The organism is Bacillus kalamii (assembly GCF_047238185.1).
GTDB lineage: Bacteria > Bacillota > Bacilli > Bacillales > DSM-1321 > Bacillus_AD.
In genome coordinates, this window is record NZ_JBDFMI010000001.1 from 57,672 (window position 1) to 519,044 (window position 461,373).

Below are 461,373 nucleotides of genomic sequence, written 5' to 3' on the forward strand. Positions count from 1 at the left end.
CGCCATCTCGCTATGATCGGGGAACGGACAGCAAAGGTTTTCCGCATCGGAGATGAAGTGCGCGTCAAAGTGGTCAACGTGAATAAGGATGAACGCGCCATCGATTTTGAAATCGCCGGCATGAAGAGCAACCGTCGCCGTGATAACCATGAAACGAAGGTTTTCAATGCAAAAAGCAAGGATCGGCGGAATTCTCGTTCAGGCGGAGGCAAATCAAGCTCCGGCCGTGATGACCGTCCGCGAAGCAAGCGGAAACGCAGCGGCGAGGGCGGAAATGACCAAGGTAAGCCGAAAAGTGGCGGCAAAGGCAAAAACGGCAAGAAGTTTTTCGAGAATGCACCAAAGAATAAGCGCAAAAAGAAAAAAAGAAGATAAAGATAAATAATCAGCGCCGGTCCATGAAGCCGGCGCTGTGAAGCAACTTCGAGTATGTATAGAATAGATAAAATAGACAATGTCACTGGAGTTTGGAGGAATACGCGATGGCTAAAGGAATGGGAAAGCAAGTAGCGCAAAATAAAAAGGCTTACCACGATTATTTTATAGAGGAAACCTATGAAGCGGGGATTGTGCTGCAGGGGACAGAGATTAAATCAATCCGCAATGCCCGTTTGAACCTGAAGGATTCACACGCAAGGATCCAAAATGGTGAAATGTACCTGTACAATATGCACGTCTCCCCTTATGAGCAAGGGAACAGATATAACCATGACCCTCTTCGACCAAGAAAACTATTGCTCCATAAACGGGAGATCAATAAACTGATCGGCGAAACGAAGGAATCAGGATATACACTTGTCCCATTAAAGGTATATTTGAAAAACGGCTTTGCCAAAGTACTGATCGGACTTGGTAAAGGGAAGAAGCAATATGATAAACGCGAGGATTTAAAACGGAAAGAAGCGAAGCGGGATATTGAACGCGCCTTCCGCGACCGTCAAAAAATGTAGGAGATAAAAGGTTTAAGGTGTTGGCCGGACGGGTAGAAACGGATTATAACAAAGTATGGAGGAAAAACGATTTCCAGCAGCAACAGGAACTGGCAATTGCAATTCAACCCCCATATGTTATAATGCTAATACAGAATGACAATTGAATAAGCGATGCAACAGCTTGCTATTCACTTTCGTTCGTTCCTTTTCTTATACGGGGACGTTACGGATTCGACAGGGGTAGTTTGAGCTTAAGTTGCGAGTCGAGGGGATCGGCCTCGTTAAAACGTCAAAGCCTATAACTGGCAAACAACAAAACAACTTCGCTTTAGCTGCTTAATAACAGTCTAATGCGGTTCCTCCCTCCATCGCCCATGTGGTAGGGTAAGGGACTCAACTTTAGTGGGCTACGCCGGATTCCACCGTCTGAGGAAGAAGGAAGAGAACAACCAGACTAGCGGTGCGGAAGCCTGTCGATTGGCTGAAGCATTGGCGAAATGCCAATAAATCGACTACACTCGTAGAAGCTTAAGTGGCAATATTTCTGGACGTGGGTTCGACTCCCACCGTCTCCATCAACCTAGTGGTATCAAAGGTGTGGAGGTAAGTGGCAACACTTCGGTAACACTAATCGATATACGTAACAGTGCCGGTTTGTTCTAAAGGATACAAGCGGCTGTACGTTGTACGCATTAAGGATGCAGGAGCATCTGAAAAGGCATTGGTCTACTTGCCAGTAGACCAATGCCTTTTTTGTTTTTGAATCTATTCTTGGCATCAGCCTTAGTTCCATAAAAGATGTACTTTCTATCTAGCGAAGAAGTTGGAACGCCATCTCTATATTACTGGTGTTTCCTTGGAGGCATCATTCCCTCATTTCTTTCACTAGAATTTTATTACATATTAGTAGTTGCAAATTGAGGATGTAGGTATCGAGCAGCCAATCGAACTATAGATGGGCCCCTCCTTTAAAGGGGCACCTAATTGAGATCAAATCTTATAAAGTGTGTCAGGGTACCATTCTGCCTTGTGTTCTTTTCTCGAAACTATACCCCATATTCAATAATTTTTCATCTTCACCATATTTCGTCATGAACGTGGCGCTTTGGGGCACGCCTTTTGAATCTTTACCAAAAGGCACAGCCAATTCAGGATAACCTGCCGCCGCAGGAGCTGTTGTCCCTGAACTGTTCAAAAACACTATCGCATCTAAATGGCGATCAGCGAAAAGAGAATCGAGAACCAGTCGGGCATTACGGATGGATGCCTCTATTGGTCTTTTATCCGCTTTTTCCACGTTATTGGCTTCTTCCAATAAATCTTGGCCATACTTAATTCTTCTTTTTGCATCCTCTTTGTTGAACTTAATCAGGTCATCTAATTTCTTTATAGGAAGGCCGTAGGCAGCGGCATAATCCTCGAAATCTTTCTTAAAAGAAAGCTTTATTTCATTGAAGATACTTATTTTTTCTTCATTGAGATTGATATCGATAATCTTTGCATTCATACCTTGTAGCTCTTTTTTTATCTTCAAAAGAACTTCTTCATCCACATAGTCGTAACCTGCCAGCCCGATGTTTTTTCCGCTTAATGCCTTTCCGTCAGTATCTAAAGAAGTCTGTTTTCCTGTAAGGGCATTGTAAGCTACAGTCACATCCCGCACCGTTTTTCCAATTGGTCCGGGTGTATCGATTTCTTTAATTAATGGCACAATCCCTTCACCTGGGACCATTCCGCGGGATGGTTTTAATCCTACGACCGAATTGGCTGCAGATGGAGCGACGATAGAGCCATCGGTCTCTGTGCCGATAAATGGGGATGAGATTAGCTGTGACAGCTACAGCGCTTCCGCTGCTTGACCCTGATGGAGATATCTTTAATGGACCGAAAGGATTTAGCGTCTGCCCCTTTTTGCCGCTATATCCGCTCGGCATAATGGATGATACAAAATAGGCAAATTTAGAAAGGTTATTTTTCCCTAGGATAATGGCTCCTTGTGCCTTCAGTTCTTTCACTAAGGGTGCATCGTCCTTCGGCATAAAATCTGCAAAGGCTACCGCGCCTGCACTGGTAGGCATATCTGAGGTATTAATATTATCCTTTAGCATAACTGGTAAGCCAAATAACGGGGAATTTACGTTTCCTGAAAGACTGGTGCGTCTGCGGTCCATCTCTCTGGCTTCCTGGATCGCTTTCGGATTAATTTCCACAACAGAATTGAATCCTTTTTTATTTTGGTCGAGCATTTGAATTCTGTGTAGATATATCGCTGTGATTTCCTCATATGTAAGAAGTCCGTCTTTAACCGCTTTTTGTAGGTCTTCAATATTTTTTTCAATGACATACTTCTCTTTGTCTTTTCTAAGCTTTTCCATGTCTAAGCCCTTAATTTGTTTATCTATGGAAGCAATCAATTTGCCATTGCCATAAGCAATACGCTCTTCCCCAGGGGGTGCAACGCTTTTAATGTATATATAACCGCCGATTGCAAGTAGTAAAAGGAGCAGAACTAAGGCTCCCAAAACCTTATAAATTCTACGCATAACATGTTCCTCCGTCATTTCATCTTAATAAAACATGGGCTGATTTCTGCTTTGAATATGTAGATACGCATGAACAGAATCGGTACAATTTCTATTTGCCGAAAAAAGGACTTGTTTCCTTACAAATGGCCAGCTATTGCATCATTCTAACATAGATAGGTTATGGAAAAGGATGGGGAATATACATCTGAGTTTGTAAGCATAAGCGAATAGGAATAAAAGAAGCAATAAAAAAATGAACGATTTATTACTATTTCTTGATTATAAATCGTTTCCTTTTAATACTATTGAATCATAAATAATTGCTTGGTATATGATCAGCATTGCCTTTGTATTCGGATTCCTTAATTACCGTATTATTAATGAGTTCTGTTATATGTCCCAATATAGGTCTTATCCTTTCGGAAACTATCTTTAGTATAATAGTCGGCCATACATGTAGTTATATACAAATAAAAAATAAGTAAAATAATGGAATTTGTTTATTTTGAATAATCAGAAATATGTTTGACTTTGGTATAACAATATTATAATATGTCATTACATTCCAAGACATCCAAGACATGACAATACTGTTTTGTAAACAAAGAAAGCGATTACATTAAAATGGCGTTTTCGGGAAGATAAGACAGTCGATCTTCCGCTATTTTTATGTGAGAGGTTTTTGTTTTGTATAGGAGATTGGGTTTTGTTGCAATTTCATCGGGGGTGAATCAGTTGCCTTCAATCAAAGGAAGATACAAAACCATAAATGATGGAGGGATTACGGTGGCAGAAATAATAGAGCGAAAAAGTCCAGCAGTTGCCCGCACAGTACTTGGATTGGTGCCGGCCCAAGAGTTAGGCGTTGTGCTTATTCACGAATCACTTCTTTCTGTGGTGCCTGGAGCAGAATATGCTCCTGAAATCAATATGGATAAGAGTGAGATTTTTGAGGTGTTAAAACGAAAATTGAATGATTTCCGCCGAAATGGAGGGAATACGATTGTAGATTATAGCGGGATGTTTCACGGCCGCAACGTGAAACTTTATCAAACTCTTTCTGAAACAACGGGTATACATATTATTGCTTCTACTGGCTTAGGACCAGAGAAGATGTTGAGTGGGTATTTCACTACTCCACAAAAGAATCCGCCTAAACCATGGTCGTCAGAACAATTTGCCGGATTATTCATTAAAGAGGTGACAGAAGGGATCGTTGTACCGCGTATTGAGCGTTCAGGCTTGGCCGGCATAGTCACATCCATCGCCACTCCAAGCGGTATGTCGAAAATCGAAGGCCACCTTTTTAAAGGTTGTGCCCAGACAGCTTTGGCAACTGGAGTGCCTGTTTCCATCCAGCATGGTGCAGATGCGGTTAGTGATCTGGAAGTAATCTTAAGTGAAGGGGTTCAAGCAAACCGTATTATCATAGGAGGACTTGACCGCCTTGAGGCCGTAAAGCGAAAAGAAGCATTTGCCATTGCTGGACGAGGGGCTTATGTAGCATTAGACCATGTTGGCTGGTCTGCATCAGACGGCTATATCAATGATACGGAACGGGCGCAATTAATAGCCGGACTGTTCGACAAAGGCTTTGGGGACCGTGTATTGATTTCAACAAATGCAGTTGGCGTGGCAAAAGGCCATGAAGCGAATGAACTTTCCTTTGATTATTTATTGACAAGATTCCTCCCGCTCCTGCGCCATGCAGGAATGGGGGAGGAACAGATTCAAATGTTACTAGAAAAGAATCCGCAGCGGATTTTGGCTACTGATTCTTCAGCCTCTGCATGCAAGGATTTCGTTGCGGAAGCTCAATAATACAGATATGGGGAGTGAATGAATAATGGGTAAGGTTAATACGGTTCTGGGCCCGATTGCCACAGAAGATTTAGGCATCACAGCAATGCATGAACATATCGGTTTCGGTCTTCCAGGATGCGACTTAGATACGCAATGGTGGAAAAAACCTGAAGAAGCTTTTGAAGTGACAATAGAGAAGCTGCGCCGTTTCCGTGAGCATGGCGGTAAAACATTTGTAGATTGTACAGGGATCGGAAACGGTCGTGATGTCGAATACTTCCAGGTGCTTTCACGTAGAACAGGAGTCAATATTGTTGCGGTTACTGGCTTTGTGGCAGGCGACTCAGCTCTTCCATACTTTCGTGAAAAATCTGTTGAGTATCTGACGGACTTATTCATCCATGAAATCATGGTTGGGATAGACGGCACAAGCGCAAAAGCAGGGGCAGTTAAAGTGGGAGTAAGCCGCGGGGGCAAGCTGAACGAACTTGATAAACGGATATACCGGGCAGCAGCAAGGGCTGCATTGAAAACGGGTGTACCGATCATCACGCATCTTTGTGTGGATGCTGAATCTGCCATTGCCATTTTCGATGAAGAAGGTTTGCCGCTTAGTCGTGTACTGATGGGGCATGCCGATGATGGCGGCTATCTGAATGAAGAGCGCGACTCGATGATAGCCGAACTGGGAGGATATGTAGGATTCGATACGATCGGTTACGATACTGAAATGGAAGGGTCCCCATATTGGGCGCGCCCGCGGCGGGATCGTGTGGAGCATTTTCTCCGCTTCCTGGAAAAAGGATATTTAGACCGTGCTGTCATTTCGGCTGATGCTAATTGTTGTGCTCTTGGATGGCCAGGATTAAAGGGACATTCCGTGAATTATCTGTTTGAAGAGTTCATCCCGGATCTTCTGAAAGCAGGTGTAAGTAAAAAGGTGTTTGAACACCTTTTAGTACGCACTCCTGCGGATATCCTTACTATGCAGGAACCTAAAGAACCCCTCAGTAGCGAGAAAACAGACTTGTTAGCAAGTGTGAAATAAAAGGATATCCTGCGTTTTCTGAAGCTGCTCCGCCTTCGGACAATCGTTGGACATGGCGGGGCAAACTGGTATTTTTCAACAGGATGAACGGGAGGTTATTAAGATGAGTATTAAAGGAACGGCTTATATTGCTGGAGCATACGAACACCCGGCACGAAAAGCACCAGATAAATCAGTTGCAGCCATCCATGCTGAATGTGCAAGGGGTGCCTTGATCGATGCCGGACTTTCTTTTGAAGATGTAGACGGCTATTTCTGTGCTGGCGATGCACCGGGCGGCGTGCTATCCATGATTGATTATCTAGGGCTTCATGTCCGCCACGCAGATGGAACCGATATGGGCGGCTCTTCTTACATCGCCCATGTCTCCCATGCTGCACAGGCAATCGCTGCTGGAAAATGCACTATTGCATTGATTACGATGGGAGGCCGTCCGCGCTCTGAAGGAAGAAGTGGCATTAAGCAAAAGGCGGCCGGTGCAAATGTGCCTGATGCCCCTTTTGAACTTCCATATGGTCCGACAGCTGTTAATGAATATGCAATGGCAGCAATGCGCCATATGCATGAATACGGTACGACCAGTGAGCAACTGGCTTGGATTAAAGTAGCAGCCTCACATCATGCCCACTTTAATCCATATGCGATGCTCCGTGATATGGTCACAGTAGAGGACGTACTTTCCTCCCCTATGATAGCGGATCCATTGCATCGACTGGATTGCTGTGTAGTAAGCGATGGCGGCGGCGCCATTGTCGTGGTAAATCCTGAAATCGCCAAAAGTCTGAAACGTCCGCTGGTCCGAGTCATGGGCGCAGGGGAATCACCAAAGGGTTTAATGGGTGGAAAAACGGATCTTACGCATAGCGGTGCCTTATGGTCAGGAGCAGCAGCCTTCGAAGAAGCCGGCATTACACCAGGGGATATTAAGTACGCTTCCATATATGACAGCTTCACTATCACTGTATTGATGCAGCTGGAGGATTTAGGGTTCTGTCAGAAAGGCGAAGGGGGCAGATTTGTTTCTGATGGCAATCTGATTGCAGGCGTTGGGAAACTTCCTGTCAACACGGATGGAGGAGGATTGAACAATAACCATCCAGCAAGCCGTGGCGGCATGGTTAAAGTGATAGAGGCTGTCCGGCAATTGCGGGGAGAGGCTAATCCAAACGTGCAAGTGAATAATTGTGACATTGCGTTAGTCCATGGAACAGGCGGTGGACTGGCGAGCAGGCATGGCAGCGCAACATTGATCTTGGAGAGGGTGTAGGTTATGGCAAATCAGCACGAGTCCAGAAAAATGGCAATCCCTGAAATTCATCCAGAACATGAGGAATACTGGAGGGCTGCCTCAGAAGGAAGATTATTAATTAAACTGTGTACCTCCTGCGAAGAATATCATTATTTCCCTCGTGTTCTATGCCCTTTTTGCATGAGCCACAGGACAGAATGGAAAGAATCGAAGGGTACGGGCAGTATCTACACTTATAGTGTCATGCGTAGAGGAGTCCCTTATGCAATTGCCTTTGTTGAACTGGATGAAGGTCCCAGAATGATGACCAATATAGTCGATTGTGATCTTGATACTATTCATATTGGCCAACGAGTAAAGATAGCATTCAAGCAAACTGGAGATCGAGATAATCCAGGCTCTTTTGTTCCGTGCTTCACTCCTGTCGAGTAATAGGCAATTTACGACTCTATATGACTGACAATTTGGCGGAATTTACATTTCGCTTTCGTAGCATGAACGTTCATTTTCATCTGTCCTGTTGAAAGCATAATGGAGCCCTTAATCATATAGAAGGACTTAGAAGAGGAGAGGATAGAGATGATAATCACTAAGGATGTAAGCATTCAAATGCGCGACGGAGTACATATCGCCGCAGATTTATATCGACCTGAAGGCAGGGGCAAAGTGCCTGCACTGCTTGCACTTAGCCCATATGGAAAAGAACTGCAGGCCCAAGCACTGACCTTGCCTCCGCAAGCCCGTCCCAGCCACCTATGGAATGGAGCGATTGAAGCAGGGGATATCCATGAAGTCGTATCCCGTGGATATGCGCATGTCATTGCCGATGTACGTGGAACAGGCGGTTCTGAAGGCCAAATGTGCGGGAACTATAACTCTGGCGGACACGGCGACGGCAAAGATATATATGATCTTGTAGAATGGCTGGCAGAGCAGGATTGGTGCGATGGCAATATTGGAATGATCGGTATTTCATATTTTGCATCCGTCCAAATCCTAGGTGCAGCAGAACAACCTCCGCACTTAAAGGCTATCTTTGCAAATGGAGGGCACTTCGATCTTTATGAGCTTTGTTACCATGGCGGTATTATGTGGCTTATGCCCAGGGCTTCCCGTGAAGGGCGCGGCGGCGATAGCGGCAACGCATTCAATAATGTAGCAAGCAAGAGCTCGAAGGTATTCACACCGGAAGAACGTAAACAAATGACGCAAGACCGTTTAAGCGACCCTGATATTGCCCATTGGTCAGACTTTGTCCATCTCTTACATTATCAGGACCGTCATGAATTATGGATTGATTATTTATTGAATCCGCTTGATGGCGAGTTCTGGAAAGCAGATTCAGCTATAGAAGTGGCGCATAAAGTGACCATTCCGACCTATTTTCAGGCGAAATGGGGGCGCGGCTGGAATGTTGAAGGCACGATTGAATGCTTTGAAAAAGTATCCGGTATTAAAAAGCTTGATATCCAAGCGCTTCCGCCGATGCTCGAACGTCCATTCCATGAATGCCACGATGAAATGTTCAGATGGTATGATTACTGGTTGAAAGGAGTTGATACAGGGATTATGGATGAACCCCCGGTCCAGTTTTCTGTGGAAGGGTCCACTAATTGGCGCAAAGAAGATCACTGGCCGCTGCCTTATGAGGAAAAGAAAGAATTTTACTTGCGCCCGCGTCATAAAATCAGCGGCAAACCGGAGCCCTTGTCATCCGAATATGCACATCCTGATGGCTTTTATCAAGCTCCATTAACAGTAACAACAACATCTGAAAAGCTCAAATGGATAAGTGATACATTTCTTGAGCCTGTTGAAATGACAGGGACCGGTGCACTATACGTGCATGTGGAAATCGATACAGATGATACGAATCTTATTGCAAAGCTTTACGATATGGATCCGAGCGGCAAACGTACATTAATGACGTCAGGTTATTTAAAAGCATCCCATCGTGAATTGGATGATAAGAAATCAACATATGGAGAGCCTTGGCATCCGCATAACCGTGCGGTGCCGGTAGTACCTGGTGAAATTAACGAGTATGCGATCCGGTTATATCCATTCTCGTTCTTAATAAAACCGGGACATCGCATAGAATTGGAGCTTTCATGCAACGAGCCGCTGGATGGGGAAAGTGCAAAATTATTGCCTCCAGACAGTTATCATTTGCCAAGCGGCCGTGCAACCATGCATAAAATCTATCGCGATAAAGAGCATCCATCTCGACTTGTGTTGCCAGTCATCCCAAAAGAGTTCGATGTTCTCAGTAATAGACACAAAGTGTTTGCGAAGGAAGCTGCAAAATAAATGAATGCTGAATCAGGCTGCCGTGCCTCTGCCTAAATGACAGTCGGCGTCGGCACCCCAAATTGATTATAGGGAGGAACAACATGAATTCAGTACGTGTTATTCCAATTGAATGTAAATTCGGGCCAACTTCTGCCTACGCCTATTATATCGATGCACCTGAACCGGCACTTATTGATGCGGGAGTTGCTTCCTCTGCCTCGCTGGAAATAGAAACAGTACTGGCTGGCCACGGTATTCGTATTGAAGATATACGCTGGATTCTTCTTACACACGGACATGTCGATCATTTGGGCGGCGCACGGGCAGTTTGGGAGAAAACAGGGGGAAGAGCGGCAGTTGTTATCCCGAAAAAGGAAGCCTATTTACTGCGTGACCGCAATGAACATATTGCAGATTATAAAGGGCTTCAAGGAAAATATATGGACCAGAAAACACAGGAAAAACACATAGTGGCTCTTATGAATGATATCGGTGGAGATCTAGAACCTGCGTTTGAGGTTTCGGATGGCCATCAAATCTCAATCGGAGGAGGTGTGTCAATCAAGGTTTTCGAAACACCAGGACATTCAATCGGATCGGTAACGTTTGTTCTCGAGGGCTTGGGATGGGCATTTGCAGCTGACGCGGTACAAATGTACGGTGGGGCGAGGAGCGGGATGCCGACAATCGAAAATCCTGCTTTATATCGCCAAAGCATTGAGAAAATTAGTAAGGAATTGCAGCCGGATCGATTATATTTAGGCCATCATTTCCGTGATGGATGCGGCAAGGTGTTCGGGCCGCAAATTGATGGTGACGAGGTTGCTGCTGTTCTTCAAGCTAGTCTTGACATGGACGCCAAATTAGTTGGAATAGCGAACCAATATTTGACAGACAGTGTAGAGTTCCTTGAAAATGATGAAGTGTATGGCCCGTTCAAATCGATTGCTGATGAACTTCATTATACAGGCGACCCACGTAATTTACCCTGTGCTTTCTTTGTGACGATGAATGGGTATCAAGAAGAGCTGAATGGTGCACACGACAAGTGGGAGGAGGAAAATCTGTATGATCCAAAAGAAATATGAAAATGCTGATCAAGCTGTGGCTGATATGAGAGATGGAGCAACGCTGCTTGTTGGAGGTTTTGGCGGAAGCGGACTTCCATCACATCTTGTTGCCGCCCTTACTAATCAGGGGGCGAAGGGCTTAACCGTTGTATCGAATAATATTGGTGCGGTGAGTGATGGAGTTGCGGCATTAATCAGCAACAACCAAGTGAGCAAGATTATTTGTTCTTTCCCTGTAGGTCCCCATGCCGACGAATTGATTAAGCGCATGGACGATGGACATATAGAGCTGGAGATTAACCCTCAAGGGACTTTGGCAGAACGCATACGCGCAGGCGGCGCAGGCATCCCTGCCTTTTATACACCGACTGCGGCTCACACGGAACTGGGGGAAGGAAAGGAAACGCGCGATTACAATGGTCGATTGCATCTTTTAGAGCATGCTATCACAGGTGACTATGCCTTCATTAAGGCGCATCGGGCAGATCGTTGGGGAAATCTCATTTACCGCAAGACACAACGGAATTTTAATCCAGTAATGGCCACAGCAGCAAAAATCACAATTGCCGAGGTGGACGAAATTGTAGAAATTGGAGGGATTGATCCGGAAAGTATTATAACACCTAGTATATACGTACATCGCTTAGTGGAAATAGATAGGCAACTAGAAGGGAAGGTGGCAGTGAATGGATAAAGGACAACAGAAGAGAGGATGGACAAAGCTTGAACTGGCTTCCCGGGTAGGTGAGGACTTGGAGGACGGCTGGTGCGTAAATCTTGGCATCGGATTGCCCACTCTTATAGCCGATGTAATTCCTGAAGGCAAGGAAATTATTCTCCATAGCGAGAATGGCCTTCTTGGGCTAGGGCCGAAACCTGAACCGGGCAAAGAGGATATGGATCTTGTGAACGCCGGCAAGGAACCTATCACAATAAAACCGGGTGGTTGTTTTTTCTCCCAGTCAGAATCATTTGCCATGATCAGGGGCGGGCATATTGATGCATCTGTACTAGGCGCATTCCAAGTCTCGTCGAATGGGGATCTCGCCAGTTGGAAGCTTCCTGATGCTCCACTTGGACGTGTCGGGGGAGCCATGGATTTGACCGTCGGCAGTAAGCGTGTCTTTCTCTGCATGCAGCATACCAGTAAGGGAGTTCCGAAGATCGTTGAGGAATGCACGTATCCGCTGACTGCGCCCCGCTGTGTGGATCGGATTTATACTGATCTTGCTGTGATTAACGTGACAGATGGCGGCCTTGTCGTCCAAGAACTTGCTCCGGGGGTTTCATTTGAATACCTGCAGGAATGTACAGCTGCTCCTCTTAAAAGCCAGACATACAATATGAAGACTGAAAATATCGGGGTGAGGCCATGATGAATCAAGCCAAAAAATACACCATTGACCGCAGTTCATCCGTTCCTATATATAAACAAATCAAGGAGATTTTGATTAAGGAGCTTCAGGCAGCAGACGCCGAAGCTGGGCGCCCGTTCAGCACTGAGCAAGAGCTTGTCCGGCGGTTCCACGTGAGCCGTGCGCCTGTCCGCCAGGCATTGAAAGAGCTTGCCAATGAAGGGTACGTTTACCGGGAGCGGGCGAAGGGCACTTTCCCTGTGCAGGAACTCCCTGTCCGTCCTCAAGGATTGGAGTTAGGCGGTTTGGTCGGGTTTCTCCGAGATCAAGGCCTCGACTGCACATCGAAAATATTGAGTGTGGACCGCGTGTCATCAACAGAAAAAATATGCGCGATCCTTGGACTTGATCCTAGTGATGAAACTTTGAGAACGTCCCGCTTAATTTCACTCAAAGGGAAGCCGCTTGTATGGACACAAACCTATTTGGTTGTCCCGGAGGATTTCCAGCCAAATGAAAGGGAACTTGAAGAGGCTGACAGTGTATTCGTTCTGCTTGAGAGTGAACAAGGCATTTTTATTTCCAGGGGAGACCACCAAATTTCTGCGTCAGGTGCAAAAAGTATGGAGGCAGAGATTTTGGGCATCAGAAGCGGGGACCCGGTCCTCATCATTGAAACTAAACTGCATACCCGGAATGACCGGCTTATAGGCTGGAGAAGGGCAGTCCATATTGCCGATGAGTATAAATTTTCCCTTACTGTGAATCGCTAAGGGAATAGGCCTTCAACGAGTTAGGAAATAAGAAGAGCTGGCAAACTCCTTCATTCAAGGATGAATTTAGGAGTTTGTCCAAGCCCAACTGGAAATGATGGACATAATTTCACTAAATATTTTCTTTATATTCAGTATTTTCTGTAAATTATTACACTGGAGGATGCAAAGTGGCCCAAATAAACATTACTGATGCTGTGAATGAAGGGAAGTTTAACCGTTTTCACTTAGGATTATTGGTTTGCTGCTGCCTCATTATTACATTTGATATGTTTGATCTTGTTATCTACAGTTCCATCATCCCGGTTCTAATGAAGGATTGGTCCATATCGACAGTTCAGGCAGGCATGATTGGCAGTTACGGATTTTTCGGAATGATGATTGGAGCCATTTTATTTGGCATTAACGCAGATAAATACGGACGGAAAATTGTCCTTATTTTAAGTGTAGCCATATTTAGCTTCTTTTCGTTTGTATGTGCATTTGCACCTGGACCGCTCCTATTTTCTGTTTTTCGTTTCATTGCCGGTGTGGGGATTGGCGGTGTTCTGCCGAATGTGATTGCCCTAATGACTGATTACGCACTGAAACACATGCATAATATGATGGTTTCGATTGTCATGTGCGCTTTTTCTGTAGGCGGCATTTTGGCGGCTTTTATTGGAATTTACTTTATACCCCACCATATGGGATGGCACAGTGTTTATTGGGTAGCGGCATTTCCTATTTTGCTCATTCCCTTCATGGTCAAGTATTTTCGCGATTCCCCCGCTATTCTATTGAAAAAGGGGAAATTTGATGAACTTTGTTTGGTTCTTTCGAAGGTGAACAACAAGATGTCCTTTACACCCGATATGGAATTTGTAGAAATACAAAGCGAAAAAGAGACCGGGTCTCCTGTTATGGCCCTGTTTAAGAACAACCGTACACTAGGCACGGTAATGATCTGGGTTGCCTTTTTCATGTGTTTGCTAATGATCAATGGAGTCAGCACTTGGCTCCCGAATCTGATGTTCAGTGCCGGCTATGAGCTAGGGTCTAGTTTAAGATTTTTAATTGTTTTCAATATCGGTGCCATTATTGGCACGCTGATCCTTGGAGGCCTTGCAGACAAATTGGGTGTTAAAAAAGTGCTTGTCCCGATGTTTGTTGTGTCGGCAATTTGTATGACACTTCTTGGATTTAAAAATAATATGTTGATTCTGTATGTTCTTGTTGCCATTACCGGTGCATGCACAATGGGGGCCCAAAACATCTCTTACGGATTTGTATCACAGTATTATCCACCATTAATGCGTTCGACTGCCATTGGTTTTGCTTCAGGAATCGGGAGGATAGGGGGAATTGTAGGGCCGGCCTTTGGCGGTGTCTTATTATCTCTTAATCTACCTATACAAATGAATTTTATTTCGTTTGCGATACCAGGCATTATAGCGGCTATTGCGTTTTCCTTAGTTCCTTTGAAACTTGCCTACTATAAAAAAATCTTAAAAGAAACAGCTTAGGAGGGAAATAGTTATGAAATCTAAATCTGAATTGAGAGTAGCCATTATTGGTGGAGGAATTGCAGGTTCTTCGGCTGCCATTGCATTGAAATCGAAAGGAATCCGTGCAGATGTGTATGAGCAAGCGCCTGCTTTTGGAGAGGTCGGTGCCGGCATCGGCCTGCGTCCGCCAACCGTTAATTGCTTCAAAAAATGGGGAGTGTATGAAGATATAGAAAAAGTAACCGCTAGAAGCGATTTTATGGAAATTATAGCTGGGGATGACCAGGTTTTCATTAAAGAAGCATGGCCGGTATTAACGGATGATCAATCAGAGGCATACGCCCGTTTGATTCACCGTGCAGATTTATTGGATACATTAGTAGCTCATGTCCCGGCAGATCAACTGCATTTAAACCATCGCTTAACAGAAATAATCGACCACGGCGCCTATGCTGAAGTGAAATTCACTAACGGCAAAACGATTGAAGCTGATCTTGTCATTGCCGCCGATGGCATTCGTTCACCAATCCGTACACAGGTTTTGGGACAAAATGAGCCGGTATACTCCGGATACCTCGCACACCGTGCATTAATTTCTAATGAAGCGGCACTTGGCATGTCTTCTGAAGAAAATGTCTTACGTATTTATGTGGATGGTGATAATTCCGTCTACTTATTGCCATTGGAAGGCCGCCGGCAAGTTTCTGTAGATATTACTGTTCCAGGTGCGTTTGCTTGGCGTCCGACAGTAACTAAGGATGAAATTATGGAAAGTGTAAAAGGTTTTGGGCCTACAATCCAAAAAATTATTGAAAATATTAAGTTAGAGGATATTGTAACGCGTCCTTTATGTGATCTGGAACCAATGGATAAATGGAGCACTAAATGTGTGACATTGATCGGCGATTCAGCTCACGCCATGCTTCATAATCAAGGGCAAGGTGCTAACATGGCCATCCAGGATGGTGAAGTGCTCGCTCAAGCAATCGTTGAAAAAGAAACAGTTGCTGACGCCCTGCAAAAGTATGAAGAACAGCGTAAACCAATCACAAAGCTTTACCAGGATTTGTCCCGCTTGTTTCCGACGGATAAAGCTGAAACCGCTTTCCCGGAAAAGGCGCACTTCTAAAACAACAAAAACCTTTTTAATCGGTGAATCATTGAGAGTTTTGCAGATAATTCCAGTATAGGTAAGTCATCTTTCGATAGTATGGCAAATTGATTAAGAAAGGAAAATGCTATGAATAGCAGGAAATGGATGATGATATTATTTACGATGGCATTGCCGATTGCTTTATTGTTGGGATGTGGAAATGGTTCAGCGCCAGAAGGGAAAAAGGATGTAGAAGCCAGCAGTAAGCAGAAGACTCCTGTGCAAGACACCCCTTCAGGTTTTATAGTCACCACGATTGGTACGGGATCGCCGCCAACGGAAAAAACAAGGACTTGGGCTGCGACGCTTGTCCAGTATAAGGATAAAAAATTCTTAGTAGATTGCGGCGGAGGTTGTGTACATGGATTGGAAGAGGCGGGCATTAAGCCATACGACATCCATAATATCTTATTTACACATCATCATTCAGACCATGACTCCGATTTTTTGACCATGCTTTTTGCAGGATGGGCTACACACAAGCCGAGAACTGAATTACATGTTATGGGCACGCCTGGCACACAGAAATTCTATGATACAGCAACGGAATTCTATAAGGAAGATATTCAGTACCGAATTAATACGGGGTATGCAACACGAGATGGAATACTGGACCAGGTGAGCGTTTCAGAACTAAAAGGCGGAGAAACATTCGAGCTGGATGGTGTAAAGATTTCGACCGTAAAGGTACCCCATTCTATAAAAGCGGTCGCTTATAAATTTGAGGCTGATGGCAGATCAGTGGTTATTACCGGAGATACTGAATATAGTGAAGGGCTGATCAATTTCTCGAAGAATGCCAATTTAGTAGTGATAGATGGGATGCTTACGCCAGTCAAAGAAGGCGATCCATACCATGATGTATTTGAACGCATCAAACCTCAGTTAGAGAGCGCCCATATAAGTTTGGATGAAATAGGGAAAACCGCGGCAGCGGGGAATTATCAGCAGCTGCTCCTAACCCATTTGTTTAATGGTGAGATGGATCTTAAACGTACAAAAAAAGTAGTAAGTGAACATGGTTTTAAAGGGAAGGTAATGATTGCGGAGTCCTTGAAATCGTATGAGGTCCGATAATATTGAGCAATCTCTATTCAATCAGCGGAGATAGACCATCAGCCTATTTTTGCAAATATGTAAATCTCTTTTCCAAGGTTGGAAAAAGAAACGATTCATTAAAACAAATCCGATCGAGAAGGATCGGGATGAGAGAAATAAGGAGGCAGACAGATATGCCAGTACATCCTGAGATAAAAAAGATTTTGGATTCCATTCCGCCAGCTGAACCTAAACAGAAGATCATACCGGAGGAACATAGAAAAATGTTCAATATCCCTGTTTTACCCATCGAAAAACGTGTGCAGGTTCATAGTGTAGAAGAAAAAATCATTCCAACTCCTGAAGCCGATATACCGGTAAGAATCTATTCACCTGAAGATGCGGAATCATACCCGCTCCTTATGTATTTTCACGGTGGCGCATTCTTCTCTGGAGATTTAGAAAGCCACGATGAAATTGTCCGTCCGATATGTATGGAATCTGGCCATAAAGTCATTTCTGTAGGCTATCGCCTTGCTCCTGAGCATCCTTTTCCTGCAGCATTGGACGATTGCTACAATGCTGTAAAATGGGCAACAGAACATAAGGATGAATTGCAGTGGGACGGAAAGAACCTTGCGATCGCAGGCGATAGTTCAGGAGGAAACATAGTTGCCGCCGTATCGCTGATGTCCCGAAGTAAACAGGAATTTTCTATTTCCAAGCAAGTGCTGTACTATCCATCACTGGATCTTAATTTCAGTGAATTTCGTTACCCTTCATTAGTGGAAAATGGAAAAGGCTATTTTGTGGAAAGCGACCAATTAGCTGAACATAATTCCTTCTATTTAATTGCTGGTGCAGATACGGAAAATCCGCTTGTCTCACCTATTAGAGAAGAGCATTTAGAGAATCTTCCTCCAGCGCTCATCATTACCGCAGAATATGATCCGCTTCGGGATGAAGGGGAACTTTTTGCAGACAAATTGAAGAGATGCGGCGTACAAGTTGAAACAAAAAGATATGAGGGCGCCACCCATGGCTTCTTAGGTAAATTCACTCATCTTGAGGAATATAAGGATGTTTACAAGCGTACAGGTCAGTTTTTAAGGGCGGGGAATTGAATTGAAAGTGGACAGAGAAAAACAACATAATCCAATTAGGTGAGGGGAAAATTGCTAATAAAGGAGAGGTGTTCCGTTCCAGTATTATCTGTACAGCTTAATGGACGAAGCATCTCTCTTTTAAAAAGGTTCCCTTCCGTCTTATTATTTTTCTTCCAACGCAATAAAGGATGCAAAGCCCGTCTATTTCATAGCATCCATTGCAGAATGATGGGCCAAGCCAGCTAAGGGCAGAATCTCATTAACGCAATACCTCTCATTATTTCCTAAACTTGAATGTTTAATGGATTTCATATTCACCCTTTCTTTATAAAAAGGCGGAACAGTCTCATCAAGCCTTGAAATCCAGATGATTGCTATTTCTATCAATCAACTCGGTATCACAGTATTTTATAGATTGTTTTTACTCATTTTAATAATATGTGATTTTAAGGAAGGGTGTTTTTATTATGGAAAAGCGGACATTTTGGCATTATGAAAACAAATTAACTGCTATCTTTTTTTTCTCGATTGGATTTGTATTCTTTGATCGGCTGGCAATCAATTATCTTTTCCCCTTCATGCAGGAAGACTTTAGTTTGAATAACACACAAATTGGTTTGGCCAGTGCAGCTTTGGCATTAACAGGGTCTTTTGCAGGCCCGCTAGGAGGTTACATGTCGGATAAAGCGAAAAGCAAAAAGGCGGTATTGGCCATATTCGTTCTGCTTTTCTCCATTGTTTCTTTGTTGCATGGTTTGATTGCTTCCTTCGCTATGCTGTTTGTCCTTCGTTTGGTAATGGGGGTGGTGGAAGGACCGATTATTCCAATTACACAGTCGATCATTGCTATAGAATCCTCTGAATCCCGGCGCGGCTTTAATACAGGATTCACCATGAATACGGGGAATGCGGTATTTGGCAGCCTATTAGCTCCGCTTGTCATTGTTGCCTTAGCCAATCAATTTAATTGGCATACAGCTTTCTATCTAACTATTATCCCAGGAATCATCTTATCATTGGTCATACTGAAAAACGTAAGAAATCCGCAAAAACTAGAACAATCTGATGCCAATCGAGAAAAGGCGAGTGAGAAGGTACGTTTTAAAGAAGTGGTCAAACAACGCAATATTTGGCTGTCGATTATTATTTTCAGCTGCTTCATGACATACTTGATGGCGTTCAATATTTACGCGCCACTATTCCTTGTAAATGTAAAAGCGTTTTCAGCAAGTACAATGAGTGTTATTATGGCAGCATTCGGAGCAGGTTTTGCAATCTTTGGCATAGTAGTGCCGGCTATTTCAGATCGAATTGGCAGGAAGCCGGCAGCTCTTATTTTTGGATTCTTTTCAATATTGACGCCTCTTTCTATATTCTTTGTTGACTCTGTAACATTGCTAATGGTTTTGGTCTTCTTATTTTCTGCAGGTACAGGAATAGGTGCAATGGTCATGTCTGCAATCCCTGTTGAATCGGTTCCATTCAAATTTGCTGGGGTTGCTGTCGGCCTAGTCATCGGCGTCGGTGAGTTATTTGGAGGTTTCCTAAATCCGATTATTAGCGGGATGGCTGCTGATGCTTGGGGCCTTGCAGCTCCGCTTTTTATTAGTGCTGGTGCAGCGTTCATCGCTTATCTATGTTCATTCTTTATGATTGAATCATTGCCGTCTAAGGTTCGAGCGGTTCAAGAAGAAGAAGTTAGCCCTATTGTTTCAGGGTTGTAAGGATTTGAAGAGTTCCACCTTCTTGGAAAAGAGGCGGGACTTTTGTTGTGCAAGGGAATGTCTGAGTATTTGCCTAAGGTTTACATGATCCTATCTCGTAGTATTAAAAATTCCTTATCTGTAAGTTGCGTGAGAGACAAATAGGCTAAAAGATTATATCCTTAAAATAGACGATAATGGATGGGATAGGCCGATATTATTTATATCTCCGGATTTAAAAGAGAACGGCGAGAATACAGAGATGGGAGAATGGAAGATATGTGGCGTAAGATGATTGCTTTATTCTGCATACTGCTCGGGCTTCTTTTAATAGCAACACCTTTCCTAAAAGATCAAATGGTTGCTCATTTACAAAAGAAAAATCAAGCAACAGAACTGACGGGAAAAGAAGTAGCCGAAAATAGGGCGCTGCGGGCTCGTTATGATTATGATACCATCCAGCCTCCATCGGTAATGAATGTAATGAAAGCTAGCCTGAAGGATTATAAACAATCTATTGTCGGACAAATAAGCATTAAGCAAGTAGGCCTCGAATTACCTATACTAAAAGGGATGACATCGGACAATTTATTGGCAGGAGCAGGCACTATGAGAGCTGATCAACAAATGGGAGTTGGAAATTATCCCTTGGCTGGCCATCATATGAAGCGTACCCATTTATTATTCGGTCCCTTACTTGAAGTTAAAAAAGGTGCGCGTATCGAGTTGACAGATTTCCAGTCAACATATGTATACAAAGTGACAGACAAACAGATTGTTTCTGAGAAAGAAATGGATGTAATCGGACCGTCGGAAGGTAGTAAGGTTACATTAGTCACATGTGACGTGCCTACAGAAACAAATAAGAGACTTATTGTTCAAGGAGAGCTAGTTTCGAAGAAACCATACAGGAAATGAGCGGTTGATTAATAAAATAGTGAAACCAATAACCCATTCAATCATTGAATGGGTTATTGGTTTAGGAAACGGTTAAATGAGCGGGCTTGAAATGACCATAAGGTCTTTCTGAGTGAGAGTTAGGCCCGGCAGTGTAAATGTTGCGGCATTTACGGCGAAGTGATTAATAATCAAGTTGGGATCGCCAGGATGTTGGACGCGCAGCTCATAGTGAAAGGCAGGTGTCGCAACAGTTCGGAATGTGGTTCTATTCGGGGCAACAATTACAGTTTCGTCAGCGGCTACTACGGGGGTTCCGCTATTCCAGTTTAGAATTTGATATCTGAACGTGGCGGGAAAAAAGCCTAGATTCAATATTTCCAAATGGGCAGCTGTTTGCCCGGCAACGGTATTCAATACACCAGACGACAAATTTTTATACGTATTGCAATTGGACATATCGTTCACTCCTTTCTTAAGGGAATAATAGAAGTCAGTTGCTGAGAGTGGATTTGAAAATTTGTCATTATAGTACAATTATATGCTTGGCCACTAATATCGGACAGGGGTTGTGACTAGAGTTTCTAGCACATTTTAATAGAGATCTAATCAAAGGGGGACGCTTAGAACGAATAGCCGATATTCAAGGGGAGAATAGTCTATCCTGTCAAATGATAAAAAAACCGTAACAAATATAGGGTAATTTTATATAGAACACGGATAAATATTATAGTAGTATATAAATGGATGTATAATTTCTTATTTTTGGAAATAATACATTTTTTAACGTGTAAATATTGTTTTTGTAGGCGGATTTTTACGTTGAAATAGTGTATTGGTTTTATACCAAGGAAAGGTTGTTATTCAATAAAAGATTTTAAAATATAATTTTATGTGATTTAATTCACGTAAAGTTCCCATTAATAAAACCAATATGGAGTAGATGTCATGAACCATTCTAAAATATCTAATAAATCATTGCTTTCATATATGAATATATATTCTGATATCCAGGGAGCTACTTTGGAGCATATTGAGCAATTCGGCCTTCCTTTAGCGGATCGCCAAAAGGAAAAGGAAGAATACGAAGCGGTCACCCGTCAGCTAGAAGAAAAGGGAGCCTTAGTCCGAAACAACCGGAAAAGCGTCGTATCGAATGGAAAAATCTCAAGCGCATGTGAAGCATGTAAAACAGGGACGGGCAGCTATACATCGTTCGTTTCTTTGAAATGCCATCGGGATTGTTATTTCTGCTTCAATAAAAATCAAGATGATTATCATTTCTATTTGAATAACCAAAGGAATACGACAGGAGAATTATCAGATTTAATTAAACAGGGTGTTACGTTTACGCATCTTGCTCTCACGGGCGGAGAGCCATTGCTTCATCCGAAGGAAACGATCGATTTTTTCAAATTGGCCCGGGAACTGACTCCGGAAAGCCATACACGACTATATACGACGGGAGATTTATTGAATCCTGCCCTTCTTCAGGAGCTGAAGGAGGCAGGATTGGATGAAATCCGTTTCAGCATCAAGCTTGAAGATTCACAAAGGAAGCAGAACCATATCCTTAAGCAAATAGAGTTGGCTAATCAATATATCCCGGATGTCATGGTAGAAATGCCCGTTATTCCAGGGACAGGGGAGAGGATGAAAGAGCTGCTGCTGGAACTGGACCGTTTAGGAATCTTCGGGATAAATCTTTTGGAGTTTTGCTTTCCGTTCCAGAATGCTTCTGACTTCAGGAAGAATGGATTTGAGTTAAAAAATCCTCCTTATGATGTGTATTACAACTTTTGGTATGCAGGCGGGCTGGCTGTTGCCGAAAGTGAGAATCTTTGCCTGGAGCTGGTTGAATTCGCCATGAAAGAACATATGGATCTCGGTGTCCATTATTGTTCACTGGAAAATAAGTTTACGGGGCAAATCTATCAGCAGAATTTTGATCAGGCACTGGATGGAACTTACCATTTCTCCACTGACGATTATTATTTTAAAACAGCCAAGGTTTTCGGTTCTGATAAGAATAAGGTGAAGAGAATTCTGAAACAGCAAAATCATCCTTTTATTGTGAATAGAGACTATGATTTTCTACAGTTTCCAGTCAAAGCGATTGAAGCATTAAACGAGATCGAAGCTGACATTCTCATTTCCTCCAATGTAGTGGAAATGGATCAGCAGGAAAAAAATATTAGGGAAGTGCATGTAGAGGTTACCACTCCCCAAACATATAGAGTGTAAGGAAGGATGATTAGAATGGAAGCAACCCAACAAAAAATGACACTGGAAGATGTGAGCCATATCTTCCATGCGAGGGAGTTCGCTTACGATGTGCTCCGAAGATTCTTTATCGAGGAGCCATCTAGAGAATACCTGAAACCATTTATCTATCAAAATATGATTGATCTCTTTCCGTTTCAGGAAGAGTCCGAAAGCATTAAGGAAGGGATTCAAGAAATCAAACATTACTGCTCAGCCGCTGATCCGGTAAACAGCAATGAAGATTACGATAGTCTGCACTGGGATTATACCAAGATGTTTATCGGCCCATTCGATATTGAGGTTCTTCCATATGAGTCCACGTATGTTACAAAGGATAAACTCATATTCCAGGGTACGACATTGGCTGTACGCTACATATACGGCAAGTTTGCTTACCAATCCGCTGACCATATGGAAGCGGATGACCATATTGGACTCGAGCTGGATTTCATGTTCCACCTGAATCAGTTGTGCATAGAGTCATGCAATCCAGCCAATCCGAATGCCTTAGCTGAAGTCCAATACTTGCTGCATGAGCAGCATACTTTCTTAGATAAGCATATTTCCAGATTTGTGGATGAATTGTCAGACGGAATCATTGCTCATGCAGATACAGCGTTTTATAAAGGATTGGCAAAAATCCTTCAAGGCTTCATTACAATCGATTTGAAGGTTCTAAATGAACTTTTAAATATACAGCTAGAAAAAAACTAATCGTGTAGGAGGGTTAAGATGATTGATCTAGTAAAGAAAATCAAAGATTTTAAGATAACTAGAAGATCGTTCATCGGATGGACATCCGCTTTGGCTGCTACAGCTGCCATACCAGTATCAAGAGGCCTTGTAGCGAAAGCTGAAGAAAAAATCGGCACTGAAGCTGCCGGTGGAGAAGGCGTATGGAAAACGGCGGCTTGTTGGCATAATTGCGGAAGCAGATGCCTAAACAAAGCTTTGGTTAAAGATGGTGTCGTCATTCGCCAAAAAACCGATGATACACATAAGGATTCACCGGATTTTCCTCAACAACGAGGCTGCTTGCGCGGTCGTTCACAGCGCCACCAAGTGTTTAACGCAGACCGTTTGAAATATCCGATGAAACGAAAGAACTGGGCTCCAGGCGGAGGCAAAAAAGAATTGCGCGGTAAGGACCAATGGGTGCGCATTTCATGGAATGAAGCGATAAATCATATAGCTTCCGAAACCAAACGGATTTCCAAGAAATACGGAAACGAATCTATTTGGGTTACAGGAGACGGTGACATCAGTAAAGTCATGTCGACTGTCGGAGGCCATACGTCCAGCACTGGAACTATTTCATGGGGGGCTTGGCTATATACGTATGAAATGCTTGGTGTTGGTGAGGGGCTTTATGTTAACGGCATCAACGATCGCCTTGATCTGCGCAACTCGCAACTGATTGTTCTGTGGGGAGCCAACCCTGCTTGGAGTACGATGGGAAGCGCAACTTATAACTATCTGCAAGCAAAAAAAGCAGGTGCACGCTTTATTACAATCGACCCATTGTACACAGATTCAAGCAATATCTTCGGTGCTGATTGGGTACCTGTCCGTCCTGGGACAGACCATGCCCTTGCACTTGGCATTATGTATACATTATTGGATGAAGACGATCCGAAAACGAATCCGTTGGTGAAATGGGATTTCTTGAATAAATACACAATCGGGTTTGATAAAGACCATATGCCTAAAGGAGCAGATCCGAAAGAGAACTTTAAGGATTACCTATTGGGCACATATGATAAACAACCGAAAACACCAGAATGGGCTTCGGAAATCTGTGGCGTAAAACCTACAAAAATCCGTGAGCTAGCACGTGAAATCGGCGGTACGGACCGAGTAGCTCTATTGACTGGCTGGGCACCGGCACGTACGAATAACGGCGAAGGCTGGGTACAGGCATTCTCAACTCTTGGCATGATGACTGGCCATATGGGAAGCTCGGGCAATATGACGGGTGTAAGCTGCTGGGAATATGCCGGCAATATGGGTCCGATGCTCGTGAATAGCGGAGGAGATAATTTGCCATCCGTTGAAAATCCAATCGATAACATGATCAATGAAAATCAGATTTTCGATGCAGTTTTAACGGGCAAATACTTGCAGAAGGGCGAGGGTGAACGAAAAGTAAATATTCAATTCATCTATCATAATTACAATGCCACACTGCAAACAAGAAGCAATATCATGAGGGGCATAAAGGCCCATCGTCAAGTGGAATTCGTCGTTTCCCATGCGTATGCTTTAACAACTAATGCTAAATATTCCGATATCGTTCTCCCGGTTACAACTGAATGGGAAAATGTCGGCAATGTAAAAGGCGGTAACCGTGAAATTTTAATTACTTGGACTAATATCATCGATCCTTTATACGAAGCAAAGAGTGACCAGGAAATCGCCAAATTATTGTTAAAAGCATTGGGCAAAGATCCGAAAGAAGTCTATCCATTCGACGAGAAGCAGCAATTCTTTAATAAATTGGCAGGCAGCACCGTTGTGGCAGCCAATGGCGTCGACTATGAACCATTGCTGACCATCACGGCAGCGGATATTAAAGAATGGGGAGTGCAAGGAAAGCCTCAGCAAGGGCGTGTGCCGCTGAAAGAATATTTGGATAAAGGCATTTATCAAGTGCCGCGTAAACCGGGCGATAATTTCGGTTTCATCGCATACAAGGATTTCATTGATGATCCTGCGAAAAATCCAGTATCCAGCGAGAGCGGTAAATTTGAAATCTATTGTAAGGCGATGCACGAAGCATCCAAAACAGCTTTCACAGAGATCGCTCCGATCGCTAAATACGAACCAAGAGCAGAAGGATATGAGTCCACTTTCGAAGATTTCGAAACGAAGAAAAAAGGCAAGTATCCTTACCAAGTGTTCAATCCTCATTATTTGAGACGTTCGCACAGTACATTCGATAACGTGCCGCAGCTTCGTGAGGCTTGGCCGAATCCGGTGTATGTCAGTGCCCAGGATGCAAAGGATCTAGGCATTAAAGATGGCGAGACAGTACTGTTATCCAATGAGCACGGAAAAACATTGCGTCCGGCAAAAGTAGTGGAAACAATCATGCCTGGTACGCTCGGTCTGCCGCATGGCGCATGGGTTGACCTGGACGAAAATGATGAAATCGACCGCGCAGGTGCAGATAATATGCTGGTAGGGTATGTGCCGACAGGATTGGGAACATCCGGCTATAATACGGCCAGATGTAACCTGGAAAAATGGGACGGCGAACAGCTGGAAGAAGACTATAAATGGAAGCAACGTATCATCGATTATAAATAAAATGAAAAGGAAGGAGGCCGCAAGAAATGGCGCAAATGGGTTTCTATATAAATGTTGCAGAATGTATAGGCTGCAAGACATGTGTTGTTGCTTGTAAGGATACGAATAACTTGGAGGTAGGCAGAAACTTCAGACGTGTATATGATTTTACAGAAGGAACATATCCGAATGTATCAATGAGACATATATCGATTTCATGCAATCATTGTGATGAACCTGCATGTGTGAAAGGATGCCCGACCAATGCTATGCATAAGCGCAAAGAGGACGGTGTAGTAGTTGTCGATCACGATAAGTGCATCGGCTGTAAATATTGTGAGTGGAATTGCCCTTACGGTGCTCCACAATACAGTGAAGAGCTTGGCATGATGACAAAATGTGATACTTGTCTGGATTTGCGAGAAAAAGGGGAGGAGCCGCATTGTGTGACTTCTTGTCCGATGCGTGCCATTGAATTTGGCGAAATCAGCAAATTGCGTGAGAAATATGGAAAAAATGCGGATATTAAAGGGATTCCAAGTTCGTCAATCACAAAACCGAATTTAGTGATTACACCACTTAACCAATCAAATTAAAGGAGGGGTTCTTCATGAATGAGTGGGCTTTGTTGGTATTAACTGTAGCCGTTCCAGCTGCTGTAGGGGGAATGCTATTTCTATGGTTCGCACAGCTTCTTTTAAAGAAAAAGGGCGAAGAGCTGTTCAGTATGATGAAATGGCCATTGATCATCCTGGCAGTCATTTCTGTCATTGGGTTATTCGCATCATTCTTCCATTTGGGCAAACCAATCCATGCGCTGAACGCAGTAAGAGGATTTGGACGCTCGTGGATGAGCAATGAAATTGTCGTTACAGGATTATTCATTGCAATGGCGTGTATAACTGCCGGTTTGGCATTGGTACAAAAGAAGATCAATCCAACCTTAATGCTGATCACTGGAATCGTTGGATTGGCCGATATTTTCTGTATGGCAGAGCTTTATAGAGTAACGAGAGTAAATGGCTGGGATACATTGAATACATTTTTGGTATTCTATGGAACAGCGTTTACGCTTGGGCCTGTTCTGGGTGCCAGCTTGTTGATCAAGACAATGGAAGGCGGCGCTTTGAGAAAAATCATGAAATGGGCGTTTGCCATTGGAATTTTTGGCGTAGCCATCCAATTGATCGGTACAGCAATGTTTAATGGGTATATAGCTGACACCCAATTGATCAATACGATTTCAGCTTCGGAAAAATTAGAGGGATATACTAGTTTCATCGGAATACGCTGGGTCATTGAAGCAATTGGACTAGCTGTGATCGGATACCTTGCTCTTTCATCAGGCAAAAAGAAAGCAAATTATACATTAATTTATGCTTCTTTAGCCGTTTTCTTAGTTGCAGAAGGAATGAGCAGATACGTATTCTACGTACTTGGCGCCTAAGAAGGTAAATGTTTCCGGCAGTTCCCTTTGAAGAGGGGCTGCCGGATGAAAATGAAATAATGTTCTATGGCAGGTGAGGAGGCGGTTTGAATGGGGATTGTAGGTTTATGGGCAGAGAGTTTGGATTATCAATATGAAATTGATGAAACAACCTGTGTAAGGCATAAGAGCCCTTTTTCAACGTGTAACCGTTGTACGGAGGTTTGCCTTGAACAGGCTATTGAGTGGGACAGGGGTAAGCCGTCAATTAACAGGGAACTTTGCACAGAATGCGGTAAATGCCTTGCTAATTGCTCCGTGCAGGCCATCGCCGGCATCTATCCAAAAAGGAAAGTCTGGAATGGGGAATTAATCGTAGAGCCGCAATCCATTCCTTCTGCAAAGGAAATGCTTATATACTATGCTAAGGGTATCCATTCAGCGGCAACTGAACAAGAGGCGGCCGAGAAGGAATTGGTCGATTCCCTTGAAGAAGCCAATTCTGTATTACTTGCACTTGGTAAAGAGCCCATTCAATTGAAAATGGGAGCCACACTGCCGGATGAACAGGAGAAAACCTATTCAAGGCGCGACTTGTTTTCCCTTTGGAAAACAGAGAGCCAGTCTATCATGAAAGAAGTCACGCCTGCTAAGTGGAGATTCAATCAAATGGATTTTGAGCTGGCGAAACATTATAAAGAAACTCAATTCTATCATGTTGAAATCGATCCTTTAAAGTGTTCATTGTGCAAGATATGCGAATCATTATGTGTGAAAGAGTGCTTCAGGTTGAGTGAAAATCAATTTACAATCTCTCCACATTCTTGTGCCGACTGTCGATTGTGCATGGATACATGCCCGGAGGGAGCGATCCACATTCAAAAAAAAATTTCGAATGTACAGCCGCAACAGTATCATGTTTTTGATCGGACATGCACTTCCTGTAAAAAGGAATTCAAAACATTGAGAGAGGATGACAGGCAATGTTTTGTATGCCAAAAACGGAAGGCTGGTTACTTATCAAGTTAAACAGAAAAGCCTATATCCCAGGTATGGATATAGGCTTTCATAAAAACTAAACGACGTAGAAAGGATGTTATTACATGTTTTCAAATATTGGCGTTCCAGGACTTATATTGATTCTAGTGCTTGCCTTAATCATCTTTGGACCGAAAAAATTGCCAGAGGTAGGAAGAGCTTTTGGACAAACATTGCGTGAGTTCAAAAAATCGACCCGGGAATTAACGAGCGATGTGATGGAAGAGGCAGATGTGAAGAAAGAAACCGTTCTTCAAGCAAAAGAAGAAAATGAGGAGCCCGGCGTAAAGCAAAAAGCAGAATAGGATGGAAAGGTACAGGGGGTTCCTAACTTCCTGTCTTTTTTATGAGATACGTTAAAAATGGTGATATTCACAGTTGAAAAAGAGGGTATTTTTCATTATACAGCTTCAAGTGCCACCCCCTCGAGGGCTTAAGCTCAATCTCTGCCAAAGGGTAAGGGCAGCCTTTGATAGGAGCCCTTCTTAAGCTTGTCGGGGACAACCGGCGCTTTCCGCTTTTGTTTTTAGCATGCGATTATAGTAAGCGGCGTATAGTAAATGTCGAAATTTGTATGACTTAAGTCCTTTAATATCGATCTAAAGTCCCTGTTAAAATTGACTGAATATTTGTAAAATTATACCAACAACTTGAAATGTCATGCTGGACAAAACCTGTAAGGAGGGAATAGTAATGAAGAAAAATATGCATTTATTTCCACATCAGGTAGATGAAGTAGTCGCGGCTGTATCAGAGGTACCTAAAGGAATAGAGTTGATTCAGGCGCCGGAGCTTTGGGGCCGGAATAGAGGCAAAGGCATTGTAGTCGCGATTCTGGATACAGGATGCGATATCGAACATCCAGATCTTAAAGGGCGGATTATCGGCGGAAGGAATTTTACTGATGACGATTCCGGAAATAGTGGTATGTATCAAGATTACAATGGGCATGGAACGCATGTAGCTGGAACAATCGCAGCAGAGGAAAACGGAAAAGGAGTAGTGGGAGTAGCTCCTGAAGCAAGTCTTCTAATTGTAAAAGTGCTGGATAAGGAAGGATCGGGCACTTATGAGTCAATTATTCAAGGCATTGAATATGCAGTGGAACAAAAAGCTGACATCATTTCTATGAGCCTTGGTGGACCAGTCGATATGCCAGAACTGCATGAAGCGATCAAAAGAGCGGTACAACAAGGCATTTTGGTTGTTTGTGCAGCGGGGAATGACGGAGATGGGGATGATAGAACCGATGAATTGGATTATCCCGGATGCTACAATGAAGTTATTTCTGTAGGCGCGGTCGATTTGGACAGACATTCCTCACGCTTTAGCAATTCCAATAATGAAGTGGATTTAGTGGCTCCTGGAGAACAGATTCTTTCAACGTTTAAAAATGGGAAATATGCCACTCTAAGCGGAACGTCAATGGCGACTCCACATGTATCGGGGGCGATGGCCTTATTGAAGAACTTGTCTAATGAAAGCTTTGGGCGCCATTTAACTGAAGCGGAATTATATGCACAATTAATTAAACGAACCATTCCCCTAGGCTATTCACAAAGAAGTGAAGGGAATGGTTTATTATATTTGGCGGTCGATCGATATTTAGAAAAGCTTTCAGAAGAAAAAGTGGCTTCCTTGTATATAAAAACTGAATAAGACAAGTTTGGTTTTGGCAATCCTTTCCCTAAGGGGGCTAAGGATACAATTTAAGCGTGGCTTGGGTGGTATGCTCCTGTTTTTCTATTACGGAAAAAGGAGGTGACATATCCATGCAATTCCTCCAATCGATTGTGGAGAGTTCTATTATGGTTTTTTTTACGACACTAGCCTCAGCCGCTGCCTATCATGTAGCAAGCATGAGGAAAAAGGGTAAAAGAAAAACCACCCAACGCCGCAGCAAACGGAAAGGTGGTTCTTGATTGGAAAAGTATAGGCCCCTAAGAAGAAGCAATGGGAATAGTCAAGGAGTTGCCGCTCCTTGGCTATTTCTGTTTCTTCTTCCATCCTAGTACGCCTTTCTCTATTTATCAAGTTTTTCCATTGTCTAATTTTAATAAAATGATTTTTGGGGTTTTTATGAAAGAAATTTACTTTCCGAAGTGCGTTCATAGTGCATCTTATCAATCATTTAGAAAACAGCTAAACAAAAAAGTGAAAATTTATTTTGTTTTTTATTTACAATGTTGTGAGAATATACTATATTTTAATTCTGTTCATTATTTTACTATTCCAAGGGGGAATTGAGGATTGAAAAAGACGTTGTCGGTTTTATTATCATCCGTGTTATTGGCTGGGGCGATTGGAACTGTTGCATTGGATAAAGCAGATGCAAAAACGAAGAGTAAGACAACACAAAAACCGAAAGAAGAAAGAGTGATTCCGTATCCAAAGGGCTACAATTTGACGGAAGGCGCTGCAGGCTATGCATTGCAAGGTAATCATAAGAATTCTCCGTACTTCTCGACTGTGGATTATTATAAAGCCAAGTCTTCGAAGAGCAGAGTTATGCTGGAGAAATTCAAGACATACCAGCAAACAAAAGAATATTCCTGTGGACCGGCATCTGCATTGATGGTGCTGAATCATTATAATGTGAAGAAATATGATGAGTTGCAAATCGCTAAAATGATGAAAACTCATGTTGATATAGATGGAGATAATACAGTTGAAAAAGGTGTTGCCAATGAGCGCGGTGAATGGGGTACAAGCACTGACCGAATGGTATCCTTCTTCAAGCAAATCGGCTGGAATGTAAAATCCAGCTTGGACAGCAAAAAAGAAGACGGCACAACATTTGCTTCACCAGTTGAATTCAAAAAATTTGTCCAAAGCAATCTGAAGCAAAAAACACCTGTCATGGTTGAATGGTCCGATTGGGGGGCGCATTGGCAAGTGGTAATTGGATATGATGATATGGGTACACCGGCATTTACCGGTGATGATGTCCTGATTTTGGCTGATCCATATGATACGTCTGACCACAATCAAGATGGCTATTACACATTCAATGCTGAAAGATTTTTCTATATGTGGCACGATGACCGTGTATTGCCTGAATCGCAGAGCGACCAGCAATGGATAGTTGCGAAGCCGGGAAAATAATAAACAACAAAAGCGTCTCCACTTCAACGGGAGGCGCTTTTGCTATTATGGATTGAAAAATGGATCAACTTTAAATAGCAGCTTTTTTTGAGCTATTGGATGCATGTTGTTTTTTCATAAAATACCCAAGCAGCCAGGAATAGAGAAAGGTAAATATAATGCCGACGACAATCGACTTCCACCCGAATACGATGAATCCGACTGCCAGGACAATGATATTGATCAACCGGATGGTCGCAGCGATATTAACGCCCGGATTCTTTTTATGCAGTATTAGGGCAATAATGTCCATTCCCACTGTGGAAGCATTGCGGGATATACAGCAATAATAGCCGAATGCAATAAACACGCTAGATAAGGCCATGTCAAGAAAGAGATTGGTCGTCAAATCAGCCTTTATATGAAAAAACAGCGAAAAAAAGAATAAGTAGAAGCAGCTTCCGATAATTGATTTTACAAAGTTCTCCTTGCCTAAAAAGAAGAGGCTGACCAATAAGAGCAATATCATAATACTATTGTTTAAGAAAACTATGGAGAATGTCGATAAATGGTGAAAAATGAGCGACAGGCTTGTCACTCCGCCATTAATGATTTCATGAGGGACCATCCATTTAGCATAAGCAAAGCTCATGGCAATGTTGCCGATGATGATGTAGGTCAGATCAGTAACCCAAATCTGTTTTTGAGAGAAAAAAGGATTTAAAGACATGTACTTCACGCTCCTTCATCATTCAGCATATCAGGAATGGCGGAGTTATGAAAAAATAAGAATGGAATTATGCACAATTGCCCTTTTGTGCCTACGTATCAAGGCCAGCTATGGTGTCTTTAAAAAATAGAGCAACCTTCGTACCTCTCCCTTTTTCTGATTCCACGGTGATGGTATGGTTTAGCTTGTTGCCGATTTGCTTCACCATATAGAGCCCTATTCCTGTGGCTGAATGATGCTGGCGGCCGTTTTTTCCTGTAAAAAAAGGATCGAATACTCTGGCGAGGTCTTCAGTATCAATTCCGATGCCTGTATCTTCAATAGTGAGCAAAATACCGTCTTCGCGGCTGTCTGTTGAGATTGTGATATATTGCTGCCCATGGCTATATTTAATGGAATTGGATAAAATTTGCTCTATCATATAGCGGCACCATTTATGGTCAGTGAAGACATGGTGCTGTTCATCTATTGCTACTTTAGGATAAACATGGGCATAAATAAAGTCTTTTTTCTTACAGTTGACTGCTTCGGTTACCAATGCGGCCAAATTGGTTTTCTCGGGAAGATAATCCCTTGAAAAATCGTCAAGGCGCAATACATTCAAGCACTCCTCCAAATTTTGCTTCAGTTTTTCATTCTCTTCCCGGATATCATTGACCGCATCAGCGGTTCCTTTTTTGGCGGCCAGATCGATGATGGCAATGCTGCCTTTCATATTATGTATCCATTGGTAAAAAAGGGCTTTATGCTCTTTAAACATGTTGTCCTTTTGATATAATTGTTGATGGTATTTTTGGTGGATCTCATTGATTGTCCCGAAAACCATCCGTTCTTCCAATGTAAGGTCATCTGTCTCTATATAAGGGCTTTCCTTGGCTTCTGCAATTTTCTTGGAAAAATGCCAATGCACCATACAGCTTATCCCTATATAAATGGCTAGCAGGAAAAGGGAGAGTCCGAGCGGATAAAGGAATTCATGGTAGCTATGCAGCAGATAAAAATACAAAAGCAGGAGTACGGTATTAATTGAATAAAAGACGATAAATGTTGCTTTGATTTTAAGGACGTCAGTCAGCAGCTGGATGAAACGCATATCCGACACCTCTTTTTGTAGAAATAGCATATCCGAGGCCGCATTCCTGCAATTTCTTTTTTACCCTAGTAATGTTGACGGTCAATGTATTGTCGTCGACGAATGCGACATCATCCCATATAGCCTCAAGCAATTCCTCTCTGGAGATGACTTCATTGGGATGCTGCATGAACATCATTAGCAGCCGGTACTCATTTTTGCTCAGTTCCAGTTGCCGGTCCTTATATTGTAGCTTCATGCTATCATGCTGAAGCGTAAGTTCCCCTGCTACGCTTTCTGCTTCTTCGGCGGTCGCCTGGGATCTTCGGAGGACAGCCTGGATTTTTGCCAACAGGATGCCGATGCTGAATGGTTTGGTTATATAATCATCAGCCCCCAGTTCAATACCGCGGATCTGCTCTCCCTCGTCGCTCCGTGCGGAAAGGATGATGACCGGAATATTGAAATGTTTCCTTAGCATTTTCACATAATAGAATCCATCGAATGTCGGCAAATTTATGTCGAGAAGGATCAAATCAGGCATGGCTTCTTTTACTTCCTCCAGGACTGAATCGAAATCATTAATAATTTCGACGTCGAATTCATAAGCTGTTAAATATTCTTTTAAATACTTCTGTAGTTTTAAATCATCTTCAATGACAAAAAGTGTAGGCAATGGGTCCACCTCTTCTTCTTATTTTTACAATTAGTTCTTCCGATTTGGCTATCTTCATTATTGTAGCTGACTATAAGAACTTATTCATTATGAAATAATGCGAGTATCCCATAAAAAGAGGCAAGCATCAAAAAGTTGCGCTATTCTTCAAAGAAACTTAAGAAATTCTTAAAGATTGTCTGCTAGAATATGTAACAATCAGGGAATACAGCCATGTCTGGGCAGGTTCATCTGGCTATCCTTTCTAATTATTTCTATGTGCATAACATCCATTGAGACTCTTCGTGAAATCTGCTAAAGTGAATATAGTAAAGATAAGCAGCTGTTTGGCAGCCGCCTATTTTTTTGCAGTAAGCATCACGTGATGGATGTGGCAGCACCATCGCCGATTACCTTCTTTTACTAATTGCTTTTTCGCCGAAAGAGTATTAATCTCTTATCTTATGGCGCACATAAATAGAAAGTTAGTTATTGCCCGCGTGCTTAAAATAAAGCCTTAAGCTTACATGCAATTACTTCATATACAATGTGCAGAGGAGGACTATGACTTTGAAAAAGTTTCTGACTAAAGAGAAACTGTCACACACAAGCATTTCGTTAATGGCTCTTGCCATCATCATGCTTTGGATAAAAACATATATAACCTATAAAGTAAGTTTTGATATCGATATAGAGAATGGAATGCAGGAGTTCATCCTGTTCATTAATCCATTATGCTTCCTGATGTTGATCTTTGGATTCGGGCTATTCTTTAAGGATAAATTCAGGCCAATCTATATAATGGCCATGAGTATTATCGTTTCGGCCATTCTATATGGGAACGTCGTGTATTATCGTGAATTTACAGACTTCCTGACGATCCCATTATTAAAACAGACAAGTAATCTTGGCGATTTAAGCTCAAGTATATTGACGCTTATGTCACCATGGGACCTATTGTTCTTTGTCGATGTTCTGATCCTTGGTTTAGTCATGAAATTTAAACCTTCATTTGTTGTCAATAAGACATACACGAAGACCAATCGACGCGTTTATTTCCTTCTAGTTGTGGCAATTGGATTCTTCAACTTAGGACTTGCAGAAACAGAACGTCCTGAGCTTTTGACTCGTACGTTTGACCGCGAGATGCTTGTTAAAAATATCGGCACATACAACTACCATTTATATGATGCCTATTTAGCGACAAAAACATCCGCACAGCGTGCAATGGCTGACGGAAGTGAATTGGCTGAAATTGAGAACTACTCAAATGCCAATTATAAAGAGCCGAATAAAGACACATTCGGTATCGCCAAAAATAAGAACGTTATTCTGATTAGTTTGGAAAGTTTGCAGAGTTTTGTGATTAACAACCAATTATATGGCGAGGAAATTACGCCATTCTTAAATAAGTTCATTAAAGAGAGCTATTACTTCGATAATTTCTATCATCAAGTTGGACAAGGAAAAACATCGGACTCAGAATTCCTTCTGGAGAATTCGTTATATCCGATCGGCCGAGGTTCCGTATTCTTCACCCATTCACAGAATGAATATACAACCTTTGCCGAATCACTGAAGAACAAGGGATATAATACAGCCGCACTCCATGCGAACAATAAAAGTTTCTGGAATCGCGATGTTATGTATAAAGCGCTTGGCTATGACAGATACTACAATATTGAAGATTATGATGTAAATGAACAAAACTCAGTCGGTTGGGGCTTGAAGGATAAAGATTTCTTTACACAATCCATGGCCCACCTGAAAGAATTGGAAGCTCAAGGTGCCCCATTCTATGCGAAGTTCATTACATTAACAAACCATCATCCATATACGCTGGGTGAAGAGGATGCAACTATCGGCAAATTTGATTCTAATTCAAAGACGCTTAATAATTACTTCCAAACGGTACGCTATATGGACGAAGCTGTTGAACAATTCATTAATGGCTTGAAGACAGAAGGACTTTATGAAAACTCGATCATAGTCATGTACGGTGACCATTATGGTATTTCTGAAAACCACAACGTAGCTATGGCAAAGTATTTGAATAAAGACAGCATCAACGGTTTTGATTCTGCTCAATTACAGCGTGTACCACTGATTATCCATGTCCCTGGCCAAAAAGGACAGGTCATCTCTAAAGTATCCGGCCAAATTGACTTAAAGCCGACAATATCGGATTTGCTTGGAATCGATACAAAAGGCAGCATCCAATTGGGGACAGATATATTCTCTAAAGATAAGCTTGATTTTACTGTATTCCGTGATGGCAGCTTCATTACAAAGGATTACGTGTATACAGGTGAAACGCTGTACGACAAAAAAACCGGTGAAGTCATTCCGGATAAGTCGGTAGCAAAACCATATATCGATAAAGCACAGCAAGAGCTGGAATACTCAGATAAGATTATATATGGCGACTTGCTCCGTTTTACTCAGCAGGGCCAGCAGCACATAGCAAATTAAGATATCATGCAAAAACCTCTTAGCACTCCTGCTAAGAGGTTTTTTAGATACAAAATAAAAAGGGATACAAAGGTGAACTCCTTTGCATCCCTTAGTATGGGTTGTGAGGGGATCGAACCCACGACCCGCTGATTAAGAGTCAGCTGCTCTACCAACTGAGCTAACAACCCGTTGTTTCTGTGAAACAATATATATATTATAACGCTATAAAATTAAGTGTAAAGAAATGCGCTTGTTATTTCAGAAAATAACAAAGAGGAAAGATGAAAAGGAAGAAACCCACATTGATAGTGGGTTTCTTTCTTTTGGAAAACTAGCCGATCATAGTCATATGTTCTTTCAAGATACTTTCAGACTGGCGGAATTTGTTCATTTCTTCGTCAGTTAAACGAAGTTCAACGACTTCTTTTACACCGTGGCGTGTAATAATGGCTGGTACGCCCATACAAATGTCCTTCATGCCATATTCACCATTCAATATAGTGGAGACGGCAATAATTTTATGATCATCATTGAAAATAGAGCGTGTGATATAGGCAATTGCATTACCGATGCCATAATAAGTGGTCCCTTTACGATTCAGGATTTCAAATCCTGCTTTTCGGACCTGGTCTGTAATTTCATCCAAATCGATATTGCTGAATTTTTCTTTGTGCTCATCAAGAATTTGCATGAATGGTTTCCCGCCGATCGTTAAGTGGGACCAAGCGACAAATTGGGAATCGCCATGTTCACCCATTGTATATCCGTGAATACTGCGAGGGTCTACATCGATATGCTGTGAAAGGATGGATTTCAAACGGGATGAATCTAAAGAAGTACCTGTTCCAAGCACTTGGTTTCTTGGCAGTCCGGATTCTTTCCATACAAGATAGGTGATTATATCGACCGGATTGGAAGCTACTAAGAAAATGCCTGAGAACCCGCTCTTCATGACTTCTGTAACGATGGATTTGGCGATCTTCGCTGAAATTTCCAATGTATCGAGCCGTGTCTGGCCAGGCTTTGGGGGTCCGCCTGCCGTAATAATAATGATATCCATATTTTTGCAATCATCGTACGTGCCTAAATGGACTTTTGTGCGGGAAGATGTGAAATCTACGCAATGTTGAAGATCCATCACTTCGCCAAGAGCTCTTTCTGTGTTTACATCGATCAATACTAATTCATCGACAATATTTTGGTTAACGATTGAATAGCCGGCGCTGGCCCCGACGAAGCCTGTGCCGATAATGGCTACTTTTCTTGTGGAACGTATCATAATATGTCTTCTCTCCTCTATAGGTTGTTTCCTTTATTTTCTGATTTATCAATATGCGAATCATGCAGCCTTCACCATCAAGAATAGCTGTGAAGTACTGAACATAAAACGTATACATGAATTATATGGTGTAAATCCACTGTGTGAGAATAGTTTTGACTGTACATTTTTTCTTTATGACTTTTTTTTGTATGAAGTCAGATTTTACAGAAAAAAAGTGCAAGAAAGAGCATCCATCAATAATTGTCCGTTCGTATCTATATAAAAGATGATAGAAGAATATTGAGGTCGTTGGCAGAGATAGATTTTTTTAAGCATACTCGGGTGAATCAGTTAAAAATCCGCTTAGGCGGATATTAAAAAAGGATATGAATGTGTTAAAATTTAACAATAATCAAGAAAGGTGTGATGTAAATGGAAAGTGTACATAGCAGCAGTCTGAAGAAAAATGCAATTGAGGTCCACTACGGGTAATCCATTTTATTTGGTTGATTACCCGTCATATTGGTTCACTAATGGAGGGTATATATGTTAAATAATCAAGGTTTTAATGTATGGGCAGCTTATTATGATAATACAGTTCAGGTCAGTGAAGAAAACAACCAATACCCCTTTGCCGGGTACACACACATCTTGGATATGATATGTAACGAAGTGATGCAGAAAAAGAATTCTTCTGTTTTGGACATTGGATTTGGAACAGGCATACTATCCAGCAAATTATATGAAAATGGACACCGTATCGATGGAATAGATTTTTCCACAGACATGATCGCCATTGCCCAACCCAAAATGCCAAAGGCGAATTTGTTGGAGTGGGATATATTGAATGGAATGCCTGAAGCTTTTTATGGAAACACGTATGACTATATTATTAGCACCTACACATTGCACCATTTTACAGATGAAAAGAAAGTATCCATTATCAATACCCTATTATCTATGTTGAATAAAAACGGCAAAATATGCATTGGCGACATTTCTTTTGAAACAAGAGAAAAACTTGAAAAGTGCCGGCAAGAAAATGTGGAGTTTTGGGATAATGAGGAATTTTATTTCGTTTATAACGAAATAAATATTTTACTGAAAGGTTCATGTATTTGTGAATTTTACCCACTATCTCTTTGTGGAGGAGTAATGATAATCACTAAATAAAATAGGGTGTTAATAAGAGCAAAAGAAGCGTTCCAAAGATAGGAACGCTTCTTTCATTTATTTCAACTGGATTGTGAATGTTTTGGCTGGCGTAATTTCGGCATGTGAATCTCCATCGGAAACGGGGGATGTGGTAAATGTGAAAGAAGTTAGGTCCTTAAGATTTTCACCCCGATCATTCAATAAACCTACTATTCCTTTCCGTTCTTCATTTGCCCGATAATCAATTTTGCTGACGGAAGAGGTCCCCATAAACGTATCTTCCGAGAAAATGAAATTCTTATCGGGTACATCATATGAAGTGCCGCCGGGATTGAAGGTAACCCTTTCCAAACTGAAAAATTGGATTTCTTTTGTTGATGTATTTTTTGCCTGATAGGTCAGCTCTATATACGCAATTCCTTTATCATCGATTTCACTCTTTGAATAGGCAACTTTTTGGTCCATTTCTTCCATGCTCAGATGATCATCTTGATAAGCTTCCATTGCCTCTTCATACGTTAATCCGGTATATTGCGACAATAGTTCTTTTGTGTCATCTGTCAGACCATCCATTGAAATAATCCGTACATTCTTAACTGTGATGGACATAGGATAAACGTTGAATGTTTGATTGATTGTATAGTCCTTCAATAAAGTATAGGTACCCCAGTTTTTTTGTTTGATTTTTTGCCCTTCTGAAGTCAGTTTTTCAGGTCCATATTCATCAGTGACAGGTACGTTTTCTTTCTTCTTTTCATGCGATTGGGATGTGGAAGAAGTGTGTGTTTTTTCATCATTCGTTCTGTTGTTGACAAGAAAGAATATCAAAGCCGCCGCCAGAATGATGCAAAGCAATAAAATAATCAAGCCCCTTTTGTTTTTGAACATGTTGGAATCCTTTCGATATGTATTCGTATGTGGAGAGATATTGCTTCTCCAGTTACAACTATACCTTTTTTAGGGAGAAATGTAGAGGATGTCCCCTTTTGAAAAGGAAGGATTCCATGTTCAAAATCATGAGAGTAAAGAAATAGGTACTTTCATTGTGGCAGTATTGGAGGCCACGATGATTAATGGCGGAATGTTACAGACAGTTAATTTACTGAACAGAGTTATTCTATTGGAGAAATGGGCTGTAGCAATTAGCCCATTTGTGCTTGAAAAAATATCGCCGGAAGACGATGATTTTTTCCTCATTAAGCCGAAACATTCCGCTTTTTATGAAACTGCATTGAATACATTGCTATACCAGCTGGTTGCCAAGCACGTCATTTTAACAGGGATTGCAGGCAATATTTGTGTGCTCTTCAGTGCCAATGAAGCCTATATCCGTGAATATAACATATATGTACCGGCCGATTGCATAGCCTCCAATACAAAAGAAGAGAACGATTTTGCTCTCCGCATGATGAAAGAGGTTCTCGGAGCTGATATAAAAGCCAGCAATTACATTTCATTCGTTGATGAATTTTGGTTTATGGCGGAGGGAATAACTGGATAATATTGGATAACATATTTACAGTTCTACTTCCAATACTATCTTTGTAAAGAGAAACTCTTCAAGGAGGCGTCATCATGACTGTCATTAATAATGTCAAAACAACTCTTGCCGGTCTAAAAACTGCCCAAGCTAGCTTTGAGACCTTTGCTTTAAGCACTGATAATCAGGAAGCGAAACAGTTATACCAAAATGCTGCGACGCAAACACAGGCCATCGTGGATAGTCTGTATCCCCGTGTCGAGCAGATGGAGAAAGAAGAGCCTCAATACAAGCAGTAAGCCTCGAAGGGTTGGTTGTTGCAGCCAACCCCTTCTTGTATGGCAAGAAGGGTAGTGACGTCCGTTAGATGGCCTATTTTTTAATAAGTGTGCGGATCATGCTCCATTTATTTGCGCTTTGTTCCATAAATGACGAAGCTTCAACGATTCGCGATTTGGATGACTATAATGCACTTGCCAATATAAAGAATATACATATGAAACGCATGCGGGAAGAACCTGATGGGAAAATAGGGGAAGCTCGGCTGAACCAATTTTAAAAAGGAGCGAAAGCCAACATGTCAAGCAGCAAAAAGAAAAAATTGACTCCTGCACAACAGGAATATCAGGAATTACAAAGCCAGTTGGAGCTTAAGCGGCCCATTTTAAAGAATTGTATCAGGGCTTTTTTAATGGGAGGGCTCATTTGCCTAATTGGCCAGGTTTTTGAATTTCTCTATATTTATTTTTTCAATTTCACCGAACAGACTGCGGGCAATCCGACCGTTGGAACATTTGTCTTTATTTCCATGCTTTTAACCGGATTTGGTGTTTACGACCGGCTTGCGCAGTTTGGCGGCGCAGGTACAGCTGTGCCCGTCACCGGTTTCGGGAATGCGATTATTTCAGCTTCCATTGAGCACCGTCGGGAGGGCTTGGTTCTCGGAGTCGGCGGAAATATGTTTAAGCTTGCTGGATCGGTCATTGTATTCGGGGTTTTTTCTGCCTTTGTTGTGGCCCTCATCAAAATGCTGGTGATTAAATGGGGTGGATTCTAATGCTGAAGGGACATCGGACATGGGTGTTTGATAATAAACCTGTCATTCTTTCAACCGGTACGGTCGGCGGCCCATTCGAAGGGCTTGGGCGCCTTGCGGAGGATTTTGATCTGCTTCATGAAGATACGTGGCTTCAGCAGGATTCATATGAAAAAGCACAGCGTGTATTTTTAGAGGAAGCCTGCCAAAAAGCAATAGAAAAGGCAAGTCTTACAAAGGAACAGATCCAGTTTTTCTTCGGAGGCGATTTAATCAATCAAATTACCCCTACCAGTTTTGCTGTCAGGACATTGGGCATCCCATATTTTGGGCTCTTTGGCGCATGTTCCACATCGATGGAAGGGTTGGCGCTGGGGGCATATATTGTTGATACAAAAGGTGCCGACTATATATTGACCGGTGCTGCCAGCCATAATTCTGCCGCAGAGAAGCAATTCCGGTATCCTACAGAATATGGGGGGCAAAAACCTCCGACTGCCCAGTGGACAGTGACTGGTGCCGGTGCAGCCGTCTTGGGACAATCGGGCAACGGGCCAAGAGTTACCTCGGCCACAATTGGAAGAGTCATCGATATGGGGCTCACTGACCCATTTAATATGGGAGGCGCCATGGCACCCGCAGCTGTTGATACCATTGAATCTCATCTGAATGAACGAAAAATAGATCCCTCTTATTATGATTTGATCATCACCGGAGACTTGGGCAAGATCGGACAGGAGGTTTCGTTAGCTTTATTTGAAAAGCACGGGACACCCATTATTAGGGAAAAATTTAAGGATTGCGGGCTTTTGATCTATAAAGAGGATCAGCCTGTCCTTGCAGGAGCAAGCGGACCAGCCTGTTCAGCGACCGTTGTCTATGGACATTTTTTAAATGCGATGAATAGAGGAGATATAAAAAGGATTTTGGTAGTAGCTACAGGTGCTCTGCTCTCTCCGCTATCGTTTCAGCAAAATGAAACGATTCCTTGCATCGCGCACGCTGTTTCAATCGAAATGGAGTAATAAGGAGGTAATCGCCTATGACTGTCGCGTCGGAAGTAAAACAATGCCTGGCTAATTTGAAGGGAATCGAAGCCGGGCTTTCCAGCCTTTCTATTATGATGCAGGATCCAGTGTCACGAAAAGCATTGGAGGATTCAGGCCATGTTGTTGGAGAAGTGATTATTGAAATTAAAAAAAGGATCGGTCAACTAGAGAGAGAGGAATTGCAATATAAAGGATTCTAGATATAAAGGAGGCGTTGGCAATGCCAGATTGGTTAGATGTGATCTTGAGATCGATATTATTCTTGGTTGCTCTCTTCTTGATCACTAAGATGCTTGGCAAAAAACAAATTGCCCAGTTATCGCTATTCGAGTATGTGACCGGCATTACCATCGGCAATATCGGGGCAGAAGTTGTGACCGGGCTGGAGCAGAAGGTGGGACTAGGTCTGCTTGCATTAGTGGCGACCGCTGTGCTTCCTTTTCTGGCAGGATTCATTTCATTGAAAAGCAAAAAAATCCGCAACTTTGTTGAAGGAAAAGGCACAGTATTTATTCAGGACGGCAAGGTGCTGGAAGATAATCTGAAGAAAGAACGATTCACTACAGATGAACTACTTGAAATGCTAAGAAAAAGAAGTGTTTTTAGTGTTGCTGACGTGGAGTTCGCTGTTCTGGAGCATACCGGGGACCTGAATGTCATGCTTAAAAAGGAAAATCAGCCTTTAACCCCGAAAGACATCGGACTGATTGTGCCAACGGAAAAAGAACCGCAAACTGTCATTATGGATGGGAAAATCATGGATGAGCCTTTATCCACGTTAGGAAGGAATAGAGCGTGGCTTCATATTGAGTTGAATAAACTCGGTATTACTCTAGAGAATGTTTTTCTAGGCCAGGTCAACTCCTATGGGGAACTGACTGTCGACCTTTTTGACGATAAGCTGAAGGTAGCATCACCGCAGCAGCGGCCTTTGTTGTATGCCAGTATGAAAAAATGCCAGGCTGATCTTGAATTATTCGCCCTTGCGACAGAAGATAGCGAAGCGAAAAAAATGTATGAGGAAAGCAGCTTGAAAATTCAAAAGGCCATTGATGAAGTGGCCTATATTTTAAGAAACTAAAATAGTGTCACTGTCTTTTCCAACATAGTAAAAATGGGCACCCTATTACAGGCGCCCGTTTTGTCGTTCATGTGACTGCTTATTGTCCAGTAGCATCAAAATGTGTGGCTATTGCCAGCATATCCAATGGATTTGTTACGTTGGAAACTGTATAAACGATAGTGCCTTCCTGCCATGAAACCCTATTATTTTCAGCTTTATCCGCTTCGACATCTGCTTTAACGGATCCATAGGCATGCGGGATTGGGAGTGTATTCTTTTCTAGATAAGCGACCATTTTCTTCGCCAGCGGAGTATAATCGCTATTACCTTCAATATTGGATGCGTGTACCTGCATATACCAGCGTCCTTCATGCCAATTCAGCCATTTATTACCTGCCCCGGCATCGCCATATCCTTTTATGGACGCGCCCAATTGTACGGGGGAATTGCCTGTATTGATTTCTTTAGGTGACATATAGCCAATTTGCTCCAGCGCTTTTTTTTCCGTGGTATATTTATGGGCTTCCACGGTTGCAATCGGTTTTGCATTGGCGGCATTATTTAATTGTTTATTATTGATTGGGATCGCTTTGTCGCTTTCGAAAAAGATAACTCTGTACATAGAAGCATCGGAAACGGTTGCTGCACTCAAATGTTTGCCTTCAGATATGGGTATGTGAGTGGGCAGTTTAGGAGTCAGCCCTCCTTGGATTTGATTTTTTACTTGAGAAATCACTTCTTTTTCGGTCAGGGATTTTTCTTGAGTTCCAGTTTGGTTAGAAGTTGAAGGCTGTGCTTGATGATTGGTAGCAGTGGATGAACTTTTATCGCCGGAGTCTGTCTCGTGCCGATCATGTTTGGATCCTTTTGGGTATTCAGCTGAATCAGCGTTATGGGACTGTGTATTTTCGGTTTCAGTGGAAGTCGGCCCTGAGGTTTTTTCTTCATCTTTTCCGCAGGCTGTCAGGCTGAGTAAGGAAAATGCGGCTGCAATGTATACCAATTTCTTCATTATTATTCACCTCGTTCATTTTATTCCCTTTCATATTTGCTGGAAACATGTTTCTTTTCATGAATAGCTTATGATGAACTGTATAGTCGGTCATACATATAAGAAAATTAGATTTCCATACATATAAGATGATAGATGAAAAAGGCAGCGCCTCCAATTATTGGGGGTGCTGCCTTTTTCATAGTAGGAAAGCGCCTGCGGGCTTGCTGAAGTGCAGAAAAAGCACTCCCAAGGCTGCTTACATTCCGCAGGATGTCCAGCAGCATTAGATACCTATTTTATAAAACAAAGAAATAAACACTCAGAAAATGCGCTAAGCTTCCTAGCAGGATGAAAATATGGAAGATTTCATGAAAGCCCATATGTTTGAATTCTAGGAATTTTGGTTTTACCGCGTAGATGATGCCGCCTATTGTATAAAGGATGCCCCCGCCGATCAGCAGCGACAGGCCAGTTGTATCAAGGGTGGCGGATAATGGCTTGGCTGCAAGGATAATAATCCATCCCATGAGGATATATAACACTGTCGAGAGCCACCTTGGACATGAAAACCAAAGCATCTTAAATAAAATGCCACTGACTGCAATGATTGTTATGACTGTAAAGAGAATCCATCCTACTGTCCCTTTTAGGCTGACAAGGCAAAATGGAGCGTAGGAACCCGCAATCAGTACAAAGATCATCGAGTGGTCAATTTTTCTCAGGAAAGCAATGACTGCATCTTTCGCTATGACCATATGATAAGTAGCTGATGCAGCATATAAAAGAATAAGGCTGATTCCAAAGGTGATGGCGGCTCCCACAGCTACTGCAGAGGATGGAGAAGCTGCCGCTTTTATCGTCATGGCCAATAAGGCAGCAAAGGAAAAAAAGGCGCCTGCCAAGTGGGTTAATCCGTTAATGGGTTCTCTAATATATATATTCATAATTTTGATCTCCTTCATTCAACAAGTAGTATCAATAACTACTTATAATAATATTAGTAAATTATGATGTAGTCAACATTTACTTTTTAAAGTCCTTCATTTACACTAGGAAATAACTTAAGACAAAGGCAGGAGCGGTCATTTGGATACAATACAAGCATTTATTGAAAAAATGGAAAAAGAACAGACAATGACATTGGAGGATATTCCGGAGATCGATCTGTATATGGATCAGGTCATTCAGTTATTTGAGAATAAATTCAGCGAAAGCAAGCGGAATGAAGAAGATAAAATCCTGACAAAGACCATGATCAATAACTATGCGAAGGGGAAATTATTCTTTCCGATAAAAAATAAAAAATACTCAAAGAATCATCTGATTCTGATAAGCCTTATTTATCAATTGAAAGGAATCCTTTCAATAAATGATATAAAGGAAACACTATCCGATCTAAATGGAGAGGTGTCAAAGGGAAAAGGGCTGGAGTCTTTTTATGCATCTTACCTGCAAGTGCAGCAGGAGAACAGCGGGCACTTTAAGAAGGCTGCCAAAACATTGGAGGAAGAAGCAACAAGCTTTATCGGCACAGATGAACAGGGGCTCGGGGACATTTTAAAAGTAGCTTCGTTGGTCCATATGAGCCAATTATATAAACGGGCAGCAGAATCTTTAGTGGATGAATTAAAGGGAAGGCATCCGGAGGAATAGAACGGCTGCATGCAACTACTTTCAGGCATGCCAAATATACAATTGGGAAAAGGCGATCCTTGAAGGTGTGTATCTGTGCTAAAAGACCTAAAAACAGCTTAAAAAAAGGCTTCTCATAAAGAGAAGCCTTTTTATCGTGAAATAATCTATTCAACCCATTATTAGGGAGTTTGACCTTACTAAAGGTAAGTGTCTAGATGTTATTTCTATAGGCATATTGCTTTACGTAATATACAGAGAGGTATAAGCTAGAAATAGATAAATAGTTTGAATAGATATTTTCAATAGAAAAGTCAAAATGTTTTTTTAGTATAGTTAAAGGGTACATAAATAGTAATGGTAACTATTCTTTTAAAAGCTTTTTGATTGTAGAAAAATCATTTTTAATTTATTATTTCTTTTGACTCTTTATATTTTTAAAAAAATTCCCTTATGAACGAATTCGGGAAGCTAAAAAAACATTGGGGTGGGGATACCTATAAGACCCCGAAAAATAAGTAAATATACTTATTAGTAAAGGAGAATTGGATATGTCAGAAACAGTCACTCAACCAAAGTCTGAACAAGAAGTGGAACAAACAACTTCGAATCAAGAACAGCTTGACGTTATCGATCAGCTATTACAACCTGAGGTTCAACAATCTTTGACTGCTTTAGTGGAGCAGTTGCCTAAATTGACTGAGCTTATGGAAGTTTTGACTAAGTCTTATGACTTCGCACAAGCTGTAGCTAAAGATGATATCTTAAAAAGCGATACTGTCGGTGCTATTCAGGAAATCGTGGAACCTGTCAAGAAATCCGTAAAAAGCATGGCAGCAACAGCTATTGAAGCGAAAGACCGTGCAGAAGCAAGCACTGAAGTGGTTGGTCTTTTTGGTCTGTTAAAAATGATCAAAGACCCACAAGCTCAGAAACTTTTCCGTTTCTTGAACGCTTATCTTCAAATCAACGCAGAAAAAAACAACAAATAATGGTAACGGATCTTTTATAATCTATTAGCGAGGACGGAGGATTTTAACTATGTCAAAACATATTGTCATAATCGGTGCAGGTTACGGCGGCTTATTGTCTGCTCAAACTGTACGTAAATATTTAAGCAAAGAAGAAGCAAAAGTAACGTTAGTCAACCAATACCCTACACACCAAATCATCACTGAATTACACAGATTGGCTGGGGGCACAGTCAATGAGCAAGCAATTGCCATGCCTTTGGAAAAACTGTTAAAAGGAAAAGATGTAGATCTTAAAATCACAAAGGTAGAATCTTTTGATGTAAACGATAAAAAAGTGAAGCTTGCTGACGGAAGCATCTTGACTTACGACGCTCTAGTTGTCGGATTGGGAAGCAAAACAGCTTACTTTGGTATCCCAGGCTTAGAAGAATACAGCTTTGTATTAAAATCAACAGCAGATGCTAACAAAATCTACAACCATATTGAATCACATATTCGTGAATACTCAAAAACCAAAAAAGTGGAAGATGCTACAATTCTAATCGGCGGCGGCGGATTGACTGGTATCGAACTTGTAGGTGAAATCGCAGATAACATGCCTAAAGTTGCCAAGAAATACGGCGTGGATCCTAAAGATTTGAAAATCAAGCTCGTTGAAGCAGGCCCTAAAGTTATGCCTATGCTTCCGGACCACCTAATTGAGCGTGCAATGTCCAGCCTTGAGGCGCGTGGTGTCGAATTCATCACTGGCGTACCTGTAACAGGTGTTAAAGGAAATGAAATCGATCTTAAAAATGGCGAAAAAGTCGTTGCCAATACATTTGTATGGACAGGTGGCGTACAAGGGCTTCCAATGATCGAAGAATCAGGCTTGGAAGTAAACCGCGGACGTGCGACTGTAAATGAATTCCTTCAATCTACATCCCATAAAGATGTATTTGTTGTAGGCGATAGCGCAGTTGTCTTCAAAGAAGACGGAAGACCACATCCACCTACCGCACAAATTGCATGGCAGATGGGCGAGCTAGTAGGTTATAACCTATTTGCTTACTTAATGAATAAAAATATGGAAGTATTCAATCCAGTTAACTCTGGTACATTGGCAAGCTTAGGGCGCAAAGACGCTGTAGCTTCTATCGGAGCCAGCAACACATCCCTTAAAGGGCTTCCTGCTTCTATGATGAAAGAAGCAAGTAATCTTCGTTACTTGTCACATATTAAAGCTCTGTATACATTAGCTTATTAATCAGAAGAATGTATCATAAAAATCCCGGGACCCTTTTATAGGCCCGGGATTTTTTGTGAAATGATTCATTTAAGAAAAAATATTTTTCTACTATTTTTAATATATTAATATACTTATTTGATGATGAGAATAGGACAATGAACGTGTTGGGATACTTTATGGCTGACTCCGCCAAGCATAAATTCCTTGAAGTTTCCAAGCCCTCTGCTGCCGATAATGACTAAGTCTGCCTCTTTATCTTTAGCAATATCCACAATTTGTTCTGCCGGGTCGCCTTCAACGTACTCCGCTTCAGGATGAAGACCCTTTGCCTCGGCTTTTTCTTTTGCTTGCCGGACTATTTCTTCGCCTGCATTTTTGATCGCCTCATACACATTTTCCGAGGTGGGGACCATCATGCTTGGAGGCATAATAACGCTTCTGCCTACGTGCAGCAGCAATAGGTTGGAACCTTGATTTTCTGCAAAGCTGAATGCGGCTTCCAGTGCCTTATCACTCATAGGGGACCCATCGATAGCAACTAAGATTTTCTTGAACATATAATTTCCTCCCAACTAGGTTAATGCTTGGATTGTTATATTGGTTTATACCCTGTTTCGTTTTATGAAAACTAAAGCCTGAAAGCAAAGCCAACTGTATGAGATTTGCTTTTTATAAAAATAGTTTGTATGCATATTATTTCCTATCAAACTAGTTTTATGGTTATAATAAATAGGATACTTGCTGAAAAGAACGGGAAACAGAAGGAAGGAGTGGAAAACATTGTTGAAGGATGATATCGGTTTTGCGGCGTCTTCTACGACCAAATTGATAAGAGCACTTATCAATCATGAATTGAAGCAATACCATATTACGAGCGAGCAGTGGACGGTCCTAAAACAGCTTTCATTTGTAAGTGACCTGAACCAGAAAGAATTGTCGCTGCGTACAGATAAGGACCAGGCAACGTTGACAAAGATACTCGATTTGCTGGAACAAAGGAAACTTCTTAAAAGAAAAGCAAATCCGAATGACCGCCGTTCATACATAGTGGAAATAACGGATCAGGGCAGGGATTTGGTCGATATTGTATTGCCTCAAGTGGAAGAGTTGTTTGAATCGATATTGGCGCATTTATCAGAAAAGCAATTGGATGAGTTTATGGCTGTATTGAAGCAGATCCGCGTCAATATAGAAGAGATAAGGAAATCATAATTGCACATATTCATACGAAAGAAGGATTAGGATTGGAACAGCACGAACTATCGAAATTATGGACGTGGCAGTACATTGTAACGATACTGACCACTTTTTTGTTTTTCTTAAGTTTTCAGGCATTAATGGGAGGATTTCCCGTTTTTGTGACGGGATTGAGCGGTGACCCGTCCAAAGGCGGAATGATGACCACTACTTTTATGCTGGCGGCTATTGTATCAAGGCCTTTTGTTGGTTCATTAATCGAAAAGTTTAACATGAAAGCCATATTGCTGGTTGCATTAATTTTAGGCATCGTGACAATCGGCATTAGCCTCGGAAGGGAAACTTATTCGTTCCTCGTCGGCCTTCGGATTGTACAAGGCATTTTATTTGGCTTCATCACTACATTGCTTGCCACAATGGCTACTAACTTAATCCCTATCGACCGGATAGGGGAAGGAATCGGATATTTTGGGATGGCAACAAGCCTAGGGACTACTTTTGGCCCTATGCTGGCTATATCAATTCTCCACTCTTACTCTTTTTCAACATTGCTAGTGATTATTGCATTCATGACATTGCTTACTGTCATAGGATCTATATTCATTAAAAATAAACAGCCAGAGGCTGAAGCCAAACAAGCGGGAATGGCAGAAAAAAGCTCATTCTGGAGCAATGCATTCAGCAAAAAGGCTTTATTGCCCGGAGTGCTGGTTTGTTTGTTCTATATCACTTTTTCCGGTACCGTCAACTTTATCGACGGTTTAGGCACCGAAAATCATCTCGGGGGGAAAGTTTCTTTATTCTTCCTTATTGTCGCGGCCATGCTTGTCTTTACCCGCCCATTTTCGGGACGGATATATGATCGCCTGGGACATAAATATTTAGTGTATCCTGCAAGTATATTCGGGGTCATCGGTTTAATCATTATGGCTTTTTCACATCAATTATCCGTACTATTCATTGCAGCAATCTTTTATGGGATTGCATACGGAGTGATGCAGCCGACTATGCAAGCCTGGGCCGTAAGCAGGGTAGGCCATGCCAAAGCCGGGACAGCTAATGCCATGACCTTGAATTTCATGGATCTTGGAATGGCGATCGGGGCAGCGACACTTGGCCATGTGGCGTCTGGTGTAGGCTACAACATGACCTTTGGTTTATCAAGTATATTAGTTATAGCATTGCTTGTTTTCTATATGTTCCGCAAGAAAGAAAAGCAGCAAATATTAGTTGAAAATATATAAAATATCAAAAAAAGCAGCCTGTAGGGCTGCCTTTTTTTGATTAGTTGCCTATATACAGCATTTCATCATATACGAGGTTTTCACGAAGCTCCCCCGCAACTCTTGCTGTGATTTTCTTTTCTTCAATCATTTCTTCAATAATATCCCTGCCGATCTGGGTTGCCCTGAGATGGGTACGGTTAAGCTTCATTTGGTAGTTCCCATCTTTGTCTTTGCGCAATGTCATTTGTTTTAGGAAGCGATTGTATCGCTGCATAACCAGGATGGCCTCCTGGTGATTGTCATCATTCATTTGCTTTTTGATATAGGAAACAGCCCCTCTGGCAGCCATGATTTGTGCGAAACGGATGCCGCGGATTTCATCCTTGTATTTATCAAGGGCATCATTTAACCGCGCTTCGTAATCCTTCTTCCATTTTCGGTTGATTCTTCGTTTGAACAACCATAAAAGAAGAATCGATTTCAGTTTTCGGATTGGTGATTTCTGCATGAACTGAGTTGTTTTAGTCAGATAAACCGTATAAATCTTCAGTACGGAAGCGGGGATCCGCTCTTCCTTAACCAGTTTTTTGACGACTTCCAATTCTTTCTCGGAAGCATTAAAGGCTAATTCCTTAATAATCTTTTGATCAGGCGCTTTTGCTTCGCCTGATTCCATATTCATTAATTGCTGATGCAGCTCTCTGATTACCTGCTGCACTGCGAGATCTGATTCATTTTTTGTTTCGTTTGTCAATTGCTGGATAGTCCTTCTGAGCAAATCTTTAAACGCGTCGTCAGTCGACATATGCTTTTCGTCAATGGTATTTTCTTTTTCACCTAATAAGGGCAGAATGAAAGTTGCAGTGAGCAGGCTAATCAGAATGACTCCGGCAACGATAAATAATACGGTATTCCTCATCGGGAATTCATGGCCATTGGATAGCATGAACGGAATGGAAAGCGCAGTCGCCAATGAAATGGTACCGTGGATTCCGGATATGGCCATTATAAAAGAGTAGCGATATTTAGAGATTGGCACTTCTCCCTCTGTATAGTCCATTGAAGCTTGATAACGGTTAATAAAAAATAATTCAAGCGGAGGTTTTCGCTCTTTTGTAAATACGTTATGGAGCAATAAAACCCAAAGGAAACGAAGAACGAATAAACCAACGGAAATGAAGAAAGTAATGCTAATAATGGACCACAAATCTATTTCCGGATTCCGCTGCAATCCTCTGTATACAGAGGGGAGCATAAAGCCCAGCAATGTAAAAACAAGCCCGTTCAAGGCAAATGAAATAATGGACCAAAAAGATGAATTAACAAACTGCAATTTGGTCGTTGTCCGTTGGAGGCGATCCTTTTCAATTCCGTGGATAATCCCTGCGGCTACTACTGAAAGGATACCGGATACTCCAATTTCTTCGGCAATAAAATAAGTGAAGAAAGGAGTAATGAATTGAATGACCACCATCATCGTAATTTCTTCCAAACCAAAGTTTCGGATGGCTAATCGAAACTTAACGATCAAGTATCCGACAACCAATCCAAGTATGACCCCACCCAAAGAAACAAACAGAAAATTCAAGCTGGCATCTTTAATGGAAAAGACACCTGTCATTGCTGCGGCAAGGGCCATTTTGAAGGCAACAATCCCTGCAGCATCATTCAAAAGGGACTCTCCCTCTAAAATCGGCATGATATTCCCCGGCAGCTTTAATCCATTGGTTATTGATTTAACAGCTACATTATCGGTCGGTGTTATAATCGCTGCAAGGGCAAATGCTACAGCCATCGGCATGGCTGGAATCAATAGGTGAATAAGATAGCCCCCTGCCAAAACAGTGAAAAAAACAAGCCCAAAGGCAAGCAATAGAATGGGGGAGCGCAAGTCCCATAATTCTTTTCTAGAGACGTTATTCCCTTCACTGAACAGTAGTGGAGCAATGATACATATCATAAATATTTCAGGATCAAAATTCAAATCAGTAGGAATCGGGGATAAAGATAGAATTACACCGATTGCTATCTGAAATAAGGCCAGCGGCACTTTAGGCCATTTGTTGTTAAATAAGCTTGATAGAATAATCGCAACAAATAAACCGAGAAGAGTAATTAAAAAAGACATCCAACATCCTCCTTGGTTGTTTGAAAAATTGTATATGTAGGAGATAGCCCATTAAAAAGCTTGTTTAAATAATCACATATTTATATACCCTAAAAAGCAGTATCCATATACCGATGAATAATGATTTTTTGAGAAAAAAGATATGTTCTATAGAAATCCTCTAATTAAAGTATAGCAGTATCAAATGGATAGTACAGCGATGGGGCTGGTTGGAGCAAAAAGCTTCGTTATAGGTGCCATGTTTCTTTGAAGATTACAAACATATATTTTGATAACTAATGATTGGTTATGTTATTTTAAGATAGTGATAATAAGAATTAATGTACGCTAAAAACCAATTAAAGATGTATAATGAGGAGATAAAGGAGGAATAAGAAATGTTTCATACACTATATTCCATCCATGCGAGCTCGTGGGTGATTCTGTTGATTGCGTTCTTTTTGACGTATATCCTGGAAAGTAAAAAAGTGATGGGGATAATTTTAAGAATTTTCTATATTGTGATGCTGGGTACAGGAATCGGTATGATCGCCAAAATGGGATTCCCGGCTAACTTTGTTGTTAAAGGCATCCTTGCCATTATTCTAATAGGATTGATGGAAATGCTATTGGCACGCCAAAAGAGAAATAAAAAAGCGATGCCGCTATGGATTTTGTTTATTATCGTAGTGGTCATAGTTATTCTTATGGGATATCAAGTCATTTCATTTTAATAAGCTAACTCAAAAAGGTATCCGTGTAAGGATGCCTTTTTTTGATAAAAGCTAATTAGTGTGTCACTGTTACCCGACTTAAGCTTGTCGGGGGTAAACAGGCGCCTTCCGCTTTTGTTTCATCCAGCTGCAGGGACCAGCCACTAGTGAACTTCCCCCTCATCTTCTACGATAAGTCAACATCGAATCGCTGCGCTCTTCGTGTTTCCTATATCTCAAGAGTGAGGGGTCCAGTTCATACGTGGCTAAACGGTCCCTTCCGCTTTTGTTCTCATCCAGCTGCAAGCGCCACCCCCTCGAGGTCTTAAGCCATGGCACTGTCAAAGGCGAAGAGCAGCCTTTGTCAGCACCCCGACTTAAGCTTGTCGGGGGTAAACAGGCGCCTTCCGCTTTTGTTGCTATGCCGGTGGTTTCAATTTAAAATGAAGTAGGGTATACATAAAGAAAATTGAAGTAAGTCAATGGAAAGGTATGTCAAAGGATGAACAGATTAGATGATGTGAGCCAAGGGTTTCAAACATTCCATAATTTCGAAGAAGCGGCTAATCGCATTTTGAAAATGATGCAAATGTTTATTGATATCAACACACTCTTCATTGCGAAGAATGATTCGTTAACTAACCATATTGTGGATGTAATCAATCAGGACGAAAGGTTGTTGAGCAGGGGCGATGAACTGCCGTTTGATGAAACTTTTTGTAAATTGAGTGTTGATTGCGGTAATGATGTATTGATTATCAAGGATATTAATAAGGATGAAAGATCCTGTCGATTAAGTGTGACCGAAAATTTAGGCGAAGGCTGTTTTATTGGTATACCGATTTACTATGAAAATGGCGATAATTATGGAACAATCTGTGGATTGGATCAGAAGCCGTTTGATTTCAATGAAAAGCACGTGGAGCTCTTCAAGACAATGTCCCAAGTCCTTTCTTATGTATTGGAGCTTGATAAAGCAAACCGGCAAATACAGCATCTTTCCGCACCTATTGTCCCAGTGACGCATGGGGTTGCCGTATTGCCGATTATCGGTGAAATGTATGTGGAACGAGTGGAAGCGATTATTGCTTTGGCACTTTCTAAAAGCCAAGAGCTGGATCTTACATATTTAATTATTGATTTATCAGGCATATCCCAAATTAATGCGCGTGTAAGCGAATCATTGTTAAAGATTGTAACGTTGTTGAAGCTTATGGGAGTAAAGCCTTTATTGACCGGCATTCAACCGGAGATGGCAATCAATGCTGTAAAAGGGAATGTAGATTTAGAAGATATCATTATTGAAGCGAATCTGGAGAAAGCCTTATCCAGGTTAGGGTTTCAATTTGTAAGGAATGGCATATAAGCATCAATGGGCATGGCAAATGGAGCCATGCTTTTTTGTATGGATCTTATAGGATTGAAATTGATAAACAAGGGATTAAGCTGTTTTTATCGAATCCTTAAGTAGAGATAAAGAATGCTAAGAGAAAGAAGGGTGAAGTGAGAGGAGATCGAAAAAATGAGAGAAGATATCTTTCGGCTGTCCAAGGATTATCACAGCGGCAATGGGGTCCATATTTTTTATAATTCATTTGATGTGAACGCTTATATTGAGAATGCTTCTGATTATGTGATCAGCGCGATCCAGCAAGAGAAATTTGTCATGATTATCGAAAATGAGCGCCTTTTCCCTTTATTGATGAGAAATATAAAGAAATCTCTGACTCCCGCTCAAATTGAAACTTTGTATTATATCAACAGCTTTGAGTTTTATTGTTACCGAAAAAATTTTTATCCCTCGTCGATAGTTGAGTTTTTCCTTCAAAAAATTGCTCCCTATCTCGAAAAGAATATGCCAGTCTGTACATGGGGCCATGTCGAATGGAGTGATGAAAAACAAATATCATCTGTTGTCGCTGAATATGAACATAGAATCGATCGCCTGGTCAATGAGATAGGCATTATGGCTGTCTGTGCCTATGACGGATCACGAGTTTCCCCTAGTCTGAAAAAAGGGTTGCTTAATTGCCACAGTGTATATATGACGGATAAACAACTTCTGTTTCTCTGACAATGCGGCGGAATGCTCCATATCCACAACAAAGTAGTAAAAGATATATGCGTCTGTATTTCCGTGATTGATCTTCTTTAATGAGCGATTTTGTTTATGTATTGCAGGAGAGAGAGGATAATGAAATGATGCAATTGACGAGATATAAAGCTTCTTTTAAGAAAGAATGCAAGGCTTTGATTGCACATTCTAATGGAGAGCCAAACATATTGGAAATGATCGAAAAACAAGGAAAAGCCGTTTCTTTAGTGGCGGTAGAACAAGGAAAGGTCATTGGATTAGCTGCGGTATGGTCGAATAGAGTACATCCTTTTTGCTATTACTTGCGCCTTTATATAGACCCTTTCCTCGATTTTACAAGGATAGGAAGCCGAATGCTTGAAGAAGTGGAAAAAGAAAAGCTGGAGAGCCTTCCTTTTCAAATAACGGCAAAGGAAGAAGAGTTAAAGCTGATGTCATTATTGGAATCAGCAGGTTTCGCTGAAGTTAGGCGGACATATATGCCAATGGTTGAAGTGAGAAAAGATCATATAGAACGCATAGAAAAAAATCCGGAATTTGAATGGCTTGATTTCAAGCAGGCAGAACGCGAAGAATTAATCAAAGAGGGATTGGCTTCACTAGTAAAGCAGAATTACGAAGAGACGCATACGGTGAATCCTGCAGCCCATATGCCAATGGAAGAATGGGACCATATGATTTGGAATGGAGATGTATGGAGAGAAGGAAGCTATTTGCTGGTTTGCCGTACATCCAAAGAGGTAAAGGCGTACTCATTTCTCCATAAAACTGAAAATACCCGTATGGCAGAATGGGGATGGTGCGGCGCAGCGGAACCAAGCCTGATTAAATGGATTCCTTCACTCGTTGCTGCACAATTCCGTTTCGCTGCTTTTAAGGGGATCCAATACCTTCAAGGAGAGTTCGACTCAACTTCACCTTATGCAATGGAAGTAATGAATGCATTCTCTTTACCAAAAAAGAATACATTGATCACCTATCGCCAAAGAGATTGAAGTAAAGAAGGATAGATGAGACGTGGATGATAAACATCTAAAACTCACACTATCCTTATTTCATATGTTTATTATTCTTTATATTACTAATGAAAAAGCTACTCAATTACCTTTCGTAATCAACTATTTCGTTTTTAAATCATAGATTTTATATCCGATTTCTACCATATGGTCTTTTGTAACAGTCAGCTCACAATAATATGGGACTGCTTTTCCATACGCATCAAGGTCAGGAATGCCGTCAAAAAAATATATATCACCTGTGTCTACCATTTCGAAATCAGCTTCTGAAGACCTTCCAGAAGTATCTACTGTAATGACGCACTCTCCTCTTACGACATCATATTCCTTTAAAATGACATATTTAAGGCTGGGAACGGTAACAGTCAACTGCTTAAAATCAAAACCCCAACAACTTTTAACGCACCCAAAGACATTACATTTTTATCCTTAATCAGCCATAATAGATAAATGCCCCCTGTAATAGCAAAAATTAATCCAAGAATAAGGATGAAGTAAAATACATCAACATCAAATCACATCCTCTAAAACAGTATAGCTTAAACCACTGGATGGCCGGCCAAGACTAGTGATAATAGAAGCAGGGATTCCTGGTGGCCGCAGTGTTTGCAGATTTGTCTATTTTTTGAATCATTAGCCCCCCTGTATTTTTTCTGCGCACCTTAGGGTAAAGGAAAAGAGTTAGGCAGAAAGCCAGAATTTATAATCAACATACAACACAGGAGGAATACGCCATGAAAATTAAAGCTGCTGTCACTCACAGCCAAGGTGAAGAATTCAAGATTGAGGAAGTTGAACTAGCGGAACCGAAATTCAATGAAGTGCTGGTCAAAATTGTGGCGACGGGTGTTTGCCATACGGATGCTGTCGCACGTGATAACGGTATTACTCCATATCCGATTGTCCTTGGCCATGAAGGATCGGGAATTGTCGAGAAGGTGGGGGAAGGGGTCAATACTGTGAAGCCGGGAGACCATGTGGTCCTATCATACGCATCTTGCGGCCATTGTGAGAATTGTCTGTCAGCCCACCCTTCCACTTGTGAAAATATGAATGCGCTGAACTTTGATTCTAAAGGAATCGAGCGCCTGGAACAGAACGGGGAGAAATTGGCGACTTTCTTTGGACAATCATCCTTTGGTACATATGCCATTTCCGAGGAACGCAATGTAGTGAAAGTAAGGGATGACGTAGAATTGGAACTGCTTGGCCCATTAGGCTGCGGCATCCAGACAGGAAGCGGAACAGTACTTACATGCCTTAAGCCAGAATTCGGCTCTACAATTGCCGTTTATGGCTGCGGTGCAGTAGGCCTCAGTGCCATCATGGCAGCAAAGATTGCCGGATGCAAAACAATCATTGCAGTCGATGTCCATGATAACCGTCTGGATTTGGCTAAAGAATTAGGTGCGACACACGCGTTTAACGGCAAAGAAGTAGATGTAGTGGAAGAAATCAAGAAAATTACCAGAGTCGGTACTCACTATGCAGTTGAAACGACAGGTGTTCCGCCAGTTGTCCATCAAAGCTTGAAAGCATTGCGTCCGCTTGGCACAGTGGCGATCGTAGGAATTACGCCTGAAATGAATATTGATGTCTTCAATGAAATTATGGCGGAAGGAAAAACAGTGATGGGTGTCATCGAAGGAGATACAGTACCGCAACTGTTCATTCCTGAATTGGTTGAATATTATAAACAGGGGCTATTCCCATTCGATAAACTAGTGAAGTACTATGATTTCGAAGAGATCAACCAGGCGTTTGAAGATTCAAAAACAGGGGTAACCATTAAGCCGGTTGTTAAAATAAAGTAATGTAGAACCGATAAATAAACAAATGATGCTTTCTGGCTAGCCAGATATTATCCCCTTTAAGTAGAGAGTGTAAAAAACCATTATTTAAAATGGTGATACATTCTATTTGAAGGGGATCATTCTATGCCCAGAATGGATAACAAATACTCAAATGCTCTAAAATCACAAGCCATATAGGCCTATTTGTGCGGGGAGAATAACGATCAGAGAATAGCAGTAAGTATGGAATCCGTTTGATCGAGTGCGAAATGAATCTCGAATTCCTCAAAGGGATTGGAGATTCATTTTAAATCAGTGTTAGAAGACTCTTTATACATAGGTTTATCAAATTCTAATTCAGAAGCTATTGAAACAGCAGTTCTTTTATTTGGTGGTAAATGACATTCTTCTGTAATGTCTAGTCTCTTTAAAACTGCCCATTGAGAATTAGGTAAATCGTAATTCTGTAATTCCTTATTTAGCTTATTTTTTTAATCCTTTGAAACCTTTGCTAGTAAAAATTCTAGTTTCCCCAAGCTATTTGTTCCCAAAGAGTGCCCTTCAACTAATATTACGGAATAAGTTATGGTTATAACACTGGGCAGGCAAGGTTTATTTAATGACAGGCACGGGAGAAAAAGCAGCCCAGTCCTGAATGAATGTCTGCTGGCATGGATTGATGCCACTCGGCAAATGGTCTCTGTGGAAGAATTGGTGGCCGATTGTTTCTGTATCATCCTGTTTTAGGTTGCCTGTATAGGACGATGACATGAAAATGATTTGTACACTGTATACTTTGTCTCCATTCGGGTAAGTCGCAAAGCAATTATCTCCGGAATAAAGGCCGAAAAGGGACAAGTCATGAATGTTCAGCCCTGTTTCTTCACGAACCTCCCGGATGGCGCATTCTTCGAAGGTTTCACCGATTTCCATGACTCCGCCTGGAATACCCCAGTTGGTAAGATCTTTTCGGTGCTGAAGCAGAATATGTCCATCCTTGTCTGTAATAATGATGCCGCATCCGACTGTCAGGAGCGTGTCATGCCCGATATGCTGTCTCATTTGTTGAATATAATTCATCTGCCGTTAACCTCCTATTTATGTTCTTCAAGAAAATTCGACATAAGATCCGTTTATCCCTTTATTGACAATTGCATTATGATGAAGTTGATTAATAAATGGAAAAATTGGCATAACAATGCTATGCTTAACGCAAGTTTACATATAGGATTACCCACAACTTATGAGAAGGAGAGATAGCATATGAAACAAAAGGTAATCGTTTACAAACGAGTGCCACAGGAAGTATTGGACTTGTTCAGCAATCATTACGAGATTATTTATTTTGAACGATTGGATGAGAGCAATGAGGAAGAATTCCGGCAACAGTTGAAGGATGCCGATGCGTTGCTTGGTGCAGATTTGAAAGTAGATGGCGATTTGCTTGGGCATGCCCCGAAACTGAAGGTGGTCAGCAATATTTCGGTGGGATATGATAACCTTAATCTTACTGAAATGACAAAAAGGGGCGTTATGGCTACAAATACGCCTGATGTTTTAAATAATACGACGGCAGATACGATATTTGGGCTATTATTGATGGCTGGGCGCCGTTTCACTGAACTGGATCAATACGTGAAGACTGGGCAATGGACAGGACCTATTGAGGAAGAATTATTCGGATTGGATGTCCACCATAAAGTACTCGGGATAATTGGAATGGGCGGCATAGGCAGCGCCATTGCAAAAAGGGCGCATATGGGCTTTGACATGGACATTTTGTATCATAACCGTTCGCACAACGATGAAGCCGAGCGCCTGTATGATGCTACTTATTGTGAATTGGACGAACTGCTTGAAAAGTCGGATTATGTTTGTCTGATGACGCCGCTTACTCCTCAGACAGAGAATATGATCGGTGCTAGGGAATTTAAGCTGATGAAGCCGTCTGCCGTTTTTGTCAATGGATCAAGAGGAAAGACGATTGATGAGCAGGCGTTAATCGAGGCTTTGGATAAAAAAGAGATTGCCGGAGCTGGATTGGATGTATTCCAACAGGAGCCGGTCGATTCTGGGAATCCTTTACTAAGCATGAAAAATGTCGTTACCCTTCCGCATATCGGTTCAGCTACAGCAGAAACGCGCACCGCTATGGGGAAAATGGCAGCAGAAAGCGTCATAGCTGCGTTGGAGGGCAAATGTCCACCGCGTTTATTGAATGAAGAAGCGTATAAAGGATAAAAAAAGATGGCCCTAGAATATGGGGCCATCTTTTTTATTTTAGTGTGTCTGCTTTTACTGAAGGTATCACTATGTCCGATCCGGCATGCGATGTGTAAGAAAATTTATTTTACCGTTACTGGCTCTTGGATATATTGTGATTCAAAATTGTAGATTTTTTCTACATAGATTTGATGCCAGATCATGTAGACAAGGATTGTCCAGATCTTTCGGCTGTTATCGCGCTTGTTCGCACAATGTTCTTCCAGCAGGCGAAGCACTTCTTGTTTGTTGAAAATATCATCTGTTTGGCTCGTTTTGATAATATTGACAGCCCAATCGTGCATTTCAGCTTTCAACCAGTGGCGGATTGGAACAGGGAAACCAAGTTTCTTTCTGTTAAGTACGTGATCAGGCACAATGCCTTCAGCCGCTTTACGCAATATATATTTGGTTGTATTGTTTGCGATTTTTTCTTTTGTATGAATTTTGGACGCCACGTTGAAAACTTCTTTGTCCAAGAAAGGAACACGAAGTTCAAGCGAATTGGCCATTGTCATTTTATCGGCTTTTACAAGGATATCGCCACGAAGCCAAGTATGGATATCAAGGTGCTGCATTTTTGTGACGGCATCATACCCTTTTGATTCATTATAGATGGGTGCTGTCACTGTTTGATAACCCAAGTTAGGCATATAGTTCTTAAGCAATGCTTTCTTTTCTTTTTCTTCGAACATTTTGGCGTTGCCGATATAGCGCTCCTCTAGTGGAGTAACACCGCGTTCGATGAAGCTTTTTCCTTTGACTCCATCAGGAAGCATATGGCTGAATGCTTTCAATGTATTCTTGACCGGGCCAGGAATTTTATTGAACATGCTTAACGATTCAGGCTCACGGTAAATGTTATATCCGCCGAACAGCTCATCCGCACCTTCACCTGAAAGCACAACGGTTACTTGTTTTCTTGCTTCTCGGGCAACGAAGTACAATGGAATGGCAGCAGGGTCGGCCAATGGATCGTCCATATGCCAGATGATCTTAGGTAGTTCCTTCATATATTCTTCCGGAGAGATGACATAGGAAATGTTTTCTAAACCAAGTGCATCGGCTGTCTCCTTGGCTACGTTAATTTCACTGAAGCCGTCTCTCTCAAATCCGACTGAGAACGTTTTTAATTTCGGGTTTACTTGTTTTGCAAGGGAAACAATAATGCTCGAATCGATTCCGCCTGATAGGAAGGATCCAACTGGCACATCACTGCGCATATGCATGTTGACTGAATCCATCAAGACATTCTGAATTTCTGTAATCAATTTGGATTCAGATGTGTTTTGAATATGGAAATCCGGTTTCCAATAGGTGTTGATTTCCATTTTTTCGCCGGGCTTTTTAGTGAAATAATGGCCAGGAGGCAATTTTTTAATGCCGACATTCATTGTGTCCGGTTCCGGAACGAATTGGAAGCTTAAGTAGTGCTGCAATGATTTATAATCAACGTCGCCTTCCATGGCAAGCATGATACTTTTCTTTTCGGAAGCAAAATACGTTTCACCATCGTTTTCAGCATAAAAGAACGGCTTGATGCCGAATGGGTCCCTTGCTCCGAATAATGATTTTTCTTGTTTATCCCAGATCATAAATGCGAACATGCCGCGCAATTTTTTCACTGCTTCTTCTTTCATGTCGCTGAAAAGGGCAATAATGACTTCTGTATCTGATTCAGTGGCAAACTCATATCCTTTTGCCTGAAGTTCTTCTTTCAGTTCAACGTAGTTATAAATTTCGCCATTGAAAATAATCCAGTATCGTTCATTTTCATATGAAAGAGGCTGATGCCCGCTTTCCAATCCAATGATGCTTAATCGTCTGAATCCAAAGCTAATATGATCATCAAAGAAAAAACCGTCATCATCAGGGCCTCTGTGGGTAATAATGGCGTTCATATCTTTTAATGTATTTTCGATATTAGGGTTCTTATCATTATGAATACATCCTACAAATCCACACACGGAATACCACCAACCTAGTTGTTTTTCGTTTTATTTATTTCCCTTTTATAAAAGGGAAGTTCATTAGTTCATAAACCAATATTTAATTTTACCACATAATCATGGAAAAGCCTTCATTCAATTTAGTTTTTGGCGAACAATAGTAAATATACATGCCATTAGAAAAATATAACAAATATTGAGACCTAATGGTAGAGCTTTTAGCTGATATAGGGATAAATGAACACAAAAAAAGCTGCGGACGGCGGGGCTTCATTCTTATACTGTTCCTGTTGAAAACTGGCGATAGCGGGGAAAAGCAAACGCATATAGTTGGCAAAATTCCTTTATTACATAAAAAGAGATCGAGCTTGCTTTGACTCGATCTCATTCACCGACTAAAAGGTGCCAGTTGCAAATAATGAATGTGTATTTAGAATATGGCCGGAAAAAATGAGGAAACCCAGCAATACGAGCATCATTCCTGTCACAAATGTGACTTTCCCCAAATGGCGATTCATGAAGCGGAGGTTGTTCAAAGAACGAGAAAGGCCAGTTGAAAAGAGTATAAAGGGAATAGCGACACCGGCTGAAAAACATAATTCAAGAAGAAGGCCCGTAAACCATGACGAGGATGCGATTGATAGCAAAAGGATGCTAATAGACAGCAGCCCGATTCCGGGAGTCCAACTGATCGAATAAAGAATGCCTGAAATGAAACTGGACATGCCGCTTTTTTTATCGGGGCCTATCAAATGCTTCCGACCTCTCATAAAAATCCTTACATTCAGTAGGCCGGTCAAAAGAAACCCGAAAATGATCAGTGCAAGACCTGCGAGTTTCAAAAGAAAATGTTCTTCGTCTGAAAGGTAGGTTCCTGCCCAACCGCCAATGGAGCCAATTAAAGATAAACAAAGTACATAGCCTGCCATGAACAGGACTGTGTGATATGCGAGGGGAGCAGCCTCTGTTTCTAGTTTTGCTTGTTTTATCTGTTTGCCTGTTAATTGGGACATATATGTTGGCACCAACGGAAAAATGCAAGTCGAAAAAAAGAGTGCGATACCCGCAGCAAAAACGATGAGATATTCTATATAAAACATATGCTGATCCTACTTTCCATAAGATGGACAATGGTTCTTCACAGCTAAGAAGCGGGAATAAGCCATTTACTACTAAGATTAGTTTATAATAATCATCCCGAAACTGTAAGCAAAACGATTGGGGCTTTTAGTCCAATGATTTCACTAAATAGTATTGTTTAAATCCTCTTGGAAAGTCTTCGACAATCCCGACGACAGAATATCCTAAACACTGATAAAAACCAGGGGCCTGAAAGCTGAAAGAATCCAATTGAATAAACCGGCAGTTACGTTTACTAGCTTCTTTTTCAATTTTCCTCACTAACATCTTTCCGTATCCCTGCTGCCTTCTGGATGGTTCAACCCATAAAAAATCGATGTGCAATTGATACCAAAATACCCGTAATTCCGGCAACTGTCATGCCATTTTCATCCTGGATCGTATAGCAAAGCTTTCTGACAGGGTGCTTCCTATCTTCCGGCAGGGCGGATAGATTATATTCAATGACCTTCTTTTGATAAAATCAGCGTCTTCTATTGTTCCATTTAGAATCATTTCCATGCCCATGGCTCCTTCTTTAATAGATTGATTACATTATAAAAAGTAGATTGTTAAATATTCCTACTTTTGGTACATTTATATTAGCATTTATTGGCAAACGTTTCTGACAGGAGAATGTAAATGAACAGAATTGATAAACGAAGACGCAAACGAAATAAGAAAATTATCCTATCTCTTATCGTTATTTTTTTGATGTTGATTGTGCTTCCTACCTCTTATTTCGCTTATGACTACTTCAAAAGTTATAACGCGGCAGTAAAAGAGGCCCCTAAGCCAGCTAAAAAAACTGTTTTCAAGGGAAAGCCCGCTCAAAAAGATGAAAAAGTGAAAATCCTCTTGATCGGGGTCGATACAAGAGTAGAAGGAGAAGCATCCAACTCGGATACGATGATGGTTGCCCAATATGATACAAAAACAAAAAGTGCTAAAATTGCTTCATTAATGCGCGATCTATATGTCGATATCCCGGGAAAACAGAAAAAATATAAGCTGAATGCGGCTTATATGATGGGCGGAGGAAAAGATGGAGCTGAGTTGCTTAGACAAACAATCCAGCAAAATTTCGGAATAGATGTAAACGAATATGCCATCATTGATTTCAAGGGCTTCAGCAAAGCAATTGATCAGGCCTTCCCGGATGGAATAGAAATAAACGTTGAGCATAGAATGTCAAAAGGAATAGGCATGACGCTGAAACCGGGGCTGCAGAGATTGCACGGCAAAGAATTGCTTGCCTACTCGCGTTTCCGTAAAGACAGCCAAAATGACTTTGGAAGAGTGAAACGCCAGCAGGAAGTAATAGAAGCAATCACCAAGGAAATGTCCAGTTTTGCCGGAGCGACAAAACTTCCGGGGATGGTTGGAACCATTCAGCCTTATATCGAAACATCCATTGAACCAACCCGTGTTATTTCCTTGATGACATCCTATATGATGGGTGACCATCAACTGGAGAAGCTGACTATTCCTCTAGCAGATAGCTATGAAGGCGTAAGGATAGATAAGCAAGATGTCCTTCAATTTGATGAAGAAAAGAACAGAGAAGCTTTACAACAGTTTTTTGAATAAATAAAATCCCCGATCCATTTCGGCAATGGATCGGGGATTTTATATTTCAACTGGAATTATAAATGGAAAAATTGCTTTAGCATGGATTGTAAATCCTGCAGCATGTTATCTTTTTGAAGATTGGCCACCATTCCTTGGATAACCGGAATCCTTGGCAATGGACGCCGTAATTCTTCCTCCAGAACATCCAGTGTGACAAAGGCATTATCGTTTTCCTTATGTTGGCTTTTGGATTGGCTAACCAATTGCTGAATATCCTCTAGTTGAACAGCCAAATTTGGAAATGGACATTGGAATAAATGCTGTATGTCTGACTCTTTAATAGAAATAAGTTCATGATCCTGATCAAAACCTTCTGCCAAACTGTCGCATCTTTTCAGTATAAATTGCGCCAGGTTGTACAGGTCAAGTTCCACGATATCCCTCATCACTAATTCCAGATAGGATTGGGCTAAGCCCTGCACGAGCAGCGTCATGGACCAAATATTGCTGTCCAATTTCGATCCATATACATCAGAAAGCGTTTTTTGAAGGGTGTATAGAACTTCAGCGCGGATTTTACCGATTAATTCCCCAATTTCCTTATTGAAAGGAATAGCGCTTTCTCTTGTGAACATAATAAGGAACTCTTTTGAATCCAAAAAGCTTTTATATTGGGTGACCATTTGCTCCACAAACAGTTCGCGAGGGGTAAGGTCTAACTTCTCCAAGCTTGTGACTTCTTCGTGGAACGTTTCATAATGGTGCAGAAAAATGCGATATAAGAGATTTTCTTTCGATTTATAATATAGGTAGAATGATCCTTTACTGATTTCTGCTTCTGTTGCGATTTCTTGAATGGAAGTAGAGGAAAATCCTTTTTTTGAAAATAATTTCATGGCTACATCCATAATCAGCTTTTCTTTATTTTTCATTCCTTCAGCTCCAATGAAAATAGAATAGTTCAGTTTGGATTGTATATAAATGACTGGTCAGTCATAAGAATAGCTATATACGGTTACCGGTTTGGATAATCTATCGGCAGGAAGTTGGCAAATTATCCAATCATCCCAATAATAGGTCGTATATCTTTATTATAGCAAGCTTTTCCTAAAAACACAGCAGAAGATCGCCCTTTTAGGGAATTCATGGGTATTGTGTGAAATATTTAGAAAAGATAGTGTAATTCGACTCTTTTTGATTGACGATGAATGACTGGTCACTTAACATTAATAGTAATTCTGGCTTAAAAGCCAATTTTGAAATTAAAGGGTGTTGAAATGAATAAGATTATTGGCTTCACATTAAAGAACAAGCTGGCAATGTGGCTTATAACCATTATTGTCGTTGCCGCCGGCCTTTATTCGGGATTGAAGATGAAAATGGAAAGTATTCCCGATATCAGTGTTCCCGTATTGAGTGTATCAACTGTCTATCCAGGAGCGACACCTGCGCAGGTTGATGAAAAGGTATCGCAGCCGATCGAACAGATCGCCCGCAATTTAAGCGGCGTTAAGGATGTTATGGCGACCTCCTACCAAAATGCGTCATCTATCCAGATTCAATATGAATACGGCAAGAACATGGATGATGCCAAGAACGAAGTGAAAGAAGCATTGGAAGGCATTACACTTCCGGATGATGTAGAAAAATCAAAAATCGATAAAGTCAATATCAATGCATTTCCAATTCTATCATTAAGTATCACGAATGATAAGGAATCATTGGCAGAGCTAACGAAAGACGTGGAAGATGATATTGCGCCTGGCCTTGAGGGAGTGGAGGGTGTATCATCCGTCCAGATTTCCGGCCAGCAAATTGACCAGGTTGAATTGAAATTCAAAGAAGATAAGATGAAGAAGCTCGGTTTATCAGAAGAAACCGTTCAGAATATCATTAAAGGCTCCAATATAAACGTACCTATGGGCCTTTACACCTTTAAGGATAAGGAAAAGGCTGTTCAAGTGAACGGTAATATTGTCACTTTGAATGATTTAAAGAACCTTGAAATACCTGTAGTCCCATCTCAGGGCGGCAGCTCTACGCAAACAGGCGATGCCGCCGGCCAGCAGGCAGGCGCACAGCAGGACAGCCCACAAAGCATGGGCGATGCATCTGCACAGCAAGGGAATACTCAGGCAACCGGGCAAACGATGCCTGGACAGTCTGGCATCCCGACTGTCAAACTGAGCGATATTGCCGATATCCAGGAAATTGGCAAAGCTGAATCGATTTCACGTACGAACGGCAAGAAGTCAATTGGGATCTCGATCGTTAAGGCAGTGGATGCAAATACGGTTGATGTAGCTGAAGCGGTCAAAGATAAGGTTAAAGATTATGAAAAATCATATGATGGCCTTGATATTGTGACTTCATTCGACCAGGCTACGCCAATTCAGGATTCAGTGGAGACAATGTTGAGCAAAGCGGTCTTCGGAGCCATTTTTGCGATGCTGATCATCCTCTTGTTCCTAAGAGATTTTAAATCAACAATTATTTCAGTTGTATCAATACCGCTATCATTGCTTATTGCGGTTCTGTTGCTGAAGCAGATGGATATTACATTGAATATGATGACCCTTGGGGCTATGACAGTTGCCATCGGACGCGTAGTCGATGATTCCATTGTTGTTATTGAGAATATATACAGACGCATGTCCAATAAGGATGAGCCTTTAAAAGGCGGAGAATTAATCAAATCCGCCACGAAAGAAATGTTCATTCCGATTATGTCTTCGACCATTGTAACGATTGCTGTATTCCTGCCATTGGGCTTGGTAAGCGGCATGGTTGGAGAGCTATTCCTGCCATTTGCATTGACGATGGTATTCTCTCTATTGGCTTCTCTTCTAGTGGCAATTACGATCGTTCCGATGATGGCCCACATTATGTTTAAAAAAGGTGTCAAGGCGAAACGGGAGAAACACAATCATGGCCGCCTAGCAGGAGCATATAGAAAAACGCTCAATTGGGCATTGAACCATAAAATCATCACGAGCGCTATTGCTGTGCTGCTCTTAGTGGGAAGCCTTGCATTGACTCCGCTGATCGGGGTAAGCTTCATTTCCATGGGCGATGATAAAATGATGATTGCCACATTTAAGCCAGAGCCTGGTGTAACGATGGAAGAAACGGAAAAAATCGTTACTCAAGCAGAAAAAAAATTATTGGACCGCAAACATGTCAATTTGGTACAGCTGTCATTAGGTGCGGGAAGCCCGATGAGTATGGGCGATTCGAACAGTGCCATGTTCTTTGTCAATTATGATAAAGACACACCGAATTTTGATAAAGAAAAAGAACAAGTCATTAAAGATGTCCAATCAATGACGGATAAAGGGGAATGGAAATCACAGGATTTCTCCGCTACAGGAAGCAGTAATAAAATCGAACTGCAAGTATTCGCCAAGAATATGGATGACCTCGAAAAGACTGTGAAAAAAGTAGAGAACGTCATGAAGAAAAATGATGATTTGAAGAAAGTGGATTCAAGCCTTGCCAACACATATGATGAATATACATTTGTGGCTGACCAGGAAAAATTGAGCAAACTGGGTCTGACAGCTGGCCAGATCTCTATGGCTCTTGCGCCAAGCAAGCAACAGCCTGTTCTGACTACCATTAAAAAAGATGGAAAAGAAATTAATGTATACGTACAAACAGAGAAATCCACTTATAATTCGATAGAAGATCTTGAAAATAAAACATTGTCATCACCGCTTGGCGTTCCAGTTAAAGTGAAGGATGTCGCCAAAGTAGAAACCGGCCAGACTTCTGATACGGTTTCACGGTATAACGGAAAAATCTATGCATCCGTAACCGGTGAATTGAAAGGAAGCGATGTTTCATCTGTTTCCTCCGCATTACAAAAAGATATTGACCAAATCAAAAAACCATCCGGCGCAAAAATTGATATGGCCGGTGTAACAGCAGATGTGAAGGAATCCTTTACACAGCTTGGTTTGGCTATGCTTGCAGCCATTGCGATTGTGTATCTTGTCCTTGTGATTACGTTCGGCGGAGGATTGGCTCCATTCGCTATCTTATTCTCATTGCCGTTTACGGTAATCGGTGCATTGGTTGCATTGCTCATCGTAGGGGAAACCATCTCTGTATCGGCTTTAATGGGTGCATTGATGCTGATCGGTATTGTCGTCACGAATGCGATTGTGCTGGTTGACCGTGTCATCCATAAGGAGAATGAAGGAATGGACACACGTGAAGCAATATTGGATGCAGGGGTAACCCGTTTACGTCCAATTCTGATGACTGCTATTGCGACAATCGGTGCTTTGCTGCCACTGGCCTTTGGGTTGGAAGGAAGCGGCATTATCTCACAAAGTCTAGGGGTAACCGTTATTGGCGGATTGATTTCGTCCACGCTATTAACGTTGCTGATTGTTCCGATTGTCTATGAAACAATTTCAAAGATCATTCATAGAAAATCCCGGAAAAAACAGAAAAAGCAAAAAAACCAAACAGCAGAAGAAATGTAAAAGAAATCCCGCCTATGATGGATAGGCGGGATTTTTTCCTTTTATGTATTCTGTTGTAAATACGCTGCTGTTTGTTCAATGAATGCTTCGTAGTAGGAAGCTTGGTGCTGGACGAAGTCCTCCCTCTGGATTGTGAGTACAATTGAACTTTGGCTGCAGTCTTCTAGTTGGATAAACCCCTCCGCTTGAATAGAATCAACGTTATATTCCCATAAATCCTTGAATGCCTGGAAGGGAGCTTTGATGATTCCTGCTACTTCTTCGTACTGTAAGCGGAAGGAGGAATTGTCGCCATGGAAAGGGTATAAGTAGACATGGCTCAACTCCCTGTCGATAAAGTCAGGATTGACGATGACATTCTCAAGGACGCCAAGAGAAATGCACTCATCCAGTCCAATAGACAGCCCCAGCTCCTCATGTACCTCCCTTAGGCCATCGGCAGGGGTTTCGTTTGCCAATAAGTGGCCGGCAGCCGTTATATCAAGCAATCCTTTATAATCTTTTTTCTGTTCGCTGCGGATTTGCATATAAATAGATGGTTCCTCTTTCAGGCTGCCAATTAGCCAGCAATGAAAGGTTTCATGCCACAGGCCTCTTTTATGTATTTCTGAACGGGCGGCAGTTCCAACCTGTTCTCTTTCATCATTAAATATTTTTAATAATTCGCTTTCCATGTTATAATCTCCTTATATTTGTAAAATTTTCAATTATATTCTACAATATATATTAAACGACTGTTTATCTTAAAAGATACCTCCATGCTCCTTTTTTAAAATTGACCGAAAATTTAATTTATTTAAATTCAGTATGAGGCGTATGATCAATTTCAAGATAGTTACAACACCCGGTCCAAAAGGGTGTGTAATAAATAGCAAGTCTACCATATTAATATGAACAGAGGCAGGGGGAACAGGATGATTGTATTTGATAAAGTCAATAAATTCTACGGGGATTTCCAAGTACTGAAGGATATAAATCTCTCAATAAAGAAGGGCGAAGTGGTTGTCATCATCGGGCCTTCAGGCTCCGGGAAAAGCACCTTGCTCCGCTGCATCAATCATTTGGAAACGATCACCGATGGGTCATTGACCGTGAACGGGTTGGCTGTCAATGATAAAAAGACAGATATCAATAAACTCCGGAAGAACATCGGGATGGTCTTTCAGCACTTCTATTTATATCCCCATAAGACAGTATTGCAGAATATTACGCTCGCCCCCATGAAAGTGCTCGGAAAATCGAGGGAAGAAGCAGAACGGACAGCCCACGCCTACCTTGAAAAAGTGGGTATCCCGGATAAAGCGAATTCGTTCCCCTCCCAATTGTCCGGCGGCCAGCAGCAACGTGTCGCTATTGCCCGGGGGCTGGCTATGAACCCGGAAATCATGCTTTTTGATGAGCCGACATCCGCGCTTGACCCGGAAATGATCGGAGAAGTGCTGGATGTTATGAAAGCGCTGGCAAAGGAAGGGATGACAATGGTAGTTGTCACACATGAAATGGGCTTCGCAAAAGAAGTGGCAGACCGGATTATCTTTATAGACCAAGGAAGTATTTTAGAGGATGAAACACCGGCTGAATTCTATTCGAATCCGAAGGAAGAGAGGGCCCGTTTATTTCTCAGCCGTATATTAAACCATTAAACAGAATGAGGGGGATTTTATGAAATTATCAAAGAAGTTCATGTCCATTGCCATCATATCCATGCTGGCGATTATGCTGCTGTCCGCATGCGGAGTAGCCAAAGACGATAAGGCTAACGGCGAAAGCGATAATAAAGATGGAGGCAAAACAATCACATTCGGCGTCAAGAATGACACGCGCCTATTCGGCCTGAAAGACCCTTCGACTGGAAAAGTGGAAGGCTTTGATATCGATATGGCTAATGAATTGGCGAAGCGTATGTATGGCGATGATGTAAAAGTGAATTTAAAAGAAGTAACTTCAAAGACTCGGATTCCGATGCTGCAGAACGGTTCCATCGATGCAATCATCGCGACGATGACGATTACAGATGAACGTAAAAAAGAAGTCGATTTTACGGATGTCTATTTTAAAGCAGGACAATCGCTGCTTGTGAAAAAAGGCAGCAAAATTAAAAGCATCAAAGATTTAAATAAAGACACAACGGTACTTGCGGTCAAGGGATCCACATCGACAACCAATATCCGCGCGAAAGCAAAAGACGCACCAGTGCTTGAATTCGAAAACTATGCGGAAGCGTTCACTGCCCTTAAGGCCGGTAAAGGGGATGCTTTGACTACTGATGATGCCATCCTTTATGGCATGGCCGATGAGGATCCTAAGTATCACTTAGTCGGCGGCCAGTTTACGGATGAGCCGTATGGCATTGCTGTGAAAAAGGGAAACAAAGACCTTCAGGAAAAGTTGAACAAGGCACTCAAAGAGATGAAGGATGACGGAACTTACGATGAAATCCATGATAAATGGATTAAGAAAGATCTTTCAAGCGAAGGCTGACCATCCGTTTAAAAATATTATAAGCAGTCGTATTGGCTGAAAGATTTTTGGCTGATACGGCTTTTTTCACTAGTCATTTAGAATGGTTGGTAAAGGAGTGGACAATTTGATCGATTTTTCAGTGCTGACCAACAACTGGGATGCCTATTTGTCAGGATTTTATTATACGCTGAAGTGCAGCATAATTGCGCTTGTCTGCAGTTTTCTGTTGGGAGCCCTGCTTGCTGTCTTCAGGATTGCTCCTATAAAGCTATTGAATTGGATTGGGACAGCATACGTGGAGTTTTTCCGCAATATTCCTATTTTGATTATCATATTTTTTATTTATATCGGGCTACCGACAATCGGAATTACATTACAAGGATTTGCTTCAGGGACAATCGGCTTGATCATCTATACTTCTGCTTTTATAGCGGAAGCCATCAGAGCAGGGATCATGGCCGTTCCGAAAGGGCAGATGGAAGCGGCTCGTTCATCCGGCCTGACGTATAATCAGGCGATGAAGATCATCATCCTTCCTCAGGCAATTAAGATCGTTATACCGGCTTTAGGAAACCAATTCCTGAATCTGGTTAAGAATTCCTCTATTTTAACGGTAGTGGCAGGATTGGATTTGATGTATGCCGGTGATTTAATTGCTAACTCTACATTTAAGACATTTGATACGTATATATTCGTTGCGCTATTTTACCTTGTCCTGACAATTCCTTTAAATTTTTTCGTTATTTATCTGGAGAAACGCTTTGGAAGGGAAGGGGTGTGAACTGAATGGATTTTGCAGGAGCTTTAACAGGTGCACATTTTACATTTTTGCTGCAAGGATTCGGTATTACGCTGAAGGTGGCATTCATTTCGATTGTGCTTAGTTTCCTTATTGGAGGCGTTGTGGCCATCTTGCGCTATGCCAAGATTCCGGTCGTATCGCAGGTAATGGCAGTGATAGTGGACATTATCCGTAACCTTCCTTTATTATTGATTATCTTCTTTACGTATTTTGGTTTGCCTGAGATTCTGGGATATAGCCTCGACATTACGTTCGCGGCAATCGCCGCCTTGACGGTCTTTGAGTCTGCCATGATTTCGGAAGTAATAAGGAGCGGGCTGAACAGCATTGAAAAAGGTCAAATAGAAGCCGGCCGCTCATCCGGATTATCCTATGTGCAGACATTATGGCATATTATTTTACCACAGGCACTTAAGAGGATGGTGCCTCCAATCGTCAGCCAATTCATTTCCTTATTGAAGGATACAAGCCTTGCAGTCGTGATCGCATTGCCTGAGCTGACGCATAATGCCCAGATCATAAACGCCCGCAACAGCCAATACGTCATTCCGATCTTTTTGACGGCAATGCTTATGTATTTCGTTGTCAACTACGCCTTATCGCTGGTGGCGCGCAAGCTTGAATTGAAACGTGCTTAAAAAACAAACTCTCTATATTTGAGTTTGTTTTTCTTTTTCCCAAGCAAATATACCAAATCAGTTATATTCTATAAGGTGTGAATCTTGCGAATTTGGCAGCTATCCGTTAAAATCATTCATGATTTATCTAAATGGCCATAGGAAAGAATGGTTGGTTTTTCATGATCGCTGTTAAGCTGGGAAGATAGAGGATTTTAAGCAGAAAAAGTGTATTTATATACCCTTTAGGGTATGATATAAACATAAGGTGATTCCTTAAAGTGCAAGGGGCTGATATAATGACATATATTCTTATTTTATTGGGGATTGCGATCCTGTTCGTGGCATATTCACGATATGTGCCGGTTACGGGGGTGCGTTGCAAGAGCATAAATGCAACGATGCAAGAGTCTTCCCCAGTGGTGGTGGATTTAAGGGACTATAATGAGTCTTTTAAGAAGCCGCTGAAAGGAACAATCAATATTCCTGTTGCCTATATTAAAAGACATTATCAGGATATCCCTGAGAAAAAGGTACATGTTGTGGCAACAGATAAAATAGAAAAGAACATGGGTGTTCGGTTGCTGCGGAAAGAGGGATTCAAGGTAGTATCATATTCAATTGAAAATTGCCCTTGCGGCAAAGATCAATTAATCTCAGCAGGAGGCTAAGAACTATGGATTATGATAATTCAGTCAAAAATAGAGTAAAGCGTATCGAAGGCCAGTTGCGCGGCATATTGCGGATGATGGAAGAAAACAAGGACTGTAAAGAGGTCATTACACAATTGTCGGCTACCCGATCTGCCATTGACCGTACGATCGGAGTGGTTGTAAGCTCTAACTTAGTGGAGTGCGTTCAAAATGCTGAAGCAAAAGGGAACGATACAGAAGCATTGGTAAAAGAAGCAGTCAATTTATTGGTGAAAAGCAGATAGAAGAGCGAAGACTCTTCTATCTTTTTTTTAAAAGCATATTAGTGGATTAAGTATACCCTATGTGGTATTTTTAAACTATCCTGTTTGAATACTTCGTTTATTATATCAGGTAAATGACCGAAAGTTGGTTTAGCAGATAAGTATTCAGGCTAAACGAATGGGAACAGCATTAATAGGAGGTTCTTAGAATGGCAATTAAAGTCGATAAGACATTAGATGCAAAAGGGTTGGCATGCCCGATGCCGATCGTCCGGACCAAAAAGGCGATGACAGATCTAGAAGGCGGCCAAGTACTTGAAGTTGAAGCGACCGACAAAGGATCAAAAGCTGATTTGAAAGCCTGGGCGGAGGGTACAGGGCATCAATATATCGGGACGGTCGAAGAAGGGGATGTGCTGAAGCATTATCTTCGAAAATCTTCAGGCGAGGAAGCAAAAGAAAAGAAATATCCTCATGTCATTAACAATGTGGAATTACAATCTAAATTAGACAATAATGAAGAAATGACCATACTTGATGTACGTGAAGAGGCTGAATATGCGTTTGACCATATTCCTGGCGCCCAATCCATTCCTTTGGGAGAACTGGAAGAGAAAATGGAGCAGCTTGACAAAAACGAGAATTATTATGTGATTTGCCGGACAGGCAATAGAAGTGACATGGCATCGCAAAAATTGGCGGAACATGGCTTCGAGCATGTAGTCAATGTAGTGCCTGGAATGAGCGAATGGACAAATAAAGAACAAAAATAAATAAAATGAAGATGGGAGAATAAAAAATGAATAAAAAAGTAGCAATCATTGCAAGTAACGGTGGATTATTTGATGCGTATAAAGTTTTCAATATTGCGACAGCAGCAGCTGCCACAGACCAGGAAGTAGCGATTTTCTTTACATTCGAAGGGTTGAATCTAATCCATAAGGAAGCCCATAAGCAATTGCCTATGCCTGAAGGAAAAGAACATTTTGCTGAAGGATTTAAAAAGGCAAATGTCCCTGCCATTCCTGAAATGGTCGAAATGGCTCAGGAAATGGGCGTGAAATTTATCGGTTGCCAAATGACGATGGATGTTATGGGACTGACAACGGAAGATTTCGTTGATGGGATTGAAGTTGGAGGAGCGGTCACTTTCCTTGACTTTGCCAAAGACGCAGATGTAACATTGACGTTTTAATGATGTTATGCCCGTCTTTGGCGGGTTTTTTTGAACGAAAATATACTCCAGGGGGTAATTTGATGACTGTAAAGCAAATGACAGCAAGTGAGGTAACGAAGAAAGTATTTAATCAAGAACATCTGTTCATTTTGGATGTCCGAAATACGGATGCGTTTGCTGATTGGAAAATTGAAGGTACACATTTCGATTATTTGAACATCCCATATTTTGATTTGCTTGATGGAGTCGATGATATTCTTGGCCAACTTCCTAAGGATGAAGATATATTGGTTGTCTGCGCCAAAGAGGGTTCTTCTGTAATGGTGGCGGATATGCTGTCAGAAGCAGGGGTGGATGTTTCTTACTTAAAGGGCGGCATGAAAGCATGGAGTGAGCATTTGGAACCTGTAAAGGTAGGAGATTTAAAAGATGGCGGAGAAATGTACCAATTTGTCCGCATCGGTAAAGGGTGCCTATCTTATATGGCCATTTCAGGCGGTGAAGCAGCTGTTATTGATGCGACACGCATGATAGATGTATTTATGGAGTTTGCGGAGGAGAAGGGTGCAGCCATTAAACATATATTTGACACACACCTTCATGCAGACCATATATCAGGAGGAAGAAAGTTGGCACAAGCCACGGGAGCGGCTTACTGGCTGCCTCCAAAAGATGCAACGGAAGTGCAGTTTGACTATAACAAGCTGGAAGATGGCAATGATGTAACGGTCGGAAATACGAATATCCATATTCAGGCATTGTATTCCCCAGGCCATACAATCGGCTCCACTTCATTTATTGTGGATGATCAATATTTATTGTCGGGCGATATACTGTTCATCGATTCAATTGGCCGCCCGGACTTGGCTGGTTTAGCGGATGATTGGGTAGGGGATTTGCGCGAAACATTATACAGCAGATATAAACAATTATCAGATGAACTTTACGTATTGCCAGCCCATTTTATGATTATCGATGAATTGAATGAAGACGGCTCCGTGGGCAAGAAATTAGGCCAATTATTTGCTGAAAACCATGGCTTGAATATTAAGGATGAGAAGGAATTCCGAAGCATGGTTACTGAAAATCTTCCTCCACAGCCGAATGCCTACCAGCAAATTCGCCAGACGAATATGGGTAAGGTAGAGCCTGATGAGGAAGAACAAAGAGAAATGGAAATTGGACCTAACCGTTGTGCAGTACGTTAACAGAACGCAGTGGAAATACAAGTGGAGCGAGCGTTAGAAGTAATGAAAGAAAGAAGAGGATGATATACTTATGATGAAAGCAGACCAAATATTGGACGCTAAGGGCCTTTCTTGCCCAATGCCGATTGTACGGGCAAAGAAAGCGATGGATTCAATGGAAATAGGAAATGTTTTAGAAATACAGGCTACTGATAAAGGAGCCAAAAATGACCTGGCAGCTTGGGCAAAGTCTTCAGGCCATGAATTATTGGAAACGAATGAAGAAGATGGCGTGTTGTTCTTCTGGATGAAAAAAGGTAAATAAGTAGAAAGTCCCGGGAGAAAAACATCGTGAAGATGTTTTTCTCCCTTAAAGGAGGAACTGCATCATGAGTATTGGATTTATAGCAGCCCTTTTTGTGATCGGTTTTATAGGATCGTTTATCTCAGGCATGGTCGGCGTTGGCGGGGCAATCATTATGTATCCGTTATTATTGTACGTTGTGCCTATGCTCGGCTTTCCGTCCTTTACGGCGCATGAGGTATCCGGCATCAGTGCCTTACAGGTAGTATTCAGTACGCTTGCTGGTGTATGGGCATACCGCAAAAGTGAATATTTAAATAAGACCTTGATTCTGTATATGGGCATTGCGGTTTTACTCGGCAGTTTTGTGGGAGGTTTTGGCTCGCAGCAGATGCCCGAGTCTGCCATCAATTTTGTTTATGCGATTTTAGCAACCATTGCAACCGTCATGATGTTTATCCCGAAAAAAGGGTTGGATGACCTGCCCGCAGACCAAGTAACATTTAATAAGTGGCTGGCAGCTTTCCTGGCATTCATTGTCGGCATAGCAGGCGGTATTGTGGGAGCAGCTGGATCATTTATTCTAGTGCCTATCATGCTTGTTGTATTAAAAATCCCAACAAGGATGACCATCGCAACGTCATTGGCCATCGCTTTTATCTCCTCTGTCGGTACATCCGTGGGTAAGGTGATGACAGGGCAGGTGCTTTATGGACCGGCTATTGTACTTATCATTGTCAGTCTTATTGCTTCTCAATTCGGGGCAAAGGCAGGGCAAAAAATGAATACAAAAGTGCTTCAGGCTATATTGGCTGTTTTGATTATGGCGACCGCCATTAAAATTTGGCTTGGCTTTTTTTAAAATCAAATGGAAAATGCGAAAGAGAGCAGGGGCGAAGAGCGAATCTTCGCTTTTTTGCTATGCTGTAGAAAGAAACCGCTCCATTCTATATAATAGAGTCACAATAGGCTGGCAAAGCGTGAAAAGGATTGTGGATAATATTGGATGGCAATGGGCAAATCAATAAAATATATGGCAAACAAATTGTTATCACTGGAACCCTGTCCAAACCCCGGAGAATGGTGGCCGCCGAGATCTACCAAAAGGGAGGCATCTTAAAAGGCGCCGTAACAGCAGGGACAGATTATCTGGTGATCGGTGAACGGTTCGGCAATGTAAAAGTATCAGCAGCATTCAAGCATGGTACGTTTACAGTGACAGAAGCGGAATTCAATGAGTTGATGCAGGAATGACATTCACAGGAAGTGGTGATTGCCATTCCTTTTATTTTGGGTTAGATGGCTAAATACTTCTTGTTCGGTATTTATTCCTGTGGGTTCATACATTTGGAGTACAGTATTTTTTTATATGCTATAGGAGTGCTCTTTCAAAGGTGATATACTCATATTTGTTTGATTGAAGCATTCTATTAATCGATAGAAAGATGTTGATTTATTCCTTATAAATGTGATTTGCTATGGAAGTAGGTGTGGCTTTGGAACTAGAGAAAGATAAGAACGAATTGATAATAGAGGCCAGTTTATTGGCAGGAAAAATCATGCTGGAGAATGGGGCGGAAACAAGCCGTGTGGAGGATACGATGGAACGGATCATCCGGAATGCCCTTGGGGATAAAAAAGGCGACCGGCCCTATACATATGTGACCGTCAATGGCCTCTTTGCCCGTTTGGAGCATGGCGGCACTAATTTTGTCCGTATAGATACCCGCTCATTCGATATGGATAAAATCACAAAGGTGAATCAACTGTCCCGTTCCTTTGCGGAAAATACGATTACATTGATAGATATGTTTGCTGAATTGAAAATGATTGAAAAGGAAAAAATGTCTATTCCATTAATTTTGAAGATGGTCTGTACAATGGGCTTGAGTGGAAGTGTCATGATGATATTCGGCGGGCATTTCATTAATTTGCCTGCTGCAATGATAGCAGGTTTGGTCGCGTACACTATATATTTATTGGCATGGAAATATGTAAGGGTGCCTTTTCTGTCGGAATATGCAGGCGCTTTTTTAGGTGGCATTTCCGGTTATCTCGTTTCTTTAGTGGTAGGCGACCAAATCGATTTAATTATGGTGGGTGCAGTCGTCCCGCTTGTTCCCGGCATAACCATCACGAATGCGATCAGGGATATTATGGCGATGCACTATTTATCAGGTTTGATAAGGGCTATCGAAGGAATTTGCATTGCGGGTGCATTGGGTGCGGGCATTGCAACTGTGTATTATATTTTTATTATATAAGGCGGAAATAACACTATGATAGGTACTGTATTATTGCATATGATTTTTAGTTTTATCTCAACCATTACATTTGCTGTACTATGCAATGTGCCGAAGAAGTCGATAATACCCGGCGGCATAATTGGGATGATCGGCTGGATGGGTTTTTGGGGATTGTCTAGTAATGGTGTTGGGATATTTGTTTCCAGCTTTGTGTGTGCATTGCTGCTTGCTTTTTCCAGCCAAGTGGCCGCTACCCTTTTTAAAAAGCCGATGACTGTCTACTTCGTACCTGGGCTTGTTCCGGTTGTTCCTGGAATTACCTTTTACAATGGATTCAGGGATTTATTGCTGAAGGAATATAAAGAATCGGTCTTTGTCTTTTTGGATGTTGCTTATAGTGCAGTCGGCATTGTCTGCGGATTAGTGGTCTCTGCGATCATTTTTCGGTTTTTGGTCGTGCCGGCAATTGCTAGGAAAAGACGGAGCCAGTTTTAAGTCTGGACGGAAAGTGGAAAACCAAAAGGAAGAATAGTATCTTGGAGCACTAAGAATATTAAAATAAAGTAGAAAGGGATTGCGAGTCAACCAACGCAATCCCTTATTGATCAACGCCGTTTAAACTGGCTTTTTTACATTTGTAGTCCGGTTGGGAAGGGCATTCTGGACCCTTGCTTTTCGAAAACCGTCAATTGTATTGAGTACAGCTGATACAATGAATATGATGGCCACTATATTGATGATCCACTGCTTCAACTCCGAGGCAGTGATAGAAAATAAATCGGCCAAGTAGGACAAGAAATCTGTATTGAAAATAGCTGGATCCATGATCATCACCATAAAGAAAATAGTTGCGATTATTTGGACACCTGTATTAAAAAGGGCCAACTTATTTGTCCATTGTTTAACAGCTAGCTTATAAAGAGCCAACGTGATTTCCGCAACAATCATAATAAGGACCATTGGCCAGTAATGGAGCAGTACTTCCTGGTTAAAAGCCGGGGCGACAAATTCCAGTTTATCTCTCCCGCCTTCGTAAATGCCTATAAGATGATCGGCATAAAAATAGATAGTGCCCCAAATCGCCGTCCAAAACAAACTTCCATACACTTCGATACGGGGAATGGCTTTTTTCTTTGGAATGTGCGTAATGCTTTTTAAATCATCAGGCTGCCATTTTGAAAATCTTGTTGTATAAGGTTGGCCATCTTTATTAGTATCCACCCGTTCCATTATGGCAAAGGCTATCGTTAACCAAAAGAAGACAGTCATCCCTACTTCAATCATTTTATAAATGCCTTCCCCGATTATCGAGAGTGCAACATCCATTGCTGATTTGTCCCCGATATATTCAGTCAGATGATCTGCTGTCAACGCAATGAATGAAATGATGGCTGCGATAGGCAAAATTGTTTTTAATAATGTGACGTAGAGATCGAAATAGCGCGGGCCAATGAGATGCATCGGTCGATCAAGATATCTGCTGGCCAAAAGGGCTGGATTTCCTAGCTTTTCAAGACAATTCTTAATATCGTCCTCATTATAGTGGTCAGGAAGCATATCTTCGATTGTTGATTGTAATTCAAGAGAGATATCATCCCTCATTTTTTCAGGCAGCCTTCGAGTTACCTCGTGTATATAGCTGTCAATCCAATTCATCTGTTTTCTCCCCTCTTAATAAGTTATAAAGTTCCTCTGAATTCTTCATCCACTCTTTTTTTAATTGCAAAAAGATGTCCAATCCGTATTCGCTTAAAACATAATACTTTCGGGGTCTGCTTTCAGACGTTTCCCAAGAGCTTGTTACTAATTCTTGTTTCTCTAATCGGCGCAGCAAGGGGTATAGCGTACTTTGATCGATGGGAATCCCTGCGCCTTCCAATAATTGGACGAGAGAATAGCCGTATTGAGGAGTCTGCAATTGGCTTAATACCGCTAGAGTCAAAGTGCCTCTTCGTAGTTCGGTGGTCAGTGAACTCAATAATTGATTCATTCTTATGCTGCCTCCTTTACTATATGTCGTACAGTATATGTCTTATACTATGTATCATACACTATATATGTGAAAAAAATACATATTTTTTTAAAAAAATTCAGTATATTATGCGTGCATAGTTAAATGGTAAAGCGATGATAAAAAATAGATGAGTGCACAATGAAAATAAATGAATAGTATTTCGAAAAAGATAGTAGAAAGATTTTTAAGAATGAGTTAAACAGGTACGGACAAACATGGAATAGAGAGGGGGAACGGGAAAACTAGCAAATAAAGGTGCATGCATGAAAAGCCCAGCAGAGGTAAATAGCTGCCGGGCTTTCATGCAAGTCATTTAGTGGTTTTGCAAGCTTCAATGAATCCTGTCAAGATGTTCTTCATTTTTTCGTCTTTTTCATATAGTTCCTCGGGATGGAACTGAAGGCCAAGTATGAATTGGGAAGGGTCTTTGCCTTCAATGGCTTCTACAACGCCATCTTCTGCTGATGCTGCTACCTTACAGGATGGAGCTACTTCTTTAATAGCCTGGTGGTGCTTGCTGTTTACGTTGGCTGAGCTGCTTTTCATCAGTTGGTGAAGCCTGCTCCCTGTTTTGATTTCAATTTTGTGGCTTGGCTGTTTTCTGGAATTCTTCTGATTATGCTTAATCGCATTATGGTCCTTTTCTATATCCTGGATCATGGAACCGCCCAAGGCTGTGTTCAGCGTGCCTAACCCTCTGCACGTGCCGATAATGGGCATTTTTTTCTCCATAGCATATTTGACCAAAGTTTGTTCCATTTGGTCCCGTTCCACATTGATCATTTTTAATCGGTCGGATGGATTTTCATCGTAATAGAGCGGGAAGACATCCTCGCCGCTTGATAAAAATAATCCATCACAAAGGTCAATCGTCTGTTTTGCTGTTTCCTCATCCCCTACAGGAATGACAATCGGAAGCCCGCCTGTATCTTTGATGGCCTTGACGTATTGGTGGTTAACCTGGACGCAAGGGTTTGTTTCTCCCTTGATTTCTATGTCCAGTACGGAGCTCGTGATGCCGATAATCGGACGATTTGTTTTCATTTTCTTCTTCTCCTTAAAGGTATTGATTATTTTATGGTGTTCTATACCCGCTTTTCCGGAGAAATAAAGACATGCCGATATACCTGTTTTTTATTAAGTCACTTGTGGGCGGAGGTGGCGTTTAAGCGGAAGGGGGCGGTGCGCATTCCACTCTCAACATCTAAAGTAATACCTGCTTTGCGAAATTGTTTCAATAAACAATCTACTCGCTTGGTAAGGTAATCGGTTCCATTTGTAGAATAAAAAAAGAATTAATCATAGTTCTTAATACAATCAATTCATACATTATTCATAGAACTGTTTAATCAAATGGTATAAGGTAAAAATGTAATTTTATGATAAAGAAAATATACGAAATTAGCGATCGAAAGATTCAGTATGAGGAAATAAATGGGTTGAAAATAGGAATAGATTTAAATCAGGGAGGGAACGTTTATGATCACCTGGTTTCGGCACTTGCCACAGAGAGAGATGGATTGGTCAGAATGGACTCCTTTCATACAGAATAATGGGTATCGAACACATTATATGAAGTGTGTATATCTATTTCAGACCCTCCTTTTTCTGATACCCTTTTTCTTTGAAACAAGTTTCAGCCATATTCATATTTATTTGCTCGTTATAATTGGTATCTTAGTGTTCATCATACATGAATGTATTCATATTGTTGCCGTAAACAAAAAAGGAGATAGTAGTTTCACTTTTAGTGGACTCTTTTTTTGGTTACATACAAATGCAATCTTATCCAAAATAAGATTTTGGGTTTTTATGAGCGCACCCTTTCTTCTATTATCAGTAATGCCTGCCATTTTATCATTCTATGTATCAAGTAATATAACATCCATACTGTTATTTATAAGCTGGATAAACGCAGTGATTTCTTCCTCGGATATCATCAATTCAATGCTAATTATGATAAAACCGAGAAAATCTGTTTTTTGCAGCGTTTATTATCGAGTGGAATAGTAGGATAAGGATAGTTCACATTTACAGTTATTATTCGATTTTCTGCCATGCAAGGAGAGTGCATAACAGCTTCTTGATCATCTTTTTTGACTAAACTTTCCTGCATTTGAATAAAAAGAACTGGAGAAAAAAGACGCCATTCCATTGGAACGGCGTCTTTTTAGTGAGATATAGTGAGAATAAGCTGTTTTTTAAAGCTTTTCTTAAATCGATGATAATTGATCGGCAGGAATCGTTAATCCAAGTCCTTCGGCTACACGTGTTCCATATTCCGGATCAGCTTTATAGAAATGCTCGATTTGGCGGATTTTGATATCTTCCTTCGTTACTAACTGCAATGAAGAAACGATGTTTTTAACGAGGCGGGCACGTTCCTCTTCTGATAATAATCGGTACAGGTCGCCAGCCTGGGTATAGTGGTCGCTGTGATCGTAAGAGACGCTGTCTGTCGTGCCAGATACGGCAATGGCAGGGCGTTTATGTCCAATTGCTTCAGCAGGTCCGCCAAAACTGTTAGGCTCGTAATACACGGCACGGCCTCCGTTATGATCAGGACGCATTGCGCCGTCGCGCTGATAGTTGTTCGCTTCCACCTTTGGACGGTTGATCGGCAAGGCGTTGTGGTTTGCACCTACGCGATAGCGATGGGCATCTGCGTAAGCAAATAAGCGGCCCTGCAGCATTTTATCAGGTGATACATCGATCCCCGGTACGAGTGTGCCAGGTGAGAAAGTGGCTTGCTCCACTTCTGCAAAATAGTTTTCAGGATTTCGGTCCAATACCATCCGACCGACTTCAATCAGCGGATAATCCTTTTGTGACCATACTTTAGTGACATCAAACGGATCAAAACGGTATGTGTCCGCATCCTCAAACGGCATAATCTGTACGCATAGTTTCCAGGATGGATAGTCGCCGTTTTCAATCGCGTTGAATAAATCTTCTGTATGGTAATCTGGATGGTCGCCTGCAATCTTGGCAGCCAAGTCGACATCTAGGTTCTTGACGCCTTGTTCTGTCTTGAAATGATACTTGATCCAAACCCCTTGGCCTTCCGCATTGACCCATTGGTATGTATGGCTTCCGTATCCGTTCATATGCCTCATTGATGCAGGGATGCCCCGGTCCGACATAAGGATGGTTACTTGATGGAGCGATTCTGGCGACAGTGACCAGAAGTCCCAGACAGCTGTTGGATTTTTCAAGTGAGTCCGTGGGTCCCTTTTTTGTGTATGGATGAAATCAGGGAACTTAATGGCGTCGCGAATGAAGAAAACCGGTGTATTATTGCCGACCAAGTCATAGTTTCCTTCTTCTGTATAGAACTTAATTGCAAATCCCCGCGGATCCCTTACTGTATCGGAAGAACCAAGCTCGCCTGCTACTGTTGAGAAGCGTGCAAATAATGGCGTCCGTTTGCCGACTTCTGATAGAAAGGCAGCTTTTGTATAAGCTGTAAGGTCATTCGTCACTTCAAAATATCCGTGCGCTCCAGCACCTTTCGCGTGGACAACTCTTTCAGGCACCCGTTCTCTATTAAAGTGGGCGAGTTTTTCAAGCAGATGGACATCCTGGATTAATGTAGGGCCTCTTGAACCTGCCGTCATCGAATTTTGGTTATCTCCTACAGGTGCACCCCAACTGGTTGTTAAATATTGATCGTTTCTAGTCATAAGTAGCCTCCTTATTTATCTCTTTGATAGTTTACATGATAACAGATTTAAAAATATAATCAATACTTTTTTATAATAATTATAAATAAGAGTTTGGCGATTATTGGATATCTAGATAAAACACTACTAATATAGTGTTTTGTAATGGGTATTAAAATGCGGATTATAGAAAAAAGAGGAATAGAAAAAAGCTATTTGAGAAAATACGACAATTTTCTCAAATAGCTTATGCGTTTTACATCGATGTGCTGTGTGTTTTATCTTTCTGCTTTTGTTCCTTGGATGGCCAGAAACTCCATTTGCCTAAAATGAGAATAATGGCCGGTACAAGCATGGAACGAACCAGGAAGGTATCCATCAATACACCAATTGCCACCATGAAGCCGAACATAAATAATTCCTGGATCGGCTGTGTGGTTAAAACAGCAAATGTGGCAGCAAGGATTAAGCCTGCAGATGAAATGACTCCGCCTGTCTTGCCGATTCCGAGGTGGACAGCTTCTTTTAATGAGAAGGAACCCATTTCTTCTTTAATGCGCGATACGAGCATAATATTGTAATCGACTCCTAGAGCTACCAGGAAGACAAATGTGTAAAGCGGTATTCGATAACTCATGGCATCGTATCCGAATATATGGTCGAAAATCCACATGCCGAGGCCAAGGGCTGCAAAATAAGATAATAGGATCGTTACCATCATATAGATAGGCGCGATAATCGAACGTGTCTGCAATCCAAGCATCACCATAATAAATACCGTGACAAGAATGACGACCACCAATGTATCGCGGTCATTCGCTTTGTTCATATCTGCCTGTTGCGCTGTTTCGCCAGTGAAATAAAGATGATAGTCATTATGTGCATTGCTATCCTTCAATATTCCGCTGCGATGGTCATTTAGCTGATCCATTGCGGCGATGGCATCCAATGTATAAGGGTTATCTTTCAGGATCATCTGCAGCTTGACGGCTTTACCATCCTCAGAAACATTGTTTTGATAGGCCTTAGCAATGGTTTCACTGGATGGAGAAATGCTTTCTACCCCTTTTTGCTTTTCTAATTGCTGTGCTATTGCAGTCAGTTTTTCCGGATCTAATTGATGGTCTGACGTTATTAATACATTCGTCGGAGCAAGGCTGCCCGGTGAGTATTTATCCTCCAGAATTTCAAACCCTTGCCGCGATTCCATATCGCTTGGAAATGATTTCAAGAGATTGAAGGAGTACTTGATGTTAAATGTGTTCAATGAGAACACTACAAGCAAGAGGGTGATAACAGCAATAATGGTTTTCGGCCGGCGTGATACGAAAACCCCGATTTTATCCCAAATATGCTGTTTTTCTTTCTTTTGCACGCCATTTTTCGGTATGAATGGCCAGAACGCTTTTTTGCCGAATAACGTGAATAATGCCGGTACCAATGTCAATCCGCCAATCAGGATGATAACCATTGCGGAAGAAAAGATTGGTGCAAAGTTCCGGTAACCTGCGTCAGACGCGAAGAAAAGCATCAGCATGGCTACAAATACGGTGCTGCCGCTGAAGAAAATCGGTTCAGCAACGGATTTCATCGCATGGAACATGCTTTCATATTTGTTTTTCCGTGTCTTCAATTCTTCACGGAAACGGGCAAAAACGAATAGTGAGTAATCCGTTAAGGCAGCGAATAACAGGATGGACATGATGGAGAGCGATTGCTGGTCCAAATGGACTCCAGCTTTTCCCATTAGGCCGAGTACACGATCAACGACTAAATACACAATGCCGCAAGCCAGCAACGGTATGATTGCCAGCAATGGCGAGTGGTAAATCAAGATTAACAAAATCAGGATGATCGCAACCGTCGCCAGGATCAACACTACATCCGCATTTGAGAATAATTGGACAGAATCAGATGCAATGGCTGCAGGTCCGGTCCATTTTACCTTTACAGAATCAGAAACATTTTGTTTAATTTCCTTTTTTAAGTCTTTCAGTACAGAAGTGATATCCTTTGATTCAAGCCCCGATTTTAAAGTAACCGGCAAGGTAATGCTGGTGCCGTCTTTGGACAATAATGCTGCTTGTGCCTGTGGCGGCATTTTGTACAGTGGCAGGACTTCCTTAATATTCTTTGAATGATTTTCGCTTATTGCTTTTGAAGCATCGCCGATTTCTTTCAATTGCTGTTTGGTCAGCTTTTCTTTTGAAGTGAATACGGCAATGGCTGGTGTGCCATCATCTTCCTTGAAATAGGCATCCATTTGTTTTTGGGCTTTCTCAGATAATGCGGTTTCCGGCAAGCCGCTGCCGTCGGATTTGGATACTTGATCCTTTGCTGCTGGCGCGACCAAAGTTAAAACAATCACTGCAATGAGCCATATGGCGATGATTGATAGTACCCCTTTTTTAGATCGCGTTGCTTTGGCAATCCATTTAAACATGAAAAAAAGACCTCCCTTTGATTTTGTTTCCGACACAAGTGTCGGAAATGAGTGCAGTTTTTAGAATATTCCCTACTACTTCAAGTATGGCAAACGAAAGAAAAGGCGTCAATTTTTAAGAACCGACACCGTTGAAAATAAAGTCCATAATTTCCTCAAGGCGTTCTTCTTCGCTTTGCTGCCGGAAATTAGGGATTTGTATTAAGTTGAATATGATATAGGAGATAAAAATAGCATTCATATTTTTACGGATTATTCCTGCATCCTTTGCTTGTTGGATGAGAATTAAGCTATCGTCATATATTTTTTTTGAAATCTCGCGGACGATTTGGATTTGCTCGATATAGTCGCCCTTTTCTTCCATTTGAGCGAGCATGGTAATAACAAGCTGTACATGTGAGTACTTAAGAAAAACGGCTATGAAACTCCTGAATTTTAAATAGACATCATCCAGCTCCAGAATAGCTTCGCTTTCTTTTACTCTTTCATAAGCAAAGCCGTGCAGGTAAGCTATGATCAGTTCATCTTTATTCGGATAATATTCGTAGATTGTACTGCGTCCGACGTGAAGTTTTTCAGCAAGCAGGCCAAACGTAAATGCAGTATATCCTTTTTCCAAAAGAAGGGATTCTGTTGCTTTCATCAATTCGTGATGATCAATTATTTTCTTTCTTGCCATCGTCAAAATCCTCTCGTCATAAGATACTTCCATTATGGCATGAACAAGGAAAGGAAGCGAACGACTTGAATTATTATCATGCTGAACATTGCCATATTGAGAAAGTCCTATAGCATTCATTTGTTGAAATTGACTGTTTTACAGGAAGGTGAAAGGCAAATATGCAATCCCTTTTTAAAAATTGGTTTACAGTCATGTGACTCCTTTTTTACATGATTGCTTTGGAAATAATGTTGGATTATTATTTTCTTGAAATAACAATTTTGCGCTGTGGATTTGTGTGCATTGCAGCCAAAACAGCTCTTTGCTATACTTTTTATAGAGTGACAGATTATAAAATAAATAAGACATGTTTTCTAGGGTTCCGCAGCTTACTGCTGGTCTGGACCGAGAGAAAACCACAATGTAGTCGTTGTGACACGGAAGGATAAAAGCCTGGGAGAAATGCATTTTTTGCTATTCTTCCAGGCTTTTTTGCATCTGGAAAGAAAGAGGAGGCAATTTTATGAGTAAACAATGGGTAAAAGTCTTCATTGCAGCTCTGTTTGAAGTATTGTGGGTAGTCGGACTAAAGCATAGCGAGGGAATATGGGAATGGGCCGGAACAATCATTGCGATTATTGTCAGCTTTTATTTAATGATCATGGCAGGAAAGGATTTGCCTGTCGGAACGGTATACGCTGTATTTGTAGGGCTGGGAACGGCAGGGACTGTTTTCTCTGGCATCGTTTTTTTTGGAGAGCCTTTCAGCTGGGTGAAAGTGGGGTTGACGATTGTTCTGCTCGTTGGTGTGATGGGCTTGAAAATGGTGACCGAAGAAGTACACACTGAAGGGAGCGGCTCTTAATGGAATGGATAGCGCTTATTATTGCAGGGGTGTTCGAAATGATGGGTGTCGTTACCATCAATAGATTCCATCAAAGAAAAAATGTATCTTCCGTTCTGTTGATGTTGGCTGCTTTCGCCGGCAGTTTTATTTTTCTGGCCATTGCGATGGAACAGCTTCCGATGGGGACAGCTTATGCGATTTGGACAGGTATCGGAGCGTCTGGAGGAGCTATATTAGGAATGGTGTGGTATGGAGAATCGAGGGATTGGAAACGGATCCTATTCATCTTCCTCGTGCTCGGTGCTGCGGTTGGCCTGAAAATGACAGCTTAGCAGGCGCTCTAAAAAGCGTCCCACTGGAATGGGGCGCTTATTTCTTTTGCTTAGGTCCAACCAAATGCTTTTTCGACATCTTCATCCATAATGAAAACTTCAATTCGTTCGCCGGTCTTTGTGCTTATGTCACTGTGGCTGGATTGAACTGTGCACTGTGTGTGCTGTTCGACAATCTTTTCGGTATTTTCGCTGTACATTTCGCGGAGAATCTGGCGTGCCTGTTTAACTAATCGCCGGCCGTTTTGCTGCTTCACTAAATGTTTTTCCTCGACTGTCAGTACGCCCTTAAATCTGACAATGACCATATCGCCGAGAATGTACGTCTTTGTTTCTTGTGGTCCTCTTCCAATCAGGTCGCGCTGCAATTTTATGAATGCCTCGCTCAGTTCATTCTCTAATTTTTTCTTTGTAATAGCCATTTTCCTATTCCTCGCTTAAATGAAATGTATAACGTGAAGCATCGGTTGAAATGCATATCGTTCATTTTTATCACGATATTTAAAATAAGGGAAATGGCAAAAATAAAAGTAAAAATAAGTAATAGTAAGAAAAATATATATTTGATTGAAATTTTACATGAAAAAGGTAGTATTTGAGCGAATTTAGCTTATTTTTATAATTTGCAGAAATTAAAACGTCACGTTATTATGTAATCAAATTTAATTCGGCTAAATCTCGTATTCGAGAACGGAGGAACCAATCTTTTGGGGTTAATTTTGCAGATCTTGCAGAAGGGATGAGAAAGCTCTTTCGCCATCCTACCCGTCAGCTAACTTCGTCGGCTAAAGCGAAGGAGGTCTAAAAGGCCGCCTGATCAAGGGGTTTTTTTCTATGTATTATTTTTGGTGTGCAGGAAAAAAACAACTTGGATGATGATGTAGGTCTTTTTATATTGCCTATATATTTGAAAAAGGAAAAATGGAAGACAGAACGCAAAGAGGGCGCAAGCTTGCTGGGCGTTAGGTAGACCAATATATACTTTTTCTCCAAATACGTTAAGCGATTGTACAGGAAGGGATGTTTTAAGCAGACCTGGATTGTACCTTGGCTTTCCATGTGGAGTTAAGTATGTATTGGTCTTTTATTTTGCCTGAAAACGGAAAGGGTGTGAGCATCCGCTACGCTATCGTAGCATTCTGGCGTTTTTCAAATGAAAGAACGGGGGTGTTTGCTATTGCTGGATATTCTTATGGTCGGAATGATTGCTGTTTCAACAATTATGATGATTGGCCTCATCGCTTGGGCTGAAAGGGAGACAGGGAAAGGAAGTGGGCAATAGTCATGTTTTTCTTATTGGCTTTAGGCATTTGTGTTTCTTTGTATTTATTATTTGCTTTATGCAATCCTGAAAAATTTTAAAGAGCATGGGAGGATTTTAAGGTGTCCATGAGTATTATTTCTATACTAATTTCATTGATCATCATCGGTTTGATGGTGAAACCGACCGGCCTATATCTTGCTGCAGCCTTTGATTATAGGTCCACAAAGCTGGATCGTTTATTCGGAGGATTTGAGAATCTGCTGTATCGGCTTTCTGGAGTGAAAAAAGAAAATCAGGGCTGGAAATTATATGCCCTTTCCTTTTTGTTAGTAAATGTGGCTACTTTATTGCTTGCGTACTTGGTTTTCCGTTTTCAGGGGGTTCTTCCATTGAACCCGAGCCACATAAACGGAATGGAGCCTTCTTTGGCATTCAATACAGCTGTTTCTTTTATGGCCAACACAAATCTTCAACATTATAGCGGTGAAACGGGTTTATCCTATTTATCTCAAATGATGGGAATTGTGTTCCTTATGTTTGTATCACCGGCGACAGCACTTGCTGCCGTCATGGCCATCATAAGGGGATTGGCAGGTAAAGGAGCGGGAAACTTTTTTGTCGATATAACAAGAAGCTTGACCCGTGTATTTATTCCGATTGCTTTTGTAATGGGATTGGTCTTTGTCTCGCTTGGCGTACCGCAAACACTTGATTCAACTGCTACTGTAACAACGGTGACAGGAGAGCACCAGGAGATTGCCCGCGGACCTGTCGCTGCTTTTCTGTCGATAAAAGAAGTTGGCAACAACGGCGGCGGATTTTTCGGAGCAAATTCGACCCATCCGTTTGAAAACCCGGGAGGATTCAGCAACTTCCTGCAAATTTGGCTAATGATGCTCTTGCCGACAGCACTGCCGTTTGCTTATGGAAAGATGGTCGGAAACCGGAAACAAGGGCGGATTTTGTTTACTATTATGGCGGTTATGTTTGTCATGATGCTCGGTATTTCTTTGACATCTGAATTCAACGGCAACCCTGTATTTCAGAAAATGGGCTTCGAAAACGGACAGGGAAGCATGGAAGGGAAGGAAGTCAGAATAGGGGTTGGAGATTCTTCTTTTTATTCGGTTGTAACAACAGCTGCCGAAACGGGTGCCGTCAATACGATGCACGATACGCTGACGCCGATCGGGGGCTTGGTCCCATTGATGAATATGATGTTGAACACTGTCTTTGGAGGTGTTGGCGCAGGTTTTATCAATGTGCTGATGTATTGTTTGATCGCTGTTTTTTTATCGGGCTTAATGGTCGGACGGACACCGGAGTTTTTGGGCAAAAAATTGGAAGGGAAGGAAATGAAACTGATTGCTGTTACACTGCTTATTCATCCATTGCTGATCCTTGGCGCATCGGCTATTGCTTTATGGACTCCACTTGGTGCAGACAGTATATCAAACCCTGGATTCCATGGCTTTACTCAGGTGGTATATGAGTATACTTCTTCCGCTGCAAACAATGGGTCGGGCTTCGAAGGACTGGCTGATGCGACCCCTTTTTGGAATATTTCTACTGGGCTGGTTATGTTTTTCGGCCGTTGCTTCAGCATTCTTGCCATGATTGCCGTTGCTGGATCATTGGCAAGCAAAAAAGTGGTTCCAGAAACAGTGGGGACTTTCCGTACGGATACACAGCTTTTTGGAGGAATACTGTTTGGGACAATTCTTATTGTCGGTGCGCTGACTTTTTTTCCGGCGATTGTATTGGGTCCAGTGGCTGAATTTTTAACTTTATAAGATGGAGTTGGATAAAAAATGGGTGAAACTGCATGGAAAAAACAAGGGCAACCACTAGCCGGAAGGAAAATAAATGGTTTGGGATTGCCGCCTGAAAAGCCGGACAGACAATCACATGTAGAAAAGGGATTAATGGCAAATGCCGTAAAACAATCATTCATCAAATTGAATCCGGCGGTTATGGCCAAAAATCCAATCATGTTTGTTGTGGAAATCGGTTTTGTGGTCACTTTTCTTCTCTCGATTTTTCCGTCCCTATTCGGAGGGGAGTCGGCCAGATGGTTCAATGTGACCGTGACACTGGTGCTTCTATTCACGATTCTCTTTGCCAATTTTGCCGAGAGCCTTGCCGAGGGCAGGGGGAAGGCTCAGGCGGATTCGTTAAAAAAATCAAAGAAAGATACATCTGCCAATGTAGTGAAGAACGGTAAAATCGTCACTGTTTCTTCCAATATCCTTAAAAAAGGAGATATTGTCATCGTTTCTGCGGGAGAAATCATACCGGGCGATGGGGAAATCATTCAGGGCCTTGCCTCCATTGATGAATCTGCTATTACAGGTGAATCAGCTCCTGTCATCAAAGAAAGCGGTGGAGATTTTTGTTCAGTGACAGGAGGGACGAAGGTAATCAGTGACAGAATTACCGTGCGGATTACAAGCGATCCTGGAGAGTCCTTTCTAGATCGCATGATCTCTTTAGTTGAAGGTGCGGAGCGTAAAAAGACACCGAACGAAATTGCATTAAGTACAGTTCTGACAAGCCTGACACTCATTTTCATAATAGTTGTAATGACGCTGCCTTTATTTACAGATTATTTGGGCTTTTCTATCGAGGTCCCTGTGTTGATCTCTTTATTGGTTTGCTTGATTCCGACAACGATTGGCGGTCTCTTGTCCGCCATTGGGATAGCGGGAATGGACCGCGTCACTACTTTCAATGTGCTTGCTATGTCAGGGAAAGCAGTTGAGGCTGCCGGGGATATCCATACAATTATCCTTGATAAAACGGGAACTATAACTTTCGGAAACCGGATGGCGAATGATTTTGTACCGGTCAAGAATGGGTCGAAGGAGGAATTATGCTTTTGGAGTGCTGTGTCATCTATATACGATGATACGCCTGAGGGGAAATCAGTTGTCAGTCTTGCCCGACAACTAGGGGCTGAGGTAGATGAATCGATGATCCAGGAAAGGCAAATCATTGAATTTATGGCGGAAACAAGGATGAGCGGTCTTGAATTGGAAGATGGGCGTTCAGTCCGTAAGGGAGCTGTCGATGCAATCAAAGAGTGGGTGGCCGTACAGGGAGGCAGTATCCCGAAGGATCTGGATCTAAAGACGAACATGATTTCAGAAAAAGGCGGTACACCACTCGCGGTTGCTGTCGATCGTCATATTCTCGGTTTGATTTACTTAAAGGATACGGTTAAGCCAGGCATGAAAGAGCGCTTCGGCCAATTGCGCCAGATGGGCATCAAGACGGTTATGTGTACGGGCGATAATCCTGTGACAGCTGCAACGATAGCAAAAGAAGCCGGTGTCGATGAATTCGTAGCTGAATGCAAGCCCGAAGATAAAATAGCTGTCATCAAAGCGGAACAAAGCCAAGGGAAGCTGGTTGCGATGACTGGTGATGGAACGAACGATGCACCAGCTCTAGCGCAAGCGGATGTAGGTTTGGCGATGAACTCTGGAACAACGGCCGCCAAAGAAGCGGCGAACATGATCGATTTGGATTCAGATCCGACCAAAATTATCGAAGTAGTAGGCATAGGAAAACAATTGCTGATGACCCGAGGAGCTCTAACGACTTTTAGTATTGCAAATGATGTAGCCAAGTATTTTGCCATCATACCTGCGATGTTCATGGTAGCGATTCCGCAGATGGATGCCTTAAACATTATGAGATTGAATTCGCCTTTGACGGCTATTCTGTCGGCCCTAATTTTTAATGCGATTATCATTCCGCTTCTCATACCTTTGGCAATGAAAGGGATTGCCTATAAACCGATGAGCTCCAACTCACTATTGGCCCGTAACCTAGGCATATACGGGATGGGGGGAATAGCGGCCCCGTTCATAGGGATTAAACTAATTGATGCATTGCTTGGTTTTATTTTGTAGAACGTCCATTATAAACGGAAAGTGAGAGTACAGCATATGAAAGAGATCCGAATAGTAGTTGCTCCTGTCCTTCGCATAAGCCTGGTTTTTATGATTTTGTGCGGTCTTGTCTATCCGTTCATATTTACCGGGGTTGCACAGACCCTTATGCCCGTAAAGGCGGATGGGAGCCTGATCAAAGATAAGGTTGGTACTATAGTTGGTTCTGAATTGATCGGGCAGCAGGTGAGCGATCCAGCCTATTTTCAGGGCCGTGTTTCCAGTATTGAATACAATGGTTCAGGATCAGGATCGAATAACTATGCCCCGTCCAATCCCGATTTAGAAAAGAGATTGGAAAATTCGATCGACAAATGGAAAAAAGACAATCCGACAGTGCCTATAGCAGAGGTTCCCTCTGAATTGCTGACGAACTCAGGTTCAGGCCTTGATCCTCATATCACTCCTAAAGGGGCAGAAGTACAGGTGGACCGTATAAGTGACAAAGGCGGTATTAGCAAGTCAGTCCTGCGTAAATTGATTAAAGAACATACAGATGGAAAAGAGCTTGGATTTTTCGGGCAGGAGAAGGTGAATGTCCTGAAGTTGAATTTGGCATTGAATGAGCTATATAAATAGGGATAGTAAAGGGTGTTCAAATTTCAATTTTGCAGCACCCTTTTCCCGTGTTCAATAGAAGGAGAGGGTTCCGATGGCAGCGGACCAGTTATTTACCCGAAGAAAAACACCGGAGCAAATTTTGGATGAATTATATGAAAGCAGAAGAGGAAAAATCAAGCTTTATATAGGTGCAGCCCCTGGTGTCGGCAAAACATACAAGATGTTGCTGGATGCAAACGATGCCCGTACTGAAGGGAAGGACATTGTCATTGGGTTCATTGAAACACATGGCCGGCAAGAAACGGTCGATCAATTGAAGGACTTGGAATGCGTCCCTTTAAAACGAGTGAGTTATAGAAACCGGTTCTTCGGAGAATGCAATGTTGAGGAAATCATCCATAGAAATCCGGATATTGTTGTAGTGGATGAGCTTGCCCATACGAATAGTAAAGGAAGCAAGAATCGGAAAAGGTATCAGGATATTGAAGATTTGCTTGAAGCGGGCATCCATGTTTGGTGCGCGGTCAATATCCAGCATATCGAGAGTGTGAATGATATCGTCAAGCAGATTACAGGGGTATCTGTAAGAGAGAGGGTGCCGGATTATTTTATCCAGAGGGCAGAGGAAATCCAGTTGATAGATGCGAGTCCCGAGACATTGAGGAAGCGTTTGGCTGAAGGTAAAATCTATAAAAAAGATAGAATTGAACAAGCGCTCCAGCATTTCTTCAAGACTTCCAATCTATCAGCGCTGCGTGAACTGGTTCTTCGCGAAGTCGCGAATGATATGGATGAAAAAATAGAAGGCGATAATGAAAGCGAATTTGGCCCGTTGGGCGTCTATGACCGCATTATGGTCTGTGTCCAATACGGTCCTACCGCTGAAAAGCTGATTAGGAGGGGATACCGGATGGCGCACAGACTAAAAGCGGAGCTATATATATTAAATATTTCTAATGAAGAAGAGGATTCTTTTTCCTCGGAAAAAGAACAAAAAGTGAAGCAATGGAAAAAGCTTGCTGATGAGTTCGATGCCCGGTTCATCATTGAAAAGAGAGGGAAGAGGCAATCGGCAGATGTAATCGTAGAAATGTCAAAAAAATACCGGATTACACACATCATACTTGGGCAATCGGCTCGTACAAGATGGGATGAAATCTGTAAAGGGTCAATTGTGAACAGCATCATGAGAAATGTTCGGAATACAGATATCACCATTGTAAGTGACGGGCGATAGATCTCCAGCAGGGGCATTCTCATCTTGTTGCTGCCGGTTATGCCTTTCTTTTTCCTTTGGCAAAATGGCTTTCAGCAAGGATTTCAATTAATTGCTCTGTCATATATTGAGGCGTATATTTAAACCCTCCTTTCACCCATTCAACAATCAAGCCAAGCAATGCATATGCCTGATAGCTGGCTAACAGCTCGGGATTAATAGCGGAGGCTGTCTTATCAAGCAGTAAATCCTGAAGGGCTATCTCTTTCAAAACGTCGCATATTTTGTTCTGAAAGCCCGGCAAGACGTTGGAGTGGATGATAATCGTGTAAAAATCGGCATATTTGGCCACGTGGTCAAATAGTTTAATCGCTGATGACGATAGCTCTTCTTTGAAAAAGTTGGAGTTATCTCGGTATGGCGCCCTGAATGATTCAATTAAATCTTCAATGACATCATGAATAACATCATCCAGCAAGTCTTCTTTATATTGGTAATGTTTATAGAAGGTTCCGCGATTGAGATCCGCCAAGGCGACAATTTCTGTAATAGTGATGCTTTTAAATTCTTTTTCTTTCATTAGAGTAAGCAATGATTTTTTTAAGGCGTTTTTTGATTTGTTAATTCTTCTATCTGGCGAATGCATATCTTTTGCTCCTTTTCTCCATGAAATTAAACATACGAAATGATAATTGTTCATTAATCAACATTTTGCTTTTTTTTGAATATTGAGGTTTTATTTTGGTTTTATTATACTATAAATGAACAGATGTTTATTAATCAACATTTGTTTTGACGATAAAAGGAGGATGTTCGATATGAAACTTAAGGGGAAAGTTGCAATCGTTACAGGGGCTGCTTCAGGCATGGGTAAACAAATAGCTCTTCTTTACGCACAAGAAGGAGCTAAGGTAGTTGTTTCGGATTTGAATTTCGACGGCGCAAATGCAACTGTGGAAGAAATTAAATCTAACAATGGCGATGCCTTTGCCATGAAAACGAATGTAGCACTTGAAGAAGACATTCAAGCTTTGGTGGACAAAACAGTTGAAGTGTACGGAACAGTTGATGTTTTAGTGAATAACGCAGGTATAATGGACAATTTCGAACCTGCAGGAGATATAGAAGATGATAAATGGGACCGCATTTTTGCCATCAATACAACAAGCGTTATGCGTTCCACCCGTAAAGTATTGCCGATTTTCCTGGATAAACAGGCAGGAGTCATTGTCAATATTGCATCGGCAGGCGGTTTATATGGTGCCCGGGCGGGTGCTGCCTACACAGCGTCCAAGCATGCCGTTGTCGGCTTTACTAAAAATACTGCGTTCATGTATGCCCCAAATGGAATCCGCTGCAATGCGATTGCACCGGGCGGCGTAGAAACAAATATTGGAGCTTCCATGACGAATATCAATCCTCTCGGCGCATCCCGCCAACAGTTAGGATTGGCAATCAATCCGAGAACCGGCAAGCCGGAAGAAATAGCTAAGGTTGCCCTGTTTTTGGCCGCGGATGATTCGAGCTTTGTAAATGGTGCCATTATTAATGCAGATGCAGGCTGGTCGGCATATTGATTATAGAATTAGAGTAAAACCGATCTGCTTTTAAGCGGATCGGTTTTTTTGAGATGTTTTTTTCTATACATAGAACATAATCGGGAAAACAGGCCCCTTATCCATGGGATTCTGCAGTTTGACAAAAAGTAGACATTGCTTAAAGGGTGGCGCTGGTTGACAATAGAAATTGGACATATAAGAGGAGGAGATTGCGAGAATGAATTTATCGGCTATTCCACGAAAAAAATATACAAACGGTTATACACCGTTGGAAAAGTTGGAGGCGCTCTCGGCTGAGCTTGGCGGCCCATCCATTTATATGAAACGCGATGATCTGCTGGGGCTTACTGCAGGCGGAAACAAAACGAGAAAACTGGAATTTTTGGTGGCTGATGCCCAAAAGAAAGGCGCGGACGTACTAGTGACATGCGGAGCCGTCCAATCAAACCATTGCCGCTTAACGTTGGCCGCGGCGGTTAAAGAAAAAATGAAATGCGTTCTTGTATTGGAAGAAGGCGAGAATAAAGCGAGCGACCAGCCGACCGGTAATTATTTTCTGTATCATCTTCTTGGGGCTTCACATATGAAATTTGTCCCTGAGGGGTCGGATCTTATGGAAGAAATGGCAAAGGTCGAGAAAGAACTGGTTGAGCAAGGCCATACTCCTTATTTAATACCTGTTGGCGGCTCAAATCCTATCGGTGCTGCCGGCTATGCTGCATGCTCACAGGAGCTGCTTGCACAGGCATATGATCAGCAAATAAATATGGATTATGTAGTGTGCACTAGTGGCAGCGGAGGAATGCATGCAGGGTTGGTAGCTGGTTTCTTGGGGTTGAATAGTGATGTTCCAGTGATTGGCATGAATATCAGCCGAAATAAGGAAGAGCAGGAGGCGAAAGTATTTGGCCTCCTTAAGGAATTGGACACTTATTTAACGCTGAACCATAAGATATCCCGGGAGAATGTCCTTTGCTATGATGAATATGTGGGTCCAGGATACGCTGTGCCGACAAATGAAATGATCGAGGCAGTCAAGCTAGTGGCGAGTACAGAGGGGATATTACTTGATCCTGTTTATACGGGAAAAGCGATGGCCGGCCTTATTGATTTGGTCCGGAAAGGAACGTTCAAGAAAGAAGATAATATTGTATTTATCCACTCAGGCGGTTCACCTGCCCTCTATGCCTATACATCTTTATTCAGTTAATAAAGTGTATAACAAACATGAGGAATAGTAGGCATCACCGTTCCAAAAAAGCATATAGATAAATGAGAGAGGCTGTTCAATGACAGCCTTTTCTTTTGCTCTTATAAAATAGTGTTGATTGTCGCATCCTAATGGTTAGATGACCGTCAAAGGAGAACAATGGAATGCTTGCACGTGGACTATTTTTAAAGCTATGGCATGTGTTAGACCCGGTTTACTGTTCATTTACAAGGCTTCAATTCGTACCGGCTTCAAAAAAGGATGTCGTTTTGCGAGTAAGATTAACCAGATATAAAGGGATGGGGACTGTATTGGCGGATGGGACGGCCATAAGAAAAAATGATCTTATGGTTAAAATTCATTTACATAATATCAAGTTACTGAGAGAATGCCTGCATATCAAAAGCGAACTGGCAAGAGGCAGGGCCATTTTCCGGAAAGTAAAAGAATCCATGCCGCATTTAACTGCTTTTATAGATAACCATCCTGATGGAGCGAAGATAAAAGGCATCATTGGCATCACTTTAATTAATAAAGGCTTCCTGCCGTTAGGCTTTGAATGCATTCTTCCTGAAAGTAAACTGTATACATGGTACAAGAAAATGACGCACATTCCGATCCATTTGCTATCCTGCTCCGTATTTTCTATAGAGAAATTAAAAAAGCATCATACCGTATATTTAATGATGTCGAAACAAAAATTATTTGATTTATATAAAAGCCCCGACTAATAAAGCCGTTGAGAAAGACTCTCTCAACGGTTGTTTTTCTTTTGTCGAAATGGTTTTATGGGCACCGAAAATATATTTTGGAAAAATCCTTCACACCTCCTCATTAAATATATTCATATTATATAATTAGAATAAATTGGAAATGAAGATCTATACATACAAGAAGATATAAAATCTTTAATGTACACTTGTCTGCATGGAAGTTCATATCCTAGAGGTCGATATGGCCCAAGAAATAATCGTATGAATGGAAGGGGAAGGATAAGGATGGAGAACCAAGGATGTGCGTTCTGCCAAATAATCAATAGGGAATCTCCTGCACATATTGTGTATGAAGATGAATTGGTTTGCTGTTTTTTGGATATTGATCCTATTAGTGAAGGGCATGTATTACTTGTACCTAAGGAACATTGCCATGATATGGATGAGCTGGAAGAGCAGGTATTAACTAGAATAACAGAGGCAGCATCCAACATTTCGAAGGCAGTTAAAGAGATTTATCATCCTGATGGTTATACCATTATGCAAAATGGAGGCATGTTTACTGATTTTGGGCATTTTCATATGCATGTGTTTCCGAGATATAAAGATGATGGATTTGGCTGGACCTGTAAAGCGTTAAATGGTGCATCCGATTTGGATTCAGTGCAGGCAAGGATAAAAGGAGCATTAGAGTGTGCGGCTATACAAAAATGAGGAGTTGTCGCCGGCTCTGTTCACAGAGATTACACTTTCGATGCTTACTTTTTTAGGAATATACAATGCAGTTGGGAGAAGGCCGGTCAGACATAATTTGAATTGAATGGCATAGAGTACAAGACTCATTTGCTATAAAAGAGAAGTATAGGTAAGGGGGAATTTTTATTAGGAGTATGAAGTTATTTCTTGCCGTGTGTATATTTTTATTAATAGGTGGCTGTTCTGAAAATGCCTCAACCAATATTGATGAGATTGACCATTTTCCTACACAAGAAGAAGCGATAGCACACTTTGTCGAAGTTGAGAACATAACAGGAAACATTGATTTAGTTACAACTACAAAAAGGGAATTGCTATTAGTCAGTCAATTAAAACAGGATATTTATTTTGTCGGTGAGGTAAAAGAAAATACTGAAGGATATGATGCTGTAAAACTATCGGCCAGCTTTAAAATTGGGTTCGGTGCTGCTTGGGAATTTAACACAATGGACAATGAGAAATATACCATTTCTTTTGAAAAGTCTAATGAAAAACCAAATCTAATTAGGTTATCTAATGACGAATACTATATCTCCATTGTAGAGGGGCATACATTGAACAGAAGCCTATTCAATGGAACAAATGCCATTAAAGAAGCGAGGACTATCAAGAGTAAGTAAATAGAACATGCAAAGACTATAAAAAATAAATGGTCATAAATAAAATCGTTGAGTGAGGGAAGTATACGGCAAACGTTAAATTGGGAGAATTAAGAATAACCTAACAAACATCCCTTATTTAACCAAAGAGCAAGTGCTCAATTTAATTATGAAGGATTCTTTTTAAACAAATTAGAGCAATAGTAGAGAATCAGAGCTGTCATTTGGATGGCTTTTTCTTATGCTGTTAACTTTGCAGGATAGTTTAACAACAACCTAGAATATTTATAATGAAGGAGGAATAGTATGGGCATTCATGTAACTTTTAATATAGAACATGATATTGGAGACGATTCAACTCTTCCCAACCTTTAAACTATGACTATTGGGTTCGTTTAATACAATGTTATTTTAAGAATATCATTCCGAATGAAACAGATATTTACACATTCGATTAGTTTCTTATAAGAACGTATTTTTTTATAACAAAAGGCGAGCGTTAGCGTAATGAAATGAACAAGAAAATAGGAATATCTATGTGAAAGAATGCTTTTAAACCAGACTGAGCATTAATGAATTAAGGAATTGTGAAATCAGTCCTTTTGTTAAAAAAGGATATGAATGTATTCAAAGTAAGGAGTTGGTGAAATGAAATTAACTAAATGAAACGTGTTAGGATGGATTATCATAATATTTCAGGGTATCAGTAATTTGTACTTTAGAGAAGAACTATCTATAATTACAACTGGTTTAGGAGGACTTATTTGTTTGATTGTCAGTTTGACGTTAGTATTCTATAAAGGTAAGAAAGAACTACACTAATATTTAAGCATTAGCGGAACAAGAGAGACGGAGAAAAATGAAAATGGACTCTCATGTGTATATTGGTAAGTAATAGAACCTATATTATTACGAATCCTTTTTTAGGAAACAGCCTTGAAGCATACTATTTTTAGTATGTTTTTTTGTGTGGGTTATTGGAGGTTATTCAAACCGCTTTGCTCCTTTAAAGATATAGGAATTGTTCGGTTACTATTTATCAATATGTGTATAAATAAAAAGAAATTTTTGTATTTTCTAAACAGTCACAGAAAAATAATTGACTGAAAAGATATTATGTTTTATGATTACTCTATGTAATAGAGTTCTATCACATAGAGTAATTGAAAGAAGGTGCTTGTTATTCGAAGTGATCTAATTCGCGGACATTTGGATAGCATTATTCTAAGACTGATATACGAAAAAGATTGCTATGGGTATGAAATATCCAGGTCTATTTCCGAGAGGACTCAATCCCGGTTTGAAATTAAAGAAGCAACTTTGTATGCCGTGTTTCAAAGGTTGGAGAAGAAAGAGCTGATTCAATCTTATTATGGGGAAAGATCTCATGGCGGCAAACGAAAATATTATACGATTACTCCCCTTGGAAAAGCTTATCTGAAGGAAATGGCTGCCGAGTGGAAAGAAACGAAAGAAATCATCGACCTGTTTATGGAGGGATTGCTAAATGAAGAAAATTAGAAGTCATGTTGATCTTTTATTTTCGGACATACCGGCCAGTAAGAAAACGGACTTACTAAAAGAGGACATTATTCAAAATTTAGAGGACAAGGTAATGGATTTAATGGATGAAGGAAAGGCCGAAGAAGACGCCATTAATAAGGCGATTGTGGAATTTGGCGATATGGAGGATTTAAAGTCGGAACTACGGCCTGAGGCATATGCCGTAGATGATAGAAAAAATCAGCTGGCCCGCTTGAATCTTGGTTTTTCTATTTGGGGCAGCCTTCTGTTGATCGGTTTATTTTTGTTTCTTAATTTTTATTACACACCGAAAACGATTTGGTTTGTTTATCCGACATTTGCCGTCCTGTGGTGGCCATTATCTATGTATTACTATTGGAGAAGAAATGGCGGTAGAGTAGGATGAGGGGGGGACTGGTTGAATTTTCAGCGATTGGAACAGCCGTAACTGTTGTTTTCTTAATGGTTGTCAATTGGCTGACAACCCCTGATAATTGGTGGTCTTTGTATCCTTGTTTCTTTATGCTTTTCTATCCGCTCAGTTTCCTTTGCCAATCAAAAAAAGGGTATCAGCTATATTCGATTTTATCCAGTTTACTGCTGCTTATTTTCTTTGTTGTCATTAATTTGAGGGAAACACCTGACTATTATTGGTTCCTGTATATAGTGGCTCCTTTAATCATGTGGCCGATTACGGCTTTTGCAGGTAAAAAAGCCACATCGATCGGATTCAGTATATGGTCCGCATTTGGCCTAAGCGCATATTATATTGTGTTGAATATAGTATTTGAACCAAGGTTTTTATGGTGTATATTTCCTGTTTTTGCATTGTTATGGTGGCCGATTTCACGCATTTTAGGCAGGTACCCGCTGCCATATGCATGTATAAGCAGTCTTTTGACGATTGTGTTTTTTGTAGTTTTGAATGCCATAACCACTCCAGGTACTATTTGGGCTATTTATCCGATTTTTGCCGTGCTATGGTGGCCGTTGTCAGTTTATTATTTTATCTATAAACCATCCCATGTTAACAGAAAATGAAAGCATTCAATTTGTTTACTTATTATGTTACCTATTGAGCGTAAGAGGAGAGAGACTTTTTTGAAGGTCCCTCTCTTTTTTGATGGATAGACTGTTCGTTATGATAATGCCGTTATTGCTAATGGAATTGGGGTTTTGGCATTAAAACAGACGTCTGTTTCTTCACACTTCTCAAAAGAATAATAGTGCAGCTGCAGGTCACTACACTAAGAATGAGCATAATCATAAAGATATAATGATAGCCACCAGTGCCATACATATCAATCAATTTGCCGAATAGTGTATGTGCAATCAAGTCCGGCAAGAATGCGAAAACGGAAATGATGCCTATTGCTGTTCCGGATACGTTGTCAGGAATCCGGCATTCGTTAATGATGGAATACATAATGCAATAAAGCCCTACCATGAATAAAGCGGCAATCAGCGTCAAGGCAATGGCCACAGGAGCAGAGAGTGTGCTTTCGAAAAGATAAATGGATCCAACTGCCATAAAAACGGCTCCCAAGCCGACTATGAACCATCTTAGCGTAGAATGGAATAAGCGGTCCGCAAGCATCCCTGAAATCGGAGCAAGCATTGTAAAAACGTAAAGACGGATAATGGTTAAATTTCCGGATAGCTTTTCTGTAATATGAAATGTCTGGATTAAATACGGATTGAAATAAGTAACCGCAATATAAATCGTGTACGTACAAAATAAGATGGACGAAATCAGCCAGATGGTCGGTGAAGCCAACACGTTCTTCACATCCGCTAATCGTACTTGTTCGCCAGGGCAGACATTTCCCTTTCCTTCCCGTTCATCCCTCAACAAATAGGTCAAGGCAAACATAATGATAATTGTATAAGAAGCCAACACAATTAAAGCATATAAGAATCCTTGTTCAGGCGAGGGAAAAAGTGAATACACATGCAAAGCGATCAAATTGATTATAGCGCCTGTCAATCCGCAGACGGCATGGTAAATGCCGAAAGCCGTTCCGCTGCCTATCTCTTTACTATGTGCACGAACGGTTTTGGTGACTGCCGGCCAGCAGAGAAAAATAGTGGTGAAAGCCAATAAGAACCAAATGATGAGAGCGGCGAAATAAGTTGTAAAAGTAAATGCGAATGCAACGATAAGAATACATGTTGTGAACAGTGACCATAGGATGGTTTTTCTTGAGGATATGCGGTCAGAGATGATTCCTCCCGGTATTTGATTGATTGTGCATGCAATTGCGAAAACAGTGATCATCATGCCTATTTGTTGCCCGCTAATATGCATGGCATCCAGCATTTGTTCGTAAAAGACATATTTCAAGTATGGCAGCGTAAAAATCGAGCCGCCTGCCATCCCCAGAAAAATGATGGTGAGTAAATCCCTGTGTTTTGATTTCATGTCGTGTTGCCCCCTGGTTTTGTTGAACGAAAATCGTTTAACATTACTTTTATCGGAAGAAAGCGCTATATTGGTTTTCATGGTGAAAGGCCTGCTGATATCAGCCAGCAGGCCATTCCTTTACTTGTTTTTAAGATCATTATTTTGCAGGTTCTGCAGCAATTGGTGCGACGGGAGCTGGAGCTTGTTTCATTTTCTTTACTCTTGCCAGCAGTACTGTGATACCTACAAAAGAAAGTACGCACATACCCATCATTAGGATAAAGATATAGTGGTAGCCGGTGCTGCCGTAAGAGTCGATCAATTTACCGAAAAGAGTGTGCATGATGCTATCCGGTAAGAAAGCAACAACAGAAACGATAGAGATAGCTGTACCAGCCACTTTTGCAGGGATATTGCATTCACCCATGATAGAGTACATTACACTGTATAATCCGCACATAAAGAAGGCTGTGATAAGTGTTAGTGTGATGACAAGACCGAGCGAGCCAGAATCGCCGAGGAAAAGAATTCCCGCGATTGTCACGAATACAAGTGTCAAGCCGACCAAGAACCATTTCAATGTAGAGTGGAATAATTTATCCGCAATAAGGCCAGTGATAGGTGCTAAGGCCATAAACAAGAACTGTCTGATAATTGTCAAGTTTCCAGAAAAGCTTTCTGAAATGCCGAATTGGCTGGTTAAATATGGGTTGAAATAAGTCACGGCGATGTAGACAGTATAAACACAGAATAGAGTTATTGAAATAATCCAGACAGTTGAATTTTTGAGCGCTGCTTTAACGTCTGCGGCTTTCGGTTTTTCTGCTCCTGGTTCGGCAGTCGGTTCTTTGTAATCGCGCAATAAGACCATCAAGACGAAAGGAATGATTAATGTGAAGGCTGCGATGACAATGACTGCCCAAAAGAAACCTGTATCGGTTGACGTAAAGCTTCCGTATACATGCAGGGCGATCATGTTGACAAGTCCGCCTGTTAAACCGTTGATTGCATAATAAATGCCGTAAGCTGTTCCTCCACCGATGTCTTCACCGAGGAACCGGATTGTTTTCATAATGGCCGGCCAGCAAAGGAAAATGGTTGTGAAGGCCATCAAGAACCAAATGACGAGAGATAATCCATAACTGCCTGGAATGAATGCATATAAAATGGTTAAGCCTGATGTAATAAGCAATGACCAGAAAATAGATAGCTTAGATGATATCCGATCTGAGATAATGCCTCCAGGAATCTGGATGACTGTACAGGCAAGAGAGTAAACCGTAATCATCAACCCCAATTGGGAGCCAGAAATATGCATCGTGTTAATCATTTGATCATAGAATACGTATTTCAGGTAAGGCAGGCAGTAGATGGATCCTCCTGCCATACCTAGAACGACAATGGTTAAAATACTCTTGATCTTTTTATTCATGATTAATCTCATCCTTTCCTGTTAATTCACTTTTGTATGATTCAAAAAGTCGTTTTTTACTTGCTTCATCAGTTCAGGATCTGCCATCAGATTAAGCATGGTATAACCGATAATTCTGGCGCCTCTATCAATGATTTCTTTCGCTTTCTCACTCTTCATGACATCAACCATTTCCTGTGTATGTAAAGCAAAATACTGGTCGGATGTGGCAAGCATCGGGTGGAATGCCGGACATTCATAGCTGACATTGCCGATGTCGGAGCTGCCCATCATAGATCCATCATCCTCCATAAATGGCACGTTCAATTCCTTCATGGCTGAACGGATCACATTGATACCCGGTTCATTTAGGAGCATATCGCTGTAATGGTAGCCAAGTGTTTCCATTTCGTAAGTAGTTCCGGTAGCTGTGCAAGCCCCTTTTATGCAATTCTTCACTTTATCGATCACTGTGTCCAAATATTCACGTTTACTGTGGCGAAGAAGAAGCTCAATCTCTGCAAAATCAGGAATGATATTGGAAGCTTCGCCGCCGTTGACAATAAAGTAAGACATTCTTGTGTCCGGCAGTACATGCTGTCTTAACATATCAACTGCTTGCAATGTTAATTGTGCTGCGTTCAATGCATTTTTTCCTTCCCAAGGGGAGGCGGAAGCATGTGCTGTGGCGCCATGGAATTTCACCCGGAATCCAGATAACGCCAGGAATCGCAAGGAAGGGAATGTTGCATTTGAATTCATATGGATCATCATAGCAAAGTCATACTCTTTAAATATTCCTTTATTGGCCATTAAGGCTTTTTCCCCATGAAGTTCTTCATCCGGTGTTCCTATTAAGTCGATGTCCATATCGAGTTCATCAGCCATATCCTGAAGTGCAAGGACAGTCAATAGACTTAAGCTTCCGCTGGCACTATGCCCGCATCCATGGCCAAGATTCGGAAGAGCGTCATATTCAGCCAGGACAGCCATTCTTGCTCTCGGCTGTTCTTTGCAGACAGCTTTGGCACGGAAGGAAGTTGGAAGTCCGCAGAAATTCTCTTCGACATCCATTCCTTTATCACGGCAGATGTTTACGTATTTTTTACAGGACTCGAATTCCTCTCCGGACACTTCGGGATGTTCGGCAAGATCATAATTGAGTGCATGGGCAATGTCATGATTTCTTAATAAGGCATCTTCAAATAATTGCTTTAACTCTGTGATGTTTTTCACGTTAATCCCTCCAAAATAACCAGTGGTTAATTTATACTTAAAGTATAATCCGGTTAGGAGAATGTGCTTTTCTCAATCGTGCAATTTTTTTTCCTAATCGGAAAAAAGATATTTTACAATTTTAAAAAAGTAGAGAGAATTTGATTTTCAACAAGTATTTTTGAAAGAGTCATGTTTTGTTCTAATTTTTTATTATGTTTAGATAGCATAATAGAGGTATTTTGTTCTATTGTATGTTTAATAGAGAGGGTTATCCTTTATAAAAGACTACTATTCATCCAGGGAGACATCGGTATGGACCTAAAACATTTAAAAACATTTGTAGTTCTTGCAGAGAAAAAGGGAATTATTAAAGCAGCTTTATATCTTAATTATTCTCAATCTTCAATCACAAAACATATTCAAGCTTTGGAGAAAGAGCTCCATGTCAAGTTATTTGAAGGCAACAAAAGCCATTTAACTCCTGCAGGCGAGTGCCTCTATTCCTATGCCAAGAAACTATTGAAGGAATACGATCTTGTCTGCAATGAAGTACGGGCTGAAACCCATCAGGAAAGAAGGATTCGGGTGGCGGGCTTGGAGTACTATTGCTTTCACTATTTTATGCCATTCTTAAGGAAGCTTTTTGACCATCATGCAGATATTCGAATTGAAATTCTGGGGGGCGATATGGAAGAAGTATATCGGAAACTGCGTGAAGGGCAGGTGGATTTTGCAGTTGTGGCGGATTACTTCATACCTGACGAATTTGAAATGTGTTTTTTAGACAATGAAGACGTAGTGATTCTAATGTCTAAGGATTGCTACGAAAGGGACGCCCACCCCGAAACGATCCTTGAACGATATCCGATTATGGTGCACCAGTTCCATAAGCTGAATTATAATTTCTTCCAGCGTGAATTGGACCATCCGCATATTGTAGAATGCAACAGCCCGGAGGTCATTTATGAAAGCGTCATGAATTATGACACGTTGGGAATTGTAGGAACAGCAAGGTATAAGGATGCGATTGAAGATGGTTCAGTCGTTGTACTGGAAACGCTCGATGCGGAGATCCCTGTTTACTTAGTGACTAGGAAGTGTACATTAATGCAGCCAATCAAGCAGGAATTATATGATATGTTTGTCCAGCAACACGGGAGGAAATGATTGGTCTGCCTTAAAAACTGCGGGCTTGTAAGGAAAAGCCTGCAGTTTTTTTACAGAAATCTATTAGAAATGCTTGGTTAGAACTGCTATTTATTGTTATAATATTCTGATTATATTTTCCAGGAGGAAATGCAGATGCCATTAAAAGCAGGAGATATCATTACATTTGAACGGACTTTTACACAAAGGGATGTTGAACTATTTATAGAAATATCAGGTGATGAAGGAATCCACCATACAACCCCGGATGAACAGGGAAGACTTGTGATTCAGGGCTTATTAACGGCAACTCTGCCAACAAAGGTAGGCGGAGACCATAACGTACTTGCCCGTACGATGAATTTCGAGTTCTTAAGGCCTGTGTTTACGGGAGATACAATCGTATGCCATGTTAGAATTGAAAAATATGAGAGGCAAGAAAATAATAGAACAGCTATCATTGCTTCGTTTTCTTGTGGAAATCAAATTGGAAAAGAAGTTTTAAAAGGGGAATTTGCAGGTGTCATTTTATAAATCGGATTCAGTTTCAGATGTTTTTTGAAGAGCTATTCAGGCAGGAACATTATAAGAAAGGAAATAGAAGCGCGATGGATATCCAGGAAATTATTGAAGAACTAATCCATAATCAGATCATTCAATCGGAACAACAGCATTCTTTGAGGCCTGGACAAGGGACGACAAATGGGTGAATGAATGGTATGAAAATAAAGGGTTCCTGAAAGTGGATTCCTATTTGCATGTGTTCATGGACAGTGAAAAAGAACTAAAGGAAGCTGTTGAGAGCCGGTTGCCGCAACTGTTTCCTATTTCGGCATTTGCGCATTATATAGGAGCAGAGAAGGAAACAATCAAGAAACAGTTCAGAAGAGTCCATGAGTGCAGGTGTTTTGAGAAAAAACTAGTATTAGCGGGGATTAAGTAAATCCCGACACTTCTTATTCTATGATTGGCTGGAAGAACAAGTAGACGGATATATATAAATGTCTATAGACACTGCCGCTTTACCTTGCTGGTCCAATTATTGATATTCTATATTCCTTTTTGGAATATTTCTTTATAGTTATATCAATATAATTGAGACGAAGACGAACGTTCAAAAATGGTTAGTGAACTTGAAGATAATAGAGGCATCGTGGGGATTCCAGTATCGTATCAGAAGGAGAAGATACTATGTTAAGAGATTTAAAGGAACAGTTTTTAACAGAGATACTAAAAGTGAGAGAAGAGGCTTTTGCATTGAATGCTCATCTGGCAGATCACCCTGAGGTATCCGGAATGGAGTATAATGCCGTAAAGGAAATAATTAGTATATTGGAAAATCATCATATAGATGTGGAACATGACTTTGCAGGGCTGCCTACAGCTTTTAAGGCAAAAATTAAAAAAGATCCGAGTTCGGATGTGAAAGTCGGCATTTTAATGGAATATGATGCGCTGCCGGAAATGGGCCACGCGTGCGGACACAGTGCCAGCGGAAGCGTGAGTTTACTTGCAGCCTTGGCATTAGCCAATATGGGCAATCAAATAGAAGGAACAATTGAGCTGATTGGAACACCCGATGAAGAAGTGAATGGCAGAAAAATAGATATCGGAAATCAAGGGTCCTTTCGAGATTATAGTTATGTCATCATGATCCACATGAATTCAAAGGTAACCTTGCCTTCTGTGCAATTCATGGCTTTATCGCAATTAGAGATGACCTTCACCGGTAAAGCAGCCCATGCAACCGCTTCTCCGTGGGAAGGCAGAAATGCATTGAATGGTGCTGTGTTGGCCATGCATGGTATGGATATGCTCCGGCAGCACCTTATACCGGGCATAAGGGTTTCGAGTATTATCACAGAAGGTGGGGAGGCTTCAAATGTTGTGCCAGAAAAAGCCCGTTTAAAAACATGCCTGCGAAGTAAAAATAGTTCCAGCTTAGACGCAATAACAAGAGCTGTAAAAAATTGTGGCCATGGGGCAGCAATAGCAACTCAAACATTAGTAGATTTCAAAAAAACAGGCGCTGATTATAAAGAAATGAAATTAAATGCACCGGGCATTGATGCAATCCGGGCTGTAATGGCAGAGCTGAATATTCCTTTTTCTGAAGATGATGGCTCTATAACGGCCAGTTCAGATATCGGGAATGTCAGCCATATCTGCCCAGCCTTCCATCCGATGCTGGCTATATCTGACCATTATATCCCATTCCACACGAACGAATTTGCTGAGGCAATGAAAACAGACCATATAAAAGATGTCATTGAAATAGGTGCCTGTATCATTGGCTTCTTTATTTTGAACACGTTATATGAGCCGAAATTATTGGATAGAATCAGGCAGGATTTTGATGGGAATTTGATCTAATTCCTATTTCTGATTGTGTCAATGTTAATTAAACTTGATAAATGAAGAAAAGCCTCTGATTCAAAAATAGAATTAAGAGGCTTTGTATTTAATATCTTTATATCTTCTTAATGACGCGCGCTGGATTGCCTCCGACTACAGTTGAAGCGGGAACGTCTTTTGTTACGACTGATCCGGAAGCGATGACTGCGTTGTCACCGATTGTGACACCTGGATTGATGATGCTGCCGCCGCCAAGCCATACATGATTGCCGATTGAGACGGGCTTTCCGAATTCGAAGCCAGAAGAGCGTTCAATCGGATTAAGCGGATGGGAGGCGGTATAAATATGCACTCCTGGCCCTAACATGCAATTGTCGCCGAATGTCACTGGACAAACATCGAGTATGACACAATTGAAGTTGGCGAAAAAGTTGTCGCCAACATGGATATTGTACCCATAATCGCAGCGGAAACTGGGCTCAATATAAAGTCCATCGCCCGTTGTCCCGAATAGCTCCTTTAGCAATCGGGTCCGTTGGTCGAGTTCTTGCTCGGTGGAACTATTAAATAGCCGAACTAGCTTTCTTGCGCGATCGCGGTCTGAAAGTAATTGAGGATCATTGGGGGCATACATTTCCCCTGCAATCATTTTCTCTTTTTCAGGTTTCATTATTCATGCTCCTGTCTTATGTAGGATAGAGTAAAAATTGACACTGTATATGAGCGTTATTATAATAAATATAAATAAATATGTAAACGTTTACGTAAAAGGAAGATAAATAATGAACGCAACCATTAAAGATGTGGCAAAAAAAGCAGGTGTTTCCACTGCCACTGTTTCCAGGATATTGAATGGCCTTGCCGGGTATAAGCCTGCCACCAAGCAAAAGGTCATGCAAGCTATAGAGGATTTGGGGTACCGGCCCAATGCGGTTGCCCGAGGGTTGGTCAAAAAGAAAACGAATACGATTGGAGTGGTTTTTCCCTCTGTGTCGTCTATGTTTTCTGCAGAAGTCCTTCAAGGAATAGAAGAATCCGTGCACGCTGCAGGATGGAGTGCCATTGTCTGCAACACGGACAGCTCGACGGAAAAAACAATGAAATACCTTGAAGTACTGGTTGAGAAGAGAGTGGAAGGCATTTTATTTGTCAGTGATCCGTTTAAGCCGCTATATGAAGAATTCCTCCAAAAAGCTGGGGTGCCTGTTGTTTTGGTGTCAACCATATCTTTTAATGGCACACCTTATGTCAAGGTGGATGATCGGATGGCGGCATATGCGGCAACCGATTATTTAATCCAACAGGGACATAGGAAGATCGCGCTCGTGAATGGCGGGGAAAATGACATGATTGCTGGTGTTCCGCGGACAGAAGGCTACAAACATGCCCTTCAGGCAAATGAAATAGCGTTTCGGCCGGAATGGTTGATTTACAGTGAAGATTTCCGATTTGCCTCAGGGAAAGCGGTTTTTAATAGAGTGAGGGAAAGTGGTGTAACAGCTGTTTTTGCATGCAGTGATGAATTGGCAGCCGGTTTGATCTCGGAAGCTGCCAAATATGCCGTTTCGGTTCCGGAAGATTTATCCGTAGTGGGGTATGATAATCTGCTAGTGTCCGAAATGACGATCCCTGCACTTACAACTATATCCCAACCACTCATCGATATGGGGAAAACAGCTGTAGAGATATTGTTTAAAGTGATGGAAGATAAGGGATTCCATAATAGCGTCATCATGCCGCATACGATAGTGGAGCGGGAATCGGTCAAAAGAGTAAAAGCTTAAACTAATGATCAGCTGGAAGAGAAAGCGGTATTTCCCTCTCTTCCTTTAACGTAAACGTTTACGTAAAAGGGGTGCTTAGGTATGGAAAAACAATGGTGGAAAGAAGCGGTGGTTTATCAAATATATCCCCGCAGCTTTAAAGATAGCAATGGGGACGGCATTGGCGATTTGGGAGGCATTTTATCCAAATTGGATTATTTGAAGGAGCTTGGCATTGACGTTATTTGGCTTTCTCCTGTCTATGGTTCTCCAAATGATGATAATGGCTATGACATCAGCGATTATTACAGCATCATGGATGAATTCGGCACAATGGAAGACATGGATGCATTGATTGAAAAAATCCATAGCCTCGGCATGAAACTTGTCATGGATTTGGTTGTGAACCATACATCGGATGAGCATGAATGGTTCAAGGAAGCCCGTTCATCGAAAGAGTCGGAAAAAAGAGATTACTATATTTGGAGGCCTGCTGCGGACGGCAGCCGCCCTAACAACTGGGAATCATTTTTCAGCGGCCCGGCATGGGAATTCAATGAGAAGACAGAAGATTATTACTTGCATCTATTCAGCAAAAAACAACCTGATCTCAATTGGGAGAATCCGAATCTGAGACAAGAAGTGTATAAAATGATGCGATGGTGGCTTGATAAAGGGATTGATGGTTTCAGAATGGATGTCATTAATTTGATATCCAAGGACCAACGTTATCCGGATGGGCCTGCCAGGGAAGGGAAAGTCTACGGGGATGGGTCATCCTACTTTATGAATGGCCCGAATGTGCATGAGTATCTCCGGGAAATGAATCGAGAGGTGCTTTCCCAATATCCAATAATGACGGTTGGAGAAACACCTGGTGTTTCGCCTGATGATGCAGTCCTCTACACCGGTGAGGATAGAAGTGAATTGAATATGGTGTTCCAATTTGAACATATGGGGCTTGGCGATGGTCCTAATGGGAAATGGAATAATGGTGCCTGGAAGCTTTCCGACCTTAAAAGAATTTTGGCCAAATGGCAATTGGGATTACAGAAAGACGGCTGGAACAGCCTTTATTGGGACAACCATGATCAACCAAGGGCAGTTTCCCGTTTTGGCAATGACGGCTGCTATCGTGTAGAAAGTGCCAAAATGCTGGCTGCCTGCCTTCATATGATGCAAGGGACTCCATATATATATCAAGGTGAGGAATTGGGTATGACCAACGTTGCTTTTGAGAGCATCCATGATTACAGGGATATTGAGACCCTGAATGCGTATCAGGAACTGGTTGGGCGCAAAGGCTGGGAAGAAGAAAAAATGATGAAAGCCATCCATGATAGAGGCAGGGATAACGCGCGAACTCCGTTCCAATGGAATCGTTCTATCAATGCCGGCTTTTCTGGCAATAAGCCTTGGCTTAGCGTTAATCCAAATTATGAAGACATTAATGCTGGACAAGCGTTGAATGACCCTGATTCCGTCTTCTATGCATATAAGGAATTGATACAGCTAAGAAAAGAGCACGATATTATTGTGTATGGCGATTTCAAATTGCTTCTTGAAGAGGATGAGCGTTTATTTGTGTATACAAGGTCATTGCAAAATGAGAAATTGCTTGTCGTCTGCCATTTTACTGAGGAAGCAGCCACTTTTGATGTTCCGGAGGAGCTTCAGGGAAGAGAGAGAAAAGTTCTATTCCAGAATTACGATGATGTTTCTGAAGAGGAATATGTCATAACTTTGCGTCCGTATGAATGTATCGTTTATCTCTATAGTTAAATGAGGAGGGGCTTCCAGAGCAAAAACTGGGAGCCTTTTTATATCTGCTGTGGTTGGGAAGCGCCGCCTCTATAGGTCCTAAGCTAATCTCTGCTTATGCTTATTGTGGGGGTCAACAGGCGATTTCCGTTTTTATAAAGTGTGAATAGGAGGGAAAGGCGGGTATACCATAACAATAGAGAAATGGAGGGGTGACCATGATGAATGAGAAGCAACTGGTCGGAGAGAAAGCAACAGAGTTCATTAAAGATGGCATGGTGCTTGGATTGGGAACTGGATCGACAGTCTTCTATACAATTGCAAAACTAGGAGAAATGGTAAAAGAAGGACTTTCTGTGCAAGGAGTTCCGACTTCGAAAGCGACTGAAGCCTTGGCGAAAAGGGTTGGCATTCCGTTATTGGAGATGGAGGATTTGGAGAAAATCGATTTGGCAATCGACGGAGCTGATGAAGTGGACACTGATCTCCAATTAATAAAAGGGGGAGGGGGAGCCTTGCTGAGGGAAAAAATCATTGCACATCATGCGGATGTATTTTTGGTTGTTGCTGATTCTTCCAAATACGTAACGTCGTTGGGGCGATTTCCTTTGCCTGTGGAAGTGGTTCCTTTCGGTTGGAAACAGACGATAGCAGGCATCCGGGAAATAGGTGGGCGCTGTACACTACGGCTGTTAGATGGAAAACCGTTTATCACCGATAACGGCAATTATATAGTGGACTGCCACTTTGGAGAAATTCAGCCAGCGCGTCTTGCCGGCCGTTTAAATGCGTTACCAGGTGTTGTGGAAAATGGTTTATTTATCGATATGGCCGATTATGTAATTACACAACAAAATGGGATTCCCGTCATTTTGGAAAAGAGTAAGCAATCTATTGATACAGAATGAATTTTTTTAGTGAGACAATAGTTTTCCCATCTGAAGTAGCGGACGGTTGAATCATGAAAGCGGAACCAAAGGCGATAAATGAAGTAAGAAGCCAGAAAAGGGTAATTTTTTAAAAATGAAAAAACGGCATCGCTGTAAACCTTAATAAATCAATGTTTGTTAACACATTCACAATTTCGACACATATTACTTGACTCTCTATTTATTTCGTTTTACGATGGTTACATTAAGTAACCTTAACATGGAATTCAGCTCATGATATTGAAGGGTAACTGTTATATTTTGAAATATAATTGTACTGTAACAAGTTCAGTGTACACAGTGTAGGGGTACTGTGTTTGATGGGGAATCATCATGTACGGACAAAGGGAGGTTTGAATAATGGAGTCGATGAGTTTTGTATTATTTGGGGCAACCGGGGATTTGGCTAAGAGAAAAATCTTTCCGGCTCTATATAATTTATACTTGGAGAAAAAAATGCCTCAATCGATTTCGATTATAGGATTAGGGAGAGGAGATCTTTCTAACGAAGATTTCCGCTCACATGTAGAACAATCGTTGGTGGAATTTTCAAGAAGAAAACCTGGCGCAAAGGAATTGGGAGCTTTTTTATCATCCTTCCAATATAGCCGGTTTGATGCGAATCGTCCGGAAGATTATAAAATACTGCGTGCTTTGGTGGAAAAACGGGAACAAGAGTTGAACATTCCTGAAAATAGAATGTTCTATCTATCCGTTGCCCCAGAGTTTTTTGATGTCATCGCATTAGGAATCAAAAAAAGCGGCTTGGGCAATGTGGAAGGCTGGAAACGGCTCGTTATTGAAAAGCCGTTTGGCCATGACCTAGCATCTGCCCGTGAATTGAATGAGAAGTTAAACAACGCATTTGAAGAGGATGAAATCTATCGTATTGACCATTATTTAGGCAAGCCGATGATTCAAAACTTAGATGCGCTTGAATTCGCCAACCCAATTCTTCATACGCTTTGGAATAACCGGCATATTGCCAATGTTCAAATTACAGCAAGTGAAGTTGTCGGAGTGGAAGAGCGCGCTGGCTATTATGACCATACAGGGGCCATCCGCGATATGTTCCAGAACCATATGCTTCAAATTTTAATGATGACAGCGATGCATCTGCCTAAAACAATCAACGCAGAAAATATCCGTGAAGAAAAACGGAAAGTGATGGAATCGGTACGCCCGATGACCCGCGGAGAAGTAAGAGAAAATGTAGTGAGAGGGCAATATGCCGCCGGACGCCTGAATGGCAAAGAACTTGCTTCTTATGTGGATGAGCCAGGCATTGAAGCTTCTTCCATGAATGATACATTTGTGGCTGCAAGACTATGGATCGATAATGATTTTTGGAGAGGCGTCCCATTCTATATCAGAACAGGAAAACGAATGCAGGAAAAAGCGACGCGTATCGTCATCGAATTTAAAAATTCGACTAAAGATTTATACGATAAACAGAAACAGCATGTTTCACCGAACCTCTTGATCATTGAGGTGTCGCCGACAGAGAATGTGACATTCCAATTGAATAGTAAGAACCCTCTTAAAGGCGGCAAAATCGAACCGGTCCAGATGAACTTCATGTCTGCCCAAAAAGATGTGCCGGAAGCGTATGAACGATTGATCGCTGATGCCCTTAAAGGAGATTCGACCTTTTTTGCACATTGGAAAGAGGTTGAACTCGCGTGGGAATGGGTACAACCTATATTGGACGCTTTTAAAGGAAACGATGTTCCTTTACGAAAATATGCTGCAGGGTCAAATGGCCCCCAAGAAGCATATGACCTGCTTGAACAATCCGGTTATACGTGGTGGCTAGATCCTGAAGAAGAGCCATCTGCATTAAAATTACAAGCTTAAGCAACAACGATTACAAGGAGGAAACAGAATGAGCAACTCAATTGAAACCTTATCAGTAAATGCAATCAGAACGTTATCAATAGATGCAATCAATAAAGCCAATTCAGGGCATCCGGGGCTTCCAATGGGAGCAGCTCCAATGGCCTATGCCTTATGGGCAAACCATTACAAGCATAATCCGGAGGATGGCAAATGGTTCGACCGAGACCGATTCGTCCTTTCAGCAGGGCACGGGTCAGCAATGCTATACAGCTTGCTGCATTTGTCCGGCTATAATGTCACGCTTGACGATTTGAAAAACTTCCGCCAACTGAACAGCAAAACACCAGGACATCCTGAATTTGGACATACAGATGGCGTAGACGCCACAACTGGCCCACTTGGACAAGGCATTTCCAATGCAGTCGGCATGGCGATGGCCGAAGCCCATTTGGCTGCCCAGTTCAATAAGGAAAACTTCCCGGTAGTTGACCATTACACTTATGCATTAGTGGGGGACGGAGATTTAATGGAAGGTGTCGCTTATGAGGCCATGTCCATGGCCGGCCATATGAAATTGGGCAAGCTAATTGCTTTATTCGATTCCAACAGCATTTCATTGGACGGAGAATTGAATGTATCATTCTCTGAAGATATTAAGAAAAGAGCTGAATCTGCGCATTGGCAACATATCCTTGTCGAGGACGGAAATGATGTCAAAGCCATTTCTGAAGCAATCGAACAAGCTAAGCAAAATACGGAACAGCCTACATTAATTGAAGTAAAGACAATTATCGGTTTCGGCAGCGAAAAAGTAGCTGGCACTAATAAAGCCCACGGTGCTCCTATCGGTGCTGAAGAAGCTGTGGCAGTTAAAAAAGCATACGGATGGGATTACGGCGAAGATTTCTTTGTCCCTGAAGAAGTGAAAGCTCATTTCGAAGACCTTAAACAAAAGGGAATCAAAGAGGAAAACAGCTGGAAAGAGCTATTCCATGCATATAAAGAACAGTACCCTGAATTGGCCGAGCAATTAGAGAATGCCATTGAAGGCAAAGTGTTGATAGATGCAAAAGAGTTGCTTGCGTTCTCAACTGATAAAGATATCTCGACTCGTGTGGCAAGCGGCAATAGCATTAACCACTATGTCAAAATAGTTCCAGCCATTTTCGGAGGCAGTGCTGATTTATCGGGTTCTACAATGACGGATATTAAAGGGGAAGGCAAGTTCGCCATCGATTCCTATGCAGCTAAAAATGTATACTTCGGTGTACGTGAACACGCAATGGGTGCAGCTGGAAACGGTATGGCCCAGCATGGCGGAGTAAAACCGTTTGTCAGCACATTCTTCGTGTTCAATGATTACTTGCGTCCTTCTATCCGATTGGCAGCTTTGCAAAAATTGCCGGTTACGTATGTATTTACACATGACAGCATTGCAGTCGGTGAAGACGGCCCGACACACGAACCAATCGAGCAATTGGCAGCATTGCGTGCCATCCCTGGTTTGACTGTGATTCGCCCATCGGATGCAAACGAAACGTCCAATGCATGGGCATATGCATTACAGCAGCAAGATGGTCCGGTAGCATTAGTATTAACCCGCCAAAACTTGCCTGTGCTTGATAAGACAGCCGGCAACATTGCTGACTTGGAAAAAGGCGCTTATATCATGGCCGAAACAAATGCGGATCCTGAGGCAATTTTGATTGCGACAGGTTCAGAAGTATCTTTGGCTTTACAGGCAAAGGCTGAATTAGAAAAAGAAAATATGTCCGTACGTGTTGTAGCGATGCCAAGCTGGGAATTGTTCGAGCAACAAACAGCTGATTATAAAGAAAAAGTCCTTCCTGCTTCCAACCGTAAACGTGTAAGCATTGAAATGGGCGTTTCGTTTGGTTGGGAACGATATATCGGCTTTGAAGGAAAAAGCTTGTCCATTAATACATTCGGTGCATCAGGAAAAGGAAATGAAGTCATGGATTACTTCGGCTTCACTGCTGGAAATGTAGTGAAGACAGTCAAAGGCATCGTTAAAGGATAAGAAAGTAACCCGCCTACGGGCGGGCTGCCAGCCATTTGGTTGACTAACGGAAAAATGGGGTATTTACACATATATATAATAGGAGGGGATCGGTTTGAAAATCGGTTTAATCGGCCTTGGGAAAATGGGGATGAACCTCGGCCAAAATATGTTGGATCATAATCATGAAGTAGTGGCGTTCGATTTAAATAAAGATGCCATTAAAGAAATGGAAGGCTACGGGGCAACTGGCGCTTCCACTTTGAAAGAGTTGACTGAAAAAGTAGAGAAGCAACGAGTTTTATGGGTAATGGTACCACATCAAGTAGTAGATTCTGTTTTAGAAGAGTTGACTCCTTATTTGAATGAAGGCGATATTGTCATAGAAGCGGGGAATTCCCATTATAAAGAATCTATCCGCCGTCATGAACAAATGAAATCCAAAGGCATTTACTTTATGGATGCGGGTACTTCAGGCGGCATGAGCGGCGCACGTAACGGTGCTTGCTACATGATCGGGGGAGATCCTGAAGCGTGGGAAGTGGTTGAACAGGCATTTGCCGATACAGCAGTCGAAAACGGTTATTTATATGCAGGCCCTGCAGGAAGCGGACATTATTTGAAAATGGTCCACAATGGGGTTGAATATGGAATGATGGCTGCTATCGGAGAAGGCTTCGAATTGTTGGAAAAAAGTCAATTTGACTACGATTTCGAAAAAGTGGCACGTGTTTGGAACAATGGCTCCGTTATCCGTTCATGGTTGATGGAACTAACCGAGAACGCGTTCTCCAAGGATGCCAAGCTCGATGCAATCAAAGGTGTCATGCATTCTTCAGGCGAAGGAAAATGGACGCTTGAGTCAGCTTTGGATCTACAGGCAGCCACACCGGTTATTGCCATGTCGCTCTTAATGCGTTATCGTTCTCTTGAGGACGATACATTCACCGGAAAAGTCGTTGCGGCGCTTCGCAATGAATTCGGCGGACATGCTATCGAAACTAAATAAATGATTAAAAAAATGGAGGTAGTTACACATGAAATTCTTTATTGATACTGCAAACATGGATGATATTAAAAAAGCGTACAAAATGGGCGTATTAAGCGGTGTTACAACTAACCCGTCGCTTGTTGCCAAGGAAGGCGTAAAATTTGAAGACCGCATCGAAGAAATCCTGAAAGCTGTTCCTGAGGTTGAATCTGTATCTGCTGAAGTTACACCAGATGCTGTATCTGCAGAACAAATGATGGCTGAAGCAGATGAATTGATCAAAATTAATGGCGGGGATTCTAAAGTAACAATTAAAGTGCCTATGAATGCGGCTGGTTTGGAAACAACACGCTACCTTTCAAAAAAAGGCGTTAAAGTAAATGTGACTCTTATCTTCACTGTAAACCAGGCTCTATTGGCTGCGCGTGCAGGTGCAAGTTACGTATCTCCATTCTTGGGCCGCCTAGATGATATTTCCGAAGATGGCGTGTTATTGGTTTCTAAAATTGCTGAATTATTCCGTATCCACAATTTGGATGCACAAATCATCGCTGCATCTGTCAGACATCCGGACCACGTAACTCGTGTGGCAATGGCTGGCGCACATATTGCTACGGTTCCATTTAAAGTAATTGACCAATTAACGAAACATCCATTGACAGATCAAGGTATTGAAAAATTCGCAGCTGACTGGAAAAACGCTGTTAAATAATAAATGGTGCATGCTATGTTCTGAGTCGATGATTCAGAACATAGCAACTTTTTTAACTAATCAACGAGAATACATGCAATAGGAGGAATATAGATATGTCAATTTCACTGAATTATTCAAATGTTTTGTCTTTTATGGACCAAAAAGAAGTCGACAACCTAAGCGGATTTGTAGAAGCAGCACACACAATGCTTCATGAACACAAAGGCCCTGGAGCTGATTTTCATGGCTGGGTCGATCTTCCGACTCAATATGATAAAGCAGAATTCGAACGCATCAAAAAAGCCTCTGAACGGATCAGACAATCCTCAGATGCATTGGTTGTCATCGGTATAGGTGGATCTTACTTGGGTGCACGGGCAGCCATCGAAGCCCTGTCCCATTCATTCCGCAATCAAATCGACGGAGAAACAGAAATCTATTTTGCCGGGCAGAACATCAGTTCAACCTATATGACACATTTGATGGAAGTCTTAGAGGGAAAAGATATTTCGGTCAATGTCATTTCTAAATCAGGGACAACAACTGAACCTGCACTTGCATTCCGTATCTTCCGCGAATATATGGAAAATAAATATGGAAAAGAAGAAGCGAGAAAACGCATTTACGCTACAACCGACAAGGAAAAAGGTGCTTTGAAGCAGCTTGCGGATGAAGAAGGCTATGAAACATTTGTCATCCCTGATGATGTGGGAGGAAGATATTCGGTCTTAACAGCTGTTGGTCTATTGCCGATTGCGGTAGCAGGATTGAATATTGACGAAATGATGAAAGGTGCAGCAGCGGCAGCAGCCAAATATAATGATCCAAGCTTGAAAACAAATGAGAGCTATCAATATGCGGCTGTCCGCAATGCTTTGTACCGCAAGGGTAAAACAATCGAATTGTTGGTCAACTATGAACCATCTCTACATTATGTATCTGAATGGTGGAAACAGTTATTCGGGGAAAGTGAAGGGAAAGATCAAAAAGGATTATTCCCGGCATCTGTCGACTTCTCCACAGATTTACATTCTATGGGCCAATATGTGCAGGAAGGCCGCCGGGATCTAATTGAAACTGTCCTTCAAGTCCAAAAGCCAAAAGTGGAAGTGACGGTTAAAGAGGACAAAGCGAATTTGGACGGCTTGAACTTCCTATCAGGCAAAACAATGGATGAAATCAATAAGAAGGCCTTCCAAGGAACCGTCCTTGCGCATGTAGATGGGAATGTTCCGAACATCGTCGTAGAATTGGACGAGCTTACCGAATATACATTTGGCGAGATGGTCTATTTCTTCGAAAAAGCATGTGGCATAAGCGGCCTGCTAATGGGTGTCAATCCTTTTGACCAACCTGGCGTAGAGGCTTACAAAAAGAATATGTTTGCTTTATTGGGCAAACCCGGATATGAGGAACAAAAAGAAGCATTGATGAAGCGACTTTAATCTATCCTGGTTTTTCTAAAAAACACAATCACTATCAAAACAGTCATAAATAAGAAAGTAGGCATCCTTCCGATATGGTTTGGATGCCTGCTTATAATCAATATTGAAAAGAGGGAAACACTATGATGATGGATGCGAAAGTAATACCGACAGCATATGGGCTTGAAACTTATATAGATAAACTTGAAAATGTGAAAATCGTGGATGTTCGAGTGCCAGATGGCCAGTTTGATTCTTACCGTGTCAAATTCGGTATCGAGTACTATTTATTGCGCGAAAGAAAAGATCCGAATGAACCCCACGATTATGAAATGCAAATGAATTATTTTTGGATCTCTTTCCAACCGGATATGAGCCATATTGAAATACTGGAGCCTGTGACAGAAAGTTTATTCGCTGTAAAGAATAAAGCGGAACGTACTGCCACTAAACATTTGATCAGCAATTGGATCATGCAGTCGAATGCATTTAAACAGAACATCAAGGAATATATGAATGAATGTGAACAACAAACGGAAGGTCAAAGCGAGCTCATCAAGATTTTTGAAAAATTGCTAGAGATGAATGCTGATGAAATTGAGAATGCACCATTAATTCAATGCAGCTGACGATTATGGTAAGAACAAACAATCAGGGCATTATAATAGGAACGTAATACTGGAGTTAATCCTTCACAGGAGTAGCTCCTTTTTTGTATCTTTAACGCCAGTATAATAACAGACCGAATATGGACAATTAGGGTCCTTGTCCATTATGGTATGATAAATACACTAAACGTTGTATAAACCATATAAATGTGTTTCGGCAAAAGATTCTTGAAAGGGGAGATGCTCTATGGGTGAAGAGGATAAGACAGAGCGTCTATGCAAGAAAAAGGAACAATCATTCCATATAATAGGAAGGAAATGGGTCGGTTCGATCATTCATACATTAATGGATAAGCCGAAACGGTTTACAGAAATACATGAATACATTCCTGATTTAAGCAAAAAAGTATTGATCGAACGAATAAAGGAGCTTGAGGAATTTAAGATAGTGGAACGCCGCGTCATCTCAGAACGTCCTGTACGCACAGAGTATTCTTTAACAAAAAAGGGTTGGGAGCTAGGAATAGCCTTAAGGTCAATTGAAGAATGGGCTGACCGGTGGCTGTAGTAAGCCCCATAAAAAGAGGGTTAAGAGGCCTTTTGGCGTATGTATAAACATTATTCTGTTCAATATAGTACGTTACGGTTTTAAGAAGCAAGAAGAACGTTTCAGTTGTTGTCAGGCAGCAGCCTGTCGGGGCTAAGCAGGCGCTCTTCGCTTTTCTGGTTGTCCAGCCTTGTACCTGGCATGCTCGGAAATAAGCCACTCCTTTTCGGAAGCGAAGAGCAGCTTCCTGTAAGGATCGTCTTATTTCTGCCGCATTCCTGATTCTTTTCCTTAGGAAAAAGAATCACCGGTACCGGCTTTTCTAGTTGTCCAGCTGCAATCGCCAGCCCCTCGAGGTCTTAAGTCAAGGCACTAACAAAGGCGAAGAGCAGCCTTTTTCGGTGCCTCGCCTTAAGCTTGACGGGGCTAAGCAGGCGCTCTTCGCTTTTCTGGTTGTCCAGCCTTGTACCTGGCATGCTCGGAAATAAGCCACTCCTTTTCGGAAGCAAAGAGCAGCTTCCTGTAAGGATCGTCTTATTTCTGCCGCATTCCTGATTCTTTTTCTTTGGAAAAAGAATCACCGGTACCGGCTTTTCTGTGTTCATAGTTGTGATTTTTTGGTGATGCAGTATAATGAGAAGGGTATTCTATTTCATCTGATAGAATGCTTTTTATTCTGAAATAAAGGGGAATATGATGTGCAACCAGTAAAATTACGTTCATCTAGAATAGATTACACTTTGTTCTTGATCCTATTCCTCCTTTTCCTATGTAGCTGCATCGCTATTTACAGTGCGCAATCAAGTGGACAATATGGAGGAAACTTTTTACTTAAGCAAATTGTTTGGTATATAGTCGGAGGTCTGATCATTTTTGGTGTCATTCGTTTAGACTCTGACCAATTAAAGAAAATTTCATGGTATGCATATGGATTTGGCTTGGTTTCTTTAGCCGGTTTGATTGTGGCTCCCGAAAGCTTGGTGCCGAATATCAATGGTGCACATAGTTGGTATAAATTCCCTGGTTTAGGTTCCTTGCAGCCTTCTGAATTTATGAAGATATTTTTAATTGTGGCACTCGCCCAGGTAGTGACTTCACATCATGCCAAAAATGTGGTTAAAACAGTGAAATCTGATTTTTGGCTGTTGATTAAAATCGGAATTGTAACTGCTGTTCCGCTATTTCTAGTTATGCTGCAGCCTGACCTCGGTACAGGGCTGGTATTTCTATCTATTATGGTCGGCGTTATTTTTGTATCGGGTATTTCGTGGAAAATCTTAGTCCCAATTTTTGGCGGGGGGATTGCCATTGCTACGACCGTTCTTGCGCTAGTTATATGGGCTCCTGACATATTGGAGAAATATCTTGGCGTTAAGCAATATCAATTCGGCCGTATTTACTCATGGATCGACCCCTACAATAATGAAAGCTCCTCTGGTTACCATTTGACCCGTTCTTTATTAGCAATCGGCTCTGGGGAGACAACAGGTAAAGGTTTAGGCAATCGGGAAGTATATTTGCCGGAGAGCCAGACAGACTTTATCTTTTCAGTCATAGGGGAAGAATTCGGATTTGTTGGAACGAGCATTGTTGTCAGTCTCTTCTTCCTGTTGATCTACCATATAATTAAGATAGCCATGAATACGAAAAACCATTTTTATACGTATATTTGTGTAGGGATCATCTCTATGATTACATTCCATGTATTCCAAAATGTCGGAATGACAATCGGGCTATTGCCGATTACCGGGATTCCGCTGCCGTTCATCAGTTACGGGGGAAGCTCGCTTCTCGGAAATATGCTTGGCATGGGAATTATTTTCAGTATCGGCTATCACTATAAGAACTACATGTTCTCGACTGAAAAATAGCAATTTGCATAGGGAAAGATAAAAAGGTTTCTTTTCCTAATACACATAAGACTGCACATCACTTGCAGAAAGTGGTGTGCTTTTTTGTCTTTAAAACCGAGCCATACGTACCCATTCGCAGGGCTTTCCAACCACAAAGGAGTTAAAATGACTAGCAATAACGTTCTAATTCTCTTTGTTGTGTCCGAGATTATGCCGACATTGAAGTGTATATAGGCAGCTTCATAGCTTTTCAGGGGACAGATTATTGGAAGCGGCTTAAGAGAAGGGGATTTATACTCAGAAAAGGATAGAGAGCATTATGCTGCAGCTCATCTATCCTTTGTGTAGCCAGGAGGCCGTATTCACCATTCTTTTATGCTGCAGCTAGTTCGTCTATCCTAATAGGGTTAGGCTTCTTCCGCTTATTGTGGTTCCGCGCTAAATGGAAATTGCATTTTATACCCGATAAATTGCTGTTGGGATTGTGATAGAGATTTGGCTTCTGCCTTTTCCAGACTGTACCAGCCCTTCTTGAACATAAGATCATAAACATGGCGCTGCGCCTGCGAGCACTCTGTAAAAGAAGTGGAAATGTCTTCGTATAATCCTTTGTGGCTAGCTTCATGCATAGCGGTACTGTATGAATTCGTCATATGCTTTTCAGTGGCGAGCATATCATTCAGATAATCACGATCATTCATGGCCGGTGTTTCTGGCTGTTTTGTTTTAGGATTTTGGATCTTGGAATTCATTCAATGTGCTCCTTTCATGGTGCAGTTGGTGTTGAATTGGTTTGTGCGCCAAGGCTTAAATGCTGTAGAAACCGATTATATTGGCGTTCATGCATTTTTCCTAACTCAATAATCGTTTGCTTGATTTCTGGATCCTGGCAATTGGCTGCGAATAAACCCGCTTTTTTGGCTGCAATCAAATTCCAATTCATCATGTCGGTAAGATACAGAGCGTCTTTTGTAGTCGTTACGGCAGGCGGTTCCTGAAATATATCTTGGGTAAGTGCGTTTGGCTGTTGCTGCTGATTCTGTTCCATGGAAAAACCTCCTTTATTTCCTTCTTAAACTCTTTGTTAGTGTGTACGGTGTTTTGGTTAATATGCAGGTGCAGCAAGCCATGCACAATTCCATCGCAGAGGACATAAAATAATAGAGGAATGGATGTAGAAGATACGGGTTAATAAAAAATTATTCATTTTCTAATGGTAAATTATTGCGGAATTTTCCAAAATCTCTTATGATAGATACATAAGATTTCTAAATGAAAATTTTTTTACGTAAAAAATGAATGAGTGTTCATTCAAACGTACAAAGGGGGACATTGTGTTGGTACGAAACATTCAAAAAGCTGCAGTATTGGGATCAGGGGTCATGGGAGCTGGTATTGCTGCACATCTTGCCAACGTTGGCATTCCTACATTGCTGCTAGATATCGTTCCGCGTGAATTGACGGATGCAGAAAAGCAAAAAGGGCTTACATTGGAAGATGCACAAGTAAGGAACCGGATATCTTCGGCTAATTTGCAGAAATTGTTAAAACAAAAGCCTGCGCCATTGGCGGTTAAGAAAAATATTGATTTAATCCAGACAGGAAATTTTGAGGACGATATGAATCGGCTTGCAGAAGTCGATTGGGTCATTGAGGTTGTCGTTGAAAACCTGAATGTGAAGAAACATGTATTCGAACAAGTGGATAAGCATAGAAAACCGGGCAGCATCATCTCATCCAATACGTCAGGCATATCAGTAGAAGCAATGGTTGAAGGACGTTCTGAAGATTTCCAAAAGCACTTTCTTGGTACGCACTTTTTCAACCCTCCACGTTATTTGAAATTGTTGGAAGTCATACCAACTCAATATACGGATCAAGATGTTCTATCGTTTATGAAAACCTTCGGTGAGGATGTTTTAGGAAAAGGGGTTGTAATCGCCAAGGATACGCCTAACTTCATCGCCAACCGAATAGGGACATACGGCTTGCTCGTTACTGTCCAAGAAATGCTGAAAGGCGGATACAGCATCGGGGAAGTCGATTCCATTACAGGCCCGGTGATAGGCAGACCGTCAAGCGCCACATTCAGAACATTGGATGTAGTAGGGCTTGATACATTTGCGCATGTAGCGAAAAATGTATACGACCAAGTGGAGGGAGAAGAGAAGAACGTATTTGAAATCCCTTCTTTTATCCAAAAAATGCTGGAAAAAGGCTGGTTGGGCGCTAAGTCAGGCCAAGGGTTCTTCTTGAAGAAAGGAAAGGAAATCCTCGAGCTTAATCCAGAGACAATGGAATATGTTGAGCGCAAAAAATTAAAATCGGCCTCATTAGAAGCGAGCAAGCAGCAAAAAGGCTTACCGAATAAACTGAAAACGCTTTTATATAGCGAAGATAAAGTTGGTTCGCTTCTATGGAACACTACAAGTCCGGTCCTTCTTTATTCCGCCCAATTACACGGGGAAATCGCCGATACAGTCCAGGCCATTGATGACGCAATGAAATGGGGGTTCGGCTGGCAGCAAGGCCCATTTGAAATGTGGGACAGCATCGGAGTTGCTAAATCCGTTGAACGGATGAAAGCAGAAGGGAAAGAAGTGCCTGAATGGGTCGAGAATATGTTAGCGGAAGGAAACGGATCTTTCTATAAAGAAGAAGAAGGACACGTTTACTACTATCATAACGGCAAATATATACAGGTTGAAGAAAATCCAAAAAATATAAATATCAAGCGCCTTAAGAAACAACAGGGTGTCATTAAAAAGAATAGCGGAGCAAGCTTGATCGATCTTGGAGATGGTGTTGCACTGCTCGAATTCCACTCTCAAAACAATGCAATCGGAATGGATATCATCCAAATGATCAATTACGCAGTGGATGAAGTGGAGAAGAATTACAAAGGGTTGGTCATCGGCAACCAAGGAAAGAACTTCTGTGTAGGCGCCAATTTGGCCATGATGCTGATGGAAGCCCAGGATGACAATATTTTTGAAATCCAAATGGTGGTGAGCCAATTCCAGCAAGCGATGTTGAAAATAAAATACAGCTCCAAGCCGGTTGTTGCTGCTCCGTTCAGCATGACTTTGGGAGGAGGAGCGGAAGTGTGCCTTCCTGCTGCCCGTATCCAAGCATCCCCTGAAGCGTATATTGGCCTTGTAGAACCGGGTGTAGGCTTGATACCTGGCGGAGGCGGAAGCAAAGAGCTTTATATTAAGCATATCGAAAGCTTGCCTAAAGGCGTAGATTTTGATATTCAAAAAGTCGCCAATAAGGTATTTGAAATGGTTGCGACTGCGAAGGTTTCTACTTCAGGACAGGAAGCGAGGGAAAATGGTTTCCTAAACAATTGCGATCAGGTAAGCGTCAATCCTGACCATTTATTGTATGATGCTAAGCAATCTGTATTGGCCATGCATGAAGAAGGATATACACAACGTGTGCGCAGCAAAGTGCCTGTAGTCGGAGAAACCGGCTATGCCGCTTTATTGCTTGGCGCCCAAGCTATGAAATTATCAGGCTATCTATCTGAATATGATATGAACATTGCCGAAAAATTAGCGTACGTAATTGCAGGTGGGAATGTTCCTTACGGTACGGTAGTCGATGAACAATATCTATTGAATCTTGAGCTGGAAGCGTTTGTGAGCTTAATCCAACAGCCGAAGACACAAGCAAGAATGCAAAATATGCTTGTAAAAGGAAAACCATTGCGTAACTAATTTAGGCGGAAATGAGGAGGTTCGACATGAGAGAAGCGGTAATTGTAGCCGGTGCAAGAACACCGATCGGAAAAGCAAAGAAAGGAACGCTTGCACATGTACGCCCGGATGATCTGGGTGCATTAGTTGTAAAAGAAACAATGAAGCGAGCAGGCAATTATGAAGGGAATATCGATGATTTAATTATTGGCTGTGCTATGCCTGAGGCTGAACAAGGCTTGAATATGGCAAGAAACATCGGGGCGTTGGCAGGCCTTCCCGATACAGTTCCTGCCATTACGATTAATCGTTACTGTTCAAGCGGGCTTCAATCCATCGCATATGGAGCAGAAAGAATCATGCTGGGACAAAGCGATACAATCATTGCAGGCGGAGCGGAATCCATGAGCCTTGTTCCAATGATGGGGCATGTGACACGTCCTAATTTGACGCTTGCCCAAACAGCACCGGAATATTATATGGGAATGGGCCATACAGCCGAAGAAGTCGCCAAGAAATTCGGGATCTCCCGTGAAGACCAAGACGCATTTGCGGTAAGAAGCCATCAAAAGGCTGCAGCAGCCATTCAGTCCGGAAAATTCGAAGATGAAATTGTACCGGTAGATGTGGCATTGAAAACAGTTGGTAGCGACCATAAATTAAAAGAGAAGCATGTTATGTTTTCAGTAGATGAGGGTGTGCGTCCGGATACAAGCGTTGCCGGCCTTTCCAGATTGCGCCCGGCCTTTTCGTTGACTGGAAGCGTAACAGCAGGAAATGCCTCACAAACAAGTGATGGGGCTGCAGCTGTTATGGTGATGGATGCAGAGAAAGCAAATTCTTTGGGGATGAAACCGATGGGTAAATTCCGTTCGTTTGCTGTGGCAGGCGTACCGCCTGAAATCATGGGGATCGGGCCTGTTGCTGCCATTCCTAAAGCATTGAAATTGGCAGGGCTTGAACTGTCAGATATCGGATTATTTGAATTGAACGAAGCATTTGCATCGCAATCCATTCAAGTTATCAGACAGCTTGGTATCGATGAAGAAAAGGTAAATGTCAATGGAGGGGCAATCGCACTCGGACACCCACTGGGCTGTACAGGTGCAAAGCTGACACTGACATTGCTTCACGAAATGAAACGAAGAAACCAGCAGTTCGGTATTGTGACGATGTGTATCGGCGGAGGAATGGGAGCAGCCGGAGTATTCGAATTAATGGCATAAACAACAAAAGGGATGGGGAGGAAAAACTCCCCCTTAAAATAGAAAAGAAAAACAGGGAGGCTTTTTAAATGTCAAACACAACTACAAATATCATTAAGGGTGGAAGCTTCATTATAGAAGATGTAGCATTGGACCGCGTTTTCACACCGGAGGATTTTACTGAAGAACAAAAAATGATCGCAAAAACGACTGAAGATTACGTTAATAAAAGTGTTGTTCCTATGATCGATAAATTGGAAAATCATGAGTTCGAAAATTCCGTTCGCTTGTTGAAAGAAGCGGGAGATTTAGGATTGCTGGGAGCGGATGTTCCGGAAGAATATGGCGGATTGGGACTTGATAAGATCAGCTCTGCATTGATTGCCGAAAAAATGGCGCGTGCAGGCGGTTTTTCTATCACACATGGCGCGCATGTTGGAATCGGTTCATTGCCGATTGTCCTTTTCGGAAATGAAGAGCAAAAGCAAAAATATTTGCCTGTCTTGGCTACTGGCGAAAAAATTGCTGCATATGCTTTGACTGAGCCCAGCTCCGGTTCTGATGCGCTAGGTGCAAAAACGACTGCTAAATTAAATAGCGAAGGCACTCATTACGTATTGAATGGCGAAAAACAGTGGATTACAAATGCCGGTTTTGCCGACCTGTTTGTTGTATATGCAAAAATAGATGGCGATAAGTTCTCGGCCTTTATCGTTGAGAGAGAATTCCCTGGTGTATCCACTGGCGCAGAGGAAAAGAAAATGGGGATTAAGAGCTCATCTACACGTACATTGATTCTTGAAGATGCGCAAGTGCCTGTTGAGAATCTATTAGGCGAAGTGGGGCGCGGCCATATCATTGCCTTTAATATCCTGAACATTGGGCGTTACAAATTAGGTGTAGGAGCAGTGGGAGCTTCCAAGCGTGCGTTCGAAGTGGCAGCATCATATACAAACCAGCGCCAGCAATTCAAAACGCCGATTTCTTCATTTAACTTAACGAAAGAAAAATTAGCTACTATGGCATCTAAAATTTATGCAGCTGAAAGCTCAGTATACCGAACTGTCGGCTTGTTTGATGATCGGATGGGCATGCTTTCTGAGGAAGAAGCCAAGAATGGGAAAGAAGTGGCTAAATCAATCGCGGAATATGCGATTGAGTGCTCAATGAATAAATTCTTCGCTACAGAGGTATTGGATTATGTGGCGGATGAAGGCGTTCAATTACACGGCGGATACGGCTTTATGGCAGAGTATGAAATCGAAAGAATCTATCGCGACTCACGCATTAACCGTATTTTTGAAGGAACAAATGAAATTAACCGTTTCTTGGTTCCGGGAACACTTCTCCGCAAAGCGATGAAAGGTGAGCTGCCATTATTGCAAAAAGCGATGGCACTTCAGGAAGAGTTGATGATGCTTATGCCTGAAGAACCGGGCGAAGAAGCATTGGCACAGGAAAAAATGCTTGTTAAGAACGCTAAGAAGATCGGATTGCTAGTTGCCGGCCTAGCTGCGCAAAAATATGGCACTCAATTAAACGATGAGCAAGAAATCCTTGTGAATATTGCCGATATCGCTTCATTGACGTATGCTATGGAATCCGCTGTCCTGCGTACAGAAAAAGCAATCGGAAAAGTTGGGGAAGAGAAGAGCCAACAGAAATTATTGTACACAGAAATCTTTTGCCAGGAAGCGTTCAATTTGATTGAACAGCATGCGAAAGAAACACTGATTGCCACTGAACAAGGCGATACATTGCGCGTCATGATTTCTGCATTGCGTAAATTGACACGCCATACGCCAATTAACGTAATCAGTAAAAAACGCGAAGCATCCAAAGCTCTAATCGAAGCAGAAAAGTATACTGTTTGATTTCAGTATGAACTTGTTAGATAACAGAAAGCCGCCCGTAATGGCGGCTTCTTTCACGTTTGTCGTTGATTAAGCGGTTTGTGTTGTATACTAGTGGTTTCAGGCTTCGATTTAAACAAAACCTTTGTACTTTTTTTCAGTTTTAGGTATCCTAAAGGAAGGTGATGAATATGCAATTGACAATGTATTGGTATCCAAAATGCGGTACATGCCGAAATGCAAAAAAGTGGCTGGAAAGCAATGGCCTTTCCTTCCAAGAGGTACATATAGTGGAGCATCCCCCGTCCAAGCAAGCTTTGAGGGATCTGTATCAAAAAAGCGGGCTTGAGCTGAAGAAATTCTTTAATACAAGCGGACAGAAATACCGCGAGTTAGGTTTGAAGGATGTCCTGAAGGATGCTACGGAGGATGAGATGCTAGAATTGCTTGCTTCTGACGGTATGCTCATAAAACGCCCAATCGTTACGGATGGAAAGAAAGTGACGGTCGGTTTTAAGGACGAGCAGTTCCAGGAGACATGGCTTTAAGATGCTTACACTTTTTTCGTAAGCATGATTCATAAATAGAACAAATACCATAAGTAAAGTGGAGGGATTTTTAATGGCAAACACACCAAAGGAATTACGTTATTCAGAAGAACATGAATGGGTAAAAACAGAAGGAGATAAACTGCGAATCGGTATTACAGACTTTGCTCAATCGGAGCTTGGGGATATCGTTTTTGTTGAACTTCCTGAAGTTGGCGACAGCATTTCAGCTGATGAGCCATTTGGAAGTGTTGAATCTGTTAAAACTGTTTCGGAACTATACGCTCCTGTATCCGGAAAAATTGTTGAAGTGAATGAAGAGTTGAACGACAATCCTGAATTCGTAAATGAATCTTCATACGATAAAGCATGGATGGTTGTTATTGAACCTACCGATGCTTCTGAGATCGAAAACTTGATGACAGCTGAACAATATGAAGAAATGATCAACGAAGACTGACTATAGTGCAAAAGGACTGCGTGGCAGTCCTTTTTTTTATAGGCAAACCAGCAATGCTCTTACCCATTTGAATCAATACTTTTCGATAGATAATTATGTTCTTTTCGGTTATGTTATGTGTAAAGGGAAACCAAAAGAAATAGACTGAAAAGGTGATGGCATTGGAAAATGTACATGCTGATAAAGTATTGATTGTGGAAGGCTCTTCAGATCGGAAAAAAGTCAAAGAGATATTGAATGAGGATATTGAAGTTCTTTGTACAAATGGCACCATTTCTTATCAGAAAATGGATGCTTTTGTCGAGGAGCTATATGATAAGGATGTCTATATTCTGACGGATAGCGACGAATCCGGCGAAAAACTGCGCAAGCAATTTAAACGGGAATTTCCCTGTGCCCAGCATCTATATATTGACAGGGCTTATAGGGAAGTGGCTGCTGCACCATACCACCACATTGCGACCGTATTGCTCAGTGCCAACTTTCTTATTCATGCAGAATATTTATCACGTCCCAACTGACTTTACACAAATGGAATTAAGCATCTCTTGGCCTATTGTATGGGAGAAGCTAGGATATAGAAGGAGAGTTCACTCTGCCGTATTATTTTCAATAAAGGATGAATCATCAATCATGAAAGAATGGAATGGGGAAAATATTAAACAATACATTCTCGAAAAAGGCGATTTATGCCTCTATCTCTACACACCACTATGCGGCACGTGCCAAGTGGCGTCCAGAATGCTGATGGTAGTGGAAGAAATGCTGCCTGATGTGCAGATGGCTAAAAGCAACGCCAATTACATTGAGGGAATCGCAGTGGATTACAAAGTAGAAAGCGTTCCTTGTTTGCTGCTGTTCAAGCGGGGGGCACTTATGGAAAAAATATATGCCTTTCAATCTGTCCCGTACTTGCTAGGGACTATCAGAGATAGCATAAATAAAGCAGACTGATGGTTCGACAAGCCCGAAATACTTGTCGAGCAATTAATAGAGGTGTTTATAGGTCCGGCGTTGTATTACTTTCTATAAGAGATTGGGAAAGGAAGTGGCGACGTTGGATCAACTATTGCAAACGATGCTTAGTACACTGGAAGATCGCCGGCAATTGCATGTCTTATTGAAAAAAGCGAATACCATGGTCGTGTTTTCTTCGGAGCATAAGAAATGGCATTTATTCTTATCTAATAACGAAGTCCATACGCATTATACGGATAAAGGGACATACCGTGTTTCCATCATTGGCGAGGAAGACCAGTTATACGAAGTGATAAAGGGAAATGTCTCGCTACGCCAGCTTCAACAGATGAATAAAGTTCATCTTCAGGGAAACTATCGGCAGATTCTGTTGCTTGAAGCCCTTTTATTGCTCAGCAATAGAAAAGAAGCAGTTTAAATTATTTAAATTTTTTAAAAATTCATTGACTTCCTTGTTGTAAAAATGGTATATTTCCAATTAAGTTAATAAGTTTAATATGAATTATCTTATCAAGAGAGGCAGAGGGAAATGGCCCTATGAAGCCCGGCAACCAGTACAAATCGTACATGGTGCTAATTCCAGCGGAAAGTTATTTCCGTAAAGATGAGAAGAACCGGCTATCAAGCTTCTTCTTTTCGAAGAAGCTTTTTTTAATGAGGAAATCCATTGCCAAGTGCGATGATTATCGATGGGTCTTCAAAGGTTGAATCATATAACAAGGAGGAATGCGTGATGAGTGGCAAAGAGAAGCAATACCGTTTTGAAACAGTCAGCATACATGGAGGTTTGCAGGTGGACCCTGTGACAGGAGCACGTTCAGCTCCTATTTACCAAAGCAATGCCTATTTGTTTAAAGACAGTGAGCATGCTGCAAATCTTTTTGGATTAAAAGAACCGGGTTACATTTATACACGGATCCATAACCCTACTGTGACTGTTTTCGAGGAAAGAGTGGCACAGCTTGAAGGGGGGATAGGCGCACTGGCTGTATCTAGCGGAATGGCAGCGATCACACTTGCTATCCTGAATATTGCAGGAGCAGGCGATGAAATTGTGGCAGCATCCAATTTATATGGGGGCACATTTAATTTGTTCGCCAATACATTGCCTAAGTATGGCATCAAGACTACGTTGGTCGAGCCTGATAATCCAGAAAACTTCCGGGCAGCTATTACTCCCCATACTAAAGCCATTTTTGCAGAAACGATCGGCAACCCAAGCCTGCATGTGCTCGATATAGAAAAGGTGGCTGAAATTGCCCATGAGAGCGGAATACCGTTGATTGTTGATAATACATTTGCAACCCCCTATTTATGCCGGCCGATTGAATTTGGGGCTGATATCGTCATCCACTCGGCAACTAAATGGTTGTTGGGCAATGGAACAACACTTGGCGGCATTATCGTGGATGGCGGCAAGTTCGATTGGAATTCAAGCAAATTCCCTAGCTTTACAACTCCTGATCCGAGCTATCATGATCTTGTGTTTAGCGAAGCGGTGGGAGAAGCGGCGTTTATCGTGAAAGCGCGTGTTCAGTTGCTCCGTGATTTAGGGCCTGCACTTTCCCCATATAATGCGTTCCAATTCACATTAGGCCTTGAAACCTTGCATGTCCGTATGAAGGAGCATATCGCCAATACAAAGCGGATTGTAGAATACTTGAAAGCACATCCTGCTGTTGATTGGGTGTTATATCCTGGAGATGCTGATAATCAAAACTATGCATTGGCAAGCAAGTATTTGCCTAAAGGTGCCGGAGCAGTTGTTGTGTTCGGCATAGAAGGAGGAAGAGAATCTGGTGCTGCATTGATCGATTCCATTGAGCTTTGGAGCCATGTGGCAAATGTCGGGGATGCCAAAAGTTTGATTATTCACCCTGCGTCCACAACCCACCAGCAGCTTAGCGCAGACGAATTAAAATTATCCGGCGTAAGCGAAGACCTAGTCCGATTATCGATTGGAATCGAAAATGTAGATGATTTAATTGAAGAATTGGAGAAGGCGATAGAAGTGGCAACAGGAAAAACTTCCTTGTCTTCAAAGACCAAGTAAAATGCCTTTTCCGCGGAAATTAGTCTTTTATGTTATTGACAGTATTTTTATATAATGATAGAATCACTTTAACTTATAGTATGACAATTGAATAAGTTGCGAAGCTCTTATCAAGAGAGGTGGAGGGAATGTGCCCGATGAAACCCGGCAACCGTCAAAGATTTTATTTTGAAATGGTGCCAATTCACACAAAGCAAATGATGCTTTGATAGATGAGAGAAAGGTCCCTATTGTTATTCATGCCTTTCTGCTCATTACGCAGAAAGGCTTTTGTTATTTTAGAAAAGCGAAACAATGGGCATCTTTAAAAAAGCAGTATTAAAGAGGTGAGTAATCATGATAAAAATCGATAATGTAACAAAGATATTTCCGGGAAAATCCGGTTCATCATTAAAAGCTGTCGACTCGGTATCAATAGATATTGATGCCGGTGAAATATTTGGAGTCATTGGTTACAGTGGAGCTGGAAAAAGTACATTGATCCGCATGCTGAACGGATTGGAAGTACCGACTGAAGGAAGCATTACAGTAGGCAAACATGAAATTTCATCCGCTAAGGGAGCCAATTTACGCAAGGCTAGACATGAAATCGGGATGATCTTCCAGCACTTTAACTTGCTGTGGTCAAGAACGGTCCGCGATAATATCGCTTTTCCGTTAGAAATAGCAGGCGTACCTAAAAAAGAAAGAATAGCCAGGGTGAACGAGCTGATCAATCTGGTTGGATTAGAAGGGCGTGGAGATGCCTATCCATCCCAATTAAGCGGGGGGCAAAAGCAACGTGTAGGGATAGCCCGTGCGTTGGCAAACAATCCGCGTGTCCTGTTGTGCGATGAGGCAACATCAGCGCTTGATCCGCAAACGACAGACAGCATCCTTGATTTGTTGGTGGACATAAATCGTAAATTGAAATTAACCATTGTTTTAATTACGCATGAAATGCATGTTATCCAGAAGATATGCCACAGAGTAGCAGTGATGGAATCAGGCAAAGTAGTGGAAATAGGGGATGTCCTTGATGTTTTCAAAAACCCTCAACAAGCTATTACGAAAAGATTCGTCGAACAATTGACGGATCCAGAAGACACACATGAAGCCATCGAAAACTTACTGCAAAAATATCCATCCGGCCATGTCGTCAAGCTGACATTTGTCGGAGATGATACGGATCAGCCGGTAGTCAATCAATTGATCCGGGAATTTACTTTCGATATTAATATTATTCAAGGGAAGATTGCACAAACACAAAAAGGGTCGTACGGAACATTGTTTCTTCATATAGATGGAAGTGCTCCCGAACTGCAGCAAGCCATAGAATTTCTGAAAGACCGCAGAGTGGGAGTGGAGGTGATTACACATGAATGATTCGTTTTTCCAAAATATAGATTGGAATGTTATGTGGGTAGCTACTTATGAAACACTGTTCATGACAGTTATCTCATTATTATTTGTCTTTATTCTCGGAGTCGCTTTAGGATTAATATTATTTTTGACATCTAAGGGCAATCTATGGGAAAACAAGCTGGTGTACGGTGTTGTCGGGGCCTATGTGAATATTTTTCGAAGCATACCGTTCATTATTCTAATTGTTCTGTTGATCCCTCTGACGAAGATGCTGGTGGGGACCATGATAGGAGCAGAGGCGGCTTTGCCTGCTTTGATTATCGGAACAGCCCCATTCTATGCGCGTATGGTTGAAATCGCACTACGGGAAATCGATAAAGGTGTTATCGAGGCAGCGAAATCAATGGGTGCAAAAACAAGTACGATCATTTGGAAGGTATTATTGCCTGAATCCAAACCGGCTATTATATCAGGTATAACCGTAACTGCCATTGCTTTAATCGGGTCCACTGCCATGGCGGGTGTAGTGGGTGCCGGCGGATTGGGGAATGTTGCCTATCTTGACGGATTCCAGCGCAATCAGTCAGATGTAACATTAGTGGCTACAATCATTATTCTAGTGGTTGTTTTCATAGTCCAATTTATTGGTGATTATTTTACTCGCAAAACAGACAAAAGATAAGGGGAGACTAAAATGAAAAAGCGTATTAGTTTATTATTTGTTCTGGCGTTAACATTATTGCTTGCTGCATGCGGCACAGGCGATAAAGATGAAAAATCAACGGGAGATTCAAAAGAAAACGATAAGTTAGTGGTCGGTGCATCGAATGTACCGCATGCAGAAATCTTGGAAGAAGCCAAACCTTTGTTGAAGGATAAAGGGATTGACCTTAAAATCGTGAAATACAATGATTATGTAATGCCGAATAAAACATTGGCAGAGGGTGGATTGGACGCTAATTACTTCCAGCATATCCCTTATTTGGAACTTCAAAACAAAGAAAATAACTACGGTTTTGTCAATGCCGGCGGAATCCATATCGAACCTATTGCTGTTTATTCCAAAAAGTACAAAAAGCTGAACGACCTGCCTAAAGGCGCTGAAATCATTATGAGCTCCTCTGTTGCCGATCATGGCCGTGTACTATCATTATTGGAGGCTAAAGGGCTAATTAAGCTTAAAGAGGGCATCGATAAAACAGCAGCTACAGTCAAAGACATTACGGATAATCCAAAAAAATTGAAATTTAAAACAGATATCGATCCTGCTCTGTTAACTCAGGTTTATAATAACGATGAAGGCGATGCTGTCGTAATCAACAGTAACTTTGCCATTGATGGAGGATTGAATCCATTGAAAGATTCAATTGCAATCGAAGGTTCGGAATCCCCATATGTAAATGTTATTGCTGTACGCAAAGAAGATAAAGACAATAAAGATATCAAAACATTAGTGGAAGTCCTTCATTCCAAAAAGATTCAGGACTTTATCAAAGATAAATATAAAGGGGCAGTTGTTCCTGTTTCAGAATAAAATAGTGTGCTGTTTTCGAAACTTTGTGCTTATTAATGGGAGATGGCTGCTCAAGGCTTTCCGCTATTCGTGCATACTGGATCATTATCATGCGAAAACAACTAATAGGAAAAAGATCCTGGCAGGCAATGCCCGGATCTTTTTCCGTATGTCCGTACTTATCAATTCTCAGTTAATTGACAACCATTCTCAATAAGTTGATTTTTACCCTAAATAGGCGCTGATCTTGGTCCGGTGTTATATGGAAGAATATTCGAGTAATTGTAAGGCTCAGTATATATTGTTTTCCTTATTCCTCCTTATGGTGATTAATATCCGAATATGAGGGTAAATACGATTTGAGGGAAATGCACAAGAAGTGTTAACCTATTAATTGACAAAGCGCCAGAACTTGGCGCATTAAAGAAAGGATTGGTTCATTATTAACTCCCATGAGTTGGATTTGAATGTGACAGGTGAAATGGAAAAGGCTATGCAAAATTCTCACGGAGTAGGCTATGACGTATACAGCAGAGACTTGGATGTAAGAATGCGAGTAGAGAAAAAAAGAGAAAGAAGCTACGCTAAAAGTCATCAAATCTTGAATGAATACAGTCGACGGGTATTTAAATAAGTTGGAGAGAAAAACCAGTGATTAATATCCACTGGTTTTTTTACTTCTTTGCCGGAATGGAGTAGTATACTAATAGAAGATTGATGGCCAAATCGAAATGGCAATTACTGAATCGCACTCTATTCGATAAACACTACGAGTATAGTGTCAAATGAGGCATAATTTGTTGATTCTACTTTTAATCTGTTATAATATTGTAATGAGAATAAAGTGAGAATCAGTTTCTAAAATATAGTAACTATACAAGACATTGTTGGAGGTATAAATATGACACGTTCTACATTGCAAGTGAAAGATCTACACGTTGCCATTGACGACAAGGAGATCCTGAAAGGGGTAGACCTTGAAGTGAGCGGCGGAGAAATCCACGTAATCATGGGACCTAACGGTACAGGTAAATCTACCTTATCATCTGCTATTATGGGGCACCCTAAATATGAAGTAACTAGCGGAAGCATCACATTGGATGGAGAAGATGTATTGGAAATGGAAGTAGATGAGCGCGCTCAAGCAGGACTATTCCTTGCCATGCAATATCCAAGTGAAATTTCAGGAGTAACAAATGCAGACTTCTTGCGTTCGGCAATCAATAGCCGCCGCGAAGAAGGGGACGAAATTTCAATCATGAAATTCATCCGTGAAATGGATAAAAAAATGGAATTCCTTGAAATGGACCCAGATATGGCGCAGCGTTACTTGAATGAGGGCTTCTCAGGCGGAGAGAAAAAGCGGAATGAGATTCTTCAATTGATGATGATCCAGCCTAAGATTGCTATCCTGGATGAAATCGACTCCGGTCTTGATATTGATGCATTAAAGGTCGTTTCTAAGGGTGTCAATGAGATGCGCAGCGATGATTTCGGCTGCTTGATCATCACTCACTACCAACGCCTGTTGAACTACATTACACCTGATTATATCCATGTCATGATGCAAGGCCGCATCGTGAAATCAGGCGGCCCTGAATTGGCACAGCGCCTGGAGGCTGAGGGTTATGATTGGATTAAGAAAGAGTTAGGTATTGAAGAAGACGAAACTGAAGGCCAAGAAGCTTAAGCGCTGGGGGGATTTCGATGACTACTGAATTAAAACTACCACTTGGAAAAGACGCAATCAGCGCTTATTCCAAGCAAAATAATGAACCGATATGGCTTAAAGAGCTTAGAGAAACTGCTTTTGATAAAGCGGCTTCCCTGGAAATGCCTAAGCCGGACAAAACGAAGATTACAAGCTGGAACTTCACCGATTTTCCTGCACATGCAGTGGAAAGTTCCGCTTACCAGTCGATTGATGAATTGCCTGAGGATGTAAAGAATATTGTTGGGACGAACGAAAATCACACTCTTTATATCCAACGCAATAACACACCTGCTTTTTCATTCGTATCAGAGGAATTGAAGAAGCAAGGCGTCATTTTTACAGATATTTTTACAGCTGCCAGAGAGCACAGCGAATTGCTTCAAAAATATTTCATGACAAAAGCCGTGAAAGTCGATGAACATCGCTTGACTGCTTTGCATGCTGCTTTAATGAATGGCGGGGCGTTTATCTACGTGCCTAAGAACGTGGAAGTTAAAGAGCCTCTTCAAGCTATTTTCATCCGTGATGATAAAGATGCTTCCCTGTTTAACCATGTGCTGATCGTTGCTGAGGAAAGCAGCCAAGTCACATATGTGGAGAACTATTATTCAACTGTTGAAGGCGAAGGTCTTGTAAACATCGTTTCAGAAGTCATTGCCGAAGATAATGCCAAAATTGTTTACGGCGCAGTTGATACATTGACTAAAGATGTTGTTACGTATGTGAACCGCCGAGGCGTAGCCGCTGCCAATGCCCAAATTGAATGGGCACTGGGCTTGATGAACGACGGCGATACTATCTCTGAAAACATTACGAACCTTGTCGGTGATGGATCTCATTCAGATTCGAAGACAGTTGTAGTGGGGCGTGGAACACAGAAGCAGAACTTCACAACAAGCATCGTCCATTGGGGCAAAAATTCCGAAGGCTATATCCTTAAGCACGGCGTTATGAAAGATAGTGCTTCTTCCATCTTCAACGGAATAGGCAAAATTGAACATGGCGCAACTAAGGCGAATGCTGAACAGGAATCACGTGTCCTGATGCTTAGTGAAAAAGCGCGGGGCGATGCAAACCCTGCCTTGTTAATCGATGAAGATGATGTAACAGCGGGACATGCCGCGTCAGTAGGCCGCGTCGATCCTGTCCAATTGTATTACTTAATGAGCCGAGGCATCGCGAAAGCGGAAGCTGAGCGTTTAATCATACATGGATTCCTTGCACCGGTTGTTAATCAGCTTCCTATTGAAGAAGTGAAAAAACAATTGGTTGAGGTTATTGAAAGGAAAGTTCGATAATGAACCCAAGTGAAATTCGTAAGCAGTTTCCTATTCTTGATCAAGAAGTCAATGGAGAGCCGTTGGTGTATCTGGATTCAGCAGCGACTTCACAAAAACCGAAATGCGTCATCGAGGAAATCGAGAAATATTATAATGGATATAACTCAAATGTCCATAGGGGCGTCCATACACTTGGAACGAAAGCGACAGACGCTTACGAAGGTGCGCGTGAAAAAGTACGCAACTTCATCAATGCAGCTTCTACTGAGGAAATTATCTTCACGAAAGGTACGACTGCATCCTTGAATCTGGTGGCGGCCAGCTATGGCCGTTCAACCATCCAGGCCGGGGATGAAATCGTTATTTCACAAATGGAGCACCATAGCAATATCATTCCTTGGCAGCAATTAGCTCTTCAGACAGGAGCTAAGCTTACGTATATTCCTCTGGAGGAAGATGGTACCATCTCTCTTGAGGAAGCCAAAAAAGCAATCACCGATCAAACGAAGATTGTGTCTATTGCACATGTATCAAACGTATTAGGCGTTATAAATCCAATCAAGGAGTTGGCTGAAATCGCCCATAGCCATGGAGCGGTTATGGTAGTGGACGGAGCTCAGGGAGCCCCCCATATCAAAATTGATGTCCAGGACCTTAATTGTGATTTCTACGCATTCTCCGGACATAAAATGTGCGGACCGACCGGAATCGGTGTATTGTATGGAAAGAAAGAGCTGTTGGAAAAAATGCCTCCGATTGAATTTGGCGGAGAAATGATCGATTTCGTCGATCTGTACGATTCTACTTGGAAAGAGCTTCCGTGGAAGTTTGAAGGCGGGACGCCAATCATCGCAGGTGCAATCGGACTAGGAAAAGCGATTGATTTCCTTGAGGAAATCGGCTTGGATGAAATCGAAAAACACGAGCACAAACTGGCGGAATATGCCTTAAAGCGTATGTCGGAAATCGAGGGAATCACGATTTACGGACCACAGGACAGTTCAAAGCGTGCCGGCGTTATTACTTTCAATCTGGATGATGTCCATCCACACGATGTGGCGACTGTTTTGGATGCAGAAGGCATTGCCATCAGAGCAGGCCACCATTGTGCACAACCGTTAATGAGATGGCTTAAAGCATCGGCTACAGCACGGGCAAGCTTTTATCTCTACAATACGGAAGAAGATATTGATAAGCTGGTAGCCGGGCTTCTCAAAACGAAGGAGTATTTCTCTAATGTCTTTTAGTAATTTAGATAATCTTTATCGCCAAGTGATCATGGACCATTATAAGAATCCGCGCAATAAAGGTTCTTTGGACGAAGGAAGCTTAACAATCGACATGAATAATCCGACATGCGGCGACCGCATCCACCTGACACTGAAGGTGGAGGACGGAAAAGTGGCCGATGCAAAGTTTGATGGAGAAGGCTGTTCCATCTCCATGTCTTCTGCATCTATGATGACACAAGCGATTAAAGGTAAAGATATAGAAACAGCACTTCATATGTCCGAGTCTTTCTCGAATATGATGCAAGGCAAAGACTATGAGTTTGACGATAATGATATTGAAGATATAGAAGCATTACAAGGAGTCTCTAAGTTTCCTGCCCGGATCAAGTGTGCGACACTTGCCTGGAAGGCGATGGAAAAAGGGCTTAAAGAGCAATAAGACTACCAGGTTCCATCCCAATGCTAATTGTTGATGGAGCCTGAAATGGAGGTATATGTCCAATGGCGAAAAAGATGCCTGAAATCGGCGATTATAAATATGGATTTTCGGACCGCGATGTCAGTATTTTCCGCTCGAAGCGCGGATTGACGAAAGAAATCGTAGAAGAAATTTCAAAGATGAAGAATGAACCTCAATGGATGCTTGATTTTCGTCTAAAAGCACTTGAGTATTTTTATAAAATGCCTATGCCTCAATGGGGTGGCGATCTTTCAGGGTTAAACTTCGATGAAATTACCTATTATGTAAAGCCATCTGAGAAATCCGAAAAATCTTGGGATGAAGTGCCGGATGAAATCAAACAAACATTTGATAAACTCGGCATTCCTGAGGCGGAACAAAAATACCTTGCCGGTGTTTCCGCTCAATATGAATCAGAAGTTGTTTACCATAACATGAAGGAAGAGCTTGAAGAGCAAGGAATTGTCTTTAAGGATACTGATTCCGCACTGCGCGAGAACGAGGACATCTTCCGTGAACACTGGGCTACCGTTATCCCGCCTACGGATAATAAATTCGCCGCTTTGAACTCAGCTGTATGGTCCGGTGGATCATTCATCTATGTTCCAAAGGGAGTGAAACTGGATACACCATTACAGGCGTATTTCCGTATCAATTCCGAGAATATGGGACAATTCGAACGGACATTGATCATTGTTGATGAAGGTGCTAGCGTACACTATGTAGAAGGATGTACAGCTCCTGTCTATACGACAAACTCACTTCACAGTGCTGTTGTTGAAATCATCATCAAGAAAGATGCCTATTGCCGTTATACAACCATTCAAAACTGGGCGAACAATGTGTATAACCTGGTTACAAAACGTGCAACATGCGATGCTAATGCGACGATGGAATGGATCGACGGAAACATCGGTTCTAAATTGACAATGAAATACCCAGCGGTCTTGCTGAAAGGTGAGGGAGCGCGCGGTTTGACATTATCCATTGCGATTGCAGGCAAAGGGCAGCATCAGGATGCCGGTGCCAAAATGATGCACTTGGCTCCGAATACATCATCAACCATTGTATCGAAATCCATCTCTAAGCATGGCGGTAAAGTAACATACCGTGGTATTGTCCACTTTGGCCGCAATGCAGATGGCGCCCGCTCAAATATCGAGTGCGATACGTTAATCATGGATAACCAATCTACTTCGGATACAATCCCTTACAATGAAATTTTGAATGACAATATTTCATTGGAGCATGAGGCGAAGGTATCTAAAGTGTCTGAGGAACAATTATTCTACCTGATGAGCCGAGGCATTTCTGAACAAGAAGCGACAGAAATGATCGTTATGGGATTCATTGAACCATTTACAAAAGAACTTCCAATGGAATATGCTGTTGAGATGAACCGCTTGATTAAGTTCGAAATGGAAGGTAGCATAGGATAATCTCTTTAAACCTTATGAATTCAATGTTTAAAGAGGAGTGCTAATAATGAGGAGTAGAGTGGACGTGCCGATTTTGTGCCGTTTCAGATGCTCTTTATCGTGTAGGAGGCGAACTTTTTAAGTTCGTCTTCTTCTTTTTTAGCAATATAGAGGTTAAAGAAATGCCGCTTCTGTTGTTTTGGAAATTCGGTTCAAAGGGGAAGGTCAGTTAAAATGATTGTGACTATTCCAGTGATACATTCCCAAAAATGATATGAATTAGTGTAGAAGCGGAAAATGGGTGCTTCGAAGAGTTTTTTTAAAAATCAAAGAGTGACACTGAAAAAGGAAGAAGCCCAGCTATCTGAGCTTCTTATTTTAACAAATTTTCTTGATCCGTAAAAATAGGGAAAAACCAGCTAGTATAAATTGCATTAAATTCTTTCTTTGTAAGATTAAAGTTTTCCATTGTACTTTCAGCTGCCAACATAGCATCTTGAGTAACATTTATATCTCTATATTTTTTGGTTGTTAGGTTAAAAACTCTAACTAAATAGTTAATTACATCCATTTCAAAATCATAGTTTGATTTGACATTATTTAAAAATGGGTCAAAAGTACTCGCTTTAAAAAGACTCGGATTCGTTTTCAACAGATGGTTTACTTTTTTTTCAGTAAGGCATGTGCTGTTGAAAGTAAGTACTCCTCCTCCAGTAAACGGTTCTGTTTTATATGGGAAAGTGTTTTTATATGTATATACAGTATCTTTTGTTTGCACCAAAAGCTTAATCTTTTTTTGATATAGAGGGTTATAGTTGCTTCCATGTTTTAATCTTGTGTGCAGCAGCCTATGAAGGCAGTTCAAATAGACAAATTTGTTTTCATTGCTAATTGATTCAAAACGATCGGTCGATGTAAAATTCACTGTAATGTTACCAAAGTCATAAGTAATGGAATTGTATTTAATATAATCCGGTATGGGATCATATCGTTGAAAGTTTTTTGTGAATTCATTTTCAAGTTGTTCAAGTTTAATGTTTTGATGAATCAGACATAAAAATGAACTGAAAATAAGTGTTCCCATAAAGCAGTTAAATAAATAGATCGGTCTCATTCTTATCTCCTTTAATGCCAGCCCCGTTGATTTTATCTGCATCTTCTCCAATTTTTTCTAAGTTCAATTTCACTTATCAATTGGCTATAAAAAACACCTCAAAAAAGGATACATCCCATTTAGAAGGGCCGCATTAATTAGGCATTTTTCTATTTGGAGTCCCAACCGATTTCAGGAAATGAAAAGAATTGGCTGTATACAGAATGGATTTTTTCTTTTGAAATGTTAAAATGCTTCATTGTCGCTTCCACTATAAGAGGATTATCTATTTTAGCATTATAGTCAGTCCCTTTTTTAGTCATGATGTTGAAGATTTTTGCCATATATTGGATTATATCGATATCCTCTGGATCGATGGTTGTTTTTTCTTTGGTTTCGATGATGGTCGTTTTTATTTTTTCTATCAAATCATTTTTTGTAATGGCCTTTTCCCCGTCTATGATTAGGGCGACTTCCCGTGAGTTTAGTCGTTTAGAGCTTTTCGCCATCTGGCTGAATTCAAATGTTTTTCCATTGCTGGTTGCTTTTATCGTAAAAAATTTATCTTCCATGCCAAAAAGGTTGAATTTTTTTAACTGCAAACCATATTGGAGGTTTTTGTACCATAAATCTAATATGGCGTATTGGCGGGCCTGGTGCAGTTGGCTGAATGAGGGAGCCAATTCTAATACGATGTCTACATTTTGAATATCTTTAAATACAAATTTATGTTTTTGAACATATTCGTTATAAGCAAAGGTATTCATTAATCGATCTGCGGTCTGTTCAAATTCTATTTTATTTGTATAAGAATAATAAGTGATCCCTGATATTAATAGTAGTGAAATAACCGGTATAATACCGTTTTTAACTTTAGTAAACAAAATAGCGTTCTCCTTAAATTATCTAAATATAATAATAAGGTATATCCTTACAAATAGCTAGACTCACTTGGCCGATAGAAGCTGTTAAATATTGTAGATGTTCACCATTCAGGTAATGAGAGCTATTGCTGATTGAAGAAGAGCTGTGGAGGTTTTTGATAGGTAAAAAATTCCATGTAACTTTGTTTGTTAATAATTATCTAGTAAAACTGTTCTTTTACCAGCTGGAAAGCTGAAATAAGCTTTCTCATTTAGGCTATGTTAGAATGACAATAACAAACGAAGTGAGAGTGATAGGAATGATTTATATCGGTGTTACAGGCTGGGGCGACCACGAATCTTTATATGGATCCAAGCTTGCAAGCCGTGACCGCCTAAAGGTATATGCGGAGCATTTTCCGATTGTTGAGGTAGATGCTGCCTTTTATGCGATCCAGCCAAAACGGAACAGTGAAAAATGGATCCGTGAAACGCCAAATGGCTTTCTGTTCGTTGTGAAAGCGTACCAGGGGATGACAGGTCATACACGCGGCCCAATTCCCTTTAAGAGCAAGGAAGAGATGTTTTCCGCTTTCAGAGAATCGTTGATTCCTTATTTGGAGAACAATCGCTTGGCCATGGTTTTATTTCAATTTCCCCCATGGTTTTCCTGCACGAAGGAAAATGTGGTGTATCTCCGCTGGTGCAAGGCGCAAATGGGGGACATCCCTGTTGCGTTGGAATTCCGCAATCAGACTTGGTATTCGGATGTTTACCGAAAGAATACATTGGCATTCATGGCTGAAGAAGGGTGGATTCACGGTATATGCGACGAGCCTCAAGCAGGAGAAGGTTCCGTCCCGACTGTGTTAAGGCCGACAAATCGTGATAAGACATTAATCCGTATGCATGGACGAAATATATATGGCTGGAATAAACCGTCAAATGGCGACGACTGGCGGGCAGTTCGTTTTTTGTATAAATATAATGAACAAGAATTGCATCAATGGAAAGAACATCTGAAAAGGCTGGAAGAAGAGACGAAGGATATATATATGCTTTTTAATAATAACTCGGGCGGAGACGCAGCAGGGAATGCCAAACAAATGATTGAGATGCTTGGCATTACGTATACACAGCTGGCTCCGAGACAGATGGACTTATTCTGATTAAGGGAGAATCTTCGAGTCAACTAATTCTTTCCGCTTGGTGCGGGGCAGACTTGAAACGGTGGAAAAAGAGGGGATTAACATGGAAGAAACTATACACTTATATCACATCAATGATCTTCACAGTCATTTTCAGCATTGGCTGCAAATTAAAAACTTCATAGCAGGGAGAAGAAGATTGCATGAAGAAGTCACTGAAGAAAGTATTGTTTTTGATTTGGGAGACCATGCGGATAGAGTCCATCCTTATACAGATGCTACGTTCGGAAAAGGCAATGTCCAGCTATTGAATGAGCTGGGCTGCCAATATGCTACAATCGGCAATAATGAAGGAATTACCCTCGCGTATGAAAGCTTGGACCATTTGTACGATGATGCATCGTTTAAAGTGGTCGTTGCAAATGTATACCGTTCAGATGGTAATCGGCCGGCTTGGGCACATCCCTATACGTTCCACATAACCAAAAAAGGGACAAAAGTAGCAATTATAGGGGCTACTGCTTATTTTAAAGCCTTTTATGACATTTTAGGATGGCATATCACGGATCCGATCCAAGAAATCGATAAAATGGTCCATAAGGTTAAAGATCAAAGTGACGTCATCGTCCTCTTATCGCATCTTGGCTTGGAAACAGATGAACAAATTGCACAGCAAATCCAAGGGATTGATGTCATTCTTGGTTCGCATACGCATCATATCCTCCATGAGGGAAAGGTGGTTGGCAATACGCTTTTATGCGGAGCAGGCAAAGGCGGAACATATGTAGGCCATGTGGAAATTTCGATAGATTCTCAGGGAGCTCTGAAAACAAAAGCATATTTGGATAACATGAATGATGAACCAATAGCGGAAGGGACTGAGCAATTCCTGGAAAATCTTCAACAGGCAGGAAAGCAGGGATTATCTCGTGTAGTATGCGTCTTGCCTGAAGCGATTGAAGCGGAGTGGTTTAAGAGTTCCCCCTTGTCCCAAATGTTATGTGATACGTTAATGGAGTGGTGCCATAGTGATTGTGCCATATTGAATGCTGGCTTATTGCTGGATGGTTTGAAAGCAGGCCCTGTCACACAGTATGACCTCCACCGAATTTGTCCACATCCCATCAATCCTTGTCTTGTGAAGTTGAGCAGCCAGGAATTGAAGGAAATAATCATTCAATCCATGGATCCTGAATGGCCTCATATGCCAGTCAAAGGCTTTGGCTTTAGAGGAAGCATTCTTGGCAAGATGGTTTACAGCAATATACACATTGCCAGCCGCCACGAGGTGTATATTGGCGGAAAACCGATTGAATCGAAGAAAGAATATACATTAGCCATTCCTGACATGTTTACGTTCGGATTCTTCTTTCCAAGCATAAAACGGAATCAGCATAAAACGTATTTTTTACCGGAATTTTTGAGGGATTTGCTTGCTTTTAAATTGTCTTCTGCATATCATCCGGAAGAATAGAAATGGGGCCAAACACAGATTCATCCTCACAGGCATAGAGTAATTGTTGTAAGGAAAGGGAGGATGAAGATGGTCGAATTAAAGCCTATTCATATAGCAGGCCGGCAATTTACCGCAATTTCTGTTCAACTGCCTAAAACCAACTTGCTGATGGTTGCTTCGGATAAAGGATATATCATGTGCGGCGCTCTAGATGTCGGCTTATTGAATGATCAATTAAAAGACAGAGGGATTGTGGCTGGAAGGGCAGTCGGCGTCAAAACAATTGAACAGCTGCTTGATGCTCCGTTGGAATCCGTCACGTTCGGTGCCGAAAGCCTTGGTATAGGTAAAGGAATGGCCGGCAAAGAAGCTTTATTATATATGTAACTCCAGCCGCCGTTTGAGGCGGTTTTTTATCGTGCACAAAAAGAAACCTTCAGGTGTGATTGTGGAAGGAAAACGAAAAGTCAGTTTGCTAGTGAAAGATGCATGATGAAATCCGGATTAAACAGTAGTAAAATGAATTTATATTCGTATTTTATTAATATTTTTTGTATAATATTTTTATTATTTCAACAATAAGTAAACATGCATAATTGAGAATACTTTTTATCTATTAACCTCCGCTTAGCAGTTCAGAACCTTAAATAAAATTAACACCATCATAACACAGGAGATAACCATGCGATTAATATCTACAGAATATGTGAAATCGGGTCAGGTTTTAGGGAAAACAATCTATAATGACAGTAGGCATGCTCTTCTGCAAGAGGGTGTTGTATTAACAGAGCGTATGATTATAAGGCTAAAAGAATTGGGCATACCCTTTGTATACATAGATGACAACTTGACAGCAGGCATCCAGCCGAGAAATACGGTTTCTGATAAAGTCCGCTCCGAATCGATTAGAACGATTGAGAAGGTTTTTCAGGAGGTTGGCGCTCAGAATACAAACTTAAACAGTTCCTTTGTGATTGAAAAAGCGGCGAAAAAATTAAATGCAATCATCAGCAATGTATTGACCGAAATCAAACAAAACACCAATTTACTGACCATTTTATCAGATATGTATATTCATGACAGTTATATTTTTATTCATTCCTTCAATGTGACACTCTACTCATTGGCAATTGGCCTTCAATTGAAATTGAACCAAAAGCAGCTGGAAACGTTGGGATTAGGGGCCATTCTCCATGATGTAGGGAAAACAAAGATCCCCGCTGATATTTTATTGAAGCCTGGTAGGTTGACGGAGGATGAATATGAAGAAATTAAAAAGCATGCAGAGCATGGTTTTCAAATGTTGAAGGAAGCAGGTACAGTCTCCCTTTTAGTGGCCCATTGCGCATTCCAGCACCATGAACGCTTGAATGGGTCCGGTTATCCCCGCGGATTGATGGGAACAGATATACACGACTACGGGAAAATTATTGCTGTGGCAGATGTATTTGATGCCGTTACATCGAACCGGGTTTATCGGAAAGCGATGCTTCCGCATGAAGGGCTGGAAATACTGTATTCAGGCTCAGGTACGATGTTCGACCAGGAAATTGTAGAAGCATTCAGAAGGGCTGTTGCCATTTATCCAGTCGGATTGACCGTAGTGTTGAATGATGGGAGAGTAGGCGTTGTCTGTAAGCAGAATACGGGAATTAGCGATCGGCCTGTCGTTCGCATTATTGAGGAAAATCATCATCCTGTCGGAGAACCATATGAAATCGACCTTCTGAAGAAAATGGATTTGGTTATAGTGGATTGTGATAAAAATTTTATCAAAAAATAATTATTTATATGGTAATCATTTAATAATATGTTATTTTAATTGAAAGTCCGCTCATAAATTGTTATATTATAAAAATAAAAAGAATAATTAACTATCACCGCATGGGGTAGAGGATGCAAAGCTGATCAGTAAGATATGTGAGGATGACAACGATGACCATATCTGAAAGGAAGATTTGCCGAAGTTATACAACTATTGTCAATAGGGTATGGCTGGGGCTGTTCTGAATAAGGACAGCACTGTCATTGAAGGAAATCTTCAATGGGGAGCTACAGAGCGATGGACGATAACATACATTACAAGAGTAATGAAGGGTTGTTTTCTATCCTTTCATTACTCTTTTTGTTTTCGTGAAGGAGTTCATGGTTTTCTCGCCCTTTTGAAACGGTAAAGGAGAGGTTTCAGATGGAAAATACAATTTACGCATTAATTCCGCCGGTTATAGCTATCATAATGGTTCTGGCGACGAAGAGAGTCTTATTATCTTTAGCGTTGGGAAGTATTTCGGCGGCATTGCTGCTGGCAGACTTCAACCCATTATCTGCTTTATCCAAACTGTGGAGTACATTGATTTCTTTGTTCATCAGTGATGGATCGATTAATACTGGTAAAGTATACATCCTGTTATTTTTGCTGATATTGGGGATCATTACAGCATTTGTCACCATTTCAGGCGGTAGCAGGGCATTTGGAGAATGGGCGTTAAAGAGGGTTAAAACGAGAACAGGCGCACAATTGACAGCGGGTATTCTTGGAATCATTATTTTTATCGATGATTATTTCAATAGCTTGGCGGTAGGGCAAATTTCCCGCCCATTAACAGATCGAAATCGAGTATCCCGGGCTAAGTTGGCTTATATCATCGATTCTACGGCAGCTCCTGTATGCGTCATTTCTCCAGTATCCAGTTGGGGCGCTTATATCATCGCGATAATGGCCCCGATTTTGGCAGCAAACTCCCTTGATATGAGCGGGTTTTCCGCGTTCATTCAAATGATTCCGATGAATTTTTATGTTTGGGCTTCACTTCTTCTTGTTTTTATAACATCTTGGAAGAATATCAACTTGGGTAGCATGAAAATACATGAGGAACGAGCACAGCGAACTGGGGTGGTCATGAATCCTGACAAGAAGGCGCCAGGTGAATTGAAGAGTGGCCTTCCGACTAGCTCAAAGGGCTCCGTTTATGATCTGCTGGTCCCTATAGCGGCGTTGGTTGCGGGAACTGTATCTGCTATGCTGTGGACGGGCAATCAGTCTGTGGGAGGCAATGCAACGATTTTGCAAATGTTTGAGAATACAGATGTGCCGACATCATTATTATACGGAGGATTATTTGGTTTAGTTGTGACGCTAGGATTATTTTTACGCCAGGTTTATATGAAAAAAGCGTTGCTGCCTAAATCATTGTGGACAGGCATCATGGAGGGCATACAATCGATGCTGCCCGCTGTATACATTCTCGTATTTGCTTGGGTGATTGTCGATTTGGTCGGTGCATTGCAAACCGGTTCGTATCTTGCAAGTTTAGTCGAGGAAGCAAATGTCAGCTCATCGATGATTCCTTTCATTTTGTTTATCATTGCAGGTGTAATGGCTTTGTCTACAGGTACATCATGGGGTTCGTTCGGTATCCTATTGCCTTTGGCGGGAGATATCGTGGCAACGATGGATTCTACTATGCTGCTGCCATCCCTGGCGGCTGTTCTAGCGGGGGCTGTGTTCGGTGACCATTGTTCGCCGATCTCGGATACAACTATCCTTTCTTCTACAGGGGCAGGCTGCGACCATATGGACCATGTAATGACTCAGCTGCCATATGCAATAGTATCAGCCTGTGTGTCAGGAATTGGATTTTTAATACTTGGATTTACAAATCAAGTATGGCTATCTTTAGTGGCTGTTGCTCTTCTCCTTTTTATTTTCTTATTTATTGCTTCTCGGCGTCCAGCTGGAATAAAGATAAGGGAAACAGTAAAATAATCAGATAGATAGGGAAGGATCCGCGATGGCGGATCCTTTTTTGTCGCAAGCGCCAACCCATCGAGGTCTTAAGGCATTGCCAGTTACTCGCCTTATGCTTGTCGGGGATAAACGGGCGCTTTCCGCTTTTCTTTGCAATAAGTCAACATCGGCTCATAGGCTAGCCTGTCCTATCTATTGATTATTAGATAGAGAATGGCAATCTAGTAGAAATGTGCCCATTATTTTGACAGGAAAGAGAAAAATCACTATAATTTAATTAATCAAAATAATTAGAAAATTTAATCGTTTTTAAGGAGGAGATTCTTATATGGAGAATCGCCAATCATTTGGTTCGAAATCAGGCTTTATTATGGCAGCAATCGGCTCGGCAATCGGCCTGGGAAATATATGGCGTTTTCCGGCAGTAGCTTATGAAAACGGAGGCGGCGCATTTTTTTTGCCGTATCTAATTGCTCTTTTGACAGCCGGAATTCCGATTTTGATTCTTGAATTTACACTCGGCCACAAATATCGGGGGTCGGCAGCTCTGACCTTTGGAAGATTAAGAAAGAAAACCGAATGGCTTGGATGGTGGCAAATTGCTATTGCTTTTGTAATCGCCACGTATTATTCGGTAATCATTGCCTGGGCGGGTTCATTTGCTTATTTTTCTTTCGGGGAAAAGTGGGGGGCAAACCCTGAGAACTTCTTTATGAATGATTACTTGCATAAGTCAGCTACAGCTGGTGATTTAGGCGGAATCGTCCCAGGCGTTTTCTTTCCGTTGCTGCTTGTTTGGATTGTTACTCTGGGGGTACTCGTCAAAGGCGTTAAAAAGGGGATTGAGAAAGCCAATAAGATCATGATCCCAACACTGGTTGTATTATTCATTATCATTGTTGTCCGCTCTCTCACTCTGGATGGTGCAATGGACGGGCTGGAAGCGTTATTTAAGCCTGACTGGAGCAAAATTATGAGTGCGAAAGTCTGGATGGCAGCGTACGGTCAGATTTTCTTCTCTTTATCTATAGGTTTTGCCATTATGGTTACGTATTCAAGTTATTTGCCGAAGAAGACAGATTTGACGAACAGTGCGTTTATCACGGGTTTTGCCAATTCAGGTTTTGAGCTGTTGGCAGGTTTCGGTGTATTTGCCGCTCTTGGATTTATGGCTAATCAACAAGGCGTACCTGTCAATGAAGTGGTGAGCAGTGGAATCGGCTTGGCATTTATCGTTTTCCCGAAAATCATTTCTTCTTTCCCTGCTTTGAACGGATTCTTTGGATTTGCTTTTTTCGGCTGCTTGGTGTTGGCCGGATTGACATCATTGATTTCGATTGTAGAAACGTTTGTTGCTGGCATCCAGGATAAATTCAATGTTTCCCGGGCAAAGGCAGTATTAGTGGGAGGCGGGCTTGCCGCTCTTATTTCAATTATTTATACGACGAAAAGCGGCCTGCAGTTTTTAGATTCCGCTGATTACTTCACTAACCAATTTGGTATCTCAGTGGCGGCGCTTGTTGAAATTATCCTTATTGCTTGGGTATTCCGCGAGCTTAAGAATCTTCAAAAGCATGCGGATGCTATTTCGGATATCAAGATTGGAGCCTGGTGGAGATTTTCACTAACCATCATTACACCGATTGTGCTTGGATATATGATGATTCAAAATATTATTGATAATATTAAACATAATTACAGTGATTATCCAACCGGATTTTTAATGTATGCCGGTTGGGGAGTAGCTCTCTTTGCTTTGGTGATCGGATTTATTATGATGACTTTCAAATGGAAGTCCAATGAGTTAAGTACCTCTACTGAGGAATCCAAGTACGAGGAGATGGCGAAATAATGAGCACAAGTGCGATTGTGATGATGTTAATAGGAATTGTTGTCATTTGGGGAGGCCTTGTGGCCAGCATTTCCAATTCAGTTGTACAAGGGAAAAAAAAGAAACACTCCTCCTTTTGACAATGGACAGAAGAGGCCAACATATTGTTGGCCTCTTTAACGTTTGCGCAATTTTTCTTGCCTTTCCCAAACTGTAAGATGATAATAAGGGTCGAAACTCCACTCGATTCGCCCATTATCCTTATACATGCCGAAATGGAGATGCGGAGGGAACTTACCTGCGGTTCCCGGAGGTCCATATCCAGTGCTGCCGACACTGCCGATTATCATACCTGGCTCAACCGTTTGCCCAATTTTCAGCCCTTTTGAAAAACCGCTGAGGTGGGCATAGTAATGATAAGTATTGTTGATATCGCGTATACCGATGCGCCAGCCCCCATAGCGGTTCCAGCCTTTTATCTCGATTATGCCATATGAGGTGGAGCGGACCGGTACACCATAACCGGCGAATATATCCGTCCCTTCATGTGTGCGTCGCCCTCCCCAGCCTCTTGCAGTTCCCCAAGTGCTGCGATAGCTGTAGGTAGAAGTAATGGGAACAGGAAAAGCTTTTTTATGGAGCGAAATACTATTATACTTTTTAAAGAGCTTGGCATTGCCCATAACAATCCCTACTGCTTTATCCCGATTGTAATATTTCCAGAGAGCGATCCGAAGATTGTCGTCGTTTGTGCCGTAGGAAGCCAGATATTCAGACATGGATACAAGGACATCCCAATCATTTTTGGCATTCGCTTTTCCGTCATTGTCCCCATCCTTTCCCATGCCTTCAAAAAATGAAATTCTTGAAGGGTTTGTATCGAATGCATTTGGATTCATCATGCCACTCCATTTTTCAGAGGGGATAAGAATGCCGATATGCCCTTGGGAATCAGGTAAATCGGTTCTTGCATTCCTCACACTGTGCTCATATTGATCGATGGCTGCTATGTAATACCAAGGAATGCTATAGAACGATTCAATCTGTTTATAAAGCTTCATCCTTGCTGCGTCTTCGGCAGAGTCCTGTGCGGCGTCTGCCGGGTCGCTCGTAAAGAATAGCATAGACAGAATCAGGACAGGCAGGCATGCAAATGCGATACGCACATTCTATCACTCCTTTTTATACATCTACTTGTAGTGTGCGATGTATGTAGGGTTTTACTATTATTAATTATTGGAAATGGAATGCCAAATGCTTGTAAGCAATAATTTCAATGTGTTACATTTACTACAAATCCTGTATTTTTTTAATAGATTGGAGCTGACTATTTTGAACAACAATGAGACTGAATATTTACGTAAGCCCGAATGGCTAAAAATAAAATTACATACTAATAAAAACTACACAGGGCTAAAGAAAATGATGCGGGAAAAAAACCTCCATACTGTCTGCGAGGAAGCTAAATGCCCTAATATCCATGAATGCTGGGCAGTGCGCAGAACAGCCACTTTTATGATCCTTGGATCGATCTGTACGCGTGCCTGCCGCTTCTGTGCAGTCAAGACTGGGCTACCTACTGAATTGGATTTGGCTGAACCGGAACGCGTAGCAGATTCAGTCGTTCAAATGAATTTAAAGCATGTGGTCGTTACTGCTGTTGCAAGGGATGATTTAAAGGATGGCGGAGCGGAAGTATTTGCAGAAACAGTCCGTGCCATTCGCAGGAAAAATCCATTCACTACAATTGAGGTCCTGCCTTCCGATATGGGCGGCGATTATGAGAATATCAAGACATTAATGGACGCTCGTCCAGATATTTTAAACCATAATATTGAGACGGTTAGAAGGCTTTCCAATCGTGTACGTGCGCGTGCCAAATACGACCGTTCATTGGAATTGCTGCAGCGTTCCAAAGACCTGCAGCCGGATATCCCTACTAAATCAAGCCTGATGGTAGGTTTGGGAGAAACATTTGAAGATATTATTGAAACGATGGATGATTTAAGAGCACATGATGTGGATATCATGACAATCGGCCAATATTTGCAGCCAAGCAAGAAACATCTGCCTGTGTTAAAGTATTATTCACCGCAAGAATTTGAAGAATTAAAAGAAATCGCCATGTCCAAAGGATTCTCCCATTGTGAAGCTGGTCCTTTAGTCCGTTCATCCTATCATGCAGATGAACAAGTGAATGCCGCAGCTAAAAAGAAACAAGAGAATGGCGAGCAAGCAATTGTGAACAGTTAAGCTTATCTTTGGCACTGTCCGTTCACACATATCCAACAGCTTTTGTTCGGTCCCTTTGAACAGAAGCTGTTTTTTTGGAAGCACGGATGGGGTATAATGGAGCAAGGATGTATGATCGAGGTGAGGAGAAAATGGTTACAATCAATAACTTGCAATATGAGTTGGTTGAAGACTACCGCAACGGCTATAATGAAGAAGCCTTTAAAGGCCGTTACAGTGAAATTTTAAATAAATATGACTATGTGGTAGGCGACTGGGGATATGGCCAGTTGCGTCTGAGAGGTTTTTTTGACGATCAAAACCAAAAGTCCTCATATGATACTAAAATAAGTACGTTGTCAGAATATCTATATGAATTTTGTAATTTTGGCTGTCCTTATTTCGTTGTTAAAAAGGTGAAAAAAGGATAGGGCTCCAATCGAAAGAAACTCAAGACATATTGAGTTTCTTTTTTATGAGAAAATAAGTAATCTTGTGAGTGCCATGGTTGAAAAATGTATCATACAGCTAAGCGGCTGGCGCCATCCCTTCGCGTCCTTAAGCCATGCTTCCATCAAAGGCGAAGAGCAGCCGTTGTCAGTATCAGAGTCTTCTTAAGCTTGTCGGGGATAGACGGGGCTTTTCGTTTGGGTTGTGTGGTCAGATGATCTGTTCCAAAAAGGAACGTAACTCTTTGGCCTGTTCTTCCGTCAAGTTGAATACATGCTCTAGGTATCCTTCTTCTTCAAGGTCATCCTGCCCGATGATCGCAAATGCGTTACTTTGCATATCAAGAACCAGCTGCTTCCCGAAAAAGCGTTCAGATGAGATAATCGCAAGATCAAAGCGTTGGCTTTCTCCCATAAAGCTGACAAACCTTGAGTTTGTCAGCTCTTTATAATCATATAAATAGAAGATGTCTTCCATAAAAAATCGCTCCTTAGACAATAGTGAAACGGTAAGGGGATTTTATGCCGATTTTTTTCATTTCGGGAAATGACCGGCATTAGAAATAAGGCGTTAATCATCTAATTTCTCCCTTTGCTTCCTTTTCCTTTTTCCTATTCTACCAGTTTTTTGTCCAAAAGTTTAAATAATCAAACTTCTTAAATGGAGGATTGGCTATTTTTGTCCAAGCAGCCTGCATTCGTGATAAAATGGAAGATGGAAATGATGGCCGAAATGGGGAAAAAACACGTTTCTTTGTGAGATTACGAAATTTGTGGATAGAAGGGAAGAATACGGAATGTACTTCGTTGATCAACAAAAAATAGAAAAAAACCTCGATTGCCTAGAGAGATATTCTAAAATGTATCAAGAAGAGAGCAAATGGGACAATAATATTCAATTATTGGCCTTGGAACGAATCGCCCATGTGATGACCGATTGCGTACTTGATATAGGGAACGCAATAATAGACGGCTTTATTATGAGGGACCCGGGAAGCTATGAAGATATTATTGATATCCTCTTGGATGAGAAAGTCATTAATGAGGAAATGGAAAAACAATTTAAGGCCATTCTGCCGATTCGCAAAATGATTGTCCAAGAATATTTGCAAATGGACCATGAAAAGGTTCGGGCTATTTTGAATGACAATATTGGAGCATTTTTAGCGTTTCCCGATGCAGTCAGAACATATTTGAAGAATGAATTGGGGCCGGTTTCAGCTTTTACACCGAACCAACAATAAATGAAGCAGGGAATCCCTGCTTTTTTTATTTGCTGACATCGATATGGAATCAGATAATAAGGGCTTAATGGCAAGGCTGCATCTTATTCATTGACTAGGCATAATGAATGTCTGAAATAATAGGGAATTGTTTTTTATCCAATTATCCTTGTTAAATGTGGAAAGATGCCTTAAAGTCTAAGGTGGCTAGTCTTTTTTTTCTAAAGAAGAAGCCTCTTAAAAATGTAGGAGTGATTAAGATGTCAGATTATATTCAAATGTTTATAGACTTTTTCCATCAGTTTGGCTATTTCGGGGTTCTTTTGGCGCTTTGTTTCGAATTTATCCCTGCTGAGCTAGTCTTGCCATTGGCTGGTTACGGTGTTGCGCAAGGGAAGTTCAATATTCATTTGCTGGCCCTTGCCGGTACAGTCGGAGGGACTATTGGGCCGATTACGCTATATATGCTGGGTAAATATGGCGGACGTCCGCTTGTTGAAAAGTACGGAAAGTATTTTTTGGTTTCAGAAAAACAAATCAATGCATCGGACCGTTTTTTTGAAAAATATGGACCGAGCGTGGCCTTTTTCGCCCGATTTCTTCCAGTTGTCCGCACAGCGATCTCTATTCCGTGCGGGATGACGAAAATGAGTCTTGGAAAATTCAGTGTGTACACGTTCCTGGCTATGTACCCTATCACTTATTTTTACTTGTATCTGGGCATGAAACTAGGGGAAAATTGGGAAGAAGCGGGAGCTATGTTCGACCAATATGCTTTCCCGATTGCAGCAATTGTTGTGATTTTGTTCGCCGGGTATGTTGCTTATAAACAATTGTTTGCCAATAAGCGAAAAGCAGAAAAAGTGCGTAACTAAGCAAATAGGAATGCCCACAGGGCACTTCTTCAGGCTGTGGCAAACTCGTATTCATTCGAGTCTGCCACAGCCTTTTTCTTTTGCATTCTACTGTATTATGGCCTTTTTGGCCATGATAAGCTTTGCAGACGTTTTGGCTGTATGTTAATGTATTTTAGAATAGTAATGAACAGATTTACGGGTATATATATGCAGGAGTGATAATCATGAAAGAGTATAAAGGATATTTAATCGATTTGGATGGAACCATGTATAGGGGCACAGAAATGATCGAGGAAGCGGGCCAGTTTATTAACGAGCTGAAAAGAAGAGGAATTCCGTATTTATTCGTGACGAATAATTCTTCACGGACTCCCGCGCAGGTTGCGGAAAAACTGCGGAATTTCAAAATTCCTGCTGAAGATCAGCAAGTATTCACAACGAGCCAGGCAACTGCGAACTACCTGTACCACAAGAAGCCGGATGCAACTGTCTATTTGATTGGCGAGGAGGGAATCCGGCAAGCATTGACAGAAAAGGGATTTACATTCGTGGATGAAAATCCGGATTTCGTCGTTACCGGCATTGACAGGGACATTACGTACGAAAAATTGGCGAAGGCCTGTCTGGGTGTACGGAGCGGAGCTGGTTTCATAGCTACGAATGGAGATATTGCCATTCCTACTGAAAGAGGGCTACTGCCAGGTGCAGGCTCTTTAACATCAGTCATTTCCGTTTCAACTGGGGTTGCTCCCACATTTATAGGGAAGCCCGAAAGTATTATTATGGAACAAGCCCAGGAAGTGCTGGGAGTCAGCAAAGAGGATACATTAATGGTCGGGGACAATTATGATACCGACATTATGGCGGGGATGAATGCAGGATTGGATACATTGCTTGTCCATACGGGGGTAACGACTCCGGAGCTATTGAAAAATTATAAAAAGCAGCCAACCTATGTCATTAATTCGTTGGATATGTGGCATTTTGCCGATCATAACTAAGCGTAAAAGGACCTCATCTTGTGAATGAGGTCCTTTTTACTTCGTTATTCAGAGTCTTCAGCTCTATGTGCCAATCGGCTGGAAGCAGCTGCTGCAATTGCACCTACTATATCATCCAAGAAAGTATGGCATTTTCCACTTGATTTGTCATTCAACTGCTTTAATATGCCAGGCTTCTGCTTGTCGATATAACCATAATTCGTAAAACCGATAGATCCATAGACGTTTACAATAGAAAAGGCGAGGATCTCGTCAACGCCATACAAACTCTCATCAATAGCAATAATGGTTTGCAACGGTTCGGACAGCACCCCTTTTTCTGCGAGCATGTCTAATTGGATGCCGGTGAGTATGGCATTTTGAACCTCTCGTTTGGAAAGCACTCTTTCTACGTTATGCAGGCAGTCTTCAATCGTAAGGTTATCATGGTAGGACTTTTGCAAATACATAACTAATTCAGCAATATCCATCAATGTTACCCCGCGCTCAAGCATCCATTTCCGTGCCGTTTGTTCAGTTACATTTTCTTGTTCCTTCATCGTGTTGACCTCACCTTTTTTTATTTAATGATTAACCAATCTAGAAAGGATAGTAATGTATCGTATGCAGGCAAGCCTGTACTATTCACTTATCTGTTAAAAAGATAATTTCTTGCCGGATGCGAAAGTATGAAAATGTGCAAGCGGCATTCATATATATACAAATAGGATGCACATGACGGTACTGGTTTAATCGGAGGAAGGGGAGAATATCATGATTGAAGATGCAATCTACCAGAATTATGGACTCGTTATGGAAAGACAGGGGATGAGCGGCCGCTATAGGCACTTTTTTTCCGGCGATGCCATGTATACGATCGTCCCTATTTATGAGGTGGATGAAAAGGAACTGACAGAAAGGCTGAAGATGGCAGAGTTTATGCAGCAACAGGGGGACCATTTTGTTTCAACATTTATTGCCAATAATGAGGGTACCTATTTATCTGAAGACGAGGAAGAAATTTTTCTATTATTGGGCAATGCTTACTTGTTGGAGCCAAGAGATCAAAGGATGGGCGGGAAGTTAGCCAAATTCCATAATAGGGCCAGGCTATTTCCTGAACAAATAGTTTCCTGCAATCGCATCGGCCAATGGAAAGAGCTCTGGGAAACAAGATTGGATGGAGTGGAGGCCGTCTGGAGAGATAAGCTGCATGCCCACCCCGCCAATGATTTTGAAAAACTATTTGTTGATTCATTTCCGTATTATTTGGCGATGGGCGAAAATGCGATCCAATATTTGGTTGATAGTGAATTAGATGATGAACCGACTTCCTTTGACGGCGGAACCATTTGCCATGAACGGTTTTATAGCGAACTATGGACAGGAGAGTTTTTAATGAAAAACCCGTTCGATTGGGTATTTGATCACCAATCCAGAGATTTGAGTGAATGGATCCGGGAAAGTGTGCACCGCTATCCGCAAACGTACCAGCCTGGAATGGTCCATTTTTTATCGGAATATCAAGATATGACCCCGATGTCCAGCTTTTCGTGGAGGTTGCTTTATGCGCGGCTTCTGTTTCCTGTCCATTATTTGGAGAGGATTGAAGACTACTTTATGGGAGGAACGCAAAGCGACCAGAAGCGAAGAGAAGAACAGATGGAGGAACAATTGAAACAATCGCATCATTATGAGGAGTTTCTACGCCAATTTCATGAAGTCAATGGCGTTCCGCTCCAGCAAATGAAAATACCTAAAATCGACTGGCTATAAAGGAATTGACAATTTCTGCTTTCCATCTGTTTTTTCTCCTTTTCTTGTCTATTTATTGGTACAATACTATTAACTTATTATTCTGTTATTTTTGACTATTGAAAACTGAATCGATAAGGACTATAATGTCTTTTATATAAAAACAAATGTTTTTTCGGAAAGAACAACAGAGAGGGAGAAGAGACAATGGATGCAATCTCGATTGGATTATTAGGCTTGGGAACAGTTGGTTCAGGTGTTGTAAAAATAGTTGAGAACCATCAAGATAAATTGATGCACCAAATCGGTTGCCCTGTAAAAATCAATAAAATCCTCGTGAAAGATTTAGAAAAAAAGAGGGATGTGGCAATCAATAAAGATATTTTGACCGATTCACCAGATGACATTCTCGAAAACCCCGATATTGATATAGTGATTGAGGTGATGGGGGGCATTGAAGAAACGCGAAAATACTTACTGAAAGCAATCCGGAATAAAAAACATGTTGTGACAGCCAATAAGGATTTAATGGCTCTGCATGGCCCGGAGCTGCTGGGTGAAGCGACCCGCAATAAATGCGATCTTTTCTATGAAGCCAGTGTGGCGGGAGGGATCCCGATATTGCGCGGTTTAGTGGATGGCCTTGCATCGGATAGGATTACAAAAATGATGGGGATTGTGAACGGAACAACAAACTTTATTTTGACAAAAATGACTAAATTCGGCAGCCCCTATGAAGAAGTGCTGCTCCAGGCACAAAAACTGGGATATGCAGAAAGCGACCCGACATCGGATGTGGAAGGATTGGATGCCGCCAGAAAGATGGCTATTCTCGCTACACTTGGATTTTCGATGAATATTGATTTAGATGATGTAAGCGTTGAAGGAATCACGAATATAACAGAGGAAGATATCAATTACAGCAAACAATTAGGCTATACGATGAAGCTGATCGGCATAGCGGATCGCGTCGGGGAAAAGGTGGAAGTAAGCGTACAGCCTGCCTTATTGAATGAATCTCATCCTCTTGCGAGTGTGAGTGATGAGTATAATGCCGTCTATGTATACGGTGAAGCAGTCGGAGAAACGATGTTTTACGGCCCTGGTGCAGGCAGCTTGCCGACTGCCACAGCCATCGTGTCCGATTTAGTCGGTGTCATGAAAAATATGCGCATGGATGTTAATGGGAGAAGCGCAGTAGCGCCTCAATATGAGAAAAATTTAAAAGCCGATAACGAAATTTTTGCCAAATATTTCCTGCGTCTGCATGTTAAGGATGAAATCGGCGTGTTCGCAACCATTACGACATTATTTGCTGAGCACTCCATTTCATTCGAAAAAATTCTGCAATTGCCGCTGGATGAGAAGGATCACGCAGAAATTGTCCTTGTCACACATAGTGCGTCCTTGAAGGATTTTAATGAGATCCTCCAACAGCTTCGCGATAATGAATTGGTTTTAGATATTAAAAGCACGTACCGAGTTGAGGGGGATGAAGTGAAATGAGCTGGAAAGGGTTAATCGAAGAATACAGAGAGTTTTTACCCGTTACCGAACAAACACCGAAATTAACATTATTGGAAGGAAATACCCCATTGTTGAAATGCGAAAACCTTTCGGAAGAATGGGGAATCGATCTGCATGTCAAGTATGAAGGAGTCAATCCGACCGGTTCATTTAAAGATAGAGGCATGGTGATGGCTGTCGCTAAAGCCGTGGAAGAAGGCAGTGATTCCATTATTTGTGCATCAACCGGAAATACATCTGCAGCGGCAGCAGCTTATGCAGCAAGGTTGGGAATCCGCTGCATCGTCGTTATTCCTGATGGGAAAATTGCGATGGGGAAACTTGCCCAGGCAGTGATGTATGGAGCTGAAATTGTTGCGATTGACGGTAATTTTGACCATGCTTTATCTATTGTTCGCAGCATTAGCGAACAATCCCCGATTGCCCTAGTGAATTCAGTCAACCCTTATCGGATTGAAGGGCAAAAGACGGCTGCGTTTGAAATTTGCGATGCGCTTGGCGATGCGCCGGATGTGTTGGCGATCCCGGTCGGGAATGCCGGCAATATTACTGCCTATTGGAAAGGGTTTAAAGAGTATCATGGCAAAAGAGGTACGAAGCTTCCGGAAATGCACGGATTTGAAGCAGAAGGCGCTGCCGCCATTGTCCATGACCGGGTATTTGAAGAGCCTGAAACCATTGCGACTGCAATCCGTATTGGAAATCCTGCCAGTTGGAAATTTGCTGTCGAGGCTGCTAATGAATCGAACGGTAAAATTGATGAAGTATCAGATGAAGAAATCCTTGAAGCCTATCGCTTGCTGGCCAGAAAAGAGGGGATTTTCGCCGAGCCTGGTTCTTGCGCAAGCATTGCGGGTGTCATGAAACAGCTTAAATCAGGAGACATTAAAAAAGGAAGCAAGGTAGTCGCTATTTTAACCGGGAATGGATTGAAAGATCCTGCAACGGCTGTGGAATACAGTGATATCAAACCTGTCGTGCTTCCGGCTGATGAAGAGGAAATCTTGAACCATATTAAAGGTGTGGCCCGTGTATGAATGATGACATGATGTTCAGCATTAGAGTGCCTGCAAGCACAGCAAACTTGGGACCGGGATTTGATTCGATCGGTTTGGCTCTTTCACTTTATCTGACAGTAGATGTGTATGAAAGTGAACGGTGGGAAGTGGAACCATTATCTGATGAAATGGAAATTTTCCCGAGGGATGATACGCATTTCATTATTCAAATAGCGAAAAAGACTGCAGAGCGGTATGGAAAGGAATTGCATCCATGTTCCTTACAGATATCCAGTGAAATTCCATTGGCAAGGGGGCTAGGCAGCAGTGCTTCCGCTATAGTCGCAGGTATACAGCTTGCGGATATACTTGGCGGCCTGCAACTGTCCGTAGAAGAAAAAGTCCACTTGGCTTCATTGGAAGAGGGGCATCCCGACAATGCGGGTGCATCTGTAACAGGAGGCCTTGTCGTCGGATTGCACGAACAGGAAAACACCCGACTGCTTTCTTTTTCTCTGCAGAATGTTGAGGTTGTGGCAGTCATTCCATCGTATGAATTATTGACGAAAGAATCGCGCAGTGTCCTTCCTGAGAAGCTTCCATATAAAGATGCGGTGAAGGCGAGTGCCGTAGCCAATACCTTCTTGGCGGCCTTATTATCGGGCAATTATACAGCAGCAGGTGAAATGATGAAGCAGGATTTGTTCCATCAGCCTTACCGCCGCCCTCTTGTTCCATTATTGGGACAAGTAGAGGAGATTGCCGGTAAGGCAGGAGCCTTCGGTACAGCATTAAGCGGTGCTGGACCTAGTATTGTCGCTTTGGCTGAGAAAGAATGCATTCCTGAATTGCTGGAAGTTTTGAGGGCGGGGTTGCCTGACTGCAAGGTCCTTCATCTCCCTATCGATGAGGGAGGCTGCGTTGTCTTGTATGATAATGAGAAGGTAGAGAGCCTATAACGAAAAAAGCTAAGCATAGTTACCGGCTTAGCTTTTTTCATGTAGAGGAAAATCATTATATAAAAAAAGCCCAGCGCATAAGGAGCCGCTGAGCGATTTTATTTATTAGAAAACTTGTTCTACTTCTACAACACCAGGTACTTCTTCAAGAAGAGCACGCTCGATGCCTGCTTTAAGCGTAATAGTAGAACTTGGGCAGCTGCCGCATGCACCAAGCAAACGAAGTTTTACAATACCATCTTCAACATCGACAAGTTCACAGTCTCCCCCGTCACGCAACAAGAATGGACGCAGTTTATCAAGAACTTCTTGAACTTGGCCAAACATAGCTTGTTCAGACATTTCATCGACTCCTTTCTATTTCTATACATATTATAATCACAAAATGGCAAAAAATCCATTGAGTATTCTCGCTTTCGAAAAAGTTGGGTTTCCTCTACAATGACAAGTAAGGAAAAGAAAGGGGAAAGAGTGATGACGGCACCTGCGATTGAAATCATTGTATACGGCGCAGAGCAAATCTGTGCCAGCTGTGTAAACTTGCCATCTTCAAAAGATACGTATGAATGGCTGGAAGCGGCGCTTGAACGCAAATTTCCGGGACAGCCCTTCTCGGTCGCATATGTGGATATCTACGGTCAACAAGAAGATGAAGAAAAAGCAGCCTTCAGCAAGCGAGTGATAGAGGAGGATTTGTTTTATCCGGTTGTAGTCATTAAAGATGAAATTATCGGAGAAGGCAACCCGCGACTGAAGGATATTGTGAAAGAAATGGAACGGTACGGCTACCATATAAGCGAATAGGCGGCATCCCGCTCCACAAAAAAGGAAGGATTGCCTGAGCATCCTTCCTGAACTAAAACCTATCAACCGTTATGATATTTATACATCCATAAAATGCCGGATTTTAAGATGCGGGCAACCCTTCCTGTGATCGGGCGGTCAGCAACCAGGCCAAAGCCATGTTTTTTCCCGAGTGAGCCAAGTGTTCCTTTTAGCTTGATTGAAGGGAAGCTTTCTGGGAGGGGCTCGTTTTTCCATTTTTTTTCGAGGACCGTAACGATTTGTTCTGCCTGGCCTTCGGCAAGCTGGGCGCTTGGAGCATAGTCTAGGCTTGCGCAATCCCCTACGACAAAGACGTTTTCATAACCAGGGATAAAATGCTGGGGTGTCAGCTTTACTCGGTTCTGTTTATCTTTTTCAACCGGTAGGTCACGTACAATTTTGCATGGCTGAATTCCGGCAGTCCATACAATAACATCGCTCTGGAAACGGTCTTCATGGTTATATAAATATTGGTCTTCTACTTTTGTAATGTTGGAACGGCTGACGATTTCTACATTATGCTTATGGAACCAATTCTCGATATAGGTACTCAGTTTAGGCGAGAATGATGATAAAATCAGCTCGCTTCGATCGAAGATTTTTATGTTTAGGTCAGGGCGGCTCTCTATTAATTCGCTTGCAAGCTCGACACCGCTAAGTCCGGCACCTACGATACTGACCGTAGCGCCTTTTCCAAGGTTATTTAGGGCCTGATAGGTTCTTCTAGCTTGATCAATTGTCTGGATGCTGTAAGTCAGTTCCTCTGCTCCAGGCACGTTATGGTATTTATCTACACATCCAAGTCCGATGATTAAATCATCATAAGAGATAGAATCGCCGTTATCTAACGTTACCTTGTTTTCTTTCAAAGAAATGTGTTCTACATTACCGCCTACATAATTCAAGCGCGGATGTTCCGGAAAGGATACCCGGACATGCTGATCAGGGATGGTACCTGCCGCTAGCGCATAATGTTCAGTCTTAAGGCTGTGATAAGGATTACGGTCAATCAATGTAATTGATACATCTTCAGGCAGGTTATTCGGCAATAATCGCTGGAGTACCCGCATCCCGCCGTATCCTCCGCCCAATATAACTAGTTTTTTCATCACATATATCCCCTTTGCTTTTTTGCTATTGATGGTGATGATTCTCCCATTCCGTAGACAATTGGGCCAAATGAATGTTTATCCCTGAACATTACTTGGCTTGACCATATATTGTCTCCCATACCATAGGCTAGTATATCGAAAATGTGTCGAAACTACAACAATATTGTAAAATATCCGTATTGGCTGAATATTGAACCTATTTTTACGAACGCATCCGCTGTGTATATCTGAATATGTCATAAGGGCACCTTCTTTATAGGAAAGGTAGACATGTGGAAGGTTTTGGATGTATTCTAACAGAAGGTAAAGAGGTGAAAAAATGATTAAGCCTGTGGTTGAATTCTGTGTAAGCAATCTGGCAAATGGTTCCTATCCGGCTCTAGAAAAGCTGGAGAACGATTCCAATATAGATATCCTTGAATATGGCTGCCTGAATTATTGCGGAAAATGCGATCATTATATGTATGCCCTCGTGAATGGAGAGATGGTTACAGGTGATGATCCGGAGGAATTAGTGTCCAATATCTATGAATTCATTGAAGAAAATCTGATTTATTGAAAAAAACACAAGGTCCTTGTGTTTTTTTCAATATAAGCAACTGTCATCTTTTATTTAGCGTTACGTTCTTCCCTAATGGTTTGCCAACGTTCCTTTGCCATTTTGACGGCTTTGGGGTCTAAACTTTTGTTTTGGCTCTCAATAACTTTGGATAAGTATTTAATGGATTCATCTGCTTGTCCCAGCCTATACAAGAGCTCACCGATCATGTACAGTATCCGGACTTCTGTCATGGAGCTATCATGGAAATCGCCGGTGGAATAGCTTTGATTGTATTCTTCCATCGCCATTCGCAAGAACCGCGCCTCCTGCATATGCTGGTCTATCATTCTGTATAGCCAGGCAATCCTCATATAAATGCCTGCCAATATGATGTGTTTTTCTTTTTTTAATGTGCCCGATAGAGAAGCGAGTTTATAAGTTTGAATGGCATCCTCAATGCTTCTTTTTCCGCCAAAATCATGAGGAACCCATTGGTTGCATATTCTGGATTGAATAGCTTCTTTTGTTCCAGGTGCAAAAAATGGAGAGAATTGCTCTGAAAAAGCATAACCGCATTTTGGGCAGACTACAATGTGGTAAAGAAGGCCGTTTTCAGAGCCGGAAGTATAAACAGGCCGAAAATCTGTGTCATACGAATGGATCTTGATGAATTTAGAGCGTAATTTTTGGGATGTGAAGGTTTGCTGACATAAAGGGCATACCAGTGTATGTTCATAAAGTGCTGTAATCTGATCCATGTTGCTCCCTTCTTTCTTATAAATGAATAAGCCTGATTATTTCTATTATACTAAATAGAGGGATAATAACGGAGCTGATGTTTAAAAGGCAAACCGTAAAGAATCCGATAGTTGAGCAAAAACGGATTTTTTGTATATACTTGTAGTAGAAGTAGCTTCCAATAGCTATCATAGGAGGTTAAAAGATGGAACAAATTATTACGATTACCGAATCAGCGGCGCTTCAGATAAAGGAAATGATGAAAAACAACGAGGAAGAAGGCTCATTGCTGCGAGTAGCAGTCCATGGCGGAGGATGCAGCGGATTATCCTATGGACTTGGCTTCGCGCTTGAAGTGAACGACGATGATATTAAGCTTCAGGAGCAAGGCATCGATATTGTTGTGGATCAGGAAAGTTCTTTAATTTTAAAAGGGACAGTCATTGATTACAAGCAATCCATGATGGGCGGAGGCTTTATCATCAATAACCCGAATGCGATTGCTTCATGCGGCTGCGGTTCATCTTTCCGGACTGCGACGAATGCAGGAAGGCCGGAAGAGTGTTAAGTGATTTGCACTCTTAAGAAAGAGGCAGGCAAAAAATATTTCAGTTAAAGAAAAATCCGAACTATGATGTGAAATTCTTAATAGAGTTTCATGTCAGTTCGGATTTTTTCAGTTTATGGATTTCCCAAGATGAAATTATACGTCTAATGCCTCAGCCAAAGCTTTTGGCTGAGCCCCTGTCTTAAGCTTCTCGGGGAGGATCATCGCTTTCGCTTTTGTTATATCTTCATGGCCGTGCTGTGCATTGGTTGGACGCGGGCTTTTGGATCGATGTATGATTTAGCGTTGTTGACGGCAGTAGGCGCTTCACCAAACCCAGTGGCAATCAGTTTTACTTTGCCGTCATATGTGCAAATATCTCCAGCAGCATAGATGCCCGGGATATTCGTTTCCATTTTGGAATTGACCACAATGGAGTTTTTTTCGATTTCAAGTCCCCAATCTTTAATCGGCCCTAAGGAAGAGATGAATCCGAAGTTTACAATCAATGAATCTAATTCGATTGTTTCTTTTTCATCGTTATCAGGATTTTCCAGTACAATTTGAATAACCTTTTCATCGTCTCCGATAATTTCAGTAGGTACGTATGGTGTTTTCACGTGTACTTTGGATTGATGGAGTTTTTCTACGCTATGTTCATGAGCCCGGAATTTATCGCGCCGATGGACAATGTATACTTCTTCAGCAATATCTTCAAGCATAAGCGCCCAGTCAACAGCGGAGTCCCCGCCGCCGCACACGACAACCCGTTTGCCGGCAAAGCTGTTCAGGTCGTCGATAAAATAATGGATATTCGACTTTTCGTATTTGGCTGCTCCTTCTAGCTCGAGTCTCCGCGGCTGAAATGCTCCATTTCCTGCGGTAATGATTAATGTCTTGGTGTAATGTTCATCCTTGTCAGTTGTTAGTTTAAGGATGCCATCCGCTTGTTTCTCAACATTTTGCAAAGTTTCTTCCAAAGCGATTACCGGATCGAATTTCTTCATTTGTTCCTTAAGATTGTCCACCAGTTCCTGGGCACGGATAGTAGGAAATCCAGCAACATCCAAAATATGTTTCTCTGGATATAGCGCAGTGAGCTGACCTCCCAAATGGGGTAAGCTTTCAATTATTTTAACGGAAGCTTGTCTCATGCCGCCGTAAAAGGCTGTAAATAGTCCTGTTGGTCCTCCACCTAGAATGGTAATATCAAAGATCTGTTTTTCATCACTCACTTTAATTCCCCCTTTGTGATTAAACCACAATGTCATATTCATTCTACCATATACACTATGGTTTTCCCCTAATGATAAGCTATCATGATGTGATTCCGCTATAGTTTTTTGAATATTCAGTCCTTTATTTTATATGTATGCGTTTTCTTTTGTAAAGTACAAAAAATTAAGGGAAAATTAAATATTTCGCCATTCGAAATGCGCTTGAAAATCAGTATGAAAGAAGCTAATATAAGTTAGGTTAGAATGTTAACATTTTGTGTCCGATTTATGGATGCTTATATGGTTGTAAGTGAATGTTTTCACATACTGAAAGAAGATTTGCACAATTAGTTTATGTTTTAAATATCATGCTGGATTCTACATGTAATATGTATTTTTCAACATACTAATATACACACATCAGTGATAAAACTTAAAAAGGTGGATTTTGACTCGTGAATAAGCCGAAAATAGTAATACTTGGAGCAGGATACGCAGGGTTGACAACAGTAGCGCGACTACAAAAAACAATGAATGCTTCTGATGCAGAAGTTATTCTTATTAACAAAAACGATTTTCATTATGAGACGACCTGGCTACATGAAGCTTCTGCAGGCACACGCGATTGTGACCGCGTATGCTATGATATCGCAGACGTTTTAAAGAAAGAGAAGATTACTTTCATTAAAGATGAAATTGTGGAAATCAAAAAAGACGAACAAAAAGTAATCCTTTCTAATGGAGAAGTATCATACGATTATTTAGTGATCGGTGTTGGTGCGATCCCTGAAACGTTTGGTATTAAAGGTCTACAAGAGAATGCCTTTATGATCAGTAATGTGGAAGGCGCACGTAAAATCCGTGAGCATATTGAATCCAAATTTGCTAATTACCACTCCAATAAGAATGAAGACCAATTGACGTTTGTTGTGGGCGGAGCAGGATTTACAGGCATTGAGTTCCTTGGGGAATTAGTGAACCGTGTTCCCGAATTATGCAAAGAGCATAAAATCAATCCGAATGATGTTAAGATCCTTTGCGTAGAAGCAGCACCTACTGTTTTGCCTGGTTTCGATAAAGACCTGGTGGATTATGCAGTCAAGTTTCTTGAAGACAGAGGAGTGGAGTTCCGTATTGGAACGGCCATTAAAGAATGCACAGAAACCGGCATTGTTGTAAGCCATGGTGAAGAAACAGAAGAAATCCCAGCAGGAACTGTGATTTGGGCTGCCGGCGTCAGAGGAAATCCGCTAGTAGAGAACTGTGGAATCGAAACCATGCGAGGACGCGTAAAAGTGGATAAAGATCTTCGCGCTCCGGGTGAAAAGAATATCTTTGTCATTGGAGACAGTTCATTATTTATCAATGAAGAGATCGACCGCCCTTATCCTCCGACTGCACAGATTGCCATGCAACAAGCAGAGATTTGCGCTAAAAACCTGAAAGCGTTAGTTCGTGGAGAACAGACCAGAGAATTCGTTCCGAATCTTAAAGGAAGCGTATGCTCCCTTGGGGAAAAGGATGCAATCGGGTTGGTCTTCGGCAAGAAATTGAAAGGAAAGCCTGCTTCATTCATGAAGAAGGTTATCGATAATCGCGCTTTATTCATGGTTGGCGGAGTGCCATTAGTGATGAAAAAAGGAAAATTTAATATACTGTAATAAGATAAAGAAAAACGTCCTTCTCACCGTAGCGGGGCGTTTTTTTGTCAAAAGGGAATGGAGGAATGGATATGGCGGAGCGTTGCAGAAATGTGTGGCTAGGGGTTTCCGGACTGGTCATCAACGAGCAGGGAGAATGGCTGGTTGTCAAAAAGAAATACAGTGGGTTGAAAGGGAAGTGGTCCTTGCCTGCGGGTTTTGTTAAACCGGACGAAACGGCAGATGAAGCAGTGGTACGAGAGGTAATGGAAGAGACGGGTATACATACAGTCGTCAAAAGTCTAATCGGGCTAAGAAGCGGTGTTCTCGCAAGTGGATATAGCGATAATATGTTGATTTTTTTGCTGCAGCCTACTAGTACCGAGGTCATTCACCAAGAAGAAGAATTGATGGAAGCCACTTTTCTTTCTCCGGAAGCTTTAAAAGAAGACCGCGATAGCTCTCTTTTATTGGGAGAATTAATGGAGAAGATGAAACTGAACGGCCAGCGATTGAATGACGGTTTAGACCCAGGAAAGGAATTCGGCTATCTTTCCTATAAATTATTTATATAAGAAAAAACAGAATAAGAATGAGAATAATGGCGGTAATGAACGATGTATTCGCTTTCATTAGCGTTTAAGGAGAAATATAAGTATTTGAATAATTAGAATTTTCTGTTATTATTTCTTTACACTTATTCCTAAAGGAGTTGGATGAAAATGAATGCGATTGAAACAAAGCGGTGCGATTACTGTGAAGGCCAAGGCTATTATCAACTACTTTTAGGAGGAACGGAAACCTGTCTCAGTTGTGAGGGAACAGGAAAGAAGAAATAAATGACATAGGAAACTTCCTTAGATAATAAGGGAGTTTTTTTATGTTTAATATTTCTTTTATTTACAATTGTTGGTTGACTGGTCTTGTGTTATTCAGTAAACTGAATTTGATGTATCAAAGGGGGATCCGAGCTTTATGCCATTAACTATACCGACATTAATCATATCTATTGTCCTATTCTTTATTTTATTTTTCGGAATCGGTTTTCTTTTGAATATGCTATTCAGAGCATCGTGGATCATGGCGGTATTGTTTCCGCTGGTTGCTCTATATATTATCAATAATGTTAAGCTGGTTTCCTATTTGAAGGAACCTGGAAGTTCTTTTTCCCATTTGGGGGAAAGGTTGGCTGCTATTGCTGCTCCTGACATCATCATACTGGGCTGTGGTTTTCTCGGGGCTGTTGCTTCCGGTTTTACGATGAAAGTGCTGCGGAAAAAGGGTTATCAAATGTTTTAAGCCGATAGTCGGAGCAATATCGAAAAAGCAAATTGTTTATAAATGTAAAGAAAAGGAAGCTGGATGTTGGCTTATAATTGCCGATAAGAATGCTGACATATAAATAAAATACAGCCATCCTGATTCAGGTTGGCTGTATTTTTGTTGGGGAAGCCAGATCAATTATTTATTGATTTAGGTTGAAACAGCACATAATTGCATAAAGGTGAGCATAAACCTCTTGAAGGCATTTGTTCACATCATTCTTTTGGAGAAATCTTACTGGAAATATTGGTTTGGATGGCAAACGTAAAGGTTGTAAATTTCGAATGGCCTTGTCTGGCAGTATGCTGTACTGTGGAGTTTTTCCTTTAATGATTTTAAAGTAATAGATTTCTTCGCAGGGGCTATTTGATAGCTGCGGCTGAACATATAAACATAAGCAGAAAATGAATCTATTTAGGAAGAGGTTCATTCTATGATTGTTAGTCTGTTCATAATGTGACTCCTTCTGCCCATCTCCAGGGCGCATATCCTCTTTTGTTTAACTTGTGTTTTGTATACTTTTCTCGGCTCCTGGGCAGAATAGGTTCCGAGAGGAGTGAAGAATTAAATGAAGCAGGTATATAAAAAAGGAATAAAAAGAGCGGGCATTGCATTGCTTGTAATAGTTGCTTTACAATCTACTTTTTTTCAATTGACGGGTGTGAAGGCAAGCGATTTGTTGCCTCTTAGAGATTATTATACTTCGAGCAGGGATTATTTCATGCAATTAAAAACCCTGCCGACCTTATCAACTGGTACAGAGCTTTCAGCCGAAACAGAAGTGGTAGTGCCTCCTACACTGGCTGACCAAGTGGCAATGGGGCAATATCCGAAAGTAAAGGTTCTGGCAACCGGCTATACAGCGGGTGTGGAATCTACCGGCAAGAGCATAAGTGATCCATCATATGGGATCACGTATTCGGGAGTCAAAGTCAAACGCGATTTATACAGTACAATAGCGGCCGATTTAAATGTGTTTCCGATCGGGACTATCCTATTTATCCCTGACTATGGGTACGGAGTGGTAGCGGATAAAGGAGGGGCCATTAAAGGGAACCATTTGGATCTTTATTATGAAACGGTCGATGATGTCTATAATAAATGGGGCAAAAAAGATGTTGAAGTGACGATTATCTCTAAAGGCAATGGCAAATTGACTGAAGAGGAACTAACAGCCCTAAACGAAGATGAAACCATGCAGGCATTTCGCCAGCAATTTACGGAAGAACAGAAAAAGTAAGCCATGAACAATTCATGGCTTTTTTTAATTGTTTAAAGGGAATGTACCAGGATGTAAGATGTCAGCCAGCTGTCGCAACCCTTCCAGTAAACGTGGTGATGGCCTGCAATAAAGCTCTTCCTCCATTATATAGATGCGTCCTTCCTGGACTGCTGCAAGCTCCTGCCATCCAGCGCGTTTTCGGATCAGATCTGGGTTCATCCGGGAAGTGGCGACGCCTACCCAAGAAAGCAATATGATGTCCGGTTTTCTCTTAAGAACATCCTCTGAGGAAACTTGGACGCTGGCCAGTTCAACATCACTAAATATATTGTGTCCCCCTGCCAGCATGCTGATTTCGGTCAGCCAGTTGTAGCCTCCGGGTGTAAAGAGCGGATTTGGCCACCATTCCCAAAAAACGTTAGGCTTTGTTTGGAGGTTTTTCGATATTTCTCTAAAGCATTCAATTTCCTCCAGAAATTGCGCCGCTTTTTCTTGCGCCAATTTGCGCTTGCCTACTGCTTGGCCGATCTCAATCATGCTAGCCGCGATTTCTTCGAGACTGTTTGGATTAAGGACGATATGTGGAATTTTGCGTGCCTTCAGCGCTTCGACATTCTTCTCCATGCCGGGAACGCTTAAAGAGGCGAGTACAAGGTCTGGTTTCAGTTGTTCAAGGGCATCCATGTCAATGGATAAATCCGGACCCAAGCGAGGCAAAGAAGAAGTGATCTCCTCAGGATAATCGGAAAAATCATCTATACCGGCCAATTGCCCGGCAATTCCCAGTTCGGCACAAATTTCTGTATTGCTTGGACATATGGATATAAGCCTCATTTTTCCCCTCCTTGTAAAAAAGGCTGCAAAGAGTGAACTGTCTGCAGCCTGGATTCTTTTTTGGTTTTCCATTTGCGGATGGGGTCAATACACCCAAAAATGGAGTAGAATGCTGATTACTATTCCTGTTATCGCCCCGAAAAAAACTTCTATCGGCTTATGGCCGAGTAATTCTTTCAGTTTCTTTTGTTTTTGCTGATTTTCTTGGTGGGGCCACTTTTTGGCTTCGTTCACGAATGTTGTAAAGTCATGGACAAGCTGATTAAGGACGGCTGCCTGCTCCCCTGCTTGCCGGCGTACCCCTTTTGCATCGAACATCGTAATGATTGCGAAAATGACTGAAACTGCGAATAGGGGAGACTGGACGCCACTTTCATAGCCGACAGCGGTCGCAAGGGCCGTGACTGCCGCAGAGTGTGAACTTGGCATTCCTCCCGTGCTTGTGAGCAGGGACCAATCCACCCGGCCAGTTGCGATAAACGTAATCGGCACTTTGACAAATTGAGCGAAAAATATAGCTATGAATGAAGCGACTAATGGAAAATTCATGATTAATTCCACAACATCACCTTCTTTCTTTTCATTATAATACTATTTGGACTTTTACAAAATATTTATGGAAGTATAGAATTACTTAAGGCGGCCATTTTATTATTTGTCATCAGTGGCACATAAGGCCGAGATTTTGTTAGTTTTCCTTGAAAAAGCAATTTTTATAGGTGCTGCACGATATTTAAACTGGTGATAATGGTATACGGCATAAAGAATGGAGGAGTTAATATGGTTACTTTACAACAATGGAATGCAGATGCAGAAATAGAATGTTTAGTGGTGGGAGTCCACTATCCCGGCTTTATGCTGAAAGGGGCGGCGGCGACTTGCGATGACGCATTGGAAGGGAAAATAGCAGAGTTGATCAGCTCCAATGATATTTCCCCGCAGAAAAAACATATTACAGTAATTCACACATTAGGCAAGCTTAAGACAAAGCGCCTTCTTTTTGTAGGCTTGGGAAGAGAGAAGAGGGTCAGTGAAGAAGATTGGAAGGAAGGGATGGCAAAAGCATTCCGTAAAATAAAAGAAATGAGATTGAAGGCAGCCTCGATCGACCTGGATTCGCTGATAGGAGATCAAATGCCGGCAGAGCGCGCTGCTGCCTTGCTGGGGGAAGTTTACATGCAATCTCTTTATACACTGGAAACGTATAAAAGAAAGCCGAATAAGCCAATTGTCCAAATTGAATCTTTGGCTTTATATACCACAGAAAAAGAAGAGCAGATAGAACAGTCATTACATAAAGGCTTCGTGTATGGGAAAAGTACAAACTACGCCCGTACACTGGTGAATATGCCGCCTAATATTCTCACAGCATCCGCACTTGCTGATCAAGCAAGGGAGATGGCGGAAGAATATGGATTTGAATGCGAGATTCTGGGCAAGGAGCAAATGCAGGAACTTGGCATGGGAGCTTTGTTGGCTGTGAATCAGGGTTCTACCGAGCCGCCGGCAATGATTACACTGAAATATCAGGGGAAGGACAACTGGAATGATGTAATCGGTTTGGTCGGAAAAGGAGTCACATTTGATACCGGGGGATATTCGTTAAAAACAAAAGATGGCATAGTCGGCATGAAAACAGATATGGGCGGTGCTGCAGCTGTTCTTGGCGCCATGAAGATCATAGGGGAGCTGAAACCTGCCCAAAATGTCGTTGCAGTCATTGCGTCGACCGATAACATGATCAGTGCGGATGCCTTTAAGCCGGATGATGTCATCACCTCCTTAAGCGGAAAAACAATAGAAGTGCTGAATACAGATGCTGAGGGCAGACTGGCATTGGCTGATGGAGTTACCTATGCGAAGCAGCATGGCGCTAACTATCTTGTTGATGTGGCTACATTGACTGGCGGCGTTATCGTCGCTCTTGGAAACGACATGACAGGAGCATTTACAAATAACAGTGCATTCTTTGGAAAAGTGAAACAGGCTTCAGAGTTGACTGGAGAGCCTATGTGGCAGCTGCCTATTACGGAAAAAGATCAAAAGCGCGTCAGAAACAGCCTGATGGCCGATTTGAATAATTCACCGGGCCGGGAAGGCCATGCCATAATGGGGGCTGCTTTTGTCGGTGAATTTGCAGAAGAGACGCCGTGGGTCCATCTCGACATTGCCGGAACATCTGTTACGAAGAAACCGAATGAACAGCAAACACCAGGTGCAACGGGTGTTATGGTGAAAACACTAGCCCAGCTTGTATTGGATTTTACTCCTCAAAAATAGGTTTTCTATTATTAAATTCCTGTTGATAGTAGATATGCCCAGTCCAAATGGATCATATGAGCATAGAAATAGTGTACAGCCTAAAAAAGGAGTGATCCTATGTATGCCCGCAGGCCCAATCAGTACGGCAAAGGTTATGGCGGCGGTCCAGGAGGCCCCGGATGGAACCCCTTTTTCTTTGGAGGCGGGTTCGGAGCCCCATTTTTGGGGGGCGTGATCGGCGGTCTGGTCGGAAGCGCCCTTGTTCGTCCGAGGCCGCAGTACCCACCGCCGCCATATGGGAATTACCCTGCACAGCAGATGCAACAGATACCAGGATATCCATATGGCGGAGGATATTACTATTATTGAAAAAAGACAGCTCCCGATAATGAAGGAGCTGTTTTTTTTGCTGCTTATTTGGAAGGGTGAACTGTAAAAAGTTTAGCAAATCTATATTATAATGAAGGAACCTCTAGAGGGGCTATCGAAAAAGATACAAGGAGGAGGAATGGATAGATGAATTTAGAAAATACGTTGATTGAAACACTTGGAATGGAAATTGTTACACTTGAAGAAGGCAAGGTTGTGGCTACGATGCCTGTAGATGGCAGAACGCGCCAACCGTTCGGCTTATTGCATGGCGGAGCTTCCGTCGCTTTGGCTGAAACGGTAGCCAGCATAGGGGCTGTACACTTGGTTGACCAGCAGAAAGAAGCGGCGGTAGGTTTGGAAATCAATGCAAACCATATCCGCGGGAAAAAGGAGGGGATTGTAACGGCACATGGAACACTGCTTCATCGCGGAAGAACCACAATGGTTTGGGAAGTTAAAATTGTGGACGAGCAGGAGAAGTTGATTTGCGTGTCCAGATGTACAATGGCTGTGATACAAAAAAAAGAATGACCAAAGATTGATCATTCTTTGGATAAGAATGCCTGGTTACATATTAAACAGTTGTTTCAGCTTTTTAGTATGAATAGAATGGGGCGCCAGCTCAAGCACGATGTTTCGCAATGAGCATAGTATCGGCATCTCAAGCTGAGCCACCTTGCCATATAAATTGGAATCGTGATCTACTTTCCGTATCCGTTCCAGTCTTTGCTTTTCATAAGATAGAAACCCATTTTGGAGGGAATCGGACGGGCTGATGCTGACAGCCAGGATTAAGGCGTCTTCTAAAGCTTGTCCTGCTCCCTGCCACATATTCGGCGTGGTGGCATGCGCTGCATCTCCCACTAATAAAATTCTGCCGAAGGCAAATTTCGGAATGGGGGGCAGGTTATAAATGTATTTGAAAAACATCTCCTTTTCGTTCATTTTGTCTAGCAGTACTGGAATCGGTTCATGGTAGTCAATAAAATTATAGACAATATCCATTTTTGTCCATGATTCGATTTCCTTATCCTGCTCCCGGCAGTTTTTCAGTGCGTACCAGTACATTTGGTTATTAGGCAAGGGCACAAGCCCAACTCTTCCCTTAGTTCCCCAAGTCTCTGTATACCTACGGTCGATGTGTGCAGGGCAATTGTTGATAATTCCTCGCCAACAGGCATATCCGGCAAACTGGAGATTATGTTTAGGCAGTACTTTTTTTCGGATAGAAGAAAACATACCGTCACTGGCAATCATGTAATCGGCATGGTCTACTGACCCATCCTTAAACTGCAGCTGGACTTTATTTGGGCCTTGTGCAAAATCAGTTAACTGCCTATTATGTATAATTGTATTCGGCAGAAGTGCATCTGACAAAATGTTCATTAAAACAGGGCGAGTGATAAACGTATAGATCGTTTCTTTATCTAGATGAAGCTTTGTCAGCCGTTTTCCCCTTTCTGAAAAAATATAACAAGTATGGTCTTCGCAAGCTGCTTGGCGCACGCTATCGCCGACTCCGAGAAAATCCAAAGCAGCCATTGCATTAGCGCCCAATATGATGCCTGCCCCGATTTCCTGGCTTTCCTGATGCCGTTCATATACAGATACGGCATAGCCCAGTTTCTGCAATGCAAGTGAAGTGGCAAGTCCCCCTATGCCACCGCCGATTATTGCGATTTTTTCATGCATAGTCTTTTCCTCCCTGAAAAAGTGATCCCCCATATCTACTACTATAGTCTTTTTTGTTTTGGAAAAAAGTTAAATATTAAGCAACTTTTTACAGAGTGAAGGGAGATTGTCATGATTTTGTGTGACTTTGATGCCGTTTAACGTTACTTATCCTGATAGGCCTTTTTTTATTTTGATATAGCGTAAAAAAATGAAAAAGAGGAGGTCTTTATTCTTTTATATTTTCGATATAAGAGGTTTTGTTCTATTTACATACATTGATATTACCGGTATGGTTTTTGTGTGTTACAGAAGGTGATAGCGCGCTTAGAAAAGGTGTGTTTATCGTTAGTTAATGGAAGTTTTCAAATGGTATAATAGAGTGGGGGATTAGTGAGGAATCCTATTCCTGAATAAAGGGGAGTTAAGGAGGGGAAATGTGTCTCTAAACATGATTTTATTGGCGGTGTTAGCCGTTTTTGCCGGAGCATTAATGAGATCGATGTTTGGTTTCGGTGAAGCGATTGTCAGCATGCCATTATTAGCGATTTTACAGATTCCATTGCATACATCTGTTTCCTTAATTGGAATGGCAGGGCTTACTGTTGCTGCCCTTACTGTTTTTAGCGGCTGGAAGCATATAGAGAGGGGTGTCCTTATCCGTTTGGCCATCTCAACGCTTGTTGGTATACCAGTGGGGATCTTCATTATTCAAGTTGTTCCTGGTCCAGTGATTACGGTCGGCCTCGGCCTTTTTTTGATTGCATATGGAATATATTCTTTATTGAAGAAAAAATGGTTCCAAAAGCTGGACCGTCCTCTGCTCGGCAGGGGAGGCTGGATATGGCCATTCGGCTTTGCCTCCGGCGTATTGGGGAGTGCCTACAACTTTAATGGCGTTCCTGTTGTTGTTTATGGAACTCTGCGGAAATGGAGCCCGGAACGCTTGCGGGGCACATTGCAGGCACATTTTTTAATATCTGGCGTCCTTGTCGTTTCAGGCCATGCTTTAGGAGGATTATGGACGATGGATTCGTTGATCCTCTATGGTTATTCTATACCTGCGATTCTGCTGGCGACAGTACTTGGCGTGTTTCTGAATAAGCGCATTCCCGCCAAACGGTTTGAGCAATATTTGTTTCTTATCATCATTTTGTTAGGTGTTCTATTGGTTTTTCCGCATAGTTGATCATAAAAAAACAGAGCTTCCTTATATAGGATTCTCTGTTTTTTTACGTGTCTATTCGCTTTTTTTGGCTGCTGTTGTTTCACGTGCTTTTTTTAAATCATCCCTTACCGTTTGGCTGCATAGCTTTACGCCGGAATTGTAGGCCGCCCTGCTAATCAGGTGCCCGGAAACAGGAGCTGTGAAAAAGATGAACAAGATGCCCAGTAAGACACGGGAATTAAAATGTCCATGAGTTGTATAAAAGTAAATGAACGTCCCGAGCAGGATGAACATGATACCTAAAGTTGCGCTTTTTGAAGCAGCGTGATTACGAGTATAGATATCGGGGAGCCTTATGAGACCGAATGCAGTCACCATCGTTAAGAAAGCGCCGAGCAGGATAAGGATAGCTGCTGCAAGTTTACTTATTTCGATCATTTTCTATAATCTCTCCCTTCTCCAAGTATTTCGCAAATGCCACTGTTCCTATGAAAGCAAGGATTCCCAGCAGAAGAATAACTTCAAGGAATGCATACGTATCCAAGAGGATTGAAATAAGGGCAATGATGGCGATCAGATTGATGACCATCGCGTCAAGAGCGATTACTCGGTCGGGGATGGAAGGCCCTTTAATGACACGGTAAAGCAGAGCGAGCATCGATAAGGAAATACATACTAGCGCTATTAAAATAATAATATGGAACATTATCTGCTCACCTCCATAATCGCTTTTTCAAATGTGTTTTTGATGCCATCAATTTCATCCTGGACATCCTGTATGTCCATTGCATGTACATACAGCGTTGAATTATCGTCAGATACATCTACAACGAGCGTGCCCGGTGTAAGGGTGATCAAATTGGCGAGGAGAGTGATTTCCCAATCGCTCTTCAGTTCTGTTTTTAAGGCGAAGATACCGGGATTCATATCCAGCTTTGGCCTTAGGATGACCTTCAGTACTGCGATATTGGAAAGAATTAATTCCTTGAAGAATATGAAAATCAGCTTAACGACTGCCCATATTCTTACCAAATAGAACGTTGAGCGGAAAAATCGCCTGAAGCCGATCAGGATCAATAGGCCAAGCAGATATCCCGCTATGAAAGATGATGGCTGGGTCGATGTGGATAGGAACATCCATATCAAAGCCAGGAAAACATTCAGTAGTATTTGAAAGGCCATTTTACATCACTCCTTTAGCACCGCATTTATATATAAATCCGGATTCATTAATGTTTCAGTGGCTTGGGAGATGTAAGGGTATATACTTTCCAAACCTAAGCCCAATGCCAAGGATACAGCCACGAGTACCATGGCGGGGCCTGTCATGCTGTAAAGGGAGCGGGCGGGCATTTCAAATGCTTTTTTCGGTGTGCCCCAAAAGCCGTGGATAAATATTTTCATAACCGAATAAAGGACGAACAAACTGGATGCGATAATCACAAAAGTACCGATGTATGCTTTTGCTTCAATGGACCCTTGGATAATCAGCAGTTTCCCTGGAAATCCACTTAATGGCGGTATGCCTGCGAGTGAAATGGCCGCAAGGAAAAAGGTCCAGCCAATCCAAGGATATTGCTTGATCAGACCGCCCATTTGCCTTAAATCGCTTGTTCCTGTTATCTTGACCATAAGGCCGATCAACAGGAACAAAGCGGCTTTAATAATCATATCGTGTACTAGGTAAAGCAGTGCACCCGATGTACCGGCGTCATTATTGAGTGAAATGCCGAAAATAATAACACCGACGGCAATGATTATATTGTAAATAATGATTTTCTTAACATCCCAATAGGCAATGGCGCCGATGACTCCGACTACAATGGACAATAATCCAAGTGCTCCGAGAAGGGCGTGTGTAAAGCTGACATCATGCGTGAAAATCAGCGTATAGGTACGGAAGATGGAATAGATCCCTACCTTGGTCAGCAATGCCCCGAATAGCGCTAATACAGGCGCAGGAGCTGCATAATAAGATCCCGGCAACCAGAAGAACAAAGGGAAGATAGCCCCTTTCAATCCAAATACAATCAGCATAAGGACAGCAATGACTGTCAGAATTCCCGGTTGTCCAACCTCTGCCACCCGGCTGGCGATATGAGCCATGTTCAGTGTCCCGACTATGGAGTACAGATAAGCTACTGTAATGACAAAAATCGCCGATGAGATGACGTTGACAAGAACATACTTCAATGTTTCTCTAAGCTGAATTTTTGTTCCGCCCAAAACGAGCAATACATAGGATGCCATCAGCATAACTTCAAAGAACACAAACAAGTTGAAAATATCACCTGTTAGAAATGCTCCGTTCACCCCGACGATCAAAAATTGGAATACGGCGTAATAATAAAACCGTTCACGGTCCAAGCCAATCGAACGGATAGAGTAAATACTTACACAGAACGCAATGATGAACGTAGTAAGAACTAGTAAGGAAGACAGCATATCCGCCGCAATGACAATGCCGAATGGAGCTTTCCAGCTGCTGACATCGACAGTTAGCATGCCGTTCGCATGGACGGATGTTAATAAGTAAACAGTTATTCCGATTCCGACTGCAAAAGAAATCATGGATACCGTTCTTTGGACTTTCACATTCCGGAAGAAAAGCAAGATGATTCCTGTTAAAAGAGGCAATAGAATCGGAAAAAGGACGATGTTATGACTATTCATTTGATTCGTTTCCCCTCAATAGATCCATATTGTCTGTTCCCAGTTCCTGATATGCGCGGTAAGCAAGTACAAGGAAGTAGGAAGTAACACCGAAACTGATGACGATGGATGTCAGAATCAACGCCTGCGGAAGAGGATCGACATACGATTTCGCATGTTCCCCTAGAAGCGGTACAGCTCCCCGCTTAAGCCCTCCCATAGTGAGGATCAACAGATGTGCTCCATGGCTCAACAGGCCGGTGCCGATAATGATGCGCAAGATACTTTTTGATAGCATAAGGTAGGTTGCGCAAGTAAATAGAATTCCTATGATAAACGCCATTAAGATCTCCATTATTCACTCTCCCCTATACTTTGGATAATCGTCATAGTTACTCCGACAACGACTAGGTAGACCCCAAGGTCGAATAGCGTCGCGGTATGAAGCGAAGTTTTTCCGATAATCGGAAAGTCATAATACGTATAAAAGTGTGTCAGAAATGGTTTCCCCATAAATACAGGTGCAAGCCCGGTACACGTAGAAATCAGAAGCCCGGAACCGATTAGATAGCGGTAGTTTATAGGAACGATCCGTTTGGCAGTCTTTAGGTCGAAAGCAATCATGATTAGGACGATCGCCGCCGATGTAATCAAGCCGCCGACGAATCCCCCTCCGGCAAAATAGTGGCCGGAGAAGAACAAGCGGACAGCAAACATAATAATGATAAATACAGCAACCTTAGTGGCCGTCTGCAAAATTAGATCATTTGTTTTCATTCGCTTTTTTCCCTCCCCTTTTTGCCAATCGCAATTTAATCATGCTGTATATGCCTATGGCTGCGATGCCAAGCACTGTTATTTCAAACATCGTATCAAGTCCCCTGTAATCAACCAGTGTCACATTTACGACGTTCTTTCCGCCTGCTTCTGTATAGGCAGTATCCAGGTAGAACTTGGATATGGTATCGAAAAGCTTGTTGCTATGGGCGGACAGGGCGATTAATGTAATGACCGCACCCACGCCAATCGAAATAAGCAAGTTTGTAGTCTTGAATTTAAGCCGTTCCTCTTTACGGAATTGCTTCGGCAAATGATAAAAGCAAAGTAGGAACAAAGCAGTTGAGACTGTCTCTACCACTAATTGTGTCAGCGCTAAGTCCGGAGCTCTGAACAACACGAAAAATAAAGAAACGGTATATCCTACTGAGCCCAATACGATAATCGACGTCAGGCGGGATTTTACAAACAGAATAGAAATAGCGCCGATGGCAATGATGATGGCCAATACCACTTCATAGAAACCGATTGGGGCAGTATCCCCTGTGTTGAAAATGAAGGCTTTCTTCCAGTAAAGTGTAAAGGCAAGCGCTGTGATAAAGAACAAGAAAATATAGACCAAATAGTTCCGGATGAAACCGGTCATAAAGAGCTTCACTAGCTTGAAAGACCCTTTTTCCATCCCGGGTAGTGCATAGTCGTACAAATTATTGAAAGACAGCTTCTCTGGAAATAGTTTATAAAGTGATTTCCATTTTGGCCAAGCTAGGAATAGGAACAAGCCAACCAAAACAATGCCGATTGTCATGAATAGAGCAGGCGTCGCCCCGTGCCAAAATGAGATATGAAGATCATAGTCAGCTGGGAATACATCGCCAAGAATAGCTGAAGCCGCTGGTTTAATGATCGTATCTGTCAGCACATTCGGGAAGAATCCGAAAGCAATCACCAATAATGCAAGGATGATTGGTGAAACTAGCATACCCATTGGTGCTTCATGCGGTTTCTTCGGCAATTTTTCAGGCTGGTATTTACCTGTAAATGTTTTGAATACAACCATCATACTGTAGACGAATGTGAATACGCTGGCAATCCACGCTAAAACCGGGAATAGCGTGCTCCAGGTAGACATGTTGAATAAATCGAATGACAGAATAGAAACCATGCTCTCCAGGAACATTTCTTTACTTAAGAAACCGTTGAATGGAGGCAGGCCCGCCATCGAAAAGGTACCGATTAAAGCGATCGTGAAGGTGATGGGCATGAATGACATAAGACCGCCTAATTTTCTTATATCGCGTGTGCCAGTTTCATGGTCAACAATCCCAACCATCATAAATAGGCTGCCTTTAAAAGTTGCGTGATTAATCAAATGGAAAATGGCAGCGACAGTTGCTGCTATATAGAGATTTTCGTTGCCTAATTGCGGATAATGCACAGCCGCAGCGCCGACACCAAGAAGGGACATGATCAGTCCGAGCTGTGAAATGGTAGAATAGGCAAGGATTCCTTTAAGGTCGGTTTGCCTGATCGCATTGAATGAACCCCAAAGAAGTGTCAATAATCCGATGCCTCCGACCAGCCATAGCCATATGCCTGATTCGGCAAACAATGGGCTCAGACGGGCAACCAAATAAATACCGGCTTTAACCATGGTTGCTGAATGTAGATAAGCACTGACTGGGGTCGGTGCTTCCATTGCATCAGGTAGCCAGATGTGGAACGGGAATTGCGCTGATTTTGTGAATGCCCCAAGTAAAATGAGAATCATGGCAGCAATGAATAATGGATGATCCACTATTGTGCCGCTTTGTTCAATCAACCCCCGTATGCTGAAGGTGCCGCCCATGACATATAGCATGACGATCGCACCAAGCATGCTTAATCCCCCAAATACTGTAATGAGCATGGATTTTTGGGCACCGTAGCGTGACCTTTCCCGATTATACCAGTAACCAATCAATAGGAAAGATGATAGGCTGGTGAATTCCCAGAAGGTGTATAGGACGATCAAGTTATCCGATAGAACCACACCGAGCATGGCCCCCATGAATAACAGAAGATATACATAAAAATTATGTAATTGCTCTTTTTCTTTCGATAAGTAGAAAATGGAATAGAGGACGACAAGTGAACCGATTCCGGTTATTAGCAATGCGAATAGCAATGATAAACCATCTATGATGGCCACAAAATTGATGCCAAGTGACGGAATCCAATTCAACGTCTCCTGTATCATCTGTCCGTTTTGGATATCAGGTATTTTCAAAAAGAAATAAGTGAAAAGCACTATTGGCAAAACAAGTACGAACCACCCAGTATGGATGCGGCGGAACGTTTTATACAGCAATGGTACGATGACAGCTAATAGAAAGGGCGAAAGAATAGCCCAGTGCAGCCACGACATAGAATCCCTCCCTTAATTTTTATGTCTGCAAGCCCATGGGAGAACCTTATGATTCAAAGATGGGCCGAATGCATTCCGACGAACAAAAAACCTTTTTCCTAGTATTTCCGAAACGGGATAAATACATGAAAGAAAGGTTCAAAAAGTAAAATAGCAGTTTCCCGTTTTTTTGTAAATGGAATTCATTGCAAGAGAGCATTTCCTATAATTATAGCTTAAATACGGGGCTTATGCATGATAACCGTAGGTTGGGCGAATAGTTCGCCCCTTTCTATTAAATAAGAAGAAACCCATCTATTTCTGGATTTATTTTTTTCGCAAATAGGTGAAAATGGGAAGGGGAGGCAGTGGATTTATGTATATTAAATAGTAAAAATTGGTTATTTATTCAATGCAGAAACAAAACCTGAGTTGGTCCCTGGAAGAAGGGTGATGGTATAATAAGATGATTAAAATAAAAGCTTTGCCAAGAAAGTATGGGAAGGCACCACTATATACATAAGAGGATTTTACATGAAAAATACATATTTCACCGGATATTTCCCTTTTATATCCATTGTTTTGTTTAGTCTGTCATATGCCGTTTTTGCCCAAAAAAAAGTGTTGGAGCTTTTCATTTCCTTCGGCGTTTACGACGGTTTACTCTCTTTCTTTTCGGCATCCGGCATTCGGCTCACTGTTCTGCTATTATTGGCTTTTGGCTTTTTTATGGTACTTGCTGCAATGAAATTGATCAGTGATACTTCCTTGCATTTAGCGCTACTGCTTTTTTCAAAGGATCAGGAAGGGAACGTAATACGGAGCACACGGTTTGGTGCAGTTATTTATTTGATAGGTGGGGTAGGTTCTCTATTCTGCAGCTTTTCTGTATTGGCTGTTTCATTATTGTTTTTTATTACGACTATGACAGCTTTTATTTACTTTATCTACCAGGCCAGTGCTTATTTATCGACATCGGGCCTCTTCGGGCTGGTGTTATTTCTTGTCCTTATTTGGAGCAGCCTCGTTGTGCTTCTCGGCTATTCCATCCTAAAGCTTTATAACGGCCTTGCTTCCAGTATTCCCATCTAGTAAACAATTAAAAAAGACCTGACAGAAAAAATAATGAAAGCCACCCGTTCCTTTTTAAAGATTTTCGGGTGGCTTTCATTATTTCATTTTGTATAGAGGCTTTTTTCTTAGAGGACTGATTCGTTCTGAAGAACATCAACTCAATTTCTGAAGCAGAGCATGGAGGTTAAGTGCTATTAGCCGACAGTTTTGCCTGGGTCTTTAAGTGTTTTATAATCAGGTGCTTTGGCTCCGACAGTTTTGCCTGGATCTTTAAGCGTTTTATAATCAGGTGCTTTGGCTCCGACAGTTTTGCCTGGATCTTTAAGCGTTTTATAATCAGGCGCTTTGGCTCCGACAGTTTTGCCTGGATCATACTGGGAAGGAGATGTAGAGCTGAGAGCGGAGAAAGCTCCTGCAATTACAAATACTGCAGTCAAAAGAATGCCAATTCCTTTTTTCATTATTTCACCTCCTTTAAAGAAAGTTGTATTGCTTCAAAACTTTTTCCGAAAAAAGCTGCAAATAAAAATAACTGGATTGAAGGCTGAATTTTTCTTTTGCCAGTTGGAGCCGAATTTTGTCTTTTGTCGCCAATGCGTAATAAAATTCCTGAAAAGGGGTGAAAAATCCTTGTTGTTCGTAAAGGGTTTCTAAAAGGAATCTTGCTTCCCCTAGCTTGTCTAATTTGATCAGTTGATGGGCTATTTCGGAAGGATCATCCGGTTCTTTATCTAGGCTGCAACCCCAAAGGTTATTGCAGAAACTAAGGGTGTTATGTATATTTTGGCGTTTTTCTTTTATATAAGCGAAAGGCAAATGGGCAATTGTCTTTTCGGCGAGTTCCAGATACTTCAACACCTGAGTGTAATCTGTGAACAAATAGCTCGATGCCAAGGCATGGTATACATTCGCATAAATAGCCGGATATACTTGTTGCTTGCCTATAGCCAATAGCTGTTTGCATGTTTCTTTACATACATCCAATTGATTAATTAACAGATTTGAAGATGCATGGATTTGTAATAGTTGGGTCCTGTAGGCATCGCGCAGATAATCATTTTCAAGGTTTTCAACTTTCAAAAGGACATGGCTGCTGATTTTGTAAAGAGCATCGAACATTTCCATATCATGCAAACCATACAAATGAAGAATCATCGAAAATAGTTTCATTTCTTCGGTGGTGGAGTGGATGTCCATTGAAGCCGCAATTAATTCTTCGGGTGTTATGTCGTTGAATGCATGACGTGTCAATAAGAGGTATAAGGAAGCCCAAGTACGGTCATCCTGACAGCTTGATGATTCCAGCTGTGCGATCATTTTCTTGATCTCTTCGAAGTCTCCTGCCATGTGATAGAATTCAAGGAGGACTGGAAAATGGATATGGGAAGTGAAGGATATGGCGAGTTGCTGCATGACTTGTTTTTGCTTCGAAAAGTCAAATGGATACAGATTGATTAAGGAATGAATCGTGTTATTTTGGGAAGTAATGCTTTGAAGCAAAGACGGAATGCCGTCTATGGTCTGCAAATGAAGTTTACAAGCGTGTCCCTTGAATAACCCATCTTTTACTTGAAGAGAGACTTGATTCGTATTCATTTGCCTACTCCTTTAATAATTGGATTTGTAGAATATAATAACATTTATTGGTAAAAATATCCACTCTTGTCTCAGAGTAGATTTTCATGCTGTTAAGCAAGATTGGCAGCCCTGTAAGCGGGCTGCCAATCCTATTTAGTGTGTTTCATAATGTTTTTCCATACCGCCAATTGCGGAGAGCCGGTATATTGGATATTCGCGGGTTTATCTTTACCGACCCATACACCCGCCGTATATGAATCATTTAAACCGACAATCCATAAATCTTTAAAATCATTGGTTGTTCCTGTTTTTGCACCGATATATCCCTTAGTGGGATAAGAGGCACTTTTGGCGGTACCTTCAGCAACTACACTGTGAAGCAGGACCCTTAATTTTTGGACGGTTTGATCCGACCATATTTGTTTGGGCGATTTTTTCCACTTATAGATAATGCGGCCGCTGGCATCTTTTACATATTTAATAGCAACAGCTTGCTGGTATTGTCCGTCAACAAAGGATGTATAGGCATCTGTTAATTCCAAGGGGCTCATTCCGTATGTAAAACCTCCGATGGCAGCAGGCAGTATGTGATCGGTATTCTTTATCTGTTTGAAACCGAATCGGTCCAGATACGAAAAACTGCGATCAATCCCTGTTTCCTGGAATAAGCGGAGAGCCGGTGTATTATAAGAATGGGCAAAGGCGCTCTTAATAGAAACATATCCATAGATGCCATTGTTGTAATTTTGCGGGCAATAACTTTTGCTGCAAAATGGGCCTGCGTTCACCTTTTTGTTGATGCTTGCACCCGTGACATCCAAGTACGGGCCGTAATCAAGCAATGGCTTAATGGCTGAGCCCGGCTGCCGATAACTTTGGAATCCACGGTGGAAAGAATATTTTTTATACTCCTTTGCCCCAGTCAAAGAGACAAGCTCATGCGTAGTATGTAGTATAACGGCGGTAGCGCCCTCTACATCTTTCTCAGGCAAATAGGTTTGCAGAGAGGTTTGCGCCAATTGCTGAATCTTTCGGTCGAGCGATGTATAAATAGTGATGCCTGAAGCCAATAATTGATTCACCTTTCTTTCCAACTTTTTCTGAGCTTCCTGGCTTACGCTTGGATCCTGGCTCTCAAGGGATGGGATAAGGCCATCCTGCTCGGCAACAAGTTGTTTGAATTCATGCTCGACGTAGGTAACGTAATCAGGATAAAGGTCTGTAAATGCTCCATGTTTAAGAGTAATATGCTGTACCTTGATTTGGCGCCCTTGCTGTTCTGATAGCTTTCCGGCCTGGACGAGCTGGTCGATAAGGCGCTCCTGCCGTTTTTTTACATTGGCCATCCGTTTAAAAGGGTCATATAAAGTCGGGTTATTCGGAATAGCGGCCAGTAAAATAAGCTCGCCTTGTGTCAAATGGTTGCTTGGACGATTGAAATAATAACGGGAGGCGGCTTCGATCCCATAGATGCCATTGCCGAAATAGATTGCGTTAATATATTGTTCAAGCAACTGATCTTTCGAGAATTTCTTCTCCAGCTGATAGGCATAAAGCAGTTCGGAAAACTTTCTGTTATATGTTTTTTCCTGGTTCAAATAAAGGTTTCGTGCAAGTTGTTGAGTAATGGTGCTTCCCCCTTGTTCAATGCGTTCATGCTTCGCATTTTCAATGAATGCCCTGGCGATCGCACTGGCATCCACCCCGCCATGCTGGAAGAACGATCTGTCTTCTGAAATGACAAATGCATCTTTAATAATTTGGGGAATCCTCGCAGAGGGAAGATAAATTCGTTTTTGGCCTGCCGAAACGTGGGAAATAGTTTTTCCGTCGGCGCTTTTTATATAACTTAAAGTCGATTGGGCATTTTCCTTTAGTGATATTTTATCTTCGATAATGGCGGTAACGGGTTTGAGCTGGTTCCATTCATCATGGAATGAACGGACAAAAAACAAAAAAATGGTGAAAGTTGCAATAATCAACAGGTATCCAAAAAAAGTTCTCATAGTCTAGTCTTTTCTCCTTTAAAGACAAATAAGGGATATCCATTCAGCGGATACAGCCAGCCGCCTGTCTTTGGGACACTGCCATAGATAGCGCACATGAATGATTCTTTACTTATGTCGGTAATGGAACCATAAAGTTTAAGTGGCTATAAGAAAATATAGTGTATGGGATTTTTATTAAAAAATTCAGTCTTTTATATTGTTATCTGATATACTTTTTAAAAGCAGAGCAGTCAATGAAGAAAGGAGGGGGAAAGCTTGGAAAAAAACCAACAATACTTGTTCATTGATTTTGAATTTACAATGCCAGAAGCAAAAGTCAAAAATGAAGGATTTTATCCGGAAATAATCGAAGTAGGGTTGATTTCAGTACTCAATGATGAGATTCAACAGAAAATGTCAGCTTATGTTAAACCGCAACGATTTCCCATTCTTTCTGAGCGGTGCAAGAACTTTCTTGGGATAGAACAAAAAAAAGTGGATCAAGGAATAGTCTTCTCGGATCTTATTGAAAGGCTGTATGAAATTGAATCCAAAGAACGGACAAGTCATATTGTCACATGGGGCAATATGGATATGAAGGTATTGCGGCAGAATTGCCAAGTGAACGGACAAGCGTTTCCGTTTAAAGGGAATTTCATCGATTTATCCATGGAGTATAAGCGGTTCTTCGGCGACCAAAATCAGACTGGCTTATGGAAAGCGGTAAAGGCCTATGGGAAGGATGGGGTCGGAAGCCATCATAGGGCATTGGATGATGCAATGACCACCTATAATATTTGCAAGCTGGTAGATGATGATAAGAAATATATGAACAATCACGAGCCGACAACGATAGGAGACATGATTGACTTGTCAGGAGTATTTGATAAATTTGCATAAAAAAGCCAAATCATTGTGAGCGATTTGGCTTTTTTAATAGAATAGCGCCTTATTTAAAATAGTCTTTTTCCAGCTCGTTAATGGCGGCTTTACTGTACTCTGACCATTCATCGCTGTTATTGCCCAAGGAATCCTTTAGGTCTGTGAACGCCTTCTTCAATGATTCCTTGTATTCTGGTATCGGGCCATCGAACGGTTTGACAAGGTTTTTAGGGGCATTCACCTGTTCACGGTAGGCGAGTGCCTTCCGGATATGGAACATAGCGACATCAACCTGTTTTGGATGATGCAAATCACCCTGCATGGGATGTTTAAGGACGGCTGCAATTCTAACCAAATAGCTTTGGTCATTCACAGCTGTTATTTCCCCTATATATTTTCCTGTTTTATTCAACACGGTAACGATTGCGCCTGTTTGCAAATCTGACATGTCATACATCCTTTCCTGTAACTCTCTTTCTCTAATCATACATAATGGGAATGGTGAATGACAATATTGGAAGCAGTATTCGAGTGCTTCATTTCAGATGTAAACCATCCATGCTGGAAAATATAGCTTGTGATTCATACGTAATCTATTCTATTATGTCGATAGGGGATACCTTTATTTAATAGGCTTGGAGGTTAAAAAATGAAAAAAATGTACATCGTTCTGATTGGCTTGCTGTTGGTGCTTGCAGGCTGCGGCCAAGACCAAAGCAAGGAAAACGAAAACAAGAATGCAGATAAACCGAAACAGGAAGCAACTAAGGAGGGATACCCTCAATTATCTGATATCTCATCCGATGAAGATGTGATTATTATGCATACGAGTATGGGAGATATCAAGATTAAACTGTTCCCGAAATATGCCCCTAAAGCGGTGGAGAATTTTATGACGCATGCTGAAAAAGGATACTATGATGGTTTGAGCTTCCATAGAGTTATTAATGATTTCATGATTCAAGGTGGAGATCCTAAAGGGGATGGCACTGGAGGAGAGAGTATTTGGGGAAAACCGTTTGAAGATGAATTTTCCAATAAGCTGTTCAATTTCAGAGGCGCCCTGTCCATGGCGAATTCAGGGGAAAATACGAATGGCAGCCAGTTTTTTATTGTACAGGCTCCCAAAATAGATTCCTCACTCGTTTCACAAATGGAAAAGGCTAATTTTCCTGAAGGCGTAATTAAGGCGTATGAAGAGAAAGGAGGCACTCCTTGGCTTGATCAAAAACATACGGTATTTGGGCAAGTTGTGGAAGGAATGAAGATTGTGGATAAAATAGCGAAAGTTGAAGTGGACGGACAAAGCAAACCGGTTGAACCAGTAACTATTAAAAGCATTGACGTCATCCAACGTGCGCAATGATCGGTAAAATCCATTTTCTGTATACCCTATTCTGAAAAACACGAATGGTATTTGTGATTAATCCTTCCATAAATGTTATAATGTGACATAAAGAAGAAGGGGAGGAAGAGTACCCGTGAGTTTTTTTACGAATGGTGTCATTGGTTTATTTCTTTATTTTCCAAAGGATAAAAGTGAATACATACCAGCCGGAATTACGTTTGCCATCTTCTTTGCTGCAGCAATCATAACAATGGTCCTGATTATTAAGCATTCACGAAAAGAAGAAGCGAAAATGAAGGAGCTCGAAAAAAGCCTGATTGAAAAGAGTCTTGAAAAAAGAGAAATATGAATAGAAAAAGCCTCCTTGGGACATTCTAATGGACAAAATGTTCTATGGAGGCTTGTTTTTATGAGATATGCAGTTTTGGCGGCATCTTTGCTCTTGCTTGCAGGGTGTGCCGATAAACGTCCCACTAATCTTTCTGTGGATATGTACGACCGTTCGGGCGACAAGCTTGGCGTAATCAAACTGGCGGAGCAAAGCGATAGCCTTGAGGTGGATATTGATGTTAAAGGATTGTCGCCGGGGAATCATGCAATCCATTTTCATAGTAAAGGAGTCTGTAAAGGCCCTGATTTTAAATCGGCTGGAAACCATTTTAATCCTGATAGCAAGGAACATGGACTGCTTAATGATAAGGGGCCCCATACAGGCGACTTGCCGAATATTACGGCTGATGAAGAGGGAAAGGTGAAGGTGAAACTGAAATCTTCGGCTACCTTGAAAAATGATCGAAACAGTTTATTGACAACAGATGGGACAAGCATTGTCATTCATGCCAAGGCCGATAATGGGATGACGCAGCCTGCGGGCGATTCAGGAGAACGTGAGGCGTGCGGAGTGGTCAGCAAGGATAAAAGAAAATAGTAGGATGTGCACCCATACATAATGAAGCATATAAAAGAAGAGGCGGATGGCCTCTTCTTTTATATGTCCGTACATTGGACTTTTTAGGAAAGCGCGGTTTGTATGCGTTTCAATCCGTCCATCAGTGTATGGGTTGTGCAGCCAATGTTAAGGCGGATAAAGCCTTCTCCTCCCGGACCATAATTCTTCCCGGGGGAAATGGCGATTTTTCCTTTATTCACAAGGCGATCATGCAATTCCTCGTCGGAAAGCCCGAGTGCTGTACAATCAACCCAAATGAGATATGAAGCATCGGGGACCATTACCTTTATTTCCGGCATGTTTTCCTGGAAGAATTGTTTAACGGTTTCCACATGGCGCTGGAGATAGCTGACTAGTTCCATTAACCATGGTTTCCCGTATGTGTAGGAAGCCTTAATGGCCTCAAAAGCAAACAAATTTAAGCCATGGAAGCCGAATTTATGCTGTGTAGCATTGATTGTCGCCAGTGTTTGCTCATTTTCACAAATAATGATGGAAGCCTGGATGCCTGCGACATTGAATGTTTTACTTGGGGCCATGAAGGTAACCGTCCGTTGGGCAAGTTCCTCGCTTAAGGAAGCGATCGGATAATGCTTCACACCGGGCAAGCACAGATCGGCATGGATTTCATCCGAAAGAATCGTTACATCATATTTGATGCAAAGTTCCCCTATTCGGAGGAGTTCTTCCTTCGTCCATACTCTGCCGCCCGGGTTGTGCGGGCTGCAAAGCAGCAACAAGCGGACGTTTTCTTTCATCTTATCCTCCATGTCTTCAAAATCGATGACCATCTTGCCATCCCGATAGCTTAATGGGCTTGTCACGAGTTCTCTGTCATTATTTTTGATACTATCAAAGAATGGCGTGTAAACAGGAGTGTGAACGAGCACTTTGTCCCCAGGGTTGCTTAACGCGAGGATACTCATAGTGAATCCTGACACAACTCCAGCGCTGAAGCTGATGGCAGATTTTGGCACAATCCAGCCGTGCATCTCCTTCATCCAATGGATGATGCTGTCATATACCTCTTCTGTTTCACCTGTATAACCATAGACAGGATGTTGAGCACGCTTAACCAAAGCTTCTGTTATTTCGGATGGAGAAGCAAAATCGGTATCTGCAACCCACATTGGCAGCAATTCGCTTCCTCCATAACGTTCGTTAACGAAATCCCATTTCAGGGAAGCGGTATTTTTTCTGTTCACTTCCTCATCGAAATTCCATTTCATACCAATCACCTTCTGTTCATATAATTATCCCTTCTATTCAATACATTACTTTTTTGCCCAAAGAATCGCAATAAATTCAAGAAAGGGATGCATGTAAAACACATAGTTATCTTTATTGTAACGTAAATAGAGAATAGAGTTGCTTTTATTTTTATATTATTTGGAAAAATTTTATTTATATAAAATAGTTTAGTATAGCGGTTTAAAGCGATACTGTTAAAAAAAACCCATTATCATCTAATTTGAAACTTGCTATAATAGGAATGTTTCCATAATGGATAAGCTATGTTAACGTTGTTTGTTGGACTGGCTGCCATCAGCAATTGTCACTAATAGAGCGTTTCATAATTAGGAGGATATGTATGCATCTGAATACGGCTGAATTACGTGTATTGCAGCTCATTGAAAATAATGGGCGGCTAGAAAAAGCAGATCTAGCAAAAATGGTCGATCTGCCAGAAACAGAGTTAGAAACGACATTAAAGAAATTAGAAGATATGAAAGTGATCGTCCGTTATATGACGATTATCGATTGGGCGAAAGTCGATGAACACCATGGCGTTACAGCAATGATTGACGTTAAGGTAACTCCTAAAAGAGGTGTAGGTTTCGATGAAGTCGCAAAACGGATATACCGCTTCAAAGAAGTACAGTCAGTCTACCTTATGTCAGGTGTTTATGATTTGTCTGTAACAATACAAGGAAAGACTATGAATGAAGTGGCAAGCTTTGTATCGCAAAAATTATCTACGCTTGACTCTGTTATATCAACGACCACTCACTTTATTTTGAAAAAATATAAACATGACGGAACGATATTTGACCATGGCGATGATGATAAACGGATTGTGGTGTCGCCATGAGTGGAGATAGACATTTATCCAAAACCGTACAGGAAATGAAACCATCTGGGATCCGCAAATTCTTTGACTTGGCAGCTACGATGGAAGGGGTTGTCTCCTTGGGAGTTGGAGAGCCTGATTTCGTTACGTCCTGGTCAGCGAGGGAAGCGGCCATCGCTTCACTTGAGTCAGGATTTACATCTTATACGGCAAATGCGGGTTTAATGGAATTGAGAAATGAAATTTCAAAATATATGAATAATTCATTCGGCCTTGACTATGACCCAAACAATGAGATTATTGTGACGGTCGGTGCCAGCCAGGCCTTAGATATTGCCTTAAGGTCGATTATTGACCCAGGCGATGAAGTCATTGTCGTGGAACCGTGTTTTGTGGCGTATGCCCCCCTTGTTTCTCTTGCCGGGGGAGTGCCTGTCAGCCTATCGACAAAAAAAGAGAACGGCTTTAAATTGACAGCAGCAGAGCTTGAAGGAGCTATTACCGATAAAACAAAAGCTGTCCTTATTTGTTCCCCGAATAATCCGACCGGCACACAATTAGTCGAGGAAGACCTGCGAAGTTTATCCCAAGTTCTCATACAGCATGATTTAGTTGTTCTGTCGGATGAGATTTATGCAGAACTTGCCTATGATGAAGGCTTTACCAGTTTTGCGGCGATGCCAGGTATGAGAGAAAGAACAATCGTTATTAACGGTTTTTCAAAAGGATTTGCCATGACTGGATGGAGATTAGGCTTTGTATGTGCACCGCAAACATGGAGCGAAGCAATGCTGAAAATCCACCAATATGCGATGATGTGCGCACCGTCTATGTCACAATATGCTGCTGTGGAAGCATTGAAGAACGGCATGCAGGATGTAGAAGATATGAGGAACAGTTATCGGGCGCGCCGCAATTACATTGTGAAATCTTTCAATGAATTGGGGTTGGATTGCCATATTCCTGGAGGCGCTTTTTACGCATTCCCTTCGATTAAAAGCACGGGGTTGACTTCAGAACAATTTGCTGAAAAATTGTTGCTTGAGGAGAAAGTGGCAGTTGTGCCCGGAAGTGTATTCGGAGAAAGTGGAGAAGGCCACGTTAGGGCATCCTATGCGTCTTCCATTGAGCAATTGCAGGAAGCGGTCAAACGTATTGAACGTTTTTTGGCCAAGCACCAAGCGGAAATGCCATTATGTGAAATCAAATGAGAATAGCTTACTAAAGAAGGGAAGAGGTGCACTCTTCCCTTCTTTAGTAAGCGCACTTTTAGAATAAAAAAACGGACAAAACGATCGTTTTGTCCGTTAAAAGGGGGGGAATACTTGAAAACAGCGAAAATTGAGATGTTTGGGGGTACATAACAATCTTGCGTCATGTTTTCAATACTAATCAAAAGGATTAGTAGAAAGCTTCCTCTATTAGGATGTCCTTTTATTTAAAATCTATACCTATTAAACGATGTATTTAATCGTCAGAAGGAGAACATGTATGGGCAAAAAGGGATTCACTAAAAATAAACTGTTGGGAATAGCGGGGCTAGGGTGGATGTTCGATGCTATGGATGTTGGCATTCTTTCTTTTGTGCTGGCAGCAATGGCGGAAGATTGGGGGCTCACTTCTTCGCAAATCGGGCTAGCGGGCAGCATCAATTCAATTGGCATGATGGCAGGCGCTTTTCTATTCGGGCTTATGGCTGATCGGAAAGGGAGGAAATTTGTTTTTATTCTAACCTTATTGCTCTTTTCAATCGGCAGCGGATTATCAGCTTTGACAGCCTCGTTTGCTGTCTTTTTATGTTTGAGGTTTATTATTGGAATGGGGCTAGGAGGGGAGTTGCCTGTTGCTTCGACACTTGTATCGGAGACTGTAGAACCCCATGAACGGGGAAGGATTGTTGTTTTGCTTGAAAGTTTTTGGGCCGGTGGCTGGATTATCGCAGCTCTTATTTCCTATTTCATTATACCTAAATACGGCTGGCGGGCAGCTATGCTAATATGTACCTTACCTGCCCTATATGCTTTATACCTTCGGGTAGGCTTGCCGGATTCTCAGCAATTTACGTCTGTATCCAAGAGGAAAGTCAGTATATGGAAACAAATAACAGAAGTATGGGATAAACCACATAGACAGAAAACGGCCATGCTTTGGATTCTTTGGTTTTGTGTCGTCTTTTCCTATTACGGAATGTTTCTTTGGCTGCCGAGTGTGATGGTGCTGAAAGGATACAGCCTCATTAAAAGCTTCCAGTATGTCTTTATCATGACATTGGCGCAGTTGCCGGGCTATTTCACGGTTGCCTGGCTGATAGAACGTGCTGGAAGAAAATTTGTTTTGGTTGTTTATTTAATGGGAACTGCTGTTAGTGCGTTCTTTTTTGGAAGCGCCGAATCACTCGGGTTGCTTGTCGTATCTGGAGCATTCTTGTCCTTCTTCAATTTGGGGGCTTGGGGTGCATTATATGCATACACACCTGAGCAATATCCAGCCATTATGCGCGGTGCGGGATCTGGGATGGCTGCAAGTGCCGGGCGATTGGGAGGGGTTTTCGGCCCTTTATTGATTGGTTCCCTTGTTGCTGAAGGAGTCTCGACAAGTTCTATATTTCTAATTTTCTGTATTGCGATTATAATAGGTGCTCTTGCGGTCCTGTTGCTTGGGACAGAAACAAAACAGAAAAAGCTGGATTTAATGTAAAGCATTATGGTTAAAGACGGCAGAAAGCCAGTCATGGCGCACTGCCGTCTTTATTTTTCCATTCACAGTGTATATCTGTATTCAAGTCGTTTTATGGTAGCGGCTATCGGCTAATTCAGTAGCTGGGACATCAAGGGCAGTTGATATTTTCATCAATGTTTGTACATTCGGAATGAGTATGCCTTTTTCGTAATCTTCTATCGTTTTTTTGCCCACCCTCACTTTTAGTGCTAATTCTTGAATGCTCATTTCTTTTTCTTCACGCAGTTTTTGGATTTTTCGGCCGACTTCAGACATATAGAATCATCCTCCCTTATTTCTCTTCCTCTTTGACGCTCGTTCCGCTCTGTAAATATAGTTGGTCATAGAAGAGGAAGCGGGGAGAAAGCGCCGTAAAGAATTTGATTGGTTCAACTGCCCGCAGTAGGGCTGTTTCAATAATATGAATAATTAAATTATAACAGGATTTTATGGAAATAGAGTAAAGATAAGTGAACATTCAGTGTGCATGACTATAAAAAGTTGATTTAGGAAACATCTATAGTATGATGAAAAGAAAGAGAAGCTTTTGTAAAAAGTGTAAACTTGTGATATAATATATAATTGTGTAAAAATGACCAAAAATAACTAAGCAATTTAGGAGTGTTTATATGTCTACAAAATATGAAGTAGGTTCAGTTTTAACCGGAACAGTTAAAGGAATTCAGCCATACGGTGCGTTTGTTGCACTTGATGAAAATACACAAGGACTAGTACACATCTCTGAAGTAACTCATGGTTACGTGAAAGATGTAAATGACCATCTTAAAATTGGCGATGAAGTACAAGTGAAAGTATTGTCAGTTGATGAAAAAGCTGGGAAAATCAGCTTGTCAATCCGTGCTACTCAAGAAGCTCCAGCTCAGCCAGAACGTTCTAAAGCACCTGCTAAAAAGCGTCAAGCTGCTGTAGTTTCAACTTCTGCACCAGAGGAAGGATTCAACACACTTAAAGATAAGCTTCAAGAATGGATTGAGCAATCAAACCGTCAAGACCTTATCAAAAAATAAGTGATTAGATGAAGCCAGAGGAGTGAAATCCCTGGCTTTTTTTGCGTGTAAAATTATGTTACAATTATGAATAATAGGATAAAAAGGTATTTTGAAGCTTTTTTTTATATTTGTAGAAAAACTTTCGAAAAGTAGGTGCATTTTACTTTCCTTTTTCTGAATGTGTGTTATCTTAATGGTATGATTTACAAATTTTTAGAAAAATGGTTTTGAAAGCGCTTTAAAAACAGTTGCACTGAAAGCCTGCAGATAGAGAGGATGAGGGAAATGATTGCACACAATGATTCAAAACACATCATTCAACAGACAGAGAAATATGGCGCCCATAATTATCATCCGCTTCCAATCGTTATTTCGGAAGCAGAAGGTGTATGGGTAAAGGACCCTGAAGGCAAATCCTATATGGATATGCTGAGTGCTTATTCAGCAGTGAACCAAGGGCATCGCCATCCCGCCATCATTCAAGCTTTGAAAGACCAAGCTGATAAAGTTACCTTAACTTCAAGAGCATTCCACAGTGACCAATTAGGCCCGTGGTGTGAAAAAATATGCAAGCTTACGAACAAAAATATGGCTTTGCCAATGAATACAGGAGCAGAAGCGGTTGAAACAGCCTTTAAAGCTGCACGCCGCTGGGCTTATGATGTAAAAGGCGTTCCGGATGGCCAAGCTGAAATTATAGCATGCGAAGGAAATTTCCATGGCCGTACGATGACAGCGGTATCGTTATCCTCGGATGCAGAATACCAACGGGGTTTCGGCCCAATGCTTCCTGGCATTAAATTGATCCCATATGGAGATCTTGAGGCGCTGAAGGAAGCAATTACGCCAAATACGGCTGCATTCCTAATTGAACCAATCCAGGGAGAAGCGGGCATTATTATCCCTGAAGCGGGCTTTTTGGCTGCCGCTGCGGACTATTGCAAGGCTAATAATGTGTTGTTTATTGCAGATGAAATACAAGCAGGCTTGGCGCGTACAGGAAAGATGTTCGCCTGCGATTGGGAAGAAGTGGAACCAGATATGTATATCCTGGGGAAAGCCCTTGGCGGCGGAGTTTTCCCAATTTCATGCATCGTAGCAGATGAGAAAATCCTTGGGGTCTTCAACCCAGGTTCACATGGTTCAACATTTGGGGGCAATCCTTTAGCCTGTGCAGTTTCCATTGCTTCATTGGATGTACTGGAAAAAGAAAATCTCGCACAGAAATCACTTGAAATGGGTGACTATTTCATTTCCAAACTGAAAGAAATAAATAATCCGTCGATTAAAGAAGTGCGGGGGAAAGGCTTGTTCATTGGTGTGGAACTGACAGAGCCAGCACGCCCTTATTGCGAAGCATTGAAAGAACAAGGATTGCTTTGCAAAGAAACACACGATAATGTCATCCGTTTCGCTCCGCCTCTAGTCATTAAGAAAGAAGAATTAGATTGGGCTATTGAAAAAATCAAGCATGTATTAGCATAACAAAGGAGAAGAGTTAACAAATGGGAGCTACAGTGGTAACAGATCAACAAAACGCCAATCAGGAAGAAACGACAAATCTATTGACTTCTACACAAATCATCATTCATGAAGCACTTGGAAAATTAGGTTTTTCAGATGAAATGTATGAATTATTGAAAGAGCCTTTACGCATGTTGACAGTCCGTATGCCTGTCCGTATGGATGATGGCAGCACTAAAATCTTTACAGGCTATCGCGCCCAGCATAATGATGCGGTAGGCCCTACTAAAGGAGGAGTCAGATTTCATCCTGAAGTCAATGAGGAAGAGGTTAAAGCTCTTTCCATGTGGATGAGTTTGAAGTGTGGCATCGTAAATCTGCCTTATGGCGGCGGTAAAGGCGGTATCATTTGTGATCCGCGCACAATGTCCATGGGAGAATTGGAGCGATTAAGCCGTGCTTATGTACGTGCAATCAGCCAAATTGTGGGGCCGACTAAAGATATTCCTGCTCCCGACGTTTATACAAACTCCCAAATCATGGCGTGGATGATGGATGAATATAGTCATTTAAGAGAGTATGATTCGCCTGGTTTTATTACAGGCAAACCGCTAGTTCTCGGAGGTTCACAAGGCCGTGAAAAAGCGACTGCCCAAGGTGTGACGATCTGTATCAGGGAAGCTGCGAAGAAAAAAGGCATGACTTTGGAAGGGGCTAAAGTCATTGTTCAAGGTTTCGGCAATGCAGGAAGCTTCCTTGCGAAGTTTATGCATGATGCCGGTGCCAAAGTGGTCGGTATATCGGATGCCTACGGCGGCTTGTATGACCGCAATGGGCTGGACATCGATTATTTGTTGGATCGCCGTGATAGCTTTGGAACGGTAACTACGTTATTTGAAAATACCATCACAAATGATGAACTGCTTCAAATGGATTGTGATATTCTTGTGCCTGCCGCTATTTCCAATCAAATCACTGTCCATAATGCAAACGGAATAAAAGCTTCCATCGTAGTTGAGGCAGCCAACGGCCCTACAACATTGGAAGCAACTAAAATACTGACGGATAGAGGCATTTTGTTGGTTCCAGATGTATTAGCAAGCGCCGGCGGCGTAACTGTCTCCTATTTTGAATGGGTCCAAAATAATCAAGGCTATTACTGGACTGAAGAAGAAGTGACAGAAAAACTGGAAAAAGTATTGGTATCTTCCTTTGAAAATGTATATCAGCTTTCACAAAACCGAGGCATTCATATGCGTTTGGCTGCTTATATGATTGGTGCGCGAAGAATGGCGGAAGCATCCAAGTTCAGGGGTTGGGTATAAGATAAAATAAAAAGAAGCCGTCCTATATAGACGGCTTCTTTTTATTTAGGCCTTTCGGATGGAGAAGGCCGATTAATGGACTGTCCTTGTTTCCGGATCAGATTCCACCTGATGGTTTGGTTTGAACAGTAAACCAAGGTTGACTAGCCCTGCAATCCCAACCAATCCGTAGATGATTCTTGATAGTGCGCTTGATTGCCCACCGAATATAGCTGCGACTAAATCGAACTGAAAGAACCCGATCAGTCCCCAGTTAATAGCGCCGATAATAGTAAGGACAAGTGCTGTTCGTTGAATTCCGCTCATGAGGATTCCTCCTTTAAAAGATGTAACACATTTTTAGGATGAGTCATTGAAGGAAGAACTATGCATCGTTATCATTTCATATTATTTGCCATGGGGATTCATATATGTTCAAATGTAGATGGAGGCGATTTTGATGAATCAATTTGCTTATAAAAATCCTGTGAAATTAATTTTTGGGAAAGATACAGTCCAAGAGTTAAAAAAAGAATTACCTCAATATGGAAATAAAATTTTAGTTGTATATGGCGGTGGAAGTATTAAAAAGAACGGCCTATATGACCAAGTAATGGATATACTGCATGAATTGCAGACAGAAATTTTTGAATTATCGGGTGTAGAGCCTAACCCGCGAATAGCTTCAGTACGCAAGGGTGTGGAAATTTGCAAGAAAGAAAAAATCGACTTTGTATTGGCAATCGGCGGAGGAAGCGTCATTGACTGTACAAAGGCAATTGTAGCTGGGGCGAAATATGACGGCGATGCTTGGGATATCGTTCTGAAAAAAGCACCGGTTAAAGATGCTCTTCCTTTCGGTACCATCCTGACGATTGCGGCAACTGGCTCAGAGATGAACTCGGGATCGGTCATTACAAACATGGAGACTAAAGAAAAGTATTCCTGGGGAAGTCCATTGACATACCCAGCTTTTTCGATTCTCGATCCACAAAATACATTTACGTTGCCATTGAACCAAACTGTTTATGGCATAGTGGATATGATGTCCCATGTATTCGAGCAATATTTCCATCAAACCAAAAACTCGCCTTTGCAGGATCGTATGTGTGAAGCAGTATTGCTTACAGTAATTGAAGCTGCTCCTAAGTTGCTGAAGGACCTTCACAATTATGATTTGCGAGAAACCATTCTGTATTCTGGAACCATTGCTTTGAATGGTTATCTGTCAATGGGTACAGCTGGCGATTGGGCTACACATAATATCGAACACGCTGTTTCAGCTGTCCACGATATACCTCATGCAGGTGGACTTGCCATCTTGTTCCCGCAATGGATGGAATATAATTTGCATGAGCGAATCAGCCGCTTTGTTCAATTAGCAGTCCGGGTTTGGGGAGTGGATCCTGCTGGTAAAAGTGATGAGGAAATTGCGCTTGAGGGAATTGAAAAACTACGTAGTTTCTGGAAGAGCCTTGGTGCGCCATCACGCTTGTCAGATTATGATATTACAGAAGAATCAATCCCTCTCATTACAGAGAAGGCCATGTCTAAAGGCGAATTTGGACAATTCAAGAAATTAAACAGCGATGACGTTGCGTCCATATTGACGGCGTCATTATGATGCAGTATGGAAAGCCGGCAGTTTGCCGGCTTTTTTTATAACCAGCATTTAATGTTGTGTTTGTGTGTGCCATAGTTGGGAACTTAAGCTTGTCGGGGATAAGCAGGCGCTTTCCGCTTTTGGTTTCATCCAGCTACAAGCGCCATCCCCTCGAGGTCTTAAGCCAATCTCTGTTAAAGGCGAAGACCGGCCTTTAAGCAGAGTCTGTCTTAAGCTTGTCGGGGATAAGCAGGCGCTTTCCGCTTTTGGTTTCATCCAGCTACAAGCGCCATCCCCTCGAGGTCTTAAGCCAATCTCTGTTAAAGGCGAAGACCGGCCTTTAAGCAGAGCCTGTCTTAAGCTTGTCGGGGATAAGCAGGCGCTTTCCGCTTTTGGTTTGCTTATGGATGTATAGTGACGTGGGAATAAAGAAAAAATAGATTTGTTTAATGTCACCTTGATTAAATGAATGTATTTCGTTAAAGTGATAGATGTAAATCGAATTTTGGAGGCAAAAACATGACACATATCCGTTTTGACTATTCAACAGCGCTAACTTTTTTTGCTGAACATGAAATTACATACTTGAAGAATGCGGTTACAGCTGCACATAATTCCCTTCATGAAGGAACTGGAGCTGGAAACGACTTTCTTGGCTGGATTGATCTTCCAAGCTCTTATGATAAAGAAGAATTCTCGCGTATCCAAAAAGCAGCCAAAAAAATCCAAAATGATTCCGATATCTTATTGGTCATCGGGATTGGCGGTTCATACTTAGGTGCGCGCGCTGCAATAGAAATGCTGCAGCATAGCTTTTATAATGCATTATCCAAAGAGCAACGCAAAACGCCTCAAGTGGTATTTGTCGGTAATAATATCAGTTCAACATATATGACAGATCTAATGGATTTGCTTGAGGGCAAGGATTTCTCTATCAATGTCATTTCAAAATCAGGAACAACAACTGAACCGGCATTGGCATTCCGTATATTCCGCAAGCTTTTGGAAAAGAAATATGGCAAAGAAGAAGCGCGCAAACGCATTTATGCTACAACAGATGCAGCTCGTGGGGCGCTTAAATCAGTTGCTGATGAAGAAGGTTATGAATCATTCGTAATTGCTGATGATATCGGCGGACGATATTCAGTATTGACTGCAGTAGGCTTGTTGCCGATTGCTGTGACAGGCGCTGATATAACGGCAATGATGGAAGGCGCTCAGGCTGCCCAATCTGATTTCAGCAATCCGAACTTGGAAGAAAATAGTGCATATCAATATGCAGCTGTCCGGAATGTCCTGTATAACAAAGGATATACAATTGAAATGCTGATTAATTATGAGCCGGGATTACAGTATTTCTCTGAATGGTGGAAGCAATTATTTGGTGAAAGTGAAGGAAAAGACCAAAAAGGGATTTATCCTTCTTCAGCGAACTTCTCAACGGATCTCCATTCATTAGGTCAATACGTTCAAGAAGGCCGCCGCGACTTATTCGAAACAATCATCAAAGTGGATAAAGCGCGACATGAATTAGTCATCGAAGAAGAAGAAAATGACGGAGACGGCTTAAACTATTTGGCAGGACAAACGGTTGACTTTGTGAACAATAAAGCTTTTGAAGGTACATTGCTTGCCCATACTGACGGCGGAGTGCCTAACTTGATCGTCAATATTCCTGCAATGGATGCTTATACTTTCGGATATGTGGTTTATTTCTTTGAAAAAGCATGTGCTGTAAGTGGATATCTATTAGGAGTAAATCCATTCGACCAACCGGGTGTGGAAGCATATAAAGTAAATATGTTCGCTCTTCTTGGAAAACCAGGTTTCGAAGAGAAGAAGGCGGAGCTTGAAAAACGTTTGAAATAAGGTTTTTAAAAGTAAAGGCTGATTGACCTCATTTAATGGGCAATCAGCCTTTTTTTTACGGATGTGGAATGATTTGAAGTCTATCTATTTTGAATTTTGTCTAAATAGATATCGACATTCTTTGATATTGAGAGTATAATTCTATTTAGAAATATTTCTAAATAGTGGTTGGATGGGAGGGACACGATGGGATTTCCGGAAACGTTTAAAGCACTCTCAGATCCTGTCCGTCGAGAAATTTTAGTCATGTTAAAGGACGGTAAAATGTCGGCAGGGGAAATTGGCAAACACTTTGAAATGTCTGGCGCTACAATTTCTTACCATTTGTCACAATTGAAGAAAGCGGGATTAATTTTTGAGTCGAAATATAAAAACTATATTTATTATGAAATAAATATATCTGTTTTTGAAGAAGTAATGCTATGGTTTTCACAGTTTGGAGGGATAGGAAATGACAAGAAAGATTGATAGCATGTTGATTACTACAACTTTTGTTTGTTTGTTGCCGATTATACTTGGACTATTTGTATATAACAAATTACCGGATCAAATTGCCATTCATTGGAATTCGTCCGGTAGCCCTGACAATTTTGCTCCAAAAGTACTTGCTGTATGGGGCTTGCCTATATTATTGGCTGGGATAAATCTTTTTTCTCAGTTTATGGTGAAAAATGATCCTAAAAAAGCTAATTCATCTACTGTATTAAAGCAGCTAGGAAGATGGATTATACCTATTCTGTCTGTGATTATCATTCCGATAACATTGTTTAAAGCTCTTGGATATGACATTCCTATTCAAATAATAACTCCTGCGATGGTGGGAATAGTAATGATAATATGCGGGAATTATTTGCCGAAATGCAAGCAAAACTATACTATCGGAATCAAATTGCCTTGGACACTGAACAGTACTGAAAACTGGAATAAAACACACCATATGGCCGGTTATTTGTGGATGGCTGGTGGAGTATGCCTGATTGTCGGCATCTTTCTGAATGTTAACTGGCTCCCTTTAACTCTTATAGTCGCAGCCGTCCTTGTGTTGATACCGACTATCTATTCATATTTCCTTTTTAAAAAGGGTGTATAAGAAGAGATGCATAAAAATCTCATGCTTAAGTTGTCAACTGGAACTGGCCTTTTGTGCTGGTTCTTTTTTATAAACTCGTAAATACAGGCACCTTTTTTATTGGGTAATCCGTTGAATGGATGCAGTTATTATGGACAGACAAGCAAACATTAAAACCAGTCATTATGAAAACAACCATTTCCTATTTGAAGGATGAAATAAAAAATGGGGAGGCGGATGGAAGCCTCCTTCTTTTTATGTCAGTATGGATAAGGAAACCCAGAACGTATAGTTTAAATAAGCGCAACCATTTATTTGCATTTTTGTAATATGTATGTAAAGATATCTTTACATACATGATCGGAGGCACTTACAATGAAAGTAATCAATCATATAAAAAAACTGCGCCAAGAGAGAGGAATTACTCAAATTAAATTAGCTGAAGACTTACAGATTACACGCCAAACAGTCAATGCGATAGAGAAGCATAAATATAATCCTAGTTTGGAATTAGCTCTAAAGCTAATACACTACTTTGATGTGCCGATTGAGGAATTATTTTATTTAGAAGACTTTAGGAGGGTTGGAGATGAAAGTAAATAAAATTCAATTTGCTATATGGCTTGCTGTTCTAATTGGAAGTGGCTTGGGCGTATACATGGTTGGAAGAGCTGAAAACCAGTATTTTTATGAAATAGCAATGGCTATAGTCGGAGGCACACTTATCGGGTTCCTTCTCTATTTTTTCGGCCAAAAAAAGAAGAGGAATATACCGGATATGGATGAAAGAAGCATCCGCCTCATGCAAAAATATTTGCTTGGAGTGCTGTATGTATTGCTTTTTGGAGGCGCGGGCAGTTTGATCATCCTCTATTTTATGGGAATCTATACAATAGAGGTCGGTATGTTAATGATCATTTTTCTATGTTTAATTATGCTAATAGGCATAGGTGCTTTAATTGCCAAACGGCTGTAGAGCTCTGGCAGCCTTTGAATCTGTTCTAAGTTTATACGTAGATTATAAATTCGGATTTACACCAAAGGATATCGCCATTATTATCACAGGAAGCGCTGCTATCGGTGTATTTGGTCAGCTATTCCTTTTTGAGAGAGTGGCTAATAGATTTGGGGAAATTGCGATAATACGCTATTCGTTGATGATGTCGGCTGCTTTTGTTTTCTTTATGACGGTTGCCCATTCCTACTTTACTGTTATGGTTATTTCATTTTTATTGTTCTTTGGTTTTGATACGAGCCGCCCGGCTATAAATGCCTATTTCTTCAAAGTTGCAAGTGATCAACAAGGTTTTGCAGGCGGAATGAATTCCATGTTTACCAGTTTAGGAAATATTTTCGGCCCTATTGCAGGCGGCGTTTTGTTTGATGTGGACATTCATTATCCCTATTATCTCGCAGCGATTATTTTGTCAGCCGGTATAATCATAGCGTTATTTTGAAGAAATGACGCCAAGGTCTCTGATTATTCAAAATCTGCCTATCATTGAGTTGAATCTATTTCTATTCTGAAAAAATATCTTTAGGTTAGTTTATCTGTTTAATAGTGAGGGAGATTGTCTATCCCTACACCTTTTTTTTGCTGGATGTCACGTAAAGAAAATCTATGCAATAGGTCTATTGGTAACCCTTTTATTATTGCAGGATTGCGGAAGTGCAGGCCAAAAAGAAAATAGTAAAAAGAATAAAGAAACGCCTACGTTCACCTTTGCTAATCTATAGCTGAATAAAGAAAGTCCCTGTTAGAAAGGACTTTCTTTATTTGAAGCCAATTTGCATCAATCAAATGAACTATTAATGAGGGAATAAGAGTTGATAATGTTAGAGAATAGAACAAAGAATTGACATATGAAACTAAAGATGGGAAATTACACTATATTGAAATAATTTCAGTATGCAAATATCATCCTGATTTATGTGAGGAGAGAAAAATGAAAGATGTAAAAGTGTATACTGTGATTTTCCTGATTTGGTTTCTGCTGTTTTTCCCGCCAGTGATTATATGAACGTTATTGGGCAATTTTATTATCGATTCATTGGTGGTCATTGTTTGTTTTTATTTGTTTAAACCAACAGAAAGCAACCATGAATTAAAAATGTTTTATAAAAAAAGTATTTGGAAGGTATGGATTTACGGTTTTACAGCAGATATGTGCGGAGCTTTTATGCTCCTCATAATCGGATTGGACGGTCAGAGTCTTGGGTTTTCATATGAAATGGCCTATGCCGTTTGCTATGATCCGTTCAGCCATCCGGTGGCTGTGATGATTATTTTATTCTCGATGTTTATTTCTGCTTTTTTTATTTTTGTTTTTAATTATTTTTATACATACAAAAAGACAATTACGGATAAGGGGAAAAGGCTTAAGGTCGCTCTCGCCATTGCTGTTCTTATGATTCCTTGGACATTTCTGTTCCCGGCAAAATGGTTTTACTAATCAGCGATTATGCTATTATCAGGGTTCGGCCATTAGCTAAATGTCTTAAAGCCCCCATTTTTTGCTGTTTTTAAGATCGTTTTAGTCCAGAAACCATACTCACCGAGTGTGGTTTTTCGGCGTATAAATAATACAAGGAAAGTTGAAGTGGGTATGTGGCCCATTTTCCGATATTTAGGTGTTTGTACAAGCGACTTCTTCAAATCCACATTATATATAGTAAACCCAAGTAAAGGAGAAGATTCAATGTCATTTCAAAATTGTTATTGCAATTACTCGCCATGCCGTTGCCATAAGAAGCACCGCAAAGAAGATTCCTGCAGCTTCGAATCCAGTGTGTGCTATGAAAGTAGTTCTCAAGGGTGCTGCGAAAGCAGCAGCTCACAAGAGTGCTGTGAAAGCAGTTCATCAAGAATGTGTGAAAGCAGCAGTTCTTTCCAACACCACTGCAAATCACAGCTAGCATTCGGTTCTTTGTACAATCCGGCACCATCGCCGCTTGTGCCTGCTATACCTCCTGCTGTATTGCCGTTCCCTGTCGTCCTTGGAGGATTAGTGGACTTCACTCAGCCAGGTCCATTCTTATCCACAATCCCTAATTTCAACACCAACTCCCTTACAATCGTGTCTTCTGGTGTCTATGACCTGTCTTACTCTCTGAATATCAGTTTGTTTACAACAGCCACACCAGTTGTGGGTGTTTCAGATAATATCTCTGTGAGCTTGTATGTGAATGGGATATTGGATCCGACATCCACAACAACTATTTCAAGAAATGCAATTGGCAATATCGTTATTTCTTTAAGCAAAGAAATTCAACGATTCCTGAATGTTGGAGATGTGGTTACATTGCGTTTCAGTGCAGTCTCATTAACGGGCATTACGTCTACAGCTGCATATAGCCATGCTGCTTTAACAGTGAAAGAATTGTTGAAAACGCGCCCGATGCGGCCACATAATAATCCTCCACTAGGGCCGATCTTTCCGAATAATAATCCCTACATCTGATTCGGCGGTGGAATGAAGCCCCTCGTGAAATACGGGGGGTTTGTTCATTTGACTATTATTTGGTGGTTTCCAGAGTAACATGCTTGAGGGAAGGCTATGCTAATGGTACATAGGAGGGATATGGATGAAAGAAATTCCGTCCAGGCTTACGGGAAAACAGTATAATCTGCTTTTTTTGGAAAAACAACTAAAGCCTTTAGGTTATTCAATCGGAGGAGGCTGGGATTATGATCATGGTTATTTCGATTATAAGCTCGCAGAGGTGCCGGGTTATGTTTTTCTTCGATTGCCAGTCCAGGCTGTCCGGGGAGAATTGGATGAAAGGGGAGTAAGTGTGCGTATCGGAACCCCTTTCGTGTTAGGGCATCAATATCAAAGTGGCATTGATACCGATTTTGCCGATGCAGGCCCTATTACAGCAGTGTTCAATCAATTCGCGGAGCCGGTTGAAAAAGATAGTGGTTTCGATAGCCAATTCATTGCTCTTGCAAAAGCATTGGTTTCGGAACTTGAACAACTATTATTAGGAGAAGCGTAGTTACTCGCAGCTATTGTGTTCCCCAGCCAAAAGGCGGGCCATTTTATTGCCTGCAAAAACATTGGTTTCAATCACTTCATCTGCTCCGGCTCTTATTGCATTCGCAACTTGTTCGCCTGTTAGTATTTCCACACAACAATGAAGGGCAGGATTCAACCCTTTGCAGGCGATAAGGGCCAAAATGGTAAACATATCAGCCTGGGATTCCTGCTGGCTGAAATCAGCGGTAATCAATATTCTTGCCGCTTTTTTTATGTGTGCTTGATGAAGTGTGTGGTCTTCAGAAGCTTTGCCATGGATAAAATGAAAGCCGAATAGAGGATCTGGGTGTTTTTTTAATGATTGGTCAATTAAAACAATCGGTGTCTTGTTTCTGCTTTGTTTCAAATGCTGGATGATATTTTTCGACCGTTCGTTCCAACCGACAATAATATAATGGTTTTTCCCTTGAAATGCTTGTATTCCTCTCATATAATGTTCCTCCGATTGAACTGCTGATTTGGCTAAAGCAGCAAAGTAGGATGTTACAAATCCTGCCCCAATCAAGATCAATGACATTCCCAGAATCTTACCCGGTATTGTTTTTGGGACAAAATCCCCGTATCCGACAGTCGAAGTCGTTATGATTGCCCACCATATTCCATCAAGCAATGTAGGAAAGGTGTTTGGTTCGATTATAGAAATAAGAAATCCATAGCAAAAAAGCAAAATGAAAATAATCAGTATCAATCTTCTCAGACGGGGCAGTTTGGATAGATACGCTTTCATTATGCGGAGCATATAGTATCCCCTCCAACTTTTGGAATCGATATAATCAGTATGTTCAACTAGTAGATAATCAAGTCACTTTATTTTGTGTTAAGTTTCCTTACATTGGATACAAAATAGTTTGAAAATTCAGTTGATTTTTATGCTGTGAAGTAATATGATGGTAAAAATAATAATTTATGTAAGAAAACCTGACATGGAAGAGGGGATTAGAATGAATATGAGTGATTCGGTTTTTATGTTTATTTCAACATTATTAGTTTGGATCATGACTCCGGGAGTCGCATTATTCTATGGGGGAATGGTAAAGAGTAAAAATGTCTTGAATACAGCTATGCATAGTTTTGTGCCGATGGCCATCGTAACAGTAGCCTGGGTTATTATTGGCTATTCATTGGCGTTTTCGCCGGGGGGCAATGCTTTTATCGGCAATTTGGATTTTGCGGCATTGAAACAAGTAGGCTTTACGCCCAATGATGAGTACAGTGCGGCTATTCCTCATAGTTTGTTCATGATGTTCCAAATGACATTTGCTGTACTGACAGTTGCCATTTTGTCGGGAGCGGTTGCGGAAAGAATGAAATTTTCGGCTTTTGTCTGGTTTACAGCCTTTTGGAGCATCCTTGTCTATACACCGCTTGCCCATTGGGTTTGGGGAGTGGGAGGCTGGCTTAGGGAGCTTGGGGCCCTTGATTTTGCGGGTGGGACAGTTGTCCATATTTCTTCTGGCGTTGCCGGCCTGATTATAGCAATCATGCTGGGAAAAAGAAAAGATATCGATCAGCATGCCCCCCACAATCTTCCTCTCACTATTATCGGAGCTACGTTAATCTGGTTAGGCTGGTTTGGCTTCAATGTAGGAAGTGCACTTACCATTAATCCAGTCGCCATGACCGTTTTTATTAATACGGCGGTAGCTGCTTCCACAGGGATTGTAGGGTGGCTGGCAGTAGAATGGCTGACATATAAAAAGACAACAGTGTTAGGTGCCATGTCAGGTGCGATTGCGGGCCTGGTAGCCATCACACCGGCGTGCGGATTTGTCACCATGCCCTCTTCTTTATTCATCGGACTGGTCAGTGGGGGACTTTGCTTTTATGGGCTTGTATTTGTCAAAGAAAAAATGGGATATGATGATGCCTTGGGAGCGTTCGGCCTCCATGGAATCGGCGGGACTTGGGGAGCGGTTTCTACAGGATTATTCGCTACAGTGCATGTAAATGAAGCCGGGGCAGATGGATTGCTTTACGGAGGAGGCGCTTTATTATTTAAACAGCTGGCTGCAGTTGGGGCCACCTATCTGTTTGTAGGAATAGCCACCTTTCTTATCATGAAAGCCATTCAATTGGTGATGCCGATACGGGCGGATGAAGAAGCTGAAGTCAGGGGAATGGACTTAACCTATCATGGGGAGCAAGCTTATTATGAATATGAATCTTAATCAGTAAAAATTAGCTCCATTTATCGGCGGTGTATAGCATCCGTGCTGAAATACGCTGATGATGGAGCTTTTTTATGTATCTTAAATGTTTTCCCTTCCTATGATAAGATACGGTAAAAGCGATAAGGGGAAATGCAAGCATGGAAAAAAACGAAATGATTAATGCCACTGAGAGCTTCGTCAAACGAGCTCTGGAGGGAGAGGCGAGTGGCCATGATTGGTGGCATATACACCGTGTGAGAAGAAGTGCGTTAAGAATCGGCCGTAAGGAGGGGGCGGATCTTTTTATCTGTGAAATGAGCGCGCTGCTTCATGATGTAGCCGATGAAAAGTTAAACGAGAGCAAGGAAGACGGAATGCGGAAGATAAGGGTATGGCTGTGTTCCTTAGGGATGGAAGAGGAGCTGCGGAACCATATTGAAGTCATCGTTGGAACAATGTCGTATGCCGGCGGCAACGGGCCGATTATGCAGACAATAGAAGGGAGAGTGGTGCAGGATGCCGATCGGCTCGATGCTTTAGGAGCAATAGGCATTGCAAGGACATTTGCCTATGGCGGATCCAAAGGGCACGTTTTGCATGATCCTGGGCTTCCTCCACGGAAGTCAATGACTAAAGAGGAATACCGGAGAAATCCGGGTACAGCCATCCATCATTTTTATGAAAAATTATTTAAACTATCTGCTCTTATGAATACAGAGTATGGACGGATACTAGCCGAAGAACGGACGGCATTCATGGAAGAATTCATTGACCGCTTTTATAAAGAGTGGGATGGCCTTCAATAATGAAGCAGGCATTGGATAAACTATAGACATGCTTTACAAAGAATGCAGTACCGATGGAGTGGAAGTGTATGGAAAGTTTAATGAAAATGTTTATGGTTTTGCTCGGGTCCTTTATAACCGCCATCGGAATTATTATCTTCATAAAGTCCGGTTGGGGAGTCGATCCCATCAGTGTATTATTGCAGGGGTTGGAAACGCGGACGAATTTACGTTTCGGGACGCTCAGTTCTTTATTCAATGCTGTTATTATCGCCTTCGTTTTTTTTATCGACAGGAAAAAAGTGGGTTGGGGAAGCTTGATTAATGCGTTGAGTGTTGGAATATTCATTAATTTGATGATCGATATGCCGGTTTTCAAAGCTTTTCATCCGGAAGGGGCGTTTGGTTTGTTTTTTGCTGCCGCAGCTGCCATTATAATGGGAGTTGGTCTTGGAACATATGTTCATGCCAACTATGGACTTGGTGCTTTGGAAGGATTAATGGTCTTGGTGAATGAAAGAACGTCTTTATCCCTTAAACTAATCCGGATTATCATCGATGCTACTCTGGTATCAAGCGGATTTTTATTAGGAGGATCTGTTGGGATAGGAACAATTGCCGGTGTATTATTGATTGGCCCTTCTATTGAAAAAACCCTTAATGTGTATACATCGTTGTCAGGGAAGCGAATTTGATAAATGGGTGAGTGTTTTGTTCTGTTTTTCCGATAACCAGTCCCATATTTATTGCTTGTACATATACTGTGTTTAACAAGAGACGAAGGATGTGGCCGAAGTGGAAAGGGAAGTTTCAGAACAAGGATACCGTAGCGGAAAAGACATGGTGAAATGGCAACAATCTATTGCTGCAGAACTTTTGAAAACTATGGATTTCCCCCATAAACGGGAATTGGTAATCGTGTGCATTGGAAGCGATCGGGCCACAGGGGATAGTCTCGGTCCACTTGTTGGCTCTTTTTTGGAAAAGGAACATTCGTCACTCTTTTCTCTCTACGGAACGTTGGAGCTTCCTGTGCATGCGAAAAACTTGTCTGTTGTCCTTGATGAAATCGGCCACAGGTATAAACACCCTTATATACTGGCTATTGATGCCTGCCTAGGCAGAAAGGAAAACGTAGGCGGCATTCAAATCGGCCCAGGTCCGCTTAAGCCAGGGGAAGGTGTGAAAAAAGAACTTCCTTCCATAGGAGATGCATTCATTAAGGGGATTGTCAATACAATGAGCCATATGGATTCAATGGTCATCCAAAGCACACGCCTATTTCTTGTCATGAAACTGGCGGAGGCAATACACGGCGGAATTCTGCTTTATTTGAAATACATACAAAGGCAGAAGCGCTGAAGAATGGAAAGAGGGGAGATAGTTAATGGAGGTATATCTCTATCATATTCCCAGGACTTTTTATATAATTTATGTGAATATACGAACTTAGTGATAGTATGAAAGGACTACTATGATTGTTTAGGGAAAATTGTAAGTGATAGAGAGGATTTGTGAAAAAGGATGGAGATGCAATGTGTAAATGTAATGGAAGAAATCGTAAGGGCATTGGTGACCGTATTAATGAGAGGGCCTGAATACCAAACTTTTTGCCATTGCGATAAATGTACCAACGAAATAATTGCGCTTAGCCTGAATTCACTGCCTGCCTATTATGTGACGAATGATGAACAACGCAAACATACATTTATTTCTTTGAATACGACTGATAATTTGAAGTGGATCAATAAACGGATTATCCAGTCCATTTATTCTGTAGGTAAATATCCAATCCATTCGCAATAGGGCAGCTTGAAAGTACCTGAAGGAAATGTGATGATAGGCTAGAAATGGCAGAGTGAAGAAAAAGTATCGAATGAAAGCGATCGATACTTTTTTCAGTAAAACAGATAGTAGGAAGCCGGTAATTCTGATATTTTCAGAATTATTTTTTTATTTATTTACAAATATATCCCAATTGTTGTATAGTTAATTACATAAGTAACTAACCAATTAAGTGTGGTGAAAAGATGCAAATCCAATTTGATAATGATCGCCCTATTTATATCCAACTAGCAGAAGGAATTGAAGATGCCATTTTATCAGGCGCCTTTGCTGAAGAAGAACAAATTCCTTCTACAACTGAAATATCCGTTACTTTCAAAATAAATCCAGCTACAGCATTGAAGGGAATTAAACTTCTTGTGGATGAAGGCGCTCTTTACAAGAAGAGGGGTGTTGGGATGTTTGTGGCAACTGGTTCGGTTAAAGAAATCATTATGAAAAGAAAGGAATCTTTTTTTGACACATACATCAGTAAGCTTGTATCGGAAGCTGAGAAACTGCATGTGACGAAAAGTGAAATTATTTCTATGATAGAGAGAGGGTTTGATAATGAGTAACGTGGAAATTCGAAGTGTCACAAAGCGATTCGGGCCTTTGCATGCCCTGAAGGATATTACATTGACTTTCGAAGAAAATAAAATGTACGGACTGCTCGGAAGGAATGGGGCAGGGAAATCCACTTTATTGAACATAATGACAAACAGGTTGCGCTCTACGGAAGGAAATGTTTATATAGATGGCCAACCTGTTTATGAAAATGATGAAACTCTCACTAAAATCTATTGCATGAGCGAATATACCCTTTTCCCAGATTATATGACTGTCCGTAATGTAAAAAGCCTATCCACTGGGTATTCTTCCATTCTGAAAATCATCACAGCACGTGCAACCCATGTTCCGGTTCTTTTATTGGATGAACCAGTACTCGGATTGGACGCCAATCATCGTGACCTCTTTTACAGGGAATTGATCGCCAACTATAGTGAACAAAGAGAAAGCCCATCAGCTAGCGTTAAACGCTGCAGATGGGCTTTCTCCATGCTTATGAGTTATTGACTGTATCAGAGATCAGGGAGGCAAATGCCTGTGCACCTGTCTTTGTTAAGTGGACTCCGTCATTGGCGAAATATTCGTTATGGCCGGTACTGCTACTGTACCAATCAACCAATGAAATATTGCTATAGGATTCTGCAGCTGCCGATAATGCCTTATTGACAATAGATTCCCATGGCCGCGGAACTCTTGTATTGATCAGGACTACTTTCTTGTCTTTGCCGATTGATTCAAGAAGATCTCCCAATTGGCTGCTGTTGAAGGCCCCGTTTGCCCCCAGCCCTATAACAATAGTATCCCCGAGTTTTCCCTGTTGTTTCAATTGATCCACAATCGAAGGTGCCTGATGCATCTGTCTCCCGACCTTTGCATCGATTACGACGTTAGGAAAATGTTCCTTCAGGAAAGGAGCTGCGTCAATCATGACGGAATCCCCTATGACGCTGACCATTTTAGGCGTTTCTTCTTTTTTAGGTTCCGCCGACTGAGGTTTATTCTGCTCAGGCGGTTTTTGCTGTGCGTTAGTATGGTTGGCATTCGCATCTTGCTTTGGTTTATCATTGTTTGTCTTTTTATCGATATGTTCATTGGCTGTTTGAGTCTGATGCTGTTCTACGATTGCTTCCGTCTTTTTGTTCGCTGACTGTTGATTATTGTCCGGTGCGGCAGCCAAGCCGATAGAAGAAATACAGATGGCAATAATTCCGCATCCCAGTGCAATCCAGCGACTGGTTGCAACAGAATTCAATTTGATTTTCCCGCCGCGGATTTTCTGGATGAACTTCCTGATAGCCCCTCTTCTGATAGGGTTTTCGATATATCTGTAAGAAAGCTCAGCAATAATCAATGTTAAGGCGACCTGAAAGACCATACGGAATGGATGGCTTGCTCCTGTGTCCACTTGAGGGGTACTCAACAGGATGATTGGGTAATGCCATAAGTAGATGCCATATGAGCGAGTTCCAATCCATCTCAGCGGCTTGAAGCTGAATATAGTAGCCAATCTGCTGCTCGGGTGAACGAGAACAGCAATCAAAACGGCTGTAAATATAGATAGAATCAGCATTCCTCCACGATAGAGGAATGAGTTATACTCATTTGTCGCAAAAATCATGAACAAGATGGCGGCAAACGATGCCGTCCCTACAATATCCATTGAAAAACGGACTTTTTTCGGCAAGGATCTGGATAGTTTATGGCTGGGCCAAATCATCGCCAAAGTTGCTCCGATCAGCAATGAAAAGGCTCTAGTATCGGTTCCGTAATAGATGCGGCTAGGATCAACAGCCGGATCGTACATCAACGCCATAGCCAGTGCAGATAAAAAGGCAACAACAACGGTCGTCAAAAGAATTTTTTGCTTTTTCATTTTAAAGAATAATGCGGCGAAAATGAGCAACGGCCAAATAATATAGAATTGTTCTTCAACCGCCAATGACCAAAAATGGGTCAATAGGGAAGGCGTACCCATACTTTCAAAGTAAGATAGGTCCTGGAAGATATACCACCAGTTGCTGAAGTAAAAGACTGCCGGCAAAAAATCTTCCCGTAATCTGTCCATAAAAGCATTATCGAACAGTGTTGCCCAGGCAGTGACAGCGAATAACATAGTAAACATGGCCGGCAATAAACGTCGGGCCCTGCGTATCCAAAAGGTTTTCAAATCAATCCTATGGGTACGGTCCCATTCTATAAGAAGAAGGTTGGTAATTAAGTAGCCTGATAACACAAAGAATATGGTTACACCCAAAAGTCCGCCTGAGGCCCAACTGAATTTTAAGTGATAGGCAATTACAGCAAGCACGGCCACTGCCCGCAGTCCATCAAGGCCAGGTATGTAGCGGCTGTGTTCTTTCGGTTTCTTATTCATTGATTGTACCTCTTAAGCAAAAGAGCCGAGCTGCAGAGTCATTATTTATATTTAAGATTTCGATTTTCATAGCTGATCCTTCCATTCTATTAGTTAAATATATTGTTTTGGAATCCATTTAAAATAACATATATTTTATTAGGTTCGCATTACGTTTTCTTTACATTTATATAAACGATCAATCTAAGAAAAAAGTTTTGTTAGTTTATTATCTTTTTGTCTCTTCACCATAATCTGTGATTTGCACCATTACTGGGGAAATCTTATCTCTTTTATTCGTGCATTATTTGAGCCTTCGGAATAGCTGTTCTAATGGTTTTATGGATTGGATTCCACCTATCTACGATAACATGTTTGACCCGTTCAGGATGCATAACTTTCTGTGTCAATAGCCCAAATGTTGAGTCAAAATCACCTTGCCGGTGAATGGCCTTCAAAGCTCCTGAATTGGCTTCATGCAGAACTATTTCCTTTTTGCCCTTTACTCAATGTAATCGTCTGTTCATCTTGTTGATTAACAACTTCAAATTCTCTTAAAGCCTCCTGTATGGTGTTGTTTGGCAGGTAACATTATTGCCAGGAACTGTACAGTGTTTTCCTTTTTGGCGTTAAATCACAAAAAGTGATGATGAATCCTTATTCAATAATTCAATGTATGTTATAAACAGGAAACATAACCTATCACTGAATTAAAGTATAAAGCGCAATATTAAAGCCCCTATTAATAAAAACTTAAGAAAAGCTGAAGAAAAGCCAATAAACTATTAACTTTCCCACCTTTTCCCCTTATCTCATACTCATATATAAACGATCATCGTTCCTTTTTAAAAATAGCTCTTTGACCAGCTTTTGAAAATCCTATAAATCCGGAGTCCCTTCAGCAGGTGGTTCATCCTCTTGCTTCTCTTTCCGGAAACGCTGATTGAGCGAGCAATTTGCTTTGTTTCCGGGGCAACTTCCATTTTTATATTCTTCTTTTTGCAAATGGAGTTTTAGAGTATGGGAAAATCCGATTGTTCTATTTTTTAAAGGCGTGGTATTTATCGAGACTAATCTGTGCCCTTAGGTAAGTAATTTATATTGGGTCAAACCAATATGGCCCCGTCAGGCACACTAGAAAATTTACATAGGCATTTAAATGGTATACTATTTTAGGTAAGGAACATTTTCTTGCTAGAAATAGGCTTATTTCTCTAAAAAATCTTCCTACATTAATAAGTAAAAAGAAAAAGAATGGCAATGTAAAGCGATAAGGCCATATATTTATATTTAAGGTAAGTAGTTTCATATTGGCACTATATTAGTATAGTACGGAACGTCTGGAAGTCTGTATGGATTGTGATTGTAAATAAGTATTTAGCCTGACTTTTCCCCCTAAATAAGGAAGGGGCAGTTTCATGGAGTCAGCGTGGATATGGGGAGTGTTGAAGCTTGGTAAAAAAAGAAATTTTCTCATGGATTAAATCCATTTTATTTGCATTAATCATCGTGTTTGTCTGCAGGCAGTTTCTCTTCACTCCTGTAACGGTTTCCGGAGAATCGATGATGCCGACCTTTCAGGACCATAATAAAGTGATTGTGAGTAAAATCAGTAAGATTAAACGATTCGATGTGGTTGTTTTCAAAAGCCCTGAATCGAATGAGAATTATATAAAAAGAGTAATTGGGCTTCCTGGCGATACGATCCAAATGAAAAATGACACCCTGTACGTAAATGGCCATGTCTATAAAGAGCCTTATTTGGACCAATATAAAAAGCAATTGCCTTCAGGAGCTACATTAAATTATGATTTTACGCTCCAGCAGCTTACCGGCAAAACACAAGTTCCGAAGGATTCCATTTTTGTAATGGGTGATAACCGAAAAAACAGCAATGACAGCCGGATGTTTGGTTTTATTTCTGAGAAGGCGGTAATGGGAGAAGTGAAGTTCCGTTTCTATCCTTTCAATGAAATGGGCAATCCGGAATAAGCGATAAAGCAATCTTGCCCACTATGGCAGATTGCTTTTTTTAGACTTGCATTGTAATTGAAGAATCCAAAAAGAAGTGGGTGGAGAAGATATATGGCTAAAAAGAAACGAATTGAAGCGCCTAAGCTTGGGCGGGTATTGGATACATTGCAGTGGGACGAATACATAGCAGAAGAGAGATACTTGGCGAACGGCAAGATGGTGGAAGGGGAATTAAGCAATATTTCTATTGAGAAAATGGTGATAGATGGAGTCGTTTTCTCGAATGTATTATTCCAGAAAGTCCTTCTTCATACATGTGAATTAACAGATGTTGTATTCAACCAGTGTGACTTAACAAATGTCGATCTTGCTGACAGTATATTGCACAGAGTCGAGTTTAATGAGTGCAAATTAATGGGGATCAATTTATCCGGAAGTACATTGCGCAATGTTAAAGTGGCTGAAAGCGTGTGCGATTACGCCGCTTTTGGCTTTGCTAATGCAAAACAGGTTCTGTTTGATCATTGTTCATTACAGCAGACTGATTTCTATGAATGCCAGTTCAAGCAGGTCGATTTCACAGAATGCTCGCTTGAAGGAGCAAGCTTTGCTAATACGCCCATGTCGGGACTGGATTTAAGCAGCTGCCGATTTGAGAGGATGACTGTCTCTTTGCCTTTGCTGGAAGGTTGCATAGTCACCTCAGATCAGGCGATTGGTTTTGCAAAAGTGCTTGGGTTGAGGCTGAAAGAAGATTTACCTGAGTAGATGGATTTTAATCAGCAGCGAGAGAAAAGCGTTCTTGCCTATAGGCAAGAGCGCTTTTTTGTTTTTGGAGAGCAGGGCTGCATACAAAGAAAAATGTCTTTACTATCCGAAAATGAAAAAAATTATGTATCAATAAATAGTTAAAACTAGTCATAACTATGAGCATGGTGTTAATATAGATAAGTAATTATATTAATCCGATGAGTTTTATCGGTTTTGATATATAAATAAAGGGGGGAATATGGGATGACAGGGTATGCCATTTTAAATATCATTATTATGGTCATTCTATTGGCAGTGTTGATATACATGCAAAAAAAGCATGTATCATTCACTAAACGGGTGTTCACTGCCTTAGGAATAGGGATTGTTTTTGGTTTATTTTTACAGTATGTGTACGAACCGCAGTCTAAGGCTGTGACAGAAGCAGTTGATTGGTTCAATATTGTTGGAAGCGGATATGTGAAATTCCTGCAAATGATTGTTATGCCGCTTGTCTTCATTTCCATCGTTTCTGCTTTTACACGTTTGAAGCTTACGACGAACATTGGAAAAATCGCTGTGTTGATCATTGGAATCTTGCTTGGTACGACAGCGATAGCAGCCGCTGTAGGTATTACTTCAGCTAAGGTATTTAACCTGGAAGCCGTTCAGATTCAACAGGGCGATGCTGAACTTCAACGGGCTGACCAATTGAAGGAAACCTTCGGGACAGTGGATGGCAAGACGATGCCTCAACAGATTCTTGAATTGATTCCATCTAATCCATTTTTGGACTTCACTGGAGCACGGCCGACATCGACTATTTCTGTTGTAATATTTGCGGCATTTATAGGTATTGCTTTTCTAGGGGTAAAGAGAAAGCAACCGGAGCATGCTGAATTTTTCAGTAAAATTGTGGATACGTTCTATAGCATAATCATGAGGATTGTTACATTGATTCTTCGATTGACTCCTTATGGGATTTTGGCTATTATGACTAAAACAGTTGCCACAACTGACATAGATTCGATTATTAAACTAGGGAAATTCGTGGGCGCTTCCTATGCAGCCATCATTACAATGTTTATCGTCCATTTGATTTTACTTGCTCTTGGAGGGTTGAATCCTTATGTGTACATCAAGAAGGCCTTTCCTGTATTATCTTTTGCCTTCACTTCAAGAACAAGTGCAGGTGCGCTGCCATTGAACGTAAAGACTCAAAAGCAGCTTGGTGTATCTGACGGAATTGCTAATTTTGCAGGCTCATTTGGATTGTCGATCGGGCAGAATGGATGCGCAGGCTTGTATCCAGCCATGCTGGCAGTCATGATTGCACCAACTCAAGGAATTAATCCGATGACTCCCTCCTTTATCGCCACTGTGATTTTAATCGTGACAATCAGCTCCTTTGGTGTGGCAGGCGTCGGAGGCGGTGCAACCTTTGCTGCAATCCTTGTACTATCAGCCTTGAATTTGCCGGTAGCCCTTGCAGGGTTGCTCATTTCCATCGAACCATTAATTGATATGGGCAGAACGGCACTGAATGTCAGCGGAAGCATGACATCTGGCATACTGACCAGCCGAATAACAGGTGATTTGGATAAATCACAATATATAGATACAAGCGCTAAATTGGAAGCCGAAATGTAAACGTTAAAAAGGGATTGCCTAAGGGGCAGTCCCTTTTATGTTTGGACCGTAAAGAAGCACTATATGAGAGAGAAACGGTCTTTTATATATACCCTCCGAAATTGGCTGGAAAGGAATATGCGCCTTTATTTGTGCGCTAACAGTGCCATTTATAATTCTCTTTTGTCGACATTCTGAGAGGCTGGGACAAAACCCTCTTCTGAAATGAAAAAGCCAGTGAAATTCTACGATGAGTAGATTTTCACTGGCTTTGATTGTTTTTACAATAATATAAGGACCACTTCTGATAAAATTAGAGTACACCACATACCAAAAATTATCTGAAAGAAGGGTCCTTATGTTTAAAGATTATAACATGAATCAACTCGTTTTGCCTTTAGATTTAGAAGTAAGATTACAAAAGAATGATATCGCCTTCCACGTACACCACTTAGTTGAAAGTATCCCTCATGAAGCGCTAGAACCATTTCTTCGACATGAAGGTTGTCCTGCCTATCATCCACGTATGATGTTGAAAATCATTCTATGCGCTTATACACAATCGGTCTTTTCAGGCCGGAAAATAGAAGCCCTTTTAAAGGACAGTATCCGTATGATGTGGCTAGCGCAAGGATATGAACCAAGCTATCGCACCATCAACCGTTTCCGGGTTCACCCTGAAGTAAAGGAATTAATCCGCCAATGTTTTGTTCAGTTCCGTTGCCAGCTCGTGCAAGAAAATATTATTGATCAAGAAGCGATCTTTATTGATGGTACGAAGATTGAAGCGAATGCGAATAAATTTACATTCGTGTGGAAGAAATCCATCGAGAACTATCATCAAGGATTAATTGAAAAGTCGAATCAACTCTACAAGGAACTACTTGAAAAAGAAATCATGCCTAAAATCGAACAGGAAAATGAAGAACAATTATCACTTGAGGAACTCGCTCAGGTAGTGCAAAAAGTAGATGAAGTCATTACCGAATATGACAAAAAAATTGAAGAGTCATCGGACATGACGGAACGAAAAATGTTTAGAAGCAAACGAAAATTCCCAAAACAAGCACGTAAACAAATCATTGATTTCATTGTGCGGAAACAGAAATATCAACGAGACTTCGAAACCTTCGGCACGCGAAATAGTTATTCGAAGACAGATCCTGATGCGACATTTATGCGAATGAAAGATGATTATATGAAGAACGGTCAATTGAAAGCTGGTTATAATCTACAAGTCGCAACAGAAGGTCAATATGCGCTTGCCTATAGCCTATTTTCAAATCCAACGGATACACGTACATTAATTCCATTCTTAGACCAAATCGAGCAACATTATTTTGAATTGCCAAAGCACATCGTCGCTGATGCAGGATATGGAAGTGAACAGAATTACGATGACATCCTTTCTAATCGAAAACGAGAAGCCTTAATTACCTATGGAATGTATGTGAAAGAAAAAAAGAAAACGTACAAACAAAACGAATTCAATTCAGCAAACTGGCATTACGACGAAGAAAAGGACGCTTACACTTGTCCAAATCAACAACATCTTGTATTTAAATCTACTTCTGTGCGAACAGATAAGTCAGGTTTTACACGTGAATTTAAGATTTATAAGTGTGAAAACTGTTCGGGATGCCCATTTCGTTCATCGTGTACAAAAGCAAAAGAAGGGAATCATCGAATATTAATGGTGAATGAGAAGTGGGAACAACAAAAAGAATATGTGAGAGCGAAGCTTTCAGATGAGAAAACGAGTTCCATTTATCGTCAAAGAAAAACGGATGTGGAACCATTTTTTGGATTCTTGAAAGCTAATTTGCATTTCACTCGATTTTCGGTTCGAGGAAATGCGAAAGTTGAAAATGAAATGGGCTTGGCATTAATGGCCGTGAATTTACGAAAATTCGCGGTCAACCAATAAGGATGAAGAGAGAAAAATAGAAAAAAGTGAAATTGAGCGCACTCAATTTCACTTTTTTTATTATCTGACTAGTTTTGTCCCAGCCTCTTTTTTTATCTCTATAAAAAAATGTGTCCAACAATGTCCGGGAAAGTGTCTGGTATGTATGTTGCATTATAAAAGGATGTCCGTTCAATTAGGAAAATGAGTACGTTAAGGATGTGAATTATGATGGATTTGGATGTTGGTATGATCGGCATGCAGGGTGAGATATTTGTAGTAGAAGTCGATAAACGCCATATTAAACAATTTGCACAGGCGATTGGAGATAGAAACCCGTTGTATATCGACGAGGAGTATGCAAAGCAAACACCGTATGGAGGAATCATTGCCCCTCCCACTTTTCCGATTGCTTTAGGAGTGGAAGGAACTGGTGTGCCGTTGGAATTGGATGAAAAACGGATGCTGCATGGCGAGCAGGAATTCATATATTCAAGGCCGATACGGCCCGGAGATGTATTGCACTGCCAAATGAAGGTTGCCGACTTATATGAAAAACAAGGAAAAAGCGGAACAATGCAATTTCTAGTCCTTGATACTGAAATGAAGGATTCTGAGGGAAATATGGTTGTTATAAGCCGGACAAATATTGTGTACAGACAGGCTGCAGTTTAACGATGGGAGGTGGATATGATGATTGGTCAATTTGAAAGCCTGGTCCCCGGACAACAATTGGATGCGCTTCACAAAGAGGCAGTTTCAAAAGTGCAACTGGTGAAATATGCCGGAGCTTCAGGAGATTTTAATCCCTTGCATACAGATGATGCATTTGCACAAAGCATCGGTTTGAGCGGAGTGATCGCCCATGGGATGCTGATAATGGGCTTCCTGGGGGAATATGTGATGAAGCTTGCCGGATCACAAGCGGAAGTCCAGTCCTTTAATATGCGTTTCGGAGCGATGACAAGGCCTGGAGACAGCATTTCCTGCCATGGAGTTATAGAAGAATTATTTGAACAGGATGGCCGGTCCTGTGCGCGGCTTAGCTTATCAGCTGAAAAGGCTGAAGGGGTAGCAGTCGGTACAGGGAAAGCCGTATTGCGTTTTTTCTAAAGAAATGGAGGATCATACATGGTAAATGTAAAAGACCGCTATGCGATTGTTGGTGTCGGAGAAAGTGCGCGTTCTAAGAATTCAGGCACAACCCCTTTGCACATGGCGTTAGATGCTGCCAGAGCAGCTATAAAAGATGCAGGTATTTCACCTAAAGAGATTGATGGTTTTATGAGTTATTCTGAAAATGATTCCTGTACGTCGCATCAATTGGCGACATATTTAGGGGTTAGACCGCGTTATGTAAAGGATATTCTAGGTGGTGGAAGCAGTACAGAAATGCTGATTGCGGATGCCGTCAGCCTGATCGAAACAGGCCAGGTGAATACAGTCCTTATTTTCCGTTCTATGAATGGCCGCTCGGGAGTCAGAATGGGCGGAGGAGGTTGGGATGTCAATATGCTTCAGACTGCCATAGATGGCGGAAGCTTTATCATTCCATATGGAGCAGGCGGTCCAGGACAATGGTTCGGATTATTTGCCACCCGGCATATGCATGAGACAGGCTTAACTAAAGAACATCTTGGACATGTATGCACAAGCTTTTATGAACATGCCCAACGCAACCCTAAAGCATATTTCTATGGAAAACCATTAACGATGGAAGAGTATCACAATACACCGACTTTAAGCTCCCCTTTCAATAAGCATGATTTCTGTCTGGAGTCAGATGAAGCGAATGCCATTATCGTTACATCTGCCGAACGGGCGAAGGATTGCAAATCCAGACCGGTCTATATTATGGGAATGGCTGCCCGCCAATGCGTTTCCCATTCTCATTACTGGTCCAACTTGGATGAAGTGGCTTCTGATTATGTAGCGCCGCAACTTTATAAAAATGCGGGGGTGAAACCGGAAGATATTCAAGTAGCATCCATTTATGACTGTTATAGCTGGGTAGTGCTTAGACAGTTGGAAGCGTATGGATTTGCCCCGCGTGGAGAAGTAGGCGATTTCGTAGCAGCCGGAAATCTGCGCATGGGCGGAAAATTGCCATCCAATACGGCAGGAGGCATGCTTTCTGAAGGTTATACACATGGGATGAACAATGTACTTGAGATTGTCCGGCAGATCAGACACGAATATGAGGGAACAGACCGCCAGGTGGAGGGCTGTGAAATCGGCATTTGTACAGGTTGGGCTGGACCTGATATAGCTGGAGCTATGATTCTACGAAACTAGGAGGAAACTAAATGAGTTACCAAAAACCGATTCCATTGAAAACGCCAGATAATACCCCGTATTGGGATGCGGCGGACCGCCATCAATTATCGTTGCAAAAGTGCGGCAGCTGCCACCAGTATTCACATCCCCCTGGTCCTGCCTGTGCCAAATGCGGGAGTGAAGAATTGAGCTGGGAGAACCTTGGGAACGATATTTCCGGCAAGCTCTATTCCTATGTCGTTTCTTATCGCCCTTTTCTTCCCGGCTTCCAGGATGATCTACCTTTGATCATTGCAGTGGTAGAACTGGATAAAGTGCCAGCTGTCAAATTAATCGGCAATATCATTGAATGCAATCCCGATCAACTTACGATTGGCATGCCTCTTCAGATGACCTGGCAGGATATTACGGAAGAGCGTGCTCTGCCGCAATGGAAGATGGCTTAGTCGAATAGAGGCAATAAAGCTTCATTAAGGAGGGAAAACCATTGGATTTTTCATTTACGGAAAAAGAGGAAACGTTTCGCCATGAATTGCGGTCATGGCTTGAGGAAAATCTGCCAGAAGGATGGATGGAGGGAAAACGCCATCTTGATAAAAACAGCGAAGAATATCCGGCATTCCTCAGAAATTGGCAAAATAAATTGAATGAAGGGCGTTGGGGCGCTATTGCATGGCCGGAAGAATACGGGGGGCGCAATGCAACTCTCATGGAAGAGATCATTTATCAACAGGAAATGGTCAGAGTAGAGGCTCCCCCATTAATCAACTACGTCGGCATCCATATGGTAGGCCCTACAGTGATGCAAATTGGCACAGAGGAACAGAAAGAACAATATATCGAAAAAATCCTCACTGGCGAAGAGGTTTGGTGCCAGGGATATTCTGAACCAAATGCGGGCTCGGACCTGACAGCTATTCAGACAAGCGCTGTCAAGAAGGGAGATAAATGGATCATCAATGGACAAAAGGTGTGGACCTCCTTCGGACATTTGGCTGACCGATGCTTCTTATTGGCACGCACGAGCAATCAGGAAAAAAGGCATAAAGGAATTACTGTATTCCTTTTGGATATGCATCAGAGCGGTGTTGAAACCCGGCCGATTATCCAAATGGACGGACAGCATGATTTCAATGAAGTTTATCTGAATGATGCGGTTGCCTATGACTCTGATATTATCGGAGAGGTGGATGAGGGCTGGAGAGTCACCATTGCCTTATTGATGCATGAACGCACAGGAATTGGCGGCCAGGTGTTTACCTTGGAAAAGCAATTCGAAGATTTGGTAAAGGATGCCCAGCGTTTGAATCTGAATGGGCAGCCAGCTTTAAAGGATCCTTATGTAAGACAAAAGATGGTTGATCTGTATACCAAAACAAAAGGGTCGTTATTGAATTATTACCGCAATCTCACAAAAACATTGAAAAATGGGCAGCCAGGCCCTGAAGGTTCCATGGATAAGCTTATGGTGAGCGAACTGACAAAAGAAGTATTCAGCTATGCAGTGTCCATGCAAGGCCACCAGGGAATCCTATGGAAGGATGATGCTATCCTCAATCCTTTTTGGCAAGAAAACTTCCTTTACTCTTTTGGGATGACGATAGGCGGAGGAACCAGTGAAGTACAGAAGAATACAATCGGAGAACGTATTTTAGGCTTGCCAAAAGATATGGGAAGGTAGCCAAAATGGAGGAGGTGTAATAGGATGGATTTTTCATTAAATCAAGAACAAGAAATGTTCCGCGGTTATGTTAAAAAATACTTGGACAATGCGGGGCAGACAAAAATGGCACGTGATTCCATCAAAGGAAATGAAGATACAGTCCAACAGGCGATGTCTGGATTAAGTGAGCTTGGCTGCATGGCCATCACCATTTCTGAACAATATGATGGATTGGGCTTAGGTTCCTTGGACTTGGTGCCCGTGCTTGAAGAAATGGGCAGAGCCCTTCTTCCTGGAATTTATGCAGAAACAATGGCATTCGCTGTCCCATTGCTTGAAAAGTACGGTACTGATGCGCAGAAGGAACGCTATCTTCCAGAAATCGCATCGGGCAATAAAACGATGACGGTGGCATGGATGGAACCGAATATGGGATACGTGACACAGGGCATGGAGACAAAAGCCCGGGTTGAAGGAGAAAGCTACATTCTGGACGGTACAAAGACACTCGTGCCTAATGGTGCAAGTGCTGATTATATCCTTGTACTGTCAACGACCCAAATTGGGCATACTTTTTTTATCGTTCATCAGGAACAGCTGGAAGACATCCAAAAACAGGAAGCCTTCGATGAATCACTGCAATTGAGCCAAATCACATTTCATCATATAAAAGTACCGAAAGAACAAGTACTTGGTGAAGCCGGCAAAGCTGACATACTGCTTGAAGAAGGCTTATTGCACATGAATGCTGCATTGTGTTCACTCATGGTCGGCTCCATGGAAAAGATTGTTTCCATGGCCGCAGAATATGCTAAAATCCGTGAGCAATTCGGCCAGCCAATCGGAAGATTCCAGGCTATTAAGCACCGGATTGTCGATATGAAGATGGAGCTTGAAACAGCACGTTCATTAAGCTATTATGCCAATTGGGCATTGGATACACATGCTGAAGACCGGGCTGCAGCCATCTACAGTGCGCGGGCATATACGACGGAAGCCTTTATTGCAGCTTCAGCGGCTAATGTACAGATCCATGGCGGAATAGGATTCACTGAAGAATTGGATTGCCACCTGTTTGTCAAAAGGGCCAGATATTATGAAGGGTATCTTGGAACAGTCCAGCAAAATCGTGAAAAAGCAGCGCTTGCATTGAATTGGTAACATAAAAATCATTTCTTTTTTCTATATCCGATCAAAAGCTATGGCAATCCCCGCCAATAGTTTAGATAAAGTAGAGTAACGAAAACGAGTATAAAACCGTAAAGGTTTTATATTCGTTTTTTTTTTGAGAAATTGAAAACACTTGGTCTGAAGTGAAGTGACTCGAAAAATCTTAGAGCGTTATATGAAGAATTCAGTTTACATGTATTAGTATTTTGAGTTTGCCAGTCCAAATAAGGGCACATGGTAAATGCTATTTTTTGACTCCTTAAGGACATTGGTTTTAGCGAGCAGTAATCGCTCCAGGATACTCGCTTTCCGCGGGGCATGCGATGAGCCTCCTCAGCCCGTGGGGCTCCCAGGGTCTCATCTGTCCCGCTGATCCGTCCCGTACCTTCCGCTATCATAGATCTACAACAAGCACTATCTTTGTCATCATAAGTTGGAAGAGTCTTATCCTACAAGCTGTGAAGAAATTTAGGATATTATTTAAATAACTACATTCGAATAGCAGAGAATATGCCGTCATCTAATTCCTACGTTAAAATGAATGATACAAGTATCTTTAAAAAGGGTTTTAAAGGAACAAGCCTCTTAAAAAGTTAATCTGAATCTTGGAAGACTGTTTCGAATTCCAAGATTATATAGACAGCTATTTTAGATTTTCTCTGCAACAATGGAACTACTTACATTCCCCGCCTCATAGCTTTTTGTATGGAACCAATGTAGTATTTTTATATACCCTTTTTGACCATATAACCGGGCAGACGGGGGAATCGTTTCATGAAGAGCAGAAGGTAATCGTGGTAGAGGATGAGCAAGGGAAGTTACGCTGACAGAATGGGTAAGTCGGTATAACGGGTTATTTTCATAAATGAATGAAGCGGTTGTCCGTAAAAAATGGATACATTTGATGGAGTGTCCGAAAAATCAGACATTTATACAGATACATTGTTGAAGAGGAGAGCCATGAAGGTATATCATTGAAATAATGGGGACTGATGGGAGGAAGAAGACTATGAAGGCAATCGATATAGCTTTATTGAACATACTCACTCTATCAAAGGAAGAAACAATCTTTAATGCGGTTACTATATTTCGCCAGCAACATTGCGATGCTCTGCCGATAATTGATGAACATGGAAAACTATGCGGGATATTTACAAGATCGAATATATATAACGTTCTTATAAATGGAATTGATTTGAATGGACCTGTCAGTGAAGTGATGGTACATAATGTCTTTTCACTTGCCTATAATGATGAAATTGATGTTAATTTGTCTCTTGGAAGCCCGAAAAGCCAGGTTGTGGTAGTGGATGAAGAAAATCGGCCAATCGGCATGATCAATAAAAGCACTGCTTTTCAAGGTTTGTTGAACCAATCGAATGCACTTGCCTATAATTTGAGCTCGCTTGTTGAAACGATGGAAGATGGGGTCATTAATGTAAATAGAGATGGCATCATTCAAGTGTTCAATGCAGCGGCAGCCGAAATGCTGGAAGTGGAGGCGAAAGGAATGGTTGGGAAGGCTGTAACGGATTGTTTTCCTGAGTTGGGGATTGATCATGTACTTGCTGATGGACAACCTATCTTTGGGCAGCGTTGTACAGTGGGAGAACATATTTTTCTTGTTAACTGCCGGTTAGTGGACGGACCGGATGGCTGGTTTGGCGCAGTCACGATTCTGCAGGATATGACAAAATTGGAGTTGCTGACAAAGGAGCTTCATAGTGTACAGCAATTGAATACGACATTGGATACGGTACTCGAGCTGGCTTATGATGGCATTACTGTTGTCAATCGTGAAGGTGAAATTACTATGATAAACAGCAATATGTGCCATTTTTTAGGCATTGAGGCAGGTGAGGCAATTGGAAAATCGATTTTTGATATCCGCAAGGAAAGCCACCTAGTGAATGTACTTGAAACGGGAATCTCAGATGTAAATGATATTCAAATGATCAGGGGAACACGTTATGCAGTGTCATGCCTTCCTTTGGTAGAAGAAGGAGAAACGGTTGGGGCAGTAGAGAAAGTAACGTTCCACCATATAAAAGAATTGAAAAAGCTGGTTGAAAAGATGGAGACTCTCGAAAAGGAGATTACCTACTTTCGGCAGGAAGCCCGGCAATCCAATTATGCCAAGTATACATTTAAACATATTGTGTCAGTTAACGCCAAAGTGGACAATGCCAAGAAAGAAGCAATGAGAGTCGCCCAAGCCAATCTGCCAGTTGTTATTTTGGGGCCAAGCGGCACAGGGAAGGAATTATTTGCCCACAGTATACATAATGCAAGTCCGAGAAGAAGTGCGCCTTTTATCAAAGTCAATTGTGCCGCCATACCCGAAGAATTAATGGAGTCTGAATTTTTTGGATATGAAGAAGGCGCTTTCACGGGAGCGAAGAAGAAAGGGAAGCCAGGGAAATTCGAGCTTGCCAATGGAGGGACGCTCTTTTTGGATGAAATAGGCGATATGCCGCCCGCTTTACAGGTAAAACTGTTGCGCGTTCTGCAAGACGGGGAGTTTGAAAGGGTGGGGGGCATTGATCCTATTCAAGTAAATGTAAGGATAGTTGCTGCCACCAATACACAGCTTGAAGAAAAAGTCAGAGCAGGCGAGTTTCGTTTGGATTTATACTACCGCATTAATGTATTCTCCATTACAATACCTCCTTTATCGCAGCGCCTTGAGGATATCCCCCATCTTGTCAAAATGTTTATTAATAAGTTCAGTTCAGAGCTGGGCATACGGGTGACAGGCATTGAAAAAAACGCCATTGATGCATTAAAGGCCCATGAATGGCCGGGAAATGTCCGGGAACTGGAAAATGTTATCCGCAGAGCTGTTTATCTGATCGATGGAGAGCAAATAAAATTGTCCGATCTGCCTGAACATATTTCGCATATTGTCATACCTCCCAACTGGACGGTAGAAAAGGAAGACGAACCGGAAATGGTTTATATGCCGGTATCCTCCCAAATTGAATCATATGGAACGAGCTTGGAAGAACGTGAAAGGGAATTGATCATCGGAACACTTGAACAGACGGACGGCAATCGATCCAAAGCTGCCAAGCTGATGGGGATGGGCAGATCGACCCTGTATGAAAAAATGAACCGGCTTGGCATTCCTACAACTAAAAAAGCCGAAAAATAGTGTTAGGGCTTCCGGAAAAAGTAATACACAGGGAAAAGGGGAAGGCGGCAGTATAATAGTGCGCCTTCCCCCTTTATTTGTAGTTAAATAACTATTACAATCTTTTGCCCATAATGACCAAATCTCTTTCAATCCCGTCTAACTCTGCGATATTTGGAAGGTTAGCCCACTTTTCAAAGCCAAACCGTCCAAATAATTTCATGCTGGGCAGGTTATGGCCGAATATAAAACCAAGCAACGTCTTAATGCCCAAAGAAGGAGATTTCTCCAAAACGTATTGCATCATTTCTTTCCCTAAACCTTTTCCTCTGAAAGCCTCATCAATATAGATGCTTAATTCAGCTGTAGCTTGATAAGCCGGCCTTCCATAAAAAGATTGTAAACTGATCCAACCGCATATTTCCCCTCCATATTCGGCAACCCATAATGGCCTTTCTGTTGGCGTATGCTCCCGGAACCACCGCTCTCGGCTGGCGACGGATACAGGCTCCAGATCGGCAGTGACCATCCGGGAATCAATCGTAGAGTTGTAGATAGCGACAATTTGCGGCAAATCCTGTATGGTTGCATCTCTAAAGCGTGGCTGTAATGGCATGAAAAGTTCCCTTCCGTTATAAATTTCACATTATCTATTACTATCCACAGTACCGTTTTTTGTTATGTTAATCAATGAAAATAGCCACCAAGGTTTTCATATAAGTCTACTCTATTATAAAGAAGTAAAAATAGGTACATATAAAAAATTGCTAACTAGGTTTCTTACGAGGAAAAACGGGAATAAACAATATAGTTGAATAACTTATAGGAATATCTATAATACATGCGAATTTATAATTATGGGAGAGAAGGTATTTTTGTGGAAGGTATATTATTTGCTTTATTGCCCGCTCTGACATGGGGAAGTTTAGTTCTGGTCAGTGAAAAATTGGGAGGCAATTCATATTCCCAAACGCTGGGCATTACGTCAGGGGCGTTTATATTTGCTATTGTAATGTATTTTATTAAGCAACCTCAAATGGATGCCACCGTTTGGGTAGTAGGTATTATATCCGGTATAGGCTGGGCCGTAGGCCAGTTGAACCAGTTCAATAGTGTAAAACAATTAGGAGTTTCAAAGACGGTTCCGATTTCGACGGGGCTGCAATTGCTGGGTACAACATTCTTTGGTGTCATTGTCTTCAAAGAATGGACAGAAAAGACAACGATCATTTTGGGGATTCTTGCCTTAATCTGTATCATTGCCGGTGTGGTAATGACAGGGCTCAACCAGGCAAAGGATGAAAAGAAAGGGAACACGAAGAAAGGAGCTCTTTTCCTTCTTATTTCAACCATCGGCTTTGTCCTTTATGTTGTCATTGTCAGATGGTTTGATATTAATGGCTGGGCAGCTATTTTACCGCAAGCGATCGGGATGTTGGCAACTGCATTTATCCTGTCGCTTAAACATAAACCGTTCAATAAATACGCTATGCGCAATGTGATTACCGGTATTATGTGGGCAGTAGGTAACATTGGCTTATTGCTGGCGAATCCGCGTGTCGGCGTCGCTATCGGATTTTCTTTCTCGCAAATGGGGATTGTCATTTCAACATTGGGCGGCATCTTCTTGCTAGGCGAAAAAAAATCTAAGAAACAATTAGTTTTTATTATTATCGGCTGTGCATTCGTTATAGCCGGAGGAGTATTGTTGGGTTTCACAAAAAAATAAAAGGGGAGATTTAATATGTATAAAGATTTAGAAGGAAAAGTAGTCGTTATTACTGGTGCTGGCACTGGGTTAGGAAAGGCAATGGCAGAACGTTTCGGAAAGGAAAAGGCTAAAGTTGTAATCGGGTATCATAAGAATGAACAGGATTTTCAGGATACAATCGATTATATTGAATCGAATGGAGGCCAGGCTGCAGCTTTTAAAGTGGATGTCACGAAGGAAGAAGAAGTGAAATCGATGATTTCTTTCGCTGCCAAAACTTTCGGTTCAGTAGACGTAATGGTCAATAACGCTGGGATGGAGAATGAAGTCCCTTCAGACCAGCTTCCGTTGGAAGATTGGCAAAAAGTAATTGACATTAACTTAACAGGTATGTTTTTAGGAAGTAAAGAAGCCATTAAGTATATGGTGGAACATGAAATAAAAGGGGCAGTTGTGAATATGGCATCCGTCCATGACCGGATTCCTTGGCCTCATTTCGTCCACTATGCTGCCAGCAAAGGCGGAGTGAAGATGATGTCAGAAACATTGGCTTTAGAATATGCGCCTAAAGGCATCCGAGTCAATAATATTTCACCGGGGGCCATCGATACACCAATCAACGCGGAAAAATTCCAGGACGCTGAAAAAAAACAAGGGGTCATCGACCTTATCCCGATGGGGTATATCGGCAAACCTGAACAAATTGCAGCATGTGCGGTTTGGTTGGCATCCGAAGAAGCCAGCTATGTAACAGGCAATACCATTTATCCTGATGGAGGAATGACTAAGTATCCTGGATTCCAGGCAGGCAGAGGCTAATGCTATAAAAGAACAATCAGCGCCACCGGGGGAATGATAGGCCTCCGAGCGGCGCTTTTTTTAGTTCCGAATGACTTGAAGTGAATGGGTAACTGGACCAAGTGCGTTGTTCTTCAGTACTATAATGTGCCAATGCCCTGAGTTAGGGGCTGGAATTCTTAATGCATTGTTTTCTGTCTTGCCGCCATAATATCTATATTTCATTCCATCCATGTACTTCGCATAATTAGCATCATCCATTAGCATAATTTCTGCCGGGCGGTTTGTTTTGACGATCACAGCATCCCACATATTTAATTGAACTTGGTAGTCAGATTGATTCAATTGACTCACTCCTTTAGAACTAAATAAAAGATTTTTAAGTTATTTAACGTAAAAAACCGCGGATTATCCCGTTAAATGATTCTATTTAACTATAATATATATAGGTATATAATACCAGTAAATTCCTGATAGTTTTTTTAGAAATTGAATGAATCAGAATATTGGGGGATGAACAACAAGAATGGCGCCATAAAATACTTGTTACTGGGATGGAATGATTTATTCTTTATACTGTTATTTGGACTACGGCAAAAAACCTCTATAAATAGAGGTTCTATACCTACGCATAATGTATGGGATGTTGAACGGGCACTTTTTTATGTATCAAAAAAGAGATCGAGTAATCCTTACACTCGATCTCTTTAGTAGACGCTATTGACTTTTGTGTCCAAAGATACCGTTATTCAATTTTAATATCGTTTTTTAAGACTGCTTCTTTTCTTGCCTCCAGGAGTTTGACGATGCTGAGGACAATTGTTTTACAGACAGCGTATGTCGGAACGGCTAGTACCATGCCTATCACACCGGCAATATTGCCTGCCACTAGGAGCATAATAATAACAGTTGCCGGATGTATATCAAGGCTTTTTCCAAGGATAAGCGGTGATAAGAAGTTGCCTTCCAGCTGCTGGGCGAGGGTGATGACGATAATAACTAGGACTGCTTGGAATGGCGAATCAAAAAGGGCAACAATGACAGCCGGTGCGCCTCCGATAATTGGCCCCACGTAAGGAATAATATTTGTGACAGCTACAATTAAAGCCATGACAAGCGCATAAGGAACATCAACAATCAAAAATCCGATCAACGATAAAATACCGACGCAGCAAGCCACGGTCACTTGGCCGCTGATATAGGCCGATAAAGTCGAGCCTACATCCTCTATGATTTTTAATCCTTGGTTGCGATAAGTGCTCGGGATAAATTTAGAAAGCGCTATAGGCAGGCGATGCCCATCTTTAAACATATAGAACAACAGGACAGGAACCGTAATAATGGTTATAGTTGCATTGGTGACAAAACCGAACACGCCAACTACACCGTTTGTGATTTTTCCCGGAAGTGTATTCAGGTACTCGGTTATTTTATGCTGAAAGCTTTCGAAAGAAATATATTCATTAGCCATCAGATTTTGAATGTTCAAAGAGTCTGAATAACGGTCAAAGACTTGTTCAACTTGTTTGGCGTATACCGGGATGGCATCAATAAACGCTGTAATCTGCTTTGTGATCAATGGCCCAACATTGCCGATGAGCAATGCAACCAGGGAAATGGCCAGGACATATAACAAAAGAATCGATAATGTCCTAGGGAGCTTTAATCTTTTTTGAAACAGCTTGATAACGGGATTAAAAATAAAGAACAGAAACCCGGAAATCAAGAGAGGGAAGAACAATGTTGAAAAAAAGACTCCTATCGGCTTCAGTAAAAAGGATAACTTGGTGGAAACTAAAATAATGGTTAATAAGATTAAAATCTGTAAAGACCAGTTCTTAAATTTGGTACTGAACAAAATGCAATCACCTCGATTAGAAAGTATAGCGTTTTATTTCAGCAAGCTCTGGATTGCCGGAATCAGAGCATGCACGTAAATATTTCAAAGACTTATTCACTATTGTAAAGGGTGTATGCTGAGAAAGAAAGATGATTCTTCCAAGAATCACGATCAAGCTGTACGAAATCGTTTAAAGCAATTGCAATTCTATGATTAAAGCCATGCATGAAGGGTAAATACATAACATAACGAATTCAGAAGAAAGAGGGATGTTTAGTATTATGGGTAAAAAAATTGCAACTGTTTTAACTGACTACTTTGAAGATGTGGAATATACTCAACCAGCCGAGGCGTTTAAGAAAGAAGGCCATGAGGTTGTCACAATAGAAAAACAAGCTGGTTCCACAGTTAAAGGTAAACAAGGCAAAGCTGAAGTGAAAATTGATAAGGGCATTGATGAAGTGAAACCGGAAGATTTCGACGCTCTATTCATTCCAGGCGGATTTTCGCCTGACCAACTGCGTGGAGATGACCGTTTCGTCAAATTTGCCAAATCCTTTGCAGATGCCAATAAACCAATCTTTGCTATATGCCATGGTCCACAGCTATTGATTACAGCCAAAGTATTGGATGGCAAAAAGGCGACTGGCTATCAATCTATCGCAGTAGATATGAAAAACGCTGGCGTACAATTCGAAGATAAGGAAGTTGTGGTGGATAACAACTTGGTAACAAGCCGCCAACCAGATGATATTCCTGCATTTAATCGTGAATCATTGGCTGTATTGGCAAAATAATGGATAATAGAAGGGGGGAGGCGTTAATCGCCTCCCTTTTTTGCTGTTGGAATTCATCATACATCAAGAGCGGCTTTTTATTATCAGTGAAATCATTTATAGTAATGAAATACATATTTTTGCATTGCGGACTTAGCCGTATAGAGAAATTTTGTATTTTGCACGAATAACACGCAATTAAATGTTTGAATATTCAATCTTATAGGCGCTTTATAGGGGACCGTAAGATGAGTCTTGTCTTTTTTTATTGCTGAATAACGACTTGTTGCAATCTTTTTCACTTAAGATGGGGAATGAATTTTGGCTGTAAGCGCTTTATTATGTTTCGTATAATGAAGGGGCATAAAAGATCCCGGAAGGAAAGAGTGGAGGAATCATTTATGTTAACAAACAGGCAGCAACACATAGTAATCAGGCTTCTCGATAATCGGAATACGATCCGGATAAAGGATCTTTCAACGGATCTGGGAGTGAGTACGAGGACCATCAAATATGATCTGGATATAGTAAAGGTATGGTTAACGGAACAGGGTGCCATTTATTATTCCCAGAGAAATAAAGGCATCGGAGTCCAATGTGATGAGGGGCAAAGGTCATCATTGAAATATAAAGTACAGAAACTTGGAAATGAGGAGATCGTTAAGAACCAACAGCAGAGAATTCAGCATGTAATAACCATTCTAATGGTTTCTGATGGTTATGTAACCGCCCAGCATCTGGCTGATGGACTGGAAGTCAGCAGGAATACAATCCTGGCCGACTTAAGCCAGGTGGAAAAGTACATCGGGAAATGGTTCTTGTTTCTAGAACGTAAACCCCGGCAGGGATACCGAATACTTGGTGAAGAGTTGTACATACGGTTATTATTGGAGCATTTGATTTTTCAGAAGGTATCCAATCATGATGGCTATTTTATCACACAATATATTAAGGGAGAGGGGGATAAGGAAGAGAACCTTTTCCATCTGCCTGAACCGCTCGCTTCAAACCATGTGTATGTTCTTCGGACACTTAAGTCTACATACGGAATAGGCAGTGGGCATTCTTTGCCTTATCAGGATTTGCTGAGCATGTTAATCAGGCTTACTATCTCTATTACCCGTATGAAACTAGGCAAAAGCCTTTCTTCCTGCCGTATTTTCGATGGACGAAAATGGAATGGCGGCAAAAAGAAAATGATTGCGGAAGCCATGAGAACAATGTGCAGCCATTTGGCTTTCCCGATGCTCGAAGAGGAGTTTCTATATATTGATGATGAAATGAAAACGATGTGGAAAGACTTGGATATAGCTGCTGCCACCCAGCAAATTATCAAGTACACGAGCATAAGGGAAAACAATCGATACCGGCAGGACCCGACCCTATTCAGTAACTTGCTGCCCCACCTTTCATCCAGGCTCAGGCATGGCACAACTTATTTACTGGAGGAAAACCCTTTTAGAGATGAAATCCAAAATAGCCATCCAAGTTTGATTAAAACCCTTGATCAAGCTGCCAAAAAATATCTTTCACCCCATGGCGTTATCATCCACGACTCATTTATTACTCTAATGGCATTGCATTTTATCGCTTCAAATGAAAGAGAAACATCTAAAAAAGACCGGATACAGGCTCTTTATGTCTGTTCTACGGGACGGGGAGTAGCAAGAATCATCAAGAATAAAGTAGAAAGAGAAATAAAAGGCATTGATGTTATTGCCCATTGTTCAGTAAGAGAAGTGGAGAAAATGTGCACGCTCCAAAAAGTCGATGTGATTATCTCGGTATTTCCCATAGAAGCCAAAAAGCCGGTATTGGTCGTTGATCCGGCCCTTAGCCAAAGGGATATCCTCGTAATTCAGCAATTCATTGAAAATGAAACAGGGGCCCCGTGCCCACCCATTCCTGACTATCAGTCGGCAAATTCCGGGCCATTACCAGAAACTGCTGAAGGAATCTGTGAAGATATCATAGTGAAGGGGTTTCAAATGGCCCAGGAACTGGATGCTCTTATGGGGATTAAACTTTGCGATGAAAGAAAACCTGCTTTTATGATGCATGTGTTCCTAATGGTCCATCGCTATTATTTTCAAAAACAATATGACTATTTTCAATTCCAGCCAAGCGAATCTTTCGAGGGAGATATGCATATAAAAAAGGAGATTAATAAGATCGCAGGCAGGCATCATATGAAATTAAATGAATCAGAAATTGCCGCTCTTTTACAATATATTCAATAAGAGAAAGGAACGTATATGAATAAGTCTATCATTATATCAAATGGGATTCTGATCGATCCGGAAAAAAATACGTCGATTGCAGGCGACATTGGAATTGAAAACGGAAAAATCGTCAAAGCAAGCACTCTAGCTGGAAGAAACCCAGACTATATAAACGCAGAAGGGAATTATATTGCACCCGGTTTTATAGATATGCATGTGCATATTTTTGAGAATTGGACAGAATTCGGTTTAAGTGCCGATACTATCGGTGTCAAACAAGGGGTAACGACGCTGGTCGATGCAGGCAGTGCCGGTTTTGCAGGGTATAGACAATTCCGGACGGAGGTGATAGATAAAAGCAAAACAGAAGTGTTATCTTTTCTTAATTTATCTAAAAAAGGACTTTGTGAAGGTTACTCTGAATTGGCAAATATGGACGATTTGATGGATGTGGAAGAATGGCTGGATATCCTTTCGCGGGAAGCCAGCATTGTCGGGATTAAAGCGCGCATGAGCGGATCAGTCGTTAAAGAAAATGGAATCAAGCCGCTCTATCACGCCAGAAGGCTGGCTGATCAAACGGCAGTTCCGATTATGGTCCATATCGGCAATCCGCCACCTGCCTTGAAAGAGATTTTGCCATGCCTTAAGAAGGGGGATATTGTAACGCACGCATTCCATGGAAAGCCGGGAGGAATTATGCAGGAGGATGGCACAATGGCAGTTGAGGCAGAGAGTGCTCTTTCCAGAGGGGTCCATTTTGATTTGGGCCACGGAGAAGCAAGCTTCAGCTATCGGACAATGGAACGTTATCTTGAAAACTATCGAACTGCCTTTACGATCAGCACAGATTTGCATAAGCGAAATAGGGAGAAGCCTGTCGGAAGTTTAATGGACACCATGACCAAATTGCTGTCCTTTGGCTTTTCTGTGGAAGAGGTCGTTAGAAGGGTTACATTCCTTCCAGCAAAGGCATTGGGCCTTACTGAACAGGGGACAATGAAGGAAGGCACTTGTGCAGATTTGACTATTTTTTCAGTCAAAGAAAAAGAAGTATTCCTGCACGATGCGGAGGGAGCCAGCCGCAGGATGAATAAAATCATTGAGCCATTTATGACAATCGTTAAGGGAGAGGAACTGATCATCCATGATTGAAGAAGAACAGTTGATTGAAAGAAGTTCCGATCGCAGCAGATGCATGGAATTAATTCAATTTTCCAGGGATTTATTGCGCCATGAAGGCATTGGTATGACTGGCGCCCAATGGCTTTCACTTGTTTCTCATTTATCCGGCATGGTACACCGGTCTGTAGTCGGCAAACAACTTGAGCCATTAGACCGCAATTTATTTTCTGAAATATCAGATAAATCTTTGGCATATGCAAAAGAAGTTGTAAAGAAACTTCCGGATTTAACGGAAGATGAAATATATTTATTGTCGATCCATTTTGAATCGGCCTTGCATTCATAAAAGAATAGGAGAGGGGATATGAGATGAATGAACCGGTTGTAGTAGTTATTGCGAGCCGTTTGGGCAATGGCCATAACGTAGCAAAGGGGGTAGAAGCAGCAGGGGGAAAAGCAGTTGTCGTGGCAGGTTTCGGCGCTGATATGAAATTAGGCGATGCGATGCAAGCAGAGAATGCTGATTTTGGCATTTCTTTTTGCGGCAGCGGAGGAGCAGGGGCAATCACAGCCCAGTCGAAATATGGCTATCCTGCTGAATATGGCATGCGCTCCGTGGATGAAGGAGTGACGGCCATCCGCAACGGAAAGAAAGTGCTAGGTTTCGGTTTTATGGATGTCGAGGAATTGGGGAAACGGCTGACCGAAGAATATAAAAAATCAAAGGAGTAGTGCCCAATGGAAAAACAGACAACCGTCATAACCGTTTCAGCTGCGGGCCATACAAAGGAGCAGGCCTTCTCGGCGGCACTCGGGCAAATACAAAGAAATGTATTGAAGGAGCAGGATGATATGGTGATCCGTATCGAGCCTCTTGATGTACGAGTGGTGGAGGCTATTGAAGAGACTTATACAGAGCGCTTTCTACTGCTTCTTTTCCCAAGGAAAAGAAGCAAGTACAAAGTGACATTGGAAGTCAAAGTAGAATTAGTGCTGCTTGAAGTAAATAAAGTTGCCTTCGAAGCAAGAAAGCAAGAGAATTTCAGTAATCTCAAAATGAAAGTAAATCGTGTACAAAGGTGATGGTGAATGCGATGGAATTTATGCAAATACTCATGAAATCACTCGTGATTGGCGGGCTGGTCGGTATGAGCGTGGGAATCGGGGCTGCACGTATGTTTCATGCCCCGAAAGTTCAGGGGATGGGAGCGTTCCGGACTTTGGGGGAATTGAATGCCTGTGCAGGGGATGCTGTCTCCCATTTTTCTTTCGGGCTCGGCTTCTTCTTCAATGCTTGGGCTTCAGCTGTCGGAGCGGGGGCATTTACTCAGGATGTGGACCATCGTGTCATTCCAAACTGGGCGGCTGCTGTGCTGCTGCGAAAGGGAAGAAAGCCGCAGGACACGCTGCATAATCCAAAGAAGATGGGGATAGCAGGCGCCATTATCGGCATACTTGTCGTATGCTTCTTGAACTTGACGGCATCTGCGATTCCGGCTTCTTTGCAAGTAATCGCTGTGAAGGTTCTTGTGCCAGCGGCTAACTTATTGATAAATCCTGTCATGCCTGTAATTTTCTGGCTGGCAGCATTGGATGCTGGAAAACGGTCCGGCATGTGGGGGACCATTTTAGGCGGGCTCGCCCATTTGATCATGGGAAATGCTGTGCCGGGGTTGGTGCTTGGCATCCTTGTTGGCCGGGGAGTAGATGAGGGAGGATGGAACAGAATCACAAAGACATTGCTGGCTGCCATTATCCTTTTGTTTGCGTGCAGTGCCTTCTTTAGAGGGTTTGATATCAGTTTGTTGGCTAGTTTCAAGCTGGAGGCCCCTGGGTGGCTGAAAGATTTCCATCAATTATTGGGATTAGAGGTGAAGTAAATGCAGGAGACGAATGAAAGGCTGTATAAGAATTTTTGGTATGCGGACTGGTCTTTTCCTTTGATTGCAGCTATGCTTTCTGCCGGTGTTTTTGCAGGAACGCATATGTATTATGTCTATCAGATTGGTGCGTTTAATGATGTAGCGATTGTAGCGATGCTGAAAGCCGGCATTGAGGGAGGAGGATATGGAGCCGCAGCTGCATTTGGCGCCAGTTTCCTGTTTGCACGAGTGCTCGAAGGAAGTCTGGTCGGCATTTTGGACATTGGCGGTTCTATACAGACTGGCATCGGAATTGGCGTTCCGGCATTGTTATTATCATTTGGGATCACCTCGCCTATTGAAAATTTTGCTTTAGCCTTGCTTACCGGAGCTGTTCTCGGTTTGATCGTCGGATATGCGATTATTATGATTCGTAAAGTAACCGTTGGAAAGTCGAATTCCACATATGGTGCAGATATTATGATGGGTGCAGGAAACCAAACTGGACGTTTTTTGGGTCCGTTGATTGTACTATCGGCCTGCTCGGCCTCCATTCCGATTGGGCTTGGGTCTGTTATTGGTGCAGCAATTTTTTATGTATGGAAAAAGCCGGTGGCCGGCGGGGCTATTCTAGGCGCTATGATCATGGGTGCTATTTTTCCGCTGCCGCTTGAGTAAGGAGTGGGTGTATATGGGTATTTTCAAGGAAATGGGTTTGCGGCAAGTAATAAATGCAAGTGGAAAAATGACTGCGCTTGGTGCGACTGCAGTCAATGACGTTATCGCTGAAGCATTGAAGAATGGGGCACAGGAATATGTCATTATGGATGAACTGATGGTGAAAGCAGGAGAAGATATCGCCGGACATACAGGTGCCGAGGATGGCTGCCCTACAGGAGGGGCAGCGGCAGGCATAGCCATATCAGTTGCTGCTGTCATAGCAGGCGAAGATCTATCCTTAATAGAACGATTGCCAGCCAGTGAAGGTTTGAAAAATGAAATCATCATTCAAAAGGGGCATCTTATCCATTTTGGCGGCAATATCGGCCAAATGATTACGCTCGGGGGAGGAATGGTTAAAGAAGTGGGCTGTGCGAATGAAGTTCTTCTGGAGCATATAGAGGGAGCAATCAATGAACGGACGGCTGCCCTTTTTTATGTGAAATCCCATCATGCAATCCAAAAGGGGATGGTTGCGGTGGAGAAAATGCTTGAAATTGCTGAAAGGCACCAGCTTCCTCTAATCGTCGATGGCGCAGCGGAAAGCGATTTTCGCCAGTTCACTGAAATGGGGGTGCCAATAGCCATATACAGCGGAGGCAAAGCGTTAGGCGGGCCTACTTGCGGATTTATCAGTGGCGATTCCCGATATATGGAAGCCTGCCGCAAGCAATATAAGGGAATAGGCAGAGCGATGAAAGTCGGCAAGGAAGATATAGCCGCTTTGCTTATGGCATTGGACCATTATGATGAACAAGGCATGCCAGAAGATGAGCAAAAAAAGAAGATGGAGAGCCTTTGTATGAAGCTGGAAAATGTACCGGGCATTGCGGCGAGGCTTATCCAGGATGAAGCCGGCAGGCCAATATACCGTGCGGAATTAACGATTGAAGCTGATACAGCAGGCATATCGGCCAAAGAAATAGCCAAGAAACTTGAAGCGGGCAATCCAGCAATCTTTTTACGCAACTATTACGCAAATGTGGGCAGAATGCAAGTGGATCCCCGTCCGCTCTTGCCTGGCCAGGAATATCAAATTGTGGAACGCATTATAGAAATTGTAGGGACTGGTGAAAAAAATGGCAGAAGTTAAATTCAATGTACTGGCAAAAGACGTCGATAATGCTTTGGAATTGTTTGAAGCCGCAGGGAATCGTGTGTTAATTGGCATCATGGTAAAAGAATTCCCGACGGAAGCAGAAGCAATCAACTCTGTTAGGCATTATCAGAAGCATCAAATACCTGTATCAGTTGGATTAGGTGCAGGCGACCCGGCGGTCTGGAAATCGGTGGCAGAAGTCTCTGCACAAACGGAACCAAACCATATTAATCAAATTTTCCCCGCGGCCGGATACACACTGGGCCGTATGGCGGGCAAACGGAAAACGATAGTCAATGCACTGATCGAACCGTCCGGTATACCGGGGAAGGTCTATATCTCTACAGGTCCGGACAGCAAAAAGTACAGGGAACCGGTAACCTGCGACTGCGCAGCTTCCATGCTTTCGGAAATTGGGGTGCATTCAGTAAAATTCTATCCGATTGAAGGAGAAGCAAGATTGGATGAAGTGTCATCCATGGCAAAAGCGGCCGTTACTGCCGGCATAACCATATTTGAACCGACAGGGGGAATTACGGTTGAGAATGTATATGCAATCGTTCAGGCTTGCATCGATTCAGGCGTGAAAGTAGTCATCCCACATTTATATACTTCTTTGATTGATCCAGAAACAGGTAGGACAGAGGTTTCTAAAATGAAAGAGCTTTTAGCCATGCAGTGGCAATAGAGCTGTTGCTAATATAGAAAAGACATTCTTCTATTAAGAGAATGTCTTTTTTATTTTTTCAATAAAGATTCGAACCTCTTACTGCTCTGTTTAATATCATATAGAATATTGGTTTTTTCAATAGTTTAATACTCTTCAAACGAAAATTCGGCTTTATATAGATTGTTAGATATCTTCGTATGAAGGTGAAAGGGTTCATTTATAAATAAATGATGCAGGTGAATTCATGTCGACTACATTAAACGGATTCAGGAGGGCTTTCGAATGGGGAAATGCCGTAAATGTAATCAAGTAAATTGTGTTTGTTTTCCATATAGTGATTGTGGCGGAACTCAACCAGTCTTTATTCCAGGTCCTCCTGGGGCTACAGGTTCGACGGGAGTGACAGGAGCGCAGGGAAGCACCGGTGCAATCGGAGTGACAGGGCCCCAGGGAGCAACAGGTTCAACTGGAGCAACAGGAGTACAGGGAATCACCGGACCGACAGGAGTGACGGGAGCCCAAGGAGAACCGGGTCCAACCGGAGCAACAGGGACGGGATTATCTGACTCAGTGCCATTTGATCCAGCCATGGCGCCATCTTATGAAGAGGGACAGCTCGTACTGTTTGAGGGAGAATTTTATTTTGCAAATGTTTCAGATCCGGCCGGCTTGCCTTCTGATTCCCCAGATTATTCTCTTTTGGCTGTAACAGCCGTGACAGGCCCGACTGGAACCACAGGCCCAATCGGGGTAACGGGAGCACAAGGAATAACAGGCCCAATCGGGGTAACGGGAGCACAAGGAATAACAGGCCCAACTGGATTAACGGGAATTCAAGGAGCAACCGGCCCGACAGGAGTGACGGGAGCCCAAGGAGAACCGGGTCCAACCGGTGTAACAGGAACCCAGGGAATAACGGGTCCAACCGGTGTAATGGGTGCTCAGGGAGAAGTCGGTCCAACTGGATTAACGGGAATTCAAGGAGCAACCGGACCGACAGGAGTGACAGGAGCTCAAGGGGAACCGGGTCCAACCGGTGTAACGGGAGCCCAAGGGGAACCTGGCCCAATCGGTGTAACAGGAACCCAGGGAATAACGGGTCCAACTGGAGTAACGGGAGATCAAGGAGAAACCGGCCCGACAGGAGTGACAGGAGCTCAAGGGGAACCGGGTCCAACCGGAGTGACGGGAGCCCAAGGAGAAATCGGTCCAACAGGCGTAACAGGAACTCAAGGAGAAACCGGACCAACAGGAGTGACAGGAGCTCAAGGAGAAATCGGTCCAACTGGAGTAACGGGAGCTCAAGGGGAACCTGGCCCAACCGGTGTAACAGGAACCCAGGGAATAACGGGTCCAACTGGAGTAACGGGAGCACAAGGAATAACAGGTCCAACAGGCGTAACAGGAACTCAAGGAGAAACCGGACCAACAGGAGTGACAGGAGCTCAAGGTGAAATCGGTCCAACGGGAGTAACGGGAGCTCAAGGGGAACCTGGCCCAACCGGTGTAACAGGAACCCAGGGAATAACGGGTCCAACTGGAGTAACGGGAGCTCAAGGGGAACCTGGCCCAACCGGGGTAACGGGAGCACAAGGAATAACGGGTCCAACCGGAGTGACAGGAAACCAAGGAGCAACCGGACCGACAGGAGTAACGGGAACCCAAGGTGAAATCGGTCCAACAGGCGTAACAGGAACTCAAGGAGAAACCGGACCAACGGGAGTGACTGGAGCTCAAGGGGAACCGGGTCCAACCGGTGTAACGGGAGCTCAAGGAGTAACGGGTCCAACTGGAGTAACGGGAGCACAAGGGGAAACCGGCCCGACAGGAGTGACAGGAGCTCAAGGGGAACCGGGTCCAACCGGTGTAACGGGAGCCCAAGGAGAACCGGGTCCTACTGGTGTAACAGGATTGCAAGGAAATACGGGCCCAACCGGAGTGACAGGAGCTCAAGGAATAACGGGTCCAACTGGAGTAACGGGAGATCAAGGAGAAACCGGACCGACAGGAGTGACGGGAGTTCAAGGGGAAGTCGGTCCAACTGGTGTAACGGGTGCTCAGGGAGAAGTCGGTCCAACGGGATTAACAGGTTCTCAAGGAGAAACCGGACCGACAGGAGTAACGGGATCTCAAGGAGAACCGGGTCCTACTGGTGTAACAGGATTGCAAGGAAATACGGGCCCAACCGGAGTGACAGGAACTCAAGGAGAAACCGGACCGACAGGAGTGACGGGAGCCCAAGGGGGAATCGGCCCAACTGGTGTAACAGGAACTCAAGGGGAAATCGGTCCAACCGGTGTAACAGGAGCCCAAGGAATAACGGGTCCAACGGGTGTAACGGGTTCGCAGGGAGCAACGGGTCCAACCGGTGTAACAGGAACCCAGGGAATAACGGGTCCAACCGGCGTAACAGGAGTTCAAGGAATAACAGGCCCAACGGGTGTTACGGGTTCGCAGGGAGCAACGGGCCCAACTGGAGTAACGGGAGCTCAAGGAGCAACCGGACCGACAGGAGTGACAGGAGCTCAAGGGATTACGGGTCCAACCGGCGTAACGGGTTCACAGGGAGTAACAGGCCCAACTGGCGTAACGGGAGATCAAGGAGAAACCGGCCCAACCGGAGTGACAGGAGCCCAAGGGGAAACCGGACTAACCGGAGTGACAGGAGCACAAGGGGAAACCGGCCCAACCGGAGTGACAGGAGCCCAAGGGGAAACCGGCCCAACCGGAGTGACAGGAGCCCAAGGGGAAACCGGTCCAACCGGTGTAACGGGAGCCCAAGGAATAACGGGCCCAACGGGTGTAACGGGTTCGCAGGGAGCAACGGGTCCAACTGGCGTAACAGGAACCCAAGGAGCAACAGGTCCAACAGGAACCCAAGGAACAACGGGTCCAACTGGTGTAACGGGAGCCCAAGGAATAACGGGACCAAATGGGGTAACAGGAGTCCAAGGAGATACCGGCCCGACAGGAGTGACTGGTTCCCAAGGGATTACGGGTCCAACCGGCGTAACGGGTTCACAGGGAGTAACAGGCCCAACGGGCGTAACGGGTTCGCAGGGAGCAACAGGTCCAACCGGTGTAACAGGAACCCAAGGAGCAACAGGTTCAACCGGTGTAACAGGAACCCAAGGAGCAACAGGTCCAACAGGAGTGACAGGAGCTCAAGGAATAACGGGCCCAACCGGTGTAACCGGAGCCCAAGGGATTACTGGTCCAACGGGTGTCACGGGTTCGCAGGGAGCAACAGGTCCAACCGGTGTAACAGGAACCCAAGGAGTAACGGGTCCAACTGGTGTAACAGGAACCCAAGGAGCAACCGGACCGACAGGAGTGACAGGATCCCAAGGGATTACGGGTCCAACCGGCGTAACGGGAGTTCAAGGAATAACAGGCCCAACTGGCGTAACAGGAGCTCAAGGAGCAACCGGACCGACAGGAGTGACAGGAGCTCAAGGAATAACGGGTCCAACCGGCGTAACGGGAGTTCAAGGAATAACAGGCCCAACTGGCGTAACGGGAGCTCAAGGAGCAACCGGACCGACAGGAGTGACAGGAGCTCAAGGAGCAACTGGCCCAACGGGTGTAACAGGAACCCAGGGAATAACGGGCCCAACGGGTGTAACAGGATCCCAGGGAATAACAGGTCCAACCGGGGTAACGGGAGTTCAAGGAATAACGGGTCCAACCGGCGTAACAGGAGTTCAAGGAATAACAGGCCCAACGGGTGTAACCGGGGTAACAGGGGCTCAAGGAGCAACCGGTCCGACTGGGACGGTTACCTCTTTGGAACAGCCTTTCTTCAATAGCAATATTCAGCCACAGACAGTAGCCTCTGGAGCGAATGTTCTTAATTTGCTTCCGCGGCAAAGTGCTTCTGTCACCTACGATGCTGTAACGAGCACATTTACTGTCCAGCAAGCAGGTCTATATTTTTTGGACGTTACGTTAAGCACAAATTCTCCGACGACTGCTGGAGCAGTATTTTATTTGGTTTTGAATGGAGTGGCAACTACACAAAGTGCTCCTGCAGCGAATGCCAGCAATGGCGGGCCGATTAGTTTGATAAGGGTAGGTTCCTATGCTGTAGGAGATACCATACAAATCAGAAATGGCTCAACATTTAGTGTCACGCTTGTGAATGCACCCAATGTAGCAAACAGTTCCGGCCATGTCAGCTTCTTCAGATTCGCTACAGGCCCGTTGGGATCCATTGTTATTGTTAATCCTTAATGAATAAAGCGAATAGTTATCATAAAGAAAGAAGGCTCTGTGTGAAGGAGCCTTCTTTCTTTATGTTCTCGGGGTATAGCGAAGTTCTGAAAATAATTGCGTGCGTTCTTTTTCAGTTAAATCGCGCCATTGGCCAACCTTCAGGCCATCGAGTCTGATATTCATGATCCGTATGCGCTGAAGTCCCTTAACCTCATAGCCAAGGGCTGAGCACATACGGCGGATTTGTCTATTCAATCCTTGTGTCAATATGATTTTAAAGACATATTTGGACAGTTTTTTTACTTCGCAAGGCAGCGTTTTAGTATCAAGAATTTCAACACCGCTTGCCATTTGTTTCAGGAAATGAGTGGTTAATGGTTTATCCACCGTCACAATATATTCTTTCTCATGCTTATTTTCGGCACGGAGTATTTCATTGACAATATCGCCGTCATTTGTAAGGAGAATCAGGCCTTCTGAGTCTTTATCTAATCGGCCAATGTGGAAGATACGCAATGGATGATTGACGAAGTCTACTATATTTCCTTTAATATGCCTTTCGGTCGTGGATGTGATGCCGACAGGTTTATTAAGCGCAATATAGACATTTTGCTGTTCTGTCTTGATGGGTTTTCCATCCACCCTAACATCATCGCCATCTTCCACCTTGCTGCCGAGCTCAGCAACCATGCCGTTTATCGTCACTCTTTTTTCGGCAATCAGCTTATCTGCTCCCCGTCTGGATGTAATTCCAGATTCACCGATAAATTTATTAATTCGCAAACGTAAGCACACCTTTGATTTTAGTATTGTGTACTAAAGATAACGTAAAAAATGTTGAATGTAAAATAAGATGGAGTGCAATAGGGATTAGCAATATTGGGCGGACCCATGCCCTCTCTTTCTAAATTTCCAAGCTTCTCTTTTTACCCAAGGGAGAAGCTTGGATCAAAACTGATCAAATTTGTATATTTGTAGAAATCATTAATTAAACTCTTATTGTAGACTAATCAATTCTTTGGATGGATAATTTACTTCTTACTTAAGAATACAATTTGTGTTAACGGTAAAAATTGATAATTAAATGAATATTTGTTATATTTAACTCGAATTAACAATTTTATATGTGTAGAAGCAGGTGTAGATAGTTTTGTTTATTATCTACCTAAGAGGGAAGTTCGGTTAGAGTCCGACGCTGTCCCGCAACTGTATTTGAGAGTAATTCGAAAAAACCACTGTCTTCAGCTATATGAAGATGGGAAGGATCGAAGAACGATGACCAAAAGCCAGGAGACCTGCCTGCTTCAGCATACATCAATACCTACGAGGATAGGGGGTGTTAAGTGCGAGCAATGAAGGCATGTTTTTTTTTAGGAATAACACATGCTTATTTAGGTATCTGTTCGATTTCTTAACAACTTCTAATGGGAAGTTGTTTTTTTATTTTTCTTGATAGTACAAACAATTACGAGGTGGACACTATGTTTGGAACAGTTCAGTACTTTACCGATTGCTTTAAAACTTGTATTATGAACAATTTCATTATTGAAAGACCATTCACATTACATTCTTATTATGAACATCAGCTGAATGAGATTATGGGAAGGTCAGAAATAAACAATGAAAAAGACATTTTTTCAAGTAATCTTGAAAAGGCTTACAAAAATATAAGAGAAGAGTTATTTGGAGATAGGAGGATGGAATAAATGGAAACTAAGGATACATTTTTTCCTGGATTAGATGGTGTAGTTGCAGTTGAAACAAAAATTTCATTATTAGATACGAAAAATAGTGAAATTGTTATTCAAGGCTATGACCTTATTAAGTTATCCCAAACAAAAGAGTATTTAGATATCGTCTATTTATTGCTTGAAAAAAGCTTACCTAATTCCTCCGAAAAAGAAGCACTGGCAAAGAGTTTAAAAAACGAATATGAAATACCCGTGGAACTCTCAGAAATATTTAATCATCTTCCCACTCATACTCATCCTATGGACGGGCTTAGAACCGGCATCTCAGCACTCTCAGGATTTGACATTCACCTTGATGACCGTTCATTAACCGTAAATAAAGACCGTGCTTACCAACTGCTTGGTAAAGTACCGAACATTGTAGCGAACAGCTATCGGATCATTAACAAGATGGAATTGATTCACCCCACCGAAAGCCTTTCATATACTGCAAATTTTTTTAATATGATTACAGGCCGCATACCTACTCCATTAGAAGAAAAAATATTTGATCGTTCCCTAGTTCTATACAGTGAACATGAAATGCCAAACTCCACGTTTACAGCGAGAGTTATCGCTTCCACTCAATCTGACTTATATGGTGCATTAACTGGTGCAGTTGCTTCCTTAAAAGGATTCCTTCACGGAGGAGCCAATGAGGCCGTTATGTATATGCTAAATGAAGCCGGTACCGCTAAAAGGTTCGAAGAGTTGCTAACTACAAAACTGTTTAAAAAAGAAAAAATCATGGGATTTGGTCATCGTGTTTATATGAAGAAAATTGATCCTAGGGCAGTAATGATGAAGGAAGCGCTAAAAGAGCTTTGTGATGTAAAAGGCGACTATACATTATATGAGATGTGTGAAACTGGTGAAAGAGTAATGGAGAGAGAGAAAGGAATTTATCCGAACCTTGATTATTATGCAGCCCCAGTTTATTGGATGTTAGGCATACCAATTCCACTTTATACACCAATCTTCTTTAGTGCAAGAACGGTTGGTCTTTGCGCTCATGTAATCGAACAACATGCTAATAATCGAATATTTCGTCCACGAGTACATTATATAGGTGAGCGTCGCGTTCTTCATTAAAAGAAGGCGTGAACACAATTGTTGCCCATTAAATAAAAGTGGCGAATATCTATTTTTTTATATTCAGCTCCTAACAGAAAAGGAAGGGTCTCATGCTAAAAACAAATAATATTACCAAAACAGATACTTTATTGGAAGAAATCGCTGATTATGTATTGTATAAAGATATCACAAGTACAGAAGCATATCGCACGGCGCACTATGTATTGCTCGATACGTTAGGGTGTGGAATTCTCGCTTTAAATTATCCAGAATGTACGAAGCTGTTAGGGCCTTTCGTTCCTGGCACTATCGTCCCTAATGGAACCCGTGTTCCTGGTACTCCATATGTACTTGATCCTGTAAAAGGAGCCTTTAATATTGGATGCATGATTCGTTGGCTCGATTATAATGATACTTGGCTTGCGGCGGAATGGGGCCATCCATCAGATAACCTTGGAGGTATTCTTGCAGTCGCGGATTACTTAAGTCAAGTACGCCTTGCTGAAGGAAAAGAATCACTTCTTATTCGAGATGTTCTTGAAATGATGATTAAGGCACATGAAATCCAAGGCATTCTTGCTCTAGAAAACAGCTTGAATCGTGTAGGACTCGATCATGTTCTATTTGTAAAAGTCGCAACTACTGCAGTAGTCACGAAACTACTTGGAGGATCAAGACAAGAGATTATTAATGCACTTTCTAATGCCTGGATCGATAACTCTAGTTTAAGAACATACAGACACGCACCTAATACTGGATCACGTAAATCCTGGGCTGCTGGTGATGCCACAAGTAGGGGAGTTCACCTAGCATTATTGGCATTAAAAGGTGAAATGGGCTATCCAAATAGTCTTTCAGCACCTGTTTGGGGATTTCAAGATGCCCTCTTTAATAAAAAAGAATTAGTCCTTGGCCGTCCGCTCGATTCTTATGTGATGGAAAACGTTTTGTTCAAAGTGTCGTATCCAGCAGAATTCCATGCCCAAACAGCAGCAGAGTGTGCTGTTAAACTTCATCCTCAAATAGTGGACCGTCTTAATGAAATTGAGGAAATTATGATTATGACGCATGAGTCAGCTATCCGTATCATTGATAAAACAGGCCCCCTCTCTAACCCAGCAGACCGCGATCATTGCTTGCAGTATATAACAGCAATCGGGTTGCTTAACGGTGACATTAAAGCGGAAGACTACGAGGATAATAGTGCTCTAGACCCTAGAATTGATGCCTTGCGTGAAAAAATGAGTGTAGTAGAAAACAAACAGTATAGTCAAGATTACCTCGATTCGAGCAAGCGCTCAATCGCCAACAGTGTGCAAATTCGTTTCTTAGATGGAACTGTTACCGAAAAGATAGAAGTAGAATATCCATTAGGTCATCGGTTCCGCAGAGAGGAATCCATTCCAAAAATCAAAGAAAAATTTATGAACAATATAAAAACCCATTTTTCAATCAAACAACAGCGATTAATTGAAGAGACTTGCTATGACCAAAAAAGATTAGAAAATTTGAGTGTTATTGAATTCATTAATTTGTTCATCTAATAAAAGGAGATGGTCCTAAATGGCATGGATTGTAGATCAACCATTGACACAACAGGAACTAGCTAATCAATTTCAAAATCTTATGTCTAAAAAAACCATTTTGCAAATACCTGGTACTCACGATGCAATGGCCGCCTTGGTTGCCCAGCAAATAGGTTTTGCGGCTCTTTATTTATCAGGGGCAGCTTATACAGCTAGCAGAGGACTCCCTGATCTTGGTATTATTACTTCCACTGAAGTGGCAAATCATGCAAAAGACCTTGTGCGTGCCACTAATTTACCGGTTTTAGTAGATATTGATACAGGTTTTGGTGGGTATTTGAATGTTGCCCGAACAGCTAGAGAAATGGTGGAATCACTAGTAGCGGCCGTTCAATTGGAGGATCAACGGCTCCCTAAAAAGTGTGGTCATCTAAATGGTAAACAGGTTATCTCCACAGAAGAGATGGTACAAAAGATTAAAGTAATTAAAGAAGTAGCTCCCTCCTTACTTGTTGTAGCTAGAACAGATGCGCGCAGCATTGAAGGATTGGATGGAGCAATCGACAGGGCAGCTGCATATGTAGAAGCGGGAGCAGATGCAATCTTCCCAGAGGCCCTTGAATCTAAAGAAGAATTCCGATTGTTTAAGAATCAAATTAAAGTACCGCTTCTCGCCAACATGACCGAGTTTGGAAAAACTCCTTATTACACAGCAGAAGAATTTCAAGAAATGGGCTATCAGATGGTCATATATCCAGTGACATCTTTACGAGCGGCAGCAAAAGCCTATGAAAGAATGTTTCAGTTAATTAAAAAAGAAGGCACTCAAAGAGACGGAATCAAGGATATGCAAACGCGAAGTGAATTATATGACACTATATCCTATTACAATTTTGAAAATTTGGATAAAGAAATGGCAAAAACAGTCCTTAAAGAAGAACATAAATCCTAAACATCTAAAAAAGGCGATGATACGTAAAAAAACGTAAAGATCATCGTCTTTTTCAAATTTAATTGTAAAGAGTGAAAGTGAGGAATAATTTGATGGCCGAAGCGGAATTGCAATGGTATGAACCCTTTATTTCTCATCCAGAATCAATAGAGCATATGTTTATTCCAGAAGATTTTAGTGAAGAAGAGCAGCTCATTTCAAAAACCACAGATTTATTTGTTAAAAACGAAGTAATCCCTCTTCTTGAATTAACTGAAAAGTATGATTACAAAACCATAAGAGACTTGTTTAAAGCATCTGGAGAGCTAGGATTACTCGGTATCGAAGTTCCAGAAAAATATGGAGGTCTCTCTCTCAATAAAAAACTTTCTGGACTAGTGGCCGAAAAGATGGGCTCTGGGGGATCGTTTAGTGTCTCATTTAATATCCATGCGGGTGTAGGGACATTACCATATGTTTATTACGGAACTGAAGAACAAAAGAAAAAATATCTACCTAAACTCATATCTGGAGAATGGATTGGTGCGTATGCCTTAACGGAACCAAACGCAGGATCAGATGCATTAAACGCTAAAACTACTGCTGTTTTGAATAAAGAGAGAACAGCCTGGATCTTAAATGGTGAAAAACAGTGGATTACAAATGCAAAAATAGCTGATGTATATGTTGTCTTTGCTAAAACGACTGAAGGTATGACTTCATTTATCGTAGAGCGTTCTTTTGATGGAGTTTCGGTTGGCCCTGAAGAAAAGAAGATGGGCATTAGAGGATCATCAACAGCAACTTTAATCATGGAAGAGGTTAGTATACCAATAGAGAATGTACTTGGTACAGTGGGGAAAGGGCATCACGTGGCATTAAACATTTTAAATATGGCCCGTTTAAAACTAGCATTCTCAAACATCGGTATGTCAAAACAAGCATTAGCGCTTTCTATAACCTACGCTAAAAAACGTACACAGTTTGAGAAACCAATCATCTATTTTTCGATGATTCAAGAAAAGATTGCTAACATGGCCATTTCCATCTATGGAGCTGAAAGTTCTGCTTATAGAACTGCTGGACGGCTAGACAAACTTTTTACATCTGATCATTCATTAGAAGAAAAATTAAAGCAACTTGCTAACTATGCATCTGAATGTGCAATCAATAAAATTAATTGCTCTGAAGTCCTCGGTCGAATTGTAGATGAGGCTGTACAAATCCATGGTGGATACGGTTATATGCAGGAGTATGAGATAGAGCGATTATATCGAGATGCGAGAATTAGCCGGATTTTCGAAGGTACAAACGAAATTAATAGACTAACTATTCATAAAATTATAGTTAATAATGTGAACCAAACTAAAGAATTATCGCCCGAGCCTGTATTCAATAATCCAGGCAACCGAAATCAGCAATTTATTCAGCTCTCTTATTGGCTGTTCTATAAATCTTTAGCAGCTTTGAAACGTTCACAGATTTTAGACGATCAAGATCAAGATCAAGAGTATGCACGATTACTTGCTGATATGCAGATAGAAATTTATCAAATGGAATCAGTAGTTGTACGAACAAAAAAGGTCATACAAAAAAGGCAAAAAGAAAGAGAATTGAAAGAAAAGATGGCACATGTCCTTTGTGAAGAAGGCTTTCGCAAAGTAGAAGCTATGGCCCTGACCGTCTTAGCAAGTATCGAAACGGATGAAAAAGAAAGAAAACAGCTAATAGATGAAATTCATAGTCTCCCTATCCCTATTTTCAGTAACTTGTTCTATAAAAAGCGTGAAATTGCAGCAAGAATAGCTGAACATGAAAAATATATCATGTAAAAGGAGAGAAATCTTATGAATACAATTGGATTTATTGGTTTAGGCAATATGGGCCTTCCTATGTCGCAAAATTTACTTCTGTCAGCCTTTACTGTATACGGATTAGATTTGAACAAGGAAGCTGAAATGACCTTTCATCAAGCAGGTGGAACAATAGGTTTATCGGTTCAAAAAATGGTAGAACTATGTGATGTTATCCTTACTAGTCTTCCTTCATCGCATGCAGTAAAAGAGGTATTTTTAGGAGAAAATGGTATCATCCATTTGAGTAAACCCGGTATTCTACTTATAGATACAAGTACGGTTTCCCCCGAGCTGAATCTTGAGATTGAAAAAGAAGCAAATAAAAATGGAATCGATTTTCTTGCAGCTCCTGTCAGTGGCGGAGTAATAGGTGCGATTAACCGGACACTTACTATTATGGTAGGTGGAAAGAAAGCTGTATATGAAAAGGCAACTCCTATTTTTAAAGCACTGGGCCAAAATATCTTTCATGTAAATGAACACATTGCTAGCGGTACAAATACAAAATTGATCAACAATCTTTTAATTGGGTTTTATACCGCAGGTGTAAGTGAAGCTTTACATCTAGCAAGGAATAGCCATCTAGATCTTGACAAATTATTCGAGATGTTAAACGTTAGTTATGGTCAGAGCCGTATTTATGAACGCAACTATAAAAGTTTCATAGCAGATGACAATTATGAGCCTGGCTTTTCTCTAAAATTGCTGAGAAAAGATCTTGGATTTGCTATGGATCTGGCTAAAAAGAATAATGTGGAGCTGCCAGTAAGCAAAATTCTCTACAATTTATATAAAGAAGCTGAAGAGAAGGGATACGGAGATCAAGACATGGCTGTCTTATATAAAAATATTAGTGAGCAAAAGAAAACACTTCTATAAGAAAGGGGAGGAGACAATTGAGAACAACCTATATTAAAAAAATGAAAAATAGTATTAACGGAGAATGGATTGATGCTACGGGAACCGAAGTCGAAGAAGTAGTAAATCCTGCAAACGGAAATATTATCGCCTATGTACCCTTGTCAACGAAAGCGGATGTAGATCATGCTGTACAGGCTGCGCAGAATGCATATCATACTTGGTCATTAGTTTCTGTTCCAAATAGAACAAGATTTTTATTCAAATATCTGCAGTTACTTCAAGAACAAAAAGAACAGCTAGCTGAAATTATTACAATGGAAAATGGTAAAACGTTAAAGGATGCTCAAGGAGAAGTCCAGCGAGGAATTGAAGTCGTTGAACTTGCGACTGCAACACCTACTTTAATGATGGGGGAAGCTCTACCTAGAATTGCAGAAGGGATAGATGGATCAATTTGGCGTTATCCACTAGGGGTCGTAGCAGGAATAACACCGTTTAACTTTCCTATGATGGTGCCATTATGGATGTTTCCACTCGCTATCGCGTGCGGAAACACGTTTGTTTTGAAAGTTTCAGAACGCACACCTATTCTTGCCGAGAAACTTGTAGAGCTTTTTTATCAATCAGGGTTTCCTAAGGGGGTCCTTAATCTCGTACACGGATCCAAAGATGTAGTGAATGGATTGTTAGAAAATAAAGAGATAAAAGCTATTTCTTTCGTTGGCTCAGAACCAGTGGCTAAGTATGTATACCAGATCGGTACAGCCAATGGAAAACGTGTTCAGGCCCTTGCCGGTGCAAAAAATCATGCTGTGGTCCTTGCAGATTGTCATCTAAAAAAAACGGTTCAAGGTATTATAGGAGCAGCATTCGGCAGTAGCGGAGAACGCTGTATGGCTTGCTCCGTTGTAGCAGTTGTAGATGAAATTGCAGATGAATTTATGAAATTACTCGTTTCTGAAGCACGAATGCTACAAACAGGGGATGGGAAATCCGAAACGACTTTTGTCGGACCATTGATTCGCGATGCCCATAAGAATCGAACTCTTGATTATATTGAAAGCGGTTTAAAAGAAGGCGCAACATTACTTGTTGATGGACGAACACAGAATCATTCAGAAGGCTACTTTTTGGGAGCTACTGTTTTCGATAACGTAACACCAACTATGAAAATATGGCAGGATGAAATTTTCGCCCCAGTTTTGAGTGTTGTTCGAGTAAAAGACTTGGATGAAGGAATTGAACTCACAAATGAGTCTAAATTTGCTAATGGTGCTGTAATCTACACATCGAGTGGGAAAAGTGTACAGCAGTTCCGTGACGAAATTGATGCTGGCATGATTGGCGTGAATGTCAACGTACCCGCTCCAATGGCATTCTTCTCTTTTGCGGGGAACAAGGCATCATTCTATGGTGACCTCGGAACAAATGGGAAAGACGGTATCCAATTTTATACCCGTAAAAAAGTAGTGACAGAGCGTTGGTTTTAACACGTACTTACACTAACAAAATTCATATATATAAAAAGACATTCTCTTTAGTAAAAGATTTATCTAATAGGAGGAGTAAGCTTGAACTATAGATACGTAACGATTGAGAAAGAAAACTATATCACTACTGTCACATTAACTAATCCGCCTGCAAATACACTATCTTCGTTCTGCATCGCTGAGTTACGGACTTTATTCCAAGACTTAAAGAACGATGTGGAAACTAGAGTCATTATTATTACTGGAGCTGGTCGTTTTTTTGTAGCAGGTGCTGATATTAAAGAATTTGTTTCAAAAGTAGGTGATCAAGAACAAGCATTATCACTTGCTAAAGAAGGCCAGGAGTTATGTGATGAAATCGAAGCTCTGAAAAAACCTGTCATTGCAGCCATTAATGGTGCTGCTCTGGGCGGAGGACTTGAACTAGCAATGAGCTGCCATTTCAGAATTATATCTGATCAAGCAACTGTTGGTCTTCCCGAATTAAAACTTGGTCTTATACCTACATTTGGTGGAACACAGCGACTTAGAAAAATAACCGATACAGCAACTGCACTTGATCTAATCCTAACAGGTCGAACAATTTCAGCAGAAGAAGCAGTAAATCTAAAGATCGCACAGCTATCTGTAAAACAGGATGAACTAAAAAATGTGGCAGTTACCGTGGCAAATTCATTTGTTGAAGGAAAAAGTATGACAAGTGTATCACGTGCAGTGGAATGTATCATACAAGGTAGCAATGAAACTATGGAACAAGGATTAAAAAAAGAAAGAAAAAGATTTTCCGAATTATTCTTAACCTCCGATGCAAAAGAAGGAATCCAAGCATTTGTTGAAAAACGCAAACCAAACTTTAAACATTCATAGAAGGAGTAGATCATATGTCCCAAGATGTTGCATTTTCCGTTAATTCAAATGGGGTGGCAACAATTCTGTTAAACCGGCCCAAAGCGCTTAATTCACTTTCCTTTAATATGGTCCATTTAATTAATGAGAAATTAAAAGAATGGGAATTCGATCATTCGGTTTTTATCGTCATACTAAAAGGAGCGGGGGAAAAGGGTTTTTGTGCTGGAGGAGATATTAAAGAGCTCTATAAAGCTCGTACTTCTGAATTAGCTTTGAAAAATGCTGAACTATTTTTTCAAGAAGAATATGAAACCGACATAGCTATTCATCAATTTTCTAAGCCGATTATTGCTTGTTTAGATGGCATCGTAATGGGTGGAGGAGTAGGCCTGACATACGGGGCTAGCCATAGAATTGTTACGGAGCGTACAAAGTGGTCTATGCCTGAAATGAATATTGGATTCTTCCCCGATGTAGGTGGAGCCTATTTTTTAAATAAGGCCCCAGGTTATATAGGACGATATCTAGCCTTAACGGCCTCTGTCATACAGGCTGATGATGTATTGTATATAAATGGTGCAGATTTCTATATGGATAAAGTAACATTAGAAAATTTCATTAAACAAATAGAAGAAACGGTTTGGAACCGTGATAAAGTAGATAATAAATTGCTTGATCATCTAGTCAACTCACATCAAACGACCCCACCTCAAAAAAGTAAGCTCTCGCAAATTCAATCAGACATAGACGAAAATTTCAGATTTAATACAATGGAAAAAATCATACAGTCACTAGATCAAAAGGATAGTACTTTCAACAGGAGTATAAAGAATCTCCTTCTTTCAAAATCACCTTTTTCATTAAAAATCACATTAAAACAATTGATCGACGGAAAACAAAAAACAATGCAAGAATGTTTCTCAACAGATTTGCTGCTAGCAAAGAATTTCCTAAAACATAATGACTTTTATGAAGGAGTCCGTTCCATTCTTATTGATCGTGATCACTCACCTAGTTATGAGTTTCAAAAAATTTCAGATGTAACTGATGAAGTAGTGACTAATTTTTTTAGGTCATTATGAGTGTGAAATGGGTGGATGCTACAATCATTTTTGGGATATGAACAAACTAGAATAAAAGATTACATTATATTAATGTAGGTCAGTGAAAGTTAAAAACGACATTAGACTAAAACTAATGTCGTTTTTTATGTAACAAAACCTCTTCATCTTACTCACCCACAGACAACTTTGATAGATGATTATTTTAAATGCCTAAAACCAACGGATAGTCAGTACTATTTTTTCTTGCTGAATACCCTATACCTTCGTAAAATAGTAAATAATGTGTTGATATTACACTTTTACATCAAATAAAATGTTTAAGTTATATACTTTTTGATAAAAATAAATGTGAGGTGAAAACTTTGAAAAGAAAGATTGCAGAAAAGTTACTGACCTAGAAGCAAAATCCTAGACGAATGCCCTTAGTAATACATGGTGCACGTCAAGTTGGCAAAACTCATACAGCGCTGACGTTTGGAAAAACATATTATAAGAATATAGTTTATTTTATATGGAAGATTGTTTGATAATTTTCTTGAAAACACTCATAGTAGCTGAGTAATATGCTTACATTACCATCAAGTTGATTGTTCATAGCGATTTTATTCATAACTCAATAGCCATAAAAGGAAAATAATTCTTGCCCAATATAAGTTTTTTCTATTATATGTTTTCCCCCATAGAAATGCTAATTTAAATATGTACAGTATTGCTCGAATAAATATGTACAAATTTGATATGAATCTACATACTAATCTTGGGGGGATTAGTATGTACATAACAATGAATATTGATATCGATTTTGAGATTAAAAGTCTTTCAGACTTACCGAAATTCAAACAGATTATGGAGCATATGAAAATGAAAATCAATAAAAGTAAGCTAGCAAAGGAATTGGGTGTGGATCGGCGGACAATTGATAAATATCTAAATGGCTTTATCCCAAAAAGAAAAAGGGAAAAGCCCTCAAAGATTGATCCTTATTATGAAATAATAGCCGCATTGTTATCAGAAGATTCAAAACAGGTATTTTATTACCGTCGTATGCTTTGGCAGTACCTAAAAGACAATCATGGATTGGAATGTGGAGCTTCAACCTTCCGTGCGTATATAGCTCGTACACCTGAATTTAATGCCTACTTTGAAGAGGATAAACGTATTTCTTCACCCAAAGGGACAGTCCGATTTGAAACGCCACCAGGTAAGCAGGCCCAATTAGATTGGAAGGAAAACATTTTATTCGAAACCAAAGAGGGAGAAAAGATAGAAGTCAATGTGGCGGCTTTCATTTTATCAAATTCCAGATTCCGAACATTTCAATTAAGTCTTTCTAAGTCACAGAGTACCTTACTTTCTTTTTTAACAGATACTTTTGAAGCAATTGGCGGAGTTCCAGCTGAAATCCTTACGGATAATATGAAAACGGTAATGGATGAAGCGAGGACTGATTATCAACCTGGGAAAGTGAATGCGAAATTTGATCAGTTTGCGAGGGACTTTGATTTTAAAGTCAAACCATGTATTGCAGGACGACCGAGAACCAAGGGGAAAATTGAATCCACAATGAAACTCCTTGATGAAATTCATGCGTACCAAGGTCAACTGACAATGGAGGAACTTCATCTATTCATACAGGATTTAGGGAATAGAATGAATCACCAGATCCATCAAGGAACGGGGAAAATACCGATTATGGAATTCAAAAAAGAAAGGAACCACTTACTCCAGCTACCAACTGACAAAGTAAGAGATTCCTATCGCATCAAACATACACATGTAAAAGTCAATGCATCAAACATGATTTCCTACAAATCGAATCAATACTCTGTACCACCAGAATATCAAGGAAAAAAAGTAGGCTTACAGGTGTATGATGACTACTTGTGGATTTATTATAACATGAAACTGATCGCCCAACATCCAATTAGTAACGCTAAACTTAATTATCAAGAGGAACATTATAAGGCAAGCTTACTTGTTTCCACCCCTCATTATCCTGAAATCGACGATTTAGCAAAACGGAATTTAGCAACGATTGGAGAAGTGTATAAATAATGAATCCAACTACAAACTATCAACAATTATTATGGAATCTTGACTATCTAAAGTTAAAGCAAATGAGCTTACATTTAAATGAAATCGTAGACTTCAGCGTAAAGCATCAGATGTCATTTATCGACACATTAATCAAGTTGACTGCGTATGAAATAGACATACGGGAGAAAAACATGACGCAATCGATGGTGAAGGTCGCAGCTTTCCCTCATTTTAAGGAGGTGAAAGATTTCGATTTTACCTTTCAAACATCGATTAACCAACAGCAGATTCTAGACTTCCTTACATTGCGTTTTATCGAGGAGAATGAAAATATTGTGTTTTTAGGACCAAGTGGTGTCGGTAAAACCCATTTGGCCACAGCAATAGGGATTGCGGCAGCAAAGAAACGGACGAGTACCTATTTTATTAAGTGCCATGACTTGATTCAAAATTTGAGGAAAGCTCGATTAGAAAATCGGTTAGAGAGCCGTTTGAAGCATTACAGCAAATACAGACTGTTAATCATCGATGAAATCGGTTATTTACCGATTGATCACGAAGACGCTAAGTTGTTTTTCCAGCTGATTGATCGAAGATATGAAAAAAGAAGTACCATCTTAACAACCAATGTGAATTTCAAAGCGTGGGATGAAATATTTCAGGAACCTAAACTGGCCAATGCCATATTAGACCGCATTTTACATCATGCGACAGTTGTGCCTATGATAGGTGATTCATACCGATTAAAGGATCATTTAGCAAAAGAGAACGAGTAATTCTGTACATCCTTATCCAAGCGAAAGTGTACATATTTATGTTGACATTTACATCCCCCATTTTATTCACCTCACTCAACTACTCTATATGGTTATTAGTCTAGGCATTTCCCGTTGAATTTATACCTGTAAAAGCATTCATCCTGTAACCTATATGTTGCAGGGGATAAATTGATTATCCTTACCGATAGTAAGTTTGCTTTCTATGAGAAGGTAGGGAGAGAAACTTATGGGTTTGATAGTGAGTTATATCCAAATGTCAGCTTAACCTATGTGTAAAAGATTCCCGTATTGGAAATTGTGATAAAACATTCTAATCAAGAAATATAGGAGCATGAATAGATGGGTAACACATGGGGGATTTCAAATGTTAAGCTACATTGCAACTGTTTGTGGATTGAATTTAACTGATTAGATCCTGAGACGAAAGAAATAATTAATAATGATTATTTTCGTATGGACATACGAAAGGATAAAGAATCTAACATATATACAATGGATTTTATTTATTATCCGTCTTGCTTGAAACAAACACTTTCCGCTACAAGTGAATGGTCATCAGAAGAGCTGCATGAATACTTTGGCCAATTATTAGCTTTTGAGAAGATACAACAATCATTAGCAAAACGTGGAATGCACCGCTATAGGAATCATTATTTGAGATAGATAATAAATATGTTAAAATAACAAAAATGTATTTGATAGGTACTATGAGAATGGAAATGGGCCTATATACTTAAAACAATAGGAGGAAGAGCATGCCACAGATTCGTTTTAGAGGAGTTTCAATCGATCAGACAAAATCGATCAGTAAGGCAATGGTTCATGAACTGGCTGAGCTTTGCGAGTGCGGCAAAGATAATTTTACACTGGAGTGTGTACAGTCGACCTATGTGTCTGAAGGTGAAACAATAGATATGTATCCGTTTATTGAAGTGGAATGGTTTGAACGGGGGCAGGAAGTAAGGGATGCATTTGCTGAAATCGTTACAAAGCATGTTTTAGGGCTTGGTATGGATGAGGTAGAGATCGCATTCAATACATATAAAGAATCAGGCTATTATATTAATGGGAAAAGCTGTGCCGAATAAAAAAGAACATGCAAAAGGAACTGTCCTACAAGTCATGCAAAATGACTATAGGGCAGTTTCTATTTGTTCTATATCCAATCTTGAGGCAGAAGACGGGTTGCAGCGGTAGCACTGATATTAATCATCATTCCATTATAAATAAGTAGCTTTGTTAGATGGAGTTTAGCCTTGATAAAAAATGGAAAAGTTTTACAAAAAGCATGGTGAGGAGTAAAATTTCCGTTCCCTTTTCTATGCTTTTTTATGTACATGACCGTTTATAAAGAAAGAATCCATGCGGAATGACTGCAAATGCTGAAAGGAAAAACATACCTTTATAAAACTGTATGAAATGATTAGTACCCTATTATATTATTATATTGGAATATCATTAGGTGAAGTGGATTGAACGCCGTATGCGCTGAAAGGCGCCCGTACGGTGTCTGTCCAGTGTAAGCTGGAAATAGCTTTGAAATGACGGTCATGCACACGAATGATACACATGCCAATTTAGATAATGTTGCCCGTACAATCACTGCTATCAAGCAGGTACGAGCTGAACGCCCTTATAATGTTTTATTAAGTGCGGGTGATGTATTCTCTGGTACGCTTTATTTCAATAAATACAAAGGCCAAGCAGACCTGGAGTTTATGAACCTTGCTGGCTATGATGCTATGACATTCGGAAACCATGAATTCGATTTAGGCTCCGAGCCGCTGGCACCATTTGTTAAAAACGCGAAGTTTCCTTTTGTAAGCGCTAATGTTGACTTCAGCCAAGATTTGCTTATGAAGGAACTGCAACGTAAAGAATACAGCGACAATCCTGAAAATGGCAAAATCTTTAATGGAATCGTAAAGACGATCAATGGCCAAAAGGTGGGAATCTTCGGTTTAACAACCGAGGAAACTCCAAGTATTTCCAGTCCAGGCAGTATAGCTTTCAAGAATTATGTTGATTCTGCCAAAGAGGCTGTAAATGAATTTGAAAAGCAAGGAATCAACAAAATCATTGCTGTGACACACATCGGTTACACGGATGGCGGCGGAGATAATGATTTGTTGCTTGCGAAATATGTCGAAGGCATCGATGTGATCGTTGGCGGACATGACCATTACCAAATTGATAAACCTGTCAAAGTCACTAACTTTGGGGAGCCTACAATCATTGTCCAAGCGAAGGAATACAATAAATACCTAGGTACGTTGAATGTCGGTTTCGATGAAAACGGCAAAGTGGTATCGCATCACGGCGGGTTAATCGATTTGAATGCGAAAGCTGCGGATGGATCATATAAGATTCCAGAAGATGCCGAAGCAAAAGAAATATTGGAAACAAAGTATAAGCCTGCAGTAGATGAAATGAAACAGGAAGTTGTAGGAAAAACAACTGTGGAGCTTGCAGGAGGAAACCCTGCAGCCCGAACGGCAGAGACTAACCTGGGCAATTTCATTGCAGATGGAATGTTAGCAAAAGCGAAAAAAATCAATCCTGAGACGACGATTGCCCTTCAAAATGGAGGCGGTGTCCGTACAACTATTAAAGCTGGGGATATCACTACATCAGATATTTTGACTGTATTGCCATTCGGCAATGCACTGGGCATTATGGAGTTGACTGGAGCAGAGATCCAAGAGGCACTCGAGCATAGCGTAAAAGAAGCCCCGAAACCAAGCGGCGCCTTTTTACAGATTGCCGGATTGAAATATACGTATGATAGCACGAAGCCTGAGGGTTCAAGAGTTCTATCAGTGGAAGCTGCCGATAAAGATGGACACTACGCGCCTTTGAATCTTACACAAACTTATACAATTGCCACTAATATCTTCACTGCAAAAGGCGGAGATGGATACGAGATGTTTGCGAAAGCATACGCGGAAGGCAGAGTCAGTGAACCGGGATTTGTAGATTGGGAAGTATTCAAGGAATATTTGGAAGTACAGCCTGAAAAAACAATTTCTCCGGCGGTGGAAGGGCGCATTATCGACGCAGCAGCCAAGAAAGACTAAGGATTTTTTGAACATACCAATAGCTTTTATGAAACAATCCATTTAAGAAATCAGGAGGCTTCATGTACATGTCAAATCTATCAAAATCGTATCGTAAATTCGCCGGGGCTACAGTCACTGCATCAGCAGTTGCATTGGTGGTCGCTCCATTAGCATCAGCTGCATCCTTTACCGATGTGGCCCCTCAATATAAAGAGGCTGTGGACTTTTTGCTATCAAAAGGAGCAGAAGGCTTCAATGAAAAGCAATTCGGCATTGACAAGGAAATTACGCGTGTTGACGCTGCTATTCTGTTGGCAAAAGTCCTAGAACTGGATGTATCTTCAACATCTCCATCAGAATTCACAGATGTGCCAAAACGCGGTATCCCTTATGTGAATGCATTGAAAAAAGCTGGCATTACAGAAGGAAAAACAGAAACCGCATTCGGCAGCTATGATTTAATTACCCGTGGAGAACTGGCTATCTGGATCCACCAAGGATTTAACCTGAAAGACGGAAAAGACCTTGCGTATACCGATGTGGCCCCTCAATATAAAGAAGCTGTTTCAGCTCTTGTAGAAGGGAAAATTACTGCAGGTACTTCTGCGGCGACGTTCGGAACAGAACAAAATGCAAAACGTGGCGATTTCGCCGTTTTCCTCCATAAAGCAGACAAAGTCAAAATAACTCCTGAACACAATTAAACGAAACGTTGCTTTATAAGCCGGCAAAGCCGGTGAAGTAAGCGGGGGAACACCTAACTGTTGTTTCGATTTGAATGGTGCAATTCCATTCCTTGCCGAATAGCCGAAATGGCAAGAACCTAATACTCCTGCATCCAGTGAAGCCCTGACAGGCTGAAGGGGTGAAGTCAGGTAAAGGCGTACCTTTTTTATAGGGCGGGGTTCCTTAAAAGGCATCTAAGGTTAGGCAACGAATCCATGAATAAAACAGAATGAGAGAATAAAAGGCATGATTGGCTAGGAGTTTGCCTTTTATCGCTGTACATGCAATGGTGCAGACGACACCCTGATGAATTGGCTATTAAACAGGTGGCCCTCATGAATGTATAGTGGAAACCTAAGGATACCAATATAGGGATAGAAACAACGGAACGTTTGAAGTCTTGTATGGGGATGTTTGTCAGAACAATGGATCCATGCAGGATGGCTGAGCATCTGTAGTAATGACGATCATCTGCCGTTATCATTTCTGTGGCAACATAGAAAGAGGGAAAAACAGATGGGAGTGAAGAGATGCGGTCCATTTTCAACTTAATATTCCATAGAGGCACCCGCTTTCTATAGCGGGTGCTTTTGTTAATTAAATGCAAATATAGTGTAAAAGATATAGGGGAATTCTATTATTTAACGAAAAAGGATTGTTTATTTTTATAAAAAATAGTAAATTTTAGTTCTTAAGCTCTATTATATAGAAAGGATAATAAGGAATTTGGAGGGTATCAGCGCATTTGGCTAATCCTATATAATAGGCGTGGGAAGTTACACCATCATTCCATATTGATTGAACGCCGTATGCGTTGAAAGACGCACGTACGGTGTCGGTCCAGTGTGAACTGGAAATGGCTTGGATTTAACGGTGCTGCACACCAATGATACACATGCAAACCTGGACGGAATCGCAAGAACTATTTCGGCCATTAAGCAGCAAAGAGAAGAACATCCGAATAATTTGTTGTTAAGCGCCGGGGATGTATTCTCGGGTACATTGTATTTCAACAATTTTAAAGGGCAGGCAGATTTAGAGTTCATGAAGCTTGCTAAGTATGATGCCATGTCATTCGGCAACCATGAGTTCGACGAAGGCTCCAAAACGTTGGTTAATTTCGTGAAAAATGCAGGTTTTCCTTTTGTGAGTGCGAATGTGGATTTTGATAAAGACGAACTTATGAAACCGTATTTCCATAGAACATACACTTCCACACCGCAAAATGGACACATATACAACGGAATCGTAAAAACAATCAACGGCCAAAAGGTCGGCATCTTTGGTCTGACTACTGCTGAAACGGCTACTATCTCCAGTCCGGGCTCGATTGCATTCGAAGATTATATCGATGCTGCCAAAAAATCGGTTGCCGCTTTTGAAAAAGAAGGGATTAACAAAATCATTGCAGTCAATCATATCGGCTATAAAGATGGCGGCGGAGACAATGATATTACGCTTGCTAACCGTGTGGAAGGAATCGATGTCATTGTTGGCGGACATGACCACTATAAGATGTCCGAGCCGGATGTCGTACAGAAATTTGCCGCTCCGACAGTCATAGTCCAAGCGAATGAATACAATAAATTCCTTGGAACCTTGAATGTCACTTTTGACGATAAGGGTGTCATTACAAAGCATGATGGCAGATTGATTGAGATCGATGCCAAAGATGATAAAGGGAATTATATCCTTCCGGAAGACAAAGAAGCAGCGCAATTGTTGAATACAAAATTCAAACCGGCCGTTGATGAAATGAAGAAGCAAATTGTCGGAAAATCGACAGTCGACCTAATAGGAGGCAATCCTCCTGCCCGTACAATGGAAACCAATTTAGGTGATTTAATCGCAGACGGCATGCTAGCAAAAGCCAAGACGATCAATCCGGATACTGTCATTGCTTTGCAAAACGGCGGAGGTGTCCGTAAAACGATTCCTGCAGGAAACATTTCGATTGCTGACGTTTTGACTGTGCTTCCTTTTGGCAATGCTCTTGGCTTGGTTGAATTATCAGGCACAGAGATTAAATCAATCTTGGAACGAAGTGTTAAATCTGCTCCTGCAGCAGATGGCGGCTTCCTTCAAATCGCCGGGATGAAATACCAATATGATAGCTCGAAGCCGGCGGGCAGCCGTGTGATAGCAGTCAATGTGATTAAAGATGGAAAAGAAACACCATTAGTGGATTCAAACAAGTATATGGTTGCAACCAATATTTTCACCGCTAAAGGCGGGGATGATTATCCGGTCCTCAAAAAAGCATACGAAGAAGGGCGAGTGAGTGAACCAGGTTTTGTAGATTGGGAAATCTTCGCTGATTATTTAAAAGCTCAGTCAGGGCAAACGATTTCTCCGGCTGTTGAAGGCCGCATTGTAGACATTGCTGCCAAGAAATAATAGTAAGATTTACTTCATGATCATACCAGTTCACAAATAGGGGGATTTACAAATGTCGATGCAAAAAAAATCACACCGTACTTTTATTGCGACTGCCTCAGCAACTGCTGTAGTCGCTTCTGCTGTAACACCGATCGCTGCAGCTGCATCATTTAATGATGTGACGCCTACTTATAAAGATGCAATTGATTTCGTGGCTTCCAAAGGGGTTCAAGGACTGAATGCAAATCAATTCGGAATTGAAAAAGACATAAAGCGCGCTGATGCCGCGGTTATGCTGGCAAAGGTACTGGGATTGGATACAAAATCAGCTCCTGCATCAGGGTTCACTGATGTGCCGAAACGTGCGATTACATATGTAAACGCTATCAAGCATGCCGGCATTACAAATGGAAAATCTAAAACATCTTTCGGCAGCGAGGATATGATCACTCGCGGCGAATTAGCGGTTTGGATTCAAAAAGGATTTTCTCTGAAAGGCGAAGGAAAAATCTCTTTTTCAGACGTTAAGAAGGATTATGTAGAAGCAGTAAAAGCTTTAGTTAGCAATAAAATTACTAATGGTGTTTCCAAAACATCTTTCGGGACAACCCAGAAAGCAAAACGGGGCGATTTTGCCCTATTCTTGTATCGTGCCGGTGCAGCCAAGGCAGTGACTCCTGAACAAAATGAAACGAAACGTTGCTTTATAAATCTGCTTGCCGGATGAAAGAAGCAGAGACAATCTCTAACTATTGTTCCGATTTAAGCGGTGAAATTCCGCTGCTTGCCCAATAGCCCAAAAGGCAAGAGCCTAATCCTCCTGCATCCAATGAAGCTCTAACAGGCTGAAGGGGTGAAGTCAGGTGAAGACGTACCCGTACTTTTTGCGGGGCGGGGTTCCATAAAAGGATGCTATGGCTAGGTGACGAATCCATGAGGAAGCAATGTAAGCAAATGGGCGATAGGAAATGGCTAGGGGTTTATCGCCCATCCGCATATGTGCAGTCATATGAAGGGGATCCGTACAATTGGCTATTAAACGGAGCCTTCTTATATTGGAGAGTGGAAGCCTAAGGTGTCCAAAATAAGGGATAGGAACAATGGAACGTTTGAAATCCTTCAAAGGGAAGTGTGTTAGCGCTGATGATCCTTGAGGGATGGCTGAGCATCTGTAGTAGCGATGATGATCTGCCGTATGCATCGCAATGGCAACATTGCGAGAGGATAAAACAGGTCGTAGCGAAGAGATGCAATCAATAATGGTGAAAGATGGACTTCCCTTTAAAAGGATCCTTAACAGGGTCCTTTTTCCTTTTGCTAAAAGTATCTGTGCCTCGCCTTAAGCTGGTCGGGTCTAAAAGGGCGCTCTCCGCTTTTTTTATTTTTCTGTTTTTTGTGAAAATAGTAATTGACTTTCTCAATGGACGGGATAATAATATGTAAGGAGATTGATAATTATTATCATTTAGGATGGTGTAATATGGCAACTGAAAGGGTGATGGCAGTCGTGAAAAAGTGGCCTTTAGTTTGGATATGTTGTCTTTTGCTGCTTACGATTGGCACTGCGGCTCCAGCTTATGCTAAAACAGGCCAAGCCGAAACTTCAGCAAAAGCTTTGATTTCGCCGTTAGAAGAAGTGAAATCCAATCTTGAGGCAGGAAAGGCTGAAGAAGCTGCAACCGCATTTGCAGAGTATAAAAAGGACTTATTACATATAAAAAATGATATCAGAAATGATTCGCAGGAAGCGTTGGGCAGTATCCAGAGTGCAACAGCATCATTGTCTCTGTCTTTGCTTAATGAAGATCAAAAGAACGCTTTACACGATACGGAATCATTGATTCATACAATTGAACAATATAGTGGGGGAACTCTGCAAACAGACCCCAACAAAATAGAAGAAAAGAGCCTTGCTTCATATATAGCTTTATTGAAACAGACGAAACAATCACTTGAAAATAAGGATTATGCCAAAGCTGAAATCCAGGTGAACGACCTTACTCAACAGTGGCTCAGTGTTGAAGGGGATGTTGTCAGCCAATCGCAGTCTGTTTACAACGGATCTGAAAAAAACCTTGTTTTGCTTTCAGGATATGTGAAGGAACCGGCAAAAGCCAATAAGGCGATCAGTATTGTGGATAAGATGGTGGAACAGCTTACACCTCTTCAGAAGGATGCCTACGGAATGTGGGATGCGGCATTCATCCCGATCCGTGAAGGTGTGGAAGCCCTCTTGGTTATTGGGGCACTGCTGACCGTTACTAAAAAATCAAATGTTGCAAGGGGGCAAAGATGGGTTTGGGGAGGCACTTTGCTGGGCGTGCTTGCCAGTCTTGCAATTGGCTTCGGTGTAACCTATTTATTGTCTGCAACCGCATTTGGGCAAAATAACTTTTTATTGAATGGATGGTCCGGCATTATTGCAGCGCTTATGCTGCTGTATGTAAGCTACTGGCTTCATCGAAATACTCAGGTGAAGCAATGGAACCAGTTTATAAAAGGAAAAACAGCCAGTGCTTTAAGCAGCGGCAAGATGCTTTCTTTTGCTTTTTTAGCGTTTTTGGCCATTCTACGTGAAGGGCTTGAGACGGTTATTTTCCTTATTGGCATGGTGAATAGAATGCCAATGGGTACGTTCATAACTGGAATAATCGTAGGTTTCGGCATACTCGTCATTATCGGATTCGTGATGCTGAAACTGGGTGCTTCTTTGCCTCTTAAACCCTTTTTCTTCGTCTCTAGTATTTTCGTATTCTATTTATGCGTGAAATTTTTGGGGTCAGGCATCCACAGCCTGCAGCTTGCGGGCATTTTGGATTCCGCGGTTAATGAGAGCATACCGACTATTTCCTTTTTGGGCGTGTATCCATCTTGGTACAGCACACTGCCCCAATTAATCATTGTGGCCGCAGCCATCATAATCGTAGGAAAAAAGTATATCAATAAACAAATTATAGCTAGACGCACAGGGGGATCTTATTCATGAGTTTATACAAAACATCATTGAAAGCAGTTATGCTTTCATCTATTTTGTTAGTTCCAGCTTTGGCTGGATGTTCGGATGATACAGCCAAGAAGGATGGGCCGGCCAAACAATCGGAAACGAATGGGGAAACAAAAGGGATAAAGGCAACCGCCCTTTCGTTGCAAAAGACATTGAAGGCGTTTGAAGCGACTCTTCAGGAAAAAGACCAAGAGAAAAGCAAGAAAGCCGGAGAAAAGCTTAATAACGAATGGCTGGCTAAAGAAAATAACATACGGGAAACGTACCCGCTTCTTTATACGGAAGTAGAGAAATATATGCAGCCTTTATATATGGAGGCAACAAAGGATCAACCAGATATGGCGAAAATGAAGGAATTATCCTCTCAGCTGAATGGAGCATTGAGCAAGTTGGCTAATGCTAAAGAATCGGAAGAAAAATCGTCAGAAGCACTATCTAAGGCTGTAGACGAATATAAACAATATGTAGATGAACAAATGGATTTATTAGTGGCTTCGACGAAGTCATTTGTTGACAGCGTGAAAGCACAGGATGCAGCAAAAGCAAAACAATATTATGTAGAATCAAGAACGTATTATGAACGAGTAGAACCAATCGCAGAAAGCTTCGGGGATTTGGATCCTAAAATCGATGCCCGTGAAGGGGATGTGGATGAAGCGGAATGGGGAGGATTCCACCGCATTGAGAAGGCTCTTTGGCAAAATGAGAAGCTGGAACCAATGTCCTCAGTGGCAGATACATTGTACAACGATGTATTGACACTTCAACAAAAAGTAAAAGAGGTCAAATTGAAGCCTACCCAAATTGTTGCGGGATCCATGGAACTGATCAATGAAGCAGCGATTTCTAAAATTACTGGGGAAGAAGAGCATTATTCGCATGTGGATCTAATGGATTTAGCAGCCAACGTGGATGGGTCACTGGCAGTCTACCATGCTATCCTGCCTGCTTTGAATGCAAAGGACCCTGAATTAGCAGGGAAATTGGACAGTCAGTTCAACACATTGAATACAACACTTGCACAATACCGAAAAGATGACCAATTCATTCTGTATACAGAGTTAACAAAAGACCAAATACGGGATCTTAGCCAAAAGCTGGGCGTTCTAGCTGAATATATGGGCAAAACAGCACAAATTTTACAATAAAGGGGCGGTAACATATGTCGGCCGAAAAAAACACTTCAAAGAAAATATCCAGACGCGAGATGCTGAAACTGTCAGCTTTTGCAGGAGCTGGAGCCATCATTGGCGCCAGCGGTCTGGGGGCCGTTACGGCACTGTCTGATGGCTTTGGTGCTTCCTCTGAGAAAACGGCAGCTTCAGGCAATATGGATAAGCAGGGCATAGTCCCTTTTCACGGTAAACACCAGGCCGGCATTGTGACTCCCCAGCAAACAAATGCATATATTGCGGCATTTACATTGACGACCTCAAACAGACAGGATGTTATATCTTTATTCAAGGATTGGACAAAGCTCAGCGAAACGCTCACTGAGGGCAGGGTGAACAGCGTTGATTATGCAAATGATTTTATTCCTCCGGCAGACACAGGTGAATCGGAAGATCTGGGTGCTTCCAACCTGACTATAACATTCGGGCTTGGTGCTTCCTTTTTTTCTAAAAAGGGTGTGGACCGTTTCGGTATGTCCTCCAAAAAACCGAAACACTTGCTGGATATACCCAAAATGAGGGGAGAGGACTTGAAGGAGCCATTTATAGGCGGAGATCTTTGTGTCCAGGCATGCGCAGATGATCAGCAAGTAGCCTTTCATGCCATCCGCAATATCATTAAAGCGGCGTCGGGCACTGCTGATATATTATGGCTGCAATCCGGGTTCATTAACGGACCAGAAGGAGAAACACCGCGCAATTTATTCGGATTCAAAGATGGTACAGCGAATCTGTCTCCTAAGCAAGAGGCAAAGCTTGATGCAATAGTATGGGCAGATGAGGGAGAGCCTGATTGGATGGCGGGAGGAACCTATATGGCTTGCCGGAAAATCATGATGATGATTGAAATGTGGGACCGGACGTCGCTGAAAAGCCAGGAAGATACGTTTGGAAGGAAGAAGCTGAGCGGAGCAGGATATGGGAAAGTAAAAGAACATGATGCAGTGGATACGAAGCAAATGCCGATTAATGCCCATACTCGTGTGGCTAAGGAAACGGGGCAGCAAATTTATCGCCGCGCATATTCTTATACCGATGGCATTGATCAGTTGACCGGCAATATGGATTCCGGCCTTATGTTTATCTGCTTTCAAAAAGACCCCTCCATGCAATTTGTGCCAATGTTAAAAAAACTGGCGGAATCCGATGCGTTGAATGAATATATTAAGCACATCGGCAGTGGGCTATTCGCGTGTCCGAAGGGAATACGAAAAGGAACCTATTTAGCGCAGGATTTATTTGAATCTGTTTAATAGAAGGCATCCGGCAAATAAGCCGGATGTTTTTTGTTTATCATTTTGCCAGAAGGAAATAGATAATACTATATCCCGGGTGGAAAGAGAGGGTGCGATATGAAGGAAAAAGATAGGGACCAAAAACAAAAGACGGCTATTTTTGAAAAGCCTGTCTCAATGAATAAGGAAGAGCGAAAACAATGGTTTAAGGAACAATGGAAAAATGGAAATCCAATTATGGATGGCATCATGAATGAAGTGAAGGATGACCGTAAATAAAAGCCATCCATAAATGGCCCCCAAATATAGATTTTGGGGGCCGCTTCATACTGTGGCTACTAGGATATAGTGCATTGTTTTTCAGATAGCAGTGTATAAGAAGGGTGTAAAGCCAGCATTATCCTTCGATGGCAGGGCTGATTATCTGTTTTTCCATCGTTTGCAGTTGTTTGACGAATGTACCCTTCCAAATATGATAAATCATAAGAGCCAGTATGCTGATACCGCAGATGCTAACTAATAGCCAAACAGGAATCTTTTCCAGCAAACCTCCGAACAAAATATATCCAATCGGCATCATGGCTGTGGATCCTGCCTCCAGCAATGAATTGACTCTTCCTCTATATTGGTCGGGCACATGTTTTTGCATAAGAACGCCAATCGGCATATTCACAATCATCATCAATAACGACAGGATGAAAACCAGGCTGATCAGGTATATAAAAATGAAGTTATTTGATAGATCTTGAAAAGCTCCCATAGATGGAAGCCCGATCAATATTAAAATGATGGATAATCCAGCGACGCCTCCAAGTATGCCGATATCCTTCCTTTTCATTTCAGGGCGGGTAGACATGAAAATCGCCATCAGCATGAATCCCACAGAGAAGGATCCCTCAATAATACCGAATTGAGTGGATGTCATATGGCGGACAGTCATAATGAGATACGGCATGGCAATCGGAAAGACAGCAAACCAAAAGTTGATCCACATAGCGATTATTATTAATTGTTTAATAAATGGTTGTGTTTTTACATAGTTGAGGCCAAGCTTAAGGTCGGTGAACATGCTAGTTTTTTCTTCCTCGCCGCGGTCTTCTGCGAAGAGATTATATTGTATGAATACGCTTGCAGTGGCAGATATAAGAAACGTGAACATATTGATGGCAATAAAAGTGGATAAAGGGACAAAACCGAATAGCAGCCCTCCAAGAACCGGCCCCAGGATATTCGATAAGGACACTGCCGCTTGATTGAGCGACATCGCTTTTTGAATATTGTCGGGTCCGACTGTATTGTGGACAGAGGATAGAACGGCGCTTGAATAAAATACGTTCAGGACAGTAAGGATGAGAGTGGATACATAGAGAACCCAAATGCCGTCTGTAATAAAGGTAAAGATCAGTAAAATGACACCCAGCCAAACTGCACAAGCAAAGTCTGAAAAAATGATGATTTTCTTTCGGTCCAAACGGTCGCTTAAAGCGCCGGCAATTGGAGAAAGCACTACACGGGGAAGGATCCCTAATAGCAGTGTGATGGCAAAATTAAGGCTGGATCCTGTTTGTGCCAATATATACAGCCCAATTGTAAAACTGAAAATCGATGAACCAAGAACAGCTGTAGTTTTCCCGGTTATAAATAAGATGAGATTTTTTTTCACTGCGTGTTCCATCAGTCTTCCTCCTCTGTTAATCCTTTTTTGAATATGCAGGCGATGACATAGGAAGTCCGTTCTTTTTCATTGGTGGTCCGTTCTTTATCCTGTTTTAACGATTTCTTTACGTATCTCTCTGTCAGTTCATCGAAATCTTTTTTGAATTCTTCGAGTTCATCTTCGGATAATTGAAGATAGCTTTCACGGGAGTGATGTATTTCTTGTGTGTCATCCTTCAAGTGGAATTCAGTTGCTAGCGAACGGTAATACTTCTCTATAATGCCTTTATTCATTTTTGTTTCTTCAATTTCCAGGATACCTCCGTTGTATAATTGCTGTATGTGATAATGGATACTGCCGGGGCTTTTTCCTAATTCATCTGCTACCTGTTTGGCTGTCATTGATTGTTCTGTGAGCAGATAAATGATTTTAATACGTAAAGGGGAGGAAATCAGTTTTTGCTGTATTAAATCGATATCCATTGTCTTAGGAGTAAATTTCATATTCCCACTTCTTTCTGAGTAATCTGTCAATTTAGATTTATTGTACGTTCTAATTTTTTAGAATGCAATACATTTTTTGGGAATTTAAAAATATAATAGTCTGAAAAGCCCCCGTGTCCATTACACAGGGGCTAGGATAATGCGTTCAATTAGCTATTGTTACTGTTGCTCTTTTTGCCGTGCTTCAGTCATTTGCTTCCATACGGATCCTTTTGCTGCCTCGCCATTTTCAATTCGGTCAATCGCCATTTTAACCTGAAGAGCCACTTCGAATTCGGGATCATCTTCAGCTTGGTGAAGTTCCGGTAAAATATGCTTATCCCCTAATTCATAGAGAAACATGGCGGCACGCCAGCGGACTATTTTACTCTTATCCTTCAGGGCTGCGGCCATTTCGTCCATAGCGTCAGCAAATCCAAGATCGGAAAGACAATCGCCTGCTGTTCTGCGGACGGAAGGATTTTTATCATGCAATCCTTTATAAAGGGCGGGAAGAACCAGCGTATCTTCAATCATTCCGAGATAAACAACAGCCAGGCGCCGAATGGATGTCTTCGGATCATTCAGAGCCTTCTCCAAGAGAGGGATATCCTCTTCTGTCGGATCTTCCATTTGATCCAATGCTTGGTACCTTTTCTCCCAATTTTCAGCTTCAAGCATGTCCTCCGTTAATTTCATTTTAGGTTTGCGGATATGTATTTTCTCTGCTGTATTCTGTGCATCCTCTATAAGTCCATTCAAGACTTCTTGGGTGAAGGTCGCCAGTATTTCTTCCTCTATTTCTTTGCCGACGGCTTCCATATCTCCGTAGCGCACACCGAAGTCTACCCACTTTCTTGACATAACGACATTATCATCGGGTTTTTGCGCAGAACTGACCGCTTCCACAAATTGCCCGGGCAAAGCAAACCGTTTTTCAACTGTACCGTCATTTAACTTGATTTGCATAGGAATGCCCTTGAATTGCTGAACTAGGACGTTTATTTCTCCGAAATGCTCAAGCATTTTTTTGTCATTGTCAGCAGTGCCTGCGTCTTCGCCGAAAACGTGGCGCACTTTAATAAGCAAGTCCTTCCAATCATATTTTGGATTTCTCTCGACTGCCAGGAAATCGGCAACATGATAAACGCCCTTGATGCCTTCAATCAGCAAAATATCCTTTATGAGCTTCGGTGCATGATCGGCTTGTTCGCTTTTATAGTTATTGCTTTTGCCGGCAGGCAATTCTTCTGTCAGGTTGATCTTCATTGTATTGGGACTCGGTGTCGGTTCTATCGAGTTAATATTCATAAATGGCCACTCCTTTATTTATATGCAGCATGTCTCTTACAGCTTCATCTTACATAAGAATTATTGAAGAAAGCAAACAGGTAGCACTCTAAGAAAAAGCAAAATATGTATAAAAGAAAATCCCGGATTCCAAAACGGAAAACCGGGATTATAGTGCGCTTATTGATATATATTATTCGCCGAAGAACGGCCGTGGCAGTCTTCATACATTCTTTGTATGCTTTCGTCCGTCATTTCTGGATGCATTCTTTTCATATGAGGGGCCATATCTGAGTATGTGGAATTTTGTCCATTTCTTTCATTTTCCGTATTCGTATTTGCATCAGCTGCTTCAGAATCAGCTAATACTGCAGTGCCTATTCCGGCTACCAGTGCCATACCGAAAAGACCGGCTAACCATTTCTTTTTCATAAAATCAACTCCTTTAATTATCTTCCTATAATATAAAAAAAGAATTTCGAGATTTTATGCAGAATATGTGAACGAATTTTGTTGTTTATTGTTATCACAAAATAATTTTTAAGGTGATTGAAAAGAACTGCACGAAAGAAAGGGGAAGAATGTTTTTTTCATAGTTTTGACTTTATCGCGGATGGGTATATTTTCAACATGATCATCGAATTACTTTTTATGGAAATAAAAACAAATACAATTTAGGAGGAGAGCCACATGGCAAAAAAAGTCTACGGCGTATATGAAACGGGTTCTGAAGTAAAGCAAGTCATTAGGGCGCTGACGGTCCAAGGGGTCGAAGAGGACGATATTACAGTAATAGCGGATAGGGAAGAAACGTTGGCATTCAGGCATTATCAGCAATCGGGTGTAGAGACGATTACTAATTCAGAGGAAAATGAAACATTTATGGATAAAGTGATTCATTTCTTCACCGATGATGAGTCCAGTGCCATTAACGATTGCTTGGAGGACTACGGCTTCACCAAGGAAGAGAGAGATCTTTATTTAAGAGATGTCCAGCATGGAAAAATATTAGTATTGGTTGATGAACATGTGCATCCATTGAATCAGCCGACTCATCAGGAAACGCCTTTGACAGCTACAGAATATGATACATTGGGAGTCAGCCATAATCCCGACCCTAATTTATTTGCCCAACGAGATGAAGCGCTTGAAAGAATGGATTACGAAGAAAGAAAACATGCTGTGGATCAGGCAGCAGTTGATGAGCGTTATAAGCACGAAGAAGTGAAAAGCGATAATGAACAGTTATCTTGGGAAATGGAAAACCGTCCAGAACAGCCCCCTCTTCACAGGGATGAGCGGCCCGATTCACGCCCGGTCACTCGGAGGGTTATGACGCTTGGAGAACTTCATGAACGGCAGGAAGAGGGAAACGACCCTGCACGCAATGGGCGTCGGTATGAAGAGGATGCAGGTCCGATTACAGAAAGCCAGGAAAAACAAGCTTTGAAGCGTGACCGTCATCACCTGAAAGAGGATATGGAGGAAAAGCAAACCGTTCCGCAAAGAAGCAATAAAGCCGATGTATTAAAATTTGATACAGATCGAATTTGATGAACAGGAAGCCAGAGCCGCGTTAAGCAGCTTTGGCTTCTATTTTTCTGTGTGGTTATTGGTTCATCAAGGGGTATATGTTAAAATATTCCTTATTCAGTCGAAAAACAGGGGGTTAATCTTGATGATAAAAGTTAATGAGAATCATAGACCCATTTTAAAACACATGTTTAAAAGCATGGACAGTGCGATTGTTTTGTCAGCCATTCAGGGGCATATGGGTGAAATTTGGGTCAATCGTTCTGATAAGCCTACTGCTGCACAAATTAAGGTCGGAATTTTTGTCTATTATGCAGGTGAGCCGGTAGGAGATGGCGTCAATGAACTATTGGGGAATCTTACAGAAGACTCACTTGTTATTGTTGAAAATGATTTATGGAAAAGGAGAATAGAAGAATGGCATGCAGGCAATTTCGAAAAATTTCATAGATTTAGATTCAAAAAAGACCCTGCCCATTTAAACATTAGCCACTTACAGAATATACTGGCTAAATTGCCTGATGGATATGAAATTAGGAGGATAGATGAGGAAATCATCAAGGATCCCGCATTGCATGAGCTTTCTCCAGATTTTACAGGCCACTTCGACAGCGCTTCAGACTTTTTGTCCCGTGGAATCGGTTTTGTCATCTTAAAAGGAGGGACGATTACTTGTGGGGCCTCTTCTTACAGTATTTATGATCAAGGGATAGAAGTGGAAATTGCTACTTATCCAGACTATAGAAGAAAAGGGCTTGCATCTGTTGCAGCTGCTGCGTTAATGCTTGGATGTTTAGAAAATGGGCTCTATCCGAGTTGGGATGCTGCAAATGCTAATTCAGCGCGCCTGGCTGAAAAATTAGGTTATATAATGGATGAACCGTATGATACATACTATATTCCATACAAAAATGGTTGAACGAAAAAAGCCTTTGTTAATAAGAAAAGGCTTTTTAGGTGAAAAGTAGGGGCTTTAACCAGTGATTCTACGCGATCAAAAAAAGTGTAGTAAAAAGAAGCCGCCCCTTTTTGAATTCAAATGTTGGGTCAGAGAGAGCGGGCTCAATTATGCATTTTAAGTGTACTAAAGTGGATGGTCAGAAGAGTTATGCTCTTAGGAGGGAATTTGTTAAAGATGGATATATCATCAGTAATAATAGTATGCGGTCCGCCTGCTTCAGGTAAAAGCTTTCTTTCAAAAGAAATTGCTTCCTCATTACATATGCCATTATTATCAAAGGATGCTATTAAAATAAACATGTATGATTCTTTCAGAGAAAATAAAATGATCAATGACAGAGATATTTCTATTGCTAGTTATACTATTTTGTTTGATATGATTAAGCAGTTAGTGAGTGCACAAGTTAATTTTGTTGTTGAAAGTAATTTTGATTACGTAGAATCTGTGGAAAAAATGGTAGAAATACGAAATGAGATAGATTTTAGATCGATGACAATTATGTGCAATGCGGATCTAAAAACGCTGCATCGTAGATTTGTTGAAAGAGACAATTCGGACGAAAGACATCCGAGGCTTGTAACAAAGAAATATTGGGACTTTGAATGCTTTTATGAAAAACAGAATGAAGCAAAGAGCTTTTTGTTTGATATAGGAGGAAAGAAAATTTCTTATGATGCTACAGAGTTCAACCAAATGAGAATCAATAAAGTATTAGAAGAAAGTAAGAGATTTATATCAAATGAAAATAAAAATACTTAATTAGACAATAATTAAGCATTTTATAAAAACGCCTGTAATTGAACATAAGAGAAATTAGTAAAAGTCGTTTCTATGAATTATCTTGGAAACACTATTGATTGTGTGTACATTAATTGAATGAAAGATAATAACTGATAAAAATTAAAAAGCCTTAGAACCAAATGGTTCTAAGGCTTAAGTGATGGAGAATAGGGGGCTCGAACCCCTGACCTCTACGCTGCCAGCGTAGCGCTCTCCCAGCTGAGCTAATCCCCCGGGATAAAATTAGGACTACCTCTCTATTTTTATCCGAAAAGAGCTGCTTTGTCAATTACTAATTTCAAATTAATTAAAAATCTTGTATTTCAACCGCTTTAATCCCATCAATTTGTTTGATTTGTTCATATACTTCAACTGCTGATTTTTGCCGATGCACTGTAATGGTCATTTGGATTAAATGGATGGAATCCATATCCCGGATTTTAATGGATTTAATTTGGATATGTTTGGATTTAACGGCGGTTACGATGCTTTGGATTCTTTCCTGGTCGGAAACCTTCAATTGCAGCAGCAAGACCTTGTGCCTCAATTGTTTAGGGCCGACATAATTCATGACAAGCGGAAGTATATCCACACTTATAATAATTAAAAAAACAACTGCCACGGCCTCGATGAAAAATCCTGCCCCGACAGCAATCCCGATTCCGGCTGCCCCCCAAATAATGGCGGCCGTCGTTAATCCAGTAATGCTATCATTCTCCCGGCGAAGAATAACGCCTGCACCGAGGAAACCGACCCCTGAGACGATCTGGGCAGCCAGACGCAAAGGATCGAAAGAAATATTAACATGGTTCTGGGGCGGCGAGATATAAGTCGTATCTATTGATACAATCGTCAACAAACAGCTGACAATTGAAATGACAAGACTTGTTTTCAGGCCTACAGGCTTTCGTTTTATTTGCCGTTCCATTCCGAGAATCAATCCAAGCACTGCAGTCAATCCCAATTTAAGGAGTATATCCATCCGCGTGTGAAATGCAAATATATTTTCTAAGATATCCAATGTGTCACCCCCTATTTATATACAAGTAAATCAAGTTACGTGTTGAATATCAGCGGGATATCCCATTAGAATACAAATGAGTTTATGATTACTATTTTAGAAGGATCCTTGTTGCCAAAGATATCTTCTTTTTTCACTCTTATTCGTGACTTGCCGTAATTATTCAGAGTAAAATGATTTATGTGTCTTTAATTATACCTCGAGGAGGGCGAAATGAAGCAACCAAAGTATAATCCTTATGTCTTATTGGCTATAGGGGTCCTCTCGGTTAGCACATCTGCTATTTTTGTAAAGTTATCTAGTGCATCTTCCGGAGTGATCGCCTTTTATCGCTTGTTCTTTTCAGTGGCATTCATGCTGCCGGTCTTTCTCTGGAAGTTTAAGGGAGAACTAAAATTCATTAAAAAGAGAGATTGGTGGCTGATGTCTGGTGCGGGAATATTTCTGGCCTTTCATTTCATCTTATGGTTTGAATCGCTTCGATATACATCCGTAGCCAGTTCTACAGTATTGGTAACCATCCAGCCGATATTTGCATTTATGGGAGCTTTTCTCTTTTTTAAAGAGAAAATTTCTATGAAAGGATTGCTTAGCGGCTTAATAGCGGTAGCAGGCAGCTTTATTATTAGCTGGGGGGATTTCAAAGTGAGCGGAATGGCTTTGTTTGGAGATATTCTTGCTTTGATTGCCTGTGGGCTTATAACAGCCTACTTATTGGTCGGCCAAGATGTTAGAAGAAGAGTTTCTCTTATTACATATACGCTTCTAGTATATACTGCAAGCACCGTGACGCTGTTGGTGTATGTTCTTTTTAGTGGGCAACCGCTCATGGGTTATCCTGCTGGCGATTGGGTTTATTTTATTCTATTGGCTTTGATCCCCACATTGCTAGGACATACATTGTTTAATTGGTCAGTCCGATGGATATCTGCTACAACCATTTCTATGGCTATTCTTTTGGAACCGATCGGTGCAGCTATTTTGGCGTATTTCATATTGGGTGAAAAAATCATGGCAACACAAGTAATAGGTGGACTTATCGTCATTGCGGGACTATGCTTTTTCCTTATAGATGAAAGAAGTGCAAAAACAAAGCAACGTAAAAAGAGTGCATAAATTCATAAGGCAAGCAATCATGAAGTGCTTGCCTTATATTCATTTAGGGGATTCTTTTAGTTTTTTTTAAAAAACTTCAAAAAAACTATTGCGCGATTATGATTATCATGTTAAATTATATCTTGTCGCTAAGATACAGCGAAGAAAACAAACACTGAAAAACATCTTTGAAAAAAGTTGTTGACAGTAATATAACAAAATGTTATATTAAAAAAGTCGCTCGAACGAGAGCTGTAAAAACAAAAGAAAAAAGTTATTGACATCGAAAGTTATTCTGGTATAATAAGAAGGCTGATTCGATATCAACAAAATGTTCTTTGAAAACTAAACAAGACAACACGTCAACGTTAATTCTAAACGAAGTTCCAACAGAGTTGGAACAAACAAGTTTTATTTTATGAGCAAGTCAAACACTTATTGGAGAGTTTGATCCTGGCTCAGGACGAACGCTGGCGGCGTGCCTAATACATGCAAGTCGAGCGGACAGAAGGGAGCTTGCTCCCGGAAGTCAGCGGCGGACGGGTGAGTAACACGTGGGCAACCTGCCTATAAGACTGGGATAACTCCGGGAAACCGGGGCTAATACCGGATAGTTTCTTCCTCCACATGGAGGAAGAGGGAAAGATGGCATCTCGCTATCACTTATAGATGGGCCCGCGGTGCATTAGCTAGTTGGTAAGGTAACGGCTTACCAAGGCAACGATGCATAGCCGACCTGAGAGGGTGATCGGCCACACTGGGACTGAGACACGGCCCAGACTCCTACGGGAGGCAGCAGTAGGGAATCTTCCGCAATGGACGAAAGTCTGACGGAGCAACGCCGCGTGAACGAAGAAGGCCTTCGGGTCGTAAAGTTCTGTTGTTAGGGAAGAACAAGTACCAGAGTAACTGCTGGTACCTTGACGGTACCTAACCAGAAAGCCACGGCTAACTACGTGCCAGCAGCCGCGGTAATACGTAGGTGGCAAGCGTTGTCCGGAATTATTGGGCGTAAAGCGCGCGCAGGCGGTCCTTTAAGTCTGATGTGAAAGCCCACGGCTCAACCGTGGAGGGTCATTGGAAACTGGGGGACTTGAGTACAGAAGAGGAAAGCGGAATTCCAAGTGTAGCGGTGAAATGCGTAGATATTTGGAGGAACACCAGTGGCGAAGGCGGCTTTCTGGTCTGTAACTGACGCTGAGGCGCGAAAGCGTGGGGAGCAAACAGGATTAGATACCCTGGTAGTCCACGCCGTAAACGATGAGTGCTAAGTGTTAGAGGGTTTCCGCCCTTTAGTGCTGCAGCAAACGCATTAAGCACTCCGCCTGGGGAGTACGGTCGCAAGACTGAAACTCAAAGGAATTGACGGGGGCCCGCACAAGCGGTGGAGCATGTGGTTTAATTCGAAGCAACGCGAAGAACCTTACCAGGTCTTGACATCCTCTGACACTCCTAGAGATAGGACGTTCCCCTTCGGGGGACAGAGTGACAGGTGGTGCATGGTTGTCGTCAGCTCGTGTCGTGAGATGTTGGGTTAAGTCCCGCAACGAGCGCAACCCTTGATCTTAGTTGCCAGCATTCAGTTGGGCACTCTAAGGTGACTGCCGGTGACAAACCGGAGGAAGGTGGGGATGACGTCAAATCATCATGCCCCTTATGACCTGGGCTACACACGTGCTACAATGGATGGTACAAAGGGCAGCGAAACCGCGAGGTTTAGCCAATCCCATAAAGCCATTCTCAGTTCGGATTGCAGGCTGCAACTCGCCTGCATGAAGCCGGAATCGCTAGTAATCGCGGATCAGCATGCCGCGGTGAATACGTTCCCGGGCCTTGTACACACCGCCCGTCACACCACGAGAGTTTGTAACACCCGAAGTCGGTGGGGTAACCTTTATGGAGCCAGCCGCCTAAGGTGGGACAGATGATTGGGGTGAAGTCGTAACAAGGTAGCCGTATCGGAAGGTGCGGCTGGATCACCTCCTTTCTAAGGAAATTAGAAGAATGTTACGTGACTGTCTTGTTTAGTTTTGAGAGAGCATCATCTTTCTCAAAACTCAGTTGGATCAGCTTAGGCTGGCCGACAACATTGTTCCTTGAAAACTAGATAACAGTAAAGTAAACAAACACACCAAGTAACACCATCATTTCTTGCGAAATGATTTGAAGTACGCTTTGTACAACAAAGCGCCACTGACCATAATGGTTAAGTTAGAAAGGGCGCACGGTGGATGCCTTGGCACTAGGAGCCGATGAAGGACGGGACTAACACCGATATGCTTTGGGGAGCTGTAAGTAAGCTTTGATCCAGAGATTTCCGAATGGGGAAACCCACTGTTCGTAATGGAACAGTATCCTTACCTGAATACATAGGGTATGGAAGGCAGACCCGGGGAACTGAAACATCTAAGTACCCGGAGGAAGAGAAAGCAAACGCGATTTCCTGAGTAGCGGCGAGCGAAACGGAAGATAGCCCAAACCGAAAGGCTTGCCTTTCGGGGTTGTAGGACACTCTATATGGAGTTACAAAGGAACGGGGTAGATGAAGAGGCATGGAAAGGCCTGTCAAAGAAGGTAACAACCCTGTAGTCGAAACTTCGTTCCCTCTTGAGTGGATCCTGAGTACGGCGGGACACGAGGAATCCCGTCGGAAGCAGGGAGGACCATCTCCCAAGGCTAAATACTACCTAGTGACCGATAGTGAACCAGTACCGTGAGGGAAAGGTGAAAAGCACCCCGGGAGGGGAGTGAAATAGACCCTGAAACCGTGTGCCTACAAGTAGTCAGAGCTCATTCATGAGTGATGGCGTGCCTTTTGTAGAATGAACCGGCGAGTTACGATTACATGCAAGGTTAAGTTGAAGAGACGGAGCCGCAGCGAAAGCGAGTCTGAATAGGGCGAATGAGTATGTGGTCGTAGACCCGAAACCAGGTGATCTACCCATGTCCAGGGTGAAGTTCAGGTAACACTGAATGGAGGCCCGAACCCACGCACGTTGAAAAGTGCGGGGATGAGGTGTGGGTAGCGGAGAAATTCCAATCGAACCTGGAGATAGCTGGTTCTCTCCGAAATAGCTTTAGGGCTAGCCTCGATTGTTAGAGTCTTGGAGGTAGAGCACTGATTGGACTAGGGGCCCTCATCGGGTTACCGAATTCAGTCAAACTCCGAATGCCAAAGACTTATCATCGGGAGTCAGACTGCGAGTGATAAGATCCGTAGTCAAGAGGGAAACAGCCCAGACCACCAGCTAAGGTCCCAAAGTATACGTTAAGTGGAAAAGGATGTGGAGTTGCTTAGACAACCAGGATGTTGGCTTAGAAGCAGCCACCATTTAAAGAGTGCGTAATAGCTCACTGGTCGAGTGACTCTGCGCCGAAAATGTACCGGGGCTAAACGTATCACCGAAGCTGTGGATGCATACCGTATGGTATGCGTGGTAGGAGAGCGTTCTAAGTGCTGTGAAGTCAGACCGGAAGGACTGGTGGAGCGCTTAGAAGTGAGAATGCCGGTATGAGTAGCGAAAGAAGGGTGAGAATCCCTTCCACCGAATGCCTAAGGTTTCCTGAGGAAGGCTCGTCCGCTCAGGGTTAGTCGGGACCTAAGCCGAGGCCGAAAGGCGTAGGCGATGGACAACAGGTTGATATTCCTGTACCACCTCTTTATCGTTTGAGCAATGGAGGGACGCAGTAAGATAGAGTAAGCGCACTGTTGGATATGTGCGTCTAAGCAGTTAGGCTGGCAATGAGGCAAATCCCATTGCCGTGAAGGCGGAGCTGTGATAGCGAGGGAAATTTAGTACCGAAGTTCTTGATTCTACACTGCCAAGAAAAGCTTCTAGCGAGATAAAAGGTGCCCGTACCGCAAACCGACACAGGTAGGCGAGGAGAGAATCCTAAGGTGTGCGAGAGAACTCTCGTTAAGGAACTCGGCAAAATGACCCCGTAACTTCGGGAGAAGGGGTGCTCTGGTAGGGTGCAAGCCCGAGAGAGCCGCAGTGAATAGGCCCAGGCGACTGTTTAGCAAAAACACAGGTCTCTGCGAAGCCGCAAGGCGAAGTATAGGGGCTGACGCCTGCCCGGTGCTGGAAGGTTAAGAGGAGAGGTTAGCGCAAGCGAAGCTTTGAATCGAAGCCCCAGTAAACGGCGGCCGTAACTATAACGGTCCTAAGGTAGCGAAATTCCTTGTCGGGTAAGTTCCGACCCGCACGAAAGGCGTAACGATCTGGGCACTGTCTCAACGAGAGACTCGGTGAAATTATAGTACCTGTGAAGATGCAGGTTACCCGCGACAGGACGGAAAGACCCCGTGGAGCTTTACTGCAGCCTGATATTGAATTTTGGTACAGCTTGTACAGGATAGGTAGGAGCCTTTGAAGCCGGAGCGCTAGCTTCGGTGGAGGCGTCGGTGGGATACTACCCTGGTTGTATTGAAATTCTAACCCGCACCCCTTATCGGGGTGGGAGACAGTGTCAGGCGGGCAGTTTGACTGGGGCGGTCGCCTCCTAAAATGTAACGGAGGCGCCCAAAGGTTCCCTCAGAATGGTTGGAAATCATTCGTAGAGTGCAAAGGCATAAGGGAGCTTGACTGCGAGACCTACAAGTCGAGCAGGGACGAAAGTCGGGCTTAGTGATCCGGTGGTTCCGCATGGAAGGGCCATCGCTCAACGGATAAAAGCTACCCCGGGGATAACAGGCTTATCTCCCCCAAGAGTCCACATCGACGGGGAGGTTTGGCACCTCGATGTCGGCTCATCGCATCCTGGGGCTGTAGTCGGTCCCAAGGGTTGGGCTGTTCGCCCATTAAAGCGGTACGCGAGCTGGGTTCAGAACGTCGTGAGACAGTTCGGTCCCTATCCGTCGCGGGCGTAGGAAATTTGAGAGGAGCTGTCCTTAGTACGAGAGGACCGGGATGGACGCACCTCTGGTGTACCAGTTGTCTTGCCAAAGGCATCGCTGGGTAGCTATGTGCGGACGGGATAAGTGCTGAAAGCATCTAAGCATGAAGCCCCCCTCAAGATGAGATTTCCCATAGCGTCAAGCTAGTAAGACCCCTGAGAGATGATCAGGTTGATAGGTTCGAGATGGAAGTGTGGCGACACATGGAGTTGACGGATACTAATCGGTCGAGGACTTAACCAAAAAGAAAGGCGAAGGCGACTGTTCAGCTTTGACAGGCGTTGGAGGGCCGGCTCATCAAAATCCCGCTTTTGGATTTGAAGTGACGGACCGAAACGACCGAAAAGCTAGGAGCCGTAGCTGGACATAGAAAAGTTACATGTGTTTGAATGCCTCTGTTATCTAGTTTTGAAGGAATAAATATAAATTTGTTCTTGAAATTATTTGAAAGACTGTATATAATAATATTTGTCTCAAATAAATGTCTGGTAATGATGGCGAAGAGGCCACACCCGTTCCCATTCCGAACACGGAAGTTAAGCTCTTCAGCGCCGATGGTAGTTGGGGGTTTCCCCCTGCGAGAGTAGGACGTTGCCAGGCATACAAAAATGGAGGATTAGCTCAGCTGGGAGAGCATCTGCCTTACAAGCAGAGGGTCGGCGGTTCGATCCCGTCATCCTCCACCATAACAATGCCGGTGTAGCTCAGTTGGTAGAGCAACTGACTTGTAATCAGTAGGTCGGGGGTTCGACTCCTCTTGCCGGCACCATTTGAAGAGCCATTAGCTCAGTTGGTAGAGCATCTGACTTTTAATCAGAGGGTCGAAGGTTCGAATCCTTCATGGCTCACCATTTATATGCGGGTGTGGCGGAATTGGCAGACGCACCAGACTTAGGATCTGGCGCCTTACGGCGTGGGGGTTCAAGTCCCTTCACCCGCACCATTTGCGGAAGTAGTTCAGTGGTAGAATACAACCTTGCCAAGGTTGGGGTCGCGGGTTCGAATCCCGTCTTCCGCTCCAAAGAGTTCCAAAGCCGGGGTGGCGGAACTGGCAGACGCACAGGACTTAAAATCCTGCGGTAGGTGACTACCGTACCGGTTCGATTCCGGTCCTCGGCACCATTTATTATATTATATGTGAAATATGCGCCCGTAGCTCAATTGGATAGAGCGTCTGACTACGGATCAGAAGGTTATGGGTTCGACTCCTTTCGGGCGCGCCATATTTCGGGAAGTAGCTCAGCTTGGTAGAGCACTTGGTTTGGGACCAAGGGGTCGCAGGTTCGAATCCTGTCTTCCCGACCATTACATATTAATTGGGGCCTTAGCTCAGCTGGGAGAGCGCCTGCCTTGCACGCAGGAGGTCAGCGGTTCGATCCCGCTAGGCTCCACCATTTAATATTATATAATCCTTATCTATTTTGGCGGTGTAGCTCAGCTGGCTAGAGCGTACGGTTCATACCCGTGAGGTCGGGGGTTCGATCCCCTCCGCCGCTACCAAAATAAGGACCTTTAGCTCAGCTGGTTAGAGCAGACGGCTCATAACCGTCCGGTCGTAGGTTCGAGTCCTACAAGGTCCACCATATTATTTCTTTTATGCGGAGGTATACCCAAGTTCGGCTGAAGGGATCGGTCTTGAAAACCGACAGGGGCTTAACGGCTCGCGGGGGTTCGAATCCCTCTACCTCCTCCATTTTTTAAAAGAAATCAACATTATTACCGTCGCGGGGTGGAGCAGTCTGGTAGCTCGTCGGGCTCATAACCCGAAGGTCGCAGGTTCAAATCCTGTCCCCGCAATCAGAAAGGTCCCGTGGTGTAGCGGTTAACATGCCTGCCTGTCACGCAGGAGATCGCGGGTTCGATTCCCGTCGGGACCGCCATTCTTACATGGTAGAATGGCAAATCCTTCTACATACTAGATGAAGGATGCTGAAATCTGCTCATGCAGATCCTTAATATACTAATGGCTCAGTAGCTCAGTCGGTAGAGCAAAGGACTGAAAATCCTTGTGTCGGCGGTTCGATTCCGTCCTGAGCCACCATATTTTTAAATATAACGGCGATTGTGGCGAAGTGGTTAACGCATCGGATTGTGGTTCCGACATTCGTGGGTTCGATTCCCATCAGTCGCCCCATATATATGCGGGTGTAGTTTAGTGGTAAAACCTCAGCCTTCCAAGCTGATGATGAGGGTTCGATTCCCTTCACCCGCTCCAAAGAATGGGCCTATAGCTCAGCTGGTTAGAGCGCACGCCTGATAAGCGTGAGGTCGGTGGTTCGAGTCCACTTAGGCCCACCATTCCGCAGTAGCTCAGTGGTAGAGCACTCGGCTGTTAACCGAGCGGTCGTAGGTTCGAATCCTACCTGCGGAGCCATTTTTATATTGTGGGGAAGTACTCAAGAGGCTGAAGAGGCGCCCCTGCTAAGGGTGTAGGTCGCGTAAGCGGCGCGAGGGTTCAAATCCCTCCTTCTCCGCCATATTGGCCCGTTGGTCAAGCGGTTAAGACACCGCCCTTTCACGGCGGTAACACGGGTTCGAATCCCGTACGGGTCATCTATAGAAAACATGCAACTAGAAATTGCATGTTTTTTTTGTTGTCTTCTGGTATATGAATCTGAATAGAACAAACTATTCAGATGTATACGATCTTTTTCAGTAGTCGTAATGGCAGGAAGAATAAACATAATACATATAAGCGAGCAACAACGGTTTCAAAAGATAGGCTTTTGGTTAGCCAGGGCAGATCCAGTTAATTTCATGAATAAATAGTATTTCCTATTGAGAAGAGAGCAAAGGAGAGTTCAATGATGATTCAATCAGAGCAAAATATTGAACAATTGATTAGTAGAGACCAGTGGATGATGGATATTTTACAGACTGTTCAACAATTGAAGTTGCCAGATTGGTGGATATGCGCCGGGTTTATCCGGAATAAAATATGGGACACTCTTCATGGTAAAACGGTGTCGTCACCGCTAGGAGATGTCGATGTCGTTTATTTTGATCGGGTCCATACAGAGAAAGAGCATGAGCTGTATTATGAAGAACAACTAATTCAATGGAAACCTAATATCCCATGGAGTGTGAAAAATCAGGCCAGAATGCATAAGGTCAATCATGATGAACCTTATCATTCATCTATGGATGCGATAGCGAAATTTCCAGAAACGGTTACTGCAGCGGGTGCTACTCTGGATAATAGGGGTAACCTTGTATTGTCGGCTCCCCATGGATGGGACGATCTGTTGAATATGATTGTAAGACCAACTCCTATAGCCCTTGAAAATGCCCACGTCTGGAAGGTCTATAATAGAAGAAAAAAAGTAAAGAATTGGTCACTAACATGGGAAAAAGTCATATATGCTGATATTGCTTCACCTTTTGCTGATCAGCATAATAGATAAATTAAAAGAGATCCCGGCTGTTTTATATCCGGGATCTTATTACGTATTCACTTTTCTTCTCCAGTATAGCTATCTCTCTTTTTATAAGGGATATCCCCTAGCGGTGATTCAAGATGTTCTTCATCCAATTTTTCTTCATATTTCTTAAATTCTTCTGATTCATATGTTTTGGCGTCGTTTCCTTTTATATCAGTAGCTGTAAACGATTCATAGGGTTCTGTACTGCCTTCCTTTTCTTCGCTATAAATGTCATCGTAGGAATCCTTAGGCGTCTGGAAATCGGCGGGAGTTTCGGAAGTTCCATAGTTAGCTACTTCCTTGAAGCTGTCAATGTCGTCATTGATTCTAGGATCATGCTTTGTTTCGAAGGAATTCGGCTCTATGGGCGATAAGATTTCTTCTTCAACGGGCCGGTCAGTCTCTTTGGATTGGCTAGGTGTATGTTTGACACAATAAAGTGTATAGGGGATCGCCTCTAGCCGTTCATATGGAATATCGATGCCGCATGTTTTACATTTGCCATATGTCCCTTCTTCAATGGCTTGCAGAGCTTCATTGATGTTATCTATCTCGGTAGACATATGGTCGTCCAAGGCATAATTTTTTTCACGGTCGGCAAGTTCTGTCCCTAAATCGGCAGGGTGGTTATCATAAGATGAGAGTTCGTCTACCGTATCGCTAAGGCTGACATCATCTGTTGGGTTATTATTGTTGATCACATGCTGTGAGTCTTTTTTCATTTGTACTAATTGTTCTTTTAATTTTTGGCATTGTTTTGTAGTAATCATAGTGAACCTCCTATTGGATTGTGTTTAATTCATTGCCGCATTTTGTTCTTTTTCTATACCCGGTTAAACTGTAATGAAACAATGGCAGCTATAATGGGAGCTCTATGAAATGACAAAAGTTACTGCAATCTTTTTCGGTGAAAAGATAGAGGGTTCAGTGTAAAATAGATATATGAGCGTTTTTTCACATGAAAAAAGGAACGCATACTAAATAGGAAGAGATTTTCTACTAATGGATGGATAATTGGACATTGGGTGCTCATTATTTGAGGAATCAGAATAAATCCTATCCGTTAATAGGAATCGAGGATTTGAATAATTGACACAATTCATTTACGGGGTGTATCTTTAAATAGGTTTAAAGGAACGTTAAGAATGAATGGAAAAAGGGGGTATTGTTGGAATGGCTATCGGAATAGAAATACGCACTCTGGAAGGGCTTCAAACGTGCTTACAGAAGGCAAATAAATTGAATACAAATATATTGTACAGTTCAGTAGTGAAAATGAATCATATAAGCCCCCTTTCTTTTTATATGGCAGGTAGAGATCTGTATTTGGGTGAACGTTTTTTCTGGAAGGAATCCATGGACGATTTTGCAATAGCAGGATTGGGGAAGGTTGATCTTTTTCAAGCTGAAGCAAATGCTGAACGGTATTCATATATAGAAGAAAAGTGGAGACAAATGAATGCTGACGCCATACTTGTTCAGGAGAATAAGATTCCTGGCACAGGCCCTCTCCTTTTCGGCGGTTTTTCTTTTGATTATCAAAAGAGCCAGTCGATGCTATGGGACCAGTTCGGCGATAACTTTTTTTATGTTCCCCAATATATGATTACGTTGGCACATGGAGCTGCATATCTTACAATCAATATTAATTGCTCACCTGGAGATGATATGGACTATTTAGTGGAAATGGTCAAAAAAGGCGAAGAATTAGCCAATCGATGCCAGGAGCAGGAATTATCGGTTACTAATCGAATGCTATCCGTGAATGAGGTTGATCCTGAGGGCTGGAAGCAATGTGTGAGAGAAGCTGTCCACACCATTACAGAGACAGATATGAATAAAATTGTGCTGGCCCGCGAACGAAGAATCGTATTTGAAAAGGCTATCCGATCAGAAGATGTGTTGGCGAAACTCATGGAGCAGCAAGGAACTAGTTTTATCTTCAGTATAGAATCAGGCAAGGATTGTTTTGTAGGGGCCTCCCCTGAACGCCTGGTGAAAAAACAGGATAAAGAAATGCTTTCGACTTGTTTAGCGGGTTCCATAGCACGGGGAATGAATGAAACGGAAGATGACCAATTAGGGCGTGCACTTCTCACTGATCCAAAGAATTTGGTTGAACACGGATATGTGGTTTCTATGATTAAACAGTCGTTAGAAGAAGTGTGTACCGATGTTAAGGTACCTGCTGAACCAGTTTTGATGAAATTAAAATTTATCCAGCATCTGTATACACCTGTCACAGCTATATGCCCGGAAAATATATCATTGCTTGATGTTGTCAAACAATTGCATCCAACACCTGCCCTTGGAGGGTTGCCTAAGCAAAAAGCTGTCGATTGGATCCGTGCCCATGAGCGTTTGGAAAGAGGCCTTTATGGAGGGCCGCTTGGCTGGATGGATGCCCAAGGAAACGGCGAATATTGTGTTGCGCTGCGTTCAGCCCTATTGCAGGGAAAAGAAGCTTCTCTATTTGCAGGATGCGGGATTGTACAAGACTCAGTGGCTGAAGAGGAATATAAGGAAACTGAGATTAAATTCAAGCCAATGATTACTGCTTTAGGAGGCATGCAAAAATGAACCATCAAGATACACTTACGTATTATACAGCTGCTTTTGTGGACGAACTTGCGCAAATGGATGTCAAACATGTTGTCATTAGCCCGGGCTCTAGATCGACTCCGATTAGCCTTATGTTCACGAAGCATCCGGATATAGATATTCATATTAATATTGATGAACGTTCAGCAGGCTTTTATGCCTTGGGGATTGCCAAGGCATCTTTGGAGCCTGTTGTATTAGTCTGCACATCAGGTACAGCAGCAGCCAATTATTTTCCGGCTATTGTTGAAGCACACCATTCACGGATACCGTTAATTGTCGTTACAGCGGATCGCCCTCATGAACTTCGGAATGTCGGGGCGCCACAAGCTATTAACCAATTGAATCTTTACGGTGACTATGCGAAATGGTTCTGTGAAATGTCATTGCCTGGAAACAGAGATGAAGATATACGGTATGTCCGCAATATAGCGAAGAGGGCAAGTGTAATGGCTAAAGCGAATCCGGCTGGCCCCATTCACCTGAATTTTCCCGTTAGGGAGCCTTTACTGCCTAACATGAAAGCTGATTGTTTTTCGTATTTACGAAGTGAGAAAGAACCGGGTTCCTATCTTGAAAGCGGTCTCTTGATGATGGGTGAGAACAACAAAGATGATATTCTTAAAGAATTGAACAATAAAGCTAAAGGAATTATCATTGTGGGAGAAATCAATGATCCTGCATTTATGAAGGATGTCAAAGTCTTAGCTGAAACACTTCAGTATCCTATCCTTGCTGATCCACTTTCTTTCTTGCGTACATCCGGACATTCGGATTATGTATTGGATTGTTACGATACTTTCTTACGGGTAGAGGAAGCGGCCAGTGTACTGCAGCCGGAGGTCATGATCCGTTTTGGTTCGATGCCTGTCTCGAAACCGCTGCTTCTATTTATGAAACAAGCTGCGGCTGCAAGCCATATTGTTGTAGATGGAGGTGCTGGCTGGCGTGAACCGACAGGACTTGCGACCCATATGGTTTATTGTGATGAAGCGATGTTCTGCCGGCAATTATCTGGGGAAATGACACAGCAGCCGAAAAGTGATTGGCTTGGATTATGGCAATCGTTGAACGCTATCAGCAAAAAAGAATTACGCACCTTAGGTCAAGAAGAGGAATTGGACGAAGGAAAGCTTTTTTTAGAATTAAACCAATTGCTTCCTGAGCATGCAGCATTGTTTGTAGGAAATTCGATGCCAATCAGGGACTGCGATACTTTTTTCCATAACAGGGAAGGGAAAGTTCGGATTATGGCAAATCGTGGAGCGAACGGTATTGATGGCGTTGTATCCACAGCTATCGGTGTAAGCGTCTATGAACAACCTACTTTTCTAGTCATCGGGGATTTAAGCTTTTTTCACGATATGAATGGATTGATGGCTGCAAAGATGCTGAATCGCAACCTTACCATCATTATTGTGAATAATGATGGAGGGGGTATCTTCTCGTTTTTGCCCCAGTCAACGGAGAAGGAATATTTCGAAACATTGTTCGGTACGCCTCATGGCTTAGATTTTTCGCATGCAGCAGAGATGTATGGCGGTATATTTAAACGTGTTGAAAATTGGCAAGATTTCCGGGAGTCCATTAAAACATCCCTGGATGACAAAGGATTAAAGGTCATTGAAGTCAAGACTGACCGCCATTCCAATGTCGAAAACCATCGGAGTTTGTGGAAAAAGGTTTCCCAGGAAATAAAGAATGAGCTAAAAGGAATAAGACAATGATTATAACCTGCCGGCATGGAGATTATAATGTGGAGACGTACGGAACAGGCGAGCCTATTTTATTTCTGCATGGATTTACAGGCGATCATACAACATGGAAGGACACTATCGCGGCTCTGCCTCCGAATATGTTCTGTATAATGCCAGACCTTCTTGGGCATGGAAAAAGTGATAGCCCTAGTGACCCTAAAGTATATGGAATGGAGAATGCTGCCGAAGATCTATTGGACATATTGGATCATCTAAAGATTGCTAAAACCCATTTGGTTGGATATAGCATGGGAGGGAGATTGGCTCTTTCTTTTGCCCTGCTCCATAAAGAACGTATCATTTCTTTATTGCTTGAAAGTGCTTCTCCTGGATTGGAATCGAAGGAAGAACGAGATAAACGGGCGGCAAGCGATGAAAGGCTTGCAGAACTTATCGAAGAACAAGGGATGTTAGAATTCGTCGATTACTGGGAAAACATCCCCTTATTCCATACGCAGAAAAAGCTGCTGCCTGAACAACAAGAGAAAATCAGAAATCAACGCTTAGCAAACAGTGAGTGCGGCCTTGCCAATAGCCTGAGAGGAATGGGGACAGGAAGACAGCCATCCTGGTGGGAAGCGCTCGAAGGGTTGGATATTCCCGTCCTGCTTATGACAGGCGAACTAGATAAAAAGTTCTGTATGATAAGCGAAAAAATGAAAAATCGACTCCAAAAAAGTGAAGAACGGCGGATTTCTGGAGTCGGCCATGCAATACATGTGGAGAATTCCGCAATCTTTGGTAAAATAGTAAGTGAATTTGTTGAAAAATGGAGGGAAAAATAGATGGCATTCAATTGGGAAACAGAACGCACATATGAAGATATCTTATATGAAACATATAATGGCATCGCAAAAATTACGATTAATCGCCCGGAAGTGCATAATGCATTCCGTCCTAAGACAGTTATGGAATTGATGGATGCATTCGCATGCGCCCGCGATGACGCAAAAATTGGTGCAATCATTCTGACAGGGGCAGGAGGCAAAGCATTCTGTTCAGGTGGTGACCAAAAAGTCCGCGGTAATGGCGGATACGTAGGGGATGACCAAATTCCTCGCCTGAATGTATTAGACCTTCAGCATTTAATCCGTGTAACGCCAAAACCTGTCGTTGCCATGGTAGCCGGCTATGCAATCGGCGGAGGGCATGTTTTACATATTGTTTGTGATCTAACGATTGCTGCAGACAATGCAGTCTTTGGACAAACAGGCCCTAAAGTGGGAAGCTTCGACGGCGGATATGGCGCAGGCTATCTTGCACGTATTGTCGGCCATAAAAAAGCGCGTGAAATTTGGTATCTATGCCGCCAATACAATGCTCAGGAAGCATTGGATATGGGATTGGTCAATACGGTTGTCCCATTAGATAAATTGGAAGAGGAAACAGTTCAATGGTGTGAAGAAATGCTTGAGAAGAGCCCGATGGCGCTTCGCTTCCTGAAAGCAGCATTCAATGCCGATACAGATGGTCTTGCGGGCATTCAGCAATTCGCCGGTGATGCAACTTTATTGTATTATACGACTGATGAAGCAAAAGAAGGAAGAGACGCATTCAAAGAAAAACGTTCTCCTGACTTTGGTCAATTCCCTCGATTCCCTTAATGGGGAAGAGTTGGCGAAAAGAAAGCTTGGCAAATTTATTTGTCAGGCTTTTTCTTTATATGGATATAAGGCAGGAGATAAACAGAAATATTTTCGGAAAGAGATGAAAAGAGTGGTTACTGAACAATTAATGCCTAACTGGCTTCAAAAAAGGGCATCGCTTTCGCCTGATCGCACAGCTATAGAAATCGGGAAGCGGGCTGTTACTTTCGGCCAACTGTATGATCAATCCATCGATTATGCAGCCCGGCTCTATTCCAAAGGTGTCCGGCCGTTTCATAGAGTAGGAATTCTGCAGCAGAATTCATTGAATCTGGTTACGGCGCTGCATGCCCTCATGCAGACAGGCGTGGAAATCGTTTTCTATAATATACGACTGTCTCCATTAGAGTTGGCCTATCAGTTTTCAGATGCGCATATAGATTGGTTGATTACTGAAGAAGAGTTTTTGAATACTGTGGTTGAGAGTGGGTTTGATGGAGAGAAAACCATTATTTTCAACGATTTGTTTAGCACCCAGCCTTCCTCAGCGTTTGTGCCTGTTGAAGTATTTAACTTGGAGCATACAGCGACCATCATGTATACTTCCGGAACGAGCGGACATCCGAAAGGAGTTATGCAAACGTACGGGAACCATTGGTGGAGTGCGGTTGGGTCTATGCTGAATCTAAGGTTGCATGAAGGAGATAAGTGGCTATGTGCAGTGCCGCTCTTCCATATTAGCGGCCTTTCCATTTTAATGAGAAGTATTATATACGGCATGACTGTCCAGATCCATCCCCATTTTGATGAAAAAATAGTGAATAAAGCGATTAAGGAAGAAGGCATTACAATTATGTCGATGGTTGCCAATATGTTGAACCGCATGGTGGCAGACCTGGGTGAAGATGGGCAATACCCTCCTTCCTTCCGTTGTGCGCTACTCGGTGGAGGCCCTGCTCCTTACAGCATTTTGGAAGCATGCAAGACGAAAAAGATCCCTGTTTACCAAACATATGGAATGACTGAGACAGCATCGCAAATTGTCACTTTATCTCCGGAGCATAGCCTGGAGAAACTAGGATCGGCTGGAAAAGCCCTTTTCCCGTGCAGCTTAAAGATTGTGGCGGATGGGAAAGAACTGCAGCCTATGGAAACGGGAGAGATTCTTTTGCAAGGTCCGAATGTGACAAAAGGCTATCTAAACAGAGAGCAAGAAACGGAATCTGCATTCAGTGATGGATGGCTGCACACGGGGGATTTAGGATATGTGGATGAAGAAGGTTTCCTTTTTGTAGTGGATCGGCGATCTGACCTGATTATTTCAGGGGGCGAAAATGTGTATCCGGCAGAAGTAGAATCTGCACTGATGAGGCATGAGCACATTTTTGAAGCTGGTGTAACAGGAGCTCCAGACGACAAATGGGGGCAAGTCCCAATAGCCTTTATCGTAACCAACAATAAAGAGATTACTGAACAGGACGTAAAAGTTTTCTGCAAAGATTGTTTAGCATCCTATAAAGTGCCGAAGGAAGTTTATTTTGTGGAAAGTTTGCCTAGGAATGCTTCTAACAAATTACTGCGCAGGGAATTGTTGAAATTCCGGAAGTAGGAGGGACAGTCTTGAAAATCAAATCTGTCACATTGTACCATGTCAGCGCCCCTTTAAAGGGGCCCTTCTATAATGCCCTTGGGACACTGCATGAACGGGAGGCCATTATCATTAAGGTGAATGATAAAGATGGGATGTGCGGTTGGGGGGAAGTGGTTGCATTCTCAACCCCGTGGTATACGGAAGAAACCGTTTATACTTGTATGTATGCCTTGAAAGAATTTCTTCTGCCTATCCTAAACCAGCATACTCATATAAGCCATCCTGAGGAAGCAGCAGCCCTTTTTTCGAGCATTAGAGGCCATCATATGGCAAAAGCAGGCTTGGAGGCTGCCATATGGGATTTATATAGCAAACAAAAAGGACTGTCCTTGGCAGCCATTATCGGGGGAACTAGAGAGTACATCGAGACAGGTGTAGTCATAGCGGCTAAAGATGTGAGCAAAATCGGCGAACAAATAGACCGATTTAAGGAAGACGGATATAAACGCTATAAAATAAAGATTAATAAAGAAAATGCAATCTCTGTTCTTACAGCTATCAGAAACCAATATCCCGAGCTTCCCATCATGGCAGATGCCAATTCTTCGTTTACGATGGAGGATCTGCCGTTGCTGAAAAAATTAGATGACTATCAATTGATGATGATCGAACAGCCTTTCAGCCATGAGGATCTTTATGATCATAGTGTATTGCAAAAACAGCTAGCGACGCCAATCTGTCTTGATGAAAGCATTACCTCCTTCCAGGCCGCAAGAAATGCCATTGCCTTGAAGAGCTGCCGTATGATCTCTGTTAAGATGGGGCGTTTAGGGGGATGGCGGCAAGCACTGCAGCTGCATCAGTTTGCGGAGGAGAATGCCACCGAATTGTGGTGCGGAGGCATGATTGAATTTGGAATTTCTAAGGCTCATAATATTGCTTTGGCTTCCTTGCCGGGATTCACGATACCCGGAGATATCTCTGCTTCAGGGAGATATTGGGAACATGAATTGCTTGAAGAGCCTATAGAAGTAAAGAATGGCCGGATACACATCTCCGATAGACCGGGGATTGGATATACAGTTAATGAGTATATCTTAGAAAGAATGGCAAAATATATGGACGTTATTACATGTAGCTAAAATTAGGCTTTTGTATCTTTTTTTCTTATGGAAAATACTGTATCCTAATAGATATAAGATTTCAATACGATCAGGCAGGGAGATGCATGAGTCAAAATAAAGCGTATTTAATTGCCGATATATTAATCAGGCGTGGATTGCCGGTAGAAGTTGTCATGGCGATCACTTCCATGAATCGTGAAGAAGTTGAATGTTTAGTTGGTGAAAATAGAAGAGTAGAACAAAATAATGATTTGAAGAGTTGAGATGGCAGCATATGCTGCCTTTTTTATTTCAAATAAAATAGCCTGCATCTAAATGCAGGCGCTTGTTTATTCGAGAAAAGAAAAACCTTACAATTCGTCTTTTGGGCGGAATGTCTGGCAGCCGGTTTGACTGCTTGTCCGTGCCCTTTCTTCGGAAGAATATACCTCAACCATAATTTTTTTTGCTGAACATTGATTTCCATGTTTCCAATAAAAACACGTATTTGCACTACATTTAACATCTTTAGCCACAATGAAACCCTCCTTATAGATAGCTTTTACAAGAAGGGTTTCAGGCATGATTGGTAATTACGTGCAATGGTATGTTTTAATACAACGCTTTTTTCAATGTTGCCAAGTTATCCTGCATGATGCTTAAATAATCTTTATGCTGCTTGATATCATCATCAGTTAGAACAGAAAGATTATGGAGATGCAATTTTTTTGCGCCCAATTCTTTTTGGACAATCGAAGTCAGCTTCGAGGGGATATTTTGTTCAAAAAGAACATAATGGATTTGCTTTTTCTTCGCCAGCTCCATTATATTCTTCAGTTCTTTTTGTGTAGGTTCACTGGAACTGGAAATACCTGAAACAGCGATTTGTTTCAAGCCGTATTCTTTTTCCCAATAGCCATAGGCGGCATGTGACACGATGATTTCTTTTTTGGGTGCTTTTTCGATGGTGGAAGCATATTCTTCATTTAACGAGTTTAATTCTTTCGTCACCATATTGTAGTTCTTTTCGAAATAATCTTTGTTCTCGGGCTGCTTCTCGGCCAATTGTTTTTTTATTTCAGTAGCCATGTCAACCATTAAGGCAGGGTCAAGCCATACATGGGGATTAACATCGCCATGCCCATGGCTATCTTCCTCATGGCCGTGATCATCCTCTATTCCTTCATGGGCATCCTGAAGCTTCGCATGGTCAAGCGTTTCCCCGACTGCGACCATCTTGACGCCTTCTTTTGAGAGGATTGGTTTCGCTTTTGTTACGAATCCTTCAAGATGATGCCCGATATAGAAAAATTCATCTGCTTGAGCCATTGAAATTAAATCTTTTTGCGACGGTTCAAATGAATGTTCATCTGCTCCAGGGGGATAGACTGTTTTGACATCTACATGAGTGCCCCCGATTTGTTCTGTCAAATATTGCAACGGATAGACAGTTGTATATACAGATAGAGGATCATTCGCTGCGTTATTGTTATTTTTATCCTCTTTTTTTCCACATCCTGACAGTATAGCGGCCAGGACTAGGATAATAGCCAATACTTGTTTTTTGTACATTGGTTTCTCCTTAGTGTTATCTTTTTTATGCGGTCATTACAGAATAGCTTTCCCCATCAAAACAAAGAGTTATTACGTATTATATTCACAGAAAACGTAATGATTACGATTTGACCTATTGTATCTTAACGCAAATAAAGCACGAAATCAATAGTTCGTGCTTTAAAAATGTTTTTTGAAGAAGCTTTATTATTTTTTCGGTTTTTTTTCCGGCACTAGATCGACACCGCCCGGATGGAGTGGATGGCATTTGCAAATCCGTTTAACGGTGAGCCAACCGCCTTTCAGCGCTCCAAAACGTTTAATGGCCTCTAAGCCATATGCTGAGCATGTCGGGTAGAAACGGCATGTAGGGGGCTTAAGAGGAGAAATGCATTTTCGGTAAAATTGTATGAGCAGCAGCATTATTTTCTGCATAAGCAATCATCCTTTTCAAGGGTACGCATAAAATACCAAATAACTTTAATATGCTTATTATACACCTGATGCCCATTTACACATAATGCTATGCGCAAGACTAAACAATTGAACAGGCTGAAATAAAGACAACAGCCTATAAATCAAAAGGAGTGAAGGAAATGCCGTCTGTGGAAAGTTTTGAGTTAGATCATACAGCCGTAAAAGCGCCGTATGTAAGGCATTGCGGTGTGCATAAAGTAGGAAATGACGGAATGGTTAATAAATTTGATATCCGTTTTTGCCAACCGAATAAAGAAGCGATGGAGCCGGGGGCAATCCATACACTTGAGCATCTTTTAGCGTACAATATCCGGAAGCATTCCGAAAAATATGCCCATTGGGATGTAATCGATATTTCTCCAATGGGATGCCAGACCGGATTTTATCTTGTTGTCAGCGGCGAACCTACCGTATCGGAAATTGTCGATGTCATGGAAAACACAATGAAAGACGGAATAAAAGTAGTGGAAATTCCGGCAGCAAATGAAAAGCAATGCGGCCAGGCTAAGCTGCATGACTTGGAGGGAGCCAAGAAGGTGATGGAAAAGTGGCTTTCCTATTCCAGAGAAGATTTGCATCAAGTATTTGCGTAAAAGAAAACAAAGAAAAGCAGCTCTAGGTGTGAGCTGCTTTTCTTTGTTTGAAGGTAGGCTTGTCGGGGATGGGCAGGCAATGTTCGCTTTAGTCGTCATCCAGCTGCAAGCACCACCCCCTTGAGGTTAATTGTTTTCTTTTTTTTGAGGATCTTTTGGTGAAGGGTCTATGGTATGTTTGTATTGATATGCCTTGGATGTTGTAAGGGCGCTGACAATGATAACAATGATGCAAATGGCTATGCAGACAATCAAAATGCCAATCATCATAGGGAAACCTCCAGAATTAAAATATAAATATATTTTACCATTAAAGGATGTTTAACGTGCTGCTTTACGGGTAAAAAGTCAGTATACGTATATTAATTATAGAGGAGGAACTATACATGGCAAATAAGGATTTAGTACAATTAATCAATCAAGAAGTTTCAAATTTTAGTCTCTTGTTCACGAAACTACATAATTATCACTGGTATGTTAAAGGTCCCCATTTCTTTGAATTACATGTGAAACTTGAAGAACTGTACAATGAAGCGGCAACCAATTTGGATGAATTGGCAGAGCGCCTATTAGCTTTGGAAGAACAACCTGTCGCAACAATGAAAGAGCATCTTGAATTGTCAACATTGGAAGAAGCTACAGGAAATGAAAAAACAGACAAGATGATCCAACAAGTCATCAATGATTTGAAGAAGGTAAGCAGTGAGTTGCGAGATGGCATTAAACTGGCGGATGAAGAGGGAGATCCGGTAACATCCGATATGTTCAGCAATATGAGTGAAAGCTTAGATAAGCATTGCTGGATGCTGCGTGCTTATTTGGATTAATTAAAAACGTAAGAAAAGGCCTTATCCGGTTTGGATAAGGCCTTTTGTTCTAATAAGGCAACTTCGCGCATTATGCTCAGTGCAAGTGGCGGTAAGATGAAAAATAAGAAGGGTCCTTTGGGGAAGCTGCTTTGCTGCCTGCAAATTTTCCCTTCAAGGTTTCCATTATGTACAAACCAAAAAAGCTTCTGAGTTCCATTTCATCCATCTCAAGTATATGTTCCAAAATTTCCTTGTGGTCCAATTGTTCAAGGACAGCCAGGGTAAGAATATCGATATCTTCATCGTCTCCAGTAAGTTTGGTGCGGTAGTGTTCAAATAAATCTTCGACCAATTTCATGATAAATCCCTCCCTTTCCTGTAAATTAGACAAAAGCAGAAACACTTAATAGCTTGATACATATAATAGAGTATCCTCGTTTGTTATTCTCTTTTTCTTTATATAATCTCTACTTTTGTTTTACCCTATTTCAATTTTTTTAACCAGTCCCCCTGTAATCTACGCTGCAATAGAGGTATCAATAGAAGGGAGGAGTGGAATAAAATATGGAAGAGTCTTTTGTTCAGCAGATTGTCCACTTGTATACCAGTGGAATGCCTCAATATATGACGGGTGTATACAGCAGATGGCTGTTGATGGCGCTGGCCGTATTGCTGGCCGTCGATTTGGTTTCATACATCCTGTCCGAAAGGATTTTGTCACAGCTTGTATGGAATAGTTTCCTTAAGGAAACGTTGAAACGCTTCCTCATCATGGGCATTATAGTCATTAGTTTTGTATTGGATAAGCTGTTGGGAACAGGAGATATCATAAAAAATGCGACAATGCTATTTTATATAGCGACTGAGATGACCACTATTACAAATTATGCCATCAAGACAGGCTTGCCTGTTCCTGATTTGATTAAACGGATCGTACAGGCTATTAAAAAGAAATAGGGATGGCCAAGCCGGCTGTTAGCTTGTATGCATTTATCTTTCTTGTCATTAGGTTGTAGAGTAAAATGAAGTGGACTTTTGCTCAATAAATAGATTGTCTATTTTTTGGGCAGAAGTTCAGATTCATTGAGATTATATCGAATTGGAAATGTTTTTTCAATGTTAAGAAAAATGTGTTTGCTAAGCGATTGTTGTTTATTTTTATTCAATTGGATGATTCCATAAGCCATTGGTTAGCACGCACTATGGGAGTGTGCAAAGCCGTCTAAAGCGAAAATAGACGGCAATAAGATTATGTTAGATTGGAAAGAGGAAAAATGATACATACATGTATGGATTTGAATGGAAATGCCATCAGCCTGACAACGGAATACCATCGTTTTTCGGAAGAACCTCAGCATGCCATAGTGATTATACAAAGCGGGAAAGGCTGGGTTATGACGAAGCATAAGAAAAGGGGACTTGAATTTCCAGGCGGAAAAAGGGAAAAGGGTGAAACGATTGAAGAAGCAGCCAAAAGAGAAGCTTGGGAAGAGACGGGGGCTGTCCTCAATCACTTGGTCTATCTTGCCCAATATCAAGTAACAGGCAATGCCGAAATGTTCACGAAAGATGTATATTTTGCCTGGACGGATACCATTATACAAAAAGAAGATTATTTGGAAACATCAGGTGCAGTTTTATTAGACAAGCTGCCCCATGACTTCTCTGGTGCGGAGTTCAGTTTTATCATGAAGGATGAAGTCATCCCTATTTGTTTGAACCTGATAAAAGACCGGCATTTAGGGCGCTGAACGAGAGTATGTAGTACCCTTCCTTTTGGGAAGGGTGTTGTTTACTTTTGAAGCCATTTCTTCTCTAAAAAGCCAACGAGCTGGTACATAATAGTGGCAAAGATGGCTATCAGAAGCAAGGCCATCAAGACTAGTGTGAAGTTGAAAACTTGGAACCCATAGATAATTAGATAGCCAAGCCCTTTTGCTGATACGAGGAATTCGCCCACGATGACACCTACCCATGAAAGGCCCACATTAACCTTCAGAGTGGAGATAATAGTGGGCATGGATGCCGGCAAAATGGCTTCCTTGAACGACTGGAATCTGGTGGCGCCAAATGTCTGGAGCACTTTTAAGTAGTTAGGGTCCACTTCTTTAAAGGATGTATAAACGACAATTGTGGTAATGATGACTGATATAATGGCACCCATCGCAATGATGGATGGATAGCCAGGTCCCATGGCTACAATAAGAATGGGTCCCAACGCTACTTTTGGCATCGCATTCAAAATAACCAGATATGGGTCTAGTACCTTTTGCAGCATTGGCGACCACCACAATAAAGCGGCAAGTAAGGTTCCGACCAATGTTCCGAGCAAAAAGCCGCAAATGGTTTCCACAAGAGTAACGCCTGCATGGTTCAATAATGTCCCATCCCCAATTTTCTCCACCAGCAATGTTACAATCTTGCTAGGGGAGCTGAAGATCAGCGGATCAATCCATTCCAGCCTGCTTGCACCTTCCCATACACCGAAGAAAACAATAAATATAAAGAGCTGATAGAGTCTTACCCATTTCCTTTCTCTTTGAAGGCCCTGTTTGTACTTAAGGTGCAATCCGGTAATATTTATTTTAGGATTCTTCAATGGTTTCAAACTCCTTCCAGATCGTTTGGAATAGGGAAGAATAAAGTGGGTGATTTCTCGCTTTAAAAGGAGTAAGGAGCCGCAATTCCTCCGGAACGTCATATGTCCGGAATAATCGGCCTGGTTTAGCTGCAAATAGATGGATACGGTCACTCATGGCGATGGCTTCACCAATATCATGCGTCACGAGCACCGCCGTCTTATTGAAATCTTTTAGCGTTGAGGAGACTAGGTCTTCCAGTTGCATTTTAGTCACATAATCGAGTGCCGAAAAAGGTTCGTCTAGCAAAAGAAGCTTTGGGTTTGTCGCCAAAGTTCTGACTAATGCCACTCTTTGCCTCATTCCTCCTGATAATTGATTCGGAAACTGGCTCTCTACATGTGACAGGCCGATATCGTTCAAGATTTTCAAGGCATTGATTTCATCCGCCACTTTATTTTTTTTTCCGATTTTTAAACCGAGCAATATATTTTCTCGAATCGTTTTCCAGGGAAACAGATAGTCCTGCTGGAGCATATAACCGATTTCCTGCGCTTTCGAATGGGTTACATCCTTTTCCTGGAGCGATACCTTGCCGGAGGTCGGTTTTAATAAACCTGCTATGATCGAAAGGAGTGTGGTCTTTCCGCAGCCGCTGGGTCCAAGAAACGATATGAATTCTCCTTCGTCAATCGAAAGTGAGACATCCTCAATAGCTGTATTGCTTTCGTTTGGAGTGAAATAGACGTGATGGATATCCTTTAATGATAAAAAACTCATAGCCTATTCTCCTTATTTGGAAGAGGCTTCTTTTGCCAGTTTTGTATTGACGAGCTTTTTATAGGAAGCATCCTTAGGAAGTTCGCCAGCCTCTTTCATGATTGTCTTTAAATTTTCCCATTCCTCTTGGTCGAGTACGGGGTTTGTGGCGTATGCCCCTTCTTGCTTATAGCGGTCTACTACTGTTGCCATGATATCCGCGTCTGTATCTTTGAAGTATGGTTGAATGACTGCTGCAATTTCTTTGGCATCATGGCTTTCAACCCATTTTTGAGCTTTTTGGATTGCATTTGTGAATTTTTGGACAGTATCTTTATTCTTTTTTAGGAAGCTGCTTTTCGCCATATAGGATGTGTAGGGTACCTTGCCTGATTCCTTTCCAAAGGAAGAGACGACAAAGCCTTTGCCTTCTTTTTCAAAAATGCTGGCCTGCGGTTCGAATAATTGAACGAAGTCGCCTGTACCCGATAAGTAGGCATTAGCGATATTGGCGAAATCGACATTTTGAATAAGAGTCAGGTCTTTTTGCGGGTCGATGCCATGTTGCTTAAGTACATATTCACCAACCATTTGCGGCATGCCGCCTTTACGCTGCCCAAGGAATTGGCTGCCATTTAGCTGGCTCCAATCAAAATGGTCAATTTTTTTCCGTGAAACAAGAAATGTTCCGTCTGCTTGCGTCAGCTGGGCAAAATTAATGACCGTATCCTTTGTTCCTTGTGCATCCACATAAATGCTTGTTTCTGATCCGACAAGGGCCACATCCGCTCCGTTGGCCAATAGGGTAGTCATTGTTTTATCTCCGCCCCAAGTGGTTGTTAATTTGACGTTGAGGCCCTCATCTTTGAAGAAGCCTTTTTCCAATGCGACATATTGTGGAGCATAGAAGATGGACCTTGTCACTTCTGCCACTTTGACAGTGGTATCTTCTTTATTCCCGCAACCGGACAGATATGCAAGCATAACGCCAGTTAACAGTAAACTGAGTGCGATTTTCACATATTTCTTCATTGGCAATCCTCCTATTCTTGTGTAATGCTTCCGCGGCAGCCGTATCTGCTTGGAAGATAGCTTTAGCCCCGGCCTTAATGGGGTAAAGGTTTACCATAGAGTATGAAAGAGAAAAAAATGTGTGAATGCCTAAATGCCTATTTACCATAAAACTTCAGGAGATGAGAATTAATGAACTTTAGTGACGGCACCGTTCTGGATAAGATCCCCTACCCATCGCCGCATCCGGGAATACGATTATATACGGTCACCTATGCTAGTGATGGACTTCAGGTAAAGGGCCTATTAGCAGAACCGGCAGGAGAGGAAAAGATGGATGGCTTTGTTTATTTAAGGGGTGGAATTAAAAATGTTGGGACGGTTCGCCCCGGAAGAATCATTCAATTCGCCGCCCAAGGTTTTATCGTCTTTGCCCCTTTTTATCGTGGAAACCAGGGAGGGGAAGGAGATGAAGATTTTGCCGGCGAGGACAGGAATGATGCCATAGCAGCGTTCAAGCTTCTTGAAAAGATGGACAGAGTGAAAAAAATACATATTTTCGGTTTTTCCCGAGGCGGCGTCATGGCCCTATGGACTGCAATAGAATGCCCAGAGGCAGCATCTGTTGTCACTTGGGGAGGAGTATCCGACGTAACTTTGACCTATGAGCAAAGGGTTGATTTAAGGAGGATGTTGAAACGTGTAATAGGTGGAACTCCGAATAAATATCCGGAACGCTATGAAAGACGCAATCCATTGCTTAAAATTGCCCATATTACGTGTCCGGTATTGATTATCCATGGATGCCAGGACCATAACGTGGAATTCAATCAGGCAACCCTTTTGGAAAAAACATTGAAGGAAGCAGGAAAAACAGTAGATTGCTGGTATTTTGAAGAATATACACATTATTTCCCCCCGGCGATCAACAGGGAAACAGTCAGAAAGTTAACTTCATGGATGAAAGAGCATAGCTTCTAATGGTAAAATAGGAAAGAAAAATGGAAAGAAGGGACTGACGTTCATGGGAATGCCTTTGGAGTTGAACACGATGATTGTCACAAAAGGAAATGAAGAACGTATTTCAAAAAATGATTTTGTACTGACTAAAAATGAATACCGACTTTACCCGATGAATATTCCGATTGCTGTCCGGAAAACAAAAAATAGCGAAGATATCGGTACAGCCATTATTAAAAAAGTGACTTGGGAGAATGAGAAAACAGTTATTATGTATGAATTGACTTCTTTGCATAGTGTGAACTGACAGGCCTGCGGGGTCTGTTTTTTTATTGTTCAGGAACTAACTGTTGCACTGCCAAAGGCGAAGAGCGCAAGCGCCAGCCCCTCGAGGTCTTAAGCCAATCTCTGTTAAAGGCAAAAACAGCCTTTAAGCAGAGCCTGTCTTAAGCTTGTCGGGGCTAAACGGCGCTTTCCGCTTTTGGTTCATCCAAATTTTTCGAACGTGGGTTTGTTTTTTCTGATAAACTAGCCTTATACATACTCTGTTTATTCAGAAAGGGGCTTCAACATGGCTACAGCAGGATCTATTTTCATTCTCCTGGCTCTGTTTTGCTTTTTTGCAGGCATCATAGGTGTTCTTAAAGGGAATGTAAAGCTCATCAAGATTAAATCAAGAAAAGCGGGTTCGATGGTTCTCCTAGCTTCCATCATTTTATTTGTATTAGGAGGGGCTATACTGCCTGAAGAATCTTCTACTTCGGATACTCAAATAAAATCATCGCAAGAACAGAAGGTAGAAAAAAAGGAAACAGCCGATACAAAACAAAAAAAGACTCTTCCAAAGGAAACGGCAGATACTAAGGGAAATGAAGAGTCTTCCAAACCTTCTGCAACACTTCCGCAAACACAACCGGCTACAAAGGGTGTACTTGAAGTACACTATGTTGACGTCGGCCAAGGAGCTGCTCAAGTTATCGTGACGCCAGCCAAGAAAGTGATGGTGATCGATGGGGGCAATAATGATGATGAGAACAGGATGGTTGCCTACCTGAAATCATTGGGTGTCGCTAAAGTCGATATATTGATTGGGACGCACCCAGATGCAGACCATATTGGAGGAATTGATGCTATTATTGACAACTTTCCTATCGGCACATTTTATATGCCGAAAATCCAAAGCAATACACAGACTTTTGAGTCCGTATTAATGGCTGCGCAGCGAAAAGGATTAAAAGTGACGACTGCACAGGCAGGATCAAAATTAACTCTTGATTCATCAGTAGAGCTGGCAATGATTTCGCCGATTGTTGCGTCGAATGAGACGAATGAAATGAGCGCTGTTGTCCGGATGCAGTACGGCAAGCAGTCTTTCCTGTTCACTGGGGATGCCGGAACATCCTCGGAAGAAAGAATGATTTCTTCTGGCGTTGATTTAAAGTCGACCGTATTGCTAGTCGGCCACCATGGAAGCAGGCACTCGACCGGCGCCGCTTTTGTTCAGGCTGTGCAGCCGCAATATGCGGTTATTCAAGTAGGGGCAAAGAATAACTATGGCCACCCGGAAGATGAAGTATTGGCCAGATTGAATCATGCAGGAGCTAAGCTATATCGAACTGATAAAGACGGGACAATCATATTTAAGACGGACGGGAACACAATAACCGTCAACAAAAGTGCCTGGGCATACAATGGGCCATCACGTTCACAAACAGGGGAGGCAAATGCCACAGTAACACCAACGCCGGCAGCTCCTAAAGCATCCAGCCCTGCAACAAATGGCCCCATTACCGCGGCTGCGACGATTGACCAAACTTCTCCCCGCCAAAACCAACAGGTCACTGTCAGTGTATCTGTGAAAGACCAGAGTGGAAAACCGGTCAGCGGAGCTCAGGTGGAATTGAATGTGCATTATAAATCAACAGATACACAATACAGCGGCAGCACCGATGCGAATGGGATCGCATCCATTCCATTCAGAATTGGAAGAGCAGCAAAGGGATTCCAAGTGAACGGTGATGTAAGTGTCCAAGCAAACGGGCAAAATGCTTCGGCAAGTATTGCGTTTACGCCACAATAAGAGGAGGATGGGCTATGACAGCGATCGTTGATTCTTTTGAAGGTGATTACATGGTACTAGAAGTTGATGGAACAGTGAAGGATATACCCCGCTGCGAGGTTGAAGCAAGTGTACAGGTGGGGGACGTTGTTAGACAAAAGAACGGTAAGTGGTATAAAGATGAAGAACAAACGAAAGCACGCCAAAAAAAAATTAAATCGTTAATGGATTCCGTTTGGGAAGACGAGTAAAACGGTAAGCGTTGAAATGAAGCCTTTGCTTTGTTTCAACGTTTTTTTATATGCACAAAAAACCCCGAATTCTGTAAGCTACAGTTCGATTTACCATAAAAAGGAAATTATGTATAATGAAGAACTAAAGGGATTTAGGTTATTAGAAGGAAGAATTAAAATGACTGGATCATTACTTGTTTTTTATGTTTTTATAGTTGTTGTCCTTCTTATGGGGGTATATGTGAAATGGTGGATAAGGTTAGCCCTGGCGATTTATCAGTTTGTTGTTTTTCATCTCTTTACTAATCAGTACAATAAAATAATGCAAATCGATAAAGTCGAAGTTTTTTCTAAAAGTAGAGAGGCTCTTGTGGATAAATATGAGGTCTATTTTTATCTTCCATTTTTTATTTTTGTTTTTTATGCATATTTTAAATGGATAAAAAACATAAAAACAGGTAGTCAACTGGCATTATTAATATGTAGTATTATCCTATTTGTAGTCATCTTTTTGGTTATTAATCTATTTATGTATATGCTTTTAGGCTATGAGCCATAAATACAGTTCTCTGTTTCCTGATAATTCCATACCTAGCCACCTAAAAAGGATTTGAATACACCGGCAGGCAAAATGCCATTTAATTGAAATCTACACAATTGACGCTATACTTAGGATACCAGCAAAGATTAAAGGTGGAATAAATGAATGAAAGTAACAATAAAAGATATAGCAAGGTTAGCGGGAGTATCTCCGAGCAGCGTTTCTTTAGTCCTGAATGAGAGGCCATGCCGGATCAGCGAAGAGAAAAAAGAAAGGATTAAACGGATAGCGGTTGAGTACCATTATTCTGCCAATCAAATGGCGAGGAGCCTTGTCACTAAGCAAACGAAAACAGTGGGATTGCTGATGCCTGATATTGAAAACGTATTCTTCTCTTCTTTAGCTAAACATATTGAAATGATATGCAGGAAACAGGGATACGCGTTAATGATTGTAAATACGAACAATGAATACAGAAATGATTTACAGCTGACGGATTTACTTGTGTCCCGGTCTGTTGATGGATTATTTATTATTCCGAGCGATGAGTCCTATAAAGACTGTCGGGAAATGATTGAAAAATTAAAAACCGTTCATACACCGTTTGTGATGTTGGACCGGGTTTATGATGAAATAAGATGTGATAAAGTGCAATTCGATAATGAAAAAGGAGCTTTTATGGCGGTGCAGTATTTATTGGATCATGGACACCGTAAAATTGCCTGCATCACGAGCTCAAAAGCCTCCAATAACGGCAGGCTAAGGTTGAAGGGATATGAAAGGGCAATGGCAACCTGCCAGTTGGATATACAAGCGAAATACATATTAGAAGGGGATTACGGGGTTGAAAGCGGGTATATGGCCGCTGATCAATTACTATCTGAAGATATAACGGCTGTATTTATTTCAAATGACATGATGATGCTCGGATTCTTACGGAATATGCACGAAAAAAATAAACAAATACCGGACGATTATTCGATTGTCAGCTATGATCATTCTATTTATACATATTTGGTAGGGCCCGAAATTACTTCAGTAGAGCAAAATACAAATGAATTGGCAGAGAAAGCGTGCGGTTTATTGTTCGCACGTCTGCAAAATCCGGACAAACCATATGAGCAGCTGTGCCTGATGCCAAAGCTTATCGAGAAAAGCAGTGTGAAAAGAGTGGAGAGTAAAGTACAGGCATAAGTGTCTAAGATATTTACTCGAATATGTCCGAAACTTATACATACAGTGGCCATTGCATATGGGAAATGGATAATCGGCCGTTTATCTGAGAATAGATTGCCTTCAGCTATTAGTTCAAGGATAGCCCCCTAATGACCAGGAATGTGCTGGACTATTAGGGGGCATTTCTCTATTATCAAAGATTTTCTTTGTAGAATGTCCCTAATTTTTCAATGGCTTGTTCGACTGCTTAGCCATAACCTTATTATCCGCTTAAATCATGAACACTTCTCTGTTGCTGTTTTTCGCTGATTCCAGGAATTATTGAGATGGCGAATGGTTCCCACTCTTTTGAATTCAATGAAGAAGTAACATATACTCAGAGTCGGTTTGGTCGCTTATTCACGCATATCTTTAATAATTCCGCAGCAGGAATAAGACATATCAGGAAATTCCTCCACTGGCACATTGCGGTCGCGAGCAAGCATAAGAATATGGGAAAGATCGCTCCGATTTGCCGGATTAATCAGTATTTTCCAAGGGACTCTCCTTAAAAGGACTCTTGTCGTCTCGCCGACACCAGGTTTGATAAAATGAACGTTTTCTATATTGTATAGCTTCTTGATAGAATCGACAGTCTGCATCCCTTTCCATGAGGGGCTGCAGTCCTCGGTGTTACGTTTGATAAGCGCCTCCTTAATCGCTGCTTTGGCGAAATGGAATTCTGCCTGGATTGTATCTACATAGAGATTGGAAACATCTGCGTTCATTAATTCCTTGTAATACTTAGCTCCATGAAAATCATCTTTATCCATAAATGAATGATTCAACACTGTTCGGCTGACCAGACCTGAGACCGTACTGTTCAAGCAAGCTGATGGAATGAGAAAATCATCCCTAGTCCCAAATAAGTCAGTGCAATGGCCTGGATCTGCCAGGACGGCAAGGGATGGTTCCACTGTTTGTGTGTGGGTCTGGTTGAATTTTTCGCAATCTTCCTGTAATTGTTTGAGGATAGCTCCTTTACCTGTCCACCCATCGACAAATTGGACATCCGCAAGGGGATGCTGCTCAAATATATAGGATAAGGCGCGTTCATCGATCCCTCTTCCGCGTATGATGCTGATGGAATAGTGAGGGATGTTCATTTGATAGTTTTCCTGTAGATAACGTTTAAGTAAAACGCCAATGGGAGTCCCGGCCCTTGCCAAGCTGACTAGGACCAGATTATCCAGTCCACGCCTTTCGGCAACTAGCTCAGCCACGACACCGAGAGATATGGCCACCCGTCTGGAATATTCCTTCAATGTTGTACGAAACATCGTGATATACTCTTCAGTCGGCTGATATTCTTTTGGAAGCATTTCTGAGTAATGTATGCCTGATTGAATCAATGATTCTCGTGTTTCAGTGCTGGTTTCATTCAGAAAGGCAGATATCTCTCTTAGTAAAAAGATCGCATCATCCTCGCTGTAGCTGCCCATCTTATCCGGAATTGATCGAGTCTTCGCCATAAGTGCACCCTCCTATTCTTCATCCATTTGATTTATCACGATTATTTTAATAGAGGAAGCAGCAGATTTTGATAATTCATTTATCAATTCTTGCATGCTATCTCGAGAAAATGTTCTTTCGGCAATTACAAAAATTTCTTCGCATTCTCCAGGCTCTATTTGATAGAGATAATTTTGGATTCCCGGATTTTCCGGCGAAGAAAATGAATATTTTTGGCGAATGCAGTAATCTTCACTTTCTGAAGGATATATTGGACTTCTCGTGGTGGATTGAAACGTGATGCCATCGCCCATATAGGAGGCGATTCTCATCGGGACATACATGAATTCGCCAGTGCCGATCACACGTGTATATTTGCTCTGTCTGCTGTGTTTCAGTTCTAGTCCTATATCCATTAGATCCTTTTCAAAAGCGGCTGCCTCATGAATGGCAAGTCCGAAGCGACCTGTATGTTTTAGGTAGGGAGCTTTCATAATCTGGCGTTTTCCGTTAAGAGAAGTGACCTTTTTTTTGTCACCTTTAAAGTTAAGTGGGTACCAGGACACATTTGCCGGTTGACTTGTTATAGATATGGATGGCTCATCCGTGAATGATATTGAGCCTTTGGCCCCTACAGTTCCGCCAAGAAGTGAAACTTCATGGATTGTTATTCCTAACTCTTGTTCAACGTTCCGGAAGGCCTGTTGATGTTCTTCGTTTCTCCAGTCAAGTATGGATACGACGCTGAATACTTTTTTCCAAGGATAATTCTGATGGATCGTCCGGATGATATTTAATGCTGTTTTGCCTGTCGTGATTTCATCATCCACTAATATGACCTCGTCATCGGAGCGGAATATAGCTTCTTCACCATACATTCTGTGGCTTGTTGCATGTGAATGCTCTTCTTCGAAGTCAATAATGGAATGTAGTTCATTAATCTCTTCCCTTGTAGTATGGATAAATGTTAAGTCATCCTTAAAGGTCATGAAGAACGCGTGGCCCAAGGCTGTTGCCGTTTCGGCAAATCCGATAACGGCCGCGGGCTTTAGCGGTTTTATGGGATTATTGCGCACATTTTTAAGAGCTTCTGGAAGATTGGCACCGGACTTTATGCTACTGGCTATTTTCTCCATATATTCATTTGTGATGCCATGGACCTGGCTCATATAAGCCATCGCCAATAAATGGCCTGTCAGCAACGGAATTTCCGGTTTAACAGGTAAGTGCTTGCCAAGGATTTTAGATACAAATAAGAAACTTCTTTTCGGATTGATTCGGGCTGCTAACGAAAATAATTGATCTGTATCGAAGCAGAAAGGGTTACTTTTAATGTCTAATTCTATTGTGATTCTATCTAGCACGGAATACTTTTGTAATCCATTCATTTTTTTGATTTCGTTCATTCAGTTCACCTCGAGTATTTCTGCAGCTTGATAGTCTTTCAGTAATAGACTTGTAAAGTCATGGTCAGGATGGAAGACACCAAAAGCTTTTGCACGGAGTAGTATTTTCTTCGCCCAATTCATATGTGGCTTTATTTCATTCATTTTATTGCTATAGCTGCTTTTTTCAACTCCGATCATTCCCGATCCATTAGACAGGATGGAGGTTGCATCCATATATTCTTCATGAGTCACTACATAAAGGGAGTGGACAGGTTTGATATGTGTCGGATGGATGATGGTTTTGCCGATAATACCGTTTAACTTATCAAGAATCACTTCATTGATGAGTCCGTCAATATATTGATCGATCATGTCCGAGCGCATTTGAATTCCGGTTTTCCCATATTTGGCCTGGAATGGGGTAGTCCGAAGCGTTGGTTTCAGTATGCGGTGTTCGTTGGAGAAATACTCCCATACTGGCCCAGAAATAACGTAACCGGCACTCTGCCGTGTGAATAGATTGATAATGTCTGAGATACAATCACGTATGATGGACACATCGTAAATGGTTGTATCTACATCTCGGCGAATGCCGAAAAGACCGCAAAAATCAGTAGCCCCAATACGTATATTCAAGATAAGGTCATTGTAGTTGTCCATGATTCTAGTAAGTGAAAGCAATTCATCCATTCTGCTTTCCTTATAGATAACCTGAGGCGATTCCAGGATAGGCATTGCATACAGCTTTCGATCCGGCCTGTTTTGCTCCTTCAGGATTTGGAGGAAGGCTTCTCCGTTAGCAGTGGAGAATTTAGGGAATACATAACCAGTCAGAATGGATTGCCATTCGCCCAATTCTTCTGAAATTCTTTTCAATTGCGCAGGATTTCTTACTCTGACAAAGATGAGAGGCAAGTCTTCACTGTTTATGATCCGGTCAGAAAGAGCGTTAGCTAAAGCTGCTAATTGATTGAGTAAATTTTGTTCTGCATTGGCGAGAAGTACATCCCCGACAGCATCCTCCAGATCGATGACGATAGACGTCAATTCAGGATATTTCTTCTGAATAATATCTGAAGAAATGGTGGCTTTAGTGGCAGGCATATATAAGGCTGCACCGAGGGCATATGCCAGCAATTCTTTTGGCGAGTGCTTCGTGAAGCTTTCAGGCTGCTTAAAAAAGACTTCTTCCATGTAAATGGGACTCTCATCATTGAAGTGTCTCATATAAATACGCGCTCCTTACTAGTTGGACTAGCCCATAGGGCATTACTCATTTTCGAGTGTAATAATAGACAGGCAAATGGATTGGCTCGCTGATAAAAAGAAGGCTACCGCTATTGCAGTAGCCCTACTCGCGTTTTATTCTTCCTTTGCGGCGGCTGTTTCCTCTTTGGCCGCTTTGGATTTATTCACATAATGGATAACGAACGTAATAACAAACGCCATCACGATGATGAGGAAGAAATATGCATGAGGCAGTTCGTAGCCAAAAACGCTTATGAACATCTTTAAGGCAATGATGCCGATCAGAACAAATGCAGTGTTTTCAAGCTCGGGAAACTTATCGATCAATAGCAGGAATAGGCTGGCTACTGTCCGCATCAGCAAAATGCCGACCATTCCTCCAATTAATAATACCCATACCTGGTCTGAAATGGCGAAGGCTGCTAAAATGGAATCAGCTGAAAAGGCTACATCCATTAGCTCGACAGAAATGACAGTAGCCCAAAATACACCGAATGTCCTGGCCAAAAAGCCTTTTTTATTGAATTCTTTTTCATCCTCATTATCCTGTGATTTCTTTCGGAAATGATTTATGGAGATCCATGCCAAGTAGGCTGCGCCAAGAATTTTGATAAAGGCAAATTTGACAAGGTAAACGCCAATCCCAATAAAGAGGAATCGGAATATATAGGCTCCCAACAGTCCATACATTAATGCTTTTTTTCTTTTTTTCTCAGGAAGATGCTTCACCATTACAGCCAACACTAAAGCGTTATCGGCAGAAAGCAGCCCTTCCATGAGAATCAATGTGCCAATAAGTCCCCATGATACTGGATCTGTCAGTATCTGAGCCCACATGCCAAAATCAAAAAACATGGCATACGTATCCAAAATCTTTGTTAATACGTCCAAATTCTAAAAACCTCCATATAGTAGATAAGGGGAATGCTAAGCGTCCAATCCGTAGGCATGGACTAGAGCTTGCAATCCTCCTTGGTAGCCTGAGCCTACAGCACTGAATTTCCAAGCTCCATTATGTTTGTATAATTCACAGAAGACAACAGCTGTTTCGATGCTGAAATCCTCTCCAAGATCATATCGAAGCACCTCTTCATTCGTATCTTCATCCACTAGGCGGACGAAGGCGTTTGCAATCTGTCCGAAGTTTTGATTGCGGTTCTCTGCTTCATGGATAGTCACTGTAAAAGCGATTTTATCGACTTGAGGGGAAACCTTGGAAAGATCGATTTTAATTTGTTCATCATCGCCTTCGCCTTCTCCAGTTCGGTTATCGCCAGTGTGGGTAACAGACCCGTCTGTGCTTTGTAAATTGTTGTAGAAAATGAAATCCAATTCGTTGCTGCATTTTCCGTTAGGGTTCAGAAGGAAAGCGGAAGCATCCAAGTCGAAATCCTGCCCGCCGTCATACTGTTTAACATCCCAGCCAAGACCTACAATAATCTTCTGCATCGTGGGGTTCGTCTTTGAAAGATCTATCTTTTGTCCTTTGCTTAATTGAATGGCCATTACACAATCAAACTCCCTTCATGTTCATTGTTTCATATTTTGGAGAGGCAATAGTTTGTTATGAGAGGAATGGACCATCGGGAATCACGTGACGGTCCATTCCAAATCTTATTTATTCAATTTCGAGTCCGTAGTCCCGGCAGAGGGCGGCAAGCCCTCCTTGATAGCCAGATCCGACAGCACTGAATTTCCATTCACCGTTATGGCGATATATTTCGCCGACAACTACAGCTGTCTCAATGCTGAAATCTTCTCCTAAATCGTAACGGATTAATTCCTGTTTGGAATCCTGGTCTACCACACGGATAAATGAGTTTGAAACCATTCCGAAGTTTTGGTTTCGAGTTTCGGCTTCATGGATAGTCACGGCAAATGCTATGCGTTCAATGTGGAAGGGAACGTCTTTAATAGAGATTTTAACTTGTTCATCATCCCCATCCCCATCACCGGTTAAATTGTCACCAGTGTGGACAACAGAGCCATTCGCGCCTGCTGTATTGTTGTAAAAAATAAAATCCTCCGCACCTTGGACTTTTCCATTTGCATTCAATAAAAATACAGATGCATCCAAGTCGAAACTTTGCCCGCCATCATATTTATTTACATCCCAGCCCAGTCCGACCATCACATGCGATAAGCCGGGATTTGTTTTTGTCAAGTCAACCTTTTGGCCTTTAGTCAATGATACTGTTGCCATTCTATTCTTCCTCCTTGTTATTGCAGGATTATATAGGGTATTTACTGATATTTAGCAACGATTTCAGTTAAATTGGCATCTTTTGTGCCGTCACCTATTGCGGCGAATTTCCAATCTCCGCCGTTGCGGTAAATTTCTCCGGCAATAAGCGTCGTTAAACCTGCATAGTTGTCGCTTAAATTATACTTCAGCATTTCTTCCCCGGTCTGTTTATTGACGATTCGGATGAATGCATTCTGAATCATGCCGAAATCCTGGTTCCGCCGTTTGCAGTCATAGATATTTACCACGAAAACCAGTCTATTGTATTTATCGGGAATGGATTTTAAATCAACCATGATTACTTCATCATCGCCTTCGCCTTCCCCGGTAATGTTATCCCCTGAATGCCGGATAGATCTGCAAAGGCTATTTTTGTTCCCGAAATAAATTAGGTCATTCTTGTTCACGAATCGATCATCCTGAAGCATAATAACCGATGCATCGCAGTCGATATTCTTCTCTTTTCCGCCCCCGAACAAGCCGGATAACAATCCGGTAGATTTGCTTACCGGATCCCATCCCAAACCTACATGAAGCTGGTTCAAAGCCGAGTTTCCTTTTGTTAGATCAATTCGTTGCCCTTTTTGTAAACTGATTGCCATATAAAAGATCCCCCTTTATGGTTTACTGCCTTAGAAATGCAAACTTATCCAGTGTAATTCTGACTCAGGGAGCCGGAATCCCATCTTCTCGTGCAGTAATTCACATATGTAAAGAATTGCCTATTCTATCAGAATTATGTGAATTATAAATGTCTTAATACTAACAATATTACCATCTTTCGTCCGAAAAACCTATTGTAAAGCTAGAGTTTGACAATATTAGACAAAAAAATCACTATGGATTGTCGATGAGAATTCACAATTGCTTTCATCCCATATAGTTTGTTTTTCAGCATTATCTAAAGATAGGAGAAGGAGCGAATAATTTAATAGGGGAAATGAAAAAAGGAGCCACTAGAGAAGTGGCTCCTGCTTTATTATGCCTGCGAAAGGACCCGTTTTGCATCTTCACGTAGGGATTCAAGGCGTTTTTTATCTTCGATGCGCTGCATTGCTTGTTCGTCTTTGACTTTTTTGTAATCATCAATTCCTTTTACAATGGTATCCCACATCGTTTCGATCGTTTCCATTTTGATACTGGAGCTGCCTGAGCGTTGAGCAATTTCGACACTTTGATTCATAATATCCGCTGTGACATCTTTCAGCATTTGGTTAGCGCGGTCTTCGAACGCATTCAATGAATCTGAATGCATCTTTTGGCGTTTGGCATGGACAGTATTGATAATGCCCATTTTGAAGATAGGGATGGTGGTTACGAAAGCACTGTTTATTTTGGCTACTAAATCGTTGTTTCCACGCTGCATCGTTTTAATTTGGGGAGCAGCAATAATGGCGACCATCCGGGCTTTGTCCAAATCATCAATTTTCCGTTCCAATAGTTCCTGAACGTTGCGCATTGCCTCCAATTGCATTCTAGCCATTTGGTCTCCGCTGTTCACTCGTTCCTCAAGTTGTGGAATGAGCGAATTTTTGACTTCTTCTAACTTTACTTCTGCAGCGACTGAATATTTTTCTAAATCAAAGTAATAATGAATGTCTTCTTCATATAGGCCTTCCAGCTCTGTATTGGATTTTTTTAGTTCATCCTCAATGATGGCAAACTGGGCATGGATTTTTTCAATTTCGCCGCCCAGTGTTTGGTATTTCTTGAAGAGGGCATCAATTGTTTTTTTTGCCCGTTTGAACACTTTGTCCAGAAGTCCAGGTTCCTTCATAATTTCATTTTTATCGAATTGTTTCATGACTTTCTCCAGCTGGTTAAGAAGAGAGCTGGATTGGTCAAGCTTTGTTACGCTCATTGAATTCAAAATGCGGTCTGAAAACTTGGAAAGCTTCATCGCTGGCTCCTTGCCGAGCGACAATAATTCATTTTGATCCCTTATGTCAATGTTATTCACAATTTGTATGACTTGAGGGTCTTGTCTTAATTGAAGTCTCAGCTCCTGAGCGGTCGCCTGGTTCAATTCCTGTGTTTGCAGTTGTGGTGAAGTACTCATTCTCTCATTTCCCCTATCTTTAAATAGAATGGTTTCATTTGTTAGAAAATCCGCTTGATAAACTTCGAAAACAGAGTGTGTTCTTTTTTATCAGAACCTTTAAAAGGCTGGTTGAATGCTACATCCTCGAGCCAATGGACATCAAAGTGCGAAGAATCGATATATGCTTCGATATCATTATGGCCGGCTGGATTATAGAGGATAATATCGAATCCGAATTCATTCAGGAAGAGCAACAGTGCGGCATCTTCCCTCGAAATGTTTCCATGCTCCCCGTTGTTGTAAAGAATAATCTTAGGTATTTCTTGTGAGTAATCGAATTTTTGCATCATTTGCAATATGCGTTCTGGAATCATGGATGCCTGTTTTAACAGGAATACTTGAAGATCCTGGTCTTTTTCTTGATCAGTTTTATTCAGCTTTGGATGTTCGCAATATTCTTTAATAACCTCCGCGATTGAAGTTTGCAGTTCATTGGGCAAATGGCCATAGCGCCACCAGTTGCCTTTCATCATTTTATCGACCGATAGTTCACCTTTGTCCAATGAATGAGTGTAATGGAAATGATAATTTGATTTATTCATTGGCGAAAAGGGGAATTGCTGTACCAGCAGTGACAAGGGCAGATTTTGCAAATCGTTGATTCGGTCCCAATATTCTTTTTGGTTTTTGGATATTCCCTGTATTTTAGAAAAGATATTTGGTATGTACACTTTGTTTTTCTCTACCTTGAACTGCGGACGGATCATTGCTGTTTCTTTTGCGTAAATAAAAATGTCATCGTACGTCATCCGCATGGTCAGCGGAGAAGGGATGAAATGTCTGAATTGCCAAGGTTTAAATACACCTGATTCGACATCATTCATCATGATTTCAAGCTGTTTATTTGCCCTATAAGCAACGGTTGTCTGTCTGTCGCGGGACTGTTTAGGAAAATCTTCAAGTTTGCCCTTGTTTGAATAAGCATACGTAACAGAATAGGTATTGCCAGAGTCGATCTGTGCGAAAAGGTCTGTTCCTTCAGGGTGAAAGATCAAGACATCGCAACCAAACTCCATCAGAAGCATTAGGAAATACAATTGGCTCTGGCTACAATTCCCATACCAGACTACCTTAGGGAAATCATCGCCAATGGACAGGGAAGCAATCCATTTCTCTAAATGGTTTCTCATCCATTTGACAAGATCTATCAAGAAACGCCTGAACTCCTGTGATTGCAAGCCTTGGTTATGATTGTTTTGAAACAGTTCCACAATACTGATTACAGTCGTTTGGATATGGTGATTAATGAAAGGATCATGATGCTTTGGAAGCAATCCTTTTCCGATCATAAAAGCGATCAATCGTTTGATGGAGAGACCTTTTGGCTCTCGTTGATGAATTTCCAGCAGTTCCTGAATGGATTTAAATACATCATTTTGGATGGTTTTATCCAATTCTTCGCTAAGAACATGAATATAAGGTTTTGTTTTCATATCGAATAAAGAATTATAATAATCATCCTCATCCAAAGGTACGCCGAGAATCCTTAGGCCGATTCGGCTGAATTGCCATTGTTCTTCGTCCAGTTTGTATAGCGGGCGTTCTTTTGAGGAGGAGAGAAAGGTATTCAGCCAGTCATCTGTTGATGTGTACAGAATCGGCTGTATTTGTAGCTGCTTCACTCAGGCTTCTCCTTTCTGAAAGAAGTTTGATATATAAGTAGTATATAGGTATTATTTGATAATTAGCTATATTTTCATAATTGTATTTTTTATTATATCAATTCTCTGCCGGTGTGAGAAATGAATAGGGTTTGAAAAATGGATAGAAACAACTAAGGGGAGATGCAAATTGCATCTCCCCTTAGTTGTTTCATGTTTATTGAAGCGGTCCGCCCAATTCTTTAATTTCGAATGATACGTTATCGAACTTCAAGAAATTATCGCGGAATTTGCCGGCTAATTCTTTTGCTTTATTCGTATATGCATCCTTATCATTCCACGTTCTTTGCGGTTGAAGGACGTCATCCGGTACGCCAGGTACATGTAAAGGAATATGGAGGCCGAAAATAGAATCTTTAACGGTTTCTACTTGGTTTAAATCCCCTTCAAGGGCAGCATGGATCATTGCGCGTGTGTAAGCCAGCTTCATACGGCTTCCCACGCCGTATTCTCCACCTGTCCATCCTGTATTGACAAGGAACACGTTGGCGTTATGCTCGTCAATTTTTTGGCCGAGCATTTCTGCATAAACAGTAGCCGGTAAAGGCAAGAATGGAGAGCCGAAGCATGTAGAGAATGTAGCCTCAGGAGACGTAATGCCTCTTTCAGTTCCGGCAAGTTTGCTTGTATATCCGCTCAAGAAATGGTACATGGCCTGTTCTTTTGTCAACTTAGAGATTGGAGGCAAAACGCCAAATGCATCGGCCGTCAAGAAAATGATGGTATTCGGGTGGCCTGCGATGCTTGGCATAACAATATTGTCGATTGCTTCCATCGGATAGGCGGCACGTGTATTTTCAGTCAACGTCTTATCCGCATAATCAGCTACTCTGGACTGTGCATCCAATACGACATTTTCCAATACAGCGCCGAAGCGGATGGCATCGAAGATTTGCGGTTCTTTTTCACGGGAAAGATCAATGCATTTCGCATAGCAACCGCCTTCAATATTGAATACGCCGTTTGCCGACCATCCATGTTCATCATCGCCGATCAATTTGCGGTTTGGGTCGGCAGATAATGTTGTCTTGCCTGTTCCGCTCAATCCAAAGAATAAAGCAACATCGCCTTCTTTGCCGACATTCGCAGAACAATGCATGGATAGAATATTTTGTTCAGGGAGCAAATAATTCATGATAGAAAAAATGGATTTTTTCATTTCTCCAGCGTATTCAGTTCCGCCGATCAGCACCGTTTTATATTCAAATGAGATAATAATGAATGTTTCGGATTTAGTGCCATCGACTGCTGGATCCGCTTTGAAATTAGGAGCTGAAATGACTGTAAATTGGGCATCATGTTCAGCCAGTTCTTCTTCGTTCGGGCGAATGAACAATTGATGGACAAAAAGGTTATGCCAAGCGTATTCGTTGATCACTTGGATAGGCAGCCGAGATTTTTTATCTGCACCTGCGAAACCTTTGAATAGGAATACTTCGTCTTTTTCTTTCAAATGGTTGATTACTTTATTGTACAGTTTAAGGAATGATTCCTGCGAGATTGGCTCATTAATAGGACCCCATGCAATTTTATCTCTGGAAGTGGCTTCGTCCACAATATATTTATCTTTTGGAGAACGGCCGGTATATTTACCAGTTTCCGCTGTAATTGCGCCTGTAGAAGAAAGAACACCCTCATTGCGATGCAGGACCTTCTCAACCAATTGTGGAACGGAAAGCTGGACACTCACATTATTTCCTTTTAAAAGCTCATGCAGCTCGTTTGAAACCTCAACCGTATTCATATATGAGATACCTACCTTTATCATTAATGTAATTTTTAAATAATTGGCTTAATACTTTAAATAGTATAACACATATAATTCAATAATCTATACTAATGTGAAATATTTTACAGAAAATAATGAAAATGCATCATATTTCAGAAAAGCGTTAGCGGGTAAGCGGTTGCTTTTTTAATTAATTATACAATTGAATTAGAAAATAAGTATGAATTAATTTTCAATGTTTTTCAACTATTTTGCAAAGAACACTATTGTTAGCAATCTCCTTTTAGGTGCCGGATGCTGAACGTTTATTAATGGAAGGAGAGGAGCCGAGAGCTATCCATCAAAAGAAAGGCTCACATTCAAAACGGATGTATGCGATGAAAGGTGAGAAAATAGACATATATGATAAAAGCCCATTATTCAGCTTCCTTTTAATGGCTTTATGGGGTTAAATTGTTGACATATGTTTTAAGTATGTTATCATTCTTTATTGAACGGATTCTCTTATCCCGAGCTGGTGGAGGGACAGGCCCTTTGAAGCCCAGCAACCTGCTATGCAGTCTTTATTCTTCTTTATTTTGTTAGGCACTTTTGCCGATAGCGGAGAATAGCATACGATAGCAAAGGTGCTAACCTGATGCAAGGCATTGGTCCTTGAACGATAAGAGCGAAAGGCTAGATGTACAAAAACAAGTACCCTTTCCTCACATCAAGGAGAGGTTTTTTTATGTTTCAAAAATCCTCTCACCAAACCAATTTTATTCCTATGTATAAGGGAAATGAATTCCGTCAACAAAAAAGGGGAAGCTGAATACGATAACTATTCATGGTAGCCTCTACTATTTATTGAGGAGGGTAATTTGATGTCAAAGAAACGTCGACTTTTTACTTCAGAGTCTGTAACAGAAGGTCATCCGGATAAAATTTGTGACCAAATTTCTGATTCTATATTGGATGCGATATTAGCGAAAGACCCTAATGCTCGCGTTGCTTGTGAAACAAGCGTCAATACAGGTTTAGTCCTTGTTGCCGGCGAAATCACTACTTCAACGTATGTGGATATTCCTAAAATTGTCCGTGGCACAATTGCAGGAATTGGCTATACACGTGCAAAGTTCGGTTTTGACTCTGAAACATGTGCTGTATTAACATCGATTGATGAACAATCGCCTGATATTGCTATTGGGGTGGATCGAGCCCTAGAAGCGAGAGAAGGAAACATGACAGAAGAGGAACTGGACGCAATCGGGGCAGGGGACCAAGGTCTAATGTTCGGATTTGCTTGTAATGAAACGAAAGAGCTAATGCCGCTTCCGATTTCATTGGCCCATAAGCTGGCTCGCCGCTTAACAGAGGTACGCAAAGATAACACGCTTGAATATCTGCGCCCTGATGGAAAAACGCAAGTGACAGTTGAATATGATGAAAATGACAAGCCGGTACGCATCGACACAATTGTCATTTCTACTCAGCATAATCCTGAAGTGGCACTTGAACAGATCCAAAAGGATTTGAAGGAGTATGTCATAAATGCAGTAGTTCCAGCTGAATTGATTGATGAAAAAACAAAATACTTTATCAATCCTACAGGCCGTTTCGTAATCGGAGGCCCACAAGGGGATGCTGGTTTAACTGGACGCAAGATCATCGTTGATACGTATGGCGGTTATGCACGCCATGGCGGCGGTGCTTTCTCAGGTAAGGATCCTACAAAAGTGGATCGTTCCGCTGCCTATGCTGCACGCTATGTAGCGAAAAACTTAGTGGCTGCAGGCTTGGCGGATAAAGTGGAAGTGCAGCTAGCTTACGCAATCGGTGTAGCTGAACCGGTATCGATTGCTATCGATACGTTCGGCGGCGGAAAAGTGGATGAAGAAATCCTTGTGGATGTAGTCCGCAAGCATTTTGACCTTCGTCCAGCCGGCATTATCAAGATGCTTGACCTGCGTCGCCCAATCTATAAAGGCACAGCGGCTTATGGACATTTTGGACGCAATGACCTTGATCTCCCGTGGGAGCGTACGGATAAAGCAGAAGCATTGAAGCAAGACGCATTGAATGCATAAAAAGGGAAACGCACCGTCAGCGTTGATGGTGCGAAAGACTGTAGGCAAGCCCATGATATATGGGTTTGCCTACAGTTTTTTTATATTTAGGAAACTATAAATGCCTTAGCATATGGATATTATTTCAAGTGCGCCACCCCCTCGAGGTCTTAAGCCGCTCTCTGTCAAAGGCGAACCCGGCCTTTAAGCAGAGCCCGTCTTAAGCTGGTCGGGGATAAGCGGGCGCTTTCCGCTTTTGTTCTCATCCAGCAAGCGCCACCCCCTCGAGGTCTTAAGCCGCTCTCTTTCAAAGGCAAACCCGGCCTTTAAGCAGAGCCCGTCTTAAGCTGGTCGGGGGTAAACAGGCGCTTTCCGCTTTTGTTCTCATCCAGCTTCAAGCGCCATCCCCTCGAGGTCTTAAGCCGCTCTCTGTCAAAGGCAACCCCGGCCTTTAAGCAGAGCCCGTCTTAAGCTGGTCGGGGATAAGCAGGCGCTTTCCGCTTTTGTTTATTATTTGTCGTTTTGAAGCGATTTGTAGTATTGGCCTTTTTCAGCGTATTCACGGCTAATCCGAAGCATGTCTTCGATATCGTCTTCGTTTAAATTACGTATGACTTTTGCGGGGCGCCCGAATGCCAATGTATTAGGCGGTATTACCTTGCCTTGAGGTACTAGGCTGCCTGCTCCGATAAATGCCCCTTCTCCAATGATCGCCCCATCAAGAATGATACTCCCCATTCCTATTAAGGCCCCTTTTTTAACTGTACAGCTATGTAGGATTACACTGTGGCCAATCGTAACATCGTCTTCCAATGTCAATATGTTGTTAGGGCTTTGATGAAGGACGGAGTTATCTTGGACATTCACCCGTTTTCCAATCACGGTTGGAGACACATCTCCACGAATGACAGTGTTGAACCAAATGCTTGATTGTTCACCGATAGTCACATCGCCTGTTACGACAGAATGGTCTGCAAGGAAAACACTCTTGTGGATGCTGGGTTTTTTTTCGTGATAAGGATACACTATCATCATAAAACATCTCCTTTTGTTAAATAGCTCTTTTTTTAGTATTCTTATATTAGTTTATAAGTAAGATTTCAATCTGTACAATATCTTTAATTAAATGAAGCAATGTTTTAAAATAAAGTTATGTATAGGCAACTGGACAGTAGATCGGTCCCGGTCGATGGAAGGAGAGAAAATTCTTCCATACGTACTTTTAGGGAATAAGAGTAAGGATGCAGCAGTATGATGTTTTGGTGTATAAGGAGGTTTTTGACAACATGTATAAATGGGAAGCCGATGGCGATGCAAAAGCGGTAATCGTGATAGTCCACGGTGCCATGGAACATCAGGGCCGATATAAATGGTTGGTTGAAATGTGGCGTTCCGCCGGCTACCATGTCATAATGGGAGACCTGCCGGGCCACGGATTGACGACCCGTGCAAGAAGAGGGCATATTAATTCATTTGAAGAATACTTGATTGCTGTGAAAGATTGGGTGCAGGAGGCATATCAATACCATCTGCCTGTTTTTTTAATGGGTCACAGCATGGGGGGATTAATCGCTATCCGATTGATCCAGGAAGAAGAAGTGAATATTGCGGGGATCATCCTTTCATCCCCTTGCTTGGGCTTAGTGACCTATCCGCCTAAGGCCATGCAGGCAGCTTCAGCTCTTCTTAACTTTGCCTACCCTAAGTTCAAGGCGACTACCGGCATTACAATCGATATGGTGACGAGAGATCCGGAAATTAGAGAATCAAGCATGAACGACAGCTTATTCATTACGAAAGTATCTGTAAGATGGTATCATGAATTATTGACGGCTGTGAAAGAGGCGTTCGAGAATATCCCTGAACTGGGAGATACTCCTGTGCTGTTGATGCAGGCAGGGGACGATAAAATCGTCGATAAAGAAGCAGTCCGTGAGTGGTTTAATTTCATTATGGTAAATGAAAAACAGTTTATTGAATGGAAAGGGTTATACCACGAGTTATTCAGCGAGCCTGAAAAAGAAGATGTATTCTATTATGCAGAGTCATTTGTTAAAACCAGGCTCCGCAATTTAGGTTACGTTGTGCAATAAGAGGGGGAACTTTGTTTGGCTATTCCTACTACTACCCTGTCTTTGATGAATAGGGTTTATAAAGATATATTTCCGGTGGTTCAGAGGGAGCTTCACTATTGGAAGAATCAAGCGAAGCAAATTCCTGATCCTGAATTGAGAAAGCAGGCCATAGACAGCATTGAGCAAAAGGAATTCCATTGCGAAGGAGGTTCCATCATAGCTTTATTGGCAGAAGGAAAAAGAGAGGATGCCATTTCTTTCATCGTGGCGTACCAAACAATCAGCGATTACCTGGATAATTTATGCGATAGAAGCACATCGTTGGATGATACTGATTTTCGTGCTTTGCATGAATCGATGCAGCATTCTCTTTTATTGGATTCCCCGGATACCAATTATTACAGATTCCGCGAAGAACAGGAGGATGGCGGCTATTTGGCCAAGCTTGTCCATACATGCCAATCATTTCTGAACAGGCTGACGAATTATAAAGAAATCCAGCCCTATCTCCATGAATTATGTTCTTATTACTGTGATTTGCAAGTACATAAGCATGTTGAAAAAGAGGAAAGGGTAGAGCGTCTTCAAAATTGGTTCAATCAATATAAAGATGAATTGCCGCCCATGTCCTGGTATGAATTTTCGGCTTGCTCAGGTTCCACACTTGGGATATTCAGTTTAATATCTTATGCGCTGCGCGATGACTTTCAAGTACAATTTGCTGAAGAAATCCGCAATGGATATTTCCCTTACATACAGGGCCTTCATATTTTATTGGATTACTTTATTGACCAACAGGAAGATCTGGATGGCGGCGATTTGAATTTTTGCTTCTATTATAAAGACAATGAAGAGCTTTATAGACGATTGTCTCATTTTGTCATAAAGGCGGAAGAACACCTTGATCAAATTCCCCATCATGAATTTCATAAGTTAGTCCACAGGGGATTGCTGGGGTTATATTTGTCTGATGAAAAAGTGGAGCATTCTTTGGAAACGAAAGCATTAGCAAAAAGAATGGTGAAGCTAGGAGGATCACAGGCGAAATTTTTCTATGTAAATGCCAAGCTATATAGAAAGGTCAAGAAATTGCTTCCTCATAAATATGCACTGGCTACAAGCAATTGAACGGAGAAAAGCATCCACTTAAGGATGCTTTTTTACATGTTCCCTGTTTTTTTGAGGCTCTTCCCTATTTTTTAAGTTGGCGGGAAGGGAATAAATCAATTCAATTCCTGTGGCTAACACCATAACTTTTATCATGTTATAAAGGGCTTCAGTCTTTGATGTGCATAAAAAAGAACGCCAGGATGGCTCAGGCGTTCTTTGTCTATATCAGCGTTTTTCAATAGCGATAATGAAGGGCGGCGAATTGACTTGATTCATAAACCCATAGTGAAGGACATGCGCCCTATCCTGCGGCAGGGAAGAAACATAGGATAATAACTCATCGCGTTCAACGGCTCCCTCAGGATGGCCATGGTAAACAACAAGTACGATAATCCCTTCTACGGCCATTACTGTCAATAGATGTTCGATTGCTGTAATGGTCGAAGAGCCCTTCGTCACGATTTCTTTGTCTCCACCCGGCAAATAACCAAGGTTAAAGATGGCGGCAGTGATTTTTTGCTGTAGCCCAGCGGGAACGCAAGCGAGAAGTTGGTCATGGCTGCATTCAAACAAGGTCGCCCGTTCGTTAGCTTTGTTTTCCAAAAGCCTTTTTTCAGTGGCCTTAATAGCTTGTTCCTGGATATCGAAAGCATACACATGGCCCTTTTCACCGACCAAAGTGGTTAAAAACAAGGTGTCATGGCCATTCCCGGCTGTGGCATCAATAGCTACATCCCCGGGTGAAATGGCCTTTTGGAGCAGTAATCGGGCATAGGGAAGAATACGGTCAAGCTTCACTCTTTATCCCTCCAACAGGAACATAATACTTCCCTTGCCAGCTGTTACGGCGTTTCAATTCGTCGTCAATTGCATTCAATACTTCCCATTTGTTTACACTCCACATTGGCCCGATCATTAAATCAATCGGCCCGTCGCCTGTAATTCGGTGAATAATCATTTCCGGAGGCAGGATTTCCAATTGGTCAACAACCAATGAGATGTATTCTTCGAAGGACAAGAATTGAAGCAAGCCTTTTTCGTATTGCTTCACCATCGGAGTCCCTTTAAGTAAATGTAAAAGGTGTATTTTGATTCCTTGTACATCCAGTTTTGATACTTCTTTTGCTGTTTCCAGCATCATTTCCGGAGTTTCAAGAGGAAGGCCGTTAATAATATGGGAGCATATACGGATGTTATGCTTCCGAAGTTTTTCAACCCCTTCAACATAAGTAGCATAGTCATGGGCGCGGTTTATAATCCGTGCCGTTTTTTCGTGCACAGTCTGCAACCCGAGCTCGACCCATAAATAAGTCCGTTCATTCAGCTCAGCCAAATATTCAACGACATCATCAGGCAGGCAGTCTGGTCTTGTTGCGATAGAAAGTCCGACAACCCCTTCTTGCTTCAATGCTGGTTCGAATTTCTCGCGCAGCACTTCCACCGGTGCATGGGTGTTTGTGTATGCCTGGAAGTATGCCATATACTTGCCTTCATGCCACTTTTTATGCATTTTTTGCTTGATATCCTCAAATTGTTTTTCTATGCTCTCAGCGCGATTTCCTGCAAAATCACCGGAACCGGCGGCACTGCAGAAGGTACATCCTCCATGTGCGACGGTGCCATCACGGTTCGGGCAATCAAACCCTCCGTCCAAGGCGATCTTAAATACTTTGTGTCCAAATATATTTCTTAAGTGGTAATTCCACGTATGGTAACGTTTATCATCACTTGCATATGGAAAAGGGTTTATCTTCTGGTCCATAGAGGAAACCTCCTTCATTAAATATGCTTTCCAATATTATAACAAAATCAAACAAGTCATTAGAATCGCATAAAAAATATTGTATCATGTTTTCTCTCTGATAATCCATTAGACATCATTTCCTTCTTCCAATAAAAAGTCCTTGGGTAATCATGATAATCAACAGGATTCGTTGGGGCTTTGGATAAAAAAGAACAGTTATCACACACTAAGAGAGGTAACAGTTCAATTCTCAGGAGGTTGAAGAACTTTGGCTACAAGACAATCTATACAGAATTGCTTAGAGAATTGCGTAGAAACATTGAATATTGCCCAGCAGCAATATGATGAAGCATCGCGGCAGGAACATTATAACGATAGTACGTATATCGACAGCCAGCAATTAGTGCAAACTGCACTGAATGAAGTGCAATTGATGGCGAACAATTCCAATGACCAGCAGCGAGAGCAATTGAACCGAATGAAGATACAGTTAGAGCAGATGCAGCATGATATGATTCTGCTCCGCCATTAACATTCGCCTTCTTTGGTTTTAATGTAGAGTACTGTTTGTTTCGCATGCCTGACTGAAAACCTGCCAAATCGAACTATGTTACAAGAACAGTGCACAGGGATAAGCTTGTGCACTGTTTTAATTTATGAATAATTTACAATAAAAGGCAATTTCCTTTATATGGCCATTTTACACTTTAAGTGAATAAATGTCTTGGAAGGATGAGTATAGTGCTGAAAAATAAAAAGCGTTCTGTATTATCGTGTCTGTTATGTGGAGCCATTGCGATAGGGAGTGCATCCGCTTCTCTGAATGTACAAGAAGCCAATGCGCAAGCGAAAGCCTTCAAAAAGAAGCCGGCAAATGTCATCTTCATGGTCATGGATGGCACAAGCGCGGGGGCAACTACATTGGCAAGATGGTATAAGGGAGGAAGCTTGGCTCTTGATAGATTGGCGGCAGGCGCTGTCCGCACGTATTCGGCTGAGTCTGCCATTACAGATTCAGCTCCTGCGGCGACAGCGATGGCAACAGGATTTAAGACAAATGATAAGTTGATCGGGTTATTGCCTGCTGTGGCAACAACCCCGGGAGTTCCAGCGGTTAATGAAAAAGACATTTTAAAACCTGTCTCTACACTAGTGGAGGCGGCCAAAAGGGAAGGGAAGGCAACGGGGGTAATTGCCACGTCTGAAATTCAGCATGCTACTCCTGCTGCCTTTTCCTCTCATGTCCCTCATCGGAATAACTTCCCTGATATTGCAGAACAGCAAGTGTACCAAGGTATGGATGTGGTCTTGGGAGGAGGAGGTCAATCGTTGCTGCCGGGACAGGAAGCGCAAAGCCGGAAAGACGGCGAGAATTTGGTGGAAGAAATTAAAAAGAATGGCTATGACTATGTGGATAACCGGACAGCCTTAAACAAAAGTACATCTTCTAAGATTTGGGGAGCTTTTGCTGCAAAGGATCTTGCCTATGATATGGATAGAGAAAAAATAGCCCCCTCACAGCCCACTTTGGCAGAGATGACAAAAAAAGCGATACAAACACTGTCACGTAACAAAAAAGGATTCTTTATGATGGTGGAAGGGAGCAAACCTGACTGGGCTGCCCATGCAAATGAAACGATAGGCGTAATAAGTGAGGTACTGGCCTTTGATAACGCGGTTAAAGAAGCGGTTGATTTTGCCAAAAAGGACGGGAACACACTTGTATTGGCAGTAACAGACCATGCGAATAGCGGAATCACATTAGGGAATGCCGACACCGATTCCAGCTATCCTTCCACTCCGGTTTCTGCTTATATGGACCCTTTGAAGAAAGCCAAGCTTACATTGGAAGGCTCTTTGCATTATCTGAAGGATGACCGGAGCAATTTGAAGGAAGTTGCCGAACTATACGGACTGGCGTCTTTGACGGATGAAGAACTGAATACATTGCGGTCTGCCAAGAATATTGGTCCGGCCATGTCGTCCATACTCAGCAAGAGAGCACATATAGGATTTATCACTACCGGACATACAGGAGAAGATGTCTTTCTATATTCATTTGGCCCGAATCGGCCTGTAGGTACCTTTGAAAATAGCGACCTCGCCAAAATAGCCGAGAAGTTCATGGGCCTTTCACTGGCTGATACGACAAATGCATTATTTAAAGAGGCGGACACTTTATTTAAAACAAAGGGATATGAAACTTTTGTTGATCGGACAAACCCTGACAATCTGGTGTTTACGGCAAGAAAACAGGGCAAACTGATCCAATTGCCCCAGAATAAGAATTACTTGTTGAAAAACGGGCGGATAGTCCAATTGCCGGGTGTCACAGTCTTTAACGGCAAGCAATTTTACGTAAGCTCACAGGCACTGTCAGTGGCGGAAAAATAAAGGATAGTGATAAAGAGGCTTTTTCCTAAAAGGAAGGTCTCTTTTTCTATACGTTAGTACGGCTCAAAAGCAGAGCGGCAGGAGTGCTGTCCGCTATATTGTGTTTTCATCAAATAGAAAAAACTCATTTTGTGTTAAAGAAATGAATGAGATAAAATAAAAGAAAGGAAGATTTTAATTCTAATAGATTGGGGACCTGGCTTATGAATAATCATGAAATTGATTATGTATTGCATGGCGATGATATGCAATTCGTTGAAGTGGAATTAGACCCAAATGAAACCGTAGTAGCTGAAGCGGGAAGCCTAATGATGATGGAAAATGATATAGAGATGGAAACAATTTTCGGCGATGGCTCGCATGCCGGCGGCGGAGGCCTGATGGGAAAACTGTTTTCTGCCGGTAAGCGCGTGATCACTGGAGAAAGCTTATTTATGACCGCCTTTACAAATACCGGAATCGGGAAAAAACATGTGTCTTTTGCGGCTCCATATCCCGGCAAGATTGTTCCCCTTGATTTAAGCCAATATGGAGGGAAAATCATTTGCCAGAAAGATGCTTTTTTGGCTGCGGCCAAGGGCGTGTCGATCGGAATCGAGTTCCAGAGGAAAATAGGTGTGGGCTTCTTTGGTGGAGAAGGATTTATTATGCAGAAGCTTGAGGGAGACGGATTATCATTCGTTCATGCGGGAGGAACCATACATAAGAAACAGTTGTCTCCGGGTGAAACGTTAAGAGTGGATACAGGTTGCCTGGTAGCGATGACAGGCAATGTTGACTACAGCATAGAAACGGTCAGAGGCATTAAAACGGCCTTATTCGGGGGAGAGGGGTTATTTTTTGCCACTTTGAGAGGACCGGGCACCGTGTGGGTACAATCGCTGCCGTTCAGCCGATTGGCCAGCCGGGTGTTTGCCGCTGCTCCGTCAAGAGGGGGCTCCAAGGATGAAGGGAGCATTGCAAGAGGCGTGTTCGACCTTTTCGGAGGGGACCGGGATTAAAGAGAAGCCGTTCCATTTTTGGGACGGCTTTTCTTTTGCTTATTTTCGTTTAGAACGCATACCTTTCAGCTGTGTGACCTCGCTGCTATGAAGAAATTGGTTATATTGCTCACTGTTGACCCCGTAAAGGGCCAGTTTTCCTTCTTGGTTATAGTGTATCCCCCATCCATATTTTTTCACTAACGGAGAAGCTCTGAAACATGCCTTCGGTTTTGAGGAAAATGCCTCACGCAGTCCATCAGGGAAGTTTGTTGCTTCCAGTTCATTTTTCATGAGGTGTGTTTTAAATTGTATGTCAGCCTCCGTGTACCGGTATGGATTCTCTTTTATTAGCCCATACTCAATGGAAGCTATCGTCGGCTTGTTATTTCTTGGTGCAGGTACGATTGCGGAATCATTGTCTGAATCCTCTGATATGGAGATGAAGGTATTTTTGTAACTCATGGCCATTCCTGCTTTCTTTAATAGATTAGGCTCGCCGTATTCTTTAGTTGTTTGCTATTTTCTTCAATAAAGTAACATCCATACTAGTTCGTGCTGCAATGATAATTTCCTTCTACCTCTGCCCATTGCTAAGAAGGTTCTATTGCGCTATGGTATCACTGACTTAAAGCATTGAAGTGTAGAAGGTTGTTAGAATATTGCTACTATGGGATTTTAGAGATTTTAAAATTGCAAGTTTCATATAATGTCATTACAATTGTTTAGTAATGCGAAATTTATATAGGGGAGGGGTTGTAAAATGCCAAGAAATTTATGGCTGATTATCATCGGGATGGTCATAAATGTGACGGGTTCTTCTTTTTTATGGCCTTTGAATACGATTTATTTACACAACTATCTGGGGAAATCCTTGTCTATAGCAGGTTTGGTCCTTATGGCTAATGCGGCTGCAACTGTGGTGGGGAATTTATTGGGTGGTATTTTATTTGATAAAATAGGCGGCTTCCGTTCCATTCTGGTAGGGGCTGTTACAACTATGCTGGCGCTTGCCGGCCTTACGATCAACCATGGCTGGCCCATGTACTTCGTTTGGATGATCATCATCGGATTCGGTTCGGGACTTATTTTTCCTTCCATGTATGCCATGGCTGGCTCCGTTTGGAAAGAAGGGGGAAGGAAAGCGTTCAATGCCTTATATGTGGCCCAGAATGTCGGTGTTGCTTTAGGATCCTCATTGGGCGGATTCATTGCTTCATTTTCGTTTGACTATATCTTTTTGGCCAATGCCATTATGTATCTGGCATTCTTTTTGCTTGTTGTCTTAACGTATAAACATATACAGACTGGAGAAATTCTGCCGGCTACAGCTTTGCCTGAGCAAAAGCCCATCAAGGATATGCGCAAGTTATATGCGTTGATGGCTGTTTGTGCTGGATATCTATTATGCTGGGTCGGATACGTCCAATGGCAATCCACCATCTCCTCCTATACGCAGGAAATAGGCATTTCTTTGAAACAATACAGCATGCTTTGGACGTTGAACGGTGTCCTTATTGTAGCGGCCCAGCCGTTCATCAATAAAGTGATCCATCGTTTCCTTAAAAAAGTAAAAATACAGATGATTACCGGGATGGTTATCTTTATCGGTTCATTTGCAATTGCCGCATTTGCGGCGGATTTTTCAGGGTTTATTGCCGCCATGGTCATATTGACTGTCGGTGAAATGCTGGTTTGGCCGGCTGTGCCGACAATCGCAGATGAACTTGCCCCTAAAGGGAAAGAAGGTTTCTATCAAGGGGTCGTCAATTCGACCGCAACAGCAGGCAGAATGGTCGGGCCGATTCTCGGCGGCTTCCTTGTGGATGTTTACGGAATGCAAGCCATGTTCATGGTCCTTATGATTCTATTTGTCGTTGCGATCGGAACAACGATGCTTTATGATAAAATCCTGAATGCACATAAGGATAAAACGTTTTCGGAAGTTAAGTAGCGTTTTTGGCTGTTTCTGAATAAAATGTTCGAATCAGGCAATACTTAGAGTCACTTGCTTTTTTCGCTAAAATTTACTAAAATAACATATAACATCGTTTAAGTTGAATGATTAGGCAATGATGAGGAGCAGTAACATTCAGGACCGTTGCAGAGAGCTGGCGCTTGGTGGAAGCCAGCACGGAAATGGTGCGAACTCGCCTTTGAGCCGCAGGTATGAAGTCTAGTAAGATCTGCCGTCTGACCGCGTTACAGGTCTTTTGAGCGGGACGTGTTTGATATGCGTCAACTAGGGTGGTACCGCGGGATGACTATAATAATATAGATCCTCTCGTCCCTTTTAGGGATGAGGGGATTTTTTGCATTCTTTTAGCTTAGCACGATCGGCAATTTTCTATTTTTAGGAGGAAATTCTATGAGTTTCAATCATCAGGACATCGAGAAGAAGTGGCAGCATTATTGGGAACAAAATAAAACATTCAAAACGACGGAAGACGAAGGGAAAGACAATTTTTATGCACTTGATATGTTCCCTTATCCATCAGGAGCCGGTCTTCACGTCGGCCATCCTGAAGGTTATACAGCAACCGATATTGTTTCGCGCATGAAGCGTATGCAAGGGTACAATGTCCTTCATCCAATGGGATGGGATGCATTCGGCTTGCCTGCCGAGCAATATGCGCTTGATACAGGAAACGCGCCGGCTGCTTTCACAGAACATAATATCAATACATTCAGAAGACAAATTAAAGCATTGGGCTTTTCATACGATTGGGATCGTGAAATCAATACAACAGATCCTGACTACTACAAATGGACACAATGGATTTTTACAAAGCTTTACGAAAAAGGATTGGCCTATGTGGATGAAGTGCCTGTCAACTGGTGCCCAGCACTCGGAACAGTACTAGCGAACGAAGAAGTCATCGATGGGTTGAGCGAACGGGGAGGACACCCGGTCGAACGCCGCCCGATGAGACAATGGGTGTTGCGCATCACTGCCTACGCCGATCGCCTGATCGATGATTTGGATGAGTTGGATTGGCCGGAAAACTTGAAGGATATGCAACGTAATTGGATTGGCCGGTCTGAAGGGGCGGAGGTTGTCTTTGCCATTGATGGAACAGACAAAACATTCGATGTGTTCACAACCCGTCCAGATACGTTATTCGGTGCCACATATGCTGTACTTGCTCCTGAGCATGACTTGGTTTCACAAATTACTGCGCCGGGGCAAAAAGCTGAAGTAGAAGCATACCTTGAGAAAGTGAAAAGCAAGTCAGACTTGGAAAGAACGGATCTTGCCAAAGAAAAGACAGGTGTCTTCACAGGCGCTTACGCCATCAACCCTGTCAGCGGCGAAAAAATGCCGATCTGGATTGCTGATTATGTGTTGGCAAGCTATGGATCCGGGGCTATCATGGCTGTTCCGGCCCATGATGAGCGCGATTATGAATTTGCAAAAGTCTTCGGTCTGCCAATCAAAGAAGTGGTAGCAGGAGGAGATGTGGAAAAAGAAGCGTATACTGGCGATGGTAACCATGTTAATTCAGGCTTCCTGGATGGATTGAATAAAGAAGATGGCATCAATAAAATGATTGCTTGGTTGGAGGAAAAAGAAATTGGTACGAAGAAAATTACGTACCGTTTGCGTGATTGGTTGTTCAGCCGCCAACGTTATTGGGGAGAACCGATTCCGGTCATCCATTGGGAAGATGGCACAAGTTCAACCATTCCGTTGGAAGAATTGCCATTAATGCTACCTGAAACAACTGATATCCGTCCTTCAGGCACAGGGGAATCTCCTCTTGCCAATATTGAAGAATGGGTAAATGTTGTCGATGAGAACGGCCGCAAAGGCAGACGCGAAACGAATACAATGCCGCAATGGGCAGGAAGCAGCTGGTATTTCCTTCGCTATATCGACCCGGATAACAGTGAAGCGCTGGCAGATCCGGAAAAGTTGAAGAAATGGCTGCCGGTCGATATGTATATCGGCGGACAGGAACATGCTGTTCTTCATTTATTGTATGCCCGCTTCTGGCACAAATTCTTGTATGACATCGGCGCAGTTCCGACTAAAGAGCCATTCCAACGCTTATACAACCAAGGTATGATTCTTGGATCAAACAATGAAAAAATGAGTAAATCAAAAGGCAATGTGGTAAACCCTGATGATATCCTTTTAACTCACGGTGCGGATACACTTCGTCTATATGAAATGTTCATGGGACCTTTGGATGCCAGCATTGCCTGGTCAACAAACGGGCTTGACGGCTCAAGACGATTCTTGGATCGTGTATGGCGCTTGTTGGTTGAAGAGGATGGATCGATCACCTCTAAGATCGTTGGCCATGATAACAGCGGCAAGCTTGAAAAAATCTATCACCAAACAGTCAAGAAGGTGACAGAGGACTTTGAAGGCCTTCGCTTCAATACAGCTATTTCACAATTAATGATGTTTATCAATGATGCGTATAAAGCCGAAGAGCTTCCTAAAGCCTATGTGGAAGGATTTGTGAAGATGCTGTCGCCTATTTGCCCGCACATTGCTGAGGAATTATGGAGCAAGCTGGGCCATGAAGAAAGTATTACGTACCAAACGTGGCCGGCCTATGACGAAGCAAAATTGGTGGATGATGAAGTGGAAATCGTTATTCAGATCAATGGCAAGGTAAAGACCAAATTAATGGTGCCAGCAGATGCATCACGCGAAAAGTTGGAAGAAATCGCTATGGACGATGATTCCATCAAGGAACAGATTGATGGCAAGACCGTTCGTAAAGTGATTGCAGTACCTGGCAAATTGGTGAATATCGTCGCAAACTAATAATTATTGGGCAGGGAGGCTTCACTGGCAACAGCAGTTTCCCGCACATAACCTGTCAAATAAATAAATAGGTTGAACAAAACTAAGGCCTTTTCCTGATTTTCTGTCGGGAAAAGGCCTCTTTTATTATGTCGGGAATATCCTTCCACAATGCATGCATGGTTTGCCTTCTCAAAGGATAAGTATTGCCCAAAAACATAAGTGAATCTATATGTTCATATTCCATTTTCGAATAGTGAGTCTTATGGATTGGAATAATTTTCAGGTGTAAATATTGATATGCTTATAGTGTTGATAAGAAAAACACTATTGTTTATATCTTACATTCATTTGGAATGGATAGAAAATGTCTAATGATGGCTTTTACCCTTATCCAGAACTAAAATCCTCCGGCTAATGAACTGAAACTAGTTGTTCCTGGATTTTCAATGGGGAAAAGGGGGCTATCACTAACGCAATAAGTGTTGGTTGACACAGTTTAAACAATAACAATGAGTCTACGTAATAGGGGAGTGACAAAAATGGAAAAGAAAAATGTAGATTTAGCTATTCAATTACGCCATGAATTACATGCCCATCCTGAATTATCCTATCAAGAGGATTGGACTAAACAGCGGTTGATTGATTTCCTTAAAGAACATACAAAGCTAGAAATCGTTGATAAGGGTAAGTGGTTCTATGCGATTTACCGTGCAGGCGAAGGTAAAAAAAATCTAGCTTTCCGTGCTGACTTCGATGCACTTCCAATTCCTGAAACGATTGATCTTGAATGGGGTTCAAAATTCCCCGGCGTTTCACATAAGTGCGGACATGATGGTCATGCTTCATCACTTGCAGGTTTTGCCTTAGAAATAGACCGATTAGGTGCAGATAAGAATATATTCTTTGTATTTCAACACGCGGAAGAAACAGCCCAAGGCGGAATAGAAGCTGCTGCAATGATCAAAGAAGAACAGATTGATGAGATATTTGCCTACCATAATATGAGCGGTATGGACTATAATGCCGTGTATGTAATCGATGGAACCGCTCACTTTGCATCCAAAGGTATGTCTGTTGAAATGATTGGCTCTCCTGCCCATGCGAGCCAACCGGAAGACGGTAAAAATCCGTCGCTTGCAATCGCAGACATCGTTAGAGAGTTGCCTGAATTTACTTCGAAAGAAACGAACGAGGGCTTGGTGCTTGCGACGGTTGTTCAAATCGATGTGGGTGAAGAAGCTTTTGGTTCAGCTGCAAATAAAGGGGTTGTCCGTATGACAATCCGCGCCGAAAAAGAAGCGGAATTAGATAAACTACAAAAAAATATAGAAGACCTTGCCATAAAATTAGCCGATGAACAAGGATTAAAGGCAAACTTCACCTATAACGATGAATTTCCGGATGTAGTGAACACGAAGGAAAGTGTCGATAAAATCCGTGAAACAGCTAAGGAAAAAGGGATAGCTGTTGTGGAAATGCAGAGTCCGTTCCGCGGTTCTGAAGACTTTGGCCATTATATCAAATATACAAAAGGTGCGATGTGCTATATTGGAAATGGCCAGGATTATCCGCATGTGCATACGTTTGAATACGATTTCCGCGATGAACTAATAGAAACAGCCGTTGAACTGTTTAAAGGATTGGCAGAAAAACAATAATGCTGCTTGCCTGTATGAAAGCAGGTTTGTCTTGCAAACGTCTTTTATTTCAAAAAGCACGGAGCAGTGATACGGCTTCGTGCTTTTTAAGGTGAATAAATGTATAGATTATTCTTTTATATAACTCGCTCTTGATTAATTTCGTTGGTATCTAGCCTTTTTACATAGATATATTTTCTTTGACCATCGCCTTTAAATGTAACGAGAGCAGAGTATTTACTTACTGCTTTTTCTTCTTTTAATGAATATATACCTTTAATACTTTCAATATCGGTAGAGTTGTACCCATTCGATTTCAAGTATTCAGTAACTTCAATGACCATAGCTTCTTTCTTAGAGTCCACACCTTTTAAAAGTGCATTCAGATATAAAGTGGCGTTAATAAGGAATACTGCTACTCTCAGGATGATTCCTTTTTTCAAAAGAATCCGCACTTTACTTACATGACATTTTTGTTTCATTGAATAGTACAGATCGCCCATATATTGAGAACACTGATGCCTCTTTTTTGCCCTCCCCTCTTTTTATCTATTCTCCTTCGGAATTTATTTTTTTGATATGACAATATCGTAGTGGCTGTTTAGATCGTTAAATTGTATATGTGCATTTGGGCCTACAAACTGAAAAAGCGCCCTACCCCTTAGGTAGAACGCTTCTTTGTTTTGAAAAATTACCATATTGAAATTCGATTTTTCGGTGCGACATACATACCGTCGCCTTCTTTAATAGTATATGTTTTGTAGAATTCTTCAAAGTTTACGATTGTACGGTTAACTCGTAGATTGCCTGTACTATGTTCATCGGTAGCTTGGAGTGCTTCTGCACGTTCACGTGTCATTGCTCTAGCCCAATTCTTCGCGAAATGAGTGAAAAATGTATCATAATCTGGGTTACCGGATTTTTTAAGGACTTCTAGTGTACTTGCCATCGCTCCCAAATCAGCGATATTTTCTCCAAGTGTTTGTTTCCCGTTAATGGCAACGCCTGGTGCAGACTCCTTGCCATCATAGAATTTTTCTACTTCTTTGCAAAGCTTTTGGAACTTAGCGTAATCTTCTTTTGTCCACCAATCTGTTTCATTGCCATTTGCATCAAACTTCGCTCCATTATTGTCAAATGCATGGGTAATTTCATGGGCGATGATATCGCCAATACCGGCTAAGTTTTCCTCAAGTGAGGCATTTACATCATAAAATGGTGCTTGCAGGATTGCCGCTGGGAATTCCATTGTATTTGTGTGTTGATTGTAGGCTGCGTTAACTGTATGTGGAAACACAACCATCTTGTTCGCCTTTTTTGTGCGGTTTTGTTCCTTTGCCTGTAACTCTCTGCTCGCTTTGTTCAGGGCATTTTGATTTTCAAAGAAGTTGTCTGTGATTTCGATCTGATCAAGATCAGTATCCCATTTATCCGGATAGCCGATAAAGAATTTCATACCGTCTAACTTTTCAATCGCTTTTTCTTTTGTGCTTTTACTCATCCAATCCAGTTTATCGATCCGTTCCTTGTATACCTCGATATAATTCTTTATGATTTTCTCAACGTCAGCCTTTGCTTCTTTAGAGAAATGTTTTTCGACATAAAGCTGAGAAACGTAAGTTCCAAGAGATTCTATTACGTTTTCAGCGGCCACGTCTTCTGGAGTAGCTTCACTAGGTGCTTGGCCCATCATTTCTTGATTGAATGCTTCATAGGCTTTTATGAAATCTTCGCTTAGATTCTTATACTGCGATTCTATTAAACCTAGTTTTAACACCGTTTTTAGGGCATCCAGATTTTCATCCTTTAACAGGTTCACGTACCCTTTAAACATTTTCGGTTCATTAATGACAAACTCTTTTGGCACCGTGAAACCAGCTGCTTTGATCATTTTTTTCACATCTATTGTAGGTGCCATTTGTTGCAATTCATTCAACGAGACCCTAGCATACATCTTGTTACTGTCACTCAATTCTTCTTGTGTAGATGCGAATGAGAGAAGCTTCTGTTCAAGCTTGTAACGTGCTTTGATAAGCTCTGTTGCCTTTTCTTCATTCACACCAGTAAGCATAAGCATTTTTACATGAAACGTAACCGTTGAAGCAATTGACGGATCATCTAGGTTCTCATACTGTTCTTTCGTAAAATAGGGTGTTATTGCACTTGCGACATTGAGCGCCATTTTATTGCTATCCTTATAATCTGTCATGAGCCACATACTAAGAAGGCCACCGCTAGTAAGTTCCTTCTGCATCATGATTTGCGCTTTATTCAGTTCCTCTACTGTTTTTGCATTGTCGATTGCATCAAGGTATTTTTGAATCGGTTTAATGCCTAATTCATTACGTTTCTTCATGTCTTTTGTACTATTGTAAAGGTCTTTTATTTTTTGTTCTTTACTGCCTTTAGCATAGCCAGATCCACTTGCTACTTCTTTGACTAAAGCAGAAACCTGCTTGTGTACTTTGCTTTGTAAATCACTTAGCCCACCCATCTCGGTTGCTCCCGGAGGCAGGACACTCTTATCATAATCTTTTTTGTTGACAAAGCTAAAGAAGTCATCTTTGAGATTACTTCCTTTCAATACGAAAATACGGCGCACAATCGTATCAACTTCATCTATACTTACGGTCTCATTCCCCTTTAGCTTGCCGTCTTCGGTTGCCGGTAAAACTCCGCCATTAGTAAGATTATTCACAGCCTTTTTCGCCTGTTCCGAAACATCACTAAAGCTGACATTTTTAGGGCTGATTCGCTCTGTGTTCCCCGTTGGCTTTGGCAATTCGCCAAATGCGCGACTGATCATGATGAGGCTTTCTTCTCGTGTGATGTTTTTATTTGTATCCTTAAATCCATCAAGGAGAGTGCTTAATGTCAGTCCAGGTGTATAATCATCCGCGGCCTTCACTAAATAATGGGCAACTTGACTAATGGTTGCGGGTTTTTCATTTTTCTTTTTAGTAGCAGTTTGTGAAGCAGTACCTTCTGGGTTTCCTTCTGGTTGAGCTCCGTTAGCCCCCGTAACGAATTCTTGGGTTCCTTCTGTTTGTTGAGAACTAGGCGGTTTTTTGGCTTCCTCTTTTGGAGAACATCCAGTAGCTAGCATAGAAATAGCTAATAAACAAGCTGCGTTTTTTCTTACAAGGTTTTTCTTCATATTTATTCATCCTCCATCTTTGGTTTTGTGGACTCGTTGTTATGGTTAACACTGTAACACTTCGAATGTTAACTGAATGTTACCTCAGGCCAGGCGATTTTTTAGAATGGCTGCCAAAAGAAACATGCGGGGCGTGTTGGAAGAGAATAAACAGTTTTCCTTACAATTCTTTTTCTCTATTGTTATTGATTGGTTCTACGCAACCATGCTTCTCGAAGAATCGTTCTATTATCATAAGGAAGAGGAGGGCATGGGGTGGATACAATCGCTGCTATTATAATTGTTATTATTATCAGAATTTTTGTCCATACTGTATAAAAAGGGAAAAGGAGAGGAATCTGTTGATTAAGGTGAAGGTGTTCGACTATGAGCATGAAAAAGATCTTGAAAAAGAGATGAACCATTTTTTGCAGAAAGTAAACGAAGACCAATTGGTAGATATTAAATATAATGTAGCTGCTATCGGAGAGGATGAGGATGAGCAGATCTACTGTTTTACAGCGATGATTGTGTATAAATCCTCATAAAAAAAGGAGGCCATTGGCTCTCCTTTTCTTTATGTTTCACTGCATTATTTGCATGAGCGGCAGTATGCTGCTGCATTTACACCGGCCAATCTGCCGGTCACGAGCGCAGATGTGATATTATAGCCGCCGGTATAGCCATGGATGTCGAGTATTTCTCCACAGAAATAGAGGCCATGCATCAATTTGGATCCCATTTCCTTCGGCTGGATTTCCTTGACGGATACTCCGCCTCCGGTAACAAAGGCTTTTTCGATTGATAGGGAGCCATTGACAGTGAACGTAAATCCTTTGCACAATTGAGCGAAATAGCGAAGTTTTTCGTGGGATATCGTCGTCCCTTGCTCGTTTTCTTCAATTTCAGCCTGGCTCAGCAAAAATTGCAAATACCTTTCTGGCAGTAGTCCTTTAAAGATATTTTTGATTGCTTTTTTCGGGTCTTCTTTCACTTTGGCTATTAATTGCTGAAACACTTCTTCCTGATTTGATCCAGGGAAATGGTCAAGCTTCATTGTTATGCGCTCTTGCTTGCCTTTCTTCAGTTCTTTGACGACGAATTGGCTGCAGCGCAACACGGCCGGTCCGCTGATGCCAAAGTGTGTAAAGATCATATCCATTTGATGGGTGATGATCGGCTTACCTTTTTTGTTTAAAACACTTAAAGCCACATCACGCAAGGACAATCCCTGTAATGTTTTGCTTCTAATAAAGGATTCATCCGATGTTAGAGGCACTTCAGTGGGATAGAGATCTGTAATGGTATGCCCCGCTTTTTTTGCCCAGGCATAGCCGTCGCCTGTTGAACCGGTTTGAGGGACGGATTTCCCGCCTGCTGCAATAATCAATGCACTGCAATCGAAAACCTGCCCATCTTTCAGCTCAACAGAGCAAACCTCTCCATCCTTATAGTTCACATCTTTGACAATTGTATTTTGCATCACCTTGACGCGATACTGGTCCAATTGCTCTATCATTGCATTCACAACGCTTGATGACTGGTTGGAGACCGGGAACATGCGGCCGTGGTCCTCTTCCTTTAGGCCGACGCCCAGGCCCTCGAAGAAGGCAATGATATCTTTATTGTTAAATACGGAAAAAGCACTATATAGAAAACGGCCATTTCCAGGAATATGCTTGATGATTTCATCAATCGGCAAATTATTTGTCACATTACAGCGGCCTCCGCCGGATATCGCCAATTTCCTGCCTAGCTTATTGCCTTTTTCAATGAGTAAGACTTTTGCCCCTTTTTCTCCGGCAGCGATAGCAGCCATTAAGCCTGAAGGGCCTCCGCCGATCACAATTACATCATATTTCATTATTTCACCAACTATTATTTTTTTCATCTTTTCATTATAATGTAAGTTGGCTAATTATAAAAATACTTGGTAGAATAGATGAAGCGCTGAAAAAGTGCGGGCTCTTAAATGATGGGGCCCTTATACGCGTTTCAAAAAAATAATAATGCAATAGCCATTCAATCGTTAAAATGAAGTGCAACATGAACATGCCGCTTCCGGAGATTTACTAATTCCCCCGTTTTCGGTTTGGTTAGGGAAAAGGGCGATCCTGCCGCATGTACATAATGGACTAACAGTAGGAAGGGATTATATGTCGTCAAAATTGTTAAAAGGTACCTTCATCCTTACAGTGGGGATGGTTCTCTCAAAGGTGCTTGGCTTGTTATATGTTATTCCGTTTGAAGCAATTGTCGGTACAAAAGGTACACAATTGTATTCTTATGGATACGTTCCCTACACCATTTTTATCTCTATAGCTACCGGAGGAATTCCGATGGCTGTATCGAAATTTGTGGCAAAATACAATGCTATGGGTGAATACGGCGTCGGTCAAAAGTTATTCAGATCCAGTATGAAAGTTATGCTGCTGTCAGGGATCGTCTCATTTCTAATTTTATTCTTCGCTGCTCCTGGATTAGGGGAAGTAATGGGGGCTGGACAGGAGAACTTTACCCCTGCCCAAATAGCTACTGTTATAAGAGCGGTTAGTTTTGCTTTAATTGTTGTTCCTTTTATGAGTTTGATCAGAGGTTTCTTCCAGGGGAATGAATCTATGGGGCCAACCTCTGTATCCATGGTAGTTGAGCAGATAATCCGGATTATTGTTCTGCTAGGCGGTGCATTTGTCATCATGTACCTAATGGACGGTAGTGTTGTTACAGCTATTTCTGTTGCGACATTCGCTGCCTTTGTAGGGGCGATCGGAAGCTTGGTTGTTCTCCTGTGGAGCTGGAAGAAGCGTAAGCCGTATTTAGATCGGATGGTGCTCAATGATAAACATTCAGTGAGTATTTCCATGCCGGAAATGTATAAGGAAATCATCCTTTACAGCATACCGTTTGTATTTGTCGGTATTGCAATGCCATTGTTCCAATTTGTTGATACATTGACATTCAATAAAGCAATGGCTTCGATTGGCCTACAGTCGATTGCAGGCGATGCATTCGGGATCCTTAACTTCAACACGCAGAAGCTTGTTATCATTCCCATGTCACTGGCTACGGCCTTTGCCATGACGATAGTACCTTCTGTAACGAAGGCGTATGTTGAGGAAAAGCAATCCCTGTTCACCAATCAGCTTAATCAGGCATTTCAGGTGTTATTATTCTTGACACTGCCGGCTGCAATCGGGATGTCATTGCTTTCGAAACCATTCTATACAGTCTTCTACGGATTCGACCAAATGGGGGCGGAAGTGCTGCAAACATATGCGCCGACAGCCATCCTGTTTGCTTTCTTTTCCGTAACAGCAGCTGTTCTGCAAGGGATCAATCAACAGAAATATACTGTGTTAAGCTTATTGGTCGGTTTTCTTGTAAAGCTAGCCCTTAATATACCGTTGATCCGCATGTTTGAAACAGAAGGTGCCATTTATGCGACAACCTTAGGTTATTTGGCAGCTACTTTGATCAATTTTTATGTCATCAATTATTTTACCGGCTATAAATATAACTTAGTGTTTAAGCGTACGATTCTCATGTGCGTATTCACATTCATAATGGCTGTTTTTGTTATTCTGACAACTTCTTTATTATCGCTGTTCCTGAATGAACAGCATCGAGGGCCAGCAATGATCATAATCATCATTGGAGCGGCAGTTGGAGCGATTGTTTATTTCATCCTGGCAATGAAGTCCAAACTTGCTTATAAGTTATTCGGAGACAGGATCGGAAAATTAAAAAACAGAATCGGATTATAATGTTGGTACATTGACGGAACCTTGCCATATAGCAGGCAAGGTTTCTTTTTATAAGAAAGGGAAGATGTGACGAATGCGAATTGATAAAATGCTAGCCAACAGCGGTTTCGGCAGCCGCAAAGAAGTAAAAAAAATGCTGAAGTCCGGCGCTGTTAAAGTGGATGGGATTGTGGTGAAAGACGCAAAGCACCATGTTGATCCCAACGGGCAAACAGTTACAGTACAAGGGATAGAAGTGGAATACAAAGAATTCATATACCTGATGATGAACAAACCGCCTGGCATTCTTTCAGCAACAGAGGATGACCGCCAGGAAACGGTTGTAGATATTCTTGAAGAAGAAGACCGTCTATACGAGCCTTTCCCTGTAGGAAGATTGGATAAAGACACAGAAGGGTTATTGCTTTTAACGAATGATGGGAAGTTGGCCCATCAATTATTGGCTCCGAAAAAGCATGTGCCCAAGACGTACTTTGCAGTCATTGAAGGAATTGTGACGGAAGAAGACATAGAAGCATTCAAAAACGGCGTTACATTGGATGATGGCTATCATACAAAACCTGGCGAACTCCAAATTATTTCTTCGGGGCCGGAATCAGAGATTGCCCTGACTATTACAGAAGGGAAATTCCATCAGGTGAAACGGATGTTTGAAGCGGTCAGGAAGAAGGTCACCTATCTAAAGCGGATGACGATGGCGGATCTCCATTTGGACGAAACTCTGGAGTTGGGGGAATACCGGGAGTTGACGGAAGAAGAGGTTGAAGGCCTGTTCACATATGAGAAAAAAGCCGAACTGTAAGCAGTTCGGCTTTTTTGCGTAGAGGCAAACGCTTGTGGATCTATCTGTAAGCATCGCTTTACGCTTTTTATTAAGAGGATAACCGTATTTTTTTACTGGTAGTTTTCCAATGGCCGCGACTTGGACTAGTCACTAGGTCATTGTATGCTAGAACATTTAAATCACGTTGAATAGTGCGAGGAGTGATGCCAAATTCTTCGACAAGATCTTGGGTAGTTACAGTCCCGTTCTGTTTAATGTACATGTAAACGGATTTGATACGGGTTAGCATCCTATTTGTTGAAGGTTTCAAAAAACCACTCCTTATTTCTTAATTAGCCTACAGGGATGAAATTTCACTTTTCTGAAAGATCATTGTACAAATGGACCCCATGTCTACTGTGTACAAATATCAAGTGACAAACCAACAACTACAAACTGTTTTAAGAATAAAGCTATGTGATTTTAGAGAGCATACATCTCCTTTTTCCTATAACGGAATAGAATAGAAAGAGCCATCAATGGTACTGATTATGATGTTTCTCTAATGTACATCTTCTATTTTAATGGTATATGCAAAAAAAAGCTACACTATTGACAGAACTGTCATAAAAAAGCTTCTCTTTAATGTTATACTATGGTATTTATATGAAAAAATATACCTGATATTTTAATTATTTCCTGTATCTTTAAACGCTTCCATTTATTATACTGGAATTTGTTTTAATTTTTGGAAGTGGAGTGTGTATATGGAGGAAAACGTAAGGGCACAGTTAGTGCACAGAAAAGAAACCTTTTATTTTATCCTAGCTAGTATAGTGGGGATTATAACGTATTTATTTTTCTTTTTTTCAATTATTGGGGTAATCATTTTCGCAGTATTCATGATGTTCCCTCTTTTGGCGCACGCCCTGAACATGGCACATATTAAACGAAATGCGGTCAAGATATCGGAAGATCAATTTCCGGAGATTTATGAAAAAGCGTTGTGTTTAGCTAAAGAGATGGGCATCAGCAACTTGCCGGATATGTATGTAATCGGAAGCGATGGGATACTGAATGCCTTTGCGGCAAGATTTTTTGGCAAAAATATGATTGTGGTCTATTCGGAGATTTTTGACTTAATCGATGACAATAGGGAAGATGAGGTAATGTTCATTATTGCGCATGAATTGGCGCATATCAAAAGAGGCCATCTCCTGAAGCATATGCTTATTCTCCCTGCCATGTGGGTGCCATTATTCGGAGAAGCCTATTTACGGGCATGCGAATATACTTGCGACCGTTATGCAGCCTATTATACTGGGAATCTTCTGGCATCCCAAAATGCATTGATGACTCTAGCCGTTGGGAAGAAATTGCAATCTAGGGTAGATAAAGCTGCTTACATAAAGCAGTTGCAAGCAGAAAAAGGCTTTTTTCTTTGGTTAAGTGAAAAGATATCGACGCATCCCCATCTCCCAAAGCGGATGAACGCTATAGCACATTGGCAAAATCCGGTGGAGGTAGCCTTAATAAAGGAAAAACGCCAGCGTATGTACGGCTTCTTTACCAGTATGGCCATTGTTTTATGTACGGCCGCCTTACTTTACTTCCTGATGGTTAAAATCCCAGGAACCGTTATGCATTGGGCAGAAGAAGCAACTAGTTGGTTGGATGATTCTTTTTTAGATGACCATGCAACGGGCCTTATGATAGCCGCTTATGAAAATGATGTGGATTTAATGAAGACTGAGCTGGAAAATGGAGCAGATGCCAATGAGACGGACAGTGTAGGGGCTACTGCCTTGCATTATTCCATCGGAAACGGATCTAAAGAAGCTGCAGTCCTCTTATTGGAAAGGGGAAGCGATATCAATTTAAAGGATGAAGCAGGGTATACTCCGCTCCATGATGCTGCTTTATATGAGCTGCCTGATATGGTTACGTTATTATTAAAATATGGAGCAGATAAGCTGGCTGTCAACGGTGATAATCAGACACCGTATGAACTTGCGAAAGAACTTAATAATAAGGAGCTCTCTTCCCTTCTGAAGCCATAGAGATTGAGGAAGGATGACTGTTTATAATAGAATAAAAAAAGCATCGGTTCCCATGCATGCCGATGCTTTTTGGCATTGGGAATGGTTGCAAGGGCGATCGTTTTAAAACGATCAGGAGGGATTAGGAGAAAGGCAGAAACAAAAATATCTTTTTATTCAGAAAATATTGATATTTAGGTTATCTATTTGTATAATATTGGGTTAGTTATACTATTATTTATACTTTTACTATTTTTGTGTATAAGAATCTGAACTAGCTTGTGTTTTATTGTTTTTCAACAGGAATTCCGGGATGGATTTAGCTGTTCTATATGCTTTGTTTGATGATAGAAGGAGGATACGAATGAACACCATTTGGTTGAATTCAAAAACAAAAGTGCCAAGTATTATCAAAATGGCTATTAATCGAGAACGTTTATATCAACTATTAGATGATGGGAAAGCTACAAAAATAACGGTTGTCCAAGCACCTGCGGGATATGGGAAAACAACCGTACTCAGCCAATGGATGAGCCGATTGGGTGAGCCGGCTTGTTGGCTTTCGATTGATACTTTGGATAATGACCCTATTCGTTTTTTGAACTATCTCATACAAACTGTGTCTGTCACACTTGAAAATAATGTGGCCTCGCGCTTTTCTTCTTTGTTTACTTCACATCCACAATCCCCTTTCGAACTCATAATAGATGCTCTTTTGAATGAAATAAGTGTCCTAAAAGAAAATATACATATAGTTTTAGATGACTATCACCTTATAGAACATCCAACTATCCACGATATGATGATACGGTTTGTAGACTATTTGCCGGAAAACATCCATCTATACATGTTAAGCCGGAGTAGAATAGAGCTGCCATTAGAAAGATGGCGTGTAAAATCATGGCTTACGGAGATTGGGATCGAACAATTGTGCTTCACGTATGAGGAAATTGAACAGTTGTTTAAAAAGAAAAACCTTTTATTGATGGATAAGCAATTATTGCAAGGTGTTCTGGCAAAAACAGAAGGCTGGGCTGCTGGTATTCAATTAGCAAGCCTATCCATCGCTGCTGATGAAGTGCGTGCCGATCGATTTGATGGCACACACCCGTTTGTTGCCGAATTTTTATTGAAGGAAATCTTCGGAACGCTGCCGCTAGATACGCAGCATTTTCTTATCCAAACGTCTATATTTAATATGCTGGAACCAGAAATTTGCGATGCATTGACGAACCGCTCAGACAGTTACAATCTACTACTAGAGCTTGCTGAAAAAGGAATATTCACTATCCGTTTGTCTTCGAAGACCCCTATATTTCGTTACCATCAATTATTTGCAGATGCTCTTCAAACAGAAATGAGAAATATGTATAACAAAGAACAAGAGGTATCTCTTTATCAAAAAGCAGGGGATTTACTATGCGAAAGAGGGGACTATATTTCCGCAATTGAATTAGTTTTACAACAACAAATCTATGTTCTGGCAGAATCATGGATTACGGATTATCTGGTGGATATCTTTACAACAGGGCAAACCTCAACTTTTGTTCGTTGGGTCGATGTAATGAGAAAAAGTAAATATACGCTGCCGCCTGAAATGCTTGTCATGTATACTATTGCCCTTACCTCTAAACCGGATTTACAAAAAGCGCAGCGAATGATACATGATCTGGAACAAAGACACTCGGCTGATCAATGGATGTATCATCCTGATAATCAAGGGGTTGTAAGCATTTTGACCACTTTAAAAGCATATATCCTCATTGCGGTTGGAGATGACAAGGAGCAAGTGGCTGAAATTATATTAAATCAGTTGCAAAAAGGCCGAGTGAGTTCTAGATGGGATCATATCCCTATGCAATACAATCAGTTTGAACCTAAAATATTTCGGACGTTAATTGGCTCGAAGGGGAAATTTACTCCGGTCGAACAGTCGGTCGCTTTTTCGAATTTCTTTCGCCAAACGGATTTTAAAGAACAAAATATGATGGGATTCAGCTATGGCGTGTTAGCGGAGACCATGTATGAAGTAAATTTACTTGAAGAAGCGTTACAAGAAATAGATGGGGGATTGCAATATGCGTATCGCTTTCAAGATGCCGGTTTAGCCATTCCTCTTTATATATTGAAGAGCAGGATATATATGGCGAAAAAACAATTTACTTCTGCTCAAGCTGTGTTAGACCATGCCTTGCAAGAGGTGACAGAGTGGCATTGGATTCGTTCGTTGCAAGCTATGAAAGCATATGGCTATTTACTGGAATCTGACATGCCAAACGCCGAAAAAGAATTGTTTAAAACAAAACGGCCGGACATGTTAAAGGTCGAGTTGGGCCAAGAGCTCTGGCTGCTTGTTTACGCCCGTTTTTTATTAGCGACAGATGGCATACAAGAGGCTCTGAGTATCGTTATCCGTGTTAAGGAAAAAGCATCACTTGAAGACCAAATTTCAACAATCATTGAAGCTTCATTGCTGGAGTCATTATGCTGCATGAAAATAAACCGCAAAGAATCAGCTTTTGCCTTATTGCATAAAGCAATGGAATTGGGCTGTGCCTATGGATATAAAAGAATCTTTATTGACGAAGCGGATATCGTTCGATTATTAAAACAATATATGGCGTTTAGAAAAAAGGACTCGAATAAAAATTGGCAGTCTGTTCCCTTTTCTTATGTTGAAGAGTTAGTGAGAGATGGTGATCCAATTGCTGACAAATCAATGGATGGAATGCTTACTCCCCGTGAAATGGATGTACTAAAACTGTTAGCGAGCGGTGCGACGAACCGGAGTATTGCTGGTCAGCTATATCTGTCTGAAGGAACCATCCGGGTATATTTGACGAATATTTACAGCAAACTTGATGTTCAATCACGGGCTCAGGCCATTTTGCTTGCGAAAGAATGGGGACTTTAAAAATCGTGCCGACTGTATATTCGATTTGACCATACAACAGCATTTCGCCACACATGGGGTATCTGGTCCATAAAATGGATTCTTGTTATGTAAGAAAAGACGATTAGCCGTACCATGCATATCTGATTTTTTAGATATGCTTTTTGTTTTTTAGGCTATTCAAAATAGAAAAGATAAAGTGTTAACATTCCTCAATAGCGAATATACATACATTTGGTTATGATTATTTTATTATTTCATTTAAAGCCTCAAGGCAGGGGCGGGTTGACCGGTAATTTGTCATCAAATCATATTTTGCGGAGGTAAGGATATTGAGTGAATTAAACCAAGAATGGATACAATTAATTCTTGAAGCAAAAGAAATAGGTTTAAGCATTGAAGAAATACGGGAATTTTTACAGCTTCATCTGGATAGAACGAAGAACGGGACCTTCGTTGACAAAGGTGTTTATACAACGTTCAGAGCAGACGAATTAATGTACTATGAGGGATAGGCTACTATTCTCGATATATCGAAAAAGGATGGTCCGAATATGCTTGTTTGCTTTTGTGAAAGAAGCGCTCAAGGAACGGTCCTTTGGATGGGCGCCAGATGGGCATCTGCCACGTTAATTTAAGCGGGAGCCTCTTGCCTGCCGCCCGTTTCAATAGCTTTCCATAAAAAACGATGTTCTCTTAGCTTATATCCGAAGCTCCTATATCCAGTCTTATGGTAAAGCTCAATATCTTAATTTAACGATTTTTATGCTTAAATCAATATGGTTTGAGCATTTTTTTTGTTTGGGGCATTTCTTTGAAGAATGAATAGGAGACTTTCCCTTTATTACATACCTTCCTTTTGCGGATGCCCAAAGAGCTGCCGACTTAAAATAATGGCATTTCTCATTTATGCACCTTGCGGCTTTTTAGAGTATGATAGATAGTAGATAAATCTCCCGCAAAACAGCTTTGATTATATTCGGTGCTGTCGGGGAAGTATGAACCTATTGAACAGCAATTAAACAGGAGTTTTTATGAAAAGGAGTGGCCGAAATGAGTTCAATTAATTGGACAGAAGAAGTCAATAAAAGAAAAGAGCAATTCATAAAAGATACGCAAGAATTTCTGCGTATTAAAAGTGTGATGGATGAGGAGAATGCTACACTTGAAGCTCCTCTGGGACAAGGTGTTCAAGAAGCACTGCAATATATGCTGACCAAAGGGAAGCAGGACGGGTATGCTGTGAAAGACGTGGAGCATCTTGCCGGCCATATTGAGATGGGGCAAGGCGAAGATATTCTCGGCATTTTGTGCCATGTCGATGTAGTGCCAGAAGGAGACGGCTGGAGCAGCGATCCATTCGGTGCAGAAATAAGAGACGGCAAAATTTTTGCGCGCGGCGCACTGGATGATAAAGGGCCGACAATGGCAGCCTATTATGCAATGAATATTGTCAAAGATCTCGGGTTGCATCTATCGAAAAGAGTCCGAATGATTATTGGGACGGATGAAGAATCGGATTGGCGCTGTGTAGATACATATTTTGCAAAAGAAGAAATGCCTACTCTAGGCTTTGCGCCTGACGCCGATTTTCCTATCATTTTTGCTGAAAAGGGAATTTGGGATTATTATATTACCCAGCAGCCCGCAAAAGAATCGGAAGAAAATACTGAAATCCTAGTAAAGGAATTCGCTTCAGGAAGACGCTTCAATATGGTACCTGATTATGCAAAGGCTGTTCTTCAGGCAAATGGGGAAGCAGAGTCTGTCCAAAAAGCTTTTCGTGAATATGTCGGCCAAAACGGCATCAAAGGAAGTGCAACACTTAAAGGCCAACTTCTGACACTGGAAATGGAAGGTGTATCTGCACATGGAATGGAACCTAGAAACGGTAAGAATGCCGGACTTTATATGGTTCACTTCTTGAATCAATTGTCTTTGGGTGAACACGCTCAATCTTATTTTTCATTTGTTGACCGTTATCTTTGGGAAGATTCAAGAGGAAATGAGTTTGGTATTGCTTATAAAGATGATTCCACTGGAGATGTCACGCTGAACATCGGACGATTAAGCTATAGCCCTGAAAGCGGCGGTCAGATCGGGATAAACCAGCGTTATCCGGTTACTTATGACCAAGGAAATGCAGAAAAAAAGCTTATTAAAATACTTGATGAACAGTCTTTTGCCTTAAAGACTGAATCACATTCGGCCCCTCACCATGTCGATAAGGACAGTTTCCTTGTACGGACTCTTTCTGATATTTATGAATCACAAATGGGTGAACCTGCAGAACTATTGGCGATCGGCGGCGGAACATATGCCCGTTCATTAGAGGCCGGCGTTGCATTTGGGCCATTATTCCAAGGGCGTGAGGATATCGCCCACCAAAAAGATGAATATATGTATATAGACGATCTGCTAAAAGCTACTGCTATGTATGCAGAAGCAATCTATCGCCTGGCTAAATAACATCCGGCGGTACCCTTATGGAAGTCAGGCAGAAGGGTGTACGGCTTTAGTTTCGGCAAGTCCATGGTGGAGGAGTGTTAAGCGGAATGGGGAAATCAGTCATCTTTAAAGGTAAAATGATGTTGGAGGATCAAGCGCATGTTGATATAGAAGATAGAGGATATCAATTTGGCGACGGTGTTTATGAAATGATCCGTGTGTATAACGGAAAGATGTTTTCTGCTGAAGAGCATTTACAGCGGTTAGTGAGCAGTACGGAAAAAATCCACATCGATCTGGTTTATTCAATCAATGAAATGCATGACATGCTTCAAGAGTTGATCGTAAAGAATCAACTACTGCTCGGAACCGTCTATGTGCAGGTAACACGGGGAACAGCGCCTCGCAGCCATGCATTTCCCGGCAAGAATGTTTCGCCTGTCTTTACCGCTTATACGAAGGAAGTGGAACGCCCTCTTGCTACGATGGGCAATGGTGTCAAGGCGCTGACAGTTGAGGATATCCGCTGGCTTATGTGCGATGTGAAAAGTCTTAATTTGCTCGGCAATGTATTGGCGAAGCAAAAAGCAGTCGAACAAGGCTGCTACGAAGCTATTCAGCATAGAGCGCAGGAGGTCACTGAGGGGAGCTCTTCCAATATTTATATAGTCCAAAGCGGAAAGATTATCACACATCCGGCAAATAATCTTATATTGAACGGGATTGTCCGGCAGGTTATTCTTTGTTTGGCCAAAAAGAATGGGTTGATTGTTGAAGAGCGGCCATTTTCGCTCTCTGAAATAGTGGATGCGGATGAAGTATTTTTAACCAGCACAACTTCGGAAATCACACCTATTGTTGAAGTGGATGGCCGCGTTATTGCGGATGGTAAACCTGGAAAAATGACTAAGCAAATACAGCGGCTATATCTGGAAGAAATCATTCATCAATGCGGCTTAATTGATTAATAATTTCTGTTTGTATGGAAAAAAAGCCGGCACATCTAAAAAGTGCCGGTTTTTTTATCCTTATTGGTGAAATATACATATAGTACAATTAACATAAGGAGAATAAACCATGTCTGTTCCTCATTACTTTATAGCATTGGCTCTTCCTGATGAAGCAAAAGCTTTTTTGCACAGCCGAAGCGGCCTGTTGAAAGAGTCTTTTTCTTTTCGGAAATGGGTGGCCGAAGAAGATTATCATATAACTCTGTCTTTTTTAGGTGCAAGCGATACAAATAAGTGGCAAGCATGTATGGGGAAAGTCGCACAAGCGGTTAAACATATGCAGCCTTTCACGGTACATGTAAGCTCGATCAATACGTTTGGCCGTGCTGAGCAGCCACGCATTTTATGGTATGAGCCTGAAATAGTTCCTTCTATCTATCCCATCCAAAAACAGATTACCGATATATGCATAGAGAATGGATTCCATGTCAGCACAAAACCGTATACGCCCCATATCACACTCGCTAAGAACTATAAAGGGGAAATCCCGTTTGGAAGCAGCCAACGGAAGGAATGGGATGATATTCTTGGCCGGGGAATTACCTTTATAGCAGACCGGATATCGATATACCGCATTGAATTGGGCCGGATTCCAAGATATGAAGAAGTGATGGGGCTGGCATTGGGGCCCAATCAGTAAAACAGTCATAGAAGGAGACGTAATGTTATGGGACAACTTATCAAAGTACAGGATTATGTATCGAGATATGAACAGGATATTTTTCGGTATCCGACACAGTTTGTCAGGTTAAAAAAGCAGCAATGGTCTCATATCCACAATGCGTTTGAAGCAGGGGAATTGAATCAAGGAAAATATGATGACGAAGAAAATGATTGGTATGGGGAACAGACCAATATGCTGGGGAAGGTAAAGAATATATTCAAGCGCAATAAGGGAAGCAATCAAGCCGAACAGCCGGCTGAATCGAACGATGCAGAAAAGCCGCCGTTCCAGATGAATATCCCTTATGTGCCTGACACGATCGATGAATTGAAGATATCCTTCCTGAATCAACTGTTTTTGTTTCAGATGAAGTGGGCTACATCAACAATAAGGGAAAAATCTTATGTGGATAAGTCTCTTTATCTGGATGAAAAATTAAAATTTTTACTCATGCGGTTTCCGGATACTTTTTTAGTGCTATATAAGCCCATTTTTTTACTTCAAAAAGCGCCGATAGAAACGGAATCAATTATTTGCACTCCGACGGAAACGTGGGTGGTCACATTTTTGGAGCATGAAGAGCAGGCTGTCTATATTGGAAGCAGGGAAAAGTTTTGGCTCCGCAAACACCATGCCAGACCGGATAAAAAGGTATTGAACCCGACAATCGGTTTGCAGCGCACTGAAGCGATCGTCAAAAAATTATATTCATTGTATGATGTTGACCTTCCAATCAAGAAAGCAATCATTTCAAGAGAAGGATTTGTCGATTTTCCGTCCGTTCCTTACGATGTGCATATTCTTGATAAAAAAGGCTTTCCAGAATGGTTTGAATCCATGAGAAAAATGAGCGCTCCTCTTAAGCATCAACAGCTTAAAGGAGGAGAAGCATTATTGGATTATTCCCAAACAACGTCAACAATGCGAATGGAATGGAATGAGGAGATTGATCACTCAATGGATCGAGAAGAGGAATTGTGAGCAAAGGCCACTTCATATTATAAAAAATGGCAATGCGGATTCTCCTAAAAGTGAAAAAGTTTGGAGGAAGGCGGAAGCCTACCTTAAGCAAAGAAGAATCCCTTATTTGGTTTATCAGACCGAATATCAAGGGCATGCATATGAGATAGCCGAAAGAGTAGCAAGGGAGCATGCCCCTGCGGAAGTGGCGATCATCGTTGTAGGTGGCGACGGCACATTCCATGAGGTCTTAAATGGTGCATCTGTGAATCCTTCTGCCATTATCGGCTGCCTTCCGGGAGGATCTGGGAATGATTATGTCCGGGGAGTGCAAGTAATAAAGGATCTGGATAAGGTTATAAAAGCGGCCCACCATGAAAAACAAACGAGGGCTGTTGATATTGGACAGGTGGAATCCGGAGGGAAAAGGCATTCGTTCATTAATAGTGTAGGGATGGGTTTCGACGCAAGCATCTGCCAATCTGTCAATCAATCAAAATGGAAAAAACGTCTGCAGCCCCTTAAGTTAAGTAAATTTATTTACATCTATTACCTATTCCAGCAATTATTCCGATTCCGTACATTTGATGCGGATGTGACAGTGGATGGAAAAAAGAAAAAATATACACGGGTTTGGTTTATAGTGGCTGCGAATCAGCCATACTTCGGCGGAGGAATTAAAGTATCGCCAAAATCCAAACCAGATGACGGGAAACTTCAGTGCATTATTGTAAGTGGATTGCCATCGTTTGTTTTTCTATTTGTATTCTTAACGGTTCTTTGGGGAGGCCACTTGAATTTAAGATGGGTGGACCATTATTCATGCTCCAAGCTGAGTGTCCGTTCCGCAGGTAAGGCATTGATTGAAGCGGATGGGGAACAAATAGGGCATACAGTAATGGATGTGGGCATAAAGCCGCGTCGGCTGCGCATTATCTCACCATTTAAAGGCGAGTGAAAGCCAATTTTTCCTTTTGCATTGAAAAGAAGCATTCTTTCATGGTATATTAATTCTTACGGTTATTTAAGAGGCCATATTTAAAAAGCATAGACTTGACGTGCTACTCTATTTTCTCTAAAATTTATAATAGATGGCTATTGCAATGAATAATGTAACAATAGCTGTCTTTTTTGTTGTAAAAGCATGAATTAGGATACTTAGGTGCGGATACACTTCGTACATAAACGGTTAATATAAGGTATTTAATATAAGTTATTGAATGAAATTGAAGGTGACCACATTGGAACAGATATTTGGTCAGGATTGGGAAATAACTCCTGCGGGTGGAGCAACCGGTGAGGCTTTCATTGCCCGTAATGAAGATCAGCAACTTTTCTTGAAGCGAAATTCTTCGCCTTTTTTAGCTGTGCTTTCTGCTGAGGGCATTGTGCCAAAACTTATTTGGACAAAGCGATTGGAGAGCGGGGATGTCATTACTGCTCAACGGTGGTTGGACGGCAGAGAATTAACCCATGAAGATATGAACCAAGAGAATGTAGCCCGTTTATTAAGGAAAATTCACCAATCTCGACCATTGTTAACGATGTTAAGAAGATTGGGGAAGGTTCCTTTAGAACCGGAACAGCTATTCATAAATACAAAGACTGCGCTGGATGATGAGCTTCTTTCTGATGATCGGATAAAGAAAGCTTTACTTTTGCTTGAAGAAATGTTGCCTGATATTTCCTGTGAAGAGACGGTTGTTTGCCATTGTGATGTCAATCATAATAATTGGCTTTTAACGGAAGACAGGCAGTTATACTTGATTGATTGGGATGGAGCCATGATTGCCGATCCCGCAATCGATCTCGGCATGCTCCTTTATTCTTATATCCCTAAATCAGAGTGGAGCTCATGGCTGGATAAATATGGGGTGTCTCTGACGGATTCTTTGAAAAAAAGAATGAAATGGTATGTCATTTCCCAAAGTATTACATTCATTCAATGGCACAAAATGAAAAATCGTATCGAAGAGATGAACGATTGGTTTGATTATCTTTCAAACATGTTAAAGGAAGATCAGGAGAACTGACCCATTCCTTCAACCCATTGAGACAACTGGTCCTGGTGGGAAGTTATGTGGGTGTCCAAATCATTGGCGCCAATGCCGGTATGGCTGTATTGGCGGATTTCATTAAGGATTTGGACGAGCTGGCCATCCACTTCTCCTTTAGTTAGAAGGGAGTCAACCAGCCTTTCGACTTGCTCGCATTCGGAAACAGATCCACAGCAATCACTTTGATGATTGGTCAAAATATCCCTTAGGATGGCTACTTGATGTTGTTGTGTTAACGGCATGAGAAAATCACCCTTTCATTTTGAAATGCATTCGCTCCTGATAAGGAGCTTTTCTTTTGTAGGATGTCTAGATAGGCTGCATTCTATTCAATGGAAAAAAGCCTCTTGCATACTCTGCAATATCCATGATATGTTGTCTACGTAAATTAAGTTGGGAGTGTCAATATGCGTCTAAGAAATAAGCCTTGGGCTAAAGATAAATTAAATGAATATCCACAGTATGTCATACAAGAGCCGGAGAGCCACAAAAGCAATTGGGGAGAAGTGTTCGGCAATAATAATCCAATCCATATTGAAGTAGGGACGGGCAAAGGGCGCTTCATAACCGAAATGGCGCGCACGAATCCCGATATCAATTATATTGGCATAGAAGCATATGAGAGTGTCATTGTCCATGCGTTGGACCGTTTGATTGATGCAGAACTGCCTAATGTTAAATTGTTGGCTGTCAATGCAGTGGATTTACGGAATTTTTTCGGAAAAGGCGATGTAAGCAGAGTATACCTGAACTTCTCTGATCCTTGGCCGAAGACCCGCCACGAAAAAAGAAGATTAACTTATGCAACTTTCTTGCAAACGTATGAGGATATCCTTCCTGAAGGTGGAGAAATCCATTTTAAGACAGATAATAGAGGCCTTTTCCAATACTCGTTAATCAGTATGTCCCAATATGGAATGACTTTGAAAGATGTGAACCTTCATTTGCATGATAGTGATTTTGAAGGGAATATTATGACTGAATATGAAGAGAAATTCAGTAATAAAGGAAGCCGCATATATCGTGTGGAAGCTCAGTTTCCAAGGAAATAACTAGGCCATGCATGTAACCTCAATCGGTAGATTGAGGTTTTTTGACGCCTACAATATCGGGGTTTTCCACATATAAGGAAGAGATTCTTCCACATTCAGAGCAATATACAGCTCCGACATTGGATGACTTTCCTCTCAAATTTCCTTTTTCATGGATTGTTACTGGTGAAAATCCTGCTGAAAGAATGCCTTTTTTTACAGAATCCCCTCCACAGGATGGACAGGTTTGTTTCATAAGATCCCTCTTTTCTTTTGAAGAATATTTACCCATTTTGACACTGTATATAACATCTGCTTTTTTAGAGGAGGCAGAATGATTACAAAAGATGGAAAATTTTGATAAAATAATGAAGGAGGAGGGGTTTTATGGATACAATTCATTTTGGCGATATTTCACTGACGTGGCTTGATGGAGGCGTAACCAATTTAGATGGAGGCGCGATGTTTGGTGTAGTGCCCAAGCCGCTATGGTCAAAGAAATATCCCCATAACGATAAAAATCAAATTGAATTGCCTACTGATCCGATATTGATCCGGCAAGAGGGACGAAATATCCTGTTGGAATCTGGGATAGGCAAGGGAAAGCTATCAGATAAACAAAAAAGGAATTATGGAGTCGAAAAAGAATCTGAAATAGATGCTTCATTGGAGAAGCTAGGCTTGACTGTCGATGATATTGATACAGTCATCATGACCCATCTTCATTTTGACCATGCATGCGGATTGACAGCACTTGAAGATGGAAAGTGGGTATCCGTGTTTAAACAGGCTAAAATTATGGTAAGTGAAATTGAGTGGAATGAAATGAAAAAACCGAATATTCGATCTAAAAATACATATTGGAGAGAAAATTGGGAGCCGATTCAGCATCAAGTGGTAACCTTCAAAGATGAAATGGCAATAAGTGATCATATCACTATGTATCATACAGGCGGGCATAGTGACGGCCATAGTGTCGTTGTCATGAAGCAAGGCGAAGATACATTAATCCATATGGGTGATATCATGCCGACTCATGCGCATACTAATGTTCTGTGGGTTTTGGCTTTCGATGATTATCCAATGGATTCTGTACGGCAGAAGCAGAAGTGGATGGAATATGGTTTGAAGCACCATGCGCTTTTTACATTTTATCATGATGCTTTTTATAGGGCAATCAGGCTCAGTGAAGACGGCAAAGAAATAGTGGATAGCTATCCAAGAACGTAAAAAAAGAAGAAAGCAATTGCTTTCTTCTTATGTTTGTGGAACCATTTCAATAACTGTTCCTGTAGTTGCATCCGCCACAAACTCGAATTGCTTTTGTTCTTCATCCTCAAGTTTGGTCAAGCCGCCTTTGAACACTTCATACTGTAGCCCGTTTTTCACATAATGCTCAGGTTTCATAAGAATCCATGAACCGATAATTTTTCCATTGGCTTTTACTGCATTTTTCACATGCGTTAGGACGGCATCTGGAGATGGATTATTCTTATTGTCGATGATGGATTTTGCTGCATATCCACACGCAAATCCTGCTGCAGCCCCAAGAATGATATTTTGCCATTTCATATGATTAACCTCCTACTATTAGAGAAAAATTCCTCGCAGAGAAAGAATTTCCAATCTCCGCTTCTTATATGTAAGTATACAAGAGTGGTACCGGAACTTCAATTTCTGCCGCTTGTTTTAAAGGAAAGGAATATCCATAAACTATATATACCCATTTCAGTAGAAAATAACAAACTGAAAAATAAAAATGTTTTGAGTATGTGTTGTCATTCGTTAAAATAGGAGAGTACACAGATTACAGAAATAAAGGAGATTACATAATGGATCAAGAATCGTTAGCTTTATATAAAACGTTGACAGAATTGCCTGGAACCTCAGGTTTTGAGCATGAAGTCCGTAAATTCATGCGCGCTGAGCTTGAAAAATACAGCGATGAAATAGTACAGGATGGACTTGGCAGTATTTTTGGCGTTAAGGTAGGAGACGCCAGCGGCCCGACAGTCATGGTCGGAGGGCATATGGATGAAGTAGGGTTCATGGTAACAGGAATCACAGATAATGGCCTTTTGCGGTTTCAGACACTCGGGGGATGGTGGAGCCAGGTTTTATTGGCGCAGCGTGTGCAGATTATAACAGATAAAGGGCCTGTCATCGGCGTCATTGCCTCAATTCCTCCGCATTTATTGGATGAGTCCCAAGCCTCAAAGCCGATGGATATAAAAAATATGCTGATTGATATCGGTGCAGATGATGCAGATGATGCCAAAGCAATCGGAATCAGACCAGGCCAGCAAATTGTGCCGATCTGTCCATTTACACCAATGGCCAATGAGAAGAAAATATTGGCGAAAGCTTGGGATAACCGGATTGGATGCGGGCTGGCCATTGAATTGTTGAAAAATGTGCAGGGAGAAAAGCTGCCAAATATCCTTTATTCTGGAGCTACTGTCCAAGAAGAAGTTGGGTTGAGAGGAGCTCAAACCGCAGCAAATATGATTAAACCGGATATATTTTATTCTTTGGATGCAAGTCCTGCAAATGACATGACAGGAAGCAAGGATGTATTCGGCAAATTGGGCAAGGGAACATTGCTGCGCATATTCGACCGTTCCATGGTTACGCATAGGGGAATGCGTGAATTCTTATTGGATACAGCAGAAAGCAACAAGATCCCTTATCAATACTTCGTATCCCCTGGAGGAACAGATGCAGGAAAGGTACATATTTCAAATGAAGGTGTGCCGAGTGCTTTTGTAGGGGTATGTTCCCGATATATCCATACACACGCCAGCATCATATCAGTTGATGACTATGAAGCGGCAAAAGCTCTATTGATCGCTCTTGTTAAAACGACGGATAGAGCGACAGTGGACAGCATCAAGAGTATGTGACATAAGGAAGGGCGAGATGGATGATTATCAGTATCGGCAGTAAAAACCCTGCAAAAATAGAAGCAGTCCTTTCTATGATGGATGAAGCCAAAGATGAATTAATTGCAGTAGATGCCGATTCAGGCGTCTCAGAGCAACCTTTTTCCGATGAGGAGACGATTCAAGGGGCGATCAACCGTGCCAAGGCTTCTTTAAAGGAAACCGAAAGCAATGTGGCGATAGGGCTTGAAGGCGGCGTAGTACAAACGCCGTTTGGATTAATGCTTTGCAATTGGGGTGCGCTTGTCAGAGAGGGCGAAGAACCGATTATTGCAGGAGGAGCAAGAATCCCGCTGCCAAAAGAAATTGCAGAGAAACTCCTCGATGGAAATGTATTAGGGCCTGTAATGGCTGATTATACAAAAAAGAAAAATGTCAGCAAAGAAGAAGGCGCGATCGGTGTGTTTACGGATCTTTATGTCACAAGAAGCCAAATGTTTGAGCACATTATGAAAATGCTTTTTGGGCAATACTATTTTGTAAGCAAGGATTAATAAATCCTTGCTTTCTTTTTATATGCAAGTGATTAAATGAATCCGATCCGACTGAATCGAGGTGAATAATGGTGAACAGAATGAGGGCTATCCTTTGTTTTTCTTGTCTGTTTATCTTTTTTGCAGGCGGCTGTAAAACGACTACACTTGAATTGGAGAGCCATAAAGCGATTGAAAAGGCGAGTTATGCTTTCCAGAAGAAGAAAAAGAGCCCCAATGAAGAACTGAAGGGAATTCGTTTTTATAGGCCGTTTGGATATAAGGTAAAAGAAAAAAGTGACTATACAATTGTAATGGAAAGAAAAGGGCATACGATCCTGTTATTTGTAAATCCACAGGAAAATAGAGTGAGTGAAACATTAATAAAGGGTATTACGAGCCAAAAAGAGCATTATTTGATACAGGAGACATTTGAAAAAGAGGGAAGCAAGGGGATGATTGCCATAAAAGAAATGAAGGATGACGCATACGAAATGCTTGCTGTAGTTGGAGGCGTAAAAGTAACCGCGCAACTATCGATGCAGGAATTGTCCCGTTATGCCGGTAAGCTTATGGAGATAGCGTCATCCGTAAATCAATGACTAAGAGGTACGATTATCCAATAAAGCCTAAATAGCTTCCTGTTGTCATGAAGGCGGCCAATATAAGTGTAATTAGGATTTGATGTGTATTGAATACTTCTTTCTTTACGCGTGCAAGTTTATTAAGTACAAAAGCCATAAGGAAAATGACACTGAAAGCAAATAAGAATGTACCTATCATGTCTTTCAAAGTAGGTCCAGTCATGGTAAATAGTAATTCGTGCATGTAGTCTTTAGCCACCAATCTATAGAATTTGAGAACAGTATATCATCTGTCATATTAATTATATATAGTTTTAAGGAAAATAGGTAATTGAAACCATTTATTCAGTAGTGGAGATACCAGGAGAAAGCAATTTCATTGCATGGCAACGGGCTGTCCGGAAGTTCAGCTGCTGCCATGCAAAGCCGATATTCTATGATTGTAAACGGAAATCCTGGATGATCAGTCTGAGGTCATTGGCGATGTTGCTTAGATGGTTAGCTGCCTCGTTGACCTGCGAAATCGCAGAAAGCTGATTTTCACTGGATGCACTAACTTCTTCCGCCACACTGGCCGACTGCTCGGATATTTCGTAAATATCCTTCATTTTTGCGTTAAGATTCTTGTTCGATGATTCAACGTTTTGGACCGCTTTCTGAATGACTGTAATTTTACTATTAATATGGCTGACATGGTCGACTATATGTTCGAATGCTTTTTTCGTGGAGGTGACAGATTCCGACTGCGTTCGTTTATATTCATGGAACTGCTCCGAGTCATTCAATAATGTCTGCATTTGATGGTCCATATTGTCGATCAGCTCCTGTATCTGCAGAGCTTCCCCTTTTGTTCGCTCGGAGAGCTTTCGCACTTCTGCTGCGACTACAGCGAAGCTCCTGCCTGAGTCGCCAGCCCTTGCGGCTTCAATCGCAGCATTTAACGCCAGAAGGTTTGTACTGTCGGTAATTTCCTGGATTGTATGGACAATGCTCGCTATATTGGCCGATTTATCTGCTGCTAGGCGGACCTGGGCAGTTAAATGGTTGGCAAGATCAAGAAATTGATGGGATGTCTGTTCCAATATATAGATGGTTTGAATCCCTTTTTGCCCCTGTTTTTCGGTAAGGGCAGCCTCTTGATAAATATCTTTTGTAATGATGTTAGTATGTTCAATCGCTTTTTCAACAACATGCATAATGTCATTGCCTTCTTCAATTTGCACAGTCTGTTGGGAAGCGCCTACGGCCACTTGATTGACTGCTGAGTTGACTTCGTTGGATTGTGCTGACGTTTCTTCCGATATGGCAGCCAAGTGTTGTGAGGAAGAATTCAATTGCTCAGTCGATAATAATACCTGTTGCAGTGTATTCTGCATCTTTTCGGCCATTTCATTAAAACTCCGTGAGAGATCCCCTATTTCATCATTGCGGGTGATAGGGACCCGATAGCTTAAATCTCCAGAGCCGATTTTCCTTGCCCCGATCTTTAAAGTTTTGATCGGACGCTGTATTGATATCATTAAATAGTAAGAAATGCTTAATAAAGCTACAATGATAATGATTGAGATAATAATGAATAAAAGCGTCAGTTGTTCATTTTGCGATTTCAACTTGCTGTCAAGCATTTTCTGTTCGTTCAATACTGTCTCGCCGACATCGGCAACAGCATTTTCGATTGTTTTAGCATTGCTATCAAAATTGATCATGTACCTGCTTGTTTCACGGTAAATGCCGACTATTTCTGTGAAATTGCCATTATAGGTTTGGATAGAAGCCGCCAGATTCGGTTCAGTCTTTACTGATTCCTCAAGCTCTTGAAGGCCGGACGTTATTTCTCCATAAATAAGTTCATTTTTTGTAGTCATATAAATTTTTTCGAGTTTTCTGACAAAATCGTATGTATCAATAGCCGCCTGTTTCTTGGAGGCTGCCAACAGCTCTTCTGTTTTTTGCCCGTTCTCATTTGCTGTATTGCGAAGGCCGTCGGAGGGAAGATAGCCAATTTTTTTATACATCCCAGCTAAAGTATTGAAGGATTTCAAATATTTATCCGAGCTGTCTTCGATTTTTTTGAAATGAACGGATAACTTTGTGTCTTTGTAGTCTTTTTCCAAACGTTTAGTCTGTTCCTGAATCAACTCGATATTCTTTTTAACCAATTTTTCGCTGGTTAACTGAGGATTCTTCAAATATTGCTGTTCATACTTTCTTGCTTGCTGCAGATTGATTTTGATATCTTTGCTGGCAATAACCGCTGAGGATAATCGGCTGTTTTTTTTGTTAGCATTTTCTCTGCTCGAATTGGAAACAAGATTGAAGGAAAAGAAAATGAGAAGCCCAATCGCAGACATTAGCACTATGAATCGAATTTTTCCTTTAATCGTTTTCATGGCTTATTGCCCATCCTTTTATGTTAGATTTTAGTAATAAAGGGGTATTTATATTATTATAGAATCTTTCAAATAGTAAAACAATACTATAATGTCAATTATTGTTTGGCTGGCGATTGCTGGGATGGATATGAAAAGAGGGAAAGATCCATTATACAGTTTTAAATGGTTGGTTACATGGTATATTTTTGCTATGATAGACACTATAAATAACGCATGAACCATATAGGTGAAATATTCAATTGGAGGCAAGATTAATGATCTATTTAGAAAGCGAAACACAATATAAAGAATTTAAGGATAATAAGAAGGCCGTTTTTTTATTTTCTGCCGATTGGTGTGGTGATTGCCAGCTAATTAAACCAATCATCCCGGAAATTGAAGCAGAATTTGATGATTTTACATTTGTTTATGTAGATCGTGACAAATTTATCGATATCTGTATCGAGAATGATGTTTTCGGCATTCCAAGTTTCATTGTATTCAGCCATGGAACTGAACTCGGCAGATTTGTAAGCAAAGATGCCAAAACAAAAGAAGAAATTGAAAACTTCCTGCAATCCCTATAAGCGGGAGAAGGAAGGGAACCACAAATGAAATTAACAAGCAAAAAGCTGAAAGAACTATTGTGTGCCCGTCTGGAGCATGAAGATCGAACATTCATTTATGATAAAGAAAAAGAAACACTCCGGATTGAAAATTCAAAGAGCAAAAAAGGGATCAATGTTTCACTGTCTTCCCTTCTTGCAAAAGCAGAGCTGAATTTAGATGGGGCATTAAATGAAACGGTATACTATGTGACAGAGGCGTTGCAGGCAATGGGGAATGGCCAATCGCTGAACGGCCATGAAAAAAGGGTTTACCCTGTAATCCGGAGCACCTCCTTTCCTCAGCAGGACCAGGATGGCAAGACATTCATTATGGAAGACCATACGGCGGAAACGAGAATTTACTATGCATTGGATTTGGGCAATACGTACCGTTTAATCGATGAGGAAATGCTTGGAAAGAGCGGCTGGACATTGGGTGCACTTCGGGAAGTGGCAATGGATAATTTGCTGATGCTCTCAACGGATGTCAAAAAAGACTCGGTTGCCGGCAATGATTTTTATTTTTTAAGTACAAAAGACGGGTATGATGCATCCAAAATCCTTAATGTGAAGTGGCTTGAAGACATGGAAAGTCAAATGAAAGGGAACATGACTGTAGCTGTTCCCCATGGTGATGTATGCATTATCGCTGATGTACAAAACGATACCGGGTACGATGTATTGGCGCAGATGTGTATGAGCTTTTTTGCAAGCGGGCATATACCGATCACAGCACTTTCTTTTTCCTATGAGGATGGAGATTTAGAGCCGATATTTATTTTAGGAAAAAATAAAAGCCGTAAATAACAGTAAATGGCTGCCTTATTATAGGCAGCCATTTTTTTGTGGTATGATAAAATGGATAAAATTTGAAGTTTATATCTTGAGAATACAGGCAATAAGGAAAAAATGCTATTGTGTACATTTAATATATTTTAATATAGTAATTACGCAGAAGATGGGTATATTGAACTCCTGTTTTGAGTAAAGCTGGAACTACATATCGGGACGGTTTCTCCATTAGCAAATCTTCTTGTTTAAATCTATTTATTTTACTCGAAATTTATGAAATTACTGTTAAAATAAAAACATACTACTGTTTATAGAAGAAAGAGTGATTGTATTGAAATGGCTTAAAAATGTCGTGAAATGGTTTAAAGCCGACGAAGTGATTGAAATAGAAGAAATAGTGCTCGAAGACAATGAACAATTGGATTTCGAAGAGCTTAAAAATAGAGGCGTCAAAATAACATCTGAAAAAGACAGTACTTATTTTAGAAAAACAAATCATAAAAAAGAAGTACCTAATCATGAGCCAGTGAGAGATTATTATTCGAAGCCTTTGGAAAGTGGATCGAATCAAGGAAAAAAAGCTGATTATAACCGTTCCAAGGGCTATAGGAATCAGGAAATCGAGGCTAAAATCAATTATCAATATCCGAAGGGGCAGTTCCGCTTCCCGCTTATACCTGATGATTCCAAGCAGGAATACAGAAAACCGCGGCAGCCGAGAAGGGAAATGCATCCTTCTCAAGCGGATGTCCAAAAACCGTCGATAGTACCGCAGAAAAAACAGCAGCTGTCCACTCCCCGTGAGACACTTGATGAAATGTATCAGCGGGAATCTATGAAAAAATCGGGAAAACGCCCTTTTAGGCCGACGGACATTCCTTCACCGATCCACGGCTTTCATAAAAGACCTGTTAAACAGGAAGAAGCCGAAGCAGAGGCTGAATTCGAATTTGAATTGAACTCTGTCCCTTTTGCCAAACACACATTGCTTAAAGGCGAACTGGAACAGAAAGCCGTTGCTCCTGTCCATCCTGAGGCAAGTGCAGTGGAGGAACAGGTAGATGCCGCCGTCCCCGTAACAGCCTCCTTTAAAGCTGAATGTATAGAGGAAGTCGATTTGCCATTCTTGGGAAAGAAAGAAGCTGTTGCCGAGCTTAAAGCCGACAATGAGATGTTTTCCATTGAAGAGGATGCTGTTCCAAAGGCGGATGTCAACGAAAATGAAGAATTAATCGTGGGCCAACAGTCAACCGTTAATGAAGTGAATGCTTTTGCAGATACTCTCATAGAAGAGCAAAAGCTGGATTCTCCGGTAAATGCCGATTCTGATTCAGCAGAAAAGCAGACAATACCAGCTAATATGGAAGTCCATGAGACTCGCCCTTTATCAGTTGAAGTTGAAACAGAAGCGCCAGAGGAATCAATAAAATCGGAAATGGTTGATGAACCGGTCATTACTAATTATATGAGTGCATTCGAAGAGACTGCTGCAGGCGGAGAGCAGCCTGCTGAAACAGTTGCGCAATTGGAAACCGGATTGGACGAACAGGAAGGTGTTTCGGCCGATACAGAGAATGAAGAGCCTATAGAACGGCCCGCCAAAAAACATATTCCATTTAATGTTGTGATGCTGCGTCAAGACCGAGAAAAATGGGGAAATCAGTTTCCAAAGGGTGAAAAAAAAACGGTAAATCCTGATCTGCCGATTCAACCTGCCGGTAATATTGCTTTGAGTGATGATAAGCCAGTACAAATCGAGGCGGTTGAGGAGGAATTCCAGGAGGAAGACCTCCCTTATTATCAATTCCCGGCCCTCAATTTGCTTCAACCTCCTGTAGAGAGCTCAAAGGATGATGATTGGCTGGATCAGCAGGGATATATGCTGAATGAAACGCTCCATAACTTTAACGTTAGGGCAAGTGTCGTTAACATTACCCAAGGCCCGGCCGTTACCCAATTTGAAGTTCAACCTGAACCTGGAGTAAAAGTAAATAAGGTGACCAATCTGACCGATGATATTAAACTTTGCCTGGCTGCCCAAGATATACGGATGGAAGCTCCGATCCCTGGCAAGCACACAATTGGTATAGAAATTCCAAATCGGACAAGCCGGCCGGTTTTCTTGCGTGAAATTATAGAGAGCGATGCCTTCCGTGACAGTGAATCGCCGTTGACTGTCGCTCTAGGCCTTGATATAACAGGAGCTCCTATTGTTACCGACCTCAGAAAAATGCCCCATGGATTAATTGCGGGGGCAACCGGGTCAGGAAAGAGCGTCTGCATCAATACCATGCTTGTTAGCTTACTGTATAAAGCCACTCCCCAGGATCTGAAAGTATTGTTGATAGATCCTAAAATGGTTGAACTGGCACCGTATAATGAATTGCCTCATCTTGTTTCGCCTGTCATTACGGATGTGAAGGCAGCAACAGCAGCGCTGAAATGGGCTGTGGAGGAGATGGAAAGAAGATATGAATTGTTTGCGCATACTGGTGTCCGCGACATTCAAAGGTTCAATAAAAAAGCAGAAGAGCATAATCAGCATAATGACCGCCTGCCTTTTATCGTCATCATTATTGACGAGCTGGCGGATTTGATGATGATGTCCCCGGCGGAGGTGGAAGAAGCCATTTGCCGAATAGCCCAAAAGGCGCGTGCATGCGGTATTCATCTGATAGTGGCCACACAACGTCCATCTGTTGATGTTATTACAGGCCTTATTAAAGCAAATATACCAACAAGGATTGCCTTTTCTGTTTCTTCACAAGTCGATTCCCGCACTATTATCGATAGCGCTGGTGCAGAAAAATTGCTAGGGCGCGGAGATATGCTATTCGTAGAAAATGGTTCATCTAAAAATGTTCGTCTTCAAGGCACATTTGTAAGTGATGAGGAAATTGAAGAAGTGGTTGATTTTGTCAAAAAAGAGCAAAAACCACAATATCTGTTCCAGCAGGAAGATTTATTGGCGAAAGCCCAAGTTTCAGAGGAACGGGATGAATTATTCCTCGAAGCATGCGAATTTGTCGTTTACCAAGGTGGAGCCAGTACCTCTTCTTTACAGAGAAGGTTCCATATAGGGTATAATCGGGCGGCCAGATTGATGGATATGATGGAAAACAGCGGCATTATTTCGGAAGCGAGAGGAAGCCGTCCGAGAGATGTACTCATGTCGGTTGATGATATGCAAGAGTGGATGGAAGTTGACTCTGAACAGGCATAACAATTGATTAATATAAAGGTTGTTTTCAGCAGAAAATGGGTAGTATATCCCCGTTTTCTGCTCTTTTTTGGAATGCGGTGTTTAAAAGTCGTGTATGCAGGAATAACATGATATTCTAGACATAGTAAGAGATGTCTGTAATGGCTTTTATGGATATCCAGATGGGCATGAGAAGGAATTTTGTTGCGCTGAACATCTGTGGTGGCTTATGTATATAATGTAGTGAAAGCAGCAGGGTTTTCAAGAGTTCTAACGCTAATCAGCTATTCCACTTGTGTCTTTTGATGGTTCACGGTATACATGAATGCATAAGCAGCCTTGTGAAAGTGAAAAGAAGCTTAACAGGGCAACCGGATTATGGGATGCATAGGCAAAACAGTGCCCAATAAACGCCAAAATGGAAAAACCTTTGCTGGGATTGCTTTTTTGTTGGATGGATTTTACAATACTATCTTCTATTAATAGGAGCAATACTGTAGGTCTAATGACTTTTTGGCATGTGATATGTTTTATGATATAATATTTTTTTAGGAGTGTAGTATGCTATACTCCCGTTTTTTAGAGCATAATTCTATGTTGTGTTAACTAGAAAATGCAAAACGTCATATGCTGTACTGCAGATGGACGATTGTTGGAGGTTCTCGTATGACTGCTGTTTATCATTTTGTTGGAATAAAAGGATCTGGGATGAGTGCATTGGCCCTTGTTCTGCACGATAAAGGGTATCAAGTGCAAGGCTCGGATTATGAAAAATACTTTTTTACACAAGCCGCTTTAGAAAAAGCCGGAATTAAGATGCTTCCATTCGATAAGGAAAATGTAACATCGGATATGATTGTGATTGCAGGCAATGCATTTCCCGATACACATGAAGAAATCGAACGGGCGAATGAATTGGGTGTGCCAGTTATTCGTTATCACAAATTCCTTGGAGATTTTATTCAAAACTTTACGAGTGTTGCCGTTACAGGTGCACATGGTAAAACATCGACTACTGGGTTGATGGCACATGTAATTACAGGTGCTAAGCCTACATCGTTTTTGATTGGGGACGGAACAGGCAAAGGTGAAAGGGATGCTGAAGTGTTTGTATTTGAGGCATGCGAATATCGCCGCCATTTCTTATCTTATCATCCTGATTATGCCATTATGACGAATATTGATTTTGACCATCCAGATTACTTCGCGAGCCTGGAAGATGTATTTAGTGCTTTTCAACAGATGGCACTGCAAGTCAATAAAGGAATCATTGCATGCGGGGATGATGACCAACTTCAAAAAATACAGGCAAAAGTTCCGGTTATTTTTTATGGATTCAATGAAGAGAACGATTTTCAGGCAAGAAATATCCAAATTACACCCGAAGGCACTACATTCGATGTGTATGTAAGAAATACATTCTTTGATACATTCATGATTCCTACTTTCGGTGACCATAGTGTATTGAACGCTTTAGCAGTTATTGCCTTATGTAAATATGAAAATGTTGATGCAGAAATTGTGAAAAAACAATTGATGAGCTTCGATGGTGTAAAACGGAGATTTTCTGAAAAAGTAATCGGATCGCAAGTATTGGTTGATGATTATGCCCACCACCCAACTGAAATTAAGGCGACAGTCGATGCTGCCAGAAAGAAATATCCGGATAAAAAAATTGTAGCTGTGTTCCAGCCTCATACGTTCACGAGAACGCAAAAATTCCTTAGTGAATTTGCTGAGAGCTTAAATATGGCTGATAAGGTATTCCTTTGCGATATCTTTGGCTCTGCACGTGAAAATCAAGGTAAATTAACGATCAATGATTTATTGGCGATTGTGCCGGATGGTGAAATTTTGAATGAAAAGGATACATCGGCATTGAAATTGTACGATAATAGTGTCGTTTTATTCATGGGAGCTGGAGATATCCAGAAATTCCAATATGCGTATGAACAATTATTGGAGCAAGAAAACAAATAATAAGGATGAACCGGTGTTTACATGGAGGTTCATTTCTAAAGAAGACCCCGGCCGAAAAGCCGGGGTCTTCTTTATTCTTTTCATTATTTTAGTTGGTCAGGATTCAAGCATTCCAGTTCAGGAACAACAAAAATTCCATCTTTTCGGATCAACACGCCGTCAAAGTAAATTTCCCCGCCGCCATATTCAGGGCGTTGAATATTGACCATATCCCAGTGGATATTGGAGGAATTGCCGTTATATGCATCATCGTAGCATTGGCCGGGCGTGAAATGGAAACTGCCGTCAATTTTTTCATCGAACAGGATATCTTGCATAGGATGAAGAATATAAGGATTGACGCCGATCGCAAATTCACCTACATAGCGTGCACCTTCATCCGTATCAAACACTTTGTTGATCCGTTCTGTATCGTTCGCTTCCGCTTCGATAATCTTCCCATCTTTAAATGTCAATTTCACATTTTCAAATGTAAACCCTTGGTATGGAGAAGGTGTATTATAGGAAATCACACCGTTTACGGAATTTTTTACTGGAGCCGTATAAACCTCTCCATCTGGAATGTTCATTTCCCCGGCACATTTAATGGCTGGGATATCTTTAATAGAGAAATGAAGATCGGTTCCAGGTCCTACGAGACGGACTTTATCTGTTTTGTTCATGAGGTCGACAAGGTGGTCCATGGCTGTACTCATCTTGCTATAATCCAAATTACATACATTGAAGTAGAAATCTTCGAATGCCTCTGTACTCATTTTGGCCAATTGGGCCATGGCGTTGTTAGGATATCTCAGTACTACCCATTTTGTTTTAGGGACACGTATATCTGTGTGGACCTTCTTGCCAATTGTATTTCCGTGGATGCGCATTTTATCGGAAGGAACGTCTGCTTGTTCACTGATATTATCGCCGGAACGCAAACCGATATAGGCATCCATTTCTTTCATGACAGCTGCTTCAAATGTTGCCATCATCTCATATTGTTCTTCTTGGGCACCCATTAACAGGGAGCGGTCCACTTGTTGGTCCTTTAATGAAACAAAAGGGTAACCGCCTGCTTTATAAGCTTCCCGGACAAGCGCTTTCACAAGCTCGCGCTGCAACCCGAAATTTTCGATGAGGACTTTTTCCCCTTTTTGCAATTTAACAGAATAATTGATCAGGTTGTGTGCCAGCTGATCGATTCTTGGGTCTTTCATATGTATATTTCCTCCTTCGTATCAAATGCTCTCACCTTCTATTGTACCCTAAATTGTTCAGGCTTTTTAGTCAATTGCCTTGGAGAATGGAAATTAACAGCTTCATTTTTATAAATTTTCACTGTTTTCCAAGTAGAATAGTTTATAATATAGTGTGATGGGTATTATTCAATATGTACTATTGATGGAGGTGCCAAAATGGAATTAATTTTATATTTGAGTGCAGCTGTTGCCGCAATTGCATTCTTAATATTGGTTATTTATTTAGCCAGAACATTAACATCTGTAAAAGTCACATTGGACAGTGTATCCAATACGCTTACAGACTTAGAAAAGCAACTGCAGGGAATTACAACTGAATCTACCTTACTATTGCATAAAACAAATGCATTGGCCGAGGACATTCAGAAAAAATCTGAGAATCTAAATACAGTGGTGGACGCAGTGAAGGGTGTCGGCACATCGCTTCAAAGCTTTAACACCTCTATCCAAAATGTGTCAACAAAAGTGGGTACAGAATTGGAACAGAACCAGGATAAAATCGCACAGGTAGTGCAATGGGGGAACGCATTCTTCCAATTAAGAGATTCCTGGAAAACAAGAAAAGCGGCTAAGGGCACGCGAACCACTGCGGGGCAGGCTGCCGTGAATGAAATGGAAGCCAAACAAACAGATTCACTGGCCAAAAAGAGATTTTTACGCTCTAGAGGCTAAAATATAAACCAGTTCAGATAGGGAGGATACCATATTATGAGTTCAAATGATCATCAAAAAGACTTTTCTAGAGATATGACTAAATTTGAGAATGAGAAACAATCATCAGGCTCTAATGGATTTATCACAGGAGCAATCATTGGTGGAATAGTCGGTGCGGCTACAGCTTTATTCCTAGCTCCTAAATCTGGAAAAGAGCTTCGGAATGACCTGAATGAAAGTGCTAAATCTCTATCAGACAAAACAGAGCAGCTTAGAAAGACGGCGACTGATAAGTCAGGCCAGCTTAAACAATCTGCTTCACAAAAAGCGGAGCAATTGAAGAAAAAAGCATCTGAAAAGTCTATTCAGCTAAAAGAAAAAGGAACAGAATTGGCCGAAGCAGCAAAGACCAAATCTTCTGCCTTGAATGAAAAAGTATCGAAAAAATCTGCTGTCATTGTCGGGAATATGAAAAATAAGGCTAACAAGGACAGCGAGAGCCCAACATCTTCAGATAAAAAAACAGTCAATGATAAAGTAGCTGGCAATTCTAGCGATGCAAAAGCGACTGACTCAGACGAAGTAAAAATGAAGTTGGAAGAAACGCAAAAAGCCTTCGATGAAAAAGAAAACCAACTTACAAAATAATCCAGTCTGTTTGATTGGACTATAAGTGATGAAGTGCTAAAACGGCTTCATCACTTATTTATTTCCAGTGTATTAGGGAACTATATAGTAGATAGGGTTGTTCAATAATTTGATAAAGATAGAAAGGGGAGATATTTTATGGCGAAAAAGCAAATCCACACAAAAGAAGAATTGGATCAGGAGCTTCAAAAGGATGCGGTCCTTTTATTCAAACACAGTTCCACTTGTCCGGTAAGTGCAGCAGCATACTCTCAATTTGAGGCTTTTACAGACAATCATCCAGACGTAGAATCTGTCTATATAGTCGTTCAGGAGGATCGCGATTTATCAACACAAATTGCTGAATCCTACCATGTGAAGCATCAATCGCCACAAGCTATTTTGTTTAAAAACGGGGATGTTGTTTGGCATGAATCGCATTGGCGCATTACAGCCGACTCCTTGTCCAAGGCGATAGAATCTTAAGGATGTAAAAAAAGCTCTGCATGAATAAACTGTACCCTATAAGATAGACACTTTAAAAAAGTCTATCTTATAGGGTACTTTTGTTTATAATGAGAAAAAAGATATCGGAGCGGGATGAAATGGCAAAGAGATATTTTACTAAAAAAGAACAAGAACAATTAAAATGCAATCCGTATGTGCAAGCAGTTAGTGAGAAAGCAATTACGTATAGTGATGAATTTAAACGTCACTTTATTGCGGAAAATGAAAAAGGTAGATTACCAAGAGAAATTTTTGAAGAGGCCGGCTTAGATGTTGAATTAATCGGTATAAAACGAATCCAATCTTCAGGAAAACGTTGGCGAGCTGCTTATCGCCGAGCGGGGATAGAAGGTTTACAAGATACACGGAAAATGAATTCAGGCACACCATCTGAGCGTGAATTGACATTGGAAGAGAAAATTGCACGATTAGAGGCGAAAAATAAATTATTACAAGCAGAGAATGAACTCTTAAAAAAGCTCGATCTACTCGAAAGGCAGATGTTGAAGAAGAAATCATAATCCCAACAAAATTAAGGTTTGAACTGATTTACAAAACGATCCAAAAGTATAAATTAAAACGACTCGTTAATTATTTATGTGAACTAATGAGTGTATCACGTTCAGGCTACTACAATTATTTTAGTAATCATTCGGTTCAAAAAAGGATGGAACGTGAATTAGCAGATGAAGCAGTGAAAGAAATCATTTTAAAGGCGTATCAATTCAGAGGACGTAAAAAAGGAACACGCCAAATAAAAATGACATTACAAAATCAATATGGGATTACGTATAACTTAAAACGTATTCGCCGCATTATGAAGAAATTTGACATCATCTGTCCGATTCGAAAAGCAAATCCAGCGCGACGTATGGCAAAAGCGACAAAAGAGCATCGCACGTGTCCAAATGAACTACAACGCAACTTTAAACAAGGTGTGGCAGGAAAAGTATTATTGACGGATATTACGTATTTAACGTACGGAGGCGGTAAACGTGCTTATTTATCCACGATTAAGGACGCAGAAACGAATGAAATTTTGGCGTATGAAACGTCGTCTTCGTTAAGTTTGGACATTGCCCTCGATACGCTTCGTAAATTGAAGAAACACCGCCATTTAACAGAAGATGCCTTTATTCATTCAGATCAAGGGTTCCACTACACCAATCCACACTATCAAAAACTTGTGAAGAAAATGAAATTAGGACAATCTATGTCACGTCGCGGGAACTGTTGGGATAATGCCCCCCAAGAATCATTCTTTGGACATTTTAAAGATGAAACGAGTATAAAAGAATGTCAAACACTAGAAGAAGTAAAGCAAGAAATTAAGAGTTATATGATTTATTACAATCATTATCGGGGGCAATGGAACTTGAAAAAGCTGCCGCCTGCAAAATACAGACAGCAGCTTCTAGAAGTTGCCTAGCTTTTTTCAAAATGTCCTTTACAAAGGGTACAGTTTAGAATTTGCAGAGCTTTTTTGTTCTATTTAGCGGCATCAGATGCGGCAGGCCACATGATGGCCAATCGATCGCCAGGGTTCAATGTCTCATGGAAAGTCGTTTCTTGATTGTTCTTCATTAAAATAAACGGACGGGCTGAATGTTTGGGCAGGTCAATATCAATATGCCTGAATAGGTCTTGGAATATGAAAGGCTGTTCAGTTTTATGAATCAATCTGAGGCGATCGCCGTTGGTGATATAGTCTTTATCTTGAAGTACTTGGTTATCTTTTGAAAGTTCCAGCCGCCGCTTTTTAAGTACCAATGGCTTACCGTTGAATGTTACCGGTAACGCGTAATGCAGTTCTAGGTTCAATGAATCGGCCAACTCTCTTACGGTTGGCTGCAGCGCTTTTGTCAGTTGAATCACATCACCGTCTTCAATGGAGGCCGATCGTTTCGCATCTAATCCATTTTTCTTTAATAATCCTGAAAACGAATCTAAAGAATAGGCTTTGTCATTTAAATAAATAGTAAACGGTTGGATGTGATGGAGCAGGGAAGTCAAACCAAGAGCTGTTATTAGATTCTCAACCGTCTCGGGCAGCCTGCAAATAATTTCATCATGGTCTTCAACATATTCGGCGGGGCTGGTTATTTGATTGTTCTTTTTAATTACAGCTTCAATGACATACTTCGTCTGATTGATAATGACTGTTTTTCTCGGAATATCATCAATCAAGTCTTTAATTTGGACTTTATGCTGGCCTCCATCCTCTCCCCGCTCTACATAGATCGTATCATCAGCATGAACTTCATCCTTAAGTGAAGCTGGTTCACCGTTCAGAAGCAGAATAGGCGGCTTTCCATGCTGGCCGGGAACAGTAATAGATTGTCCATTTACTTCAACCATAAGAGCAAGGCCAGGCTTTCCGTATAATTTATTTACTTTGATACCGGAAGCTAGAAGGCAGTCTCCTACCGTCAGTTGTTTCATATCAAAAAGGCGGACAGGTACGTCATTTACTGTGACAGAAACATACTGTACAGGATTCTTTTGCGCAGCTAATGCAATCCCGATTGGTGTCACTAGTTCCGGTCCTTTTGGAATTTCGTCTGCAATGGTGACACTCTGGATGGCCGATACATCCCTGACGGCCACTCTGTTTGCCGGCAAGTTCAATTTGTTCGCGAGCAATTTAGGCAGTTCCGGGGTAAGGCTGCCGCCACCGACCAACATGATGGCTTTCGGTTCTTTTTGGCTATTCAAGTTCAGAATTTCTTCGCTGATCTGAACGGCGAGATTGTCCAGTGCCGGCATAATTTGTTTGATGATTGCAGAGGTTTCCACTTCTTCTTCAAATCCTAAAATATCCTTCACTTTGATTTTATCCTGGATGCTCATTTGCCTTTTAGCTTGTTCAGCAAGCGGGAAGTCAAGAAGCAAGTGGTCGCTTATGGCTTCAGTCACTTCGTCTCCGGCCGTGGGCACCATTCCATATGCAATGACTGTCCCCAAATCGGTCAGGGCAATATCTGATGTTCCGGCACCGATATCGACTAAGGCGACATTCAGGCGGCGCATGGAGGGGGGGATAAGAACATTTATAGCTGCAATAGGCTCGAGCGTCAGAGCCTGCATCTGTAATCCTGATCGTTTTAAAGCGGATATTAGTGAATCGACGACTACTTTAGGAAGAAATGTGGCGATGATCTCTACGGAAGCCTCAGTGCCGTTTTGGTCGATTAAACTGCCTATTTCAATACCGTCAAGCCGGTAATATAATACAGAATATCCGACACAATAATAATCGAAGCTTTGTGTTGCCTGGAATGATTCTGCAACAGTGGATTGTGCCAGCTGTACAGCGCTTAATTCCAAGTGCAGTATGTCCTCCTGATTCATCATAGGCTTTCCTTCGATATGCACAGAAACAGAAGCTCTTTCGGTCTTCAAGGCTCTTCCGGCTGCTGCGACACTTACGGTTGCCAATGTCCCGTGTTTTTTTTCCATCTTCTCTTTTATTTGCGAGATCACTTTTGATACCGCTAAGACATCATGGATTTGTCCGTCGAGCATGGCTCTTTCTGTATGTTCTATGGATAGGATATCGGTTACGCAATACTGTTCATCCTCTTTTTCAATGATGATTCCCACAACGGAACGGGTCCCAATATCTAATGCAAATAGTTTTTCTTGCACGGGTTACACCTTCTTCTTTCAATATCCTTTTATATATGGTACATTTCTACCTACTATACTTTATCGTATTACGAAGGTATGAATTATAGTCTAAATGACTGGATAGAAAATAAATCACTTTAATACTTAAAAGCGTTTAAGTGATAAAAAGATTTTCGTGACTTTTTCAATTGCTTGCTTTATAATAATCTCTAATTATATAAGAATGTACCATAAATTATTGTGTCATTAAAGTTGCCGTTTGAATTGTCTGGTAATTAGGCAAGGTTTTAATGGGATAATGGTAAAAACCAAGTACGAAAGGAATGGGTTGGATAATGAGCAAAAACGAATTAACAGAACTTCGGGAAAAATTAGACAGCATCAATTTATCTCTTTTACAATTGATCAATGAGAGAGCTGAAATCGTTCAGGAAATTGGCCGTGTAAAAGAGAAACAAGGGGTAAATAAATACGATCCATTGCGTGAAAGGGAAATGCTTGACTTAATCGGCCAGCATAATCAGGGCCCGCTTTCACAAAGTACAATTAAACATATATTTAAAGAAATATTCAAAATGAGCCTCGATCTTCAAAAAGACGACGAAAAGAAAGCATTGCTTGTTTCGCGGAAGAAGAAGCCTGAAGATACCATTATCAATATTAAAGGCCAGCTGGTGGGAAGCGGAACACCAACAATGGTATTCGGTCCATGCGCTGTGGAATCCTATGAACAGACTGCAGCTGCGGCTGAGGTCATTCAATCAAAAGGATTAAAGTTTATCCGCGGCGGGGCATATAAACCTAGAACCTCTCCATATGACTTCCAGGGTTTGGGGTTGGAAGGATTGCAAATCCTAAAAAAAATAAGCGATCAATATGGACTTGCTGTCATTTCCGAAATCGTCAATCCATCTGATATTGAAACAGCGATCGATTATATCGATGTCATCCAAATTGGCGCGCGCAATATGCAGAACTTTGAATTACTGAAAGCTGCAGGAGCGGTTGATAAACCAGTTCTGCTGAAACGCGGACTGTCTGCTACTATTGATGAATTCATTCATGCAGCTGAGTACATTATGTCACAGGGCAATGGAAATATCATTTTATGCGAAAGAGGAATCCGCACGTATGAACGTGCGACCAGAAATACATTGGATATTACAGCAGTGCCTATTCTTAAACAAGAAACGCATCTTCCTGTATTCGTGGATGTTACTCACTCTACAGGACGCAAAGACTTGCTGTTGCCTGCTGCTAAAGCTGCACTTGCAATTGGAGCGGATGGCATCATGGCAGAAGTGCATCCTGATCCAAGTGTTGCTTTATCAGATTCAGCCCAACAAATGGATTTCAAAGAATTTGATCAATTCCTGGCCGGTATACAAAGCCAGCTGAAGGTAACCAATTAATCGAGAATAGGGCGGGGCTCTCCATGTTGTTGGAGAGCCTTTTGTTTTTCTATACGAGTTTTTATTAGAATAGTCTCATAATTGTAATAAATTTATGTGGCGATTGAAACTGTTTTCACAAAAAAGAGGGTATAATAGGTATGATACTGGCATATTAGTATAAAATTGCGGTAAAATGATAAAGGAATATTGAAGTCCCTTGTTCAATATCGTATTATAAAGTATTAATAGAGTCATTCTTTTATATTTGTACATGAATTATTGTGTAATCGTGAACATGACCGGTTTTAACTGTATATTCATTTTATCCATATAAGCATTATGAATAGAGAATACAAATTTTGTAGGTAAAAAACATTAGTCAAAGGAGTTCTATAAATGAATAACATAACTATATATGACGTAGCTAGAGAAGCAAATGTATCGATGGCTACTGTATCGAGGGTAGTCAATGGCAATCCCAATGTAAAGCCTGCGACCCGAAAAAAAGTGAACGAAGTGATTGAGAGATTGGGTTACAGACCGAATGCAGTGGCCCGCGGCTTGGCAAGTAAAAAGACGACAACAGTAGGGATTATAATCCCTGATATTTCTAACATCTTCTTTGCGGAGTTGGCAAGGGGCATTGAAGATATCGCTACCATGTATAAATATAATATTATCTTGAGCAATTCGGATGAAAACCAGGATAAAGAGTTGCACTTGTTCAATACAATGCTAGGGAAGCAAGTGGATGGTTTTATTTTCATGGGCGGTCATATTACGGAGCAGCATGTGAATGAATTCAGCAAATCGCCAGTTCCAGTTGTGTTGGCCGGTTCAATCGATACTTCTGGAAAAATCCCTTCGGTCAATATCAATTACGAATTGGCAGCCTATGACTGTGTAAATGATTTTATCGCGCGCGGCCGCAAAAAGATTGCCTTCGTTCTTGGCAATCTGGAAGAACCGATTAATATCGCGAAACTGGCAGGATATAAAAAAGCGTTGGAAGAGAACGGTATAGCTTTCAATGAAGAATACATCGTTGAAGGTGATTTCACTTATGATTCCGGCATAGATGCTTTCGACCGTTTACGCCAATTAGAAGATAAGCCGGATGCTGTCTTGGCAGGCGCTGATGAAATGGCAGTCGGTATCGTGCATGCTGCTCAGGATAACGGCCTTCAGGTGCCGGAAGATATTGAAGTGATCAGCTTCGACAATACGAAATTAACATTGATGGTCAGACCGCAGATTACAACTGTCGTTCAGCCTCTATATGATATCGGCGCTGTTGCCATGCGTTTATTGACTAAATTGATGAATAAAGAGACTGTTGAGGAATCAACCGTTGTCTTGCCTCATCGCATTGAGGTCAGAAACTCGACAAATTAAAAGGATAGTCCGTTAGCACCCTAAAATGGGGTGCTTTTTTTTGCGGTAATTTTATGTTGTCCTGTTCGTAAGTCATAGACAACAAGCGAACGCCGCTCCGGGATGCCCGCTTTCCGTGGGGTTGAGCCTCTATAATTGGTGCCTCTGGTTCCATCGGAGCCTGAAGAAAGTATGAGTGCAAAATAGTGTGCATCAATCTTCGTATTTTTTAGAAAAGGTGTATAAGGTAGGCATGATTTTTATATTTATGGGGAATATGAGTACGATAAGGAACAGGCATAAGCCCTTTATTTGCTTAAAGTTGCACGCGGGTATATAATTTGCACAAAGGAAACAATTTCGGTAGGAAACATACTTTACTATATAGATTTTATGCAAGGAGCAAGGGGAGATCATATATGAACGAAGATACACTTAAATCAAAGCAATCAGCTAATAAAAGGGAAAAAATAGACTATGCACGAATGACATTGGAAGGAAAGACAAAGGGATGGAAGCGGATATTGCCCTTTTTGGGGCCTGCCTTCATTGCTTCAGTCGCTTATATCGACCCCGGTAATTTTGCAACCAATATTGCTGCCGGTTCTCAATATGGATATTTATTATTGTGGGTGATCGCAGCTTCTAATTTAATGGCGGTCCTTATTCAGTCTTTGTCGGCAAAATTAGGGATAGCAACAGGAAAAAACTTGCCTGAAATAGCGAGGGAGCATTTTCCTAAGTCCGTTTCGATCGGATTATGGATTCAGGGCGAGCTGGTGATCATGGCTACAGATTTAGCTGAATTTATCGGTGCTGCCCTGGGGATGAATCTGTTATTTGGAATACCGTTATTGCCAGCAGCACTTATTACAGCTGTATTGTCATTTATGATTTTATTGATACAACAAAGAGGATTCCGTCCTTTGGAAGTGGTTATAACAGCGATGGTTCTGGTGGTAGTGCTAGCTTTCGGGATTCAGGTGTTTTATGCGCAGCCGCAACTGAGCCCGTTATTGTCTGGACTATTTGTTCCTAAGTTCCAGGGAGTGGACAGTATTTTATTGGCAGCAGGTATACTTGGGGCAACTGTAATGCCCCACGCTATCTATCTTCACTCCGCCCTTACGCAAAACCGTGTAATTGGAGCTACGGAAACGGAGCGGAAACGGATATTTCGGTTCGAGTTTATTGATATTGTCATAGCGATGGTGATAGCGGGAGCCATTAATGCGAGCATGCTGATTGTGGCAGCCGCCTTATTCTTTAAGAATGGTTTGAAAGTCGAAGACTTAGACGTCGCTTATCAACAGTTCCATCATATAATAGGTCCTACTTCAGCAATCCTATTCGGTGTCGGATTATTGATTGCGGGATTATCCAGTTCTTCGGTAGGAACGATGTCGGGCGATATTATCATGCAAGGGTTCACTAAGATGCATATCCCTCTATATGTGAGACGATTGGTAACGATGATTCCGCCGATTGTTGTCATCGCCCTGGGGATTGATCCGACGTATGCCCTTGTCATGAGCCAGGTAGCCTTATCATTCGGGATTGCTTTCGCCTTAGTACCGTTGATCGTTTTCACAAGCAATAAAAAGATTATGGGGGGATTAGTCAACCACAAAATGACTACCCTGATTGCATGGTGTATTTCTGTGGTCATCATTGCACTTAATATATTTATTCTGTACGATACTATTTTTAGATAAGTCCATGAAAAAGCAGCCGTTGTAAATGCGGCTGCTTTTTCATGGTTTCGTTAACAGAGGGATTTTCTTACGTAGCGTTGCTTTTATTGATTGCAGAACGGATAGGATACAGGCATTTGTCCACCATTTGTTGGTTCTTCTCTGTTATTTCCTGCTTTCTTGGAATAGGTTCATACATATGTATCGGATCTTCCCATGTGGTGGCAAGCGAGATGGGAGCGGTAGGCTGCCATTTATCTAGCCATTCTTGAGGGAGTTTTCCTGAAAATGTATTGTTATCGGTCATTTCCATCCAAATACGGGACCAGGCGCGAGGCACGACCCGCCATATATCATAGCCTCCGCCTCCGACGGCAATCCATTTTCCACCGCAGTATTGGTGTGCCAGCTGATGGGCGATTCTTGGGATTTGTTCATAGATGTTCATCGTAGCAGATAAATGTGTGAGAGGGTCTAAGTAGTGGGCGTCTGCTCCATTCTGTGTCAGTATGACATCCGGCTTAAAAAAATGAATAATTTCTGTAAAAGCGGCCGTGTATGCATGAAGAAAGGATTCATCCTCTGTAAATGCATCGAGCGGAATATTGAAGGAATACCCGTATCCCTTTCCTTGCCCTCGTTCATTTACGTTCCCTGTTCCCGGAAATAGGTAGCGTCCAGTTTCATGGATGGAGAGCGTACAGACCTGTTCATCGTCGTAAAAGGACCATTGGACGCCATCGCCATGGTGGGCATCAGTGTCCACATATAAAACTCTGGCGTGATAGTGCTGCTGCAAATATTTTATGGCGACAGAGCTGTCATTGTATACACAAAAGCCGGACGCTTTCCCCCGGAAGCCATGATGGAGTCCACCCCCAAGGTTAACGGCATGCTCTGCAGTACCGGTCATGACAGCATCAACAGCCGCCAGGGTCCCTCCAACCAAAAGGGCGCTTGCTTCATGCATACCGGGAAAGATAGGTGTATCTTCTGTTCCCAGGCCATAATTGGAGGCCCTCTCCTCGGAAAGAAGCCCCAAACCCGCTTGTTTGACAGCGTTTACATATTCGGGATCATGCACAAGGCAAAGCTCTTCATCCGTTGCCATCCGCGGAGGTATGATTTGATCGTCTGAAATAGCTTTGCATGACTGCAATAAATCTAGTGTCAGTTTGAGCCTAAGTTGATTGAAGGGATGGTCTTCATTGAATTTATAGTGCAACTGTTCTTCTGAATAAACAAATAACGCTTTTTTCATATGCCCATCCCCGGCAGCTCAGGCCATTGCACTTCATAATTCTGCTCTTTTAAAGAGTTGATCACAGCGAGCGGATTCATTGTCTGCACGCGTATCACTAATATTTTCGATGCTTCATCGTTCGGGGCAGGATAGACTAGAACGCTGTGGATATTTACTTTCTTGTCCTTGAAAACAGAAGCCACGTCGCTGAGGATTCCCGCTTTATTATGGACTTTCAATTGGATGTGTGAGCCGGGCTGGTTAGAGCCAGTCAGCTCAACAAATGTGTGCAAAAGGTCTGTTTCTGTTACAATGCCGATTAATCTTCCTTCAAGGAGGACTGGCATGCAGCCGATTTTATTTTCATAGAATACGGCAGCAACATCTTCGACAAAATCAAGAGGATGCCCTGTTACCACTTCTTTTTTTAGGATTGTGCTGAGGGGCTGTTGAAGATCTTCCAAAAAGTGGTCTGAGCGGAAGATGGACGGCGTGGCATCGCGAATGTCCTGGTTGGAAACAAGACCGATCAGGCGGTGTTCATCATCGATGATCGGCAAGTGGCGGATATGTTGCTTACGCATTATTTCAAATGCTTCATGGATTGTATTGCTCTCTTTCAGTGAAACGATATCACGGCTCATGATTTCTTCTAATAACATGTTTTACATCCCCCTATTCTGATGTATTTCCGTTTATAGACAGGCTGGAACAACATAACGCATTTTGGTTTCAATACATATATCGATTCATGAATCTTAATTGATCAAATTGCTGGATGGATTCCATTGGGACTCTTTTTCCAATCCTGGCCATAAGGCAATTCGCAGGGTGTGATGAGATTTCTGGATCATCCGTAGCGAAGTATTCCAGTCCGCCTGCATTCATCATCTTCTCCATGATCTTCCTGTATTCCCAAACGTTTAATCCGGTGCCCTTCAAATCCCAATGCCAGTAATATTCTGTTGTAATGATAATGAAGTCCTCCATGGCATCGTCCATCATGGAGACGCGCAGCATATTTTTTCCGATGCCGCAGCCTCTGTACTTGCTGATGACTTCAATCGCCCCCAGTTCAAGCAAGTCGTCCATTTTACCCTCTGACCACCGTTCAAGCGGATCCGGATACAGATAGGTGACATAGCCGATGATCGTATCATTTTCCCGGGCAATGATAATCCGCCCTTCAGGAAGCTTGGATATTCCATATATGGCCTTTTGCTGCTGGAGAGGAGGGCGAAAAGCGACTAATCCCTCGTGAAATTCATATTTTTGCAGGTTTTCAGGAAGAACGGGGCCTTCAATTAAAATGCTGCCTTGTGCTGTTTTTATTTCTTTGGCATTATACGTTTTCCTATGGTCCATTCTTTCACCGCCAATCATAGTTTGACTTATCCGTTCCAATCCGGCATCCATTCCATGTAAAAGAGTTATATACATTATCGCATAAAATAATGAAAGGAAAAGATAGATAAGTTATTATTATCTTATTTTTCATTTAATTGAAATATTGGTATTATATAAAAAGTAAGCGCTATCATATTATATAAAAAATGACAAAAATAGTAAAAGTAAATGATTGTTACAGAATTTAAAAAATTGTGAATACTATTCAATTACTATATAATAATGGAGAAACTTCTAAAAAAAGGGAGATGCGGGAATGAAAATAGAAAAGCTGCCAGTCATACAAAGTGATTTCAATTTAGAAAATTATGACGAAATGCAAACACATTTTCAATGGGAAGACGTTGAGAAACATTTTTCTTGGTATGAGACCGGAAAAGTGAATATGGCTTACGAAGCAATCGATCGCCATGCTTTAGGAGTTAGAAAAAATAAAATTGCTCTTTACTATCGCAACGGCGGCCGTGAAGAGAAGTATACATTTAAGGAAATGAAAGAGTTATCGAATAAAGCAGGAAATGTTTTAAAGAGTGTAGCCAATGTAGAAAAGGGAGATCGCGTATTTATCTTTATGCCGAGATCGCCGGAACTTTATTTTGCCGTTCTTGGCGCCATTAAGCTGGGAGCGATTGTCGGTCCGCTGTTCGAAGCATTCATGGAAGGAGCTGTCCGTGACCGCCTGCAGGACAGTGAAGCAAGAGTGATCGTAACGACGCCTGATTTGCTTCCACGAATTCCATTGCAGGATCTTCCAGCATTGGAGTATGTCTTTGTGGTTGGGGAAGGAGTGCAGGAAAACGGCAAAATCATAGATTATCAGGCTAATTTTAATAAAGCGGGCAAAGAGCTGGATATAGAATGGGTAGATAGGGAAGATGGCCTGTTGCTACATTATACGTCCGGCAGCACCGGCAAGCCTAAAGGCGTGCTGCATGTACATAACGCCATGATCCAGCATTATCAAAGCGCCAAGTGGGTCCTTGACCTGAAAGAATCGGACGTATATTGGTGTACCGCTGATCCGGGCTGGGTAACGGGCACTTCTTACGGAATTTTTGGCCCTTGGCTGAATGGGGCGTCAAATGTAGTAGTGGGCGGCCGTTTCAAACCGGAAGCTTGGTACCAGACAATTGAAGATTATGGCGTGACGGTTTGGTACAGCGCCCCAACCTCTTTCCGGATGCTGATGGGCGCTGGCGATGAAGTGGTGAAGAAGTTTGATTTAAGTTCGCTGCGCCACATTTTGAGTGTCGGTGAACCGTTGAATCCGGAGGTTATTCGCTGGGGCATGAAAGTATTTAATCTTCGGATCCATGATACATGGTGGATGACAGAAACAGGAGCCCAATTAATCTGCAACTACCCATGCATGGAAATAAAGCCTGGCAGTATGGGGAAACCTCTTCCAGGCATTAAAGCAGCCATTGTTGATGACCAAGGGCAGGAGCTTCCTCCAAACCGGATGGGGAATCTGGCTATCCAAAAAGGCTGGCCATCAATGATGAGCGCTATCTGGAATAATCCGCAAAAATATGAATCTTATTTCATGCCTGGCGGATGGTATGTGTCCGGCGACTCCGCCTATATGGATGAAGATGGCTATTTCTGGTTCCAGGGTCGTGTGGATGATGTCATCATGACATCCGGTGAACGGGTAGGGCCTTTTGAAGTGGAAAGTAAATTGGTGGAGCATCCGGCTGTAGCTGAAGCTGGTGTGATCGGAAAGCCGGATCCAGTCCGCGGTGAAATCATTAAAGCATTCATCGCATTGCGTGATGGATACGAAGAATCGGAAGATTTAATTGAAGAAATCCGGCAATTTGTACGCAAGGGCTTGGCCGCACATGCAGCTCCGCGTGAAATCGAATTTAAAGATAAGCTGCCAAAAACACGAAGCGGTAAAATAATGAGACGTGTCTTAAAGGCGTGGGAATTAGATTTGCCGACAGGCGATGTTTCCACGATGGAAGATTGATAATGCTATTAGTGGCAAAAAGAAAAAGGCTGACATCGTCAGCCTTTTTCTTTTTGGGCCCTGGCTATTAAGTGCCAGGAACAGTGTTGCCCGCCGGTTTTTGATTCGTTGTACCATTGGTCCCTATAGAGCTGTTGCCGGAATTGCCTGCCCCGTTTTGATCTGTTCCTTGGTCAGGTTTCTCGCTTGGCTTTGGCGTTTCCGGTTTGTCAGGTTTCTCTGGCTTTGCTGCCTGCGATGTATTCGGCTTCGGCTTGTCAGCTTGGTTGTTTTCTTGTTTTTCTTCTTCATTTCCTTCTGTTGGTGATGTGCTTTCGTTCGGCACAGTTCCAATAGTAATTGAATTAGAGGCAGGTGATTCATTTCCAGCTATGTCGACTGCTTTGACTACATATGAGCCAGGGCCACCGGAATAGCTTAATGATTGTCCGGATTTAATGGAGGCCACTTTGCTGTTATTTTTATATACCCGGTAGCCGATAATGTCACCGTCGCCATGGGCGCCCCATGAGATGCTGTTTCCATTCCCGGTGATGGATAATGCATATGGTATCCGTCCATTATCATTCATGACTCCGGCTGTTCCTCCTCCGCTGCTTATATCAGCAGGCAGATTATCAGTCGAAATATAAGGCCCTGCAATCATTTTAAGGAATGCGGTTGACAGGGTGGCTCCACTTTCGACGAAATCGCCCGGTGTTGAAGCGAGTGCGATATATCTCTTATCGCCTATGGTCACGAAGCGCCCGCTCGTCATGTCCGCTTTTTGCAGATTCATGATAAAGTTTGCGGGATAAAGATCTGCCCCAATACCTGCTTTTGTGCATACATCCTGCGGAAGATTTAAGGCAGAACAGTAGGATCTGCTGACTAAACCGCCGGGCATTTGGAATCTTTGCTTCGTGCCGATTAATTCTGGGTCAGCCTTATAAGCTGCGTTCATCAGGTCAGCCCATAAATAAAGATTCCGCTGGCTATAGGTTAGGCCATTATACATATAATTCATTGATTTAGGCTTATCGTATCCTGTCCAGACGCCGAATGTCACATTCGGGTTGGTGGCCACAAACCAAGCATCCTTAAAATCCTGTCCAGTTCCGGTCTTACCGGCAAAATCGCTTGAGAAATTCAGGCGGTTTCGCAGTGATGCTGCTGTTCCGCTCGAAATAACATCCCTCATCATATCGATTGTCAGATAGGCTGTCTGCGGAGAGAATACTCTCACAGAAGAGCCTTTATGCTGATAAATGACTTCGCCTTTTTTTGTTTCGATTTTCTCAATCATATATGCGTCAACAAAGTTGCCTTCGTTGGCAAAGGTTGTATATGCGTTGACATTTTCTTCTACCGTTACACCGTAATCCAAACTGCCTAGAGATGAAGACGGGTTTTGCAAGTCGTTGTTCGTCAGGCTTGTCATCCCCATTTTTTGCAGGTATTTGCTTGGTTGGCTTCCGATGATATCCATGTAGAATTTAACTGCCGGCACGTTTTGAGACGTTTTTAACGCCTGGCGCGCTGTCATTAAACCTTTATAATTATACGAATAGTTATTAGGCTTCCATCCTCGTACGTTGATTGGAGCATCAAGGACCAGTGAGCCCGGTGCCAATTTGCCAAGTTCAATACCAGGTGCGTAGACAAGCAATGGTTTCATTGTCGAGCCGTTGGATCTTAAGGCATTCGTGGCATGGTTTGTTTCCTCGCGCTTGAAATCCCGTCCCCCAACAAAGCTGAGGATTTTCCCTGTTTTGTTTTCAATCAGCATGGCACCCGCCTCAACGGGCTGTTGAACGACTGAGATCTTTCCTGTTTCAGGATCCTTCACTTCGGTTGGCATAGAATAGCCATAATGCGGAAAGTTCGTTTTTGCCTGATCCATATTGTCATAAATGGCTTTGTTGATGGTGGTATGGATTTTGAATCCGTTTTGGCGCATGGCTTTATCCGCCAATATGCGATATTTGCTTAATGTGTCTTTATTGCTCTTCAATTCATTTTCTGGGATACCGTCTTTGTTAGCCAAGTACTTAGAAATGATATCAATGGATCGCTGTTCGATTTCCGTTGTCAGGAACGGGTATTTTTCATAAGCGGGCGGCCTAGGAGCGATGAAATCCTTTGTTACGTCATACTCCATTGCGTTGTCATATTCTTTTTCAGTAATAAAACCGCCGCTATACATTCTGTTTAGGACAATTTTCTGTCTGTTTAATCCTGGTTCCAGATTTTCTTTCTTTTTTCCTTCATTTGTGTAAGGCGTGTAGCCGAAGGGGCTTTGCGGCAAACCTGCTATGTAGGCTGCCTGTGCTAGGTTAAGATTTTTTACGTCAATGCCGAATATCCCTTCCGCTGCGGCTTGTACACCCGCAATATTGCGGCCGGAAGAGTTTCTTCCGAATGGGGAAATATTCAAATAAGCCTCCAGAATATCATCCTTTGTAAAGAATCGTTCCAAGCGAAGTGCCAACAATATTTCTTTCGCCTTCCGGTCGAATGACACTTCATTCGTTAATATTTGTTGTTTGATCAGCTGCTGAGTGAGTGTACTGCCGCCTGATTGGACGGCGGAATTTGTCATCTCCTGGATGACAGCCCGAAAGATGGCTTTAGGGACAACACCCTCATGTTTATAAAAGTTTTCATCTTCGGTTGCGACAACTGCATCTTTTAGATATTTGGACATCTGGGATAAAGGTACCTCTTCCCGTTCTAAATCAGTCCTGAGTTTTCCGAGATATACGTTATTGGCAAAGTATAACTCTGATGTTTCTTCGTAGTTATAAATATCCTTCGAAAGCTCTGCTTTTGTCCGAACTGGTTCATGTTTAACGAGTGAGGCGAAATATCCTGCGCCTACCCCGCCTGCAAAAGCGGCACCCAATACACCTAATATGATGAACAATAATAATAAATTCCAAATCACATGGTAGGTTATGCGATAATTGCGCTTGCTTGATGGGCTTTGCAGCTTATTGAACAGTTCTTTCATTCTATTGGGCTTCCTATTTTCATTCATGTATTCAACCCCCTGAAATTCAGAGTTTATTATATCATAATCGCACTAGTAAAAAGGTAGGCATTCTTCTTTTTTTATAATAAGTTGGTCGAAAAGAAGCGCTTTATATAAAGGTTTGAGGCAATAGATTTTTCGTAATTCAGCAAAAAAAATGCCTTGCCGGGAAGATGTTGACATTTGAAAAATGATAAGATAGAATACAGTAAGATTTAAATGACAAGATGAATATTGTTGCTATGACAGGCGCCAGTAGTGTTTCTATCCATGTTTAAGAGAGTCGGTGGTTGGTGTGAACCGGTATACATAGAACGCGAATTACTGCCTTGAGCATTTGTTGGGAACACCGGTTAATTGTCCGGCCAGTAGCAGCAAACGGCCTATTATGCCGTTATCAATTCAGAGCGGAGGATTGTTAGGATCCTCAAGTTGGGTGGTACCGCGATTTATTCGTCCCTTCATTTCGATGAAGGGGCTTTTTTGTATACACAAATCATGATCAGGAGGAGTTCTAATGAGCAAGGAGCTATTGCAAGATTTACAATGGAGAGGGATCATCTACCAGCAGACGGATGAGACAGGATTAGTAGAACAATTGGAGAAGGAAAGCACTTCCTTATATTGCGGAGTTGATCCAACAGCGGATTCAATGCATATCGGACATTTGTTGCCGTTCCTGACTTTACGCCGTTTCCAGCAGCATGGACATAAGCCGATTGTCCTTGTCGGGGGAGCAACAGGAATGATCGGAGATCCGAGCGGAAAGAAGCAGGAGCGTCAGCTGCAATCAGTTGAAACTATTCAGCATAATGTAACATGCCTGAAGAAACAGATGGAACGCATCTTTGATTTTGAAGGGGAAAATGCAGCAGTCATGACGAACAACTATGACTGGATCAGTGCTCTGGATATGATTACATTCCTTCGCGATTATGGCAAGCATATCGGCATCAACTATATGCTTTCAAAAGATATCGTATCTTCCCGTTTGGATGCAGGCATTTCCTTTACTGAGTTCACTTACACAATTTTGCAGGCAATCGATTTTAATCATTTATATGAAAATTATCAATGTAAACTGCAAATTGGCGGAAGCGACCAGTGGGGCAATATTACTACTGGGTTGGAAATGATCCGTAAGATGCAAGGGGAAGGGGCTAAAGCTTACGGCTTGACGATTCCTTTAGTAACGAAGTCGGATGGCACTAAATTTGGCAAAACTGAAAGTGGCGCGGTATGGCTTGACCCTGAAAAAACAACGCCATATGAATTCTACCAATTTTGGATCAATACAGCGGACCAAGATGTAGTAAAATACTTGAAAATCTTTACGTTCCTGTCGAAGGAAGAGATTGAGGCACTCGAGGAATCTGTACAAACGGAACCTCATTTACGAAAGGCCCAAAAAGCACTTGCTGAAGAAATGACTCGCCTAGTTCATGGGCAGGAAGCACTTGATACTGCCATGAATATTACTCAGGCATTATTCAGCGGGGATGTAAAAAGTTTAAGTGCAGCTGAAATCAAGCAAGGATTCAAGGATATGCCTTCTTTCAACCCAGAGAATAAGGAAGATATCCAACTTGTCGATTTAATTGTAAACGCAAAAATTTCTCCTTCTAAACGCCAAGCCCGTGAAGATATTACAAATGGGGCGATTTCTGTAAACGGCGAAAAAGTGACGGATGTACAATATACAGTCAGCGAACAGGACCGTATGGACGGACAGTTCACTATCATACGCAGAGGGAAGAAAAAATACACATTGATCCAATATTAAGCGATTGATAATAAGAAGGCTGGTACCAAAGAGATGGTATCGGCCTTTTTTCATATCTTCATTCTATATATAATAGGAGGAAACGTGTACAATTAAACTGAATATAAAAACTGTTCAGCGTATAAGGTTGTTGTTTAATAGAACGTGTCCTTATTTAAAAATGGGAATAGAGGAGTGGCAGCTATGGATTGTACAGAGAGAGAACAAATAAGAGGTGCTTTGATCGGTTTTTTGACCGGTGACGCTTTAGGGGTGCCGGTGGAGTTTCTTAAGAGAGACAGTTACCCTGAAGTTACGGGTATGCGCGGGTATGGTACGCATAATATGCCTCCGGGTACATGGTCAGATGATGGCTCAATGACTCTCAGTATGACCGAGAGCTTAGTGGATGGATTTAATCTCACTGATATACAGCGGAAATTTTGCGATTGGCTGTACCGTTGCCATTGGACTTATAATGGCAAGGCTGTGTTTGATGTGGGGATAACAACTGCAACCGCTCTGCGGAAAGTTGAACTCGGTATAGCGGAAGGCGAAACGGGAGAAAAAGGAGAGAGAGATAATGGAAACGGATCGCTCATGCGGATTCTTCCATTAGCTTTTTATATTGCCCATGCATGCCGGAAGGAAGAAAAACGTTTTTCACTTATAGAAGAAGTCTCAGGCATAACCCATGCGCATATCCGTTCGAAGATCGCATGCAGTATCTATATTGAGATCGCTCTGCAGCTGCTTGATGGTAAAAGGTTGAGGGAAGCATACGAAGCAATGAAGCCCGTTATTGAACAGCATTATTTTAAAGAAAAGAATGAGGAGGAGAGAAAACATTTCAGCAGAATCCTTGAAGATGACCTGGCGTTGTTAGGCAGGGAAGAAATCAAGAGCAGCGGCTATGTTATAGATACTCTTGAAGCAAGCATATGGTGTTTGCTTACAACTGATACATATACAGACGCTGTATTGAAAGCCGTGAATTTGGGTGAAGATACTGATACAGTCGGAGCGGTTACTGGAGGCATTGCCGGATTATATTATGGAATAGAAGAAATTCCTGAAGCTTGGAAGCGGCAATTGGCCAGAATAGAGGATGTAGAGCAACTGTGCATCCAATTCAGTGAATCCCTGAAAAGGATATGAAGATAAAAAAATCCCCATCCGAAAAGGAAGGGGATTTTTTTGATATTACCGTGAGTACCACTCAACGATAAGAGCTTCGTTAATTTCAGCAGGCATTTCAGAACGTTCTGGTAAACGAGTGAAAGTACCTTCTAGCTTGTCAGCATCGAAAGTTACGAAATCAGGAGTGAAGTTGTTCACTTCGATTGCTTCTTTGATGATGTCAAGGTTGCGTGATTTTTCACGAACTGAGATTGTTTGGCCAGCAGTTACTTTGTATGAAGGAATATCAACGCGTTTTCCATCAACAAGGATATGTCCGTGGTTAACAAGTTGGCGAGCTTGGCGACGAGTACGTGCCATACCTAAACGGTAAACAACGTTATCAAGGCGAGACTCAAGAAGTGCCATGAAGTTTTCACCAAGGATACCAGTTTTCATCTTAGCCGCTCTATCGAAAATAGTACGGAATTGACGTTCGTTTACTCCGTACATGTGACGAAGTTTTTGTTTTTCTTGTAACTGAAGACCATATTCAGTTAGTTTTTTACGTTGGTTTGGACCATGTTGTCCAGGAGCGTAAGGGCGTTTTTCTAACTCCTTACCTGTACCAGATAATGAAATTCCAAGACGACGGGAAAGTTTCCAGCTTGGACCTGTATAACGAGCCATGAATGACTCCTCCTCTTTGTTTTTATTTTGTAAAATAAAAACAGTAGTGAAAACAATGTCGTGACCATTTTATTTTCATGCATCCTCGCCCTAGCAGCCAAGGGTTACAAGATACACCTCATTACTAGAGGAATAAAATGTGTTCACAATACGTTTGCACAAGCCGCATATTTTACACATCTGCCATTATATAATATCTTTAATGAAAAAGTCAACCAGCAGCTTGAATTATATGTAAGGAGCAGGAGACTTCCGAGTTATGCAAGTTTAGACTATAGTGGATATATAAGAAAAAAGACATAAAAAAGTCAACTTTCTAGATGGAAAAAAAGGTATAATTTAGGGAGGGTGCGACGAATTGCATCATTTAAAGGCAAATTCTCCATAACATGGATGATCTATAGAATGTTGTTTCTTTATTTATGAAAATAGATGTAAGCTGTTGCAGTATGATGATAAGGATGAGGTAAATGGAAAATGAAATGAAACAGGGGCTTACTGAACTAAGAAGCCTGTTTTTTCATTGCTTGGAACTGGGCGGTGAAAAAATCCGATTCAATCGTTCAATGCGTGAATTTTTGGTGTGTTTCAACAACTGGTTAGGAGTTAATGCCGTAGAGTATTATTCTTATTATGAATTACATGGCCAGCTTATACCAATGTTTTCCTCCAGGTCCATGGAAGGATGGACGAAAAAAACAATTATATGCGGCAGCCGGGAACAGCAGTTGCTGGGCGGATCCGATTGCTTTGTATGCGATGGCTGGGAAGGGCTTGAAGGAGTTTCATACGCTCTTCCGCTCAGATTGGATGAGAGGGTAATCGGGATGTTCGCAATATACGATCTTCCTTCATCGCGTATGCCCCTCGAGAAAGAACTGGCGCAGGCAGTATCCGCAGAATGCGCTGGATTTATTCAAATGGTTGATAAAATTTCGAAAGTGGCGATTCAGGAAGAAAGGTATAAGCAGTTGTTCAGAGTAACGGAAAAATTCCATTCATCGATGAATATCAATGATGTCCTTGGTGAAATCATCGCTACTCTGAGAGAGGTATACCCTGATTTCACCTATTACTTGCTTCTATCCCACGATAATCATCATAATGAAGATTTGCCCATCAAGGATTTGGAGTATAATAGCGAGAATATTGCAGCCATGCAGGCATATGTCAATGGCACTGTACAATTCGAAGATAGTGAAAAACACCGCAAGTCAATACTCTATGCCCCGTTAAAAGGGAAACAGGGGGTGTATGGTGTGCTGCAGGTCTTATCGCTGGAAAGGGTCATGTTCCTGAAAGGGGATATAGAGTTTATCACTCTGTTGGCCAATACAGCGGGAGGAGCTATTGAAAATGCCCAACTTTACCAGCAATCGAAGCGTTTGATTGCTGATCTCCAGCTTATCAATGAAACCTCGCACCGCTTGAATTCAAATCTTCGGTTGACTGAAATTATGAATTATATGAGGGAACAAATCAGTAAATCATTCAATGCCGAAGAAATTGGCTTTGTGTTATATGTGGATGAAGATGAATGCCAGGTGATTCCTGGAAGCACGGATTTTTTTATGAAGGAAGTAAGCGACAAATATGTCAAGTACATTAAGGAAAAGATAGAATTCGAAAAAGAATCGCTTTTCCTTGGCGATATGAGGCTGCAGGACGGCAATCCTTCTGAGTATCGGTCGATTATGGCGGTTCCAATGGTGCAAAGTGAATCGGTGAAAGGGTTTGCTGTAGTTATGCACCACGAAAACTATCATTTTACATTTGAAATGTTTAAGCTTTTTCAATCCCTTATCCATCATTCAACATTGGCCTTCACGAACTCTATATTAAGAGAAGAGTTGGAGCGTATGGTGGTTGTTGACCATGTTACGCAGCTGTATTCGCGCAATTATTTGGATGACAGAGTCTCGGAGTCTATGGCAAAAGATGCAGAGGGCGTTTTTGTCATTATGGATATCGATAGCTTCAAAACCATTAATGATACATATGGACACCAAATCGGCGATGAAATATTGATCCAAGTCAGCAATATTATTATGAACAGTATAAGATCGACGGATATCGGCGCACGTTGGGGCGGAGAAGAGCTAGTTGTATATTTGCCAGGGGTTAATCTGGAAACAGGCGCCAAAATAACGGAAAGAATCAGGCAACGGGTTGAGAGGGAAACCACACCTTCTGTAACCATTTCGTGCGGTGTTTCACATTGGCACTCTGGATGCGAAGACCAGGTCCATAGCCTCTTTAAGCGTGCGGATACAGCACTATATGTAGCGAAGGAGACAGGGAAGAATAGAGTGCTCCTGCAAGCTGAAAACAAGGAAGGCGATTGATTCGCCTTCCTTGTTTTTACTTCTTACAAATTTGCTTGTAATATCTGTGCGAACTCTTCCAAATGAGCTGCTTCTTCCTTGGAAAAACGTTCTTTTTCAGGGCTATCGATATCCAGTACAGCGAATAGCTCTCCATTTCTCATGAGAGGAATCACGATTTCCGAACGGGAAGCGGCATCGCACGCAATATGGCCTGGGAATTCATGGACATCATCCACTACTATCGTTTTTTGGTCTTGTGCGGCAGTACCGCATACTCCCCTTCCGAGAGGAATCCGAATACATGCAGGCAGTCCTTGGAACGGTCCCAAAATCAATTGTCCCTCTTCATATAGATAAAAACCGACCCAATTGATCCGGTCGAGGAAAACATTAAGCAAAGCCGATGCGTTACTTAAATTGGCCACTACATGTTCTTCATCCTCAATCAGGGAACGAAGCTGCTTGTATAATAGTTGATACTTTTCTTCAAGAGAACCTTGATACTTTTCGACGTTAAACATCATAAAACTCCTTTCTTATATCTGCTTCTACAGAAAACAGCCTTCTAATCTATCTTTCTGTCTTCACCTGTCGAAACTCATTTGCAGGAAAGGGGCTCCTGACCACGAATATTGTGGAAAACGAGGAAAGCTGGGTGATGACTGTGAAAAAAAGCCATGTGAAAAATAATACGAAAAATGAAATTATTAAGTCGGCTCTTTATCTATTTCATGCCAACGGTTTTGACGGAACATCAATCAGAGATATTGCGGCCCGAGCGAACATCAATCCCGCTAATATTGCCTACTATTTCAAAAATAAAAGCGGTCTTCTTGAATATTGCTTCATCCATTACTTGGAAGGCTATATTCAAGTTATTGAAAAGGATTTGGAACAATTGGAGTATATGCCTGCAGACCAATGCCTGTTCTCGATTGTAACCAATCTTCTAGAATTCCAAAATGAGAATATGTTGGCTGCGCGCTTTGTGACAAGGGAAATGTCACTTGATACAATGCTGAATCGAGAAGTCCTTTCCACCTATATGGCTAAAGAAAGCTATTATCTCCATTATGTGATCGAACAAGCCATACAACAAGGTAGGATGCACAGAATCCATATTCCTTCCTTTATCCTTCAATTGAAAGGGCTGTTAAGTGCGCCTGTGTCCCATTCGCAATATGCCTCGGAAGTACTGCATATGCCCGTTCAGGATACGTATTACCAGAAACAATATACGGCACAATGTCTAAACGTCCTTTCGTTATTGATGGAGCGGCAACTGGTAGAGAACGTTTAGCGAGCAGTAAGGGCAGATGGTTTTGTGATTGCAACTCCGGCTGCCAGTTTGCTGGATCCTTGGCAAAGATCCTGTGCGCTGTGCGCGTCACTTCCGAAAACGAGCGGAACGCCTATTGACATTGCATATTTAACGATCGGTTCAGGCGGATAGGTTTCTAGGCATAAAGGCTTGACTGTACCCGCTCCATTATAGTCCAAAGCCATTCCGTTTTCTTTTGCCATTTGGACGATTTGCCGTTCTTCCTCTGTAAAAGGACGGGAGGGCGGATAGGCGTGCTGGAATTTATGCGCCAATGTCATGTGCCCGATTCGTATGGGCTTGTATGTGCCGAGATCAGCGGATATGGATTTGCGTACCGTTTCAAAATAGGAGCTATAGATCCGGTCGGCCGAACCGAAACGATTTATCATCTGCCCAAAATGATCAGCACTATAGTCTATACAAAAATAGTCATTCGTTTCTTTTAAAAAATGGACGGAAAGGATACTGTCATTTAAATAAGGGCCGACTTCATCCATCAACTTCTTTATTTCCTCTTCATACCCATCAATATAATCGAATTCCATTCCGATAAGTATAGTGATCCGCTTGCTGTATTCTTTTTGCAATGCTTGCAGCTCCGTAATATAACCCTGAATTTGCTCATAGCGCATAGCGCTGTCATGTAAAGGTGTCGGGTCATTAAAACCCCGAGGCAACGGAGCATGCTCTGTGAACGTAATTTCCTCCAACCCATAGGATATCGCCTGTTCCAGGTACGCGGCGAAAGGGTCGGGAGTTCCGTGCGGGCAATAGGGGGAATGCACGTGGCTGTCTGCTTTCAGCATACGAATGCCTCCTTTTATCACTTTTCGGCTATAATTTTATAGAAAAATAAAAATAACTAATCAAAAAATATTGTATACATGGTATCATAAAAGCATTAAAAAACGTATTTTTTAATGTTTTTTCAGAGAAAAAAAGGGTTTTATGCCCATTCTTGACGAAAAATACATTACCATCTTTTTTTTACATACTTATGCAGTGGTAGATGGCACGTTTTTATGGCGAGATCAGTTGGTTTCTGCCATAAGGGCCAGTTGCCGAATAGGATGCTTGGCGCGTATGGAACATACCTGCCGGCAGGGTTTCGCTTTACATAGATGAATGAAATAAAAGACATATTCAGTTTTGATACAGGGGGCATACTAATGGCATATATTCTGGGCATTATTATTTTAGCGCTGGCCTTGTTCGCGGTCGGTTATTTTTTCAAAAAAAAACGTTATCGAGATGTTGATCAGCTTGAGGAATGGAAATTAAAGATTATGAATCGCCCTGTACTCGATGAGCTCTCAAAGGTGAAGCAGTTGAATATGACTGGCGAGACAGAAGAATTGTTCGAAAAATGGCGGAATGAGTGGGATGAAATCGTTACAGTCCAATTGCCGGACGTTGAGGAATTGCTTTTTGATGCCGAGGAATACATAGATAAATACCGTTTCAGTAAATCAAAAGAAGTGCAGCGTGAAATCTCCCGCCAGTTAAAAGAAGTGGAGGCGTCGATCCAAAAAATTATCGATGAACTGAATGACCTAGTCGGAAGCGAAGAGAAGAACCGTATCGAAATTGAAGAGCTTAAGGAAGAATACCGCGTGGCCAAAAAAAATCTTCTCGCCCACAGCCATACGTATGGGAAAGGGGCAGCGGTACTTGAAAAATCCTTAGAGGAAACTGTATCCTTGCTATCCCAGTATGAAGAGGTAACGGAACAAGGGAATTATCTCCAAGCACGTGAAATAGTGTTGAAAATCCGTTCAATAATGAAGGCATTGAGAGATAAAATGAATAGGATACCGGATTTACTGACAGAAACACATACTGTATTGCCGAATCAATTGAGTGAGTTGAAGGATGGCTATGCGGAAATGTTGGAAAAGGAATACATACTGCAATCCTTGAATTTTCCGGAACAAATGGAGACCATGGAGAAAGAATTAGCGGAGTATACTGATTTATTGGACAAAGCCGAGGTCAATGAGGCTGAAAAAGGGCTGGATGGGTTAAAAGACCACATCTCGACATTGTACGATCTTTTTGAAAATGAAGTGATATCCCGACAATATGTGCAAACGGAACAAGGGAATATTCGAGAAGGCCTATCCAATGCGACCTTTGAAAATGATAAGTTAAAATTGGATACGAATACAATCCAACAAAGCTATCATCTTTCCGAAAACGATTTGAAGCTGCAAAAGAAACTGGAAAAAGAACTGGCATCCATCATGAAACAGGCTGATTTTTTACAAGTCAAGATCAACCAGCATGATACGGCTTATTCAACTCTTGCAGAACAAATGCGTGATATTCAAGAAAAACTGGCCACAGTTGTAAAAGAGCAGCAAGCCTATGCTAAAACAATTCAGGATTTGCGCAAAGAAGAGCTGGAAGCAAGAGCGCAAATCAAGAAGCTTCAAAACGATATGAATCATGCGAAGAAATGGTTAATGAAGTGTAATGTTCCTGGGATTCCTGAAACGTACAAAACGAAATTGGCACAGGCGGTCGAAGCGCTGAAGGATGCTGCTGGAAAACTTGAAGAGACTCCGCTTGATATGGCATCAGTCAATATTTTCCTTGAAAAGGCGACGGCATCTGTTGATGGCTTTGTCCAGTACTCCCACGATATGATCGAGGAAATGCTGTTGACGGAAAAGGTCATTCAATATGCAAATCGATATAGAAGCAAGTACCCGTCGATAGGATCTGCGCTGAAGGAAGCTGAAGCCAAGTTCCGTCAGTTTGAATACGGGGAAGCCCTTGAAGAAGCGGCTGCTGCCTTGGAAAAAGTAGAGCCGGGCAGTCTGAAGGAAATAAAGGTCCAGCAATCATACTTGGATGAGCTTGATTGAAAAGGCGATAAAATGAGCAGCGCCTGTTTCGCGGATTGTGTAACAACTTCCGTGAGGCAGGCGCTGTAATAATGAAACAGCAATTTATTGAAATAGCCATGCCCTAAGAAAGCTGCTTAGGGCATGGCTATTCTTTTTTATTGTTGGTTGTTATTGAGGGTGATGTACACGATTGTATGTCTGCTGAAAATCCCGATTAGTATAGATGTTGGGATGAAGTAGCGCAAGATTTTATGCCACTTATTAAATATAGGAATGATTAAAAAAACCTTACTCTTCAGTAAGGGTAGGGAATAAATAATATTTATTGTCAATCTTGGAATACTGCTCAAACGTAATATTAAATTTACTGCAGACAGCATCTATAATTAATTTATCATCTATACGGGGATTATAATACTTTCCGTTATTAGTCATAACATTAAAAATTCGTCGAGCGTATTTATGTATGTCTGTATCGTCATGTCCATTTACCTTTTCAATATAAGTGCCGGAAAGCTGTTGTGTAATTACTCGTTTAAATTCAGTAGTAGAAAAAACGGTGTTTGAATTTATTGAAAGATAGCTTTCAGGCAATTGAATTAATTCTTTATAAGGTAGTTTACTTGTATATACATACGTATTACTATCAGCTCGTCCGTAAACAACTATATCTTTATTACTTAGGGCATTGCCATCATTATTAGGATGATTCTTTAAAATAAAACGAAGCCTCTTTGTTAAAACTTTAAATCTCATAAATTGCTCAATGGTATCAGCATTTGATATTTGACTATCCATGTCTATTTCTATATAGATCGTTTGATTATTTATAATAACCTTCGGATTACTGAAAAAATGATGTAAATTAAAATTATCCAATGTTCGAATGGTGGATCTTTCGAGAAAAAGTAATTTTTCCTTTAAATCGAATGTATACGCAGAATCAGTGGGGAGTGAAATTATTAGCAGTAAAGGCAGTAAAAAGGTGAATTTTCTTGTCATTGCTTCTCCTTCAATTATTTTCGTATAATGAAATATTTTATTAATAAATATGGGGAGAAGTACGTAATGATTGTGAATAATTTATTAAAAATTTTTATTATTTAGGAACCGAAAGGGTGAATAGGCATCGTCCCTCTTTTGTGGACAAAAAGAAGGCCGCCATCTTTTTTGTAGATGCCGGCCTTTTTGCATGTCCTGTTTAATCAAGGTCCATATCGACCATAGAGCCTTCCTTCACTTTTCCGAACAGAGCGTTGTAACCATAACCGATAAATGCGCCCACTATTGCCGGAAACACCCATGCTATCCCTTGTGAAGCCAATGGGAATGAGGCGATGATGTCGGTAATGCCTCCAAGATTCACACCTAAAGCATTCAGTCCATCAAAAAAGCTGACCATGCCAGTGGCGAGCATCGCGCCTATATAAACGGACGAGTGGCCATTAAATAGGTTGTGGCATAAACAAAGAATAATTAAAGTGATTGCCAGTGGATAGATAAAACTTAAAACCGGCAGTGATATCGAGATTAATTTTGACAGTCCGGCATTTGCGATAACCGTGCTGAATAGTGCCAGAATGCAAACTAGCGCTTTATAGGACAAAGCTGGTATTTGTTGTGCGAAAAAATGGGAGCAAGATGAAATCAATCCTACTGAAGTAGTCAAGCATGCTAAAGTGATAGCTAAAGCAAGTATGACAGAACCGAATGATCCGAACATCACTTTTGTTGACGCGGATAGGATAGCGCCCCCGTTAGAAAGCATTCCCACTTCAGCTGCACTAGTTGCCCCAATAAATGTCAAAGATAAGTAAACCAATGCCAAGCCTGCTGCCGCAATTAGCCCGGCCCGCCCTACTGCTTTTGTGATTGCTTGAGGTTTCGTGATGCCTATGCTTTTGACGGCTGAAATAATGACAATCCCGAAAACCAAGCCCCCGATCGTATCCATAGTCAGATATCCTTCAGTAAATCCATTAAAGAAAGAGTTGTCTAAGTAAGCATCGCTCGGCTCTGATATAGGTCCCAGTGGGGATAAGATACTCTTGCCTGCGAGAATGGCAAGGACGAGCAAAAGTGCCGGGGTAATGATTTTACCGATGCGGTCCACCAGCTTGGTAGGATTCATCGCTAGCCATGCAGATATACCGAAGAAGCTGATGGATAATAGGACAAGCGGTATTGGCGATGAAGCCATTGCTTCACTTAAGAAAGGCAAAACGCCCACTTCATATGTGACGGTTGCGGTTCGTGGAATTCCGAAGAACGGACCGATCGCCATATAGATCACAATTGTAAATACAATTCCGAAAATTGGGTGCACTCTGCCGGCCATCGTTTGAAGGTTCCCGACTTTGCCGACTGCAATGACGGCCAATAGAGGCAAACCGACTCCAGTTACTAAAAATCCGGCTACCGCAACCCATATATTTGTTCCAGCTTGTTGGCCAAGAAATGGCGGAAAAATAATATTTCCTGCACCAAGGAATAATGCAAACAGCATTAAGCCAATGGCGAAAATCTGTTTCGTTGTAAACTCTTTGTTCATTACTTGTTCCTCCATTCGGCTTAAAAATTACTTTTTAGCCATATGATCTTTAATGATTTATTTTTCAAACAATTTAATATATTATAATAATTTAATCTACATATTTGAACATGTAATTTCAATTACAGTTATTGATTTTACCCAGAAAATTAATATTTTGCAAAAACTTTTTTCACATTTATGCTTGGTAATTAAAGTATGTTATTTTTTTATTGAAATTGTGTTAAAATTAAGAGTTGCAAAAGCAAAAGACAAGCATACAACAATCGGGTGGTGCGAATATGATTTATTTTGATAACAGCGCGACTACGCTTCCGTATAAAGAAGCAGTCGATTCATTTACACAATCAGCAACTACATTCTTCGGAAATCCTTCCTCTTTGCACGGGTTGGGGGCATCAGCAGAGCAGCTCATGAAAATGGCCCGAAAGCAAATAGCCGGGTTGTTGAATGTCAGGGAGCAGGAAGTGTACTTCACTTCCGGAGGTACGGAAGGAAATAATATAAGTATTAAAGGGACTGCCCTAGCTTTTAAGGATAGAGGAAAGCATATTATCCTTTCTGCGGTGGAGCATGCATCAGTGAAGGAAGCGTGTGTACAGTTGAAAGAAGAAGGATTTGACATCACGGAGCTGCCGGTTAATCATGAGGGCAAGGTTAGTGTTAAAGATGTCATTGACAACCTGAGAGACGATACAATACTTGTGTCAATCATGCACGTGAATAATGAGGTTGGTTCCATTCAACCGATTGAAGAAATCGGAAAAGTGCTTCAGGAATATCCGAAGGCGATTTTTCACGTGGACCATGTTCAGGGAGCGGCTAAAGTCCCATTGGATTTTAAACAAGCACATATTGATCTATGTACATTATCCGGACATAAATTCCATGGACTTAAAGGAACCGGGATTTTATATATACGGGAGGGGATTTACCTCAGTCCGTTGTTTTCTGGGGGGAGCCAGGAAAGAAAAATGAGAAGCGGTACAGAAAATGTACCGGGAAATGTCGCGTTGGCGAAAGCTTTACGCCTATCCCTTGAAAGAATGGATAAAGGGCTTCCGGCGATGATTGCCATCCAGCAGTTTTTGAGAAATCAACTGGAAAAAATGAAGGGTGTTGCAATCAACACACCTAATGAAGGTGTTGCGCCCCATATCCTCAATTTTTCGGTCCCCGGTGTGAAATCTGAGGTATTGGTGCATGCTTTAGAAGAAAAAGAAATATATGTCTCTACAACCAGTGCATGTTCTTCAAAGAAAAAGGCAATGAGCGGGACTATATATATGATGACAGGCGATGAGAAGAAGGCAACTAGCAGTATCCGGGTTTCTTTATCTTTTGAAAATACGATGGAAGAAGCCAGAATGTTTGCTTCGTCCCTTCAATCAGTCCTTGAAAATTTACAAGAAGTGATGAGGTAACAGAATGAAATTCGATCAAATTTTAATCCGCTATGGCGAATTATCTACTAAAGGTAAAAACCGCAGAGGCTTTGTGGCAAAATTAAAAAGAAATATCAAGTATGCGCTAAAAGAGAAGATGTTCGATCCCATTGAAATTGAAGCGACAAGGGACCGGATGTACATTATGTTGAATGGAGTCGACTATAAAGTCGTAGCAGAAAAATTAGTATCCATTTTCGGCATTCAATCATTCAGCCCGGTTGTTCTTGTAGAAAAAGATATTGACTGCATCAAAAAAGCGGCATTGGATTATATTTCAGGCTTAGAGCGGCCTATTTCCACATTTAAGGTTACAACAAAAAGAGCGGACAAAACATTTCCTCTAGATACCAATGAAGTAAACCACGCTGTTGGCGGCCATGTATTATGGCATAATCAGCAATTAAAAGTGGATGTGAAGAAACCGGATTTGACGCTTGTTGTAGAAATCCGCAAAGAAGCCGCATTTTTGACAGGTGAAATTATTCAGGGTGCTGGAGGCCTGCCGTTGAATTCAAGCGGAAAGGCTATGCTTATGCTATCGGGCGGCATTGACTCGCCAGTGGCTGGTTATTTAACAATGAAAAGAGGCATTGAAGTGGAGGCTGTCCATTTCTACAGCCCGCCTTTTACAAGTGAACGCTCGAAGCAAAAAGTATTGGATTTGGCTGAGGTGCTGTCAAGGTCATGCGGCCACATGATGGTCCACGTTGTTCCGTTCACTGATATTCAGAAAAAGATACAACAGCAGATTCCGGAAAACTATTCAATGACCACCACGAGAAGGCTGATGTTGAGAATTGCCGATAAAATCGCAGAAAAGCAAGAGGCTCTTGCTATCATTACAGGAGAAAGCCTTGGGCAAGTGGCCAGCCAGACGCTGCATAGCATGAATACGATAAATGAAGTAACGACAACTCCGATAATCCGCCCGCTGATTACTGCCGATAAATTGGATATCATTAAGCAGGCTGAAGAGCTTGGTACATTTGAAATCTCCAATCGGCCGTATGAAGATTGCTGTACAGTCTTTACGCCGGCCAATCCAAAAACAATGCCACGCCGTGAAAAAGCAAATTATTACGAAGGGTTCATTGAATTTGATGACCTGATTGCCGAAGCTGTGGAAAATACCGAAATGATTTGCATTAAACCGGGCAAAGCAGCAGAGTCGAATGGAATGGATGATTTGTTATAATAGGGTTACACCTATTTAATGGAAAATAACATGTGAAGAATTACCAATGTACGAACGGAATAAAGCCATGTGTTTTTACACAATCTATTATCACAAAGGAGGTGAAAACACATGGCAAACAACAGCAGCTCAAATCAATTGCTAGTACCGGGAGTACAAGGTGCACTTGACTCAATGAAATATGAAATCGCTACAGAATTCGGCGTACAACTTGGACCGGATTCAACAGCTCGCGCTAACGGATCAGTTGGTGGAGAAATCACTAAGCGTCTTGTTCAAATGGCTGAACAACAATTAGGCGGTTACCAAAAATAATTAAATATGATGGCTACAAGAGAGCAGGCAGTGCGCCTGCTCTCTTTTTTGGCATTTTCTAAAAATATAGTGAAAAATTTAGATAATTTAGTATAATTAGCAGTAGGTCATAGTAATAGGGGGAAGTTTTATGAATCGAGAAGATTTAATAGCGCCACGCCGCTATAACTTAACGAGTGAAATGGAAAAGTATATGCATGGCCCGGAAAGAATGGCCCTTCAATGGGAAGATGAAGAAGGAAATAAGAAGGAACGTACATATACAGAATTGATTCAATCAGCGAACCGGATCGGGAATGTTTTCATAGATGCCGGTTTGAAAAAAGGCGATACGGTCCTTGTTATCATTCCGCGGTTGGTCGAGGCATATGAAGTGTATCTAGCTGCCTTAAAAGCCGGATTGGTTGTTATTCCAAGCTCTGAAATGCTAAAAGCGAAAGACCTCAAATATCGGATTAACCATGGAAGTGTGAAGGCGGTTGTCTGTTATGAACTATTTACTGAAGAGATCGATTCCTTGCAGGAAGCCGAGAACTTGCTGAAGTATTCTGTGGGAGAAGCGGATGTAGAAGGCTGGCTTTACCTGAACGGATTGATGGGCCAGGCATCGGATCAGCTAGAGGCTGAAGATACAGATCGTGATGATACTGCTTTTCTTGCGTATACATCGGGTACAACAGGCAATCCAAAAGGGGTCGTCCATACGCATGGCTGGGCATTCGCCCATTTGCATACAGCAGCGGAGAATTGGCTTGGAATCAATGAAGGCGATCTTGTGTGGGCCACAGCTGCCCCAGGATGGCAAAAATGGATTTGGAGTCCTTTTCTTTCCGTGCTTGGAATGGGGGCGACTGGCTTTGTCTATAATGGCAAATTTGAGCCGAAAACCTATTTGTCACTATTAGAGCGGAATCAGATCAACGTTTTATGCTGTACTCCCACAGAGTACCGTTTAATGGCTAAAGTGGACGGGCTTGGTGATTATGATCTAAGCCATCTCCATAGTGCAGTATCTGCAGGGGAACCATTAAACCAGGAGGTGATAGATACCTTCAGGACATGCTTCGGCATAACTGTACGGGATGGCTACGGGCAAACGGAAAATACGTTGCTGCTTGGCGTGGTTAAGGGGATGGAAGTAAAGCCTGGCTCCATGGGAAAGCCTACGCCTGGGAATACAGTTGAAATTGTCAATGATGAGGGTGGACTATGCGCGGTCGGAGAAGTGGGCGATATAGCGGTCCATATAGATACACCTGCATTGTTTAAAGAATATTTAAATGATCCTGAACGGACATCCATGCAATTCCGTGGAGATTATTATATTACCGGAGATAAGGCGAAAAAGGATGAAGACGGTTATTTTTGGTTTGAAGGAAGAGGAGACGATATAATCATATCTTCAGGTTACACAATCGGGCCGTTCGAAGTTGAGGATGCATTGGTACGCCACAAGGCGGTTAAGGAATGTGCAGTAGTAGCCAGCCCTGATGAAATAAGAGGGCATATCGTTAAAGCGTTCATCGTGCTCCGCAATGAAGAGGACAAGAATCTTCCGGGATTGATAACTGATCTTCAGGAACATGTGAAGCATCTAACGGCCCCTTATAAATATCCCCGCGCCATCGAATTTATTGATGAATTGCCGAAGACGACATCAGGCAAGATAAGACGGATTGAATTGCGGCAGCAGGAAGAAAGCAAGAATGTCCATAATTAAGAATAAATGCAGCCGGGCGTGCCGGGCGGGAGAAAATATCCTAAGCCCAGCAATGTTCGGCTTTCTTTTTTTATGGTATCATAATGTGAAAATTCTAACAGTTGGAAGGCGAAAACATGAACGATAGAAGAGAAAAAGAGGGCATTGTATACGGGGCACTTTCCTATATTTTATGGGGTTTTATCCCGATCTACTGGAAACTGCTTCAGGGAGTGGGAGCAGGAGAAATATTGGCTCACCGAATCATATGGTCCTTTGTATTCATGGTGATTCTGCTGCTATTTTCCCGGCAATGGAAGGGATTCACCCAATATGTAAACGAAATTATACATAATAAAAAGAAATGTTGGTCTTTATTCGCAGCATCGGTATTCGTAAGCGCGAACTGGGGTATTTTTATTTGGGCAGTGAATGCGGATCGGATTTTGGACACCAGCTTGGGTTATTATATAAACCCGCTTGTCAGCATTCTGCTCGGTGTCACGGTCCTGAAGGAAAAGCTTAGCAAAGCCCAAGTTGTCTCTGTCCTGCTGGCTGCGATCGGTGTCCTTGTCATGACTGTTTATCTCGGCAGCTTTCCGTGGATATCCATTTCATTGGCATTGACATTCGGTATTTATGGATTGGCTAAAAAATTGATTAATGCCGAGGCTGCCATCGGATTGACGCTTGAAACGATGATGATTCTTCCTTTTGCGCTTGGCTACGCTATCTATATTATGGTGAAGGGAGATTCCATGTTTTTTTCCGGCAGCAATTCTTGGCTGATGATGGGTGGAGGAATAGCAACTGCATTGCCGCTCCTGTTATTTGCGATGGGAGCCAAACATGTCCCATTATCAATGATGGGATTCCTGCAGTATATTGCACCTACCATCTCATTGGCGATTGGTGTCCTCATGTACCATGAAGCATTTACCAAAATCCACTTGGTTACTTTTTTGTTTATTTGGAGTGCTCTAATTCTCTTTTCGGTTTCACAATTGAAAATGAAAACACATCATAAAAGGGAGCTGCGGAAAGGGGCTTAAACTTATGTATGAAGAATTAAGGGAAGCAATCTGTTTGAGGGATAGGGGATGTTTGGAGCAGGCGAATGAACGGTTGATTGAGCTAGCTGAGTTACATAAAGAAGATGCTTTAATCCACTATCATTGCGCTTGGAGTTTTGATGCTTTAGGAAGAGAAACGGAAGCCATATCCCATTATGTGAAGGCTATTGAGTCGGATTTGCAGGGGGATGAACTGAAAGGCGCCTATATTGGATTGGGCAGTACCTATCGTTCTGTCGGTATGTATGATCTGGCTATTCAGACCTTTGAAAAAGGGCTCGAAGTGTTTCCAGCCAATCCGGCACTCACCATTTTTTACAGTATGGCTCTCTATAATATTGGCCGGCATGAAAAAGCGATGGAGCTATTGCTGAATGGAATTGTCGACCATACGAAAAATGAGGAAATTAAAAGCTTCGAACGAGCTATCCGTTTTTATAGCACACAACTGAATACCATTTGGACATAAGAAAAAAAGTGCCGATGACTAGAGTCGGCACTTTTTTATGTATAAAAGTTTGCTTTTTTATTGCCTATCGGCGTAGGAGAGCTGAAAAGAATATCTAACTGTTTAATAAATAAAGTGTTGTTTAAAAAACGGAGAGTTACTTTAATTGTAACCTCTCCGTTTTGGATACTATCTATTTTTTATCCCATCTGTTTTACACTGATTTTCTCTTGTTTGACATTTGATTTAAGGGTAGAAAGGAATAAAACAACTAGGCTTCCTAAACCAATCCAAACTAATACGCTGATCGGTTGGCTCCAGCTCAATCCTTTACCAAAGAAGAATACATCTTGAAGTCCCTCAACCATAAAACGCATTGGCAACCATGAGAAAATCCACTCTTTATAGAACGAAGGCATAAATTCTGGTGCCATTGCTAATAATGGAGCACCAAAGAACAACAATAATACAAATATCGGCATGCCCGCAAGCCCGATCCACATAAGGACTGCTAAAATCATTAGGATAAAACTGAAGCTAGTAAGAGTTAAGAAAAGGGCAGTATCAGCAAAATTAGACATTTCGTACCCAAGCATTCCATCAGCTAACCAAGTCAATCCATAACCGATAAAAAAGGCAGCAATAGCACTTATGAACACTTGCATTGAAATGGTAGCCAGTTTTTGCTTTTTAGATGTGTACTCCCGTTTTCTTTGCGCTGTCCATAAAAGCACTGCAGATAATAAGCTTCCCATCCATATAGGTTGGAATAAAGACATTGGTACGCTTCCTTTTGTACCAGATTCATTTACATACGTTACCGTTTTGGCAATTGGCGAAGCTAAGACAGTTGCCTGCTCAATTGTTATCTTCTCATTTTTTGTTTTATATCCCTCTAAAAGCTGGCCCTTCATCTGATTATTCATATTATCTACGATGCCATTTAATAGTTGTGTAACAACAGTTGATGCAACGGCATTTTTCCCTTGATTAATATAGATTTTCAATTCTGGTGATGATGGTGCAGGTGTTTGCAATGAAGCTTGCTTCGCACTATAGTCTTTAGGGATTAAGAGAGCTCCATAGTATTCCTTATCATCCATGCCTTCTTTTGCCTTTTTATAGCTAGATACAGTGACCCACTTAATCGCAGGTTCATCTTCACCATTCGTTTTCTTCATTTGTTTTGTAATCCGATCAATCATTGTTTTCCCGAAGTTCATATTTCCTTTATTCGGGATATCTACTCCAAGATCTTCGTTTACAAGCGCAATCGGTACATGTTTGGGTGCTTGCTTTGCAGCTGGTATTTGAACAACAGCAAAAATAAAAGTAATAAGAATAGCTATGATTGGAGTGATTATAAATAGTTTATTTTTGAACATGCTCATTTTTGACCTCCTTATTCAATTGAAAATAATACACATCGTGTCTATTAATCTTCTTGGTGTATATTATAATTAGCAACAGAAAGGTAAACCACCATCAATCTTTTTAAAAATGATTAATAAACAACATATGAATGTTTAGTGTAGATTAATTGATATTTTATTTTAGGAGAAGAGTTATGGAAGAAGAAAAAATGGACAGACGAATTGGGAAGACAAGGAATGCGATTAGAGATGCGTTTACAGAGCTGATTGAGGAGATAGGCTTTGATGCTGTTACCGTAAGAGATTTAACAGAAAGAGCGAATATAAATCGAAGCACTTTTTATTTACATTATCGTGATAAGTACGAACTGTTGGAAAAAAGCGAAGGAGACATTTTAAAAAAAATAGAAGAAATCAATGTAAACATCAAAAAGCTAACGCATAAAGAGCTCAATACACTCTATAACGGCAGCAAACCACTCCCGTTTATCGTTCAGCTAGCAGAGTATTTTCAAGAAAATGCATCCTTTATGAAGGTTATTTTAGGACCAAAAGGAGATTCTTCTTTTCAAGAACGAATCAAAAAAATTATTGAAAAAAATATGCTTGAAAATATTCTCTCCAAATTTGAGAAAGAAAAATTACTTATACCCTTTGATGTATTTATGTCATACATTGTTTCTGCTCATTTGGGAGTCATTTTACATTGGTTAAACACAGATATGAAACAATCACCAGAAGAAATCGCAACACTCATATTTAATATGACATTTCAAGGTCCTATAAATGCTATGGGAATTAAAAAGCTTCTATAAACAACTTGGTGGTACGCGAGTAGATCGCCGTGTTGTGAATAAATGTGATTAAACAAGCTTGAGTATTGATTCAAGAGGGGCAAACGCTCCAGGTTCCTTGGTGGTCGAACGAGGCCGTTGTATTGTAAACCTGTATATACTCCCTTTATTTAAATGGAAATATATAGTAATATATAATGCGGAGATGGCAAAGAAAGGGGAATCGATTCTTATGTGGAATACCTTGAACTGATTAGTAAATGGGATAGAGCCAGTTGTCGTTCCTTGATTCTTGAGGATGCGTTTATTTGTCTATCTTAAATCATTCAAGGGAGACATGGTGTGGATAATTAAATTCCCGAGATTCCTTTTTAAATCTGCTTTTATTTATGGGAAATTACATCTCTATTGACACAATCATAGTGTCCCTAATTTTGGGGGAACTTTCATGAAAAGCCAATACGAAAATGAAAAATTATTAACTGGAGGGAATATCTCGAATGTATATCGTTCGGGAGATACTGTACGGCGAGACTTAAAGCCAGATGGCCCGAACGTTCATCAGCTACTCAAGCATCTGGAGAATAAAGGGTTCAGTAATGCACCGAAGTTTTTAGGTATTGATGAAAAAGGAAGAGAGATATTATCATTTATTGAAGGAATAGCTGGGAATTACCCTTTAAAAAAATACATGTGGTCTAATAAATCCTTAAAAAGGATAGCGAAAATGCTCCGTCGTTACCATGATGCTGTGAGTGACTTTCCGGTACCAGATGGCTGGAAACCAATGGACAAGACTCCAAACAAAATAGAGGTTATATGCCATAATGATTTTGCAATATACAATATTATTTTTAATCATGAAAGGCCAGTAGGTATAATTGATTTCGATCTTGCTGGTCCGGGTCCGAGGCTTTGGGACATAGCCTATACTCTTTATACTTGTGTCCCTTTAAGTAGGGTATATCATTCCGAAACAGGCGAGGCAGTGTACTATGATTCATCACAGCATGCTGACCGTCTAAAACAAAGAGTTAAATTGTTTTTTGAGTCCTACGGTGAAGAACATGAAGAAGCTTATTTAGAGATGGTATTGCTGCGTTTAGAAGGGTTATGTACATTCATGAAAAGAAAAGCTAGTGAAGGCGATCTTGCTTTTCAGAAAATGCTCGATGAAGGACATCATGAACATTACCTTAACGATATTTCCTTTATTCGCAAGAATGGAAAAGAATGGGTATAAGGCAGCTTGTATGTTGAAATGGCTGGGGCGTTAATGGAACAGAGAGACGGGAACATAACTAAGATGCCTTGCTTAAAGACGAATACTCTTACCTTTATAAGGTTATAAAATGAAAAAATCCGAACTGATGTAAAACTCTGCTAAGAATTTTACACCATAGTTCGGATTTTTCTTTAGCTAAAATACCTTTGTTACAGCGCTTAAAGTTAATTTACACAGAGTAAAATAGTTCACATTTAAATTTTATTATTCTATAATGAACGTGTAAATCATTTTAATGAAAAGGATGGGAGAAATATGGGACGTTTAGAGAATAAAGTAGCGATCATTACAGGTGCTGCAAGTGGGATGGGCGCCGAAGAAGCGAAAATATTTGCAAGAGAAGGGGCAAAAGTCATTGCGACAGACGTTCAGGAAAATAAATTGAACGAATTGATTGCCGAAATTAATCAAGAGGGCGGAGAAGCGATTGCAATTACTCATAATGTCGCTTCCGAAGAGGAATGGAAGCGTGTTATTGCGAAAGCGCTTCAACAATATGGGAAAATAGATATTCTGGTTAACAATGCAGGGGTAGCGACTCCTAAAACCATTTCAAATATGGAGATGGATGAATGGAACCGAATCATGAATATCAATTTGAACGGTTGTGTAATCGGCATGAAGTATGTCATTCCGGAAATGAAGAAGAACGGAAGCGGATCGGTTATTAATATTTCATCTATTGGAGGCATTGTCGGCATGGCAGGTACAAGTCCTTATACAGCTTCAAAAGGTGCTTTGCGATCCCTGACAAAAGCTGCTGCTGTCGAATTCGGCAAAGATTCCATCCGTGTGAATTCAGTACATCCGGGCATTATTGTTACGCCGATGACAAAGGATACTATGAAGGATTCCGATATGTATTACAGCACATTTACACAGCTTCCTTATTTTGGAGAGCCTGCTGATGTAGCCAATGGTGTCCTATTCCTTGCTTCTGATGAATCCAAATTTATGACTGGTTCAGAAATGGTCATCGATGGCGGTTGGACTGCCATTTAAATTTAGAGTGAAACATGAAAAATGGCCACCTGCTTCAGGCGGTCATTTTTCTGATTGTGCATATGGGCCGTATACAGAAAGATTGAGTAATGTAAAGGCCATTTCATCTTTGCTGATTGGGTACCCTTCCCGTATCCACCAAAGTATCACTTCAAAGTATGCCGCAGTCGTGTAAATATTGATGACTTGGCGGGGAGCCAGCAATTTGCTGTCATCAGGCTCGCGCAAATAGAGCCCTTCAGATACAAACTGCCCTATTTCTGCTTTGAATTTAATGCCGAATGGAGAATTCGGGTTACTTGCCAATAATGCTTTATAAAGCATGGTGTGATCTAAAATATGCTGGAACATGCGTAAAAACAATGGGTGTGGTTTTGTCCGGGAGAGAATCATTTCCTCTTCGGCATCGCTTGCATGGACAGTTTCGCGAAAATGATTTAATAATTCATCAGAGACAGCCTCAACCAACTTTTCTTTATCCTCGAAATGAAGGTAAAAAGTGGGCCTTGTTACCTTGGCTTCATCACAAATTTCTTTTACGGATAGTTCTTCTATATTTTTTTGCTGGATTAATTTTAAAAGGGCCTGTTTTAATCCTGTTTTTGTCTTTATGACTCTGGGATCTTGTTTTTTCATGTCAAATACCTAATCTTTCTATTTTAATGCAATTATCTATAGTATACCGAAACATTCGTATGTAAAGCCATCAGCAAGTCTAGTCTCAGGTTGGAAGCTGGTCTAGCTTCAATTCATTGATGGATTGACCTGATGCCCGGAAAAGAGGTTGAAGCCATTCATGGGCGGAAGAGATAATGAATATGCTTTGCAGCATTAATTTATAATTGGCATAGAGGTTCCAGTAGCATTCGGGGGAATACTCCTTTTCATATTGTGGCAAGCAGGCAGGAATAGAGCGCAGCTTCAGTGAGACATTGTCCATCGGAAGACCTCTTTCTACCATTGAAATAATCGGGAGCCAGAGCCTGCTTTCTTCATCGTGTTGAAAGACAGAATGAGAGTGCCCTGCTTTTTTCCATAACAGTTCGAAGACATCGGGATATATGGAAGGCGCGCACAGTGGATGTTTAATAAGTTCATAAAATGCATCGGAGGCATGGGCTATACTATGCGCCCACCCTTTATGGGGCACGTACCCTCTGGCATCCTTTTCTTTATCCAAATAGGATATGAGTGCTTCCTGTACACTAGTGTACAGGTCGGCCGGCAAAAAACGATCCTTCGCATCGCGGTGAAGAATCAAAGCGATGACGAGAGAGGTAAATGACCGGGTGAAGACACTATCGTTTTCAGGGAGATTGATGTCTTTATATAAGAAGTCCTTAGAAAGGCAGGTCTTCAGGAGATTTACTACAACTGCTTCTGAGAGATGCCTCTCAAGAATAAGTGTACAGAATGTACTGTAAATGAGTTGGTCGCGCAGTTCGCCATCACAGGAGCCGATATGTTTAATCATCTGTTTCAAGATAATGTCCTGGTTCTGTCTTGGCCATTGGGAAAAATCATTTTGGATAGATCGAAGTGTTTGCTTTAATTGAAATTCATTCATAGGATACTCCTTTAGGGGGGTGTATATATGTATTCATTAGTTCATTCGGGTTGTCTATGGGAAAATCCTTCTTTTCTTATCTTGGCATATAAAAAAAAGGAAGCGCAGAAGCGCATCCCTTAGAGTTGCCGGGTTTAAAACCGTTATATATCCAACTGTTGCCGCCCAACTGCCTGCTTTGCCTTCAATCTGTTGAAATGAAGTACGATGCCGGTGATCGTGGCGATGATAAAAAGATACGGAATGAAACGCATGCCTGTAAGTCCTAATAATAAAAATGAACATGCTGTAATCCCAGCGCAAATCAATGCATATGGCAATTGGGTAGTCACGTGTTCGATTTGAGTACAGCCGGCTGCAGCGGAAGCGACAGTAGTAGTATCCGAGACAGGTGAGCAATGATCTCCGAACAGGGAGCCTGAAAGGACGGCACTCATCATAAAGAACATCATCCCCGGATCGCTTGCTTGGGCGATTTGGGCAGAAATCGGAAGCATAACCGCAAAAGTTCCCCATGAGGTACCGGTGGCAAATGCCATGGCACCAGTCAAAAGGAATAAAATAAATGGCAATAATGTAACAGGAAGTGTCACTTTATCTATTAATCCCGCCAAGTAATTCCCTGTGCCCAGTTGGCCGACAAAATCGGATAATACCCAAGCGTAAAGCAGAATTTCCACAGCAGGCAAGGTTGTTTTCATACCCTTTCTTAAGGTGCCTGCCAAGTGCTTGGGGTGTTGTTGCTTTAATTTTACCTGGCGTGCATAGAAAACCAACGAAGCGAGGACAGCGATCGCTGCACCGGTGACTAATGACAAGCTTACTTCACTGTTAGAAAAAATATTGATTAAACCGGGTGTCTCACTGTTCATAAAACCAGTGACTATCATTGCAACGATAGCTCCTCCAGCCAATAAAGAAATCGGGATAATCAATTCCCAAATTGTTCCTTTTGGGTTATAGGCAATATGCTCATTCTGCACTTTTTTAATTGGCTGTTTCATTTTTCCTATATTAATGTCAAAGGTGGCAGAGGAAAAGACGAGCAATAATGTCGAGATGGCATAAAAGTTAGTCGTGGCAATTATCATGAAAGCCATTAATGGATTATCAGCCATATTAAGGGTTGCGAAAATGGTTGTTAATATAGCGATAATATAAGCTCCCCAACTGGATAACGGACATAAAACGCAGGTAGGATCTGACGTGGAATGGATCATGTAAGCAAGCTTTGTCCGCGGTACTTTTGCATGGTCAAGGACCGGTCCTGTAATTTGGCTGGTTACAAACATATTGAACACATCATCAGGAAATAAACTGATACCGCATGTGGCAGTCATTAATTGAGCTCCACGCTTACTATGTATTTTTCGTCCAATCCATTCCCCGAATGCCCGATTGCCTCCAAGTGTCGAAATAAGACCGGTAAGAATGCCAAGCATCAGTAAAAAGGAAAGTACATATAGATTTCCTATATTCCAGGCTCCTTCGTTGTAAAAAACATGGATAATGGCAAGCAGCACCGATTCTATACTTGAAAGGATATTCCCATTTTCAATTAATATGGCGCTAAGCAGAATGCCTGCACCTAAAGAAATCACAATCTTGCGCGTTAAGATAACAAGGGCGATAATAACGATCGGCGGAACGATGCTAATGATCGAATCCAATATAAAACACCTCCAAATAGTTCACAAGCAATAAGTATATCATGCATAAATATTTGTGAAAAGGTGAACAAGTTGATATTGCTTGTTTACTTTTCCTGTAAAGCGAAAGGAGGTGTTATAAAAAACCGGCATCCTCAAAATGAAAGAATGCCAGTTCAAAAGATAGGCGCTTATATTCTTTTTTTATAATGATTATTGAAAGGAACAGTTACAAGAATGTCCGCTTTACTTTTTCCCAAAAGGAATTATCTTTCAGTTTCACTGTTTTAATGACACGGTTGCTTAATGAAATATCGATTCTTTCGATATTAGACGTGCTGATCGCTTCATTATCCATTCCTATGATGGGATAGGAATTGCTGGAATCTGCAACTCTGAGCGATAGCTTCCGCTCCCCGTTCAGGATGAAGGGAGAACCCAGTGTGCGGTATGTATTATTATTCAATGAAGCCAGCTCGCTGACCTGGTAGCATGGAAGCATCGGGTCAACCACTGCACCGCTCATGGACTTGTTATAGGCGGTACTTCCTGTGGGAGTGGAAATAACCAGCCCGTCTCCACGAAATGTTTCAAAATGAAGGTCATCAATATATACATCCAGAACGAAGGTTTTAATGATGGAGGAACGGATGCTTGCTTCATTCAGGCAATAAAATGAAGGCTGGCCATCAAGGGATACTTCAATCGTTGGATATTTACGGACTTCAATTTGTGCATTATTGATGGCTTCCACAATTTTTTCTTCGTGCTGCAGGGAAAAATCACAATACATATTCAAGGTGCCTGTAGCCGAGATGCCTGCATAAAGGCAATCCTCCCTAAAGCCTGTTTTCCGTACCGCTTGAAGGAAAGTGCCATCTCCTCCGACTGAAACAATAATATTGGCGTTTTTGCTATCGGAAACTACAGTGAAATCATGGGAAGAAGCAAGATCATTCACATGCTTCATGATCTCATTTATCTTCGGTTCATTATTGTGATAAAAAAATACATTTCTACGATTGGTCATATGATCACTCCTTATTTATATGTCTAACGTGTAAAGTGATTGTTTCTTTCTATATTTTAACATTTTGTTGAAGGTTTTAAAAACTTTGTTAGTATTATTAAAGAGAAATATTTTTTTTGAAGCAATGTGGTATGTAATAGTATCTGTATACTAGCTTGTTTTCCATGCAGGCAGTACTTAAAAAGCAATTAGGAGGAATAATCAGATGAGTGGAAAAAGGTGGGCAGCTTTGGGGATCGCTGCGTTTTTATTTGTTTTTTCCCTGCTATTCAGCGGAGTCACTTCGTTTTTCTTTAATAATGATGAAGACAAAGCAGGAACATTCAGTAAGATGATGTCTTTTGAGGATGATGGATCGTTAGATGAAACCATCATTGAGGACGGAGATGCAACGCAAAAAATCGCAGTGTTGGATGTAGAAGGGGTTATTCAGGATTCAGGGGATGCATCATCTGTATTCAGTTCATCATCCTATAATCATAGAAGCTTTCTTAAGCAATTGGATAAGGTCAAGGATGATCCGGATATTGCCGGTGCGGTTATCCGTGTAAACTCTCCAGGTGGCGGAGTAGTGGAAAGTGCTGAAGTATACGATAAGATCCAGCAAGTCAAGAAAGAGACGAAAAAGCCAATCTATGTATCCATGGGAGCGACAGCAGCTTCAGGGGGATATTACATATCAGCGCCTGCAGACAAAATCTATGCTAGCCCGGAAACAATGACGGGTTCACTGGGAGTCATCATGCAAGGCTATAATTATGAGAAGCTCGCTAAAAAGCTTGGCATTGAAACAGTGACTATTAAAAGCGGTCCGTATAAAGATATTATGTCTCCTACAAGGGAGATGACTAAAGAGGAAAAAGAGATCCTTCAGGGAATGCTTAACAGTTCTTATGATCAGTTCGTCAAGATTATTGCCGATGGAAGAGGCATGACGGAAGAACAAGTGCGCAAAATTGCAGATGGACGGATTTACAGCGGGCGGCAAGCAAAAGAAATCGGGTTGATCGATGATTTTGGATATCTGGATGATGTGACGGCTGCCATGAAGAAAAAAATTAAACATAATGATGCCATGATCGTCCGCTATTCTGAGTCAACTGGTTTCGGCTCATTATTCTCAATGGCGTCACAAAAATTACTAGGTGAAAAGATGGCTCTTTCAAAGATGATGGACTCTGTTTCTAATACAACTTCCCCTAGATTAATGTATTTATATGCAGAATAGGAGGGAGCCGAGATGACTGATCATAAAGAACCTATGAATGCGAATGGTTATAACGAAGGTATACAGACACAGCCTGAAGAGGATGTGTTTAATGGGGGTTTAGAGAATGATAAGCCTTCTTTAGGCGAAGCGCTTAGTTATAAGCAAGAGGAGGTACACAACGCAGAACCGGTTATGGCTGAAGCAGCTATTGTTTTGCCGTATGCGGGATTCTGGCTGCGCTTCTGGGCCTATCTGATCGACTTGTTAATAATCGGGAGCTTGGATAGACTGATCGTAAAGCCGCTCATCCAGTTGTCGGGGGGCTCCGTTTACAACGAACGTTTTTTCTCACCAATGACGATTGCAACAACATGCGTCTTCTTTCTTTACTTCTTGTTAATGACAAGGTTTTTCCAACAAACCCTTGGGAAAATGGTCTTTGGATTAAAAGTGGTTTCATTGAAAGGAGAAAAGCTGACGTGGATAAGTTTGTTCTTCAGAGAAATAATCGGAAGGTATATTTGTAAGAAAATCCTGATTTTATACCTATTGGTAGGCATTCTGCCTAAGAAGCAAGGGTTGCACGATATTTTTGCGGACACATGTGTCATACTAGATCGAAATAGATAGACGATAAACCTGCCTAAGCAGGTTTATTTTTTTTGCCGGCTGACTACAATGGAAAGCTGAAAGGGTGTCCGTCTATGAAAATATTGCTTTTCTTTATTGCTGTCCTTATTTTACTGGCAATATACATTGTTTGTTCGAGCATTACTATATCACTTTTATATACCCATAACGCCGATAATGACCAGCTAGTCCTTAGGATAAAAGCATTGTCGGGCATCTATAGGAAGAAAATCAGTTTTCCTGTCATTAAAGTTAATGTCAGCAAAGGATCAGTTGACGTGAAAGAGAATCTCGATGCGGACAAGAAGAAGAAGGAATCCATAACAATGGAAACCATCAAGAGGCAAATTGATCAAACGAAGAAGTTCCTTTGGGCAATTAAGGATGCCAAACCGATCATTTCCGATTTTTTGCATAAAGTGAAAATAAATAAGCTCTTTTGGCATAGTGCCATCGGAACATCCGATGCTGCTTTGACAGCGAAAATAAGCGGTGTGGCGTGGAGCGTGAAGGGAATGCTTATCGCCCTTATGCAACAAACATTCTCTGTCAGATGCCGGATGGACTATGAGGTAATGCCGGTGTACCACCAAAAAAAATCCTCAACTGAACTTGAATGTATAATACAAATTCCAGTGGGGAAAGCTATCGTGACAGCGTGGAAACTGTTGGTCCATTACCGTGGGTCGAAAAAAATAGGTTCCACTTATCGAAAACAGACAAGCAATGTCAATTAAGAAATGGTAAGCAGGAGGAATAAACTATGTCAGAACATCCAATACAAGGCTTAATGAGTGCAGCGATGGAAAATCTTAAGGAAATGATTGATGTTAATACTATAATCGGTGACCCTGTTGAAACGCCTGATGGCAGTGTCATCCTTACTGTTTCAAAGGTTGGATTCGGTTTTGCTGCTGGGGGCAGCGAATTCAACGGAGGGCAATCAGGACCAGGAGGAGGACAGGGGGGAGGATCGCAGCAAGGCGATCAAAAGAAGCTTCCTTTCGGCGGAGGGAGCGGCGGTGGAGTATCTATAACGCCGATTGCCTTTTTAATCGTTAATCAAAAAGGTGTGCAAATGCTTCACCTCGACCAAAACACCCATTTGCTTGAACGGCTCTTGGACCTTGCCCCGGCGGCAGTGGAAAAAATCCAAGGAATGCTTGCCAAAAAAGAGGATAGCAGCGGCAGCTCAGGACAGAATCAGCAGCCGAAACATGATTTGGAATAGAAAGAGATGTTTGAAAATAATGGCTGCGGGTAGAGGAAATTATTGAATAAACATTCTAAAAAGCATATGATAACACTATACATATGCAGTTAATAAAGGGGAGATTTTAAGATGGCAAATGTAACATTTAAGAACAATCCAGTCACTTTGATCGGGGAAGAAGTGAAAGTAGGACAAACAGCGCCTGATTTCACTGTATTGCGTAACGATCTTTCAGAAGTGAAATTATCAGATTACGGTGATCAAGTGAAAATCATCTCAGTTGTTCCTTCAATCGATACAGGCGTCTGTGCAACACAAACACGCACGTTCAATGAGGAAGCAAGTAAAATCCCTAATGTGAAAATCCTGACAATCAGCTGCGACCTGCCGTTTGCCCAAAAGAGATGGTGTGCAGCAGAAGGCATTGAAAATGTAGAAGTATTGTCCGACCATAAAGACTTATCATTCGGCAAGGCGTTCGGGGTCGTTATGGAAGAATTGCGCCTGTTGGCTCGATCTGTCTTTGTTTTGGACCAAAACAATAAAGTGGTCTATGTAGAATACGTCAGCGAAGGAACAAACCATCCTGATTACGATGCGCCAATTAAAGCAGCGAAAGAGCTTCAATAATCGTCATGTAAAGAGAGTGAATAGAAAGCTGATTCTGGGGAAATGCATGCGTGTTTTCTCCCGGATCAGCTTTTTTGAATGGAAAAAAGAAACCCTTTTGTCGCCGATGGTTGCTCCTTTACGGATTTCACGTTCTTTGGTTACAATAGTGGATAGGAAGAACGGAGGTTTTACGATTGAAATTAGATAATATAGAAAAAGCATTCCAACTGCTTGATGAAACGGCCAGTGAAATAGAGAAGGAATGTGACTGTTCCTATCTAGAAGCCCTTTCAGAAACAGCAGAAAATATCTTTCATAAAGATGTTTTGCAGGAGGAGCTTAGTGATACTACAAAGAAAAGATTGAGTAAACAATATGAAGCAGGGCAATTCCTGCAATTCGATAAAGAAACAATCCGCAAATCATACCAGCTTGCTATTCTGAAGGGGATGCAGCAAAATACACAGCCTAACCACCAAATGACACCGGAAGCGATAGGGTTGTTTGCCAGTTATCTTGTCCGTAAATGCATCGGCAAAGAAACAGCCTTCAGAATGTTTGATCCGGCAGCGGGAACGGGTAATCTACTTTTAACTGTCCAGCAGCAATTCGATGACAAGGATGTGCATTGCATCGGGATTGATGTGGATGACTTATTAGTGAAGCTCGCGTACAACGCAGCTAATCTTTTGGAAAACTCGATGGAATTATATAACGGGGATAGCCTGAAACCATTGTTAATAGATCCAGTCGATATCGTGGTCAGCGATTTGCCTGTGGGCTATTATCCGGATGATGCGCGTGCAAAAGAGTTTAAAGTCCATGCCGAGGAAGGACATACATATGCGCACCATTTATTGATAGAGCAAAGTATGACCTATTTGAAGGAAGGCGGATACGGGATTTTCATCGTTCCAAATGGGATCTTTGAATCAGAGCAAGCTGATCTGCTTCATGCCTATTTAAAAGATGAAACGTATATCCAAGGTTTGGCCGTTCTGCCTGAATCGCTCTTTAAAAATGAACATGCAGCAAAAAGTGTATTGATCATACAAAAAAAGAAAGATGGCTTACAACCTCCTAAGAATGCTTTGTTAGTCCAACTTCCGAAACTATCGGATGGACTGGCCATGCAAGCAATCCTTCGTAAAATGGATCAATGGTTCGCTGAAGAAAAATCTCTCTAGGATACCTGTATGCAAGAAAACCCCGCATCTGAGAATGTAGTTCAGATCGGGGTTTTTTTAGATAAAACAAGCATAATCCGGCGAATATTGATATACTGGACTCGTTTGGCGGGCTACACCATTTCCAGCGAAATTTATTTTATCTGGAAAATGAAAGCACTCCCAAATAGTTGGTGTCTGTTATATTTTAAAATGTTTAGAAAAATGAAACACAATTCAGTTTCTGAAAAATTTCTTTATTTATTCATGAATTTATAACAAATTATCCTTGTAAATAGTGTAATTCAATGCTTAAATGTTACTGTAAGAAAAAGTATTACAGTAACTTGTGAAATTATATAACACAACATAGAAAGACAATGTAAAGGAGTGGCAGCCAAATGTCAAAAATAATGGCAATCAATGCAGGTAGTTCTTCTCTTAAGTTCCAATTGTTTGAAATGCCTTCTGAAGAAGTAATTACTAAAGGTCTAGTTGAACGAATCGGCTTAAAAGATTCTGTTTTTACCATATCTGTGAATGATGAAAAAGTAACAGAGGTGTGCGATATTGCAGACCATGAAGTAGCAGTTAAAATGCTGCTTGAAAAATTATTGAAGCATGAAATCATCGCTTCTTACGATGAAATTGAAGGAATTGGCCACCGAGTGGTGCACGGCGGAGAATTATTCAATGATTCTGCAGTTATTACAGAAGAAGTCCTTCAACAAATCGAAAGTCTTTCTGACCTGGCTCCACTTCATAATCCTGCCAATATTACAGGAATCCGAGCTTTCCAGCACGTGCTGAAAGATATTCCTGCTGTGGCCGTATTTGATACTGCTTTCCACCAAACAATGCCAGAAAGCTCATATTTATACAGCTTGCCATACGATTACTATAAACAATACGGTATCCGCAAGTATGGATTCCATGGGACTTCCCATAAATATGTTTCCGAAAGAGCTGCAGAGATGCTTGGTAGACCGGCTGAACAATTGCGCTTGATTTCCTGCCACCTAGGAAACGGAGCCAGCATTGCTGCTATTGAAGGCGGAAAGTCCATTGATACATCTATGGGATTCACACCGCTTGCAGGTGTTACGATGGGAACTCGTTCCGGTAATATCGACCCTGCTTTATTGCCTTTTATTATGGAGAAAACGGGTAAAAACGCAGAGGAAGTTATTTCTGTACTGAATAAAGAAAGCGGATTGCTTGGCGTATCTGGTTTCTCAAGCGACCTTCGCGATATCCAGCAACAAGCGGAAGAGGGCAACCACCGTGCTGAATTAGCTCTTGAAGTATTTGCGAACCGCATCCATAAGTATATCGGTTCTTATGCTTCAAGAATGTCTGGCGTGGATGCGATCATCTTTACCGCAGGAATTGGAGAAAACAGCGATGTGATTCGTGCGCGTGTATTGGATGGATTAGAATTTATGGGCGTTTATTGGAATCCATCACTTAATATGGTAAGAGGAAAAGAAGCGTTCATTTCGTACCCTCATTCACCGGTTAAAGTGCTTGTCATTCCGACAAATGAAGAAGTGATGATTGCCCGTGATGTCATGAGACTTTCTGGATTTGCTGAAGAAATGCCTGAAGCAGCGGAAATGTAATCAATTAATGAAAGAATAAGCTTGCAGTCTATGTTCGAAAAGAGACTGCAAGCTTTTTTATAGATTCGGGCGTTTTTTGCGGACTGAAAGCGGTATGTTATACTGAACAAAAGACGAATTGGAAAGAAAGAGAGTGTGACGGCCGTTGGCTTATACGGAGCGTGAAACAGTCATTTACAATGAAATTCTGGCATGGGAACAAAAAATTTACAGCTATGAAAGCACAGAGCTCGAAATGCTTTATAACAAAGCAATTGAAGGCAGCTTTTCCCTTATTCCTGAAGACAAGCAAGAAGAGTTTTTTCGATTATTAGATAATATGCTGTTTCATTTACACGCAATGATCCAGGGTACTCAGTTCCAGTTGGATGCGAAAGAGAGGATTTTATCTACTGCCCGGATTTTCTCGGAAGATATTGAGACGCTTGAGGAGATCAAAACCTTGTCAGCTGATCAATTAAAATACATAGCACAGCAGCAAATCGCACGGCACAGGCTCTACTCATTCGCACAGGGCGGAATCAGCGGGATGGGAGGGGCAGCGTTGATCGCTACGGATCTCCCTGCCATTGCCATCATTAATCTGCGCCTTGTCCAGTTGATTGCGATGTCTTACGGATATGAAGTGAATACTCCGAAAGAAATGATGATCTCCTTAAAAGCGTTCCAGACAGGGATGATGCCGGCCCGAATGCAGGCAGCAGGATTGACTGAGTTAAAAGAGTGCATCGCGGATTCCGATGAAGTGTATTTCTTTGAAGGAAATGAAGAAATAACAAACGTAACTTGGCTGGAAGAGCCGTTAAAGCAAACGATGAAATACTTGGTTATCTCGCTTCTGAAAAAGAAAAAAGTACAGGGCCTTCCTTTATTTTCAATGATGGTCGGCGCTGGTGCCAATTATGCTTTGACAAGAAGAATCAGTGATTTTGCCCATCATTTTTACCAATACCGATACTTGTCGGAAAAGGAAGGATATGAAATATGAGTGTCAGTGAACATAAACAGGAAGCAAAGCGTTCATTGAATATTGCCATCATTACAGTCAGCGATACACGGGTGGAAAGCACGGATAAGAGCGGCCAAAAAATGAAGCAATTAGCGGAGGAGAAAGGGCACAAGGTCTATTTCTACCGGATTGTAAAGGATGATGCCGGACAGATTGCTTCTGCAATCGAGGAATGCTGCCAAGCGGATGCTGTGGATGTCATACTTTTGAATGGGGGCACAGGTATTTCTAAACGGGATGTCACTGTAGAAACGGTTAACGGTTTATTGGATAAACACCTTCCGGGATACGGGGAAATTTTCCGATTGCTGAGCTATCAGGAAGACATAGGATCAGCGGCCATTCTATCAAGAGCCACGGCGGGGGTTGCAAAAGGAAAGGCGATTTTTACAACGCCAGGTTCTACAGGAGCTGTGACACTGGCTATGAATAAGCTAATCCTTCCTGAATTGGCGCATGCAGTCAGGGAGATTACTAAATAATAAAATGAAGCGGCAGCCATTCGGGCTGCCGCTTTGTTAATGTTCAAAAATGGGTTTTATCTCTTTCGTTCGTCGATTCCGGAGTTAACCGGAACCAAAGCCATAAGTCATTTATGGTGGAGGCCAACTGAGCAATTTGTGTATTCAATATACAGGAAGCATGGAGATTGTCTTCTTGCTCCATCAGTTCTTGTTTAGCGTTGATTTCGCTCTCGATCGCTTTGATCCGATCAGGAATGAGCCCTCTTTGATTTTCCCACTCTGCCAGAATCGCCGATTGTTCCCGTTGAGGAAGAGCTTCCCAATCAATCGAAGGGGCAGGGATGGAAATGCCCAGTTGATCGTTATAAATAAAGAAAGATTTGCTCATTTCAATCACCCGCTTCCGCGTCCATATGTATGCTTAGTTTACTATATTATAAAGAGGAAATAAATGAAGTAAAGGCATTTTCATTATTTTTTCTGAAACTTTAAAAAATAGAGCATTATAGGCTTGCATTAATGGAAAAATCCTGTTAAAGTTGTATCAAGATTTTGAATAAAAATTATATTGTATGTATTTTTATTCATATGTGGAGGGGACTAAATTGGGTAATCAAAAAGTAGTTTTAGCATATTCGGGCGGATTGGACACTTCAGTGGCCATCCAATGGCTTCAGGAGCAAGGGTACGATGTAGTGGCATGCTGCCTGGACGTCGGAGAAGGAAAAGATTTGGAGTTCATCAAAAATAAAGCAGTGTCTGTGGGAGCTGTTAAATCATATGTTATTGATGCAAAAGAAGAATTCGCGAATGAATTCGCATTGCGTGCCTTGCAGGCCCATACTTTATATGAAGGCAAGTATCCGCTTGTATCCGCTTTATCACGACCATTAATTGCTAAGAAATTGGTTGAAATAGCGAATTTGGAAGGAGCGGTTGCTGTTGCACACGGATGTACGGGAAAAGGGAATGACCAAGTGCGATTTGAAGTGGCGATCTCAGCTCTTAATCCGGATTTGCAGGTATTGGCCCCTGTGCGTGAATGGAGCTGGTCACGTGAAGAAGAGATCCAATATGCAATTGATCACGAGATTCCAATTCCAGTAAATTTAGATAGCCCTTATTCAATCGACCAGAACTTATGGGGAAGAAGCAATGAATGCGGAATATTGGAGGATCCATGGGCAGCTCCACCAGAAGGGGCTTACGATCTGACAGTAAGTATTGAAAAAGCTCCAGATCAAGCTGATATTATTGAATTAACGTTTAAACAAGGTGTTCCTGTCGCATTAAATGGCGTTTCTTATAAACTGGCTGATTTAATACTGGAATTAAACCAACTGGCAGGAAAGCATGGTGTCGGACGTATCGACCACGTTGAAAACAGACTAGTGGGAATCAAGTCCCGTGAGGTGTATGAATGCCCTGCAGCTATGACATTGATCAAAGCGCATAAAGAATTGGAAGATATTACGCTTGTGAAGGAAGTAGCCCATTTTAAACCGGTTATCGAGAAAAAATTGACTGAATTAATCTATGAGGGTCTATGGTTCTCTCCTTTAAAGGATGCATTGCTTGGATTCCTGGATGAAACACAAAAATCGGTCAATGGTGTTGTCAGAGTGAAGTTATTTAAAGGCCATGCAATCATTGAAGGCAGAAAATCAGATAATTCATTGTATGATGAAAAATTGGCAACATATACTACGGATGATGAATTTGACCATACAGCAGCAGTAGGATTCATTAAGCTATGGGGTCTTCCTACAAAAGTAAATGCGATCGTGAATGCTAAGAAGGTGAATGCGTGAAAAAACTATGGGGAGGCAGATTCACCAAGTCAGCCGAAGAATGGGTAGATGAATTCGGTGCTTCGATCTCCTTTGACCAGGAGCTTGTCCTTGAGGATATCGAAGGCAGCCTTGCCCACGTGAAAATGCTGGCGTATAGTGGAATCCTGCCTGAAGAGGATGCGCATAAAATAAGCGAAGGCCTTTTGTTGCTACAACAGAAAGCGAAGCAGCATGAATTGTCTTTCTCAGTGAAAATGGAAGATATCCATTTGAATCTGGAAAGCATGCTGATTGATGAAATCGGTCCGGTAGGCGGCAAGCTGCATACCGGCCGAAGCCGAAATGATCAGGTGGCTACGGACGTCCATCTGTATTTGCATAAGCAAGTGGAGCAAATTGTGGAGTTGATTGAAGAGCTTCAGCAGGCGCTTATCAAACAGGCTGAAGAGCATGTGGAAACAATCCTTCCCGGTTATACTCACCTGCAGAGAGCGCAGCCTATTTCATTTGCCCATCATTTGATGGCTTATTTCTGGATGCTGGAAAGAGACAAGGAACGCTTTAAGGAAAATGATAAGCGGATCAATAAGTCGCCGCTTGGTGCAGGTGCCCTTGCAGGAACGACTTTTCCGATTGACCGTGCCTATTCCGCTGAATTGCTAGGCTTCGAAAGTATCTATGAAAACAGTCTCGATGCTGTCAGCGACCGGGATTTTATCATTGAATTCCTGTCCAACAGCTCCATGCTGATGATGCATTTATCCCGTTTTGCGGAGGAAATCATCCTGTGGTGCAGCCAGGAATTCCAATTTATCGAGCTGGATGATGCTTTTTCAACAGGAAGCAGCATTATGCCCCAAAAGAAGAATCCGGATATGGCTGAATTGATCAGAGGCAAAACAGGTAGAGTGTACGGCAATCTATTCGGGTTGCTGATTGTGCTGAAAGGGTTGCCTCTTGCCTACAACAAAGACATGCAGGAAGATAAAGAAGGCATGTTCGATACCGTTAAAACAATAAATGGTTCATTGAAGATTTTTGCAGGCATGGTTTCCACGATGAAGGTCCGTAAAGCAAACATGGAAAAAGCAGTAAAATCCGATTTTTCAAATGCGACAGAGCTGGCAGATTATCTCGCTACTAAAGGGATGCCGTTCAGACAGGCGCATGAAGTCGTCGGACAATTAGTGCTCTCATGCATCCAAAAAAACTGTTACCTTGCTGATCTGTCTATGGAGGCGTTCAAAAGTGCGAGCGATCTTTTTGAAGAGGATATTTATGATGCACTTGAGCCTTACCAAGCAGTGAAAAGAAGAAACAGCGCCGGCGGTACAGGCTTTGAACAAGTACAGCAAGCTATTGATAAGGCAAAAACGTTATTAACAAATGTATAATATAGATCGTCAAAAAAGAAGCTATCGATGGATAGCTTCTTTTTTGATAGAATACACATATTCACTCACGGAATATATGATATGGCTGATATGGTTAAAAATGGAGACGGGCAGCCAAGAGATTAGGAGCTAGCAAGCCTATGAAAATAATAGATGATCTATACGGGGAATTTATGATTGAACCGGTTTTGGAGGAGTTGGTCAAGTGTTCTGCAGTGCAGCGTCTAAAAAAAATCCATCAGGGCGGTGCAAGCTATCTGGTAAATCGTCAATGGAACGGCACGAGGTATGAACATTCAGTCGGCGTAATGTTATTAATCCGGCAATTGGGAGGAACAGTAGAGGAGCAAATTGCCGGATTGCTGCATGATGTTTCCCATACCGCTTTTTCGCATGTCATTGACTATGTATTGGATGAAAAAGATGAAAATTACCATGAAAAAATCTTTAATCAAGTAATCGAACAATCAGAGATTCCGGATATTTTGGCTGCTTATCAGTTAGACTATAAACAAGTATTGTTCGATTTATCACAATGGAAATTACTAGAGCAGCCTTTACCGGAATTATGTGCTGATCGCATCGATTATACACTGAGAGATATGTTTACATGCGGAAACATATCATTGCGGGAGATTCAGGCATTTTTAACCCATCTGGCCATTGTAGATGAGAGTATTTTCATAGACAATGAAGAGGCAGGAGAATGGTTCGTGGATACTTATTATAAAGAGGTTATTGATTACTTCTTAGATCCATTAAACATCTTCGGTTCAGCAGTTCTCTCTAAAACATTAAAATTGGCGATAACTAAACATATTGTTAATCCTTCACATTTTTTAGGAAACGACAATGAGATCATCGATCGATTGTATCACTCGAATGATCAGGAGATCATCCGGTTATTGAATCAATTGCATGAAGAGGTTGAAGCAATAGAAGATGACCAGAACTTTGATTATTATATGAAACAGAAAGAGCGAATGATTGATCCGTCTGTATGGACGAAGCAAGGATTGGTTAAAGTATCCGCTATTTCCGAGAAAGTCCGTATGCAGCAGATAAGGGCATCCAACAAAGCTAAAAAGGGGGTCCATATAAGGGTGATTCCAAGAGGGGACTAACGTTAGTGATAAGAAAAACAGGTAATATCGCTATACGCTGCCAATTGCTGTATGGTTTGACGAATACAGAGCCCGGCAGATGCAGAGGCCATGGGAATAAATCTACTACCCTGGACTTTGCAGTTTGCCTTTAAAATAGGAAATGCCTATGCTATGATGGGCCTATAGATTGTAAAGAAGGTGTTTTACATCATGTATATTACATTTGGAAAACTAGTCAGAGATCTTTGCTCCGCACAAACGTATACGATGAAGCGTTGTTCGGAGCTTAATCTGGGAGCATAATGTTTCCTTTATTCATCGGCCTATAGTGAACAAAAAAAGTGTAGAAACCCTATGCTTATTTATGTGTGACTATATGCCGATGGATAATAGATTAAAGGCCATAAGACAATGCTTTGTCTTATGGCCTTTTGTTTTGGACATTTCTCTGATTTTTTTCAGATTGAAATCAGGTATGATTCGTTTTCAGCAATCATTCCGGCAAAGCAGAGGGCTGCGTCTTAGGACGCCGTCTCTCTGCTTTTTTTATTAAAAGGAAAAGAGGGAAAGAAGATGTTCGTGTTTAATCCTGTTCGGCTTCCCTATTCAATGAAGGGATATGGAAGGCTAAAGCATTGAATCATCTAGAAAAAAGAATCATAGAGGAGAATGAATAATGAATCAAAATTGGATAAAAAATATCACACTGTTTCTTACGGCACAGACGATCTCGCTGTTCGGGTCATCTTTGGTCCAGTATGCCATCATTTGGCATATCACTCTTTCAACATCTTCCGGCTCGATGATGGCGATTTCGACTGTTTGCGGATTTTTGCCGCAAATAGCTATTTCATTATTTGCTGGAGTATGGATTGACCGGTTTAATCGAAAAAAATTAATTATGCTTGCTGATGGAATAATTGCAGTTGCCACTTTATTGCTGGCTATTTGTTTTTTTATGGATTACGAACACATTTGGATGCTGTATGTTGTCTTGCTTATCCGCTCAGCCGGAACAGGCATCCAAACACCGGCAGTGAATGCGCTCATACCGCAAATCGTTCCCCAGGGTTATTTAATGAAAGTGAATGGTATAAACAGTACCATTGCTTCGTTAATCATGTTTCTGTCTCCGGCAGTTAGTGGTGCCATCCTAACAATAGCATCGATTGACGCAACATTTTGGATTGATATTGTTACAGCTATTATCGGCATTTCCATTACGATGATGGTCCCTGTAACGGCATTGCGCCAGCCTGAAAGCCGGGAACAATCGCACATACAGGGCATTAAGGAAGGGTTTAGATATGTAAAAGAGAATGCTTTTATAAAAAACTTGCTTGTTTTTTTGTTCATTGTTCTTATCTTAATAAGTCCATCTGCTTTTCTTACACCGTTGATGATCAGCCGTTCTTTCGGCGAAGAAGTATGGAGGCTGTCTGCCAGTGAAATGGTATTCAGTGCGGGAGCTGCAGCCGGCGGCATGTTGATCGCTGCCTGGGGAGGATTCAAAAATAGGATGCATACAACGGTATTAGCCTGTACCGGTTATGGGATATTAATGATTGCATTAGGACTATCTCCGATTTTTGCGGTTTATTTGATCAGTAACTTCTTGATCGGCATTACTATGCCTGTGTTTAATGCACCGATTACGGTTTTGCTGCAGGAGCATGTTGAGCCTTCCATGCAAGGTAGAATGTTCAGCCTTCTGCAGGTATCAAATTCATGTGCCCTTCCATTAGGAATGGCGTTTTTTGGGCCTATGGCTGATGCAGTCAATGTGGAAACGATACTGGTGGCGGCCGGAATACTCGTATGCATATGTGCATTTTATGTTTTTATAAGTAGAAAGCTTATGAAGTAACTAGTGAACATGGGGAAGGCGATCGCCTTCCTTCATGTTTATACTGTTATACATGATTGGAAGGAACTCAGGAAATATTTGTCGAATATTAGGATGGTATGTGTATCGGATAAATTTTGTGGAATTATGTTTTTGTGTTTATGCAGCGGTATGGGAAGGTTCATATAATGCGTTTGCGAGTCCCGCTTTTTTTGTGCATATTAGGTATCCTGTCAGCTTGCTTTCAACGAATTCCGACTTTCCTTTTAGGAGCTATACCGTATGCAATACGAAGTGCAGTATTCAGTGCGATTGCCTTGCTGATTTTTGTTTTGCTGGAAAGGACGAAGATGAATGAGAGAAGGGTTCATGCAGGAATCGGTATCTGGCTAATATGTTTGGGGATTTTTACCGATAAGATATCGGCATAAGATGTTGAATAGAAAGGAAGAATTCTATGTTTATAACGGTGGATGATGGTGTTGATTTATATGTTGAAAGACGCGGGAAAGGGGTGCCCTGCATTTATCTGCATGGAGGTCCAGGCTATTGGAGTAAGTCTTTCAGTGAAATAGCGGGGCCGTTGCTTGAGGATCAGTTTGAAATGATTTATTTGGACCAAAGGGGGTGCGGTAGGTCTTCCAAGCAATCAAGTGATTATTCCTTAAGAAGGCTGATGAAAGACCTGGATGAGATAAAGAAGCAGTTGAATATTGAAGACCATTATATGATGGGGCATTCATTTGGAGGAATTCTGGCCGCCAATTATGCCGCAGGGCATAATCCATTACTCAGAGGAATCCTGTTAATAAACGTTACTTTAAATATGAAGGAATCCTTCATCCATCAAATTAAAAAAGGATCCGCCCTGCTAGGGATTGATCCAATTCATATAAATACGGAAGATACTGGTGATTTTATGGATGCCTTTTATTATGTGCAAGCCCGTTTATATGAAGCAGGATGTTATTTCGACTTTCAATATATGGATATCAGCCATAAGAAACAATTGGATGATATAGATAAGGATATAGACGTTTCAGAGCAATTACAGCTATCTGTCTTTTCAGATCCGGATTTCTTTCAGGATTTTACCCTTATCACGAGCCGAATAGATGTTCCGGCATTCATTCTTACAGGTACTTGCGATGATGCAGTGGGACCGGACCATTACGAGAGCTTTCAATTTAAAAATGCCCTTATAAGAAAAATTGAAACTGCCCACCATCCTTACCTTGAAGCTCCACATGAATTCCAGACAGCGATTAGTGATTTTTTAAAGTATGAAAGCCGGTTATTAAAGGGGACATACAAATGAAGCAAATATTGGCCTTTGAGCATGTGGAAGAGTGTAGAAAATATGAAAGAACAATTGAATATCTTGCCGGTATGATCGGGTCGTATAAACATATTCTGGAAGAACAATATGCGTTGAGAGACAGCCCGAAGGGAATCGTATGGACGACGGATGAATTGGCTACTGAAGTCTTTTCGAATCAATGGATTCCTGCATATACAAATAAGAATGTAATCTTTATCACACCTGACTTAAATGGATGGAAGCATCTATTTCTGTCCCAATTAGAGGATAAACCGCTTCCCGATGCCAGGTCTTTTTACGAACAATTTTCAGAGAATGATTTGCTTGTCATAGTGGCCCATGAGCTTACCCACCATTCTGATCTGTTCATCGATGAATTCGATGATGAGCGCGAGGACAGTATTTGGTTCGAGGAGGGGATGTGCCAGTATTTGCCGAGGAAACTACTGTTAAGTGAGCGGCGGTTGGAAGAAATAACAGCTGTCGAGTTGAGTCTGGTGCACGAATTTCAAGAAGAATACGGAAAACGTTTGCTGGATGATTTCGGTACAGGGAGTTATGGGGACCGCCTATCGAGTATTATGTTTGATTATTGGCGGAGCTATCTCGCTGTAAAATATTTAGTGGAAGTACGTGCAGATCAAAATGTGATGAAGGTATTTGGTGAGTACCATAAATGGCATCATGAGGGAAGAAAGGTACCTTTAACTGAATACTTTGGATTGGAAGAGAAATTCTTCTTGGGAAGCGGCAGACCATTAGATATAGACTATTGATCTAAGACCTAATACAAGGGAGCGGTAAGATGGATACAAAATTACGGTTGGAATGCCCAGTGCTTGAAAATGAAAGAATTCGTTTGGAGCCGATGAAACAAGAGGATGCGCCAGGCTTATTTGCTATCAGTAGTCCGGATATATGGGCATTCATGCTACGGAAAGTAGAAACAGAAGAAGAGATGTACCAATGGGTCAGGGAAGCTGTGGCTAATTGCCATAAAGGAACAGCCTTGCCATTTGTCGTATTACTGAAAGAATCGAATCAAGTGGCCGGAACAACGAGGCTCCTTGGAATAGACATGGAACAAAGATGCTGTGAACTGGGATCCACATGGTACAGCGTCCCTTTTCAACGTTCTTTTGTCAATTCTGATGTTAAAAAACTTCTTCTTACATATTGTTTTGAAGAACTTCAGTTCATAAGGGTACAGTTGAAAACAGATGAAAGAAATATCCGCTCCCAAAAAGCAATCGAACGGTTAGGGGCTGTCAAGGAAGGGATTATCAGGAACGAACGTATTCTTTCAAATGGCTATATCCGCAATGCCATCCTTTATTCCATTACGAGTGGTGAATGGCCAACAGTAAAACAGGGATTTATTGAACGGGAATCTACATACTAGTTACATATTTAGATTGTATTTTAATGAAAGGGGTTGATGGGGATGTCGGAATTTACAATTGTATCCATCGGGACAGTCAAAAATAAGCGAAGCGCACCCCTAGATGACCGCTGGGGAGACATTGTTTCGGAGATTGAATTGCATGAAGGCTTTGACCGAAGCAGCCTTGAAGGGATCGACGCATTCAGCCATCTAGAGATCATCTTTCTGTTTCATCTTGTCCAAGATAGCGATATTCAAGATGCTGCCAGGCATCCAAGAAATAATCCCCAATATCCGAAAGTCGGCATATTTGCCCAGCGTGGGAAGAATCGCCCTAATAAACTTGGGGCTACGATTGTGGAATTCATCAAGAAGGAAGGGAATTCACTATACGTTAAAGGATTGGATGCAGTTAATGGCAGCCCTGTAGTGGACATCAAACCAGTGATGGAGGAATTTTTGCCGGATAAGGATATGGTTCGCCAACCGTGCTGGGCAACAGATTTGATGAAGTATTATTGGGAATAAGGATATTTTATATGAAAAAAGGAGGAAAGACATGGAAGGGACAGAATGTAAAAAAGCCGATTTGGAAACGGAAATAGGAGGAACTATCCTAAAGTGCAGATCCGCCGGTTTCATTGTCAAACAGGATAAGATACTCCTGCATAAAGGGAAAAAAGAGCAATTCTGGGCTCCTGTCGGCGGAAAAATTCAAGCGATGGAATCGTCAGAGGAAACGGTGGCCAGGGAGTATAAGGAAGAACTGGGGATAGAGGTGAAAGTGGAGAGACTATTATGGATGGCTGAACATTTTTATACATATGACAGCAAGAGATACCAGGAATACTGTTTTATTTACTTGCTGAAGGATGTACATGGTGTGCTGAATGGCAAGGATACAGATTTTTCTAGGGCGGACGATCCATCCTTTGAATACAGATGGTTTCCTTTTGATGAATCGAATTCCTTGCCGTTTAAGCCGAGGTTTTTAGAAGGGAAGCTTGATCAGATGCCGGAAGCATTTGTGCATCTGATTGATCGTGATTGAGAGTTTATAGAGGGGAGAGGGTTTTGTATGACCGCAACGGTTCTATTTGCTTCCGGACAGCTTGGGGATATAAAGGATGGACAAATCCAGAATATGCTTGACCAGTATGGGTATGGGAATCTGATTTCTTTTCGCAAGACTTCTCAAGGAGCCATGGAGCAGACCCTGCATATTGAATCATCTAGAGGGTCTTTCATTTTAAAGGGGAATCCTTTGTATCCAGGCCAGCTTGCAGAAGAAAAATTCTTTATTGACCAAATTGCCAAAAGGACGAATATACCTGTTCCAACTCCTTACATAATTGATGAAACGAAGAATATATTCGAATGGAGCTATTCAATCATGCCATGTTTGCCGGGATCTCATTTGGATTCTGCCCGGATACAAGAAAGCATCTGTGGAAAAGACAGCATACAATTGGCTGAATTGCTTGCTGAAACATTAACCATTCTGCACAGCTGGAAATCAGAAGTGTTTGGCGAATGGGATACAACAGAGGGACATGTAAAACCTTTTTCTGAATCATATCCGGACTGGCTTTTTTCGAGGGTCAAGCATTGGCTGAAGGACGCGGAGAAGTATTCTGTGATCAAGCTTGAAGATTATAGATGGGTGGAGGAGATGTTGGAGTCCTCAAGAGCCGTTTTTACAACCTTCGAATCACCTACATTTGTGATGGGCGACTTTAAGCCAGGCAATTTTCTTGTTGCGAGAGATACAAGATGGAAGATAAGCGGCGTTTTTGATTTTACGAATGCTTATTTTGCCGATCCCTTATCCGATCTTGCAAAGATGGCGATTCATTATTGGGATCATCAAAAAGGTGACGAAGCTGCCCATTTTATTCAATTATATACAAGGAATAACGCCATCAAGGAAAATGAACGCATTCGCCTCCATATCCATTTGCTCCATCAACGGGTATTGGATTGGGGATGCGCCCATGCTATCGGAGCAGTCACGTGGGAGAAACAGCTTTCATTCTCAGATTGGATGAAAAGGTATATAGATAAAACAGAGAGGTTATTCGTATAAGTTGCAAAGTAATGGATGATGGATATCTTAAGACTGTCAAATCGACGGTCTTTTTGTTTTGCCTAAATGTGAATGTTTAACGCTTTACAGATCGAGAAAATTTCCATAATATGCAACTTTCTTGGTTTTGAATCGTCCTTATAGAGAGATTTTGCAGGGGGAAAATGCCTAAAATGAACCCATTGGAATTCATTGAACAAATATATAAAGAACATTATGTTTATTTGAGGAATTTATTGATTAGTCTAACCAAAAATGAAGAGATGGCAGATGACGTTATTCAAGATCTATTTGCAAAAATCCTTATGAATCCTTCGCTTATTTTAAATGTGGTGTATATGAAAAGCTGGCTAGTGAAAGGAGCTAAAAATACGTTGTTGGATTATTACAAAAAGAAAAAACCGGAACTGCTAAAGGATGGAAATCTGATGGAATCCTTATTAATCAATAATCAGACACCGGAAATGAAAATGGTAATGAACAGCCAGATTGATAGCTTACTTGGAGATTTATCTACAATCGATCGGACGATCCTTCTCGCTAAAGTACATTATGGCTATGATTACCAAGAAATTAGCGATTTACTGGATATACCTATCTCTACATTAAAATCAAAAGTGTTCAGGATGAGAAAACAAATGGCTAAAGAGAGGTAAAAATGAAATGGATGTTAATCAAAAGATTCATTTACTAGCTTTTGAGTTAATTCCTGTTATTAATGATTTAGACGATGAAACAAAGGAAATCGTGTTGGAACACATTCAGCATTGCTCTGAATGCCGACATTTCTATAAGAACGTAATTAGAGCAGATGAAAGTTTGCCGAAAGCGACTCCTTCAAATGAAATGGAGATTAGGCCATTAAAAAAATTAGTTCAATTTAATCGCGGACTAAAACTATTTCTTATTTTTATCAGGGCTGTCATTCTCTTTTATATTCTTTATTCAGGATTGCATTTTTATGATTGGGAAACATCTTCCATTGCGGCAATGGAATATATACAAGGAGTCCTGTACTTATTTTATCTTCCTGCTTCTTTATTCTTGATTATATTCACGATTACATTTTTTAATAAAAAATGGATATGGGCTTCCGTTATCTTTGATTTGATGATTGTATTGTTTTTTGACCATTTCCTTGCATTTTTTAACTAACCAATTTTGGAGGTGCAGATCATGCTTTCTCTTATTCTGTTTGGCTTGTTTTTTGGTTTCCTTATTTTTCTCTTCACTTTAATCGCTTCTAAGAAAAACGGCGCGTTTTATTTTGCTCCTTTAGTAACATTCCTATCTTCTGTGCTCATTACTGCGTATGGTTTATTTAAAATTGGCGGATTTGAAGGGATGGCATATGGCTTTTTAGGGGCTGGCTTATTAATTGTAGCCACTGTAGGGGTGCTGCTGCTTCCGTTAATAACCCGAAAAATGAATAAAAGACCCCTGAATAGAGCAGATAAATCCATTTTGATCATCTCTCCCTTCTTATTTTTTGTAACCATTGGATTGATTTTCTTCTTGAGCGAGGATTACTGGGTGATTGACCAAGGTGTAAAAACGGTAAATGCCCCTTCGCTGGACAGCTATTATACAGTATCCACTATCTCTGAAGGCTCAAAGCAGATTAGCATACTATTCGGTGAAAAATATGCTGGTAAAAAAATAAAAATAAAAAAGGTGAGCAAGTTGGGAAATACAGAAATTATGTTGAAAGTGGAGGATGGCAATGAGAAAGAAAAAACCCCTTTTCTGAATATAGGGATTGATTCAATCGTTGAACCTCTTGAAATCCGAACGGCAGATGGAGATATCATCAAGCCCAAGAATAAAAATAATTGATTATTTCCATTCGGAGGGGATTGGAGGGTGCAGATATGTCTGGTGTGTACCATGATCTGTTACAATTATAAGATGGACAGTTGTTACTTATTGACTTCATAGCAGCTGTTACGTAAACTTGACAACAATGGTGGTGAAAAAATGGTAAACACACGTTTTTCTGTGGCGATTCATATATTGGCGCTTATTGCATCCAATCCGGCGCAGCAGATGTCTTCCGAGTTTATTGCAGGCAGTGTGAATACGAATCCTGTTGTTATCAGGCGCACAAGCAGCCTTCTGAAGAAAGCTGGCCTGCTCTCTTCCAGGGCAGGAGTAACAGGGTTTAAGCTATCAAAGGAACCTTCCGAAATTACGTTGCTGGATATTTATGAAGCAGTTTCTTCAAATGAAGAGTTTTTTTCCATACACAAAGGCCCGAATCCTAATTGTGAGGTAGGGAAAAACATTCAATCAACATTACATGAGACATTTAGTAAAATTGATCAGACAGTTAAAGGAAAATTGGCAGAATTGACATTGGTGGATATTTTATCCGGACTTCAGTTAGAGCAGCCATGAACTATAAGGGGATCATTTAGGTTCTCTTGCCGGAAAAAAACTAGGACCATATAAGTCTAAACATATTAAGTTCAACTAAAAAAATCGCAATCGAATCCGGTGCGATTTTTTTATATGGCTACCTATTCATGTCAAGGACAGAAATCACAGTAGCTAAACAGATATCCCATGCAGATCAGGGATATTTGAATATGTGTTAGTTCAATATTGGCGATACGGATGAATGTATGGATTCTGTGGGTATTGTTGGATATATTGGACTTGTTGATGCTTTCGATAAGAATTATTTTCGTTTATTCTGCAGTCCTTGTAAGGCCCGATATAAGTAGAGGGCTTAATAGGTGCAATTGCTTGTTCCCATTGGTTTTGATCCATGCAATAGGTATGAGACATGACATTTGCAGGAGTAAATGTCAAAATATCGGAACCTAAAATCACTTCTGGAGTAGGTGCGTTAAAAATGGCCAAAAGATGTGTATCATCTATTAAAGCTATTTCATAATGCCACCATCCTTGAGGGACATTTGCCACTTGTCCAGGTGTAATGGTGAAATCGAGCAATTGTTTTGTGAAAGGATTCAGAATGGATACAGTAGCAGAACCGGAAATGCAATAGACGAGTTCGGCTGCATTTTGATGGTAATGCGGTTCCACAACATTATTTCTACTGAGGAAAATATCCAGGAGCGACACATTTTCAAGTGTGTTCAACTGTTGTATACCTAAAACATTGATATAGTTTTTGTTATCTTTCTGAAACAAGGTGCTATTATTTACATCAGATGTATACTGAGTGGATGGAGATGTATAATCCATATATGAAACCATCAGTCTTTTTCACCTCTACTATTTATACATAAACTTATAGGCATGTTATGCACCTATATTTAGTCCGGTGTGTATTTTTTAAGGAATTTGGAATTCTTTTTCAACAAGGGTTTATTATAGAAAGAAGGCTTGGCCATTGAAAAAAGGTCTGTGGAAAAAGAATACTCTGTTTTTATAAACTATGAAACAACTATAAAAGTAGAAGTTGTGTTTAACCAATTTGGACAAATTGGTCTACAAGGCTATAGGCAAGAACATGCACTCATTATTCGTTGAAATGGAAAGTGATCAAAGTTTTTTCATCTCTACTTTAGTGGAGCTAAAGGAATTGTTGGCCATTATGGTGATTTAAATGGAATACGAAAATAAGATACTTATACACATAACAAGTAGAAGGCAAAGGCCGTTTTTTCTTATGGAACGTATGAGGAGGCTTCCTTATAGGGAAAAAACAGTGTATTTCTAAACCGAAGGTGTGTCTTCAGATGAAGTATTCAATTATACATATCAATAAAAATTTATTGTTAATCGATAAATAGTATGGTACATTCAAGGGTATAAAACTATGTGAGGTGCTTTTTATGAAGAAAGTGTCAACGCTCTTTTTAAAGGTAACGGTTATTCTCATGGGAATTCCGGTTCTTGCCTTATGCATCTTTTTGGTGCCTAAGATAGCGGATTATGCGGCAGTATTGGTTCCGGATAGTTCATTTATCAAATACCTCGTTATACTCTTTTTTTATGTAACAGCGATCCCTTTTTACTTTGCTTTATATCAAACCTTTAAACTTTTATGCTATATTGACAAAAATAAAGCATTCTCGGAAATATCTGTGCGCCATTTGAAACAGATAAAAAATTGTGCAATCACAATCAGTATTTTGTATGTGGCAGGCTTGCCGCTCTTTTATCTAATAGCGGATAGAGATGACGCCCCAGGTGTTATTCTGATCGGCTTGGTCATCATTTTTGCTTCAATGGTAATCGCTGTCTTTGCAGCTGTTCTTCAAAAACTGTTAAAAGAAGCGATTGATATAAAATCAGAAAATGACTTAACGGTCTGAGGTGATAAACATGGCAATAATAATCAATATTGATGTGATGTTGGCCAAAAGAAAAATGAGTGTAACGGAACTGTCAGAGAGGGTTGGAATAACAATGGCTAACCTTTCTATATTGAAGAATGGGAAGGCAAAGGCTATTAGGCTAACAACGTTAGAGGCCATTTGCAAAGCGTTGGACTGCCAGCCTGGAGACATTTTAGAATATAAAAGCGATGAAAGCACTCAAGACTAGTAGACAACAAATTCAAGATTCGATGGGGGGAAAGCTGGGGCTGCCATCTAGGCAGCCTTTTCATTTTGGAATGTATGGAGCAGAATAGCCGAATACCCCTTAACGAAAAGAGAATGCATGATGGAATGTAAATCACAGATGAACTACTCATATATGAAAAGAACGTACTGAAAGGGGGACGAAATATTGGATGGAAGATTATCATCACATATACAAGAATACGTTGATTCTCCTGAAAAACAGGTACAGCTATACAGAAGGACGCTAATTATTGTTGTAATATCCCAAATGTTTGGGGGAGCGGGATTGGCGGCAGGTATAACTGTTGGAGCGTTAATTGCCCAAGATATGTTAGGTACAAGCAGCTTTGCTGGTGTTCCGACTGCATTATTCACGTTAGGTTCTGCTTTAGCAGCTTTCCTAGTTGGTTGGCTATCGCAACGTTTTGGCAGAAGATTTGGTCTTTCCACTGGTTTTATTGCCGGTGGAATCGGGGCGATAGGTGTAGTTGCAGCGGCTAAAACAGACAGCATTGCGCTTTTGTTTTTTTCATTGTTTATATATGGGGCAGGTACTGCAACTAACTTACAGGCGCGATATGCTGGAACTGACATGGCCAATTCGGCTCAAAGGGCCACAGCTGTCAGTATTGCTATGGTGTCAACTACGTTAGGTGCTGTCGCAGGTCCTAATTTAGTTGATGTAATGGGCGGATTTGCCACTTCGGTAGGAGTTCCGCCATTGTCAGACCCATTTTTATTGGCTGCCGCTGCTTATATTCTTGCTGGATTGATTTTGATGATTCTACTCCGGCCGGATCCTTTTATCGTTGCAAAAGCAATTGTAGATTCTAAAGCCAGGAGCCTTCAATCCGAACATAGTTCGGATAAGGAGGGAAATGAGAAAAATAAACGTGGTATTATGGTTGGGGCGGCCGTCATGATCCTCACACAAATGATTATGGTGGCCATTATGACTATGACTCCCGTGCACATGAAACACCATGGGCAAGAAATGGCTCAAGTGGGGATAGTAATTGGAATCCACGTTGGGGCAATGTATCTTCCTTCACTTGTGACCGGTTATTTGGTCGATAAAATGGGCCGTACTTTTATGGCAGTTGCTTCAGGAGCTACATTATTAAGTGCTGGTTTAGTGGCTGCTCTAGTTCCTGCAGACTCTATGCCAGGGCTTATTTTGGCCTTAGCATTGCTAGGAATCGGTTGGAACTTCGGTTTAATAAGCGGGACAGCACTGATTATTGATGCGGCATCACCGGACACCCGAGCTAAAACGCAAGGTACTGTAGATGTATTGATTGCTTTAGCTGGAGCATCAGGAGGCGCTTTATCTGGCTTTATTGTTGCACAATCAAGTTATGCTGCTTTGGCTTTCATTGGAGCCATCCTTTCGCTAGCCATGATTCCAATTGTCGTTTGGGTGCGAATCACATCACAAAGCGAGAGATCTCTTTAAGTTAGCAGATATGCAATTCAATAAGAAAAGAAGAACGCTTAGGGAAATACACCCCCAAGCGTTTTTTTTGGTTTTATTATCTCAAAGAATTTTACCTATAGATAATGTTCTCTAAAAGAGAAATCGTTAGCATACACGCATCCTTTCTCATTTGCAGACTAATTAGTTTGAAATGACCGTATAACGTTGATTCAAATGTTTGGGCTGCTCGATTTCATCCAAAGCTGCTGTGGCAAAGTCAGCATAGCTTAAGTAGCTTTCACCTTGAGTATTTACAAGAAGGACATCTTCACCAGTACGGTAACCCGTTTTTTCTCCACTTGGATCGAAAATGGCTGATGGGCTGATAAATGTCCAGTGAAAGCCTTGGGATTGCTGCAAATCTTCAAGGTTTTTCCCTTGGTTTGAAGCTGTCGGAATAAACTCATCAGGAAAATCAGCTGTATCCATCACACGCGTTGTTTTTTGCTCATCTGCATAAAGGCTGCCGGCGCCTCCCACAACAATCAAGCGCGTGTCTGGCGCTCCTTTCATTGCATCTATCAATACTCTGCCAGCTTGGACATGAAGGTTTTCTTGGCCGGGGACAGCGCCAAATGCGTTTACAATGGCGTCGAACGGTTTGAGATCATCCGCCTTTAAATCAAAAATATCTTTTTCAATGACGTTTACCTTAGAGTCTGTTACCTTTTGGGCATTTCTGACGATAGCTGCCACTTCATGCCCTCTTTCCGCCGCTTCCTTTAACAATAGATTTCCGGCCTTTCCTGTTGCGCCGATGATAGCAATTTTCATTATGTATTCCTCCTTTTTAGATGTAACTTTAATTGTTACATGTAACAATTAAAGTTACAACTGTTTTATAGTCAAATGATAAGGCCTTCTGCATCAAATTAGGAATTGTAACAATGGTTTCCAAAATTTTATGAAATAGTGTGCTCTGAACCAAAAGCCCCCTTTTGTATACACTACTATAGGTGATCCAAAATGGTGATCGAAGAGACGGTTACAGATTCAACGACCTTTGCATTATGGATTGAAGCTATTGGAACAATTTTGTCAGCGATCGGCAATACACCGAGTAACATCTTCAGCCAATCTTTTTTATATAATCTTGATAATATCGGCGATATTCTTCAGGTAACGGGAACTGGGATTCAAATTGATGATGAAAGAGTTCTCTCTCTGAATAAACTGGGCAACTATATTATAGCTGCGGGCAATTTGGAGGAAATAGCCGCTGATTTTCTCCTTGAAAGGGAATCAGGCTTACAACAGCTGCTATTAAATCAAGGGAATGCCATCCAGGCAGCGGGAACGGGGCTAGCAGTCATTTATTCATTTGGACAGACACCGACTCTTTCCAATATTTATGGCTTATACGCTAATGTATTGCAGTTGGTCGGGCTGGCTCTGCAAGTGCTGGCGGGAGGATTCCCTTCTGACAATGAGACAGGGACAGTCATCAATACGATCGGCAATTGGGTGCAGGCATCAGGAGCCGTTCTGGCAGTTGTGAGCCAGGAATTGGAGAATGCGGATAGTTCTAATGAGTCTGAAAGCAGCGTTAATGGGGAAGGAAAATATAACTATAGCTTTTACCTTCAGCATTCAACCGCTTGAAAACACTCGTCCAGCCATTTATGGAGGGGTGTTTTTTACTGCAGGTAAAAGAAGGATTATACAAAAATTAAGAGAATATATGGAAAAGAATGAATAAAAAAAGGATAATGAAAACTATTTCTTGCCTATGAAGCGAAAACATCAGATGGATTGCTTCCAATGTAATAACACCTATTCTTAGAATCAGCGATGGAATCTATTCAGGAAGCATACGGAAAGCGATGCGAAATAGGAGGAGGAAGCATGAACGCAAAATTGCCTGATAAAGTTCAATGCCTTTTACATATGTACATAGAGAGGATGAATGTTCTCATTCCTGATATGGTTGAAGGTTTATATATACATGGTTCACTCGCATTAGGGGCATTTGTTGAACGATCGAGTGATATCGATTTCATTACTGTCATAAAGCGCCCCCTCACAAATGAAGAGCTGGAAAAAGTGGCAGACATCCATCGTTGGATAGCCGCTTCCTATCCTTCTCCAGAAATGGATGGAGTCTATATGACTAAGGGCGATTTGGAAGATGTACATTCGGAATGCCAATCATTACCATACGTTAGTAGCGGTGAATTGTATGTCGGGCCATATTTCAATGATAATCCAGTTACTTGGCATGTTATGGAAAAATACGGAATCAGAGTATTGGGCCCTGAAACCTGTGGGTTGAACCTTAGAGGCAAAGCAGGCAGCCTGATTCCTTATGTGATCGCGAATATGAACAGCTACTGGACTTCAAGAGTTGGCGGTTTGGAAGCGGGCAAAGACAGCATCAGTCTACTTTCAAAGGAGCAGATTGATGTAGAAATTGAATGGTCTGTTCTAGGCTTATTAAGGCAATTTTATACGATAAGAGAGGATGCGGTTATTTCAAAGCTCGGAGCAGGCGAGTACGCTCTTAATCATGTGGCGGAGGAATGGCGGCCGATTATCCGGGAAGCAATCTCAATCCGCCTCGGAAAAACGGATCGTGTTTATAGAACGGAGAGGGAAAGAGTAGAGACGATGATCGATTTTATGAAATACATTATGGATCAATACCTCATGATAAAGAAGGAGGAATGGCGGTGAGCAATTTTCCTGGCAGTCGATTTTCAACTATTTATGATGAAGAACTGATTCCGATTGATAGGCAAATATGTGCCCTTATAAAGAAAAGAAATGATTTATCACCGCAATCCGGTTTTCCGCCAGACTCCCTTTTGATGGAATGGATAAGGGAGTTTGGATTCCATGAAGACTTTATTCGGTCTGTTTTCAGCACGTTGAGATTGTCAGAGTTTTTCAAGCCGAAAATAGAGCCTGCAGGATATCGTAAGCATCTGCCAGTGCTGCGTTCGACTGAAGTGAATCAACGCTTCTATTCTGTTTCGTATATACGCCAATATGAGAATGCGAGCGTCATCCAGCTGCATATCGATTGGAATGAGGAAGTCATCACCCATATCCGCATAGATAGAAGTGAGCGGAAAACTCTTGGATTATGGATAGGGGAAGAGTATGAATGCCGACAGGAACGAAGCGGCGGATCGAACGGCTATTATTCGCACACATTTATCGTTTCTCCGCCGCTGCCGGATGATTTAATCGGCGTAAAGCTGCTCTTTATAGAATATAGCGATCCTTTTGGCGATGAACCGACAGGGTTGGAGATCAAGATGGATATTGGATGATATGTGCAACTAATAGCTAATCGGCAACTGGCATAGCAAAAAAGAAGGGGAAGGAGAAAAGAAAGTGAAGCTTATACCGACAGATTCGGATATACAGTTCTGGATAGATACGTATGTACCTTTGAAAGATCTCTTTTTTATAACAGAAGTTGACCTTGAGAAGTTGAACATAGATGTCCGCCATGTTCTTTTGATGCCTAGCAAAGAATTTTTTCAGCATCCGTCTTATAGCCAAATTGGCTTTGTAAATAGTTATGAATATTGGAATATAAAGAAATGCACTTATGTAATTGTAGCCCGGCCGGAGTGGATTGAACAATTGCCGGAGAAGAAACGGGCATATTTATTGAATGTCCAGATAGAGATAGGAAGGGGATTGGTATGGCCGATTTCCTTTTTTGAAAAAGGGGTAAACTTGCCGTCTCGTTATATTGTAGGAGAATCTATCGTGATCCAGCGTAACATGTGGGATATGCTAAGCGCAGATATAAAAAAAGCCGCTATGATGAAAATGGTGGGAAAGTGGTGGGAGGATGGAAAGTGTGAAGCCATTCATGACGGTGTACCATCACATGTAAAATTATATGCCAATTCGTTTGGGAGACATGAAGGCGCCAATTGTTTAGCGGCTGTTATCTTTGCAGTCAGCGGGACAGAGTGGATGATGAATGAATGGCTTCACCAGGAAACATTTTTAGAGTGCTTGAAGCAGCACTTATATTCTGAAACAGCAGCTGAGGTTTTTTTTGCTGGAGATGTTGCTGTCTGGAAGGATGGTAATGGAGTTATCCAGCATGCCTCTTATTATTGCGGGGAACAGATTTTTTTCAATAAACAGGGACAGACCACTTATAATGCATGGAAATTGGTGGCCGAAAACGATTTAATGGTTGAATGGCAAGACTTAAGTATACATATTTATCGAAAAAAACAAAAGTACATAACGAGCTAATATTAGAAGGAAATGGAAGTCAAATGCAGAAATATATAATTGGTTAAACATGTTTGAAATGGAAGGAGAAGAGCACATGAAATTAGCTTTTTTATGCCATCCGGTCGAACGGCTGCAAGAATCATTATCCTTTTACCGCGATGAATTAGGATTTGAAGAGGCTTGGCGGGAAGGTGACCACACAATTGCTTTAAAGCTGCCAGGTTCAGAAGTTCAATTAATGATTGAAGATGACGGAGAAGGGGTAGCTGCGGGGGGAACCTTTATTGTGGACAGTGTTGATGAATTTTATCGAATCAATAAAGAGAATTTCGACTTCTTGAAGCTGCCATGCGATATACCGCCGGGACGATACGCTATTTTTCAGGATGCTTCAGGCAACCCAATCAGAATACTCGACATGAGCAATGAAGCTTAGTTCATAATGGGGGATTTTCTAAGATGATATTTCGGCGGAAATATCATCTTTTTATAAGAAGTGATTGGCCGTATGAAAGGAGGGAGCATGTCCTGCATGCGGAATGGCTTACAATCAAAACAAAAAGACGTCATTATTGTTTTATTGCTTATAATCATCATAGGGATGTTTGTCTATCATCGCTACTTTCAAGTGAACACTTCTTTGAAGCTGTATCAGAGAATAGGAATGGCAGGCACTAATTACAGTAAGATCGATGCTTTATTTTTAAAAGAACTGCAGGGAACCTTGCCCAAAGCTGTATATCATGACTTTAAAAGTTTAAATGAGAAGGGAAGCCCCAATAAAATCAGCCAGTACAGTATTTTTGAATATGGGGAGCTTGGTAAAAAGGTCATTATTGAAGTGACACCCGGGCAGGAAAATGTAAGAATACGAAGTATAGATGTGAAAGAGGACAATTCTCAAGGTTCATTTTTGGATTGAACAAAAAGAGCGCAGAATGGTTTCTGGCGCTCTTTTCGGTATATGCTTATTCTTCTTCTTTTTCTTTTTGTGTTCTGACAACCAAAACATCGCATGGTGCATAACGGGTGATATGTTCAGAAACACTACCTATAAGGAAGCGTTCCACAGCATTCAGGCCAGTCGCCCCACAGATGATCAAGTCGATGTTATGTTTCTTGGCAAGGTCTTTAGGTACTTTCACTTTTGGAGAACCGTATTCGACCTCAACCTGAACAGTATGTACGCCATCTTGTTCAGCGGCTGCTTTGTACTCTTCCAATAGTTCCTTGGCATATGATTCAGAGCGTTCCGCCATTGTACGGTCATATGCTTCGATTGTTGCAAAGTTGCGAGTGTCAATTACATGAGCAATGACTAATTTTGCATTGTTGCGTTTAGAAATTTCGACTGCTTTCTTAAATGCCCATTCAGCCTCTTTAGATCCATCCACTGCGACAAGAATGTTTTTATAAGTTAAACTCATAATCATTGCGCCTCCTTTTGTATACTCACTATTATATCAAATGTAGATAGTGAATTTGTTGAAAAATAACGAATTTTAACAGTAATAAGATTTTTTACTATTACGACAGGAGAAAGGGGGGGCAGCTTTGAAAAACAATCAAAAGAATGAATTTATATACGATGAAAAAGGATTGGAAGAAACGCAGCGGCAATTGCAGGAAGCCTACGGGCATGAACCTGTGAAAGAAAAAAGAAAAAAAAGCAAAGAAAAATAGAAATTTGTATGGAGATTGGCGGCAGCGGGTGAAATAAAGAGAACATGAATAGAAGAAAGCGATGCATGAAACAATCATTGCATCGCTTTCTTTTCGTGCTTATTTGCTTCCGCCTAGGCAAAAAGAGGGCATCTTGGAGGATGCAGTCTTTTCTTGATGGTTTATTTAATGATTTGCAATTCTTTAGGGAATTTTGTCAGGATTTCGCAGCCGTTTTCAGTGACATAAATGTCATCTTCGATACGAACTCCGGCCACGTCTGGAACGTAGATTCCCGGTTCAATTGTGTATACCATTCCTTTTTGCAAAGGAAGTGTATTCGTTTCCGTCAACGAAGGATACTCATGGACGGAAATGCCAAGGCCATGGCCTAATCGGTGAGGGAAGTAGTCGCCATATCCTTTTTCGGCTATGTAATTGCGTGCTGCTGCATCGACTTCAGAGCATAATGAGCCCGGCTTGCTTAGATCAATTGCCGCTAATTGTGCACCAAGGACTGTATCGTAGATTTCTTTTTGCTTATCATTGATATCGCCATATGCAACTGTACGTGTAATATCTGAGCAATATCCTTCATAAACGACACCTAAATCGAACAGGACAAGGTCGCCTTTTTTAATTTTAGCCTGCCCTGGAGTGCCGTGGGGAGAAGCTGCATTTTTGCCTGTCAATACCATTGTGGCAAAGGACATTTGATTGATGCCTTTTTTCTTCATTTCATATTCGATAGCGGCAAGGACATCCATTTCTGTCTTGCCTTCCTGGATTTCATTGACCCCTACTTGAACTGCATAATCGGCTAGACGGCAAGCTTCACGAAGAATTTCCAGCTCTTTTTCGTCCTTGATCATGCGTAGTTGGCGCAATTTTTCTTCTGCAGAAACAAGTGCAGGGGCGGCAAAAGCTTCCTGGATCGCTTCGTAACGCTCGATGTTCATATGTTCTTTTTCAACAGCAACTGTTTTCACATCAATATTTCTTTTTTCAATCGCTGTCTTGATCATGTCCCATGGATTTTCAATATCTGTGTAACCGATAATTTCATGAGCCCAACCTGTTTGTTTGGCATCATTCACTTCCATCTTAGGGCAAATTAGAATTGGGTCTGCATCGGGGAAGACAGCCAAAGATAATAATCTCTCGTGAGGATCGCTATAGAAGCCGCTTAAATGGAAAACGTTTTCTGTAGATGTGATGAAGGCAGCTGAAATATGTTGTTGTTGTAACCAGTTTTTAAAAAGCTCTAATCGATTATTCATTCTAATTCCTCCTATTGAATCAACTATTTTGAGATTACCAGTATAAAAGGGTAATTGCAAACTGTTATACTTAAAGAAAAGAAGGGTATAAAGGTAGCGAAATATCTGTATGGAAAGGGGATTGGACCATGAACGTATCATTTCACGGACACTCAGTGGTAAAAATTGAAACAAATGGGAAAATGATCTTGATCGACCCGTATATTACGGGCAATGGACAGACTGATTTAAAGGTGGAGGATCTCAAGCCGGATGTGATTATTTTAACCCACGGACATGATGACCATGTCGGGGATACAGTTCAATTGGCAAAAAAACATGGCTCCCTCGTAGTGGGAATCGTCGAATTGCTAACGATGCTGGAGTGGCAAGGGGTTGAAAATACACATCCAATGAGCATTGGAGGATCGAAGGAATTTGATTTCGGCAATGTAAAGCTTACCCCTGCCTTCCATGGTTCCGGCTTTATTACAAAAGATAAGCAAATCGTTTATTGCGGACAGCCAGCGGGTGTATTGCTGACCATAGAAGGGCGCACTATCTATCACGCCGGCGATACGGCTTTGTACTCTGACATGAAGCTGATCGGTGAACGTCATCCAATTGACCTTGCCTTCGTGCCGATCGGAGATAATTTTACAATGGGTCCTGAAGATGCTGCCAAGGCAGTTGAATTCCTGGATCCGAAGGTAGCTGTGCCTATGCACTATAATACATTCCCTCCTATTCAACAGGACCCTGAGCGTTTTCTTTCTATGCTGCCAAAAGGCAAAGGGAGAATCCTCCACCCCGGGGAATCCATTCACTTTTAATAAGAGGGCAAGCACATGCTGGCAGGCATGTGCTTTTTGATGGGGTTTATAGGGCAGCGTTCATATTTCAAATATGGAATGCTGATTTGCGGGTGCTTATCTGCAGATGGCAAGCTCTCCCGTTGGACAAAGTGGGGCAAAATATTCTTCTTTATGTTCTTTCTGCATACACTGCTAATAGTGGAAGAATAGGAGAGGAAGGATAGGCATGAGAGAAAGATTGATTTTATGTTTATTGCTGATTATATGCATGCTGTATTATGCAGTGCCTCAAATGAAGAGTTATTCATCGCCCGAACAGCTCTGGTTTGCCGGAGCCTGGCTGATGCTGGCGCTATTTGCGGCAGCAGGCAATATGGCTGCGCTTTTGTATAAAGGCAAGTACAAAAAGCAGGCTAAGCCAGTGAAAACGTCTAAGAAAAGAAAAAGAAGCTACAATTATTAAGACGAGAATTGTATCTATATGCTCTTTACCCTTATAATGGAGGTAAACGGTTTTTGTAAAGGGTGAAGAGCTTTGGCTACAAAGCATGAACAAATATTAAAATATATAGATGAGCTCCCAATCGGTGAAAAAATATCTGTACGTCAAATCGCTAAAGAGTTGGGCGTAAGTGAGGGAACGGCCTATAGAGCGATTAAGGATGCAGAAAATAAAGGGTATGTCAGTACGATAGAGCGTGTCGGAACCATCCGCATCGAACGCAAAAAGAAAGAGAATATCGAGAAGCTGACATACGCTGAAGTGGTGAATATAGTGGATGGACAAGTGCTCGGCGGCAAGGCTGGGTTACATAAAACATTGAACAAGTTCGTCATCGGTGCTATGAAACTGGAAGCTATGATGCGTTATACAGGTGCAGGAAACCTCTTGATTATCGGTAACAGAACTAATGCACATGAGCTCGCCCTTCAGGCAGGCGCTGCTGTATTGATTACAGGTGGCTTTGATACGGACGATCATGTGAAAAAGATAGCAGACGAATTGCAGCTGCCTATTATCTCAAGCAGCTATGATACGTTTACTGTGGCAACTCTGATCAATAGAGCCATTTATGACCAGTTGATCAAAAAAGAAATTCTTCAGGTGGAAGATATTTTGACCCCGGTCAACGATACAGCCCATCTCCATTCAGGAGATACGGTCGGCCGTTGGTTTGAGCTCAACGAAGAAACAACCCACAGCAGATTTCCAGTGGTGGATGCAAACAATAAAGTAATCGGTGTGGTGACAGCGAAGGATATTATGGGATCTCCGCATGAAACCCCGATTGATAAAGTGATGACCAAGCATCCGATGACAGTGAACGGAAAGACAAGCGTTGCATCTTCAGCCCATACAATGGTTTGGGAAGGGATAGAAATGTTGCCGGTAGTGGACAACCATACGAATTTGCAAGGCATTATTAGCCGGCAGGATGTGCTGAAGGCGCTGCAAATGATCCAACGCCAGCCGCAAGTCGGAGAGACAATCGATGATGTCATAGCTTCCCAGCTCGTTTCTGTGAATGGAAAGAGCAAGGGGGAAGAAGTATACAGATGTGAAGTCACACCGCAGATGACCAATTATTTAGGGACCATTTCCTATGGTGTATTCACAACCATTGTAACGGAAGCGGCAAATAGGGTGCTTCGGACATTTAAAAGGGGAGACCTCGTTGTTGAGAATATGACCATTTATTTCATCAAGCCTGTACAAATAGACAGTCAGCTTGAAATTGTCCCTAAAGTACTGGAGGTCGGCCGTAAGTTTGGTAAGGTGGACATTGAAGTGTTCAATGAAGGCAAGCTGGTCGGCAAGACGATGATGATGTGCCAATTACTGGACCGCCATTAAGAATAAAATGGGGAAAAGAAAAGGATGCCAAGAGCATCCTTTTCTTGAAGTGATATGTGCAAAAGTTATCTTGTCTGTCTCAATTGGTCAGCTTCATCTGCTGCTAAGGGAAGAAAGAAACGGTAAGACTTAAAACCGCCCCAGAGGCTAAGCGCTCCCATCAAGATAAAGATGGCTGAAATAATATAAGTAAGCGCAGTTTGAAAAAGGAATAGTTGGTTTATGCCGAATAACAACACAAACAAACCCAGCGCCATCGATGATTTGGCGGATAGCCATTTGCGTTCCATCGGCTGTTTGGTCCGGAAAAATCTAATTTTATAGAAAAGGTAAAATCCGACCGAAAGGGTAATCAGTATGACAAAGACTGGCATAAAGGACCTCCGTTTTTAGTATTGTTGTACAGTTATTGTAACGGGAATATCCAGTAAATGCTATAATTATGGAAAAATTGAACAAAATAACAGAGCGTTTCCGTTGTTGTCCGGCGGGAATGGAAGGGATGGATAGTTGAATGATACAAGAAGAGATTCTTAATGCCATTAAAGAGTATAATACGATTATTTTACATAGGCATGTGCGCCCGGATCCCGATGCCTATGGGTCCCAATGCGGCCTAGCAGAGATACTGAAGGCATCCTTCCCCGGGAAAAATATCTATTGTGTAGGAGAGGAAGAGAGATCTCTTCACTTTCTGAAAAGACTGGATCAAATTGAAGAAGCTGTATACGAGGGAGCATTGGTCATTGTCTGCGATACAGCCAATCAGGAGCGTGTATGCGATCAAAGGTATATAAAGGGAACTAAAATCGTTAAAATCGACCATCATCCGAACGATGATGCGTACGGAGATCTTGTATGGGTCGATACGGAAGCCAGTTCAACGAGTGAATTGATTTATGAATTTTATTTGTATGGCAAAGACAAAGGTTTGAAGATGAACAATGAGGCGGCACGCCTTTTATATGCGGGGATAGTAGGTGATACAGGAAGATTCCTTTATCCAAGCACTACTGAAAAAACGTTTAAATATGCTGGTGATCTAATTGAATATTCATTTTCACGAACAGATCTTTACAATAGCCTCTACGATTTGGATGAAAATATTTTCCGTTTGAACGGCTATGTAATGGAGCATTTCGAAATTTATCCTTCTGGTGCAGGGAAAATGGTTTTAGATAAGGATATCCTGCAAAAATACGGGGCAAAAGCATCGGATGCATCGCTTTTAGTAAGCAATTTAGGAGCCGTAAAAGGCTTAAAGGCATGGGTGTTTTTCATAGAAGAGGATCAGGAAATCCGTGTCCGTTTCCGTTCAAAAGGGCCGATCATTAATACAATCGCCAAAAAATTCAATGGAGGCGGCCATCCGTTGGCTTCAGGGGCTAGCATATCTTCGTGGACAGAAGTGGACGCTGTCATGGCTGAAGTGGAAAAAGCATGCCTTTCCTATAAAGGATAACGGCCACAGGGAAAAGCTGCCTGCTATTGGGCAGCTTTTGTTCGATTTCACAGGCGTTTAACGAGTACTTCAATATGCAAGGTGGAATAAAACAACACTTCGGATACTGTGAAAGTATATGTCTTCTCATTCATGATAACAT

The 461,373-nt window shown here is 41.6% G+C and carries 451 protein-coding genes, 23 tRNA genes, 3 rRNA genes, 1 other RNA gene, 1 pseudogene, 7 riboswitches and 2 other annotated features (2 of these 488 running past the window's edge); of the genes and pseudogenes, 351 read left to right on the forward strand and 128 right to left on the reverse strand.

Going from position 1 to position 461,373, the window contains the following annotated elements; genetic code table 11:
• The 3 genes from rnr to ssrA form a co-directional block, all read left to right on the forward strand.
• Nucleotides 1-375: the 3' end of a ribonuclease R gene (gene rnr, locus ABC357_RS00320; protein ID WP_412885591.1), read on the forward strand. It extends 2,013 nt beyond the left edge of the window; 375 of the gene's 2,388 nt are visible here — the last part of the coding sequence; the start codon falls outside the window, past its left edge; it ends in the stop codon at nt 373-375.
• Between the two features lie 107 nt (nt 376-482).
• Nucleotides 483-950: an SsrA-binding protein SmpB gene (gene smpB / locus ABC357_RS00325; protein WP_412885592.1), complete on the forward strand. Its 468-nt coding sequence runs from the start codon at nt 483-485 to the stop codon at nt 948-950.
• A 198-nt stretch (nt 951-1,148) separates the two neighbouring features.
• Nucleotides 1,149-1,510, forward strand: a transfer-messenger RNA (tmRNA) gene (gene ssrA / locus ABC357_RS00330).
• A gap of 431 nt (nt 1,511-1,941) precedes the next feature.
• Here ssrA and ABC357_RS00335 read toward each other — a convergent pair.
• Together ABC357_RS00335 and ABC357_RS00340 are read right to left on the reverse strand one after the other, a co-directional pair.
• Entirely contained in the window at nt 1,942-2,769 is an 828-nt protein-coding gene (locus tag ABC357_RS00335; protein WP_412888540.1) for an amidase family protein, read from the reverse strand.
• Complete coding sequence (locus ABC357_RS00340) at nt 2,651-3,475, reverse strand: amidase family protein (protein WP_412885593.1); 825 nt, start codon at nt 3,473-3,475, stop codon at nt 2,651-2,653. Before ABC357_RS00340 ends, ABC357_RS00335 begins: the two co-directional genes overlap by 119 nt.
• A 768-nt stretch (nt 3,476-4,243) precedes the next feature.
• Here ABC357_RS00340 and ABC357_RS00345 point away from each other — a divergent pair.
• The 15 genes from ABC357_RS00345 to ABC357_RS00415 all read left to right on the forward strand — a co-directional run bounded on the left by ABC357_RS00345 (nt 4,244) and on the right by ABC357_RS00415 (nt 20,452).
• Nucleotides 4,244-5,278 (forward strand): phosphotriesterase family protein, encoded by a 1,035-nt coding sequence (locus ABC357_RS00345; RefSeq protein ID WP_412885594.1) that lies wholly within the window; start codon nt 4,244-4,246, stop codon nt 5,276-5,278.
• A 25-nt stretch (nt 5,279-5,303) separates the two neighbouring features.
• Entirely contained in the window at nt 5,304-6,308 is a 1,005-nt protein-coding gene (locus tag ABC357_RS00350) for a phosphotriesterase family protein (protein WP_412885595.1), read from the forward strand.
• 103 nt (nt 6,309-6,411) lie between these two features.
• Nucleotides 6,412-7,575, forward strand: a complete 1,164-nt coding sequence (locus tag ABC357_RS00355) for a thiolase domain-containing protein (protein ID WP_412885596.1) — start codon at nt 6,412-6,414, stop codon at nt 7,573-7,575.
• Between the two features lie 3 nt (nt 7,576-7,578).
• Nucleotides 7,579-7,989: a Zn-ribbon domain-containing OB-fold protein gene (locus tag ABC357_RS00360; protein WP_412885597.1), complete on the forward strand. Its 411-nt coding sequence runs from the start codon at nt 7,579-7,581 to the stop codon at nt 7,987-7,989.
• A 147-nt stretch (nt 7,990-8,136) separates the two neighbouring features.
• Nucleotides 8,137-9,867: a CocE/NonD family hydrolase gene (locus tag ABC357_RS00365; protein ID WP_412885598.1), complete on the forward strand. Its 1,731-nt coding sequence runs from the start codon at nt 8,137-8,139 to the stop codon at nt 9,865-9,867.
• 83 nt (nt 9,868-9,950) lie between these two features.
• Nucleotides 9,951-10,937 carry an MBL fold metallo-hydrolase gene (locus ABC357_RS00370; RefSeq protein ID WP_412885599.1) on the forward strand — a complete coding sequence of 329 codons (987 nt, stop codon included), beginning with the start codon at nt 9,951-9,953 and terminating at the stop codon, nt 10,935-10,937.
• A complete protein-coding gene (locus tag ABC357_RS00375; protein ID WP_412885600.1) occupies nt 10,918-11,613 on the forward strand; it encodes a 3-oxoacid CoA-transferase subunit A in 696 nt (231 codons plus the stop codon). Before ABC357_RS00370 ends, ABC357_RS00375 begins: the two co-directional genes overlap by 20 nt.
• The gene (locus tag ABC357_RS00380) at nt 11,606-12,295 is read left to right on the forward strand and encodes a 3-oxoacid CoA-transferase subunit B (protein ID WP_412885601.1); all 690 of its coding nucleotides are present in this window, start codon (nt 11,606-11,608) and stop codon (nt 12,293-12,295) included. Before ABC357_RS00375 ends, ABC357_RS00380 begins: the two co-directional genes overlap by 8 nt.
• A complete protein-coding gene (locus ABC357_RS00385; protein WP_412885602.1) occupies nt 12,292-13,047 on the forward strand; it encodes a GntR family transcriptional regulator in 756 nt (251 codons plus the stop codon). Before ABC357_RS00380 ends, ABC357_RS00385 begins: the two co-directional genes overlap by 4 nt.
• Before the next feature lie 170 nt (nt 13,048-13,217).
• Nucleotides 13,218-14,552, forward strand: a complete 1,335-nt coding sequence (locus ABC357_RS00390) for an MFS transporter (protein ID WP_412885603.1) — start codon at nt 13,218-13,220, stop codon at nt 14,550-14,552.
• A gap of 13 nt (nt 14,553-14,565) precedes the next feature.
• A complete protein-coding gene (locus ABC357_RS00395; RefSeq protein WP_412885604.1) occupies nt 14,566-15,663 on the forward strand; it encodes an FAD-dependent oxidoreductase in 1,098 nt (365 codons plus the stop codon).
• Nucleotides 15,664-15,792: 129 nt separating this feature from the next.
• Nucleotides 15,793-16,764: an MBL fold metallo-hydrolase gene (locus tag ABC357_RS00400; RefSeq protein ID WP_412885605.1), complete on the forward strand. Its 972-nt coding sequence runs from the start codon at nt 15,793-15,795 to the stop codon at nt 16,762-16,764.
• A gap of 155 nt (nt 16,765-16,919) precedes the next feature.
• A complete protein-coding gene (locus ABC357_RS00405) occupies nt 16,920-17,849 on the forward strand; it encodes an alpha/beta hydrolase (RefSeq protein WP_412885606.1) in 930 nt (309 codons plus the stop codon).
• A 449-nt stretch (nt 17,850-18,298) separates the two neighbouring features.
• Nucleotides 18,299-19,555: an MFS transporter gene (locus ABC357_RS00410; RefSeq protein ID WP_412885607.1), complete on the forward strand. Its 1,257-nt coding sequence runs from the start codon at nt 18,299-18,301 to the stop codon at nt 19,553-19,555.
• Nucleotides 19,556-19,813: 258 nt separating this feature from the next.
• Complete coding sequence (locus ABC357_RS00415; protein ID WP_412885608.1) at nt 19,814-20,452, forward strand: class A sortase; 639 nt, start codon at nt 19,814-19,816, stop codon at nt 20,450-20,452.
• Nucleotides 20,453-20,524: 72 nt separating this feature from the next.
• On the opposite strand, the gene ABC357_RS00420 is transcribed toward ABC357_RS00415, so the two are convergent.
• Nucleotides 20,525-20,890 carry a hypothetical protein gene (locus tag ABC357_RS00420; RefSeq protein WP_412885609.1) on the reverse strand — a complete coding sequence of 122 codons (366 nt, stop codon included), beginning with the start codon at nt 20,888-20,890 and terminating at the stop codon, nt 20,525-20,527.
• 489 nt (nt 20,891-21,379) lie between these two features.
• Here ABC357_RS00420 and ABC357_RS00425 point away from each other — a divergent pair, with 489 nt between their 5' ends.
• The 9 genes from ABC357_RS00425 to ABC357_RS00465 all read left to right on the forward strand — a co-directional run bounded on the left by ABC357_RS00425 (nt 21,380) and on the right by ABC357_RS00465 (nt 31,553).
• Nucleotides 21,380-22,675: a radical SAM protein gene (locus ABC357_RS00425; protein ID WP_412885610.1), complete on the forward strand. Its 1,296-nt coding sequence runs from the start codon at nt 21,380-21,382 to the stop codon at nt 22,673-22,675.
• A 15-nt stretch (nt 22,676-22,690) separates the two neighbouring features.
• The gene (locus ABC357_RS00430) at nt 22,691-23,410 is read left to right on the forward strand and encodes a TorD/DmsD family molecular chaperone (RefSeq protein ID WP_412885611.1); all 720 of its coding nucleotides are present in this window, start codon (nt 22,691-22,693) and stop codon (nt 23,408-23,410) included.
• Nucleotides 23,411-23,428: 18 nt separating this feature from the next.
• On the forward strand, nt 23,429-26,005 hold the full coding sequence (locus ABC357_RS00435) for a molybdopterin-dependent oxidoreductase (RefSeq protein WP_412885612.1): 2,577 nt from the start codon (nt 23,429-23,431) through the stop codon (nt 26,003-26,005).
• 26 nt (nt 26,006-26,031) lie between these two features.
• Nucleotides 26,032-26,580 (forward strand): DMSO/selenate family reductase complex B subunit, encoded by a 549-nt coding sequence (locus ABC357_RS00440; protein ID WP_412885613.1) that lies wholly within the window; start codon nt 26,032-26,034, stop codon nt 26,578-26,580.
• A 14-nt stretch (nt 26,581-26,594) separates the two neighbouring features.
• The gene (locus ABC357_RS00445) at nt 26,595-27,431 is read left to right on the forward strand and encodes a dimethyl sulfoxide reductase anchor subunit family protein (protein ID WP_412885614.1); all 837 of its coding nucleotides are present in this window, start codon (nt 26,595-26,597) and stop codon (nt 27,429-27,431) included.
• Between the two features lie 90 nt (nt 27,432-27,521).
• A complete protein-coding gene (locus tag ABC357_RS00450) occupies nt 27,522-28,439 on the forward strand; it encodes a 4Fe-4S dicluster domain-containing protein (RefSeq protein ID WP_412885615.1) in 918 nt (305 codons plus the stop codon).
• A gap of 74 nt (nt 28,440-28,513) precedes the next feature.
• The gene (locus ABC357_RS00455) at nt 28,514-28,753 is read left to right on the forward strand and encodes a twin-arginine translocase TatA/TatE family subunit (RefSeq protein WP_412885616.1); all 240 of its coding nucleotides are present in this window, start codon (nt 28,514-28,516) and stop codon (nt 28,751-28,753) included.
• Between the two features lie 388 nt (nt 28,754-29,141).
• Nucleotides 29,142-30,107, forward strand: a complete 966-nt coding sequence (locus ABC357_RS00460) for a S8 family peptidase (RefSeq protein WP_412885617.1) — start codon at nt 29,142-29,144, stop codon at nt 30,105-30,107.
• Nucleotides 30,108-30,698: 591 nt separating this feature from the next.
• Entirely contained in the window at nt 30,699-31,553 is an 855-nt protein-coding gene (locus ABC357_RS00465) for a C39 family peptidase (RefSeq protein WP_412885618.1), read from the forward strand.
• Between the two features lie 70 nt (nt 31,554-31,623).
• On the opposite strand, the gene ABC357_RS00470 is transcribed toward ABC357_RS00465, so the two are convergent.
• From ABC357_RS00470 to ABC357_RS00480, 3 genes are all read right to left on the reverse strand, one after another.
• Nucleotides 31,624-32,262 (reverse strand): YitT family protein, encoded by a 639-nt coding sequence (locus ABC357_RS00470; RefSeq protein WP_412885619.1) that lies wholly within the window; start codon nt 32,260-32,262, stop codon nt 31,624-31,626.
• A gap of 91 nt (nt 32,263-32,353) precedes the next feature.
• Nucleotides 32,354-33,355 carry an ATP-binding protein gene (locus ABC357_RS00475; protein ID WP_412885620.1) on the reverse strand — a complete coding sequence of 334 codons (1,002 nt, stop codon included), beginning with the start codon at nt 33,353-33,355 and terminating at the stop codon, nt 32,354-32,356.
• The gene (locus ABC357_RS00480; protein ID WP_412885621.1) at nt 33,330-34,010 is read right to left on the reverse strand and encodes a response regulator transcription factor; all 681 of its coding nucleotides are present in this window, start codon (nt 34,008-34,010) and stop codon (nt 33,330-33,332) included. The genes ABC357_RS00475 and ABC357_RS00480 overlap by 26 nt, the downstream gene beginning before the upstream one ends.
• A 600-nt stretch (nt 34,011-34,610) precedes the next feature.
• Here ABC357_RS00480 and ABC357_RS00485 point away from each other — a divergent pair.
• Nucleotides 34,611-36,461 carry an LTA synthase family protein gene (locus ABC357_RS00485; protein ID WP_412888541.1) on the forward strand — a complete coding sequence of 617 codons (1,851 nt, stop codon included), beginning with the start codon at nt 34,611-34,613 and terminating at the stop codon, nt 36,459-36,461.
• A gap of 97 nt (nt 36,462-36,558) precedes the next feature.
• On the opposite strand, the gene ABC357_RS00490 is transcribed toward ABC357_RS00485, so the two are convergent.
• Nucleotides 36,559-36,631, reverse strand: a tRNA-Lys gene (locus ABC357_RS00490).
• Nucleotides 36,632-36,774: 143 nt separating this feature from the next.
• Nucleotides 36,775-37,722: an L-lactate dehydrogenase gene (locus ABC357_RS00495; RefSeq protein ID WP_412885622.1), complete on the reverse strand. Its 948-nt coding sequence runs from the start codon at nt 37,720-37,722 to the stop codon at nt 36,775-36,777.
• A 528-nt stretch (nt 37,723-38,250) separates the two neighbouring features.
• Here ABC357_RS00495 and ABC357_RS00500 point away from each other — a divergent pair.
• Nucleotides 38,251-38,877 carry a class I SAM-dependent methyltransferase gene (locus ABC357_RS00500; RefSeq protein WP_412885623.1) on the forward strand — a complete coding sequence of 209 codons (627 nt, stop codon included), beginning with the start codon at nt 38,251-38,253 and terminating at the stop codon, nt 38,875-38,877.
• A gap of 57 nt (nt 38,878-38,934) precedes the next feature.
• On the opposite strand, the gene ABC357_RS00505 is transcribed toward ABC357_RS00500, so the two are convergent.
• Nucleotides 38,935-39,747: a hypothetical protein gene (locus tag ABC357_RS00505; protein ID WP_412885624.1), complete on the reverse strand. Its 813-nt coding sequence runs from the start codon at nt 39,745-39,747 to the stop codon at nt 38,935-38,937.
• Between the two features lie 88 nt (nt 39,748-39,835).
• Between ABC357_RS00505 and ABC357_RS00510 the strand changes: the two genes are divergently transcribed.
• The 7 genes from ABC357_RS00510 (at nt 39,836) to ABC357_RS00540 (ending at nt 43,505) form a co-directional block, all read left to right on the forward strand.
• The gene (locus ABC357_RS00510) at nt 39,836-40,360 is read left to right on the forward strand and encodes a cysteine hydrolase family protein (protein ID WP_412885625.1); all 525 of its coding nucleotides are present in this window, start codon (nt 39,836-39,838) and stop codon (nt 40,358-40,360) included.
• A 74-nt stretch (nt 40,361-40,434) separates the two neighbouring features.
• The gene (locus tag ABC357_RS00515) at nt 40,435-40,638 is read left to right on the forward strand and encodes a DUF1657 domain-containing protein (RefSeq protein ID WP_412885626.1); all 204 of its coding nucleotides are present in this window, start codon (nt 40,435-40,437) and stop codon (nt 40,636-40,638) included.
• Between the two features lie 98 nt (nt 40,639-40,736).
• Nucleotides 40,737-40,898, forward strand: a complete 162-nt coding sequence (locus ABC357_RS00520) for a hypothetical protein (protein ID WP_412885627.1) — start codon at nt 40,737-40,739, stop codon at nt 40,896-40,898.
• A gap of 18 nt (nt 40,899-40,916) precedes the next feature.
• The gene (gene spoVAC, locus ABC357_RS00525) at nt 40,917-41,396 is read left to right on the forward strand and encodes a stage V sporulation protein AC (protein ID WP_412885628.1); all 480 of its coding nucleotides are present in this window, start codon (nt 40,917-40,919) and stop codon (nt 41,394-41,396) included.
• A complete protein-coding gene (gene spoVAD / locus ABC357_RS00530) occupies nt 41,396-42,400 on the forward strand; it encodes a stage V sporulation protein AD (protein ID WP_412885629.1) in 1,005 nt (334 codons plus the stop codon). The genes spoVAC and spoVAD overlap by 1 nt, the downstream gene beginning before the upstream one ends.
• A gap of 17 nt (nt 42,401-42,417) precedes the next feature.
• Nucleotides 42,418-42,624 carry a DUF1657 domain-containing protein gene (locus ABC357_RS00535; protein ID WP_412885630.1) on the forward strand — a complete coding sequence of 69 codons (207 nt, stop codon included), beginning with the start codon at nt 42,418-42,420 and terminating at the stop codon, nt 42,622-42,624.
• Nucleotides 42,625-42,644: 20 nt separating this feature from the next.
• Nucleotides 42,645-43,505 (forward strand): DUF421 domain-containing protein, encoded by an 861-nt coding sequence (locus ABC357_RS00540; protein WP_412885631.1) that lies wholly within the window; start codon nt 42,645-42,647, stop codon nt 43,503-43,505.
• A gap of 79 nt (nt 43,506-43,584) precedes the next feature.
• On the opposite strand, the gene ABC357_RS00545 is transcribed toward ABC357_RS00540, so the two are convergent.
• Both ABC357_RS00545 and trhA read right to left on the reverse strand, forming a co-directional pair.
• Nucleotides 43,585-44,499, reverse strand: a complete 915-nt coding sequence (locus ABC357_RS00545) for a hypothetical protein (protein ID WP_412885632.1) — start codon at nt 44,497-44,499, stop codon at nt 43,585-43,587.
• 278 nt (nt 44,500-44,777) lie between these two features.
• The gene (gene trhA, locus ABC357_RS00550) at nt 44,778-45,425 is read right to left on the reverse strand and encodes a PAQR family membrane homeostasis protein TrhA (RefSeq protein WP_412885633.1); all 648 of its coding nucleotides are present in this window, start codon (nt 45,423-45,425) and stop codon (nt 44,778-44,780) included.
• Nucleotides 45,426-45,567: 142 nt separating this feature from the next.
• Between trhA and ABC357_RS00555 the strand changes: the two genes are divergently transcribed.
• The 3 genes from ABC357_RS00555 to ABC357_RS00565 all read left to right on the forward strand — a co-directional run bounded on the left by ABC357_RS00555 (nt 45,568) and on the right by ABC357_RS00565 (nt 48,333).
• Nucleotides 45,568-46,134 carry a DUF1836 domain-containing protein gene (locus ABC357_RS00555; protein ID WP_412885634.1) on the forward strand — a complete coding sequence of 189 codons (567 nt, stop codon included), beginning with the start codon at nt 45,568-45,570 and terminating at the stop codon, nt 46,132-46,134.
• Between the two features lie 530 nt (nt 46,135-46,664).
• A complete protein-coding gene (locus ABC357_RS00560) occupies nt 46,665-47,105 on the forward strand; it encodes a helical membrane plugin domain-containing protein (RefSeq protein ID WP_412885635.1) in 441 nt (146 codons plus the stop codon).
• A 49-nt stretch (nt 47,106-47,154) separates the two neighbouring features.
• Entirely contained in the window at nt 47,155-48,333 is a 1,179-nt protein-coding gene (locus ABC357_RS00565; RefSeq protein ID WP_412885636.1) for an NAD(P)/FAD-dependent oxidoreductase, read from the forward strand.
• 113 nt (nt 48,334-48,446) lie between these two features.
• On the opposite strand, the gene ABC357_RS00570 is transcribed toward ABC357_RS00565, so the two are convergent.
• Entirely contained in the window at nt 48,447-48,872 is a 426-nt protein-coding gene (locus tag ABC357_RS00570; protein ID WP_412885637.1) for a universal stress protein, read from the reverse strand.
• Nucleotides 48,873-49,095: 223 nt separating this feature from the next.
• Between ABC357_RS00570 and ABC357_RS00575 the strand changes: the two genes are divergently transcribed.
• A complete protein-coding gene (locus ABC357_RS00575) occupies nt 49,096-49,527 on the forward strand; it encodes a MarR family winged helix-turn-helix transcriptional regulator (RefSeq protein ID WP_412885638.1) in 432 nt (143 codons plus the stop codon).
• A gap of 32 nt (nt 49,528-49,559) precedes the next feature.
• A complete protein-coding gene (locus tag ABC357_RS00580) occupies nt 49,560-50,756 on the forward strand; it encodes an MFS transporter (RefSeq protein WP_412885639.1) in 1,197 nt (398 codons plus the stop codon).
• Nucleotides 50,757-50,796: 40 nt separating this feature from the next.
• Here the strand turns inward: ABC357_RS00580 and ABC357_RS00585 are convergent, their stop codons facing one another.
• Nucleotides 50,797-52,866 carry a Na+/H+ antiporter gene (locus ABC357_RS00585; protein ID WP_412885640.1) on the reverse strand — a complete coding sequence of 690 codons (2,070 nt, stop codon included), beginning with the start codon at nt 52,864-52,866 and terminating at the stop codon, nt 50,797-50,799.
• Nucleotides 52,867-53,243: 377 nt separating this feature from the next.
• Here ABC357_RS00585 and ABC357_RS00590 point away from each other — a divergent pair, with 377 nt between their 5' ends.
• The 4 genes from ABC357_RS00590 to ABC357_RS00605 all read left to right on the forward strand — a co-directional run bounded on the left by ABC357_RS00590 (nt 53,244) and on the right by ABC357_RS00605 (nt 56,648).
• Nucleotides 53,244-53,579, forward strand: coding sequence for a YisL family protein (locus ABC357_RS00590; RefSeq protein WP_412885641.1), 336 nt, complete (start codon nt 53,244-53,246; stop codon nt 53,577-53,579).
• Between the two features lie 481 nt (nt 53,580-54,060).
• On the forward strand, nt 54,061-54,924 hold the full coding sequence (locus tag ABC357_RS00595) for an STAS domain-containing protein (protein WP_412885642.1): 864 nt from the start codon (nt 54,061-54,063) through the stop codon (nt 54,922-54,924).
• A 156-nt stretch (nt 54,925-55,080) separates the two neighbouring features.
• Entirely contained in the window at nt 55,081-55,632 is a 552-nt protein-coding gene (locus tag ABC357_RS00600; RefSeq protein WP_412885643.1) for an MEDS domain-containing protein, read from the forward strand.
• 125 nt (nt 55,633-55,757) lie between these two features.
• Complete coding sequence (locus tag ABC357_RS00605) at nt 55,758-56,648, forward strand: hypothetical protein (RefSeq protein WP_412885644.1); 891 nt, start codon at nt 55,758-55,760, stop codon at nt 56,646-56,648.
• A gap of 123 nt (nt 56,649-56,771) precedes the next feature.
• Here the strand turns inward: ABC357_RS00605 and ABC357_RS00610 are convergent, their stop codons facing one another.
• Nucleotides 56,772-57,038, reverse strand: a complete 267-nt coding sequence (locus ABC357_RS00610) for a hypothetical protein (protein ID WP_412885645.1) — start codon at nt 57,036-57,038, stop codon at nt 56,772-56,774.
• 365 nt (nt 57,039-57,403) lie between these two features.
• Here ABC357_RS00610 and ABC357_RS00615 point away from each other — a divergent pair, with 365 nt between their 5' ends.
• Nucleotides 57,404-58,483, forward strand: a complete 1,080-nt coding sequence (locus tag ABC357_RS00615) for an NAD(P)-dependent alcohol dehydrogenase (RefSeq protein ID WP_412885646.1) — start codon at nt 57,404-57,406, stop codon at nt 58,481-58,483.
• A gap of 591 nt (nt 58,484-59,074) precedes the next feature.
• Here ABC357_RS00615 and ABC357_RS00620 read toward each other — a convergent pair.
• The gene (locus ABC357_RS00620) at nt 59,075-59,542 is read right to left on the reverse strand and encodes an NUDIX hydrolase (RefSeq protein ID WP_412885647.1); all 468 of its coding nucleotides are present in this window, start codon (nt 59,540-59,542) and stop codon (nt 59,075-59,077) included.
• A 183-nt stretch (nt 59,543-59,725) separates the two neighbouring features.
• On the opposite strand from ABC357_RS00620, the gene ABC357_RS00625 reads away from it, so the two are divergent.
• The gene (locus ABC357_RS00625; protein ID WP_412885648.1) at nt 59,726-60,703 is read left to right on the forward strand and encodes a 2-hydroxyacid dehydrogenase; all 978 of its coding nucleotides are present in this window, start codon (nt 59,726-59,728) and stop codon (nt 60,701-60,703) included.
• Between the two features lie 104 nt (nt 60,704-60,807).
• On the opposite strand, the gene asnB is transcribed toward ABC357_RS00625, so the two are convergent.
• The 3 genes from asnB to ABC357_RS00640 form a co-directional block, all read right to left on the reverse strand.
• The gene (asnB, locus tag ABC357_RS00630; RefSeq protein ID WP_412885649.1) at nt 60,808-62,691 is read right to left on the reverse strand and encodes an asparagine synthase (glutamine-hydrolyzing); all 1,884 of its coding nucleotides are present in this window, start codon (nt 62,689-62,691) and stop codon (nt 60,808-60,810) included.
• Nucleotides 62,692-63,068: 377 nt separating this feature from the next.
• The gene (locus ABC357_RS00635; RefSeq protein WP_412885650.1) at nt 63,069-63,773 is read right to left on the reverse strand and encodes a cytochrome c biogenesis CcdA family protein; all 705 of its coding nucleotides are present in this window, start codon (nt 63,771-63,773) and stop codon (nt 63,069-63,071) included.
• Nucleotides 63,774-63,900: 127 nt separating this feature from the next.
• The gene (locus tag ABC357_RS00640; RefSeq protein ID WP_412885651.1) at nt 63,901-64,080 is read right to left on the reverse strand and encodes an N-acetyltransferase; all 180 of its coding nucleotides are present in this window, start codon (nt 64,078-64,080) and stop codon (nt 63,901-63,903) included.
• A 354-nt stretch (nt 64,081-64,434) separates the two neighbouring features.
• Here ABC357_RS00640 and ABC357_RS00645 point away from each other — a divergent pair, with 354 nt between their 5' ends.
• The gene (locus ABC357_RS00645; protein WP_412885652.1) at nt 64,435-65,382 is read left to right on the forward strand and encodes an LCP family protein; all 948 of its coding nucleotides are present in this window, start codon (nt 64,435-64,437) and stop codon (nt 65,380-65,382) included.
• Nucleotides 65,383-65,438: 56 nt separating this feature from the next.
• On the opposite strand, the gene ABC357_RS00650 is transcribed toward ABC357_RS00645, so the two are convergent.
• Nucleotides 65,439-66,296 carry a TetR/AcrR family transcriptional regulator gene (locus tag ABC357_RS00650; protein ID WP_412885653.1) on the reverse strand — a complete coding sequence of 286 codons (858 nt, stop codon included), beginning with the start codon at nt 66,294-66,296 and terminating at the stop codon, nt 65,439-65,441.
• A gap of 345 nt (nt 66,297-66,641) precedes the next feature.
• Between ABC357_RS00650 and ABC357_RS00655 the strand changes: the two genes are divergently transcribed.
• Nucleotides 66,642-69,857, forward strand: coding sequence for an efflux RND transporter permease subunit (locus ABC357_RS00655; protein ID WP_412885654.1), 3,216 nt, complete (start codon nt 66,642-66,644; stop codon nt 69,855-69,857).
• Between the two features lie 41 nt (nt 69,858-69,898).
• Here ABC357_RS00655 and ABC357_RS00660 read toward each other — a convergent pair whose 3' ends face one another.
• A complete protein-coding gene (locus tag ABC357_RS00660) occupies nt 69,899-70,531 on the reverse strand; it encodes an NUDIX hydrolase (RefSeq protein WP_412885655.1) in 633 nt (210 codons plus the stop codon).
• Between the two features lie 240 nt (nt 70,532-70,771).
• On the opposite strand from ABC357_RS00660, the gene ABC357_RS00665 reads away from it, so the two are divergent.
• From ABC357_RS00665 to ABC357_RS00730, 14 genes are all read left to right on the forward strand, one after another.
• Nucleotides 70,772-71,500, forward strand: coding sequence for an amino acid ABC transporter ATP-binding protein (locus ABC357_RS00665; RefSeq protein ID WP_412885656.1), 729 nt, complete (start codon nt 70,772-70,774; stop codon nt 71,498-71,500).
• Between the two features lie 19 nt (nt 71,501-71,519).
• Entirely contained in the window at nt 71,520-72,338 is an 819-nt protein-coding gene (locus ABC357_RS00670; RefSeq protein WP_412885657.1) for a transporter substrate-binding domain-containing protein, read from the forward strand.
• Between the two features lie 106 nt (nt 72,339-72,444).
• Complete coding sequence (locus tag ABC357_RS00675) at nt 72,445-73,101, forward strand: amino acid ABC transporter permease (protein ID WP_412885658.1); 657 nt, start codon at nt 72,445-72,447, stop codon at nt 73,099-73,101.
• 5 nt (nt 73,102-73,106) lie between these two features.
• On the forward strand, nt 73,107-73,760 hold the full coding sequence (locus ABC357_RS00680; protein ID WP_412885659.1) for an amino acid ABC transporter permease: 654 nt from the start codon (nt 73,107-73,109) through the stop codon (nt 73,758-73,760).
• Nucleotides 73,761-74,038: 278 nt separating this feature from the next.
• Nucleotides 74,039-74,410: a rhodanese-like domain-containing protein gene (locus ABC357_RS00685; RefSeq protein ID WP_412885660.1), complete on the forward strand. Its 372-nt coding sequence runs from the start codon at nt 74,039-74,041 to the stop codon at nt 74,408-74,410.
• 5 nt (nt 74,411-74,415) lie between these two features.
• Nucleotides 74,416-74,676 (forward strand): metal-sensitive transcriptional regulator, encoded by a 261-nt coding sequence (locus ABC357_RS00690; protein ID WP_412885661.1) that lies wholly within the window; start codon nt 74,416-74,418, stop codon nt 74,674-74,676.
• Between the two features lie 188 nt (nt 74,677-74,864).
• Entirely contained in the window at nt 74,865-75,428 is a 564-nt protein-coding gene (locus tag ABC357_RS00695) for a sulfurtransferase TusA family protein (RefSeq protein ID WP_412885662.1), read from the forward strand.
• Nucleotides 75,429-75,454: 26 nt separating this feature from the next.
• Entirely contained in the window at nt 75,455-75,850 is a 396-nt protein-coding gene (locus ABC357_RS00700; RefSeq protein WP_412885663.1) for a DsrE/DsrF/DrsH-like family protein, read from the forward strand.
• Nucleotides 75,851-75,912: 62 nt separating this feature from the next.
• On the forward strand, nt 75,913-77,040 hold the full coding sequence (locus ABC357_RS00705; protein ID WP_412885664.1) for an MBL fold metallo-hydrolase: 1,128 nt from the start codon (nt 75,913-75,915) through the stop codon (nt 77,038-77,040).
• A gap of 73 nt (nt 77,041-77,113) precedes the next feature.
• Nucleotides 77,114-77,344, forward strand: coding sequence for a sulfurtransferase TusA family protein (locus ABC357_RS00710; RefSeq protein ID WP_412888542.1), 231 nt, complete (start codon nt 77,114-77,116; stop codon nt 77,342-77,344).
• Between the two features lie 64 nt (nt 77,345-77,408).
• Nucleotides 77,409-78,185, forward strand: a complete 777-nt coding sequence (locus tag ABC357_RS00715) for a sulfite exporter TauE/SafE family protein (protein ID WP_412885665.1) — start codon at nt 77,409-77,411, stop codon at nt 78,183-78,185.
• Nucleotides 78,186-78,313: 128 nt separating this feature from the next.
• Nucleotides 78,314-78,577, forward strand: coding sequence for a BRCT domain-containing protein (locus tag ABC357_RS00720; RefSeq protein ID WP_412885666.1), 264 nt, complete (start codon nt 78,314-78,316; stop codon nt 78,575-78,577).
• Between the two features lie 224 nt (nt 78,578-78,801).
• Nucleotides 78,802-79,587: a threonine/serine exporter family protein gene (locus ABC357_RS00725; protein ID WP_412885667.1), complete on the forward strand. Its 786-nt coding sequence runs from the start codon at nt 78,802-78,804 to the stop codon at nt 79,585-79,587.
• Nucleotides 79,588-79,602: 15 nt separating this feature from the next.
• Nucleotides 79,603-80,064 carry a threonine/serine exporter family protein gene (locus tag ABC357_RS00730; protein WP_412885668.1) on the forward strand — a complete coding sequence of 154 codons (462 nt, stop codon included), beginning with the start codon at nt 79,603-79,605 and terminating at the stop codon, nt 80,062-80,064.
• A gap of 120 nt (nt 80,065-80,184) precedes the next feature.
• Here ABC357_RS00730 and ABC357_RS00735 read toward each other — a convergent pair whose 3' ends face one another.
• From ABC357_RS00735 to ABC357_RS00745, 3 genes are all read right to left on the reverse strand, one after another.
• Nucleotides 80,185-81,225, reverse strand: a complete 1,041-nt coding sequence (locus tag ABC357_RS00735) for a hypothetical protein (RefSeq protein ID WP_412885669.1) — start codon at nt 81,223-81,225, stop codon at nt 80,185-80,187.
• A complete protein-coding gene (locus ABC357_RS00740) occupies nt 81,212-81,559 on the reverse strand; it encodes a PadR family transcriptional regulator (protein WP_412885670.1) in 348 nt (115 codons plus the stop codon). The genes ABC357_RS00735 and ABC357_RS00740 overlap by 14 nt, the downstream gene beginning before the upstream one ends.
• A 333-nt stretch (nt 81,560-81,892) precedes the next feature.
• Nucleotides 81,893-82,627, reverse strand: coding sequence for a gamma-glutamyl-gamma-aminobutyrate hydrolase family protein (locus tag ABC357_RS00745; protein ID WP_412885671.1), 735 nt, complete (start codon nt 82,625-82,627; stop codon nt 81,893-81,895).
• Between the two features lie 471 nt (nt 82,628-83,098).
• On the opposite strand from ABC357_RS00745, the gene ABC357_RS00750 reads away from it, so the two are divergent.
• The gene (locus ABC357_RS00750) at nt 83,099-83,593 is read left to right on the forward strand and encodes a DUF3267 domain-containing protein (RefSeq protein ID WP_412888543.1); all 495 of its coding nucleotides are present in this window, start codon (nt 83,099-83,101) and stop codon (nt 83,591-83,593) included.
• Here the strand turns inward: ABC357_RS00750 and ABC357_RS00755 are convergent.
• The 4 genes from ABC357_RS00755 to ABC357_RS00770 form a co-directional block, all read right to left on the reverse strand.
• The gene (locus tag ABC357_RS00755) at nt 83,538-83,738 is read right to left on the reverse strand and encodes a hypothetical protein (RefSeq protein WP_412888690.1); all 201 of its coding nucleotides are present in this window, start codon (nt 83,736-83,738) and stop codon (nt 83,538-83,540) included. The two genes, ABC357_RS00750 and ABC357_RS00755, sit on opposite strands and share 56 nt — an antisense overlap.
• Before the next feature lie 58 nt (nt 83,739-83,796).
• On the reverse strand, nt 83,797-85,266 hold the full coding sequence (gene katA, locus ABC357_RS00760; RefSeq protein WP_412885672.1) for a catalase KatA: 1,470 nt from the start codon (nt 85,264-85,266) through the stop codon (nt 83,797-83,799).
• 235 nt (nt 85,267-85,501) lie between these two features.
• Entirely contained in the window at nt 85,502-87,688 is a 2,187-nt protein-coding gene (locus ABC357_RS00765; RefSeq protein ID WP_412885673.1) for an MMPL family transporter, read from the reverse strand.
• 115 nt (nt 87,689-87,803) lie between these two features.
• A complete protein-coding gene (locus tag ABC357_RS00770; protein WP_412885674.1) occupies nt 87,804-88,367 on the reverse strand; it encodes a TetR/AcrR family transcriptional regulator in 564 nt (187 codons plus the stop codon).
• Nucleotides 88,368-88,712: 345 nt separating this feature from the next.
• Nucleotides 88,713-88,811, forward strand: a riboswitch (guanidine-I (ykkC/yxkD leader).
• A 61-nt stretch (nt 88,812-88,872) separates the two neighbouring features.
• On the opposite strand from ABC357_RS00770, the gene ABC357_RS00775 reads away from it, so the two are divergent.
• Nucleotides 88,873-89,214 (forward strand): DMT family transporter, encoded by a 342-nt coding sequence (locus ABC357_RS00775; RefSeq protein ID WP_412885675.1) that lies wholly within the window; start codon nt 88,873-88,875, stop codon nt 89,212-89,214.
• Nucleotides 89,214-89,528 carry a DMT family transporter gene (locus tag ABC357_RS00780; RefSeq protein ID WP_412885676.1) on the forward strand — a complete coding sequence of 105 codons (315 nt, stop codon included), beginning with the start codon at nt 89,214-89,216 and terminating at the stop codon, nt 89,526-89,528. Before ABC357_RS00775 ends, ABC357_RS00780 begins: the two co-directional genes overlap by 1 nt.
• Before the next feature lie 50 nt (nt 89,529-89,578).
• Here the strand turns inward: ABC357_RS00780 and ABC357_RS00785 are convergent, their stop codons facing one another.
• On the reverse strand, nt 89,579-89,950 hold the full coding sequence (locus ABC357_RS00785; RefSeq protein WP_412885677.1) for a Na-translocating system protein MpsC family protein: 372 nt from the start codon (nt 89,948-89,950) through the stop codon (nt 89,579-89,581).
• Between the two features lie 237 nt (nt 89,951-90,187).
• Nucleotides 90,188-90,330: riboswitch (cyclic di-AMP (ydaO/yuaA leader) on the forward strand.
• Nucleotides 90,331-90,812: 482 nt separating this feature from the next.
• On the opposite strand from ABC357_RS00785, the gene ABC357_RS00790 reads away from it, so the two are divergent.
• The 5 genes from ABC357_RS00790 (at nt 90,813) to kdpDN (ending at nt 96,546) form a co-directional block, all read left to right on the forward strand.
• A complete protein-coding gene (locus ABC357_RS00790; protein ID WP_412888544.1) occupies nt 90,813-90,890 on the forward strand; it encodes a potassium-transporting ATPase subunit F in 78 nt (25 codons plus the stop codon).
• Nucleotides 90,891-90,917: 27 nt separating this feature from the next.
• Nucleotides 90,918-92,585, forward strand: a complete 1,668-nt coding sequence (gene kdpA, locus ABC357_RS00795; protein WP_412888545.1) for a potassium-transporting ATPase subunit KdpA — start codon at nt 90,918-90,920, stop codon at nt 92,583-92,585.
• Nucleotides 92,586-92,603: 18 nt separating this feature from the next.
• Nucleotides 92,604-94,709, forward strand: coding sequence for a potassium-transporting ATPase subunit KdpB (gene kdpB / locus ABC357_RS00800; RefSeq protein ID WP_412885678.1), 2,106 nt, complete (start codon nt 92,604-92,606; stop codon nt 94,707-94,709).
• A 36-nt stretch (nt 94,710-94,745) separates the two neighbouring features.
• Nucleotides 94,746-95,327, forward strand: coding sequence for a potassium-transporting ATPase subunit KdpC (kdpC, locus tag ABC357_RS00805; protein ID WP_412885679.1), 582 nt, complete (start codon nt 94,746-94,748; stop codon nt 95,325-95,327).
• A gap of 73 nt (nt 95,328-95,400) precedes the next feature.
• Nucleotides 95,401-96,546: a KdpD-like non-kinase potassium sensor gene (gene kdpDN / locus ABC357_RS00810; RefSeq protein ID WP_412885680.1), complete on the forward strand. Its 1,146-nt coding sequence runs from the start codon at nt 95,401-95,403 to the stop codon at nt 96,544-96,546.
• A 37-nt stretch (nt 96,547-96,583) separates the two neighbouring features.
• Here the strand turns inward: kdpDN and ABC357_RS00815 are convergent, their stop codons facing one another.
• Entirely contained in the window at nt 96,584-97,171 is a 588-nt protein-coding gene (locus ABC357_RS00815; protein ID WP_412885681.1) for a TetR/AcrR family transcriptional regulator, read from the reverse strand.
• A gap of 172 nt (nt 97,172-97,343) precedes the next feature.
• On the opposite strand from ABC357_RS00815, the gene ABC357_RS00820 reads away from it, so the two are divergent.
• From ABC357_RS00820 to ABC357_RS00855, 8 genes are all read left to right on the forward strand, one after another.
• Entirely contained in the window at nt 97,344-98,102 is a 759-nt protein-coding gene (locus ABC357_RS00820) for an SDR family oxidoreductase (protein WP_412885682.1), read from the forward strand.
• 199 nt (nt 98,103-98,301) lie between these two features.
• Nucleotides 98,302-99,294 carry a D-cysteate sulfo-lyase gene (gene cuyA / locus ABC357_RS00825; protein WP_412885683.1) on the forward strand — a complete coding sequence of 331 codons (993 nt, stop codon included), beginning with the start codon at nt 98,302-98,304 and terminating at the stop codon, nt 99,292-99,294.
• A 164-nt stretch (nt 99,295-99,458) separates the two neighbouring features.
• Nucleotides 99,459-100,025: a YkoP family protein gene (locus ABC357_RS00830; protein ID WP_412885684.1), complete on the forward strand. Its 567-nt coding sequence runs from the start codon at nt 99,459-99,461 to the stop codon at nt 100,023-100,025.
• A gap of 267 nt (nt 100,026-100,292) precedes the next feature.
• Nucleotides 100,293-100,721: an HIT family protein gene (locus ABC357_RS00835; protein ID WP_412885685.1), complete on the forward strand. Its 429-nt coding sequence runs from the start codon at nt 100,293-100,295 to the stop codon at nt 100,719-100,721.
• Nucleotides 100,722-100,897: 176 nt separating this feature from the next.
• Nucleotides 100,898-101,383, forward strand: coding sequence for a hypothetical protein (locus tag ABC357_RS00840; protein ID WP_412885686.1), 486 nt, complete (start codon nt 100,898-100,900; stop codon nt 101,381-101,383).
• A 1,152-nt stretch (nt 101,384-102,535) separates the two neighbouring features.
• Complete coding sequence (locus ABC357_RS00845) at nt 102,536-102,883, forward strand: PadR family transcriptional regulator (RefSeq protein WP_412885687.1); 348 nt, start codon at nt 102,536-102,538, stop codon at nt 102,881-102,883.
• A complete protein-coding gene (locus ABC357_RS00850; RefSeq protein ID WP_412885688.1) occupies nt 102,870-103,292 on the forward strand; it encodes a permease prefix domain 1-containing protein in 423 nt (140 codons plus the stop codon). The genes ABC357_RS00845 and ABC357_RS00850 overlap by 14 nt, the downstream gene beginning before the upstream one ends.
• Nucleotides 103,289-103,927, forward strand: a complete 639-nt coding sequence (locus ABC357_RS00855) for a hypothetical protein (RefSeq protein WP_412885689.1) — start codon at nt 103,289-103,291, stop codon at nt 103,925-103,927. Before ABC357_RS00850 ends, ABC357_RS00855 begins: the two co-directional genes overlap by 4 nt.
• Nucleotides 103,928-104,045: 118 nt before the next feature.
• On the opposite strand, the gene ABC357_RS00860 is transcribed toward ABC357_RS00855, so the two are convergent.
• The 3 genes from ABC357_RS00860 to ABC357_RS00870 all read right to left on the reverse strand — a co-directional run bounded on the left by ABC357_RS00860 (nt 104,046) and on the right by ABC357_RS00870 (nt 107,937).
• Nucleotides 104,046-105,308: an MFS transporter gene (locus ABC357_RS00860; RefSeq protein WP_412885690.1), complete on the reverse strand. Its 1,263-nt coding sequence runs from the start codon at nt 105,306-105,308 to the stop codon at nt 104,046-104,048.
• A gap of 139 nt (nt 105,309-105,447) precedes the next feature.
• A complete protein-coding gene (locus ABC357_RS00865) occupies nt 105,448-106,722 on the reverse strand; it encodes an MFS transporter (protein ID WP_412885691.1) in 1,275 nt (424 codons plus the stop codon).
• A 21-nt stretch (nt 106,723-106,743) separates the two neighbouring features.
• Complete coding sequence (locus ABC357_RS00870) at nt 106,744-107,937, reverse strand: amidohydrolase (protein ID WP_412885692.1); 1,194 nt, start codon at nt 107,935-107,937, stop codon at nt 106,744-106,746.
• 294 nt (nt 107,938-108,231) lie between these two features.
• On the opposite strand from ABC357_RS00870, the gene ABC357_RS00875 reads away from it, so the two are divergent.
• The 5 genes from ABC357_RS00875 (at nt 108,232) to ABC357_RS00895 (ending at nt 111,438) form a co-directional block, all read left to right on the forward strand.
• Nucleotides 108,232-109,086 carry a LysR family transcriptional regulator gene (locus ABC357_RS00875; RefSeq protein WP_412885693.1) on the forward strand — a complete coding sequence of 285 codons (855 nt, stop codon included), beginning with the start codon at nt 108,232-108,234 and terminating at the stop codon, nt 109,084-109,086.
• 135 nt (nt 109,087-109,221) lie between these two features.
• A complete protein-coding gene (locus ABC357_RS00880) occupies nt 109,222-109,599 on the forward strand; it encodes a hotdog domain-containing protein (protein ID WP_412885694.1) in 378 nt (125 codons plus the stop codon).
• Between the two features lie 17 nt (nt 109,600-109,616).
• Nucleotides 109,617-109,775 (forward strand): hypothetical protein, encoded by a 159-nt coding sequence (locus ABC357_RS00885; RefSeq protein ID WP_412885695.1) that lies wholly within the window; start codon nt 109,617-109,619, stop codon nt 109,773-109,775.
• Nucleotides 109,772-110,008 carry a hypothetical protein gene (locus ABC357_RS00890; RefSeq protein WP_412885696.1) on the forward strand — a complete coding sequence of 79 codons (237 nt, stop codon included), beginning with the start codon at nt 109,772-109,774 and terminating at the stop codon, nt 110,006-110,008. Before ABC357_RS00885 ends, ABC357_RS00890 begins: the two co-directional genes overlap by 4 nt.
• Nucleotides 110,009-110,256: 248 nt before the next feature.
• A complete protein-coding gene (locus ABC357_RS00895) occupies nt 110,257-111,438 on the forward strand; it encodes an amidohydrolase (RefSeq protein ID WP_412885697.1) in 1,182 nt (393 codons plus the stop codon).
• A gap of 97 nt (nt 111,439-111,535) precedes the next feature.
• Here the strand turns inward: ABC357_RS00895 and ABC357_RS00900 are convergent, their stop codons facing one another.
• A complete protein-coding gene (locus ABC357_RS00900; RefSeq protein WP_412888546.1) occupies nt 111,536-112,093 on the reverse strand; it encodes a maltose acetyltransferase domain-containing protein in 558 nt (185 codons plus the stop codon).
• Nucleotides 112,094-112,202: 109 nt separating this feature from the next.
• Here ABC357_RS00900 and ABC357_RS00905 point away from each other — a divergent pair, with 109 nt between their 5' ends.
• From ABC357_RS00905 to rodA, 11 genes are all read left to right on the forward strand, one after another.
• Entirely contained in the window at nt 112,203-113,204 is a 1,002-nt protein-coding gene (locus tag ABC357_RS00905) for a LacI family DNA-binding transcriptional regulator (protein ID WP_412885698.1), read from the forward strand.
• An 81-nt stretch (nt 113,205-113,285) separates the two neighbouring features.
• Nucleotides 113,286-114,965 (forward strand): glycoside hydrolase family 13 protein, encoded by a 1,680-nt coding sequence (locus ABC357_RS00910; protein ID WP_412885699.1) that lies wholly within the window; start codon nt 113,286-113,288, stop codon nt 114,963-114,965.
• A gap of 200 nt (nt 114,966-115,165) precedes the next feature.
• Entirely contained in the window at nt 115,166-115,852 is a 687-nt protein-coding gene (rpiA, locus tag ABC357_RS00915) for a ribose-5-phosphate isomerase RpiA (protein WP_412888547.1), read from the forward strand.
• A 381-nt stretch (nt 115,853-116,233) separates the two neighbouring features.
• Nucleotides 116,234-117,730, forward strand: coding sequence for a glucose-6-phosphate dehydrogenase (gene zwf, locus ABC357_RS00920; RefSeq protein WP_412885700.1), 1,497 nt, complete (start codon nt 116,234-116,236; stop codon nt 117,728-117,730).
• A gap of 28 nt (nt 117,731-117,758) precedes the next feature.
• Nucleotides 117,759-119,753 (forward strand): transketolase, encoded by a 1,995-nt coding sequence (gene tkt, locus ABC357_RS00925; RefSeq protein WP_412885701.1) that lies wholly within the window; start codon nt 117,759-117,761, stop codon nt 119,751-119,753.
• Between the two features lie 94 nt (nt 119,754-119,847).
• Nucleotides 119,848-120,741, forward strand: a complete 894-nt coding sequence (gene gnd / locus ABC357_RS00930) for a phosphogluconate dehydrogenase (NAD(+)-dependent, decarboxylating) (RefSeq protein WP_412885702.1) — start codon at nt 119,848-119,850, stop codon at nt 120,739-120,741.
• A 28-nt stretch (nt 120,742-120,769) separates the two neighbouring features.
• Complete coding sequence (fsa, locus tag ABC357_RS00935) at nt 120,770-121,435, forward strand: fructose-6-phosphate aldolase (RefSeq protein WP_412885703.1); 666 nt, start codon at nt 120,770-120,772, stop codon at nt 121,433-121,435.
• A 95-nt stretch (nt 121,436-121,530) separates the two neighbouring features.
• Nucleotides 121,531-122,862 carry a glucose-6-phosphate isomerase gene (locus ABC357_RS00940; protein WP_412885704.1) on the forward strand — a complete coding sequence of 444 codons (1,332 nt, stop codon included), beginning with the start codon at nt 121,531-121,533 and terminating at the stop codon, nt 122,860-122,862.
• A 122-nt stretch (nt 122,863-122,984) separates the two neighbouring features.
• Nucleotides 122,985-123,470, forward strand: coding sequence for a hypothetical protein (locus tag ABC357_RS00945; RefSeq protein ID WP_412885705.1), 486 nt, complete (start codon nt 122,985-122,987; stop codon nt 123,468-123,470).
• Between the two features lie 226 nt (nt 123,471-123,696).
• Nucleotides 123,697-124,017, forward strand: coding sequence for a winged helix-turn-helix transcriptional regulator (locus tag ABC357_RS00950; RefSeq protein ID WP_412885706.1), 321 nt, complete (start codon nt 123,697-123,699; stop codon nt 124,015-124,017).
• Between the two features lie 677 nt (nt 124,018-124,694).
• Entirely contained in the window at nt 124,695-125,867 is a 1,173-nt protein-coding gene (gene rodA / locus ABC357_RS00955) for a rod shape-determining protein RodA (protein ID WP_412885707.1), read from the forward strand.
• A 404-nt stretch (nt 125,868-126,271) separates the two neighbouring features.
• Here rodA and ABC357_RS00960 read toward each other — a convergent pair whose 3' ends face one another.
• Both ABC357_RS00960 and ABC357_RS00965 read right to left on the reverse strand, forming a co-directional pair.
• Nucleotides 126,272-126,601: a spore coat protein gene (locus ABC357_RS00960; RefSeq protein WP_412885708.1), complete on the reverse strand. Its 330-nt coding sequence runs from the start codon at nt 126,599-126,601 to the stop codon at nt 126,272-126,274.
• Between the two features lie 14 nt (nt 126,602-126,615).
• Nucleotides 126,616-126,897 (reverse strand): HD domain-containing protein, encoded by a 282-nt coding sequence (locus tag ABC357_RS00965; protein ID WP_412885709.1) that lies wholly within the window; start codon nt 126,895-126,897, stop codon nt 126,616-126,618.
• A gap of 247 nt (nt 126,898-127,144) precedes the next feature.
• On the opposite strand from ABC357_RS00965, the gene ABC357_RS00970 reads away from it, so the two are divergent.
• From ABC357_RS00970 to sufB, 18 genes are all read left to right on the forward strand, one after another.
• Nucleotides 127,145-129,571, forward strand: coding sequence for a 3-hydroxyacyl-CoA dehydrogenase/enoyl-CoA hydratase family protein (locus ABC357_RS00970; protein WP_412885710.1), 2,427 nt, complete (start codon nt 127,145-127,147; stop codon nt 129,569-129,571).
• A 26-nt stretch (nt 129,572-129,597) separates the two neighbouring features.
• On the forward strand, nt 129,598-130,776 hold the full coding sequence (locus ABC357_RS00975; RefSeq protein ID WP_412885711.1) for an acetyl-CoA C-acetyltransferase: 1,179 nt from the start codon (nt 129,598-129,600) through the stop codon (nt 130,774-130,776).
• 68 nt (nt 130,777-130,844) lie between these two features.
• Nucleotides 130,845-132,629 carry an acyl-CoA dehydrogenase family protein gene (locus ABC357_RS00980; RefSeq protein WP_412885712.1) on the forward strand — a complete coding sequence of 595 codons (1,785 nt, stop codon included), beginning with the start codon at nt 130,845-130,847 and terminating at the stop codon, nt 132,627-132,629.
• 170 nt (nt 132,630-132,799) lie between these two features.
• Entirely contained in the window at nt 132,800-133,156 is a 357-nt protein-coding gene (locus tag ABC357_RS00985; protein WP_412885713.1) for an arsenate reductase family protein, read from the forward strand.
• Nucleotides 133,157-133,229: 73 nt separating this feature from the next.
• Entirely contained in the window at nt 133,230-133,616 is a 387-nt protein-coding gene (gcvH, locus tag ABC357_RS00990; RefSeq protein ID WP_412885714.1) for a glycine cleavage system protein GcvH, read from the forward strand.
• A 155-nt stretch (nt 133,617-133,771) separates the two neighbouring features.
• Nucleotides 133,772-134,137, forward strand: coding sequence for a toprim domain-containing protein (locus tag ABC357_RS00995; protein ID WP_412885715.1), 366 nt, complete (start codon nt 133,772-133,774; stop codon nt 134,135-134,137).
• A gap of 112 nt (nt 134,138-134,249) precedes the next feature.
• The gene (locus ABC357_RS01000; protein WP_412885716.1) at nt 134,250-134,570 is read left to right on the forward strand and encodes a thioredoxin family protein; all 321 of its coding nucleotides are present in this window, start codon (nt 134,250-134,252) and stop codon (nt 134,568-134,570) included.
• 103 nt (nt 134,571-134,673) lie between these two features.
• A complete protein-coding gene (locus tag ABC357_RS01005) occupies nt 134,674-135,012 on the forward strand; it encodes an SCP2 sterol-binding domain-containing protein (protein WP_412885717.1) in 339 nt (112 codons plus the stop codon).
• 86 nt (nt 135,013-135,098) lie between these two features.
• Nucleotides 135,099-135,205: riboswitch (SAM riboswitch) on the forward strand.
• A 122-nt stretch (nt 135,206-135,327) separates the two neighbouring features.
• Nucleotides 135,328-136,647: an O-acetylhomoserine aminocarboxypropyltransferase/cysteine synthase family protein gene (locus ABC357_RS01010; RefSeq protein WP_412885718.1), complete on the forward strand. Its 1,320-nt coding sequence runs from the start codon at nt 135,328-135,330 to the stop codon at nt 136,645-136,647.
• A 104-nt stretch (nt 136,648-136,751) separates the two neighbouring features.
• Nucleotides 136,752-136,866: riboswitch (SAM riboswitch) on the forward strand.
• Between the two features lie 117 nt (nt 136,867-136,983).
• Complete coding sequence (locus ABC357_RS01015; protein WP_412885719.1) at nt 136,984-138,012, forward strand: methionine ABC transporter ATP-binding protein; 1,029 nt, start codon at nt 136,984-136,986, stop codon at nt 138,010-138,012.
• Nucleotides 138,005-138,673, forward strand: coding sequence for a methionine ABC transporter permease (locus ABC357_RS01020; protein WP_412885720.1), 669 nt, complete (start codon nt 138,005-138,007; stop codon nt 138,671-138,673). Before ABC357_RS01015 ends, ABC357_RS01020 begins: the two co-directional genes overlap by 8 nt.
• Before the next feature lie 12 nt (nt 138,674-138,685).
• Entirely contained in the window at nt 138,686-139,525 is an 840-nt protein-coding gene (locus tag ABC357_RS01025) for a MetQ/NlpA family ABC transporter substrate-binding protein (protein ID WP_412885721.1), read from the forward strand.
• A 472-nt stretch (nt 139,526-139,997) separates the two neighbouring features.
• Nucleotides 139,998-140,138 (forward strand): YuzK family famiily protein, encoded by a 141-nt coding sequence (locus tag ABC357_RS24370; protein WP_487247125.1) that lies wholly within the window; start codon nt 139,998-140,000, stop codon nt 140,136-140,138.
• Nucleotides 140,139-140,405: 267 nt separating this feature from the next.
• The gene (gene sufC / locus ABC357_RS01030; RefSeq protein ID WP_412885722.1) at nt 140,406-141,194 is read left to right on the forward strand and encodes a Fe-S cluster assembly ATPase SufC; all 789 of its coding nucleotides are present in this window, start codon (nt 140,406-140,408) and stop codon (nt 141,192-141,194) included.
• A 17-nt stretch (nt 141,195-141,211) separates the two neighbouring features.
• Complete coding sequence (sufD, locus tag ABC357_RS01035; RefSeq protein WP_412885723.1) at nt 141,212-142,516, forward strand: Fe-S cluster assembly protein SufD; 1,305 nt, start codon at nt 141,212-141,214, stop codon at nt 142,514-142,516.
• Nucleotides 142,516-143,745: a cysteine desulfurase gene (locus ABC357_RS01040; protein ID WP_412885724.1), complete on the forward strand. Its 1,230-nt coding sequence runs from the start codon at nt 142,516-142,518 to the stop codon at nt 143,743-143,745. Before sufD ends, ABC357_RS01040 begins: the two co-directional genes overlap by 1 nt.
• On the forward strand, nt 143,735-144,169 hold the full coding sequence (sufU, locus tag ABC357_RS01045; protein WP_412885725.1) for a Fe-S cluster assembly sulfur transfer protein SufU: 435 nt from the start codon (nt 143,735-143,737) through the stop codon (nt 144,167-144,169). The genes ABC357_RS01040 and sufU overlap by 11 nt, the downstream gene beginning before the upstream one ends.
• Before the next feature lie 62 nt (nt 144,170-144,231).
• Nucleotides 144,232-145,629, forward strand: coding sequence for a Fe-S cluster assembly protein SufB (gene sufB / locus ABC357_RS01050; protein WP_412885726.1), 1,398 nt, complete (start codon nt 144,232-144,234; stop codon nt 145,627-145,629).
• A gap of 352 nt (nt 145,630-145,981) precedes the next feature.
• Here sufB and ABC357_RS01055 read toward each other — a convergent pair whose 3' ends face one another.
• Both ABC357_RS01055 and ABC357_RS01060 read right to left on the reverse strand, forming a co-directional pair.
• Complete coding sequence (locus tag ABC357_RS01055; protein ID WP_412885727.1) at nt 145,982-146,722, reverse strand: hypothetical protein; 741 nt, start codon at nt 146,720-146,722, stop codon at nt 145,982-145,984.
• A 149-nt stretch (nt 146,723-146,871) separates the two neighbouring features.
• Entirely contained in the window at nt 146,872-147,585 is a 714-nt protein-coding gene (locus ABC357_RS01060) for a hypothetical protein (protein ID WP_412885728.1), read from the reverse strand.
• 299 nt (nt 147,586-147,884) lie between these two features.
• On the opposite strand from ABC357_RS01060, the gene ABC357_RS01065 reads away from it, so the two are divergent.
• From ABC357_RS01065 to ABC357_RS01095, 7 genes are all read left to right on the forward strand, one after another.
• Nucleotides 147,885-148,733 carry a DUF72 domain-containing protein gene (locus ABC357_RS01065; protein ID WP_412888548.1) on the forward strand — a complete coding sequence of 283 codons (849 nt, stop codon included), beginning with the start codon at nt 147,885-147,887 and terminating at the stop codon, nt 148,731-148,733.
• 82 nt (nt 148,734-148,815) lie between these two features.
• Nucleotides 148,816-150,186: a bifunctional metallophosphatase/5'-nucleotidase gene (locus tag ABC357_RS01070; RefSeq protein WP_412885729.1), complete on the forward strand. Its 1,371-nt coding sequence runs from the start codon at nt 148,816-148,818 to the stop codon at nt 150,184-150,186.
• A gap of 69 nt (nt 150,187-150,255) precedes the next feature.
• A complete protein-coding gene (locus ABC357_RS01075) occupies nt 150,256-150,555 on the forward strand; it encodes a YunC family protein (protein WP_412885730.1) in 300 nt (99 codons plus the stop codon).
• A gap of 295 nt (nt 150,556-150,850) precedes the next feature.
• Nucleotides 150,851-151,951 (forward strand): HD-GYP domain-containing protein, encoded by a 1,101-nt coding sequence (locus tag ABC357_RS01080; protein ID WP_412885731.1) that lies wholly within the window; start codon nt 150,851-150,853, stop codon nt 151,949-151,951.
• Nucleotides 151,952-152,050: 99 nt separating this feature from the next.
• Nucleotides 152,051-152,231: riboswitch (Lysine riboswitch) on the forward strand.
• 125 nt (nt 152,232-152,356) lie between these two features.
• On the forward strand, nt 152,357-153,934 hold the full coding sequence (locus tag ABC357_RS01085) for a Na+/H+ antiporter NhaC family protein (protein WP_412885732.1): 1,578 nt from the start codon (nt 152,357-152,359) through the stop codon (nt 153,932-153,934).
• A gap of 310 nt (nt 153,935-154,244) precedes the next feature.
• Nucleotides 154,245-155,768, forward strand: coding sequence for a sodium-dependent transporter (locus ABC357_RS01090; RefSeq protein ID WP_412885733.1), 1,524 nt, complete (start codon nt 154,245-154,247; stop codon nt 155,766-155,768).
• Entirely contained in the window at nt 155,768-155,887 is a 120-nt protein-coding gene (locus ABC357_RS01095) for a methionine/alanine import family NSS transporter small subunit (RefSeq protein WP_412885734.1), read from the forward strand. The genes ABC357_RS01090 and ABC357_RS01095 overlap by 1 nt, the downstream gene beginning before the upstream one ends.
• A 36-nt stretch (nt 155,888-155,923) precedes the next feature.
• Here ABC357_RS01095 and ABC357_RS01100 read toward each other — a convergent pair whose 3' ends face one another.
• Nucleotides 155,924-156,871, reverse strand: coding sequence for a M23 family metallopeptidase (locus ABC357_RS01100; RefSeq protein WP_412888549.1), 948 nt, complete (start codon nt 156,869-156,871; stop codon nt 155,924-155,926).
• Nucleotides 156,872-157,079: 208 nt separating this feature from the next.
• Between ABC357_RS01100 and lipA the strand changes: the two genes are divergently transcribed.
• Both lipA and ABC357_RS01110 read left to right on the forward strand, forming a co-directional pair.
• Nucleotides 157,080-158,000 (forward strand): lipoyl synthase, encoded by a 921-nt coding sequence (gene lipA, locus ABC357_RS01105; RefSeq protein ID WP_412885735.1) that lies wholly within the window; start codon nt 157,080-157,082, stop codon nt 157,998-158,000.
• Between the two features lie 131 nt (nt 158,001-158,131).
• Entirely contained in the window at nt 158,132-158,410 is a 279-nt protein-coding gene (locus ABC357_RS01110) for a YutD family protein (RefSeq protein ID WP_412885736.1), read from the forward strand.
• 229 nt (nt 158,411-158,639) lie between these two features.
• Here ABC357_RS01110 and ABC357_RS01115 read toward each other — a convergent pair whose 3' ends face one another.
• Nucleotides 158,640-158,906, reverse strand: a complete 267-nt coding sequence (locus ABC357_RS01115) for a DUF3055 domain-containing protein (protein WP_412885737.1) — start codon at nt 158,904-158,906, stop codon at nt 158,640-158,642.
• A gap of 319 nt (nt 158,907-159,225) precedes the next feature.
• Between ABC357_RS01115 and ABC357_RS01120 the strand changes: the two genes are divergently transcribed.
• From ABC357_RS01120 to ABC357_RS01130, 3 genes are all read left to right on the forward strand, one after another.
• Nucleotides 159,226-159,672: a DUF86 domain-containing protein gene (locus tag ABC357_RS01120; RefSeq protein ID WP_412885738.1), complete on the forward strand. Its 447-nt coding sequence runs from the start codon at nt 159,226-159,228 to the stop codon at nt 159,670-159,672.
• A 239-nt stretch (nt 159,673-159,911) separates the two neighbouring features.
• The gene (locus tag ABC357_RS01125) at nt 159,912-160,526 is read left to right on the forward strand and encodes a DedA family protein (RefSeq protein ID WP_412885739.1); all 615 of its coding nucleotides are present in this window, start codon (nt 159,912-159,914) and stop codon (nt 160,524-160,526) included.
• Between the two features lie 206 nt (nt 160,527-160,732).
• The gene (locus tag ABC357_RS01130) at nt 160,733-161,509 is read left to right on the forward strand and encodes a TIGR01457 family HAD-type hydrolase (protein WP_412885740.1); all 777 of its coding nucleotides are present in this window, start codon (nt 160,733-160,735) and stop codon (nt 161,507-161,509) included.
• 44 nt (nt 161,510-161,553) lie between these two features.
• Here the strand turns inward: ABC357_RS01130 and ABC357_RS01135 are convergent, their stop codons facing one another.
• The gene (locus ABC357_RS01135) at nt 161,554-162,048 is read right to left on the reverse strand and encodes a phosphatidylglycerophosphatase A family protein (RefSeq protein ID WP_412885741.1); all 495 of its coding nucleotides are present in this window, start codon (nt 162,046-162,048) and stop codon (nt 161,554-161,556) included.
• Between the two features lie 214 nt (nt 162,049-162,262).
• On the opposite strand from ABC357_RS01135, the gene yutH reads away from it, so the two are divergent.
• The 4 genes from yutH to thrB all read left to right on the forward strand — a co-directional run bounded on the left by yutH (nt 162,263) and on the right by thrB (nt 166,727).
• Nucleotides 162,263-163,264, forward strand: a complete 1,002-nt coding sequence (gene yutH / locus ABC357_RS01140) for a spore coat putative kinase YutH (protein ID WP_412885742.1) — start codon at nt 162,263-162,265, stop codon at nt 163,262-163,264.
• 186 nt (nt 163,265-163,450) lie between these two features.
• On the forward strand, nt 163,451-164,749 hold the full coding sequence (locus tag ABC357_RS01145; protein ID WP_412885743.1) for a homoserine dehydrogenase: 1,299 nt from the start codon (nt 163,451-163,453) through the stop codon (nt 164,747-164,749).
• Nucleotides 164,746-165,807: a threonine synthase gene (gene thrC, locus ABC357_RS01150; protein WP_412885744.1), complete on the forward strand. Its 1,062-nt coding sequence runs from the start codon at nt 164,746-164,748 to the stop codon at nt 165,805-165,807. Before ABC357_RS01145 ends, thrC begins: the two co-directional genes overlap by 4 nt.
• Nucleotides 165,804-166,727: a homoserine kinase gene (gene thrB, locus ABC357_RS01155; protein ID WP_412885745.1), complete on the forward strand. Its 924-nt coding sequence runs from the start codon at nt 165,804-165,806 to the stop codon at nt 166,725-166,727. Before thrC ends, thrB begins: the two co-directional genes overlap by 4 nt.
• Nucleotides 166,728-166,832: 105 nt before the next feature.
• Here the strand turns inward: thrB and ABC357_RS01160 are convergent.
• Nucleotides 166,833-167,128 (reverse strand): annotated as a pseudogene (locus ABC357_RS01160) (NifU family protein).
• 73 nt (nt 167,129-167,201) lie between these two features.
• On the opposite strand from ABC357_RS01160, the gene ABC357_RS01165 reads away from it, so the two are divergent.
• Complete coding sequence (locus ABC357_RS01165; RefSeq protein ID WP_412885746.1) at nt 167,202-167,531, forward strand: YuzD family protein; 330 nt, start codon at nt 167,202-167,204, stop codon at nt 167,529-167,531.
• Between the two features lie 62 nt (nt 167,532-167,593).
• On the opposite strand, the gene ABC357_RS01170 is transcribed toward ABC357_RS01165, so the two are convergent.
• Entirely contained in the window at nt 167,594-168,661 is a 1,068-nt protein-coding gene (locus ABC357_RS01170) for an NAD(P)/FAD-dependent oxidoreductase (RefSeq protein ID WP_412885747.1), read from the reverse strand.
• 322 nt (nt 168,662-168,983) lie between these two features.
• Between ABC357_RS01170 and ABC357_RS01175 the strand changes: the two genes are divergently transcribed.
• Entirely contained in the window at nt 168,984-169,223 is a 240-nt protein-coding gene (locus ABC357_RS01175; protein ID WP_412885748.1) for a YuzB family protein, read from the forward strand.
• A gap of 50 nt (nt 169,224-169,273) precedes the next feature.
• On the opposite strand, the gene ABC357_RS01180 is transcribed toward ABC357_RS01175, so the two are convergent.
• Entirely contained in the window at nt 169,274-169,963 is a 690-nt protein-coding gene (locus ABC357_RS01180; protein WP_412885749.1) for a DUF2225 domain-containing protein, read from the reverse strand.
• Between the two features lie 185 nt (nt 169,964-170,148).
• On the opposite strand from ABC357_RS01180, the gene ABC357_RS01185 reads away from it, so the two are divergent.
• A complete protein-coding gene (locus ABC357_RS01185; RefSeq protein WP_412885750.1) occupies nt 170,149-170,511 on the forward strand; it encodes a HesB/IscA family protein in 363 nt (120 codons plus the stop codon).
• A gap of 218 nt (nt 170,512-170,729) precedes the next feature.
• Here the strand turns inward: ABC357_RS01185 and ABC357_RS01190 are convergent, their stop codons facing one another.
• Nucleotides 170,730-171,725 carry an NAD(P)/FAD-dependent oxidoreductase gene (locus ABC357_RS01190; RefSeq protein ID WP_412885751.1) on the reverse strand — a complete coding sequence of 332 codons (996 nt, stop codon included), beginning with the start codon at nt 171,723-171,725 and terminating at the stop codon, nt 170,730-170,732.
• Nucleotides 171,726-172,162: 437 nt separating this feature from the next.
• Here ABC357_RS01190 and ABC357_RS01195 point away from each other — a divergent pair, with 437 nt between their 5' ends.
• From ABC357_RS01195 to ABC357_RS01215, 5 genes are all read left to right on the forward strand, one after another.
• Nucleotides 172,163-173,368 carry an NAD(P)/FAD-dependent oxidoreductase gene (locus ABC357_RS01195; protein ID WP_412885752.1) on the forward strand — a complete coding sequence of 402 codons (1,206 nt, stop codon included), beginning with the start codon at nt 172,163-172,165 and terminating at the stop codon, nt 173,366-173,368.
• Between the two features lie 71 nt (nt 173,369-173,439).
• Nucleotides 173,440-173,922 carry an NUDIX domain-containing protein gene (locus tag ABC357_RS01200; protein ID WP_412885753.1) on the forward strand — a complete coding sequence of 161 codons (483 nt, stop codon included), beginning with the start codon at nt 173,440-173,442 and terminating at the stop codon, nt 173,920-173,922.
• 141 nt (nt 173,923-174,063) lie between these two features.
• Nucleotides 174,064-174,186, forward strand: a complete 123-nt coding sequence (locus ABC357_RS01205; protein ID WP_412885754.1) for a YuiA family protein — start codon at nt 174,064-174,066, stop codon at nt 174,184-174,186.
• Nucleotides 174,187-174,322: 136 nt separating this feature from the next.
• The gene (locus tag ABC357_RS01210; RefSeq protein WP_412885755.1) at nt 174,323-174,646 is read left to right on the forward strand and encodes a YuiB family protein; all 324 of its coding nucleotides are present in this window, start codon (nt 174,323-174,325) and stop codon (nt 174,644-174,646) included.
• Between the two features lie 592 nt (nt 174,647-175,238).
• Entirely contained in the window at nt 175,239-175,910 is a 672-nt protein-coding gene (locus ABC357_RS01215; RefSeq protein ID WP_412885756.1) for a 3D domain-containing protein, read from the forward strand.
• Nucleotides 175,911-175,934: 24 nt separating this feature from the next.
• Here ABC357_RS01215 and ABC357_RS01220 read toward each other — a convergent pair whose 3' ends face one another.
• Nucleotides 175,935-176,726, reverse strand: a complete 792-nt coding sequence (locus tag ABC357_RS01220; RefSeq protein ID WP_412885757.1) for a cobalamin-binding protein — start codon at nt 176,724-176,726, stop codon at nt 175,935-175,937.
• Between the two features lie 84 nt (nt 176,727-176,810).
• Complete coding sequence (locus tag ABC357_RS01225; protein WP_412885758.1) at nt 176,811-177,287, reverse strand: divergent PAP2 family protein; 477 nt, start codon at nt 177,285-177,287, stop codon at nt 176,811-176,813.
• A 219-nt stretch (nt 177,288-177,506) separates the two neighbouring features.
• Between ABC357_RS01225 and ABC357_RS01230 the strand changes: the two genes are divergently transcribed.
• The 3 genes from ABC357_RS01230 (at nt 177,507) to ABC357_RS01240 (ending at nt 179,891) form a co-directional block, all read left to right on the forward strand.
• Nucleotides 177,507-179,006, forward strand: a complete 1,500-nt coding sequence (locus ABC357_RS01230) for a leucyl aminopeptidase (RefSeq protein WP_412885759.1) — start codon at nt 177,507-177,509, stop codon at nt 179,004-179,006.
• Nucleotides 179,007-179,105: 99 nt separating this feature from the next.
• Nucleotides 179,106-179,357, forward strand: a complete 252-nt coding sequence (locus tag ABC357_RS01235; protein ID WP_412885760.1) for a hypothetical protein — start codon at nt 179,106-179,108, stop codon at nt 179,355-179,357.
• A gap of 147 nt (nt 179,358-179,504) precedes the next feature.
• Nucleotides 179,505-179,891: a PaaI family thioesterase gene (locus tag ABC357_RS01240; protein ID WP_412885761.1), complete on the forward strand. Its 387-nt coding sequence runs from the start codon at nt 179,505-179,507 to the stop codon at nt 179,889-179,891.
• A 36-nt stretch (nt 179,892-179,927) separates the two neighbouring features.
• Here the strand turns inward: ABC357_RS01240 and ABC357_RS01245 are convergent, their stop codons facing one another.
• Complete coding sequence (locus ABC357_RS01245; RefSeq protein WP_412885762.1) at nt 179,928-181,052, reverse strand: FAD-dependent monooxygenase; 1,125 nt, start codon at nt 181,050-181,052, stop codon at nt 179,928-179,930.
• Nucleotides 181,053-181,470: 418 nt separating this feature from the next.
• Here ABC357_RS01245 and ABC357_RS01250 point away from each other — a divergent pair, with 418 nt between their 5' ends.
• Nucleotides 181,471-182,220 (forward strand): sulfite exporter TauE/SafE family protein, encoded by a 750-nt coding sequence (locus ABC357_RS01250; protein WP_412885763.1) that lies wholly within the window; start codon nt 181,471-181,473, stop codon nt 182,218-182,220.
• A 51-nt stretch (nt 182,221-182,271) separates the two neighbouring features.
• Here the strand turns inward: ABC357_RS01250 and mnhG are convergent, their stop codons facing one another.
• Genes mnhG through ABC357_RS01285 form a run of 7 tightly spaced genes read right to left on the reverse strand, consistent with a single transcriptional unit; the run spans nt 182,272 to nt 188,035 of the window.
• Nucleotides 182,272-182,637, reverse strand: coding sequence for a monovalent cation/H(+) antiporter subunit G (gene mnhG, locus ABC357_RS01255; protein WP_412885764.1), 366 nt, complete (start codon nt 182,635-182,637; stop codon nt 182,272-182,274).
• Entirely contained in the window at nt 182,621-182,857 is a 237-nt protein-coding gene (locus ABC357_RS01260; protein WP_412888550.1) for a Na(+)/H(+) antiporter subunit F1, read from the reverse strand. The genes mnhG and ABC357_RS01260 overlap by 17 nt, the downstream gene beginning before the upstream one ends.
• 47 nt (nt 182,858-182,904) lie before the next feature.
• The gene (locus ABC357_RS01265) at nt 182,905-183,381 is read right to left on the reverse strand and encodes a Na+/H+ antiporter subunit E (RefSeq protein ID WP_412885765.1); all 477 of its coding nucleotides are present in this window, start codon (nt 183,379-183,381) and stop codon (nt 182,905-182,907) included.
• Nucleotides 183,382-183,387: 6 nt separating this feature from the next.
• On the reverse strand, nt 183,388-184,872 hold the full coding sequence (locus tag ABC357_RS01270; RefSeq protein WP_412885766.1) for a Na+/H+ antiporter subunit D: 1,485 nt from the start codon (nt 184,870-184,872) through the stop codon (nt 183,388-183,390).
• Entirely contained in the window at nt 184,865-185,206 is a 342-nt protein-coding gene (locus ABC357_RS01275; RefSeq protein WP_412885767.1) for a Na(+)/H(+) antiporter subunit C, read from the reverse strand. Before ABC357_RS01275 ends, ABC357_RS01270 begins: the two co-directional genes overlap by 8 nt.
• Complete coding sequence (locus ABC357_RS01280; protein ID WP_412885768.1) at nt 185,206-185,628, reverse strand: Na(+)/H(+) antiporter subunit B; 423 nt, start codon at nt 185,626-185,628, stop codon at nt 185,206-185,208. The genes ABC357_RS01275 and ABC357_RS01280 overlap by 1 nt, the downstream gene beginning before the upstream one ends.
• Nucleotides 185,615-188,035, reverse strand: a complete 2,421-nt coding sequence (locus tag ABC357_RS01285) for a Na+/H+ antiporter subunit A (RefSeq protein ID WP_412885769.1) — start codon at nt 188,033-188,035, stop codon at nt 185,615-185,617. Before ABC357_RS01285 ends, ABC357_RS01280 begins: the two co-directional genes overlap by 14 nt.
• A 513-nt stretch (nt 188,036-188,548) precedes the next feature.
• On the opposite strand from ABC357_RS01285, the gene ABC357_RS01290 reads away from it, so the two are divergent.
• Nucleotides 188,549-189,106 (forward strand): DUF5366 family protein, encoded by a 558-nt coding sequence (locus tag ABC357_RS01290; RefSeq protein ID WP_412885770.1) that lies wholly within the window; start codon nt 188,549-188,551, stop codon nt 189,104-189,106.
• A gap of 176 nt (nt 189,107-189,282) precedes the next feature.
• Here ABC357_RS01290 and ABC357_RS01295 read toward each other — a convergent pair whose 3' ends face one another.
• The 3 genes from ABC357_RS01295 to ABC357_RS01305 form a co-directional block, all read right to left on the reverse strand.
• The gene (locus ABC357_RS01295) at nt 189,283-189,549 is read right to left on the reverse strand and encodes a hypothetical protein (protein WP_412885771.1); all 267 of its coding nucleotides are present in this window, start codon (nt 189,547-189,549) and stop codon (nt 189,283-189,285) included.
• Between the two features lie 13 nt (nt 189,550-189,562).
• Nucleotides 189,563-190,684, reverse strand: coding sequence for an AimR family lysis-lysogeny pheromone receptor (locus ABC357_RS01300; protein ID WP_412885772.1), 1,122 nt, complete (start codon nt 190,682-190,684; stop codon nt 189,563-189,565).
• A gap of 131 nt (nt 190,685-190,815) precedes the next feature.
• The gene (locus ABC357_RS01305; protein WP_412885773.1) at nt 190,816-192,672 is read right to left on the reverse strand and encodes a transglycosylase domain-containing protein; all 1,857 of its coding nucleotides are present in this window, start codon (nt 192,670-192,672) and stop codon (nt 190,816-190,818) included.
• Between the two features lie 258 nt (nt 192,673-192,930).
• Between ABC357_RS01305 and kapD the strand changes: the two genes are divergently transcribed.
• Complete coding sequence (gene kapD / locus ABC357_RS01310) at nt 192,931-193,554, forward strand: 3'-5' exonuclease KapD (protein ID WP_412885774.1); 624 nt, start codon at nt 192,931-192,933, stop codon at nt 193,552-193,554.
• Between the two features lie 49 nt (nt 193,555-193,603).
• Here the strand turns inward: kapD and kapB are convergent, their stop codons facing one another.
• On the reverse strand, nt 193,604-193,984 hold the full coding sequence (gene kapB, locus ABC357_RS01315) for a kinase-associated lipoprotein KapB (RefSeq protein ID WP_412885775.1): 381 nt from the start codon (nt 193,982-193,984) through the stop codon (nt 193,604-193,606).
• A gap of 201 nt (nt 193,985-194,185) precedes the next feature.
• Here kapB and ABC357_RS01320 point away from each other — a divergent pair, with 201 nt between their 5' ends.
• The 3 genes from ABC357_RS01320 to ABC357_RS01330 all read left to right on the forward strand — a co-directional run bounded on the left by ABC357_RS01320 (nt 194,186) and on the right by ABC357_RS01330 (nt 195,812).
• On the forward strand, nt 194,186-194,902 hold the full coding sequence (locus tag ABC357_RS01320; protein ID WP_412885776.1) for a peptidylprolyl isomerase: 717 nt from the start codon (nt 194,186-194,188) through the stop codon (nt 194,900-194,902).
• A gap of 115 nt (nt 194,903-195,017) precedes the next feature.
• A complete protein-coding gene (locus ABC357_RS01325) occupies nt 195,018-195,233 on the forward strand; it encodes a hypothetical protein (protein ID WP_412885777.1) in 216 nt (71 codons plus the stop codon).
• Nucleotides 195,234-195,293: 60 nt separating this feature from the next.
• Nucleotides 195,294-195,812: a superoxide dismutase family protein gene (locus ABC357_RS01330; protein ID WP_412885778.1), complete on the forward strand. Its 519-nt coding sequence runs from the start codon at nt 195,294-195,296 to the stop codon at nt 195,810-195,812.
• An 83-nt stretch (nt 195,813-195,895) separates the two neighbouring features.
• On the opposite strand, the gene ABC357_RS01335 is transcribed toward ABC357_RS01330, so the two are convergent.
• On the reverse strand, nt 195,896-197,062 hold the full coding sequence (locus ABC357_RS01335; RefSeq protein ID WP_412885779.1) for a MalY/PatB family protein: 1,167 nt from the start codon (nt 197,060-197,062) through the stop codon (nt 195,896-195,898).
• 362 nt (nt 197,063-197,424) lie between these two features.
• Between ABC357_RS01335 and ABC357_RS01340 the strand changes: the two genes are divergently transcribed.
• The 3 genes from ABC357_RS01340 to ABC357_RS01350 all read left to right on the forward strand — a co-directional run bounded on the left by ABC357_RS01340 (nt 197,425) and on the right by ABC357_RS01350 (nt 200,601).
• Nucleotides 197,425-197,925, forward strand: a complete 501-nt coding sequence (locus tag ABC357_RS01340) for an Lrp/AsnC family transcriptional regulator (protein ID WP_412885780.1) — start codon at nt 197,425-197,427, stop codon at nt 197,923-197,925.
• Entirely contained in the window at nt 197,922-199,115 is a 1,194-nt protein-coding gene (locus ABC357_RS01345; protein WP_412885781.1) for an aminotransferase, read from the forward strand. Before ABC357_RS01340 ends, ABC357_RS01345 begins: the two co-directional genes overlap by 4 nt.
• 280 nt (nt 199,116-199,395) lie before the next feature.
• Nucleotides 199,396-200,601, forward strand: coding sequence for an MFS transporter (locus ABC357_RS01350; protein ID WP_412885782.1), 1,206 nt, complete (start codon nt 199,396-199,398; stop codon nt 200,599-200,601).
• An 81-nt stretch (nt 200,602-200,682) separates the two neighbouring features.
• On the opposite strand, the gene ABC357_RS01355 is transcribed toward ABC357_RS01350, so the two are convergent.
• The gene (locus tag ABC357_RS01355; RefSeq protein WP_412885783.1) at nt 200,683-200,898 is read right to left on the reverse strand and encodes a helix-turn-helix domain-containing protein; all 216 of its coding nucleotides are present in this window, start codon (nt 200,896-200,898) and stop codon (nt 200,683-200,685) included.
• Between the two features lie 353 nt (nt 200,899-201,251).
• Between ABC357_RS01355 and yugI the strand changes: the two genes are divergently transcribed.
• The 3 genes from yugI (at nt 201,252) to ABC357_RS01370 (ending at nt 204,421) form a co-directional block, all read left to right on the forward strand.
• Nucleotides 201,252-201,650, forward strand: a complete 399-nt coding sequence (gene yugI / locus ABC357_RS01360; RefSeq protein WP_412885784.1) for a S1 domain-containing post-transcriptional regulator GSP13 — start codon at nt 201,252-201,254, stop codon at nt 201,648-201,650.
• Nucleotides 201,651-201,917: 267 nt separating this feature from the next.
• Nucleotides 201,918-203,117, forward strand: a complete 1,200-nt coding sequence (locus tag ABC357_RS01365; protein WP_412885785.1) for an ornithine--oxo-acid transaminase — start codon at nt 201,918-201,920, stop codon at nt 203,115-203,117.
• A 20-nt stretch (nt 203,118-203,137) separates the two neighbouring features.
• Nucleotides 203,138-204,421 (forward strand): Glu/Leu/Phe/Val family dehydrogenase, encoded by a 1,284-nt coding sequence (locus ABC357_RS01370; RefSeq protein WP_412885786.1) that lies wholly within the window; start codon nt 203,138-203,140, stop codon nt 204,419-204,421.
• A 72-nt stretch (nt 204,422-204,493) separates the two neighbouring features.
• Here the strand turns inward: ABC357_RS01370 and ABC357_RS01375 are convergent, their stop codons facing one another.
• Entirely contained in the window at nt 204,494-204,727 is a 234-nt protein-coding gene (locus ABC357_RS01375; RefSeq protein WP_412885787.1) for a DUF378 domain-containing protein, read from the reverse strand.
• A gap of 133 nt (nt 204,728-204,860) precedes the next feature.
• Here ABC357_RS01375 and ABC357_RS01380 point away from each other — a divergent pair, with 133 nt between their 5' ends.
• The 11 genes from ABC357_RS01380 to ABC357_RS01430 all read left to right on the forward strand — a co-directional run bounded on the left by ABC357_RS01380 (nt 204,861) and on the right by ABC357_RS01430 (nt 212,940).
• Complete coding sequence (locus ABC357_RS01380) at nt 204,861-206,024, forward strand: iron-containing alcohol dehydrogenase (protein ID WP_412885788.1); 1,164 nt, start codon at nt 204,861-204,863, stop codon at nt 206,022-206,024.
• 64 nt (nt 206,025-206,088) lie between these two features.
• Nucleotides 206,089-206,418, forward strand: a complete 330-nt coding sequence (locus ABC357_RS01385) for a hypothetical protein (RefSeq protein WP_412885789.1) — start codon at nt 206,089-206,091, stop codon at nt 206,416-206,418.
• A gap of 104 nt (nt 206,419-206,522) precedes the next feature.
• The gene (locus ABC357_RS01390) at nt 206,523-207,872 is read left to right on the forward strand and encodes a glucose-6-phosphate isomerase (RefSeq protein WP_412885790.1); all 1,350 of its coding nucleotides are present in this window, start codon (nt 206,523-206,525) and stop codon (nt 207,870-207,872) included.
• Nucleotides 207,873-208,058: 186 nt separating this feature from the next.
• The gene (locus ABC357_RS01395) at nt 208,059-208,340 is read left to right on the forward strand and encodes an autorepressor SdpR family transcription factor (RefSeq protein WP_412885791.1); all 282 of its coding nucleotides are present in this window, start codon (nt 208,059-208,061) and stop codon (nt 208,338-208,340) included.
• Complete coding sequence (locus ABC357_RS01400) at nt 208,324-208,962, forward strand: SdpI family protein (RefSeq protein WP_412885792.1); 639 nt, start codon at nt 208,324-208,326, stop codon at nt 208,960-208,962. The genes ABC357_RS01395 and ABC357_RS01400 overlap by 17 nt, the downstream gene beginning before the upstream one ends.
• A gap of 354 nt (nt 208,963-209,316) precedes the next feature.
• Entirely contained in the window at nt 209,317-209,544 is a 228-nt protein-coding gene (locus ABC357_RS01405; RefSeq protein ID WP_412885793.1) for a helix-turn-helix transcriptional regulator, read from the forward strand.
• On the forward strand, nt 209,531-209,917 hold the full coding sequence (locus ABC357_RS01410; protein WP_412885794.1) for a hypothetical protein: 387 nt from the start codon (nt 209,531-209,533) through the stop codon (nt 209,915-209,917). The genes ABC357_RS01405 and ABC357_RS01410 overlap by 14 nt, the downstream gene beginning before the upstream one ends.
• Entirely contained in the window at nt 209,901-210,398 is a 498-nt protein-coding gene (locus ABC357_RS01415) for an MFS transporter (protein ID WP_412885795.1), read from the forward strand. Before ABC357_RS01410 ends, ABC357_RS01415 begins: the two co-directional genes overlap by 17 nt.
• 570 nt (nt 210,399-210,968) lie before the next feature.
• Nucleotides 210,969-211,394: a hypothetical protein gene (locus ABC357_RS01420; protein ID WP_412885796.1), complete on the forward strand. Its 426-nt coding sequence runs from the start codon at nt 210,969-210,971 to the stop codon at nt 211,392-211,394.
• A 246-nt stretch (nt 211,395-211,640) separates the two neighbouring features.
• Nucleotides 211,641-212,402, forward strand: a complete 762-nt coding sequence (locus ABC357_RS01425; protein ID WP_412885797.1) for a hypothetical protein — start codon at nt 211,641-211,643, stop codon at nt 212,400-212,402.
• Between the two features lie 124 nt (nt 212,403-212,526).
• Entirely contained in the window at nt 212,527-212,940 is a 414-nt protein-coding gene (locus tag ABC357_RS01430) for a YugN-like family protein (RefSeq protein WP_412885798.1), read from the forward strand.
• Here ABC357_RS01430 and ABC357_RS01435 read toward each other — a convergent pair whose 3' ends face one another.
• Nucleotides 212,941-213,720 (reverse strand): potassium channel family protein, encoded by a 780-nt coding sequence (locus tag ABC357_RS01435; protein ID WP_412885799.1) that lies wholly within the window; start codon nt 213,718-213,720, stop codon nt 212,941-212,943.
• A gap of 202 nt (nt 213,721-213,922) precedes the next feature.
• Here ABC357_RS01435 and ABC357_RS01440 point away from each other — a divergent pair, with 202 nt between their 5' ends.
• The 7 genes from ABC357_RS01440 to ABC357_RS01470 all read left to right on the forward strand — a co-directional run bounded on the left by ABC357_RS01440 (nt 213,923) and on the right by ABC357_RS01470 (nt 218,817).
• Nucleotides 213,923-215,149, forward strand: a complete 1,227-nt coding sequence (locus ABC357_RS01440; RefSeq protein ID WP_412885800.1) for an ammonium transporter — start codon at nt 213,923-213,925, stop codon at nt 215,147-215,149.
• A gap of 140 nt (nt 215,150-215,289) precedes the next feature.
• On the forward strand, nt 215,290-215,937 hold the full coding sequence (locus ABC357_RS01445; RefSeq protein ID WP_412885801.1) for an HD domain-containing protein: 648 nt from the start codon (nt 215,290-215,292) through the stop codon (nt 215,935-215,937).
• A 68-nt stretch (nt 215,938-216,005) separates the two neighbouring features.
• The gene (locus tag ABC357_RS01450) at nt 216,006-216,611 is read left to right on the forward strand and encodes a YczE/YyaS/YitT family protein (RefSeq protein WP_412885802.1); all 606 of its coding nucleotides are present in this window, start codon (nt 216,006-216,008) and stop codon (nt 216,609-216,611) included.
• Nucleotides 216,612-216,711: 100 nt separating this feature from the next.
• The gene (gene yyaC, locus ABC357_RS01455) at nt 216,712-217,278 is read left to right on the forward strand and encodes a spore protease YyaC (RefSeq protein WP_412885803.1); all 567 of its coding nucleotides are present in this window, start codon (nt 216,712-216,714) and stop codon (nt 217,276-217,278) included.
• Nucleotides 217,279-217,440: 162 nt separating this feature from the next.
• Nucleotides 217,441-217,722, forward strand: coding sequence for a late competence development ComFB family protein (locus tag ABC357_RS01460; RefSeq protein WP_412885804.1), 282 nt, complete (start codon nt 217,441-217,443; stop codon nt 217,720-217,722).
• Nucleotides 217,723-217,946: 224 nt separating this feature from the next.
• Nucleotides 217,947-218,318 (forward strand): GntR family transcriptional regulator, encoded by a 372-nt coding sequence (locus tag ABC357_RS01465; RefSeq protein ID WP_412885805.1) that lies wholly within the window; start codon nt 217,947-217,949, stop codon nt 218,316-218,318.
• Nucleotides 218,311-218,817 carry an ATP-binding cassette domain-containing protein gene (locus ABC357_RS01470; RefSeq protein WP_412885806.1) on the forward strand — a complete coding sequence of 169 codons (507 nt, stop codon included), beginning with the start codon at nt 218,311-218,313 and terminating at the stop codon, nt 218,815-218,817. Before ABC357_RS01465 ends, ABC357_RS01470 begins: the two co-directional genes overlap by 8 nt.
• Here the strand turns inward: ABC357_RS01470 and ABC357_RS01475 are convergent.
• Nucleotides 218,804-220,684 (reverse strand): acyltransferase family protein, encoded by a 1,881-nt coding sequence (locus tag ABC357_RS01475; RefSeq protein ID WP_412885807.1) that lies wholly within the window; start codon nt 220,682-220,684, stop codon nt 218,804-218,806. The genes ABC357_RS01470 and ABC357_RS01475 overlap by 14 nt on opposite strands.
• Before the next feature lie 1,431 nt (nt 220,685-222,115).
• On the opposite strand from ABC357_RS01475, the gene lepB reads away from it, so the two are divergent.
• The 11 genes from lepB to ABC357_RS01530 all read left to right on the forward strand — a co-directional run bounded on the left by lepB (nt 222,116) and on the right by ABC357_RS01530 (nt 235,186).
• Nucleotides 222,116-222,655, forward strand: coding sequence for a signal peptidase I (gene lepB / locus ABC357_RS01480; protein WP_412885808.1), 540 nt, complete (start codon nt 222,116-222,118; stop codon nt 222,653-222,655).
• Between the two features lie 93 nt (nt 222,656-222,748).
• Nucleotides 222,749-223,405 (forward strand): pentapeptide repeat-containing protein, encoded by a 657-nt coding sequence (locus ABC357_RS01485; protein ID WP_412885809.1) that lies wholly within the window; start codon nt 222,749-222,751, stop codon nt 223,403-223,405.
• Nucleotides 223,406-223,651: 246 nt separating this feature from the next.
• A complete protein-coding gene (locus ABC357_RS01490) occupies nt 223,652-225,037 on the forward strand; it encodes an L-cystine transporter (protein ID WP_412885810.1) in 1,386 nt (461 codons plus the stop codon).
• 337 nt (nt 225,038-225,374) lie between these two features.
• Entirely contained in the window at nt 225,375-226,943 is a 1,569-nt protein-coding gene (locus ABC357_RS01495; RefSeq protein WP_412885811.1) for an IS1182 family transposase, read from the forward strand.
• A gap of 207 nt (nt 226,944-227,150) precedes the next feature.
• Nucleotides 227,151-227,597 carry a MaoC family dehydratase N-terminal domain-containing protein gene (locus tag ABC357_RS01500; RefSeq protein WP_412885812.1) on the forward strand — a complete coding sequence of 149 codons (447 nt, stop codon included), beginning with the start codon at nt 227,151-227,153 and terminating at the stop codon, nt 227,595-227,597.
• 15 nt (nt 227,598-227,612) lie between these two features.
• On the forward strand, nt 227,613-228,035 hold the full coding sequence (locus tag ABC357_RS01505) for a MaoC/PaaZ C-terminal domain-containing protein (RefSeq protein ID WP_412885813.1): 423 nt from the start codon (nt 227,613-227,615) through the stop codon (nt 228,033-228,035).
• An 18-nt stretch (nt 228,036-228,053) separates the two neighbouring features.
• Nucleotides 228,054-229,217: a thiolase C-terminal domain-containing protein gene (locus tag ABC357_RS01510; protein ID WP_412885814.1), complete on the forward strand. Its 1,164-nt coding sequence runs from the start codon at nt 228,054-228,056 to the stop codon at nt 229,215-229,217.
• An 11-nt stretch (nt 229,218-229,228) separates the two neighbouring features.
• Nucleotides 229,229-229,645 (forward strand): Zn-ribbon domain-containing OB-fold protein, encoded by a 417-nt coding sequence (locus tag ABC357_RS01515; RefSeq protein ID WP_412885815.1) that lies wholly within the window; start codon nt 229,229-229,231, stop codon nt 229,643-229,645.
• Nucleotides 229,646-229,686: 41 nt separating this feature from the next.
• A complete protein-coding gene (locus tag ABC357_RS01520; protein WP_412885816.1) occupies nt 229,687-230,880 on the forward strand; it encodes an acyl-CoA dehydrogenase family protein in 1,194 nt (397 codons plus the stop codon).
• Between the two features lie 24 nt (nt 230,881-230,904).
• Entirely contained in the window at nt 230,905-232,023 is a 1,119-nt protein-coding gene (locus ABC357_RS01525) for an acyl-CoA dehydrogenase family protein (RefSeq protein ID WP_412885817.1), read from the forward strand.
• Between the two features lie 1,018 nt (nt 232,024-233,041).
• The gene (locus tag ABC357_RS01530) at nt 233,042-235,186 is read left to right on the forward strand and encodes a sigma 54-interacting transcriptional regulator (RefSeq protein ID WP_412885818.1); all 2,145 of its coding nucleotides are present in this window, start codon (nt 233,042-233,044) and stop codon (nt 235,184-235,186) included.
• 94 nt (nt 235,187-235,280) lie between these two features.
• On the opposite strand, the gene ABC357_RS01535 is transcribed toward ABC357_RS01530, so the two are convergent.
• Nucleotides 235,281-235,781, reverse strand: coding sequence for a GNAT family N-acetyltransferase (locus tag ABC357_RS01535; protein ID WP_412885819.1), 501 nt, complete (start codon nt 235,779-235,781; stop codon nt 235,281-235,283).
• Between the two features lie 225 nt (nt 235,782-236,006).
• On the opposite strand from ABC357_RS01535, the gene ABC357_RS01540 reads away from it, so the two are divergent.
• Both ABC357_RS01540 and ABC357_RS01545 read left to right on the forward strand, forming a co-directional pair.
• Nucleotides 236,007-236,894, forward strand: coding sequence for a GRP family sugar transporter (locus tag ABC357_RS01540; RefSeq protein WP_412885820.1), 888 nt, complete (start codon nt 236,007-236,009; stop codon nt 236,892-236,894).
• Between the two features lie 15 nt (nt 236,895-236,909).
• On the forward strand, nt 236,910-237,695 hold the full coding sequence (locus ABC357_RS01545) for a glucose-1-dehydrogenase (RefSeq protein WP_412885821.1): 786 nt from the start codon (nt 236,910-236,912) through the stop codon (nt 237,693-237,695).
• 60 nt (nt 237,696-237,755) lie between these two features.
• On the opposite strand, the gene ABC357_RS01550 is transcribed toward ABC357_RS01545, so the two are convergent.
• Together ABC357_RS01550 and ABC357_RS01555 are read right to left on the reverse strand one after the other, a co-directional pair.
• Nucleotides 237,756-238,019: a DUF1883 domain-containing protein gene (locus ABC357_RS01550; protein ID WP_412885822.1), complete on the reverse strand. Its 264-nt coding sequence runs from the start codon at nt 238,017-238,019 to the stop codon at nt 237,756-237,758.
• A 400-nt stretch (nt 238,020-238,419) separates the two neighbouring features.
• Complete coding sequence (locus tag ABC357_RS01555) at nt 238,420-239,532, reverse strand: AI-2E family transporter (protein WP_412885823.1); 1,113 nt, start codon at nt 239,530-239,532, stop codon at nt 238,420-238,422.
• A 263-nt stretch (nt 239,533-239,795) separates the two neighbouring features.
• Here ABC357_RS01555 and ABC357_RS01560 point away from each other — a divergent pair, with 263 nt between their 5' ends.
• The 11 genes from ABC357_RS01560 to ABC357_RS01610 all read left to right on the forward strand — a co-directional run bounded on the left by ABC357_RS01560 (nt 239,796) and on the right by ABC357_RS01610 (nt 252,221).
• A complete protein-coding gene (locus ABC357_RS01560) occupies nt 239,796-240,311 on the forward strand; it encodes a type 1 glutamine amidotransferase domain-containing protein (protein ID WP_412885824.1) in 516 nt (171 codons plus the stop codon).
• A gap of 380 nt (nt 240,312-240,691) precedes the next feature.
• Nucleotides 240,692-242,530 (forward strand): BglG family transcription antiterminator, encoded by a 1,839-nt coding sequence (locus tag ABC357_RS01565; protein WP_412885825.1) that lies wholly within the window; start codon nt 240,692-240,694, stop codon nt 242,528-242,530.
• 15 nt (nt 242,531-242,545) lie between these two features.
• Nucleotides 242,546-243,667 carry an amidohydrolase/deacetylase family metallohydrolase gene (locus tag ABC357_RS01570; protein ID WP_412885826.1) on the forward strand — a complete coding sequence of 374 codons (1,122 nt, stop codon included), beginning with the start codon at nt 242,546-242,548 and terminating at the stop codon, nt 243,665-243,667.
• Entirely contained in the window at nt 243,660-243,983 is a 324-nt protein-coding gene (locus tag ABC357_RS01575) for a PRD domain-containing protein (protein WP_412885827.1), read from the forward strand. The genes ABC357_RS01570 and ABC357_RS01575 overlap by 8 nt, the downstream gene beginning before the upstream one ends.
• 23 nt (nt 243,984-244,006) lie before the next feature.
• Nucleotides 244,007-244,369 (forward strand): SFCGS family glycine-rich protein, encoded by a 363-nt coding sequence (locus tag ABC357_RS01580; RefSeq protein WP_412885828.1) that lies wholly within the window; start codon nt 244,007-244,009, stop codon nt 244,367-244,369.
• Between the two features lie 6 nt (nt 244,370-244,375).
• Complete coding sequence (locus ABC357_RS01585) at nt 244,376-244,720, forward strand: DUF4312 family protein (RefSeq protein WP_412885829.1); 345 nt, start codon at nt 244,376-244,378, stop codon at nt 244,718-244,720.
• An 11-nt stretch (nt 244,721-244,731) separates the two neighbouring features.
• Nucleotides 244,732-245,517 carry a DUF4311 domain-containing protein gene (locus tag ABC357_RS01590; RefSeq protein ID WP_412885830.1) on the forward strand — a complete coding sequence of 262 codons (786 nt, stop codon included), beginning with the start codon at nt 244,732-244,734 and terminating at the stop codon, nt 245,515-245,517.
• Entirely contained in the window at nt 245,518-246,177 is a 660-nt protein-coding gene (locus ABC357_RS01595) for a DUF4310 family protein (protein WP_412885831.1), read from the forward strand.
• A gap of 13 nt (nt 246,178-246,190) precedes the next feature.
• Nucleotides 246,191-247,312 (forward strand): DgaE family pyridoxal phosphate-dependent ammonia lyase, encoded by a 1,122-nt coding sequence (locus tag ABC357_RS01600; protein WP_412885832.1) that lies wholly within the window; start codon nt 246,191-246,193, stop codon nt 247,310-247,312.
• Entirely contained in the window at nt 247,299-248,006 is a 708-nt protein-coding gene (locus tag ABC357_RS01605) for a KDGP aldolase (RefSeq protein WP_412885833.1), read from the forward strand. The genes ABC357_RS01600 and ABC357_RS01605 overlap by 14 nt, the downstream gene beginning before the upstream one ends.
• A 264-nt stretch (nt 248,007-248,270) precedes the next feature.
• Nucleotides 248,271-252,221, forward strand: coding sequence for a beta strand repeat-containing protein (locus tag ABC357_RS01610; protein WP_412885834.1), 3,951 nt, complete (start codon nt 248,271-248,273; stop codon nt 252,219-252,221).
• A 60-nt stretch (nt 252,222-252,281) separates the two neighbouring features.
• Here the strand turns inward: ABC357_RS01610 and rluF are convergent, their stop codons facing one another.
• The gene (gene rluF / locus ABC357_RS01615) at nt 252,282-252,986 is read right to left on the reverse strand and encodes a 23S rRNA pseudouridine(2604) synthase RluF (RefSeq protein ID WP_412885835.1); all 705 of its coding nucleotides are present in this window, start codon (nt 252,984-252,986) and stop codon (nt 252,282-252,284) included.
• A gap of 336 nt (nt 252,987-253,322) precedes the next feature.
• A riboswitch (cobalamin riboswitch) is annotated at nt 253,323-253,520 on the forward strand.
• A 164-nt stretch (nt 253,521-253,684) separates the two neighbouring features.
• Here rluF and ABC357_RS01620 point away from each other — a divergent pair.
• From ABC357_RS01620 to ABC357_RS01720, 21 genes are all read left to right on the forward strand, one after another.
• Nucleotides 253,685-253,909 carry a hypothetical protein gene (locus tag ABC357_RS01620; RefSeq protein WP_412885836.1) on the forward strand — a complete coding sequence of 75 codons (225 nt, stop codon included), beginning with the start codon at nt 253,685-253,687 and terminating at the stop codon, nt 253,907-253,909.
• Nucleotides 253,910-255,025 (forward strand): citrate synthase, encoded by a 1,116-nt coding sequence (mmgD, locus tag ABC357_RS01625; protein WP_412885837.1) that lies wholly within the window; start codon nt 253,910-253,912, stop codon nt 255,023-255,025. It begins immediately after the preceding gene.
• 92 nt (nt 255,026-255,117) lie between these two features.
• Nucleotides 255,118-256,551, forward strand: coding sequence for a bifunctional 2-methylcitrate dehydratase/aconitate hydratase (locus ABC357_RS01630; protein ID WP_412885838.1), 1,434 nt, complete (start codon nt 255,118-255,120; stop codon nt 256,549-256,551).
• A gap of 19 nt (nt 256,552-256,570) precedes the next feature.
• Nucleotides 256,571-257,485: a methylisocitrate lyase gene (gene prpB / locus ABC357_RS01635; protein ID WP_412885839.1), complete on the forward strand. Its 915-nt coding sequence runs from the start codon at nt 256,571-256,573 to the stop codon at nt 257,483-257,485.
• Nucleotides 257,486-257,577: 92 nt separating this feature from the next.
• Nucleotides 257,578-259,296: an acyl-CoA dehydrogenase family protein gene (locus tag ABC357_RS01640; protein WP_412885840.1), complete on the forward strand. Its 1,719-nt coding sequence runs from the start codon at nt 257,578-257,580 to the stop codon at nt 259,294-259,296.
• A gap of 15 nt (nt 259,297-259,311) precedes the next feature.
• Nucleotides 259,312-260,199 (forward strand): NAD(P)-dependent oxidoreductase, encoded by an 888-nt coding sequence (locus tag ABC357_RS01645; RefSeq protein ID WP_412885841.1) that lies wholly within the window; start codon nt 259,312-259,314, stop codon nt 260,197-260,199.
• A gap of 17 nt (nt 260,200-260,216) precedes the next feature.
• A complete protein-coding gene (locus ABC357_RS01650) occupies nt 260,217-261,671 on the forward strand; it encodes a CoA-acylating methylmalonate-semialdehyde dehydrogenase (protein ID WP_412885842.1) in 1,455 nt (484 codons plus the stop codon).
• An 81-nt stretch (nt 261,672-261,752) separates the two neighbouring features.
• Nucleotides 261,753-262,538: an enoyl-CoA hydratase-related protein gene (locus ABC357_RS01655; protein WP_412885843.1), complete on the forward strand. Its 786-nt coding sequence runs from the start codon at nt 261,753-261,755 to the stop codon at nt 262,536-262,538.
• Nucleotides 262,539-262,552: 14 nt separating this feature from the next.
• A complete protein-coding gene (locus ABC357_RS01660; RefSeq protein WP_412885844.1) occupies nt 262,553-263,602 on the forward strand; it encodes an enoyl-CoA hydratase/isomerase family protein in 1,050 nt (349 codons plus the stop codon).
• 753 nt (nt 263,603-264,355) lie between these two features.
• Nucleotides 264,356-265,639 (forward strand): IS21 family transposase, encoded by a 1,284-nt coding sequence (istA, locus tag ABC357_RS01665; protein ID WP_412885845.1) that lies wholly within the window; start codon nt 264,356-264,358, stop codon nt 265,637-265,639.
• On the forward strand, nt 265,639-266,397 hold the full coding sequence (istB, locus tag ABC357_RS01670) for an IS21-like element helper ATPase IstB (RefSeq protein WP_412885551.1): 759 nt from the start codon (nt 265,639-265,641) through the stop codon (nt 266,395-266,397). The genes istA and istB overlap by 1 nt, the downstream gene beginning before the upstream one ends.
• Nucleotides 266,398-267,155: 758 nt before the next feature.
• The gene (locus tag ABC357_RS01675; protein ID WP_412885846.1) at nt 267,156-267,488 is read left to right on the forward strand and encodes a DUF1904 family protein; all 333 of its coding nucleotides are present in this window, start codon (nt 267,156-267,158) and stop codon (nt 267,486-267,488) included.
• Between the two features lie 453 nt (nt 267,489-267,941).
• Nucleotides 267,942-269,477: a bifunctional metallophosphatase/5'-nucleotidase gene (locus ABC357_RS01680; protein ID WP_412885847.1), complete on the forward strand. Its 1,536-nt coding sequence runs from the start codon at nt 267,942-267,944 to the stop codon at nt 269,475-269,477.
• Between the two features lie 68 nt (nt 269,478-269,545).
• Nucleotides 269,546-270,163 (forward strand): S-layer homology domain-containing protein, encoded by a 618-nt coding sequence (locus tag ABC357_RS01685; RefSeq protein WP_412885848.1) that lies wholly within the window; start codon nt 269,546-269,548, stop codon nt 270,161-270,163.
• 883 nt (nt 270,164-271,046) lie between these two features.
• Nucleotides 271,047-272,582, forward strand: a complete 1,536-nt coding sequence (locus tag ABC357_RS01690) for a bifunctional metallophosphatase/5'-nucleotidase (protein ID WP_412885849.1) — start codon at nt 271,047-271,049, stop codon at nt 272,580-272,582.
• Between the two features lie 52 nt (nt 272,583-272,634).
• On the forward strand, nt 272,635-273,291 hold the full coding sequence (locus ABC357_RS01695) for an S-layer homology domain-containing protein (RefSeq protein ID WP_412885850.1): 657 nt from the start codon (nt 272,635-272,637) through the stop codon (nt 273,289-273,291).
• A gap of 206 nt (nt 273,292-273,497) precedes the next feature.
• Nucleotides 273,498-273,638, forward strand: a complete 141-nt coding sequence (locus tag ABC357_RS01700; protein WP_412885851.1) for a hypothetical protein — start codon at nt 273,498-273,500, stop codon at nt 273,636-273,638.
• 406 nt (nt 273,639-274,044) lie between these two features.
• Nucleotides 274,045-275,550 carry an FTR1 family iron permease gene (locus tag ABC357_RS01705; RefSeq protein ID WP_412885852.1) on the forward strand — a complete coding sequence of 502 codons (1,506 nt, stop codon included), beginning with the start codon at nt 274,045-274,047 and terminating at the stop codon, nt 275,548-275,550.
• Complete coding sequence (efeO, locus tag ABC357_RS01710; protein WP_412885853.1) at nt 275,547-276,716, forward strand: iron uptake system protein EfeO; 1,170 nt, start codon at nt 275,547-275,549, stop codon at nt 276,714-276,716. The genes ABC357_RS01705 and efeO overlap by 4 nt, the downstream gene beginning before the upstream one ends.
• 14 nt (nt 276,717-276,730) lie before the next feature.
• A complete protein-coding gene (gene efeB / locus ABC357_RS01715; protein ID WP_412885854.1) occupies nt 276,731-277,993 on the forward strand; it encodes an iron uptake transporter deferrochelatase/peroxidase subunit in 1,263 nt (420 codons plus the stop codon).
• Nucleotides 277,994-278,092: 99 nt separating this feature from the next.
• Complete coding sequence (locus tag ABC357_RS01720) at nt 278,093-278,254, forward strand: hypothetical protein (protein ID WP_412885855.1); 162 nt, start codon at nt 278,093-278,095, stop codon at nt 278,252-278,254.
• 118 nt (nt 278,255-278,372) lie between these two features.
• On the opposite strand, the gene ABC357_RS01725 is transcribed toward ABC357_RS01720, so the two are convergent.
• From ABC357_RS01725 to ABC357_RS01740, 4 genes are all read right to left on the reverse strand, one after another.
• The gene (locus ABC357_RS01725; RefSeq protein WP_412885856.1) at nt 278,373-279,650 is read right to left on the reverse strand and encodes an MFS transporter; all 1,278 of its coding nucleotides are present in this window, start codon (nt 279,648-279,650) and stop codon (nt 278,373-278,375) included.
• Nucleotides 279,650-280,135: an ArsR/SmtB family transcription factor gene (locus ABC357_RS01730; protein ID WP_412885857.1), complete on the reverse strand. Its 486-nt coding sequence runs from the start codon at nt 280,133-280,135 to the stop codon at nt 279,650-279,652. Before ABC357_RS01730 ends, ABC357_RS01725 begins: the two co-directional genes overlap by 1 nt.
• 159 nt (nt 280,136-280,294) lie before the next feature.
• Nucleotides 280,295-281,425 (reverse strand): conserved virulence factor C family protein, encoded by a 1,131-nt coding sequence (locus ABC357_RS01735; protein ID WP_412885858.1) that lies wholly within the window; start codon nt 281,423-281,425, stop codon nt 280,295-280,297.
• Between the two features lie 159 nt (nt 281,426-281,584).
• The gene (locus ABC357_RS01740) at nt 281,585-281,836 is read right to left on the reverse strand and encodes an FAD/FMN-containing dehydrogenase (RefSeq protein WP_412885859.1); all 252 of its coding nucleotides are present in this window, start codon (nt 281,834-281,836) and stop codon (nt 281,585-281,587) included.
• A 258-nt stretch (nt 281,837-282,094) separates the two neighbouring features.
• Between ABC357_RS01740 and ABC357_RS01745 the strand changes: the two genes are divergently transcribed.
• From ABC357_RS01745 to ABC357_RS01755, 3 genes are all read left to right on the forward strand, one after another.
• The gene (locus tag ABC357_RS01745) at nt 282,095-282,958 is read left to right on the forward strand and encodes a general stress protein (RefSeq protein ID WP_412885860.1); all 864 of its coding nucleotides are present in this window, start codon (nt 282,095-282,097) and stop codon (nt 282,956-282,958) included.
• 121 nt (nt 282,959-283,079) lie between these two features.
• Complete coding sequence (locus tag ABC357_RS01750; RefSeq protein ID WP_412885861.1) at nt 283,080-283,856, forward strand: GNAT family N-acetyltransferase; 777 nt, start codon at nt 283,080-283,082, stop codon at nt 283,854-283,856.
• A 216-nt stretch (nt 283,857-284,072) separates the two neighbouring features.
• The gene (locus ABC357_RS01755) at nt 284,073-284,657 is read left to right on the forward strand and encodes a P-loop nucleotide/nucleoside kinase family protein (RefSeq protein ID WP_412888551.1); all 585 of its coding nucleotides are present in this window, start codon (nt 284,073-284,075) and stop codon (nt 284,655-284,657) included.
• Nucleotides 284,658-284,839: 182 nt separating this feature from the next.
• On the opposite strand, the gene ABC357_RS01760 is transcribed toward ABC357_RS01755, so the two are convergent.
• Nucleotides 284,840-284,912 (reverse strand) — tRNA-Ala (locus tag ABC357_RS01760).
• 73 nt (nt 284,913-284,985) lie between these two features.
• A complete protein-coding gene (locus tag ABC357_RS01765; RefSeq protein WP_412888552.1) occupies nt 284,986-285,660 on the reverse strand; it encodes an MgtC/SapB family protein in 675 nt (224 codons plus the stop codon).
• Between the two features lie 252 nt (nt 285,661-285,912).
• Here ABC357_RS01765 and ABC357_RS01770 point away from each other — a divergent pair, with 252 nt between their 5' ends.
• The 26 genes from ABC357_RS01770 to ABC357_RS01895 all read left to right on the forward strand — a co-directional run bounded on the left by ABC357_RS01770 (nt 285,913) and on the right by ABC357_RS01895 (nt 295,095).
• Entirely contained in the window at nt 285,913-286,815 is a 903-nt protein-coding gene (locus ABC357_RS01770) for a DMT family transporter (RefSeq protein WP_412885862.1), read from the forward strand.
• Between the two features lie 414 nt (nt 286,816-287,229).
• Nucleotides 287,230-288,781 (forward strand): 16S ribosomal RNA (locus tag ABC357_RS01775).
• Between the two features lie 217 nt (nt 288,782-288,998).
• Nucleotides 288,999-291,934 (forward strand): 23S ribosomal RNA (locus tag ABC357_RS01780).
• 241 nt (nt 291,935-292,175) lie between these two features.
• Nucleotides 292,176-292,291, forward strand: a 5S ribosomal RNA gene (rrf, locus tag ABC357_RS01785).
• Together the 16S, 23S and 5S rRNA genes with 21 tRNA genes alongside form the textbook arrangement of a ribosomal RNA operon.
• Nucleotides 292,292-292,301: 10 nt before the next feature.
• A tRNA-Val gene (locus ABC357_RS01790) sits at nt 292,302-292,377 on the forward strand.
• 7 nt (nt 292,378-292,384) lie between these two features.
• Nucleotides 292,385-292,460: transfer RNA gene (locus ABC357_RS01795), tRNA-Thr, on the forward strand.
• Nucleotides 292,461-292,466: 6 nt separating this feature from the next.
• Nucleotides 292,467-292,542 (forward strand) — tRNA-Lys (locus tag ABC357_RS01800).
• A 7-nt stretch (nt 292,543-292,549) separates the two neighbouring features.
• A tRNA-Leu gene (locus ABC357_RS01805) sits at nt 292,550-292,634 on the forward strand.
• Between the two features lie 3 nt (nt 292,635-292,637).
• Nucleotides 292,638-292,712 (forward strand) — tRNA-Gly (locus ABC357_RS01810).
• Between the two features lie 12 nt (nt 292,713-292,724).
• Nucleotides 292,725-292,813 (forward strand) — tRNA-Leu (locus ABC357_RS01815).
• Between the two features lie 24 nt (nt 292,814-292,837).
• Nucleotides 292,838-292,914, forward strand: a tRNA-Arg gene (locus ABC357_RS01820).
• 5 nt (nt 292,915-292,919) lie between these two features.
• A tRNA-Pro gene (locus tag ABC357_RS01825) sits at nt 292,920-292,996 on the forward strand.
• A gap of 13 nt (nt 292,997-293,009) precedes the next feature.
• Nucleotides 293,010-293,085, forward strand: a tRNA-Ala gene (locus ABC357_RS01830).
• A gap of 29 nt (nt 293,086-293,114) precedes the next feature.
• Nucleotides 293,115-293,191 (forward strand) — tRNA-Met (locus tag ABC357_RS01835).
• 6 nt (nt 293,192-293,197) lie between these two features.
• Nucleotides 293,198-293,274 (forward strand) — tRNA-Ile (locus ABC357_RS01840).
• Between the two features lie 17 nt (nt 293,275-293,291).
• Nucleotides 293,292-293,384 (forward strand) — tRNA-Ser (locus ABC357_RS01845).
• Between the two features lie 30 nt (nt 293,385-293,414).
• Nucleotides 293,415-293,488 (forward strand) — tRNA-Met (locus ABC357_RS01850).
• Nucleotides 293,489-293,495: 7 nt separating this feature from the next.
• A tRNA-Asp gene (locus ABC357_RS01855) sits at nt 293,496-293,571 on the forward strand.
• 85 nt (nt 293,572-293,656) lie between these two features.
• Nucleotides 293,657-293,732: transfer RNA gene (locus tag ABC357_RS01860), tRNA-Phe, on the forward strand.
• Nucleotides 293,733-293,749: 17 nt separating this feature from the next.
• Nucleotides 293,750-293,825 (forward strand) — tRNA-His (locus ABC357_RS01865).
• Between the two features lie 7 nt (nt 293,826-293,832).
• Nucleotides 293,833-293,906 (forward strand) — tRNA-Gly (locus ABC357_RS01870).
• 6 nt (nt 293,907-293,912) lie between these two features.
• Nucleotides 293,913-293,989 (forward strand) — tRNA-Ile (locus ABC357_RS01875).
• 1 nt (nt 293,990) lies between these two features.
• Nucleotides 293,991-294,065: transfer RNA gene (locus ABC357_RS01880), tRNA-Asn, on the forward strand.
• 12 nt (nt 294,066-294,077) lie between these two features.
• Nucleotides 294,078-294,168, forward strand: a tRNA-Ser gene (locus ABC357_RS01885).
• 4 nt (nt 294,169-294,172) lie between these two features.
• Nucleotides 294,173-294,244: transfer RNA gene (locus ABC357_RS01890), tRNA-Glu, on the forward strand.
• A gap of 251 nt (nt 294,245-294,495) precedes the next feature.
• The gene (locus tag ABC357_RS01895; protein WP_412885863.1) at nt 294,496-295,095 is read left to right on the forward strand and encodes a nucleotidyltransferase family protein; all 600 of its coding nucleotides are present in this window, start codon (nt 294,496-294,498) and stop codon (nt 295,093-295,095) included.
• A gap of 47 nt (nt 295,096-295,142) precedes the next feature.
• On the opposite strand, the gene ABC357_RS01900 is transcribed toward ABC357_RS01895, so the two are convergent.
• On the reverse strand, nt 295,143-295,883 hold the full coding sequence (locus ABC357_RS01900) for a TraR/DksA C4-type zinc finger protein (RefSeq protein WP_412885864.1): 741 nt from the start codon (nt 295,881-295,883) through the stop codon (nt 295,143-295,145).
• Nucleotides 295,884-296,286: 403 nt separating this feature from the next.
• On the opposite strand from ABC357_RS01900, the gene ABC357_RS01905 reads away from it, so the two are divergent.
• The 7 genes from ABC357_RS01905 to ABC357_RS01935 all read left to right on the forward strand — a co-directional run bounded on the left by ABC357_RS01905 (nt 296,287) and on the right by ABC357_RS01935 (nt 304,035).
• The gene (locus ABC357_RS01905; RefSeq protein ID WP_412885865.1) at nt 296,287-297,693 is read left to right on the forward strand and encodes an isochorismate synthase; all 1,407 of its coding nucleotides are present in this window, start codon (nt 296,287-296,289) and stop codon (nt 297,691-297,693) included.
• The gene (menD, locus tag ABC357_RS01910; protein WP_412885866.1) at nt 297,690-299,441 is read left to right on the forward strand and encodes a 2-succinyl-5-enolpyruvyl-6-hydroxy-3-cyclohexene-1-carboxylic-acid synthase; all 1,752 of its coding nucleotides are present in this window, start codon (nt 297,690-297,692) and stop codon (nt 299,439-299,441) included. The genes ABC357_RS01905 and menD overlap by 4 nt, the downstream gene beginning before the upstream one ends.
• A gap of 29 nt (nt 299,442-299,470) precedes the next feature.
• A complete protein-coding gene (gene menH / locus ABC357_RS01915; RefSeq protein ID WP_412885867.1) occupies nt 299,471-300,256 on the forward strand; it encodes a 2-succinyl-6-hydroxy-2,4-cyclohexadiene-1-carboxylate synthase in 786 nt (261 codons plus the stop codon).
• Nucleotides 300,257-301,075, forward strand: coding sequence for a 1,4-dihydroxy-2-naphthoyl-CoA synthase (menB, locus tag ABC357_RS01920; RefSeq protein WP_412885868.1), 819 nt, complete (start codon nt 300,257-300,259; stop codon nt 301,073-301,075). It begins immediately after the preceding gene.
• Nucleotides 301,076-301,178: 103 nt separating this feature from the next.
• Nucleotides 301,179-302,666: an o-succinylbenzoate--CoA ligase gene (locus ABC357_RS01925; RefSeq protein ID WP_412888553.1), complete on the forward strand. Its 1,488-nt coding sequence runs from the start codon at nt 301,179-301,181 to the stop codon at nt 302,664-302,666.
• Between the two features lie 11 nt (nt 302,667-302,677).
• Nucleotides 302,678-303,790, forward strand: a complete 1,113-nt coding sequence (gene menC, locus ABC357_RS01930) for an o-succinylbenzoate synthase (protein WP_412885869.1) — start codon at nt 302,678-302,680, stop codon at nt 303,788-303,790.
• An 86-nt stretch (nt 303,791-303,876) separates the two neighbouring features.
• On the forward strand, nt 303,877-304,035 hold the full coding sequence (locus ABC357_RS01935) for a hypothetical protein (RefSeq protein ID WP_412885870.1): 159 nt from the start codon (nt 303,877-303,879) through the stop codon (nt 304,033-304,035).
• Between the two features lie 87 nt (nt 304,036-304,122).
• On the opposite strand, the gene ABC357_RS01940 is transcribed toward ABC357_RS01935, so the two are convergent.
• The 3 genes from ABC357_RS01940 to yidD all read right to left on the reverse strand — a co-directional run bounded on the left by ABC357_RS01940 (nt 304,123) and on the right by yidD (nt 305,740).
• On the reverse strand, nt 304,123-304,287 hold the full coding sequence (locus ABC357_RS01940; RefSeq protein WP_412885871.1) for a DUF1540 domain-containing protein: 165 nt from the start codon (nt 304,285-304,287) through the stop codon (nt 304,123-304,125).
• A 76-nt stretch (nt 304,288-304,363) separates the two neighbouring features.
• Nucleotides 304,364-305,323 carry a metal ABC transporter solute-binding protein, Zn/Mn family gene (locus tag ABC357_RS01945; RefSeq protein WP_412885872.1) on the reverse strand — a complete coding sequence of 320 codons (960 nt, stop codon included), beginning with the start codon at nt 305,321-305,323 and terminating at the stop codon, nt 304,364-304,366.
• 189 nt (nt 305,324-305,512) lie between these two features.
• A complete protein-coding gene (yidD, locus tag ABC357_RS01950) occupies nt 305,513-305,740 on the reverse strand; it encodes a membrane protein insertion efficiency factor YidD (RefSeq protein ID WP_412885873.1) in 228 nt (75 codons plus the stop codon).
• 161 nt (nt 305,741-305,901) lie between these two features.
• Here yidD and ABC357_RS01955 point away from each other — a divergent pair, with 161 nt between their 5' ends.
• Nucleotides 305,902-306,375, forward strand: a complete 474-nt coding sequence (locus ABC357_RS01955) for an S-ribosylhomocysteine lyase (protein ID WP_412885874.1) — start codon at nt 305,902-305,904, stop codon at nt 306,373-306,375.
• Nucleotides 306,376-306,501: 126 nt separating this feature from the next.
• Here ABC357_RS01955 and ytzI read toward each other — a convergent pair whose 3' ends face one another.
• On the reverse strand, nt 306,502-306,645 hold the full coding sequence (ytzI, locus tag ABC357_RS01960) for a YtzI protein (protein WP_412885875.1): 144 nt from the start codon (nt 306,643-306,645) through the stop codon (nt 306,502-306,504).
• A 116-nt stretch (nt 306,646-306,761) separates the two neighbouring features.
• On the opposite strand from ytzI, the gene ABC357_RS01965 reads away from it, so the two are divergent.
• The gene (locus ABC357_RS01965) at nt 306,762-307,202 is read left to right on the forward strand and encodes a Dps family protein (RefSeq protein WP_412885876.1); all 441 of its coding nucleotides are present in this window, start codon (nt 306,762-306,764) and stop codon (nt 307,200-307,202) included.
• 76 nt (nt 307,203-307,278) lie between these two features.
• Here ABC357_RS01965 and ABC357_RS01970 read toward each other — a convergent pair whose 3' ends face one another.
• Nucleotides 307,279-307,542, reverse strand: a complete 264-nt coding sequence (locus tag ABC357_RS01970) for a DUF6154 family protein (RefSeq protein ID WP_412885877.1) — start codon at nt 307,540-307,542, stop codon at nt 307,279-307,281.
• 206 nt (nt 307,543-307,748) lie between these two features.
• On the opposite strand from ABC357_RS01970, the gene ABC357_RS01975 reads away from it, so the two are divergent.
• Nucleotides 307,749-308,141: a phage holin family protein gene (locus ABC357_RS01975; protein WP_412885878.1), complete on the forward strand. Its 393-nt coding sequence runs from the start codon at nt 307,749-307,751 to the stop codon at nt 308,139-308,141.
• Nucleotides 308,142-308,458: 317 nt separating this feature from the next.
• The gene (gene ytkD, locus ABC357_RS01980; protein WP_412885879.1) at nt 308,459-308,935 is read left to right on the forward strand and encodes an RNA deprotection pyrophosphohydrolase; all 477 of its coding nucleotides are present in this window, start codon (nt 308,459-308,461) and stop codon (nt 308,933-308,935) included.
• 41 nt (nt 308,936-308,976) lie between these two features.
• On the opposite strand, the gene ABC357_RS01985 is transcribed toward ytkD, so the two are convergent.
• The 3 genes from ABC357_RS01985 to ABC357_RS01995 are packed head-to-tail and all read right to left on the reverse strand — an operon-like array spanning nt 308,977 to nt 311,554.
• Nucleotides 308,977-309,783: an ABC transporter permease gene (locus ABC357_RS01985; RefSeq protein WP_412885880.1), complete on the reverse strand. Its 807-nt coding sequence runs from the start codon at nt 309,781-309,783 to the stop codon at nt 308,977-308,979.
• Nucleotides 309,770-310,543, reverse strand: a complete 774-nt coding sequence (locus tag ABC357_RS01990) for an ABC transporter ATP-binding protein (protein ID WP_412885881.1) — start codon at nt 310,541-310,543, stop codon at nt 309,770-309,772. Before ABC357_RS01990 ends, ABC357_RS01985 begins: the two co-directional genes overlap by 14 nt.
• A 12-nt stretch (nt 310,544-310,555) precedes the next feature.
• Complete coding sequence (locus ABC357_RS01995) at nt 310,556-311,554, reverse strand: ABC transporter substrate-binding protein (RefSeq protein WP_412885882.1); 999 nt, start codon at nt 311,552-311,554, stop codon at nt 310,556-310,558.
• A 171-nt stretch (nt 311,555-311,725) separates the two neighbouring features.
• Between ABC357_RS01995 and ABC357_RS02000 the strand changes: the two genes are divergently transcribed.
• The 6 genes from ABC357_RS02000 (at nt 311,726) to ABC357_RS02025 (ending at nt 316,520) form a co-directional block, all read left to right on the forward strand.
• Nucleotides 311,726-312,514, forward strand: coding sequence for an alpha/beta hydrolase family protein (locus ABC357_RS02000; protein WP_412885883.1), 789 nt, complete (start codon nt 311,726-311,728; stop codon nt 312,512-312,514).
• 43 nt (nt 312,515-312,557) lie between these two features.
• Nucleotides 312,558-312,800 carry a DUF2584 domain-containing protein gene (locus tag ABC357_RS02005; RefSeq protein WP_412885884.1) on the forward strand — a complete coding sequence of 81 codons (243 nt, stop codon included), beginning with the start codon at nt 312,558-312,560 and terminating at the stop codon, nt 312,798-312,800.
• 264 nt (nt 312,801-313,064) lie between these two features.
• Nucleotides 313,065-314,573 (forward strand): MBL fold metallo-hydrolase, encoded by a 1,509-nt coding sequence (locus tag ABC357_RS02010; protein ID WP_412885885.1) that lies wholly within the window; start codon nt 313,065-313,067, stop codon nt 314,571-314,573.
• 14 nt (nt 314,574-314,587) lie between these two features.
• On the forward strand, nt 314,588-314,803 hold the full coding sequence (locus ABC357_RS02015; RefSeq protein ID WP_412885886.1) for a DUF3006 domain-containing protein: 216 nt from the start codon (nt 314,588-314,590) through the stop codon (nt 314,801-314,803).
• A 160-nt stretch (nt 314,804-314,963) separates the two neighbouring features.
• Entirely contained in the window at nt 314,964-315,344 is a 381-nt protein-coding gene (locus ABC357_RS02020; RefSeq protein WP_412885887.1) for a hypothetical protein, read from the forward strand.
• A gap of 147 nt (nt 315,345-315,491) precedes the next feature.
• On the forward strand, nt 315,492-316,520 hold the full coding sequence (locus tag ABC357_RS02025) for a LacI family DNA-binding transcriptional regulator (protein WP_412885888.1): 1,029 nt from the start codon (nt 315,492-315,494) through the stop codon (nt 316,518-316,520).
• Nucleotides 316,521-316,897: 377 nt separating this feature from the next.
• Here ABC357_RS02025 and ABC357_RS02030 read toward each other — a convergent pair whose 3' ends face one another.
• The 10 genes from ABC357_RS02030 to pckA form a co-directional block, all read right to left on the reverse strand.
• On the reverse strand, nt 316,898-318,013 hold the full coding sequence (locus tag ABC357_RS02030) for a cysteine protease StiP family protein (protein ID WP_412885889.1): 1,116 nt from the start codon (nt 318,011-318,013) through the stop codon (nt 316,898-316,900).
• A gap of 12 nt (nt 318,014-318,025) precedes the next feature.
• Entirely contained in the window at nt 318,026-319,399 is a 1,374-nt protein-coding gene (locus tag ABC357_RS02035; protein ID WP_412885890.1) for a phosphoribosyltransferase family protein, read from the reverse strand.
• Complete coding sequence (locus ABC357_RS02040; RefSeq protein ID WP_412885891.1) at nt 319,400-320,608, reverse strand: HpcH/HpaI aldolase/citrate lyase family protein; 1,209 nt, start codon at nt 320,606-320,608, stop codon at nt 319,400-319,402.
• Between the two features lie 135 nt (nt 320,609-320,743).
• The gene (locus tag ABC357_RS02045) at nt 320,744-321,520 is read right to left on the reverse strand and encodes a TerC family protein (protein WP_412885892.1); all 777 of its coding nucleotides are present in this window, start codon (nt 321,518-321,520) and stop codon (nt 320,744-320,746) included.
• 36 nt (nt 321,521-321,556) lie between these two features.
• Nucleotides 321,557-322,135, reverse strand: coding sequence for a TerD family protein (locus tag ABC357_RS02050; RefSeq protein WP_412885893.1), 579 nt, complete (start codon nt 322,133-322,135; stop codon nt 321,557-321,559).
• Between the two features lie 112 nt (nt 322,136-322,247).
• Entirely contained in the window at nt 322,248-322,832 is a 585-nt protein-coding gene (locus ABC357_RS02055) for a TerD family protein (RefSeq protein ID WP_412885894.1), read from the reverse strand.
• 41 nt (nt 322,833-322,873) lie between these two features.
• Nucleotides 322,874-323,476, reverse strand: a complete 603-nt coding sequence (locus ABC357_RS02060; protein ID WP_412885895.1) for a TerD family protein — start codon at nt 323,474-323,476, stop codon at nt 322,874-322,876.
• A 377-nt stretch (nt 323,477-323,853) separates the two neighbouring features.
• Nucleotides 323,854-324,933 (reverse strand): toxic anion resistance protein, encoded by a 1,080-nt coding sequence (locus ABC357_RS02065; RefSeq protein WP_412885896.1) that lies wholly within the window; start codon nt 324,931-324,933, stop codon nt 323,854-323,856.
• 41 nt (nt 324,934-324,974) lie between these two features.
• Entirely contained in the window at nt 324,975-326,597 is a 1,623-nt protein-coding gene (locus tag ABC357_RS02070; RefSeq protein WP_412885897.1) for a YceG family protein, read from the reverse strand.
• 196 nt (nt 326,598-326,793) lie between these two features.
• Nucleotides 326,794-328,380, reverse strand: a complete 1,587-nt coding sequence (gene pckA, locus ABC357_RS02075) for a phosphoenolpyruvate carboxykinase (ATP) (protein WP_412885898.1) — start codon at nt 328,378-328,380, stop codon at nt 326,794-326,796.
• A gap of 486 nt (nt 328,381-328,866) precedes the next feature.
• Nucleotides 328,867-329,033, forward strand: a riboswitch (SAM riboswitch).
• 195 nt (nt 329,034-329,228) lie between these two features.
• On the opposite strand from pckA, the gene metK reads away from it, so the two are divergent.
• Entirely contained in the window at nt 329,229-330,431 is a 1,203-nt protein-coding gene (metK, locus tag ABC357_RS02080; protein ID WP_412885899.1) for a methionine adenosyltransferase, read from the forward strand.
• A 489-nt stretch (nt 330,432-330,920) separates the two neighbouring features.
• Here the strand turns inward: metK and ABC357_RS02085 are convergent, their stop codons facing one another.
• On the reverse strand, nt 330,921-331,439 hold the full coding sequence (locus ABC357_RS02085; RefSeq protein ID WP_412888554.1) for a gamma carbonic anhydrase: 519 nt from the start codon (nt 331,437-331,439) through the stop codon (nt 330,921-330,923).
• Nucleotides 331,440-331,696: 257 nt separating this feature from the next.
• Here ABC357_RS02085 and ABC357_RS02090 point away from each other — a divergent pair, with 257 nt between their 5' ends.
• Complete coding sequence (locus ABC357_RS02090; RefSeq protein WP_412885900.1) at nt 331,697-332,503, forward strand: alpha/beta hydrolase; 807 nt, start codon at nt 331,697-331,699, stop codon at nt 332,501-332,503.
• A 15-nt stretch (nt 332,504-332,518) separates the two neighbouring features.
• Entirely contained in the window at nt 332,519-333,613 is a 1,095-nt protein-coding gene (locus ABC357_RS02095; protein WP_412885901.1) for a tetraprenyl-beta-curcumene synthase family protein, read from the forward strand.
• A gap of 207 nt (nt 333,614-333,820) precedes the next feature.
• Here ABC357_RS02095 and mnmM read toward each other — a convergent pair whose 3' ends face one another.
• Both mnmM and mnmL read right to left on the reverse strand, forming a co-directional pair.
• Nucleotides 333,821-334,393 carry a tRNA 5-(aminomethyl)-2-thiouridylate-methyltransferase MnmM gene (gene mnmM, locus ABC357_RS02100; protein WP_412885902.1) on the reverse strand — a complete coding sequence of 191 codons (573 nt, stop codon included), beginning with the start codon at nt 334,391-334,393 and terminating at the stop codon, nt 333,821-333,823.
• Nucleotides 334,383-335,357: a tRNA modification radical SAM protein MnmL/YtqA gene (mnmL, locus tag ABC357_RS02105; protein WP_412885903.1), complete on the reverse strand. Its 975-nt coding sequence runs from the start codon at nt 335,355-335,357 to the stop codon at nt 334,383-334,385. Before mnmL ends, mnmM begins: the two co-directional genes overlap by 11 nt.
• A gap of 250 nt (nt 335,358-335,607) precedes the next feature.
• Between mnmL and ABC357_RS02110 the strand changes: the two genes are divergently transcribed.
• From ABC357_RS02110 to ABC357_RS02120, 3 genes are all read left to right on the forward strand, one after another.
• Nucleotides 335,608-335,871, forward strand: coding sequence for a DUF2524 family protein (locus ABC357_RS02110; RefSeq protein WP_412885904.1), 264 nt, complete (start codon nt 335,608-335,610; stop codon nt 335,869-335,871).
• A gap of 200 nt (nt 335,872-336,071) precedes the next feature.
• Nucleotides 336,072-337,733 (forward strand): alkaline phosphatase, encoded by a 1,662-nt coding sequence (locus tag ABC357_RS02115; RefSeq protein WP_412885905.1) that lies wholly within the window; start codon nt 336,072-336,074, stop codon nt 337,731-337,733.
• A gap of 203 nt (nt 337,734-337,936) precedes the next feature.
• On the forward strand, nt 337,937-338,734 hold the full coding sequence (locus tag ABC357_RS02120; protein WP_412885906.1) for a TIGR00266 family protein: 798 nt from the start codon (nt 337,937-337,939) through the stop codon (nt 338,732-338,734).
• Nucleotides 338,735-338,773: 39 nt separating this feature from the next.
• Here ABC357_RS02120 and ABC357_RS02125 read toward each other — a convergent pair whose 3' ends face one another.
• Nucleotides 338,774-339,178 (reverse strand): DUF6157 family protein, encoded by a 405-nt coding sequence (locus ABC357_RS02125; RefSeq protein ID WP_412885907.1) that lies wholly within the window; start codon nt 339,176-339,178, stop codon nt 338,774-338,776.
• A gap of 298 nt (nt 339,179-339,476) precedes the next feature.
• On the opposite strand from ABC357_RS02125, the gene ABC357_RS02130 reads away from it, so the two are divergent.
• From ABC357_RS02130 to ABC357_RS02140, 3 genes are all read left to right on the forward strand, one after another.
• The gene (locus ABC357_RS02130; protein ID WP_412885908.1) at nt 339,477-340,667 is read left to right on the forward strand and encodes an MDR family MFS transporter; all 1,191 of its coding nucleotides are present in this window, start codon (nt 339,477-339,479) and stop codon (nt 340,665-340,667) included.
• A gap of 109 nt (nt 340,668-340,776) precedes the next feature.
• Nucleotides 340,777-341,008, forward strand: a binding site (T-box leader).
• A gap of 73 nt (nt 341,009-341,081) precedes the next feature.
• Nucleotides 341,082-343,496 (forward strand): leucine--tRNA ligase, encoded by a 2,415-nt coding sequence (gene leuS, locus ABC357_RS02135; RefSeq protein ID WP_412885909.1) that lies wholly within the window; start codon nt 341,082-341,084, stop codon nt 343,494-343,496.
• A gap of 521 nt (nt 343,497-344,017) precedes the next feature.
• Nucleotides 344,018-345,136: a M20 metallopeptidase family protein gene (locus ABC357_RS02140; protein WP_412885910.1), complete on the forward strand. Its 1,119-nt coding sequence runs from the start codon at nt 344,018-344,020 to the stop codon at nt 345,134-345,136.
• A 116-nt stretch (nt 345,137-345,252) separates the two neighbouring features.
• Here ABC357_RS02140 and ABC357_RS02145 read toward each other — a convergent pair whose 3' ends face one another.
• Both ABC357_RS02145 and ABC357_RS02150 read right to left on the reverse strand, forming a co-directional pair.
• Nucleotides 345,253-345,558, reverse strand: coding sequence for a hypothetical protein (locus ABC357_RS02145; protein WP_412885911.1), 306 nt, complete (start codon nt 345,556-345,558; stop codon nt 345,253-345,255).
• Between the two features lie 248 nt (nt 345,559-345,806).
• Nucleotides 345,807-348,272 (reverse strand): M13-type metalloendopeptidase, encoded by a 2,466-nt coding sequence (locus tag ABC357_RS02150; protein WP_412885912.1) that lies wholly within the window; start codon nt 348,270-348,272, stop codon nt 345,807-345,809.
• A gap of 106 nt (nt 348,273-348,378) precedes the next feature.
• On the opposite strand from ABC357_RS02150, the gene ABC357_RS02155 reads away from it, so the two are divergent.
• Together ABC357_RS02155 and ABC357_RS02160 are read left to right on the forward strand one after the other, a co-directional pair.
• Nucleotides 348,379-348,552 (forward strand): hypothetical protein, encoded by a 174-nt coding sequence (locus tag ABC357_RS02155; protein ID WP_412885913.1) that lies wholly within the window; start codon nt 348,379-348,381, stop codon nt 348,550-348,552.
• A gap of 61 nt (nt 348,553-348,613) precedes the next feature.
• Complete coding sequence (locus tag ABC357_RS02160) at nt 348,614-348,799, forward strand: sporulation protein Cse60 (protein ID WP_412885914.1); 186 nt, start codon at nt 348,614-348,616, stop codon at nt 348,797-348,799.
• Between the two features lie 44 nt (nt 348,800-348,843).
• Here ABC357_RS02160 and ABC357_RS02165 read toward each other — a convergent pair whose 3' ends face one another.
• The gene (locus ABC357_RS02165) at nt 348,844-350,115 is read right to left on the reverse strand and encodes a BaiN/RdsA family NAD(P)/FAD-dependent oxidoreductase (RefSeq protein ID WP_412885915.1); all 1,272 of its coding nucleotides are present in this window, start codon (nt 350,113-350,115) and stop codon (nt 348,844-348,846) included.
• Nucleotides 350,116-350,407: 292 nt separating this feature from the next.
• On the opposite strand from ABC357_RS02165, the gene ABC357_RS02170 reads away from it, so the two are divergent.
• Nucleotides 350,408-352,015 (forward strand): putative polysaccharide biosynthesis protein, encoded by a 1,608-nt coding sequence (locus ABC357_RS02170; protein WP_412885916.1) that lies wholly within the window; start codon nt 350,408-350,410, stop codon nt 352,013-352,015.
• 73 nt (nt 352,016-352,088) lie between these two features.
• Nucleotides 352,089-352,817: a pseudouridine synthase gene (locus ABC357_RS02175; protein WP_412885917.1), complete on the forward strand. Its 729-nt coding sequence runs from the start codon at nt 352,089-352,091 to the stop codon at nt 352,815-352,817.
• A 70-nt stretch (nt 352,818-352,887) separates the two neighbouring features.
• Here the strand turns inward: ABC357_RS02175 and ABC357_RS02180 are convergent, their stop codons facing one another.
• The gene (locus ABC357_RS02180) at nt 352,888-353,109 is read right to left on the reverse strand and encodes a DeoR family transcriptional regulator (RefSeq protein WP_412885918.1); all 222 of its coding nucleotides are present in this window, start codon (nt 353,107-353,109) and stop codon (nt 352,888-352,890) included.
• A 436-nt stretch (nt 353,110-353,545) separates the two neighbouring features.
• Between ABC357_RS02180 and ABC357_RS02185 the strand changes: the two genes are divergently transcribed.
• From ABC357_RS02185 to ABC357_RS02225, 9 genes are all read left to right on the forward strand, one after another.
• Nucleotides 353,546-354,838: a M48 family metallopeptidase gene (locus ABC357_RS02185; protein WP_412885919.1), complete on the forward strand. Its 1,293-nt coding sequence runs from the start codon at nt 353,546-353,548 to the stop codon at nt 354,836-354,838.
• A gap of 343 nt (nt 354,839-355,181) precedes the next feature.
• Nucleotides 355,182-357,731, forward strand: coding sequence for a winged helix-turn-helix domain-containing protein (locus ABC357_RS02190; protein WP_412885920.1), 2,550 nt, complete (start codon nt 355,182-355,184; stop codon nt 357,729-357,731).
• 311 nt (nt 357,732-358,042) lie between these two features.
• Complete coding sequence (locus ABC357_RS02195) at nt 358,043-358,225, forward strand: anti-repressor SinI family protein (RefSeq protein WP_412885921.1); 183 nt, start codon at nt 358,043-358,045, stop codon at nt 358,223-358,225.
• A 538-nt stretch (nt 358,226-358,763) separates the two neighbouring features.
• Nucleotides 358,764-360,179: a dipeptidase PepV gene (gene pepV / locus ABC357_RS02200; RefSeq protein ID WP_412885922.1), complete on the forward strand. Its 1,416-nt coding sequence runs from the start codon at nt 358,764-358,766 to the stop codon at nt 360,177-360,179.
• A gap of 86 nt (nt 360,180-360,265) precedes the next feature.
• Nucleotides 360,266-361,126, forward strand: coding sequence for a D-amino-acid transaminase (gene dat, locus ABC357_RS02205; protein ID WP_412885923.1), 861 nt, complete (start codon nt 360,266-360,268; stop codon nt 361,124-361,126).
• Nucleotides 361,127-361,235: 109 nt separating this feature from the next.
• Nucleotides 361,236-361,808, forward strand: a complete 573-nt coding sequence (gene thpR / locus ABC357_RS02210) for an RNA 2',3'-cyclic phosphodiesterase (RefSeq protein ID WP_412885924.1) — start codon at nt 361,236-361,238, stop codon at nt 361,806-361,808.
• Between the two features lie 27 nt (nt 361,809-361,835).
• Nucleotides 361,836-362,813 carry an NERD domain-containing protein gene (locus ABC357_RS02215; protein WP_412885925.1) on the forward strand — a complete coding sequence of 326 codons (978 nt, stop codon included), beginning with the start codon at nt 361,836-361,838 and terminating at the stop codon, nt 362,811-362,813.
• On the forward strand, nt 362,779-363,750 hold the full coding sequence (locus ABC357_RS02220) for a diacylglycerol/lipid kinase family protein (protein WP_412885926.1): 972 nt from the start codon (nt 362,779-362,781) through the stop codon (nt 363,748-363,750). The genes ABC357_RS02215 and ABC357_RS02220 overlap by 35 nt, the downstream gene beginning before the upstream one ends.
• Before the next feature lie 283 nt (nt 363,751-364,033).
• On the forward strand, nt 364,034-364,825 hold the full coding sequence (locus ABC357_RS02225; RefSeq protein WP_412885927.1) for a phosphotransferase: 792 nt from the start codon (nt 364,034-364,036) through the stop codon (nt 364,823-364,825).
• Here the strand turns inward: ABC357_RS02225 and ABC357_RS02230 are convergent.
• The gene (locus tag ABC357_RS02230; RefSeq protein WP_412885928.1) at nt 364,813-365,091 is read right to left on the reverse strand and encodes a YtzH-like family protein; all 279 of its coding nucleotides are present in this window, start codon (nt 365,089-365,091) and stop codon (nt 364,813-364,815) included. The two genes, ABC357_RS02225 and ABC357_RS02230, sit on opposite strands and share 13 nt — an antisense overlap.
• A 165-nt stretch (nt 365,092-365,256) precedes the next feature.
• Between ABC357_RS02230 and trmB the strand changes: the two genes are divergently transcribed.
• Nucleotides 365,257-365,901 (forward strand): tRNA (guanosine(46)-N7)-methyltransferase TrmB, encoded by a 645-nt coding sequence (gene trmB / locus ABC357_RS02235; RefSeq protein ID WP_412885929.1) that lies wholly within the window; start codon nt 365,257-365,259, stop codon nt 365,899-365,901.
• Nucleotides 365,902-365,920: 19 nt separating this feature from the next.
• Here the strand turns inward: trmB and ABC357_RS02240 are convergent, their stop codons facing one another.
• Nucleotides 365,921-366,136 (reverse strand): acetyltransferase, encoded by a 216-nt coding sequence (locus tag ABC357_RS02240; protein ID WP_412885930.1) that lies wholly within the window; start codon nt 366,134-366,136, stop codon nt 365,921-365,923.
• Between the two features lie 131 nt (nt 366,137-366,267).
• Here ABC357_RS02240 and ABC357_RS02245 point away from each other — a divergent pair, with 131 nt between their 5' ends.
• Complete coding sequence (locus tag ABC357_RS02245; protein WP_412885931.1) at nt 366,268-367,110, forward strand: YtnP family quorum-quenching lactonase; 843 nt, start codon at nt 366,268-366,270, stop codon at nt 367,108-367,110.
• A 27-nt stretch (nt 367,111-367,137) separates the two neighbouring features.
• On the opposite strand, the gene ABC357_RS02250 is transcribed toward ABC357_RS02245, so the two are convergent.
• The gene (locus ABC357_RS02250) at nt 367,138-367,452 is read right to left on the reverse strand and encodes a hypothetical protein (RefSeq protein WP_412885932.1); all 315 of its coding nucleotides are present in this window, start codon (nt 367,450-367,452) and stop codon (nt 367,138-367,140) included.
• 260 nt (nt 367,453-367,712) lie between these two features.
• Here ABC357_RS02250 and ABC357_RS02255 point away from each other — a divergent pair, with 260 nt between their 5' ends.
• From ABC357_RS02255 to ABC357_RS02265, 3 genes are all read left to right on the forward strand, one after another.
• The gene (locus ABC357_RS02255; RefSeq protein ID WP_412885933.1) at nt 367,713-368,783 is read left to right on the forward strand and encodes a M42 family metallopeptidase; all 1,071 of its coding nucleotides are present in this window, start codon (nt 367,713-367,715) and stop codon (nt 368,781-368,783) included.
• Nucleotides 368,784-368,803: 20 nt separating this feature from the next.
• Entirely contained in the window at nt 368,804-369,316 is a 513-nt protein-coding gene (locus tag ABC357_RS02260) for a DUF84 family protein (protein WP_412885934.1), read from the forward strand.
• 68 nt (nt 369,317-369,384) lie between these two features.
• Nucleotides 369,385-369,897 (forward strand): hypothetical protein, encoded by a 513-nt coding sequence (locus tag ABC357_RS02265; RefSeq protein ID WP_412885935.1) that lies wholly within the window; start codon nt 369,385-369,387, stop codon nt 369,895-369,897.
• A 13-nt stretch (nt 369,898-369,910) separates the two neighbouring features.
• On the opposite strand, the gene ABC357_RS02270 is transcribed toward ABC357_RS02265, so the two are convergent.
• On the reverse strand, nt 369,911-370,123 hold the full coding sequence (locus tag ABC357_RS02270; RefSeq protein ID WP_412885936.1) for a hypothetical protein: 213 nt from the start codon (nt 370,121-370,123) through the stop codon (nt 369,911-369,913).
• 190 nt (nt 370,124-370,313) lie between these two features.
• The gene (locus tag ABC357_RS02275; protein WP_412885937.1) at nt 370,314-372,269 is read right to left on the reverse strand and encodes a methyl-accepting chemotaxis protein; all 1,956 of its coding nucleotides are present in this window, start codon (nt 372,267-372,269) and stop codon (nt 370,314-370,316) included.
• Nucleotides 372,270-372,526: 257 nt separating this feature from the next.
• Between ABC357_RS02275 and ABC357_RS02280 the strand changes: the two genes are divergently transcribed.
• The 4 genes from ABC357_RS02280 (at nt 372,527) to murC (ending at nt 378,833) form a co-directional block, all read left to right on the forward strand.
• Nucleotides 372,527-372,838, forward strand: a complete 312-nt coding sequence (locus ABC357_RS02280) for a thioredoxin family protein (RefSeq protein WP_412885938.1) — start codon at nt 372,527-372,529, stop codon at nt 372,836-372,838.
• Between the two features lie 24 nt (nt 372,839-372,862).
• On the forward strand, nt 372,863-373,666 hold the full coding sequence (locus ABC357_RS02285) for a DUF1444 domain-containing protein (protein WP_412885939.1): 804 nt from the start codon (nt 372,863-372,865) through the stop codon (nt 373,664-373,666).
• Between the two features lie 316 nt (nt 373,667-373,982).
• A complete protein-coding gene (locus ABC357_RS02290) occupies nt 373,983-376,874 on the forward strand; it encodes a DNA translocase FtsK (protein WP_412885940.1) in 2,892 nt (963 codons plus the stop codon).
• Between the two features lie 645 nt (nt 376,875-377,519).
• Entirely contained in the window at nt 377,520-378,833 is a 1,314-nt protein-coding gene (gene murC, locus ABC357_RS02295) for a UDP-N-acetylmuramate--L-alanine ligase (RefSeq protein ID WP_412885941.1), read from the forward strand.
• A gap of 83 nt (nt 378,834-378,916) precedes the next feature.
• On the opposite strand, the gene ABC357_RS02300 is transcribed toward murC, so the two are convergent.
• Nucleotides 378,917-380,032 (reverse strand): aminopeptidase, encoded by a 1,116-nt coding sequence (locus ABC357_RS02300; protein WP_412885942.1) that lies wholly within the window; start codon nt 380,030-380,032, stop codon nt 378,917-378,919.
• Nucleotides 380,033-380,230: 198 nt separating this feature from the next.
• Here ABC357_RS02300 and ABC357_RS02305 point away from each other — a divergent pair, with 198 nt between their 5' ends.
• The 4 genes from ABC357_RS02305 (at nt 380,231) to ABC357_RS02320 (ending at nt 383,291) form a co-directional block, all read left to right on the forward strand.
• Nucleotides 380,231-380,746, forward strand: a complete 516-nt coding sequence (locus tag ABC357_RS02305) for a DUF948 domain-containing protein (RefSeq protein ID WP_412885943.1) — start codon at nt 380,231-380,233, stop codon at nt 380,744-380,746.
• A 36-nt stretch (nt 380,747-380,782) separates the two neighbouring features.
• Nucleotides 380,783-381,376 carry a YtxH domain-containing protein gene (locus tag ABC357_RS02310; RefSeq protein WP_412885944.1) on the forward strand — a complete coding sequence of 198 codons (594 nt, stop codon included), beginning with the start codon at nt 380,783-380,785 and terminating at the stop codon, nt 381,374-381,376.
• Between the two features lie 138 nt (nt 381,377-381,514).
• The gene (ytxJ, locus tag ABC357_RS02315; protein WP_412885945.1) at nt 381,515-381,841 is read left to right on the forward strand and encodes a bacillithiol system redox-active protein YtxJ; all 327 of its coding nucleotides are present in this window, start codon (nt 381,515-381,517) and stop codon (nt 381,839-381,841) included.
• 119 nt (nt 381,842-381,960) lie between these two features.
• Nucleotides 381,961-383,291 (forward strand): IS3 family transposase gene (locus ABC357_RS02320; RefSeq protein WP_412885946.1). Its coding sequence is split into 2 segments (ribosomal slippage): nt 381,961-382,342 and nt 382,342-383,291, totalling 1,332 coding nucleotides; the frame shifts between segments, so codons are not numbered across the junction.
• Nucleotides 383,292-383,350: 59 nt separating this feature from the next.
• Here the strand turns inward: ABC357_RS02320 and ABC357_RS02325 are convergent.
• Nucleotides 383,351-385,510, reverse strand: a complete 2,160-nt coding sequence (locus ABC357_RS02325; RefSeq protein ID WP_412885947.1) for a cell division FtsA domain-containing protein — start codon at nt 385,508-385,510, stop codon at nt 383,351-383,353.
• Nucleotides 385,511-385,827: 317 nt separating this feature from the next.
• Here ABC357_RS02325 and ABC357_RS02330 point away from each other — a divergent pair, with 317 nt between their 5' ends.
• From ABC357_RS02330 to ABC357_RS02340, 3 genes are all read left to right on the forward strand, one after another.
• The gene (locus ABC357_RS02330; protein WP_412885948.1) at nt 385,828-386,904 is read left to right on the forward strand and encodes a bifunctional 3-deoxy-7-phosphoheptulonate synthase/chorismate mutase; all 1,077 of its coding nucleotides are present in this window, start codon (nt 385,828-385,830) and stop codon (nt 386,902-386,904) included.
• A 378-nt stretch (nt 386,905-387,282) separates the two neighbouring features.
• On the forward strand, nt 387,283-388,281 hold the full coding sequence (gene ccpA / locus ABC357_RS02335; RefSeq protein WP_412885949.1) for a catabolite control protein A: 999 nt from the start codon (nt 387,283-387,285) through the stop codon (nt 388,279-388,281).
• Nucleotides 388,282-388,679: 398 nt separating this feature from the next.
• A complete protein-coding gene (locus ABC357_RS02340) occupies nt 388,680-389,975 on the forward strand; it encodes an Nramp family divalent metal transporter (protein ID WP_412885950.1) in 1,296 nt (431 codons plus the stop codon).
• Nucleotides 389,976-390,042: 67 nt separating this feature from the next.
• Here ABC357_RS02340 and ABC357_RS02345 read toward each other — a convergent pair whose 3' ends face one another.
• From ABC357_RS02345 to ABC357_RS02355, 3 genes are all read right to left on the reverse strand, one after another.
• Nucleotides 390,043-391,215 carry an acetoin utilization protein AcuC gene (locus ABC357_RS02345; protein ID WP_412885951.1) on the reverse strand — a complete coding sequence of 391 codons (1,173 nt, stop codon included), beginning with the start codon at nt 391,213-391,215 and terminating at the stop codon, nt 390,043-390,045.
• Nucleotides 391,212-391,859, reverse strand: a complete 648-nt coding sequence (locus ABC357_RS02350) for an acetoin utilization AcuB family protein (protein ID WP_412885952.1) — start codon at nt 391,857-391,859, stop codon at nt 391,212-391,214. The genes ABC357_RS02345 and ABC357_RS02350 overlap by 4 nt, the downstream gene beginning before the upstream one ends.
• A gap of 70 nt (nt 391,860-391,929) precedes the next feature.
• A complete protein-coding gene (locus ABC357_RS02355; RefSeq protein WP_412888555.1) occupies nt 391,930-392,562 on the reverse strand; it encodes a GNAT family N-acetyltransferase in 633 nt (210 codons plus the stop codon).
• A gap of 298 nt (nt 392,563-392,860) precedes the next feature.
• Between ABC357_RS02355 and acsA the strand changes: the two genes are divergently transcribed.
• Entirely contained in the window at nt 392,861-394,579 is a 1,719-nt protein-coding gene (acsA, locus tag ABC357_RS02360) for an acetate--CoA ligase (protein WP_412885953.1), read from the forward strand.
• Between the two features lie 67 nt (nt 394,580-394,646).
• Here the strand turns inward: acsA and ABC357_RS02365 are convergent, their stop codons facing one another.
• Nucleotides 394,647-397,598 carry a transglycosylase domain-containing protein gene (locus ABC357_RS02365; RefSeq protein ID WP_412885954.1) on the reverse strand — a complete coding sequence of 984 codons (2,952 nt, stop codon included), beginning with the start codon at nt 397,596-397,598 and terminating at the stop codon, nt 394,647-394,649.
• A gap of 227 nt (nt 397,599-397,825) precedes the next feature.
• Nucleotides 397,826-398,056: a binding site (T-box leader), on the forward strand.
• Between the two features lie 53 nt (nt 398,057-398,109).
• Between ABC357_RS02365 and tyrS the strand changes: the two genes are divergently transcribed.
• Both tyrS and ABC357_RS02375 read left to right on the forward strand, forming a co-directional pair.
• Nucleotides 398,110-399,375 (forward strand): tyrosine--tRNA ligase, encoded by a 1,266-nt coding sequence (gene tyrS / locus ABC357_RS02370; RefSeq protein ID WP_412885955.1) that lies wholly within the window; start codon nt 398,110-398,112, stop codon nt 399,373-399,375.
• A gap of 183 nt (nt 399,376-399,558) precedes the next feature.
• Entirely contained in the window at nt 399,559-400,512 is a 954-nt protein-coding gene (locus tag ABC357_RS02375) for an ADP-ribosylglycohydrolase family protein (protein ID WP_412885956.1), read from the forward strand.
• A gap of 45 nt (nt 400,513-400,557) precedes the next feature.
• Here ABC357_RS02375 and rpsD read toward each other — a convergent pair whose 3' ends face one another.
• Nucleotides 400,558-401,163 carry a 30S ribosomal protein S4 gene (gene rpsD / locus ABC357_RS02380; protein WP_412885957.1) on the reverse strand — a complete coding sequence of 202 codons (606 nt, stop codon included), beginning with the start codon at nt 401,161-401,163 and terminating at the stop codon, nt 400,558-400,560.
• A gap of 470 nt (nt 401,164-401,633) precedes the next feature.
• Between rpsD and ABC357_RS02385 the strand changes: the two genes are divergently transcribed.
• Nucleotides 401,634-403,508: a diguanylate cyclase domain-containing protein gene (locus tag ABC357_RS02385; protein WP_412885958.1), complete on the forward strand. Its 1,875-nt coding sequence runs from the start codon at nt 401,634-401,636 to the stop codon at nt 403,506-403,508.
• Nucleotides 403,509-403,531: 23 nt separating this feature from the next.
• Here ABC357_RS02385 and ABC357_RS02390 read toward each other — a convergent pair whose 3' ends face one another.
• Nucleotides 403,532-404,011: a GAF domain-containing protein gene (locus ABC357_RS02390; RefSeq protein WP_412885959.1), complete on the reverse strand. Its 480-nt coding sequence runs from the start codon at nt 404,009-404,011 to the stop codon at nt 403,532-403,534.
• 137 nt (nt 404,012-404,148) lie between these two features.
• Between ABC357_RS02390 and refZ the strand changes: the two genes are divergently transcribed.
• Nucleotides 404,149-404,790, forward strand: coding sequence for a forespore capture DNA-binding protein RefZ (gene refZ, locus ABC357_RS02395; protein WP_412885960.1), 642 nt, complete (start codon nt 404,149-404,151; stop codon nt 404,788-404,790).
• On the opposite strand, the gene hisJ is transcribed toward refZ, so the two are convergent.
• Nucleotides 404,787-405,620 (reverse strand): histidinol-phosphatase HisJ, encoded by an 834-nt coding sequence (gene hisJ / locus ABC357_RS02400; protein WP_412885961.1) that lies wholly within the window; start codon nt 405,618-405,620, stop codon nt 404,787-404,789. The genes refZ and hisJ overlap by 4 nt on opposite strands.
• Nucleotides 405,621-405,983: 363 nt before the next feature.
• Here hisJ and ezrA point away from each other — a divergent pair, with 363 nt between their 5' ends.
• Nucleotides 405,984-407,684: a septation ring formation regulator EzrA gene (gene ezrA / locus ABC357_RS02405; RefSeq protein ID WP_412885962.1), complete on the forward strand. Its 1,701-nt coding sequence runs from the start codon at nt 405,984-405,986 to the stop codon at nt 407,682-407,684.
• 270 nt (nt 407,685-407,954) lie between these two features.
• Here the strand turns inward: ezrA and ABC357_RS02410 are convergent, their stop codons facing one another.
• Both ABC357_RS02410 and brnQ read right to left on the reverse strand, forming a co-directional pair.
• Nucleotides 407,955-408,668, reverse strand: coding sequence for a hypothetical protein (locus ABC357_RS02410; RefSeq protein ID WP_412885963.1), 714 nt, complete (start codon nt 408,666-408,668; stop codon nt 407,955-407,957).
• 199 nt (nt 408,669-408,867) lie between these two features.
• On the reverse strand, nt 408,868-410,217 hold the full coding sequence (brnQ, locus tag ABC357_RS02415; protein ID WP_412885964.1) for a branched-chain amino acid transport system II carrier protein: 1,350 nt from the start codon (nt 410,215-410,217) through the stop codon (nt 408,868-408,870).
• A gap of 281 nt (nt 410,218-410,498) precedes the next feature.
• On the opposite strand from brnQ, the gene ABC357_RS02420 reads away from it, so the two are divergent.
• From ABC357_RS02420 to ABC357_RS02445, 6 genes are all read left to right on the forward strand, one after another.
• Nucleotides 410,499-411,641 (forward strand): cysteine desulfurase family protein, encoded by a 1,143-nt coding sequence (locus ABC357_RS02420; protein ID WP_412885965.1) that lies wholly within the window; start codon nt 410,499-410,501, stop codon nt 411,639-411,641.
• Nucleotides 411,642-411,645: 4 nt separating this feature from the next.
• The gene (thiI, locus tag ABC357_RS02425) at nt 411,646-412,860 is read left to right on the forward strand and encodes a tRNA uracil 4-sulfurtransferase ThiI (protein ID WP_412885966.1); all 1,215 of its coding nucleotides are present in this window, start codon (nt 411,646-411,648) and stop codon (nt 412,858-412,860) included.
• Nucleotides 412,861-412,971: 111 nt separating this feature from the next.
• A complete protein-coding gene (locus tag ABC357_RS02430) occupies nt 412,972-413,175 on the forward strand; it encodes an alpha/beta-type small acid-soluble spore protein (RefSeq protein WP_412885967.1) in 204 nt (67 codons plus the stop codon).
• Between the two features lie 130 nt (nt 413,176-413,305).
• A complete protein-coding gene (mbcS, locus tag ABC357_RS02435) occupies nt 413,306-414,895 on the forward strand; it encodes an acyl-CoA synthetase MbcS (protein WP_412885968.1) in 1,590 nt (529 codons plus the stop codon).
• A gap of 116 nt (nt 414,896-415,011) precedes the next feature.
• Entirely contained in the window at nt 415,012-415,926 is a 915-nt protein-coding gene (gene rarD, locus ABC357_RS02440; protein WP_412885969.1) for an EamA family transporter RarD, read from the forward strand.
• 4 nt (nt 415,927-415,930) lie between these two features.
• Nucleotides 415,931-416,416, forward strand: coding sequence for a tetratricopeptide repeat protein (locus tag ABC357_RS02445; RefSeq protein ID WP_412885970.1), 486 nt, complete (start codon nt 415,931-415,933; stop codon nt 416,414-416,416).
• Between the two features lie 179 nt (nt 416,417-416,595).
• On the opposite strand, the gene ABC357_RS02450 is transcribed toward ABC357_RS02445, so the two are convergent.
• The gene (locus tag ABC357_RS02450; protein ID WP_412888556.1) at nt 416,596-417,780 is read right to left on the reverse strand and encodes an ABC transporter permease; all 1,185 of its coding nucleotides are present in this window, start codon (nt 417,778-417,780) and stop codon (nt 416,596-416,598) included.
• 182 nt (nt 417,781-417,962) lie between these two features.
• Here ABC357_RS02450 and ABC357_RS02455 point away from each other — a divergent pair, with 182 nt between their 5' ends.
• The 3 genes from ABC357_RS02455 (at nt 417,963) to ABC357_RS02465 (ending at nt 420,849) form a co-directional block, all read left to right on the forward strand.
• On the forward strand, nt 417,963-418,583 hold the full coding sequence (locus tag ABC357_RS02455; RefSeq protein WP_412885971.1) for a TetR/AcrR family transcriptional regulator: 621 nt from the start codon (nt 417,963-417,965) through the stop codon (nt 418,581-418,583).
• 427 nt (nt 418,584-419,010) lie between these two features.
• Entirely contained in the window at nt 419,011-419,805 is a 795-nt protein-coding gene (locus ABC357_RS02460) for a phosphotransferase enzyme family protein (protein ID WP_412885972.1), read from the forward strand.
• 297 nt (nt 419,806-420,102) lie between these two features.
• Nucleotides 420,103-420,849 (forward strand): SDR family NAD(P)-dependent oxidoreductase, encoded by a 747-nt coding sequence (locus ABC357_RS02465; protein WP_412885973.1) that lies wholly within the window; start codon nt 420,103-420,105, stop codon nt 420,847-420,849.
• 42 nt (nt 420,850-420,891) lie between these two features.
• Here the strand turns inward: ABC357_RS02465 and ABC357_RS02470 are convergent, their stop codons facing one another.
• From ABC357_RS02470 to ABC357_RS02485, 4 genes are all read right to left on the reverse strand, one after another.
• On the reverse strand, nt 420,892-421,485 hold the full coding sequence (locus tag ABC357_RS02470) for a TetR/AcrR family transcriptional regulator (protein ID WP_412885974.1): 594 nt from the start codon (nt 421,483-421,485) through the stop codon (nt 420,892-420,894).
• A gap of 85 nt (nt 421,486-421,570) precedes the next feature.
• Complete coding sequence (locus ABC357_RS02475) at nt 421,571-422,416, reverse strand: DUF2785 domain-containing protein (RefSeq protein WP_412885975.1); 846 nt, start codon at nt 422,414-422,416, stop codon at nt 421,571-421,573.
• 143 nt (nt 422,417-422,559) lie between these two features.
• Complete coding sequence (locus tag ABC357_RS02480) at nt 422,560-424,086, reverse strand: Na+/H+ antiporter NhaC family protein (RefSeq protein ID WP_412885976.1); 1,527 nt, start codon at nt 424,084-424,086, stop codon at nt 422,560-422,562.
• Between the two features lie 208 nt (nt 424,087-424,294).
• Nucleotides 424,295-425,095, reverse strand: a complete 801-nt coding sequence (locus ABC357_RS02485; protein WP_412885977.1) for an NAD kinase — start codon at nt 425,093-425,095, stop codon at nt 424,295-424,297.
• 205 nt (nt 425,096-425,300) lie between these two features.
• Here ABC357_RS02485 and sppA point away from each other — a divergent pair, with 205 nt between their 5' ends.
• The 9 genes from sppA (at nt 425,301) to ABC357_RS02530 (ending at nt 433,039) form a co-directional block, all read left to right on the forward strand.
• Complete coding sequence (gene sppA, locus ABC357_RS02490) at nt 425,301-426,323, forward strand: signal peptide peptidase SppA (RefSeq protein ID WP_412885978.1); 1,023 nt, start codon at nt 425,301-425,303, stop codon at nt 426,321-426,323.
• A gap of 12 nt (nt 426,324-426,335) precedes the next feature.
• Nucleotides 426,336-426,935 carry an RDD family protein gene (locus ABC357_RS02495; RefSeq protein WP_412885979.1) on the forward strand — a complete coding sequence of 200 codons (600 nt, stop codon included), beginning with the start codon at nt 426,336-426,338 and terminating at the stop codon, nt 426,933-426,935.
• A 74-nt stretch (nt 426,936-427,009) separates the two neighbouring features.
• On the forward strand, nt 427,010-427,672 hold the full coding sequence (locus ABC357_RS02500) for a DUF2953 domain-containing protein (protein ID WP_412885980.1): 663 nt from the start codon (nt 427,010-427,012) through the stop codon (nt 427,670-427,672).
• A gap of 26 nt (nt 427,673-427,698) precedes the next feature.
• The gene (gene ytfJ, locus ABC357_RS02505) at nt 427,699-428,166 is read left to right on the forward strand and encodes a GerW family sporulation protein (RefSeq protein ID WP_412885981.1); all 468 of its coding nucleotides are present in this window, start codon (nt 427,699-427,701) and stop codon (nt 428,164-428,166) included.
• A gap of 111 nt (nt 428,167-428,277) precedes the next feature.
• Complete coding sequence (tpx, locus tag ABC357_RS02510) at nt 428,278-428,778, forward strand: thiol peroxidase (protein ID WP_412885982.1); 501 nt, start codon at nt 428,278-428,280, stop codon at nt 428,776-428,778.
• Nucleotides 428,779-428,954: 176 nt separating this feature from the next.
• Entirely contained in the window at nt 428,955-429,947 is a 993-nt protein-coding gene (locus ABC357_RS02515) for a class I SAM-dependent methyltransferase (RefSeq protein WP_412885983.1), read from the forward strand.
• A gap of 380 nt (nt 429,948-430,327) precedes the next feature.
• Nucleotides 430,328-431,548 (forward strand): acetate kinase, encoded by a 1,221-nt coding sequence (locus ABC357_RS02520; protein ID WP_412885984.1) that lies wholly within the window; start codon nt 430,328-430,330, stop codon nt 431,546-431,548.
• Nucleotides 431,549-431,693: 145 nt separating this feature from the next.
• The gene (locus ABC357_RS02525) at nt 431,694-432,536 is read left to right on the forward strand and encodes an EcsC family protein (RefSeq protein WP_412885985.1); all 843 of its coding nucleotides are present in this window, start codon (nt 431,694-431,696) and stop codon (nt 432,534-432,536) included.
• Complete coding sequence (locus ABC357_RS02530; RefSeq protein ID WP_412885986.1) at nt 432,533-433,039, forward strand: MogA/MoaB family molybdenum cofactor biosynthesis protein; 507 nt, start codon at nt 432,533-432,535, stop codon at nt 433,037-433,039. The genes ABC357_RS02525 and ABC357_RS02530 overlap by 4 nt, the downstream gene beginning before the upstream one ends.
• 43 nt (nt 433,040-433,082) lie before the next feature.
• Here the strand turns inward: ABC357_RS02530 and ABC357_RS02535 are convergent, their stop codons facing one another.
• Nucleotides 433,083-433,409 (reverse strand): molybdopterin-binding domain-containing protein, encoded by a 327-nt coding sequence (locus ABC357_RS02535; RefSeq protein ID WP_412885987.1) that lies wholly within the window; start codon nt 433,407-433,409, stop codon nt 433,083-433,085.
• A gap of 184 nt (nt 433,410-433,593) precedes the next feature.
• Here ABC357_RS02535 and ABC357_RS02540 point away from each other — a divergent pair, with 184 nt between their 5' ends.
• From ABC357_RS02540 to ABC357_RS02605, 14 genes are all read left to right on the forward strand, one after another.
• Nucleotides 433,594-434,832, forward strand: a complete 1,239-nt coding sequence (locus ABC357_RS02540) for an argininosuccinate synthase (RefSeq protein ID WP_412885988.1) — start codon at nt 433,594-433,596, stop codon at nt 434,830-434,832.
• Complete coding sequence (gene argH, locus ABC357_RS02545; protein WP_412885989.1) at nt 434,829-436,208, forward strand: argininosuccinate lyase; 1,380 nt, start codon at nt 434,829-434,831, stop codon at nt 436,206-436,208. The genes ABC357_RS02540 and argH overlap by 4 nt, the downstream gene beginning before the upstream one ends.
• 140 nt (nt 436,209-436,348) lie before the next feature.
• Nucleotides 436,349-437,332, forward strand: coding sequence for an HD domain-containing protein (locus tag ABC357_RS02550; protein ID WP_412885990.1), 984 nt, complete (start codon nt 436,349-436,351; stop codon nt 437,330-437,332).
• 658 nt (nt 437,333-437,990) lie between these two features.
• Nucleotides 437,991-439,181 carry an MFS transporter gene (locus ABC357_RS02555; RefSeq protein ID WP_412885991.1) on the forward strand — a complete coding sequence of 397 codons (1,191 nt, stop codon included), beginning with the start codon at nt 437,991-437,993 and terminating at the stop codon, nt 439,179-439,181.
• Between the two features lie 436 nt (nt 439,182-439,617).
• Nucleotides 439,618-440,478, forward strand: a complete 861-nt coding sequence (locus tag ABC357_RS02560; RefSeq protein WP_412885992.1) for an alpha/beta fold hydrolase — start codon at nt 439,618-439,620, stop codon at nt 440,476-440,478.
• Nucleotides 440,475-441,257 carry a hypothetical protein gene (locus tag ABC357_RS02565; RefSeq protein ID WP_412885993.1) on the forward strand — a complete coding sequence of 261 codons (783 nt, stop codon included), beginning with the start codon at nt 440,475-440,477 and terminating at the stop codon, nt 441,255-441,257. Before ABC357_RS02560 ends, ABC357_RS02565 begins: the two co-directional genes overlap by 4 nt.
• A 29-nt stretch (nt 441,258-441,286) precedes the next feature.
• Nucleotides 441,287-441,883 carry a GNAT family N-acetyltransferase gene (locus ABC357_RS02570; protein WP_412885994.1) on the forward strand — a complete coding sequence of 199 codons (597 nt, stop codon included), beginning with the start codon at nt 441,287-441,289 and terminating at the stop codon, nt 441,881-441,883.
• 42 nt (nt 441,884-441,925) lie between these two features.
• A complete protein-coding gene (locus ABC357_RS02575) occupies nt 441,926-442,393 on the forward strand; it encodes an SAM-dependent methyltransferase (RefSeq protein ID WP_412885995.1) in 468 nt (155 codons plus the stop codon).
• A gap of 31 nt (nt 442,394-442,424) precedes the next feature.
• Nucleotides 442,425-442,916 (forward strand): NUDIX hydrolase, encoded by a 492-nt coding sequence (locus ABC357_RS02580; protein WP_412885996.1) that lies wholly within the window; start codon nt 442,425-442,427, stop codon nt 442,914-442,916.
• A gap of 27 nt (nt 442,917-442,943) precedes the next feature.
• Nucleotides 442,944-443,951: a phosphotransferase family protein gene (locus ABC357_RS02585; RefSeq protein ID WP_412885997.1), complete on the forward strand. Its 1,008-nt coding sequence runs from the start codon at nt 442,944-442,946 to the stop codon at nt 443,949-443,951.
• A 173-nt stretch (nt 443,952-444,124) separates the two neighbouring features.
• Entirely contained in the window at nt 444,125-444,607 is a 483-nt protein-coding gene (locus tag ABC357_RS02590; protein ID WP_412885998.1) for an RNA polymerase sigma factor, read from the forward strand.
• 7 nt (nt 444,608-444,614) lie between these two features.
• The gene (locus ABC357_RS02595; RefSeq protein WP_412885999.1) at nt 444,615-445,106 is read left to right on the forward strand and encodes a zf-HC2 domain-containing protein; all 492 of its coding nucleotides are present in this window, start codon (nt 444,615-444,617) and stop codon (nt 445,104-445,106) included.
• Between the two features lie 21 nt (nt 445,107-445,127).
• Nucleotides 445,128-445,787, forward strand: coding sequence for a YesK family protein (locus ABC357_RS02600; protein ID WP_412886000.1), 660 nt, complete (start codon nt 445,128-445,130; stop codon nt 445,785-445,787).
• Between the two features lie 141 nt (nt 445,788-445,928).
• Nucleotides 445,929-446,348: an Rrf2 family transcriptional regulator gene (locus tag ABC357_RS02605; protein WP_412886001.1), complete on the forward strand. Its 420-nt coding sequence runs from the start codon at nt 445,929-445,931 to the stop codon at nt 446,346-446,348.
• Nucleotides 446,349-446,549: 201 nt separating this feature from the next.
• Here ABC357_RS02605 and ABC357_RS02610 read toward each other — a convergent pair whose 3' ends face one another.
• On the reverse strand, nt 446,550-447,176 hold the full coding sequence (locus ABC357_RS02610; protein ID WP_412886002.1) for a cupin domain-containing protein: 627 nt from the start codon (nt 447,174-447,176) through the stop codon (nt 446,550-446,552).
• Between the two features lie 581 nt (nt 447,177-447,757).
• On the opposite strand from ABC357_RS02610, the gene ABC357_RS02615 reads away from it, so the two are divergent.
• The 3 genes from ABC357_RS02615 (at nt 447,758) to ABC357_RS02625 (ending at nt 449,948) form a co-directional block, all read left to right on the forward strand.
• Nucleotides 447,758-448,240, forward strand: a complete 483-nt coding sequence (locus tag ABC357_RS02615) for a DUF2975 domain-containing protein (protein ID WP_412886003.1) — start codon at nt 447,758-447,760, stop codon at nt 448,238-448,240.
• Nucleotides 448,241-448,250: 10 nt separating this feature from the next.
• Entirely contained in the window at nt 448,251-448,472 is a 222-nt protein-coding gene (locus ABC357_RS02620) for a helix-turn-helix domain-containing protein (protein WP_412886004.1), read from the forward strand.
• 186 nt (nt 448,473-448,658) lie between these two features.
• Complete coding sequence (locus ABC357_RS02625; RefSeq protein WP_412886005.1) at nt 448,659-449,948, forward strand: MFS transporter; 1,290 nt, start codon at nt 448,659-448,661, stop codon at nt 449,946-449,948.
• Nucleotides 449,949-450,110: 162 nt separating this feature from the next.
• Here the strand turns inward: ABC357_RS02625 and ABC357_RS02630 are convergent, their stop codons facing one another.
• Complete coding sequence (locus ABC357_RS02630) at nt 450,111-450,743, reverse strand: NAD(P)-dependent oxidoreductase (RefSeq protein WP_412886006.1); 633 nt, start codon at nt 450,741-450,743, stop codon at nt 450,111-450,113.
• Between the two features lie 192 nt (nt 450,744-450,935).
• Here ABC357_RS02630 and ABC357_RS02635 point away from each other — a divergent pair, with 192 nt between their 5' ends.
• The 6 genes from ABC357_RS02635 (at nt 450,936) to ABC357_RS02660 (ending at nt 455,100) form a co-directional block, all read left to right on the forward strand.
• On the forward strand, nt 450,936-451,571 hold the full coding sequence (locus ABC357_RS02635) for a DUF6944 family repetitive protein (RefSeq protein WP_412886007.1): 636 nt from the start codon (nt 450,936-450,938) through the stop codon (nt 451,569-451,571).
• 243 nt (nt 451,572-451,814) lie between these two features.
• Complete coding sequence (locus tag ABC357_RS02640; RefSeq protein WP_412886008.1) at nt 451,815-452,642, forward strand: aminoglycoside adenylyltransferase domain-containing protein; 828 nt, start codon at nt 451,815-451,817, stop codon at nt 452,640-452,642.
• Nucleotides 452,639-453,244, forward strand: a complete 606-nt coding sequence (locus ABC357_RS02645; RefSeq protein WP_412886009.1) for a hypothetical protein — start codon at nt 452,639-452,641, stop codon at nt 453,242-453,244. Before ABC357_RS02640 ends, ABC357_RS02645 begins: the two co-directional genes overlap by 4 nt.
• 64 nt (nt 453,245-453,308) lie before the next feature.
• Nucleotides 453,309-454,196, forward strand: a complete 888-nt coding sequence (locus tag ABC357_RS02650) for a hypothetical protein (RefSeq protein WP_412886010.1) — start codon at nt 453,309-453,311, stop codon at nt 454,194-454,196.
• Between the two features lie 76 nt (nt 454,197-454,272).
• Complete coding sequence (locus ABC357_RS02655; protein ID WP_412886011.1) at nt 454,273-454,614, forward strand: VOC family protein; 342 nt, start codon at nt 454,273-454,275, stop codon at nt 454,612-454,614.
• A 96-nt stretch (nt 454,615-454,710) separates the two neighbouring features.
• Nucleotides 454,711-455,100, forward strand: a complete 390-nt coding sequence (locus ABC357_RS02660; protein ID WP_412886012.1) for a hypothetical protein — start codon at nt 454,711-454,713, stop codon at nt 455,098-455,100.
• A 46-nt stretch (nt 455,101-455,146) separates the two neighbouring features.
• On the opposite strand, the gene ABC357_RS02665 is transcribed toward ABC357_RS02660, so the two are convergent.
• On the reverse strand, nt 455,147-455,605 hold the full coding sequence (locus ABC357_RS02665) for a universal stress protein (protein ID WP_412886013.1): 459 nt from the start codon (nt 455,603-455,605) through the stop codon (nt 455,147-455,149).
• A gap of 127 nt (nt 455,606-455,732) precedes the next feature.
• Here ABC357_RS02665 and ABC357_RS02670 point away from each other — a divergent pair, with 127 nt between their 5' ends.
• A complete protein-coding gene (locus ABC357_RS02670; RefSeq protein ID WP_412886014.1) occupies nt 455,733-455,861 on the forward strand; it encodes a hypothetical protein in 129 nt (42 codons plus the stop codon).
• A 161-nt stretch (nt 455,862-456,022) separates the two neighbouring features.
• Here ABC357_RS02670 and ABC357_RS02675 read toward each other — a convergent pair whose 3' ends face one another.
• Nucleotides 456,023-457,120 (reverse strand): M24 family metallopeptidase, encoded by a 1,098-nt coding sequence (locus ABC357_RS02675; RefSeq protein WP_412886015.1) that lies wholly within the window; start codon nt 457,118-457,120, stop codon nt 456,023-456,025.
• A gap of 128 nt (nt 457,121-457,248) precedes the next feature.
• Here ABC357_RS02675 and ABC357_RS02680 point away from each other — a divergent pair, with 128 nt between their 5' ends.
• From ABC357_RS02680 to ABC357_RS02690, 3 genes are all read left to right on the forward strand, one after another.
• Nucleotides 457,249-457,932 carry a metal-dependent hydrolase gene (locus ABC357_RS02680; protein ID WP_412886016.1) on the forward strand — a complete coding sequence of 228 codons (684 nt, stop codon included), beginning with the start codon at nt 457,249-457,251 and terminating at the stop codon, nt 457,930-457,932.
• A 208-nt stretch (nt 457,933-458,140) separates the two neighbouring features.
• Nucleotides 458,141-458,377: a hypothetical protein gene (locus tag ABC357_RS02685; RefSeq protein WP_412886017.1), complete on the forward strand. Its 237-nt coding sequence runs from the start codon at nt 458,141-458,143 to the stop codon at nt 458,375-458,377.
• A 72-nt stretch (nt 458,378-458,449) separates the two neighbouring features.
• Nucleotides 458,450-459,769: a DRTGG domain-containing protein gene (locus tag ABC357_RS02690; RefSeq protein WP_412886018.1), complete on the forward strand. Its 1,320-nt coding sequence runs from the start codon at nt 458,450-458,452 to the stop codon at nt 459,767-459,769.
• Between the two features lie 65 nt (nt 459,770-459,834).
• Here the strand turns inward: ABC357_RS02690 and ABC357_RS02695 are convergent, their stop codons facing one another.
• Complete coding sequence (locus ABC357_RS02695) at nt 459,835-460,143, reverse strand: YtpI family protein (RefSeq protein WP_412886019.1); 309 nt, start codon at nt 460,141-460,143, stop codon at nt 459,835-459,837.
• 143 nt (nt 460,144-460,286) lie between these two features.
• Here ABC357_RS02695 and ABC357_RS02700 point away from each other — a divergent pair, with 143 nt between their 5' ends.
• Complete coding sequence (locus ABC357_RS02700; RefSeq protein WP_412888557.1) at nt 460,287-461,231, forward strand: DHH family phosphoesterase; 945 nt, start codon at nt 460,287-460,289, stop codon at nt 461,229-461,231.
• Between the two features lie 47 nt (nt 461,232-461,278).
• Here ABC357_RS02700 and ytrI read toward each other — a convergent pair whose 3' ends face one another.
• Nucleotides 461,279-461,373 carry the final stretch of a sporulation membrane protein YtrI gene (gene ytrI, locus ABC357_RS02705; protein WP_412886020.1) on the reverse strand. Its footprint extends 406 nt past the window's final position, so 95 of the gene's 501 nt are visible here — the last part of the coding sequence; the start codon falls outside the window, past its right edge; the stop codon is at nt 461,279-461,281.

Excerpts from the sequence above, each read along its gene's own strand:
- ABC357_RS01200 (WP_412885753.1), top strand. The coding sequence starts at position 173,440 with ATGGCGGAGCGTTGCAGAAATGTGTGGCTAGGGGTTTCCGGACTGGTC.
- ABC357_RS01525 (WP_412885817.1), top strand. The coding sequence starts at position 230,905 with ATGGATTTTTCATTAAATCAAGAACAAGAAATGTTCCGCGGTTATGTT.
- ABC357_RS00840 (WP_412885686.1), top strand. The coding sequence starts at position 100,898 with ATGAAGTTATTTCTTGCCGTGTGTATATTTTTATTAATAGGTGGCTGT.
- ABC357_RS02185 (WP_412885919.1), top strand. The coding sequence starts at position 353,546 with ATGGAGGAAAACGTAAGGGCACAGTTAGTGCACAGAAAAGAAACCTTT.
- ABC357_RS01230 (WP_412885759.1), top strand. The coding sequence starts at position 177,507 with ATGGTTACTTTACAACAATGGAATGCAGATGCAGAAATAGAATGTTTA.
- ABC357_RS00400 (WP_412885605.1), top strand. The coding sequence starts at position 15,793 with ATGATGATATTATTTACGATGGCATTGCCGATTGCTTTATTGTTGGGA.
- ABC357_RS02175 (WP_412885917.1), top strand. The coding sequence starts at position 352,089 with ATGCGAATTGATAAAATGCTAGCCAACAGCGGTTTCGGCAGCCGCAAA.
- ABC357_RS00370 (WP_412885599.1), top strand. The coding sequence starts at position 9,951 with ATGAATTCAGTACGTGTTATTCCAATTGAATGTAAATTCGGGCCAACT.
- ABC357_RS02420 (WP_412885965.1), top strand. The coding sequence starts at position 410,499 with ATGATTTATTTTGATAACAGCGCGACTACGCTTCCGTATAAAGAAGCA.
- ABC357_RS01145 (WP_412885743.1), top strand. The coding sequence starts at position 163,451 with ATGGATGCAATCTCGATTGGATTATTAGGCTTGGGAACAGTTGGTTCA.
- ABC357_RS01335 (WP_412885779.1), bottom strand. The coding sequence starts at position 197,062 with ATGAAATGGAATTTCGATGAGGAAGTGAACAGAAAAAATACCGCTTCC.
- ABC357_RS01085 (WP_412885732.1), top strand. The coding sequence starts at position 152,357 with ATGGAAAATACAATTTACGCATTAATTCCGCCGGTTATAGCTATCATA.
- ABC357_RS02345 (WP_412885951.1), bottom strand. The coding sequence starts at position 391,215 with ATGAAAAAAGCGTTATTTGTTTATTCAGAAGAACAGTTGCACTATAAA.
- ABC357_RS02000 (WP_412885883.1), top strand. The coding sequence starts at position 311,726 with ATGAACTTTAGTGACGGCACCGTTCTGGATAAGATCCCCTACCCATCG.
- ABC357_RS01510 (WP_412885814.1), top strand. The coding sequence starts at position 228,054 with ATGGTAAATGTAAAAGACCGCTATGCGATTGTTGGTGTCGGAGAAAGT.
- ABC357_RS01040 (WP_412885724.1), top strand. The coding sequence starts at position 142,516 with ATGAACCCAAGTGAAATTCGTAAGCAGTTTCCTATTCTTGATCAAGAA.
- ABC357_RS01630 (WP_412885838.1), top strand. The coding sequence starts at position 255,118 with ATGCTAAAAACAAATAATATTACCAAAACAGATACTTTATTGGAAGAA.
- ABC357_RS02260 (WP_412885934.1), top strand. The coding sequence starts at position 368,804 with ATGATTATCAGTATCGGCAGTAAAAACCCTGCAAAAATAGAAGCAGTC.
- ABC357_RS01170 (WP_412885747.1), bottom strand. The coding sequence starts at position 168,661 with ATGAAAAAACTAGTTATATTGGGCGGAGGATACGGCGGGATGCGGGTA.
- ABC357_RS00740 (WP_412885670.1), bottom strand. The coding sequence starts at position 81,559 with ATGAATCAATTATTGAGTTCACTGACCACCGAACTACGAAGAGGCACT.
- kdpB (WP_412885678.1), top strand. The coding sequence starts at position 92,604 with ATGGGTGAAACTGCATGGAAAAAACAAGGGCAACCACTAGCCGGAAGG.
- ABC357_RS01505 (WP_412885813.1), top strand. The coding sequence starts at position 227,613 with ATGATGATTGGTCAATTTGAAAGCCTGGTCCCCGGACAACAATTGGAT.
- ABC357_RS01175 (WP_412885748.1), top strand. The coding sequence starts at position 168,984 with ATGATTAAGCCTGTGGTTGAATTCTGTGTAAGCAATCTGGCAAATGGT.
- ABC357_RS01305 (WP_412885773.1), bottom strand. The coding sequence starts at position 192,672 with ATGAGAACTTTTTTTGGATACCTGTTGATTATTGCAACTTTCACCATT.
- ABC357_RS01015 (WP_412885719.1), top strand. The coding sequence starts at position 136,984 with ATGATAAAAATCGATAATGTAACAAAGATATTTCCGGGAAAATCCGGT.
- yidD (WP_412885873.1), bottom strand. The coding sequence starts at position 305,740 with ATGCAGAAAATAATGCTGCTGCTCATACAATTTTACCGAAAATGCATT.
- ABC357_RS01585 (WP_412885829.1), top strand. The coding sequence starts at position 244,376 with ATGGAAAAACAGACAACCGTCATAACCGTTTCAGCTGCGGGCCATACA.
- ABC357_RS00665 (WP_412885656.1), top strand. The coding sequence starts at position 70,772 with ATGATTGTATTTGATAAAGTCAATAAATTCTACGGGGATTTCCAAGTA.
- ABC357_RS01185 (WP_412885750.1), top strand. The coding sequence starts at position 170,149 with ATGGAACAAATTATTACGATTACCGAATCAGCGGCGCTTCAGATAAAG.
- ABC357_RS01205 (WP_412885754.1), top strand. The coding sequence starts at position 174,064 with ATGAAAATGAATGCGATTGAAACAAAGCGGTGCGATTACTGTGAAGGC.
- ABC357_RS00755 (WP_412888690.1), bottom strand. The coding sequence starts at position 83,738 with ATGGAATGGCGTCTTTTTTCTCCAGTTCTTTTTATTCAAATGCAGGAA.
- sufC (WP_412885722.1), top strand. The coding sequence starts at position 140,406 with ATGACACGTTCTACATTGCAAGTGAAAGATCTACACGTTGCCATTGAC.
- ABC357_RS01220 (WP_412885757.1), bottom strand. The coding sequence starts at position 176,726 with ATGAGGCTTATATCCATATGTCCAAGCAATACAGAAATTTGTGCCGAA.
- ABC357_RS01580 (WP_412885828.1), top strand. The coding sequence starts at position 244,007 with ATGAATGAACCGGTTGTAGTAGTTATTGCGAGCCGTTTGGGCAATGGC.
- ABC357_RS02170 (WP_412885916.1), top strand. The coding sequence starts at position 350,408 with ATGTCGTCAAAATTGTTAAAAGGTACCTTCATCCTTACAGTGGGGATG.
- ABC357_RS00625 (WP_412885648.1), top strand. The coding sequence starts at position 59,726 with ATGAAACAAAAGGTAATCGTTTACAAACGAGTGCCACAGGAAGTATTG.
- ABC357_RS01365 (WP_412885785.1), top strand. The coding sequence starts at position 201,918 with ATGATTGCACACAATGATTCAAAACACATCATTCAACAGACAGAGAAA.
- ABC357_RS00690 (WP_412885661.1), top strand. The coding sequence starts at position 74,416 with ATGGATTATGATAATTCAGTCAAAAATAGAGTAAAGCGTATCGAAGGC.
- yugI (WP_412885784.1), top strand. The coding sequence starts at position 201,252 with ATGTCTACAAAATATGAAGTAGGTTCAGTTTTAACCGGAACAGTTAAA.
- ABC357_RS01565 (WP_412885825.1), top strand. The coding sequence starts at position 240,692 with ATGTTAACAAACAGGCAGCAACACATAGTAATCAGGCTTCTCGATAAT.
- ABC357_RS02660 (WP_412886012.1), top strand. The coding sequence starts at position 454,711 with ATGCGGAATGGCTTACAATCAAAACAAAAAGACGTCATTATTGTTTTA.
- spoVAC (WP_412885628.1), top strand. The coding sequence starts at position 40,917 with ATGTCAAGCAGCAAAAAGAAAAAATTGACTCCTGCACAACAGGAATAT.
- ABC357_RS00620 (WP_412885647.1), bottom strand. The coding sequence starts at position 59,542 with ATGAATTATATTCAACAAATGAGACAGCATATCGGGCATGACACGCTC.
- ABC357_RS00985 (WP_412885713.1), top strand. The coding sequence starts at position 132,800 with ATGCAATTGACAATGTATTGGTATCCAAAATGCGGTACATGCCGAAAT.
- ABC357_RS00405 (WP_412885606.1), top strand. The coding sequence starts at position 16,920 with ATGCCAGTACATCCTGAGATAAAAAAGATTTTGGATTCCATTCCGCCA.
- ABC357_RS00545 (WP_412885632.1), bottom strand. The coding sequence starts at position 44,499 with ATGAAGAAATTGGTATACATTGCAGCCGCATTTTCCTTACTCAGCCTG.
- gcvH (WP_412885714.1), top strand. The coding sequence starts at position 133,230 with ATGGCAAACACACCAAAGGAATTACGTTATTCAGAAGAACATGAATGG.
- ABC357_RS02340 (WP_412885950.1), top strand. The coding sequence starts at position 388,680 with ATGAACGAAGATACACTTAAATCAAAGCAATCAGCTAATAAAAGGGAA.
- ABC357_RS01755 (WP_412888551.1), top strand. The coding sequence starts at position 284,073 with ATGGATATATCATCAGTAATAATAGTATGCGGTCCGCCTGCTTCAGGT.
- ABC357_RS02255 (WP_412885933.1), top strand. The coding sequence starts at position 367,713 with ATGGATCAAGAATCGTTAGCTTTATATAAAACGTTGACAGAATTGCCT.
- ABC357_RS02015 (WP_412885886.1), top strand. The coding sequence starts at position 314,588 with ATGACAGCGATCGTTGATTCTTTTGAAGGTGATTACATGGTACTAGAA.
- ABC357_RS01165 (WP_412885746.1), top strand. The coding sequence starts at position 167,202 with ATGACGGCACCTGCGATTGAAATCATTGTATACGGCGCAGAGCAAATC.
- ABC357_RS01495 (WP_412885811.1), top strand. The coding sequence starts at position 225,375 with ATGTTTAAAGATTATAACATGAATCAACTCGTTTTGCCTTTAGATTTA.
- ABC357_RS02275 (WP_412885937.1), bottom strand. The coding sequence starts at position 372,269 with ATGAAAACGATTAAAGGAAAAATTCGATTCATAGTGCTAATGTCTGCG.
- ABC357_RS01110 (WP_412885736.1), top strand. The coding sequence starts at position 158,132 with ATGGTTACAATCAATAACTTGCAATATGAGTTGGTTGAAGACTACCGC.
- ABC357_RS00410 (WP_412885607.1), top strand. The coding sequence starts at position 18,299 with ATGGAAAAGCGGACATTTTGGCATTATGAAAACAAATTAACTGCTATC.
- ABC357_RS01340 (WP_412885780.1), top strand. The coding sequence starts at position 197,425 with ATGCATCTGAATACGGCTGAATTACGTGTATTGCAGCTCATTGAAAAT.
- ABC357_RS00815 (WP_412885681.1), bottom strand. The coding sequence starts at position 97,171 with ATGCATTCGCCAGATAGAAGAATTAACAAATCAAAAAACGCCTTAAAA.
- ABC357_RS00970 (WP_412885710.1), top strand. The coding sequence starts at position 127,145 with ATGAATGAGTGTTCATTCAAACGTACAAAGGGGGACATTGTGTTGGTA.
- ABC357_RS00420 (WP_412885609.1), bottom strand. The coding sequence starts at position 20,890 with ATGTCCAATTGCAATACGTATAAAAATTTGTCGTCTGGTGTATTGAAT.
- ABC357_RS02250 (WP_412885932.1), bottom strand. The coding sequence starts at position 367,452 with ATGAAATGGCAAAATATCATTCTTGGGGCTGCAGCAGGATTTGCGTGT.
- ABC357_RS00520 (WP_412885627.1), top strand. The coding sequence starts at position 40,737 with ATGCTCCATTTATTTGCGCTTTGTTCCATAAATGACGAAGCTTCAACG.
- ABC357_RS02590 (WP_412885998.1), top strand. The coding sequence starts at position 444,125 with ATGAACCCATTGGAATTCATTGAACAAATATATAAAGAACATTATGTT.
- tyrS (WP_412885955.1), top strand. The coding sequence starts at position 398,110 with ATGAGCAAGGAGCTATTGCAAGATTTACAATGGAGAGGGATCATCTAC.
- ABC357_RS02675 (WP_412886015.1), bottom strand. The coding sequence starts at position 457,120 with ATGAATAATCGATTAGAGCTTTTTAAAAACTGGTTACAACAACAACAT.
- ABC357_RS00395 (WP_412885604.1), top strand. The coding sequence starts at position 14,566 with ATGAAATCTAAATCTGAATTGAGAGTAGCCATTATTGGTGGAGGAATT.
- kdpDN (WP_412885680.1), top strand. The coding sequence starts at position 95,401 with ATGGCAGCGGACCAGTTATTTACCCGAAGAAAAACACCGGAGCAAATT.
- ABC357_RS01405 (WP_412885793.1), top strand. The coding sequence starts at position 209,317 with ATGAAAGTAATCAATCATATAAAAAAACTGCGCCAAGAGAGAGGAATT.
- pckA (WP_412885898.1), bottom strand. The coding sequence starts at position 328,380 with ATGAATACGGTTGAGGTTTCAAACGAGCTGCATGAGCTTTTAAAAGGA.
- ABC357_RS00725 (WP_412885667.1), top strand. The coding sequence starts at position 78,802 with ATGGAAGTAGGTGTGGCTTTGGAACTAGAGAAAGATAAGAACGAATTG.
- ABC357_RS00850 (WP_412885688.1), top strand. The coding sequence starts at position 102,870 with ATGAAGAAAATTAGAAGTCATGTTGATCTTTTATTTTCGGACATACCG.
- ABC357_RS02455 (WP_412885971.1), top strand. The coding sequence starts at position 417,963 with ATGGAAGAAGAAAAAATGGACAGACGAATTGGGAAGACAAGGAATGCG.
- ABC357_RS02540 (WP_412885988.1), top strand. The coding sequence starts at position 433,594 with ATGTATTTTTATTCATATGTGGAGGGGACTAAATTGGGTAATCAAAAA.
- ABC357_RS00560 (WP_412885635.1), top strand. The coding sequence starts at position 46,665 with ATGTCAGAAACAGTCACTCAACCAAAGTCTGAACAAGAAGTGGAACAA.
- ABC357_RS01425 (WP_412885797.1), top strand. The coding sequence starts at position 211,641 with ATGTCATTTCAAAATTGTTATTGCAATTACTCGCCATGCCGTTGCCAT.
- ABC357_RS01970 (WP_412885877.1), bottom strand. The coding sequence starts at position 307,542 with ATGAAATTGGTCGAAGATTTATTTGAACACTACCGCACCAAACTTACT.
- ABC357_RS00965 (WP_412885709.1), bottom strand. The coding sequence starts at position 126,897 with ATGGAACAGAATCAGCAGCAACAGCCAAACGCACTTACCCAAGATATA.
- ABC357_RS01475 (WP_412885807.1), bottom strand. The coding sequence starts at position 220,684 with ATGAATAAGAAACCGAAAGAACACAGCCGCTACATACCTGGCCTTGAT.
- ABC357_RS00430 (WP_412885611.1), top strand. The coding sequence starts at position 22,691 with ATGGAAGCAACCCAACAAAAAATGACACTGGAAGATGTGAGCCATATC.
- ABC357_RS00415 (WP_412885608.1), top strand. The coding sequence starts at position 19,814 with ATGTGGCGTAAGATGATTGCTTTATTCTGCATACTGCTCGGGCTTCTT.
- ABC357_RS02535 (WP_412885987.1), bottom strand. The coding sequence starts at position 433,409 with ATGAGCAAATCTTTCTTTATTTATAACGATCAACTGGGCATTTCCATC.
- ABC357_RS01020 (WP_412885720.1), top strand. The coding sequence starts at position 138,005 with ATGAATGATTCGTTTTTCCAAAATATAGATTGGAATGTTATGTGGGTA.
- ABC357_RS02115 (WP_412885905.1), top strand. The coding sequence starts at position 336,072 with ATGAGTATAGTGCTGAAAAATAAAAAGCGTTCTGTATTATCGTGTCTG.
- ABC357_RS00460 (WP_412885617.1), top strand. The coding sequence starts at position 29,142 with ATGAAGAAAAATATGCATTTATTTCCACATCAGGTAGATGAAGTAGTC.
- leuS (WP_412885909.1), top strand. The coding sequence starts at position 341,082 with ATGAGTTTCAATCATCAGGACATCGAGAAGAAGTGGCAGCATTATTGG.
- ABC357_RS01535 (WP_412885819.1), bottom strand. The coding sequence starts at position 235,781 with ATGCCATTACAGCCACGCTTTAGAGATGCAACCATACAGGATTTGCCG.
- ABC357_RS01575 (WP_412885827.1), top strand. The coding sequence starts at position 243,660 with ATGATTGAAGAAGAACAGTTGATTGAAAGAAGTTCCGATCGCAGCAGA.
- ABC357_RS02310 (WP_412885944.1), top strand. The coding sequence starts at position 380,783 with ATGAGTTCAAATGATCATCAAAAAGACTTTTCTAGAGATATGACTAAA.
- ABC357_RS00505 (WP_412885624.1), bottom strand. The coding sequence starts at position 39,747 with ATGTTCAAAAACAAAAGGGGCTTGATTATTTTATTGCTTTGCATCATT.
- ABC357_RS00835 (WP_412885685.1), top strand. The coding sequence starts at position 100,293 with ATGGAGAACCAAGGATGTGCGTTCTGCCAAATAATCAATAGGGAATCT.
- ABC357_RS00355 (WP_412885596.1), top strand. The coding sequence starts at position 6,412 with ATGAGTATTAAAGGAACGGCTTATATTGCTGGAGCATACGAACACCCG.
- ABC357_RS01620 (WP_412885836.1), top strand. The coding sequence starts at position 253,685 with ATGTTTGGAACAGTTCAGTACTTTACCGATTGCTTTAAAACTTGTATT.
- ABC357_RS00710 (WP_412888542.1), top strand. The coding sequence starts at position 77,114 with ATGAAAGCAGACCAAATATTGGACGCTAAGGGCCTTTCTTGCCCAATG.
- mnhG (WP_412885764.1), bottom strand. The coding sequence starts at position 182,637 with ATGATCGAAATAAGTAAACTTGCAGCAGCTATCCTTATCCTGCTCGGC.
- ABC357_RS02375 (WP_412885956.1), top strand. The coding sequence starts at position 399,559 with ATGGATTGTACAGAGAGAGAACAAATAAGAGGTGCTTTGATCGGTTTT.
- ABC357_RS24370 (WP_487247125.1), top strand. The coding sequence starts at position 139,998 with ATGCAAAATTCTCACGGAGTAGGCTATGACGTATACAGCAGAGACTTG.
- rpsD (WP_412885957.1), bottom strand. The coding sequence starts at position 401,163 with ATGGCTCGTTATACAGGTCCAAGCTGGAAACTTTCCCGTCGTCTTGGA.
- ABC357_RS01125 (WP_412885739.1), top strand. The coding sequence starts at position 159,912 with ATGTCAGATTATATTCAAATGTTTATAGACTTTTTCCATCAGTTTGGC.
- ABC357_RS01540 (WP_412885820.1), top strand. The coding sequence starts at position 236,007 with ATGCGAATTTATAATTATGGGAGAGAAGGTATTTTTGTGGAAGGTATA.
- ABC357_RS01290 (WP_412885770.1), top strand. The coding sequence starts at position 188,549 with ATGAAAAATACATATTTCACCGGATATTTCCCTTTTATATCCATTGTT.
- istA (WP_412885845.1), top strand. The coding sequence starts at position 264,356 with ATGTACATAACAATGAATATTGATATCGATTTTGAGATTAAAAGTCTT.
- ABC357_RS00770 (WP_412885674.1), bottom strand. The coding sequence starts at position 88,367 with ATGGCAAGAAAGAAAATAATTGATCATCACGAATTGATGAAAGCAACA.
- ABC357_RS01375 (WP_412885787.1), bottom strand. The coding sequence starts at position 204,727 with ATGAGCGGAATTCAACGAACAGCACTTGTCCTTACTATTATCGGCGCT.
- ABC357_RS01745 (WP_412885860.1), top strand. The coding sequence starts at position 282,095 with ATGGCAAAAAAAGTCTACGGCGTATATGAAACGGGTTCTGAAGTAAAG.
- ABC357_RS01965 (WP_412885876.1), top strand. The coding sequence starts at position 306,762 with ATGGCAAATAAGGATTTAGTACAATTAATCAATCAAGAAGTTTCAAAT.
- ABC357_RS00945 (WP_412885705.1), top strand. The coding sequence starts at position 122,985 with ATGATGATGGATGCGAAAGTAATACCGACAGCATATGGGCTTGAAACT.
- ABC357_RS00595 (WP_412885642.1), top strand. The coding sequence starts at position 54,061 with ATGAACAGATTAGATGATGTGAGCCAAGGGTTTCAAACATTCCATAAT.
- ABC357_RS02350 (WP_412885952.1), bottom strand. The coding sequence starts at position 391,859 with ATGTTATTAGAAGAAATCATGAGCCGTGATATCGTTTCACTGAAAGAG.
- ABC357_RS00735 (WP_412885669.1), bottom strand. The coding sequence starts at position 81,225 with ATGAATTGGATTGACAGCTATATACACGAGGTAACTCGAAGGCTGCCT.
- ABC357_RS00435 (WP_412885612.1), top strand. The coding sequence starts at position 23,429 with ATGATTGATCTAGTAAAGAAAATCAAAGATTTTAAGATAACTAGAAGA.
- ABC357_RS01725 (WP_412885856.1), bottom strand. The coding sequence starts at position 279,650 with ATGGAACACGCAGTGAAAAAAAATCTCATCTTATTTATAACCGGGAAA.
- ABC357_RS01610 (WP_412885834.1), top strand. The coding sequence starts at position 248,271 with ATGGGGAAATGCCGTAAATGTAATCAAGTAAATTGTGTTTGTTTTCCA.
- ABC357_RS02005 (WP_412885884.1), top strand. The coding sequence starts at position 312,558 with ATGGGAATGCCTTTGGAGTTGAACACGATGATTGTCACAAAAGGAAAT.
- ABC357_RS01465 (WP_412885805.1), top strand. The coding sequence starts at position 217,947 with ATGCAAATCCAATTTGATAATGATCGCCCTATTTATATCCAACTAGCA.
- ABC357_RS01395 (WP_412885791.1), top strand. The coding sequence starts at position 208,059 with ATGGGATTTCCGGAAACGTTTAAAGCACTCTCAGATCCTGTCCGTCGA.
- pepV (WP_412885922.1), top strand. The coding sequence starts at position 358,764 with ATGAGTTCAATTAATTGGACAGAAGAAGTCAATAAAAGAAAAGAGCAA.
- ABC357_RS00485 (WP_412888541.1), top strand. The coding sequence starts at position 34,611 with ATGGCTCTTGCCATCATCATGCTTTGGATAAAAACATATATAACCTAT.
- ABC357_RS02155 (WP_412885913.1), top strand. The coding sequence starts at position 348,379 with ATGGCTGCCAAAAGAAACATGCGGGGCGTGTTGGAAGAGAATAAACAG.
- ABC357_RS02620 (WP_412886004.1), top strand. The coding sequence starts at position 448,251 with ATGGCAATAATAATCAATATTGATGTGATGTTGGCCAAAAGAAAAATG.
- sufU (WP_412885725.1), top strand. The coding sequence starts at position 143,735 with ATGTCTTTTAGTAATTTAGATAATCTTTATCGCCAAGTGATCATGGAC.
- ABC357_RS00570 (WP_412885637.1), bottom strand. The coding sequence starts at position 48,872 with ATGTTCAAGAAAATCTTAGTTGCTATCGATGGGTCCCCTATGAGTGAT.
- ABC357_RS01280 (WP_412885768.1), bottom strand. The coding sequence starts at position 185,628 with ATGAAAACAAATGATCTAATTTTGCAGACGGCCACTAAGGTTGCTGTA.
- trhA (WP_412885633.1), bottom strand. The coding sequence starts at position 45,425 with ATGAATATATATATTAGAGAACCCATTAACGGATTAACCCACTTGGCA.
- ABC357_RS00475 (WP_412885620.1), bottom strand. The coding sequence starts at position 33,355 with ATGCGTTTCATCCAGCTGCTGACTGACGTCCTTAAAATCAAAGCAACA.
- ABC357_RS01460 (WP_412885804.1), top strand. The coding sequence starts at position 217,441 with ATGGAGATGCAATGTGTAAATGTAATGGAAGAAATCGTAAGGGCATTG.
- istB (WP_412885551.1), top strand. The coding sequence starts at position 265,639 with ATGAATCCAACTACAAACTATCAACAATTATTATGGAATCTTGACTAT.
- ABC357_RS01660 (WP_412885844.1), top strand. The coding sequence starts at position 262,553 with ATGTCCCAAGATGTTGCATTTTCCGTTAATTCAAATGGGGTGGCAACA.
- thpR (WP_412885924.1), top strand. The coding sequence starts at position 361,236 with ATGTCTGTTCCTCATTACTTTATAGCATTGGCTCTTCCTGATGAAGCA.
- ABC357_RS00775 (WP_412885675.1), top strand. The coding sequence starts at position 88,873 with ATGAGTAAACAATGGGTAAAAGTCTTCATTGCAGCTCTGTTTGAAGTA.
- ABC357_RS01115 (WP_412885737.1), bottom strand. The coding sequence starts at position 158,906 with ATGGAAGACATCTTCTATTTATATGATTATAAAGAGCTGACAAACTCA.
- ABC357_RS02150 (WP_412885912.1), bottom strand. The coding sequence starts at position 348,272 with ATGAAGAAAAACCTTGTAAGAAAAAACGCAGCTTGTTTATTAGCTATT.
- ABC357_RS00895 (WP_412885697.1), top strand. The coding sequence starts at position 110,257 with ATGTTAAGAGATTTAAAGGAACAGTTTTTAACAGAGATACTAAAAGTG.
- ABC357_RS02465 (WP_412885973.1), top strand. The coding sequence starts at position 420,103 with ATGGGACGTTTAGAGAATAAAGTAGCGATCATTACAGGTGCTGCAAGT.
- ABC357_RS01000 (WP_412885716.1), top strand. The coding sequence starts at position 134,250 with ATGAAAGAATGGAATGGGGAAAATATTAAACAATACATTCTCGAAAAA.
- ABC357_RS02300 (WP_412885942.1), bottom strand. The coding sequence starts at position 380,032 with ATGAAAGACCCAAGAATCGATCAGCTGGCACACAACCTGATCAATTAT.
- ABC357_RS02065 (WP_412885896.1), bottom strand. The coding sequence starts at position 324,933 with ATGAGTACTTCACCACAACTGCAAACACAGGAATTGAACCAGGCGACC.
- ABC357_RS02615 (WP_412886003.1), top strand. The coding sequence starts at position 447,758 with ATGAAGAAAGTGTCAACGCTCTTTTTAAAGGTAACGGTTATTCTCATG.
- ABC357_RS02640 (WP_412886008.1), top strand. The coding sequence starts at position 451,815 with ATGAACGCAAAATTGCCTGATAAAGTTCAATGCCTTTTACATATGTAC.
- ytkD (WP_412885879.1), top strand. The coding sequence starts at position 308,459 with ATGATACATACATGTATGGATTTGAATGGAAATGCCATCAGCCTGACA.
- ABC357_RS00680 (WP_412885659.1), top strand. The coding sequence starts at position 73,107 with ATGGATTTTGCAGGAGCTTTAACAGGTGCACATTTTACATTTTTGCTG.
- ABC357_RS02390 (WP_412885959.1), bottom strand. The coding sequence starts at position 404,011 with ATGTTTAACGTCGAAAAGTATCAAGGTTCTCTTGAAGAAAAGTATCAA.
- ABC357_RS01285 (WP_412885769.1), bottom strand. The coding sequence starts at position 188,035 with ATGTCGTGGCTGCACTGGGCTATTCTTTCGCCCTTTCTATTAGCTGTC.
- ABC357_RS01900 (WP_412885864.1), bottom strand. The coding sequence starts at position 295,883 with ATGATTACTACAAAACAATGCCAAAAATTAAAAGAACAATTAGTACAA.
- smpB (WP_412885592.1), top strand. The coding sequence starts at position 483 with ATGGCTAAAGGAATGGGAAAGCAAGTAGCGCAAAATAAAAAGGCTTAC.
- ABC357_RS00995 (WP_412885715.1), top strand. The coding sequence starts at position 133,772 with ATGGCATTGGAAAATGTACATGCTGATAAAGTATTGATTGTGGAAGGC.
- mmgD (WP_412885837.1), top strand. The coding sequence starts at position 253,910 with ATGGAAACTAAGGATACATTTTTTCCTGGATTAGATGGTGTAGTTGCA.
- ABC357_RS02570 (WP_412885994.1), top strand. The coding sequence starts at position 441,287 with ATGGATACAAAATTACGGTTGGAATGCCCAGTGCTTGAAAATGAAAGA.
- ABC357_RS01675 (WP_412885846.1), top strand. The coding sequence starts at position 267,156 with ATGCCACAGATTCGTTTTAGAGGAGTTTCAATCGATCAGACAAAATCG.
- ABC357_RS02445 (WP_412885970.1), top strand. The coding sequence starts at position 415,931 with ATGTATGAAGAATTAAGGGAAGCAATCTGTTTGAGGGATAGGGGATGT.
- ABC357_RS00940 (WP_412885704.1), top strand. The coding sequence starts at position 121,531 with ATGTCAATTTCACTGAATTATTCAAATGTTTTGTCTTTTATGGACCAA.
- ABC357_RS01545 (WP_412885821.1), top strand. The coding sequence starts at position 236,910 with ATGTATAAAGATTTAGAAGGAAAAGTAGTCGTTATTACTGGTGCTGGC.
- ABC357_RS01100 (WP_412888549.1), bottom strand. The coding sequence starts at position 156,871 with ATGCTATTCTTTACGAGCGACCCGGCAGACGCCGCACAGGACTCTGCC.
- ABC357_RS00905 (WP_412885698.1), top strand. The coding sequence starts at position 112,203 with ATGAACGCAACCATTAAAGATGTGGCAAAAAAAGCAGGTGTTTCCACT.
- rarD (WP_412885969.1), top strand. The coding sequence starts at position 415,012 with ATGAACGATAGAAGAGAAAAAGAGGGCATTGTATACGGGGCACTTTCC.
- ytxJ (WP_412885945.1), top strand. The coding sequence starts at position 381,515 with ATGGCGAAAAAGCAAATCCACACAAAAGAAGAATTGGATCAGGAGCTT.
- ABC357_RS00645 (WP_412885652.1), top strand. The coding sequence starts at position 64,435 with ATGAACAGAATTGATAAACGAAGACGCAAACGAAATAAGAAAATTATC.
- ABC357_RS01530 (WP_412885818.1), top strand. The coding sequence starts at position 233,042 with ATGAAGGCAATCGATATAGCTTTATTGAACATACTCACTCTATCAAAG.
- ABC357_RS00910 (WP_412885699.1), top strand. The coding sequence starts at position 113,286 with ATGGAAAAACAATGGTGGAAAGAAGCGGTGGTTTATCAAATATATCCC.
- ABC357_RS00705 (WP_412885664.1), top strand. The coding sequence starts at position 75,913 with ATGACTGTAAAGCAAATGACAGCAAGTGAGGTAACGAAGAAAGTATTT.
- thrB (WP_412885745.1), top strand. The coding sequence starts at position 165,804 with ATGAATGATGACATGATGTTCAGCATTAGAGTGCCTGCAAGCACAGCA.
- ABC357_RS01570 (WP_412885826.1), top strand. The coding sequence starts at position 242,546 with ATGAATAAGTCTATCATTATATCAAATGGGATTCTGATCGATCCGGAA.
- tpx (WP_412885982.1), top strand. The coding sequence starts at position 428,278 with ATGGCAAATGTAACATTTAAGAACAATCCAGTCACTTTGATCGGGGAA.
- ABC357_RS02060 (WP_412885895.1), bottom strand. The coding sequence starts at position 323,476 with ATGGCAATCAGTTTACAAAAAGGGCAACGAATTGATCTAACAAAAGGA.
- ABC357_RS01240 (WP_412885761.1), top strand. The coding sequence starts at position 179,505 with ATGAATTTAGAAAATACGTTGATTGAAACACTTGGAATGGAAATTGTT.
- ABC357_RS01370 (WP_412885786.1), top strand. The coding sequence starts at position 203,138 with ATGGGAGCTACAGTGGTAACAGATCAACAAAACGCCAATCAGGAAGAA.
- ezrA (WP_412885962.1), top strand. The coding sequence starts at position 405,984 with ATGGCATATATTCTGGGCATTATTATTTTAGCGCTGGCCTTGTTCGCG.
- ABC357_RS01595 (WP_412885831.1), top strand. The coding sequence starts at position 245,518 with ATGCAGGAGACGAATGAAAGGCTGTATAAGAATTTTTGGTATGCGGAC.
- ABC357_RS01345 (WP_412885781.1), top strand. The coding sequence starts at position 197,922 with ATGAGTGGAGATAGACATTTATCCAAAACCGTACAGGAAATGAAACCA.
- ABC357_RS00980 (WP_412885712.1), top strand. The coding sequence starts at position 130,845 with ATGTCAAACACAACTACAAATATCATTAAGGGTGGAAGCTTCATTATA.
- ABC357_RS00695 (WP_412885662.1), top strand. The coding sequence starts at position 74,865 with ATGGCAATTAAAGTCGATAAGACATTAGATGCAAAAGGGTTGGCATGC.
- hisJ (WP_412885961.1), bottom strand. The coding sequence starts at position 405,620 with ATGCTGAAAGCAGACAGCCACGTGCATTCCCCCTATTGCCCGCACGGA.
- ABC357_RS01270 (WP_412885766.1), bottom strand. The coding sequence starts at position 184,872 with ATGAATAGTCATAACATCGTCCTTTTTCCGATTCTATTGCCTCTTTTA.
- ABC357_RS00605 (WP_412885644.1), top strand. The coding sequence starts at position 55,758 with ATGATGCAATTGACGAGATATAAAGCTTCTTTTAAGAAAGAATGCAAG.
- ABC357_RS00540 (WP_412885631.1), top strand. The coding sequence starts at position 42,645 with ATGCCAGATTGGTTAGATGTGATCTTGAGATCGATATTATTCTTGGTT.
- ABC357_RS01295 (WP_412885771.1), bottom strand. The coding sequence starts at position 189,549 with ATGAAAAAAGGAATTGGCATTCTTTTGACTGCAGTATTTGTAATTGCA.
- ABC357_RS02500 (WP_412885980.1), top strand. The coding sequence starts at position 427,010 with ATGAAAATATTGCTTTTCTTTATTGCTGTCCTTATTTTACTGGCAATA.
- ABC357_RS02585 (WP_412885997.1), top strand. The coding sequence starts at position 442,944 with ATGACCGCAACGGTTCTATTTGCTTCCGGACAGCTTGGGGATATAAAG.
- zwf (WP_412885700.1), top strand. The coding sequence starts at position 116,234 with ATGGAGTCGATGAGTTTTGTATTATTTGGGGCAACCGGGGATTTGGCT.
- ABC357_RS01975 (WP_412885878.1), top strand. The coding sequence starts at position 307,749 with ATGGAAGAGTCTTTTGTTCAGCAGATTGTCCACTTGTATACCAGTGGA.
- ABC357_RS02575 (WP_412885995.1), top strand. The coding sequence starts at position 441,926 with ATGTCGGAATTTACAATTGTATCCATCGGGACAGTCAAAAATAAGCGA.
- ABC357_RS00655 (WP_412885654.1), top strand. The coding sequence starts at position 66,642 with ATGAATAAGATTATTGGCTTCACATTAAAGAACAAGCTGGCAATGTGG.
- ABC357_RS00765 (WP_412885673.1), bottom strand. The coding sequence starts at position 87,688 with ATGTTTAAATGGATTGCCAAAGCAACGCGATCTAAAAAAGGGGTACTA.
- ABC357_RS02595 (WP_412885999.1), top strand. The coding sequence starts at position 444,615 with ATGGATGTTAATCAAAAGATTCATTTACTAGCTTTTGAGTTAATTCCT.
- ABC357_RS01350 (WP_412885782.1), top strand. The coding sequence starts at position 199,396 with ATGGGCAAAAAGGGATTCACTAAAAATAAACTGTTGGGAATAGCGGGG.
- ABC357_RS01055 (WP_412885727.1), bottom strand. The coding sequence starts at position 146,722 with ATGAGACCGATCTATTTATTTAACTGCTTTATGGGAACACTTATTTTC.
- mnmL (WP_412885903.1), bottom strand. The coding sequence starts at position 335,357 with ATGGACCAGAAGATAAACCCTTTTCCATATGCAAGTGATGATAAACGT.
- ABC357_RS02430 (WP_412885967.1), top strand. The coding sequence starts at position 412,972 with ATGGCAAACAACAGCAGCTCAAATCAATTGCTAGTACCGGGAGTACAA.
- thiI (WP_412885966.1), top strand. The coding sequence starts at position 411,646 with ATGAAATTCGATCAAATTTTAATCCGCTATGGCGAATTATCTACTAAA.
- ABC357_RS01025 (WP_412885721.1), top strand. The coding sequence starts at position 138,686 with ATGAAAAAGCGTATTAGTTTATTATTTGTTCTGGCGTTAACATTATTG.
- ABC357_RS01065 (WP_412888548.1), top strand. The coding sequence starts at position 147,885 with ATGATTTATATCGGTGTTACAGGCTGGGGCGACCACGAATCTTTATAT.
- ABC357_RS01130 (WP_412885740.1), top strand. The coding sequence starts at position 160,733 with ATGAAAGAGTATAAAGGATATTTAATCGATTTGGATGGAACCATGTAT.
- kdpA (WP_412888545.1), top strand. The coding sequence starts at position 90,918 with ATGAGTATTATTTCTATACTAATTTCATTGATCATCATCGGTTTGATG.
- ABC357_RS00830 (WP_412885684.1), top strand. The coding sequence starts at position 99,459 with ATGCTTGCACGTGGACTATTTTTAAAGCTATGGCATGTGTTAGACCCG.
- ABC357_RS02410 (WP_412885963.1), bottom strand. The coding sequence starts at position 408,668 with ATGACAAGAAAATTCACCTTTTTACTGCCTTTACTGCTAATAATTTCA.
- ytfJ (WP_412885981.1), top strand. The coding sequence starts at position 427,699 with ATGTCAGAACATCCAATACAAGGCTTAATGAGTGCAGCGATGGAAAAT.
- ABC357_RS02230 (WP_412885928.1), bottom strand. The coding sequence starts at position 365,091 with ATGCCGTTAACACAACAACATCAAGTAGCCATCCTAAGGGATATTTTG.
- ABC357_RS01245 (WP_412885762.1), bottom strand. The coding sequence starts at position 181,052 with ATGCATGAAAAAATCGCAATAATCGGCGGTGGCATAGGGGGACTTGCC.
- ABC357_RS01260 (WP_412888550.1), bottom strand. The coding sequence starts at position 182,857 with ATGCTCGCTCTGCTTTACCGTGTCATTAAAGGGCCTTCCATCCCCGAC.
- kdpC (WP_412885679.1), top strand. The coding sequence starts at position 94,746 with ATGAAAGAGATCCGAATAGTAGTTGCTCCTGTCCTTCGCATAAGCCTG.
- ABC357_RS00640 (WP_412885651.1), bottom strand. The coding sequence starts at position 64,080 with ATGTTAGTGAGGAAAATTGAAAAAGAAGCTAGTAAACGTAACTGCCGG.
- ABC357_RS02450 (WP_412888556.1), bottom strand. The coding sequence starts at position 417,780 with ATGTTCAAAAATAAACTATTTATAATCACTCCAATCATAGCTATTCTT.
- ABC357_RS00340 (WP_412885593.1), bottom strand. The coding sequence starts at position 3,475 with ATGCGTAGAATTTATAAGGTTTTGGGAGCCTTAGTTCTGCTCCTTTTA.
- trmB (WP_412885929.1), top strand. The coding sequence starts at position 365,257 with ATGCGTCTAAGAAATAAGCCTTGGGCTAAAGATAAATTAAATGAATAT.
- ABC357_RS01210 (WP_412885755.1), top strand. The coding sequence starts at position 174,323 with ATGCCATTAACTATACCGACATTAATCATATCTATTGTCCTATTCTTT.
- ABC357_RS01925 (WP_412888553.1), top strand. The coding sequence starts at position 301,179 with ATGAAAAGAGTGGTTACTGAACAATTAATGCCTAACTGGCTTCAAAAA.
- ABC357_RS00820 (WP_412885682.1), top strand. The coding sequence starts at position 97,344 with ATGAAACTTAAGGGGAAAGTTGCAATCGTTACAGGGGCTGCTTCAGGC.
- sufD (WP_412885723.1), top strand. The coding sequence starts at position 141,212 with ATGACTACTGAATTAAAACTACCACTTGGAAAAGACGCAATCAGCGCT.
- ABC357_RS00445 (WP_412885614.1), top strand. The coding sequence starts at position 26,595 with ATGAATGAGTGGGCTTTGTTGGTATTAACTGTAGCCGTTCCAGCTGCT.
- tkt (WP_412885701.1), top strand. The coding sequence starts at position 117,759 with ATGAGCAACTCAATTGAAACCTTATCAGTAAATGCAATCAGAACGTTA.
- mbcS (WP_412885968.1), top strand. The coding sequence starts at position 413,306 with ATGAATCGAGAAGATTTAATAGCGCCACGCCGCTATAACTTAACGAGT.
- ABC357_RS01600 (WP_412885832.1), top strand. The coding sequence starts at position 246,191 with ATGGGTATTTTCAAGGAAATGGGTTTGCGGCAAGTAATAAATGCAAGT.
- ABC357_RS02495 (WP_412885979.1), top strand. The coding sequence starts at position 426,336 with ATGACTGATCATAAAGAACCTATGAATGCGAATGGTTATAACGAAGGT.
- ABC357_RS02035 (WP_412885890.1), bottom strand. The coding sequence starts at position 319,399 with ATGAACGAAATCAAAAAAATGAATGGATTACAAAAGTATTCCGTGCTA.
- murC (WP_412885941.1), top strand. The coding sequence starts at position 377,520 with ATGACTGCTGTTTATCATTTTGTTGGAATAAAAGGATCTGGGATGAGT.
- ABC357_RS00495 (WP_412885622.1), bottom strand. The coding sequence starts at position 37,722 with ATGATACGTTCCACAAGAAAAGTAGCCATTATCGGCACAGGCTTCGTC.
- ABC357_RS02120 (WP_412885906.1), top strand. The coding sequence starts at position 337,937 with ATGAATAATCATGAAATTGATTATGTATTGCATGGCGATGATATGCAA.
- ABC357_RS02215 (WP_412885925.1), top strand. The coding sequence starts at position 361,836 with ATGGGACAACTTATCAAAGTACAGGATTATGTATCGAGATATGAACAG.
- ABC357_RS02520 (WP_412885984.1), top strand. The coding sequence starts at position 430,328 with ATGTCAAAAATAATGGCAATCAATGCAGGTAGTTCTTCTCTTAAGTTC.
- kapB (WP_412885775.1), bottom strand. The coding sequence starts at position 193,984 with ATGTCAGATTTGCAAACAGGCGCAATCGTTACCGTGTTGAATAAAACA.
- ABC357_RS00585 (WP_412885640.1), bottom strand. The coding sequence starts at position 52,866 with ATGTCTTTTTTAATTACTCTTCTCGGTTTATTTGTTGCGATTATTCTA.
- ABC357_RS00660 (WP_412885655.1), bottom strand. The coding sequence starts at position 70,531 with ATGGAAAGCGAATTATTAAAAATATTTAATGATGAAAGAGAACAGGTT.
- ABC357_RS01435 (WP_412885799.1), bottom strand. The coding sequence starts at position 213,720 with ATGCTCCGCATAATGAAAGCGTATCTATCCAAACTGCCCCGTCTGAGA.
- ABC357_RS00615 (WP_412885646.1), top strand. The coding sequence starts at position 57,404 with ATGAAAATTAAAGCTGCTGTCACTCACAGCCAAGGTGAAGAATTCAAG.
- ABC357_RS01500 (WP_412885812.1), top strand. The coding sequence starts at position 227,151 with ATGATGGATTTGGATGTTGGTATGATCGGCATGCAGGGTGAGATATTT.
- menD (WP_412885866.1), top strand. The coding sequence starts at position 297,690 with ATGAACCATCAAGATACACTTACGTATTATACAGCTGCTTTTGTGGAC.
- ABC357_RS02010 (WP_412885885.1), top strand. The coding sequence starts at position 313,065 with ATGGCTACAGCAGGATCTATTTTCATTCTCCTGGCTCTGTTTTGCTTT.
- ABC357_RS02270 (WP_412885936.1), bottom strand. The coding sequence starts at position 370,123 with ATGCACGAATTACTATTTACCATGACTGGACCTACTTTGAAAGACATG.
- ABC357_RS02685 (WP_412886017.1), top strand. The coding sequence starts at position 458,141 with ATGAGAGAAAGATTGATTTTATGTTTATTGCTGATTATATGCATGCTG.
- ABC357_RS01515 (WP_412885815.1), top strand. The coding sequence starts at position 229,229 with ATGAGTTACCAAAAACCGATTCCATTGAAAACGCCAGATAATACCCCG.
- metK (WP_412885899.1), top strand. The coding sequence starts at position 329,229 with ATGTCAAAGAAACGTCGACTTTTTACTTCAGAGTCTGTAACAGAAGGT.
- ABC357_RS01720 (WP_412885855.1), top strand. The coding sequence starts at position 278,093 with ATGAAGGAAAAAGATAGGGACCAAAAACAAAAGACGGCTATTTTTGAA.
- sppA (WP_412885978.1), top strand. The coding sequence starts at position 425,301 with ATGAGTGGAAAAAGGTGGGCAGCTTTGGGGATCGCTGCGTTTTTATTT.
- ABC357_RS01390 (WP_412885790.1), top strand. The coding sequence starts at position 206,523 with ATGACACATATCCGTTTTGACTATTCAACAGCGCTAACTTTTTTTGCT.
- ABC357_RS01080 (WP_412885731.1), top strand. The coding sequence starts at position 150,851 with ATGCGATTAATATCTACAGAATATGTGAAATCGGGTCAGGTTTTAGGG.
- ABC357_RS01330 (WP_412885778.1), top strand. The coding sequence starts at position 195,294 with ATGAGATATGCAGTTTTGGCGGCATCTTTGCTCTTGCTTGCAGGGTGT.
- ABC357_RS02470 (WP_412885974.1), bottom strand. The coding sequence starts at position 421,485 with ATGAAAAAACAAGATCCCAGAGTCATAAAGACAAAAACAGGATTAAAA.
- ABC357_RS02550 (WP_412885990.1), top strand. The coding sequence starts at position 436,349 with ATGAAAATAATAGATGATCTATACGGGGAATTTATGATTGAACCGGTT.
- ABC357_RS01010 (WP_412885718.1), top strand. The coding sequence starts at position 135,328 with ATGAGTGGCAAAGAGAAGCAATACCGTTTTGAAACAGTCAGCATACAT.
- ABC357_RS00455 (WP_412885616.1), top strand. The coding sequence starts at position 28,514 with ATGTTTTCAAATATTGGCGTTCCAGGACTTATATTGATTCTAGTGCTT.
- ABC357_RS01740 (WP_412885859.1), bottom strand. The coding sequence starts at position 281,836 with ATGAAAAAGAAATGGTTAGCCGGTCTTTTCGGTATGGCACTGGTAGCC.
- ABC357_RS00875 (WP_412885693.1), top strand. The coding sequence starts at position 108,232 with ATGGACCTAAAACATTTAAAAACATTTGTAGTTCTTGCAGAGAAAAAG.
- ABC357_RS01470 (WP_412885806.1), top strand. The coding sequence starts at position 218,311 with ATGAGTAACGTGGAAATTCGAAGTGTCACAAAGCGATTCGGGCCTTTG.
- ABC357_RS00440 (WP_412885613.1), top strand. The coding sequence starts at position 26,032 with ATGGCGCAAATGGGTTTCTATATAAATGTTGCAGAATGTATAGGCTGC.
- ABC357_RS00880 (WP_412885694.1), top strand. The coding sequence starts at position 109,222 with ATGCCATTAAAAGCAGGAGATATCATTACATTTGAACGGACTTTTACA.
- ABC357_RS00780 (WP_412885676.1), top strand. The coding sequence starts at position 89,214 with ATGGAATGGATAGCGCTTATTATTGCAGGGGTGTTCGAAATGATGGGT.
- spoVAD (WP_412885629.1), top strand. The coding sequence starts at position 41,396 with ATGCTGAAGGGACATCGGACATGGGTGTTTGATAATAAACCTGTCATT.
- ABC357_RS00510 (WP_412885625.1), top strand. The coding sequence starts at position 39,836 with ATGTCCCCTTTTGAAAAGGAAGGATTCCATGTTCAAAATCATGAGAGT.
- katA (WP_412885672.1), bottom strand. The coding sequence starts at position 85,266 with ATGACTAGAAACGATCAATATTTAACAACCAGTTGGGGTGCACCTGTA.
- ABC357_RS00590 (WP_412885641.1), top strand. The coding sequence starts at position 53,244 with ATGTTTCATACACTATATTCCATCCATGCGAGCTCGTGGGTGATTCTG.
- ABC357_RS00715 (WP_412885665.1), top strand. The coding sequence starts at position 77,409 with ATGAGTATTGGATTTATAGCAGCCCTTTTTGTGATCGGTTTTATAGGA.
- ABC357_RS01180 (WP_412885749.1), bottom strand. The coding sequence starts at position 169,963 with ATGGATCAGATTACAGCACTTTATGAACATACACTGGTATGCCCTTTA.
- ccpA (WP_412885949.1), top strand. The coding sequence starts at position 387,283 with ATGAATAACATAACTATATATGACGTAGCTAGAGAAGCAAATGTATCG.
- ABC357_RS00450 (WP_412885615.1), top strand. The coding sequence starts at position 27,522 with ATGGGGATTGTAGGTTTATGGGCAGAGAGTTTGGATTATCAATATGAA.
- ABC357_RS00950 (WP_412885706.1), top strand. The coding sequence starts at position 123,697 with ATGGGTGAAGAGGATAAGACAGAGCGTCTATGCAAGAAAAAGGAACAA.
- efeO (WP_412885853.1), top strand. The coding sequence starts at position 275,547 with ATGAGTTTATACAAAACATCATTGAAAGCAGTTATGCTTTCATCTATT.
- ABC357_RS02050 (WP_412885893.1), bottom strand. The coding sequence starts at position 322,135 with ATGGCCATTCAATTAAGCAAAGGACAAAAGATAGATCTTTCAAAGACG.
- ABC357_RS02020 (WP_412885887.1), top strand. The coding sequence starts at position 314,964 with ATGACTGGATCATTACTTGTTTTTTATGTTTTTATAGTTGTTGTCCTT.
- ABC357_RS01215 (WP_412885756.1), top strand. The coding sequence starts at position 175,239 with ATGAAGCAGGTATATAAAAAAGGAATAAAAAGAGCGGGCATTGCATTG.
- ABC357_RS00535 (WP_412885630.1), top strand. The coding sequence starts at position 42,418 with ATGACTGTCGCGTCGGAAGTAAAACAATGCCTGGCTAATTTGAAGGGA.
- ABC357_RS01430 (WP_412885798.1), top strand. The coding sequence starts at position 212,527 with ATGAAAGAAATTCCGTCCAGGCTTACGGGAAAACAGTATAATCTGCTT.
- ABC357_RS00785 (WP_412885677.1), bottom strand. The coding sequence starts at position 89,950 with ATGGCTATTACAAAGAAAAAATTAGAGAATGAACTGAGCGAGGCATTC.
- ABC357_RS02055 (WP_412885894.1), bottom strand. The coding sequence starts at position 322,832 with ATGGCAACAGTATCATTGACTAAAGGCCAAAAGGTTGACTTGACAAAA.
- ABC357_RS02600 (WP_412886000.1), top strand. The coding sequence starts at position 445,128 with ATGCTTTCTCTTATTCTGTTTGGCTTGTTTTTTGGTTTCCTTATTTTT.
- ABC357_RS02460 (WP_412885972.1), top strand. The coding sequence starts at position 419,011 with ATGAAAAGCCAATACGAAAATGAAAAATTATTAACTGGAGGGAATATC.
- ABC357_RS02130 (WP_412885908.1), top strand. The coding sequence starts at position 339,477 with ATGCCAAGAAATTTATGGCTGATTATCATCGGGATGGTCATAAATGTG.
- ABC357_RS01120 (WP_412885738.1), top strand. The coding sequence starts at position 159,226 with ATGTACTTCGTTGATCAACAAAAAATAGAAAAAAACCTCGATTGCCTA.
- ABC357_RS01995 (WP_412885882.1), bottom strand. The coding sequence starts at position 311,554 with ATGAAGAAATATGTGAAAATCGCACTCAGTTTACTGTTAACTGGCGTT.
- ABC357_RS02665 (WP_412886013.1), bottom strand. The coding sequence starts at position 455,605 with ATGAGTTTAACTTATAAAAACATTCTTGTCGCAGTGGATGGATCTAAA.
- ABC357_RS01730 (WP_412885857.1), bottom strand. The coding sequence starts at position 280,135 with ATGAAATTTACTCCTAAGACAATGGATATCGATTTAATACAGCAAAAA.
- ABC357_RS02635 (WP_412886007.1), top strand. The coding sequence starts at position 450,936 with ATGGTGATCGAAGAGACGGTTACAGATTCAACGACCTTTGCATTATGG.
- ABC357_RS02125 (WP_412885907.1), bottom strand. The coding sequence starts at position 339,178 with ATGAGTTACAAAAATACCTTCATCTCCATATCAGAGGATTCAGACAAT.
- ABC357_RS00685 (WP_412885660.1), top strand. The coding sequence starts at position 74,039 with ATGACATATATTCTTATTTTATTGGGGATTGCGATCCTGTTCGTGGCA.
- ABC357_RS00860 (WP_412885690.1), bottom strand. The coding sequence starts at position 105,308 with ATGAAATCAAAACACAGGGATTTACTCACCATCATTTTTCTGGGGATG.
- ABC357_RS02365 (WP_412885954.1), bottom strand. The coding sequence starts at position 397,598 with ATGAATGAAAATAGGAAGCCCAATAGAATGAAAGAACTGTTCAATAAG.
- ABC357_RS01410 (WP_412885794.1), top strand. The coding sequence starts at position 209,531 with ATGAAAGTAAATAAAATTCAATTTGCTATATGGCTTGCTGTTCTAATT.
- ABC357_RS01235 (WP_412885760.1), top strand. The coding sequence starts at position 179,106 with ATGTATGCCCGCAGGCCCAATCAGTACGGCAAAGGTTATGGCGGCGGT.
- ABC357_RS02695 (WP_412886019.1), bottom strand. The coding sequence starts at position 460,143 with ATGCCAGTCTTTGTCATACTGATTACCCTTTCGGTCGGATTTTACCTT.
- ABC357_RS00470 (WP_412885619.1), bottom strand. The coding sequence starts at position 32,262 with ATGTCTTTAAATCCTTTTTTCTCTCAAAAACAGATTTGGGTTACTGAT.
- ABC357_RS00515 (WP_412885626.1), top strand. The coding sequence starts at position 40,435 with ATGACTGTCATTAATAATGTCAAAACAACTCTTGCCGGTCTAAAAACT.
- ABC357_RS00600 (WP_412885643.1), top strand. The coding sequence starts at position 55,081 with ATGAGAGAAGATATCTTTCGGCTGTCCAAGGATTATCACAGCGGCAAT.
- ABC357_RS00960 (WP_412885708.1), bottom strand. The coding sequence starts at position 126,601 with ATGAATTCCAAGATCCAAAATCCTAAAACAAAACAGCCAGAAACACCG.
- ABC357_RS01640 (WP_412885840.1), top strand. The coding sequence starts at position 257,578 with ATGGCCGAAGCGGAATTGCAATGGTATGAACCCTTTATTTCTCATCCA.
- ABC357_RS02240 (WP_412885930.1), bottom strand. The coding sequence starts at position 366,136 with ATGAAACAAACCTGTCCATCCTGTGGAGGGGATTCTGTAAAAAAAGGC.
- cuyA (WP_412885683.1), top strand. The coding sequence starts at position 98,302 with ATGAATTTATCGGCTATTCCACGAAAAAAATATACAAACGGTTATACA.
- ABC357_RS01895 (WP_412885863.1), top strand. The coding sequence starts at position 294,496 with ATGATGATTCAATCAGAGCAAAATATTGAACAATTGATTAGTAGAGAC.
- ABC357_RS01445 (WP_412885801.1), top strand. The coding sequence starts at position 215,290 with ATGGAAAAAAACGAAATGATTAATGCCACTGAGAGCTTCGTCAAACGA.
- ABC357_RS00565 (WP_412885636.1), top strand. The coding sequence starts at position 47,155 with ATGTCAAAACATATTGTCATAATCGGTGCAGGTTACGGCGGCTTATTG.
- ABC357_RS02245 (WP_412885931.1), top strand. The coding sequence starts at position 366,268 with ATGGATACAATTCATTTTGGCGATATTTCACTGACGTGGCTTGATGGA.
- thrC (WP_412885744.1), top strand. The coding sequence starts at position 164,746 with ATGAGCTGGAAAGGGTTAATCGAAGAATACAGAGAGTTTTTACCCGTT.
- ABC357_RS01300 (WP_412885772.1), bottom strand. The coding sequence starts at position 190,684 with ATGAATACGAATCAAGTCTCTCTTCAAGTAAAAGATGGGTTATTCAAG.
- efeB (WP_412885854.1), top strand. The coding sequence starts at position 276,731 with ATGTCGGCCGAAAAAAACACTTCAAAGAAAATATCCAGACGCGAGATG.
- ABC357_RS00975 (WP_412885711.1), top strand. The coding sequence starts at position 129,598 with ATGAGAGAAGCGGTAATTGTAGCCGGTGCAAGAACACCGATCGGAAAA.
- ABC357_RS01560 (WP_412885824.1), top strand. The coding sequence starts at position 239,796 with ATGGGTAAAAAAATTGCAACTGTTTTAACTGACTACTTTGAAGATGTG.
- ABC357_RS02355 (WP_412888555.1), bottom strand. The coding sequence starts at position 392,562 with ATGGACCATAGGAAAACGTATAATGCCAAAGAAATAAAAACAGCACAA.
- ABC357_RS01075 (WP_412885730.1), top strand. The coding sequence starts at position 150,256 with ATGGTCGAATTAAAGCCTATTCATATAGCAGGCCGGCAATTTACCGCA.
- ABC357_RS02285 (WP_412885939.1), top strand. The coding sequence starts at position 372,863 with ATGAAATTAACAAGCAAAAAGCTGAAAGAACTATTGTGTGCCCGTCTG.
- ABC357_RS00700 (WP_412885663.1), top strand. The coding sequence starts at position 75,455 with ATGAATAAAAAAGTAGCAATCATTGCAAGTAACGGTGGATTATTTGAT.
- ABC357_RS00670 (WP_412885657.1), top strand. The coding sequence starts at position 71,520 with ATGAAATTATCAAAGAAGTTCATGTCCATTGCCATCATATCCATGCTG.
- ABC357_RS01945 (WP_412885872.1), bottom strand. The coding sequence starts at position 305,323 with ATGTACAAAAAACAAGTATTGGCTATTATCCTAGTCCTGGCCGCTATA.
- ABC357_RS02090 (WP_412885900.1), top strand. The coding sequence starts at position 331,697 with ATGTATAAATGGGAAGCCGATGGCGATGCAAAAGCGGTAATCGTGATA.
- ABC357_RS02330 (WP_412885948.1), top strand. The coding sequence starts at position 385,828 with ATGAGCAAAAACGAATTAACAGAACTTCGGGAAAAATTAGACAGCATC.
- ABC357_RS01275 (WP_412885767.1), bottom strand. The coding sequence starts at position 185,206 with ATGGAGATCTTAATGGCGTTTATCATAGGAATTCTATTTACTTGCGCA.
- ABC357_RS02025 (WP_412885888.1), top strand. The coding sequence starts at position 315,492 with ATGAAAGTAACAATAAAAGATATAGCAAGGTTAGCGGGAGTATCTCCG.
- ABC357_RS01765 (WP_412888552.1), bottom strand. The coding sequence starts at position 285,660 with ATGGATATACTCCTTAAATTGGGATTGACTGCAGTGCTTGGATTGATT.
- ABC357_RS01490 (WP_412885810.1), top strand. The coding sequence starts at position 223,652 with ATGACAGGGTATGCCATTTTAAATATCATTATTATGGTCATTCTATTG.
- ABC357_RS01380 (WP_412885788.1), top strand. The coding sequence starts at position 204,861 with ATGAATCAATTTGCTTATAAAAATCCTGTGAAATTAATTTTTGGGAAA.
- sufB (WP_412885726.1), top strand. The coding sequence starts at position 144,232 with ATGGCGAAAAAGATGCCTGAAATCGGCGATTATAAATATGGATTTTCG.
- ABC357_RS01095 (WP_412885734.1), top strand. The coding sequence starts at position 155,768 with ATGAGCACAAGTGCGATTGTGATGATGTTAATAGGAATTGTTGTCATT.
- ABC357_RS01090 (WP_412885733.1), top strand. The coding sequence starts at position 154,245 with ATGGAGAATCGCCAATCATTTGGTTCGAAATCAGGCTTTATTATGGCA.
- ABC357_RS00750 (WP_412888543.1), top strand. The coding sequence starts at position 83,099 with ATGGATTGGTCAGAATGGACTCCTTTCATACAGAATAATGGGTATCGA.
- ABC357_RS01645 (WP_412885841.1), top strand. The coding sequence starts at position 259,312 with ATGAATACAATTGGATTTATTGGTTTAGGCAATATGGGCCTTCCTATG.
- ABC357_RS00375 (WP_412885600.1), top strand. The coding sequence starts at position 10,918 with ATGATCCAAAAGAAATATGAAAATGCTGATCAAGCTGTGGCTGATATG.
- ABC357_RS02190 (WP_412885920.1), top strand. The coding sequence starts at position 355,182 with ATGAACACCATTTGGTTGAATTCAAAAACAAAAGTGCCAAGTATTATC.
- ABC357_RS01935 (WP_412885870.1), top strand. The coding sequence starts at position 303,877 with ATGAGTCAAAATAAAGCGTATTTAATTGCCGATATATTAATCAGGCGT.
- ABC357_RS00500 (WP_412885623.1), top strand. The coding sequence starts at position 38,251 with ATGTTAAATAATCAAGGTTTTAATGTATGGGCAGCTTATTATGATAAT.
- ABC357_RS00380 (WP_412885601.1), top strand. The coding sequence starts at position 11,606 with ATGGATAAAGGACAACAGAAGAGAGGATGGACAAAGCTTGAACTGGCT.
- ABC357_RS02655 (WP_412886011.1), top strand. The coding sequence starts at position 454,273 with ATGAAATTAGCTTTTTTATGCCATCCGGTCGAACGGCTGCAAGAATCA.
- ABC357_RS00425 (WP_412885610.1), top strand. The coding sequence starts at position 21,380 with ATGAACCATTCTAAAATATCTAATAAATCATTGCTTTCATATATGAAT.
- ABC357_RS01450 (WP_412885802.1), top strand. The coding sequence starts at position 216,006 with ATGGAAAGTTTAATGAAAATGTTTATGGTTTTGCTCGGGTCCTTTATA.
- ABC357_RS02680 (WP_412886016.1), top strand. The coding sequence starts at position 457,249 with ATGAACGTATCATTTCACGGACACTCAGTGGTAAAAATTGAAACAAAT.
- ABC357_RS02560 (WP_412885992.1), top strand. The coding sequence starts at position 439,618 with ATGTTTATAACGGTGGATGATGGTGTTGATTTATATGTTGAAAGACGC.
- ABC357_RS01685 (WP_412885848.1), top strand. The coding sequence starts at position 269,546 with ATGTCAAATCTATCAAAATCGTATCGTAAATTCGCCGGGGCTACAGTC.
- ABC357_RS00865 (WP_412885691.1), bottom strand. The coding sequence starts at position 106,722 with ATGAATAAAAAGATCAAGAGTATTTTAACCATTGTCGTTCTAGGTATG.
- rpiA (WP_412888547.1), top strand. The coding sequence starts at position 115,166 with ATGAATGAGAAGCAACTGGTCGGAGAGAAAGCAACAGAGTTCATTAAA.
- ABC357_RS01705 (WP_412885852.1), top strand. The coding sequence starts at position 274,045 with ATGGCAACTGAAAGGGTGATGGCAGTCGTGAAAAAGTGGCCTTTAGTT.
- ABC357_RS01320 (WP_412885776.1), top strand. The coding sequence starts at position 194,186 with ATGAAAAAAATGTACATCGTTCTGATTGGCTTGCTGTTGGTGCTTGCA.
- acsA (WP_412885953.1), top strand. The coding sequence starts at position 392,861 with ATGAAAATAGAAAAGCTGCCAGTCATACAAAGTGATTTCAATTTAGAA.
- ABC357_RS02630 (WP_412886006.1), bottom strand. The coding sequence starts at position 450,743 with ATGAAAATTGCTATCATCGGCGCAACAGGAAAGGCCGGAAATCTATTG.
- ABC357_RS02305 (WP_412885943.1), top strand. The coding sequence starts at position 380,231 with ATGGAATTAATTTTATATTTGAGTGCAGCTGTTGCCGCAATTGCATTC.
- ABC357_RS02605 (WP_412886001.1), top strand. The coding sequence starts at position 445,929 with ATGGTAAACACACGTTTTTCTGTGGCGATTCATATATTGGCGCTTATT.
- ABC357_RS00790 (WP_412888544.1), top strand. The coding sequence starts at position 90,813 with ATGTTTTTCTTATTGGCTTTAGGCATTTGTGTTTCTTTGTATTTATTA.
- ABC357_RS02040 (WP_412885891.1), bottom strand. The coding sequence starts at position 320,608 with ATGAGACACTTCAATGATGAGAGTCCCATTTACATGGAAGAAGTCTTT.
- ABC357_RS01590 (WP_412885830.1), top strand. The coding sequence starts at position 244,732 with ATGGAATTTATGCAAATACTCATGAAATCACTCGTGATTGGCGGGCTG.
- brnQ (WP_412885964.1), bottom strand. The coding sequence starts at position 410,217 with ATGAACAAAGAGTTTACAACGAAACAGATTTTCGCCATTGGCTTAATG.
- ABC357_RS01135 (WP_412885741.1), bottom strand. The coding sequence starts at position 162,048 with ATGAAGGAACAAGAAAATGTAACTGAACAAACGGCACGGAAATGGATG.
- ABC357_RS00350 (WP_412885595.1), top strand. The coding sequence starts at position 5,304 with ATGGGTAAGGTTAATACGGTTCTGGGCCCGATTGCCACAGAAGATTTA.
- ABC357_RS00885 (WP_412885695.1), top strand. The coding sequence starts at position 109,617 with ATGTTTTTTGAAGAGCTATTCAGGCAGGAACATTATAAGAAAGGAAAT.
- ABC357_RS02140 (WP_412885910.1), top strand. The coding sequence starts at position 344,018 with ATGGAAAAGAAAAATGTAGATTTAGCTATTCAATTACGCCATGAATTA.
- ABC357_RS00650 (WP_412885653.1), bottom strand. The coding sequence starts at position 66,296 with ATGAAAAATAAAGAAAAGCTGATTATGGATGTAGCCATGAAATTATTT.
- ABC357_RS02475 (WP_412885975.1), bottom strand. The coding sequence starts at position 422,416 with ATGAATGAATTTCAATTAAAGCAAACACTTCGATCTATCCAAAATGAT.
- ABC357_RS01440 (WP_412885800.1), top strand. The coding sequence starts at position 213,923 with ATGAATATGAGTGATTCGGTTTTTATGTTTATTTCAACATTATTAGTT.
- dat (WP_412885923.1), top strand. The coding sequence starts at position 360,266 with ATGGGGAAATCAGTCATCTTTAAAGGTAAAATGATGTTGGAGGATCAA.
- ABC357_RS01955 (WP_412885874.1), top strand. The coding sequence starts at position 305,902 with ATGCCGTCTGTGGAAAGTTTTGAGTTAGATCATACAGCCGTAAAAGCG.
- menB (WP_412885868.1), top strand. The coding sequence starts at position 300,257 with ATGGCATTCAATTGGGAAACAGAACGCACATATGAAGATATCTTATAT.
- ABC357_RS02565 (WP_412885993.1), top strand. The coding sequence starts at position 440,475 with ATGAAGCAAATATTGGCCTTTGAGCATGTGGAAGAGTGTAGAAAATAT.
- ABC357_RS02530 (WP_412885986.1), top strand. The coding sequence starts at position 432,533 with ATGAGTGTCAGTGAACATAAACAGGAAGCAAAGCGTTCATTGAATATT.
- ABC357_RS01770 (WP_412885862.1), top strand. The coding sequence starts at position 285,913 with ATGAAGCAACCAAAGTATAATCCTTATGTCTTATTGGCTATAGGGGTC.
- ABC357_RS02580 (WP_412885996.1), top strand. The coding sequence starts at position 442,425 with ATGGAAGGGACAGAATGTAAAAAAGCCGATTTGGAAACGGAAATAGGA.
- refZ (WP_412885960.1), top strand. The coding sequence starts at position 404,149 with ATGACTGTGAAAAAAAGCCATGTGAAAAATAATACGAAAAATGAAATT.
- ABC357_RS01485 (WP_412885809.1), top strand. The coding sequence starts at position 222,749 with ATGGCTAAAAAGAAACGAATTGAAGCGCCTAAGCTTGGGCGGGTATTG.
- ABC357_RS01070 (WP_412885729.1), top strand. The coding sequence starts at position 148,816 with ATGGAAGAAACTATACACTTATATCACATCAATGATCTTCACAGTCAT.
- ABC357_RS02485 (WP_412885977.1), bottom strand. The coding sequence starts at position 425,095 with ATGACCAATCGTAGAAATGTATTTTTTTATCACAATAATGAACCGAAG.
- ABC357_RS01400 (WP_412885792.1), top strand. The coding sequence starts at position 208,324 with ATGACAAGAAAGATTGATAGCATGTTGATTACTACAACTTTTGTTTGT.
- ABC357_RS01695 (WP_412885850.1), top strand. The coding sequence starts at position 272,635 with ATGTCGATGCAAAAAAAATCACACCGTACTTTTATTGCGACTGCCTCA.
- ABC357_RS00385 (WP_412885602.1), top strand. The coding sequence starts at position 12,292 with ATGATGAATCAAGCCAAAAAATACACCATTGACCGCAGTTCATCCGTT.
- ABC357_RS02555 (WP_412885991.1), top strand. The coding sequence starts at position 437,991 with ATGAATCAAAATTGGATAAAAAATATCACACTGTTTCTTACGGCACAG.
- prpB (WP_412885839.1), top strand. The coding sequence starts at position 256,571 with ATGGCATGGATTGTAGATCAACCATTGACACAACAGGAACTAGCTAAT.
- ABC357_RS01265 (WP_412885765.1), bottom strand. The coding sequence starts at position 183,381 with ATGGCCTTTCAAATACTACTGAATGTTTTCCTGGCTTTGATATGGATG.
- ABC357_RS01735 (WP_412885858.1), bottom strand. The coding sequence starts at position 281,425 with ATGAATATTAACTCGATAGAACCGACACCGAGTCCCAATACAATGAAG.
- ABC357_RS01990 (WP_412885881.1), bottom strand. The coding sequence starts at position 310,543 with ATGAGTTTTTTATCATTAAAGGATATCCATCACGTCTATTTCACTCCA.
- ytzI (WP_412885875.1), bottom strand. The coding sequence starts at position 306,645 with ATGATGATTGGCATTTTGATTGTCTGCATAGCCATTTGCATCATTGTT.
- ABC357_RS00635 (WP_412885650.1), bottom strand. The coding sequence starts at position 63,773 with ATGTTTTATATAGAATATCTCATCGTTTTTGCTGCGGGTATCGCACTC.
- ABC357_RS01680 (WP_412885847.1), top strand. The coding sequence starts at position 267,942 with ATGACGGTCATGCACACGAATGATACACATGCCAATTTAGATAATGTT.
- ABC357_RS02265 (WP_412885935.1), top strand. The coding sequence starts at position 369,385 with ATGGTGAACAGAATGAGGGCTATCCTTTGTTTTTCTTGTCTGTTTATC.
- ABC357_RS02165 (WP_412885915.1), bottom strand. The coding sequence starts at position 350,115 with ATGAAATATGATGTAATTGTGATCGGCGGAGGCCCTTCAGGCTTAATG.
- ABC357_RS00360 (WP_412885597.1), top strand. The coding sequence starts at position 7,579 with ATGGCAAATCAGCACGAGTCCAGAAAAATGGCAATCCCTGAAATTCAT.
- ABC357_RS01355 (WP_412885783.1), bottom strand. The coding sequence starts at position 200,898 with ATGTCTGAAGTCGGCCGAAAAATCCAAAAACTGCGTGAAGAAAAAGAA.
- ABC357_RS02610 (WP_412886002.1), bottom strand. The coding sequence starts at position 447,176 with ATGGTTTCATATATGGATTATACATCTCCATCCACTCAGTATACATCT.
- ABC357_RS01700 (WP_412885851.1), top strand. The coding sequence starts at position 273,498 with ATGAGGAAGCAATGTAAGCAAATGGGCGATAGGAAATGGCTAGGGGTT.
- ABC357_RS00730 (WP_412885668.1), top strand. The coding sequence starts at position 79,603 with ATGATAGGTACTGTATTATTGCATATGATTTTTAGTTTTATCTCAACC.
- ABC357_RS01905 (WP_412885865.1), top strand. The coding sequence starts at position 296,287 with ATGGCTATCGGAATAGAAATACGCACTCTGGAAGGGCTTCAAACGTGC.
- ABC357_RS00365 (WP_412885598.1), top strand. The coding sequence starts at position 8,137 with ATGATAATCACTAAGGATGTAAGCATTCAAATGCGCGACGGAGTACAT.
- ABC357_RS01605 (WP_412885833.1), top strand. The coding sequence starts at position 247,299 with ATGGCAGAAGTTAAATTCAATGTACTGGCAAAAGACGTCGATAATGCT.
- ABC357_RS02030 (WP_412885889.1), bottom strand. The coding sequence starts at position 318,013 with ATGGCGAAGACTCGATCAATTCCGGATAAGATGGGCAGCTACAGCGAG.
- fsa (WP_412885703.1), top strand. The coding sequence starts at position 120,770 with ATGAAATTCTTTATTGATACTGCAAACATGGATGATATTAAAAAAGCG.
- yutH (WP_412885742.1), top strand. The coding sequence starts at position 162,263 with ATGATTGAAGATGCAATCTACCAGAATTATGGACTCGTTATGGAAAGA.
- ABC357_RS02385 (WP_412885958.1), top strand. The coding sequence starts at position 401,634 with ATGGAAAATGAAATGAAACAGGGGCTTACTGAACTAAGAAGCCTGTTT.
- ABC357_RS02280 (WP_412885938.1), top strand. The coding sequence starts at position 372,527 with ATGATCTATTTAGAAAGCGAAACACAATATAAAGAATTTAAGGATAAT.
- ABC357_RS00855 (WP_412885689.1), top strand. The coding sequence starts at position 103,289 with ATGAGGGGGGGACTGGTTGAATTTTCAGCGATTGGAACAGCCGTAACT.
- ABC357_RS00745 (WP_412885671.1), bottom strand. The coding sequence starts at position 82,627 with ATGAAAACAAATCGTCCGATTATCGGCATCACGAGCTCCGTACTGGAC.